Annotated in this window: 429 protein-coding genes, 2 tRNA genes, 3 pseudogenes and 2 riboswitches (2 of these 436 running past the window's edge); of the genes and pseudogenes, 279 read left to right on the top strand and 155 right to left on the bottom strand. The window is 70.7% G+C overall.

Translation table 11 applies throughout. The features are described 5' to 3' along the window. From HJG52_RS20650 to HJG52_RS06195, 12 genes and pseudogenes are all read left to right on the top strand, one after another. A pseudogene (locus HJG52_RS20650) lies at window positions 1-300 on the top strand (ferritin family protein) (its annotated part extends 177 nt beyond the left edge of the window); the annotation flags it as partial. Continuing rightward, complete coding sequence (locus HJG52_RS20355; RefSeq protein WP_346767596.1) at window positions 287-865, top strand: ferritin family protein; 579 nt, start codon at window positions 287-289, stop codon at window positions 863-865. The pseudogene HJG52_RS20650 and the gene HJG52_RS20355, both read left to right, overlap by 14 nt. Continuing rightward, the gene (locus HJG52_RS06240) at window positions 862-1152 is read left to right on the top strand and encodes an MmoB/DmpM family protein (protein WP_171242608.1); all 291 of its coding nucleotides are present in this window, start codon (window positions 862-864) and stop codon (window positions 1150-1152) included. The genes HJG52_RS20355 and HJG52_RS06240 overlap by 4 nt, the downstream gene beginning before the upstream one ends. Before the next feature lie 52 nt (window positions 1153-1204). Then, entirely contained in the window at window positions 1205-2695 is a 1491-nt protein-coding gene (locus HJG52_RS06235) for a YHS domain-containing protein (RefSeq protein ID WP_171242607.1), read from the top strand. Window positions 2696-2697: 2 nt separating this feature from the next. Next, the gene (locus tag HJG52_RS06230; RefSeq protein ID WP_171242606.1) at window positions 2698-3021 is read left to right on the top strand and encodes a phenol hydroxylase subunit P4; all 324 of its coding nucleotides are present in this window, start codon (window positions 2698-2700) and stop codon (window positions 3019-3021) included. A gap of 1 nt (window position 3022) precedes the next feature. Beyond that, window positions 3023-3397, top strand: a complete 375-nt coding sequence (locus HJG52_RS06225) for a 2Fe-2S iron-sulfur cluster-binding protein (protein WP_171242605.1) — start codon at window positions 3023-3025, stop codon at window positions 3395-3397. 26 nt (window positions 3398-3423) lie between these two features. Then, the gene (locus HJG52_RS06220; RefSeq protein WP_346767595.1) at window positions 3424-4299 is read left to right on the top strand and encodes a catechol 2,3-dioxygenase; all 876 of its coding nucleotides are present in this window, start codon (window positions 3424-3426) and stop codon (window positions 4297-4299) included. A 14-nt stretch (window positions 4300-4313) separates the two neighbouring features. Further along, window positions 4314-5375 (top strand): 2Fe-2S iron-sulfur cluster-binding protein, encoded by a 1062-nt coding sequence (locus HJG52_RS06215; protein WP_171242603.1) that lies wholly within the window; start codon window positions 4314-4316, stop codon window positions 5373-5375. A gap of 84 nt (window positions 5376-5459) precedes the next feature. Further along, window positions 5460-6251 (top strand): IclR family transcriptional regulator, encoded by a 792-nt coding sequence (locus tag HJG52_RS06210; RefSeq protein ID WP_171242602.1) that lies wholly within the window; start codon window positions 5460-5462, stop codon window positions 6249-6251. Window positions 6252-6482: 231 nt separating this feature from the next. Continuing rightward, the gene (locus tag HJG52_RS06205; protein ID WP_171242601.1) at window positions 6483-9167 is read left to right on the top strand and encodes a WD40/YVTN/BNR-like repeat-containing protein; all 2685 of its coding nucleotides are present in this window, start codon (window positions 6483-6485) and stop codon (window positions 9165-9167) included. A gap of 75 nt (window positions 9168-9242) precedes the next feature. After that, window positions 9243-10466, top strand: coding sequence for a signal recognition particle-docking protein FtsY (ftsY, locus tag HJG52_RS06200; RefSeq protein WP_171242600.1), 1224 nt, complete (start codon window positions 9243-9245; stop codon window positions 10464-10466). 2 nt (window positions 10467-10468) lie between these two features. Then, window positions 10469-11482 carry a WD40 repeat domain-containing protein gene (locus HJG52_RS06195; protein ID WP_171242599.1) on the top strand — a complete coding sequence of 338 codons (1014 nt, stop codon included), beginning with the start codon at window positions 10469-10471 and terminating at the stop codon, window positions 11480-11482. On the opposite strand, the gene HJG52_RS06190 is transcribed toward HJG52_RS06195, so the two are convergent. After that, window positions 11451-12896 (bottom strand): lipase maturation factor family protein, encoded by a 1446-nt coding sequence (locus HJG52_RS06190; protein WP_171242598.1) that lies wholly within the window; start codon window positions 12894-12896, stop codon window positions 11451-11453. The genes HJG52_RS06195 and HJG52_RS06190 overlap by 32 nt on opposite strands. A gap of 55 nt (window positions 12897-12951) precedes the next feature. Here HJG52_RS06190 and HJG52_RS06185 point away from each other — a divergent pair, with 55 nt between their 5' ends. From HJG52_RS06185 to trmD, 21 genes and pseudogenes are all read left to right on the top strand, one after another. Continuing rightward, window positions 12952-13449: a hypothetical protein gene (locus HJG52_RS06185; protein WP_171242597.1), complete on the top strand. Its 498-nt coding sequence runs from the start codon at window positions 12952-12954 to the stop codon at window positions 13447-13449. Next, a complete protein-coding gene (locus HJG52_RS06180) occupies window positions 13446-14318 on the top strand; it encodes an MFS transporter permease (RefSeq protein WP_171242596.1) in 873 nt (290 codons plus the stop codon). Before HJG52_RS06185 ends, HJG52_RS06180 begins: the two co-directional genes overlap by 4 nt. Then, on the top strand, window positions 14315-15289 hold the full coding sequence (locus HJG52_RS06175) for a hypothetical protein (protein ID WP_171242595.1): 975 nt from the start codon (window positions 14315-14317) through the stop codon (window positions 15287-15289). Before HJG52_RS06180 ends, HJG52_RS06175 begins: the two co-directional genes overlap by 4 nt. 225 nt (window positions 15290-15514) lie before the next feature. Next, entirely contained in the window at window positions 15515-16153 is a 639-nt protein-coding gene (locus HJG52_RS06170) for a maleylpyruvate isomerase N-terminal domain-containing protein (RefSeq protein WP_171242594.1), read from the top strand. 83 nt (window positions 16154-16236) lie between these two features. Then, entirely contained in the window at window positions 16237-17658 is a 1422-nt protein-coding gene (locus tag HJG52_RS06165; protein ID WP_171242593.1) for an ammonium transporter, read from the top strand. After that, window positions 17655-17993: a P-II family nitrogen regulator gene (locus HJG52_RS06160; RefSeq protein ID WP_171242592.1), complete on the top strand. Its 339-nt coding sequence runs from the start codon at window positions 17655-17657 to the stop codon at window positions 17991-17993. Before HJG52_RS06165 ends, HJG52_RS06160 begins: the two co-directional genes overlap by 4 nt. Before the next feature lie 87 nt (window positions 17994-18080). After that, entirely contained in the window at window positions 18081-20462 is a 2382-nt protein-coding gene (locus HJG52_RS06155) for a [protein-PII] uridylyltransferase (protein WP_171242591.1), read from the top strand. Window positions 20463-20711: 249 nt separating this feature from the next. Then, window positions 20712-22334: a signal recognition particle protein gene (gene ffh / locus HJG52_RS06150; protein ID WP_171242590.1), complete on the top strand. Its 1623-nt coding sequence runs from the start codon at window positions 20712-20714 to the stop codon at window positions 22332-22334. Beyond that, on the top strand, window positions 22331-23137 hold the full coding sequence (locus HJG52_RS06145; RefSeq protein WP_171242589.1) for an alpha/beta fold hydrolase: 807 nt from the start codon (window positions 22331-22333) through the stop codon (window positions 23135-23137). Before ffh ends, HJG52_RS06145 begins: the two co-directional genes overlap by 4 nt. Before the next feature lie 65 nt (window positions 23138-23202). Next, window positions 23203-24291, top strand: coding sequence for an amidohydrolase family protein (locus tag HJG52_RS06140; RefSeq protein ID WP_171242588.1), 1089 nt, complete (start codon window positions 23203-23205; stop codon window positions 24289-24291). A gap of 186 nt (window positions 24292-24477) precedes the next feature. Continuing rightward, window positions 24478-25506 carry a sulfate ABC transporter substrate-binding protein gene (locus HJG52_RS06135; protein ID WP_171242587.1) on the top strand — a complete coding sequence of 343 codons (1029 nt, stop codon included), beginning with the start codon at window positions 24478-24480 and terminating at the stop codon, window positions 25504-25506. 2 nt (window positions 25507-25508) lie between these two features. Then, entirely contained in the window at window positions 25509-26465 is a 957-nt protein-coding gene (gene cysT, locus HJG52_RS06130; RefSeq protein WP_206069935.1) for a sulfate ABC transporter permease subunit CysT, read from the top strand. After that, complete coding sequence (gene cysW / locus HJG52_RS06125) at window positions 26462-27268, top strand: sulfate ABC transporter permease subunit CysW (RefSeq protein WP_171242586.1); 807 nt, start codon at window positions 26462-26464, stop codon at window positions 27266-27268. The genes cysT and cysW overlap by 4 nt, the downstream gene beginning before the upstream one ends. Next, window positions 27265-28275, top strand: coding sequence for a sulfate/molybdate ABC transporter ATP-binding protein (locus HJG52_RS06120; protein ID WP_171242585.1), 1011 nt, complete (start codon window positions 27265-27267; stop codon window positions 28273-28275). The genes cysW and HJG52_RS06120 overlap by 4 nt, the downstream gene beginning before the upstream one ends. A 64-nt stretch (window positions 28276-28339) precedes the next feature. Further along, complete coding sequence (locus tag HJG52_RS06115; RefSeq protein WP_206069934.1) at window positions 28340-28813, top strand: RrF2 family transcriptional regulator; 474 nt, start codon at window positions 28340-28342, stop codon at window positions 28811-28813. 53 nt (window positions 28814-28866) lie between these two features. Beyond that, window positions 28867-30293 (top strand): annotated as a pseudogene (locus HJG52_RS06110) (SDR family NAD(P)-dependent oxidoreductase). Window positions 30294-30510: 217 nt separating this feature from the next. Next, window positions 30511-31017: pseudogene (rpsP, locus tag HJG52_RS20645) on the top strand (30S ribosomal protein S16); the annotation flags it as partial. 66 nt (window positions 31018-31083) lie between these two features. Next, window positions 31084-31272, top strand: a complete 189-nt coding sequence (locus HJG52_RS21965) for a sunset domain-containing protein (RefSeq protein WP_488153910.1) — start codon at window positions 31084-31086, stop codon at window positions 31270-31272. 2 nt (window positions 31273-31274) lie between these two features. Further along, window positions 31275-31517 (top strand): RNA-binding protein, encoded by a 243-nt coding sequence (locus HJG52_RS06100; RefSeq protein WP_171242582.1) that lies wholly within the window; start codon window positions 31275-31277, stop codon window positions 31515-31517. A gap of 90 nt (window positions 31518-31607) precedes the next feature. Beyond that, window positions 31608-32177: a ribosome maturation factor RimM gene (gene rimM, locus HJG52_RS06095; protein WP_171242581.1), complete on the top strand. Its 570-nt coding sequence runs from the start codon at window positions 31608-31610 to the stop codon at window positions 32175-32177. A 29-nt stretch (window positions 32178-32206) separates the two neighbouring features. Next, window positions 32207-33406 carry a tRNA (guanosine(37)-N1)-methyltransferase TrmD gene (gene trmD, locus HJG52_RS06090; protein ID WP_171242580.1) on the top strand — a complete coding sequence of 400 codons (1200 nt, stop codon included), beginning with the start codon at window positions 32207-32209 and terminating at the stop codon, window positions 33404-33406. Here the strand turns inward: trmD and HJG52_RS06085 are convergent. Next, on the bottom strand, window positions 33403-34161 hold the full coding sequence (locus HJG52_RS06085; RefSeq protein WP_171242579.1) for an ABC transporter permease: 759 nt from the start codon (window positions 34159-34161) through the stop codon (window positions 33403-33405). The two genes, trmD and HJG52_RS06085, sit on opposite strands and share 4 nt — an antisense overlap. Window positions 34162-34391: 230 nt before the next feature. Between HJG52_RS06085 and HJG52_RS06080 the strand changes: the two genes are divergently transcribed. From HJG52_RS06080 to HJG52_RS20640, 12 genes are all read left to right on the top strand, one after another. Then, window positions 34392-35462, top strand: coding sequence for a substrate-binding domain-containing protein (locus HJG52_RS06080; RefSeq protein WP_171242578.1), 1071 nt, complete (start codon window positions 34392-34394; stop codon window positions 35460-35462). A 35-nt stretch (window positions 35463-35497) separates the two neighbouring features. Then, entirely contained in the window at window positions 35498-35719 is a 222-nt protein-coding gene (locus tag HJG52_RS06075) for a hypothetical protein (protein WP_171242577.1), read from the top strand. 210 nt (window positions 35720-35929) lie between these two features. Next, window positions 35930-36289 carry a 50S ribosomal protein L19 gene (gene rplS, locus HJG52_RS06070; RefSeq protein WP_171242576.1) on the top strand — a complete coding sequence of 120 codons (360 nt, stop codon included), beginning with the start codon at window positions 35930-35932 and terminating at the stop codon, window positions 36287-36289. A 78-nt stretch (window positions 36290-36367) separates the two neighbouring features. Next, on the top strand, window positions 36368-37123 hold the full coding sequence (gene lepB, locus HJG52_RS06065) for a signal peptidase I (protein ID WP_171242575.1): 756 nt from the start codon (window positions 36368-36370) through the stop codon (window positions 37121-37123). Continuing rightward, on the top strand, window positions 37120-38385 hold the full coding sequence (gene lepB, locus HJG52_RS06060; protein ID WP_240977179.1) for a signal peptidase I: 1266 nt from the start codon (window positions 37120-37122) through the stop codon (window positions 38383-38385). Before lepB (HJG52_RS06065) ends, lepB (HJG52_RS06060) begins: the two co-directional genes overlap by 4 nt. Window position 38386: 1 nt before the next feature. Then, a complete protein-coding gene (rnhB, locus tag HJG52_RS06055; protein ID WP_171242574.1) occupies window positions 38387-39160 on the top strand; it encodes a ribonuclease HII in 774 nt (257 codons plus the stop codon). Beyond that, the gene (locus HJG52_RS06050; protein WP_171242573.1) at window positions 39157-39486 is read left to right on the top strand and encodes a DUF2469 domain-containing protein; all 330 of its coding nucleotides are present in this window, start codon (window positions 39157-39159) and stop codon (window positions 39484-39486) included. Before rnhB ends, HJG52_RS06050 begins: the two co-directional genes overlap by 4 nt. Window positions 39487-39686: 200 nt before the next feature. Next, the gene (locus HJG52_RS06045) at window positions 39687-40070 is read left to right on the top strand and encodes a YraN family protein (RefSeq protein ID WP_171242572.1); all 384 of its coding nucleotides are present in this window, start codon (window positions 39687-39689) and stop codon (window positions 40068-40070) included. After that, the gene (locus tag HJG52_RS06040) at window positions 40067-41608 is read left to right on the top strand and encodes a YifB family Mg chelatase-like AAA ATPase (RefSeq protein ID WP_171242571.1); all 1542 of its coding nucleotides are present in this window, start codon (window positions 40067-40069) and stop codon (window positions 41606-41608) included. Before HJG52_RS06045 ends, HJG52_RS06040 begins: the two co-directional genes overlap by 4 nt. Then, window positions 41605-42807 carry a DNA-processing protein DprA gene (gene dprA, locus HJG52_RS06035; protein ID WP_171242570.1) on the top strand — a complete coding sequence of 401 codons (1203 nt, stop codon included), beginning with the start codon at window positions 41605-41607 and terminating at the stop codon, window positions 42805-42807. Before HJG52_RS06040 ends, dprA begins: the two co-directional genes overlap by 4 nt. A 74-nt stretch (window positions 42808-42881) precedes the next feature. After that, the gene (locus HJG52_RS06030; RefSeq protein WP_171242569.1) at window positions 42882-43793 is read left to right on the top strand and encodes a tyrosine recombinase; all 912 of its coding nucleotides are present in this window, start codon (window positions 42882-42884) and stop codon (window positions 43791-43793) included. 179 nt (window positions 43794-43972) lie between these two features. Further along, entirely contained in the window at window positions 43973-44743 is a 771-nt protein-coding gene (locus HJG52_RS20640; RefSeq protein ID WP_206069933.1) for a DUF3152 domain-containing protein, read from the top strand. Window positions 44744-44793: 50 nt separating this feature from the next. On the opposite strand, the gene HJG52_RS06020 is transcribed toward HJG52_RS20640, so the two are convergent. Continuing rightward, a complete protein-coding gene (locus tag HJG52_RS06020; RefSeq protein WP_171242568.1) occupies window positions 44794-45429 on the bottom strand; it encodes a M23 family metallopeptidase in 636 nt (211 codons plus the stop codon). Window positions 45430-45556: 127 nt separating this feature from the next. Then, window positions 45557-46714: a pyridoxal phosphate-dependent aminotransferase gene (locus HJG52_RS06015; RefSeq protein ID WP_171242567.1), complete on the bottom strand. Its 1158-nt coding sequence runs from the start codon at window positions 46712-46714 to the stop codon at window positions 45557-45559. Between the two features lie 68 nt (window positions 46715-46782). Here HJG52_RS06015 and HJG52_RS06010 point away from each other — a divergent pair, with 68 nt between their 5' ends. Together HJG52_RS06010 and HJG52_RS06005 are read left to right on the top strand one after the other, a co-directional pair. Next, entirely contained in the window at window positions 46783-48897 is a 2115-nt protein-coding gene (locus HJG52_RS06010) for a M6 family metalloprotease domain-containing protein (RefSeq protein ID WP_346767594.1), read from the top strand. 152 nt (window positions 48898-49049) lie between these two features. Further along, window positions 49050-49727: a VOC family protein gene (locus HJG52_RS06005; protein ID WP_171242565.1), complete on the top strand. Its 678-nt coding sequence runs from the start codon at window positions 49050-49052 to the stop codon at window positions 49725-49727. A gap of 202 nt (window positions 49728-49929) precedes the next feature. Here HJG52_RS06005 and HJG52_RS06000 read toward each other — a convergent pair whose 3' ends face one another. Next, on the bottom strand, window positions 49930-51174 hold the full coding sequence (locus tag HJG52_RS06000; RefSeq protein WP_346767593.1) for an MFS transporter: 1245 nt from the start codon (window positions 51172-51174) through the stop codon (window positions 49930-49932). 267 nt (window positions 51175-51441) lie between these two features. Between HJG52_RS06000 and rpsB the strand changes: the two genes are divergently transcribed. From rpsB to HJG52_RS05965, 7 genes are all read left to right on the top strand, one after another. After that, window positions 51442-52395, top strand: a complete 954-nt coding sequence (rpsB, locus tag HJG52_RS05995) for a 30S ribosomal protein S2 (RefSeq protein ID WP_171242564.1) — start codon at window positions 51442-51444, stop codon at window positions 52393-52395. A 124-nt stretch (window positions 52396-52519) separates the two neighbouring features. After that, window positions 52520-53347, top strand: a complete 828-nt coding sequence (gene tsf / locus HJG52_RS05990) for a translation elongation factor Ts (RefSeq protein WP_171242563.1) — start codon at window positions 52520-52522, stop codon at window positions 53345-53347. A 131-nt stretch (window positions 53348-53478) separates the two neighbouring features. Next, the gene (locus tag HJG52_RS05985; RefSeq protein WP_171242562.1) at window positions 53479-53664 is read left to right on the top strand and encodes a heme biosynthesis protein HemY; all 186 of its coding nucleotides are present in this window, start codon (window positions 53479-53481) and stop codon (window positions 53662-53664) included. Between the two features lie 266 nt (window positions 53665-53930). Further along, window positions 53931-55178, top strand: a complete 1248-nt coding sequence (locus tag HJG52_RS05980) for a DUF1611 domain-containing protein (protein ID WP_171242561.1) — start codon at window positions 53931-53933, stop codon at window positions 55176-55178. Further along, complete coding sequence (locus HJG52_RS05975; RefSeq protein ID WP_171242560.1) at window positions 55175-56956, top strand: ABC transporter transmembrane domain-containing protein; 1782 nt, start codon at window positions 55175-55177, stop codon at window positions 56954-56956. The genes HJG52_RS05980 and HJG52_RS05975 overlap by 4 nt, the downstream gene beginning before the upstream one ends. Beyond that, window positions 56956-58101, top strand: coding sequence for a CapA family protein (locus tag HJG52_RS05970; RefSeq protein ID WP_171242559.1), 1146 nt, complete (start codon window positions 56956-56958; stop codon window positions 58099-58101). The genes HJG52_RS05975 and HJG52_RS05970 overlap by 1 nt, the downstream gene beginning before the upstream one ends. A 45-nt stretch (window positions 58102-58146) precedes the next feature. Beyond that, a complete protein-coding gene (locus HJG52_RS05965) occupies window positions 58147-59022 on the top strand; it encodes an alpha/beta hydrolase (RefSeq protein WP_171242558.1) in 876 nt (291 codons plus the stop codon). 6 nt (window positions 59023-59028) lie between these two features. Here the strand turns inward: HJG52_RS05965 and HJG52_RS05960 are convergent, their stop codons facing one another. After that, window positions 59029-59523, bottom strand: coding sequence for a phosphoribosyltransferase (locus HJG52_RS05960; protein WP_171242557.1), 495 nt, complete (start codon window positions 59521-59523; stop codon window positions 59029-59031). A gap of 10 nt (window positions 59524-59533) precedes the next feature. Next, a complete protein-coding gene (locus HJG52_RS05955; RefSeq protein ID WP_171242556.1) occupies window positions 59534-61495 on the bottom strand; it encodes a M13 family metallopeptidase in 1962 nt (653 codons plus the stop codon). A gap of 233 nt (window positions 61496-61728) precedes the next feature. Here HJG52_RS05955 and pyrH point away from each other — a divergent pair, with 233 nt between their 5' ends. From pyrH to rlmN, 4 genes are all read left to right on the top strand, one after another. Next, window positions 61729-62421, top strand: a complete 693-nt coding sequence (gene pyrH / locus HJG52_RS05950) for a UMP kinase (protein WP_240977656.1) — start codon at window positions 61729-61731, stop codon at window positions 62419-62421. Between the two features lie 122 nt (window positions 62422-62543). Then, window positions 62544-63101: a ribosome recycling factor gene (gene frr, locus HJG52_RS05945; protein WP_171242555.1), complete on the top strand. Its 558-nt coding sequence runs from the start codon at window positions 62544-62546 to the stop codon at window positions 63099-63101. A gap of 30 nt (window positions 63102-63131) precedes the next feature. Further along, complete coding sequence (locus HJG52_RS05940; protein ID WP_171242554.1) at window positions 63132-63992, top strand: phosphatidate cytidylyltransferase; 861 nt, start codon at window positions 63132-63134, stop codon at window positions 63990-63992. A gap of 16 nt (window positions 63993-64008) precedes the next feature. Further along, window positions 64009-65220: a 23S rRNA (adenine(2503)-C(2))-methyltransferase RlmN gene (gene rlmN / locus HJG52_RS05935; RefSeq protein WP_171242553.1), complete on the top strand. Its 1212-nt coding sequence runs from the start codon at window positions 64009-64011 to the stop codon at window positions 65218-65220. A 133-nt stretch (window positions 65221-65353) separates the two neighbouring features. Here the strand turns inward: rlmN and HJG52_RS05930 are convergent, their stop codons facing one another. Then, a complete protein-coding gene (locus HJG52_RS05930; protein WP_171242552.1) occupies window positions 65354-65773 on the bottom strand; it encodes a PIN domain-containing protein in 420 nt (139 codons plus the stop codon). Further along, window positions 65763-65993, bottom strand: coding sequence for an AbrB/MazE/SpoVT family DNA-binding domain-containing protein (locus tag HJG52_RS05925; protein WP_171242551.1), 231 nt, complete (start codon window positions 65991-65993; stop codon window positions 65763-65765). Before HJG52_RS05925 ends, HJG52_RS05930 begins: the two co-directional genes overlap by 11 nt. Window positions 65994-66108: 115 nt before the next feature. Between HJG52_RS05925 and purU the strand changes: the two genes are divergently transcribed. After that, window positions 66109-66993: a formyltetrahydrofolate deformylase gene (gene purU, locus HJG52_RS05920; protein ID WP_346767592.1), complete on the top strand. Its 885-nt coding sequence runs from the start codon at window positions 66109-66111 to the stop codon at window positions 66991-66993. Window positions 66994-67000: 7 nt separating this feature from the next. On the opposite strand, the gene HJG52_RS21545 is transcribed toward purU, so the two are convergent. Both HJG52_RS21545 and HJG52_RS05910 read right to left on the bottom strand, forming a co-directional pair. Continuing rightward, window positions 67001-67657 carry a sortase domain-containing protein gene (locus tag HJG52_RS21545; protein WP_206069932.1) on the bottom strand — a complete coding sequence of 219 codons (657 nt, stop codon included), beginning with the start codon at window positions 67655-67657 and terminating at the stop codon, window positions 67001-67003. Then, window positions 67654-68400, bottom strand: a complete 747-nt coding sequence (locus tag HJG52_RS05910; RefSeq protein WP_171242550.1) for a DUF4397 domain-containing protein — start codon at window positions 68398-68400, stop codon at window positions 67654-67656. The genes HJG52_RS21545 and HJG52_RS05910 overlap by 4 nt, the downstream gene beginning before the upstream one ends. Before the next feature lie 237 nt (window positions 68401-68637). Here HJG52_RS05910 and HJG52_RS21540 point away from each other — a divergent pair, with 237 nt between their 5' ends. Continuing rightward, window positions 68638-70158 (top strand): CopD family protein, encoded by a 1521-nt coding sequence (locus HJG52_RS21540; RefSeq protein ID WP_171242549.1) that lies wholly within the window; start codon window positions 68638-68640, stop codon window positions 70156-70158. 23 nt (window positions 70159-70181) lie between these two features. Here HJG52_RS21540 and HJG52_RS05900 read toward each other — a convergent pair whose 3' ends face one another. From HJG52_RS05900 to HJG52_RS05880, 5 genes are read right to left on the bottom strand one after another with little or no spacing between them, the layout of a single operon-like run. After that, window positions 70182-70691, bottom strand: coding sequence for a DUF1990 domain-containing protein (locus tag HJG52_RS05900; protein ID WP_171242548.1), 510 nt, complete (start codon window positions 70689-70691; stop codon window positions 70182-70184). Next, window positions 70691-71860 (bottom strand): LOG family protein, encoded by a 1170-nt coding sequence (locus HJG52_RS05895; protein ID WP_171242547.1) that lies wholly within the window; start codon window positions 71858-71860, stop codon window positions 70691-70693. The genes HJG52_RS05900 and HJG52_RS05895 overlap by 1 nt, the downstream gene beginning before the upstream one ends. A 9-nt stretch (window positions 71861-71869) precedes the next feature. Further along, the gene (locus HJG52_RS05890; RefSeq protein WP_346767591.1) at window positions 71870-73303 is read right to left on the bottom strand and encodes an NAD(P)/FAD-dependent oxidoreductase; all 1434 of its coding nucleotides are present in this window, start codon (window positions 73301-73303) and stop codon (window positions 71870-71872) included. A 1-nt stretch (window position 73304) separates the two neighbouring features. Beyond that, a complete protein-coding gene (locus HJG52_RS05885; protein WP_171242545.1) occupies window positions 73305-74726 on the bottom strand; it encodes an aspartate aminotransferase family protein in 1422 nt (473 codons plus the stop codon). After that, window positions 74723-75190: an Lrp/AsnC family transcriptional regulator gene (locus HJG52_RS05880; protein ID WP_430413334.1), complete on the bottom strand. Its 468-nt coding sequence runs from the start codon at window positions 75188-75190 to the stop codon at window positions 74723-74725. Before HJG52_RS05880 ends, HJG52_RS05885 begins: the two co-directional genes overlap by 4 nt. A 190-nt stretch (window positions 75191-75380) precedes the next feature. Between HJG52_RS05880 and HJG52_RS05875 the strand changes: the two genes are divergently transcribed. The 5 genes from HJG52_RS05875 to HJG52_RS05855 all read left to right on the top strand — a co-directional run bounded on the left by HJG52_RS05875 (window position 75381) and on the right by HJG52_RS05855 (window position 81317). Continuing rightward, a complete protein-coding gene (locus HJG52_RS05875; protein ID WP_346767590.1) occupies window positions 75381-76838 on the top strand; it encodes a gamma-aminobutyraldehyde dehydrogenase in 1458 nt (485 codons plus the stop codon). Between the two features lie 183 nt (window positions 76839-77021). After that, complete coding sequence (locus HJG52_RS05870) at window positions 77022-78230, top strand: polyamine ABC transporter substrate-binding protein (RefSeq protein ID WP_171243113.1); 1209 nt, start codon at window positions 77022-77024, stop codon at window positions 78228-78230. Further along, window positions 78230-79498, top strand: a complete 1269-nt coding sequence (locus tag HJG52_RS05865) for an ABC transporter ATP-binding protein (RefSeq protein ID WP_171242542.1) — start codon at window positions 78230-78232, stop codon at window positions 79496-79498. The genes HJG52_RS05870 and HJG52_RS05865 overlap by 1 nt, the downstream gene beginning before the upstream one ends. Further along, a complete protein-coding gene (locus HJG52_RS05860) occupies window positions 79495-80415 on the top strand; it encodes an ABC transporter permease (RefSeq protein WP_171242541.1) in 921 nt (306 codons plus the stop codon). The genes HJG52_RS05865 and HJG52_RS05860 overlap by 4 nt, the downstream gene beginning before the upstream one ends. Continuing rightward, window positions 80415-81317 carry an ABC transporter permease gene (locus HJG52_RS05855; RefSeq protein WP_171242540.1) on the top strand — a complete coding sequence of 301 codons (903 nt, stop codon included), beginning with the start codon at window positions 80415-80417 and terminating at the stop codon, window positions 81315-81317. The genes HJG52_RS05860 and HJG52_RS05855 overlap by 1 nt, the downstream gene beginning before the upstream one ends. A 69-nt stretch (window positions 81318-81386) precedes the next feature. Here HJG52_RS05855 and HJG52_RS05850 read toward each other — a convergent pair whose 3' ends face one another. Beyond that, the gene (locus HJG52_RS05850; protein WP_171242539.1) at window positions 81387-81812 is read right to left on the bottom strand and encodes a VOC family protein; all 426 of its coding nucleotides are present in this window, start codon (window positions 81810-81812) and stop codon (window positions 81387-81389) included. A 132-nt stretch (window positions 81813-81944) separates the two neighbouring features. On the opposite strand from HJG52_RS05850, the gene phoA reads away from it, so the two are divergent. The 8 genes from phoA (at window position 81945) to HJG52_RS05810 (ending at window position 90757) form a co-directional block, all read left to right on the top strand. Next, complete coding sequence (gene phoA, locus HJG52_RS05845) at window positions 81945-83363, top strand: alkaline phosphatase (protein WP_171242538.1); 1419 nt, start codon at window positions 81945-81947, stop codon at window positions 83361-83363. An 85-nt stretch (window positions 83364-83448) separates the two neighbouring features. Continuing rightward, the gene (gene speB / locus HJG52_RS05840; RefSeq protein ID WP_171242537.1) at window positions 83449-84564 is read left to right on the top strand and encodes an agmatinase; all 1116 of its coding nucleotides are present in this window, start codon (window positions 83449-83451) and stop codon (window positions 84562-84564) included. Then, complete coding sequence (locus HJG52_RS05835) at window positions 84564-86024, top strand: NAD-dependent succinate-semialdehyde dehydrogenase (protein WP_171242536.1); 1461 nt, start codon at window positions 84564-84566, stop codon at window positions 86022-86024. The genes speB and HJG52_RS05835 overlap by 1 nt, the downstream gene beginning before the upstream one ends. A gap of 142 nt (window positions 86025-86166) precedes the next feature. Beyond that, a complete protein-coding gene (locus tag HJG52_RS05830; protein ID WP_171242535.1) occupies window positions 86167-87237 on the top strand; it encodes a DnaB-like helicase C-terminal domain-containing protein in 1071 nt (356 codons plus the stop codon). Between the two features lie 53 nt (window positions 87238-87290). Beyond that, the gene (locus HJG52_RS05825; RefSeq protein WP_171242534.1) at window positions 87291-87779 is read left to right on the top strand and encodes a guanyl-specific ribonuclease; all 489 of its coding nucleotides are present in this window, start codon (window positions 87291-87293) and stop codon (window positions 87777-87779) included. Beyond that, window positions 87776-88123, top strand: coding sequence for a barstar family protein (locus HJG52_RS05820; protein ID WP_171242533.1), 348 nt, complete (start codon window positions 87776-87778; stop codon window positions 88121-88123). The genes HJG52_RS05825 and HJG52_RS05820 overlap by 4 nt, the downstream gene beginning before the upstream one ends. Window positions 88124-88148: 25 nt before the next feature. Next, window positions 88149-89393 (top strand): 1-deoxy-D-xylulose-5-phosphate reductoisomerase, encoded by a 1245-nt coding sequence (gene dxr / locus HJG52_RS05815; RefSeq protein WP_171242532.1) that lies wholly within the window; start codon window positions 88149-88151, stop codon window positions 89391-89393. Then, window positions 89390-90757 carry a M50 family metallopeptidase gene (locus HJG52_RS05810; protein ID WP_171242531.1) on the top strand — a complete coding sequence of 456 codons (1368 nt, stop codon included), beginning with the start codon at window positions 89390-89392 and terminating at the stop codon, window positions 90755-90757. The genes dxr and HJG52_RS05810 overlap by 4 nt, the downstream gene beginning before the upstream one ends. A 150-nt stretch (window positions 90758-90907) precedes the next feature. On the opposite strand, the gene HJG52_RS05805 is transcribed toward HJG52_RS05810, so the two are convergent. From HJG52_RS05805 to HJG52_RS21210, 5 genes are all read right to left on the bottom strand, one after another. Further along, complete coding sequence (locus tag HJG52_RS05805; protein WP_171242530.1) at window positions 90908-91834, bottom strand: hypothetical protein; 927 nt, start codon at window positions 91832-91834, stop codon at window positions 90908-90910. 190 nt (window positions 91835-92024) lie between these two features. Further along, window positions 92025-93416 carry an ABC transporter permease gene (locus tag HJG52_RS05800; protein WP_171242529.1) on the bottom strand — a complete coding sequence of 464 codons (1392 nt, stop codon included), beginning with the start codon at window positions 93414-93416 and terminating at the stop codon, window positions 92025-92027. Beyond that, window positions 93413-94192: an ABC transporter ATP-binding protein gene (locus HJG52_RS05795; protein WP_171242528.1), complete on the bottom strand. Its 780-nt coding sequence runs from the start codon at window positions 94190-94192 to the stop codon at window positions 93413-93415. Before HJG52_RS05795 ends, HJG52_RS05800 begins: the two co-directional genes overlap by 4 nt. A 174-nt stretch (window positions 94193-94366) precedes the next feature. After that, window positions 94367-95014, bottom strand: coding sequence for a response regulator (locus HJG52_RS05790; protein ID WP_171242527.1), 648 nt, complete (start codon window positions 95012-95014; stop codon window positions 94367-94369). Next, window positions 95011-96183, bottom strand: coding sequence for a histidine kinase (locus HJG52_RS21210; protein ID WP_171242526.1), 1173 nt, complete (start codon window positions 96181-96183; stop codon window positions 95011-95013). Before HJG52_RS21210 ends, HJG52_RS05790 begins: the two co-directional genes overlap by 4 nt. A gap of 126 nt (window positions 96184-96309) precedes the next feature. Here HJG52_RS21210 and ispG point away from each other — a divergent pair, with 126 nt between their 5' ends. Continuing rightward, on the top strand, window positions 96310-97470 hold the full coding sequence (gene ispG / locus HJG52_RS05780) for a flavodoxin-dependent (E)-4-hydroxy-3-methylbut-2-enyl-diphosphate synthase (RefSeq protein ID WP_171242525.1): 1161 nt from the start codon (window positions 96310-96312) through the stop codon (window positions 97468-97470). Between the two features lie 15 nt (window positions 97471-97485). On the opposite strand, the gene HJG52_RS21205 is transcribed toward ispG, so the two are convergent. Both HJG52_RS21205 and HJG52_RS05775 read right to left on the bottom strand, forming a co-directional pair. Next, on the bottom strand, window positions 97486-97611 hold the full coding sequence (locus HJG52_RS21205) for a hypothetical protein (protein ID WP_277352074.1): 126 nt from the start codon (window positions 97609-97611) through the stop codon (window positions 97486-97488). A gap of 122 nt (window positions 97612-97733) precedes the next feature. Further along, a complete protein-coding gene (locus HJG52_RS05775; protein ID WP_240977178.1) occupies window positions 97734-98246 on the bottom strand; it encodes a VOC family protein in 513 nt (170 codons plus the stop codon). Window positions 98247-98432: 186 nt separating this feature from the next. Between HJG52_RS05775 and HJG52_RS05770 the strand changes: the two genes are divergently transcribed. From HJG52_RS05770 to HJG52_RS05760, 3 genes are all read left to right on the top strand, one after another. Further along, window positions 98433-98987 (top strand): RNA polymerase sigma factor, encoded by a 555-nt coding sequence (locus HJG52_RS05770; protein WP_171242524.1) that lies wholly within the window; start codon window positions 98433-98435, stop codon window positions 98985-98987. Next, window positions 98984-100033, top strand: a complete 1050-nt coding sequence (locus tag HJG52_RS05765) for a WD40 repeat domain-containing protein (protein WP_171242523.1) — start codon at window positions 98984-98986, stop codon at window positions 100031-100033. The genes HJG52_RS05770 and HJG52_RS05765 overlap by 4 nt, the downstream gene beginning before the upstream one ends. Window positions 100034-100216: 183 nt before the next feature. After that, complete coding sequence (locus HJG52_RS05760; RefSeq protein WP_171242522.1) at window positions 100217-100537, top strand: hypothetical protein; 321 nt, start codon at window positions 100217-100219, stop codon at window positions 100535-100537. Between the two features lie 32 nt (window positions 100538-100569). Here HJG52_RS05760 and HJG52_RS05755 read toward each other — a convergent pair whose 3' ends face one another. Beyond that, complete coding sequence (locus HJG52_RS05755) at window positions 100570-100959, bottom strand: helix-turn-helix transcriptional regulator (protein ID WP_171242521.1); 390 nt, start codon at window positions 100957-100959, stop codon at window positions 100570-100572. 100 nt (window positions 100960-101059) lie between these two features. On the opposite strand from HJG52_RS05755, the gene HJG52_RS05750 reads away from it, so the two are divergent. From HJG52_RS05750 to HJG52_RS05720, 7 genes are all read left to right on the top strand, one after another. Then, window positions 101060-101905, top strand: a complete 846-nt coding sequence (locus HJG52_RS05750) for a GNAT family N-acetyltransferase (RefSeq protein ID WP_171242520.1) — start codon at window positions 101060-101062, stop codon at window positions 101903-101905. Beyond that, window positions 101902-102171: a hypothetical protein gene (locus HJG52_RS05745; RefSeq protein ID WP_171242519.1), complete on the top strand. Its 270-nt coding sequence runs from the start codon at window positions 101902-101904 to the stop codon at window positions 102169-102171. The genes HJG52_RS05750 and HJG52_RS05745 overlap by 4 nt, the downstream gene beginning before the upstream one ends. Continuing rightward, window positions 102168-102569 (top strand): DoxX family protein, encoded by a 402-nt coding sequence (locus HJG52_RS05740; protein WP_346767588.1) that lies wholly within the window; start codon window positions 102168-102170, stop codon window positions 102567-102569. The genes HJG52_RS05745 and HJG52_RS05740 overlap by 4 nt, the downstream gene beginning before the upstream one ends. Before the next feature lie 203 nt (window positions 102570-102772). Next, entirely contained in the window at window positions 102773-104614 is a 1842-nt protein-coding gene (locus tag HJG52_RS05735; RefSeq protein ID WP_171242518.1) for a proline--tRNA ligase, read from the top strand. 26 nt (window positions 104615-104640) lie between these two features. Beyond that, on the top strand, window positions 104641-105417 hold the full coding sequence (locus HJG52_RS05730) for an HAD family hydrolase (protein WP_346767587.1): 777 nt from the start codon (window positions 104641-104643) through the stop codon (window positions 105415-105417). Between the two features lie 33 nt (window positions 105418-105450). Further along, on the top strand, window positions 105451-106200 hold the full coding sequence (locus HJG52_RS05725) for a TSUP family transporter (protein ID WP_171243110.1): 750 nt from the start codon (window positions 105451-105453) through the stop codon (window positions 106198-106200). Further along, entirely contained in the window at window positions 106191-106865 is a 675-nt protein-coding gene (locus HJG52_RS05720; protein WP_346767585.1) for a nucleoside/nucleotide kinase family protein, read from the top strand. The genes HJG52_RS05725 and HJG52_RS05720 overlap by 10 nt, the downstream gene beginning before the upstream one ends. A 60-nt stretch (window positions 106866-106925) precedes the next feature. Here HJG52_RS05720 and HJG52_RS05715 read toward each other — a convergent pair whose 3' ends face one another. Further along, window positions 106926-107486 (bottom strand): TIGR03086 family metal-binding protein, encoded by a 561-nt coding sequence (locus tag HJG52_RS05715; protein ID WP_171242516.1) that lies wholly within the window; start codon window positions 107484-107486, stop codon window positions 106926-106928. A gap of 108 nt (window positions 107487-107594) precedes the next feature. On the opposite strand from HJG52_RS05715, the gene HJG52_RS05710 reads away from it, so the two are divergent. Genes HJG52_RS05710 through HJG52_RS05695 form a run of 4 tightly spaced genes read left to right on the top strand, consistent with a single transcriptional unit; the run spans window position 107595 to window position 110968 of the window. Then, window positions 107595-109019, top strand: coding sequence for a ferredoxin reductase family protein (locus HJG52_RS05710; protein ID WP_171242515.1), 1425 nt, complete (start codon window positions 107595-107597; stop codon window positions 109017-109019). A gap of 9 nt (window positions 109020-109028) precedes the next feature. After that, window positions 109029-109559, top strand: coding sequence for an FMN-binding protein (locus HJG52_RS05705; RefSeq protein WP_171242514.1), 531 nt, complete (start codon window positions 109029-109031; stop codon window positions 109557-109559). Beyond that, entirely contained in the window at window positions 109556-110311 is a 756-nt protein-coding gene (locus tag HJG52_RS05700; protein ID WP_346767584.1) for an FAD:protein FMN transferase, read from the top strand. Before HJG52_RS05705 ends, HJG52_RS05700 begins: the two co-directional genes overlap by 4 nt. Window positions 110312-110347: 36 nt before the next feature. Next, the gene (locus HJG52_RS05695; RefSeq protein WP_206069930.1) at window positions 110348-110968 is read left to right on the top strand and encodes a histone deacetylase; all 621 of its coding nucleotides are present in this window, start codon (window positions 110348-110350) and stop codon (window positions 110966-110968) included. On the opposite strand, the gene HJG52_RS05690 is transcribed toward HJG52_RS05695, so the two are convergent. The 4 genes from HJG52_RS05690 to pdhA are packed head-to-tail and all read right to left on the bottom strand — an operon-like array spanning window position 110946 to window position 116424. Further along, entirely contained in the window at window positions 110946-112943 is a 1998-nt protein-coding gene (locus tag HJG52_RS05690; protein WP_171242512.1) for a thioredoxin domain-containing protein, read from the bottom strand. The two genes, HJG52_RS05695 and HJG52_RS05690, sit on opposite strands and share 23 nt — an antisense overlap. 36 nt (window positions 112944-112979) lie before the next feature. Further along, window positions 112980-114296: a dihydrolipoamide acetyltransferase family protein gene (locus HJG52_RS05685; protein WP_171242511.1), complete on the bottom strand. Its 1317-nt coding sequence runs from the start codon at window positions 114294-114296 to the stop codon at window positions 112980-112982. Then, the gene (locus HJG52_RS05680; protein WP_171242510.1) at window positions 114293-115324 is read right to left on the bottom strand and encodes an alpha-ketoacid dehydrogenase subunit beta; all 1032 of its coding nucleotides are present in this window, start codon (window positions 115322-115324) and stop codon (window positions 114293-114295) included. The genes HJG52_RS05685 and HJG52_RS05680 overlap by 4 nt, the downstream gene beginning before the upstream one ends. After that, entirely contained in the window at window positions 115321-116424 is a 1104-nt protein-coding gene (pdhA, locus tag HJG52_RS05675) for a pyruvate dehydrogenase (acetyl-transferring) E1 component subunit alpha (protein WP_171242509.1), read from the bottom strand. The genes HJG52_RS05680 and pdhA overlap by 4 nt, the downstream gene beginning before the upstream one ends. Before the next feature lie 133 nt (window positions 116425-116557). Here pdhA and HJG52_RS05670 point away from each other — a divergent pair, with 133 nt between their 5' ends. Then, window positions 116558-117055: an Lrp/AsnC family transcriptional regulator gene (locus HJG52_RS05670; RefSeq protein WP_346767583.1), complete on the top strand. Its 498-nt coding sequence runs from the start codon at window positions 116558-116560 to the stop codon at window positions 117053-117055. Here the strand turns inward: HJG52_RS05670 and HJG52_RS05665 are convergent. From HJG52_RS05665 to HJG52_RS05635, 7 genes are all read right to left on the bottom strand, one after another. Further along, window positions 117040-118026 carry a DUF5996 family protein gene (locus HJG52_RS05665; RefSeq protein ID WP_346767582.1) on the bottom strand — a complete coding sequence of 329 codons (987 nt, stop codon included), beginning with the start codon at window positions 118024-118026 and terminating at the stop codon, window positions 117040-117042. The genes HJG52_RS05670 and HJG52_RS05665 overlap by 16 nt on opposite strands. Further along, the gene (locus HJG52_RS05660) at window positions 118023-118628 is read right to left on the bottom strand and encodes an FMN reductase (protein ID WP_171242507.1); all 606 of its coding nucleotides are present in this window, start codon (window positions 118626-118628) and stop codon (window positions 118023-118025) included. Before HJG52_RS05660 ends, HJG52_RS05665 begins: the two co-directional genes overlap by 4 nt. Beyond that, entirely contained in the window at window positions 118625-119752 is a 1128-nt protein-coding gene (locus tag HJG52_RS05655) for an LLM class flavin-dependent oxidoreductase (RefSeq protein ID WP_171243106.1), read from the bottom strand. The genes HJG52_RS05660 and HJG52_RS05655 overlap by 4 nt, the downstream gene beginning before the upstream one ends. 109 nt (window positions 119753-119861) lie before the next feature. After that, window positions 119862-120278 (bottom strand): EVE domain-containing protein, encoded by a 417-nt coding sequence (locus HJG52_RS05650; RefSeq protein ID WP_171242506.1) that lies wholly within the window; start codon window positions 120276-120278, stop codon window positions 119862-119864. 149 nt (window positions 120279-120427) lie between these two features. Beyond that, complete coding sequence (locus HJG52_RS05645; protein WP_171242505.1) at window positions 120428-121150, bottom strand: transporter substrate-binding domain-containing protein; 723 nt, start codon at window positions 121148-121150, stop codon at window positions 120428-120430. Beyond that, complete coding sequence (locus HJG52_RS05640; RefSeq protein ID WP_171242504.1) at window positions 121147-121701, bottom strand: GNAT family N-acetyltransferase; 555 nt, start codon at window positions 121699-121701, stop codon at window positions 121147-121149. The genes HJG52_RS05645 and HJG52_RS05640 overlap by 4 nt, the downstream gene beginning before the upstream one ends. A gap of 129 nt (window positions 121702-121830) precedes the next feature. After that, entirely contained in the window at window positions 121831-123207 is a 1377-nt protein-coding gene (locus HJG52_RS05635) for a cation:dicarboxylate symporter family transporter (protein WP_171242503.1), read from the bottom strand. A gap of 116 nt (window positions 123208-123323) precedes the next feature. Here HJG52_RS05635 and HJG52_RS05630 point away from each other — a divergent pair, with 116 nt between their 5' ends. Together HJG52_RS05630 and HJG52_RS05625 are read left to right on the top strand one after the other, a co-directional pair. Then, on the top strand, window positions 123324-124988 hold the full coding sequence (locus tag HJG52_RS05630; protein WP_171242502.1) for a sensor histidine kinase: 1665 nt from the start codon (window positions 123324-123326) through the stop codon (window positions 124986-124988). Continuing rightward, window positions 124972-125661 (top strand): response regulator, encoded by a 690-nt coding sequence (locus tag HJG52_RS05625; RefSeq protein WP_171242501.1) that lies wholly within the window; start codon window positions 124972-124974, stop codon window positions 125659-125661. Before HJG52_RS05630 ends, HJG52_RS05625 begins: the two co-directional genes overlap by 17 nt. 135 nt (window positions 125662-125796) lie before the next feature. Here the strand turns inward: HJG52_RS05625 and HJG52_RS05620 are convergent, their stop codons facing one another. Together HJG52_RS05620 and HJG52_RS05615 are read right to left on the bottom strand one after the other, a co-directional pair. Continuing rightward, window positions 125797-126735 carry an aminoglycoside phosphotransferase family protein gene (locus HJG52_RS05620; protein ID WP_171242500.1) on the bottom strand — a complete coding sequence of 313 codons (939 nt, stop codon included), beginning with the start codon at window positions 126733-126735 and terminating at the stop codon, window positions 125797-125799. Continuing rightward, window positions 126735-127790: a DUF4439 domain-containing protein gene (locus HJG52_RS05615; protein ID WP_240977648.1), complete on the bottom strand. Its 1056-nt coding sequence runs from the start codon at window positions 127788-127790 to the stop codon at window positions 126735-126737. Before HJG52_RS05615 ends, HJG52_RS05620 begins: the two co-directional genes overlap by 1 nt. A 91-nt stretch (window positions 127791-127881) precedes the next feature. Here HJG52_RS05615 and rimP point away from each other — a divergent pair, with 91 nt between their 5' ends. From rimP to HJG52_RS05560, 11 genes are all read left to right on the top strand, one after another. Further along, entirely contained in the window at window positions 127882-128463 is a 582-nt protein-coding gene (rimP, locus tag HJG52_RS05610; protein WP_171242498.1) for a ribosome maturation factor RimP, read from the top strand. Window position 128464: 1 nt separating this feature from the next. Beyond that, window positions 128465-129604, top strand: a complete 1140-nt coding sequence (nusA, locus tag HJG52_RS05605; RefSeq protein ID WP_171242497.1) for a transcription termination factor NusA — start codon at window positions 128465-128467, stop codon at window positions 129602-129604. 17 nt (window positions 129605-129621) lie between these two features. After that, window positions 129622-129981: a YlxR family protein gene (locus tag HJG52_RS05600; RefSeq protein WP_430413327.1), complete on the top strand. Its 360-nt coding sequence runs from the start codon at window positions 129622-129624 to the stop codon at window positions 129979-129981. Between the two features lie 128 nt (window positions 129982-130109). After that, window positions 130110-133043, top strand: coding sequence for a translation initiation factor IF-2 (gene infB / locus HJG52_RS05595; protein ID WP_171242495.1), 2934 nt, complete (start codon window positions 130110-130112; stop codon window positions 133041-133043). A gap of 305 nt (window positions 133044-133348) precedes the next feature. Further along, entirely contained in the window at window positions 133349-133876 is a 528-nt protein-coding gene (locus HJG52_RS05590) for an RNA polymerase sigma factor (RefSeq protein ID WP_346767581.1), read from the top strand. Then, window positions 133869-135191, top strand: a complete 1323-nt coding sequence (locus HJG52_RS05585; RefSeq protein ID WP_171242494.1) for a hypothetical protein — start codon at window positions 133869-133871, stop codon at window positions 135189-135191. Before HJG52_RS05590 ends, HJG52_RS05585 begins: the two co-directional genes overlap by 8 nt. Before the next feature lie 22 nt (window positions 135192-135213). Beyond that, window positions 135214-135699: a 30S ribosome-binding factor RbfA gene (rbfA, locus tag HJG52_RS05580; RefSeq protein WP_171242493.1), complete on the top strand. Its 486-nt coding sequence runs from the start codon at window positions 135214-135216 to the stop codon at window positions 135697-135699. Further along, complete coding sequence (truB, locus tag HJG52_RS05575) at window positions 135686-136603, top strand: tRNA pseudouridine(55) synthase TruB (protein ID WP_171242492.1); 918 nt, start codon at window positions 135686-135688, stop codon at window positions 136601-136603. The genes rbfA and truB overlap by 14 nt, the downstream gene beginning before the upstream one ends. Window positions 136604-136613: 10 nt before the next feature. Next, window positions 136614-137573 (top strand): bifunctional riboflavin kinase/FAD synthetase, encoded by a 960-nt coding sequence (locus tag HJG52_RS05570; RefSeq protein ID WP_346767580.1) that lies wholly within the window; start codon window positions 136614-136616, stop codon window positions 137571-137573. Beyond that, window positions 137537-138703, top strand: coding sequence for a rod shape-determining protein RodA (gene rodA, locus HJG52_RS05565; protein ID WP_171242490.1), 1167 nt, complete (start codon window positions 137537-137539; stop codon window positions 138701-138703). Before HJG52_RS05570 ends, rodA begins: the two co-directional genes overlap by 37 nt. Window positions 138704-138827: 124 nt before the next feature. Beyond that, window positions 138828-140684, top strand: a complete 1857-nt coding sequence (locus HJG52_RS05560) for an AMP-dependent synthetase/ligase (protein ID WP_171242489.1) — start codon at window positions 138828-138830, stop codon at window positions 140682-140684. A 46-nt stretch (window positions 140685-140730) separates the two neighbouring features. Here the strand turns inward: HJG52_RS05560 and HJG52_RS05555 are convergent, their stop codons facing one another. Then, window positions 140731-141312: a methyltransferase domain-containing protein gene (locus HJG52_RS05555; protein WP_171242488.1), complete on the bottom strand. Its 582-nt coding sequence runs from the start codon at window positions 141310-141312 to the stop codon at window positions 140731-140733. A 149-nt stretch (window positions 141313-141461) separates the two neighbouring features. Here HJG52_RS05555 and HJG52_RS05550 point away from each other — a divergent pair, with 149 nt between their 5' ends. Next, entirely contained in the window at window positions 141462-142631 is a 1170-nt protein-coding gene (locus HJG52_RS05550; protein WP_171242487.1) for an alpha/beta hydrolase-fold protein, read from the top strand. Window positions 142632-142633: 2 nt separating this feature from the next. On the opposite strand, the gene HJG52_RS05545 is transcribed toward HJG52_RS05550, so the two are convergent. The 7 genes from HJG52_RS05545 to HJG52_RS05515 form a co-directional block, all read right to left on the bottom strand. Beyond that, window positions 142634-143470: a GDSL-type esterase/lipase family protein gene (locus HJG52_RS05545; RefSeq protein ID WP_171242486.1), complete on the bottom strand. Its 837-nt coding sequence runs from the start codon at window positions 143468-143470 to the stop codon at window positions 142634-142636. Between the two features lie 2 nt (window positions 143471-143472). Continuing rightward, window positions 143473-143622 (bottom strand): hypothetical protein, encoded by a 150-nt coding sequence (locus HJG52_RS05540; RefSeq protein ID WP_171242485.1) that lies wholly within the window; start codon window positions 143620-143622, stop codon window positions 143473-143475. A gap of 115 nt (window positions 143623-143737) precedes the next feature. After that, window positions 143738-144709 carry a S1C family serine protease gene (locus HJG52_RS05535; RefSeq protein ID WP_206069928.1) on the bottom strand — a complete coding sequence of 324 codons (972 nt, stop codon included), beginning with the start codon at window positions 144707-144709 and terminating at the stop codon, window positions 143738-143740. Window positions 144710-144754: 45 nt separating this feature from the next. Next, window positions 144755-145789 carry a VWA domain-containing protein gene (locus HJG52_RS05530; protein ID WP_171242484.1) on the bottom strand — a complete coding sequence of 345 codons (1035 nt, stop codon included), beginning with the start codon at window positions 145787-145789 and terminating at the stop codon, window positions 144755-144757. Beyond that, window positions 145786-146730 (bottom strand): DUF58 domain-containing protein, encoded by a 945-nt coding sequence (locus tag HJG52_RS05525; protein WP_171242483.1) that lies wholly within the window; start codon window positions 146728-146730, stop codon window positions 145786-145788. Before HJG52_RS05525 ends, HJG52_RS05530 begins: the two co-directional genes overlap by 4 nt. Beyond that, window positions 146727-147809 (bottom strand): AAA family ATPase, encoded by a 1083-nt coding sequence (locus tag HJG52_RS05520; protein ID WP_346767579.1) that lies wholly within the window; start codon window positions 147807-147809, stop codon window positions 146727-146729. Before HJG52_RS05520 ends, HJG52_RS05525 begins: the two co-directional genes overlap by 4 nt. Then, window positions 147806-148189: a hypothetical protein gene (locus HJG52_RS05515; RefSeq protein ID WP_171242482.1), complete on the bottom strand. Its 384-nt coding sequence runs from the start codon at window positions 148187-148189 to the stop codon at window positions 147806-147808. The genes HJG52_RS05520 and HJG52_RS05515 overlap by 4 nt, the downstream gene beginning before the upstream one ends. A 162-nt stretch (window positions 148190-148351) precedes the next feature. On the opposite strand from HJG52_RS05515, the gene HJG52_RS05510 reads away from it, so the two are divergent. Continuing rightward, window positions 148352-149062: a winged helix-turn-helix domain-containing protein gene (locus HJG52_RS05510; RefSeq protein WP_171242481.1), complete on the top strand. Its 711-nt coding sequence runs from the start codon at window positions 148352-148354 to the stop codon at window positions 149060-149062. Further along, the gene (locus HJG52_RS05505) at window positions 149062-150327 is read left to right on the top strand and encodes a sensor histidine kinase (RefSeq protein ID WP_171242480.1); all 1266 of its coding nucleotides are present in this window, start codon (window positions 149062-149064) and stop codon (window positions 150325-150327) included. The genes HJG52_RS05510 and HJG52_RS05505 overlap by 1 nt, the downstream gene beginning before the upstream one ends. Window positions 150328-150417: 90 nt before the next feature. Here HJG52_RS05505 and HJG52_RS05500 read toward each other — a convergent pair whose 3' ends face one another. Next, a complete protein-coding gene (locus HJG52_RS05500) occupies window positions 150418-150975 on the bottom strand; it encodes an SRPBCC family protein (protein WP_240977177.1) in 558 nt (185 codons plus the stop codon). A 235-nt stretch (window positions 150976-151210) separates the two neighbouring features. On the opposite strand from HJG52_RS05500, the gene HJG52_RS05495 reads away from it, so the two are divergent. The 3 genes from HJG52_RS05495 (at window position 151211) to HJG52_RS05485 (ending at window position 154794) form a co-directional block, all read left to right on the top strand. After that, window positions 151211-153220 carry a TIGR03960 family B12-binding radical SAM protein gene (locus tag HJG52_RS05495; protein WP_171242479.1) on the top strand — a complete coding sequence of 670 codons (2010 nt, stop codon included), beginning with the start codon at window positions 151211-151213 and terminating at the stop codon, window positions 153218-153220. 107 nt (window positions 153221-153327) lie between these two features. After that, window positions 153328-154047, top strand: a complete 720-nt coding sequence (locus HJG52_RS05490; RefSeq protein ID WP_171242478.1) for a hypothetical protein — start codon at window positions 153328-153330, stop codon at window positions 154045-154047. A gap of 285 nt (window positions 154048-154332) precedes the next feature. Beyond that, a complete protein-coding gene (locus tag HJG52_RS05485) occupies window positions 154333-154794 on the top strand; it encodes a GNAT family N-acetyltransferase (protein WP_171242477.1) in 462 nt (153 codons plus the stop codon). 22 nt (window positions 154795-154816) lie between these two features. On the opposite strand, the gene HJG52_RS05480 is transcribed toward HJG52_RS05485, so the two are convergent. Then, on the bottom strand, window positions 154817-155497 hold the full coding sequence (locus HJG52_RS05480; RefSeq protein WP_206069926.1) for a hypothetical protein: 681 nt from the start codon (window positions 155495-155497) through the stop codon (window positions 154817-154819). A gap of 214 nt (window positions 155498-155711) precedes the next feature. Between HJG52_RS05480 and HJG52_RS05475 the strand changes: the two genes are divergently transcribed. The 8 genes from HJG52_RS05475 (at window position 155712) to proB (ending at window position 164488) form a co-directional block, all read left to right on the top strand. Beyond that, the gene (locus HJG52_RS05475) at window positions 155712-156065 is read left to right on the top strand and encodes a PadR family transcriptional regulator (RefSeq protein WP_171242476.1); all 354 of its coding nucleotides are present in this window, start codon (window positions 155712-155714) and stop codon (window positions 156063-156065) included. Next, complete coding sequence (locus tag HJG52_RS05470) at window positions 156062-156808, top strand: hypothetical protein (protein WP_171242475.1); 747 nt, start codon at window positions 156062-156064, stop codon at window positions 156806-156808. The genes HJG52_RS05475 and HJG52_RS05470 overlap by 4 nt, the downstream gene beginning before the upstream one ends. 32 nt (window positions 156809-156840) lie before the next feature. Then, entirely contained in the window at window positions 156841-157593 is a 753-nt protein-coding gene (locus HJG52_RS05465; protein ID WP_171242474.1) for a TIGR03936 family radical SAM-associated protein, read from the top strand. Window positions 157594-157761: 168 nt separating this feature from the next. After that, window positions 157762-160770, top strand: coding sequence for an Rne/Rng family ribonuclease (locus tag HJG52_RS05460; protein WP_171242473.1), 3009 nt, complete (start codon window positions 157762-157764; stop codon window positions 160768-160770). A gap of 201 nt (window positions 160771-160971) precedes the next feature. Then, the gene (rplU, locus tag HJG52_RS05455; protein WP_171242472.1) at window positions 160972-161280 is read left to right on the top strand and encodes a 50S ribosomal protein L21; all 309 of its coding nucleotides are present in this window, start codon (window positions 160972-160974) and stop codon (window positions 161278-161280) included. A 36-nt stretch (window positions 161281-161316) separates the two neighbouring features. Then, window positions 161317-161586 carry a 50S ribosomal protein L27 gene (gene rpmA, locus HJG52_RS05450; RefSeq protein ID WP_171242471.1) on the top strand — a complete coding sequence of 90 codons (270 nt, stop codon included), beginning with the start codon at window positions 161317-161319 and terminating at the stop codon, window positions 161584-161586. A gap of 222 nt (window positions 161587-161808) precedes the next feature. Beyond that, window positions 161809-163338: a GTPase ObgE gene (obgE, locus tag HJG52_RS05445; RefSeq protein WP_171242470.1), complete on the top strand. Its 1530-nt coding sequence runs from the start codon at window positions 161809-161811 to the stop codon at window positions 163336-163338. 10 nt (window positions 163339-163348) lie between these two features. After that, the gene (proB, locus tag HJG52_RS05440; RefSeq protein WP_171242469.1) at window positions 163349-164488 is read left to right on the top strand and encodes a glutamate 5-kinase; all 1140 of its coding nucleotides are present in this window, start codon (window positions 163349-163351) and stop codon (window positions 164486-164488) included. A 37-nt stretch (window positions 164489-164525) separates the two neighbouring features. On the opposite strand, the gene HJG52_RS05435 is transcribed toward proB, so the two are convergent. The 3 genes from HJG52_RS05435 to pdxY all read right to left on the bottom strand — a co-directional run bounded on the left by HJG52_RS05435 (window position 164526) and on the right by pdxY (window position 167000). Further along, window positions 164526-164927 carry a hypothetical protein gene (locus HJG52_RS05435; protein ID WP_171242468.1) on the bottom strand — a complete coding sequence of 134 codons (402 nt, stop codon included), beginning with the start codon at window positions 164925-164927 and terminating at the stop codon, window positions 164526-164528. 45 nt (window positions 164928-164972) lie between these two features. Further along, window positions 164973-165884, bottom strand: coding sequence for a patatin-like phospholipase family protein (locus HJG52_RS05430; protein ID WP_171242467.1), 912 nt, complete (start codon window positions 165882-165884; stop codon window positions 164973-164975). 264 nt (window positions 165885-166148) lie between these two features. Continuing rightward, a complete protein-coding gene (gene pdxY, locus HJG52_RS05425) occupies window positions 166149-167000 on the bottom strand; it encodes a pyridoxal kinase PdxY (protein WP_171242466.1) in 852 nt (283 codons plus the stop codon). Between the two features lie 74 nt (window positions 167001-167074). On the opposite strand from pdxY, the gene HJG52_RS05420 reads away from it, so the two are divergent. After that, window positions 167075-168355 (top strand): glutamate-5-semialdehyde dehydrogenase, encoded by a 1281-nt coding sequence (locus HJG52_RS05420; protein WP_171242465.1) that lies wholly within the window; start codon window positions 167075-167077, stop codon window positions 168353-168355. A 208-nt stretch (window positions 168356-168563) separates the two neighbouring features. Beyond that, window positions 168564-169259, top strand: a complete 696-nt coding sequence (locus tag HJG52_RS05415; protein WP_171242464.1) for a methyltransferase domain-containing protein — start codon at window positions 168564-168566, stop codon at window positions 169257-169259. On the opposite strand, the gene HJG52_RS05410 is transcribed toward HJG52_RS05415, so the two are convergent. Next, complete coding sequence (locus tag HJG52_RS05410) at window positions 169213-170217, bottom strand: glycosyltransferase family 2 protein (RefSeq protein WP_240977176.1); 1005 nt, start codon at window positions 170215-170217, stop codon at window positions 169213-169215. The two genes, HJG52_RS05415 and HJG52_RS05410, sit on opposite strands and share 47 nt — an antisense overlap. A gap of 832 nt (window positions 170218-171049) precedes the next feature. Here HJG52_RS05410 and HJG52_RS05405 point away from each other — a divergent pair. From HJG52_RS05405 to HJG52_RS05385, 5 genes are all read left to right on the top strand, one after another. Further along, the gene (locus tag HJG52_RS05405) at window positions 171050-171256 is read left to right on the top strand and encodes a hypothetical protein (protein WP_171242463.1); all 207 of its coding nucleotides are present in this window, start codon (window positions 171050-171052) and stop codon (window positions 171254-171256) included. A 2-nt stretch (window positions 171257-171258) separates the two neighbouring features. Then, window positions 171259-171867, top strand: coding sequence for a nicotinate-nucleotide adenylyltransferase (gene nadD, locus HJG52_RS05400; protein WP_171242462.1), 609 nt, complete (start codon window positions 171259-171261; stop codon window positions 171865-171867). A gap of 7 nt (window positions 171868-171874) precedes the next feature. After that, on the top strand, window positions 171875-172249 hold the full coding sequence (gene rsfS, locus HJG52_RS05395) for a ribosome silencing factor (protein WP_171242461.1): 375 nt from the start codon (window positions 171875-171877) through the stop codon (window positions 172247-172249). Beyond that, the gene (locus tag HJG52_RS05390) at window positions 172246-172905 is read left to right on the top strand and encodes a histidine phosphatase family protein (RefSeq protein ID WP_171242460.1); all 660 of its coding nucleotides are present in this window, start codon (window positions 172246-172248) and stop codon (window positions 172903-172905) included. The genes rsfS and HJG52_RS05390 overlap by 4 nt, the downstream gene beginning before the upstream one ends. Window positions 172906-172971: 66 nt before the next feature. After that, a tRNA-Ala gene (locus HJG52_RS05385) sits at window positions 172972-173047 on the top strand. A gap of 91 nt (window positions 173048-173138) precedes the next feature. Here the strand turns inward: HJG52_RS05385 and HJG52_RS05380 are convergent. Further along, on the bottom strand, window positions 173139-173825 hold the full coding sequence (locus tag HJG52_RS05380) for a hypothetical protein (RefSeq protein ID WP_171242459.1): 687 nt from the start codon (window positions 173823-173825) through the stop codon (window positions 173139-173141). Between the two features lie 110 nt (window positions 173826-173935). Here HJG52_RS05380 and HJG52_RS05375 point away from each other — a divergent pair, with 110 nt between their 5' ends. The 7 genes from HJG52_RS05375 (at window position 173936) to HJG52_RS05345 (ending at window position 183297) form a co-directional block, all read left to right on the top strand. Then, complete coding sequence (locus HJG52_RS05375) at window positions 173936-174415, top strand: DUF4396 domain-containing protein (protein ID WP_171242458.1); 480 nt, start codon at window positions 173936-173938, stop codon at window positions 174413-174415. A 21-nt stretch (window positions 174416-174436) separates the two neighbouring features. Beyond that, window positions 174437-175057, top strand: coding sequence for a lysoplasmalogenase family protein (locus tag HJG52_RS05370; protein ID WP_171242457.1), 621 nt, complete (start codon window positions 174437-174439; stop codon window positions 175055-175057). 156 nt (window positions 175058-175213) lie between these two features. After that, window positions 175214-178120: a leucine--tRNA ligase gene (leuS, locus tag HJG52_RS05365; protein ID WP_171242456.1), complete on the top strand. Its 2907-nt coding sequence runs from the start codon at window positions 175214-175216 to the stop codon at window positions 178118-178120. Window positions 178121-178169: 49 nt separating this feature from the next. Beyond that, entirely contained in the window at window positions 178170-179042 is an 873-nt protein-coding gene (locus HJG52_RS05360) for a DegV family protein (RefSeq protein WP_171242455.1), read from the top strand. Further along, on the top strand, window positions 179039-179677 hold the full coding sequence (locus HJG52_RS05355; protein WP_171242454.1) for a glycerol-3-phosphate acyltransferase: 639 nt from the start codon (window positions 179039-179041) through the stop codon (window positions 179675-179677). Before HJG52_RS05360 ends, HJG52_RS05355 begins: the two co-directional genes overlap by 4 nt. A 75-nt stretch (window positions 179678-179752) precedes the next feature. Beyond that, the gene (locus HJG52_RS20620; RefSeq protein ID WP_240977175.1) at window positions 179753-180877 is read left to right on the top strand and encodes a ComEA family DNA-binding protein; all 1125 of its coding nucleotides are present in this window, start codon (window positions 179753-179755) and stop codon (window positions 180875-180877) included. Between the two features lie 32 nt (window positions 180878-180909). Continuing rightward, a complete protein-coding gene (locus HJG52_RS05345) occupies window positions 180910-183297 on the top strand; it encodes a ComEC/Rec2 family competence protein (RefSeq protein WP_346767578.1) in 2388 nt (795 codons plus the stop codon). Window positions 183298-183300: 3 nt separating this feature from the next. Here the strand turns inward: HJG52_RS05345 and HJG52_RS05340 are convergent, their stop codons facing one another. After that, the gene (locus HJG52_RS05340) at window positions 183301-184230 is read right to left on the bottom strand and encodes a LysR family transcriptional regulator (protein WP_171242452.1); all 930 of its coding nucleotides are present in this window, start codon (window positions 184228-184230) and stop codon (window positions 183301-183303) included. 190 nt (window positions 184231-184420) lie between these two features. Here HJG52_RS05340 and HJG52_RS05335 point away from each other — a divergent pair, with 190 nt between their 5' ends. The 4 genes from HJG52_RS05335 to HJG52_RS05320 all read left to right on the top strand — a co-directional run bounded on the left by HJG52_RS05335 (window position 184421) and on the right by HJG52_RS05320 (window position 188276). Further along, a complete protein-coding gene (locus tag HJG52_RS05335) occupies window positions 184421-185023 on the top strand; it encodes a DUF6318 family protein (RefSeq protein WP_171242451.1) in 603 nt (200 codons plus the stop codon). A gap of 194 nt (window positions 185024-185217) precedes the next feature. After that, a complete protein-coding gene (locus HJG52_RS05330) occupies window positions 185218-185952 on the top strand; it encodes a hypothetical protein (protein ID WP_346767577.1) in 735 nt (244 codons plus the stop codon). Window positions 185953-186150: 198 nt separating this feature from the next. After that, entirely contained in the window at window positions 186151-187395 is a 1245-nt protein-coding gene (locus HJG52_RS05325) for a patatin-like phospholipase family protein (protein ID WP_171242450.1), read from the top strand. Between the two features lie 20 nt (window positions 187396-187415). Next, entirely contained in the window at window positions 187416-188276 is an 861-nt protein-coding gene (locus HJG52_RS05320; RefSeq protein WP_171242449.1) for an NAD-dependent protein deacetylase, read from the top strand. 6 nt (window positions 188277-188282) lie between these two features. Here HJG52_RS05320 and HJG52_RS05315 read toward each other — a convergent pair whose 3' ends face one another. Further along, window positions 188283-188936 (bottom strand): class I SAM-dependent methyltransferase, encoded by a 654-nt coding sequence (locus tag HJG52_RS05315; protein ID WP_171242448.1) that lies wholly within the window; start codon window positions 188934-188936, stop codon window positions 188283-188285. Between the two features lie 18 nt (window positions 188937-188954). On the opposite strand from HJG52_RS05315, the gene HJG52_RS05310 reads away from it, so the two are divergent. Together HJG52_RS05310 and HJG52_RS05305 are read left to right on the top strand one after the other, a co-directional pair. Beyond that, window positions 188955-189470 (top strand): GNAT family N-acetyltransferase, encoded by a 516-nt coding sequence (locus HJG52_RS05310; RefSeq protein WP_206069920.1) that lies wholly within the window; start codon window positions 188955-188957, stop codon window positions 189468-189470. 71 nt (window positions 189471-189541) lie between these two features. After that, window positions 189542-189958: a DUF4259 domain-containing protein gene (locus HJG52_RS05305; RefSeq protein WP_171242446.1), complete on the top strand. Its 417-nt coding sequence runs from the start codon at window positions 189542-189544 to the stop codon at window positions 189956-189958. Between the two features lie 78 nt (window positions 189959-190036). Here HJG52_RS05305 and lexA read toward each other — a convergent pair whose 3' ends face one another. Further along, window positions 190037-190765 carry a transcriptional repressor LexA gene (lexA, locus tag HJG52_RS05300; protein WP_171242445.1) on the bottom strand — a complete coding sequence of 243 codons (729 nt, stop codon included), beginning with the start codon at window positions 190763-190765 and terminating at the stop codon, window positions 190037-190039. 234 nt (window positions 190766-190999) lie between these two features. On the opposite strand from lexA, the gene HJG52_RS05295 reads away from it, so the two are divergent. From HJG52_RS05295 to nrfD, 4 genes are all read left to right on the top strand, one after another. Next, entirely contained in the window at window positions 191000-191395 is a 396-nt protein-coding gene (locus HJG52_RS05295) for a LysM peptidoglycan-binding domain-containing protein (RefSeq protein WP_171242444.1), read from the top strand. A gap of 84 nt (window positions 191396-191479) precedes the next feature. Further along, window positions 191480-194830, top strand: a complete 3351-nt coding sequence (gene fdh, locus HJG52_RS05290; RefSeq protein WP_171242443.1) for a formate dehydrogenase — start codon at window positions 191480-191482, stop codon at window positions 194828-194830. 43 nt (window positions 194831-194873) lie between these two features. Next, a complete protein-coding gene (locus HJG52_RS05285) occupies window positions 194874-195908 on the top strand; it encodes a 4Fe-4S dicluster domain-containing protein (RefSeq protein WP_171242442.1) in 1035 nt (344 codons plus the stop codon). Continuing rightward, complete coding sequence (gene nrfD, locus HJG52_RS05280; RefSeq protein ID WP_171242441.1) at window positions 195905-196996, top strand: NrfD/PsrC family molybdoenzyme membrane anchor subunit; 1092 nt, start codon at window positions 195905-195907, stop codon at window positions 196994-196996. The genes HJG52_RS05285 and nrfD overlap by 4 nt, the downstream gene beginning before the upstream one ends. Window positions 196997-197212: 216 nt before the next feature. On the opposite strand, the gene HJG52_RS05275 is transcribed toward nrfD, so the two are convergent. Then, the gene (locus tag HJG52_RS05275) at window positions 197213-197632 is read right to left on the bottom strand and encodes a rhodanese-like domain-containing protein (protein ID WP_171242440.1); all 420 of its coding nucleotides are present in this window, start codon (window positions 197630-197632) and stop codon (window positions 197213-197215) included. A gap of 65 nt (window positions 197633-197697) precedes the next feature. On the opposite strand from HJG52_RS05275, the gene HJG52_RS05270 reads away from it, so the two are divergent. After that, window positions 197698-197793, top strand: a tRNA-Sec gene (locus tag HJG52_RS05270). A gap of 25 nt (window positions 197794-197818) precedes the next feature. Next, on the top strand, window positions 197819-199642 hold the full coding sequence (selB, locus tag HJG52_RS05265; RefSeq protein ID WP_171242439.1) for a selenocysteine-specific translation elongation factor: 1824 nt from the start codon (window positions 197819-197821) through the stop codon (window positions 199640-199642). A 44-nt stretch (window positions 199643-199686) separates the two neighbouring features. Here selB and HJG52_RS05260 read toward each other — a convergent pair whose 3' ends face one another. The 4 genes from HJG52_RS05260 to HJG52_RS05245 form a co-directional block, all read right to left on the bottom strand. Beyond that, entirely contained in the window at window positions 199687-200763 is a 1077-nt protein-coding gene (locus HJG52_RS05260) for a CHAP domain-containing protein (RefSeq protein WP_171242438.1), read from the bottom strand. 174 nt (window positions 200764-200937) lie between these two features. Beyond that, a complete protein-coding gene (locus tag HJG52_RS05255) occupies window positions 200938-202035 on the bottom strand; it encodes a winged helix DNA-binding domain-containing protein (RefSeq protein WP_171242437.1) in 1098 nt (365 codons plus the stop codon). Beyond that, window positions 202014-204011 (bottom strand): hypothetical protein, encoded by a 1998-nt coding sequence (locus HJG52_RS05250; RefSeq protein ID WP_171242436.1) that lies wholly within the window; start codon window positions 204009-204011, stop codon window positions 202014-202016. The genes HJG52_RS05255 and HJG52_RS05250 overlap by 22 nt, the downstream gene beginning before the upstream one ends. A 94-nt stretch (window positions 204012-204105) precedes the next feature. After that, window positions 204106-204570, bottom strand: a complete 465-nt coding sequence (locus HJG52_RS05245) for a hypothetical protein (RefSeq protein WP_206069918.1) — start codon at window positions 204568-204570, stop codon at window positions 204106-204108. Window positions 204571-204716: 146 nt separating this feature from the next. Here HJG52_RS05245 and HJG52_RS05240 point away from each other — a divergent pair, with 146 nt between their 5' ends. The 5 genes from HJG52_RS05240 (at window position 204717) to HJG52_RS05220 (ending at window position 211107) form a co-directional block, all read left to right on the top strand. After that, window positions 204717-207080 carry a VPS10 domain-containing protein gene (locus HJG52_RS05240; protein WP_206069916.1) on the top strand — a complete coding sequence of 788 codons (2364 nt, stop codon included), beginning with the start codon at window positions 204717-204719 and terminating at the stop codon, window positions 207078-207080. A gap of 88 nt (window positions 207081-207168) precedes the next feature. Beyond that, window positions 207169-207936, top strand: coding sequence for an ABC transporter permease subunit (locus HJG52_RS05235; RefSeq protein WP_206069914.1), 768 nt, complete (start codon window positions 207169-207171; stop codon window positions 207934-207936). Next, window positions 207933-209219, top strand: coding sequence for an extracellular solute-binding protein (locus tag HJG52_RS05230; RefSeq protein ID WP_206069912.1), 1287 nt, complete (start codon window positions 207933-207935; stop codon window positions 209217-209219). The genes HJG52_RS05235 and HJG52_RS05230 overlap by 4 nt, the downstream gene beginning before the upstream one ends. A 2-nt stretch (window positions 209220-209221) precedes the next feature. Beyond that, entirely contained in the window at window positions 209222-210241 is a 1020-nt protein-coding gene (locus tag HJG52_RS05225; protein WP_206069910.1) for an ATP-binding cassette domain-containing protein, read from the top strand. Then, on the top strand, window positions 210238-211107 hold the full coding sequence (locus tag HJG52_RS05220; protein WP_206069908.1) for an ABC transporter permease subunit: 870 nt from the start codon (window positions 210238-210240) through the stop codon (window positions 211105-211107). Before HJG52_RS05225 ends, HJG52_RS05220 begins: the two co-directional genes overlap by 4 nt. Window positions 211108-211120: 13 nt before the next feature. Here HJG52_RS05220 and HJG52_RS05215 read toward each other — a convergent pair whose 3' ends face one another. Then, the gene (locus HJG52_RS05215; protein ID WP_171242433.1) at window positions 211121-211720 is read right to left on the bottom strand and encodes a GNAT family N-acetyltransferase; all 600 of its coding nucleotides are present in this window, start codon (window positions 211718-211720) and stop codon (window positions 211121-211123) included. A gap of 186 nt (window positions 211721-211906) precedes the next feature. Between HJG52_RS05215 and HJG52_RS05210 the strand changes: the two genes are divergently transcribed. From HJG52_RS05210 to HJG52_RS05200, 3 genes are all read left to right on the top strand, one after another. After that, window positions 211907-212626 (top strand): GAF and ANTAR domain-containing protein, encoded by a 720-nt coding sequence (locus HJG52_RS05210; protein ID WP_171242432.1) that lies wholly within the window; start codon window positions 211907-211909, stop codon window positions 212624-212626. A gap of 352 nt (window positions 212627-212978) precedes the next feature. Further along, complete coding sequence (gene nrdR / locus HJG52_RS05205) at window positions 212979-213500, top strand: transcriptional regulator NrdR (RefSeq protein WP_171242431.1); 522 nt, start codon at window positions 212979-212981, stop codon at window positions 213498-213500. Between the two features lie 121 nt (window positions 213501-213621). Then, window positions 213622-216558 carry a vitamin B12-dependent ribonucleotide reductase gene (locus tag HJG52_RS05200; RefSeq protein WP_171242430.1) on the top strand — a complete coding sequence of 979 codons (2937 nt, stop codon included), beginning with the start codon at window positions 213622-213624 and terminating at the stop codon, window positions 216556-216558. 78 nt (window positions 216559-216636) lie between these two features. Here the strand turns inward: HJG52_RS05200 and HJG52_RS20615 are convergent, their stop codons facing one another. Then, window positions 216637-217680: an SHOCT domain-containing protein gene (locus tag HJG52_RS20615; RefSeq protein ID WP_240977174.1), complete on the bottom strand. Its 1044-nt coding sequence runs from the start codon at window positions 217678-217680 to the stop codon at window positions 216637-216639. Between the two features lie 235 nt (window positions 217681-217915). Here HJG52_RS20615 and HJG52_RS21830 point away from each other — a divergent pair, with 235 nt between their 5' ends. Together HJG52_RS21830 and HJG52_RS20610 are read left to right on the top strand one after the other, a co-directional pair. Beyond that, entirely contained in the window at window positions 217916-218182 is a 267-nt protein-coding gene (locus HJG52_RS21830; RefSeq protein WP_430413326.1) for an ankyrin repeat domain-containing protein, read from the top strand. Then, entirely contained in the window at window positions 218127-218285 is a 159-nt protein-coding gene (locus tag HJG52_RS20610) for an ankyrin repeat domain-containing protein (RefSeq protein ID WP_346767576.1), read from the top strand. The genes HJG52_RS21830 and HJG52_RS20610 overlap by 56 nt, the downstream gene beginning before the upstream one ends. A gap of 46 nt (window positions 218286-218331) precedes the next feature. On the opposite strand, the gene HJG52_RS05180 is transcribed toward HJG52_RS20610, so the two are convergent. The 4 genes from HJG52_RS05180 to HJG52_RS05165 form a co-directional block, all read right to left on the bottom strand. After that, the gene (locus tag HJG52_RS05180; protein ID WP_171242427.1) at window positions 218332-218598 is read right to left on the bottom strand and encodes a hypothetical protein; all 267 of its coding nucleotides are present in this window, start codon (window positions 218596-218598) and stop codon (window positions 218332-218334) included. A 94-nt stretch (window positions 218599-218692) separates the two neighbouring features. Further along, on the bottom strand, window positions 218693-220207 hold the full coding sequence (locus tag HJG52_RS05175; RefSeq protein ID WP_240977173.1) for a hypothetical protein: 1515 nt from the start codon (window positions 220205-220207) through the stop codon (window positions 218693-218695). Between the two features lie 285 nt (window positions 220208-220492). Beyond that, window positions 220493-221392: an HNH endonuclease gene (locus HJG52_RS05170; RefSeq protein ID WP_171242426.1), complete on the bottom strand. Its 900-nt coding sequence runs from the start codon at window positions 221390-221392 to the stop codon at window positions 220493-220495. A 9-nt stretch (window positions 221393-221401) separates the two neighbouring features. Next, window positions 221402-223291 (bottom strand): DNA/RNA helicase domain-containing protein, encoded by a 1890-nt coding sequence (locus HJG52_RS05165; protein ID WP_346767575.1) that lies wholly within the window; start codon window positions 223289-223291, stop codon window positions 221402-221404. Window positions 223292-223432: 141 nt separating this feature from the next. On the opposite strand from HJG52_RS05165, the gene HJG52_RS05160 reads away from it, so the two are divergent. The 3 genes from HJG52_RS05160 (at window position 223433) to HJG52_RS05150 (ending at window position 225771) form a co-directional block, all read left to right on the top strand. After that, complete coding sequence (locus tag HJG52_RS05160) at window positions 223433-223780, top strand: nucleotide pyrophosphohydrolase (RefSeq protein ID WP_346767574.1); 348 nt, start codon at window positions 223433-223435, stop codon at window positions 223778-223780. Between the two features lie 217 nt (window positions 223781-223997). Continuing rightward, window positions 223998-224621: an excalibur calcium-binding domain-containing protein gene (locus HJG52_RS20605; protein WP_240977172.1), complete on the top strand. Its 624-nt coding sequence runs from the start codon at window positions 223998-224000 to the stop codon at window positions 224619-224621. A gap of 127 nt (window positions 224622-224748) precedes the next feature. Beyond that, complete coding sequence (locus tag HJG52_RS05150; protein ID WP_171242424.1) at window positions 224749-225771, top strand: hypothetical protein; 1023 nt, start codon at window positions 224749-224751, stop codon at window positions 225769-225771. Between the two features lies 1 nt (window position 225772). Here HJG52_RS05150 and HJG52_RS05145 read toward each other — a convergent pair whose 3' ends face one another. Together HJG52_RS05145 and HJG52_RS05140 are read right to left on the bottom strand one after the other, a co-directional pair. Further along, window positions 225773-226516, bottom strand: coding sequence for a zinc metalloprotease (locus HJG52_RS05145; protein WP_171242423.1), 744 nt, complete (start codon window positions 226514-226516; stop codon window positions 225773-225775). Window positions 226517-226954: 438 nt separating this feature from the next. Next, window positions 226955-227569, bottom strand: coding sequence for a DUF6308 family protein (locus HJG52_RS05140; RefSeq protein ID WP_171242422.1), 615 nt, complete (start codon window positions 227567-227569; stop codon window positions 226955-226957). A 596-nt stretch (window positions 227570-228165) separates the two neighbouring features. Here HJG52_RS05140 and HJG52_RS20600 point away from each other — a divergent pair. The 4 genes from HJG52_RS20600 (at window position 228166) to HJG52_RS05125 (ending at window position 231975) form a co-directional block, all read left to right on the top strand. Next, the gene (locus HJG52_RS20600; RefSeq protein WP_240977171.1) at window positions 228166-228765 is read left to right on the top strand and encodes a hypothetical protein; all 600 of its coding nucleotides are present in this window, start codon (window positions 228166-228168) and stop codon (window positions 228763-228765) included. Next, window positions 228651-230345 carry an MMPL family transporter gene (locus tag HJG52_RS05135; protein WP_240977604.1) on the top strand — a complete coding sequence of 565 codons (1695 nt, stop codon included), beginning with the start codon at window positions 228651-228653 and terminating at the stop codon, window positions 230343-230345. Before HJG52_RS20600 ends, HJG52_RS05135 begins: the two co-directional genes overlap by 115 nt. Before the next feature lie 161 nt (window positions 230346-230506). Continuing rightward, entirely contained in the window at window positions 230507-231100 is a 594-nt protein-coding gene (locus HJG52_RS05130; protein ID WP_171242421.1) for a DUF6318 family protein, read from the top strand. Window positions 231101-231129: 29 nt separating this feature from the next. After that, window positions 231130-231975: a hypothetical protein gene (locus HJG52_RS05125; RefSeq protein WP_171242420.1), complete on the top strand. Its 846-nt coding sequence runs from the start codon at window positions 231130-231132 to the stop codon at window positions 231973-231975. A 121-nt stretch (window positions 231976-232096) separates the two neighbouring features. Here HJG52_RS05125 and HJG52_RS05120 read toward each other — a convergent pair whose 3' ends face one another. Then, window positions 232097-232429: a TfoX/Sxy family protein gene (locus tag HJG52_RS05120; RefSeq protein WP_171242419.1), complete on the bottom strand. Its 333-nt coding sequence runs from the start codon at window positions 232427-232429 to the stop codon at window positions 232097-232099. A gap of 262 nt (window positions 232430-232691) precedes the next feature. Here HJG52_RS05120 and HJG52_RS05115 point away from each other — a divergent pair, with 262 nt between their 5' ends. Both HJG52_RS05115 and gad read left to right on the top strand, forming a co-directional pair. Continuing rightward, complete coding sequence (locus tag HJG52_RS05115) at window positions 232692-233258, top strand: hypothetical protein (RefSeq protein WP_171242418.1); 567 nt, start codon at window positions 232692-232694, stop codon at window positions 233256-233258. A gap of 86 nt (window positions 233259-233344) precedes the next feature. Continuing rightward, on the top strand, window positions 233345-234742 hold the full coding sequence (gene gad, locus HJG52_RS05110) for a glutamate decarboxylase (protein WP_171242417.1): 1398 nt from the start codon (window positions 233345-233347) through the stop codon (window positions 234740-234742). Between the two features lie 16 nt (window positions 234743-234758). Here the strand turns inward: gad and bglX are convergent, their stop codons facing one another. From bglX to HJG52_RS05080, 6 genes are all read right to left on the bottom strand, one after another. Beyond that, window positions 234759-237077 carry a beta-glucosidase BglX gene (gene bglX, locus HJG52_RS05105; protein ID WP_171242416.1) on the bottom strand — a complete coding sequence of 773 codons (2319 nt, stop codon included), beginning with the start codon at window positions 237075-237077 and terminating at the stop codon, window positions 234759-234761. A gap of 20 nt (window positions 237078-237097) precedes the next feature. Further along, entirely contained in the window at window positions 237098-238276 is a 1179-nt protein-coding gene (xylA, locus tag HJG52_RS05100) for a xylose isomerase (RefSeq protein WP_171242415.1), read from the bottom strand. A gap of 66 nt (window positions 238277-238342) precedes the next feature. Next, window positions 238343-240646, bottom strand: coding sequence for a beta-glucosidase family protein (locus HJG52_RS05095; RefSeq protein WP_171242414.1), 2304 nt, complete (start codon window positions 240644-240646; stop codon window positions 238343-238345). Window positions 240647-240701: 55 nt separating this feature from the next. Next, entirely contained in the window at window positions 240702-241538 is an 837-nt protein-coding gene (locus HJG52_RS05090) for a carbohydrate ABC transporter permease (RefSeq protein ID WP_171242413.1), read from the bottom strand. A gap of 1 nt (window position 241539) precedes the next feature. Then, window positions 241540-242496 carry a carbohydrate ABC transporter permease gene (locus HJG52_RS05085; RefSeq protein ID WP_171242412.1) on the bottom strand — a complete coding sequence of 319 codons (957 nt, stop codon included), beginning with the start codon at window positions 242494-242496 and terminating at the stop codon, window positions 241540-241542. Then, window positions 242493-243812 carry an extracellular solute-binding protein gene (locus HJG52_RS05080; RefSeq protein WP_171242411.1) on the bottom strand — a complete coding sequence of 440 codons (1320 nt, stop codon included), beginning with the start codon at window positions 243810-243812 and terminating at the stop codon, window positions 242493-242495. Before HJG52_RS05080 ends, HJG52_RS05085 begins: the two co-directional genes overlap by 4 nt. A 183-nt stretch (window positions 243813-243995) precedes the next feature. On the opposite strand from HJG52_RS05080, the gene HJG52_RS05075 reads away from it, so the two are divergent. Next, complete coding sequence (locus HJG52_RS05075) at window positions 243996-245018, top strand: LacI family DNA-binding transcriptional regulator (protein ID WP_171242410.1); 1023 nt, start codon at window positions 243996-243998, stop codon at window positions 245016-245018. A 63-nt stretch (window positions 245019-245081) separates the two neighbouring features. Here the strand turns inward: HJG52_RS05075 and HJG52_RS05070 are convergent, their stop codons facing one another. After that, window positions 245082-247295 (bottom strand): FG-GAP-like repeat-containing protein, encoded by a 2214-nt coding sequence (locus HJG52_RS05070; RefSeq protein WP_171242409.1) that lies wholly within the window; start codon window positions 247293-247295, stop codon window positions 245082-245084. A gap of 610 nt (window positions 247296-247905) precedes the next feature. Here HJG52_RS05070 and HJG52_RS05065 point away from each other — a divergent pair. Genes HJG52_RS05065 through HJG52_RS05055 form a run of 3 tightly spaced genes read left to right on the top strand, consistent with a single transcriptional unit; the run spans window position 247906 to window position 251157 of the window. Next, window positions 247906-248709 carry a DUF4352 domain-containing protein gene (locus HJG52_RS05065; RefSeq protein WP_171243091.1) on the top strand — a complete coding sequence of 268 codons (804 nt, stop codon included), beginning with the start codon at window positions 247906-247908 and terminating at the stop codon, window positions 248707-248709. Window positions 248710-248719: 10 nt separating this feature from the next. Beyond that, window positions 248720-249475, top strand: a complete 756-nt coding sequence (locus HJG52_RS05060; RefSeq protein WP_171242408.1) for a hypothetical protein — start codon at window positions 248720-248722, stop codon at window positions 249473-249475. A gap of 2 nt (window positions 249476-249477) precedes the next feature. After that, window positions 249478-251157 carry a nuclease-related domain-containing DEAD/DEAH box helicase gene (locus HJG52_RS05055; RefSeq protein ID WP_171242407.1) on the top strand — a complete coding sequence of 560 codons (1680 nt, stop codon included), beginning with the start codon at window positions 249478-249480 and terminating at the stop codon, window positions 251155-251157. A gap of 66 nt (window positions 251158-251223) precedes the next feature. Here the strand turns inward: HJG52_RS05055 and HJG52_RS05050 are convergent, their stop codons facing one another. Continuing rightward, complete coding sequence (locus HJG52_RS05050; RefSeq protein ID WP_171242406.1) at window positions 251224-251379, bottom strand: hypothetical protein; 156 nt, start codon at window positions 251377-251379, stop codon at window positions 251224-251226. An 18-nt stretch (window positions 251380-251397) separates the two neighbouring features. Here HJG52_RS05050 and HJG52_RS05045 point away from each other — a divergent pair, with 18 nt between their 5' ends. Beyond that, window positions 251398-252408, top strand: a complete 1011-nt coding sequence (locus HJG52_RS05045) for an aldo/keto reductase family protein (RefSeq protein ID WP_171242405.1) — start codon at window positions 251398-251400, stop codon at window positions 252406-252408. Window positions 252409-252508: 100 nt separating this feature from the next. On the opposite strand, the gene HJG52_RS05040 is transcribed toward HJG52_RS05045, so the two are convergent. The 5 genes from HJG52_RS05040 to HJG52_RS05020 form a co-directional block, all read right to left on the bottom strand. Further along, window positions 252509-253228: an amino acid ABC transporter ATP-binding protein gene (locus HJG52_RS05040; protein WP_430413333.1), complete on the bottom strand. Its 720-nt coding sequence runs from the start codon at window positions 253226-253228 to the stop codon at window positions 252509-252511. A gap of 50 nt (window positions 253229-253278) precedes the next feature. After that, window positions 253279-254088: an ABC transporter permease subunit gene (locus HJG52_RS05035; RefSeq protein WP_171242403.1), complete on the bottom strand. Its 810-nt coding sequence runs from the start codon at window positions 254086-254088 to the stop codon at window positions 253279-253281. Window positions 254089-254122: 34 nt separating this feature from the next. Continuing rightward, a complete protein-coding gene (locus HJG52_RS05030) occupies window positions 254123-254974 on the bottom strand; it encodes an ABC transporter substrate-binding protein (RefSeq protein WP_171242402.1) in 852 nt (283 codons plus the stop codon). 383 nt (window positions 254975-255357) lie between these two features. Beyond that, window positions 255358-256317: an RNA polymerase sigma factor SigJ gene (gene sigJ, locus HJG52_RS05025; RefSeq protein ID WP_171242401.1), complete on the bottom strand. Its 960-nt coding sequence runs from the start codon at window positions 256315-256317 to the stop codon at window positions 255358-255360. After that, window positions 256314-257312 (bottom strand): NAD-dependent epimerase/dehydratase family protein, encoded by a 999-nt coding sequence (locus HJG52_RS05020; protein WP_171242400.1) that lies wholly within the window; start codon window positions 257310-257312, stop codon window positions 256314-256316. The genes sigJ and HJG52_RS05020 overlap by 4 nt, the downstream gene beginning before the upstream one ends. 229 nt (window positions 257313-257541) lie before the next feature. Here HJG52_RS05020 and HJG52_RS05015 point away from each other — a divergent pair, with 229 nt between their 5' ends. Next, entirely contained in the window at window positions 257542-257970 is a 429-nt protein-coding gene (locus tag HJG52_RS05015; RefSeq protein WP_171242399.1) for an SRPBCC family protein, read from the top strand. A gap of 1 nt (window position 257971) precedes the next feature. On the opposite strand, the gene HJG52_RS05010 is transcribed toward HJG52_RS05015, so the two are convergent. Then, complete coding sequence (locus HJG52_RS05010) at window positions 257972-258157, bottom strand: hypothetical protein (protein WP_171242398.1); 186 nt, start codon at window positions 258155-258157, stop codon at window positions 257972-257974. Between the two features lie 197 nt (window positions 258158-258354). On the opposite strand from HJG52_RS05010, the gene HJG52_RS05005 reads away from it, so the two are divergent. The 4 genes from HJG52_RS05005 to HJG52_RS04990 all read left to right on the top strand — a co-directional run bounded on the left by HJG52_RS05005 (window position 258355) and on the right by HJG52_RS04990 (window position 261224). Then, window positions 258355-258786 carry a hypothetical protein gene (locus tag HJG52_RS05005; RefSeq protein WP_171242397.1) on the top strand — a complete coding sequence of 144 codons (432 nt, stop codon included), beginning with the start codon at window positions 258355-258357 and terminating at the stop codon, window positions 258784-258786. 76 nt (window positions 258787-258862) lie between these two features. Next, a complete protein-coding gene (locus HJG52_RS05000) occupies window positions 258863-260269 on the top strand; it encodes an RNA polymerase sigma factor (protein ID WP_171242396.1) in 1407 nt (468 codons plus the stop codon). A 117-nt stretch (window positions 260270-260386) separates the two neighbouring features. Continuing rightward, window positions 260387-260752: a hypothetical protein gene (locus tag HJG52_RS04995; protein ID WP_171242395.1), complete on the top strand. Its 366-nt coding sequence runs from the start codon at window positions 260387-260389 to the stop codon at window positions 260750-260752. After that, window positions 260745-261224, top strand: coding sequence for a hypothetical protein (locus HJG52_RS04990; protein ID WP_346767573.1), 480 nt, complete (start codon window positions 260745-260747; stop codon window positions 261222-261224). The genes HJG52_RS04995 and HJG52_RS04990 overlap by 8 nt, the downstream gene beginning before the upstream one ends. Here the strand turns inward: HJG52_RS04990 and HJG52_RS04985 are convergent. Together HJG52_RS04985 and HJG52_RS21825 are read right to left on the bottom strand one after the other, a co-directional pair. After that, the gene (locus tag HJG52_RS04985; RefSeq protein ID WP_171242394.1) at window positions 261210-261659 is read right to left on the bottom strand and encodes a nitroreductase family deazaflavin-dependent oxidoreductase; all 450 of its coding nucleotides are present in this window, start codon (window positions 261657-261659) and stop codon (window positions 261210-261212) included. The genes HJG52_RS04990 and HJG52_RS04985 overlap by 15 nt on opposite strands. A gap of 43 nt (window positions 261660-261702) precedes the next feature. Next, window positions 261703-262353, bottom strand: a complete 651-nt coding sequence (locus HJG52_RS21825) for a transglycosylase family protein (protein WP_206069906.1) — start codon at window positions 262351-262353, stop codon at window positions 261703-261705. Between the two features lie 197 nt (window positions 262354-262550). Between HJG52_RS21825 and HJG52_RS04975 the strand changes: the two genes are divergently transcribed. The 5 genes from HJG52_RS04975 to HJG52_RS04955 all read left to right on the top strand — a co-directional run bounded on the left by HJG52_RS04975 (window position 262551) and on the right by HJG52_RS04955 (window position 270866). Then, a complete protein-coding gene (locus tag HJG52_RS04975; protein ID WP_171242393.1) occupies window positions 262551-262865 on the top strand; it encodes a hypothetical protein in 315 nt (104 codons plus the stop codon). Continuing rightward, window positions 262862-264097, top strand: coding sequence for a hypothetical protein (locus tag HJG52_RS04970; protein WP_171242392.1), 1236 nt, complete (start codon window positions 262862-262864; stop codon window positions 264095-264097). The genes HJG52_RS04975 and HJG52_RS04970 overlap by 4 nt, the downstream gene beginning before the upstream one ends. A gap of 47 nt (window positions 264098-264144) precedes the next feature. Continuing rightward, window positions 264145-264256, top strand: a riboswitch (SAM riboswitch). A 63-nt stretch (window positions 264257-264319) separates the two neighbouring features. Next, window positions 264320-265639 carry a bifunctional o-acetylhomoserine/o-acetylserine sulfhydrylase gene (locus tag HJG52_RS04965; RefSeq protein WP_171242391.1) on the top strand — a complete coding sequence of 440 codons (1320 nt, stop codon included), beginning with the start codon at window positions 264320-264322 and terminating at the stop codon, window positions 265637-265639. 110 nt (window positions 265640-265749) lie between these two features. Further along, window positions 265750-269733 (top strand): ATP-dependent RNA helicase HrpA, encoded by a 3984-nt coding sequence (gene hrpA / locus HJG52_RS04960; protein ID WP_171242390.1) that lies wholly within the window; start codon window positions 265750-265752, stop codon window positions 269731-269733. Window positions 269734-269912: 179 nt separating this feature from the next. Continuing rightward, window positions 269913-270866, top strand: coding sequence for a PAC2 family protein (locus HJG52_RS04955; RefSeq protein ID WP_171242389.1), 954 nt, complete (start codon window positions 269913-269915; stop codon window positions 270864-270866). A 96-nt stretch (window positions 270867-270962) separates the two neighbouring features. On the opposite strand, the gene HJG52_RS04950 is transcribed toward HJG52_RS04955, so the two are convergent. Next, window positions 270963-271760 carry a DUF1206 domain-containing protein gene (locus HJG52_RS04950; RefSeq protein ID WP_171242388.1) on the bottom strand — a complete coding sequence of 266 codons (798 nt, stop codon included), beginning with the start codon at window positions 271758-271760 and terminating at the stop codon, window positions 270963-270965. A 102-nt stretch (window positions 271761-271862) separates the two neighbouring features. After that, a complete protein-coding gene (locus HJG52_RS04945) occupies window positions 271863-273653 on the bottom strand; it encodes a DNA polymerase (RefSeq protein WP_171242387.1) in 1791 nt (596 codons plus the stop codon). 234 nt (window positions 273654-273887) lie between these two features. Between HJG52_RS04945 and HJG52_RS04940 the strand changes: the two genes are divergently transcribed. Then, window positions 273888-275414, top strand: a complete 1527-nt coding sequence (locus HJG52_RS04940) for a S8 family peptidase (protein ID WP_171242386.1) — start codon at window positions 273888-273890, stop codon at window positions 275412-275414. A gap of 76 nt (window positions 275415-275490) precedes the next feature. Here HJG52_RS04940 and HJG52_RS04935 read toward each other — a convergent pair whose 3' ends face one another. Together HJG52_RS04935 and HJG52_RS04930 are read right to left on the bottom strand one after the other, a co-directional pair. Next, a complete protein-coding gene (locus HJG52_RS04935) occupies window positions 275491-275973 on the bottom strand; it encodes a SufE family protein (RefSeq protein WP_171242385.1) in 483 nt (160 codons plus the stop codon). Window positions 275974-275982: 9 nt separating this feature from the next. After that, window positions 275983-276870 (bottom strand): sulfurtransferase, encoded by an 888-nt coding sequence (locus HJG52_RS04930; RefSeq protein WP_171242384.1) that lies wholly within the window; start codon window positions 276868-276870, stop codon window positions 275983-275985. A gap of 95 nt (window positions 276871-276965) precedes the next feature. Between HJG52_RS04930 and HJG52_RS04925 the strand changes: the two genes are divergently transcribed. From HJG52_RS04925 to HJG52_RS04895, 7 genes are all read left to right on the top strand, one after another. After that, a complete protein-coding gene (locus tag HJG52_RS04925) occupies window positions 276966-277688 on the top strand; it encodes an EcsC family protein (protein ID WP_171242383.1) in 723 nt (240 codons plus the stop codon). A 198-nt stretch (window positions 277689-277886) separates the two neighbouring features. After that, on the top strand, window positions 277887-278312 hold the full coding sequence (locus tag HJG52_RS04920; protein WP_240977170.1) for a YkvA family protein: 426 nt from the start codon (window positions 277887-277889) through the stop codon (window positions 278310-278312). Between the two features lie 177 nt (window positions 278313-278489). Further along, entirely contained in the window at window positions 278490-279650 is a 1161-nt protein-coding gene (locus HJG52_RS04915; RefSeq protein WP_171242382.1) for a DUF4192 domain-containing protein, read from the top strand. A 24-nt stretch (window positions 279651-279674) separates the two neighbouring features. Then, window positions 279675-279785, top strand: a riboswitch (SAM riboswitch). Between the two features lie 14 nt (window positions 279786-279799). Then, complete coding sequence (gene metX / locus HJG52_RS04910; protein ID WP_171242381.1) at window positions 279800-280936, top strand: homoserine O-acetyltransferase MetX; 1137 nt, start codon at window positions 279800-279802, stop codon at window positions 280934-280936. A gap of 73 nt (window positions 280937-281009) precedes the next feature. Beyond that, a complete protein-coding gene (locus HJG52_RS04905) occupies window positions 281010-281414 on the top strand; it encodes a universal stress protein (protein ID WP_171242380.1) in 405 nt (134 codons plus the stop codon). A 249-nt stretch (window positions 281415-281663) separates the two neighbouring features. Beyond that, window positions 281664-283421 (top strand): RNA polymerase sigma factor, encoded by a 1758-nt coding sequence (locus tag HJG52_RS04900; RefSeq protein ID WP_171243087.1) that lies wholly within the window; start codon window positions 281664-281666, stop codon window positions 283419-283421. A gap of 256 nt (window positions 283422-283677) precedes the next feature. Further along, complete coding sequence (locus tag HJG52_RS04895) at window positions 283678-285492, top strand: hypothetical protein (protein WP_171242379.1); 1815 nt, start codon at window positions 283678-283680, stop codon at window positions 285490-285492. Between the two features lie 27 nt (window positions 285493-285519). Here the strand turns inward: HJG52_RS04895 and HJG52_RS04890 are convergent, their stop codons facing one another. The 3 genes from HJG52_RS04890 to HJG52_RS04880 form a co-directional block, all read right to left on the bottom strand. Continuing rightward, window positions 285520-287898: a transglutaminase TgpA family protein gene (locus HJG52_RS04890; protein ID WP_171242378.1), complete on the bottom strand. Its 2379-nt coding sequence runs from the start codon at window positions 287896-287898 to the stop codon at window positions 285520-285522. 76 nt (window positions 287899-287974) lie between these two features. After that, window positions 287975-289234 (bottom strand): DUF58 domain-containing protein, encoded by a 1260-nt coding sequence (locus tag HJG52_RS21535; RefSeq protein WP_171242377.1) that lies wholly within the window; start codon window positions 289232-289234, stop codon window positions 287975-287977. Window positions 289235-289241: 7 nt separating this feature from the next. Then, complete coding sequence (locus HJG52_RS04880; protein WP_346767572.1) at window positions 289242-290249, bottom strand: AAA family ATPase; 1008 nt, start codon at window positions 290247-290249, stop codon at window positions 289242-289244. A gap of 409 nt (window positions 290250-290658) precedes the next feature. Between HJG52_RS04880 and mraZ the strand changes: the two genes are divergently transcribed. From mraZ to HJG52_RS21200, 25 genes are all read left to right on the top strand, one after another. Beyond that, a complete protein-coding gene (gene mraZ / locus HJG52_RS04875) occupies window positions 290659-291090 on the top strand; it encodes a division/cell wall cluster transcriptional repressor MraZ (protein WP_171242375.1) in 432 nt (143 codons plus the stop codon). A 208-nt stretch (window positions 291091-291298) separates the two neighbouring features. Beyond that, a complete protein-coding gene (gene rsmH / locus HJG52_RS04870) occupies window positions 291299-292291 on the top strand; it encodes a 16S rRNA (cytosine(1402)-N(4))-methyltransferase RsmH (protein ID WP_171242374.1) in 993 nt (330 codons plus the stop codon). Beyond that, window positions 292288-293007 (top strand): cell division protein FtsL, encoded by a 720-nt coding sequence (gene ftsL / locus HJG52_RS04865; protein ID WP_171242373.1) that lies wholly within the window; start codon window positions 292288-292290, stop codon window positions 293005-293007. The genes rsmH and ftsL overlap by 4 nt, the downstream gene beginning before the upstream one ends. A gap of 41 nt (window positions 293008-293048) precedes the next feature. Then, a complete protein-coding gene (locus HJG52_RS04860) occupies window positions 293049-295073 on the top strand; it encodes a peptidoglycan D,D-transpeptidase FtsI family protein (RefSeq protein WP_346767571.1) in 2025 nt (674 codons plus the stop codon). A gap of 17 nt (window positions 295074-295090) precedes the next feature. Continuing rightward, window positions 295091-296659, top strand: coding sequence for a UDP-N-acetylmuramoyl-L-alanyl-D-glutamate--2,6-diaminopimelate ligase (locus HJG52_RS04855; RefSeq protein ID WP_171242372.1), 1569 nt, complete (start codon window positions 295091-295093; stop codon window positions 296657-296659). Further along, on the top strand, window positions 296656-298134 hold the full coding sequence (locus HJG52_RS04850; protein WP_171242371.1) for a UDP-N-acetylmuramoyl-tripeptide--D-alanyl-D-alanine ligase: 1479 nt from the start codon (window positions 296656-296658) through the stop codon (window positions 298132-298134). Before HJG52_RS04855 ends, HJG52_RS04850 begins: the two co-directional genes overlap by 4 nt. Next, window positions 298131-299213: a phospho-N-acetylmuramoyl-pentapeptide-transferase gene (gene mraY / locus HJG52_RS04845; RefSeq protein ID WP_171242370.1), complete on the top strand. Its 1083-nt coding sequence runs from the start codon at window positions 298131-298133 to the stop codon at window positions 299211-299213. The genes HJG52_RS04850 and mraY overlap by 4 nt, the downstream gene beginning before the upstream one ends. A 61-nt stretch (window positions 299214-299274) precedes the next feature. Beyond that, a complete protein-coding gene (gene murD, locus HJG52_RS04840; protein ID WP_171242369.1) occupies window positions 299275-300771 on the top strand; it encodes a UDP-N-acetylmuramoyl-L-alanine--D-glutamate ligase in 1497 nt (498 codons plus the stop codon). 3 nt (window positions 300772-300774) lie between these two features. Then, complete coding sequence (gene ftsW / locus HJG52_RS04835; RefSeq protein WP_346767570.1) at window positions 300775-302052, top strand: putative lipid II flippase FtsW; 1278 nt, start codon at window positions 300775-300777, stop codon at window positions 302050-302052. Beyond that, complete coding sequence (gene murG / locus HJG52_RS04830) at window positions 302052-303200, top strand: undecaprenyldiphospho-muramoylpentapeptide beta-N-acetylglucosaminyltransferase (RefSeq protein WP_171242368.1); 1149 nt, start codon at window positions 302052-302054, stop codon at window positions 303198-303200. Before ftsW ends, murG begins: the two co-directional genes overlap by 1 nt. After that, window positions 303197-304636, top strand: coding sequence for a UDP-N-acetylmuramate--L-alanine ligase (gene murC, locus HJG52_RS04825; RefSeq protein ID WP_171242367.1), 1440 nt, complete (start codon window positions 303197-303199; stop codon window positions 304634-304636). The genes murG and murC overlap by 4 nt, the downstream gene beginning before the upstream one ends. Further along, a complete protein-coding gene (locus HJG52_RS04820) occupies window positions 304633-305376 on the top strand; it encodes a cell division protein FtsQ/DivIB (protein WP_171242366.1) in 744 nt (247 codons plus the stop codon). The genes murC and HJG52_RS04820 overlap by 4 nt, the downstream gene beginning before the upstream one ends. Window positions 305377-305680: 304 nt before the next feature. Beyond that, window positions 305681-306991, top strand: coding sequence for a cell division protein FtsZ (ftsZ, locus tag HJG52_RS04815; protein ID WP_171242365.1), 1311 nt, complete (start codon window positions 305681-305683; stop codon window positions 306989-306991). 82 nt (window positions 306992-307073) lie between these two features. Then, a complete protein-coding gene (pgeF, locus tag HJG52_RS04810) occupies window positions 307074-307799 on the top strand; it encodes a peptidoglycan editing factor PgeF (protein ID WP_171242364.1) in 726 nt (241 codons plus the stop codon). Continuing rightward, entirely contained in the window at window positions 307796-308497 is a 702-nt protein-coding gene (locus HJG52_RS04805) for a YggS family pyridoxal phosphate-dependent enzyme (protein WP_171242363.1), read from the top strand. Before pgeF ends, HJG52_RS04805 begins: the two co-directional genes overlap by 4 nt. 47 nt (window positions 308498-308544) lie before the next feature. After that, complete coding sequence (locus tag HJG52_RS04800) at window positions 308545-309024, top strand: cell division protein SepF (protein ID WP_171242362.1); 480 nt, start codon at window positions 308545-308547, stop codon at window positions 309022-309024. 77 nt (window positions 309025-309101) lie between these two features. Further along, on the top strand, window positions 309102-309389 hold the full coding sequence (locus tag HJG52_RS04795) for a YggT family protein (RefSeq protein WP_171242361.1): 288 nt from the start codon (window positions 309102-309104) through the stop codon (window positions 309387-309389). 105 nt (window positions 309390-309494) lie between these two features. Beyond that, the gene (locus HJG52_RS04790) at window positions 309495-310706 is read left to right on the top strand and encodes a DivIVA domain-containing protein (RefSeq protein WP_171242360.1); all 1212 of its coding nucleotides are present in this window, start codon (window positions 309495-309497) and stop codon (window positions 310704-310706) included. A gap of 180 nt (window positions 310707-310886) precedes the next feature. Beyond that, window positions 310887-311705, top strand: coding sequence for a TraR/DksA family transcriptional regulator (locus HJG52_RS04785; RefSeq protein WP_171242359.1), 819 nt, complete (start codon window positions 310887-310889; stop codon window positions 311703-311705). A 68-nt stretch (window positions 311706-311773) separates the two neighbouring features. After that, the gene (gene lspA / locus HJG52_RS04780; protein WP_346767569.1) at window positions 311774-312292 is read left to right on the top strand and encodes a signal peptidase II; all 519 of its coding nucleotides are present in this window, start codon (window positions 311774-311776) and stop codon (window positions 312290-312292) included. Next, on the top strand, window positions 312285-313214 hold the full coding sequence (locus HJG52_RS04775; protein WP_171242357.1) for an RluA family pseudouridine synthase: 930 nt from the start codon (window positions 312285-312287) through the stop codon (window positions 313212-313214). The genes lspA and HJG52_RS04775 overlap by 8 nt, the downstream gene beginning before the upstream one ends. 142 nt (window positions 313215-313356) lie before the next feature. Beyond that, the gene (gene dnaE, locus HJG52_RS04770) at window positions 313357-316959 is read left to right on the top strand and encodes a DNA polymerase III subunit alpha (protein ID WP_171242356.1); all 3603 of its coding nucleotides are present in this window, start codon (window positions 313357-313359) and stop codon (window positions 316957-316959) included. A 47-nt stretch (window positions 316960-317006) separates the two neighbouring features. Next, window positions 317007-319142: a prolyl oligopeptidase family serine peptidase gene (locus HJG52_RS04765; protein ID WP_171242355.1), complete on the top strand. Its 2136-nt coding sequence runs from the start codon at window positions 317007-317009 to the stop codon at window positions 319140-319142. A 95-nt stretch (window positions 319143-319237) separates the two neighbouring features. Beyond that, window positions 319238-321370 carry a SpoIIE family protein phosphatase gene (locus HJG52_RS21530; protein ID WP_171242354.1) on the top strand — a complete coding sequence of 711 codons (2133 nt, stop codon included), beginning with the start codon at window positions 319238-319240 and terminating at the stop codon, window positions 321368-321370. Window positions 321371-321574: 204 nt separating this feature from the next. After that, the gene (locus HJG52_RS21200; RefSeq protein WP_277352073.1) at window positions 321575-321700 is read left to right on the top strand and encodes a hypothetical protein; all 126 of its coding nucleotides are present in this window, start codon (window positions 321575-321577) and stop codon (window positions 321698-321700) included. A 7-nt stretch (window positions 321701-321707) separates the two neighbouring features. Here the strand turns inward: HJG52_RS21200 and HJG52_RS04755 are convergent, their stop codons facing one another. From HJG52_RS04755 to glnA, 3 genes are all read right to left on the bottom strand, one after another. After that, window positions 321708-322127: a YkvA family protein gene (locus HJG52_RS04755; RefSeq protein ID WP_171242353.1), complete on the bottom strand. Its 420-nt coding sequence runs from the start codon at window positions 322125-322127 to the stop codon at window positions 321708-321710. Continuing rightward, on the bottom strand, window positions 322128-322535 hold the full coding sequence (locus HJG52_RS04750) for a hypothetical protein (protein ID WP_171242352.1): 408 nt from the start codon (window positions 322533-322535) through the stop codon (window positions 322128-322130). A gap of 183 nt (window positions 322536-322718) precedes the next feature. Next, window positions 322719-324143 carry a type I glutamate--ammonia ligase gene (glnA, locus tag HJG52_RS04745; RefSeq protein ID WP_171242351.1) on the bottom strand — a complete coding sequence of 475 codons (1425 nt, stop codon included), beginning with the start codon at window positions 324141-324143 and terminating at the stop codon, window positions 322719-322721. Between the two features lie 152 nt (window positions 324144-324295). On the opposite strand from glnA, the gene HJG52_RS04740 reads away from it, so the two are divergent. Continuing rightward, the gene (locus tag HJG52_RS04740; protein WP_171242350.1) at window positions 324296-324772 is read left to right on the top strand and encodes an RDD family protein; all 477 of its coding nucleotides are present in this window, start codon (window positions 324296-324298) and stop codon (window positions 324770-324772) included. A 92-nt stretch (window positions 324773-324864) separates the two neighbouring features. Here the strand turns inward: HJG52_RS04740 and HJG52_RS04735 are convergent, their stop codons facing one another. Together HJG52_RS04735 and HJG52_RS04730 are read right to left on the bottom strand one after the other, a co-directional pair. Further along, a complete protein-coding gene (locus HJG52_RS04735) occupies window positions 324865-325467 on the bottom strand; it encodes a PadR family transcriptional regulator (RefSeq protein WP_171242349.1) in 603 nt (200 codons plus the stop codon). Continuing rightward, complete coding sequence (locus HJG52_RS04730; protein ID WP_171242348.1) at window positions 325464-326291, bottom strand: DUF4097 family beta strand repeat-containing protein; 828 nt, start codon at window positions 326289-326291, stop codon at window positions 325464-325466. The genes HJG52_RS04735 and HJG52_RS04730 overlap by 4 nt, the downstream gene beginning before the upstream one ends. A gap of 89 nt (window positions 326292-326380) precedes the next feature. Here HJG52_RS04730 and HJG52_RS04725 point away from each other — a divergent pair, with 89 nt between their 5' ends. Beyond that, window positions 326381-327235: an ATP-grasp domain-containing protein gene (locus tag HJG52_RS04725; protein WP_171242347.1), complete on the top strand. Its 855-nt coding sequence runs from the start codon at window positions 326381-326383 to the stop codon at window positions 327233-327235. Between the two features lie 3 nt (window positions 327236-327238). Here HJG52_RS04725 and HJG52_RS04720 read toward each other — a convergent pair whose 3' ends face one another. Together HJG52_RS04720 and lipA are read right to left on the bottom strand one after the other, a co-directional pair. Continuing rightward, entirely contained in the window at window positions 327239-327973 is a 735-nt protein-coding gene (locus HJG52_RS04720) for a DUF4191 domain-containing protein (protein ID WP_171242346.1), read from the bottom strand. Between the two features lie 17 nt (window positions 327974-327990). After that, window positions 327991-329028: a lipoyl synthase gene (gene lipA / locus HJG52_RS04715; protein WP_171243084.1), complete on the bottom strand. Its 1038-nt coding sequence runs from the start codon at window positions 329026-329028 to the stop codon at window positions 327991-327993. A 216-nt stretch (window positions 329029-329244) separates the two neighbouring features. On the opposite strand from lipA, the gene HJG52_RS04710 reads away from it, so the two are divergent. Then, entirely contained in the window at window positions 329245-329778 is a 534-nt protein-coding gene (locus tag HJG52_RS04710; protein WP_171242345.1) for a hypothetical protein, read from the top strand. A 3-nt stretch (window positions 329779-329781) separates the two neighbouring features. Here HJG52_RS04710 and lipB read toward each other — a convergent pair whose 3' ends face one another. Continuing rightward, window positions 329782-330417 (bottom strand): lipoyl(octanoyl) transferase LipB, encoded by a 636-nt coding sequence (gene lipB / locus HJG52_RS04705; protein WP_171242344.1) that lies wholly within the window; start codon window positions 330415-330417, stop codon window positions 329782-329784. Window positions 330418-330535: 118 nt separating this feature from the next. After that, window positions 330536-331270, bottom strand: a complete 735-nt coding sequence (locus tag HJG52_RS04700) for a Type 1 glutamine amidotransferase-like domain-containing protein (protein WP_171242343.1) — start codon at window positions 331268-331270, stop codon at window positions 330536-330538. A 70-nt stretch (window positions 331271-331340) separates the two neighbouring features. On the opposite strand from HJG52_RS04700, the gene HJG52_RS04695 reads away from it, so the two are divergent. Beyond that, entirely contained in the window at window positions 331341-332927 is a 1587-nt protein-coding gene (locus HJG52_RS04695; protein WP_171242342.1) for a serine/threonine-protein kinase, read from the top strand. 2 nt (window positions 332928-332929) lie between these two features. Here the strand turns inward: HJG52_RS04695 and HJG52_RS04690 are convergent, their stop codons facing one another. From HJG52_RS04690 to lpdA, 3 genes are read right to left on the bottom strand one after another with little or no spacing between them, the layout of a single operon-like run. Further along, complete coding sequence (locus HJG52_RS04690; protein WP_171242341.1) at window positions 332930-333826, bottom strand: TIGR01777 family oxidoreductase; 897 nt, start codon at window positions 333824-333826, stop codon at window positions 332930-332932. A gap of 41 nt (window positions 333827-333867) precedes the next feature. Beyond that, window positions 333868-335799, bottom strand: coding sequence for a 2-oxoglutarate dehydrogenase, E2 component, dihydrolipoamide succinyltransferase (sucB, locus tag HJG52_RS04685; RefSeq protein ID WP_171242340.1), 1932 nt, complete (start codon window positions 335797-335799; stop codon window positions 333868-333870). 29 nt (window positions 335800-335828) lie between these two features. Continuing rightward, a complete protein-coding gene (lpdA, locus tag HJG52_RS04680) occupies window positions 335829-337220 on the bottom strand; it encodes a dihydrolipoyl dehydrogenase (RefSeq protein WP_171242339.1) in 1392 nt (463 codons plus the stop codon). 216 nt (window positions 337221-337436) lie between these two features. On the opposite strand from lpdA, the gene HJG52_RS04675 reads away from it, so the two are divergent. Next, window positions 337437-337712, top strand: a complete 276-nt coding sequence (locus HJG52_RS04675) for a hypothetical protein (RefSeq protein WP_240977168.1) — start codon at window positions 337437-337439, stop codon at window positions 337710-337712. 77 nt (window positions 337713-337789) lie between these two features. Continuing rightward, a complete protein-coding gene (locus tag HJG52_RS04670) occupies window positions 337790-337984 on the top strand; it encodes a DUF5302 domain-containing protein (protein WP_171242337.1) in 195 nt (64 codons plus the stop codon). Window positions 337985-338087: 103 nt separating this feature from the next. On the opposite strand, the gene HJG52_RS04665 is transcribed toward HJG52_RS04670, so the two are convergent. Beyond that, entirely contained in the window at window positions 338088-339608 is a 1521-nt protein-coding gene (locus HJG52_RS04665) for a leucyl aminopeptidase (protein WP_171242336.1), read from the bottom strand. A gap of 75 nt (window positions 339609-339683) precedes the next feature. Between HJG52_RS04665 and gcvT the strand changes: the two genes are divergently transcribed. The 3 genes from gcvT to HJG52_RS04650 all read left to right on the top strand — a co-directional run bounded on the left by gcvT (window position 339684) and on the right by HJG52_RS04650 (window position 342481). Next, a complete protein-coding gene (gcvT, locus tag HJG52_RS04660; RefSeq protein WP_171242335.1) occupies window positions 339684-340790 on the top strand; it encodes a glycine cleavage system aminomethyltransferase GcvT in 1107 nt (368 codons plus the stop codon). Window positions 340791-340854: 64 nt separating this feature from the next. Further along, a complete protein-coding gene (locus HJG52_RS04655; RefSeq protein ID WP_171242334.1) occupies window positions 340855-341739 on the top strand; it encodes an LLM class flavin-dependent oxidoreductase in 885 nt (294 codons plus the stop codon). 55 nt (window positions 341740-341794) lie between these two features. Further along, window positions 341795-342481 carry a DedA family protein gene (locus HJG52_RS04650; RefSeq protein ID WP_171242333.1) on the top strand — a complete coding sequence of 229 codons (687 nt, stop codon included), beginning with the start codon at window positions 341795-341797 and terminating at the stop codon, window positions 342479-342481. Between the two features lie 2 nt (window positions 342482-342483). Here HJG52_RS04650 and HJG52_RS04645 read toward each other — a convergent pair whose 3' ends face one another. Continuing rightward, entirely contained in the window at window positions 342484-343956 is a 1473-nt protein-coding gene (locus HJG52_RS04645; RefSeq protein WP_346767567.1) for an ATP-binding cassette domain-containing protein, read from the bottom strand. 23 nt (window positions 343957-343979) lie between these two features. On the opposite strand from HJG52_RS04645, the gene HJG52_RS04640 reads away from it, so the two are divergent. Beyond that, window positions 343980-344195, top strand: coding sequence for a hypothetical protein (locus tag HJG52_RS04640; RefSeq protein ID WP_171242331.1), 216 nt, complete (start codon window positions 343980-343982; stop codon window positions 344193-344195). A gap of 11 nt (window positions 344196-344206) precedes the next feature. On the opposite strand, the gene HJG52_RS04635 is transcribed toward HJG52_RS04640, so the two are convergent. Next, complete coding sequence (locus HJG52_RS04635; protein WP_171242330.1) at window positions 344207-344788, bottom strand: DUF3043 domain-containing protein; 582 nt, start codon at window positions 344786-344788, stop codon at window positions 344207-344209. 63 nt (window positions 344789-344851) lie between these two features. On the opposite strand from HJG52_RS04635, the gene HJG52_RS04630 reads away from it, so the two are divergent. The 4 genes from HJG52_RS04630 to HJG52_RS04615 are packed head-to-tail and all read left to right on the top strand — an operon-like array spanning window position 344852 to window position 349888. Further along, on the top strand, window positions 344852-346216 hold the full coding sequence (locus HJG52_RS04630; protein ID WP_171242329.1) for a M20/M25/M40 family metallo-hydrolase: 1365 nt from the start codon (window positions 344852-344854) through the stop codon (window positions 346214-346216). Between the two features lie 12 nt (window positions 346217-346228). Then, window positions 346229-347605 (top strand): GH1 family beta-glucosidase, encoded by a 1377-nt coding sequence (locus tag HJG52_RS04625; protein WP_171242328.1) that lies wholly within the window; start codon window positions 346229-346231, stop codon window positions 347603-347605. A 22-nt stretch (window positions 347606-347627) separates the two neighbouring features. Further along, on the top strand, window positions 347628-348656 hold the full coding sequence (locus HJG52_RS04620) for a glutathione S-transferase family protein (RefSeq protein ID WP_171242327.1): 1029 nt from the start codon (window positions 347628-347630) through the stop codon (window positions 348654-348656). Next, window positions 348653-349888: a saccharopine dehydrogenase family protein gene (locus HJG52_RS04615; protein ID WP_171242326.1), complete on the top strand. Its 1236-nt coding sequence runs from the start codon at window positions 348653-348655 to the stop codon at window positions 349886-349888. The genes HJG52_RS04620 and HJG52_RS04615 overlap by 4 nt, the downstream gene beginning before the upstream one ends. 75 nt (window positions 349889-349963) lie before the next feature. Here the strand turns inward: HJG52_RS04615 and HJG52_RS04610 are convergent, their stop codons facing one another. From HJG52_RS04610 to nadA, 3 genes are all read right to left on the bottom strand, one after another. Further along, window positions 349964-351127, bottom strand: coding sequence for a ScyD/ScyE family protein (locus tag HJG52_RS04610; RefSeq protein WP_171242325.1), 1164 nt, complete (start codon window positions 351125-351127; stop codon window positions 349964-349966). 179 nt (window positions 351128-351306) lie between these two features. Next, a complete protein-coding gene (locus HJG52_RS04605) occupies window positions 351307-353718 on the bottom strand; it encodes an HNH endonuclease signature motif containing protein (protein WP_171242324.1) in 2412 nt (803 codons plus the stop codon). A gap of 718 nt (window positions 353719-354436) precedes the next feature. Beyond that, window positions 354437-355633, bottom strand: a complete 1197-nt coding sequence (gene nadA, locus HJG52_RS04600) for a quinolinate synthase NadA (protein ID WP_171242323.1) — start codon at window positions 355631-355633, stop codon at window positions 354437-354439. Between the two features lie 179 nt (window positions 355634-355812). Between nadA and HJG52_RS04595 the strand changes: the two genes are divergently transcribed. Beyond that, window positions 355813-356925: an alpha/beta hydrolase gene (locus HJG52_RS04595; protein WP_171242322.1), complete on the top strand. Its 1113-nt coding sequence runs from the start codon at window positions 355813-355815 to the stop codon at window positions 356923-356925. A 17-nt stretch (window positions 356926-356942) separates the two neighbouring features. On the opposite strand, the gene HJG52_RS04590 is transcribed toward HJG52_RS04595, so the two are convergent. Both HJG52_RS04590 and HJG52_RS04585 read right to left on the bottom strand, forming a co-directional pair. After that, a complete protein-coding gene (locus HJG52_RS04590) occupies window positions 356943-357314 on the bottom strand; it encodes a VOC family protein (protein WP_171242321.1) in 372 nt (123 codons plus the stop codon). 81 nt (window positions 357315-357395) lie between these two features. Beyond that, complete coding sequence (locus HJG52_RS04585) at window positions 357396-358604, bottom strand: extracellular catalytic domain type 1 short-chain-length polyhydroxyalkanoate depolymerase (RefSeq protein ID WP_346767566.1); 1209 nt, start codon at window positions 358602-358604, stop codon at window positions 357396-357398. 140 nt (window positions 358605-358744) lie between these two features. On the opposite strand from HJG52_RS04585, the gene HJG52_RS04580 reads away from it, so the two are divergent. Together HJG52_RS04580 and HJG52_RS04575 are read left to right on the top strand one after the other, a co-directional pair. Then, window positions 358745-359911, top strand: a complete 1167-nt coding sequence (locus HJG52_RS04580) for a glycerate kinase (RefSeq protein WP_171242320.1) — start codon at window positions 358745-358747, stop codon at window positions 359909-359911. A 98-nt stretch (window positions 359912-360009) separates the two neighbouring features. Beyond that, on the top strand, window positions 360010-360396 hold the full coding sequence (locus tag HJG52_RS04575; protein ID WP_171242319.1) for a HesB/IscA family protein: 387 nt from the start codon (window positions 360010-360012) through the stop codon (window positions 360394-360396). An 85-nt stretch (window positions 360397-360481) separates the two neighbouring features. Here HJG52_RS04575 and HJG52_RS04570 read toward each other — a convergent pair whose 3' ends face one another. From HJG52_RS04570 to HJG52_RS04560, 3 genes are all read right to left on the bottom strand, one after another. Then, window positions 360482-361042, bottom strand: a complete 561-nt coding sequence (locus HJG52_RS04570) for a hypothetical protein (protein ID WP_171242318.1) — start codon at window positions 361040-361042, stop codon at window positions 360482-360484. Beyond that, on the bottom strand, window positions 361039-361380 hold the full coding sequence (locus tag HJG52_RS04565) for a PadR family transcriptional regulator (RefSeq protein ID WP_171242317.1): 342 nt from the start codon (window positions 361378-361380) through the stop codon (window positions 361039-361041). Before HJG52_RS04565 ends, HJG52_RS04570 begins: the two co-directional genes overlap by 4 nt. A gap of 66 nt (window positions 361381-361446) precedes the next feature. Beyond that, window positions 361447-362220: a flavodoxin family protein gene (locus HJG52_RS04560; RefSeq protein ID WP_171242316.1), complete on the bottom strand. Its 774-nt coding sequence runs from the start codon at window positions 362218-362220 to the stop codon at window positions 361447-361449. Between the two features lie 57 nt (window positions 362221-362277). On the opposite strand from HJG52_RS04560, the gene HJG52_RS04555 reads away from it, so the two are divergent. From HJG52_RS04555 to HJG52_RS04545, 3 genes are read left to right on the top strand one after another with little or no spacing between them, the layout of a single operon-like run. Then, entirely contained in the window at window positions 362278-363264 is a 987-nt protein-coding gene (locus tag HJG52_RS04555) for a PfkB family carbohydrate kinase (protein WP_171242315.1), read from the top strand. Further along, a complete protein-coding gene (gene aat / locus HJG52_RS04550) occupies window positions 363227-363964 on the top strand; it encodes a leucyl/phenylalanyl-tRNA--protein transferase (RefSeq protein ID WP_171242314.1) in 738 nt (245 codons plus the stop codon). The genes HJG52_RS04555 and aat overlap by 38 nt, the downstream gene beginning before the upstream one ends. Continuing rightward, the gene (locus tag HJG52_RS04545; protein WP_171242313.1) at window positions 363961-365307 is read left to right on the top strand and encodes a sensor histidine kinase; all 1347 of its coding nucleotides are present in this window, start codon (window positions 363961-363963) and stop codon (window positions 365305-365307) included. The genes aat and HJG52_RS04545 overlap by 4 nt, the downstream gene beginning before the upstream one ends. Before the next feature lie 57 nt (window positions 365308-365364). On the opposite strand, the gene HJG52_RS04540 is transcribed toward HJG52_RS04545, so the two are convergent. Continuing rightward, the gene (locus tag HJG52_RS04540; RefSeq protein ID WP_171242312.1) at window positions 365365-366054 is read right to left on the bottom strand and encodes a winged helix-turn-helix domain-containing protein; all 690 of its coding nucleotides are present in this window, start codon (window positions 366052-366054) and stop codon (window positions 365365-365367) included. A 2-nt stretch (window positions 366055-366056) separates the two neighbouring features. Beyond that, entirely contained in the window at window positions 366057-366785 is a 729-nt protein-coding gene (locus tag HJG52_RS21195; RefSeq protein ID WP_171242311.1) for a phosphatase PAP2 family protein, read from the bottom strand. A 201-nt stretch (window positions 366786-366986) separates the two neighbouring features. Between HJG52_RS21195 and HJG52_RS04530 the strand changes: the two genes are divergently transcribed. After that, window positions 366987-367817: a COG4705 family protein gene (locus HJG52_RS04530; RefSeq protein WP_171242310.1), complete on the top strand. Its 831-nt coding sequence runs from the start codon at window positions 366987-366989 to the stop codon at window positions 367815-367817. Between the two features lie 25 nt (window positions 367818-367842). Here the strand turns inward: HJG52_RS04530 and HJG52_RS04525 are convergent, their stop codons facing one another. Continuing rightward, window positions 367843-368079 carry a sulfurtransferase TusA family protein gene (locus tag HJG52_RS04525; protein WP_171243081.1) on the bottom strand — a complete coding sequence of 79 codons (237 nt, stop codon included), beginning with the start codon at window positions 368077-368079 and terminating at the stop codon, window positions 367843-367845. After that, window positions 368079-369260 carry an aminotransferase class V-fold PLP-dependent enzyme gene (locus tag HJG52_RS04520; protein WP_346767565.1) on the bottom strand — a complete coding sequence of 394 codons (1182 nt, stop codon included), beginning with the start codon at window positions 369258-369260 and terminating at the stop codon, window positions 368079-368081. Before HJG52_RS04520 ends, HJG52_RS04525 begins: the two co-directional genes overlap by 1 nt. Window positions 369261-369367: 107 nt before the next feature. Between HJG52_RS04520 and ctaC the strand changes: the two genes are divergently transcribed. From ctaC to HJG52_RS04495, 5 genes are all read left to right on the top strand, one after another. Beyond that, complete coding sequence (gene ctaC, locus HJG52_RS04515; RefSeq protein ID WP_430413325.1) at window positions 369368-370264, top strand: aa3-type cytochrome oxidase subunit II; 897 nt, start codon at window positions 369368-369370, stop codon at window positions 370262-370264. A 71-nt stretch (window positions 370265-370335) separates the two neighbouring features. Further along, window positions 370336-372120, top strand: coding sequence for an aa3-type cytochrome oxidase subunit I (gene ctaD, locus HJG52_RS04510; RefSeq protein WP_240977551.1), 1785 nt, complete (start codon window positions 370336-370338; stop codon window positions 372118-372120). A 2-nt stretch (window positions 372121-372122) separates the two neighbouring features. Then, window positions 372123-372524 carry a cytochrome c oxidase subunit 4 gene (locus HJG52_RS04505; RefSeq protein ID WP_171242307.1) on the top strand — a complete coding sequence of 134 codons (402 nt, stop codon included), beginning with the start codon at window positions 372123-372125 and terminating at the stop codon, window positions 372522-372524. A gap of 302 nt (window positions 372525-372826) precedes the next feature. Then, entirely contained in the window at window positions 372827-374032 is a 1206-nt protein-coding gene (locus HJG52_RS04500) for a L,D-transpeptidase (protein WP_171242306.1), read from the top strand. Between the two features lie 193 nt (window positions 374033-374225). Further along, entirely contained in the window at window positions 374226-374999 is a 774-nt protein-coding gene (locus HJG52_RS04495) for an alkaline phosphatase family protein (protein WP_206069900.1), read from the top strand. A gap of 14 nt (window positions 375000-375013) precedes the next feature. On the opposite strand, the gene HJG52_RS04490 is transcribed toward HJG52_RS04495, so the two are convergent. The 5 genes from HJG52_RS04490 to ctaE all read right to left on the bottom strand — a co-directional run bounded on the left by HJG52_RS04490 (window position 375014) and on the right by ctaE (window position 379850). Continuing rightward, on the bottom strand, window positions 375014-375367 hold the full coding sequence (locus HJG52_RS04490; protein ID WP_346767632.1) for a metallopeptidase family protein: 354 nt from the start codon (window positions 375365-375367) through the stop codon (window positions 375014-375016). Between the two features lie 89 nt (window positions 375368-375456). After that, a complete protein-coding gene (gene qcrB / locus HJG52_RS04485; protein WP_171242304.1) occupies window positions 375457-377205 on the bottom strand; it encodes a cytochrome bc1 complex cytochrome b subunit in 1749 nt (582 codons plus the stop codon). A gap of 3 nt (window positions 377206-377208) precedes the next feature. Next, window positions 377209-378297: a cytochrome bc1 complex Rieske iron-sulfur subunit gene (gene qcrA, locus HJG52_RS04480; RefSeq protein WP_171242303.1), complete on the bottom strand. Its 1089-nt coding sequence runs from the start codon at window positions 378295-378297 to the stop codon at window positions 377209-377211. 73 nt (window positions 378298-378370) lie between these two features. Next, complete coding sequence (qcrC, locus tag HJG52_RS04475) at window positions 378371-379156, bottom strand: cytochrome bc1 complex diheme cytochrome c subunit (protein ID WP_171242302.1); 786 nt, start codon at window positions 379154-379156, stop codon at window positions 378371-378373. Window positions 379157-379202: 46 nt separating this feature from the next. Continuing rightward, the gene (gene ctaE / locus HJG52_RS04470; RefSeq protein WP_240977167.1) at window positions 379203-379850 is read right to left on the bottom strand and encodes an aa3-type cytochrome oxidase subunit III; all 648 of its coding nucleotides are present in this window, start codon (window positions 379848-379850) and stop codon (window positions 379203-379205) included. 124 nt (window positions 379851-379974) lie between these two features. On the opposite strand from ctaE, the gene HJG52_RS04465 reads away from it, so the two are divergent. Together HJG52_RS04465 and trpD are read left to right on the top strand one after the other, a co-directional pair. After that, entirely contained in the window at window positions 379975-380424 is a 450-nt protein-coding gene (locus tag HJG52_RS04465) for a response regulator transcription factor (protein ID WP_171242301.1), read from the top strand. Between the two features lie 4 nt (window positions 380425-380428). After that, on the top strand, window positions 380429-381499 hold the full coding sequence (trpD, locus tag HJG52_RS04460) for an anthranilate phosphoribosyltransferase (RefSeq protein WP_171242300.1): 1071 nt from the start codon (window positions 380429-380431) through the stop codon (window positions 381497-381499). On the opposite strand, the gene HJG52_RS04455 is transcribed toward trpD, so the two are convergent. The 3 genes from HJG52_RS04455 to HJG52_RS04445 all read right to left on the bottom strand — a co-directional run bounded on the left by HJG52_RS04455 (window position 381496) and on the right by HJG52_RS04445 (window position 386881). Then, window positions 381496-384627 (bottom strand): zinc ribbon domain-containing protein, encoded by a 3132-nt coding sequence (locus HJG52_RS04455; RefSeq protein ID WP_171242299.1) that lies wholly within the window; start codon window positions 384625-384627, stop codon window positions 381496-381498. The genes trpD and HJG52_RS04455 overlap by 4 nt on opposite strands. 203 nt (window positions 384628-384830) lie before the next feature. Beyond that, the gene (locus HJG52_RS04450; protein ID WP_171242298.1) at window positions 384831-385115 is read right to left on the bottom strand and encodes an Lrp/AsnC ligand binding domain-containing protein; all 285 of its coding nucleotides are present in this window, start codon (window positions 385113-385115) and stop codon (window positions 384831-384833) included. Window positions 385116-385162: 47 nt separating this feature from the next. Then, complete coding sequence (locus tag HJG52_RS04445; RefSeq protein WP_171242297.1) at window positions 385163-386881, bottom strand: DEDD exonuclease domain-containing protein; 1719 nt, start codon at window positions 386879-386881, stop codon at window positions 385163-385165. A gap of 159 nt (window positions 386882-387040) precedes the next feature. On the opposite strand from HJG52_RS04445, the gene HJG52_RS04440 reads away from it, so the two are divergent. The 5 genes from HJG52_RS04440 (at window position 387041) to HJG52_RS04420 (ending at window position 391773) form a co-directional block, all read left to right on the top strand. Next, on the top strand, window positions 387041-387262 hold the full coding sequence (locus HJG52_RS04440) for a hypothetical protein (protein ID WP_171242296.1): 222 nt from the start codon (window positions 387041-387043) through the stop codon (window positions 387260-387262). 15 nt (window positions 387263-387277) lie between these two features. Further along, window positions 387278-388636 (top strand): hypothetical protein, encoded by a 1359-nt coding sequence (locus tag HJG52_RS04435; protein WP_171242295.1) that lies wholly within the window; start codon window positions 387278-387280, stop codon window positions 388634-388636. Next, a complete protein-coding gene (locus HJG52_RS04430; protein WP_171242294.1) occupies window positions 388633-389106 on the top strand; it encodes an NUDIX domain-containing protein in 474 nt (157 codons plus the stop codon). Before HJG52_RS04435 ends, HJG52_RS04430 begins: the two co-directional genes overlap by 4 nt. 166 nt (window positions 389107-389272) lie before the next feature. Continuing rightward, the gene (locus HJG52_RS04425) at window positions 389273-389962 is read left to right on the top strand and encodes a snapalysin family zinc-dependent metalloprotease (protein ID WP_171242293.1); all 690 of its coding nucleotides are present in this window, start codon (window positions 389273-389275) and stop codon (window positions 389960-389962) included. 89 nt (window positions 389963-390051) lie between these two features. After that, entirely contained in the window at window positions 390052-391773 is a 1722-nt protein-coding gene (locus HJG52_RS04420; protein WP_171242292.1) for a cation:proton antiporter, read from the top strand. Here HJG52_RS04420 and HJG52_RS04415 read toward each other — a convergent pair. Continuing rightward, window positions 391673-393088, bottom strand: a complete 1416-nt coding sequence (locus tag HJG52_RS04415; protein WP_346767563.1) for a hypothetical protein — start codon at window positions 393086-393088, stop codon at window positions 391673-391675. The genes HJG52_RS04420 and HJG52_RS04415 overlap by 101 nt on opposite strands. 28 nt (window positions 393089-393116) lie before the next feature. Further along, window positions 393117-394916: an AMP-binding protein gene (locus tag HJG52_RS04410; protein WP_171242291.1), complete on the bottom strand. Its 1800-nt coding sequence runs from the start codon at window positions 394914-394916 to the stop codon at window positions 393117-393119. Window positions 394917-395025: 109 nt separating this feature from the next. Here HJG52_RS04410 and HJG52_RS04405 point away from each other — a divergent pair, with 109 nt between their 5' ends. From HJG52_RS04405 to HJG52_RS04385, 6 genes are read left to right on the top strand one after another with little or no spacing between them, the layout of a single operon-like run. Further along, window positions 395026-395397 carry a polyketide cyclase / dehydrase and lipid transport gene (locus HJG52_RS04405; protein WP_171242290.1) on the top strand — a complete coding sequence of 124 codons (372 nt, stop codon included), beginning with the start codon at window positions 395026-395028 and terminating at the stop codon, window positions 395395-395397. A 10-nt stretch (window positions 395398-395407) separates the two neighbouring features. Then, entirely contained in the window at window positions 395408-395854 is a 447-nt protein-coding gene (locus HJG52_RS04400) for an SRPBCC family protein (protein WP_171242289.1), read from the top strand. A gap of 33 nt (window positions 395855-395887) precedes the next feature. Continuing rightward, window positions 395888-397102, top strand: a complete 1215-nt coding sequence (locus tag HJG52_RS04395) for an ArsA family ATPase (RefSeq protein WP_171242288.1) — start codon at window positions 395888-395890, stop codon at window positions 397100-397102. Continuing rightward, on the top strand, window positions 397095-397562 hold the full coding sequence (locus HJG52_RS20570) for a hypothetical protein (protein WP_240977166.1): 468 nt from the start codon (window positions 397095-397097) through the stop codon (window positions 397560-397562). Before HJG52_RS04395 ends, HJG52_RS20570 begins: the two co-directional genes overlap by 8 nt. Next, window positions 397559-398539 carry an ROK family glucokinase gene (locus HJG52_RS04390; protein ID WP_346767562.1) on the top strand — a complete coding sequence of 327 codons (981 nt, stop codon included), beginning with the start codon at window positions 397559-397561 and terminating at the stop codon, window positions 398537-398539. The genes HJG52_RS20570 and HJG52_RS04390 overlap by 4 nt, the downstream gene beginning before the upstream one ends. Continuing rightward, window positions 398536-399312, top strand: coding sequence for an endonuclease/exonuclease/phosphatase family protein (locus HJG52_RS04385; protein WP_171242286.1), 777 nt, complete (start codon window positions 398536-398538; stop codon window positions 399310-399312). Before HJG52_RS04390 ends, HJG52_RS04385 begins: the two co-directional genes overlap by 4 nt. Here HJG52_RS04385 and HJG52_RS04380 read toward each other — a convergent pair. Beyond that, window positions 399309-399932 (bottom strand): hypothetical protein, encoded by a 624-nt coding sequence (locus HJG52_RS04380; protein ID WP_171242285.1) that lies wholly within the window; start codon window positions 399930-399932, stop codon window positions 399309-399311. The genes HJG52_RS04385 and HJG52_RS04380 overlap by 4 nt on opposite strands. Before the next feature lie 167 nt (window positions 399933-400099). Here HJG52_RS04380 and HJG52_RS04375 point away from each other — a divergent pair, with 167 nt between their 5' ends. Genes HJG52_RS04375 through HJG52_RS04365 form a run of 3 tightly spaced genes read left to right on the top strand, consistent with a single transcriptional unit; the run spans window position 400100 to window position 402907 of the window. Next, a complete protein-coding gene (locus HJG52_RS04375; RefSeq protein WP_171242284.1) occupies window positions 400100-401011 on the top strand; it encodes a 1-acyl-sn-glycerol-3-phosphate acyltransferase in 912 nt (303 codons plus the stop codon). 14 nt (window positions 401012-401025) lie between these two features. Then, window positions 401026-402195: a MacS family sensor histidine kinase gene (gene macS, locus HJG52_RS04370; RefSeq protein WP_206069898.1), complete on the top strand. Its 1170-nt coding sequence runs from the start codon at window positions 401026-401028 to the stop codon at window positions 402193-402195. A gap of 10 nt (window positions 402196-402205) precedes the next feature. Continuing rightward, window positions 402206-402907 (top strand): response regulator, encoded by a 702-nt coding sequence (locus HJG52_RS04365; protein ID WP_171243076.1) that lies wholly within the window; start codon window positions 402206-402208, stop codon window positions 402905-402907. 40 nt (window positions 402908-402947) lie between these two features. Here the strand turns inward: HJG52_RS04365 and HJG52_RS04360 are convergent, their stop codons facing one another. Next, complete coding sequence (locus HJG52_RS04360) at window positions 402948-403841, bottom strand: LysR family transcriptional regulator (protein WP_171242283.1); 894 nt, start codon at window positions 403839-403841, stop codon at window positions 402948-402950. Window positions 403842-403937: 96 nt separating this feature from the next. On the opposite strand from HJG52_RS04360, the gene HJG52_RS04355 reads away from it, so the two are divergent. The 5 genes from HJG52_RS04355 to HJG52_RS04335 all read left to right on the top strand — a co-directional run bounded on the left by HJG52_RS04355 (window position 403938) and on the right by HJG52_RS04335 (window position 406955). Next, complete coding sequence (locus HJG52_RS04355) at window positions 403938-405317, top strand: MFS transporter (RefSeq protein ID WP_206069895.1); 1380 nt, start codon at window positions 403938-403940, stop codon at window positions 405315-405317. Window positions 405318-405338: 21 nt separating this feature from the next. Continuing rightward, window positions 405339-405575 (top strand): BrnT family toxin, encoded by a 237-nt coding sequence (locus tag HJG52_RS04350; protein ID WP_171242282.1) that lies wholly within the window; start codon window positions 405339-405341, stop codon window positions 405573-405575. A gap of 10 nt (window positions 405576-405585) precedes the next feature. Then, window positions 405586-405834, top strand: coding sequence for a hypothetical protein (locus HJG52_RS04345; RefSeq protein ID WP_171242281.1), 249 nt, complete (start codon window positions 405586-405588; stop codon window positions 405832-405834). A gap of 83 nt (window positions 405835-405917) precedes the next feature. Next, window positions 405918-406517, top strand: a complete 600-nt coding sequence (locus HJG52_RS04340; RefSeq protein WP_171242280.1) for a hypothetical protein — start codon at window positions 405918-405920, stop codon at window positions 406515-406517. A gap of 153 nt (window positions 406518-406670) precedes the next feature. Further along, a complete protein-coding gene (locus HJG52_RS04335) occupies window positions 406671-406955 on the top strand; it encodes a hypothetical protein (protein WP_171242279.1) in 285 nt (94 codons plus the stop codon). 63 nt (window positions 406956-407018) lie between these two features. Here HJG52_RS04335 and HJG52_RS04330 read toward each other — a convergent pair whose 3' ends face one another. Both HJG52_RS04330 and HJG52_RS04325 read right to left on the bottom strand, forming a co-directional pair. After that, window positions 407019-407639, bottom strand: a complete 621-nt coding sequence (locus tag HJG52_RS04330; protein WP_346767561.1) for an HAD-IA family hydrolase — start codon at window positions 407637-407639, stop codon at window positions 407019-407021. 155 nt (window positions 407640-407794) lie between these two features. Then, entirely contained in the window at window positions 407795-408430 is a 636-nt protein-coding gene (locus HJG52_RS04325; RefSeq protein ID WP_171242278.1) for a hypothetical protein, read from the bottom strand. Window positions 408431-408847: 417 nt separating this feature from the next. Between HJG52_RS04325 and HJG52_RS04320 the strand changes: the two genes are divergently transcribed. Next, window positions 408848-409537: a hypothetical protein gene (locus tag HJG52_RS04320; protein WP_171242277.1), complete on the top strand. Its 690-nt coding sequence runs from the start codon at window positions 408848-408850 to the stop codon at window positions 409535-409537. 423 nt (window positions 409538-409960) lie between these two features. Here the strand turns inward: HJG52_RS04320 and HJG52_RS04315 are convergent, their stop codons facing one another. From HJG52_RS04315 to HJG52_RS04305, 3 genes are read right to left on the bottom strand one after another with little or no spacing between them, the layout of a single operon-like run. Then, window positions 409961-410380 (bottom strand): ubiquitination-like system serine protease family protein, encoded by a 420-nt coding sequence (locus tag HJG52_RS04315; RefSeq protein ID WP_206069893.1) that lies wholly within the window; start codon window positions 410378-410380, stop codon window positions 409961-409963. Next, window positions 410377-411576, bottom strand: coding sequence for a ThiF family adenylyltransferase (locus HJG52_RS04310; RefSeq protein WP_171242276.1), 1200 nt, complete (start codon window positions 411574-411576; stop codon window positions 410377-410379). The genes HJG52_RS04315 and HJG52_RS04310 overlap by 4 nt, the downstream gene beginning before the upstream one ends. After that, a complete protein-coding gene (locus HJG52_RS04305) occupies window positions 411551-411820 on the bottom strand; it encodes a multiubiquitin domain-containing protein (protein WP_171242275.1) in 270 nt (89 codons plus the stop codon). The genes HJG52_RS04310 and HJG52_RS04305 overlap by 26 nt, the downstream gene beginning before the upstream one ends. Before the next feature lie 154 nt (window positions 411821-411974). On the opposite strand from HJG52_RS04305, the gene HJG52_RS04300 reads away from it, so the two are divergent. The 5 genes from HJG52_RS04300 (at window position 411975) to HJG52_RS04280 (ending at window position 417991) form a co-directional block, all read left to right on the top strand. After that, window positions 411975-412352: a helix-turn-helix domain-containing protein gene (locus HJG52_RS04300; protein ID WP_171242274.1), complete on the top strand. Its 378-nt coding sequence runs from the start codon at window positions 411975-411977 to the stop codon at window positions 412350-412352. Beyond that, window positions 412349-412930: an ImmA/IrrE family metallo-endopeptidase gene (locus tag HJG52_RS04295; RefSeq protein ID WP_206069891.1), complete on the top strand. Its 582-nt coding sequence runs from the start codon at window positions 412349-412351 to the stop codon at window positions 412928-412930. The genes HJG52_RS04300 and HJG52_RS04295 overlap by 4 nt, the downstream gene beginning before the upstream one ends. 73 nt (window positions 412931-413003) lie before the next feature. After that, the gene (locus HJG52_RS04290) at window positions 413004-415076 is read left to right on the top strand and encodes a P-loop NTPase fold protein (RefSeq protein ID WP_171242273.1); all 2073 of its coding nucleotides are present in this window, start codon (window positions 413004-413006) and stop codon (window positions 415074-415076) included. 482 nt (window positions 415077-415558) lie between these two features. Further along, entirely contained in the window at window positions 415559-416902 is a 1344-nt protein-coding gene (locus HJG52_RS04285) for a class II 3-deoxy-7-phosphoheptulonate synthase (RefSeq protein WP_171243072.1), read from the top strand. Window positions 416903-416914: 12 nt separating this feature from the next. Further along, the gene (locus HJG52_RS04280) at window positions 416915-417991 is read left to right on the top strand and encodes a threonine aldolase family protein (protein ID WP_171242272.1); all 1077 of its coding nucleotides are present in this window, start codon (window positions 416915-416917) and stop codon (window positions 417989-417991) included. Between the two features lie 58 nt (window positions 417992-418049). On the opposite strand, the gene HJG52_RS04275 is transcribed toward HJG52_RS04280, so the two are convergent. From HJG52_RS04275 to HJG52_RS04265, 3 genes are all read right to left on the bottom strand, one after another. Beyond that, complete coding sequence (locus tag HJG52_RS04275) at window positions 418050-418967, bottom strand: DMT family transporter (RefSeq protein WP_171242271.1); 918 nt, start codon at window positions 418965-418967, stop codon at window positions 418050-418052. 15 nt (window positions 418968-418982) lie between these two features. Continuing rightward, the gene (pknB, locus tag HJG52_RS04270; RefSeq protein WP_171242270.1) at window positions 418983-420968 is read right to left on the bottom strand and encodes a Stk1 family PASTA domain-containing Ser/Thr kinase; all 1986 of its coding nucleotides are present in this window, start codon (window positions 420966-420968) and stop codon (window positions 418983-418985) included. 95 nt (window positions 420969-421063) lie between these two features. After that, the gene (locus tag HJG52_RS04265) at window positions 421064-422386 is read right to left on the bottom strand and encodes a LysM peptidoglycan-binding domain-containing protein (protein WP_171242269.1); all 1323 of its coding nucleotides are present in this window, start codon (window positions 422384-422386) and stop codon (window positions 421064-421066) included. 319 nt (window positions 422387-422705) lie between these two features. Here HJG52_RS04265 and HJG52_RS04260 point away from each other — a divergent pair, with 319 nt between their 5' ends. After that, the gene (locus HJG52_RS04260) at window positions 422706-423119 is read left to right on the top strand and encodes an Rv2175c family DNA-binding protein (protein WP_430413324.1); all 414 of its coding nucleotides are present in this window, start codon (window positions 422706-422708) and stop codon (window positions 423117-423119) included. A 35-nt stretch (window positions 423120-423154) separates the two neighbouring features. On the opposite strand, the gene HJG52_RS04255 is transcribed toward HJG52_RS04260, so the two are convergent. Further along, on the bottom strand, window positions 423155-424243 hold the full coding sequence (locus HJG52_RS04255) for a polyprenyl synthetase family protein (protein WP_171242268.1): 1089 nt from the start codon (window positions 424241-424243) through the stop codon (window positions 423155-423157). A gap of 98 nt (window positions 424244-424341) precedes the next feature. Here HJG52_RS04255 and metF point away from each other — a divergent pair, with 98 nt between their 5' ends. Together metF and HJG52_RS04245 are read left to right on the top strand one after the other, a co-directional pair. Continuing rightward, a complete protein-coding gene (gene metF, locus HJG52_RS04250) occupies window positions 424342-425253 on the top strand; it encodes a methylenetetrahydrofolate reductase [NAD(P)H] (RefSeq protein ID WP_171242267.1) in 912 nt (303 codons plus the stop codon). A 56-nt stretch (window positions 425254-425309) separates the two neighbouring features. Further along, window positions 425310-425702, top strand: a complete 393-nt coding sequence (locus HJG52_RS04245) for a DUF3224 domain-containing protein (RefSeq protein ID WP_171242266.1) — start codon at window positions 425310-425312, stop codon at window positions 425700-425702. Between the two features lie 112 nt (window positions 425703-425814). Here the strand turns inward: HJG52_RS04245 and HJG52_RS04240 are convergent, their stop codons facing one another. The 3 genes from HJG52_RS04240 to HJG52_RS04230 all read right to left on the bottom strand — a co-directional run bounded on the left by HJG52_RS04240 (window position 425815) and on the right by HJG52_RS04230 (window position 428640). Continuing rightward, entirely contained in the window at window positions 425815-426729 is a 915-nt protein-coding gene (locus tag HJG52_RS04240) for an Rv1352/Rv1906c domain-containing protein (RefSeq protein ID WP_171242265.1), read from the bottom strand. Between the two features lie 345 nt (window positions 426730-427074). Further along, window positions 427075-427887 carry an HAD-IIA family hydrolase gene (locus HJG52_RS04235; protein WP_171242264.1) on the bottom strand — a complete coding sequence of 271 codons (813 nt, stop codon included), beginning with the start codon at window positions 427885-427887 and terminating at the stop codon, window positions 427075-427077. 180 nt (window positions 427888-428067) lie between these two features. Then, window positions 428068-428640: a YbaK/EbsC family protein gene (locus HJG52_RS04230; RefSeq protein WP_240977165.1), complete on the bottom strand. Its 573-nt coding sequence runs from the start codon at window positions 428638-428640 to the stop codon at window positions 428068-428070. A gap of 285 nt (window positions 428641-428925) precedes the next feature. Between HJG52_RS04230 and HJG52_RS20335 the strand changes: the two genes are divergently transcribed. The 6 genes from HJG52_RS20335 to HJG52_RS04200 all read left to right on the top strand — a co-directional run bounded on the left by HJG52_RS20335 (window position 428926) and on the right by HJG52_RS04200 (window position 436979). Next, on the top strand, window positions 428926-429273 hold the full coding sequence (locus tag HJG52_RS20335) for a DUF6504 family protein (RefSeq protein WP_206069884.1): 348 nt from the start codon (window positions 428926-428928) through the stop codon (window positions 429271-429273). Between the two features lie 11 nt (window positions 429274-429284). Then, window positions 429285-429815, top strand: a complete 531-nt coding sequence (locus tag HJG52_RS04220; RefSeq protein WP_240977163.1) for an SAV_6107 family HEPN domain-containing protein — start codon at window positions 429285-429287, stop codon at window positions 429813-429815. Continuing rightward, complete coding sequence (locus HJG52_RS04215; protein WP_171242263.1) at window positions 429812-433831, top strand: DNA polymerase III subunit alpha; 4020 nt, start codon at window positions 429812-429814, stop codon at window positions 433829-433831. Before HJG52_RS04220 ends, HJG52_RS04215 begins: the two co-directional genes overlap by 4 nt. A gap of 526 nt (window positions 433832-434357) precedes the next feature. Then, the gene (locus tag HJG52_RS04210) at window positions 434358-435149 is read left to right on the top strand and encodes a methyltransferase domain-containing protein (protein ID WP_346767560.1); all 792 of its coding nucleotides are present in this window, start codon (window positions 434358-434360) and stop codon (window positions 435147-435149) included. A 27-nt stretch (window positions 435150-435176) separates the two neighbouring features. Beyond that, window positions 435177-436424 carry a DNA polymerase IV gene (gene dinB / locus HJG52_RS04205; protein ID WP_171242261.1) on the top strand — a complete coding sequence of 416 codons (1248 nt, stop codon included), beginning with the start codon at window positions 435177-435179 and terminating at the stop codon, window positions 436422-436424. Window positions 436425-436571: 147 nt separating this feature from the next. Then, entirely contained in the window at window positions 436572-436979 is a 408-nt protein-coding gene (locus tag HJG52_RS04200; protein ID WP_171242260.1) for a DUF3040 domain-containing protein, read from the top strand. A 45-nt stretch (window positions 436980-437024) separates the two neighbouring features. On the opposite strand, the gene HJG52_RS04195 is transcribed toward HJG52_RS04200, so the two are convergent. Then, window positions 437025-437507 carry a DUF456 domain-containing protein gene (locus HJG52_RS04195; RefSeq protein WP_171242259.1) on the bottom strand — a complete coding sequence of 161 codons (483 nt, stop codon included), beginning with the start codon at window positions 437505-437507 and terminating at the stop codon, window positions 437025-437027. A 21-nt stretch (window positions 437508-437528) separates the two neighbouring features. Next, window positions 437529-437750 (bottom strand): DUF7455 domain-containing protein, encoded by a 222-nt coding sequence (locus tag HJG52_RS04190; RefSeq protein ID WP_171242258.1) that lies wholly within the window; start codon window positions 437748-437750, stop codon window positions 437529-437531. A 333-nt stretch (window positions 437751-438083) separates the two neighbouring features. Between HJG52_RS04190 and HJG52_RS04185 the strand changes: the two genes are divergently transcribed. Then, on the top strand, window positions 438084-440231 hold the full coding sequence (locus HJG52_RS04185) for a DNA gyrase/topoisomerase IV subunit B (protein ID WP_171242257.1): 2148 nt from the start codon (window positions 438084-438086) through the stop codon (window positions 440229-440231). Between the two features lie 177 nt (window positions 440232-440408). Continuing rightward, window positions 440409-441791, top strand: a complete 1383-nt coding sequence (locus HJG52_RS04180) for an APC family permease (RefSeq protein WP_171243067.1) — start codon at window positions 440409-440411, stop codon at window positions 441789-441791. Here HJG52_RS04180 and HJG52_RS04175 read toward each other — a convergent pair. The 7 genes from HJG52_RS04175 to HJG52_RS04145 all read right to left on the bottom strand — a co-directional run bounded on the left by HJG52_RS04175 (window position 441788) and on the right by HJG52_RS04145 (window position 449990). Next, window positions 441788-442816: a LacI family DNA-binding transcriptional regulator gene (locus HJG52_RS04175; RefSeq protein ID WP_171242256.1), complete on the bottom strand. Its 1029-nt coding sequence runs from the start codon at window positions 442814-442816 to the stop codon at window positions 441788-441790. The two genes, HJG52_RS04180 and HJG52_RS04175, sit on opposite strands and share 4 nt — an antisense overlap. A gap of 37 nt (window positions 442817-442853) precedes the next feature. Beyond that, entirely contained in the window at window positions 442854-443117 is a 264-nt protein-coding gene (locus HJG52_RS04170; RefSeq protein ID WP_206069882.1) for a hypothetical protein, read from the bottom strand. 28 nt (window positions 443118-443145) lie between these two features. Next, complete coding sequence (locus HJG52_RS04165) at window positions 443146-444051, bottom strand: carbohydrate ABC transporter permease (protein ID WP_171242255.1); 906 nt, start codon at window positions 444049-444051, stop codon at window positions 443146-443148. 1 nt (window position 444052) lies between these two features. Continuing rightward, complete coding sequence (locus tag HJG52_RS04160) at window positions 444053-445126, bottom strand: carbohydrate ABC transporter permease (RefSeq protein WP_171242254.1); 1074 nt, start codon at window positions 445124-445126, stop codon at window positions 444053-444055. A gap of 151 nt (window positions 445127-445277) precedes the next feature. Then, window positions 445278-446564, bottom strand: coding sequence for an ABC transporter substrate-binding protein (locus HJG52_RS04155; RefSeq protein WP_171242253.1), 1287 nt, complete (start codon window positions 446562-446564; stop codon window positions 445278-445280). A gap of 283 nt (window positions 446565-446847) precedes the next feature. Then, window positions 446848-449301, bottom strand: coding sequence for a DNA gyrase/topoisomerase IV subunit A (locus tag HJG52_RS04150; RefSeq protein ID WP_171243066.1), 2454 nt, complete (start codon window positions 449299-449301; stop codon window positions 446848-446850). Between the two features lie 44 nt (window positions 449302-449345). Then, window positions 449346-449990, bottom strand: a complete 645-nt coding sequence (locus HJG52_RS04145) for a nitroreductase family protein (RefSeq protein ID WP_171242252.1) — start codon at window positions 449988-449990, stop codon at window positions 449346-449348. 109 nt (window positions 449991-450099) lie between these two features. Between HJG52_RS04145 and HJG52_RS04140 the strand changes: the two genes are divergently transcribed. The 6 genes from HJG52_RS04140 to HJG52_RS04115 all read left to right on the top strand — a co-directional run bounded on the left by HJG52_RS04140 (window position 450100) and on the right by HJG52_RS04115 (window position 457372). After that, complete coding sequence (locus tag HJG52_RS04140) at window positions 450100-450597, top strand: sigma-70 family RNA polymerase sigma factor (RefSeq protein ID WP_171242251.1); 498 nt, start codon at window positions 450100-450102, stop codon at window positions 450595-450597. After that, window positions 450594-452087: a sialidase family protein gene (locus tag HJG52_RS04135; protein WP_171242250.1), complete on the top strand. Its 1494-nt coding sequence runs from the start codon at window positions 450594-450596 to the stop codon at window positions 452085-452087. Before HJG52_RS04140 ends, HJG52_RS04135 begins: the two co-directional genes overlap by 4 nt. 48 nt (window positions 452088-452135) lie before the next feature. Further along, window positions 452136-454799 (top strand): bifunctional acetate--CoA ligase family protein/GNAT family N-acetyltransferase, encoded by a 2664-nt coding sequence (locus HJG52_RS04130; RefSeq protein ID WP_171242249.1) that lies wholly within the window; start codon window positions 452136-452138, stop codon window positions 454797-454799. 65 nt (window positions 454800-454864) lie between these two features. Continuing rightward, window positions 454865-455470 carry a DUF5998 family protein gene (locus HJG52_RS04125; protein WP_171242248.1) on the top strand — a complete coding sequence of 202 codons (606 nt, stop codon included), beginning with the start codon at window positions 454865-454867 and terminating at the stop codon, window positions 455468-455470. A 41-nt stretch (window positions 455471-455511) separates the two neighbouring features. After that, window positions 455512-456654, top strand: a complete 1143-nt coding sequence (locus HJG52_RS04120; RefSeq protein WP_171242247.1) for an alkaline phosphatase family protein — start codon at window positions 455512-455514, stop codon at window positions 456652-456654. A gap of 43 nt (window positions 456655-456697) precedes the next feature. Continuing rightward, window positions 456698-457372, top strand: coding sequence for a thymidine kinase (locus HJG52_RS04115; protein WP_171242246.1), 675 nt, complete (start codon window positions 456698-456700; stop codon window positions 457370-457372). Between the two features lie 23 nt (window positions 457373-457395). Here HJG52_RS04115 and sepH read toward each other — a convergent pair whose 3' ends face one another. After that, window positions 457396-458517 carry the 3' portion of a septation protein SepH gene (gene sepH, locus HJG52_RS04110; RefSeq protein ID WP_171242245.1) on the bottom strand. Its footprint extends 84 nt past the window's final position, so the window shows 1122 of its 1206 coding nt (coding positions 85-1206); the start codon falls outside the window, past its right edge — the gene reads right to left on this strand; it ends in the stop codon at window positions 457396-457398.

The following is a 458517-nucleotide window of genomic DNA, read 5'->3' as shown; positions in this document are numbered from 1 at the left end:
CCCGCCTTCACGGCGCTGCGGCTGAGCGACCCCGAGGGCTTCGTCGACCCGCGCCAGTACTACTACGCGCCCTACGTGACCGCCCGGGCCAACCTGCACGAGGCCTTCGGCAAGGCGCTCGACTACATCGACCAGCGCCAGATGTTCGGTCGCCTGCCCGAGCCGTGGTCGACGGTGCTGCGCGAGATCGTCGTGCCGTTGCGGCACGCGGAGTCCGGTGCGCAGCTCATCACCGTGAACGGCGCGAGGTTCGCCTGGGGCACTCCGATCGCCCAGTGCCTGTCGTATGCCGCCTACGACCGGATCGGGTCTGGCGCAGATGCTCAGCCGGGTCGGGATCTCAGTCGCAGACGGCACCGACGAGGCGCTCACGGCCGCGAAGTCGTTCTGGGTGGACGACCCACGGCTGCAGCCGCTGCGCCGGCTGGTCGAGGAGCTGATGGCCGACGGGGACTGGGCGGTCGGAGTCATGGGGCAAGACCTGGTCGACCAGATCCTCTACCCCGTCCTCTACCGACGACTCGATGACGCCGCGATCATCGGCGGGGCCGCGCCGTACAGCCTGGTCACCCAGCACCTGATCGCCTGGTACGCCGACCAACGCAAGTGGCTCGACGCGCTCTACCAGGCGTGGGCGACCGACCCGGAGCACGGTGCGGCCAACGTGACGGTCCTGGGCCGCTGGCTCGACGAGTGGCTGCCCCGGGCACAGTCCGCGACCGCGCCCCTGCTGGAGTCGATCGACCAGCTGCTCGGCGGGGACGCCGGCGCCCAGGAGGCCGGTGCAGCCGAGGTCGCTGACATCCGGGAGCGCTTCACGGCGCTCGGCCTCCCGGGCACCCAGACCGAGGAGGTCTCGTCATGAGCGACACCCGAGTTCGCAACGTCGGTGTCGACCTGCAGGACGCGAACGAGGAGAACCTGCGGCTGGTGCAGGCCATCGTGGCAGACAACGACGGCGCCCAGGTGACGCGCATGCCCGGCCTGGTCCGGGTGCAGGTCCCGTCGTGCATGACCATCCGCCGAGAGACCGTCGAGACCCACCTGGGACGCGAGTGGGAGACACCCGAGTTCCAGCTGGCCATCGTCTCCTACTTCGGTCACATCTCCACGTGGGAAGACGACGAGATCGTCATCAAGTGGGACCACTGACTCATCGTTGCCATTCGCAGAAAGGACTCAGGCCGTGGCCAGAAAGCTCAGCATGAAACAGCGCTATGCGGCGCTGACGCGTGACCTCGACTGGACGCCGAGCTACGTGGACGAGGAGAAGCTGTTCCCGTACACCCGGTTCGAGGGAATCAAGGTGAACGACTGGGCCGCCTGGGAGGACCCCTTCCGGCTCACCGTCGACTCCTACTACAAGTACCAGGCGGAGAAGGACAAGCGGCTGTATGCCGTGATCGACAGCTTTGCGCAGGGGCAGGGGCACCTGAGCCTGTCGGATGCGTCATACATCAACGCGATGAAGCTGTTCATCCAGGGCGTCACTCCGATCGAGTATGCCGCGAACCGACACTTCTCGTTCCTCGCTCGGCACTACAACGGTCCGGGGCCGCGGTTTGCCGCGCTCTGCCAGTCGGTCGACGAGCTGCGCCACACCCAGACCGAGGCGCACACGCTGTCGGCATACAACAAGTACTACGGCGGGTTCCACAGCTGGCCCAAGCAGTTCGACCGGGTCTGGTACCTCTCGGTGCCCAAGTCGTTCATCGAGGACGCCATGGCGTCGGGCCCGTTCGAGTACCTGATCGCCGTCAGCTTCTCGTTCGAGTACCTCCTCACGAACCTGCTGTTCGTGCCGTTCATGAGCGGAGCCAGCTTCAACGGCGACGTGCCCACGATGACGTTCGGCTTCTCGGCGCAAAGCGATGAGAGCCGCCACATGACGCTCGGTCTGGAGGCGATCAAGTTCCTGCTCGAACAGGACGAGGCGAACGTGCCGATCATCCAGAAGTGGATCGACAAGTGGTTCTGGCGCGGGTACCGGCTCGTCTCGTTGATCGCGGCGATGCTCGACTACATGCTGCCCAAGAAGGTCATGAGCTGGAAGGAGTCCTTCGAGCTCTACTTCGAGGAGCAGATGCTGGAGGGCCTGTTCAAGGACCTGGAGTTCTACGGGATCCGTCCGCCGGCTGACGTGGCCGTGGCCATCGCGGAGAAGGAGCACTACTCCCACCAGGCCTACTGGACGCTCTACCAGTACAGCTACGCCGCCGGGTTCACCACGACCATCCCCGACGCCGAGCACCTGGACTGGCTGTCCGCGCAGTACCCGGACACGTTCGACAAGTACTACCGCCCGCTGTGGGAGAAGGCCGCGAAGATCGAGGCCGACGGCGGTCGCTTCTTCAACACTGGTCTGCCGCAGCTGTGCCAGGTCTGCCAGCTGCCCATGCTGTTCACCGAGGTCGACGACCCCGAGGTCGTGGCGGTCCGCGACACGGTGTTCGAGGGCGAGCGCTACCACTTCTGCTCCGACGGCTGTGCGCGCATCTTCGCCGACGAACCCGAGAAGTACGTCCAGGCGTGGCTGCCCGTCCACCAGATCCTCCAGGGCTCCTGCGGCGGCCCGACGCTGCCGGAGGTGCTCGCCTGGTACGGCTTCCAGGACGGGGACTCGGGGGAGTACGTCGGCTCGGCCGACCAGATCGACTGGCAACAGTGGCATTCCGACGAACCGGTGAGGAGCTGACCATGCCCGTGACTGCGCTCTACCCCGAGTACAAGTACCCCTCACGGAGCCGCCAGGAGCTGTACGGCGACGACATCCTCGTGCACGTCGGCCTTCGCGGGAACCGCCTGTTCGCGGCACCGTCCACCCACCGTGTTCCACCGGCGATGACCTTCGCCGCGTTCCTGACCGACATCGTCACGCCGTGGGTCTCCAGTGACCCGGAGCTGGACCCGCAAGGGTTGCGCGGCTGGACCCTGGACGGCTCGGCCATCACACCCGAGGACACCGCGACCCTCGCGGACCTCGGCGTCGGCCACAAGAGCCTGCTGACCTTCGAGGCCTGACATGGCCGCCATCCGCGTGCTCCCCGACGACGTCACCGTCGACTCCCGACCCGGTGAGACAGTGCTCGACGCCCTCTCCCGGTCGGGCTTCGGATACCGGACCGGCTGCACGCGTGGCGGCTGCGGCATCTGCAAGGTCGACCTTCGCCAGGGGTCCGTTTCGTACACGGCGGCCACGGTCAGCGACCAAGTGCTCCCACCCGACGAGCGGGCGGCCGGCACCTGCCTCAGCTGCCGGGCCGTACCCGACGGCGACCTCACCATCGAGCTTCGCAACGAGCGGCTTCGCCGGCTCAACCCCTACCTGACTGCGCGGTTCGAATCCACCACCAAGAAACAAGTCCTGCGGAACGAAAGGAAAAGACCATGGGAGTGATGCGACTGGGTTACGTGCACACACGCGTGACTGATCTGGACGATGCACGGAGGCACTACGGCGACACCCTCGGGATGAAGGCCGTCCACACCGAAGCGGACCGTGTCTACTTCAAGGCATGGGACGAGTTCGACCATCACTCCGTGGTGGTCGAGGAGGGCGGCGTCGGCCTGGTGAAGATGGGCTACAAGGTCGCCACGTCCGACGACCTCGACCTGTTCGAGCGACGGGCACAACAGTTCGGGTGCCTGACCGAGCGGATGAGCAGGGGTGACAACGTCGGCATCGGCGACGGGGTGCGGATCGTGCTTCCGTCGGAGCACGTGCTCGAGCTCTACAACGAGGCGGAGTACCTCGGCAGCGAGGTGGGCCTGGTCAACCCGGCACCCTTCCCGCGCCACCTCGTGGGAGTCGGTGTGCCGCGGATCGACCACTGCCTGGTGACCGCCGAGGACCCGGACACCCTCGAGCGGTTCTTCAGCGAGGTGCTGGACTTCCGGGCCGCGGAACGCGTCGTGGAGGACCTCGACGGTGGCGGCCTGCTCGGCTCCTGGATGTCGTGCACCACCACTCCGCACGACATCGCTTTCATCAAGGGTCCGAACGGCAAGCTGCACCACTTCGCGTACGAGCTGAGTGACTGGTACGCGATCAAGAACGCCGGCGCGATCTTCACCATGGACGACGTCCCGGTGGACGTGGGGCCGACCCAGCACGGGATCACCCGTGGGGAGACCGTCTACTTCTTCGACCCGGCCGGCAACCGGAACGAGGTCTTCTCCGGCGGCTACGCCGTCTTCCCGGACACCCCGACCAAGACGTGGACCGTGGACCAGCTCGGCACCGGCATCTTCTACATCGGCCGTGAGCTGAGCGAACGCTTCACGTCCGTCCTCACCTGAGAGGGGTGACTGTCGTGGCAGGCACCTACCGAGTCACGGTCGAACCACTGGGAAAGGAGGTCGAGTGCGCCGAGGACCAGCCGATCCTGGAGGCGTGCCTCCGGGCCGGCGTCTGGCTACCCCACTCGTGCACGCACGGGACCTGCGGCACCTGCAAGGCGGAGGTGCTGGACGGCGACGTCGACCACGGTGCCGCATCCTCGTTCGCCCTGCTGGACTTCGAGCGTGACGAGGGCAAGGCACTGCTGTGCTGCGCCATGCCGCGTTCCGACGTGACGATCGAGGGCGACGTGGACGCGGAAGAGGGAGTGGTCTTCCACCCCGTCCGGGACTTCGTCGGCACGGTGACGGTGCTCGAGGACGTGGCAGTCGACACCCGCAGGCTGGTGCTGGAGCTGGACCAGGAGATCGACTTCAACCCCGGTCAGTACGTCCAGGTCACCGTTCCGGGCAAGGACGTGGTCCGCACCTACTCGATTGCCAGCCCCCCGTCGCAGCGCAACAGCATCGAGCTGCACATCCGCCGGACGCCCGGCGGGCTCGCCTCCGACGGTTGGATCTTCGCGACCCTCGCCGAGGGGGACCGGGTGAACCTGGCTGGTCCGTACGGGAACTTCTTCCTGCGCGAGGAACGTGAGGAGCCCGCGGTACTCATCGCGGGAGGGACGGGCCTCGCGCCGATGAAGTCCATGATTCGCCATGTGCTGGAAGGGGACTGCGATCGGACGATCACGCTCTACCAGGGGGCGAGGACCGTGGACCACCTCTACGACCAGGAGTTCTTCACGGCACTCGCGGAGAGGCACCCGGACCGGTTCGTGTACCGACCGTGCCTGTCCGAGGAGGACCGCGAGGGCTACCTCGCGGGCACGGTCCTGGACGTCCTGGACCGCGACAAGCCGACCCTGAGCGGTCACGTCGGCTACCTGTGTGGACCGCCCGCGATGGTCGAGGCCGCGATGCGGGTCCTGATGGGTAAACGACTCTTCCCTCGGGACATCTACCGCGAGGACTTCTTGGACGAAGCCGCCAAGGCCGCGGGAACCGGGGTGCGGAGCCCGCTTCTCAAGCGGTGATGGGAACTGAGGCGGCGAGTCCGCCAAACCCGTACCATCGTGACGAGCGCCTCGCGCGTGGCGGTGGCCAGTCCAGGAGGGCGCATGTCTGATCCTCAGCTCACGGCGGGTGGCGTCGCCGACCGGGGCGCACCTCATGGTGGGCTCCAGTCACTGGCGACGTCGCTGGACCTGCTCGACTGCTTCGCCGACGCAGAGAGCCTCGGCGTCTCCCAGGTCGCGCGCCAGTTGGGTGTGTCCAAGAGCAGCGCACACCGAATGCTCACCACCATGGGCGATCGCGGGTTCGTCGAACGGGACGAGGAGACCGGCCGGTACCGCCTGGGGATGCGGCTCTACGAGCTCGGGCAAGCGGCAGCCGCCCGCTCCAAGGTCCGTCGACTGGCCATGCCGCTGCTCGAGGACCTGCGTCGTCGCACCGGGCAAACGGTGCATCTCGCGGTGCCCGACGGTGGCGAGGTCGTCTACCTCGCACGGTTGTCGAGCGGCGCGGCCGCACACCAGCTGGGGCAGGTCGGCTTGCGTTTTCCCGCGCACACCACAGGATCCGGCAAGGTGATCGCAGCCTTCGACCCGGCTGTGGCTGCCGCGTGCCGTGTCCAGGGATTCCGCTCGTTCACCCCGTCGTCGATCCGCAGCAGTGTCGACTTCGACCGCGCGCTCGTCGACATTCGACGCCGCGGATACGCGGTGAACGACCAGGAGACCGTCCACGGGATGACCACAGTCGCCGCGGCGGTGAGCGACCACACGGGTGTGCCCCGCGCCGCCCTGTCCCTCGTGGGGGAGTCCAGGTTGGTGTCCGGCCACATCGCCGACGAGGCACGGCTGGTCACCGCGGCCGCGAACAAGCTGGCGCGGGTGCTCGGCCTCTGAACCGCAGCACTCCTCCGCCAGCCGAACGCAGGCGCGCAGCCAGCAGGCACGACGACACCTGACGCACACGCCGGCCTACGTCACGGCATACCCGGCTTGTCGCGTCTGTGCAGGTCAACCCGCATTTTCTGCCACGACCCGTGACTTTTGTCATGGGTCGTTTCCGTGCCCGCGCGGCAAGGTTGGCGCGGACCCGCACGGGTCCGTCGTCCCCCCTTCAGGAGTCAAACCATGGCCCGCACCTCCCTGCGCGCCCGACGGCTGATAGCCGCCGGCGCCGGTGTGGCCCTCGTCGCCGCCGGTACCGCCGGCTTCGCCGGGCGCCACGAGCTCAACGAAGCCTGGCTGAAGTACCAGTGGCGCGACCGCCACTACAACGCCTCCGTCATGGAGAAGCAGCTGATGATCGCCGGCGGCAACCCCGCCGAAGCGCAGAACGAGTCCAAGGAAGCGGCCACGCTCGCCGAGGAGTTCGCCCAGGCGCGCACCGCCCCCGGCATCGTCGCGCCGGGCGCGTACGGCAACGCCTTCACCCAGCTCTCGTCGATGCCGCGCAGCGCCGGCACCTGGCGTGAGGTCACCAAGGTGCCCTACAACGCCGACGACCCGCGCTACCGCGACTGGTACTCCAACAGCTCCGGTGGCGCCGGTCGCGTGACCGGTCGCGTCACCGGCCTGGCGGCCGACAACGCCAACCATGTGTATGCCGCGGGCGCCGACGGTGGCGTGTGGCGCTCCTCCCAGGGTGGTGGCCAGTGGACCCCGATCGCCGACCAGCTCCCCTCGCTGTCTGCGGGTGACCTCCAGCTCGCGGGCGACGGGTCGCTGTGGTTCTCCACCGGTGAGGCCAACACCGGCGGCACGTCCTACGTCGGCGCCGGCGTCTACCGCCTCGCGAACCCGGCGACGGGCAGCTTCGCCCCGACCGACCGCGTCGGCGGCAAGGAGCTCGAGTCGACGACGATCGGCCGCGTCCGCTACGGCGGCTCCAACGTCTTCGTCGCCACCAACCGCGGCATCTGGTACCACGCGCAGGGCACCAAGGCCGGCGCCTGGACCTTCGCGTTCGCGCCGAACATGTCGTGGATGCCGGAGATCAAGGACGACGCGGGCCGCGTGCTCGTGCCGGCCGGGGCGAACTGGACCGGCAACACGTCGTCGGGGCCGACCAACGCGGCATACAAGAACATCGTCAACGACATCGCCGTCGACCCCAAGAACCCCAAGCACGTGGTCGCCGCCATCGGGTGGCGCTCGGGTGACACCTACAACGGGTTCTACGAGACGAACGACTACACCCAGGGCCCGAGCAGCTGGCACAAGCTGAACGTCGTCCTCGGCAGCATCACCAACACGACCGACGTCGGCTACACGACGTTCGCGTTCAGCAAGACCGGTGACCGGCTCTACGCCATGGTGCAGCAGCCCAGCAAGATCAACGCGTCGTCGTCGCTGGCGGGCATCTTTGTCTCCAAGACCGGCTCGCCGCTCGGCCCGTGGAACCAGATCGCCAGCCAGCAGCAGCTGCACAACAGCGGCTCGGCGCTGGACAAGAAGGGCTACGGCGTCGGCGTGCAGGCCTGGTACAACCAGTTCCTCCAGGTCGACCCGGCCAACCGTGACCACGTCTGGGCGGGTCTTGAGGAGGTCTTCGAGACCAAGGACGCCGGTTCGCACTGGGCGGCCGTCTCGCCGTACTGGAACTTCAACTTCCCGTGCTGGAGCATCAGCGACGCCTCCAACAGCTGCCCGCTGGCCGGACACCCCGACCAGCACTCGGTCGCGGTCGGCACCGCCGGCGGCGCACCGGTGGTGTTCTTCGGCAACGACGGTGGCGTCTACCGGCGCCCGGTCAACGGCAAGGAGAACGCCAACCACAACGCCACCGACCTGCAGTCGATGAGCGCCGACGGCACCCTCGACGCGCTGCAGTACTACTCGAGCTCGGTCGGCAAGGACCCGAGTGGGACCGGTGTGGTCGTCTCCGGTGGCCTGCAGGACAACGGTGCGTCCAACCTGCGCAAGGTCAACCCGGACGCCACCAACGGCGACACCGAGATGGGTTCGCACTTCGGCGGTGACGGCGGCGACAGCGCGGCCGACCCGCGCAACGGCTGCAACCAGCTGCAGGAGTACGTCTACCTCGCGGTCAAGGTGACCAACAACTGCGCCACCAACCCGGGTGCCACGAGCGAGGCCACGGCCACGTCGTGGTCGCTCGACCCGGGCGACCCCGGCGCACGGTTCATCGCCCCGCTCGGGCTCGACGGCGCCAACCCGGACGCCGCGATCTTCGGTGGCCAGTACGTGTGGACGGCCGACAACGTGTGGCAGGCCCGCGACAGCTCGGCGCTGAAGAAGGCGTTCGACCTCGGTGCCGGCCACTCGGCGACGGCGGTCACGATGCAGGGCGGCACGGCATACGTCTCGTGGTGTGGCCCCTGCAACAACGCCGGCTTCAAGCGTGGCATCGCCACCAACGCGGGAGGCACGTGGCACCAGCTGACGCTGGCTGACTCGTTCCCGAACCGGTTCGTGCAGGGTCTCACCGTGGACCCGGCCAACGGCAACCACGCGTATGCCGCGATCAACGGCTTCTCACGCCGGTTCACCGAGGGTCCCGGGGCGGGCGTCGGCCACGTCTACGAGACCCGCGACGGCGGGGCCACCTGGACCGACGTCAGCGCCAACCTGCCCGACGTCCCGGCGAGCAGCATCAAGCAGCTCGCGGGCGGCGGCCTGGCACTCGGCACCGACCTGGCCACCTTCTACCGGGCGCCCGGTGCGACCCAGTGGCAGGTGCTCGGGACCGGTCTGCCGACGACCGTGGTGATGGACCTCGAGGTCGCCCCTGACGGCAACCTCTACGCCGCCACCCACGGCCGAGGCATGTGGAGCATCGCCGCACCGCAGTGACCCTCGCTTCGGTGACGCACTGATCGCTGCGCCCGCACTCCCCACCGGGGGTGCGGGCGCAGCCGCGATGAGAGGATGGCGCGCGTGATCAACGAGCTCTGGGAATGGATTGCCGTCGCCGTCGGCCTGCTCGTCGTCCTGGGCGGGGCCGTCGTCGGCCTCATGCGCGGACGGGGTGGGCGCACCAAGGAGGCGCCCCCGCAGGCGCCGGGACGGGACGGCGATGTCCTGCCCGGTGTCGGCGACGACGCGGAGCCTCCCCGTGATGCTCCCAAGCGCCCCATCGAGGACGCCGGCTCCGTCGACACCCTCCCCGCGCCCGGCTACGAGACGCCCGCACCCCCTGAGCCCGAGACGCCGACGATCGAGCGCCCGGCCGAGGCCAAGGGTCGCCTCCAGCGGCTGCGTGCCCGGCTCGCCCGCTCCAACTCCAGCCTCGGCCAGGGACTGCTCGCCCTGCTCTCGCGCGGACACCTCGACGAGGAGGCGTGGGAGGAGGTCGAGGACACCCTCATCGCCAGCGACCTCGGCGTGGAGGCCACGACCGAGCTCGTCGACAGCCTGCGCCAGCAGGTCAAGGTCGACGGCACCACCGACGAGGCCACGGTCCGCGGCTGGCTGCGCGAGGACCTGCTCAAGCTGGTCGACCCGACCATGGACCGCTCGATCGCCGACTCCCGGGTCGACGGCCGCCCGGCCGTGGTGATGGTCGTCGGCGTCAACGGCACCGGCAAGACCACCACCGTCGGCAAGCTGGCGCGCGTGCTCGTCGCCGAGGACAAGGACGTCGTGCTGGGCGCGGCCGACACGTTCCGCGCGGCCGCCGCCGACCAGCTCGAGACGTGGGGCGCGCGGGTCGGTGTGCCGACCATCCGGTCGGACCGGGACGGCGCCGACCCGGCCGCCGTGGCGTTCGACGCCGTCAAGGCGGGCACCGAGCTCGAGGCCGACGTCGTGCTCGTCGACACCGCCGGCCGCCTGCACAACAAGGTCGGGCTCATGGACGAGCTCGGCAAGGTCAAGCGCGTCATCGAGAAGCAGAGCCCGATCGACGAGGTGCTGCTCGTCCTCGACGCGACCACCGGCCAGAACGGCCTGCGCCAGGCCGAGGTCTTCGCCGAGGTCGTCGACGTCACCGGCATCGTCCTCACCAAGCTCGACGGCACGGCCAAGGGCGGCATCGTCGTCTCGGTGCAGCGCAAGCTCGGCGTGCCGGTCAAGCTCGTCGGTCTCGGTGAGGGACCGGACGACCTGGCCCCCTTCGACCCCGAGGCGTTCGTCGACGCGATCGTCGGCTGAGCGTGCGTGGCTGGCTGGGCGCGGCGGCTGCGGCTGCCGTCGTGGCCGGCTCGGTCGTCGTCGGTATGCCGCGTGCCTCCCTCGCGGCCACCTCACCTGCCTGCGCGGTGCCGTCGGACTTCCGCATCCTCGACGACCGGGTGACCGAGTCGTCCGGGCTCGCGGTGAGCAGGCGGCATCCGGGCGTGGTCTGGACGGCCAACGACTCGGGTGACTCGGGGCGGATCTTCGCCGTGGACACGCGGACGGGCCGGACGGTCGGGGTGCACCGGTTCGGCGCGCCGGTCCGCGACGTCGAGGCGCTGGCGATCACCCCGTCCGGGCGGGTGCTCGTGGGCGACATCGGCGACAACGGGCGGTCTCGCGCAGTGGTGCGGATCTTCTGGTTCGACGAGCCGGACCTCGGTGACACACAAGGGGACTGGGCCTCCTGGGAACTCACCTACCCGGACGGGCCACACGACGCCGAGGCGCTCGCGGTCGACCCACGGACAGGGCGCATCGTCGTCGTCACCAAGGACTCCGTCGGCGGGGTGTACGAGGTGCCGGCCGAGGTCTCGCGCACCGGCGTCAACCGGCTCCGCAAGGTGGGTGCCGCGCCGGCGGTGGTGACGGACGCGGCATACCTGCCTGATGGTTCGGGGCTGGTGACGCGGACCTACACCTCGGCCCTGCTGCTCGACCCGAAGACCTTTGCGGTCAAGGCATCTCGCCTGCTGCCCCTGATGCCGCAGGGGGAGACGCTGGTGGCCTGGCCCTGTGGTGACCGGCTGCTCGTCGGCACCGAAGGCGCCCGGTCGGACGTGCGCGTGGTGCCGGTGCCGGAGGTCACGACCCCGAGCACCCCGAGCACCACCGCCGGGCCCGTGAGCAGCGGGGTCCCCAGCTCGGCGTCAGACAGTGCGGCCGGGTCGGGCGATGACAGCCGCGCCTGGTGGTTGGTCGGTGGCGTGGCCGGAGCCGTCCTGGCGGGCGTGGTGTGGTTCAGCGCCAGTCGGGGACGTCGGCGAGGGTGACGGCTGGCACGAGGTCGCGGATGCGCTCGCGGTGCCACCAGTCGCCGGTGGCACGGTGCTCGTCGCGGGTCGTGAACCGGTAGCGGTAGAGGACCGCCCGCACCTCGGTCGGCGGTCCGTCGGGAAATGGGTTGTCCCGCAACAGCTTCAGCGTGGCGGGGTCACCGACGAGCAGCTGGCGCAGCAGCCGCGTGAGCCACGGCTCGCCATAGCTGGGCGAGATCGCGACGAACCACATCAGCCAGTCGAGCCGCAGGTGGTAGGGCGCGAACTGGCCCGGTCGACCTCGCACCGAACCGGGCTTGCCCTTGAACTCGTACTCCAGCCAGGGACCGTCACCAGCGCGTCCCTCGATGACCACCTCGCGCCGGTCGCGCGTCACCGAGCCGAAGGCGCCGTAGGTGTTGACGAGGTGCAGCGGGTCGAACGACCGGTTCATCACCTGGTGGCTCGACACCAGGTTGCGGACCGGCCCGATGCTCAACGCGGCCACCAGCGCCACCACCACCCAGCACAGCACCACCCACCACAGGGGGCCGGCGCCGCCCGCGGACGCCGCGGCATACCCATCGCCCGTCCCGATCCGCAGCCACGCCCAGAACCCGTCGGGGATCGCCGAGACGCCCAGGACGATCGCCATCCAGTTGAGCCACGAGAAGTTGCCCGACAGCACGAGCCACAGCTGCGTCACGACCATCACCACCGCGCACGCGCCGGCGACCGGCTGCGGCAGGAACAACCCGAACGGCAGCACCAGCTGGGTCACGTGGTTGGCCGCGACCTCGACCCGGTGCAGGGGGCGGGGCAGCCGGTGGAACCACCACGACAGCGGACCGGGCATCGGCTGGGTCTCGTGGTGGAAGTAGAGGCAGGTCAGGTCGCGCCAGCACGGGTCGCCACGCCACTTGATCAGCCCGGCGCCGAACTCGAGCCGGAACAGCACCCACCGCAGCGCGAGCAGCAGCGGCCACGGAGGAGCGGTGTCGGCGTTGCCGAGGAAGATCGCGAGGAAGCCGACCTCCAGCAGCAGCGACTCCCAGCCGAAGCCGTACCAGCGTTGCCCCACGTTGACGATCGAGAGGTATGCCGCCCACATCAGTGCCCAGACGAGCATCGTCAGCGCGAGTGGCAGCCGTGCGGTGACGCCGACGAGGGTGAGCGCTGCCAGGGTGGCGCCCGACCACGCGACGGCGGCGAACAGCCGGTCGGAGTAGCGCCAGTGGAACAGGCTCGGCGAGCGTTTGAACGGTACCCGTGCGACGAAGGACGGCACCGGCGTCAGCCCACGCGAGCCGATCAGGGCGCGGAACTGGTTCGCCGCCACGAGGAACGCGACGAGGTAGACCGCGGCCAGCCCGCGCTGCACGAGCAGCCTCCCGATGTTGTAGCCGTCCGCGGCGAACCACGCGCCCATGCACCCATCGTGCCGCGCACGAACCGCGCTCGCGCGCACACGGCATACTGTCCGCGTGGCCGTGGGGGTGCGCGACGACGCGACCGAGGAGGCGACCGACGAGGTCGCGGGACTCGGGGCGCCCGCGAAGGCGTGGCGGACCGGCGTCGTGGTGGTGCTCGCGGTGATGTTCTGCCTGGGCTCCCTCGTCGGCAACGACCACTGGTGGCCCTTCAGTCCGTGGCGCATGTACTCGACGTCGCAGGCGGCGACCGGGTCGGTCTGGTCGACCGGCATCGAGGTCCAGACAGCCGACGCCCCGGGCGAATGGGTCCCGGCACCGCTCACGCCCCCCAACGTGGGCCTCAACCGCGCGGAGGTCGAGGGCCGCATCCCGCAGATCGAGGCTGATCCCGCGCGCCTTGGCACCCTCGCCGCCAGCCATGCCAAGCTGCGTCCCGACGCCCCAGAGTGGACCGCCCTGCGGGTGGTGCGGCGACTCATCGTGGTCGTCGACCGCAAGCCCACGGGCGAGCTGCGCACCGAGGTGCTCGCCGAGTGGAGGGCGCCGTGAGCCGCCTGCGCGACTGGCTGTTCACGCCGATGCCGCTCGCCCGGGTGGCGTGGTTGCGCATCCTCGTCTTCGCCTTCGTCGTCATCGACGTCCTCGGGCTGCACACCTCCGGCTGGTACCACGGCTGGGCCGACCCGGTCTGGTACGAGCCGCTGGTCATGGGCAAGGTGCTCCACCTGCCGGCGGCGTCCGTGCTGCTCGTCCAGGTGCTCAAGTGGGGCACCGTCGCGGCGGCGCTCGCAGCCCTCACCGGACGTGCGCCGCGGCTGCTCGGCTGGGCGGTCGCGATCGGCTGGACCTGGTACCAGTACGTCGCGTTCGCCTACGGCAAGGTCGACCACGACCGCGCCGACTTCGTCGTCGCCATGGCCCTGCTGCCCACGGTCGGCCTCGCGCACCTGTCGGACCGAAGGCGTTCGGAGGCAGCGGGATTCGCGTTGCGGGCGGTGCAGCTGGCAGCCATCGCCACGTACTTCCTCTCGGCCTGGGCGAAGGTCCGCTTCGGCGGCTGGGACTGGGTCAACTCGGCGACGATGGTGCGCGCCGTCGTGCGCCGCGGGACGCCGTGGGCGCAGTGGCTGCTCGAGGTGCCGTGGACGCTGCACTGGTTCCAGTGGGTGCTGTTCACCGCCGAGCTGACCGCGCCGGTCATCTTCTTCCTCTCGGAGAAGTGGCGGCGCCGCGTCGTGGGCGCATGGTTCGTCTTCCACGCCATGACCTACGCGGCCATCACCATCGCGTTCTGGCCGCACCTCGTGATGATGCTCGCCTTCCTCCCGCTGGAGGAGTATGCCGCGTGGCTGCGGGCGCGGTTCGCGCGCTGGCGTTCGCGCGGGGCGGCACCGGTGGCTGAGGAGGCACGTACATGACCGACCCACAGCTGTCGGAAACGACTGGGCTGCAAGAGGTCCCGGGTGCGGACCAGCTGCCCGCCGCCGTCCTGGAGGAGGCGCGACGCGAGCTGCCTGGCGACGTCACGGCATACCACGACGCCTTGCTGGCGGCCGCGGACGCGCACGACCCGATCCGCATGGACCACCTCGTCCACGGCTGGTCCATGGCGCGCGATGTGCTCGAGGCGGACACCGACGAGGAGCACCGTGCGTGGGCGGTCCTCGACCGCCGGCTCGGGCAGGTGCTCTTCGGTGAGGGGCTGCCCGCGGCGGCCGACGTCCTGGTCGACGCGATCGCGCATGCTGCCGCATCGGGCAGCACCGTCGAGGAGCTGCGCTGTCGGCTGGCCTTCGTGCCGGTCGAGGTGGCGGTGGGTGACGCGACCGCCCTGGACTCCGGTGCGGGGTACGTCGAGCAGCTGCTCGCGCTGGAGGAGTACGGCCACGCGGCCGGTGGGCTGATGGGGCTGGCGCACGTCGTGCCCGACGGTGAGGCCGCGTCGATGCTGCTGCGTGCGTCGCACCTCTACGAGCGGGCCGGGGACGGGGGCTGGGCCGCGGAGGCTGCGGTGATCGCCGCGCGGGCCATGACGACGACGGGTGACGCGCGGCTCGGCGACACGCTCACCCGGGCGCACGCGCTCGTGGAGGCGCACCCGACGGTCGAGCTGCGGATCTCGTTGGCCGAGATCCAGGCGCTGCTCGCGTGGCAGGGCGGCGACCCGGCGTCGGCGGCAGCCATCCTGCGCGCCGCGATCGACGCGGCCGCGCGCACGGGGCGACCGGTGCCGCCGGGGCTGCAGGTGATGCTGTGCGACCTGCTCGTCGAGACCGGCGACCTCGACCAGCTGCGCGAGCCCGCCTCCGCGCTCGTCGAGGTCGGGAAGCTGCTCGACGACGACGAGCTCACCTCGATGGGGGAGCGCTACCTCGCGCTGGTGCCGTGACCGCGTGAGGATGGTGGCCATGTCGCTGACCTCGCACCGCACGGCATTCCTCGAGTCCGTCCGCATCAGCCGGCAGCTCGCGGCGTCCGACGCGGTGCGGGCAGCCTGGGACACCGAGAGCTCCTGCGCGGGGATGACGGTCGGCGGGCTGGCGCACCACCTGCTGGGCCAGGCGGTCAACACCGCCGCGGGCTGTCGGCGGCTCCGGAGGCCAACCCGATCGCGTTGCTCGACCACTACCGGCAGGCGCCCTGGGTCGCGGCGTCGCGGTCGGGCAGCGCCGACCCGGAACAGCTGGACAAGGACAACACGGCCGCCGCTGCCGGCCCCGACGCCGTGCTGGAGGAGGCGACCGAGCGCACCCGCGCCCTCGAGCAGCTGCTGGCCGCGCAGCGGGACCCCGACACGGTCTTCATCCCGTGGCAGGGCTGGTCGCTGACGACCGACGACTGGCTGACCACTCGCATGATGGAGATGCTCGTGCACGCCGACGACCTCGCGAGCAGCGTCGGGCTGCGGACGCCGGAGTTCCCCGAGGCCGCGGTGGTGCCGGTGGTGGGGCTGCTTGCCTCGGTGGCCGCGGACCGGCACGGCGCTACGGCGGTGGTGCGGGCCCTGAGCCGCCCGCAGCGGGCCCGGCTGTCGTGTCGGCGTTCTGAGCGGCTGGAGGCCCAGGGGACCGAGCTGCCGTCTGCGCGTTCTGAGCGGCCGGGAGCCCGGGAAGACAAAGGGGTTGGCGAGAATGCGAACCTGGGTTGGCAATATCGACAACCCAGGTTCGCATCTCGGCACACCACACCGGTCCTGTGCTCGTTCCAGGTGGGCGCGGGCCCTGGCGGCCTGGCCGAGCACGGCGAAACCTAGTTCTTACGCGGGGACGCCACCGCTAACACGGACGTAACAAACACCCACACGACCCGAAACGGAGCCCAGCCACAGTTCTGGGCATGACTCCAGCACTGCTGCCAGCGGCAGACACCCCGACGATCAACGAGGCGGCCACGGCGTTCATGCTCGTCGCCGCCTCGATGGTCCTGCTCATGACCCCCGGGCTGGCGCTGTTCTACGGCGGCATGACCCGGGCCAAGTCCGTCCTCAACATGATCATGATGTCCTTCGGCGCCCTCGGCGTCGTCGGAGTCATCTACATCCTGTGGGGCTACTCGATGTCGTTCGGCAACCTCCAGGACGGCGGCTCCGACCTCGCCGGCATCATCGCCAACCCGTTCCACCTGTTCGGGCTGAGCGGGATCTTCGAGGACGGCGCGACCAGGCTGATCGACCCCTTCGGCGTGAAGGTGTTCATCCCCGAGTCGATCTACGTCGGCTTCCAGCTGACCTTCGCCGTCATCACCGTGGCGCTCATCAGCGGCGCCGTCGCCGACCGCGTGAAGTTCTCGACCTGGCTGGTCTTCGCGGGGATCTGGGCGACCGTCGTCTACTTCCCGATCGCCCACATGGTGTGGGGCGGCGGGCTCCTGTCCGGGTCGGAGAACGGGTTGTCCGCCAAGCTCTTCGGCGCCACCGACGGTGTCGCCAACGTCCTCCCGATCGACTTCGCCGGTGGCACGGTCGTCCACATCAACGCCGGTATCGCCGGTCTCGTCCTGGCCCTCGTGGTCGGCAAGCGGCTCGGCTTCGGCACCACGGCCATGCGACCGCAGAACGTGCCGATCGTGATGCTCGGCGCGGGCCTGCTGTGGTTCGGCTGGTTCGGGTTCAACGCCGGCTCCGAGCTGGCCGCCGACGGCCTCGCCTCGACCGTGTGGCTCAACACCACCGCCGCGACCTGTGCCGCCATGCTCGGCTGGCTGCTCGTGGAGAAGATCCGCGACGGGCACGCCACCTCGATCGGTGCCGCCTCCGGTGTCGTCGCCGGACTCGTCGCGATCACCCCGGCCTGTGGGGCGCTGTCGCCGGTCGGCTCGCTCATCCTCGGCGCCGTCGCCGGCGGCCTGGCCGCCCTCGCCGTCGGCCTGAAGTACCGCCTCGGCTACGACGACAGCCTCGACGTCGTCGGCGTGCACCTCGTCGCCGGTCTCTGGGGCACGGTCGGCGCCGGTCTGCTGTCCACCTCAACCGGCCTCTTCTACGGCGGCGGCCCACGACAGCTCGTCGTGCAGGTCGTCATCGCGGTCGCCTCGCTGCTCGTCAGCGGCATACTCACCCTCGTGATCGGCCTGGCACTCAAGGCCACCATGGGCTGGAGGGTCAGTGAGGACGTCGAGTCCGACGGCATCGACCAGTCCGAGCACGGTGAGTCGGCCTACGAGCTCAGCGGGTTCGCCGGCGGCCGGTTCGGCACCGGCTCGGCCGTCTCGACGCACTCCGCCCGACCTGCCAAGACCACCGAAGGAGCCTCGGCATGAAGCTCGTCACCGCCATCATCAAGCCGCACCAGCTCGACGAGGTCAAGGAGGCCCTGGAGTCCTATGGCATCTCCGGCATGACCGTCAGCGAGGCCTCCGGCTACGGCCGCCAGCGCGGGCACAGCGAGGTCTACCGCGGCGCCGAGTACCAGGTCGACTTCGTGCCGAAGGTGCGGCTCGAGGTCCTCGTCGACGACATGGACGCCGGCTCGGTCGCGGACGTCATCCTCAAGGCCGCCCAGACCGGCCGGATCGGCGACGGGAAGATCTGGACCGTCCCGGTCGACGACGTCATCCGCGTCCGCACCGGCGAGCACGGCACGGACGCGCTCTAGCCGGCCACGCGGCATACCTCCCGGTCCCTGCTGACGGAGGTGTGCCGCGTGGTCCAGCCAGCCGTGCGACGACCGAGAGGCGTGAAGATGACGTTGCAGACCGACGTGGCCGCACGGCGGCTCGACCTTGCCGGGGCGCGAGGGTTCGAGGTCCCGGGGGCCGGGGCAGCGCGCCGTGAGGCGGTCGCCGGCCTGACCCGCGAGTGGCTGTGCGGCGTGTGGGACGAGGCGCTGGAGGGCCGTTCGAGCGAGGGCATCGCGCTCGCCGCCGTCGGCAGCCTCGCTCGCGGTGACGCCGGGCCGCTGAGCGACGTCGACCTGGTCCTGCTGCACTACGGGCGCTCCCTCGGGGGCGACCAACTCAGGCAGCTGGCCGACCGGGTCTGGTACCCCGTGTGGGACGCGGGCATCAAGCTCGACCACTCGGTGCGCACCGTCAACCAGTGCCGGACGGTCGCCTCAGGTGACCTGACCGCGGCGGTCGGCCTGCTCGACCTCGACTGCGTGGCGGGGGACCCCGACGTGGTGGCGGCGGCCCGATCGACCGTCGCCCACGACTGGCGGGCCAACGCCCGCAAGCGCCTACCGGACCTGCTGGAAGCGTTGCGCGCCAGGCATTCTCGGCACGGCGACCTCGCCCAGAGCCTCACACCGGACCTCAAGGAGGCCCACGGCGGCCTGCGCGACCTGACGGTCCTCGACGCCCTCGTCGCGGCCTGGCTGACCGACCGTCCACGCGATGGCCTCGACGAGGCGCACGGGGTGCTGCTCGACGTCCGCGACGCCGTGCACGTCGTGACCGGTCGTGGGCGCGACCGGCTCACCCGCGAGGACCAGGACGCCGTGGCCGCGTTGCTCGGTCACGCGGACGCCGACGAGCTGCTGACCTCCGTGGCGGGGGCAGGACGCACCATCGCCTACGCGCTCGACGGCACCGTCCGGCGCGCGGGGCAGTCCCAGCGCGCCCGCACCCTGCGGGTCGGCCCCCGCCGCCCCCAGCTCAACCCGCTCGGTTACGGCATGTTCGAGCACGACGGGGAGGTCGTGCTGGGACCGCGCAGCGCGTTGTCGACCGATCCGCTGCTGCCGCTGCGCGCGGCGGTCGTCGCTGCGCGCAGCCACCTGCCCATCCCCCCCACCACGCTGGCCAACCTGGCCGGGCAGGCGCCGAGCCTGCCCGAGCCGTGGCCGGCCATCGCCCGTGACCTCTTCGCCGACCTGCTGGCCACGGGACCGGGGCTCGTCGCCGTCTGGGAGGGGCTCGACCAGGCCGGCATCATCGACCGCTGGCTGCCCGAGTGGGCGTCGGTGCGCTCGCGGCCGCAGCGCAACGCGGTGCACCGCCACACCGTCGACCGGCACCTCGTCGAGACCGTCGTCGTCGCCGGGGGACTGGTTCGTGAGGTGGCCCGCGCCGACCTGTTGCTGCTCGCCGCCCTGCTCCACGACATCGGCAAAACCCCTGGGGCACATGATCATTCGACTGTCGGCGCACCCATCGCACGCGCAGTCGCCACCCGGCTCGGGTATACCGCGCCGGACGTCGCCGTCGTGGAGACCCTCGTGCGCGAGCACCTCACCCTCATCGACCTGGCCACCCGGCGCGACCACCAGGACCCTGCGACCGTGGTCGCCGCCCGCAAGGCCGCGGACGGGTCCCGTGAGGTCTTCGAGCTGCTGCTCGCCCTCACCGAGGCCGATGCGAGTGCAGCCGGACCGCAGGCCTGGACCGACTGGCGGGCGAGCCTGCTGCGCCAGCTCGCCGAGGCGACCCGGGCCGGCTGGGACGCCGACGCGGTCGACCCGGCGGGCCCGGCGGCGTCCACGACGGTCGCGCGGTCCGAGCTGGAGGCGGTGGCGGCGGGGGAGCCGCGGGTGGTGGTGCGCCCGCAGGGCGGCAGCTACCGCATCGACGTGTTCGACCGCGACCGCCTCGGGCTGTTCGCCGACACCGCCGGGCTGCTGGCCGCCCAAGGGCTCGTCGTCCGGACCGCGATCCTGCGCACCGTCGACGGCGTCGCCGCCAACGAGTGGCACGTCGAGAGCCCGAGCGGGGAGGAACCCCACGAGGAGCGGATCGTGCGCGGCCTCGCCCGGCTCGCCGAGGGTGACCGGGCGCCGCTCGGGCTGCTCGAGCGACGACGCCGGTATGCCGGCCGGCCCAGCGGGGAGTCCGGCACGGGTTCGCCCGGGCAGGCGCGGGCGCTCGTCGTGCCCCACGCGTCCGACGAGGCCACCGTCATCGAGGTGCGCGCCCAGGACCGCCCGGGTCTGCTGCACGAGCTCGGCATGGGGTTCGCCAAGGCGGGCCTGTCGGTCCGGTCGGCCCACATCGCCACGTATGCCGGCCAGACCCTCGACACCTTCTACCTCACCGAGTTCGGTGGCCGGCTCCTGTCGCCGGCCAAGGTCGCCCAGACCGTGGCGATGGTCATCGACACCTGCGACGGCCCCGCCCCCACCTCCTGACCACCCCATCACCGCCTGACCGCCCCCGGACCCCTGGCGAACTTTGGCCCAAAGTTCGCCCGTGCTTGGAAGGTTCCCGGCGTGGGGGAACTTTGGCCCAAAGTTAGCTCCGACCTCGGGCCGGGTCGGCACGACCGGGTGAGCACGCGGCATACCGGGACGTCTGCGTCGACGGTTGCCATGGCAACCGTCGACGCAGACGCAAGCGGGCGCGCGAGGGGGTGCGGCGGCTCGTTTAGGCTGGGGCGCGTGTTCACCAGTCTTTCCGACCGCCTGACAGCCACCTTCAAGAACCTCCGGGGCAAGGGGCGGCTGACCGAGTCCGACGTCAACAGCACGATCCGCGACATCCGCCTTGCGCTGCTCGACGCCGACGTCGCGCTACCGGTCGTCAAGCAGTTCACGGCGGGCGTGCGCGAGCGGGCGCTCGGTGCGGAGGTGTCGCAGGCGCTCAACCCGGCCCAGCAGGTCGTCAAGATCGTCAACGACGAGCTCGTGTCGATCCTCGGCGGCGAGACCCGCACGATCCAGTACGCCAAGAACCCGCCGACCGTGATCATGCTCGCGGGCCTCCAGGGTGCTGGTAAGACCACGCTCGCCGGCAAGCTCGCCTACTGGCTCAAGGACCAGGGCCACACCCCGATACTGGTCGCCGCCGACCTCCAGCGCCCCAACGCCGTCACCCAGCTCGAGGTCGTCGGTGAGCGTGCGGGTGTCCCGGTCTTCGCGCCCGAGCGCGGCAACATCGGCGGCCACGACGCCGTCGGGCCGACCGGCGAGGGCACGCGCAGCTTCGGTGACCCGATTGCCGTGAGCCGGGCCGGTATCGAGCAGGCCCGCCAGAAGCAGCACGACGTCGTCATCGTCGACACCGCCGGCCGCCTCGCCGTCGACGCCGACCTCATGCAGCAGGCCGCCAACATCCGCGCCGCGATCCAGCCCGACGAGGTCCTGTTCGTCATCGACGCGATGATCGGCCAGGCCGCGGTGGAGACCGCCCAGGCATTCCAGGAGGGCGTCGACTTCACCGGCGTCGTGCTGTCCAAGCTCGACGGTGACGCCCGCGGTGGTGCGGCCCTGTCGGTCGCGAGCATCACCGGGCGGCCGATCATGTTCGCCTCCACGGGCGAGAACGTGAAGGACTTCGAGGTCTTCCACCCCGACCGGATGGCCTCGCGGATCCTCGACATGGGTGACGTGCTCACCCTGATCGAGCAGGCCGAGCGGGCGTTCGACCGCAGCCAGGCCGAGGAGATGCAGCGCAAGTTCCTCGCCGAGGAGGACTTCACCTTCGACGACTTCCTGTCGCAGATGGCCGCGCTGAAGAAGATGGGTGGCCTCAAGTCGATGCTCGGGATGATGCCGGGCATGGGCCAGATGAAGGCCCAGCTCGACAACCTCGACCCCAAAGAGTTCGACCGCATCGAGGCCATGGTGCGCTCGATGACGCCGTTCGAGCGCACCCACTCCAAGCAGATCAACGGATCTCGCCGCGCCCGCATCGCCAAGGGTTCGGGTGTGCAGGTGTCCGAGGTCAACGCGCTGCTCGAGCGGTTCACCGAGGCGCAGAAGATGATGAAGCAGCTCGCCCGTGGCGGCGGCATCCCCGGCATGCCGGGCATGCCCGGCATGGGTGGCGGCAAGGGCAAGCGCGGCAAGCAGCAGCCGCAGCGCAAGAAGTCCAAGTCCGGCAACCCCGCCAAGCGGGCCGCCGAGGAGCGCGCAGCAGCCGAAAGGGCCACTGCCGCAAAGGGATCCGGCGGAGGCTCAGCGTTCGGCGCCGGTGGGCAGGGAGCCGGGAACGGCGGCATACCCACCGATCTCGACCCCAACAACCTGCCGGCCGGCTTCGAGAAGTTCCTCGGTCGGTGACCCTTCACACCATCTCCGTCGGCACCGCGGGACCGCGAATCGCCTTTCTCCACGGGCTTTTCGGGCAGGGACGCAACTGGCAGCAGATCGCCAAGGCCCTCGCCGGCCCGAACGGCGACCAGGTGCGTGCGACCCTCGTCGACCTGCCCGACCACGGGCGCTCGCCGTGGTCGCAGGAGTTCTCCTTCGAGGCGTATGCCGCGGCCGTCGCCGCGACGTTGCGCGCGGTCGACCCCGACGCGAGGTGGGCCGTGGTCGGCCACTCCCTCGGCGGCAAGGTGGCGATGCTGCTCGCGCTGGAGCACCCCGACCTCGTCGACCGGGTGGCCGTCGTGGACATCGCCCCGAAGTCCTACGGCTCGCTGGAGCGGTTCGAGGGCTACATCAGCGAGATGAAGAGGCTGCCGCTCGACCAGCTGACCAGCCGGGCCGACGCGGAGGCGAGGTTCGAGGAGAGCGACCCGGGGGTCAAGGCCTTCCTGCTGCAGAACCTGCGCCGTGACGGCGACGGGTGGCGCTGGCAGGCCAACCTGCCGCTCGTGGCAGCCGATGCCGACAAGGGCACCGGTTCGGCCATCGCCGGGTGGCCACTGACGCCTGGCGAGGTCGAGCCGTTCCCGGGCCGCGCGCTGTGGATCGCCGGCGGCGACTCCGAGTACATCCGCGACGAGGACGCCGAGGCGATGCGCGCCTACTTCCCGCGGGTGCGGCTGCTCACCGTCAAGGGCGCGACCCACTGGGTGCACACCGACGCCCCCGAGGTCGTCATCGAGGCGCTGCGCCGGTTCGCCACGCTCAGTTGAGTGCCTGACACCGACCTATAGGGAGGTCTCAGGCACTCAACTCGTGCGTGGGTAGGGTCGGATTCATGACGGCACCGGTGCTGCACCTGGTCGGGGAGGTCCTCGTCGGACCCGAGGACGTGCGACCCGAGGCGTGGGTCGTGGAGGGACGGCTCACGTTCGAACGCCCGACGGCCGACGGGCTCGACATCGAGACTGTCCGCGGCTTCGTGCTCCCTGGGCTCGTCGACGCCCACTGCCACGTGGGGCTCGACGCCCACGGTGCCGTGGACGACGCGACGTCGGAGCAGCAGGCGCTGGCCGACCGTGACGCCGGCACCCTGCTCATCCGCGACGCCGGGTCGCCCGCCGACACGCGGTGGATCGACGAGCGCGACGACCTGCCCAAGGTCATCCGCGCCGGCCGCCACATCGCGCGCACCCGCCGCTACATCCGCAACTACGCGTGGGAGGTCGAGCCCGAGCAGCTCGTCGAGCGCGTGCGCATCGAGGCCCGCGCCGGGGACGGCTGGGTCAAGCTGGTGGGGGACTGGATCGACCGGGGGGAAGGCGACCTCACGCCGTGTTGGCCGGTCGACGTCCTCACCGATGCGATCGCCGCCGCCCACGAGGAGGGCGCCCGGGTGACCGCGCACTGCTTCGGCGAGGCGTCGCTCTACGACTTCGCCGCCGCGGGCACCGACTGCATCGAGCACGCGACCGGTCTCGAGGACGAGACGATCCGCCAGTTCGCCGAGCAGGGCATCGCCATCGTCCCGACCCTGGTCAACATCGCGACCTTCCCCCAGATCGCCGAGCCCGCGCGCGAGAAGTTCCCCCGCTACCACCGCCACATGATCGACCTCTACGACCGCCGACTCGACACGATCCGCGCGGCGCGCGAGGCCGGCATACCCATCTATCTCGGCACCGACGCGGGCGGCTCGCTGCCGCACGGACTCGTCGCCGAGGAAGCCGTCGAGCTCACCAAGGCGGGACTCACCCCGAGCGAGGCGTTGTATGCCGCGGCCTGGGGTGCGCGTGCGTGGCTCGGCCGCCCGGGGCTCGAGGAGGGCGCGGAGGCGGACCTCGTCGTCTACGACACGGACCCGCGCGAGGAGATCGGTGCCCTGGGCCATCCGTCGCGAATCGTGTTGCGCGGCATCACGATCTGAGCCCGGACGGCTTCGGCGGCCGCGGGCGGCGGGCGCAGGCGCGCGGCACACGAGCGGGGATCCCAGCGCGACCACATCCTGAGACATAATCCGACGTTATTTGACCGATAACGCCATGCTATCCAAAACTCCTACTTGTCCAACAGGAGATCGGACGCCCACGTCCATCGCAGACCAGGAGCACCCATGCCCAGCCCCCGCCTCGCCCTCACCGCCACCCTCGCCGTCGCAGCGTTGGCCCTGGGCGCCTGTGCCGGTGGTGGGGCCAGCGACTCCACCGACGCCGCCGGCGACGCCGGCAAGGCGGCGGTCACCCTCAACCTCTACGCGTACGCCGTCCCGAAGGTCGGCTTCGACAAGGTCATCCCCGCCTTCGAGAAGACCGATGCCGGCAAGGGCGTGCAGTTCCAGCAGTCCTACGGCCCCTCGGGCGACCAGTCGCGCAAGGTCGCGGCGGGCGCGAGCGCCGACTTCGTCAACTTCTCGGTGGAGCCGGACATCACCCGCCTCGTCGACGCAGGCCTGGTCGACACCAGCTGGAATGCCGGTGAGCACAAGGGAATTCCGTTCGGCTCGGTCGTGACCATCGTGGTGCGCAAGGGCAACCCCAAGGGCATCAAGGACTGGGACGACCTACTCAAGCCAGGAGTCGAGGTCGTCACCCCCAACCCGTTCAGCTCGGGCTCGGCCAAGTGGAACCTGCTGGCGCCGTATGCCGCGAAGAGCCAGGGCGGAAAGGACCGCGCCGCCGGGCTCGCCTTCATCGACAAGCTCGTCAGCGACCACGTCAAGGTGCAGCCGAAGTCGGGCCGCGAGGCGACCGAGACATTCCTCCAGGGCACCGGCGACGTGCTGCTCAGCTATGAGAACGAGGCGCTGTTCGCCGAGCGCAGCGGTGACGCCGTCGAGCACGTGACCCCGGCGCAGACCTTCAAGATCGAGAACCCCACGGCAGTCATCAAGACCAGCAAGAACGCCGCGGCGGCCAAGGCCTTCAACGACTACCTGTTCACGCCGGAGGCCCAGGACCTGTGGGCACAGGCAGGGTTCCGGCCCGTCGATCCGACGGTCGCGGCGAAGTACGCGAAGGACTTCCCGACACCCGAGAAGCTGTGGACCATCGACGACCTCGGTGGCTGGAAGACCGTCGACGGTGACCTGTTCAAGAAGGAGACCGGCGCGATCGCCGTCATCTACGACAAGGCCACGAAGTAGGCATGGCACTGACCCACACCAGGGGCAGCGAGGCGGAGCGCTCCGCCTCGCTGCCCGATGCCGTGCCCGAGGCTGTGCCCGACCGGCCGGTGGCACACAGCGCGGTCGTGGCCGGCCTGGAGCCAGTGGCCCCGACCGACGCGGAGGCCCCCAGCGCTGTGCGGACTCGACGCTGGACTGCGCGCCCGCTCGGTGTGGGCGTCGTTGGCCTGTGGCTGAGCGTCATCGTGCTGCTGCCGCTCGCCGCGCTCGCGGCGACCTCGCTCGAGGGCGGGGCCGGGGGGTTCGTGGCCGCGGTGAGCGAGCCCGGAGCCCGCGCGGCGTTGTGGGTCACCGTCTGGGTGTCGGCTGTCGTCGCGGTGCTCAACGCAGTGATGGGAACCCTCATCGCCTGGGTCCTCGTCCGCGACGAGTTCCCGGGCAAGCGTGTCGTCAACGCGCTCATCGACCTTCCGTTCGCCCTGCCGACCATCGTCGCCAGCATCGTCCTGCTCTCGCTCTACGGCCCGAGCAGCCCGGTCGGCATCCACCTCAACGCCACCCAACCGGGCCTGCTCGTCGCACTGGCGTTCGTGACCCTGCCGTTCGTCGTCCGCTCGGTCCAACCAGTGCTGCTCGAGCTGGACCGTGACGTCGAGGAGGCCGCGGCGTCGCTGGGGGCCTCCAACCGGACGACCTTCCGCCGGGTCGTGCTTCCCACGCTGGCCCCGGCGATCCTCGGCGGGGCCGGGCTGGCGTTCGCCCGGGCCATCGGCGAGTACGGGTCGGTGGTCCTCATCGGCGGCAACATCCCGAAGAAGACCCAGGTCGCCTCTCAGTACATCCAGCAGCAGGTCGAGACCGACCAGCCGGTCAACGCCGCGGCCGTCTCGGTCGTGCTGCTGCTCATCGCGTTCGCCACCCTCTTCGTCCTGCGCTGGGCGGCCGGCCGTGGACGGGCGCGGGAGGTGTCGTCGTGAAGGTGTCCACCCCAACCCGGCTCACGCTTCGCGTCGTGGCGCTCGGCTACCTCGTGGTCCTCCTGCTGGTCCCGGTAGTGCTCATCCTCTGGCGCACGTTCGAACCGGGTGTCGGCGCGTTCCTCGACTCGGTGCGGACCCCGGCCGCCATCTCCGCGCTGAACCTGTCCCTGCTGATCGTCGCGATCGTGGTGCCACTCAACGTGGTCTTCGGCGTGGGGACTGCGTTGGCACTGGTCCGCGGACGGTTCCGCGGACGGGGCGTCCTTCAGGCGGTCGTCGACCTGCCGTTCGCGGTCTCGCCCATCGTCGTCGGTGTCGCGCTCATCATGCTGTGGGGCGTCGGCGGCTGGTTCGGGTTCGTCGAGCGGTCGGGCTTCAAGGTCATCTTCGGCCTGCCGGGCATGGTCATTGCCACCCTCTTCGTCACGCTGCCGTTCGTCGTGCGCGAGGTCGAGCCGGTCCTGCACGAGATCGGCACCGAGCAGGAGCAGGCAGCGGCAACGCTCGGCGCGAGCTCGTGGCAGACGTTCTGGCGGATCACGCTCCCCGCGATCCGCTGGGGCCTCACCTACGGTGTGGTGCTGACGGTGGCCCGCGCGCTGGGGGAGTTCGGTGCGGTGATCATGGTCAGCTCCGGATTCCCGGGCGTGAGCCAGACGCTGACTCTGCTGGTCCACTCGCGCTACCTCGACGACCACAACACCTACGGCGCGTATGCCGCGGCCACCCTCCTCATGGGGCTCGCCGTGGTCACGCTGCTGCTCATGACCGTGCTGGACCGAAAGAGGAGCACCCGATGATCACCGTGTCCGGAGCCAGGAAGTCCTACGGCGACTTCACGGCACTCGACGACGTCTCGCTGGAGATCCCGCCCGGGTCGCTCACCGCGCTGCTCGGCCCCAGCGGTTCGGGCAAGTCCACGCTGCTGCGGGCGATCGCGGGGCTGGAGACCCTCGACTCCGGAAGGGTGGCGATCGCCGGAGTCGATGTCACCGGCCTGCCACCGCAGAAGCGCGGCATCGGCTTCGTCTTCCAGCACTACGCGGCGTTCAAGCACATGACCGTCCGCGACAACGTGGCGTTCGGCCTCACCATCCGCAGGAAGCCCAAAGCCCAGGTCAGGGCCAAGGTTGACGAGCTGCTCGAGATCGTCGGGCTCGAGGGTTTCCAGCACCGCTACCCGAGCCAGCTCTCCGGTGGCCAGCGCCAGCGGATGGCGTTGGCTCGCGCGCTCGCCGTCGACCCCGAGGTGCTGCTGCTCGACGAGCCGTTCGGCGCACTGGACGCCAAGGTGCGCGCCGACCTGCGGCGCTGGCTGCGCAGGCTGCACGACGAGGTCCACGTGACCACGGTCCTCGTCACCCACGACCAGGAGGAGGCCCTCGACGTGGCGGACCGCATCGCGGTGCTCAACAAGGGCGGCATCGAGCAGGTGGGCAACCCCGTCGACCTCTACGACCGGCCGGCCAACGATTTCGTCATGTCCTTCCTCGGGTCGGTCGCCCGGCTCGGTGGTCTGCTGGTCCGCCCGCACGACATCGAGCTGAGCCGGGACCGGGCGGCCGCGGTCGCCGCCGACCGATCCGTGCCGGGGTCACCCGGCGTGATCGACGCGGTCGTCGAGCGCGTGGTCCGGCTGGGCTTCGAGGTGCGCGTGGAGCTGCGTGCCCACACCGGCGAGCGGTTTGCGGCGCAGCTGACGCGCGCCGAGGCAGATGCCCTTGCCCTGCGCCCCGGCGACGAGGTCCACGCCAGGGCCCGGCAGACCCAGGACGTCCTCGAGGTCGACCCGGCACTGGCCATCTGACGCGACGGCCGTGGCCCGGCTGGCTGGGTAGCCATGGCCGGGGTGGCCCCGGCCATGCGCCACAATGTCCGACGTGGACATCTCGGCGCGCACGGAGTACGCGGTTCGCGCCATGCTCATCCTCGCCGAGGCCGCCACCACGGCGGCCGGCCCGGTCAGTGTCGAGACCCTGGCCTTCCGGCAGACCCTGCCGCGCAAGTTCCTCGAGGCGATCGTCGCCGACCTGCGCACCGCCGGGCTGGTCCGCAGCACCCGCGGGGCCCGTGGCGGCTACACCCTCACCAGGGAGCCGCGCGACATCTCCCTCGGTGACGTCTTCCGCGCGGTCGACGGCCCGCTCGCGGAGGTGAGGGGACTGCGGCCGCACGAGACGGCATACGACGGCGTCGCCCAGAACCTGCCCACCATCTGGGTCGCGGTCCGCGCCAGCCTGCGCACCGTCCTCGACGAGACCAGCCTCGCCGACGCGCTCTCCGGTGACCTGCCGCCGCACGTGCGCGCGCTCGCCGAGGACCCCGATGCCTGGACCAGCCGGTGACCGACGCCGCCTCGTCCAACCCGGAGGCGCTCGACCCCGCCCGCGAGCAGGCCCTGGCCGGTGAGCTGCCGACCGGCCTCGACCCCGACGACCTCGCCACCACCCTGCGGGTCCTCGCCCAGCTGCCCGAGCTCGCCGCCGACGACGCCGCGATCCAGGTCGTCAAGCGTGCGACCGGCCGGATGTACAAGCAGATCCGCAAGAGCCGCCGCCGCGAGGCCAAGCAGCCCCAGATCCGGCACGACGAGGCCCTGCTCGCGCAGACCGCCACCGGCTCGCCGCTGCGGATCGACGACGAGACCAAGGGCATCCTGCTCACGGTGCCACCGGTCGGCACCACTGTCGGTGAGCTGATCAACCCGCGTGGCTGCTACATCTGCAAGACCGACTACACGACCGTCGACGCGTTCTACCACTGGCTGTGCCCCGACTGCGCGGCCACCAGCCACCGCAAACGCGTCCAGCGCGCCGACCTCACGGGCAAGCGGGCCCTGCTCACCGGGGGACGCGCGAAGATCGGCATGTACATCGCGCTCATGCTGCTGCGTGACGGGGCCCACCTCACGATCACGACGCGGTTCCCCAAGGACGCGGCGAGACGCTTTGCGGCACAAGAGGATTCGGCCCTCTGGATCGACCGGCTCAAGATCGTCGGCATCGACCTGCGCGACCCCACCCAGGTCGTCGCGCTCGCCGACGAGGTCGCCTCCGACGGCCCGCTCGACATCCTCATCAACAACGCGGCGCAGACGGTCCGCCGCTCACCCGGCGCCTACTCCCACCCCCCGCCAACCTCGTCCGCACCCTCGGTGCGCACCGCGTCGCCCACCACGAGGGCGAGTCTCAGGAGCACGCCGCCGAGGCGCTCGCCGCCCGCACCGCCGCACAGATGACCGAGATGGCCCTGACCGCGGGGCACGCGAGCCTCGACGCCCACCTGGCCGGCACGGCCGTCGACGCCGGCGGCTTGCTGCCCGACACCCAGACCAACAACAGCTGGACCCAGGTCGTCGACGAGGTCGACCCGCTCGAGCTGCTCGAGGTGCAGCTGTGCAACGCGACCGCCCCGTTCATCCTCGTGTCGCGGCTGCGCCCGGCCATGCGCGCGGCCGTGGCTGCGGGCGCGCGGCGGGCCTACGTCGTCAACGTCTCGGCCATGGAAGGCCAGTTCTCGCGCCGCTACAAGGGCGCCGGCCACCCGCACACCAACATGGCCAAGGCCGCGCTCAACATGCTGACCCGCACCAGTGCGGGGGAGATGTTCGAGACCGACCAGATCCTCATGACCGCGGTCGACACCGGCTGGATCACCGACGAGCGCCCCCACCACGAGAAGCTGCGCATCGCCGCCGAGGGCTGGCACGCACCGCTCGACCTCGTCGACGGTGCCGCCCGCGTCTACGACCCGATCGTGCAGGGCGAGGCCGGGCAGGACCTGTTCGGCGTCTTCCTCAAGGACTACGCGCCGCACCCCTGGTGAGCAGGCGGCATACGAGCGAGGTATGCCGCGTGGCCGGGTTGGTGCCCGGGCGCCGGGAAGGCGCGTGGTCGGGAGCACCCCCTCGCGTCTGGCAGAATGGTCCGCTGTACACCTTCCGGCCGGCGTATCACGGCACGGATACCTACCCCGGGTGACGGCACCCCGCACAGATCGCGTGCGGTCTCGCCGTGCTCACAACCGAACGGAGACCACACTCGTGGCCGTCAAGATTCGTCTCAAGCGGATGGGCAAGATCCGCACCGCCATCTACCGCGTCGTCGTCATGGACTCGCGCACCAAGCGCGATGGCCGCGCGATCGAGGAGATCGGCAAGTACGACCCGAACCAGAACCCGTCGCTCGTCGAGATCGACATGGAGCGCGCCGACTACTGGGTCGCCCAGGGCGCCCAGCCGACCGAGGCCGTCGCCGCGCTGCTCAAGCTCTACAAGGACGGCACCCTCCAGGTCGCCGAGAAGAAGCCCTCCAAGAAGGAGCTCTACGAGGCCGCTGTCGCCGCCGCCGGCAAGTCCGGTGACGACGAGTCGGGTGCCACCACGCCGAAGAAGCGCGCCGCCAAGAAGGCCGCCGAGGAGCCCAAGACCGACGACGCCAAGGCCGAGGTGCCGGCGGAGAACGCCGAGCAGGCCGAGCAGGCCGCCGAGTTCGCCGACCTGACCCCGGACGCCGCCAAGGCCGCGGCCGAGGACGGCGCGACCGACGAGGTCACCAGCCCGGCCGAGGCCACCCCGGCCACCGAGACCACCGAGGCTGCTGCCGCGGAGGCCGAGCTGCCGAAGGGTGCCGCCGCTCCGCTCGAGGGTGGCGAGGCTCCCGAGGGCTACACCATCAAGGGCAACAAGGACTCGATGAAGTTCCACGAGCCCGACGGCCAGTGGTACGACCAGACGATCGCCGAGGTCTGGTTCAAGACCGCGGCCGACGCCGAGGCCGCCGGCTTCACCAAGGCCGGAGCCTGATCGTGCTGGAGGAGGCGCTCGAGCACCTCGTCAAGGGCATCGTCGACCACAAGGACGACGTCGTCGTGCGGCACAAGGAGCTGCGTCGCGGCGAGATCCTCGAGGTGCGCGTGCACCCCGACGACCTCGGTCGCGTCATCGGCCGCTCGGGTCGCACCGCCAGCGCGCTGCGCACCGTGATGGGTGCGCTGTCCGGCGGGCGCAACGTCCGGGTCGACATCGTCGACACCGACCGCGTGCGCTGACCAGTTTCACGCCAACGCCGAAGGCCGTCGGGACACCTGTCCCGGCGGCCTTCGTTCGTCGGGGCGCACCCGCCTGAGAGGATCACCCGTATGCCGCAGCCCCCCTCCGCCTCCCCGGCGCGTGACGAGCTGCTCGTCGCCCGCATCGGCAAGCCCCACGGCCTGCGCGGTGAGGTCACCGTGCAGGTGCACACCGACGACCCCGAGGGGCGGTTCGTCGAGGGTGCTGAATTCCGCACCGAGGCGGCTGCCGGGTCGGGCGTGCCACGGACGCTCACGATCGCGAGCCACCGGGTCCACCGCGGCATCTGGCTGCTCGGGTTCGAGCAGATCCCCGACCGTACCGGTGCCGAGTCCCTGCGCGGGACACGGCTTTTCGTCGACGCGGATTCCCTCGCCGACGACGGCGACGACGATGACGACGAGGGCTGGTACGAGGACGACCTCGTCGGCCTCACCGTCGTCGACCCGTCCGGTGCCACGCTCGGCACGGTCAGCGGCCTGCTCATCGGCACCGCCCAGGACCTGCTCCAGGTCACCCTGACCGACGGCACCGAGGCGCTCATTCCCTTCGTCGAGGCGATCGTGCCCGAGGTCGACGTCGAGGGCGGTCGCGTCGTCATCGACCCACCTCCCGGCCTCCTCGACCTCAACTCATGAACGTCGACTCGTGAAAACCGTTGGCAGCCATGCGAATTGACGTCGTCTCGATCTTCCCCGAGTACCTCGCGCCCCTCGACCTGTCGCTTATCGGCAAGGCTCGGCGGGACGGGCTGCTCGACGTGCGCGTCCACCAGCTGCGCGACTTCACCCACGACCGGCACCAGACTGTCGACGACACGCCCTACGGGGGCGGCGCCGGCATGGTGATGAAGCCGCAGCCGTGGGCAGAGGCACTCGACGCCGTGGTCGCCTCAGGTGACGCGGGTGCGCGTCCCCGGGTCATCGTGCCCGGGCCTGGCGGTATGCCGTTCACGCAGGCGTTGGCGCGCGAGCTCGCCGAGGAGCCGTGGCTGGCGTTCGCGTGCGGACGCTACGAGGGCATCGACGAGCGCGTCTACGGTTATGCCGCGGACGACCTCGGTCTGCGCGTCGACGTCGTGTCGCTCGGCGACTACGTGCTCAACGGGGGAGAGGTGGCGGTCCTCGCCATCACCGAGGCCGTGGCCCGCCTGCTGCCCGGGGTCATCGGGAACGCCGAGTCCCTCGTCGAGGAGTCGCACGAGGACGGCCTGCTCGAGTACCCCGTCTTCACCAAGCCCGCGTCGTGGACCTCGCCGACCGGCACGACCCGCGACGTCCCGCCGGTGCTGCTGTCCGGTGACCACGGGGCCATCGCCCGCTGGCGCCACCAGCAGCGGCTCGAGCGCACCGCCGCCCGACGCCCCGACCTGCTCCACTCGAGCCAGGCAGCCGACGGTGAGCTCGCGGCATACGACCTGTCCGTGGCGACGCGCGGTGACGCGGCCGAGCTGCTCACCCTCACCCGCGCGTGCTGGGCGCAGGAGTACGTGCGGTACGGCCTGTTCGGCGCGGGGACGGACACGGTGGACGAGTTCGCCGACGAGCTGGCCGAATGGACGACGTGGGTCTTGCGCAGCGCGGGGCGGCTCGTGGCGTCGGTGCGCGCCCGACTCGACCCGGCCGACCCCACGACCTGGCAGATCGGCCGGCTCATGGTCGCCCCCGACCTGCAGGGCCGCGGTCTCGGCCGGGCGCTGCTTGCCTTCGCGGAGGCACAGGCGCCGGTCGGCACGATCACCTTCTGGCTCAACACCGGCGAGCGCAGCGAGCGCAACCTCAAGATCTACAAGAAGGCCGGGTACCGCGTGCGACCCGGCGTGGGAGCCCACCCCGAGACGGTCGACCTGACCAAGCGCGCCCGTTAGTCGATCAGTTCGGCGCGCACGTCGGCCGGCACCAACCGCCTGGCCTCGATGAGGCGTTCGCCGACGAGCACCGTCACGGTCTGCGCGGCCATGATCCCGAAGAGCACCAACACCTGCGCGGTGGCCGCCTGCACGGGTGAGCCGCCGCCGAGCATCACGCCGATGAACGCGCCGGGGAGCGTGACGACCCCCGTCGTCTTGACCTGGTCGAGGCCGGGCAGGAGTGCCTCGGGCGCCCGCCGGTGGATCAGCTCGTTGATCGCCTGCGCAGGCAGCAGGCCGATCGACAGGCACGCCTCGTAGAGCCCGCGCTCCTCGCGCAACGCCGCGAAGGCGCGCCGGCCGAGCAGCGTGTTGGCGGTCATCGCGTTGCCGATGATGATGCCTCCCACCGGGATCACCGCGATGCCCTTGGGCGGGATGGTGCCGGTCGCGAGGACGATCGCGAGGACGGGCACGACGCCGCACGCCATCGCCAGTGCCGCCCACGGCCACGCCCGCGCGGCCTCGATCCGGCGGCTCGTCGTGAGCACCCCGATGCCGAACATCACCACCAGCAGCAGGCACGACAGCACCAGGCTGCGGACCACCGCGGCGATGACGAGGGCGGCGACCCCGAGCTGGAGGATCGCGCGCACAGCCGCCACGACGACCGGCCGCTCCATCGCGTAGCCAGCGGTCCGGTGCGCGACGAGCGTCACGGCCAGCAGCAGCACCAGGGCTGCCGCGACCGGCCAGCCCGGGTCGATGCTCACGAGGGACGAGGGTATGCCGCGGGGCCGACTCCCGCGGCAGCGTCAGCTTTCGGGCGAGTGGCCGAAAGTTCCGGCAGTGGGGGGCGGTCGGGCCGAGAACTCGGGCGCGTGGCCGAAAGTTTGGCGGCCCGGCCGGCCTCGGGCCGCCCCCGGCTTGCCAGGGCCAGTAGAGTTCTGTATCGTTTTTCTAGAACGATTTAGTAGAACGATGCAGTGAGGAGGTGGTCGCGGTGGGGAACGTGACCCTGCGGACCGTGGCCGAGCAGGCCGGTGTCTCGGTCTCGACCGTGTCGAACGCTTACAACAAGCCCGACCAGCTCTCGGCCCAGGTGCGTGACCGCGTGCTCGAGACGGCCAAGCGCCTCGGGTATGCCGGGCCCAACCCGGCTGCCCGCAGCCTGCGGTCCCAGCGGGCGGGCGCCATCGGCCTGCTGTTCACCGAGCAGCTGTCCTACGCCTTCTCCGACCCGTACTCCGTCGGCATGCTCGCTGGCCTGGCCGAGGTGGCCGAGGAGTTCAAGACCGGGCTCCTGCTCATCCCGCTCGAGCACTACGACCCGAGCCACCCCGAGGACGCCGAGCCGTCGGCCGAGACGATGCGCCAGTCGGTCGTCGACGCGGTCGTGGCCTACTGCGTCGACGCCGACCACCCCGCGCGCCTGGTCGCCATGGAACGAGGGCTGACCGTGGCCTCGACCATCGACATCGACGACGACCGGCAGAAGTACGTGCTCATCGACGAGGCCGGGGCCGCCGCCTCGCTGGGCGGGCTGCTGCGCGACCTCGGTCACCAGCGGGTCGGCGTCATCGTCGACTCCAGGATGGACGACGTCGAGCCCCGGACCACGCCCCGGGTGGTGCGGCCCGAGGACGAGGCGCAGCTGTTCGTCGACTCGCGCATCCGACTCGACGGCCTGCGTGACGCGCTCGGCCCGGACGTCGAGGTCATCCCGGTCTTCGCCGGGCACAACTCGACGGAGGCAGGTGCTGCCGCCGCGGCATACCTCCTCGACCACCAGAACCGGCCTACGGCCATCGCCTGCATCAGCGACGTGCTCGCCCTCGGCGCACGCGACGCGATCCGCCAGTGCGGGCTCGAGGTCGGCCGCGACGTCTCGCTCACCGGCTTCGACGACATCCCGCGGGCCGCCGAGGTCGGCCTCACCACCGTCCGCCAGCCCATCCACGAGAAGGGTCGCCTGCTCGGCCGCATGGTGCTCGACCCCGAGTTCGAGCCGCGCCGCGTGGTGCTGCCCACCGAGCTCGTCGTCCGGTCCAGCACCGGCCCGGCGCCCCACTGACCACCCACCACAGTTCCACCGCAAGGAGATCCACGATGAACGACTTCATCGCCCTGACCACCATCCGCCGCGGCGGCGCCTCCGAGGCGCTGTCCGCCCGCCCCGACGCCCCGGTCGTCGACGACGGGTATGCCGCGAAGCCGGCTCCCGTGGCCGCCGCACCTCGCGGGGTGCGCCGGTCGCTGGCCGCCACCTTGCGCGCCGCCGCCAAGGTCGAGCGTCGCTGGGCCGACCGGCTCGACCCCGCCTGCGGCTGACGACGCGCGGTAGGCCGCGCGGAAGGTGCGGTCGCCGATTTCTGGTGGGGAGCTCCTGCGTGGCAGAATGGCTCCTCGCGCCACCTCGACCACGGCCCCTGCCACAGGGGGAGTGCCCAGCACGCGGCCCGCGGATCGGCGCATCTCACATCACGTAGCACCACCAGACCCGTGGGTGACCTGTGGCACCGACGAGAAAGCGACACCGTCATGCAGCGTTTCGACGAGCTCGACAAGGCCTCCATCCGCGAGGACATCCCCGCCTTCCGCGCCGGTGACACCGTCAAGGTTCACGTCAAGGTCGTCGAGGGCAACCGCTCCCGCATCCAGGTCTTCCAGGGCGTGGTCATCCGTCGTCACGGTGGCGGCGTCGGCGAGACCTTCACCGTCCGCAAGGTGTCCTTCGGTGTCGGCGTGGAGCGCACGTTCCCGCTGCACACCCCGATCATCGACAAGATCGAGGTCGTGACCCGCGGTGACGTCCGTCGCGCCAAGCTCTACTACCTGCGCGACCTGCGCGGCAAGGCCGCCAAGATCAAGGAGAAGCGCGAGACGACCCCCGCCAAGTAAGGCGAGGTCACTGCGCACCGTCGGCCGCGACGTGTCCCTGCGAGACGTCCCAGTGCCGAGGGTTAGGCTCCGGATGCGATGAACCCCGGACCCGAACCATCAGATCAGGACCTGGCCACCGCGTCCTCGGCTGCCGACCGGCAGCCCGACGCCAAGGCCGGGTCAGGCGACGCCAAGGGCGGCCCTTCGTGGCTGCTGCTCATCGGCATCGCACTCGTCGTGATGGTCCTGGTCCGGGGTTTGCTCGTGCAGTCCTTCTACGTGCCTTCCGGGTCGATGGAGCGCACCATCGAGCCCGGTGACCGCATCCTGGTCAACAAGCTCGTCGGGGCCGACTCGATCAAGCGCGGCGACGTGGTCGTCTTCGACGGCTCGACGAGCTGGGCCGTCGACGACCGCACGCCGCACCAGGACGACGGCCTCATCGGGCGGACCCTCGCCTCGATCGCCAAGGCCATCGGCATCGACGTCGGCGAGCAGGACTTCATCAAGCGGGTCATCGGCCTGCCGGGCGACCGGGTCGTCTGCTGCGACAGCTCCGGACGGCTCACCGTCAACGGCACCGCGGTGCAGGAGCCGTACATCTACCCCGGAGACAAGCCCAGCGAGCTCACCTTCGACATCGTCGTGCCCAAGGACCGGCTCTGGGTGATGGGTGACCACCGCTCCGACAGCGCGGACTCCCGTTCCCACCTCGGCGACCCCGGCGGCGGCACCGTGCGCGTCGACGACGTCATCGGGCGCGCCGTGGTGACCTACTGGCCGCTGTCGCGCACAGGTGGGTTCGATCACCCGAGCCAGCTCGCCGGCATACCTCGGGCGAGCACCCCATGACCGGCGCCCCTGGCGACGGCCGCGGGCGCGGCGACGACTGGCTCGGCTGGGAGCCGGAGCCCGTCGAGCCTGCCGACGCGCCCACGTCCCAGCAGGACCACGCGATCGAGACGACCGGTCCCTGGCTGCGCCACGAGCCGCAGGACCTCGAGGCGTTCTCGCCCCGCGAGCCCTCTCCGTGGCTCGCACCCGACACCGTCGCCGACGCACCCGCCCGGCACGACGCCGTCGAGGACACCGGGGTGCCGCCCACGCTCGCGGAGGACCCCGCGATCCCGGAGACCACCCCGACGATGGCCACCGCCCCGACGGCCGTGCTGCCGACGGTGACACCGCGGGCGGACCACGCGGCGATCGCGGGGGATGCCGCGGGGGATGCCGCGGGGGACGCCGCGCGCACCGACACCGACGCCCAGGACACCGACCGTCAGCGCAAACGCAAGGGCAGCGGCAAGGACGACGCCGACGAGCCGACCAGCGGGTTGGCAGTTCTGGGGGCGGCCGTCAAGGAGTTCGCGATCGTCGTCGGCATGGCCCTGGTCCTGTCGTTCATCGTCAAGACGTGGCTGCTGCAGGCGTTCTACATCCCGTCCGGCTCGATGGAGAACACCCTGCTGGTCAACGACCGCGTCATCGTCAGCAAGCTGACGCCTGGCCCCTTGGAGCTCAAGCGGGGCGACATCGTCGTGTTCGCCGACCCGGGCGACTGGGTCGACCCGCCGGTGGAGGAGAAGCACGGCAAGGTCGCGACCATCGTCCGCGACGCCATGATGTTCGTCGGACTGCTGCCCGACGACTCCGAGAACCACCTCATCAAGCGGGTCATCGGCCTGCCCGGTGACCACGTCGCATGCTGCGACCAGGGCGGACGGCTCACCGTCAACGGCCAGCCCGTGGTGGAGCCCTACCTCAAGCCCGGGGTCGCCCCGAGCGACCAGGACTTCGACGTCGTCGTGCCACGCGGACGCGTGTGGGTCATGGGGGACAACCGCTCGGGGTCGGCCGACTCGCGCGCCCACCTGGGCCCCGAGAACGACGTGCGCCTCGGCTCGGTCGACGAGCGGCTCATCGTCGGGCGCGCCGTCGCGCTGGTGTGGCCGCTGGACCACCTCACCTGGCTGGGCAACCCGTCGCAGACCTTCAAGGACGTGCCGGCGCCCAAGCCGACCGACGCCGAGGAGTCGCCGCCCACAGACGGCGAGCCCGGCACCGACGCACCGACCACCGGCGGCGGTGACGTCGGCACCGAGGGTGGTGGCTGACATGGCACCCACCACGACCCGCCGGGCCAAGCCGGTGGGGAGCCGCAAGCCGAGCCTGCGCGTGGAGCGCCAGCTCCAGCGTGACGGCCACCGGGTGCTCGCCGGCATGGACGAGGTCGGTCGCGGCGCGCTCGCCGGACCGGTCAGCGTCGGCGTCGTCCTGATCGACGAGACGTGCCGCAGCGCGCCGGCCGGGGTCAAGGACTCCAAGCTGCTGACGCCGGCCGCGCGGGTGTCGATGGTGCCGCGGATCCGCCGGTGGGCGATGGCGTATGCCGTGGGGCACGCCTCCGCGGCCGAGATCGACGAGATCGGCATCATGGCCGCGCTCCGGCTGGCCGGGTGCCGCGCGCTCGCTGCCGTGGGTGTCGTGCCCGACCTGGTCATCCTCGACGGCAACCACGACTGGCTGACCGCGCCGGAGGAGGTGGGGCTGTTCGCCTTCGCCGACGATGGCGCGGCAACGGGGCCGCAGACGCCGCCGGTGACGACGATGATCAAGGCCGACCTGAAGTGCTCCTCGGTCGCGGCCGCCTCCGTCCTCGCCAAAGTCGAACGCGACGCCCTGATGATGGCCGCCGCGCCCGACCACCCGGCATACCGGTGGGAGGAGAACAAGGGGTATGCCGCGCCGGAGCACCTCGCCGCGCTCGAGACCCACGGCGCCTCGGTGCTGCACCGGCGCTCGTGGCGCCTCCCCGGGGTGGGGCTCGCGGACGACGGGGGCCATGATGGCGGTGTGCAACCGAGCCAGCTGGAGATGGGCGCGCGATGAGTGCTGAGGACCTCGAGAAGTACGAGTCCGAGATGGAGCTGCAGCTCTATCGCGAGTACCGCGACGTCGTCGGGCTGTTCTCCCACGTCGTGGAGACCGAGCGGCGGTTCTACCTGTGCAACTCGGTCGACGTGAAGGTGCGCTCCGACGGCGGCGAGGTCTACTTCGACGTCACCATGCAGGACGCGTGGGTGTGGGACATCTACCGGCCCGCGCGGTTCGCCAAGCAGGTGCGGGTCGTGACGTTCAAGGACGTCAACGTCGAGGAGCTGGCCAAGTCGGACCTCGAGCTGCCCAAGGGCGGCGGGTTCCAGCCCGGCGCCTGAGGCGCGCGGGCGGCCGACCGCCGGGTATGCCGCGTGGTCCCGAGCGCGCGCGAGCGGTGCTGTGCGTGCGGGAGGGTCCGGTCGGGGCCGTCCGGTCGGGGCTGTGCGGTTGTCCACAGGGGGTCGACGCCGGGCGTACTGTCCACAGGCCGGGACTCTGAGGGCTGACAGGTGTCGGATGGGGTCGCCAGCCTTGGGGCATGGCGAATTCCGATGCGGGACATGAGGATCCGCGACGAGTCCTGGGTTCCTGGGGAGAGCGGCTGGCGGCGCGCTACCTGCAGGACCGCGGTTTCGAGCTGGTCGACCGCAACTGGCGGTGTCGGCACGGCGAGATCGACATCGTGGCCCGTGATGGGGACTGCCTCGTCTTCTGCGAGGTGAAGACCCGCCGCTCCCAGCGGTTCGGGTCACCCGTGGAAGCGGTCCACTGGGAGAAGGCGGCGCGGCTGAGACGGTTGGTGGCCGCGTGGCTCCAGGCGCACGACGTGCATGCGCCGCAGGTGCGCATCGACGTCATCGGCATCGTCCTGGTGGCCGGGTCGCCGGCCAGGCTGCGGCACCTCGAGTCGGTGGTGGCATGAGCCGGGGGTTCGGGTCCACACGGTCGGTCACCCTGGAGGGGCTGGTCGGGGCCGTCGTCGAGGTGGAGGCACACCTGTCCGGTGGGCTTCCGGCCTTCATGCTGGCGGGGCTGCCGGACACGGCCTGCGCACAGTCGCCGCACCGCGTCAAGGCAGCGATGGCCGGTGTGGGGCGGCTGCTGTCGCAGGACCGCATCACCGTCAACCTGTCGCCGGCGTCGATCCCCAAGAACGGCAGCGGTTTCGACCTGCCCATCGCCGTCGCCATCGCAGCCGCGGTCGGCCTGGTGCCCGAGAGTGCGGTGCGCGACGTCGTGCACATCGGTGAGCTCGGCCTCGACGGCGCGATCCGAGCGGTGCGTGGCGTGCTGCCCGCGGTGCTCTCGGCATCGCGGGCCGGCTTCCACGACATCGTGGTGCCACCCGCCAACGCCGCCGAGGCGCGGCTGGTCCCCGAGGTGCGGGTGCACACTGCCGCCAACCTGGGTGACCTCCTGGCCTCGTATGCCGCGACGGGCCGACCGCCCGAGACCGAACCCGACCCCTCGGACGCGACCGACCCGGCTGCTCCGGCTGGTCCGGACCTGGCCGAGGTGGTCGGCCAGCAGGAGGCCAGGGACGCCCTCGAGCTGGCCGCCGCCGGCGGCCACCACCTCTTCCTGCTCGGGCCACCCGGCTCCGGCAAGACGATGCTCGCCGAGCGGCTGGTCTCGATCCTCCCGCGCCTGACCCGGGAGCAGTCGATCGACGTGCTCGCGGTGAAGTCGTTGCTGGGCCTGACCGCGGCCGAGCTGGACCTGCGGGGGATGCCGCCGTTCGTGGCACCGCACCACAGCGCCAGCCAGGCCGCCATCATCGGCGGCGGCAGCGGTGCGGTCCGACCGGGGCTGATCAGCCAGGCCCACCACGGCGTCCTGTTCCTCGACGAGGCCCCGGAGTTCAAGGTCGGGGCCCTGCAGGCGCTGCGCCAGCCGCTGGAGTCCGGGCACGTGGTGGTCGCGCGGGCACGCTCGGCGGTGCGCTTCCCGGCGCGGTTCCAGCTGGTCATGGCGGCCAACCCGTGCCCGTGCGGACTCGGCTACGGCAAGGGGGTCGGCTGCTCCTGCTCGCCTCGAGACAAGCGAGCCTACGTCGCCAAGCTGTCCGGCCCCCTGTTGGACCGCGTCGACCTGCAAGTGGAGGTGCAGGCGGTCACCCGTGCCTCGCTGGAGCTCGGCGGGGGCGAGCCGAGCGAGGCGGTGGCCCGCCGCGTCGTGGCTGCGCGGTCGGCGCAGGCGGAGCGTTGGAAGGACACGAGGTGGCGGCTGAACAGCGAGGTGCCCGGGTCGCGGCTGCGCCGCCCACCCTGGCGGCTGCCCGGCAGCGTCACCGTCGACCTCGAGCGGGCCCTCGACCGCGGCACACTGACGCTGCGCGGCTACGACCGGGTGCTGCGGGTGGGCTGGACGCTGGCCGACCTCGGTGGCCGGGTGGTGCCGACGCGCGAGGACCTCGGGCAGGCCCTGATGTTCCGCAGCCAGCAGGCGGTGGCGGCATGAACCCACAGGACCGCGGGGTCCGCGCCTGGCGGGCGGTCGAGCTGCCGTCGCCACGCGACGTGGCGGCTGAGCTCGCCAGGGTATGTCGTCTGGTCCCCGACGAACGCGCCGCCCGGATGGTGTGGGCGCGGCTGGTCGAGCCGGAGAACAAGGAGGCCATCGCGACTGTGGCCAAGGGCGGCGCCCGCGCTGCACTGGAGGAGCTCAAGCCCGAGGAGGACATTGCGCGCAACGCCTTCCCGCGGTTGCTCGACATCGACCCCGCTCGCGAGCAGTCGATCCTGCGAGCCCTCGGCGCGCGGGTGCTCATCCCGGGCGACGACGAGTGGCCGGTCGCAGTCGAGGACCACCCCGAGCCGCCGTTGTGCCTGTGGGTCCGCGGGTCGGGTGACCTCGTCGACCTGACCGAGCGCAGTGTGGCCATCGTCGGGGCGCGGGCCGCCACGGCATACGGGGTGCACACGGCACGCGAGCTCGGCGCCGGAGTCGCCGACCGTGAGTTCACGGTGGTCTCCGGTGCTGCCTACGGCATCGACGCCGCCGCCCACGAAGGGGCGCTCGCGGTCGAGGGCACCACCGTCGCGGTGCTGGCGGGTGGGATCGACCGCGCCTACCCGGCCAGCCACGCCGGGCTGCTCGAGCGCGTCGCGGCCACCGGTGCCGTGGTGACCGAGGTGGCACCGGGGTCGGCGCCGACGCGGTGGCGCTTCCTCAGCAGGAACCGGATCATCGCCGCGGTCAGCGGGGCAACGGTCGTTGTCGAAGCGGGGTTGCGGTCCGGGTCGCGCAACACGGCCAAGCACGCCCGCGGGATGGGCCGGCCGATCGCGGCCGTGCCGGGACCGGTGACCTCCGCCGTGTCGGCCGGGTGCCACGAGCTGATCCGTGGTGGCGCGACGCTCGTCACGGACGCCGCCGAGGTGGTCGAGCTGGCCGGTCGCATCGGTGAGCTCGCGCCGCTGAAGCAGGAGCAGGCCACGCTCGTCGACGAGCTGGATCCCGTGCAGCGCCGCGTGTTCGAGGCGATGCCCACGCGGGCGCCGGCCGACCTGGAGGCGCTGGTGCGGCGCTCCGGAATGTCAGGGCGGCAGGTGCGGGCGGCGCTGGCGCAGCTCGAGCTGAGTGGGCTGTCCGAGCGCCGACCCGGTGGCTGGCGCAAGGCGGGGGAGGAGCGCAAGGGGGTGGCGGGACAGATCTAGGTGGGGCCGAGCCCGCTGGCCACCGACCGGGGTGGCGCCTTGTTCGTCGCGGGGGCTTTTGCGACCGTGAGCGGGTGGACGAGACCGTGGCCGAGACGCTGGTCGCCTTCGAGCGGCACCTGCGCTCCGAACGCGCCCGGTCCGAGCACACGATCCGCGCCTACCTCGGTGACGTGCGGTCGATGCTCGACCACCTCGAACGCGAACGAAGCGTCACCAGGTTGGGCGAGATCGGGCTGCGCGATCTACGCGCCTGGCTCGCGGCGTTGTCGGCCGGGTCGGCACGGTCCACGGTGGCCAGGCGCTCGGCTGCGGTGCGCACCTTCCTGGGCTGGGCCACCCGGACCGGACGCATCCCGACCGACCCGTCGTTGCGGCTGGCCGCGCCGTCCAGGTCCTCGGTGCTGCCGGAGGTGCTCAAGCAGCAGCAGGCGGCCGACCTCCTGGACGTGGCCGCCGTCGCCAGCGACGACGAGGACCCCATGCACCTGCGTGACCGGGCTGCCCTGGAGCTGTTGTACGCCAGCGGTATTCGCGTCGGCGAGCTGACCTCCCTGGACGTCGACGACATCGACCTCGCGGGCGGTGTCGTCCGGGTGCTGGGCAAGGGCGGCAAGGAACGCACCGTGCCGTTCGGCGGGCCAGCGCGCGATGCCGTCGAGGCCTGGCTGCGGCGGGGCCGTCCCCAGGTGGCCACCGGTGAGAGCGGTCCGGCCCTGTTGCTCGGGCGCCGGGGTCGGCGAGCCGACCAGCGCCAGATCCGCAGCGCGCTGCACAGCCTGCTCCGGCACGTGCCCGACGCGCCCGACCTCAGCCCCCACGGCCTGCGGCACAGCGCCGCGACCCACCTGCTCGAGGGTGGTGCGGACCTGCGCGAGGTCCAGGAGCTGCTGGGGCACGCCTCCCTGGCGACGACCCAGATCTACACCCACGTCTCCGTGGACCGGCTCAAGAAGTCGTACCAGCAGGCCCACCCGCGCGCCTGAGCGTGCCGGGTTGCGGCTCGTCCCCGCGCGCCGCGCCGACGTGACGCGGCATACGAGGGCATCATGAGGGGTGAGGGCAGGCACGTCTGCCAGTTGCGCAGGTGGCCGGCAGGAAAGGAGGAGCGGCGGTGACCCAGGCACCGACGGTACCTCCGCCCGTACGCACCCGACGCAGGAGGGTGAGCAGGCGGGTGCGGCTGCGGCGCACGCTCGCCGCGCTCGTGGTGCTGACGCTGGCCGTGCTGGTCACGGTGCGGTTGATCAACCGCGGCGGTGACGAGGCGCCAGTCGCCGCCGTGAGCAGCACCTCCTCGCCCGCCCGGACCCAGGCCACGACCCCGGCCGCCACCAGCAGTGAGGACGGTGGGTCCGCGACCGAGACCGCACCCGTGCGCACCAGCGTGCCCCAGTCCGGCAACGGCAAGCTCACCGTGGTCAGCGTCCCGGCGATGGCGAACCCGGCCACTGGCCGGACGGTGCGGTACACGGTCGAGGTCGAGGGCGGCCTGGACGTCGACGCCGCCGAGGTGGGGCGCACGGTGCAAGCGGTGCTGCTCGACCCGAAGGGGTGGCAGAAGGTCGACGGGGTCAAGTTCGTCAACGTGAGCCCCGCCGAGGCCAAGGACGGCAAGGCGGTCGACATCCGCGTCACGCTGGCGAGCCCGGCTCTGACCGACAAGCTCTGCGCGCCGATGCGCACCCTGTCCCAGGTCTCGTGCTGGAACGGCGAACGGTCGGTGCTCAACTTCCGGCGCTGGGCCCTCGGCGACGACAGCTATGGCGACGACGTCGCGCGCTACCGCATCTACCAGGTCAACCACGAGGTGGGCCACGGCCTCGGCCACGGCCACGCAGCGTGCCCGGGGAAGGGCAAGCGCGCGCCGATCATGGTGCAGCAGACGCTGAGCCTGGGCGGTTGCACGCCGTGGCCGTACCCCTCCGGCGCCTGACGCTCTCCACCTCGTCGTGACGGGCTCGCCACCCGGTCGCACCGAGGCGATCAGTTCCACAGCGGCAGCAGTCGCACCCGCGTAGGGCCGAGGAGCTGAAGCGGGTCGAGGTAGCGGTCGCCACGCAGGGCCCCGAGGTGCAGGCAGCTGCCGGGAGCGCAGTGCGAGCCGTCGGTGACAAGCGTGCCGATGACCTGCCCCACCGCCACCACCTGCCCGGTTCGTACCGCCGGCTCGACCGGCTCGTAGGTGGAGCGAATGCCGTCCGGGTGCGTGACCGTCACCGTGGGCCGCCCGGCGATCACGCCCACGTGGGTCACCGCCCCGTCCGCGACTGCGCGTACGTCGGTCGCCTCGGGTGCCGCCAAGTCGACGCCACGGTGACCCGCGCCCCAGGTCGACGACGGGGCGTCGAACGGACGTGCCACAGGTGGTCTGGGCAGGATCGGCCAACGCCAGCGACCCCGGGGAGCGGTCTGGGTCGGCGCGCGTGTGCTCGCGGTGCCCGGGGGAGCAGCCGGGGTCGGCGCGGCACCGGCACCGGTCGGCTCCCGCAGCGCAGGTGCCACGACGGACTGTTCGCCGGACCCGGCTCGCTGCGCCGGCGTGGAGCTCGCCGCTCCCGCGACGAGCAGGGTCGCGCCACCGACCAGGGTGACGGTCAGCAGGGCGGAGAGTGAAGGCATGCCTCCACGGTGGCGACCACTCGGCCGGTGGGCGAGGGCCGTGGGCCCACCTGTGGACAGCCAGTCTCACCGGGAGAGCCTGTGGACGACCGTGACGCTCGGGTCGTGGGCGGGGACAGGCAGCGCTTCAGTGCGCGGTCAGGCGGCGCACGGCCTCCTGCAACACCTCGTCGCGCTTGCAGAAGGCGAACCGCACCAACGTTCTCGCGGCGTCCTTGTCGTCGTGAAAGACCGACACCGGCACGGCGACCACGCCGGCGCGGGCCGGCAGCTCGCGACAGAACGCCAGCCCGTCGGTCGCGCCGAGCGGAGCGGCATCGGCCACGACGAAGTAGGTGCCCGCCGGCACCGACACCTCAAGGCCGGCCGACCGCAGACCGTCGATGAGCAGGTCTCGCTTGTCCTGCAACGACTTCGACAACCCGTCGTACACGTCGTCACCGAGGCCCAGGGCCACGGCGACGGCCGGCTGGAACGGCCCCGACCCCACGAAGGTGAGGAACTGCTTGACCGCCCGCACCGCCGCGACCGCCTCGGCCGGTCCACTCACCCAACCGACCTTCCACCCCGTGGCCGAGAACGTCTTGCCGCCCGAGGAGATGGTGAGCGTCCGCTCCCTCATGCCGGGCAGCGTCGCGACCGGGATGTGCTCGACGCCGTCGAACACGAGGTGCTCGTAGACCTCGTCGGTCACCACCCAGGCATCGAACTCCCACGCCAGAGAACAGATCAGCTCGAGCTCGGAGCGCGTGAACACCTTGCCGGTCGGGTTGTGTGGGGTGTTGAGCAGCACCATGCGCGTGCGCTGGGAGAACGCCGCCCGCAGGGACTCCTCGTCGACGGCGAAGTCCGGGAAGCGCAGCACCGAGGTGCGGCGAGTGGCGCCGGCGAGGGCGATCGACGCGGCATACGAGTCGTAGTAGGGCTCGAAGGTGACCACCTCGTCGCCGGGGCCGCACAACGCGAGGATCGTGGCCGCGATCGCCTCGGTCGCACCGACCGTCACGAGCACCTCGCGTCGCGGGTCGAGGTCGATCCCGTAGAACCGATCCTGATGCGCCGCAACGGCATCCAGCAGTTCCGGCACCCCAGGGCCCGGTGGGTACTGGTTGCGCCCGGCGTCGATCGCCGCCTTTGCGGCATCGAGCATCTCGCGCGGCCCGTCCGTGTCGGGGAATCCCTGCCCGAGGTTGATCGCGTCGTGCTCGAGGGCCAACGCACTCATCTCGGCGAAGATCGTGGTGCCGAACGGTGCGAGGGCCGGGTTGCCGGGTGGGCGCGACATGACCTGAGGGTATGCCGTGTGCAGACTTCCGGTGGCGAGTGCCTTGGGGCAGGTCTACCGTCCGAATTGTGAGCATCCGCACTGTTCGCCGCCTCGTTCCGCTTGCCCTCGCCGCCGTCGGGGCCCTGGTCGTCACGTCGGCCGGCCCCAGCCCCGCCGCCGACCCGGCGCCGACGCCGTGGCGTGCCGACCACTGGCCGCAGACGCAGCCGTGGCAGCAGGGAGGGCCGACCGGCTCGCCCGACCAGCGCCGAATGGCGAACGAGGTCAAGGCTGCCGGCTTCCCAGGTCCGATCGACCCCCAGGACTGGGAGAACCCCGACGACATGACGTGGGAGGACTACGTCAAACCCCCGGGCACGAGCTGGAACGACCCGGCCGTCAAGGGCTCCAAGGACACGTTCAACGGCGCGCTGGTGCTCCTCGACTACCCGAACCAGCCCTTCGTGGTGACCCAGCCGCAGGGGTCGACGGTGTTCGGCAACCCGAGCAGCCAGGCGAGCAACGTGCCTCGCTCCGAGGTGGCCACGTTCTACGAGAACTTCCTCAACAAGCCGGGTGCCCTCAACCAGGGGCGCACGATCCACGAGTACTGGATGGAGGACTCGGGCGGTCGCTACGGCGTGGACCTCACCGCCTTCGGGCCGTACCAGATGCCCGGCAAGGACCACGAGTACGGCATGGAGTTCCAGGGGCAGGGCGCCTGCCCGGCCGGTGACACCTGCACCCGCAACCTCCGCACCGACGGTTTCGCGGCCTGGCAGGCGGCCGAGGGCGCCGACATCCGCGCCAAGTACGACTTCGTGTTCTTCCTGTCAGCCGGTCAGGACGAGTCCTCGACGTGGCAGGAGTTCGGGATGATGAAGTTCCCGACCAAGGAGGACGTCACTGACGAGTTCGGCCCGCCCGACCCGGCGCTGCCCAACTGGTCCGACACCCGCTACGTCGACTGGACGTCCTGGGCCTCGGGCTCGACCATCTGGCCCAACGCCGGCGGGGGCTCCTCGACGCAGGCCGAGAGCAGCGGCATGGGTGTCTACGCCCACGAGCTGAGCCACATCCTCGGCATCGGCGACAACTACAACAACCCCTACGGCAACCCGCCGAGACGCTCCTACACGGGCATCTGGGAGATGCTCAGTCGCGGCTCCTTCAATGGTCCCGGCGGTCCGCACAGCCGGTGGGTCATCCCCGCGACCGGCGGTGGGTCGATGGGCGCGCAACACATGCTGCGCAACAAGATCGACCTCGGCATGGTGGACGAGCAGAACGTCCTGCGGCTGTCCCGCGACGCCCTCGCGCAGTCTGGTCTGGCGGTGGCGACGGTGACCGCCCGCGTCGTCCAGCCCGGCGACACCGGGCTGTCCGGGGTCAACATCGCGCTCGACGGTGGCGACCGGTCGCCCGCGTGCAGCACGGCGACGAACCCGTTCTGCGATGGCGGCGGTTACGACAACTACACCGTCGAGGTCGTCGACCGGATGGGCGCCGACTCGTTCACGCCCGACTCCGGTGTGCTGCTGGCCAAGTCCAAGAACCAGGACCGGTCGCCCTTCGAGTGGGTCATCGACGCCAACCCGCAGGACATCAACATGACCGACTACGTCCTGCCGGACGGCACCAAGGTGCCCATCACCATCGGTGACTACCGCCAGCTCTCCGACGGCCTGTTCCACGCCGGCACCAACTCCGGCAGCGAGTACGAGTACGTCGACGGGGCCAACCGGCTCCACTTCTACGTGCTGGACCTCAAGCGCTCGGACGACGGCGTCTTGACCTACACCATCGCGGTCCGTTCGCTCGACGGTTCCGGCGACCAGCGGCGCGGCGTGAAGCTCAAGGGCAAGGCATCGCCGAAGGGCGCCGACGGACTCACCACCTGCCAGTTCCAGCTCACGAACACCGGTGCGGGAGTTGGGGATTCGTCCGGCCAGCCGGAGGACGTGACGCAGTACCTCGGCAACGATGTCTACCGCCTCTCTGCCACGACGACCTCCGCCGGCTGGCAGGTCAACCTGCCCAACGCGCTGACGACCGCCAAGGCCGGCGAGACCGTGACCGTGCCAGTCCACGCCCTCGCCTCCGGTGACGGGACGCGCCCGGGCAAGATCGTCCTCACGGCCACGAGCGAGAGCGACCCGAGCCGCACCTCGACCGCCACCTGCACCGCGATCGCCCGCTGAGCAGGGGTGAGGTATGCCGCGGGCTCGCCCCCGCGGCATACCTCGCCCTGGTCGGTCTGTCCCGAAAAGTCCTCGCACTTGCGGAAGGTGTTCGTCCGCAACGGGTCCTAGCGTGGCCGGCGGACGACACACCGACCTGTGAGGAGAGACGAATGACCCAGGCTGAGAGACTGACCAGGGAACAGGTGGCCGAGGCCGGACTCGCGGACTGGCGGCCCCTGCTGGGGCGGCTCAGGACCAGGTTCGCCACGGGTGACTTCGGCGCGGGCATGGGCCTGGTCACGCGGATCGGGGAGGTGGCCACCGCTGCCGGCCGGCACGCCGACCTCACCCTGACCGAGGCCAGCCTGGTGGTCGGCGTCGGGAGTCCACACGCCGGCGGCGTCACCCAGGCGGATGTCGACCTGGCCCGGGTGATCAGTGAGCAGGCCGCATCGCTGGGGATCGCGGCCGACACGGGCGGCGTCACCCAGCTCGAGCTCGGCCTCGACACTGGCGACACCAGCCGCAATGCCGCCTACTACGCCGCGCTGCTGGGTGGCGAGGTCGTGGGCGGCGAGCCCTACGACGCCAGCGGACAGGTGCCGACGGTCTGGTGGCAGACACCACCGGAGCGACCGGAGGACGAGGGGCCCGCCCTGCCGAAGCAGGACTTCGAGCAGCGGTGGCACTTCGACGTGTGGGTCGCCGAGGACGAGGGGGAGCCGAGGGTCCAGGCCGCCCTCGACGCCGGTGGCCGGCTGGTGAGCGACAAGGCGGCCCCGGCCTACTGGGTGCTCGAGGACCCCGACGGCAACCGGTCCTGCGTCTGCACGCCCGCCGCCCGCTGAAACCTCCAGACCGTCCCCGGCGTCGGTAAGTCACCCAATTGGACGATGGTTGACGTCAACGATCTTCCACATGGGTGGCTTACCGACGGGGCGGAGCCGGCGCCGTGGCAGGTGACTCGTTTCGGCCGCGGTCGGACCGGGTGGATCGGGTGGATCGGGCGGATCGGGTGGATCGGGCGGATCGGGTCAGGTCGTGCCCGCGTCAGTCGGCCTCGGCGTGGGCGATGTGGGCCAGCTGTCTCCACACCAGCACCAGCGTGATCCCGGACCCAGCGAAGGCGAACCAGAACGGCGCCGCCGCCCCAAAGTGCGAGGCGATCTGCCCGCCGAGGAACTGCCCGACCAGCAGCCCGACGATGAGGCCGAGCCAGTAGACCGAGCCCACGCGCCCCTGGTACTCGTCCGGTGTCGCGCGTTGCCGCACTGCGGAGGACAGCGAGCCCCACACGAAGGCGTAGCCGCCGAAGACGACCATGATCGCCATTGCGACCCACGGGATCGTGGTGAGCGCGAGCGCCAGGTGGGTCACCACCTCCAGCGACAGGCAGATCCGCATCAGTCGGGCGAGAGGAACGATCCGCTCGAGCCGGTCGTAGAGCAGCACCGAGACGATCCCGCCGACGGCCGAGGCAGTCGTGAGCAGCCCGAACCCGACCGACCCCAGCCCCAGTCGCTCCTGCGCCCAGTAGACGAGGACGCCGAACGGCGCGCCCCAGGTGATGTTGAAGATGAAGATGACCAGGGTCAGGGTGCGGATGGGCGCGTGGTGCCAGATCCACCGCAGCCCGTCGGTGATGTCGCGCCCGATGTGCTGCTCGGGCTTCGCACCACCAGCGGCCGACGCGGGCAGCCGCACCTTGGTGAACAGCGCGGCCGCCAGCAGGAGCGCGGCACCCTGCACCCCGAACGGCACGGCCTGGCCGAGGGCGAACAGCGACGCCCCGACCGCCGGGCCCACCATCTGGTTGGCCACGAGGAAGGCCGACATCTGGCGCGCGTTGCCGATGCCGAGGTCGGCCTTGGGCACGATCATCGGCAGCACGGCACGCCACCCGGTGTCGGCGAACAGCTCGGCCACCCCGACGGCGAAGAGCACCCCAAGGAGCAACCCGATCGAGATGTGGCCGGTCGCAATCGTCACGACGAGCACGGCCAGCACCGCGACCCGCACGAGGTTCGCGGCCAGCACGAGGCGGCGCCGGTCGACGCGGTCGGCGATGGCGCCGGCATACAGCCCCAGCAGGAGCGTGGGCACGTGCTGGACCATGGCCGCGGCCGCGATGAGCGTCGGGTTGCGCGTCAGCGAGGCCACGAGCAATGGTCCGGCGGCGACGGCGATGCCGTCACCCAGCTGGCCGGCCCACGAGGAGGCGAGGTTCCACCGGAACGCCGTCCCCATCCGCGCCGGGACCAGCCACTCGACGACGCGGGCGGGGATGGATGTCACAAGCCCGCGACCCTAGCCGCGTGCGGGCGCACGGCGCGACCGGATTACCGTGCTCAGCCCCGCACGGCGTACCATGGTCGGACGACCGGTCTCGTGCCGGTCGAATTCGCGCGTCTTCCACCCGCTGACTCGGCTCGCCGACGAAGCGGGGGCGCACCACGGCAGTCCGGCCAGTATGCCGGCGGGGTGCGTTGCAGACGCCAGGCAGGTGGTCGCAGCCACGCGGCACACCGACGTAACTGACAACGACACAAGGAGGACCACGGCATGGCCGTCGTCACCATGCGCCAGCTCCTGGAGAGCGGCGTCCACTTCGGGCACCAGACCCGTCGCTGGAACCCGAAGATGAAGCGCTTCATCATGACCGAGCGCAACGGCATCTACATCATCGACCTGCAGCAGTCGCTGACGTACATCAACAACGCGTACGACTTCGTCAAGGAGACCGTCGCCCACGGCGGTTCGATCCTGTTCGTCGGCACCAAGAAGCAGGCGCAGGAGCCGATCGCCGAGCAGGCGACCCGCGTCGGCATGCCGTACGTCAACCACCGCTGGCTCGGTGGCATGCTCACCAACTTCAACACCATCTCCAAGCGCCTCACCCGGCTCAAGGAGCTCGAGGAGATCAACTTCGACGACGTGGCCGGCTCCGGTCGCACGAAGAAGGAGCTCCTCATCCTCAAGCGGGAGAAGGACAAGCTCGAGAAGACCCTCGGCGGCATCCGCGACATGGCCAAGGTCCCCTCGGCCGTGTGGATCGTCGACACCAAGAAGGAGCACCTCGCGGTTGACGAGGCCCGCAAGCTCGGCCTGCCGGTCATCGCGATCCTCGACACCAACTGCGACCCCGACGAGGTCGACTACAAGATCCCCGGCAACGACGACGCGATCCGCTCGGTCACCCTGCTGACCCGCGTCATCGCCGACGCCGTGGCCGAGGGCCTCATCCAGCGCAGCCAGGGCGGCAAGGCCGCTGCCGGTGACGGCGAGGCCGTCGCGGGCGACGAGCCGCTGGCCGAGTGGGAGCGCGAGCTGCTGGCCGGCCAGGAGGCCGCGAGCGAGCAGGCCGCTGCCGACACCGACACCGAGACCGGCCCATCGTCGGTGAAGAAGGCCGCGGACGAGACCGCCGCCGTCGACAGCGAGGGCATGCCGGCCGACGAGGCCAAGGCTGTCACCGAGGTCACCGAGGAGCAGGCCGACAAGATCGCCGGCGCCTGACGAACTCCATTGGTGCCGGGGCCTGTTCGCACTGAACGGCCCCGGCATCGGGGACGCGGCCGCGAGCCCGTCCCACCCCTCACACTCATCCGACTCATCGACAGAAACGAGTTGAGAATCACCCATGGCGAACTACACCGCCGCTGACATCAAGGCGCTGCGCGAGTCGACCGGCGCCGGCATGCTCGACGTCAAGAAGGCCCTCGACGAGGCCGATGGCGACAAGGCCAAGGCCACCGAGATCCTGCGCGTCAAGGGCCTCAAGGGCGTCACCAAGCGCGAGGGCCGCACCACCTCCAACGGTCTGGTCACCGCCAAGGCCGAGGGCGGCGTGGGCACCCTCGTCGAGGTCCTGTGCGAGACCGACTTCGTCGCCAAGGGCGAGAAGTTCATCGCGCTGGCCGACCAGGTGCTCGCCGCCGCGGTCGCTGCTGGTGCGGCTGACGCGGACGCGCTGCTGGCCGCCGACGCCGGTGACGGCAAGTCGGTCAAGGAGCTGCTCGACGACGCCAACGCGACCATCGGCGAGAAGATCGAGGTCAAGCGCGTGGGTCGCGTCGAGGCCCCCGTCGTCGTGTCCTACCTGCACAAGACCAGCCCCGACCTGCCCGCGCAGATCGGTGTCCTGGTCGGCGGCGAGGGCGACGAGGCCACCCTGCGCGACGTGGCGATGCACATCGCGGCGTTCAGCCCGACCGTGCTGACCCGTGACGAGGTCGACGCCGAGACCGTCGAGAACGAGCGTCGGGTCGCCGAGGCCACCGCGAAGGAGGAGGGCAAGCCCGAGGCCGCCCTCCCGAAGATCGTCGAGGGTCGCGTCAACGGCTTCTTCAAGGAGAACGTGCTCCTCGAGCAGCCGTTCGCCAAGGACGCCAAGAAGACCGTCGCGAAGGTCGTCGAGGAGGCCGGCGCCACGATCGCTGGCTTCGAGCGTTTCCGCGTGGGCGCCTGACGCCCGCCGTCACCTCAGCCCGAGGCCCCTCACCGTCCGCGGTGGGGGGCCTCGCTGCGTCGTATGCCGCGTGCCTGGCGAGGCGGCCCGCGTCCCTTCGCCCGAGGGGCCGCGTGCGGCATACTCGGAGCATGCGTAAGCGGATGAAGGCGACGGTGGCAGGCCCACCCCGCCGCCCGCTGCCCGACTTCACCCGCTTGCCCGAGCGGGTCGACCCCGCCGACCTGCGCACGATGCAGCAGGTCGAGCCGCCGGAGGATCCGCGCGGCGGGCGCGACACCGAGACGGAGTTCATGCTCCGCAACGCCGGGTTCTGAAGCCCCGCCCGACCGGGCCTGCCGTCTAGGCAAACGGGACGTAGCTTCGGCAAACAACCGCTGTCGCGTCCAACCCGAGGATGGTTGTCCGTTCAACTGGTGCATCTGACGCATTGAAGGGCGGAACTTTCACGGCATTCGTCGGATTCGCCGTGACTGCGGGGGCCGCCAGACTTGTCCGAGTTCGCATCGGAGGGCGCGAGCAGGCCTGTCCTGCAGGGAGTTCCGGCCAGACGAAGGAGTCCACCGATGATTGCTGCACGCCCATGAGGCGCCAGACCTGGGTGCGGTCCGTCACCCCCGCAATGCGCGCTGCCGCGAAACAGTCGTTCGCGACCAGACGGGTTCCGCCCGAGGCGATGCGCACGCTGGTGGGCGGCGCCGTGCGGCCACGCTCCGGCGATGTGGTGCTCGCCCGCGTCGAGCGGCTCGGGCAGCACAAGCACATCGAGCAGCCGCACGGACGGCGCAGCCACCTGCACGTCGACGACCTCGTCATCGTCGCCTACGCCGACCGCTACGCCACCGACCAGTTCGAGTCCTACGTGCCGCGTCACCTCGGGCCGGTGCAGCTGGTCGCCAGTGGCGGCATCGCCTCGCAGGCCCAGTCGCGCAGCCGGGCGGTGCGGGCCGCCACCGACATCGTGCCGATCGGCCTCGTCGGTGACGAGTCCGGACGACCGATCAACGTCGCCGACTTCCGGCTGCCGATGATCGACGTGCCGGCCATCCGCCCGCGGACGGTGGCGGTGCTCGGCACCTCGATGAACGCCGGCAAGACCACCACGATGCACTACATCCTCCACGGCCTCTCCAAGGTCGGGGTCCGCCCGGGTGCCACCAAGGTGACCGGCACCGGCTCGGGCAACGACTACTGGGTCATGCTCGACGCCGGCGCCCACATGATGCTCGACTTCACCGACGCGGGACTCGCGTCGTCGTTCCGGCAGCCGATCCCCGTCCTCGAGGACGTCATGGCGCAGCTGGTCGGGCACCTGTCGCTGGGTGGGTGCGGTGTCAACCTCGTCGAGATCGCCGACGGCGTCTTCCAGCAGGAGAACCGTCGGCTGCTGACCTCGCCGATCGTGCACGACCTCATCGACGTCGTGGTGCTCGCCGCGTCTGACGCGATGGGCGCTGCCCAGGGCGTGCGCTCGCTGACCGAGCACGGGTTCGACGTCGTCGCCGTGTCGGGCACCCTCACCAGGTCGCCGTTGGCGGTTCGCGAGGCGCAGGAGGAGCTCGGGCTGCCGACGCTCGGCATCCCGGAGCTCCAGGACCCGCAGGTGGTCGCGCCGCTCCTGGGGATCGACCCGAGCCTTGTCGGCGAGCCGGAGCCCATCGCGGCACCGGCGTGGCCCATCGACCTTCCCGGGCTCGAGGAGGCCGCGGTGGCGCGGGACCGTGAGGCGGGTCTGGCGCACGCTGCGCGGGTGCGGGTTGACGACCTCGAGTTCGTCAGCTCGCACGAGCTGAGCCGCACCCGTCGTCAACCGTCGCTGGTGACGCCGTGACGGCCACGGCCGCCGCGCAGGCCCGCGCCACGCGACAGCGAAACCGGTTGGAACGAGAGGACTTCGACCACGTCTTCGACCTTCGTCCCACCGACTTCGTCGTCGTGGGGTTCCTCGGGCTGGTACAGGCCGGCGCTCTCGCGGCCTTCGTGGTGCTCACGCGCCGCGTCATCGAGTCGCTGACACCGACCGGGGTGGGAAACGCGGCGGTCCAGGCCTACGAGGGCGGACTGCGCGACACCGCCATCCTCGGCGGTCTCGGTGTCCTCATCGGGGCGGCGCGAGCCCTGGAGTTCACCCGGGCCGAACGGGCCGGCTACGAGGTGGTGCGCCGGTTGCGCATGGACATGTACGCCCATCTGCAGCGGATGCGGCCCGAGCACCTGCGGCACCGCGCGCGTGGTGGGCTGCTGCTGCGCCTCACCGGCGACCTGTCGATGCTGCGCATGTGGTTGAGTCGCGGTCTGCTGGAAGGGATCTCGGCCGCCATCGTGCTCACGGTCGGCCTCGGGGTCGTCTTCTGGCTCGACCTGTGGATGGGGCTCGCCGTCGTGTGCGTCCTCGCCCTGGGGGCCGCCATGTCGCTGGGGTTCGGCCGCTCGATGCGTGAGGCGACGCGGACGATGCGTCGGCGTCGCTCGCTGCTGATGGGCAACATCGACGAGCAGCTCAACACGGTGCGGGTGAGCCAGGTGTCCGGGCGTACCGCGGGCGAGTATGCGCGCCTGTCCCGCCAGAACGACTCGCTCACCCGGGCCCTGTGCCGCGTGGCTGCCCTGCGCGGCCAGCTGCGCGGACTGGCGGCGGGTGCCTCGCTCGTGTCGGTGGCGGCGGTCCTCGCCGTCGGGGTCGTGGGAGTGCGCCGAGGCACGACGACGATGCCGGAGGTCATCGCCTGCGCCTTGCTCGCGCGCTACCTCGCGCGGCCGGTGCGCACCCTCGGTCTCGCGCACGACTACTGGCACCGCGGCCTGGTCTCGCGTCAGAAGGTGCTCGACTTCCTGGTCAGCTCGAGCCGTCACCCACGGGAGGACGACCTCGAGCCGCTCACCGTGCGCGGTGGCCGGATCGAGTTCGTCGACGTCACCGTGCCGGGTGCCCTGCGCGGCTTCTCCGCCGTGGCCGACCGCGGCGAGCTGGTCGCGGTGACCGGGCCCTCGGGCAGCGGCAAGTCGACCCTGCTCGGCATCCTCGCGCGGCTCGTCGAGCCGGCCTCCGGGGACGTCGTCATCGACGGCCAGCGCCTGGCCGACACGGCACCCTCGTCGGTCGGCCCGATGATGGGCGTCTCGAGCCCGGACCTGCCGCTCCTGCGGGGGACCGTGCGACGCAACGTGACGTATGCCGCGCAGCGGGCTTCCGATGCCGAGGTCCAGCGCGTGGTCAAGGGTCTCGGCCTCGACGAGTCGCTGGCGCGGCACGGTCACCACGGGCTCTCGGACTGGGTCACCGAGGGTGGCGCCAACCTCAGCGCCGGTGACCGGCAGCTCGTCTCCCTGGCCCGGGCGATGATGGGCACCCCGAGGATCCTGCTGCTCGACGAGCCCATGACCGGCCTCGACGCCACGTCTCGGTCCCTCGTGCGCGAAGCCCTGCTGCGCCACCGCGGCACGGTGCTGATGGTGACCCAGGACCCCGATGCGCTCTCCCTGGCCGACTCGGTGTGGGTCCTGGACCCCGACGAACCGGCGACCGTGCTGACCGGTGAGGAGTACCGGGACCGGTTGTGGCGCACCAGGTCTGCGCGGAACACCCGATGGCCGGCGGCGGGTCTGTGATGGTGGCCCGTCCGATCTTCCGTCGCCGTGCCCGTCGTCCCGCCGGCCGGCACCTGCGCCGCGACCGACGCCTCATCGCCCTGTGCCTCGCGACCGCGCTTGGCACCGGCGGAGCCCTCAGCTGGCAGCTCGCCGTTGCGGCTCCGCCACCCGAGCCGGTGGTCGAGGCAATGGTCCCGTCGCTGCCCGACGGGGTGCTCGACCTGACGTTCGGCGGCGACAGCATGTTCGGTGACGGAGCCGCGGAGAAGCTGGCCGCCGTGGGCGTCGTGCCGCTCCTCGCGGGGGTGCGGCCACTCGTGGCCGCGTCCGACTACCTGGTCATCAACTCCGAGACCCCCTTCACGGCCGCCGCCCCACCCGCCAACCGAGGTGCGAAGTACTCCTATGCCAGCGACCCGGCATACCTCCCGGCCCTGCGCGACCTCGGCGTCGACGCCCTCAACCTCGGCAACAACCACGCCATGGACCGCGGAGGTGCGGGGCTCAGCGACACCCTCGCGGCGGCGAGGTCCAATGAGATCGCCACGTTCGGAGCCGGCCCCACCATGGCCGAGGCGTCGATGCCACTGCTGGTGCGCTCATCCCAGCACGATGTGGCGGTGGTGTCGTTCGGCGAGAACTTCGGCGCCATGCACCGCAGCACCGAGGTGACTCCGGGCATGCTGCCGCTCAAGCCTGACCGCATCGAGCGGGCGATCCGGGTGGCCCGGGACAACGGGGCCACCAAGGTCGTCGCGTTCGTCCACTGGGGCGACAACTACGACGACGTGAACTACCAACAGCGTTACTGGGCAGGGGTTTTCGCCGATGCCGGGTACGACGTCGTGATCGGCAGCGGCTCGCACACACTCCAGGCGGTCGAGGTCGTCAAGGGCATGCCGGTCGCCTACGGCATCGGCAACTTCGTCTTCGGCGCCCCGGGACGGTTCGACACCTACGGGCGGCCCGGACTGGGCGCGATCGCCAACCTGCGCTGGGAGCCCAGCGGCAGCGGAGTACTCACCTTCCGGTGCATCCAGACGGACAACACCCTCGTGGACTACGTGCCCAGACCGTGCCCTCCCGCGCAGCTGGCCCAGGCCCGCACCGCGTTGGGTCCGGCCGTGGCGTGGCCCGGTGGTGTGGGCACCCTCCGGTTCTGATGGCCGTGCGATGACATGCGACGACTTCTGGGAGCTCTGCTCGTCTTGACCAGCCTCACGCTCGGCGCCTGTTCCAGCCAGCCGTCCGGTGGCGCCGCATCTCTGTCCGCTCTGCTCGGCAGCGGCAAGTTCACGTTGCGCCTGGAGGGCCGCAAGGACATCCCCGTCTACTACGTGACCGGGGCCCGGGCCACTCGCGACGCCACGATCCTCGTGGTCATGCACGGCACCGACCGCAACGGCGCCGACTACCGCAACACGTGGGCCGGGCTCGTGCGCGACCGCGATGTGGTGGTCGTCGTGCCGCAGTTCAGCCGGGAGGACTTCCCCGGTGCGGAGAACTACAACCTGGGCGGGCTGGCCGACCCCGACGGGCGCGACCGGCGCAACCCCGGGGTCGAGGACGGTGCCTACGGCTACATCGAGCCGCTGTTCGAGCGGACTCGTGAGCGCATCGGCGGCTCACAGGAGGGGTTCGTGATGTTCGGGCACTCGGCGGGGGCGCAGTTCGTGCACCGGTACGTCGAGCTGGTGCCGGATGCCCCCGTGACGACGGCCGTCGCGGCCAATGCCGGGTGGTACACCATGCCCGACGACTCGGAGCGTTTCCCCTACGGGCTCAAGGGAGATCATGCTCCGGCCTTCGATGCGCGCGCTGCCTTCGGGCGCCGGCTCATCGTGCTGTTGGGGGAGGAGGACACCGAGACCGAGAACCTGCGTCAGGACGACGGCGCGATGGCCCAGGGTGATACCCGGCTGGCGCGTGGGAAGGAGTTCTTCGCCCGGGCGCGGGCCGTTGCGCAGCGCGACGACGTCCCGTTCCGCTGGGTGCTCGCCGAGGTGCCCGGCGTGGCCCACGACCAGGTGGGGATGGCCGGCGCCGCGGTGCCCTACCTGCTGGGTGCGGGCGAGGGACGCTGACCGGCGTCAGGCGTCGAGGACCGCGCCGGCGTCCTCGGTGACCGGTGGCTTGTCGCTCCACGGGAAGTTGATCCACAGGTCGGTGCGGCGCCACACGTAGTCGGGCTTGACCACCGAGTGCGACTTCTCGTAGATCACCGCGGTGCGCACCTCGCCGACCTTGCCGGCCACGAACTCCTGCACCGACCGCAGCGTGTGGCCGGTGTCGGCGACGTCGTCGGCGATGAGGATGCGGGCGTCGTGCAGGTCGACGAAGTCGGGCGCCGGAGGCAGGATCCGCGGCACCTCCAGCCGCTGGTCGACACCGGTGTAGAACTCGACGTTCATGGTGTAGGTGTTCTTGATGCCGAGGGCGTAGCCCAGCCCACCGCCGATGAGCAGCCCTCCGCGGGCGATCGACAGCACCATGTCGGGCCGGTAGTCGGCCGCGACCGCGGTGGCCAGCTCGCGCACCGCCGTCCCGAACAGCTCCCAGGTGAGGATCTCGCGCTCGTCGCCCATTGCTCGCTCCTCAGAAGATGTGGACGCGCTGCTCGGGCGCGAGCCACATGCCGTCACCCTCGGTCACTCCGAACGCCTCGTGGAACTCGTCGGTGTTGCGCACCGCGTTGGCGCGCACCTCGGTCGGGGAGTGCGGGTCGATCGCGAGCAGCCGCTTGGCCTCCTCGGGCCGCGCCTTGCCGGACCACACCTGCGCCCATCCGAGGAAGAACCGCTGGGGTCCGGTGTACCCGTCGATCTCACCAACCTCCTTGCCCTCAGAGGCGATTCGGTATGCCGCGTAGCCGATGGCGAGGCCGCCGAGGTCGCCGATGTTCTCACCGACGGTCAGTGCACCGTTCACCTTCTCGTCCGGCGCCGCGACGGGCGAGAGCTGGCTGAACTGCTCGATGAGCGCCTGGGTGCGCTCGTCGAAACGGGCCCGGTCCTCCTCGGTCCACCAGTCGCGCAGCGCGCCCTTGGCGTCGTAGCGCGAGCCCTGGTCGTCGAACCCGTGCCCGATCTCGTGGCCGATCACCGCACCGATGCCGCCGTAGTTGACGGCGTCGTCGGCCTCCAGGTCGAAGAACGGCGGCTGGAGGATGCCGGCCGGGAAGACGATCTCGTTCATCAGCGGGTGGTAGTAGGCGTTGACCGTCTGCGGCAGCATCAGCCACTCGTCGCGGTCGATCGGCCCGCCCAGCTTGTCGAGCTGGCGCTGGAACTCGAACTCGTTGGCACGCTTGACGTTTCCGACCAGGTCGTTGTCGATCGTGAGCTTCGAGTAGTCGCGCCACACGTCGGGGTAGCCCACCTTGGGCCGGAACGTCGACAGCTTCTCCAGTGCCTGTGAACGGGTCTCGGGGCCCATCCAGTCGAGCCCCTCGAACGAGCGTCGGAACGCCTCGACGAGGTTGCCGACCAGCTCGAGCATCCGCTCCTTGGCGGCCGGCGGGAAGTACTCCGCGGCGTACAGCTGGCCCACTGCCTCACCGACGGCGCCCTCGACGAGGGCGACTCCGCGCTTCCAGCGCGCGCGGTTCTCGGGCAGCCCGCTGATGACGCGACCGGTGAAGTCGAACTCCGCGTCGACCCACTCCTTGCTCAGCAGCGGCGCCGCGGAGGCGAGCAGGTGGAACGCCAGCCACGTCTTCCATGTCTCGAGCGGAACCTCCGCGAGCTCCTGCTGGACGCCCTCGAGGAAGCTCGGCTCACCGACGACGACCTTGGCCAGCGCGTCACCGGCGCCGAGCCCGTCGACCCACTCCTGCCACGGCAGGTCGGGCGCGAGCGCGACGAGCTCGTCCCAGGCCTTGGGGTTGTAGGACTTGACGGCGTCACGGGTCGCGACGTTGTCCCAGTGGTGCGACGCGAGCCGGGTCTCGAGGTCGACCACGTTCGCCGCCGGCGAACCCTCACCCGTGGACCCGTCCCCAATGCCCGCCATGGCGAGCAGGCGCGCGACGTGGGGCAGGTATGCCGTGCGGACGGCTTCGTGCCGCTCCTCGCGGTAGTAGGACTCGTCGGGCAGGCCGAGGCCGTCCTGCCCGACGTAGACGATGTACTCCTCGGGGTTGCCGGCATCGGGGGCCACGCCCATCGCGATGAGCCCGGAGACGCCCTGGCGCTGGAGGCGGCCCATGAGGCCGAACAGCTCCCCGGGCGTCTTCACCGCAGCGATGGCCTCGAGGTCGGCGCGCACCGGCTCGAGCCCGAGCTCCTCGGCACGCTCCTCGTCCATGAACGAGTTGTAGAGGTCGCCGACCTTGCGGGTCGCCGAGCCGGGCTCGGCCTCGGTGTCCGCGGCGGCCGTCTCGATGATGGTGCGCACCCGCTCGTCGGACTGCTCCCGCAGCAGGTCGAACGTGCCCCAGCGGCCCCGGTCGCCGGGGATCTCGGTCTCGCGCACCCAGGTGCCGTTGGCGTGGGCGAACAGGTCGTCCTGGGGGCGGACGGACTCGTCCCGGTGACCGGGGATGATGCCGGACTTCATCAACGCTCCTGAAGGTCGGGGGCTGGGTGCCCGCGCGGTCACGCGGGCGGCGACTCCACGGCATACCCTGCCACGCTGCCGGAGAAGTGAGCCCACGGGGAATGTGGAAGTATGCGCAGGAACCCCCGAGCCACCCAGGAGGACCCGACGTGTCCGTCGCGCCCGAGCCCACCGCCCCCGACTCCGCGGCTGACGCGACCACTCCCTCCTCCCGGGACGAACCCCGGCGCGTCCTGCTCAAGCTCAGCGGAGAGGTCTTCGGCGGCGGCAAGATCGGGCTCGCCCCCGACGTCGTGCGCGCGGTCGCCCGCCAGATCGCCGAGGCGGTCCGCGAGGGCATCGAGGTCGCCGTCGTCATCGGTGGCGGCAACTTCTTCCGCGGGGCCGAGCTGCAGCAGCAGGGCATGGACCGCACCCGCGCCGACTACATGGGCATGCTCGGCACGGTCATGAACTGCCTTGCGCTGCAGGACTTCCTGGAGAAGGAAGGCATCGACACCCGCGTCCAGACCGCCATCGCGATGGGCCAGGTCGCCGAGCCGTACATCCCTCGCCGCGCGATCCGCCACCTCGAGAAGGGGCGCGTCGTGATCTTCGGCGCGGGGGCCGGTATGCCGTTCTTCTCCACGGACACGGTCAGCGCTCAGCGGGCCCTGGAGATCAAGTGCGACGCCGTGCTGATGAGCAAGAACGGCGTCGACGGGGTCTACGACTCCGACCCGCGCACCAACCCCGGCGCCCACAAGTTCGACGAGATCACCTACCAGGAGGCTCTCCAGCGGGGCCTGCGCGTGGTCGACGCCGCCGCCTTCAGCCTCTGCATGGACAACAAGCTGCCCATGGTCGTGTTCGGCATGGAGGGCGAAGGCAACGTCGTCCGCGCCCTGCGGGGTGAAAGAATCGGGACCCTGGTCGTCCCGGGCTGAGCCCGGGCGGGCCGGTCCGAGCGCGGCAGGGGCACCGACGCGCACGACCCGGCCACGCGGCATACGCCAGACTGACCACCACAAGCGGAGCGCACGCGGCGACGCGGGACGAGGAGCAAGACATGATCGAGGACAGCCTGTTCGAGGCCGAGGAGAAGATGGAGAAGGCCGTCGAGGTCGCCAAGGAGGACTTCGCGGGCATCCGCACCGGGCGCGCGACGCCGGGCATGTTCAACAAGCTCATGGTCGACTACTACGGCGCCCCGACGCCGCTGCAGCAGCTCGCGTCGTTCCAGACGCCCGAGGCCCGCACCATCCTCATCACGCCGTTCGACAAGGGCGCGATGAACGAGATCGAGAAGACACTGCGCGAGTCCGACCTGGGCGTCAACCCCAGCAACGACGGCAACGTCATCCGGTGCGTCCTGCCGCAGCTCACCGAGGAACGCCGCAAGGACTACATCAAGCTCGCCCGGCAGAAGGGTGAGGACGCCAAGGTGTCCATCCGCAACATCCGCCGTAAGGCCAAGGACGAGATCGACAAGCTCGTCAAGGACGGCGAGGTCGGCGAGGACGACGGCGCACGCGGTGAGAAGGAGCTCGACGCCACCACCAAGAAGTACGTCGACTCGGTGGACGACCTGCTCAAGGGCAAGGAGGCCGAGCTCCTCGAGGTCTGAGGGGTTCGCCGACCGTCCGTGGAGCCGTCCGTGACCTCGCCGGAGTCCCGCAGCACCCGCCGCGAGACCCCGGCCACGCCGTCGCGTGCAGGGCGCAACCTGCCCGCCGCGATTGGTGTCGGGGTGGGGCTCGGGGCAGTCATCATCGGCTCGCTCGTGCTCCGCAAGGAACTGATGCTCGCCGTGATCATCGCGGCGATCGCGCTCGGCGTGTGGGAGCTGCGGCGGGCCCTGACCCGGGTCTCGATCGAGGTGCCGCTCGTGCCGACGCTCGTCGGCGCGGTGAGCATGCTGCTGTCGGCCTACGTCGGCGGTGGTGAGGCCCTCATCGTGACCCTCGGCCTGACCTGCGTCGGAGTGCTGATCTGGCGGATCGCCGACGGGGTGGCCGGTGCCGTGCGCGACATCGCCGGCGGGTTCTTCGTCGCCGTCTACCCGGGGTTCCTCGCGGGGTTCGCCGCGCTGATGCTGGCGGCGCCCGACGGTGCGCGCCGGATCGTCGTCTTCATCCTGGTCACCGTGCTGAGCGATGTCGGTGGGTATGCCGCGGGCGTCGCCTTCGGACGCCACCCCATGGCGCCGTCGGTGAGCCCCAAGAAGTCGTGGGAGGGCTTCGCGGGGTCGGTGGTGACAAGCGCGGTGGGCGGCGCGATCGCGGTGCACTTTCTGCTCGACGGACCGTGGTGGGGCGGCGCCCTGTTGGGTGCCTGCGCGGCCGTGGCGGCCACCGTCGGGGACCTGGCGGAGTCGACGATCAAGCGCGACCTCGGCATCAAGGACATGAGCAACGTCCTGCCGGGGCACGGCGGCATCATGGACCGGCTCGACTCGCTGCTGCTGGTGGCACCCCTGGCGTGGGCCCTGCTCGCCTGGGTCGTGCCGACCACCTGAGACACTGGGTCTCGCCATGACGACCGACCTCCCCTCGCCCACGGCCGACCGGCCGCGTCCCGGCCAGCTGACGTTCAGCGCCCCCCGCCGCGGCAAGCCGCCGCGCCACCTCGCCGACCTCAGCGCCGCCGAGCGCAAGGAGGCCGTCGAGGCGTTGGGGCACAAGGGGTTCCGGGCCAAGCAGCTGTCGACGCACTACTTCGAGCGGCTCGTCGAGTCACCCGACGACATGACCGACCTGCCCAAGGGCATCCGCGACGAGCTGGTCTCGACGCTGCTGCCGTCGCTGCTCACGCCGATCGTCCAGCGCACGGCCGACGACGGCGCCACCATCAAGTCGGCGTGGCGGCTGCACGACGGCGCCATCGTCGAGTCGGTGCTGATGCGCTACCCCAAGCGGGTCACCATCTGCATCTCCAGCCAGGCCGGGTGCGGCATGAACTGCCCGTTCTGCGCGACCGGCCAGGCGGGCCTCACCCGCAACATGTCGACGGCCGAGATCGTCGAGCAGGTCGTGTATGCCGCGCGCATGCTGCGCCGGGGTGAGCTCGGCACCGGTGGTGACGACGTGGCCGGTGACGCGGCCGAGCTCGGCGACGAGGACGGCATACCCGACTTCACCGGGCCCACCCGCATCTCCAACGTCGTCTTCATGGGCATGGGGGAGGCGCTGGCCAACTACAAGGCCGCCATCGGCGCGATCCGCCGGCTGACCGACCCCGCCCCCGACGGTCTCGGCATGTCGGCGCGCGGCATCACCATGTCGACCGTGGGACTCGTGCCGGCGATCGACAAGCTTGCGGGAGAAGGGATCCCGGTCACCCTCGCGCTGTCGCTGCACGCACCGGACGACGAGCTGCGCGACGAGCTGGTGCCGATCAACACGCGGTGGAAGGTCGACGAGGCACTCGACGCCGCGCACCGCTACTACGAGACGACCGGACGCCGGGTCAGCATCGAGTACGCCCTCATCCGCGACATCAACGACCAGGCCTGGCGCGCCGACCTGCTCGGTGAGAAGCTCGCCGCCCGCGGCAAGGGCTGGGTCCACGTCAACCCGATCCCGCTCAACCCCACGCCCGGCTCGAAATGGACGGCGTCGCGCCCCGGTGTCGAGCAGCAGTTCGTCGAGCGGCTGCGCGCACACGGCATACCGACGACCATCCGTGACACCCGCGGGCAGGACATCGACGGCGCCTGCGGCCAGCTCGCGGCCGCGACCGCCTGACGACCACCGCGTTCGAGGTATTCGGCGACCGGCGTCCGGTGGGCGAATACCTCCACCCGGCCGGGGTCCAGGGAACTACGCGAGCAAGCCCAGACCTCTCTGAGGTGCTGTGCCTCGCCCGCAGCGCAACGGGTCAGGTGGGCGCGTCGAGGACCAGACCCGGGAAGTAGGAGCGGTAGCGCTTCGCATCGCGCGTCAGGAGTCGGTACCCGTTCACCGCTGCGTGCGCTCCGATGTAGAAGTCGGGCAGGGGAGTGTGGCGCTGGCCGCCACGTCGCCGGTATCGCAGGAACGCCTTGGCGGCCACGAAGCCTGCGCTGTAGGGCAACTGTTCTCGGCGGAACGCGGTCTCCGGAAGGAAGGCATCGAGGTCCTCGATGCGGTCGAACCTAGTGGAGACCTCGGCATACACGATGGGATTGATGCAGGCATCGCCTCGGTCGAGCGCCCGGGCGAGGGCGTCCGATGACCAGCGGCCCCAGTCGGGGTCGTCGGTGGCCACATCCAGCAGGACGTTGGTGTCCACCAAGGTGACGGGCCGCTCACCGCCCACGCAGCAGCTCCATCAGCTCATCGGTGGACGGGCCACCCTTGGCGGCCCGTCCACGCATCCGCTGCACCACGCGTGCCCCGCGGGAGGTCGCCTTGGTGCGGTGGACGATTCGCAGGGACGTGCCGTCCTCGACCACATCCACCTCGTCACCCTCCATGAACCCGTGCTTGTGCCGCAGCTCGGCCGGGATGGTGACCTGCCCCTTGCTGTTCAGTCGCATGCGAACCTCCGCGTATGGCCTATCGCGTATCAGTCATGATACGTGTCTTTGCTGACCCAGTGTCCGCGGCTCAGACTCCTCGTCGGGTTGGCGCCTGCGTCCGTAGGCTGGCTGCGTGCACCTGCAGACACCGCCGGCCCCGACTCCCGGGCGGGAGTTCGTCCTGACCGTGTCGTGCCCGGACCGCGTGGGCATCGTCCACGCCGTATCGGGCGTGATGCTCGAGCAAGGGCTCACGATCGTGGACGCGCAGCAGTTCGGCGACGCCAGCAGCGGCGAGTTCCACCTGCGGATGCACCTGGCGCGGGAGGGGGCGCCGGTGGCCGCCGAGGAGGTCGAGGCGGCGCTGGCCGACGTGGTCGCCGAGTTCGGGATGACCGCGGCGGTGCACGATCTCGCCGTGCCGCGACGCGTGCTGCTCATGGTGAGCCAGCAGGGTCACGTCCTCAACGACGTCCTCTTCCGCGTCGGCAGCGGTGGGCTGCCGATCGAGGTGCCGGCGATCGTGTCCAACCACGAGGACTTCCGCGCCCTCGCCGAGTGGCACGGGGTGCCCTTCCACCACGTGCCGGTCACGCGCGATACCAAGCCGGAGGCCGAGGCCGAGCTGCGCCGGCTCGTCGACACCTACGACGCCGACAGCATCGGGCTGGCGCGCTACATGCAGATCCTGTCGCCGCAGCTGTGCGCCGACTTCCCGGGCCGCATCATCAACATCCACCACTCGCTGCTGCCGAGCTTCAAGGGCGCCAAGCCCTACACCCAGGCCCACGACCGTGGCGTCAAGGTCATCGGCGCGACCGCCCACTACGTCACCGCCGACCTCGACGAGGGGCCGATCATCGAGCAGGACTTCCGCCGGGTCGACCACCGGATGAGCCCCGCCGAGCTGGCCCGGGTGGGGCAGGAGCTCGAGGCGATGGCCTTCGCCCGGGCGCTGCGGTGGCACGCCGAGCACCGGGTGGTGCTGCGCGGCCGCCGCACCATCGTCTTCCAGTAGGCGCCGCTCAGGCCGCCGGGCCGACGGGCTCGGCGAACACGACGAAGTTCGAGTCGTAGCTGCGGGTCGCGGGGTCGAACCTCCCGGTGCAGGTCACCAGCACGAGCCGATGGGGCCCCCGCTGGTCGAAGGCCTTGGTGCCGGTCACCAGGGCCTGCTTGAGCACGGTCTTCGTCGTCGTGACCCGGTATGCCGCGTGCCGCCGGCCCGCGCGCACCGTCACCACCGCGCCCGGCCTGACGTCGAGGAGGTCGGCGAACAGTCCGACGCCCTTCTCGGCGGAGTCGACGTGCGCGGCGATGACGGTGGTGCCGTACGGGTCTCCCGCCCAGGCGCCGCCGTCCCACCAGCCCGCGACCGCGAGGTCGTCCGGCACGGCGAGCACGCCCTGCCGCGTCGTGGCCGGCACGACCCGCATGGGTGCGGCACCCGGCAGCACGATGCTGGTGGGGACGAACCGCACGCGCTCGCTCGCCGCGGTGCGACCAGTGCGGACGGGAGTCGGGACCGAGCCGTCCTCGGTGGTGCGCCCAGCACTTGGTGTCGCGGCGCCCGGGCTCGCGGGGGCGGGGGACGGGCTGCACCCGCCGAGCAGGAACGCCAGCGTGGCACCGGTCGCCAGCGCCACCGCACGTCCGGTGCGGTCCGGCCGCGCGGACGTCACCGTCCGAACGGCACGACCCACGGCCGGTAGCCGGCGACCTGCCCACCGTTGCCCGTGTCCACCCGCGAGGGGGCCGAGCTGGAGCCCTTGGCGGGTGCGTCGATGACCTGGGTGACGACGCGCATGGTGGTGCTCGCCGGGTCGCCCACGGCGAACACCCGGTTGAGGGAGCCGCCCTTGACGGTGAGGTCGATCGGCCCCAGCACCGCCGGGCCGCTCTCCCCGGCCGGGACGATCTTCACCGAGTAGGTCGTCGGCGGGACGACCACGCTGAGCGACTCACCGTTGGCGATGTTGGCGAAGAGCACCTTCCCGTCGACGACGACGTCGGCCGGCGGGACGGCGGCCGTGTGGGTGACGACGACGGAGGCCTTGTTGTCGGGCACCGCCGACAGGCTGTTGTCGAACTGGGTCACCACGGGGGTGGCCTTCGGGTCGACGGGCAGGTGGAGCACGAGGTCGGTGTTCTGCCCGGACTTGAGCTTCAGCGACCGGGTCAGCAGCTCCTTGCCCCCTGCGGTGAAGCTGATCGTCCGGGAGCCGGCCGCAACCGTGAAGGGACCCGCCAGGGTGGCGCCGGGGACCGCCTTCTGCACGACCTTGTCGTCGACGCGCACGTCCACGGTGGTGTTCGGCAGGCCCTGGACGACGTAGACGGTCGCGCCCGACTGGGCCGAGGCGGCCGCACCCGATGTCAGCGCCACCGCTGCTGCGCCGCCCACGACGGTGGTCAGCGTGGCCATGGCGCGAAGCCTGGTGGAGCGAAGCCTGGTGGCCCGGACCTTGGTGGTACGAAGCGACGAACTGCGCATGGGTCCCCCTGCGTGGTGTGGCCGTTCTCGGCACGGTAGGCGCGCACTGGTGGCCATACGCCCCCCAAACGACGTAGGTGCCTTCGATGGTGCTGTGGTCGACTGGGCGGGTTCCGGGAGCTGGCGAGGGGGTGGCAGGTGCGCCCAGGGGTGCGACGAGGGTTGGCCGTGGGTGCGGCGGCGGTGCTCCTCGCCGGTGCCGTGGTGGTGGCGGACCGCGGAGTGCCCCGCATGGAGCTGGACCGGGCACGCGCCCTGGACCGGGCTGCTGCATCGCCGAGCGTCGCGAAGGGGAGCCCGACACCCACCGCCAGTCCCACGCCGTCGTCGCGTTCCGCCCCGCCTGCCGAAGACGAGGCCGGCCCGGGCACCACGAACCCCGGGGTGGCGATGCGGGTGGCGGTTCGGTCCGATGGAAGCCTCGAGGTCGCGGAGCAGGCACTCTTCGAGCGCGAGCGTGCCACCTTGGCCCTCGCGCCGCCGGACGTGGCGGGGGCCGGCAGTGGCCTGGACTCCGTCGTCCCGGTGGTCCGCGACCTGCAGGTGGTCGCCGATGGCCGCCCGGTGGAGGCCCCGGACCGGTTGCGCCGCACCGTCGTCGTCGACCTCGGGGGACCGACCCGGATGGTCGAGCTGCGCTACGTCCTGGACGGCACGACCCGGCGCAGCCTGCCCTCGGACGTGGGGCGTGGGCTGGGCGTCGTGGCGCCGATCAGCACCGTCGCCATGGACGCCGAGGTCATGCTCCGCACCGGCGACGAGTCGGTGCTCAACCTCCTGTGCCCGCGCCTCGCACGGGACGCGCGGGTCTGCGCGTCCGGCGACGAGGGCTCCCTCGAGCTGCGCGTGCTGGTGTATGCCGGGTACGCGATGGTCGCGGGCACCCTCGTCTTCTGGGCGCTCGTCTGGCCCGAAGGGCAGGCCGACCAGCGGCTGCGTCGGCTCCTTCGCGACGGGGTCGTGGTGTGCGCGGTCGCCAGCGTGCTCCTGGTGCTCGTGCCCTGGTCGGCCCACGGGGGCGGCGTCTTGCAGGCGGTGCCCCGTGAGGACGGTGTCGCGGTGCTGGTGCGGGTGGCGGTGCTCGTCGGGCTGGCTGGATTCCTCAGTGACCTCGCCGCCGAGCCGGTGGTCGGCCGGCGCCGCACCGCGTCCCTGGCCGTGGTGGTCCTGCTCGCCCTCACCCTCGTCGTGCAGTCCAACGCGGTCGAGGGCGGCTGGTTGCTCGTCAAGGTTCCGGTGACCCTGGGCCACCTGCTCGCGACGGCAGGCTGGCTGGGCGGGCTCGTGGCGCTGGCCGTCGTGATCATCCCGCAGGAGAACGTCACGGTTCTCGACGAGGTGATCCCGCGGTTCTCGACGGTCGCCTTCGCCAGCGTGGTGCTGTTGGTCGTGACCGGCGCGGTCCACGCCGTCCTCGTGACCGGGGGTGTCGACGCCCTGGTGTCGTCCTCCTACGGCCTGGTCCTGGTGGTCAAGGTCCTGCTGTTCGGCGCGATGCTGGCCCTCGGCAACCACGGCCGTCGCTACGCCCACGACGTGACGTTCCGGCGCCTGAACTCACCCGAGCGCATCGCCCTCAGCCCCGGTGTGCACGCGCTGGCCGTGGTGATGGGCGCGGAGCTCGCGACGGCCTTCGCCGTACTCGGCATGACTGCGGTGCTGGTGCTCGTCGCCCCTCCGGGAGCCTGAGTCAGCCTGTGCGGCAAAGCCTTTCAGGAGGCGGATCGGCGCAGGGCAGCGATGTAGCCGAGGGCCGCCAGTCGCTGCAGCTGGCTGGTGACGGGCCCACCCAGCCGTGCGATCGGGTGCGTCGGCACCGAGTAGGCGCGGATCACGGCATACACGTCCTCGCCCTCCCGCTCGACCAGGAAGCCCTCCTCGCCGCTCTCGACGTGCCCTTCGAGGGTGCCGTAACCGAAGCCGGTGCGGTCTGCTTCCTCGACCGCCCAGACCACCCGGCACGGCACCGGCACGACGAGCAGCCGGCTCAGGAGGTCGACCCCCGGTGCCGCGCGGCCGGCCGTCGCCCGCGGCCGCAGGCCACACCCGCGTTGGGCACCGAAGGTCATCACGGCCTCGCTCGCGGACCGGTATGCCGCGTCGCCGCGGCCGATGCGGCGCCGCACCTCCAGGTGGTGGAAGCCGGGCGGCAGCGGACCGTCGAGGGTGAGGCCCCTCGGGGTGTAGGTGAAGTCCTTCTGGGCGAGGTCGGCGAGCCGCATCAGGTCGCTGGTGGTGTCAGGGGCGGCGGCGTGAGCTGGGGGTCGGTGGGCGGGTTGAGACTGCACACGATGTCGGCTGCTTCCTCGGGGGAGTCGACGAGGTGGGTCGCCGCGCCCAGCCTCCGATCGCGGCCCAGCGCCTCCAGGGCCGGCCACACCGGGACCTTCGTGGTCCAGTACTCCCGCCCCACGAGGACCAGGGGCGGTACTGGCGTCTCGTCGGTCGCGTAGTAGCGCGGGGTGACGGCCTGGAAGATCTCCTGCACCGTGCCCGCCGCGCCCTCGAGCACGATGAGCCCGCCGGTCGCGCGGGCGAGCAGCCCGTCCTCGCGCACCGCGTTGGAGAAGTACTTGGCGATGCCGTCGCAGAAGACGTTCGGCGGCTCGTGGCCGTAGAACCACGTCGGGATGCCGAGGCTGGTCGGCTCGGTGCTGGGTGTGATCGAGTCACGGACGTCCAGCGCCAGAAGCGCCCAGTCCTGCACGGACGGCCGGAACGACGGCACCGCCGCCAACCGCTCGAGTGCGTCGTCGAGCTGGATCGCGTTCTCGCACAACGCTCCCAGGTTCGCCGCTTCCATCGCGCCGGGTCCGCCGCCGGTCACCACGAGCAGCCCCGCCTTGGCGAGCGTGTGGCCGAGCCGGGCCGCCGCGGCATACTCCTGGGTGCCGCGCTCCAGCGCGTGCCCACCCATCACGCCCACGACGGGTCGGTCTCCCACGAACTCGATCAGCGCGTCGCTGACGGAGTCGTCGTGGATGGCGCGCAGCAGGGTGACGAAGGCGTCGCGCTCGCGAGCGGCGTCACGCGCCCACTCGTAGGCGAGGTAGTCCGGCGTCGACTCGTACCCCTTCTCGCGCAGCCCGCCGTACAGCTCCTGCGGCGTGTAGAGGGCCGCCCGGTAGGGGTCGATGGGCGCGTGCGGGTCGGTCGGGAAGATGAGCGCCCCGTGCGTGCGCAGGTGGGCATCCAGCTCGGGTGGCAGCTGTCCGCCGAGCACCACCAGGCCCTCGAGGTCGGTGCGCGCCAGGAGCTGGTCGCAGTGCGCGGTGAGGTCGAGGTCCTGCAGCCGCAGGCCGTGCAGTGGACGTCCGGATGCCAGGGCGGCGTCGAGGTCCGTGAGCGACTCGATCTCGGTGCTCGGGGGCAGGTCGGGTGGCAGGGCCATGACCCGACCCTAGTGACCGGTGAGCAGTGAGAGCGCGTGGCCGAGCCGGGCGGGCCGCCCGGTGCGGGCCTCCTCGCGGTCGGCGGCGGCGGCGACGCGCAGCCCGGCGTTGACGCCGAGCCAGCGCAGGGGTTCGGGCTCCCAGCGCCGGCTGTGGTGCCCGACCCACGGGAGGGCGGTGAGCGGGGTATGCCGTTCGAGCACCAGGTCGGCGAGGGTGCGCCCGGCGAGGTTGGTCGCCGCGACCCCGTCGCCGACGTAGCCACCGGCCCACCCGAGGCCGGTCGCCGGGTCGAGCCCGACGGAGGGGTTCCAGTCGCGGGCGATGCCGAGCGGGCCGCCCCAGGCGTGCGTGAACTCCACGCCGCCGAGCTGGGGGAGCAGGCCGGTGAGGGTTTTGCGCAGGTCGGCGAAAACCGCTGCCTCGTGGTCGAACTCGGGCCGGATGCGGGAGCCGAAGTGGTAGGGCGCGCCCCGGCCGCCGAACGCGAGGCGGTCGTCGACGGTGCGCTGGCCGTAGATGATGACGTGCCGGTGGTCGCTGAAGACCTCGGCGTCGGCCAGGCCGATCTCGTCCCACTGCTCGGGGCGCAGCGGCTCCGTCGCGACCATGAGGGAGTAGACCGGAGCGGTGGTGCGGCGTTCGCCGGGCAGCCGTGCTGTCCATGCCTCGGTGGCACGAATCACGTGACGTGCCAAGACATTTCGTTCGCTGCCGTCACCGGTGTCGACGCGGACCAGGCCCGGCTCGATGGCCGTGACCCGTGCGCCTTCGACCACCTCGGCGCCGAGGCCGCGGACCGTCCTGGCGAGGCCGTCGACGAGACGCCGGGGGTGCACCCGCGCGCAGTGCGGGTTGAACGTCGCCCCGTGCACGTTGGTGGCGGCGAGGCGCTCTCGTGCCTCCGCGGCATTCAGCCAGCTCGTCCCCATGCCCCAGGCGTCGGAGTGCGCCACCTCGGCGCGGGCCCGCTCGGCCTGGGCACTCGAGCGCGCGAGGGCAACGGTGCCGCCCCGGTGGAAGCCGCAGTCGATGTGCTCGGCCGCGGTCACGCGCCCGACCTCGACCACGGTGTCCTGCAGCGCCGTCACCATGGCAGCGGCCGCGTCGCGACCGGCCTTGCGCGCCAACGCTTCCGGGCCGACCGGCCAGAGGGCCGAGACCCAGCCGCCGTTGCGGCCGCTGGCCCCGAACCCGACGTGCTCGGCCTCGAGGACGAGCACGTCGAGCGCGGGTTCAGCGGCCAGCAGGTAGTAGGCGGTCCACAGCCCGGTGAACCCGCCACCGACGATGACGACGTCCGCGCGCGTCGGCAAGTCACCCATTTGGAAGATTGTTGACGTCAACGATCGTCCATTTGGGTGGCTTACCGACGCGGGGATTGGTGTCGGGGGGTGGGCCGTCGCCCCGTGGTCCGCCTCCCACCAGAGCGGCTGCGTCACCTCACAGGTGTTGCTGGGCGCCCTGGAGCACCGAGCGCAGGCGGCTCTCGATGTCGTCGAACTCGGCCTGCCCGATGGTCAGCGGCGGCGCGAGCTGGACGACGGGGTCGCCCCGGTCGTCGGCGCGGCAGTAGATGCCGGCGTCGAACAGGGCCTTGGACAGGTAGCCGCGCAGCAGTCGCTCGGCCTCGTCGTCGTTGAAGGTCTCGCGGGTTTCCTTGTCCTTGACCAGCTCGATGCCGTAGAAGTACCCGGCGCCGCGGACGTCGCCCACGATCGGCAGGTCGAGCAGCCGCTCGAGGGTCTGGCGGAACTTCGGCGCGTTCTCCTTGACGTGGTCGTTGAGTCCCTCACGCTCGAAGATGTCGAGGTTGGCCATCGCGACCGCCGACGACACAGGGTGGCCACCGAAGGTGAACCCGTGCGGGAACATCGTCGTGCCGTGCTTGAACGGCTCGAACAGCTTGTCGCTGGCGATCATCGCGCCGATGGGGGAGTAGCCGGACGTCATGCCCTTGGCGCAGGTGATGATGTCGGGCACGTAGTTGAAGTCGTCGCAGGCGAACATCGACCCGATGCGACCGAAGGCGCAGATGACCTCGTCGGACACCAGCAGCACGTCGTACTCGTCGCAGATCTCCCGGACCCGCTCGAAGTACCCGGGCGGCGGCGGGAAGCAGCCGCCGGAGTTCTGCACGGGCTCGAGGAAGACGGCCGCGACGGTGTCGGGGCCCTCGAACTCGATGGCCTCGGCGATGCGGTCGGCGGCCCAGCGACCGAACGCCTTCTCGTCCTCGCGCAGGTGCTCCGGCGCGCGGTAGAGGTTGGTGTTCGGCACCTTGAACGTGCCCGGCACGAGCGGCTCGAAGACGGCCTTGGCGTCGGGGATGCCGGTGATCGACAGCGCGCCCTGCGGGGTGCCGTGGTAGGCGACGTTGCGGCTGATCACCTTGGTCTTGGTGGGCTTGCCCTTGAGCTTGAAGTACTGCTTGGCGAGCTTCCACGCGGTCTCGACGGCCTCACCACCACCGGTGGTGAAGAAGACGCGGTTGAGGTCGCCGGGGGCTCCGGCGGCGAGCCGCTCGGCCAGCTCGATGGCCTTGGGGTGGGCGTAGGACCACAGCGGGAAGAACGCGAGGTCCTTGGCCTGCTTGGCCGCCGCCTCGGCGAGCTCGGCGCGACCGTGCCCGACCTGGACGACGAACAGCCCGGCGAGGCCGTCGATGTACTCCTTGCCCTTGTCGTCCCAGATCTTGTGGCCCTCGCCCTTGACGATGACGGGCACCTGGCCGCCGTCGTAGTAGGTGGAGTGCCGGGTGAAGTGCATCCAGAGGTGGTCGCGGGCGGCGTCGGCGTATGCCGTGCCGGCGGGCGTGGTGCCCGGCGCGGAGCTGGTCGTGGCGGGCGTGGGCGTGGTGGTCATCGGGTACCCCAGTTGTAGTGCTGTTTGTTGAGTTTCAGGTAGACGAACGTCTCGGTGCTCTGCACGCCGGGCAGCGTGCGGATGCTGCCGGTGAGCAGCTGGAGGAGGTCGTCGTCGTCCTCGCAGACGACCTCGACCAGGATGTCGAAGGAGCCGGCGGTGGTGACGACGTAGGCGACCTCGTCCATGGCGGTCAGCGCGTCGGCGACCGGTGTGAGGTCGCCGTCGACGCGGATGCCGATCATCGCCTGGCGCCGGAACCCCACCTGCAGGGGATCGGTGACGGCAACGATCTGCATGACCTCCTGGTCGAGGAGGCGTTGCACCCGCTGCCGGACGGCCGCCTCGGAGAGGCCGACGCGTTTGGCGATCGTGGCGTAGGCCTGGCGACCGTCATCCTGGAGCAGCTCGATGATCGCCTTGGAGACGTCGTCGAGCTTGACCTCGGGGGCCGGCTTCTGGATGCGTGCCACGACGCCATGGTGTCCCCTCAGTTCCGTTTGGCGCAAGTCCTGACACGACGAAATCCGTGGCCAAATGCTGAGAAGGGCATTGATTTGGACAGTTTTCAGGGCTGAACCTATTGAAAACGTATCTGCGGGGACTACAGTGCGAAGGCACGGAATCCGCACCCGACCCGACTTTGGAGTGTCAGTGACAGCCACGGCCGCCAGCCCCCGCACCCTGCGCAACTTCGTCGGCGGTGAGTACGTCGACGCGCAGACCGACGCCACCTCCGACATCGTCAACCCCGCCACCGCCGAGGTCGTCGCCAAGGCGCCCGTCTCCACCGAGGCCGACGTCGACGCGGCTTACGCCGCCGCCTCCAAGGCCTTCGAGGAGTGGGGCCAGACCACGCCGGGCGAGCGCCAGCAGGCGCTGCTCAAGTTCGCCGACGCCATCGAGGCGCGGGCCGACGAGTTCGTCAAGCTCGAGGCCGAGAACACCGGCAAGCCGTGGGCGCTCACCGCGAGCGAGGAGGTGCCGCCGATGGTCGACCAGCTGCGGTTCTTCGCCGGCGCGGCCCGCGTGCTCGAGGGCCGCAGCTCGGGCGAGTACATGCGCGGCCACACCAGCTGGATCCGGCGCGAGCCGATCGGCGTCGTCGGCCAGGTCACGCCGTGGAACTACCCGATGATGATGGCGATGTGGAAGATCGCCCCGGCGCTGGCCGCGGGCAACGCCGTGGTCCTCAAGCCGTCGGACACCACGCCCGAGACCACGCTGCTCATGGCCGAGATCGCCTCGGAGTTCCTGCCCGCCGGAACCTTCAACGTCGTCACCGGTGACCGCGAGACCGGACGCGCCCTCGTCGAGCACCGGACCCCGCAGCTCGTGGCGATCACCGGTTCGGTGCGCGCTGGCATCCAGGTGGCCGAGAGCGCCAGCCGCGACGTCAAGCGGGTCCACCTCGAGCTGGGCGGCAAGGCTCCGGTCATCGTCTTCGACGACGCCGACATCGAGGCCGCGGTCGAGGGCATCGCGACCGCGGGCTACTTCAACGCCGGCCAGGACTGCACCGCCGCCACCCGGGTGCTGGCCGCGCCGCGCATCCACGACGACTTCGTCGCCGCGCTCGGCGAGTTCGCCAAGGGCGAGGCCAAGGTGGGTATGCCGGACGACGAGGACGCGCTGCTCGGCCCGGTCAACAACGCGAACCAGCTCGAGCGGATCCAGGGCTTCCTCGACCGGCTGCCCGACCACGCCAAGGTCGCCGCCGGTGGGCAGCGCAAGTCCGACCTCGGCAACGGCTTCTTCCTCGAGCCGACCGTGCTCGACGGGCTGCGCCAGGACGACGAGGCGATCCAGGACGAGATCTTCGGCCCGGTCATCACGGTCCAGCAGTTCACCGACGAGCAGGAGGCGATCCGCTGGGCCAACGGCGTCGAGTACGGCCTTGCCTCGAGCGTGTGGACCAAGGACTTCGGCCGCGCCATGCGTGTGTCGAAGGCACTCGACTTCGGCTGCGTGTGGATCAACACCCACATCCCGCTCGTGGCAGAGATGCCCCACGGCGGCTTCAAGAAGTCCGGCTACGGCAAGGACCTGTCGATGTACGGCTTCGAGGACTACACCCGCATCAAGCACGTCATGGCCAACATCGAGAGCTGACCGGCACCGCCCGGCACGACCGACGCACCACCCCACCTCGCACCCGGCGGACCCGGGGACCGGAGCACGCGGCATACCCCGTCATCGGGGCGCGGCACCGAGTCCCCGGCCGGGGCGGGACCCCACGAAGAATGAGGCGCCAATGAAGCCGCTGCGCCCCCCGCAGACCCCCTCACCCGCGGCCTGGTCCGCGCTGCCCGCGACAGCGCGCGTGGGCGACCGTTGACCCGGCGCAACGTCCTCGGTGGCGCCCTGCTGGGTGGTGCAGCTGCAGCCCTGTCGGCGTGTGCCCCACCGGCCCCACCGGCCGGTGGCGGCGTCGCCGCGGCGAAGCTGCCGCAGGACCTCTCGGCCACCGAGAAGGTGGTGCGGTGGGCGAACTGGACCGCCTACCTCGACTACGACGAGGATGCCAAGAACTACCCGACGCTCGAGGCGTTCATCAAGAAGACCGGCATCAAGGCGACCTACACCGAGGACGTCGACGACAACGACTCCTACTTCAACAAGATCGCCCCACAGCTGCGGGCCGGGCAGGACATCGACCGAGACATCTTCGTCTTCACCGACTGGATGGCCAACCGGGTGATCCGCGAGCAGCTCTGCCAGCCGCTGGAGCTGATCCGGATGCCGCACGCGAGCAACCTGCTCGACGCGCTCAAGGACGTGTCGTTCGACCCGGGGCGCGAGCACTCGCTGACGTGGCAGAGCGGGTTCGCCGGGATCGGCTACGACCGCAGCAAGGTCGGGCGCCACCTCAAGACCCTCGACGACCTCTGGGCGCCGGACCTCAAGGGCCGGATCGTGGTCCTCAGCGAGTTCCGCGACACCCTCGGGCTGATCATGCTCAGCCAGGGTGTCGACCCGTCGCAGGGCTTCGGCAAGCAGCAGTTCGAGGCGGCCACGGCGGAGATCGACAAGCGGATCGCCGACGGCTACATCCGGCGGGTCAAGGGAAACAGCTACCTCGAGGACCTCAAGTCGGGCAACGCCGTCGCCGGCATCGTGTGGAGCGGTGACCTGTTCGTCCTGCGCGCCGAGACCGAGAACGACCACTGGCAGTTCCAGATCCCCGAGAGCGGCGGGATGCTCTGGAGCGACAACATGATGATCCCCATCACCTCGACGCACCGGAAGAACGCCATGACGTTGATGGACTACTACTACCAACCCGACGTGGCGGCGACCGTGGCCGCGTACGTCAACTACGTCTGCCCGGTGCAGGGCGCCCAGGCCGAGATGGAGAAGATCGACCCCGAGCTCGCCAAGAGCCCGTTCATCTTCCCCAGCGCGGCCTACCTCAAGGACAACAACATCAAGGGCTTCCGGGCCCTGACGCCCCAGGAGGACGCCGAGTACAGCGCCGCCTGGGCCAAGGTGGTGGGCAACTGATGAGCATCTTCGGCGGCAACGGCAGCAAGGCCACGCGCGGGTTCCGGGAGGCGCGCGGAAACCTGCGGCTCACCGGCGTCACCAAGGAGTTCGGTGACTTCACCGCGGTCGACGACCTGGGCCTGGAGGTGCCGCGCGGGTCGTTCTTCGCCCTGCTCGGGCCGTCCGGCTGCGGCAAGACGACGACGCTGCGGATGGTGGCGGGCCTGGAGCAGCCGACCCGCGGCCGCATCCTCATCGGCGACACCGACCTCACCGGGTCGCGTCCCTACGAGCGGCCCGTCAACACGGTCTTCCAGAGCTACGCGCTCTTCCCCCACCTCACGATCCGCGACAACGTGGCGTTCGGGCCCAAGCGCCGGGGAGAGGCCGACGCGGGCAAGCTCGCCGACGACGCGCTCGAGCTCGTGCAGATGAGCCACCTCGCCGCGCGCAAGCCGGCCCAGCTCTCCGGTGGCCAGCAGCAGCGCGTCGCGGTCGCCCGGGCGCTGGTCAACCGGCCCGAGGTGCTCCTGCTCGACGAGCCGCTCGGTGCCCTCGACCTCAAGCTGCGCCGGCAGATGCAGGTGGAGCTCAAGCGCATCCAGACCGAGGTCGGCCTGACCTTCATCCACGTGACGCACGACCAGGAGGAGGCCATGACGATGGCCGACACGGTCGCCGTCATGAACCACGGACGCATCGAGCAGATGGGTCACCCGGAGGTCCTCTACGACCTGCCCAAGACCTCGTTCGTGGCCAACTTCCTCGGCCAGTCCAACCTCGGCGACGGCCGGGTGACCGGCACGGACGGCGACGACCTGGTCGTCGAGGTGGCGGGCACCACGGTGCGAATCCCCAAGTCCCGCAGCACGGTTCACGACGGCGCCATCACGTTCGGCGTCCGGCCCGAGAAGGTCCGCATCCGCGACCAGCGGCCCGACGGCGCCGGCAACGACGTGAAGGCAACAGTCGTCGACGTGTCCTTCACCGGTGTCGCGACGCAGTTCCTCGTCACGGTGGCCTCCGGCACGACCTGGGCCGTCTACGAGCAGAACCTCGACGTCGAGCGCAACCACCTGCGCCCCGGTGACGAGGTGTGGCTCGAGTGGGAGTCCGGGCACGCGTTCGGGGTGCCGGTCAACGACGTCGAGGCGGCCGCCGCGACCGTCGCCGACCCGGACGCAGCCAAGGCCGAGCCGCGCGCCCACCAGTCCGCAGACACGTCGGGCGACGGCACGGGCGACGGCTCGGGTAGCGACCCCGACGCGTTGGCGGTGCCGTCATGACCGTCGCCTCGGCTCACGTCGCGGGCGGCGGCACCACGCATGCCGACCCGGCACCTGCGGGAGGTGCACGCAAGCGGTCGTGGACGGCATACCTCCTGCTCCTGCCCGGTGGCCTGTGGCTCCTGCTGTTCTTCGTCATTCCGCTGGTGCAGCTCTTCACGGTGTCGCTGCAGTCGGGCTTCCCCGGCTACCCGGGCTACTACTACCGCGACGTCAACATCGGCAACTACGGGACCGCGCTCACCGAGTTCGCGGGGCACTTCGGGCGGTCGCTGCTGTATGCCGGTCTGGCCACCTTCTTCGCGTTCATCCTCGCCTACCCGTTGGCGTACGCCATGGCGTTCAAGGCCGGGAAGTGGCGCAACGTGATGATGATCTGCGTCATCGCGCCGTTCTTCACCTCGTTCATCCTGCGCACGATCGCGTGGCGGCAGATCCTGGCCGACGACGGGCCGGTGGCGTCGACGCTGAAGTTCCTGCACCTGTTGCCCGGTGGGCACATCACCGAGACGTGGATGGCGGTCGTCGCCGGCCTGACCTACAACTTCCTGCCGTTCATGGTGCTGCCGATCTACGCGTCGCTGGAGCGTGCGGATGCTCGCGTCATCGAGGCCGGGGGAGACCTGTACGCCAATGGTTTCACCACGTTTCGCACGGTGACGCTGCCGATGTCGATGCCCGGCGTGATCGCGGGGACGCTGTTGACGTTCATCCCGGCAGCGGGTGACTACGTCAACGCCGATCTGCTGGGTTCGGACCGCAGCACCAAGATGGTCGGCAACGTCATCGAGAGCCAGTTCTTCAAGGTGCTCGGCGGCTTCCCGGTCGCGGCGGCGCTGTCGTTCACGTTGATGGCGCTGATCCTCGCGATGGTGTTCCTCTACATCCGCCGCTTCGGCACCGAGGAGCTGCTCTGATGACCGCCTCCACCAAGGCCGCCGCGGTGGGTGGCCGCAGGACCGCAGACGGCGCCGCTGACACCGCCGGCGGCTACCGACCGCCGGCCCTCCAGCGGGTCCGTACCTGGTTCGCGAACCGGTTCGCCATCATCGCGGCCATCGTGGTGCTGGTCTACCTTTTCGTGCCGGTGGCCTACACGTTCGTCTTCTCGTTCAACGACTACCGCAAGTCCAACATCGTGTGGAACGGCGACGCCGGCCCGACGCTCAAGCACTGGAAGAACCCGTGCGGTGCACCGGGCGTGTGCGACGCGCTCGTGACCTCGCTCAAGGTCGGCAGCATCGCCACGGTGGTTGCGACGATCCTCGGGACGATGCTCGCCTTTGCGTTGGTACGACACAGGTTCCGTGGTCGGTCGACGAGCAACGTGCTCATCTTCATCCCGATGGCCACACCGGAGATCGTGCTCGGTGCGAGCCTGCTGACGATCTTCGTGCAGGGGTTCTCGCGGTTCGGGCTGAGACTGGGCTTCTGGACGATCGTCATCGCCCACATCATGTTCTGCATCAGCTTCGTCGTGGTGACGGTGAAGGCGCGCCTCCAGTCGCTCGACCCGCGGCTCGAGGAGGCGGCCCAGGACCTGTATGCCGGGCCGGGCGGCACGTTCTGGCGCGTCACCTTCCCACTGGTGCTCCCCGGCATCGTGGGGGCGGCCCTGTTGTCGTTCTCGTTGTCGTTCGACGACTTCATCATCACGAACTTCGTGTCCGGTGACGAGACGACGTTCCCCAAGTTCGTCTACGTGTCCTACCTGCGCGGAATCCCCGCCCAGGCCAACGTGATCGGGTTCTCGATGTTCGTCATCGCGGTCGCGCTGGTGATCGCCGGGCAGGTGATCGGCAACAGCCGCCGCAAGTAGCGACTTCGGGCCACTGGGCCCTGGTGGTGGGTGCGCCGTCAGCGCCCCGTGGCCCGAAGCGTGGCGGTGTCAGCCCTGCTGCTGGTTGCCCTCTCCGGCGATGTTGACCATCCAGGACGTGCCGAACCGGTCGACGAGCATGCCGAACTCGTCGCCCCACATCTGCTTCTCCAGCGGCATCACGACGGTGCCGCCCTGTGACAGGGCATCCCAGTAGCCGCGCAGTGCGTCGCTGTCGTCACCGGACAGGCTCACCGAGATCGAGCTGCCGGTGCTCGCGGGCTGCCCGGGCGGGGTGTCGGAGGCCATGAGCGTGAAGCCGGCGCCCGTCTCGAGCTGGGCGTGCATGATGCCATCGGCGTTGACGCCCTCGGGTGCGCCGAACTCGCCGAACGTGCTGGTCGTCAGCTCGCCGCCGAGCGCCGACTTGTAGAACTCCATCGCCTCGCGAGCCGTGCCGTCGAAGGTGAGGTAGGGGTTGAGCTTCATGGCCATGGTGCGCACTCCTTGCTCGGGACGCCCCGGGTCGGGGCCTCGCGGTGGCGAGCCTAGAAGTGGAGCCCGACATTCGTGAAGGCTGCACAGGTTCTTCGCCCGTTGTTAACCTGCGCCCATTGGGGTGGGCGCATGACACTTCGCACCAGACTGGCCCGCCGATCGACCTTTGCCGTGGTCGCGGTCGGCACGCTCGCACTCGTCGGCACGACGGCATACGCCGGTGCCAACCTCGCCTCCCACGGTGGCGCCCAGCGCCTCCAGGGCGACCAGACCAAGTCCGTCAAGAAGGCCCTCGACGGCGGGAAGGCCAAGAACGTCATCCTGCTCATCGGTGACGGCATGGGTGACTCGGAGATCACCTCGGCCCGCTACTACGAGTACGGCGCGGCCGGGCGGCTGCCCGGCATCGACGCCCTGCCGCTGACGGGTCAGTACACGACCTACTCCCTGACCAAGGACGGCAAGCCGGACTACGCGCCCGACTCGGCCGCCACGGGCAGCGCGTGGGCCACCGGCACCAAGACCTACGACAACGCCGTGTCCGTCGACATCAAGGGCAAGCCGCAGGAGACCCTGCTGGAGCTGGCCAAGAAGCGCGGCCTCAAAACCGGCAATGTCACGACGTCGGAGATCCAGGACGCCACCCCGGCCGTCCAGGTCTCGCACATCTCGGCCCGTTCCTGCTACGGCCCCACCAAGACCAGCACCACCTGCCCGGAGGCTGCGCTCGAGAACGGCGGCCCCGGTTCGATCACCGAGCAGATGCTCAAGACGCGACCGGACGTCACCCTCGGTGGCGGCGCCGCCACCTTCGCCGAGACGGCCAAGGCCGGCGAGTATGCCGGTCGCACCCTCGCGCAGCAGGCGGACGCCCGCGGCTACCGCACCGTGACCGACGCGGCCGGTCTGGCTGCCGTGACCAAGGCCGACCAGGAGCAGCCGCTGCTCGGCCTCTTCGCCAGTGGCAACATGCCGGTTCGCTGGGTGGGCCCGGCTGCCACCCCGACCGGCGGCGCCGCCGCACCGGTGCGCTGCACCCCCAACCCGGCCCGTCCCGCGACCCAGCCGAAGCTCGCCGACATGACCAAGAAGGCGATCGAGCTGCTCGACACCAAGGGCAAGAAGGGCAGCAAGGGCTTCTTCCTCCAGGTCGAGGGCGCCAGCATCGACAAGCAGGACCACGCCGCCAACGCCTGCGGCCAGATCGGTGAGGCCATCGACCTCGACGAGGCCGTGCAGCAGGCGCTCGCGTTCGCCAAGAAGGACGGCAACACCACGGTCCTCGTGACCGCGGACCACGCACACACCAGCCAGATCGTCGAGGGTGGCTCCACCACGCCCGGCATCACCGCCAACCTGCTGACCAAGGACGGTTCGCCGCTGACGATCAGCTACGGCACCGCCCCGGCGGGTGGCTCGCAGCAGCACACAGGTTCGCAGCTACGGGTCGCGGGCTACGGCCCGCAGGCCGCGAACGTCGTCGGTCTCACCGACCAGACCGACCTGTTCTTCACCATCTCGCGTGCTCTGGGGCTCGACCGCCGCTGACCCGGCGCCAGGCCCTCGGCAGCCCGGTCACCACACCCGGTGACCGGGCTGCCGTCACGCTGTGGCGGGCACTAGGTTGGGTTCCGTGGCGCGCTACGGACAGCAGTACGGACCCGACTTCACCTTCCTCGGCGTCGATCGCTGTGACCTCGACGACGAGAGCACGTATGCCGGCGCCGACGTCGTGATCGTCGGTGCGCCTTTCGACGGGGGGACGTCGCACCGCGCGGGTACGCGCTTTGGACCGCAGGCCATCCGGATGACCGACTACCTGCCCCACGACGGCTCGCGGCCGTCGCTGGCGCTGCGCACCGACGGCCTGGTCGACCTCAAGGTCCTCGACGCCGGCGACGTCGAGATGTACTCCGGCGACATCGAGACGGCGCTGCCGGCCCTCGAGGCGGCCGTCGAGAAGGTCGCACGCGCCGGGGCGATCCCGGTGGTGCTCGGAGGGGACCACTCCATCGCCTACCCCGACGCCAAGGGCGTCGCCAACGTCATGGGGCACGGTCGGATCTCGATGATCCACTTCGACGCCCACGCCGATACCGGCGACATCGAGTTCGGGTCGCTGTGGGGGCACGGCCAGCCGATGCGCCGGCTCATCGAGTCGGGTGCGCTGCGGGGTGACCGGTTCCTCCAGGTGGGGCTGCGCGGCTACTGGCCGCCGCCGGAGACGCTGGACTGGATGGCCGAGCAGGAGATGCGGTCGTACGAGATGACCGAGATCGTGCATCGCGGTCTCGACGAGGTGCTGACCGACGCATTTGCCATCGCCACGGACGAGTGCGAGGGCGTGTTCCTGTCGGTCGACATCGACGTGTGCGACCCGGGGCACGCCCCCGGCACCGGCACCCCCGAGCCGGGCGGCCTCAGCGCACGCCAGCTGCTGGACTCGGTGCGCCGCATCTGCCTCGAGCTGCCCGTCGTCGGGGTGGACGTCGTCGAGGTCAGCCCGCCCTACGACCATGCCGACATCACCGCCGCACTCGCCAACCGCGTTGTGCTCGAAGCACTTTCGGCCATCGCGCGACGGCGCCAGGACGAGCGTGACGGCACGAAGTGGGACCCGTCGCTGCCGCTGCTGTCCGGCCGCAACGGCGCGATCCCGCAGGGCCACATCCCGCACCACCACACGCACGAGACCCACCACGACACCGAAGCCCGCGGCATACGGACGGATAACGGAGGCGACCACTGATGGCACCCACGCAGAAGGCCCTGCTCGACTCGGTCCCCAAGCAGCTGCTCATCGCGGGCAAGTGGCGTGACTCGAGCGACGGCACCACCATCGCCGTCGAGGACCCGTCCAGTGGTGCCACCCTGGCGCGGGTCGCCGACGCCACCGTCGCCGACGGCAAGGCAGCCCTCGACGCAGCCGCCTCGGCACAGGCAGATTGGGCCAAGACGCCGCCGCGCGACCGCGGCGAGATCCTGCGGGCTGCCTTCGAGCAGATCAGCGAGCGGGCCGACGAGTTCGCGATGCTGATGACGCTCGAGATGGGCAAGACCCTGGCCGAGTCCAAGGGTGAGGTCGTCTACGGCGCCGAGTTCTTCCGGTGGTTCAGCGAGGAAGCGGTCCGCATCCACGGCCGCTGGTCGGTCGCGCCCAACGGCGCCACCCGTCTGCTCACCATGAAGAAGCCGGTCGGGCCGACACTGATGATCACGCCGTGGAACTTCCCGCTGGCCATGGGGACTCGCAAGATCGGTCCCGCCATCGCCGCCGGCTGCACCATGGTCGTCAAGCCGGCCAGCCAGACGCCGCTGACGATGCTCGCCCTCGCTCAGCTGCTGATGGACTGCGGCCTTCCGGCCGGTGTCCTCAACGTCGTGACCACCGATCACACCGGTGAGGTGATGGAGCCGCTGATCCGCGACCCGCGCCTGCGCAAGCTGACCTTCACCGGTTCGACGGGGGTGGGTCGCCGGCTGGTCGAGCAGTCGGCCGAGCAGCTGCTGCGCGTGTCGATGGAGCTGGGCGGCAACGCGCCGTTCCTCGTCTTCGAGGACGCCGACCTCGACCGCGCCGTCGACGGCGCGATGCTGGCCAAGATGCGCAACATCGGTGAGGCCTGCACGGCAGCCAACCGGTTCATCGTGCACGAGTCGGTGGCCGGGGAGTTCAGCCGCAAGTTCGCCGCGAAGATGGCTGCGCTCACCGTCGGCAAGGGCACCAAGAAGGGTGTCGACGTCGGGCCGCTCATCGACGGCAAGGCCCGCGACGGGGTCTCCGAGCTCGTCGCGGACGCGACGGCCAAGGGCGCCACCATCGTGACCGGCGGCAACCAGGTGCCGGGACGCGGGTACTTCTTCGAGCCCACCGTCATCACCGACGTCCCGATGAACGCGCGCATGATGACCGAGGAGATCTTCGGTCCGGTCGCGCCGATCACGACGTTCCGCACCGAGGCAGAGGCCATCCGCAAGGCCAACAGCACCGAGTACGGCCTCGCGAGCTACGTCTTCACCCAGGACGTCGGCCGGGTCATCCGGGTCAGCGAGGGCCTGGAGTACGGCATGGTGGGCATCAACCAGGGCATCATCTCCAACCCCGCCGCGCCGTTCGGCGGTGTCAAGGCGTCCGGTTTCGGGCGCGAGGGCGGCTTCGAGGGCATCGAGGAGTACCTCGAGACGACCTACGTCGGCATCGCGCCGTAACGACGGGACGAAGTAACGGACGGGTCGCCCGCGTCGCGGCCTGTCCGGAGCACCCCGATTTGCCCCGTTGGTGCACGACCCGCACCACCTGATCGAGCGAAAAGCACCGCACCGCAGCACTTTTCGCGGTTCAATCACGGGCATGGCTGTGGACGACCTCGGGTCGGTGTCCCGACTGCACGCGGCGCCGCTGACGCGGTCGGCGGCTCGTGGTGGCCAGCCGCTGCGCTCGCTCGCCGACGTGCTGGTCGAGACCGACGAGCGGCTCCAGAGCGGGCGAGCGGCGGGTGCCCGGGTCTGGCCGACGGGCTTCGACGCGCTCGACTCCGCACTGACCGGTGGCCTGCGGTCCGGTGAGCTGGTCCTGCTGGGCGGGCCACAAGGGCTCGGCAAGACGGCGATGGCGCTGCAGCTGCTGCGCAACACCGTCGCTGGCGGCCGCACCGGCGTGCTGTTCTCCTACGAGCACGACGCGCACTCGGTCCTCGAGCGGCTGCTCGCGATGGAGGCAGCCGAGGCGGAGGGAGCTGACGCAGTCACCCTCACCGGCGTCCGGTCGCTCTTCGAGGCCAGGCACAGCCGCGCCAACACCGTCGCCGGACGGTTTGCCGACGCGACCGGTGGGCCGCAGGCGCTCGCCGCGGTCGCGGCATACGGGGAACGTCTGCACATCCACGCCAGCAACGGTCGGCACACCACCCCCGACATCATCGCCTCGACGGTCTCGGAGCTGAGCGCGCGTGACGGGCGGCCACCCCTGGTCGTCGTCGACTACCTGCAGAAGGTGCCGATCGGCAAGGAGGGCATGGGCGAGGACGAACGCATCGCCACGGTCGTCGAGCGGCTCAAGGACCTCGCGCTAGAGCTTGGCGCGCCCGTCGTGGCCATCGCAGCCGCCGACAAGGGCAGCCTCGCGCCCGGCAAGCGGATGCGCGTGCACGACCTGCGCGGGTCGTCCGCCCTCGCCTACGAGTCCGACGTCGTCCTCATGCTCAACGACAAGTACGACGTCGTCGCCAAGCACCACCTCGTCTACCACCTCGGCAACGCCGAGCGGTTCCGTCAGTGGGTCGTCGTGTCGATCGAGAAGAACCGGGGCGGCATCGACCACCTCGAGCTGGAGTTCCAGAAGCGGTTCGACCAGGGCCGGTTCGACCCCGAGGGCCGGGTCGTGGAGGAGCAGCTCATCGAGGAGCGGGTCTTCCGCGAGTGACCGTCGGGGGTCTGAGGCCGCGAGCGGGTATGCCGCTGGCCTAGGTTGGGCCCATGTCGCCGCAGCAGCGCCGCACCCTGCGCACCCTCGGGCTGGTGCTGGCGTGCGTCCTCGTGCTGGGACTGTGGTGGTGGGCCGAGCGCGGCTCCTCCGGCAGCGGCACCGACGCCCCGGGTGGTCAGACACGCGCCACGGCCGTCGCGCCGAGCAACGGTGGCGGGACGCCTCGGCAGCCCACCCGCGGCGGCGACACCAGTGGCCTGCCAACCGTGTCGGTCTCCGACCTGCCGCCCGAGGCGCGCAAGACCGTGGACCTCATCAAGGCCGGCGGACCGTTCCCCTACGACCGTGACGGCGTCGTGTTCCAGAACCGGGAGCGGATCCTGCCCGGCAAGCAGCGCGGCTACTACCGCGAGTACACCGTGCCCACGCCGGGGGAGAACGACCGGGGCGCCCGCCGCATCATCACCGGCCAGCAGGGGGAGCTCTACTGGACCGCCGACCACTACGACTCGTTCTCGGTCATCGTGGAGGACCCATGACCACCACGCTCGGCCCCGACACCGCCATCGCCGACCTCGTGCGTTCGCTCCAGCGGGAGGGGGTGGACGTCGAGGTGGTCCCCGCCGGTGACGACAAGCGCGACTCGCTGCGGCTCTTCGGGGAGGCCCTGCGCTTCCCCGACTGGTACGGCCACAACCTCGACGCGCTCTTCGACTGCCTGCTGACCTACGTGCACGAGGCGCCGGCGCCGGTGCACGTCATCTGGGACGGCACCGCGAACCTGCGTGCGGAGCACCCCGACGCGTATGCCGGAATCGTCCAGGTGCTCGACGACGTGGAGTCCGAACGGCCCACGTTTGCCGCAACCGTCGTCGAGCGCTGACGGTCGCGTCCGGCCCACGGCGCCGATGGGTGACAATGGGTGGGTGACTTCCCCTCGCAGCGTCGCCGTGCTCGGGTCGACCGGCTCGATCGGCACCCAGGCGCTCGACGTCATCGCCCGCAACCCCGACCGGTTCCGGGTGACCGCGCTGTCCGCGGGCTCAAACCTCGACCTGCTCGCCGAGCAAGCCGTCGCCTTCGAGGTCGACCTCGTCGCCGTCGCCCGTGGCACCCACGAGGCGGTCGCCGAGGCGATAGGGGCGTATGCCGCGGCGGCCGGCCGCGCGGCATACCGGCCCGCCGTCGTGGTCGGGGACGAGGCCGCGGTGACGGCCGCGGGGTCCGGCGCCGACGTGGTGCTCAATGGGATCACCGGCTCGATCGGGCTGCGGCCGACGCTCGCCGCGCTCGCGGCCGGGTCGACGCTCGCGCTGGCCAACAAGGAGTCGCTCATCGTCGGCGGGCCGCTCGTCAAGGCGGCGGCGCGACCGGACCAGATCGTGCCGGTCGACTCCGAGCACTCCGCCATCGCGCAGAGCCTGCGCGGCGGCACGGCTTCGGAGGTGCGGCGGCTCGTCGTGACGGCGAGCGGCGGGCCGTTCCGGGGGCGGTCGCGCGAGTCGCTGCGCGACGTGACGCCGGCCGACGCGCTCGCCCACCCCAACTTCTCGATGGGGCGGGTCATCACGACCAACTCGGCCACGCTGGTCAACAAGGGGCTCGAGGTGATCGAGGCGCACCTGCTCTTCGACATCCCGTTCGAGGCGATCGAGGTCGTCGTGCACCCGCAGCAGCTGATCCACTCGATGGTCGAGTTCGTCGACGGGTCGACCATCGCGCAGGCGGGTCCGCCGCGGATGCTCGTGCCGATCGCGCTCGGGCTGTCGTGGCCGGAGCGGCTGGCCGACGTCGACGTGCCGGTGGACTGGACCAAGGCGCAGACATGGGAGTTCGAGCCGCTCGACGACGACGCGTTCCCCGCGGTGCGGCTGGCGCGGCAGGTCGGCGCGGCGGGGGGAACGTACCCGGCGGTCTACAACGCCGCGAACGAGGTGGCGGTCGATGCGTTCCACGACGGGCACATCGGCTTCGTCGACATCGTCGACACGGTGGCGCGCGTCGTGGAGGAGCATGCCGGGTCGGGGATCGATTCGGGCGAGCTGTCCGTTGAGGACGTGTTGCGCGCCGACGAGTGGGCGCGCGCACGGGCAGGAAAGGTGCTGGGCTTGGCGACCATGGACGATGCAACGGGGCAGGGGGCGCGGTCATGACCGTCCTGCTCTACGTGCTCGGGGTGCTGTTCGTGGCGCTCGGTGTCGGGCTGTCCATCGGGCTGCACGAGATCGGCCACCTGGTGCCGGCGAAGAAGTTCGGCGTCAAGGTGACGCAGTACATGGTGGGTTTCGGGCCGACCGTGTGGTCCCGGCGCCGGGGCGAGACCGAGTACGGCATCAAGTGGATTCCGCTCGGTGGCTACATCCGGATGATCGGCATGTTCCCGCCGCGCCCGGGTGACGCGCCCGGCACGCTGCGCGTGTCCTCGACGGGCCGCTTCTCCCAGCTCGCCGACGAGGCGCGTCAGCTGAGCCTGGAGGAGATCAAGCCCGGCGACGAGGACCGCGTGTTCTACAAGCTGCCGGTGTGGAAGAAGGTCGTCGTCATGCTCGGCGGCCCGATGATGAACCTGCTCATCGCGGTCGTCCTGCTCACCGGGATCGTGACGCTCTATGGCGTGGCCACGCCCAAGGACGGTGCAAGCGTCGCGGCGGTGAGCCAGTGCGTGGTTCCCGCCAGCGAGGCGACGGCCAAGAAGACGTGTGCCGCGTCGGACCCGCAGACGCCGGCGCTCAAGGCCGGTTTCAAGCCGGGTGACCTCATCGTCTCGATCAACGGCGAGCCCGTGAACCGGACCAGCGACGTCTCGCGGCTGGTGCGGCCCCGCATCGACCAGGCCACTCCGGTCGTCGTGGAGCGCGACGGCTCGCGGACGACCCTGTCGGTCACCCCGATCAAGAACTCCGTGCAGCAGGTCAGCGCCGACGGGCAGCCCGTGGTCGACGCGTCGGGCAAGCCGGTCACGGTGGACGCGGGCTTCATCGGCATCTCCTCACAGACCCCGATCGCGTTCGAGCCGCAGCCCGTGACGGCGGTCCCGGCCATCGTCGGTGAGCAGCTCAAGGCCACGGCCGGTGTCATCCTGCGCATCCCGCAGAAGATGGCCGGCGTCGCGCAGGCCGCCTTCGGTGAGGGGGAGCGCGACCCGAACGGGCCGGTGTCCGTGGTGGGTGTCGGGCGGATGGCCGGCGAGGCCGCCTCCGGCGACATCTCGTGGATCGGTGGACCCAACGGGATCAACCCGATCGTCTTCCTGCTGAGCCTGCTGGTGTCGCTCAACATGGCGCTGTTCGTGTTCAACCTCGTGCCCCTGCTGCCGCTCGACGGCGGCCACGTCGCAGGTGCGTTGTGGGAGGGGCTCAAGCGGTCAGTGGCGCGGCTCCTGAAGCGCCCGGACCCCGGCCACGTCGACGTCGCCAAGGCATTGCCGGTGGCGTATGCCGTGTCATCGGTGCTGATCGTGATGTCGGTGCTGCTGATCTATGCCGATGTCGTGAAGCCCGTGAACCTCGGCGGCTGACATCGCCTGTCCCCTTCGGGCCACTACGGCTCGGTGTTGGAGTGCGGACCAAGCGCGGGTGGCCCGAAGTGCTGGCGGTCTTCGACTTCGGGCCACTGCGGCTCGGTGTGCCGGTGCGGGTCAAGCGTGGGTGGCCCGAAGTGCGGGGGGTCATTCCGGCATGAGCAGGGCGCGGCGATCCTCGTTCAGGCCGGCCAGCCGTGCTCGGGCGTCGGCAGCCTTCCGACGCACGTCGTCGAGCGCACGCTGGACCTGCCGTCGAGTGTTCTCGAGCTCGGCGGCGACACCGCGGACCTTCTGCTGAACCGCCAGGTCGCTGAGCAGGTTGTCCGCGAGAATGTCGACCACCTTGGCCGTCCTGCCGACGGAGAGCTCAGGAACCCGTGGAACATGGCTGCCCCGTAGTTCCCTGCGAAAGCGGTCGACGCTCGCCCGGGCGCTTGCCAGCTCGCGCTCAGCACCCTCGAGACGCTCGAACTTGGCGACGGATGCCACCAGGCCGCCGCCGACGGTGTCCACCGACGCCCACACGTCGGTGGACCGGGCAGACTCCAGCGCACGGCCCAGGTCCAGGTCGGCTCCCTCACCCAGGGCCGCGACGTGGTCGAGACGCGACAGTTCCACGGTGAATCTGGTGATCTGCTCGGCCAACTCAGCCAGGCGGAGCCCCACCGACGACCCTGACGCGCGTAGCGCTGCATCCTTCGCCTCCATGGCTGCGCCCAGGCGATCCGACGCGCCTTGGACCTGCTTGGCCTGCGCCACGACCGCATCCCGCTCCCGTCGCAGCTGAGACAGCTTCGCCTCAGCATCGCTCAGGGCGTCACTGGCCTCGGACGCCTCGGCGCTCTCCCGCTCGATGTCACGGGAGAGGCGTCCCCGAAAACTCGCCAACCCTCGCGTCCAGGACGTGCGCTCCAATCGCGTCACGTCCCGAGCCTCGTCGAGGGCGCGTTGACGACGCTCCTCGACCAGCAGCTCAAGTCGTCGGACCTCGGTGAAGAGAGCCTGCGTCCGAGCTGCTAGCGTGGCCTCGCAGGCTGAATCTGTTGCCGCAGAACGAATCTCGGCGTCCAACGCTGACATCCGCAGCTTGTCCTCATCCTTCCCCGTTCCCATCGGGCCAGTGAAGCAGCAATACAACTCGAGTCCGAGGGCTTGTCCACAGGGTCCGATGCCCCACCGCGCGACTCGTTGCCGGCCACTCGGCATACTCACGCGTTGTGGTCGCCGCATGCCGAGCGACCGGCAACAAGTCGGGGAGGGCTCAGGCCTCGATGCGCAGGGCCTCGACCGGGGTGACGGCGACGGCCCGGCGGGCGGGACGGCGCGACGACACCAGCACCAGCACGAGACCGGCGAGGGCGATCACGATGAGTGCGGGCAACGGCAGCCCCCACACGAGCCCGGTCGTCATCACGCCAACCAGGGACTGGGCCCCGAGGGTGCCATAGACCAACCCGAGGGCGATCCCGAACAGCACCGCCGACGCAGAGAGGGCCACGGACTCCTTGGTGATCATCGTCCGCACCTGCGAGCGGGTGAAGCCCAAGGCGCGCAGCAACCCGATCTCCCGGTGCCGCTGCAGCACGGTGAGCGACATCGTGCTGACGAACCCGACCGCGGCGATGATCGAGGAGATCACGATGATGCAGATCAGCACGGTCGAGGCGACGCTCAGCACTTGGCGCGCCATGGCGGCCTGCTCAGGGTCGAGATCCCAGGACGACACGGAGTCGCTGAGCGCTCGCATGCCCGAGGCGAAGGTCGTCACGAGGGTCACCCCGATGACCAGTCCCATCGTGGACCGGGTCGTGCGCAGGGGGTCGAGCACGGCGTTGCGCCGGGCGATGCGGCTCGACGGGTCACCCCCGAGCAGCCGGCTGAACATCGAGACCACGCGCGGGATGACGAACCGTGCCCCGATGAGCAGGCCCGTCGCCGACGCGACCGATCCGAGGAAGGCGATGAAGAAGCCCATCTCCGACGACTCGCCGACCATGGCACCGAGGCCCAGCACTGCGAACCCGCCACCGAGGAAGAGCACGGCGAGGACCGCGCGCAGCACCGACTTGCGCAGGGGAGCGCGACGGTATGCCGTGGTGCCGGCGAGTGCGGTCGCAGGCGAAACCCCCAGCACCACACGGGATCCCAGCCAGCCGGCCACCATGGCGGACGCCGCGATCAGCACGAACGCGACGGCCAGCTGCGGGCTCACGAGTGGGTAGTCCCCCTTCGGCATCGTGCCCCGCGAGACGAGGACGATGCGGACGACGTCGGCCAGCGCCGTGCCCGCCAGGAGACCGGCGGCTGCGCCAACCGCCCCAACGGTGACCGTGCTGCGCATGACCGACCGGCGCAGGCTGCGGGCGCTGGAACCGAGGAGCCGCAGGAGGGCGATGTGCCGCAGACGCCCCGAGATGACGGTGTCGACCGCGTTGATGATGACGACGGTGCCGACGTAGAGGGCGATACCGATGAACACGCTCGCCACGACGGTCAGCATGGCGTCGGCACCACTGCCACTGCCGTCATCGAGCGCGCCCAGCATCGACGCAGCCATGATCAGGGTGGCGGCATACGCACCGCACAGCCCGGCCACGAGGCCGACCGTGCCCAGCTCGCGCAACGAGCCAAGGGTGAGATTGCGGGCGTTCATGCCGGGGCTCCGATCTCGAAGCCGATGAGCAGGTCGGAGATCTGCTGCGGCGTGAGCGGGCCGTGGTCGCCGACGATGCGACCGTCGGCGATGACGAGGATGCGGTCGGCGTAGGACGCGGCGACCGGGTCGTGGCTGACCATGGCGATGGTCTGGCCGTACTCGCGGCTGGCCGTGCGCAGCAGGGTCAGCACCTCGCGCGAGCTGCGCGAGTCGAGGTTGCCCGTGGGCTCGTCGGCGAAGATGATCGCCGGCTGGCTCGCCAGGGCGCGCGCGATGGCGACGCGCTGCTGCTGGCCACCCGAGAGCTCGCTGGGGCGGTGGTCGATGCGCTCGGCGAGGCCGAGGGTGTGTACGAGCTGGTCGATCCACTGCCGCTGCTCGGCCGTGACCTTGCGGCCAGCGAGGTCGAACGGCAGCAGGATGTTCTCCAGCGCCGACAGGGTGGGCACGAGGTTGAAGGCCTGGAAGACGAAGCCCACCTGCTCACGGCGCAGGACCGTCCGTCCCTCGTCGCCGAGCTTGGACAGCGGCTGGCCGGCCAGCACGACCTCGCCACTCGTGGCGTCGTCGAGACCCGCGGCGACGTTCATGAACGTCGACTTGCCGGAGCCCGACGGGCCCATGATCGCGGTGAACCCACCACGCGGGATCGCGACGCTCACCTCGTCGAGCGCGGCCACGCGACCGCTGCCCTCGCCATAGAGCTTGGACACCTGGTGCATCGCGAGCACCGGCTGGGTTTGGTTGTGCTGCAAGGAGATTGATGAAGTCATGCCTGCAACGCTAGGGACCAGGCGGGGGTCGCCACATCAGGCCAGGGATCGATTTCGCATACATCTCAAGAGGTATGCCGCGTGGTGGCGACCCTTGCATAACCCTCGTTGCGCGGCATACCTCGGCTTGCTGACCCGACGTTCGTCGCGCAACGGGGGGTATGTGTCGAGGCGTCAGAGGAGGCCGTGCTCGTAGGCGTAGACGACGAGCTGCACGCGGTCGCGCAGGTCGAGCTTGGTGAGGATGCGCGAGACGTGCGTCTTCACGGTGGCCTCGGACAGGAACTCGGCCTCGGCGATCTCGGCGTTCGACAGCCCCTGTGCCGCCCGCAGCATGATCTCCCGCTCGCGCGGGGTGAGTCGCTCGTACTCCGCACCGGGTGCCGTCGTTGCGCGCTCCCGGAAGCGCTCGAAGACGGCTCGCGTCGCGCCGGCTGCCACGACCTGGGTGCCGTCGGCCACGGCGCGGATCGCCGCGAGCAGCAGCTCGGGCGCAGACTCCTTGAGGACGAACCCGCTCGCCCCTGCCTCGATCGCGTCGGCCACGAGATCGTCGAGGTCGAAAGTGGTCAGCACCAACACTTTTGGTGCGCTGTCGCCGAACTCGGCCACGATCCTTCGGCTCGCTTCGACTCCGTCCATCCGCGGCATACGGACGTCCATCAGGACCACGTCGGGGCGAGCCGAGGTGACCAGGGCGACCGCCTCGGCGCCGTCGGCGGCCTCGCCGACGACCTCCAGGTCGTCCTGGCTGCCGATCACCATCGCGATGCCGGCGCGGAACATCGCCTGGTCGTCGACCAGCGCCACGCGGATTGTCACGACGATCCTCCCGCCGTCGGCAGGTGCACCCGGACGGCCCACACATCACCCTCACGCCCGGCCTCGAAGGTGCCGCCCGCCACGGTGGTCCGCTCGGCCATCCCGACCAACCCGTGCCCCGTGTCGCCGTCGGTTGCCGGGGTGGCGCTGACGCGGTTGGTCACGGTGAGACGGTAGCCGTCGTCCCAGTCCTGGGTGAGCACGACCGGTTCCGACAGGTCCCCGTGCTTGAGTGCGTTGGTGAGCGACTCGGCGAGGAGCCGGTGCGCGGTCAACGCCACCAGCGGTGACTCGTCGCGGGTGCCGGTCTCGCGCGCCTGCAGGTCCATCCCGGAGGCGCGCATGCGGTCGATGACCTCCTGCTGCTGGGCGTAGCCGGGTGTGGTCGGCGCCAGCGCGGGGTCGCGCAGCTGCGCGACGATGGTGCGCAGGTCGGTGATCGCCGTCCGCGCCGTGTCGCCGATGACTTCAAGGGCGCGCTCCGCGGCCGCGGGGTCCTGCCGCAGCGCGTAGCGTGCCCCGTCGCTCTGGGCCGCGACGACGGCCCAGGAGTGCGCCACCACGTCGTGCATGTCGGCGGCGATGCGTCGCCGCTCCTGCTCGACGTCGTAGAGCTCGCCCAGGCGGCGTCGCTCGGCCGCCTCGAGCTGGGCATCGACGCGAGCCTGGACGGCCTGGCGGCGCTGCCACCGCAGGTATCCCGCGACCCATCCGCCAGCCGTGAACACCGCCGTGAGGGCCGCCAGCCCGGCACACACGGCGACGGTCTCGAAGATCGAACGCTGCGGCGCGTCCTGGACCAGCGCGGGGAAGAGTCCACCCACCACGGTCGCCACCACCGCTGCGACGAGTCCGAAGCGCCGCACCGTGGGCGCCCGGTGGCCACCAAGGGTGAAGAAGAGCAGGGGGTATGCCGCGTCGGCCAGATAGGCGATGTTGAAGGTTGTCACCTGCACCACGGCACTGGTGAAGGCCAACACGGACATCGCCTGCCAGGACACCCGGCGGACGGCCAACGCCAGGCCCAGCAACACCGCCGCCACGACCGCCGAACGGCCGAGGCTCCCGTGCAGCAGGGCCATCACCAGCGTGAAGCCGGCAGCCCCGACCACGTCGAGCGCAACACCGCGCCGCGACGGCCGCCACGCATCGCCCCACACATCGGTCACCCGCCAAGGCTAGGGGGCACGCAAGCCGCGCGCGTCCGCCCGCGGGACCACGCGGCATACCTCTCGAGGATGACCCGACCACCCACCGCGGTGAGGGGCTCGCGGGCGATGACGGATAATGGACGCATGAGTGTTGGTCTCGGTATGCCGGCCCTGCCCCCGCCCGTCCTCGCGCCCCGGCGCAAGACGCGCAAGATCAAGGTGGGCAAGGTCGACGTCGGCGGCGACGCACCCATCTCGGTGCAGTCGATGTGCACGACCCCGACCACGGACGTCAACGCGACGCTCCAGCAGATCGCCGAGCTCACCGCGGCCGGGTGCGACATCGTGCGCGTCGCCGTCCCGAGCCGCGACGACGCCGAGGCGCTGCCCGCGATCGCCGGCAAGTCGCAGATCCCGGTGATCGCCGACATCCACTTCCAGCCCAACTACGTGTATGCCGCGATCGACGCCGGGTGCGCGGCCGTGCGCGTCAACCCGGGCAACATCCGCCAGTTCGACGACCAGGTGGGGGAGATCGCGCGGCGCGCCAAGGAGGCCGGCGTCTCGATCCGCATCGGCGTCAACGCGGGCTCGCTCGACAAGCGGCTGCTGGAGAAGTACGGCAAGCCGACCGCCGAGGCCCTGGTCGAGTCGGCCGTTTGGGAGGCGTCGCTCTTCGAGGAGCACGACTTCCACGACTTCAAGATCTCGGTGAAGCACAACGACCCCGTCGTCATGGTCCGCGCCTACGAGCTGCTGGCCGAGCGCGGCGACTGGCCGCTGCACCTCGGGGTGACCGAGGCCGGGCCGGCGTTCCAGGGCACCATCAAGTCGGCGACGGCGTTCGGAGCGTTGCTGTCCAAGGGAATTGGCGACACCATCCGCGTCTCGCTGTCGGCGCCTCCGGTCGAGGAGGTCAAGGTCGGCACGCAGATCCTGCAGTCGCTCAACCTGCGCCCGCGCAAGCTCGAGATCGTGTCGTGCCCGTCGTGCGGACGCGCGCAGGTCGACGTCTACAAGCTCGCCGACGAGGTGACCGCGGGACTCGAGGGCATGGAGGTGCCGCTGCGCGTCGCCGTCATGGGCTGCGTCGTCAACGGTCCCGGCGAGGCCCGCGAGGCCGACCTCGGTGTCGCCTCCGGCAACGGCAAGGGCCAGATCTTCGTCAAGGGCGAGGTCATCAAGACCGTGCCCGAGTCGGCCATCGTGGAGACCCTGATCGAGGAAGCGATGCGCATCGCCGAGGAGATGGGCGAGCCCGTCGACGGTGAGTCCGCTGGAGCACCCACCGTCACCGTCGGCTGAGGGCGGCGGTTCGCCTCAGCGCAGGAGCAGGTTCAGCAGCACGGTCAGGACGACCGAGGCGAGGACCGAGATTGCGATCATCGCGAGGCAGCCGGGACCGCCACCGAGCGGACGGACTTCCACGTTTCTTCCGAGGCGCATGGCTCCTGTCTACCCACCTGCGCACCCGGTGATGCGCCGGCCTGCCCGGCACAGGCTGAGGCCGCGAGGGCCGAGGCGGCTGCCTTGGCCCTCGCGGCTTGCCACTGCGGGTGGCACACGCGTCACTCCTGCCAGTCGCTCGGCTGGGCCGGCACCCGGTCGGCGGGGAGGTCCTGCTTGAACCGCACCATGTTGCCGACCGGGTCGCGGAACGCGCAGTCGCGCACCCCGTAGAACTGGTCTGCCGGCTCCTGGAGCACCTCGGCACCAGATGCCTGCACGTGCTCGAACACCGCGTCGACGTCGTCGACGTTGAAGATCAGCGCGGCCAGCAGGCCCTTGGCGAGCAGGTCGTGCAACGCCTCCGCATCGGAGTCGGACATGGGGATCGACCCGCCACCGGTGTAGTTGTGCACGGTGATCTCGAGCTCCGGCTGGGTCGGCGGGGTGAGGGTGACCCAGCGGAAGTTGCCGTTGGTCACGTCGGTGTGGACGGCGCACCCGAGGGTGTCGCGGTAGAAGGACAGCGATGCCTCGGTGTCGTTGGTGAAGACGAAGACGTTCGCGACGGCCAGAGACTTCATGGCCGCCGGGGTCGTGGTGGACGGTGTCTGGTTTGCCTGTGTCGTGGTCATGGCGGTGACGCTATGGCGGGGTCGCGCCGGAGCGCTTCTCCGATCCTGACCAGACGTTCGTAGCGACCTCCAACTTGCGGTGGATCCCTCACGGTTGCCTCCTTGGGATCGTGACGGGATGGGCCGGCGTCCTGAAATCTGTCCCCCAGTGTCAACCCACGGGTGCCCCTGAGGCGATCAGTGGGCATGACGAACGCCCCGCGGGTCGACGCCCGGCTGCCGAAGCCGGGCGAGGGGCTTGCGCCGGCCTTCTTCACCGAGCACGGCCGTTCGTTCGAGGAGTTCTACCGCGCCGAACTCACGGGGCTGGTGGTGCTGGCTCGGGCGCTGGCCCCGCCCGGGTTGGGGGAGGACGTGGCACAGGAGGCGATGATGGTGGCCTACCGCCGTTGGTCGACGGTCCGGGAGCTGGCGCACCCTGAGGCGTACGTGCGCCGGGTCTGCGCCAACCTGGCGGTCTCGCAGTTCCGGCGCGGGTTGGCGGAGGTGCGGGCGTTCCGGCGGACCGGGGCGCCGCAGGTCGTCGAGCAGAGCGGCACCTCCGAGGACTTCTGGCGGCTCGTGCGGTCCCTGCCGCGACGACAGGGCCAGGTGGTGGCGTTGTTCTACGTGTTCGACCTCTCGGTGGCTGAGGTCGCCCGCACGCTTGAGGTCTCCGAGGGTTCGGTGAAGGTGCACCTGAGCCGCGCACGGCAGTCGCTCGCTCGCAGCATGGGTCGTCCAGCGGAGGTGCAGCCATGAGCCTCGACGAGCTCGCACGCAGCGCAGCGGCCGACCTGTGGGCGGACACCGAGCGCACCCTTGACGTCGAGACCGGGCTGAGCGCGTTGCACCACGCCCGAAACCGCAGGCGAGTCGGCTGGGCGGTGGCCGCCGTAGCGGCCACGGTGATCGCGCTGCTCGTCCTCACCACCCCGTGGCCGCGCCGGCAGGCGCTGCCCGCCACCCCGCCCCGTCCCACGACGGTGGAGACACTCGTCTTCCAGGACGGCATGGCCGGGTTGACCGCGCTCGGTGGGTCGCTGCCGACACTGACCGCCAAGGTCAAAGCGAATGCGGCTGCGTCCATGTCGTTCGCCCCGGACGGCTCGGCGCTCGCCTACAGCGCCGGCGATGTTGTGCACGTCGTCGACATCGCCACCGGTGGCGACCGCAAGCTCGGCCCGTGCCGGCAGGCGTCGTGCCCGGTGGCCTGGTCCCCGGACTCCTCCAGCGTTGTCACGGCAGCACCGCACGCCCTGGTGCTGATCCCGGTCGGCGTCGGCACGGCGAGCACGGTCCCCCTGCCCTCGAACTGGTCGATCACCGGGCTGGACGTGAACATGGCCGGCCAGGTCGCCATGACCGGCACGGCCGGGACGAGTCAGGCCGTCATGACGGTCGACCTGGACAGCGGTCACTCCGAGCTGGTGTGCACCTTCGACCTCCACGTGGACGTCGGCGATCCCCGGTGGCTGCCGGGAGGCCGCAGCTTCCTGTACCTGCAGTGGCGTGGCCTTCAGGACGGCCACAGCAACGACCTCTCGGTGCGCGAGATCCGCGCCGACGGCAAGGACGTGCGCGTCGTCGCTCAGCTCGGCCACTGCGAGTGCTACACCCCGGTGCGCCCGTCGATGGACGTCTCACCGCAAGGGCGCGTGGTCGTGTCCGCCGTGGGTCGGGACCGCGCCAGCGTGGTCGAGGTCGGAGCCGACCGCCGCCTCACCACACTGTTCTCCGCCCCCATCAACGACTCCGTGCGTTGGATCGGCACGGTCGCATGGCGTTCGGTCCCGGCTCCGCCCTGACCGCCGGACCGAATCTCCTTCACCCACACCACGATGCGCGCTCCAGCTGCGCGGGACCACCCGGCGGGAGCGAGGTCGGCGCAAGCCTGCCTTCAGCCGCCCAGCAGGGACAACACAGTCACCAGGAACCCCAGCCAGGCACCTCAGCCAGACACCTCAACCAGTCAGTAGAAGGGACACGCCATGAAGCGCACACACACCAACCGGCTGCCTGCCTTTGCGGTCGCTGTCGCCGCGGCGATCTCGCTGGGCGCGGGTTGCGCCGCGGCGCACGCCTCGACCCGAGGCGAAGGAACCACGACACGAGGCCTGCACAGAAGCTGGCACGACGCAGAGGGCTCGACTGGCAGCATCCTGTACGGCTCGACGCTGTTCGCCACCTGGGGCACCGTCACCAACGGCACCTCCTCGGCCAACGCCGCAGAGCACCGCAGCGAGCTCACCGGCGGGCATGCCGGGTCCTCCAACGCAGCCGAGGCGCCCGCCTACAGCTCCGCCCGCTGAGCGGACACGAACCAGCGGCGAGGACCGACTCGTCACTCGCGCCGCGGGCGGGTCACCTGCTTGGCGATGCACCCGGGAACTCCCACGAGCCCCTCGTGGGACCTCGCGGCATACGCGCTCGGGGTCTCGCCCACGAGCTCGGTGAAGCGCGCGCTGAACGACCCCAGCGAGGTGCAGCCGACCTCCATGCAGGCGTCGGTGACGCTCGAGCCGCCCCGCAGCAGCCACATCGCGCGCTCGACCCGGCGGGTCATCAGCCACGAGTAGGGAGTCTCACCGAAGGCCGCCTTGAACGACCGCTGGAAGTGGCCGGTCGACATGTGCGCCGCACGGGCGAGCGACGGCACGTCGAGCGGCTCGGCGTAGTCGCGGTCGATCCGGTCGCGGGCCTGCCGCAGCCGGACCAGGTCGTCGCGCTCCATGATCCACAGTCTCGCAGCCGCGACGCCGATGGCACGCGGTCTCGAGGGCGGTCTCGGCGTTGACCGGGTGGGCGCGCGGCCGTGACCGTAGGCTGACCTCGTGCTCCGCACCCGCAACCCGGTCCAGGCACTGTCCGCGTCGGACCGCGACTCCGCCCTCGAGGTCTGCTCGCGCGACCTGGCCGCCAACGTGTTCGTGGCCGCGCGACTGCTCGAGGGTGCCCTGCAGACCCAGCCGGGAACGGTGCTCGGGCACAAGGAGGGCGGCCGGCTGCAGTCGCTGTGCTGGTCCAGCGCCAACCTCGTGCCCGTCGAGGCCACGGACGAGAGCCTGGGCTGGTTCTCCGAGCGGGTGCGGCGCTGGCGGCGGCACTGCGCGTCGATCCTCGGGCCGCAGGAACAGGTGACCGAGCTGTGGCGCCAGCTCGAGCCGACGTGGGGTCCGGCGCGGGCCGTGCGGTCCAACCAACCCCTCATGAGCATGACGACGCTGCCCTCGAGCCGGGGGGTCGAGCTCGACGAGCGGGTGCGACCGGCGACCGAGGACGAGGTCGACCTCGTGATGCCGGCTGCGGCGCACATGTTCGAGGGCGAGATCGGTTACCCGCCCTACACCGGTTCCGGCGCGGCATACCGGTCGGCGCTGCTCGCCCTCATCGACCGCGGCCACACGTTCGTCGTCATCGAGGACGGCGCGGTCGTGTTCAAGGCCGACGTCGGGTCGGTGGCGCTCGGGTGCGCGCAGATCCAGGGTGTGTGGCTGGCGCCGCACCTGCGCGGGCAGGGGCTCGCGACGGCCCTGATGGCCTCGGTCGTGGAGCAGGTGATGACGACCCGGGCGCGCTGGGTCACGTTGTACGTCAACGACTTCAACGCCAGCGCCCGCGCGACGTACGAGAAGGTCGGGTTCGTCGAGGTCGGCTCGTTCTCGACCGTCCTGCTGTGACCGACGACCACTCGACCTCGTCCGCGCCGGAGCCCGCGCCGGAACCTGCGTCGGACAGCGAGCCGGCCGGGCCGGGCACCCTCGGGGCGTGGTTCTGGGGGAGTCTGCTGGCGTTCGGGGTGTTCCTCGTGGCGGTGCCCGGGCAGGACACCCGCGGCCGCACGTGGCTCGTGGTCGGCATCGCCCTGGCGGTCGTCTCCGTGGTGGGACTCACGCTGTGGTGGCGCGCGCGGGTGCGCGGGCTGCGGCAGGATGGCGGCTCGTGAGGACTCCCGCCGCACCGCTGACCAAGGACATCGCCGGACTCGCCGCGCTGTTCGCCACCTCCGGCACCACGCACCTCGTCAAGCCGGAGGTGTTCGAGCCGCTCGTGCCGAAGTCCCTGCCGCGTCGCCGCGAGATCGTCTACCTGTCCGGCGTGGCCGAGCTGGTGTGCGCGGCCGGGCTGGTGCACCCGAGGACGCGTCGGTATGCCGGGTGGGCCAGTGCCGCGCTGCTGGTCGCCGTCGCGCCTGGGAACGTCCAGATGAGCGCCAACTACGGCAAGCGGGCGCAGCGCCGGCAGGACACCTCGTCGCGGGTCGCGTTCGCTGCCACCCTGGCCCGGTTGCCGCTCCAGCTGCCCCTCATCCGCACCGCCCTCAAGGCTTCTCGCCGCCCCTGACCACGCGGCATACCCTGGCGAACTTTGGCCCAAAGTTCGCCGGTGCTGTGAACCTTCCCGTCCTGGCCGAACTTTGGCCCAAAGTTCACGAGGGGCCACGGCTGGGAGGGGACGGGCGAAACCGCGGTGAGCGGGCGGCATACCGGCCGATATCCTTGGCGGCGGCCCCGCGACGGGGCCTCCACCACCCGAAGGAGAGCCACGTGGCCCTGCGCATGTCGTCCCTGTTCCTGCGAACCCTTCGCGAGAACCCGGCGGACGCCGAGGTGCCGAGTCACCAGCTGCTCGTCCGGGCCGGGTACATCCGCCGGGTGAGCCCCGGCATCTACACGTGGCTGCCGATGGGCCTGCGGGTGCTGCGCAACGTCGAGAAGATCGTCCGCGACGAGATGGACGCGATCGGCGCGCAGGAGCTGCTGTTCCCGGCGCTGCTGCCCAAGGCGCCCTACGAGGCGAGCGGGCGCTGGGAGGAGTACGGCGACAACATCTTCCGGCTCAAGGACCGCAAGGACGACGACTACCTGCTCGGGCCGACGCACGAGGAGATGTTCACCCTCGCGGTCAAGGACCTGTTCTCGTCCTACAAGGACCTGCCGCTCGCGATCTACCAGATCCAGACGAAGTACCGCGACGAGGCGCGGCCGCGCGCGGGCGTCCTGCGCGGGCGCGAGTTCGTCATGAAGGACAGCTACTCGTTCGACATCGACGAGGCCGGGCTCGACAAGAGCTACCAGCTGCACCGCGACGCCTACATCCGCATCTTCGACCGGCTCGGCTTCCACTACGTCATCGTCCAGGCGATGGCCGGCGCCATGGGCGGCTCGAAGTCCGAGGAGTTCCTCGCGACCGCCGAGAACGGCGAGGACACCTACGTGCACTGCCCCCACTGCGGGTATGCCGCGAACGTCGAGGCCGTGCGGGTGCCGGTTCCCGAGGCGGTCCCCTTCGAGGGGACGCCGGGTGCGCACGCCGAGTCGACGCCGGACACCCCGACGATCGAGACCCTGGTGGCCCACCTCAACGAGCACTTCCCGCGCTCGGACGGGCGCGAGTGGGTGGCTGCGGACACCTTGAAGAACGTGCTCGTCACGCTCGTTCACCCCGACGGCACGCGCGAGCCGCTGGCCATCGGCATCCCCGGTGACCGCGAGATCGACGAGAAGCGACTGGGTGCGCAGGTCGAGCCGGCCAGCGTGGAACCCTTCGAGGAAAAGGACTTTGCCGCCAACCCGACTCTCGTCAAGGGCTACATCGGGCCCAACGTGCTCGGGTCGGAGGGCACGTCCGGCATCCGCTACCTGCTCGACCCGCGCGTCGTCGACGGCACGCGCTGGGTGACCGGTGCGAACTGGGAGGGCCAGCACTTCATCGACCTGGTGAAGGGTCGCGACTTCGAGGCCGACGGTGTCATCGAGGCCGCAGACGTGCGGGTCGGCGACGCCTGCCCGTCCTGCGGGCACGCGTTGGAGTCGGCCCGAGGCATCGAGATGGGGCACATCTTCCAGCTCGGCACCAAGTACGCCGAGGCGCTCGACCTCAAGGTGCTCGACCAGAACGGCAAGCTCCAGACCGTCATCATGGGGTCCTATGGCGTGGGCGTCTCGCGCGCGGTCGCTGCCGTCGTCGAGGGCAACCACGACGACCTCGGCATCGTCTGGCCGCGCGAGCTCAGCCCGGTCGACGTGCACCTCGTGGCGACCGGCAAGGACGTCACACGTGACCCCGAGGTCTTCGAGACGGGGGAGCAGCTGACCCGTGAGCTCGAGGCCGCCGGGCTGTCGGTGCTCTACGACGACCGGCAGAAGGTCAGCCCCGGCGTGAAGTTCAAGGACTCCGAGCTCATCGGCGTCCCGACCATCGTCGTCGTGGGCAAGTCGCTCGAGAACGGCGTCATCGAGATCAAGGACCGCCGCAGCGGTGAGCGTCGCGAGGTCGCCGTCGGCGACGCCGTGGCCGAGATCGTGCGCGAGGTGCGCGGCGGCGCGGGCGCCAAGGAAGCCGTGGACACCGCGAACGCCGAGGGCACGGGGAGCGCCGGGTCCTGATGGCGGCGGCGGGGGAGCACGCGGAGGTGCAGACGGTCGAGGCGGTGATCTTCGACTGGGGCGGCACGTTGACGCCGTGGCACACGGTCGACATGTCCAGCCAGTGGCGGGTCTTCGCCCGCGAGGTGCACGGTGTGCCGGTCGACTCGGACGAGGTGTCGAAGGAGGACCTGGCGGCTGCCGAGGACCTGGCCGCGCGCATCCTCGCCGCCGAGGACCGGGCCTGGGCGCGCGGTCGCGACTCCCACGAGAGCGCGTCGATCGACGCGATCCTCGCCGACGCCGGCGTCGACCCGGCGCACGACCGGCACCACCTGGCGCTCGCGGCATACCAAGGCTTCTGGGAACCGCACACGTTCACCGACCCACAGGTCCGACCACTGTGGGAAGCCTTGCGCGACAGGGGAATTCGCGTCGGCGTTCTTTCCAACACGATCTGGTCGCGCGACTACCACCGGGGCATCTTCGAGCGTGACGGGGTGCTCGACCTCATCGACGGCGACGTCTACTCCTCGGAGATCCATGTCGTGAAGCCGCACGCCGAGGCGTTCGAGGCAGCCTGCGCCGCGGTCGATGTCGCGCCCGAGCGAGCGGTCTATGTCGGCGACCGGCCGTACGAGGACGTGCACGGTCCGCAGCAGGTGGGCATGCGCGCGATCTGGGTGCCGCACAGCGAGATCCCGGTGTCGCAGCAGGTGGCGGTGGACGTCACGCCGGACGGCCAGGTCAACGAGCTGGGCGACGTGCTCGACATCGTGGCCGAGTGGTGCGCCCTGGCGGAGCCGTCCCGCGGGCGGCGCTGAGTGGGGGACGTCGAGCTCTCCGTCGTCCTGCTCATGGCCCTGGCCGGGTTCGGCGCGGGCTGGATCGACGCCGTGGTGGGTGGCGGTGGCCTCGTGCAGCTGCCCGCGCTGCTGCTGGGTTTCCCCGGTGCGTCGCCGGCACAGCTCTTGGCCACCAACAAGATTGCGTCGATCGCCGGGACCGCCACATCGTCCCTCACCTACTGGCGCCGAGTGAGGCCCGACCTGCGCACGGCGCTGCCGATGGCTGCCGTGGCCTTCGTCGGGTCGGCGGCCGGTGCCCTCATCGGCCTGCACATCCCCAAGTCGGCCTTCAACCCGATCATCCTCGTGATGCTCGTCCTCGTCGGCACCTACACGATCGCTCGACCGGCCCTCGGGCAGGAGACCGCGCTGCGCTTCGACGGGCACCGGCACACCGTCGTCGCGATGATCACCGGGTTCTGCATCGGTGTCTACGACGGCGCCCTCGGCCCGGGCACCGGCTCGTTCCTCGTCTTCGCGCTCGTCGGGTTGATGGGCTACGCCTTCCTCGAGGCCAGCGCCAAGGCCAAGATCGCGAACTTCGCCACCAACCTCGGCGCACTCGCCGTCTTCGCGCCCGGTGGCCACGTCATGTGGGGCATCGGCCTCGTCATGGCGGCGGCCAACCTGCTCGGGGGCTACACCGGCGCGCGCATGGCGGTGGCCAGGGGCAGCCGGTTCGTGCGGGTCGTCTTCGTCGTGGTGCTGGTCGCCTTCATCGTGCGGATCGGCGGTCAGGTGTTCGGGCTGTGGACCTGACCGCAGTCGACCCGCGACTGGTGAGCCGGGTGCGCGCGCTGGCCGATCGGGCGCGCGGCGACGGTCGCCGTCGGGTGCTCGGGATCGCAGGACCGCCCGGTGCCGGCAAGACGACGCTCGTGGCCGGGTTGCTCGCGACGGTCGGTGCCGACCCAGGTCTGAGCGGCCGCGTGGGTCACGTCCCGATGGACGGCTTCCACCTTCCCAACGCGGAACTGGACCGGCTCGGGCGTCGCGACCGCAAGGGAGCGCCCGACACCTTCGACGCAGAGGGGTATGCCGCGGTGCTGGCTTCGCTACGCACCTCACCGCGCCGGGTCGTGACCGCACCGGCCTTCGACCATGCGGTGGGGGAGGCGGAGGCCGATGCGATCGCCATCGGGGTGGAGGTGGACGTCGTCGTCACCGAGGGCAACTACCTGCTGCTCGACGACCCGGCCTGGCGGCCGGTGCGGGCCCTGCTCGACGAGGCGTGGCTGGTGGCGCTGGCCGACGACGTGCGCCGCGAGCGGCTCATCGTCCGCCATGTCGAAGCGGGGCGCGAGCCTGCCGACGCGACGGCGTGGGTCGACCGGTCCGACGAGGCCAACGCCCGCAGGGTCCTGCGCGAATCAACGGGTGCCGACCTCGTGGTCGTCGACGGCCGCATCGTCGCACCTGGCTGACGCGTCGACCCGGCCCGCCGCGCCGTCAGCCGCGCTGGCCCGTCGATGGATGGCGGCTGCCTAGGTCTGCCGGACCTCTCGGCCGGCAAAGGCCGCAATGCGGCCGTAGGCGTCCGCACCCTCCGGGGCCCGCTGCTCGGGCTTGAAGGCTGCCCCCCGCTTGTCCGGCGTCAGCTGTGACCGCATGAATGCCAACCCGCGCTCGGCCACCACCGGGTCGAGGTCGGCCGTCGAGCGGCCCAGCGCCGTCGCGAGATCCCAGCTGTGCGTGGCGATCTCGGCGAGCTGCCAGTCGGCGTTGGCGGCATCGCCCGCGTCGGCCATGACCGTCCGCAGCTCCTGCGCACGCTCGCCGAAGGCAGCCACCGGGTCGTCGGCGTGGGGTGTGGGCGCCGACCAGTCCACCTGCTCGCCCCGCGCGGCCTTGGCCATGCCGGCGGTGCTGTGGAGCACGTGGTCGACGAGGTCGCGCACCTGCCAGTCGGTGCACGGTGTGGGCTTGTCGAGGTCGTCCGGCCCCACGGTCGCCACCAGCTCGGCGAGCTGGTCGAGCCCGGTGTCGAGCGCGGCCACCGAGGCCGCGTTGTCGGTGGTGCCGCTGTCGTTCGTGTCGTCTGCCATGCCGCCAGACAACCACGCCTTGGTGACAGCTGCTCCCCGGGACGGACTCCCACCGGCGTCATGGCCGTCCCACAGCAACCACACAGCATTGACCCTGACACTCCAACCATGACCACGACCACCGCGGATGCCGCTCCCGGCTCCACAGCCGCCGACGCGGCATACCGCCATCGCACGCCCCGGCCCGTGCCGCACTGGTGGCGCGACGCGTCCCTCTCACTCTTCTGGGCGATCCTCACCTTCGTCGTCGCCCTCTGGGTTGCAGGCGGTGGCATCCAGGAGCTCGGCACGGTCTCCGGTGCTCTCACGAGCATCGGCCGCCTCACCGGGCTCGTCGCCTCGGCCCTCCTGCTGGTGCAGGTGTTCCTCATGGCGCGGGTGCCGTGGTTCGAGCAGGCGTGGGGGCAGGACGGTCTGGCGCGCACCCACCGCTATGTCGGGTTCACGTCGTTCACCCTGCTGTGGGCGCACCTCGTCCTCATCACCCTGGGGTATGCCGCCGCGAGCCCGCTCGGCCTGTGGGGCACGATCGTCGACTTCACGCTCAACTACCCGGGCATGCTGCTCGCCATCGCCGGCACCCTCGCCCTGTGCATGGTCGTGGTCACCTCGGTCAAGAGGGCGAGGCGCCGACTGCGCTACGAGTCGTGGCACCTCATCCACCTCTACGGCTACCTCGGCGCCGGGCTGGCCCTCCCGCACCAGCTGTGGACCGGTCAGGAGTTCCTCAGCTCGCGCACCGCGACCGTGTTCTGGTGGACGTTGTATGCCGCGTGCGCGGGTGCCGTGCTCGTGTTCCGTCTGGGGGTGCCTGCGTGGCGCTCATTGCGCGCGCCGCTTCGCGTGGTCGCAGTGGCGCAGGAGGGGCCCGGCGTGACGTCGGTCGTGGTCGGCGGGCCCGGCGTGGCGCGGCTCGCGGCCCGGCCGGGACAGTTCTTCCAGTGGCGGTTCCTCGGCGGGCCCGGGTGGTCGCGGGCCAATCCCTACTCGCTGTCCGCCGCACCGAGCGGTCGCGAACTGCGTTTCACCGCAGCGCATCTCGGTGATGGGTCGACGCGGCTGGCGACGCTGAAGCCCGGCACGCGCGTCCTAGTCGAGGGCCCCTATGGGCGGCTCCACGACGGGGTCCGGACCCGCCGCAAGGTGCTCCTGATGGGCGCCGGCATCGGCATCACGCCGATGCGTGCCCTGCTCGAGGGGCTGCCGCAGCAGCCGGGCGACGTCACCGTGGTGCACCGTGCACGCAGTGCCGAGGAGCTCGTCCACTGCGCCGAGCTGGACACCCTCGCGGGGCAGCGGGGCGCCCGTTACGTAACCGTCCTGGGGTCGCGCCTGGTGGGTCGCGACAGCTGGCTGCCGCAGTCAGCCGCCCACCTCACCGATGCGCAGGCGCTGGCCGAGCTCGTCCCCGACGTCGCCGAGCACGAGGTCTACGTCTGCGGCTCGGACGGCTGGATGACGGCCGCGCGCAAGGCCGCCCTCGCCTGCGGCGTCCCCGCCGAGCACATCCACCTCGAACGTTTCAGCTACTAGGAGCATCCCGTGCGACGCATCACCGTCTGGTCCCTGTCCACCCTCACCTCGCTGGTGCTGCTGTTCAGCTACCACACCTCGACCGCCGGCTCCGGCGTCGCGAGCGCCGCGGGCACCGTGGCCCAGGCGCCGACCGTCGCCGGGTCGAGCAGCTCCGGCAGCAGCGACAGCTCGAGCTCATCCGGATCGGTCAGCGGCTCGAGCTCGTCCGACTCGCCGAGCTCGTCCAGCAGCGGATCGAGCTCGTCCGGAACCTCGTCGGGCAGCACGACCTACTCGGGCGACACGGTGCAGACCCGGTGGGGGCCGGTGCAGGTGCAGATCACCGTGGAGAACGGCACGATCACCAAGTCCGAGGCCGTCGTCTACCCGAACGGCAACCACGAGGACGCCCAGATCAACGGCTACGCGCTGCCGATCCTCGACCAGGAGGTCGTGCAACAGCAGAGCGCGAGCATCGACATGGTCTCCGGCGCGACAGTGACCAGCGAGGGCTACCTCCAGTCGCTCCAGTCCGCGATCGACCAGGCGCACCTGTGACCGCCGCGTCGTTCGCGACCGAGGTGGCGGACACCAGTCGGCGCGCCTTCGTCGAGCACGTCATGGGTATGCCGGTGTCGATCCACTTACGCGGAGCAAGGGGCGACGTGGAGTCTCCAGATGCGAGAACTGCTGTGGCACAGGCGTTCTCGCACCTGAGCCGCGTCGATGACGTCTTCAGCACGTGGCGCGTCGACAGCGAGCTGATGCGCTCGTCGCGGGGTGATCTCGACGCAGCCGACGCGCACCCGTGGCTGGCGGAGGTGAGCGGCCTGTGCGCGCTCGCACACCTGCGAACCGGCGGACTGTTCAGCCCGTACCACGCCGGGGCCTACGACCCGACTGGCCTGGTCAAGGGCTGGGCGGTCGAGGGAGCGGCGCGACACCTGGCGCACGTCCCGCGAATCTCGTTCTGCATCAACGCTGGTGGCGACCTGGTGGCCGGCTTCGGCCCGGGCCACGACCCGTCTCCGTGGACCATCGGCATCGAGGACCCGCGACACACCGGTCGGGTGGCCGCCACCGTCGAGCTCACCTGCGGGGGCCTGGCGACCTCGGGCACGGCAGCCCGTGGGGCCCACCTCCGCGACCCTCGCGACGGCGCCCCGATCAGCCGGCCCGGCTCGGCCACGGTGTGGGGTCCGAGCCTGCTGTGGGCCGACGTGTGGGCGACGGCGCTGTTCGTCGACCCCGCGGTCGCCACGCAGACGCTGGAAGGGGAGCACCCGGCATACCGACACCTCGTCCTCTGACTCCGAGACAGCGGTGACTGTGGCACCGTGGTGAGGGTGCAGGTCTGGTACGCGAGCTACGGCAGCAACCTGTCCCGCGAGCGGTTCCTCACCTACCTGCGCGGCGGGCGACCGACCGGTGCGACTCGCACCTATCCGGGCGCCCGAAATCAGGCTGGGCCCGAGGATGACTGCCCGCTGACCCTGCCCGGACAGGTGTTCTTCGGGTGGCATTCGCCGACGTGGGGTGGCGGGATCGCCTTCTACGACGCGGACTCCGCCGGTGCGACCCTGGCCCGCGCCTACCTGCTCACCGACCAGCAGTTCGCCGACGTGGCCGCGCAAGAGATGCACCGCGAGCCCGGGGCTGACCTCGACCTGACCCACGTCCTGCGCGACACCCGGCACGACACCGGGCCGGGTCGCTACGAGTCCCTCCACCTTGTCGGCGAGCTCGACGGGCGCCCGGTCCTCACCTTCACCACCCCGGAACCCGCTGTACTGCAACGCAACTCGCCCACAGCGGCATACCTCACGACGATCGCGGCGGGCCTGCGCGAGTCCCACGGCCTCGACGTCGAAGCCATCGTCGACTACCTCCTCGAGTGCCCCGGCGTCGCCCCGGCCTGGGACCGGGACGCCCTGCACCGCGCTGTCAGCGGGCCAGTGCGTTCCTGAGGTCGCCGGGCTCGGTCACCGGGGCGTCGCAGACGAAACCGCGACAGACGTATGCCGCCGCGCCGCCGGCCACGAGCGGACGCTCGGCGAGCAGCGGGGTGCCGGGGGTGTCGGGGGCACCGGGGGCGATGACGAGACCGGGACTGGTTGCGGCACGGGTGATGGCGAGCAGCTTCCGGGCTCGGGGATCGTCCGGGGTCGGGGACACGACGGCGACCTGGAGCGGCCCAGCCGCGGCCGCCTCGGCGACGGCGAGGGCCCAGCCACCGAAGCGCGGGTCTCGAGTGGCGAGCTGACCGGCAGCCGCGAGGGCGGCGTCGGCGCGCTCGCGCATGACCGGGACTCCCGTCAGTGCCGAGCAGGTGAGGAGGGCACCAGCGAGGGCGGACTGCCCGGACGGCTCGGCGTTGTCGGCCTGGTTGCGAGGGCGCAGCAGCAGCTGCTCTCCGTCGGCCGGGGTGTCGTGGAAGCCGCCGTCCTCGGCGGCGAAGCTCTCGACGGCGGTGTCGAGGAGGTCCTTGGCGATGCCGAGCCAGCGCGGGTCGCCGGTTGCCTGGTTCAGGGCGAGCAGCCCTTCGGCGAGGTTGCCGTAGTCGTCGGCCACGCCTGCGGGTTGTCCTACTCGCCCATCCTTGGAGGAACGGCGGAGGCGACCGTCGACCAGGTGGGTGTCGACTACGAATTCGGCTGCCCTGCTTGCGATTTCGAGGAGTTCTTGGTCGCCGGTGATGACTGCGGCGTCGGCGAGGGCGGCGATCGCCAGACCGTTCCACGACGTGACGACCTTGTCGTCACGTGCCGGTTGCGGGCGCTCGGCCCGCGCTGCGAGCAGACGTTCGCGCGCGGCATACCACCACTGCTCGTCGTCGGGGTCAGAACGCAGCTGGAGGGTGGAGGTGCCGTGCTCGAAGGTTCCGGTCTCGGTGACCCCCAACAGGGAGGCGACCCGGCGGCCGTCCTCATCGCCGAGCACGTCCACGAGTTGCGCGGGCGTCCACACGTAGGTGAGACCCTCACTGCTGTGTCCGTCGACGACGGTGTCCGCGTCGAGGGCCGAGGCGAAGCCGCCCTCGGTGGTGCGCAGGTCCCGGACGAGGAAGTCGGCGGTCTCGCGGACCACACGACGGGCCAGGGGGCTGCCGGTCGCGCGCAGCCAGTGTGCGTAGACGCGCAGCAGCTGCGCGTTGTCGTAGAGCATCTTCTCGAAGTGCGGCACGACCCAGTCGGCGTCGACGGAGTAGCGCGCGAAGCCACCGCCGAGCTGGTCGTACATGCCGCCGCGTGCCATGGCCTCGCAGGTGGCGCCCACCATCGCGAGGGCGTCGGCCGAGCCCGTGCGCGCGTGGTGCCGCAGCAGGAACTCCAGCACCATCGACGGCGGGAACTTCGGTGCCCCACCGAACCCGCCACGGGCGTCGTCGAACTGGCCGCGCAGGATGGCGGCGGCCCGGTCCAGACCCTCCGCGTCGATGGGCAGAGGCGTTGTGGCAGTGGTGATCTCACGCAGCCGGCTGGCGATGTGCGTGCTGCTCTCGAGCACGCGGTCGCGCTGCTCGCGCCACACAGCGGATGCCTGGCCGAGCAGCTGCAGGAACTGCGGCTTGGGGAAGTAGGTGCCCGCGAAGAACGGGTCGCCGTCCGGCGTCAGCAGGCACGTCATCGGCCACCCGCCCTGACCGGTCAGTGCGGTGGTGGCGGCCATGTAGACGCTGTCCACGTCGGGTCGCTCCTCGCGGTCGACCTTGACCGGCACGAAGTCGGCGTTGACCGCGGCCGCGACGAGGTCGTCCTCGAACGACTCGTGGGCCATCACATGGCACCAGTGGCACGCGGCATACCCGACACTGAGCAGGATCGGCACGTCCCGCCGCCTCGCCTCGGCAAACGCCTCGGGCCCCCACTCCCACCAGTCGACGGGGTTGTCCGCGTGCTGCTGCAGGTAGGGGGAGGTGGCGTCCGCGAGCCGGTTGGGCATGCTTCCGACCCTCTCACGGCCTCCGGGCCGCAGCCATCAGAGCCCGGCGATGGCTCCTGCTGGGTTCTCGATGGCGTCGGCGACCGAGCGCATGAAGCCGGCGGCCGTCCCGCCGTCGCAGACGCGGTGGTCGAAGACGAACGACATCTGGGTGATGCGGCGCGGCACGATGGCCCCGTCGACGACCCAGGGCCGCTCGATCATCCGCCCGAACCCCAGGATCGCGACCTGCGGGTGGTTGATGATCGCGGCGCTGCCGTCGACGCGGAAGTTGCCGTAGTTGTTGAGGGTGAACGTCCCCGCGGTCAGCTCCTCCTGCGTCGAGCGGCCCGCACGAGCGCTCGCGGTGACGCGACGGATCTCGGTGTCGAGCTCGGACGTGGTGAGCCGCTCGGCCCCCATGACCGCCGGCACCACGAGTCCGCGCTCACCCTGCACGGCGAGCCCGAGGTTCACCTGGTCGAGCTGCACGATCTCGTCGCGCTCGGTGTCGATCCGGGAGTTGAGCACGGGGTGCTGGCGCAGCGCGGCGACGGTGAAGCGGGCCAGGTAGGCGAGCAGCCCCGGTCCGGGCGCTGCGGCATTGCGCGTCTGCTCGCGCAGCTCCCACAGCGGGGTGGCGTCGACGTCGACCCAGACCGTCGCCTCGGGGATCTCCGAACGGCTTCGGCTGAGGGTCGTCGCGACCGCTTTCCTGAAGCCGGTCAACGGAATTCGCGTCTCACCGCCGGTCTTGGCCGGGGCGTCGGAGGGCGGCGTCGAGCTCGTGTCGATGGCCCGGTCGACGTCGGCCCGGGTGATGAGCCCGTCGCGTCCAGTGCCCGTGAGCGACCGGAGGTCGAGCCCGTGGTCGGCGGCGAGCTTGCGCACGATGGGAGAGGACACCTTCGGCACCGCGCGCTGCGCGGGCGCCGCGGTCGGCTCCGACGTGACGTCAGCGACGGTCCGCCGTCGGCGTCGCCGCGCGTGTGCGGTTTCGGCACTGGTGCCATAACCGATGAGGACGTTGCCCGACCCGGCCTTCTCTTCTTCCCGGTATGCCGCGGCCTCGCGTCCCGGGGTGTCGTCGCCTTCCGTCGTCGTGGGCGTCGGCTGCGACGCTGCCGAGTCGGCTCCGCTGCCCACGGTGACGAGCGGCTTGCCGACCTCGAGCGTCTCGCCCTCGGACGCGTGCTGGGTGAGGACGCGGCCGGCATACGGTGAGGGCACCTCGACGACAGACTTGGCGGTCTCGACCTCGACCATGGCCTGGTCGACGGTGACGTCGTCGCCCTCGGCGACGAGCCAGCGCACGATCTCTGCCTCGGTGAGTCCCTCGCCGAGATCCGGCAGGAGGAAGGTGCGGTCGCTCATGCGTCCTCCCAGTTCAGCTCGTCGACGGTGTCGAGGATGCGGTCGACGCTCGGCAGCTGGAAGTGCTCGAGCTTCGGAGGCGGGAACGGGATGTCGAACCCGGTGACCCGGCGCACCGGCGCCGCGAGGTGGTGGAAGCAGCGCTCGGTCACCCGCGCAGCGATCTCCGAGGCCACGCTGGTGAACCCCGACGCCTCCGCGATGACGACGGCGCGCCCAGTGGATCGCACTGCGGCACAGACGGTTTCGTCATCGAAGGGAACGATCGAGCGCACGTCCACCACCTGCAGGCTGCGACCCTCCGTCGCGGCGACCTCGGCGGCCTCCAGTGCGGTGGGCACCGAGGGGCCGTAGGCGATCAGGGTCGCGTCGGTACCCTCGCGGACGACGCGCGCGGTCCCGATCTCGCCGGCTGGGGCGTCGAGTTCCACCTGGCCCTTGGCCCAGTAGAGCTTCTTCGGCTCGAGGAACACGACGGGGTCCGGCGAGGCGATCGCCGCCCGCAGAAGCGCATAGGCATCGGCCGGGGTGGACGGGCTGACGACGTGCAGCCCCGGCGTGTGCGCGTAGTAGGCCTCGGAGGAGTCGCAGTGGTGCTCCACCCCACCGATGCCACCGGCATACGGGATGCGGATCACGATGGGCGCGCTGAGGGCCCCGCGGGTGCGGTTGCGCAGCTTGGCGACGTGGCTGACGACCTGCTCGAAGGCGGGGTAGGCGAACGCGTCGAACTGCATCTCCACGACCGGGCGCATGCCGTTCATCGCCAGCCCCACGGCGAAACCCATGATGCCGGCCTCGGCCAACGGGGTGTCGAAGCAGCGTTGGTCGCCGAACTCGGCGGTCAGGCCGTCGGTGATGCGGAAGACGCCGCCGAGGGGGCCCACGTCCTCGCCGAAGACGAGCACCGACTCGTCCTGCGCCATCGAGTCGCGCAGGGCCCGGTTGAGTGCCTGCGCCATGGTGAGCGTCTCGACACCCCGGGCCGGGGTCGTGGTCGGGGCAGGGGCCTGGATCGTGGCGGTCATCGGGCGTCCTCCGTCGCGGTCTCGCGGCTCAGCTCGTCGGCGACCAGGGCAGCCTGCTCCTCGAGCTGTGGCGTCCGCCGGGCGTAGACGTGGTCGAACAGCTTGCGGTGGTCGGGTTCGACGTCGGTGTTGAGGCCGTCGCGCACCCGGGCGGCGACCACCTCCGCGGCCTCGGCGAGGTCGGCCGCCTTGGCGTCGTCGAGCAGCCCGCGCCCGCGCAGGTAGGTCTCGACCCGGGTCAGCGGGTCGCGGTGCACCCATGCCTGCACGTCGGCGTCGTTGCGGTAGCGCGTCGCGTCGTCGGCGTTGGTGTGCGCCTGCATGCGGTAGGTGTGTGCCTCGACCAGCTGGGGGCCCTCACCGTCGCGCGCGCGGGTGACCGCGTCGCCGAGGACGGACAGGAGCGCGGCCAGGTCGTTACCGTCCACCCGCTCGCCGGGTATGCCGTAGCCGATTCCCTTGTGTGCCAAGGAAGGCGCGACGGACTGGCGGGCCAGCGGCACGGAGATGGCGTACTCGTTGTTCTGCACGAAGAAGACGACGGGGGACTTGAACACCGCCGCGAAGTTGAGGGCCTCGTGGAAGTCGCCCTCGCTCGTCGCGCCGTCGCCGCACAACGCCATGACGACGGTGTCCTCGCCGCGCAGGGTGGCCGCGTGGGCGACGCCGACCGCGTGCAGCAGCTGGGTCGCGAGCGGGGTCGCCTGCGGTGCCACCTGGTGCTCGCGTGGGTCGTAGCCCGCGTGCCAGTCACCCTTGAGCAGGACCAGCACCTCGACCGGGTCGACACCGCGCGCCACCACCGCAGCCGAGTCGCGGTAGGTCGGGAACAACCAGTCCTGGCGGCCCAGGACCAGCGACGCCGCCACCTGGCAGGCCTCCTGCCCGTGTGACGATGGGTAGACCGCGAGCCGGCCCTGCCGCACCAGGGCGTACGCCTGGTCGTTGAGCCGACGGGCGGCGACGAGCGCGGCATACCCCTCGAGCAGTGCCTCGTCGTCCGGTTTCGCGCTCTCCCCGAGCGGGGTGAGCCGGCCGTCGGCGCCCAGGTGCTGGACCGGTTCCTCGGACGGGAGGAGGGAGTCGATGCCACGATGCATGCCGAGATCCTGCTGTAGCGGGCACGATGGGTTCCACCTGGTCGCCAATGTCGAGAACTTGTCGTCCTCAAGGCGCCTACGATGGGCCAAACGTCCACAATTGGAGCCTGACGAACAGGGAAGGGTGAGACACGTGGCCGAGCCCCTCGACGACACCGACGAACGCATCCTCGCCGCCCTGTCCGACGACGGCCGGCTGTCGATGCGCTCGCTCGCCGAGCAGCTGCACATCTCCCGCGCCAACGCCTACGCCCGCGTCGAGCGGCTGCGTACCAGCGGCGTGATCCGCGGCTTCCGGGCCGACATCGACCCCGTGGCGGCCGGGATGGGGACCTCCGCCTACGTCACCCTCAACGTCGACCAGGCCGACTGGCGCGACGTGCGTCGGCAGCTCGAGGAGCTGCCCGGTGTCGCACACATCGCGTTGGTGGGCGGCGAGTTCGACGTGGTGCTACTGGTGCGGGCGCGCGACAACGCCGACCTGCGACACGTCGTGCTCGACCGCATCCAGAGCTTCAAGGGCGTGACGAGCACCCGCACCCTGCTGGTCTTCGAGGAGCCGACGCCCAAGCATCCGGGCCTGTGGCGCAGCACCGACGTGGGAGCCCGCGACGGTCAGCGGGACCGGTAGATCTCCGCGTCGAGCCGATTGGGGTTCACGTCGAGGACCTTGCGGTCCCACTTGCCCAGGTCTGCGGCGAGGCCATAGGTCTCGTCGAGGAACGTGAGGAGCGTCTTCTCCGGGTGCTCGCTCGTCCGCACGTCGGCGTAGGGGAGGATCCACTCGCCCAGCTCGGTGTCGTAGTGGCCCGCCGACACGGTGCCGTCGGCGTAGCCGTCCGGGGCCGGGTAGGCGTAGGCGTAGAACGAGCCCTCCGCCGAGCCGCCGGACCAGAAGCCGGCGCTGGCGTTCTCGCGCGACTCGGCCTCCGCCATCACCCACGGTGGGCAGGACGGGGGGCCGGCGCCCTCGTGCGGTGGCGCCATCCGACCCGAGTAGCGCACGACCGACAGGTCCATCGACCCCCAGAACAGCTGCACCGGGCTGTCCTTCCCGGCGAACCCGGCCCGCCACAGCCAGAAGACCCGGTTGATCGCGCGCAGCTGCTGCCAGTACCTCGTGACCGCCTGCGCGTCGTAGCTCTTGTGCTCGGTGTCCTGCGCGAACGGGACCGCCGGAGCCACCTCGTTGGGGCTGGGCACGATGACGCACTCGAGGTGCAGCGACTGCATGGCGTCCATCGTCGCGGCGTAGAAGTCGGCGACCGTGCGCGGCTCCAGGGCCACAGTGCGCGTCGCCCCGTCGGTGCCGCGCAGCACGAGCTGGTGGTCGAGGAAGTCGAACTCGGCGTCGAAGCCGTGCTGGCCCTCGTGCATCAGCCGGGTGCGCAGGCCTCGCGCGCTCACCTCGTAGGCGACGTTCCACCAGTGGTTGAGCAGCGGCGTCGACACCATCTGGATCTTGCCGACGATCTGCAGCCACATGTGCAGCGTCTCCCGGGTGTCGGTCCAGCTGTCGACCGTGAGCTGCGGCCAGTTCTGCCCCTGGAGGAAACCGAGGATGGGCGCCTGCGATCCGCCTCCCGCCTCCGACGAGCTCACTTCAGGCCGCCCAGGAGGCGCTCCATCTCACCCAGCTCCGCGGCATACTCCTGCGGCCGCTCGCGAGGTCCGCACGCGGACAGCAGCCGCACGAACGCGGCGGCCGCGCGGTCGATCCGCTGGTCCAGCGACCCGGCGCCCGCGCCCGCGAAGTCGTCGGTCGCGGCATACACGGCGATGGGTGAGACGACCGCGTGCAGGTAGGAGAACATCGGGCGCAACGCGTGCTCGAGAACGAGCGAATGCCGTTCTGTCCCACCGGTTGCCGCGATGAGGACCGGCATGTCCTGCAGGCTCGGCTCGGGCAGCACGTCGAAGAACGACTTGAACAGACCGGAGAACGACGCGTTGAACGCCGGTGTCACTGCGATGAGGCCGTCGGCGCTCGCGACGGTGTCGAAGACCTGCTCCAGCTCGGCGCTCGGGAACCCCGTGAGCATCGCGTCGACGACCGCCCGGCCGACGTGACGCAGCTCGATGACGGGCATCTGGACGTCCTGACCGGGCAGGTGGTCGCGGACGGCGCCCGCGAGCCGGTCGGCGAGCAGTCGGGTCGAGGACGGCTCGCGCAGCCCTCCGGTCACCACGGCGATCGTCGTCATGCGGACTCCTCCTGGTCGGTGCTCTCGGGTGTGTCGTCGGTGCGCTGTTCTTCCCGGGCCTTGGCGACCAGGCTCGCGTGGGTGGGTGCGTCGGGCACGTCAGCGGGCCGGCCGATCGCAAACTCCTTGCGCAGCACCGGAACCACCTCCTCGCCGAGCAGGTCGAGCTGTTCGAGGACGGTCTTGAGCGGCAGCCCGGCGTGGTCGACGAGGAACAGTTGACGCTGGTAGTCACCGACGTAGTCGCGGAACGACAGGGTCCGCTCGATGACCTGCTGCGGCGACCCGACGGTGAGCGGGGTGTCGGCGGTGAACTCCTCGAGCGAGGGCCCGTGCCCGTAGACCGGTGCCTCGTCGAAGTACGGCCGGAACTCGTTGACCGCGTCCTGGCTGTTGGGCCGCATGAACACGTGCCCGCCGAGACCCACGATCGCCTGCTCGGGCGTGCCGTGCCGGTAGTGCGCGAACCGCTCGCGGTAGCGGGCCACCATCTGCTGGGTGTGGGACGCCGGCCAGAAGATGTGGTTGGCGAAGAACCCGTCGCCGTAGTAGGCCGCGAGCTCGGTGATCTCGGGCGAGCGGATCGACGCATGCCAGACGAACGGGGGTATGCCGTCGAGCGGCCGGGGTGCCAGCGTGAACCCCTGGAGCGGGGTGCGGTACTTGCCCTCCCAGTTGACGATCTCCTCGTCCCAGACGGCGCGCAGGAGCGCGTAGTTCTCCACCGTGAGGGGGATGGCCGCGCGCAGGTCCTTGCCGAACCACGGGTAGACCGGCCCGGTGTTGCCGCGGCCGAGCATGATGTCCATGCGTCCGTCGGTGAGGTGCTGCAGGACGCTGAAGTCCTCGGCGATCTTGACCGGGTCGTTGGTCGTGATGAGCGTCGTCGACGTCGACAGCAGGAGGCGCTCGGTCTGCGCGGCGATGTAGGCGAGCAGCGTCGTGGGGGAGGACGGCACGAACGGTGGGTTGTGGTGCTCACCGGTCGCGAAGACGTCGAGCCCGACCTCGTCGGCCTTCTTGGCGATCTCGACGGTGGCCTTGATGCGCTCGTGCTCGCTGAGCGTCTTGCCCGTGGTGGGGTCGCGGGTCAGGTCGCCGACCGTGAAGATCCCGAACTGCATCTGGCTCACCGGTGCCGACCTCCTCGCCCTCCGGGGCTCGTCCGTGGTGCTGCGTCCCCTGCGTGCACGATTCTTGCCGGACCAGCGCCCGGGGCGCGACCCCAGCGGGTCACTGATCGGTAAGGGCTGCCCGGATGACCTCGTAGTCGTGCTGGTCGATCTCGAACACCCCGAACCGGAACTTCTGCCCCCAGTGCCGCACGTCCTCGATGAAGTCGAGCTCCTCGAGCAGCGGCCGGATCGGTGCGGGCGACACCTCCACGAAATCGACGTTGCGCCGCCAGGGGTGGAAGTCGGGTGTCATCTCGACCTGGTAGGCCTCGTCGTCGCTCACCTGCCCGAGGGCAGTGAACTCCTGCAGCGTCGCGCCGTCGGGGTAGTCGGTGCGGGGGGAGTAGAACGCGATCCAGTCACCCCGCTCCATCCGGCGCAGCATGTGGGGCTTGCCGTGGTTGGCCTGGGTGAACCCACCCGCCATGCCGCGCTCGACGTGGCTGCGGCTCACCGTGTTCACCCAATAGGTCATGCGCCGACGGTATGCCGCGTCGCCGACACCGCGCCCCCGCCGCCGCCTCAGCTTTTCCGCGTCATGCGGGAAAGCTGGCTTCACTCGGGCTACTAGTGCGTGTGAAGTTCAACGTTCGCGCGTCACGCGGAAAAGTAGGGACTCAGGGATCAGGGGGCGACGAGGGACGCGGACTGGCCTGAGCGCTCCAACGACTCGGCCACGAAGCCGGAGGCCTTGAGCTCGTCGACCACGTCGCTCACGAGCTGCGCCGCCTCAGCGGGACGGTCGCGTGGAACACCCACCGCCTGCCGGATCTGCATGAAGCCCGGCTCGACGACCCGGTGACCCGCACTGGCCGCGACGAAGGCCTCGACCGGTTGGCGAATCCCGGCGCCGACCTCGAGCGACTGGTCCACGAAGACCTCGACGCCTTCGGCCCCGCGGACGAGTGTCGCGTCACGCAGCGTGCGGCTCAGGTGCAGGTCGTATGCCGATCCCTCCTTCACGCCGACGCGCGTTCCCACGCGGTCGACGTCGTCGGCACTGCGCACCGGTGAATCCTCGGCGACGACGTAGACGCCCTCGATCGCGACGTAGGGCGCGGAGAAGGCGACCTCCGTCTCGCGCGCCGGGTCGATCGCCAGGAAGCAGAGGTCGGCCGCACCCGTGGCCATCGCCTCGAAGGATTTGCGCGCCGCGTCGAAGCAGAGCAGCTCCAGTGGCACACCGAGCCGTCGTGCCAGCTCGCGCGCAAGGTCCACCGTCACGCCGCGCGGCTCGTCCGGAGTCCCCTGGGCGAGAACGGGATTGCCGAGGTTGATCGATGCGCGCAGCGTGCCTGTGGGGGCCAGCGCCGAAACCACGGTCTCTGGTGCCACCGTCCCGCTCATGCCGCTCCCTTCCAGTCGTCGCGCCGCAGTCGATAAAGCTGGTGGCGCCGCACCGGACTTCCCTCCGGCACCATCGGGTGGTCGAAGTCGCCGTCCTCGTCGCGGGTCATGCCCAGCTTGTGCATCACGTTCTGCGAGCGGGTGTTTCGCACCTCGACCATCGCCACGATCTCGTCGAGCCCGAGCTCACCGAAGCCGTGCTCAGCGCTGGCGACTGCTGCCTCGGTCGCATACCCGCGCCCCCACGCGGACCGCGCGAGCCGCCAGCCGATCTCGACGCACGGGGTGAAGTGCGCCTCGAACCGCGGGATCGACAGCCCCGTGAACCCCACGAACTCACCCGTCTGCACCACCTCGACGGCCCACAGCCCCCAGCCCCGCTCGTCGATGAAGGCGCGGATACGACCGGCGTTGGCATCGCTCTGCTCGCGGGTCAGGTGGGCCGGGAAGTGCGCCATCACCTCGGGGTCGTCGTTGAGGGCGGCGAACGGCTCCAGGTCGGCGTCGGTCCACTGCCGCAGCAGGAGTCGGTCGGTGCTCAGCTCGGTCACGGCGCCAGGGTATGCCGCGTCCGCCCCAGCTCGACGCGCCTCGCTCGGGAACCTTGAGCTTCACTCGGCCTACTAGGGCGTGTGAACCTCAAGTTCCCGCATGACGCGTAAAAGCTGGGGCGGTGGGGGCTAGTGGCCTTGGGTGACCGACGCTTCGTCGCCCACGAGGTCGGCGCGGTCGGCCTCGTCCTGGTCGAGCATCGTGCGCTCGTCGAACGGCAGGTCACCGGCCAGCACCGCATCGAGCCGCGGCCGGTCCACCTCCCCGACCCAGGTGCCGATGAGCACGGTCGCGACCGAGTTGCCGGCGAAGTTGGTGAGCGCCCGCGCCTCGCTCATCATCCGGTCGATGCCGACGATGAAGCCCACGCCGTCGACCAGGTCGGGGCGGTGCGACTGCAGCCCACCGGCAAGCGTCGCCAGCCCCGCGCCGGTCACGCCAGCAGCACCCTTGGACGCGATGATCATGAACAGCAGCAACGAGATCTGCTGCCCCAGCGTGAAGGGCTTGTCGAGCGCGTCGGCGATGAACAGCGACGCCATCGTCAGGTAGATCGCGGTGCCGTCGAGGTTGAACGAGTACCCCGTCGGCACGGTGATGCCGACGACCGGCCGCGAGACACCGGCGTGCTCCATCTTGGCGATGAGCCGCGGCAGCGCCGACTCCGACGACGACGTCGACAGGATGAGCAGGAACTCGCGGCCGAGGTACTTCAGCAGCTTGAACACGTTGACGCGGGTGAACGCGTAGAGCACGAGGCCCAGCACGACGAAGACGAACAGGGCACACGTCACGTAGAAGGCGAGCATCACCTGGAACAGGCTCTTGAGGGCGTCGAGACCGGTGGCGCCCACGACGGCAGCCATCGCTCCGAACGCACCGATCGGCGCGGCATACATGATCATCGCCATCAGGCGGAAGACGAGCCGCTCGAAGTGCTTGATGCCGGCCAGGATCGGCTCGCCGGCCGGCCCCATCTTCTGCAGCGCGAAGCCCACCAGCAGCGCCACGAGCAGCGCCTGCAGCACCGACCCGGACGTCAGCGACGACACGAGCGTGTCCGGGATCAGTCCGAGGATGAAGTCGACCGTTGTCTCGGCCTCGCCCTTCACCTGCGCCTGGCCGGTCTTGGCGAGCGCTTCGGTGAGGTGCAGGCCGGCGCCCGGCTTGACGATGTTGCCGACGACGAGGCCGATGGCCAGGGCGACGGTCGACATGGTGAGGAAGTAGCCGAGCGCGAGCCCGCCGACCTTGCCCACCTGGGCGGCGCGCCGCACCGACCCGATGCCGAGGACGATGGTGCAGAAGATGATCGGCGTGATCATCATCTTGATGAGGTTGACGAAGCCGGTGCCCAGCCACTTGAGCTTGAGCCCGAACTCTGGGAAGAAGATGCCAACGGCAATGCCGAGGCCCATCGCAATGATGACGGCGATGTAGAGGTAGTGCGTTCTGTCCCGCTTCGGTGCGGGTCGGTCGACGGCGTTGTCGGCACGTGTGCTCACGGTGTTCTCCCAGCTGTGTGGTCCCGGGTGCGTCCGGGATGACGAACAGCGACGATCGTGGCGTGGCCCGCGGTTAGGGTCACGTTTGTGTTCATTGAGTTCGGCGGTGCGTGAGTATGCCGCGCAGTCACCTCGTGCGCGCGCCGAACCGGTGGAGCGTGGCGGCCCAGACGTTCGCCCTGCAGGTGCTCGTGGGGCTGCTCGTCGTGGGTGTGGGGGTGACCGCCGTCTACGTGCAGGCGAGGCGGGCGAGCACCAAGGAGGCGACCGAGCGCGCCCGTGCCGTGGCCGAGACCGTGGCGGCCAGCCCGTCGGTCGTCGCCGGGCTGAGGGACGACGACCCCGCGGGGCTGCAGGAGTTCGCCGAGCGCACGCGGGTCGAGACCCGCACCGACTTCGTGGTCGTCATGACCCGTGACGGCATCCGGTTCACCCACCCGGACACCGCCCAGATCGGCAAGCCGTTCATCGGCCACATCGACGCCGCCCGGGCCGGTGGGGAGGTGGTCGAGGACTACACGGGAACGCTCGGCCCGTCGCGCCGCGTGGTCGAGCCCGTCCGCGACGACCAGGCCGCTCAGACAGGTCAGGGCGGTCAGGACGTCGTCGGCATGGTGGCGGTCGGCATCCGCAAGTCGGCGGTGAGCGCCCAGGTCCAGGGACAGCTCCCCGCGATCCTGCTCGCCGGTCTGGTCGCCGCGCTGCTCTCCGGCCTGGGCACCGCGCTGGTCGCCCGACGGGTGCAGCGGCAGACGCGTGGGCTGGGGGAGCGCCAGCTCGGCGACATGGTCCAGTACTACGACGCCGTCCTGCACGCGGTTACCGAGGGCCTGCTGCTCGTGGACCGGCAGGGCCGGGTGCGGCTCGCCAACGACGAGGCCACCCGGCTCCTCGACCTGCCGCCCGACCCCGTCGGCAGGAAGGTGGCCGACCTCGGTCTCGCCGACGCCCTGACCAGCGCCCTCACCGACGACGACGAACGGCTGGACGAGCTGCACGTGACCGCCGCCCGGGTGCTCGTCCTCAACAAGGCCCCTGCGGAGTGGCAGGGCCGGCAGCTGGGGCACGTCGTCACGTTGCGTGACCGCACCGACCTCGAGCACCTCACCGGCGAGCTCGACTCCGCCCGCGGCCTCACCGAGGCGCTGCGCTCGCAGGCGCACGAGTCGGCCAACCGGCTGCACGCGATCGTCAGCCTCATCGAGCTCGGCCACCCGGACCGCGCACTCGCCTTCGCCACCGAGGAGCTCCAGCTGTCGCAGGGCCTGACTGACGCGGTGGTGGGCGCTGTCTCCGAGCCGGCCCTCACCGCCCTGCTGCTCGGCAAGGCGGCGCAGGCGAGTGAGAGCGGTATCGACTTCACCATCGACCCGGACGCGCAGTGGCCGTCCGACGCGGCGCCCGCCCGCGACCTCGTCACGATCGTCGGCAACCTCATCGACAACGCCTTCGAGGCGGTCGCGACCGTCGAGCCGCCGCGCCGGGTCACCGTCGACGCACGCCTCGACGGGGACACCGCGGTCCTCGAGGTGTCCGACAACGGGCCCGGGCTGCCGCCGGGTGCGGTCGAGCAGGCGTTCCGGCGAGGGTTCAGCACCAAGCAGGAGGGGAGCGCCGGTCGCCGCGGCATCGGGCTCGCGCTCGTGTCACAGTCGGTCGCCCGGCTCGGTGGTGAGCTCGAGGTGACCGGCCCGCCCGGCGCCACCTTCACCGTCCGGCTGCCGTTGCGGCCCCAGCCGGATCCGACCGGGCAGGAGGGTGCTCGTGGCGGATCACGCTGACGCACCGGCCCTCGCCGTCCTCGTCGTCGAGGACGAGCCGGTCGCACTCGAGGCCCACGCGGCATACGTCACGCGGGTGGCCGGCTTCACGGTGGCCGGCACGGCGGCGACGTCCCAGCAGGCGTTGCGCGTGCTCGACACGACCCCGGTCGACGTGGTGCTGCTCGACATGAACCTGCCCGACCGCCACGGCCTCGACGTCATCCGCGCCATGCGGACGGCGGGCCATCGCGCGGACGTCATCGCCGTCACCTCGGCGCGCGAGCTGGAGGTGGTGCGCTCGGCGGTGTCGCTCGGGGTGGTGCAGTACATCCTCAAGCCTTTCGTCTTCGCGACGCTGCGGGACCGGCTCGAGGCCTACCGCGACTACCGCGCGCAGGTGCGCTCCGGCGAGCAGGTCGCCAGCCAGGACGAGGTCGACCAAGTGGTCGCAGGGGTGCGCCCGACCCGGGCCGCGCTGCCCAAGGGGATGTCGGAGGAGCTGCTCGGGCGGGTCACCCGCGAGCTCCGGGGGGCCGGCGCACTGTCGGCGACCGAGCTGGCCGAGCGCCTCGGCGTCAGCCGGGTCACCGCGCGGCGCTACGCCGAGCACCTCAGCGACGCGCGGCTCGTGACGCGCTCGCAGCGGTATGCCGGCGCCGGCCGCCCCGAGATCGAGTACCGCTGGACCTGAGGCCGCTGCGTCTGCGTCAGTGGCGGCTATGGCAACCGTTGACGCAGACGTTGGGTATGCCGCCCGCTTGCGTCTGCGTGAGTGGTGGCTGTGGCCACCGTTGACGCAGACGCAACCACGCGGGCTCGGGCACGGTCAGTCGTCGAGGGCCTTGAGCAGGGCGATGTTGAACGAGACCTCGCCCTGGTCGCCACCTTCGGCGCCCCAGATGGCCTGCATCATGGTGTGCAGGTAGGTCCATCCGAGCGCCTCGTCCTCGTCGATGCCGGCCGCCTCGCAACAGATCGCCAGCCGCCTTCGCGCCCCGCGGCGCATGGCGGAGCCCGTGCCGAGCTCGTCGCGCCGGTTGCGCAGGAGCGGCTGGACCTCGAAGCCGGGGTGGCCCGCCATGGCGTGGGGGTCGATCGCCAGCCAGGGCGGCCGGTCGGTGCCGGACCGGCTGGCGAGGACGTTCTCGAAGTGCAGGTCGGTGTGCAGCAGCCGGGGTTTCGCGCCCGACGCGGTCAGGTCGCGCAGCAACCCCGTCGCCCGATCGGTCATGCGCCTGGGGAGAGCACCAGCCAGCGCATCCATGCGGGTGAGGACGCGTTCGACGTACTCGGGAACCGAGCGCAGCCCGGGTGGCGCGTCGACATGGAGCTGCGCCAACAGGCCCCCGATGACGGCGCAGGCGGTGTCGATGTCGACCGTCGTGAGGTCGCGGGAGGAGTCGAGGGCCTCCAGGAGCAGCACACTGCGGGACGGGTCGGCCGCTATGAGTTGCACGGCCGCCTTCCCGTCCCAGTGCCGCAGGGCAAGAGGCTCGTCACGCGCCTCGAGGTGTGGCCACGCCAGTTTGAGGGCAGCGCGTCCGTCGGCCCGCTCCACTGGCAGCACCAGGGCTGAGTAGCCGGTACGCCCGGGGCCGGTCGGCGTCAGCTCCCAGTCGTCGAGCACCCCGGCGAGCAACCGGGGTAGGTCGGCGGCCCACTGGGCACCCGACGGCCCGCCGACATTCCCCTCCTCGGCGGACCAGCGTCCGACGAACTCGGTGAAGGCGGCCGGCACCAGCGCCGCCGCGTCCTCCGTGCGCATCACTTCGGTGTCGTCAGGCCGGGGAACGGCGCCAGCGGGACACCCCACCGCGAGGCCAGCACCTCGGTGTCCGACAGCCACTGCACGAGCAGCCCGAGGGCGGGAACGTTGCCGCGGGCGCTGCCGAGGTCGCGGGCGATGGCGGCCCGCAGCTCGGTGAGGACCTGCACGGCGAGCTTGCGTGCAGCCGCCGGTGTGGTCACGGCGAAGGGCAGCGTGTAGGCCACCGCGGGCGGGTCCGCCGACGAGCCAGCCAGGACCTCCTGGTCGGAGGCGCGCGTCCGCAACGCGGTCAGCGTCGCCTGCGCCAACGTGCGCTGGGCCCCGGTCGGAGACTGTGCCGTCGCGACCTCCAAGCCGTACACGGCGGCGCGGGTGGTCGACAGGTAGCTCGCGGCAAGCGACGGCGCTGACAGGGCCTGGTCGGGCCAGGTGATCGCGTGCCCGAGCAGGGCCGCGGCGGCACCCCGTTGCCCCAGGACCGCGCCCACGAGGGGCACGGCGTCGGCGGGCAGCTGGGCCAGCGACGCAACCGCCGTGGGCCCGAGGTCGCTGGCCTCGGCGCCCGCCAGCGCGCTCTGGCCGGCCTTGCCGGTGGCCACGACGGGAGGACTCGACGCGCTCGGGGAGGCGGTGGCCGTCCCCGAGGTGGCTGTCGATGATGCGGTCGTGGACGTCCCGGTCGGGCTGGGTCGCTCCGCCTCGGCCAGCACCCGCTCGGGCACGCCGAGACGCGCCAGCTCGGCCCGCAGCACCGTCGCCTGGGTGTCGTGCAGGGCGACCAGCCGGGCCGGGACGCCGGTCGCCGGCCCGCCGACACTGCGCGCCCGCTGGGCCAGGGTGTCGCTGCGCCGCCACAGGGCCACGAGGAACCCCTCCCAGGCAAAGGGCTCACGTGTCGGTATGCCGGGCACGCGCGGTGCGTCGTCCTCAAGTCTGATCCCGCAGGCCGAAAGTCCCAGTGCCGCAACGGCGCTCGCGCCGAGGGCCAACGCGACCCGGCGCGAGAGGTGCGCGCGGTCGCGGTCGGGAGCGGGCGGCATACCCGCGATCATGTCACGCACGGGTCAGCCGCTCGTGCGGCCGGTCGGCGGCGTGGCTAGAGTGACGACGCAGGACAGTCGAGAACTTCAGAGAGGACGAGTCATGAGCGTCAAGGACCAGATTCGTCCCGTCGTCGAGCCACCGCTCGCGGCCCTGGGCCTGCTGGTCGAGGACGTCGCCGTCACCCCTGCGGGCAAGCGCCGCATGGTCCGCATCTGGATCGACCGGGTCGTCCCCGACGACGGTGACTCGACCACCTCCACGCCGCCGCTCAGCCTCGACGAGGTCGCCGACGCGACCCGCGTCGTGAGCGACGCGCTCGACGAGGCCGACACGATGGGCGAGCAGCCGTACACCCTCGAGGTCACCAGCCCCGGCCTGGACCGGCCCCTCACCGAGCCCCGCCACTTCCGCCGCAACGTCGGTCGGCTCGTCACCATCACCCCCACCGAGGGTGACAAGGTCACCGGACGCATCGTCCGGGCCGGCGCCGACGGGGTCACCCTCGAGGTGCCCGCCGCGAAGAAGACCCCCGCGCGCACGGTCGAGCTGCCGTATGCCGCGATCTCGCGGGCTGTGGTCGAGGTCGAGTTCTCGCGTCCCGACTCCGGTGCCGACGACGGTGCCGACGACACGTCGGGCGACGACACCACCGGCGGCGCGGCCGCCACCGAGGAGGAGTGACATGGACATCGACCTCGCTGCACTGCGGGCACTGGAACGGGAGCGGGACATCTCGCTCGACGTCCTTATCCCCGCCATCGAGCAGGCACTCCTCGTCGCCTACCACCGCACCGAGGGTGCGTACCGCAACGCGCGCGTCGAGCTCGACCGCAAGAGCGGTCACGTCATCGTGTGGGCGCGCGAGGAGCTCGAGCAGCCGGAGCCGGCAGAAGGAGAAGAGCGGCCGCCGCGCGAGTACGGCCCGGAGTTCGACGACACCCCGACCGGGTTCGGCCGGATCGCCGCCGCCACCGCGCGGCAGGTGATCGTGCAGCGGCTGCGCGACCTCGAGGACGAGGCGATCCTCGGCGACTTCAAGGGGCGCGAGGGCGACGTGGTCGCCGGCGTCATCCAGCAGAGCCCGGACCCGCGGCACGTCACCGTCGACTTCGGCACGGTCGAGGGCATCCTGCCGCTGGCCGAGCAGGTGCCGGGGGAGAAGTACGTGCACGGCGAGCGGCTGCGCACGTTCGTGGTCTCGGTGCGCCGTGGGCCCAAGGGCCCGCAGATCGGGCTGTCCCGCACCCACCCCAACCTCGTGCGCAAGCTCTTCGCCCTCGAGGTGCCCGAGATCGCCGACGGCACCGTCGAGATCGCGGCCCTGGCCCGTGAGGCCGGTCACCGCACCAAGATCGCCGTCCACTCCAAGGTGCCCGGTGTCAACGCCAAGGGCGCCTGCATCGGCCCGATGGGCGCCCGGGTGCGCGCGGTCATGACCGAGCTGCACGGCGAGAAGATCGACATCGTCGACTACTCCGAGGACCCCAAGGAGTTCGTGGCGGCCGCGCTGTCGCCGTCGCGGGTGGAGTCGGTGGAGATCGTCGACCCGCAGTTGCGGGCGGCCCGGGTGATCGTGCCCGACTACCAGCTGTCGCTCGCCATCGGCAAGGAGGGGCAGAACGCCCGGCTCGCCGCCAAGCTGACCGGCTGGCGGATCGACATCCGTCCCGACACGGCGGCTGGGGCGCCAGGTGCACCGGCCGCAGCGGGTGCACCGACCGCACCGGCAGCACCCGCGGACGCCGCCACCACTGGGGCAGATGAGGCTGCTGGGGCGACTGGTTCCAGTGGGGCGCCGGACACCGGTGACACGCCCGACTGACGGGAAGGGCTAGACTGGTGGGGACCGACCGGACTGGACTCCGGCCTTCGGCAGTGAGCACCACCCCCCGCACCACGCACGGGTCACCGACCCGCACGTGTGTGGGCTGCCGCAGGACGGATAGCTGGTCGGCACTCCTGCGAGTGGTCGCGGAGACGGACGACACCGGTGCCATCCGGTTGACCCCCGACCCACGGCACCGCCTGCCGGGGCGTGGCGCATGGCTGCACCCGACCGGCGACTGCCTCGACCAAGCCCTCCGACGCCGAGCTTTCGGGCGCGCGCTGCGCACCAGCACCGCCCCGGATCCGGCAGCGGTCACGGCATACGTCGAGGAACTGGCCACCCGACCGCTCGCCGCACCACCAGAAAAATGAACCGTCCGTAATAGAACCGAAGGCGGGTTTGACGCTGATGAGCACCCGATGAGTACTCAGCAATGAGCTCCCCCCAGCAGTAACGACGGTCCGCGCCTGTCCTGACGCGGACCAGGAACAGGAGAAACGTGGCAAAGGTCCGTGTAAGCGCGCTCGCCAAGGAGCTGGGCACCGACAGCAAGACGCTGATCGCCCACCTCCAGAGCATCGGCGAGTACGTCAAGACCGCCAGCTCGACGATCGAGGCACCGGTCGTCCGCAAGGCGACCGAGACATTCCCCGAGGAGCTGAAGAAGAAGGCTCCCGCCAAGAAGGCTGCGGCGAAGAAGACCGCGGCCAAGCCGGCCGACACCGCGGCGACGCCCGAGGTGACCGAGGTCCCGGCCTCTGCGCCGTCCTCGTCGACGCCGGCCAACCCGGCCGCGCCGTCCGCTGAGCCGGCAGCGCCGAAGCCGTCCGCGACCCCGGCCGCGCCGACCCCGGCCGCACCGGCGAGCCCGGCTCCCGCCGAGCCGCAGGCGCCGGCTGCAAAGTCGGCACCGGCACCGACGCCGGCGGCGCCCGCTCCGGCTGCCCCGGCCGCTCCGACCACCCCCGAGGCTCCGGCCGCGCCGGCCGCCCGCGAGGGTGTCCAGTCCTCCCGTGACGGTGGCAAGCAGGGACCCGGCACGGGTTCCTCGCCGCGCCCCGGCTCGGCCGGTCCGCGCCCCGCGGCGCCCGGCCCGCGTCCCGGCGGCTCCGCCGGTCCGCGCCCGGGCAACAACCCGTTCGCGTCCAGCCAGGGCATGGGCACCCAGCGTCCGCAGGGTCGCGAGGGCTCGCCCCGCCCGGGCAACAACCCCTTCGCGTCGAGCCAGGGTATGCCGCGGCCGCAGTCGCGTCCGGGGCCTCGCCCCGGTGGGTCGGCCGGTCCCGGTGGGCCCCGTCCCGGTGGTCCGCGTCCCAGCCCGGGCATGATGCCCGACCGTTCCGCGGTCGGTCGTCCCGGTGAGCGCCCGGCCCGCCCGGGTGGCGGCCGTGGTGGTCCCGGTGGCAACCGTGGCCCCGGTGGCGGTCCCGGTGGTGGTGGCGGCTTCGGCGGTCGCGGCGGCTTCGGTGGCCGTGGCGGCGGCGGTGGCCGCGGTCAGGCCGCCGGTGCGTTCGGTCGCGGTGGCGGCCGTCCGGTCCGCGGGCGCAAGTCCAAGCGGGCCAAGCGCCAGGAGTTCGAGCAGATGCAGGCTCCGTCGCTCGGCGGTGTCACGGTTCCCCGTGGTGACGGCTCGACCGTCGTGCGGGTGCGTCGTGGTTCCTCGCTGACCGACTTCGCCGACAAGATCAACGCCAACCCGGCATCGCTGGTGACCGTGCTGTTCCACCTCGGTGAGATGGCCACGGCCACCCAGTCGCTCGACGAGGACACCTTCAAGGTGCTCGGTGCCGAGCTCGGCTACGACATCCAGGTCGTGTCGCCGGAGGAGGAGGAGAAGGAGCTCTTCGACTCCTTCAACATCGACCTCGACACCGGCATCGAGGGTGAGGACGAGGACGACCTGCAGCCGCGGCCGCCGGTCGTGACCGTCGTCGGCCACGTCGACCACGGTAAGACCCGCCTCCTCGACGCCATCCGCAACGAGGACGTCGTGGCCGGTGAGGCCGGTGGCATCACCCAGCACATCGGTGCCTACCAGGTCCACCGGGAGCACGAGGGCGTCGACCGCGCGATCACCTTCATCGACACCCCGGGTCACGAGGCGTTCACCGCCATGCGTGCCCGTGGTGCCAAGGTGACCGACATCGCGATCCTCGTCGTCGCCGCCGACGACGGCGTGATGCCGCAGACCATCGAGGCGCTCAACCACATGCAGGCCGCTGACGTGCCGATCGTGGTGGCGGTCAACAAGATCGACGTCGAGGGTGCTGACCCGGCCAAGATCCGTGGCCAGCTGACGGAGTACAACCTCGTGGCCGAGGAGTACGGCGGCGACACCATGTTCGTCGACGTGTCGGCCAAGCAGGGCCAGAACATCGACACCCTGCTCGAGGCGGTCCTGCTGACGGCGGACGCCGCGCTCGACCTGCGCGCCAACCCCGACAAGGACGCCCGTGGCGTCGCGATCGAGGCCAACCTCGACCGTGGCCGTGGTGCGACCGCGACGGTGCTGGTGCAGTCCGGCACGCTGCGCGTTGGTGACGCGATCGTCACGGGTTCGGCCTACGGTCGTGTCCGCGCGATGCTCGACGAGCACGGCGCGAACGTCGAGGAGGCGCTGCCGTCGCGTCCGGTGCAGGTGCTCGGTCTGTCCTCGGTGCCGCGCGCTGGTGACACCTTCGTGGTGGCACCGGATGACCGCACCGCCCGTCAGATCGCCGAGAAGCGCGAAGCTGCCGACCGCCAGGCGTCCCTGGCCAAGGCCCGCAAGCGCATCTCGCTCGAGGACCTCAACGAGGCCCTGGCGGCTGGCAAGGTCGAGACCCTCAACCTCATCCTCAAGGGTGACGTGTCGGGTTCGGTCGAGGCACTCGAGGACGCGCTGCTGCAGATCGACGTCGGCGACGAGGTCGACCTGCGCATCATCGACCGCGGTGTCGGTGCGATCACGATGAACAACATCAACCTCGCGATGGCGTCCGACGCGATCATCATCGGCTACAACGTGCGGGCCGAGGGCCAGAACGCCGACTACGCCGAGCGTGAGGGCGTCGAGATCCGCTACTACTCGGTGATCTACAACGCCATCGAGGAGATCGAGTCCGCGCTCAAGGGCATGCTCAAGCCGGAGTTCGAGGAGGTGGAGCTCGGCACCGCCGAGATCCGCGAGATCTTCCGCTCGAGCAAGTTCGGCAACATCGCGGGTTCGATCGTCCGCAGCGGCGAGATCCGGCGTGGTGCCAAGGCGCGGATCACCCGCGACGGCGTGGTCGTGGCCGAGAACGTCGACATCGCCGGCCTGCGCCGGTTCAAGGACGACGTCACCGAGGTCCGTGAGGGCTTCGAGTGCGGCATCAACCTGGGGTCGTTCAACGACCTTCAGGTGGGCGACCTCATCGCGACCTACGAGATGCGCGAGAAGCCGCGCGACTGAGACGGTGAGGTATGCCGCGTGGCCAGCCACGCGGCATACCTCGCCTCTCGCGCCTGCGTGCGTCCGCGGTTCTGGTCGCTCTGGCAGCCAGAACCGCGGACGCAAATGCGTGGGGTATGCCGCGTGGCTTAGACGGGCCTGTATCGGAACTTCCGATGCGGGCCCGTCCGCGTCTGCCGCAGTTGAGTGCCTGAGACCCACCCCTGGGTCGTCGTCAGGCACTCAACTCGGCGAGTGGTGCAACCGCGGGGGCGTGATGTGACTCGTCCTTCCCGACAGGATGGAAAACGAGGAGGGGGGCACCGGTGGACGGACCCGGCACGCGTGACGAGCACGCGGCATACGTGCAAGCAGTGTTCGACCGCAGCTATCGGCGGCTGGTGGGGCAGGTCATCGGACTCACCCGCAGCCGGGCCGAGGCCGAGGACGTCGTGCAGGAGGCGTTCGTGCAGGCCGTGGCCCGGCGCGAGTTCGCCACGATGGACAAGCCCGAGGCGTGGCTGCTCACCGTCGCGCTCAACCAGGCACGGCGGCGCTGGCGGCGCGGACGGCACTTCCTGGGGCTGCTGCCCAAACTCACGGAACACCCGCAGCGTCACGACAGTGCCGTCGACCGGGTCGCGTTGCTGACCGCCCTGCGGGCGCTGCCCGCACCGCAGCGTGAGGCCATCGCGCTGCACCACCTCGCGGACCTGCCCGTCGCCGAGGTCGCCGAGCTGCTCGGCGTTCCTGAGGGCACGGTCAAAGCCCGCCTGTCGCGGGGCCGTGCGGCCCTGCTCCCGTTACTGGAAGAGACCTACGAGGACAGCCCGCAGGAGGCACGCCATGCCTGACCGACTCGATACCACCCTCGCCACCCTGCGCCGGGACGTGCAGGAGCAGACCACCGTCCCGGACTTCGCTGAGCTGGTCGCTCGCGCCAACCACCGTCGCCACGTGCGCGTAGGTGCAGCCGCCGGGGGAGCAGTTGCCGCAGCCGCTGCCACTGCGCTCGCCGTGTCGCTGTCCGGCATGGGGGGTGATGATCCGCGAAGCCTCAGCCCAGCGGCCTCTTCGACGAGCACGGCGCCCCCGACGGGCGCTACCAGCCGCGATTCAGCCGCGATGCCAGCGGACGCGCAGGCCGTCATCGACAGCAGTCCCATGCTCGACCTCGCGGTGAGCGCAGCCGGCCAGTTCTCCGTCTTCGGCCAGTGCACCGGCAACGACAAGGTCAGCTGCGCCTACGCGTGGCAGGTGGTCGACGCCGGCGGCAAGGTCCGGGGCGGGCTGGTGCCGGTCAGCGGCGCGCAGGTCGGGCCTGAGGCGACGGTTGTGACGGGGCAGGGCGCCGCCGACGACACCGCCGTCGTCACCGTCGATGGCGTCACACCCCTCATCGTGCGCGCCGACGGGACCGCCAAGCAGGCCACCGCCAGTGACGGCTCGATCCCGGCGTCCGCCAAGCACCAGGCTGTGGTGCTGGCCACCGGGTCGGCGCTCGTCGTCGACCTCGACAGTGCACGCTCCTACCGGATGCCGAAGCCCAACGGGCTCAGCCTCATGGCCGTCGCGTCCGGCACCCCGAACGGGGTCTTCGCGGAGGCGATGGACCTCGGCGACAAGTCGCGCACGTCGATCGTGTGGTCGCGCGACGGGGCCGCGTGGCAGCGTCGTGCCCTGGGGGGCGACAACGCCCAAGCGGGTCAGGCCATCTACGGGGCGCTCACCGGCCGCGGCGACCGGGTCGTCGCGTCGTGGTCGGCCAACCCCGCCGGGCAGCTGGACCGCACCGAGAACCAGCCGCTCGTGGTGACCACCGACGGAGGAACGACGTGGCGTGAGGTGACACTGCGCGGCATACCGGCCGACACCACCATCCGCGCGCTCGGGCTCACCGAGGACGGCACGCTCTTCGTTCTGGACACCGCGAACACGTTGTGGCGCACCGAGTCCAGCGACTGGACCGAGGCAGTTCGGGTGGCCGGAGTCGGCGAGGTGACCAGGCTTTTCGTCGGACCCGAGAGCGCCTACGCGATGCCAGGTCTCGTCGGCAAACCGGCTGCCTACGGCGTGACGCCTGAGGGTGACGTGACCCCCCTGGACTCCCGCCTGCTGCCCACGGACCCGGCACCAACTAAGGTGGGCAGGCCCGTGGACCAGAAGTAGCCGACATGCCCAGGAGGACCCCGTGGCCGACGCCGGACGAGCCCGCAGGATCGCCGACCGGATCAAGACCCTCGTCGCCGCGAACCTCGAGTCGATCGTCAAGGATCCCGACCTCGGCTTCGTCACCGTGACCGACGTCCGCGTCACTGGCGACCTGCAGCACGCGTCGATCTTCTACACCGTGTTCGGTGACGAGACCCAGCGCGAGCGCACCGCGGAGCTGCTGGAGAAGAACCGCGGCAAGCTGCGCTCGTTCGTCGGCAAGCAGCTGCAGATCCGGCTGACGCCGAGCCTGGAGTTCATCCCGGACGCACTTCCGGAGTCGGCGTCGCAGATCGAGGGCCTGCTCAAGGAGGCCAAGGAGCGCGATGCGGCGGTGGCCGCGAGCGCCGCCGGTGCCACGTATGCCGGGGAGTCCGACCCGTACCGCCACGACGACGACGAGGACGAGGACGACGAAGGAGCCGCGGCCGGCGACGAGGCTGACGAGCCGGATGCCCGCGGCTGACGGCCTCCTCGTCGTCGACAAGCCGGCCGGCTGGACCAGCCACGACGTGGTCGCCCGGTCGCGGCGGATCTGCGGCACCCGCAAGGTCGGTCACGCCGGCACCCTCGACCCGATGGCCACCGGCGTCCTGGTGCTCGGCATCGGCCGGGCGACCAAGCTGCTGACCTTCCTCGTCGGCACCGACAAGGACTACACGGCCACGATTCGGTTGGGGCAGAACACGATCACCGACGACGCCGACGGTGAAGTGACGGCCACGGCCGCCGCCGACCATCTCTCCGACGAGGCCGTCGCCGCGGCGGTCGCGGACCTCACCGGCGACATCGACCAGGTGCCGAGCTCGGTGTCGGCCATCAAGGTCAAGGGGCAGCGGTCCTACCACCGCGTGCGCACCGGCGAGGACGTCGACCTGCCCGCGCGCCCCGTCACGGTCAGCCGGTTCGAGGTGGTGGCGAGCCGGCCCGCGACGTCCGCGGACGGCATACCGCTGCTCGACCTCGACGTCGAGGTGACCGTCAGCTCGGGCACCTATGTGCGCGCGCTCGCGCGTGACCTCGGCGCCGCGCTCGGCGTCGGCGGCCACCTCACCGCGCTGCGGCGCACCCGGGTCGGGGCGTTCACCCTCGACGAGGCCCGCGACTTTGACCGGCTCACCGCCCTGGACGACCCCGAAGCCGTGCCGGTCATCGAGCTGCCCGACGCCGCCCGCGCCCAGTTCGCCCGTCACGAGCTGACCGACGCCGAGGCCACCGCGGTGGGCTATGGCCAGCGGATCGACTCGGCCCAGCCGCTGCGCACCGAACCCGTGGCGGCGTTCGCCCCCGACGGCCGGCTCGTGGCGATGCTGGATGAGTCCGCTCACAAAGCGCGGGCACACGTCGTCTTCGCCCCGTCGGGTTCGTAGAGTGTCCTCCGTGCATCGCTGGACCGACCCCGCCGAGACGCCCGCGCAGCTGCGGCCATGCGTCGCCACCTTCGGCAACTTCGACGGTGTCCACCAAGGCCACCGCGCCGTCCTGACCCGGCTCGTCGAGGAGGGCGCCGCGCGCGGCCTGCCGACGGTCGCCGTGACCTTCGAGCCGCACCCGGCCGAGATCTTCCACCCGGACACCGTGGAGCTCATCGCTCCCGGCCCGCTGCGCGACCAGCTGCTCGAGGAAACCGGCATCGACGGGTTGCTCGTGCTCGAGTTCACCCGCGAGTTCGCCGACCAGAGCGCGGAGGACTTCGTCGTGACGACCTTCGTCCAGACGCTCGGGGCGCAGGCGCTGGTCGTGGGCTCGGACACGCGTGGTTTCGGCAAGGGCTACACCGGCGACGTGGAGCTGCTGGCCGAGCTCGGGCAGCGGCACGGCTTCGACGTCATCGCCCTCGACGACCTCGGCGACTCCGAACGCTGGTCCTCCAGCGCGATCCGGCGCGACCTCACCTCCGGCGACGTCGCCGCCGCTGCCGGTGTCCTCGGCCGGCCGCACCGCATGACCGGCACCGTCGTGCACGGCGCCCACCGGGGGCGCGAGCTCGGCTACCCGACGGCCAACCTCGCGCCCGACTCGCTCGGCCTCGTGCCCGCAGACGGGGTGTATGCCGGGTGGCTGACGAGGCTGGACAAGCCGACCGACGACCCCGAGCGCACCCTGCCCGCCGCCATCTCGGTGGGCACCAACCCGACCTTCGACGGCACCGAGCGCACCGTCGAGGCCTACGTGCTCGACCGGACCGACCTCGACCTCTACGACGAGCACGTGAGCGTCGAGTTCGTCGAGCGCATCCGCCCGACGCTGCGGTTCGACTCGGTCGAGGAGCTGCTCGAGGCCATGGCTGCGGACGTGGAGAAGTGCCGGCAGGTCCTGGGCACGATCGTCCCGTCCTGAGCGGCCGCCCGCGCAGTGGTCACGGGGCCGCGATCTGGGCCCGGTCCGACTGGGGGCTCGTCGTCGCAGCCCTGGGTCTGTCGCTCGTCGGTGCCGTCCTCGTGTGGTCGGCGACCCGCCACGCCAGCGGCACGGCATACCTCGCCCGACACCTGCTCAACACGGCACTCGGGGTTGTGCTGGCCGCGGTGGTGACGCGGCTGGGGCACCAGACGCTGCGCGCGCTCGCCCCTGTGCTCTACCTCGCCTCGATCGTCGGTCTGGTCCTCGTCCTCACACCGGTCGGGTCGACCGTCAACGGGTCACACTCGTGGATCCTGCTGCCCGGCGGCTTCTCGGTGCAGCCGTCGGAGTTCGCCAAGGCGGCGCTGTGCGTCGGGCTGGCGGTGGTCCTCGGCGAGCGGCTCGACCGTGGCGCGCGGCCGGGGCGGCGCGAACTGGCGTTCACCGCGCTGGTGGCCGGTGTGCCGGTGGGGCTGATCCTGCTCCAGCCGGACCTCGGCTCGGCGCTCGTCCTGGGGGCGCTGGCGTTCGGAGTGGTGGCTGTCGCGGGGACGCCGAAAAGGTGGCTGGCTGCGCTGCTCGCGCTCGTCGCCGCCGGGGTGGTCGCCGCGTTGACGACGCCGGTGCTCAGTGGTTACCAGCGCGACCGGCTGACCGCGTTCCTCGACCCGAGCACCGACCCACAGGGCATCGGCTACCAGACGCGGCAGGTGCGGATCGCGATCGGGTCGGGCGGCTGGAGCGGGCAGGGTCTGTTCGAGGGGGCGCAGACGCAAGGTGGGCGAATTCCGTTCCAGCAGACCGACTTCATCTTCTCGGTGGCAGGGGAGGAGCTGGGGTTCATCGGGGCAGTGGGCATCCTGCTGCTGCTCGGTTTCATCGTGCTGCGGTCGGTGCTCGTGGCTGCGCGCGCCCGGGACGCGTTCGGCCGGCTCATGGCGGTCGGGGTCGCGGCGTGGCTGCTGTTCCAGGTCGTCGAGAACGTCGGCATGAACCTCGGGCTCACGCCGGTCACCGGACTGCCGCTGCCGTTCCTGTCCTACGGCGGCTCGTCGATGTTCGCGTGCTGGCTCGCGATCGGCCTCGTCAACAACGTCCACCTCGCCACCGTCACCGCGCGTCCCTGAGCCGACCCGCTCCCGCCCGGATCCTGGCCGACCCAACCGTTCGGTCACGTTTTGCGAGCTCGGCCCTCCCGGCTCCGCTCGTCTGGCACCATCGCGGAAACCCCCACGAGAGCCGAGGAAGGCCATGTCGACTCCCACCCTGGACCCCACCGCCTCCGCACAGGCGGAGAAGTTCGACCCCACCGTCATCGAGCGCCGCTCCGCCAGCGTCGGACAGCTCTTCCGTGACCGCGTCGCGCGCACGCCCGATACGGAGGCATTCCGGTATGCCGCGGGCGACGACTGGACGTCCGTCACCTGGGCGCAGGCGAAGGAGCGTGCCTACCGGCTCGCCGCAGGCCTCATCACCCTTGGCGTGGAGCCGGAGGACCGGGTCGCCATCGCGTCCTCGACCCGGTACGAGTGGGCGCTGGCCGACCTCGCTGTCATGTGCGCCGGCGGTGCCACGACGACCATCTACCCGACGACCATTGCGCCGGACGTGGCCTACATCCTGGCCAACTCAGCCAGCCGCGTCGTCTTCGCCGAGGACGACGACCAGGTCACGAAGCTGTGGGAGCGCAGGGTCGACCTGCCCGACATCGGCCACGTCATCGTCTTCGAGGGCGCAGCCGACGGCGAGTGGGTCCTGTCGCTGGCGGACCTCGAGCAGCGCGGTGCCGAGCTGCTCGCCACCAACCCCACCGCCGTCGACGACCGCATCGACACCCAGACGGCGGACCAGCTCGCGACGATCATCTACACCTCGGGCACGACCGGTCGCCCCAAGGGAGTTCGGTTGCAGCACAACGCCTGGACGTACCAGGCGGCGGCCACCGACGCGATCGGCATCCTCAGCCCCAAGGACCTTCAGTTCCTGTGGCTCCCGCTCGCGCACGTGTTCGGCAAGTTCCTGCTCACGCTGCCGCTCCAGGTCGGCTTCCCGACCGTCATCGACGGCCGCATCGACAAGATCGTCGACAACCTCGGTGTGGTGAAGCCGACCTTCATGGGAGCGGCTCCGCGGATCTTCGAGAAGGCCTATGCCCGCATCACGATGATGATGAAGGCCGAGGGCGGCCTCAAGGAGAAGCTGTTCCTGTGGTCGGTGAGCGTCGGCCGCGAGGTGGCCGAGATGCGCGCCCGCGGCGAGGAGCCGACGGGCATGCTGGCCAAGAAGATCGCGCTCGCCGACAAGCTGGTGCTGCACAAGGTGCGTGAGCGGTTCGGTGGCCGGATCCGGTTCTTCATCTCCGGCTCAGCTGCCCTCAACCAGGACATCGCGCACTGGTTCGACTCCATCGGGCTGCCCATCATCGAGGGCTACGGGCTCACCGAGACCAGTGCCGCGTCTTTCGTCAACCGCCCTGGTGCCAACCGGATCGGCACCGTCGGCTGGGCGCTGCCCGGCACCGAGGCGAAGATCGCCGAGGACGGCGAGGTGCTGCTGCGCGGCCCCGGTGTCATGGAGGGCTACCACGACAAGCCGGAGGAGACCGCCGAGACCAAGGACGCCGAGGGCTGGCTGCGCACCGGCGACATCGGCGAGCTCGACGACCGCGGCTACCTCAAGATCACCGACCGCAAGAAGGACTTCTTCAAGACCTCCGGCGGCAAGTACGTCGCACCGTCGCTCATCGAGTCGACCTTCAAGGGCCTGTGCCCGTACGTCAGCCAGTTCGTCGTCTACGGCGCCGAGCACAACTTCGTCACGGCGCTGGTCACCCTCGACGCCGACGCCATCAAGGACTGGGCCGACACACGTGGCATCACCGGCGACTACGCCACGATCGTGCGGTCCGACCAGACCCGCGAGATGGTGCAGAACTACATCGACACCCTCAACGTCAACCTCAACCGCTGGGAGCAGATCAAGAAGTTCGTCATCCTCGACCACGACCTCACCGTCGAGGACGGCGAGCTCACCCCGAGCCTCAAGCTGCGCCGCAAGGCGGTCAGCGAGAAGTACCGGGACCAGCTCGACGCGCTCTACGACGGCTGAGGGAGCCGCCCGTCACCAGCCGAAATCGGGTGCAGCACAACGGGTCTCAGTCCACCACCAAGGGCACGAACCGGTACCACCCGTGCTCCTCGACCACCGGTTCGGCGCCACCGGCGGGCCGGGTCACGCGCAGCATCCGACCGGCGACGGGGACGACGAGTATGCCGCCGTCCCCCAGCTGGGCGACCAGCTCGCCGGGGAGCTCGGTCGCCTGCGCCGACACCAGGACACGGTCGTAGGGCGCACCCTCCGGTGACCCGAGCGTGCCGGGCCGCGCGAGCGCGACCGTGGCCCACGGCATACCTGCGGCCCTGAGGTTGTCGGCGCCGAAGGCGACGAGCTCGGGCACCCGCTCGACGCCGACCACGCGACCCTGCGACCCCACGAGGTGGGCGAGCAGCGCGGTCGTCCAGGCCGATCCGCTGCCGACGTCGAGGACGTGGTGACCGGGGCGGGCGTCGAGGAGCTCAAGCATCTGCCGCACGGTCGTGGGCTGGCTGTTGGTCTGGTCATGACCGATGGGAAGCGGTGCGTCACGTCGGGCGTAGCCCCGCTGGGCCGCGGGGAGGAAGTCTTGGCGCGGCACCGCCCTGATGGCTGCCGCGACCCGGTCCGCAGCTCCGGCCACGACGCCAGTATGCCGCCGACCGCACCGCTGGTGGGCGGATGCCCTCGCGCAACGATGCAGCGCGCGTTCAGCCTGCGCTCAGCCTCCGGGCTGACGATGGCAGGTGAACCGAGTCGCCACCGTGGCGGCCCGGTGACCGGAGGTGCTTGGTGCCCCTGCTCGGCTGGCCCTTGGTGCTCACCCTGTCGGTGGTCACCCTGGTGACGATGGTGGTGACGCTCGTGGCGTGGCCGCGGGTCAGGGGCGGGCGCCCGTTGCGGGTGGCGCAACGTGTCGGGCTGCTCCTGGTCACCCAGGTGGCGACGGTGCTGCTGGTCGCCGCCGGCCTGAACAACTACGGGTACTTCTTCGGGTCCTGGTCCGACCTCGTGGGCCAGACGTCGTCAGGTGCACCCGATCCGGCCACGATCTCGCGTGCCCTAGGTGTGAAGCCCGACAGCTCAGGGACCGACCACGGCAGGACCGGCGTCGCTCCGTCCCAGACGCAGAGCGCCGTGGCCCATGCGACCCAGTCCCAGTGGTCGACCCCCGCGCAGTGGTCCACGAAGGGCCGGGTGCAGGCGGTGACGATCGCGGGGGCGCACAGCGGCATGTCCGAGGAGGCGCTGGTCTACCTGCCGCCGCAGTACTTCCAGCCCGCCTACCGCCACACGCGGTTCCCGGGGGTTGAGGTGCTGACCGGGTACCCCGGGATGACGACTGCCCTGGTCGAGCGGATGCACTACCCGTCGATCCTGCTGTCCGAGATGGCGCATCATCGGGCCAAGCCGATGGTGCTGGTCATGATGCGTCCCACCATCGCGCCGCCGCGGGACACCGAGTGCACCGACGTGCCCGCCGGCCCGCTCGCGCTGACCTACTTCGCCGAGGACGTGCCACGCGCGGTCGCCTCCGACCTGCGCGTCAACGCCACCGGCTGGGGCGCGATGGGTGACTCGACCGGCGGCTACTGCGCCACCAAGCTGGCCATGACCCATTCGAGCGTCTTCACCAGCGCCGTCTCCCTGTCCGGGTACTACCACACGCTTCGCGACGGGACGACCGGCGACCTCTGGGGCGGATCGCCGCAGGTGCGTCACCTCAACGACCTCGAGTGGCTGCTTCAGCACCAGCCCGCGCCGCCGGTGTCGGTCTACGCCAGCATCGGCACCAACGAGCTGGGGCACAACGGGATCGTCGACACCCGCAGGTTCGCGAGCCTGGTGCGACCGCCCATGTCGGTGCAGGTGGTCACCGTGGCCGGTGGCGGCCACAACTTCCGTGACTGGTCACGGGTGGTGCCGGCCGGCCTGGACTTCCTAGCGCGACGCCTGGCCTGACCTCAGGGGGTCGCCGCGAGCAGGGTGCGCGCGATCAGCGCGTGCCCGGCCGCGTCGGGATGGTCGCCGTCGTCGGCGAGCAGGGGAGTGGGGTTCTTGGACCCGTCGTCGCCGAGGAACGGCTGGCGCAGGTCGACGCACGTGTCACCGGCCCGCATCGCCGCGGCGCAGATCGCGGCGTTGGCGCGCAGGGTGACCGCGTCGCTCCAGTCGGCGAACCCGTCGCCGTGCCGCACGTCGGCGACGTCGCCGTCCTCGAACACGTTCCAGTAGTCGGTCACCAGCACCGGGGTCCCGGGCCGCACCAGCTGGCCGACGCGGGCGAGGGCCTGGTCCACCGTGGCCCCCATGGTCGCCACGCTCGGCGCCATGCACGATACGGCGCAACCCGAGTCCTTCCACCGCGAGACGAGCGGCACCAGGTCGTTGGCGCCGATGGTGATGACGACCTCGCCGGCGGCGGCCACCCGGGCGGCCACGTCGGGTTGGTGCAGCTGCTCGATGAGCTGGGGCGTCGTGATGCCCGACTGGCCGAGGTTCACCGCGTGCACGGTGCGGTGGTCACGCCCACCCAGCGCCGCGGCATACGTGACGATGAACGGGTCGCAGTCGCAGTTCATGCCGGACATGACCGAGTCGCCGAGTCCCACGACTGTGGTGGGCCCCACGGCTCGGGTCGTCGACGAGGCGCTCGGGGAGGAGCCGGCCGTCGTGGTCGTGGGGGTGCGCGTCGACGTGTCCGCCCCGCTGGTCGTGCCGGGTGGGCGTGCCGAGCACCCGGTGAGGAGGGTCGCCGCGGCGAGCCCACACGCGAGCCGGGTCGGCCAGCGGCGCGGCACGGTCAGGTGTGGTGCGGTGTCGCGGTCGAGGCGCGGTTCGCTGCGTGCGAGGGCGGCGGCCCGTCGGGGCCCGAGCCGATGGCGTGCGTGGCGCCGGCAAGGGCGAGCAACAAGCCCAGGCCGGCGATGAGACGGATCGAGGACTGGCGCACGGCGCAGACGGTATGCCGCGTGGCTGGGTGTTGCCTGAACGTGCGGCCGGGTGGCCGGCGGGCGGCCGTCCTCCGACGACCGGGCCCGTCGGCCACGTCTGCGGCGCCGGAGGGCTCAGCCGCCGTCGATGATGCGCTCGGCGACGGACACGGCCCGGTCGATGGGGACGGCGAACCCGATGCCGATCGAGCCCGAGCTGCGCCCGCCGAGGGTCGCGATGGCGGTGTTGACGCCGACCACCTGGCCGTCGAGGTTGACGAGCGGGCCGCCGGAGTTGCCGGGGTTGATCGAGGCGTCGGTCTGGATCACCGACTGCGCAGCCTGCCCGCCGAGCCGTGCCTCCCGGTCGACCGCGCTGACGATGCCGCTGGTGACGGTGCCGCTCAGGCCGAGCGGTGACCCAACCGCGATGACGGGCTGGCCGATCGCGAGCGAGGACGACTGGCCGATGCGCGCAGGGGTGAGGACCGAGGGATCCGAAACCCGAAGCACCGCAATGTCGTTCGCCGCGTTGCTGCCGACAACGGTCGCCGACACGGTGCGCCCCGTCGAGAGCTGGAGGCGCACGGTGCTGGCGCCGTCGATGACGTGGTGGTTGGTCAGCACGTGCCCCTGGTCGTCGAGAACGAAGCCCGACCCGCTGGCGCTGCCGGCCCGCACCTGGACCACGCTGGGCATGATCGCCTCGGCGGCGGCCTGTTCTGTGCCGGCGGCCGCCGCGGGAGCGCGTCCGCTCGGAGGCTCCTGGGCGATGTTCGTTCCACCGGTGGAGGTGGCGCCCGGTTCGAGCCACCAGGCGGTGCCTGCTCCCGCCAGCCCGCCGGCCAGGACCGCGGTCAGCAGCACGGTGGGTATGCCGCGTCGTCCCCTGCGCGCGGACCGGACCCGGCCGGGAGGCACAGGGAGGGGTCCGGCCGGGTCCGGGGTCGGTGGCGGCTCCGGCGCGGGGGCCGGGGCGAGGGACATGACGGGCTGTGTCGGCTCAGGGGACGGCTCGGTGGGCTCCTGGTCATGGCGACGGACGAAGTCCGGTCCGGCGGGCACGCCGAGCCCTGGCCAGGTGGGGCGGGTGGGTGTCTGGGTCATCGTCGTCTCCGTGAGGTGGTCGGGGTGTCGGGTCTCGCCGGCGGGTCAGGGCAGCCGGGCGAACCAGCGCAGCGACATCGCGCCCGCGCCGAGCAGGAACAGGAATGCCGCGGCGGCGAGGTAGGGCGTGATCTCGCGGGGCTCGGTGCGCCAGCCGATCGAGGACCCGATGTCCTCGTAGACGGCCTCGAGCTCGTCGCCGCTGGTGGCGGTGTAGGTCTGGCCACCGGTCGCGTCGGCGAGCTCGGCCATGGCCTCCTCGTCGGCGGGGACGGGCACCTGGCGGCCACCGAGGTCGATCGTGCCGTCAGGGGTGCCGTAGGCGATGGTCGACACGGGCACCTCGGCGTCGGACGCAGCCTGAGCCGCCTGCTCCGGGTCGCGGCCCTGCGTGTTCGAGCCGTCCGAGAGCAGGACCACGCGGCCTGGAATGCGTTCTGGCGCCTGCTGGTTCGGCTCGCCGGCGCCGTCCTGGCCGTCGGTGGCGCCCCGGTCCGGGCCGGTCGACGGTTGCTGCGTGTCGGCGTCGTCCTGGGCTGCCGCCATCGAGGCGATCTGGTCCAGTGAGGTGAAGACCGCCTCGCCGATCGCCGTGCTGTCGGCCAGCTCGAGCCGCTGCAGGCTGGCGGCGGCCTCGTCGTGGTCGGTCGTCGGCGCGGCCAGCACCTGGGTCGAGCCCGAGAACGCCACGACACCGACGTTGAACGTGTCGGGCAGGTTCTCGATGAACGTGCGGGCGGCGGCACGGGCCGCCTCGAGCCGGTTCGGGTCGACGTCGGTCGCGGCCATCGAGTTGGACACGTCCACGGCGACGATGACGGTGGCCTGCTCGTGCGGGAGCCGCAGGTTCACCTCAGGACGCCCGGCGGCGAAACCGAGGGTGGTCAGTGCGAGGAGGAAGGCCGCGGCTGGTGCGTGCCGCCGCCAGCCGGGCTGGCGGGGCGCCACCTTCTCGAGGAGGGGCAGGGTGGCGAACCGGACGGCATACCGCGTCCGCCTGCGGTGCATGAGGAGGTATGCCGCGGCGAGGCCCAGGACGGGCACGAGCAGCAACAGCCACCAGGGGGAGAGGAAGGTCATCGGGTGCTCCTGGTACGAGCCCGCGGCTGGTGCCGGCGGGCGAGGATGAAGCGGGCGAGGTCACTCACCCAGTCGGTGTCGGTGCGCAGGGCCACATGGCCGGCGCCGGTGGCACGCACGCCCTCGGCGACGGCCGCGCGGTGCTGCGCGGCAGCTGCGGCATACCGGCAACGCAGCGCAGGTGAGGTGTAGACCTCGCGCTGGCGCCCGGTCTCGGGGTCGGTGAGAACGAGGTGCCCGAGGTCTGGGAGCTCGAGCTCACGCGGGTCGGAGATTTCGACGACCACGACGTCGTGGCGGGCGGCGAGGCGTCGCAGCGCCGGCTCCCACCGCAGCGGCCGGTCGGTGTCGCCGTCCGGCTCGACGAAGTCGGAGACCACCACGCGCAGCCCGGAGCGTCGCTGCCGCCGCTCGAGGGCGCCGATCGCGTGCGCGAGGTCGACGTTCTCAGTGGGCCCGCGATGGGGGCTCGTCTGTCGACGCAGTGCGCGCCGGGCCGTGACGCGGCCGGGAAGTGGTGCGTCCCAACGGATTCCGTCATCGGTGAGGTGCGCGATCCCCACCCGGTTGCCCGGGCCGTCCGCCAGCAGACCGATGGCCCCGGTGACCCAGGCGGCGACATCGCGCTTCTCCGCGGTCACCGTGCCGAAGTCCATGCTGGCGGTCTCGTCGACCAGCACCCAGGTGTCCAGCTCGTGCTGCGCCTGGGGCCGCCACACGTGCGGGTCCATGCTGCGGGCGGTGACGTTCCAGTCGATGCGACGCACGTCGTCCTCACCCGGCCGGTAGCGCACCACCTCCTCCGGCTCGGTGCCCGCGCCGAGCCGCAGGCCTGCGTGCTCGCCCTGGAGCAGGCCGTCCAGACGCCTGCGGACCACGAGGTCCAGCGCCTGGAAGGCCCGCTCCGGGTCACGGACGACGCTGCCGTCGGCGAGCCTCACGGTGCGACCTCGCCACCTTGCGCGGGTGCGACGCGGGGCTGGGGGATCGCCGCGACGATGCTGGTCGCCACGCTGCGGGGGTCGACGCCGTCGGCCACCGCGTCGAACGACAGCACCAGCCGGTGGCTGAGGACGTCCGGGGCGATGTCGGCGACGTCACCGGGCAGCACGTAGTCGCGGCCGCGAAGCAGTGCCAGTGCACGACCGGCGGCGACAAGGCCCAGCGTGGCGCGGGGACTGGCGCCGAGGTCGATGACGCCGTCGAGCTGGCCCACGCCGTAGCGGTGCGGCTCGCGGGTCGCCATGACCAGCGCGACGGCATACTGCGCCACCGCGTGGTGGACAAAGACCTCGTCGGCCGCGCGCTGGAGCCGCACGACGTCCTCGACCTGAAGCGTGCGCTCGGCCCGTGGCGGGTCGACGCTCATCCGCTGCAGGATCGTGAGCTCCTCGAGGTCGGTGGGGTAGGGCACGTCGACCTTGAGCAGGAAGCGGTCCCGTTGGGCCTCCGGCAGCTGGTAGACGCCCTCGGACTCGATCGGGTTCTGCGTCGCCAGCACGAGGAACGGCTTGGGCAGCGCGAAGGTCCTGCCGCCCACGCTGACCTGGCGCTCCGCCATCGCCTCGAGCAGCGCCGACTGCACCTTGGCCGGTGCACGGTTGATCTCGTCGGCGAGGACCAGGTTGGAGAAGATCGGCCCCAGCTCGTTGTCGAAGGACTCCGAGCTCGGGCGCCACACCCGCGTGCCGACGATGTCGCCGGGCATGAGGTCGGGCGTGAACTGCAGTCGCGTGAACGAGCCTCCGATGACGTCGGCGAGGGTTCGCACGGCGAGCGTCTTGGCGACGCCGGGCACGCCCTCGAGCAGCAGGTGGCCGCGGGCCAGCAGGCCGACGAGCATCCGCTCGACCATCTGGTCCTGGCCGACGACGACCCGCTTGACCTCGAACAGGGCTCGTTCGAGCGGCACGCCGTGGTTGGTCGCGAGGGCCGGGGTGGCCCCCTCCCCGGCCGCCATGGGGGACGTGGCCGGGGAGGGGGTGTCGTGGGACGCCGGGTGCGTCAGTGGCTCGGTCACAGCGTGCTCGTGTCCGGTGCCTGCGACTCGGTGCCGCCCTGCGCCGAGCCGGAACCCTGGTCCGTGCCGCCCTGACCGCCCTTGTCCGGGCAGTCGGTGCGGTTGCCGGTGCCATCCTGGGAGTTCTGGTCCGGCTGGGTTTGGCTCGGCTGCTGGGTCTCGCCCTGCGTGTCGACGATGGTCGCGTAGCCGCTCTCGGCCCCGTCGGTGTTGGACGAGGCGTATGCCGCGGTGGCGCCACCGGCGGCCAGCAGCAGTGCCGCGGCGCCCACGAGGGCTCCTCGGCGCAGCCGGCGGGCGCCCGTCGGGTTGGGGCCGGGCAGGGCCTGGTCCGATGAGACCTGGGGCTCCGGCGTCGGGTCGGGAGTGGGAGTGGTCATCTGCGCTCCTTGCGTTCCAAGGGGTTTCCGCTGCTGCGGTGCCCGCCGGGTGGCTGGCGAGTCCCAGCCCATCAAGGGGCTGCGAAAACGTCCGAAAGCCGCAGCGAAAGTTCAGCGAAAGCCCATGGGGGACAGCGGGGTTCATCGGGTTACGGTGGACTCGTGCGGGTGCTGATCGTCGAGGACGAGGAGGGCCTGGCCGGTGCGTTGCGCATCGGCCTGGTCCGGGAGGGGTATGCCGTCGACCTCGCCACGACGGCCGGGGAGGCGCACGAGAAGCTCGCCCTCACGGCATACGACATCGTCCTGCTCGACGTGAACCTCCCTGACGGCAACGGTTTCCAGCTCGCCGAGCAGGTGCGCTCCGGTGAGCTCGACGGCCCGTCGGGCACGGACGTTCGGCTGCTGATGCTCACCGCTCGAGGGGGTCTGCCCGACCGCGTGCGCGGGCTCGACGTGGGGGCTGACGACTACGTCGTGAAACCGTTCGCGCTGGCCGAGCTGACCGCCCGGCTTCGGGCGCTGTTGCGTCGCGACGTGCGGGGGACGTCGTCGGTGCTGCGCGTCGGTGACGTCACCCTCGATGCCGCACGCCAGCTCGCGCACCGCGGCAGACGCGAGCTTTCGTTGACGCTCAAGGAGTTTGCGGTCCTGCGTTACCTCATGACGCGGCCCGACCACGTGGTGTCGTCGGAGGAGCTGCTCGAGCACGTGTGGGACGAGAACGCCGACCCCTTCACCCAGACCGTGCGGGTCACGGTGGGCACGCTGCGACGCAAGCTGTCGGTCGACGACGAGCCGCCGATGATCGAGACGGTGATCGGGCGCGGCTACCGGCTGCGGGCCGACCCCGCTGTCGCCGGGACCGCCTGATGGCAGGGGCGCCGGGGTGGCTGGTGCGCTGGACGGCACGGTTGCCGGCGTGGGCCCGGACCGTGCGGTCACGGCTGGCACTGACCTACTCGGCGCTGCTGTTCGCGGTGGCGGCGCTGCTCGTCGGCGGCCTCTACCTGGCGCTGGCGCAGACGATCGAGGCGAAGCCGCTCGACCCCGTGACAGTGAAGAAGTTTGAGAAGGGCCCGAGCGGAATCGTCAACTACCGCAAGGGAGAGGACTTCCAGGCGGCCGACATCACCGACGTGCAGCAGTACGTCAACTACACGACGCTGCAGACGTTGCGCACGTACTCGTTCATCGCCCTCGGGGTGCTGTTCGTCCTCAGTCTCGTCATCGGCTGGTGGGTGGCCGGTCGCGCCCTGCGCCCGGTGGGGCGCATCACCGCCACGGCCCGTGAGATCTCCGGCACGGATCTGTCGCGGCGGATTGCCGCCGTAGGCCCACAGGACGAGCTGCGCACTCTCGCCGACACCATCGATGGCATGCTCGACCGGCTCGAAGCGGCGTTCACGGCCCAACGCGACCTCGTCGACGACGTGTCGCACGAGCTGCGCAACCCGGTCGCCGTCGTGCAGGCGAACCTCGACGCCGTGCTGTCGCGTGACGACGTGACCGCCGATGAGAGGGCGCAGGCTGCCGCCGTGGTGGGACGCGCGACGGCTCGCATGGGCCGGCTCGTGGAGGACCTGCTCGCCACCGCGCGGGTGCGGTCCGGGGCGTTCGTCGAGCGTGAGGTCGACCTGTCGGCGCTGGCGCGCGAGTCGGCCGAGGAGTTCCGGCTGCTCGGCTCGTCGCGCGGGCTGCGGTTGACGCTGCGGCTGGCGCCGGGGCCGAGGGTCATCGCCGATGCGGAGGCGCTCACCCGCGCCCTGGACAACCTGCTGTCGAATGCCGTGCGGCTGGCGCCCGGGGGCAGCGAGGTCACCGTGGCGTCGGGGTCGCAGGCCGGTTGGGCCTGGGTGGCCGTGCGCGACGAGGGACCGGGCATCGACCCGGTCGACCACGAGCGTGTCTTCGACCGGTTTCGCCGCACCGGGCCGTCGGAGGGCAACGGTGACGGGCACGGGCTAGGTCTTGCGATCGCCCGGCAGGTGGTCGAGTCGCACGAGGGCCGCATCGCGTTGTTCAGCGAGCCGCGGGTCGGCAGCACGTTCGTCATCTGGCTGCCCGACCGAGCCATCAATGGTCCCGCCGAGCGCGACCGCCGGCCGCCCGACACCGACCCCCTCGGCCGCCGCTGACCTTCGGGCGCTTCCCGCAAAACGGGGGTTGCGTGCACAAAACGGGTGGTTCTGGTGCCCGTTTCACGTCAGCAACCCCCGGTTTGCGCGTCAGCCCACCGCTGGGGTCGGCGTGCGCTCGGCCAGCCGGGCGAAGGTGTGCAGCTGGTGGCGCATCATCAGCAGGTCACCCCAGGGGAGAAGTGCGTTGGACGCCCGCCCCAGTGGGCTGCGCCGACGTTCGAACGCCAGCATCGCGACCAGCCGTGACGTGCCTACGTCGGCCGGCGTCACGGCATACGTGACCCACCCGGCGCCGAACACGCGTTGCGGCCCACCCGGTTTCATCGACAACGTCAGCTGCTCACTCGCCACGAAGTCCTCGAGCCGGAAGATGGTCATGAAGTCCTGCCCGAGGCGGAGGTCGGTGAGCGCCGGCGTCAGCGTGCGCGGGCTCCGGCGGCCCCAGTTGTCGACCCAGTCGTAGGAGTAGGGCGCGACCCGGAGCTGGCACAGCCACGGCCACACGCGCTCCGGCGGGGCCTCCACGTCAACGCCCCGCGCCATCCGCAGCCCGCCGGGTTTGGCGGCGTCGTCACAGCGGTAGCGACGCCCCCACTCGGCCTCGGTAACACCCCACGCCATCGGCACCCCCGGCAAACCGGCCATGGATCTAGCCTTGCACGACCCGAGCCCTGGACCCGCCGGGTGAGCACGTACAGGGTCTCCGCATTGCGAACCTGGGTTGCGCATCTACGAAACCCAGGTTCGCATTCGTGACCACCTCTCCATCGAGGTCGTGCTCGATGGTGAGCCGAGGTGCGGGTGAGGTGATCGACGCCCCCGGCCACATCGGTCCTGCAGTTTCACCCGGGGGCGGCGCCCGGCTTACCCTTGGAGCACCATGACCAGCACCACCGGCCAATCCGTGTTCCCCCAGCTCGAGCCGCTCCTCGAGCAGGTCAGCAAACCCATCCAGTACGTCGGCGGCGAGCTCAACTCGACCGTCAAGGACTGGAACGTCGGCGGCCACGGCCCCGGCGGCGAGGAGCTCACGACGCGCTGGGCGCTGATGTACCCCGACGCCTACGAGGTCGGCGTCCCCAACCAGGGCGTCATGATCCTTTACGAAGTGCTCAACGAGCGTGCCGACGCCCTCGCCGAGCGCACGTATGCCGTGTGGCCCGACCTCGAGGCGCTCATGCGCGAGCACGCGGTGCCGCAGTTCACCGTCGACGCGCACCGGAGCGTTCGCGACTTCGATGTGTTCGGGCTGTCGTTCTCGACCGAGCTCGGCTACACGAACATGCTCACGGCGCTCGACCTGGCGGGGATTCCCTTGCACGCCAAGGATCGCAGCGACGACGACCCCATCGTTGTCGCGGGCGGCCACGCGGCGTTCAACCCCGAACCGATCGCCGACTTCCTCGACGCCGCGATCGTGGGCGACGGTGAGGAGGCGGTCCTGGCCGTCACCGACATCGTGGGGGAGTGGAAGAGCGAGGGTATGCCGGGTGGTCGCCGTGAGCTGCTGCTGCGCCTCGCGCGCACCGGCGGCGTCTACGTGCCCTCCCTCTACGACGTGTCGTACCTGCCCGACGGACGGATCAAGCGCGTCGCGCCGCGCGCCGACGCGACCGGTGTGCCGTGGCGGGTCGCCAAGCACACGGTGATGGACCTCGACGAGTGGCCCTACCCGAAGCAGCCGCTCGTGCCGCTGGCCGAGTCGGTGCACGAGCGCATGTCCGTGGAGATCTTCCGTGGGTGCACCCGCGGCTGCCGGTTCTGCCAGGCGGGGATGATCACCCGCCCGGTCCGGGAGCGGTCGATCACCGGCATTGGTGAGATGGTCGAAAAAGGTTTGGCCGCAACGGGATTCGAGGAGGTCGGCCTGCTCTCGCTGTCGAGTGCCGACCACTCGGAGATCGCCGACATCACCAAGGGCCTCGCCGACCGTTACGACGGCACGCAGACCGGTCTGTCGCTGCCGTCGACCCGTGTCGACGCGTTCAACATCGACCTCGCCAACGAGCTGACCCGCAACGGCCGCCGATCCGGCCTGACCTTCGCACCCGAGGGCGGCAGCGAGCGAATTCGCAAGGTCATCAACAAGATGGTGTCCGAGCAGGACCTGATCGACACCGTCACCGCGGCCTACTCCGCCGGCTGGCGCCAGGTGAAGCTCTACTTCATGTGCGGCCTGCCCACCGAGACCGACGACGACGTGCTCCAGATCGCCGAGCTCGCCAAGAAGGTCATCGAGACCGGCCGCCAGGTGAGCGGTCGTCGGGACATCCGCTGCACCGTGTCGATCGGTGGCTTCGTGCCCAAGCCGCACACGCCGTTCCAGTGGTGCGGGCAGCTCGGGGCCGACGAGACCGACGCCCGGCTCGAGAAGCTGCGTGAGGCGATCCGGTCGGACCGCCGGTATGGCTCGTCCATCGGATTCCGTTACCACGACGGCAAACCCGGCATCGTCGAAGGCCTGCTGTCGCGTGGCGACCGCCGCGTCGGCCGGGTCATCGAGCAGGTGTGGCGCGACGGTGGCCGGTTCGACGGGTGGAGCGAGCACTTCTCGTTCGAGCGCTGGATGAGCGCCGCCGAGACCGCGTTGGCCGACGAGCCGGTCGACGTCGCCTGGTACACCACGCGCGAGCGCGGCGAGACCGAAGTGCTGCCCTGGGACCACATCGACTCGGGCCTCGACAAGGAGTGGCTCTGGGCGGACTGGCAGGACGCCCTCGACGAGATCGAGGTCGACGACTGCCGGTGGACCCCGTGCTTCGACTGTGGGGTGTGTCCGCAGATGGGCACGGAGATCGAGATCGGCCCGACCGGCAAGACGCTGCTGCCCCTCACGGTGCTGGGCTCCGGCCGCGAGCGGATGCTCGAGACCACCGGCCACCAGCACTGAGCGCGTCGGCGTGAACGCCCGGCCGAGCGGAACGGCCGCGGCGATGCGACCGTTGGTGGGTAAGGACGGCTACCGCAGCCGGTCCCCGCTGACCAGGGAGGGTCACCATGGGTTTCCTCGACCGACTTCTCGGACGCTCGCCCAAGCCGATGAACACCACCCCCTCAGGTGGGTATGCCGCGGGGGCGGCCCCCGCGGCATACGGCGCCTCACAGGGGCAACCGGTGAGCGAGGACCAGGCGGTCGCGCGCTACCGCTACCTGCTGCGGACCGCACGGCCGGAGCAGCTCGAGCAGATCCACGCCGAGGCGTTCGCGCGGCTGACGCCGCAGCAGCGTCAGCAGTTGCTCCAGGAGCTGTCGAGCTCGGCACCGGCGGGGGAGCAACCGACCTCCGACAACCCCCAGGACCTCGCGCGCGCGGCCACGCGCGCCGAGATGCGCCAGCCGGGCTACCTGCAGAACACGTTCAGCCGCGGCTCGTTCGCCGGCGGGATGGGTGGCACGGTCATGGGGTCGATGATGGGCACCATCGCCGGGTTCGTCATTGGCTCGGCCATCGCGAACATGCTGTTCGACGGGTACGCCGACTCACCCGAGGCCCAGGAGTCGGGTGACCCCGGCCCGTCCGACGATGGCTCGTCCGGCGATGGCTCGTCCGGCGACGGCTCGGGAGCGGACGGCGGTGATGCCGGTGGCGACACCGGCGACAGCGGAACCGACTACGCCGGTGACGGCGGCGGCGACTGGGGCGGCGGCAGCGACTTCGGCGGCGGTGACTTCGGTGGTGGGGGCGACTTCGGTGGGGGCTTCGACGGCGGCTTCTAGTGGTTCCCATGGAACTCACAGGAAAGTCATGACATCCGTCATCGGAGCCACCCGGGGGAGCGGTGTGCAATTGCTTCAGCGGTCGAACTCCTCCTGACCGCACCCGGCACTGGACTCCCTTCATCCCCTGCCGGATCCGGACGCTCGTGCGGAGAGCAACCGGACCCGCGCCGCCCGCGCCAGGCTCACGCCAGGACGCGGGCGGCGCCGTCTTTCCCGGCCCCATGGGGCAGTGGCCGCGCGCGGGGGCAGGGGTGTGCCGCCCGCTCACCTAGGCTGACCGCCATGGGTGAGGGGACGGCATACCTCTGTCGGGAGGTGGGCGAGGGCGACCTGGGCGACCTCGCGCGGATGCGCACCGACTGGACCGTCGCCCAGGGCGGCGAACCGGCGGATGGGTTCGAGGACGAGTTCCGCGCCTGGTGGGAGCGCGAGTCTGGCCACCGACGGACCTGGGTCGCGCTCGACGCGGGCGGGACCGCGGTGGGCATGGTCAACCTCATGGTGTTCGAGCGCATGCCGCGACCCGGACGGGACGCCGGGCGCTGGGCCTACGTCGCCAACGTGTGGGTCGACGAGGCCCACCGCCGCCGTGGCGTGGGCAGGTTGCTCATGACCGCCGTGGTCGACTGGTCCCGCGCCGAGCGGATGGTGCGAATCGTCCTCAGCCCCAGCGAGATGTCGCTGCCGCTCTACACCTCGCTGGGGTTCCGCCCAGCGGACAACCTCCTGCGCCTGGACCTCTGAAGCACTCCGCCCGCGGGGCGCCTCAGCTCCTGCCAGAGTCAATGGGCATGTCAGAGTCCATCGGCATGCCGGTGTCCATGGACATGCCGGAACTGCGCATCGGTGCGCTGGCGAACCACGGCCGGTGCAGGTCGTAGTAGTGCACGTCCTGCATCTGCTCCATCTCGCGCATCCAGCGGTCGCGGTCCTCGCTCGGCATGTCCCTGCGCTCGCCCTCGCGGGCCTCGGCCTCGCTGCGGAAGGACACCGTCTCGGTGAACCAGCCGTCGGGCTCCATGGCAATGGTGCCGCCGATGATCTCGGGGCGTTGCTCGTGCATGACGTCCATCGGACCTGACATCAGCGACCGGAACCGCTCCGGGTCGGCGACGCGGCCCTGGATCACCTGCACGAAGCCCGCGTCGTCGGACCCGCCGTCGAGGAACATCATCGCGTCGTCGCAGTCGTGGAAGGTCGCGGGCCCGTCGAAGCACTGCTCCATCCGGCTCCACCACTCGCCCTGCTCGGGCTTGGCGGAGTTGCGGGCGGCCGCCTCGCGGCTCTCGAACCGCACCACGCCCATGAACTCGTCGTCGTCGGTGATGCCGTAGGTACCGCCCAGCCAACCCTGCGCGGTCGCCCCCATCTGGTCGCGCCACTCGTCGGAGAGGCGACGCATCTCGTCGGCGTCACGGCACTTGCCCTGGATGATCTGGATGAACACTGCTCAGCCCTCCACGCTCGGAAAGGCCACATCCGCTGAAGTGGTCAACTCTCCACCGTACGCCGGTGCCCGCCCCCGGTCACCGGCCCAGATCGGTCCGTGCGCCGAGCGGTATGCCGTCCGACGGGGTCGCGCGACCGTCACCGGTGCGCGTCCGACCTTCGTCGCCGGTCAATAGGTTGACAGTCTGACTAGATTGGCACATGATCTAGCCATGGCGACGGAGGAGGTGTGGCCCAGCGACTGGCTGCGCGGCGTCCTCGCCGTCACCGTCCTCGCCGTCCTGCAGCGGGGCGCCGCCCACGGGTACGCCATCGCCGCGGCCCTGTCGGAAGCCGGTCTCGGCACCGTCAAGGGGGGCACGCTCTACCCGCTGCTGGGGCGGCTGGAGACGGCCGGCCACCTCGAGGCGCAGTGGCTGCCCGGCGACGGCGGCCCCGGGCGCAAGGTCTACGTTCTCACCGACTCGGGCCGCCGTCACCTGGCCGACCAGCGCGACCGCTGGGCGGACTTCACCACGCTCACCACAGCCCTGATCGAGGGCGAGACCACGGGGGTACGACGATGACCAACGCACCACGCCACGTGACCGGCCTGCTGGACATGGCGCCGCACGCCGACTCACGCTGGGTCGAGGACTTCGTCGTCGAGCAGCGGCTGCTCGGCGTCCCGGGCGCGCAGATCGGCGACGCCCTCGCGACAGTGGAGGAGCACCTGGTCGCCACCGGCGAGGACGTCACGGAGGCGTTCGGCCCGGCCAAGGCCTACGCCCGCGAGCTGGCCGACAGCGCACCCGCGCGACCCCGCGGCATACCCAGGCGGGTGATGGTCTCCTCGGCCGCGGGCCTCCTTGGGCTGGTCCTGCTGCCCCGCGCGGTGGCGGCCCTGTTGGAGGGCGGCTCGGTCGAGGTGCGGGTGGGCGACCTCGTGGCCCTCGGGCTGCTCGCCGCACTGATGTGGGGGCTGTTCGCGTTCGGCACCCAGGTGCTGCGCGCCCTGGTCGGGTCGCGGCGTCGCGTGCTCCTCGCGGCCCTTGCTCCGGCGCTGCTGGTCGCGGTCATGGTCGGTGTCTTCGCGCTGCTGCGTGCGCCGCTGGTCAGTGTCCCGGCCTGGCTCGTGGGTGGGCTGGGGCTGCTGGCCACGGGCGTGGCCACGTGGCTGAGCGCGGGGGACCCGATCGACCTGGTCGAGTCCCCGGACGGCCGGACCCTGGGGACGCGGCGCACGGCCCGCTGGACCAACCTCGCGCTCTTCCCTGTCCTGACCGTGCTCATGTGCGTCCTCACCTGGGTCACCTGGGCCTCGAGCTGACCGACCCGGCGCCGGCCGTACGCTTGGCGCCCATGGCACGACAGCGCGTCCCCGAAGGCCCACCACCGGTTCCGGCGGTGCAGAAGCTGCGGGTCCGCTACGCCAAGCGCGGACGTCTGCGGTTCTCCTCGACCCGCGACTTCCAGCGGGCGCTCGAGCGGGCGCTGCGCCGCGCGGGGGTGCCGATGGCCTTCTCGGCGGGCTTCCACCCGCACCCGAAGATCAGCTACGCCAACGCCGCGCCGACCGGCACCGCGAGCGAGGCGGAGTACTTCGAGATCTCGGTGACCGAGCGGGTCGACCCCGAGTCGGTGCGCGCGGCCCTCGACGAGGCGCTCCCGGATGGCCTCGACGTGCTCGAGGTCGTGGAGGCGGCGCCCGGGGCGCTTGCCGACCGGCTCCAGGCGAGCGACTGGGTCATGGAGTTCGCCGGTATGCCGCCTGCTCACCTCCAGGAGGCCGTCACCACCCTGCTGGGCCGGGACCGCGCCGAGGTGACCCGGATGTTCAAGACCGGTCCCAAGACCTTCGACGTGCGCTCGGCCGTCGTGTCCGCGCGGGTCGAGCCTGCGGCGGAACCCGACTGTGCGATACTGCGGGTGGTCGTACGGCACACCACACCGGCTGTACGCCCCGACGACGTACTGACCGCGCTGCGAGCAGTGGCGGAGCTGGCACCACCGACACCACCCCTGGTGACTCGACTGGCGCAGGGCCCGCTCCAGACCGCAACCGCGAGGGTGGCTGACCCACTGGCTGCCGACCTGCACGACGACGGCGCCTGAGGCGGTGCCGCGCACCCGCGCGAGCTGCACCAGGCGTAGCCAACCGACTTCCGTGTCGAGGGCAACCGCCACCGACACGACCCAGCAAGACCGCGCACCACGTGGCCGATGGAAGTCCACCAGGACTTCGGTGTGGCCCTCGACTCGTGGGTGACGGAAGGACGCCGGATGGCATCCAACGAAGACCTGTTCACCGCCCCCGAAGGCAACGAACCCACCGCTCCCGCTGGCCAGACGCCGGCTGACGCCTCGGCAGGCACCCCTGCCGGGGCGTCCGCGCAGGACGGCACCGACGCTGCGGCCCCGGCGAAGAAGACCGCCAAGCGGGCAGCGAAGAAGACCACGGCCAAGCGCGCCACCAGGAAGGCCGCCGCGGCCCCCACCGCCGACGAGGGCGCTGCACCGGAAGCCGCGCCCACCGAGCAGAGCGCCGACACCGCGACGGACGACGCGCCAGCCAAGGCGGCGAAGAAGACCGCGAAGAAGGCCACCAAGGCGGCCAAGAAGACCACCGCCACGCGGAGCCGGAAGAAGGCCGCCGCCTCGGAGACCGACGCCGCCGCCGGCGAGTCCGCCTCGGCGGAGTCGACCGAGCCGAGCGCCGGGCCCAGCACCGCGGACAGCCCCGCGCCGGAGGCCCAGGCCGCTGCGGCAGCAGCCCCCGGTTTCGGCCTCGTCTTCCAGGCCCCCGACCCCGAGGCGGCGGCGCCGGCCCGGCGCCGCACCCGCAAGAAGGCCGAGCCGGCCCCCGATGCCGACCCGGCGAGCGGCGACGAGACGCCCACGGGCGGTGCCAGGTCCAAGGGCAGGGCGAAGGCCACCACTGACGCCACCGACACCACGGGAGCCGAGCAGGGCGAGGGTGGTGACGCCGACCAGCAGTCCGCCGAGGAGCAGGGCGAGGGCGGCCGTCGCCGGCGCCGCCGTGGCGGCAAGGGCCGTGGCCGGGGTCGCGGTCAGGACACCGACGGCGCCGAGCAGGATGCCAAGGCCTCGGGCGAGTCCGGTGACGACGCCGACGACTCGGGTCAGGACGCCGAGGGCAGCCAGGACCAGGGCGCCGAGGACGAGGGCGGCAGCTCGAGCAGCCGTCGCCGTCGTCGCCGCCGCCGCAGCGGCTCGGCCACCGATGGCGACGACCCGCCCGGCACCGTGACCAAGGTGCGGGAGTCGCGCCGCGACGAGCCTCAGAGCGTCAAGGGCTCGACCCGGCTCGAGGCCAAGAAGCAGCGCCGCCGCGAGGGCCGCGAGGCCGGGCGTCGCCGCACCGTCATCACCGAGGCCGAGTTCCTCGCCCGCCGTGAGGCCGTCGAGCGCGTCATGGTGGTCCGCGAGCGCGACGGCAAGACCCAGATCGGCGTCCTCGAGGACGACGTGCTCGTCGAGCACTACGTCTCCCGCGAGACGAACGCCTCGATGGCGGGCAACGTCTACCTCGGCCGCGTCCAGAACGTGCTGCCCTCCATGGAGGCGGCGTTCGTCGACATCGGCAAGGGCCGCAACGCCGTGCTCTACGCCGGTGAGGTCAACTGGGACGCCGCCGGTCTGGAGGCGAACCAGCCCAAGCGCATCGAGAACGCGCTCAAGTCCGGCGACACCGTCCTGGTGCAGGTCACCAAGGACCCGATCGGCCACAAGGGCGCCCGGCTCACCAGCCAGATCAGCCTGCCCGGCCGTTACCTGGTCTACGTGCCCGAGGGCTCGATGACCGGCATCAGCCGCAAGCTCCCGGACACCGAGCGCTGGCGGCTCAAGGGCATCCTCAAGGAGGTCGTGCCCGACTCCGCCGGCGTCATCGTCCGCACCGCGGCCGAGGGTGCCAGCGAGGAGGAGCTGCGCGCCGACGTGGAGCGGCTCACCAAGACCTGGGAGAAGATCCAGTCCAAGGCCGAGTCCAAGAGCAAGGCCAAGGGTGGAGCCCCGGCCCTCGTGCACGGCGAGCCCGACCTGACCGTCCGGGTCATCCGGGACGTGTTCAACGAGGACTTCAGCAAGCTCGTCGTCGCCGGTGACAAGGCATGGACCGAGGTCAGTGACTACCTCGGCGACGTCGCTCCGGACCTGGCCGAGCGGCTGGAGAAGTGGACCGGCACCGAGGACCTCTTCACCCGCTACCGGGTCGACGAGCAGATCGCCAAGGCCATGGACCGCAAGGTCTGGCTGCCGTCGGGTGGCTCGCTGGTCATCGACCGCACCGAGGCCATGACGGTCATCGACGTCAACACCGGCAAGTTCGTCGGCTCCGGCGGCAACCTCGAGGAGACCGTCACCAAGAACAACATCGAGGCGGCCGAGGAGATCGTCCGCCAGCTCCGGCTGCGCGACATCGGCGGCATCATCGTCATCGACTTCATCGACATGGTGCTGGAGTCCAACCGCGACCTCGTCGTCCGGCGCCTGCTCGAGTGCCTCGGTCGCGACCGCACCAAGCACCAGGTCGCCGAGGTCACCTCGCTCGGGCTCGTGCAGATGACCCGCAAGCGGGTCGGGTCGGGCCTCATCGAGGTCTTCTCCGAGACCTGCGACAAGTGCGGTGGCCGCGGCATCATCGTCCACGACCACCCGGTCGAGAAGTCCGGCAACGGCGGCAACGACAACAGCGGTGGCTCCGGCAACGGTGGCAGCTCCAGTGGCAGCTCGCGCAGCGGTGGCCGCGGCCGTCGCGGCAAGGGCGGCTCGAGCCAGCCGGCCGAGCAGCCGCAACCGGTCCACCACGGCGGGCCCACGCCCGCGCAGATCGCAGCTGCCGCCCACGCCGCGGCGCTGAAGTCGTCCGAGCACCACGACGCCGACGAGGCGCCGCTCGAGCCGGCTGGCCAGGACGACCCGGTCGTCGAGGTCCACGAGGCCAGCGACCAGGAGGTCCCCACCCGCGCCCTCGGCGAGGTCCGGCCGACCCCCGCGGAGCAGGAGACGCCGCTGGTCGCCCCGAACGACGAGACCGCGCTCGCGGGCAGCGCCCAGGACGAGCCCGTGCTGGAGACCCAGCCGGCGCCTGCCGTCCCGGTCGTGAGCGAGCCGGTCGTGGCCGAGCCGCCTGCCCCGCGCCGCCGCAAGCGTGGCCGGGTCGTGGCCCCCGCCGGGCCGCCGCGTGCCGCGGCCGGCGACAGCCCGAGCGACACCCACACCGACACCGCTGTCGACCACCACACCGAGGCGACGTCCGAGCAGGACTGAGCCACGCGGCATACCCGCTCGTGAGGGGTCCCGGCCAGGCACGGATCGCCGGTTTGGTCGGGGCCCACCACGGCCGGTAGCATTGCCCCTTGGTGCGCCCACCGTCCGGCGTCCGTCGCGCGAGCCCGCTCGCAGACGGGTAGCTGCCGGCCGGTCCAGACAGAGAGCGCGTGCCGATCTGAATCAGAAAGAGAGTTACCCGTGTACGCGATCGTTCGCGCAGGTGGCCGTCAGGAGAAGGTCGCCGTCGGTGATGTCCTCATCGTCGACAAGGTGTCCGCCAAGGAGGGCGACAGCATCACGCTGACCCCGCTCCTGGTCGTCGACGGCTCGACCGTGACCAGCGATGCCGACAAGCTCGCCAAGGTCAGTGTCAAGGCCGAGGTGGTCAAGCCCGCGAAGGGCCCGAAGATCACCATCATGAAGTACAAGAACAAGACCGGCTACCGCAAGCGCCAGGGTCACCGCCAGCACCTGACCCAGGTCAAGATCACCGCGATCGACGCCTGAGCGTCCCCCGAACTTTCCGAAAGACAGGTACACGAGATGGCACACAAGAAGGGTGCGTCCTCGACCCGCAACGGTCGTGACTCCAACGCACAGCGACTCGGCGTGAAGCGCTTCGGCGGCCAGTTCGTCAAGGCCGGCGAGATCCTCGTCCGCCAGCGCGGCACGCACTTCCACCCCGGCGACGGCGTCGGCCGTGGCGGTGACGACACGCTGTTCGCGCTCGTCGAGGGCAACGTCGAGTTCGGCACCAAGCGCCGGCGCAACGTCGTCAACATCGTCCCGGCGCAGACCGCGGACGCCAGCTGACCTTGTGAGGTATGCCGGGTGGTCACCACCTGGCACACCGCACCGAAGGGGGCGGGCCGACACCGGCCCGCCCCCTTCGCGTCCGCCCCACCCGCCCCAGCTTTTCCGCGTCATGCGGGAAAGCGAGCTTCACTCGGGACACTGAACCGAGCGAACCTCACCTTTCCCGAGTGAAGTAGCGGCCGGCGCACCCGTCGTCCGCCCCATCGAAAGAGGCACATCATGACCACCTTCGTCGACCGGGTGGTGCTGCACGTCACCGCCGGCAGCGGGGGCCACGGCGTCGCCTCGGTCAAGCGCGAGAAGTTCAAGCCGCTCGGTGGTCCCGACGGCGGCAACGGCGGGCGCGGCGGTGACGTGATCCTGCGGGTCGACCCCAGCGCCACCACACTGCTGGACTACCACCGCCACCCGCACCGCACCGCCAAGAACGGCGCCCCTGGCGCGGGCGACGAGCGCAACGGCGCCGACGGCGCCGACCTGGTGCTGGCCGTGCCCGAGGGCACGGTCGTCACCGACGCCTCCGGTGAGGTGCTGGCCGACCTCGTCGGGCCGGGCGCCGAGTACGTCGCTGCCCGCGGTGGCCGGGGCGGACTCGGCAACAAGGCCCTCGCCTCGCCGCGCCGCAAGGCACCAGGCTTCGCCCTCCTCGGCGAGCCCGGGGAGTCGGTCGACATCGTGCTCGAGCTCAAGTCGCTCGCCGACGTCGCGCTCATCGGCTTCCCCTCGGCGGGCAAGTCCTCGCTGGTGTCCGTGCTGTCGGCGGCCAAGCCGAAGATCGCCGACTACCCGTTCACCACCCTCGTGCCCAACCTCGGTGTCGTGCAGGCCGGAGACGTGCGGTTCACCGTCGCCGACGTGCCCGGCCTTATCCCCGGCGCGAGCCAGGGCAAGGGCCTCGGGCTGGAGTTCCTGCGCCACGTCGAGCGCTGCTCGGTGCTCGTCCACGTCATCGACTGCGCCACCCTGGAGCCGGGCCGCGACCCCATGACCGACCTCGAGGTGATCGAGGCGGAGCTGGCCGAGTACGTGCCCGACGCCAACCTCGGCGGCCGCCCGCTGTCCGAGCGTACCCGCATGGTCGTGCTCAACAAGGCCGACGTGCCCGAGGCGCGCGAGCTGGCCGAGCTGGTCAAGCCGGACCTCGAGGCGCGCGGTCTGGAGGTGTTCATCGTGTCGGCGGTGGCCCACACCGGGCTGCGCGAGCTGACCTTCGCCATGGCCCGCCACGTCGAGCAGGCGCGCGAGGAGCTCGCGGCCGAGGTGGCCGTCCCGCAGCGAGTCGTGGTGCGCCCCAAGGGAGTTGACGACAGCGGCTTCCGCGTCGTGCGCGAGGACACTCCCGAGGGCGAGGTCTTCCGCGTCGAGGGCGAACGCCCCACGCGCTGGGTGCGCCAGACCGACTTCAGCAACGACGAGGCCGTGGGCTACCTCGCCGACCGCCTCAACCGCCTCGGTGTCGAGGAGGCGCTCTTCGCCGCCGGTGCGGTCGCCGGTGCGACCGTCGTCATCGGCCCCAAGGACAACTCCGTCGTCTTCGACTGGGAGCCCACCCTCGCCACCGGCGCCGAGCTGCTCGGCGCCCGCGGCACCGACCTGCGCCTCGAGGAGGCGTCGCGCCCCACCCGTGGGGAGAAGCGTGAGGAGTATGCCGCGCGGCGGGCCGCCAAGTCGGCCGCCCGCGACGAGCTCGCGGCCGAGCGCAAGGCGGGTCACTGGGCCACGGCTCGCGACGAGGACGACGACGAGTGACGGCGCGGGCATGAGCGCTGCGACCGACCACCGGCGGGCGGTCGCGCAGGCGAGCCGCCTCGTCGTCAAGGTCGGTTCGTCGTCGCTGACCTCGCCGGGCGGCGGGTCCCTGGACGAGGGCCGTCTTGTCGCACTCGTCGACGAGCTCGCCAAGCGGCGGCTCGCCGGCCAGCAGGTGGTCCTGGTGTCCTCCGGTGCCATCGCCGCAGGGATCGCCCCGCTCGGACTGACCCGTCGCCCCTGGGACCTCGCGACCCAACAGGCGGCGGCCAGCGTCGGGCAGGGAGCCCTCGTCGCGGCATACCAACGCGCGTTTGGCGCCCACGGGCTCACGGTGGGCCAAGTCCTGCTGACCGCTGACGACGTGACCCGGCGGTCGCACTACACCAACGCGCGACGCACCCTCGACCGGTTGCTCGAGCTCGACATCGTGCCGATCGTCAACGAGAACGACACGGTGGCGACGCAGGAGATCCGGTTCGGCGACAACGACCGGCTGGCCGCGCTCGTGGCACACCTCGTGCACGCCGACGGGCTGCTGTTGCTCACCGACGTCGACGCTCTCTACGACGGCCCGCCCTCCAAGCCCGGCACCTCGCGCGTGCCGCTCGTGGTCGGCGGTGCCGGCCTCGACGCGGTCACCATCGGCGGCACGGGCTCGCAGGTCGGTTCCGGTGGCATGGTCACCAAGGTGGAGGCGGCCACGATCGCCAACGCCGCCGGCATACCAACCGTCCTCACCAGTGCCGACCGGGTGGGTGCCGCGCTCGAAGGCGCTGACGTGGGAACGGTTTTCGTGCCGGGGAAGTCGCGCGCCGGGTCCAAGCGGCTGTCGCGCAAGCTGTGGCTCGCGCACGCGACCACCCCGCGCGGTCGGCTGGTCCTCGACGACGGCGCCGTGCGTGCGGTGACGGAGCGGCGCAAGTCGCTGCTGCCCGCGGGGGTCGTGGCGGTCGAGGGGACGTTCGTCGACGGCGACCCGGTGGACCTGTGCGCAGCCGACGGGCGGGTCGTGGCGCGTGGGCTCGTCAACTACACCTCCGCCGAGCTGCCCGGCATGCTCGGCCACTCCACCCACGAGCTGGCTCGCGACCTGGGCCCGGAGTACGAGCGCGAGCTCGTCCACCGCGACGACCTCGTCCTGCTCTGACGTCCGCGCCTGCGGCGCCGCAGGTATGCCGCGTGGGTCAGGACGTGGGTTGGATGAGCATGTCGCCGGTGGAGCCGTCGACGACGGCCCGGGGGCCGAGTGGCTGTTGCAGCCGCAGGACCACCGCACGGGGTCCCGTCACCCGGGGGCAGCCGAGCTGCGCCGCGTGCGGTGCCCGGCGCACCGGGGTCACCCGCACGTAGACGCGGTCCGCGGTCTCACTCGCCGTGGCCGTGTAGTCGACGCGGCACGGGCCGGGCAGCAGCGGAGCGCCGGCGAAGTCGACACGCAGCTCGGTGCCGCGGGACTGGTATGTGTCGAGCGGCTGCCCCGCACGGTCGCTCGCGGCCGGGGCCACGGTCGGGGACGTGGTGGAGCACCCGGCCAGCGCCACCGCGACGACGAGGGCGGCGACGACGGACAGGGCACCACGCGGCATACGCCCATGATCGCGCACCCAGCCGTCGCCCGCCGTGCCGTCGCGTCACCGCCAGAGCTCGCCCACGGAGCCTGCGGCCAGCTCGCGGCCCTGGTCGTAGCCTCCCCGGGCCGCCCGCCCGCGCGTGGCGGGGTCGAGCGCGTTCGCGTCGAAGACGTCACCGGCCCTGGCGTCGGGGAAGACGGTCGCGACGCGGCTGCCGCCGGCCTCGAGCTCAGCGACCTGGGTCGCGAGGTCCATGCCCCAGTCGTCGGGCATGCGCGAGCGGCCACCGAACGGCGAGAGGACGAGCACCCGGTCGCTGCCGGCGGCCAGGTCGGCGTTCTCGCTGCGACGGTAGCCGCCGTTCAGGTAGCGACGCCCGCCGATGCGGTAAGGCGTCATGGCCGAGGTGCTGGCAGCGACGGCGTCGACCAGCTCGACGCCGCTGTCGCGGTCGAAGACGACCGGTTCACCGGTGTGCGCGTCGACGGCCGTGATGAGGATGCGTTGCTCCGGCCAGTCGTGGCTGGGCAGTCGCGCGGCCACCACCTCGCGCCAGCGCACGGCGTCGGCGCCGCCTGAGGTGTCGCGCTCGAGCGCGGCGGCACCCATGCGGCGGCGCATGTCGGCGGGGTCGGTCGCGGTGGCGATGACGGCGTTCGACCAGTCGAGGTAGGCCGGTCCGGACGGCTGGGGTGACCGCGGCCGGGTCGTCGCGGTGGGGCCCTCGGGCGCCGGCCGTCGCGGCTCGGTGAGCACGGCGGCATACAGCTCGCTCGGGGTGAGGTGGCTGGTGACCGCCGCGGCGACCGTCGACCCCGCCGAGGTGCCGATGATGACGTCGGCAGAGGTGACGTCGAGGCCGGCCTCGAACAGGCCGGCGATCAGGCCGATCTGCCACGCGTTGCCAGCGGCGCCACCGCCAGCGAGGACCAGAGCGCGAGAGTGGTTGTGGGACAAGGGATCTGAGTTCATGGGAGGGCCTCTCGGAGAATGTCGCGGCGCTCCCGTGGCGACTATCTCCGACGCCGGATCGTGGACTGCGGGGGAGCACCCTGTGCGGACGCTGCGGACATGGGGCTCACCTCCCGACGGTCGATCACGATCGCAGGGACGCTAGCACGGGGCGCGAGGCACATGCCTGTGGAGGTATGCCGCGTGCTTCAGACCTTCGGGGGCTCGTAGGCCCGCCCTTCGTAGCCGCGGCTGCACGGGCCACGCGCGGTCCAGCGGGTGACGTCAGCGCAGGCGGGTGACCTCGAACTGCATCCGCGGGTGGGCGATGGCCTCCTGCGACTGCACCAGCTGGAGCTCACGCTCACCGGAGTCGAGGGTGGTCTGCAGCAGGTCGAACACGCTCGACGCGGTGCGGCCCAACGCGACCCCCGGGTCGCCGGTCTCGAGCAGGTGTGCCGTGAACAGCGCGGCCGTCACATCGCCAGAACCGTTGGCCTTCATGGGAAGGCGCGGTGTCTGCACGATCCATGCGCCGTCTCCGGTGACCGCCATCATCTCGATCGTGTCCGTCGGGGCGTCGGGTCGCTCGACGCTCGTCACGAGCACCGTCGACGGGCCCATCGCCCGGGCCAGCTCGACCGACTCGAGCGTCTCCTCCAGGGTGCGCGGCTCGGTGCCGGTGAGGAAGCCGAGCTCGAACTGGTTCGGCGTGATGAGGTCCGCGGCCGGCACGACCTTCTCGCGCAGCAGCACTGGGATAGCCGGGTGGACGAAGCACCCCGACTTCGCGTTCCCCATCACCGGGTCGCAGGCGTAGATGGCAGCGGGGTTGGCCTCCTTGACCCGCGCCACCGTGTCGAGGATGACGTCGCCGATCTCCTCGCCGCCCTGGTACCCCGACAGCACCGCGTCGATCTTCGGGAACGCGCCCCGCTCCTCGACGCCCTGGATCACGGCACGCACGTCGTCGGCCGGCAGCAACGGGCCACGCCACTCGCCGTACCCCGTGTGGTTGGAGAACACCACCGTGTAGACCGGCCACACCTCGACACCCAAGCGCTGCAACGGAAAGACGGCCGCCGAGTTGCCGACGTGGCCGTACGCGACGGAGGACTGGATCGACAGGATGTTCACCGGTTCATTCAACCAGCCGACCCGCCCGCTGGACGGGCGTGGGGGAGCCGGGGACGGCGGCATACCCTTGGGGAATGGCTGAGATCGACACCGCCGCCCGCGAGCAGGTGGCGACCGCCGCACGTGCCTCGCGCGTGGCCGCCCGGCGCCTCGCGCTGTTGTCGCGCGCCGACAAGGACACCGCGCTGCACGCCATGGCCGAGGCCCTCGAGGCTGCCGCTCCGACGATCGTCGCCGCCAACGAGGAGGACCTCGCCCGCGGACGGGACGGGGGTATGCCGGGTGGCCTGCTCGACCGGCTCGCCCTCGACGAGCGGCGGGTCGCCGCCGTCGCGGCGGCGCTGCGCGACATCGCGGGCCTGCCCGACCCGGTCGGTGAGGTGGTACGTGGCTCCACGCTCGCCAACGGCTTGCAGATCCGGCAGGTGCGGGTGCCGATGGGTGTCGTCGGGATGGTCTACGAGGCCCGCCCCAACGTCACCGTCGATGCGGCCGGGCTTGGGCTCAAATCGGGCAACGCCGTGATCCTGCGTGGCGGGTCGGCGGCCGAGTCGACCAACCGCGCCCTCGTCGACGTGATGCGGGGAGCCCTTGAGGGGCAAGGGATTCCGGCCGACGCGGTCCAGCTGCTCGAGGGCGGGCGGGACGCGGTGCGTGCGCTCCTGACGGCTCGCGGACTGGTCGACCTCATCATCCCGCGTGGGGGAGCGGGCCTGATCCAGACCGTCGTCACCGAGTCGACGGTGCCTGTCATCGAGACCGGTGTCGGCAACGTCCACGTCTACGTCGACGCCGCGGCGGACCTCGACAAGGCGCTGGCGATCGCGGTCAACGCCAAGACCCACCGGCCGAGCGTGTGCAACGCTGCCGAGTCGCTGCTCGTCCACGAGGCTGTGGCGCAGGACTTCCTGCCCAAGGTGCTCGCCGAGCTCTCCGGCGCGGGCGTGGTCCTGCACACCGATGCGGCCTCGGGCGAGGCTGCCGAGGTTGCCGGCATCGCCCACACCGAGGCGACGGACGAGGACTGGGACACCGAGTACCTCGCGCTCGAGATGGCGGTGCGGGTCGTGCCCGATCTCGACACCGCGCTCGACCACATCCGCGAGCACGGCACCGGTCACACCGAGGCGATCGTCACCGAGGACCGTGCGGCGGCCCGCCGGTTCACCGCCGAGGTCGACGCCGCCGCGGTGATGGTCAACGCCTCGACCCGGTTCACCGACGGCGGCGAGTTCGGGTTCGGCGCCGAGATCGGCATCTCCACCCAGAAGCTGCACGCTCGCGGCCCGATGGCCCTGCCCGAGCTGACCACGACCAAGTGGATCGTCGAGGGTGACGGCCAGGTCCGCGCCTGAGGCAACCACGCCGATAGAGGCGACCAGGCGGCACAGGCGACCACGCGGCATACCAGCGCGGTTGAGGCCGGCCGACTTCACACGCGAACTGTGAGCTTCACACGGTCCAGCAACCCGAGCGAAGCCAGCTTTCCCGCTCCACGCGTAAAAGCTGGGGCGCGCGGGGCGAGGGCGGCGTGGGACGCGTCGGGTGGCAGGATGAGCGCCCGTGGAGGGCACTGAGGTCCGCAAGCTGGCGGCGCTGGAGGATGCGCACTGGTGGTATGCCGAGAGGCGTCACCTCCTGGGCGGCATGATCGAGGGCCTCACGCCCGGCAAGGCCCTCGACATCGGGGCGGCCGGCGGCGGCAACACCCGCGTGCTGCGCAGGGCCGGCTGGCAGGTGAGCGCCCTCGAGTACGGCGCGGACGGTGCCCAGGTCGCGGCGGAGCGTGGGCTCGACGTGGTCCGCGGCGACGCGACGGCACTGCCCGTCGCCGACGACTCGCTCGACCTCGTGGTGGCGTTCGACGTCCTCGAGCACATCGTCGACGACGACGCCGCCGTGGCGGAGGTGCTGCGGGCGCTGCGCCCCGACGGCACCTTCCTCATCGCCGTCCCGGCCGACCCGCGGCTGTGGTCCGAGCACGACGTGGCGGTCGACCACGTGCGCCGCTACACCCGCCCGACCCTCACCAGTGTCCTGGAGCGCAACGGTCTCGCCGTCACCTCGATGACGTCGTGGAACGTCCTGCTGCGCCCGGTCGTGGCCCTGCGTCGGCGCACCTCCAGCGGTTCGGATCTCGAGGAGATCCACCCGATCGTCAACGCTGGCCTGAAGGCGATCGTGACGGTGGAGCGCTACCTGCCGGTGAAGGCTATGCCCGGCGTGACTCTGTTCGCGCAGGCTCGTCCGCGCCGCTGACGGCACCCGGCCCGGTGCCGGTCAGGGAGTCGTAGGCGATGAAGTAGGTCGGCCGCGCCTGCAGGTGCGTGTACATGCGCCCGACGTACTCGCCGAGGATCCCAACACACAGCAGCTGCACCGCGCCCACGCCGGCGACCGCCACCACGGTCGAGGTCCAGCCAGGCAGGGTGTGCCCGAGCGCCATCGCGACGAGGGCGTAGAGCAGCAGCCCGAACGCCGCCACACCGCCGAGCAGCCCGAGCCACGTGGCGAACCGCAGCGGCGCCGTCGAGAACCCGGTGACGCTGTCGAGCGACAGCCGGATCATCTTGGCGAGTGGGTACTTGGACGTCCCCGCGGCCCGCTCGTCGCGCCGGTACGTCACGGAGGCCGACGGGAATCCCAGTGCGGGCACGACGAACCGCAGCACCCGGTGCTGCTCCGGCAGGGCGTTGATGGCGTCGACCGTCGCGCGCGACATGAGCCGGTAGTCGCCGGCGTCGACCTGGGCGTGCGTGCCCGACAGGGTGCGGATGACGCGGTAGAACGCCCGCGCGCTCAGCCGTTTGAACGCCGTGTCCGTCGAGCGGTCACCGCGGACGCCGTAGACGACGTCCACCCCCTGCTCGCGGGCGGCGGTGAGCATCGGCGCGATCACCTCGGGCGGGTCCTGCAGGTCGGCGTCGAGGGTGACGACGTAGTCGCCGCGCGCGGTAGCCAGCCCTGCCGAGATGGCCGCCTGGTGGCCGGCGTTGGCGCGCAGCCGCACGACCCGCAGCTGCGGCCAGTCACGGCGCAGTCGTTGCAGGACGACGGGGGACAGGTCGGTGGAGCCGTCGTCGACGGTGATGACCTCGTATGCCGCGTCGAGCCCCTCGGCGACCGGGCGCAGCCGGTCGGCCAGGAGGGGCAGGACGTCCTCCTCGTTGTAGACGGGGATGACGATGCTGAGCTCGACGGGCATCTCGGCGGGCATGGGGTCCAGCGTACGGCGCGGGGCTTGCGCGGCCGGCGCATCCGGGCCCACGCGGGGCACAAAGGTGAGGGCCCCTCGAAGTATGAGTTCGAGGGGCCCTCGGTGCGTAGGTCCTGTCCACCGAGGTGGACCGGTCCTGCGCGGTGTGAGTTCTGGCCGGCCGCCGAAGCGACCTGCCGTCCCTCACGGGTGCGAGTTCGCGCTGCCACCGAGGTGGCTGCGGTCCCTCGCGATGTAAGTGGTCCGGCCACCGAGGTGGTCGATCCGCTCACGGTGCGGGTCGTGCCTCGCCGAAGCGGTGCACGTCCCACGAGTTGGTGCAGATTCTGGGCCGACGAGCGGCAAAGTCCCTGCTCCGGTCGACCGCTCACGTCCGGCAAGCCGGAGCATGACCACTGCGACGGTGGCGTCCCGGGCGCTCCGGCAAGCCGGCGCGTTCGGGTCGTTGCGATCTGGTCAGCGGGTCCGGAGTTCCTCCGTGGCGTCGCCCACGGACCCAGCACCCGAAGGTCCTGGGACCTCGTCCGGGAGACCCGGTCGAGGCGGTCCACCGTTATCCGGTTGACCTGCTCTTCGGCCTGGCTGCCGGTCCGGGTTTCCCCTTCGCGGCTTCCCTGCTGAAGTGCGTGTGAGATTTCTAATGCCCAGATCCGTTGTGCGGCAATAGGTTTCGCCAACCTTTTTTCGTCCACCGTTTTCCCACATCGTTGTCCACACGAAATGGCGCACAAGCCGCAGGTTGTGCACACCCCTGTGCACAACATTGGTGGACAACGACGCTTGACCGGTGTCCCGCGGGGACGAGGGGGGCCGGGCGGGTACGCTGACCCCCATGTCGTCGTCACTGTCCAACGTCTTCGCCGCCGCCGAGGAGAACGCCCGCGAGCTGCCGATGAGCCCGTACGCCTTCGGTGCGCTCGCGATGGTCTGCTTCCTCGTCCTGCTCGGGGTCCTGTGGGCCTTCCGCGGCGTGGCGCAGAAGCAGGCCGGCGTCCACCTGTCGCACGACGACGAGGGCTCCACGGGCGGTTCGCACTGACCATGCGCCTCGGGGTGATGGGTGGGACGTTCGACCCCATCCACCATGGCCACCTCGTGGCCGCGTCGGAGGTGCAGACCCGGTTCGGCCTCGACGAGGTCGTCTTCGTGCCCACGGGCCAGCCGTGGCAGAAGTCCGACAAGGAGGTCAGCCCGGCCGAGCACCGCTACCTCATGACGGTCATCGCGACCGCCTCGAACCCGCGGTTCACGGTCAGCCGGGTCGACATCGACCGGCCGGGCCCGACCTACACGATCGACACCCTGCGCGACCTGCGCCAAGAGCGCCCGGACGCGGAGCTGTTCTTCATCACCGGCGCCGACGCGCTGGCGCAGATCCTGTCGTGGAAGGACGCCGACGAGCTGTTCGAGCTCGCGCACTTCGTCGGAGTGACCCGGCCGGGGTACGAGTTGTCGGAGTCGGGACTGCCCGCCGACCGCGTCACGCTCCAGGAGGTGCCGGCCATGGCGATCAGCTCCACCGACTGCCGCGCCCGCGTGGAGCGTTCCGAGCCCGTCTGGTACCTCGTGCCCGACGGCGTCGTCCAGTACATCAACAAGTACCGCCTGTATGCCGGTGACCCGCGACCCGCGGGCACGGCGCGAACGTAGGAGACCAGTGCCCGCCACCGAACGTGCCCTCGAGCTCGCGACCATCGCGGCCAAGGCCGCTGACGACAAGCTCGCCACCACCATCGTCGGGATCGACGTCAGCGAACAGCTGGCACTGACCGACGTCTTCGTCATCGTGTCCGCCGCCAGCGAGCGCCAAGTCGCCTCCGTCGTCGACGAGGTCGAGGACAAGCTGCGCGAGGCCGGCGCCAAGCCGATCCGCCGTGAGGGGGAGCGCGACGGACGTTGGGTGCTGCTCGACTTCGGCGACATCGTCGTGCACGTGCAGCACGACGAGGAGCGCGAGTTCTACGAGCTCGAGCGGCTCTGGAAGGACTGCCCCGAGATCGAGCTGGGCGTGCCGAAGCGGCGGGAGGCGTGAGCGGCGAGTCCGACGTCGCCGTCCAGTCGGCGCCTGCCGCGCGCCCGTCCGGGCCGCGGGTGGTGATCGTCCGCCACGGTGAGACCGAGCACAACGCCGGTGGCGTCTGGCAGGGCCAGCTGGACACCCCGCTTTCGGAGCGCGGGCTGGAGCAGGCGCGGGCCGCGGGTGTCGCGCTCGCGGCATACCGTCCCTCGCGGGTCATCGCCTCGGACCTGGCGCGCGCGGCCGTGACGGCGCGGGAGATCGCGGCCGCGGCCGGCGTGGACGACGTCGAGCTGGACGAGCGGTGGCGCGAGATCCACGTCGGCCAGTGGCAGGGCCTGAACACCACCCAGGTGCGTGAGAGGTATGCCGCGGAGCTCGCCCAGATGGACGAGGAGGACATCGCGCGGGGCGTCGACGGTGAGACGTTGAAGGCTGTCGGGGTGCGCGCGGGTGAGGCGTTGCGCGAGGTGCTCGACAGCATCGGCGAGGACGAGTGCGTGGTGATCGTGGCGCACGGGGTGTCGTCGCGGGCGGCGCTGGCCGAGCTGTTCGGGCTGGACCCGTTGGCGGCGACGAAGACGCTCGCGACGATGGGCAACTGCCACTGGGCCGAGCTCGTCCGTGGTCGTCTCGGCTGGCAGATCGGGGCGTGGAACGCCCACGCCTGACCGCGATTTGGTGGGGCGGGCGGGGCGTGGGTAAACTTCCGCAGTCCCCACCGGGACACCCGATACGGGGCTGTGGCGCAGTTGGTAGCGCACTTCCATGGCATGGAAGGGGTCAGGGGTTCGAATCCCCTCAGCTCCACCACACGAAAGAACACCCGACACGCTTCTGTGTCGGGTGTTCTTTCGTGTGGTGGCGCAGAAGTGCGCGATGACGCACCCTTTGGCCCCCAAACCTAGGACGGGCGGAGGGCTCCGACGGAGTAGGTGTCGCGGACGGAGGAGTCCCACGTCCACGGCTGGTCGCGCGTCTCCTCGGTGCGACCCGTGACGCGCAGGAACTCCTGCCACGGGTCGTCAGTCGCCCGCGACCAGGGGAAGAGCCGCGCCAGCACCCGCTCACAGATGTCGTCGTCGATGCGGAACTCGATTCCCTGTGCCATCAACACGTCCCACGCGTGGGCGGCGGCCTCGACGATGCCCATCGCGGCGAACCCGGAGGCGTCCCCGTTGCCGCGCGGGTGGAAGCCGAGGTGGCCTCGGGGAGCGGTGGCAGTGACGGCCACGAGCAACCCACCAGTCGCATCGACGCCGCGGACGATCCCGGCCGTGCCGAGGTCCGGGTCGGGCCAGAAGTTCTGCGGCGGGCTGCCCGGACGCCACGGCGGCGGTTCGAGAAACGGGGCGTAGGTGTCGGTGTGCTGCACCCGGCTCGCGAGGTTGAGCGCGTAGAACGCGAAGTCGTCCATGAGGTGCGCCGCCGTGTCACGACAGTCCCAGTCGAGGCGGTATGCCGCGTGGTCCCACGCGTTGTCCGGCACCTGGGCGAACCCGGCCATGACGGCGTCGACGACGCGGCGCAGGTCCTCCGGGGTCGAGATGGGCAGGCTTTCGGGGGTGGCCGCGGGGTCCGGTGAGCTCATGGGCGCGAGACTACGAGTCGTCACGGGTCCTGCCCACCGGGTTTCCGCGTCGGACCCAGAAATGTCAGAGATCGCGAAATATACCCATGGGGGGTATGGTTGGCCGCATCATGAGCGAACACAACCACCACCGGACCCACGGCGCACCACAGGCCACTCTCTGGAGCCAGGCCGTCAGCGCCACGCTCCACTGCCTCCTCGGGTGCTCCATCGGCGAGGTGCTCGGCTTGGCCATCGGCACGGCGCTCGGCTGGCACAACCTCGCCACCGTCGTCCTGTCGATCGCGCTGGCGTTCGTCTTCGGCTACAGCCTGGCCATGCGCCCGGTGATGCGCGCGGGCCTGACCTTCGCGGCGGCGCTGCCGGTGGCGTTCGCGTCCGACACCGTCTCGATCGCCGTCATGGAGCTCGTCGACAACGCCCTCATGCTGGTCATCCCGGGCGCGATGGACGCCGGTCTGTCGTCGGGCATCTTCTGGGGTTCGCTGGTGGTCGCGCTGGCCGTCGCGTTCGTCGTCACGGTGCCGGTGAACCGCTGGCTCATCGCGCGTGGCAAGGGTCACGCGGTGATGCACCAGTACCACCACTGACCCTCTGGCACGCTGAGCCGCGTGACGACGCTCGCGTGGCTCAGCGTGGCCCTGGCCGCACCTCTCGACTGGTGGGCGGCCGCCGTGGGCGCCAAGCGCACCGAGACCGTCCTCAAGCCCCTGGTCCTCGCAGCCCTGCTCGTCGCGGCCTGGTCGATGGGCGGCGGCTGGGCCCTGCTCGCGGCGCTGGCGCTGAGCCTCGTCGGCGACATCGCGCTCCTCTCTGAGGCCGAGCCGCGCTTCGTCGTCGGGCTGGGCGCGTTCCTGCTCGCCCACCTCGCCTACGTGGTCGCCTTCGTCGGTGCGGGTATGCCGGCCGGCTGGCTCACGCTCGCCGGTGCCGCGCTCGTCGCGGTTGCCGCCGCGACCGCCGGTCGGCGCATCGTTCCCGCCGCCGCACGCGAAGGTGGGCCGGGGCTGGGAGGTGCGTGCGCGGCATACATGGCGGTCATCGGGGTCATGGTCGTCGCGGCCTGGGCGACGGGACGACCATTGGTGGCGCTGGGAGCGACCGTCTTCATGGTGAGCGACACGGTGCTGGCCTGGAACCGGTTCGTGCGGCCGCTGCGGTTCGGCACCCTCGCCGTGATGGTGACCTACCACGTCGGACAGGTGCTGATCGTGCTCGGGCTGCTGCGCTAACCTGTTCTCGTGGCACGGTCCCTGCTCCTTACCTAGCCGCGGACGACGAACCGAACGGACGTCGACGCGGCCAGCCCCTCCTGCGCGAGGGGCTTCGTTGTGAGTGGACGCAGTTGGCGCAGCGACAGCCCGACCTGACGAGACGACGAGGACGACATGAGCGAGACGCCGTACCGGTACACCGCCGAGCTGGCCGACACGATCGAGACCACCTGGCAGGACCGGTGGGAGGAGCAGGGCACGTTCCACGCGCCCAACCCCGCCGGCCCGTGGGCCGAGCCGGAGAAGGTCGGCGACCGCGAGAAGCTGCTGGTCCTCGACATGTTCCCCTACCCGTCCGGGGCGGGGCTGCACATCGGCCACCCGCTGGGCTACATCGCGACCGACGTGTTCGCGCGCTACCACCGGATGACCGGCAAGAACGTCCTGCACTGCCTGGGCTACGACGCGTTCGGGCTGCCGGCGGAGCAGTATGCCGTGCAGACCGGCCAGCACCCGCGCAAGACGACCGAGGAGAACATCGTCGTCATGAAGCGCCAGCTGCGGCGGCTGGGGCTGGCGCACGACGACCGGCGCTCGATCGAGACCATCGACCCCAAGTACTACAAGTGGACCCAGTGGATCTTCGAGCAGATCTGGGACGCGTGGTACGACGTCGACGCGGTGCGCGAGGACGGCGGTCGGGGCAAGGCGCGGCCGATCAGCGAGCTGGTCGCGCAGTTCGAGGCGGGGGAGCGGCCGACGCCGAACGGCCGTGCGTGGGCTTCGCTGTCGCCGGCCGAGCAGGCCGAGGTGCTCGACGGGTACCGGCTGGCCTACACCTCGCAGGCGCCGGTCAACTGGGCGCCCGGACTCGGGACGGTGCTGTCCAACGAGGAGGTCACCAGCGACGGGCGGTCCGAGCGTGGCAACTTCCCGGTCTTCAAGACCAACCTGCGCCAGTGGATGATGCGCATCACCGCGTACGCCGACCGGCTGGCCGACGACCTCGACCGCGTGGACTGGCCCGAGAAGGTCAAGCTCATGCAGCGCAACTGGATCGGACGCAGCCAGGGCGCGCGGGTGCGGTTCCCCGTTGTGGGACAGGACGCGTCGATCGAGGTCTTCACGACCCGGCCCGACACACTGTTCGGCGCCACCTTCATGGTCGTCGCGCCCGAGCACCCGCTGCTGGAATCCATTGTCTCCCAAGGGGACTGGCCCGCTGATGTCAATCCTGCGTGGACGGGAGGCGCGGCGACCCCGAAGGAGGCCGTCGCGGCATACCAGCTGGCGGCCTCGCGCAAGAGCGACGTGGAGCGACAGACCGAGGGCAAGGACAAGACCGGTGTGTTCACCGGTGCCTACGCCACCAACCCCGTCAACGGCGAGCGGATCCCGGTGTTCGTCGCCGACTACGTGCTCATGGGCTACGGCACCGGCGCCATCATGGCGGTGCCGGCGCAGGACACCCGCGACTGGGAGTATGCCGAGAAGTTCGGGCTGCCGATCGTGCGCACCGTCCAGCCGAGCGAGGGCCACGACGAGACCACGGCGTTCACCGGTGACGGGCCGGCCATCAACTCCGCCAACGACGAGGTCTCGCTCGACGGCATGGGGGTGAACGAGGCCAAGGCCGCGATCATCGACTGGCTGGTCGCCAAGGGGCACGGCGAGGCGACGGTCAACTACAAGCTGCGCGACTGGCTGTTCAGCCGGCAGCGCTACTGGGGCGAGCCGTTCCCGATCGTCTTCGACGAGGACGGTGTCGCCCACAAGGTGCCCGAGGCGATGCTGCCGGTCGAGCTGCCCGATGTGCCCGATTACTCGCCCAAGACGTTCGACCCGGACGACTCGTCGTCGAGCCCCGAGGCGCCGTTGTCGCGCGCGACCGACTGGGTCGAGGTCGAACTGGACCTGGGCGACGGGAGGGGCCTGCGCAAGTTCCGGCGTGAGACCAACACCATGCCCAACTGGGCCGGATCCTGTTGGTACTACTTGCGATACCTCGATCCGGAGAACGACGAGGCGTTCGTCGCGCCCGGTAACGAGGCCTACTGGATGGGCAAGCACGCGACGCCCGTGGAGGGCGCACCGGCCGATGTCACCGACCCCGGTGGCGTCGACCTCTACATCGGTGGTGTCGAGCATGCCGTGCTGCACCTGCTCTACGCGCGGTTCTGGCACAAGGTGCTGTTCGACCTGGGCCACCTGACGAGCGAGGAGCCGTTCCGCAAGTACTTCTCGCAGGGCTACATCCAGGCCTATGCCTACCGCGACGACCGCGGCCAGCCCGTGCCGGCGGCCGAGGTGGTCGAGGTGTCCGAGGCCGACGGTGGCGACCCGCAGAACCCGTCGTTCACGTGGAACGACCAGCCCGTCACGCGCGAGTTCGGCAAGATCGGCAAGTCGCTCAAGAACGTCGTCAGCCCGGACGAGATGTACGAGGCGTACGGCGCCGACACGCTGCGGGTCTACGAGATGTCGATGGGGCCGCTCGAGCTGTCCAAGCCGTGGGAGACGCGGGCGGTCGTCGGAGCCCAGCGGTTCCTGCAACGCCTGTGGCGCAACGTGATCGACGAGGAGACTGGCGAGCTGCGGGTCGTCGACGAGCCGCTCGACGACGAGACCAAGCGCATCATGCACCGGACCATCGACGCGGTCACCCGCGACTACGCGAGCCTCGGCTTCAACACGGCGATCGCGCGCCTCATCGAGCTCAACAACGCCCTGACCAAGCTCGACGCGGTGCCGCGCGAGGCCGCCGAGACCATCGTGCAGATGGTGTCGCCGGTCGCGCCGCACATCGCCGAGGAGCTGTGGCGCCGGCTGGGTCACGACGAGACCATCACCTACGTGCCGTTCCCCGTGGCCGACCCCGAGCTGCTCGTCGAGGACACGGTCACCTGCGTCGTGCAGATCAAGGGCAAGGTGCGCGACCGCATCGAGGTGCCGGCCGACATCACCGAGGACGCGCTGCGCGAGCAGGTGCTGGCGCTGCCCAAGGTCGTCGCCGCCACCGAGAACGGCATCCGCACCGTCATCGTGCGGGCTCCCAAGCTGGTCAACGTGGTCCCCGCCTGACGCGCGCATTGTCGAGTGATGCACTGCCCAGCCCGGTAGCGTGCGCAAGGTGAGCGTCGCCCTTGTCACGGACTCCACGGCATACCTGCCTGCCTCCGTGGTGGACGCGCACGGCATCCAGGTCGTGCCGCTGCACGTCATCATCGGGGGCACGGAGTTCAGCGAGGGCGTCGACGTGACCACCGGTGAAGTGGCGGAGGCGCTGCGCAAGTTCAAGCCGGTCTCGACCTCGCGTCCCTCACCGCAGGCCTTCCTCGACGCCTACGAGAAGGCGGCAGCCGAGGGAGCGGATTCCATTGTCTCCGTGCACATCTCGGCCGACATGTCATCGACCGTCGAGTCGGCCCACCTGGCCGCGCAGCAGTCACCCGTGCCCGTGAAGGTCGTCGACTCGCGGTCGCTCGGCATGGCGATGGGGTATGCCGTCGTGTCGGCAGCCCAGGCCGCAGCCGGTGGTGCGGCACTCGAGGAGGTGGCCGAGGTGGCACGCCGGCGAGCGGAGGACTCGACGGTCGTGTTCTACGTCGACACCCTCGAGCACCTGCGCCGCGGCGGACGCATCGGGTCGGCGTCGGCCTTCCTCGGTTCGGCTCTTGCGATCAAGCCGATTCTTGGGCTCGACGACGGCCACATCCGTCCGCTGGAGAAGGTGCGCACGTCCTCGCGGGCGATCGCGCGCCTGGAGGAGCTGGCCGTCGACGCGGCCGGCAGGGCCACTGGTGGGGCCGACATCGCCGTCCACCACCTCGACTCCGCGAGCCGGGCCGAGGACCTCGTGGCCCGGCTGCGCGAACGGGTCCCTGACGCCGGTGAAGTGACGCTCGTGGAGCTGGGAGCCGTTGTCGGCGCACACGTCGGGCCGGGCACCCTGGCCGTCGCGGTGTCGCCGCGCGTGATGCCGTCGGAGTCGCCGGCGTCATGACGGTCGTGGCCGGGGTGCAGTGGTCGGTGGGCGGCCTCGTCCAGGGGGCGGTCGCGGCGGTGGCCGCGTTCCTCCTCGGCGCGGTGAACCCCGCGACGATCCTCGCCCGCATCCTCGGCAAGGACCTCGCACACTCTGGTTCGGGAAACCCCGGTGCCACCAACGCCGGGCGCGTCCTCGGCGCCAAGTGGGGCGTGGTCGTCGGCGTCCTGGATGTCCTCAAGGGCTACCTGCCGGTCGTGCTCGCCGCGCACTTCCTCGGGCCGATCGTGGCGCTCGTCGTCGGGCTCGCGGTGGTGCTGGGGCACATCTGGTCGCCATTCCTGCTCGGGCGCGGGGGCAAGGGTGTGGCGACGTCGCTGGGGGCGATCCTCGCGGTGGCACCGTGGTTCGGGCTGGCGATGGTGGTGGTCTTCGGGCTGCTGGTCTGGCGGATGCGGTGGGTCGCGGGCGCCTCGGTGGCGGCGAGCCTCGTGCTGCTTGCCGCTGGCGTGTGGAGTGCGGTGGCATCGGACGGTTTCGCCGACCGGGCGGCCGGGGTGTGGTGCGTGGTGGTCGCGCTTGTCGTCGTATACCGGCACCGCCGCAACATCGAGCTGTGGGTCGCCGCGCGACGGGACTCGTCCACAGGCTGACGTTCGCCGCCCGCGTTTCCACAGGCGGGCGTGACGGCGCTGTCGGGTGACGGGCTCGCTTCCTAGCGTGCCGGTATGCCGTTTCGTCGCCGCCCGCCCGAACCGTCGCCCCGTCTGCGTGCCCTGTTGGAGCGGGGTGCGCAGGGCTCGAGCGATGTGGGCGAGTCGGCGTCGGTGCAGGCGGCCTCGCGGGTACGGGATGGCGGCACGGCTGCTGCGGCAGTTGACGGTGCTGACGGGCCGGTGTTCTGGCAGCCCGAGCGGTCGTGGCTGGCCTCGCCGCCGGGGGCGTCGGCGTCGCCGGGCCCGGCCGTGGAGGCTGGCACCACGCGCGCATCCTCAGCGAAGCGTCCACGACGCGGGGTGGACCACGACGGGGCGGGCGAGAGCCCGCCGCGTGTCGCGGACCAGCGCTCGGGACGGCATCGGCGGCCGATGCCGCCGTCGCCCGCGTGGGTCGTGGTGCCGGCGTCCCTGCGCGGCGGGCGGCTCACCGGGCCGAGGGCAGCGGTGGTCGGCCTGGTCGTGGTGCTGCTCGTCGCGGCGGCGGTGTTCGGGGTGCGGGTTGCGATGGCGCGTGCCTCCAGCACGCCAGAGCCGGTCGCGCCGGCGAAGTCCGGAGCCACGCTGTTGCGTGGATCCACGTTCACCTCCTCAACCACAGGAAGTGCCGGGGGTGGGGGGCCGCCGACCGTTGCGTCGGGGTCGGTGACGGTCCACGTCGTCGGGCAGGTGGCGGGGCCAGGGGTCGTGCGCCTCCCTGCGGGATCGCGCGTGACGGATGCCATCGCCAAGGCCGGTGGTGCGCGCAAGGGGGCAGACCTGTCCGCGATCAACCTCGCGCGGCCGCTGGTCGACGGCGAGCAGCTGCGCGTGCCCAAGCAAGGCGAGGTGGTGGCGAGCGCCGACGGGTCGGGTGCAAGTGGCCCCGGCTCAGGCGGGATCGGTGGTGCCGGAGCGGGAGCTGGGGCAGCGCCCGCGACCCCCGGAGCGGCGGGCGCGGCCGGAGGACTGGTCAACCTCAACACGGCCACAGCGGCCCAGCTCGAGGAGCTGCCCGGTGTCGGGCCCGTCCTGGCCCAACGCATCATCGACTGGCGCACCGAGCACGGCCGGTTCACCACCGTCGACGAGCTCGGCGAGGTGAGTGGAATCGGGGAGAAGATCTTCGCGCAGCTGCAGCCCAAGGTGACGGTGTGACCGGCTCAGCGTCGGAGGTTGGGGGCCCCGACGTGGCACGGGTCGCACCCTCCGGCCCCCAAGTCCTGGTCAGACCGGGGCTGGACCTCCGGCTGCTCTGCCCGGCCCTGGCCGCCTGGGTCGGCGTCGCCTCGGCACTGGGCGCTGGGCTCCGGACGGTGCTCGTCCTGGCCGGGTGCACAGCGGTGGGCGGTCTGGCCGTGGCGCGTGTGTTCCGCCAACGCTGGCAGGTCAGCGGCTGGGTGGCTCCGACGTCGCTGGGACTGCTGGCTTCGGCCGTGGCCCTGGCTGCGCTTGCCGGTCACGTCGCGGTGCGTGACACCGGTCCGCTCGACGAGCTCGCGCAGGCGCGGGCCATCGTGGTGCTGCGGGGCACCGTCGCCACCGACCCCCAGGTGCGCGCCACCTCCGGGGTGGCCGGCGCCACGGTCTTCTTCCGGTTCTCCGTGCGCGAGGTCGAGGCCCGGGGAGCCCGCACGCGGGTGAGCGCGCCGGTGCTGGTGATGGCAGGCGAGGAATGGCGCGACCTGCGGTGGCGCCAGCAGGTGGAGCTGAGGGGTCGGCTCGTCAGCGCCGACGCGGGGGACGACGTCGTGGCACTGGTCCGTCCGATCGGGTCACCGCAGACCACCGCGCAACCCGGCGTCGTGGCGCGAGCTGCCGAGCACCTGCGCTCGGGCCTGCGTCGGGCCGCATCGCCACTGCCGTCCGACGCACGTGGGCTGCTGCCTGCGCTGGTCATCGGCGACACCAGCCGGACCCCGCAGGACCTCACCGACGCCATGCTCGTCACGGGCATGACCCACCTCAGCGCGGTGTCGGGCTCGAACGTCGCGGTGGTCCTGGCCTTCGCGCTGGGTGGCGCGTCGTTGATCGGGTTGCCGCGTCGGTGGCGCCCCGTCCTCGCGCTCGCGGTGCTCGCCGGTTTCGTCGTGCTTGCCAGACCCGAACCCAGCGTCGTGCGAGCCGCGACGATGGGGGCGATAGGGCTGATCGGTCTGAGTCGTTCGCGACGGGCAGCTGGGTTGCCGGTGCTGTCGGCGGCCGTGATCGTGTTGCTGGTCGTCGACCCTTGGCTGAGCCGGTCCTTCGGGTTCGCGTTGTCGACGTTGGCGACGCTGGGACTGCTGTTGTTCACCCGCAGCTGGGGCGACGCGATCGGCCGTCGACTGCCGTCTCGACTGCGACGGTTCGGTCCGGTGATCGCGATTCCCATTGCGGCACAGGCCATGTGCGGCCCTGTGGTGGTCTTGCTGCAGGGCTCGGTCTCGGTGATCGGCGTGGTGGCGAACCTCCTCGCCGCGCCACTCGTGGCTCCGGCGACGGTCACGGGGGTGGCGGCCGCGGTGGTGGCTCCCGTGTGGCCTTTCGGCGCGACCCTGCTCTGCTGGGTCGGAGCCCTGCCCACGATGGGCATCGCCTGGGTGGCTCGGACCTGCGCCGTCGTGCCGGGCGGCACCCTGCCATGGCCGGACGGCGCGCTCGGGGCGGTGCTGCTGGCGGCGGGCACCGTCGCCGCGGTGCTCACCGGACGCCGGTGGGCACACCTCGTGCGGTGGCACCCGATCGCCGCGGTGGCTGTGGTTGTCCTGGTCCTTGCGGCAGCGGCTCCGACATCGGCTGCGACGTGGCCACCGCCCGGGTGGCGGTTCGTCGCCTGTGATGTGGGACAAGGGGATTCGCTGGTGCTGCGCACTGCTCCGGGTCACGCGGTCGTCGTCGACGCCGGCCCGGACCCGGCACTGGTCAACGCCTGCCTGCGTCGGCTGGACGTGCGCGTGGTCGACACGCTCGTCCTCACCCACTTCCACGCGGACCACGTCGACGGGCTGCCCGGCGTCCTCAACGGCCGCGACGTGCGGGAAGTGATGACCACCCCGGTCGCCGACCCGCCGTACCAGGTACAGGAGGTGCAACGCTGGACGCGCGCACGCGGCATACCGCTCCTGACGATCGCGGCGGGTGACCGACTCAGCTGGCCTGGCGTGCAAGCCGACGTGTGGTGGCCGGCACGGCGGCTGTCGAGCGGGTCCGTGCCCAACAACGCCAGCGTCGTCCTCGCGGTGCGCTCCGGACCCGTCGACCTGCTGTTGTTCGGAGACGTGGAGAAGGAGGCCGCGCACGCCATCCTGCTGGAGATGAGGCGGGATCCCGAAATGGCGTCACGCGCAAGGGATTTCGATGTGGTGAAGGTGGCTCACCACGGTTCGGGCAACCTCGATCCGGACCTGTTGGCTGAGGTGGCGGCACCGCTGGCGGTCATCAGCGTGGGCAAGGACAACGACTACGGTCACCCGTCACCGAAAGCGCTGCAGGTGTTGGGCCGCAACGGGTATGCCGTGCTGCGCACCGACCAGCGCGGCGACATCGCCGTCGTCGCGACCGGTGAGGAGGTGGGTGCGACGTGGCGGCGGAAGTGACGGTCAGTTGCTGGCAAGGACGCGCGGCTTGGCCTTGGCCGCCTCGACGAGCGCGTCGATGGTGGCCTGGACCGCGGGCACCCGCTGCAGGTCCGTGGTGGTGACGACGCTGATGGTGCGGCGGGACGCGGGCTTGATCGGCCGGGTGACGACGTCGTGGTGATGCGCGGTGCGCAGGATGAGGTCGGGGATGAGCGCGACTCCCAGCCCCTCGGCGACGAGACCGAGCACGGCCACGTAGTCCTCGGTCTCGAACCCGACGTTGGGGGAGAAGCCTGCCTCCGAGCAGAGCTGGAGCAGGTGGCCGCGACAGCGGGGGCAGCCGGCGATCCAGTTGTCGTCGGAGAGGGTGGACAGGTCGACGACGTCCTGCTCGGCGAGCGGGTGGTCGTGGGGGAGGGCGAGCCTTACCTCGTCGTCGAGCAGCTTGTGCTGCACGAAGAGGTCCATGTCCTCCTCGCCGCGGCCGACGTCGGTGCCCTCGTAGGCGAAGGCGACGGCGAGGTCGCACTCGCCGGCCTTGAGCGCGGCGAGTGACTCGGGCGGCTCGGCCTCGGTGAAGGTGACCTGCACGTCGGGGAAGCGCTCCTTCACCAGGGCCAGCGCGCGCGGCACGAGGGTGGCCGAGCTGGACGGGAAGGCCATCAGCCGGACCCGCCCGGCGCGCAGCCCGGCGATGGCGGCGACCTCTTCCTCGGCGGCGTCGAGCGCGGACAGGACGGCGACGGCGTGGCGGGCCAGGACCTGGCCGGCCTCGGTGAGGCGGACGTTGCGCCCGACCCGTTCGACGAGCACGGTGCCCGTGCGCTGCTCGAGCCGGCGCACCATCTGGGAGATGGCGGGCTGGGAGTAGCCGAGGGCCAGGGCGGCGCCGGTGAAGCTGCCCTCGTCGGCGATCGCCTTCATCACGCGGAGACCTGCTGCGTCGATCATGCACTCAGGATAACTGACCGTTATCGAGATTGGCGATTCGCCAACGGAGGGTGATGGATCGGTATGCCGGGTGGGTGAGTGGGTGCCTCGGGCGCCCTGTGGATGACGGGTGGACCAAATGCAGGCAATCCGTAATATTCGGTGGCAACGCGGGACCGCCGCAGGGTCGGTCCTCGAGGAGGGGCAGCTGATGAGGACGTGGACCAAGCGACCACTGGCGGTGGGGGCGGTCGTGGCGGCTGTCGTGGGCCTGACGGCCTGCAACGGCGATGGCGCCGACCCACCAACCACGACGACCTCGGGCAGCTCGACGTCGTCAGCGACCAGTAGCACGACCACGACGACGAGCCCGTCGACCACGACTGCCCCGACGATCGACCCCGCCAGCCTGCCGCCCGAGGCCACCCAAAAGACCGAAGCCGGCGCCCAAGCCTTTGCGAAGTTCTACTGGGAGCAGGTAGGTGACTCGCTGGCCTCCGGTGACGTCAGGCTCCTCGAGTCTCTCGCTTCCCCTGCGTGCGAAGAATGCACGGCAGTGCCGCGGGCGATCAAGAAGCGCGCGACTCGCGGTGAACACACCGACAGGTCCCCGATCCAAGTAGCCCTGGTTGCTGTGCGAGAAGGCGGCGCCGACCGAGTCGTGGTCAACGTTGCCGGCAAGGAACTCGCGGTCCGGTATGTCAACGAGGCCGACGAAGTTGTTGAGACTACGAAGCCGGGAGTCTTCACATGGGCGACATCGGTGGCTTGGGACAAGACCACCTGGCGAGTTGTCGGATTCGAGGCAGCCTGATGCGTGTTCTGCGTGTCTTCCTTGGTGCGGCCTTGGCGGCAAGCTCGTTGGTCCTCGTCAGTGAAACAGCGCACGCCGCCTGCGGACAAGGAACCGTTACGGCAATCATCAAGGATGATGCGGCGGGTGCAGGCGCATGCAAGGCCGATCCTCCGCCGAGGGCCAATGACAAAGGTTCCGATTCGGCAGAGCCCGTGAAGTTGGATCCCAACGAGTACCGCGTGGTGCTCGCGTGTGCGCCGACCCGCATTTCGGACAAGGCGGGTGGGGAGGCAACGAACTGCTCGTATGGACAGACGGCGTGCCGGTACCGCTACCCGACCTCGGATCCTCGGTCGCAGGAAAATCTGCTGAGGCTCGAGTCGCGTCCCAAGGGCCAGCCCAATGGCGGCTGGACGCTGGTCCGGGAGATGTGCGGCCCCGACCAGGTGCCGCCGGGCGTCCCCGTCCCGCAGGTGCCGACGCTGGCTCAGATCCAGACCGCGTTCAAGCGGCTGCCGTTCTCCAAGCCGACCGTGTCCATCCAGCCCGTGGGCAACGTGACCCTCGTCAACCTGCCGACCTACTACCGCGCCACCTGGCCGGGCGACGCCGGTCTCGAGCCGGGGGAGACCAGCAAGCCGGTCAAGCTGCTGTCGTGGAACGTCGAGTTCCGGATCATGGCGCAGTCGTACGACTTCCACTACGGCGACGGGCAGAGCAGCGGCCCCACCAGTGATGCCGGCGGCGTCTACCCGGACGGCGGGATCCGTCACACCTACCAGGCCACCAGCAAGGGCGCCCAGGTCACGGTCGACGCCAAGCTCACAGCCCAGTACCGGGCCAACGGCGGCGACTGGCAGGACATCGACGCCGTCGCCGACCTCCAGGACGAACCGGTCACCACGCTCGTCGTCAAGGAAGCCCGCGCCCGCCTCGTCACCCACTGAGGCGGCCGCGGCTCTTCGGGCCACGCAGGCCTGGTGCGGGCAGCCGGATCGAGCCTCAGTGGCCCGAGGTTGGTGGCGCCCCGACACTTCGGGCCACACAGGGCTGGCGCCGGGCCCCGGGTCGAGCCTGAGTGGCCCGAAGTCGCTGACCTGCGCCCGCCGGGCGGTTGTCCGCGCCCTCTGCTTTCATCGTCAGCGATGAAGACCGACGACAGCGCGACAGCGATCGGCGCCCAGACCGAGGGCCTCGACGCCGAGCCCGGCACCCGCCGCCAGGGCATCGCCCTGTGCCTGTCCGGTGGCGGCTACCGCGCAGCGCTGTTCCACCTCGGCGCCCTGCGCCGGCTCAACGAGCTCGGCATCCTGGCGCAGCTGACCACGATCAGCGCGGTGTCCGGCGGTTCCATCGTCGCGAACCTCATGGCCGACCCGCGCCTGGACTTCCCCGACGGTGGCGGCGTGGTCGGTGGCTTCGACGAGCACGTCGCCAGACCCCTCGGCACCCTCACCGCCCGCAACATCCGCACCCCCGCGCTGCTCGCGAAGCTCAAGCCGTGGCACTGGCTCTCACGCGACGCCGCCGTCCGAGCTCTTGCCGGCGAGTTCGCAGACGCGATCGAGTGGTGGGGAAAACCGTTGCGGGACAACAGCGTTGCCGGACCGGCTGTCATCACCGGCGCGACCGAGATCGGCTACGGCGTCAACTGGGTCTTCGAGGACCCCACAGCGCACCGGCCCCACGGCCGCATCGGCGACTACCGGGTGGGGTATGCCGCGCCGCCGGCTTCGCTGCGCATGGCCGACATCGTGGCCGCGTCCTGCGCGCTGCCACCGTGGTTCGCACCCATGGTGCTCGACGGAGTCCAGATCGGCCTCAAGGGCGGCCACCGGGGACTCGAGTCCGACGAGGAGCGCCACCAGATCCTGCGCACGATCCGGCTCACCGACGGCGGCATCTACGACAACCTCGCGCTCGAGCCCGTCTGGAAGTCGCACCGCACCGTCCTCGCGAGCGACGGCGGTGGAGTCTTCCGCGCGCGTACCGAGCGCACGCTCGTCGGTCGTCTGTTGCGCATCCTCGGCATCGCGACCGGTGGCGGCCAGTCGGTGCGGTCCCGCTGGCTCCACGCCGGTTACGCCCAGGGCCGTCTCACGGGCACGACCTGGGCACTCGATGCGCTCGTCGAGGGTCACTACCCCCGCGAGACCACCGAGCGCATCAACGCGATCCGCACCGACCTCGACTCGTTCACCACGGGTGAGCAGCACGTCCTCGAACGCCACGGCTACCTCGTCGCCGATGCCGCCATCCGCGCCCACGTCCCCGAGCTGGTCACCATCGACGCACCGCTCGCCCCGCCCCACCCGGACGTGGCCGACGCGGCAGTCGCCGACCGCATCCTCGAGGACTCCGCCAAGCGGTACCTGCTGGGTCGCCGCTGACCGCCACGTACCCTTGAGCCGTGGTGGCTGTCGACAACCGGTATGCCGCGTCGGCGTCCGTCCGTGCCGTCGACGCGGTCGCCGACGTGCTCGCGGCGGGCAACGTTCTCGTCCTCAGCGGTGCCGGCATCTCCACCGAGTCCGGCATCCCCGACTACCGCGGCCCCGACGGTGAACGTCGCGTCACCCCCATGCAGTACTCCGAGTTCACCGGCTCGAGCGAGGCGCGGCAGCGCTACTGGGCGCGCAGCTACGTCGGGTGGCAGCGGTTCAACCTCGCCGGGCCCAACGCCGGCCACCGGGCCGTCACCCGGCTCCAGCGGGCCGGCCTCGTCGGCAGCGTCATCACGCAGAACGTCGACGGCCTCCACCAGGCGTCAGGCACGACCAACGTCACCGAGCTCCACGGCTCGCTCGCCAAGGTCGTCTGCCTGACCTGCGGCGACCGCACCAGCCGGTGGGACCTCGACGACCGCATGCGCGACGCCAACCCCGACTTCACCGTCACCTCCGACGAGATCCGCCCCGACGGTGACATCGCCCTCAACGCCCTCGAGGTCGAGTCCTTCCGCGTCCCCCTGTGCCTCGTCTGCAACCGCGACACCCTCAAGCCCGAGGTCGTGTTCTTCGGTGAGTCCGTGCCAAAACCGTTGGTGGAGAACTGTTTTCAGCAGACCGAGCAGGCCAGCGCACTCCTCGTCCTCGGCTCCAGCCTCAAGGTCATGAGCGGCTACCGGTTCGTGCGCAGGGCGCACGCACGCGGCATACCGGTCGTCATCATCACCCGCGGACCCACCCGCGGTGACGCCGAAGCCACGCTCCAGCTCGACGCCTCGCTCGGCACCACCCTCACCGAGCTCGCCGACGTCCTCGGGGCCTGACCACGCCTAACCTCGTGGCCGCCGGGCCACGAGGACGACGTCGATCGCGTCACCCTCAGGGGTCGGTCGCAGGAACTCCTCGCACCGCTCGATGTCGAGTCCCTGCGCCGCATCGCGCAGTCCCTCGACCGAGTGCAGCAGCGTCGGATCAGACGGCCCCCCAACGCCTTCGGTGAGGTTGCGCAGCCCGTGACCGACCACGACCAACGCGCCTCCGGGCGCCAACCAGCCCGGCGTCCGCGCCAGCACGTTCTCCGGCAGGTGCAGGTACGACACCAGCACCAGGTCGTAGGCCGACACCGACGCCGGCTGCCACGACCGCGCGTCGGCCACCACCCAGTCGACCGACAGCCCGCGCGACACCGCCTCCTTCTCGCCCTTGGCCAACCCGACGGCCGAGAAGTCGACGGCAGTCACCCGCCACCCCTTGCCGGCGAGCCAGACCGCGTGCCGGCCCTCGCCGGCCCCGAGGTCGAGTGCGCGACCGGGCGGCCAGTCGCCGACGATCCTCTCGACCTCGGCGTTGGGCTCGGCGCTCCAGACGTGGTCGTGCGCGGCATACCGCTCGTCCCACCGGGCCTGCCGGTCGTCGCCATGGCCGGGACCCCCAGCCGAGTCGCTGCCGCGGTGGTCGTGCCCATGACCGGGTTCGCTGCTCATCGTCCTAGCATCCCCGATGTGAGCACCGACGCGCCCGCCATCGACATCCGCGACGCCACGCAGACCGACCTCCCCGCGATGGCCGCCATCTACGACGAGCAGGTGCGCACCTCGGTGGCGACGTTCGACACCGAGCCGCGCGGTGCGGCATACCTCGGCTCGAAGCTCGCCGACCGCGCACCCGGACGTCACCTCCTGGTCGCCGTCGACGGTGACCGGGTCGTTGGTTATGCCGGGTCCGGCCCCTTCCGGGAGCGGCCGGCGTATGCCGGCACGACCGAGGTGTCGGTCTACGTCGCCGACGGCGCCCGCGGGCGCGGCGTCGCGCGGCACCTGTATGCCGCGTTGCTGGCTCGGCTCGACGCGGAGTCTTCGGTGCACACCCAGCTTGCCGTGATCGCCCTGCCGAACACCGCGAGCGAACGGCTGCACGAGGCGTTCGGGTTCGAGCGGGTCGGGGTGCTGCGCGAGGTGGGCCACAAGCTCGGGCGCTGGGTCGACACGGCCTGGTGGCAGAGATTGCCTCACGAGTAGGTCTGGCACGCGGTGCGTGTCCTTGGCACCCTCGAACTGCCGGGGGATCGGCGCGGGATGTGGAGGCAGGAATGGGTGCGACAGGCGCAGGGCCGTTCTCGAACGACGACGCCCTGGACTTCCTCGACTCACTCGAGGAGCTCGACGACGGAGCCCGGCACGCACGGCTCGCCAGCACCATGACCCAGGTGGTCGAGTCGAGCGAGTACATCGAGGCACCGGCGATGTCGGAGGCGGTCGCAGCCGCCGTCCTCGTGGCCGTGTGCGACGACCCGGAGTGCGCGGTGGGGGAGCGCAACGTCCCGCGGTGGACCGACGACGAGCCCGTCGAGGTCGACGAGGACCTGGAGGAGCTCGCCACGCGGACGCTGCGCCGCGCGCTGCGCTCGGACGACAACGAGCTGTGGGAGCTGTGGTCCGAGTCCGACGGCGCCCGCAAGTACGAGGCCAAGCTCACGCACTACCTCGACGCGCTCAGCGCCGAGTAGCCGCCCGGCCTCCACGCAGTCGTGTGGGTGAGCGTGCGCCCTGGCGCACGCTCACCCACACGAATGGAAAAGGTGGGGTCAGACGCGGCGCAGGACCGCGGTGACCTTGCCGAGGATCGTGGCGTGGTCGCCGTCGATCGGCTCGAAGTCGGGGTTGTGCGGCAGCAGCCACACCTTGCCGTTCTTGCGCTTGAACGTCTTCACGGTGGCCTCGTTGTCGAGCATGGCCGCGACGATGTCGCCGTTGTCGGCCGTCGGCTGCTGCCGGACCACGACCCAGTCGCCATCGCAGATCGCGGCCTCGACCATCGAGTCCCCGACGACCTTGAGCAGGAACAGCGAGCCCTCGCCGACCAGCGACTTGGGCAGCGGGAAGACCTCCTCGACGGACTCCTCGGCCATGATCGGCACACCGGCGGCGATCCGGCCGAGCACCGGGACGTAGGAGGCCTCGGGGCGGGCGTCGCCCATGCCGGTCTCGTCGAACTCGGCGGTCTCGTCGTGCGCGCTCGCGCCACCGCGGTACCCGGGTGCGTCCGGGTCGTCGGGGGAGACGACCTCGATCGCGCGGGGCCGGTTGGGGTCGCGGCGCAGGTAGCCCTTGCGCTCGAGCGTCGACAGCTGGTGGGCGACCGAGCTGGGGGAGGTGAGGCCGACCGCCTCGCCGATCTCGCGCAGGCTCGGCGGGTACCCGCGGCGGTCCACCGAGTTGCGGATCACCTCGAGGACCTTGGACTGGCGCAGGGTCAGGCCGTCGCCGCGGTCGCGCAGCGGAAGCTCGGTGACGTTGTCCTCGTCCTCGCTCATGACTCCTCGTTTCTGCAGGTCAGCCTCGTGGTGGAAGCGGTGTCAGGCGGCGCTCCAGAGGCGTTGTCGGTGCCCTCTGATGTGCTTCCTGGTGTGAACACAGCGTACGGCTTTCGAACACCGGTGCCAAACATGTGTTCGACGCGTGTCTTGATTGGTTCGAACACGCGTGCTACAACTGTGGCAGATCGGTTGTCGGACACCTGTTCGACGGCCCTGACGATGGAGGACGAGATGAGTGCAGCAGTTGCGTGGGACGTCGCCCCGCTCCAGGCAGGTATGCCGGGTCGCCCGGCCCGTGCGCACCTCACCTCCGTGCCCTGCGGCGACGCAGTGGTGGAGCCGCGCCGCAGCGTCCGGCTGACGCGGGCCGGCCGGCTCGCGATCACCCTGACGGTGCTGGCCGCAGCGGTCGCGCTGGCGGTGGCCCTGTTCACCGGCGGCGCGTCGGCGACGACCATCGACCACTCGACGACGGTGCAGCCGGGACAGACCCTGTCCGAGGTTGCGGCGAGCCAGCTGCCGGGTGTCCCGGTGGCCGACGCGGTCGCGCAGATCCAGCTGGCCAACGACCTGGCAAGCGACCAGGTTCACGCCGGCCAGACCCTGCTGATCCCGGCCGTCCGCTGATCCGGCGCACGGGCGTCCCGGCCGCGCCACGCGGCATACCCCCGGTCGGCTAGCGCGATGGCGAACGCTGACTAGTGTTGAGCCATGGCGCGTCTGAGTCCTTTGGAGTGGCCGGTCCTTCGGCAGTTGCGCTCCGGCGACAGCTTGGGCCGTGGCCCGGCCGTCACGTCCCCGACGACCCGAGCGGTCCGGCCGCGGAACGCGACCGCCGACCGGGTCGTGCAGAGCATCTGTCCCTACTGCGCCGTCGGGTGCGGCCAGCTCGTCTACGTCAAGGACGAGAAGGTCATTGACATCGAGGGCGACCCGAACTCGCCGATCTCGCGAGGACGCCTGTGCCCCAAGGGATCTGCGAGCGAGCAGCTCGTCAACGCGCCGGGTCGCCAGAAGCAGGTGCTCTACCGCGCCCCCAAGGCCAAGGACTGGCAGCACCTCGACCTCGACACCGCGATCGACATGATCGCCGACCGGTTCATCGAGTCCCGCCGCAACGGCTGGCAGGAGCTCGACGACCAGGGCCGCAAGCTGCGCCGCACGATGGGCATCGCCTCGCTCGGGGGAGCCACCCTCGACAACGAGGAGAACTACCTCATCAAGAAGCTGTTCACGGCGGCCGGCGCAATCCAGATCGAGAACCAGGCGCGTATTTGACACTCCGCCACCGTTCCCAGTTTGGGAGCATCGTTCGGTCGCGGTGGTGCGACGCAGTCGTTGCAGGACATGGCCAATGCCGACTGCATCGTGCTGCAGGGCGGCAACATGGCCGAGGCGCACCCCGTCGGTTTCCAGTGGGTGTCGGAGGCCAAGGCGCGTGGCGCCCGGGTGATCCATGTCGACCCGCGCTTCACCCGCACCGGTGCCATCGCGGACCGGCACATCGCCATCCGCGCCGGTTCTGACGTCGTCCTGCTGGGCGCGCTCATCAACCACGTGCTGAGCAACGACCTGTGGTTCAAGGAGTACGTCCTCGCCTACACCAACGCGGCGACGCTGGTGAGTGAGGACTTCCGCGACACCGAGGAGCTCGGCGGCCTGTTCTCCGGCTTCGACCCGGCGACGGGGCAGTACGACCTGCAGTCGTGGGCCTACGCCGAGGCCGGTGGCGACGGTGGAGTCGGCTCGCCGAGCGGTCAGGCCGGTGAGCACGGGTCGAGCAAGTCCGACCGGGCTGCCGGTGACGAGCACGGCAGCGGCGGTCCCTCGCTCGAGCACGCCGAGGTGCTGCGCGACGAGACGCTGCAGGACCCGCGCACGGTGTTCCAGGTGCTCAAGCGGCACTACGCCCGCTACACCCCGCAGATGGTGCAGGAGCTGTGTGGCATCAGCGAGGACGACTTCACCTACCTCGCCGACTCGATCACGCAGAACTCCGGCCGCGACCGGACCACGGTCTTCGGCTACGCCACGGGGTGGACCCAGCACACGCTCGGCGCGCAGTTCATCCGCTCGGCCGCGATCCTGCAGCTGTTGCTGGGCAACGTCGGTCGTCCCGGCAGCGGCATCATGGCGCTGCGCGGGCACGCGAGCATCCAGGGCTCGACCGACATCCCGACGCTGTTCAACCTGCTGCCCGGGTACCTGCCGATGCCCAAGGTCGGGGTCCACGACTCGTTCGAGGACTACCTCGAGGGCATCGCCTCCAAGCGGCAGAAGGGTTACTGGACCCATGCCGACGCCTACACGATCAGCCTGCTGAAGGCCTGGTGGGGCGAGCACGCGACCGCCGACAACGACTGGTGCTTCGACTACCTGCCGCGCCTGTCCGGTCCGCACGGCACCTACCAGACGACCGTGGGCATGCTGGCCGACGAGGTCGAGGGCTACTTCGTCCTTGGCCAGAACCCCGCCGTCGGTTCGGCCAACGGCCGGCAGCAGCGGCTCGCCATGTCCCACCTCAAGTGGCTGGTCGTGCGCGACCTCAGCCTCATCGAGTCAGCGACCTGGTGGAAGGAAGGGCCGGAGATCGACTCCGGCGAGCTGCGCACGGAGGACATCGACACCGAGGTGTTCTTCATGCCGGCGGCGACCCACGTCGAGAAGGCCGGGTCGTTCACCCAGACCCAGCGGCTGCTCCAGTGGCGGCACAAGGCGCTGGCGCCTCCCGGTGAGGCCCAGAGCGAGCTCGACTTCTTCTTCAAGCTGGGCCAGCGCATCCGGGCCAAGCTTGCCGACTCCACGGACGAGCGGGACCGCCCACTGCTCGAGCTGACGTGGGACTACCCCGTCGACGGGCACGGCGACCCCGATCCCGAGGCGGTGCTGGCCGAGATCAACGGCCGGTTCGTCAGTGGCCCCGACGCCGGGAAACCGTTGTCGTTCTACGGCCAGATGGCCACCGACGGCTCGACCGCGGGTGGCTGCTGGATCTACACCGGGGTGTATGCCGACGGCGTCAACCAGGCGGCGCGGCGCGTCCCCGGCGGTGGGCCGAGCCCGAGCCAGCACGAGTGGGGCTGGGCGTGGCCGGCTGACCGGCGCATCCTGTACAACCGCGCCTCGGCCGACCCCGACGGCAAGCCGTGGAGCGAGCGCAAGAAGTACATCTGGTGGGACGAGGACCAGGGCAAGTGGGTCGGCGACGACGTGCCCGACTTCCCCGAGGACCGAGCGCCCGGCGCCCGGCCCGACCCGAACATCGGTGGTCCGGAGGCGCTCGCCGGCGACGACCCGTTCATCATGCAGGCCGACGGCAAGGGCTGGCTCTACGCACCCAAGGGCCTGGTCGACGGGCCGCTCCCGACGCACTACGAGCCGTGGGAGTCGCCGGTCGCCAACAGCCTCTACCCGCAGCAGCAGAGCCCGACCAGGGTGGTCTTCGCGCGCGAGGACAACCTGGGCGCGCCGAGCGCTGGCACCCGCGGTGACGAGGTCTACCCTTACGTCTTCACGACGTACCGGCTGACCGAGCACCACACGGCCGGTGGCATGAGCCGGTGGCTGCCGTACCTGTCGGAGCTGCAGCCGGAGATGTTCTGCGAGATCTCGCCGGCCCTGGCCGCCGAGCGCGGGCTCGAGAACAACGGCTGGGCGACGATCATCTCGCCCCGCGCGGCGATCGAGGCGAAGGTGCTGGTGACCGACCGGGTCAAGACCCTCACCATCAACGGGCGCGCCGTGCACCAGGTCGGGCTGCCCTACCACTGGGGCGTCGGTACCCATGCCGTCGTCAGCGGTGACGCAGCCAACGACCTCGTCGGCGTGGCCCTGGACCCGAACACCCAGATCCAGGAGTCCAAGGCCGGGTCGTGCGACATCGTCGCGGGTCGCCGGCCGCGCGGGCAGGCGTTGCTCGACCTCGTCGCCGACTACCAGCGGCGGGCGGGCGCGACCGTGGACACCGACAACGTGCCGCGGGTGACCGACCCTGAGGCCGAGACCGTGACGCCGCGCCCCGACGGCGAGGTCTCGGGAGAGGACGGGTTCTCGCGATGGTGACCACGCGGCATACCGTCGACCGAAGCGAAGACAGGAGGCGTTGATGGGTCAGCTCAGCGGACCGACCGACCCCACTGCCGACGCGCACTGGCACACCCACGAGGAGCGCAAGGGGTTCTTCACCGATACCTCGATCTGCATCGGGTGCAAGGCCTGCGAGGTGGCGTGCAAGGAGTGGAACCACAACCCGCGTGACGGCGACCTCGACCTGACCGGCATGTCGTACGACAACACCGTGTCGCTCGGGGCGAGCACGTGGCGTCACGTCGCGTTCGTCGAGCAGGACCGGGCGCGGATCGAGGAGGCGCGCGAGTCCGGTCGCGTCCTCGTGAGCCTGGGTATGCCGCAGGTGCGCTCCGAGCGTGACGTCACCACGAGCGTGACGGACCTGAGTGGGGGCGACCTCAGTGGTGTCGACACGACACCGCCCGACACCCCCGAGTTCCGGTGGCTCATGGCGAGCGACGTGTGCAAGCACTGCACCCATGCCGGGTGCCTCGACGTGTGCCCGACGGGTGCGCTGTTCCGCACCGAGTTCGGCACGGTCGTGGTGCAGGACGACGTGTGCAACGGGTGCGGCACGTGCGTTGCGGGCTGCCCGTTCGGGGTGGTCGAGCGTCGCAGCGACGGCACGGCCGCGCCGACGACGCGCGAGGGGCAGAAGAAGGGCGAGCAGCCACCGATCCCCAACAAGGGCGTCGCCCAGAAGTGCACCCTGTGCTACGACCGGCTGGTCGACGGCCAGACGCCGGCGTGCGCCAAGACCTGCCCGACGACGTCGATCAAGTTCGGCGACCACGAGGACCTGGTGACCGAGGCGAAGGCGCGGGTGGCCCAGCTCCACGCACAGGGCATGACCGAGGCGCGGCTCTACGGCGCCAACGAGCTCGACGGCGTGGGTGGCACCGGCTCGGTGTTCCTGCTGCTGGACGAGCCCGAGGTCTACGGCCTGCCGCCGGACCCGCGCGTCTGCACGGCCGACCTGATGACGATGTACAAGCGGGCCGCGATGGCCGCTGCGGGAATGGTGGCCGCTGCCGCGGTCGCGTTCCTGGGACGAGGAGGACGGGGCGCGTGAGCACTTCCGAGTACGACAGCCTGCGACCGCCGGAGCCACCGCGCCGACGCCGGCGTGGTGGTGGCGGTGGCCGGCGTCGGCGCCCGTTCGGCACCGGTGACGGCAACCGCGAGATGCTCATGGTGCCCGACGTCGAGCCGACGTCGTACTACGGGCGGCCGGTGGTCAAGCCGGCGCCGTGGGGCGAGGACGTCGCGGCCTACCTGTTCCTTGGGGGACTGGCCGGTGGCTCCGGGCTCCTGGGTGCGGGTGCCCAGCTGAGCAACCGGCCGAAGCTGCGCCGCAACGCCCGGCTCGGTGCGCTGGCGGCGGTTGCCGTCGGTGGCGCTGCCCTGGTGCGGGACCTCGGTCGGCCCGAGCGGTTCTACAACATGCTGCGCACCTTCAAGGTGACCTCGCCGATGAGCGTGGGCTCGTGGATCCTCAGCGCGTTCAGCGCGGGCATCGGTGTGGCCGCGGCGTCGGAGATCGACCGGATGACGGGGGAGAAGCTGCCCCTGGGGAAGCTGCGCCCGGTGCTGCGCGCCGTCGAGGGCCCGGCCGGCTTCGAGGCGGCCGCGTTCGCGACTCCGCTCGCGGCATACACCGCCGTCCTGCTGGCCGACACGGCGACGCCGACGTGGAACGCCATGCACAAGGACCTGCCGTTCGTCTTCGTCAGCTCCGCCAGCCTCGCGGCCGGCGGGCTCGGCATGGTGACGACGCCGGTGGAGGAGGCCGGCCCGGCCCGCCGGATGGCGTTGCTGGGCGTGGCCGGTGACGTCACCGCGATGCGGTTGATGGAGCAGCGGATGGACCCCGTCGCGGCCGAGCCGCTGCACCACGGCAAGGCCGGCACGATGCTCAAGTGGAGCGAGCGGCTCGCGGTCGCCGGTGGCGTCGGCACGCTCGTCGGGGGCCGCTGGCGCCCGGCAGCGGTCGCGTCGGGGCTGGCGCTCATGGCGGCGTCGGCGCTGACCCGGTTCGGGGTGTTCGAGGCCGGGCTGCACTCGGCCAAGGACCCGCGGTACACGATCGAGCCGCAGAAGCGCCGGCTCGCCGAGCGTCGCGCGGCCGGCATCACCGACGACTCGATCACGACGGTCTGACCCGGGCCGCTCCCGCGGCTCCGGACTCAGCGAGCCGTCGCGTGCGGCGGCGGTGCCGCCAGCCGAGAGACTCCAAGGGGTGAGCTGGAATGCGAACCTGGGTTGGGCATTTCGCCAACCCAGGTTCGCATTTCAAGCTACCCCTTAGGGCTTGCCCGACGTCGGTTCGGCAAGGCGGGCCCACTGCCACGGGGCCCACGGCAGCAGGGCCAACTGCTACTCGCGCAGGTCGGCCGGTCCGTCGTGGGTCGCCAGCCCGTCGGCCAGCCACGCCTCCACCCCGCCGATGACGTCGGTCGCGTCGATGCCAAGAGTGCGCAGTGACGCCGCCGCTAGCGACGAGCTGAAACCCTGGCGGCACAGCACGACCACCCGTCGACCGGCGATGGCCTCGGGGATGCGCCACGGGCTGCTCGGGTCGAGCCGCCACTCGAGCACGGTGCGGTCGATGACCAGCGCGCCGGGCAGCTCACCCTGACGCCCACGCTGCGCGGCGGTCCGAGTGTCCACGAGGAGCGCACCCTCGTCACGCGCCGCGGCCAGTGCCTCGGCCGGGGTGAGGCGATGCAGGTCTGCGCGGGCGCGGGCGAGCACCAGGTCGACCCGGCTGGTGGGTTCGGCGGCGGCCTCGGTCATGCCTCGAGCGTAGGTGAGCGGGGTCGGGGGCGCCGCGGCAGTGCCGGCCGGATAGCGTTGCGCTTGGAGGTGTCTGGGCACCTGGTGGTCCCCCCGGTCTTCAAAACCGGTGAGGCCGAGTATCTCGGCCTGGCGGGTTCGATTCCCGTCCACCTCCGCCACCAGTCTTCGCGGGAAGGAGCGCCGATGTCGAAAAGCCGCTCCACCACAGGGAATTCGCACACGTCACCGTCGCCTCGGCAGCCGGCGGCCAGCCACGTCGTCGCCACGGCCGGTCACGTCGACCATGGCAAGTCAGCCCTGGTCCGCGCTCTGACCGGCATCGAGCCCGACCGCTGGGACGAGGAGCGCCGCCGCGGCCTGACGATCGACCTGGGCTACGCGTGGACCACGCTGCCGGACGGGCAGCAGGTGTCGTTCGTCGACGTGCCGGGGCACGAGCGGTTCATCGGCAACATGCTCGCCGGGCTCGGACCGGTGCCCGCGGTCATGGTGGTCGTCGCGGCCGACGAGGGATGGCGCCAGCAGTCGAGCGAGCACCTCGCCGCCATCGACGCCCTCGGCGTGCGGCACGGCCTGCTCGTCGTGACCCGCAGCGACCTGGCCGACCCTGCGCCCGCCCTGGCGGACGCCCGCGCGCGGATCGCCGCCACGAGCCTGGGCGACGTCGAGGCCGTGGCCGTCTCGGCGCGCACCGGCGCGGGTCTCGAAGAGCTCAGGGCGGCTCTCGAGCGGCTGCTCGCGGCGCTGCCGCCCCCGCGCGCCGAGGGTCGGGTGCGCTGGTGGCTCGACCGGGCCTTCACCATCAAGGGCGCCGGCACGGTCGTCACGGGCACGCTCGCCGAGGGAGCGCTCGCCGTCGGCGACCAGCTCGAGGTGGCCGGGCAGCGGGTCGCCGTGCGTGGGCTCGAGTCACTCGGGCAGACGGTCACCGACGCCGCGCCGGTATGCCGCGTGGCCGCCAACCTGCGGGGCCTCGCCGCCGACTCGGTGGGACGTGGCGACGTCGCCGTCACGCCGGGCGCCTGGCGGTTCACCACGGTGCTCGACGTGCGACTCGGGGCTCGTGACTGGCCGACCGAGGTGGTGGTGCATGTGGGCACCGCGGCCGTTCCGGCGCGGCTGCGCCCGCTGGGTACCGACCACGCGCGGCTCACGCTGGCCACCGCCCTGCCCGTCGTCGCGGGCGACCGTCTCATCGTGCGCGACCCCGGCACCCGCGACCTGGCGGGCGCGCTCGTGCTCGACGCCGACCCACCGGCGCTGACGCGCCGCGGTGCGGCGGCAACCCGTGCCGCCGAGCTCGCCAAGCTGGACGGTCGGGTCGACCCGACACGCGAGGTCACCCGCCGGGGTGCCATGCGTGCCGGCGACCTCATCCTGCTCGGAGGCCATGTGCCGCAAGGAAGTCCGCCACGCGGCATACACGTCATGGGGGAGTGGCTGGTGGCCGAGGGTGCCCTCGCGGCGTGGGCCGACGCTGCGCTCAGCCACGTCCGGGCGACCCTGCGTGCCGACCCACTCGCGTCCGGTGTGCAACCGAATGCGCTGGCCGACGCCATCGGCCTCCCCGACCGAGCGCTGGTGCCCGCCGTCGTGAAGCGGGCCGGTCTCTCGATCGACCGCGGAGTCGTGCGCCCCGACAACCAACCGAACGACCTGGGCCCGGCCGAGGCTGGGCTGCGCGCGATCGAGGAGCGGCTGCGCGACTCGCCGTTCGCGGCACCCGAGCGACCCGACCTGGAGGCGGCCGGCTTGTCCAACGCGGCGCTCGCCGCCGCCGAGCGCGCCGGCCGGCTCGTGCGCCTGGGCCCCGACCTCGTGCTGCTGCCCGACGGCCCGGCGAGGGCGATGCGCGAGCTGGCCGCGTTGCCGCAGCCGTTCACGCTCAGCCAGGCGCGCCAGGCGCTCGGCACCACCCGGCGGGTAGCCGTGCCGCTGCTCGAGCACCTCGACCGGCGTGGCTGGACGCGACGGGTCGACGACCAGGCCCGGGTGGTCGTCCGCTGAACCCCACGGCCCAGCGCGCCCAGCGCGCCCAGCGCGCCGACGTTCTAGGCGGCCGGTGCCAACGTCCCGCGACCGGCGAGGTGGCCGTAGAACACCGACGTGCCGGCGCGGGCGATGGCCGCCGGGTCGACGACCTGGCTGCGCCGCCAGCCACCGATCTGGGACCACGTCGTGAAGCGCAGCGCCTTGCCGGACCGCACCACGTAGAGGGCGCGCGAGGTGCGCTCCTGCAGGACGGTTCCGTCCGCCGGGTAGCGGCGCAGGCGGCTGTAGTCACCCGTGCCACCGGCGCGGTCCAGGGCCGTCTGGTCGACGGTGGTGTACGGCTTCCGGCCGCCCATGCTGGTCCAGCTCGCGACCGCCACGGGGGCACCACCGGTGACCCGGTAGACGTCACCTCGCACCGACCCGCGTAGGAACGTGCCGTCGGGGACCCGCTTGGGCAGCCTGGCCAGCGAGGTCGAGGACACGAGCATGGGCCGGATGGTGCCGAGGCCGGCGGTGGAGAAGACGCGCACCGGTGCGGCGCCGGCCAGCCGGTAGGTCGCGGAGGTCTCACGCACCTTGACGAAGGTGCCGGACGGCGGCGGCTTGTAGCCCACGTCCTTGAAGTGGATGAAGTTGCTGGGCCAGTTGCGGTCACCGCGCGGGACGCGCCAGCGCGAGGTGTAGTCGCCGCCGTAGGAGGAGTCGCTGATCACGATGTAGCTGGAGGTGACCTCCTCGACGTAACCCACGTGGCCATAGCCCGGGGCGTAGGCGCTGCCGTAGTTCCACTGCGCGATCGAGCCGGGCACGGGGGTCCGGTCCACGCGGAAGCCGCGCTTGCGGGCGTTGCTGGCCCAGCTGCCACCGTTGCCCATCGTGCTCTGCCGGGCGACGCCGTTCTTGGCCAGGCGATAGGCGACGTAGTTGACGCAGTTGTTGCCGCGGGCGGTGACGGGGTAGCCCCACACCGACCTCCCGGCATACCCGCTGAAGGAGACGCACCCGATGCCGGTGAGCTTGCACTCGCGCACCATCGTCGCGGCGTTCGCGGACGGTGCGGCCAGACCGGTGAGGCCGGTGGTGAGCAGGGCGAGGGTGAGCAGCTGGGCGGCGCGGCGCAGTACGAGTCGCATGATGTCCCGGGGGTTGGGGGGAACCCGAGTCGGAGCGCGGACCACGGTGCGGCGTGGCCGGTCGGGAGTCGGGTCGGGCAGTCGGGCGTGAGCCGTGGCACAGCCTGCCCGACCGTGGCCGCCGCTGTCGCATTTGTGCCGAAAAGAACCCGCCTGTAATTCGCGGCCCCGTGCTCAGCGGCCTCCGCCGGCATCGTCCGAACGGACGACCTCCAGGTCTCGCTCGAGGAAGTCGGCGAGCCGCCCGGCAGCCCCGTCCGCCGCCCGCGCGTCGGCGTCCGACGTGCCCGGGGCGAGGTCGATGGTGACGGTCACGCTGGTCGGTCCGACCTCGCGCTTCCAGCGCCCGATGCTGCGCGTCCCCGCGACGACCGTGGCCCAGAACGGGTCGGACGCGCGGTGCTCCGGGTGGTCGCTCGGGAACGGCACCTGCGGATAGGTCAGCGTCACCTCGTCATAGGTGGGCAGGAGGTATGCCGCGGGCGCGGCCGAGCTGCGCCGCGGCACCGCGTGCGGGTCGTACCAGTGGGGGATCCCGTCGACCTCGACCTGCTCGAGGGAGTCGCCGAGAAAGGCCAGGGCGTGCTTGGTGTCGGCCACGGTCAGGGACGACCAGCGGGTGAAGTCGCGCACGCTGGCCGGGCCGTGGCCGGTGAAGAACCGGCGGACCAGCTCGACCAGTGCGGCGTCCCGCTCCAGCGGAGGGGTCCGGGTGATGACCTCGTCGACCAGTGCATAGGTGTGGTGGACGCCGTGCATCGGCCCTGAACAGACCAGCGCCCTCAGCTCGGCGACCATGATCAGGTGGCCGAGCTGTTCGCCGGCGGTGATCGGCGAACCGTGGTCGGCGAAGTACTGCCCGAGCTCACGCCGAGTGTGAAACTGCTTGCCCTGCAACGCCTTTGCGAGGAGGTCGAGTCCGGCCGACAGGACCTTTGGGTCGTCGAGGCCAAGCTGCCGGTGGCGCCCGCCCATGCCGGCGAGGACCCGCGGCGAGGTCAGCTCGAGGATCCACCGCAGGTCGGCCGGCACGACGAAGTGCCATGTGGGACGCAGGATGTGGGTGCGCACGAAGGCGCCACGGTCGAACTCGCGCTGCACACCGGTATACGTGCGTCGCCGCGACCGCATCCCCAGCGACCAGAACGCGTGGTCGCGCTCCTGGCTCTGCACGCACCCGAGGAGCCGCACCGCGTCGGCGGCGGTCGCGACGGGTGCCGACGAGAGCCGCTGGGTCGCGAGCCGCTGGGTCAGGACGCGGTCGGTGTCCATGGAGCACCATCGTGCTCGCGTTCGGGTGCGGTCGCACCGGCGGGTCGCCTGGTGGTCACCGGTCGGATCCTCCTTCGCCGCCGCAGCCGCAGGGCAACGACGACGCCGAGCAGGATGAGCAGCGCCAACAGCACGGCACCGGCCCCGACGGCGGTGGCCAAGGTGCTCGTGCGCTGCGCCGATGACAGGGCCTTGTCCGCTTCGCCCGGTTTGCCGTCGGCGAGGTCTGCCCGCGCCCGGGCCAGGTCGGCGCCGGGGTCGGCCAGCACCCCGCCGATCCGGGCGAGCGGGTTGCGCGTGGCCCAGTCGCTGCGCTGGGCGGCGTAGTCGGTGGCGACCCGGCTGAATCCCTCGAGCTGGGCCCGCACCGTCACATAGTCGTCGCTGTCTGCCGCCGACTGGTATGCCGCCTGGACGGCTCTGGTGTCGATGTGCGCCTTTGCTGCGGCCTGTTGCGCCGAAAGGGCAGCAGCGGCAACGGATTTCGTTCGTGCCATCTCCAGCGACGCCGCCGAGAAGTCCCAGTCGGCCATCGCCGACCGCACGCCCCGCGGAAGGCGCCAGTCCCCGTCGACCCGCTCCGCCGCGGCATACGCGGTGCGGGTCTTGGCGCGGACGGTGAGCAGCTTGGCATCGGCCGGGGCGATGACCCAGTCGGTCATGAGCGCCTTGGTCGAGGTGTTGCCGCCGAGCACCTCGAACAGGTCGTAGGCCTGCTTCCAGGTGGTCGCATGGTTGACGACGGGACGTTCGCCGGGGGCGTCGTACAGGGTGGCGCGGCTGGTGAGCGCCTTCATCAGCTGGGGTCCGGGCACGGCCTTGCTGCCCGAGACGAGCGCATGGACGGCGGCATACGACGCGGGGTAGCCGTAGTCCTCTGCCTCGCCTGCGACCCCGTCACCGTCCGGCCAGGTGGCGAGTGGGAAGGCGCCCTTGCCGCTCGGAGACACACGCCGGTGGTCCTCGTCCTTCTGCTTCGTCGCGGTCACGGCCTGACGGGCGAGCTCCTGGGCGAGGCCCTCGATGAGCCAGCGGTCGCCGGTGTTGTCGCTGTTGGCCCAGGCGTGCGCCAGCTCGTGGGCGAGGATCGCCGGGTCGGTCGCCTCGGACACCTCGATTGCGCCCTGTTTGTACGTGCCGTCCCAGCCGTAGACCTGCCGGCTGAAGTCCTCGGTGATGCGGGTCGTCCGGCCCGGCCAGCCCTGGCCGGTGAGGCGTTCGAGGGCGGGGACGAGCTGGGGCAGCTGGTCGCTGATGTAGGTCGACCAGGCGGTGTCGCCCGGGAACGCGACGACGTCGAAGGCGTTGTCCTTCACCGTGACCGTGCGTTCGTCGACCTGGGACGGGTCCCGCAGCGACACCATCGACCACAGGCCCAGGTCGCCGCCGCCCGTCGCGGTCGTGGTGCGGGTGTCGCCGACGGTCTTGTCGGTGCTGTGGATGCCGAGGTCGAGGTTCATCCACCGCGGCGCAACCACCTCGATGGTGGCCTGACCAGTGCCGCCGGGGGAGTAGACGTCGAACGCGGCATACCCCTTGCCGACCCGGCCGGGCGAGGACGAGCGTGGCTTGGCGCCCGGGATCGTGTAGGTGACCGTGACGGTGCGGCTGCGCCCGTAGTTCAGCGGCGACGGGAAGGAGATGTCGGCGTAGTCGAGGTCCTTGAGCCGGATCCGCTTGACCGGCAGCGTCGAGCCGTTCGACGTCGCCCTGAGGTCGCTCGCACCGTTGGGAAGCCACAGGGTGTAGCCGGTCCAGAAGAAGTAGCGGGAACCGGTCGGCGGTTGCTCGTTGGTGACGGTGAACGTCTGGGTCACCTTCACGGGAGTTCCCTTGTCGGACACCACATATCGCGTCGTGCCGCGCTCACCCAGACCCTGCTCGGCGTGTGCCGCGGGCGCGATCGCGAGGGCCGCGACCAGCGTCGTGGCTGCGGTCACGAGCGCGCGGCGCCGCCGCCGACCCCCCAAGCTCATGGCGGGAGTATGCCGGGTGGAGCCGACACCCGGGGCCCGCTTGGCCGGTGCCGGGCCGGATCGTGACCGAACGCCCGAGTCACCGCCGTCGGGTTCACCGACTGGACGTCGCCGCGGCGGGGTCGACAGTGGTCAGCTCGAACGTCCACTGCCCCTCACAGGTGCCTCGACGCAGCACGGCCTGCCCCGCGGCATACGAGCCCTTGGTGAAGAAGACCTCGGCCTCGAAGCCCTCGTTGTCCATGCCGCCCGGTTCGTATCCCGCGGCGACGAGGGCGTCCTGGATGAGGACGGTCGAGCGCTCGAGCGGCTCCTTCGTGACGCCGCGCGCGACGACCGACCCGGGTTGGTCGACGACCTCGGTCACGGTGCCGAGGCGGCTGAGGTCGAGGCCTTGCGGCAGCGATGCCAGCGCCGCGGCGTCGGCTGGCACCGGCGCGGTGCAGCCGGACCCCGCCTCGTCACCCGAGCAGCCAGCGAGTCCGCCGGCCGTGACTCCCGTGAGTACGACCGCTACCGCCAGGTGTCGGGAGCGGGCAGCGCGGGTGGCCTGGTTCATGGCGGTCAGCCTAGGAGCAACGCGGGTCGCACCACGGCTGACCAGCGTCGACTCCCGCCCCTTTACCAAACCCTGAACCGGCTACCCGCCCGTATCCCGGGCGTGGCTTCGTAGGGTGACCGAATCCCTCGACGAAAGGCACGACGGTGATCCGCACTCGCACGTCAGCCGCCGTCGCGATCCTCGCCACCTCCGCGTTGGCCGTACCTGCCGCACTCGTGGTGGCCGACGCCCGCGGTGAGGATCGCGAACGACGATCAACCACCAACGCCGCCGGGGCGGTGACCCAGAACCCGGCCGGGGCCGAGGACTGGATGTTCCGGCAGCGGGCCAACCCCGACGGCACCATTCCTGACGTCGCCGTCCGCGAGGCGCTGGCCCAGTCCGAGGCCATGAGCCAGAGCGCGCTGGGCGACCCCGCGACCGACCAGGTGTGGCAGGAGTTCGGCCCCGCCAACATCGGCGGGCGAATCCGCGACATCGCCGTCGACTCACGCGTCTCGGGAACCGTCTACATCGCCGCCGCCTCCGGTGGCGTGTGGAAGAGCACGGACGCCGGCAGCACCTTCGCCCCGTCGTGGCCTGCGGGTCGCCCCCAGTCGATGGGCTCGGTGGCCGTCGACAGCCAGGGCGCGATCTGGGCCGGCACGGGCGAGGTCGACCACGGCGGTGGCTCCGCCTACTACGGCGACGGGGTCTACAAGAGCACCGATGGTGGCGCGACCTGGACCAACATGGGTCTGCGGGACAGCGACACCATCGGCAACATCGTCGTCGACCCGCGTGACGACAAGCGGGTCTTCGTCGCGGCGCAGGGAGCACTGCACGACTCCAAGCCGACGCGTGGGCTCTTCATGACCGAGGACGGCGGAGCCTCCTGGACGCGCGTGATCGTCCCCGAGAGCGCCTCCACCGGAGCCGTCGACGTCCAGGTCAACCAGAGCAACCCGGACATCATGCTGGCCACCACGTGGGACAAGATCCGTGACGAGAAGTCACGCATCTACGGGCCGCACTCCTACGTCTACCGCTCCACCGACGGCGGGCGCACGTGGACCAACGTGCAGAAGGCGCCGCTGCCGCAGAGCGAGGCCGACCCGGCCCTCCGGACGCCGGACAACCTCGTCGGCAAGATGGGCGTGGCCTTCAGCGACACCGACCCGAACCGGGCCTACCTCATCTCCAGCACGGCCCGTGGCAACTTCAACGGCTTCTTCACCAGCAGCGACGCAGGTGCCACGTGGACCGCGGTCGGCGCCACCAGTGGCGGCACCCTCCAGAGCATCAGCGGCGGGTTCGCGTGGTGGTTCGGACGGGTCTACGTGGACCCGGCCGACGCGCAGCACGTCTTCGTCGCCGGCGTCAGCCTCGCCGAGAGCAAGGACGGCGGAGCCACGTGGACGACGTCGAACTCGGTGCACGCCGACCAGCACGGCATGGCGTGGGACCCGAAGGTGCCCGGTCAGGTCTACCTCGGCAACGACGGCGGCTTCTACCGCTCCAGCACGAACGGCGCGGTTCGCGGCGCCTGGTTCAAGACGCCGAACCTGCCGATCACGCAGTTCTACGCGATGGACGTGAGCCACCAGGACGGCAAGCGGGTCAACGCCGGCGCCCAGGACAACGGTTCGCTCAAGTCGTGGAGCAGCACCGGCGCGACCACGGGTCCCTGGTACAACTTCGTCGGCGGCGACGGGATGATGAACCGCATCGACCCGAACAACCAGGACAAGTACTACGGGTGCTACCAGAACGGTGGCTGCTACGGGTTCGTCGGCACCAGCTCGTTCTGGATGGGAATCCCCGGGGCGCGCAAGAACTGGGTGGCGCCATTGGAGTTCGCGGCCGACACCCGGATCGTGTTCGGTGGCAGCGAGTACGTGAGCCGGATGAACACCGACCCGGGCCAGCGCCGGTGGGAGCGGATCAGCCCGGACCTCACCGAGGGCACCGAGCCGCGCGCCCCGGGCTTCGGCACGATCACGGCGATCGGCACCACCAAGGCCGACCCCAACCTCGTCTACGCCGGCACCGACAGCGGCCTGGTCTGGGTGAGCCGCAACGCGATGGCACCGGCCGCCGAGGTCACCTGGGAGAAGCTGTCCAGCCCGACCTTCCCCGGTCGCTGGGTCACCCGCGTCACCGTCGACCCCGACAACCCGAAGGTCGCCTGGGCCACCTTCTCCGGCTGGCGATCGGGTGAGAGCTACGCCCACCTCGTCATGACGAGCGACGGCGGCCGCACCTGGACCGACATCGTCGGCCGGCGGCTCCCGCAGGCGCCGGTCAACGACGTCATCCGGCACCCCACCAAGGCGAACTGGCTGTTCGTCGCCACCGACGTGGGTGTCTACCGCACCACCAACCTGGGCAGGACGTGGATCAAGGTCGGGGCCAACCTGCCGTTGGTGCCGATCAACGACATCGACCTGCCGGCCGGCTCACAGACGCTGTATGCCGCGACGTACGGCCGCAGCGTCTGGACCACGTCACTGGCGGACATGGGCTGATCGGGCTCTCCTGACCACCCACGTCGCCGGTGCGCGGCGCGGCGCCCTCGGGCGTCGCGCCGCGCGTCGTGGTGCCTGGCTGGCGGTGGTGCTGCTCTTCGGGGCGCCGCTGGCGGTCATGGTGCTGGGGTCGCTCCAGCGCCCGCTGCAACCACCGCCGGACGGGCTGGCCCTGTGGCCCGACCCGCCGTCGTGGTCGAACTACCGCGACGTCGGCGCCTTCCTCCCGTGGGGCCGGCTGCTGCTCAACTCCGCGCTCGTGGCCCTCGTGGCGGTGCCCGTCACCGTCGTCGTGGCGTCGCTGGCGGGCTTCGCGATCGTCACCGCGCGCGGTCGGATGCGGCGTCTGCTCGTGGGCGTCGCGCTGCTGATGGCGTTCGTGCCTGCGGCTGCGCTCTGGGTGCCGCGCGTGGTCGTGCTCCGCGAGCTCGGGCTGACCGACCGCACCCTCAGCGTGGCCGTGCTCTCGCTCGCGGGCACGACCCCGTTCTACGTCCTGCTCTTCGCGCTCGCCTTCGCCCAGGTGCCGCGGTCCGTCCTCGAGGCGGCCGAGCTCGAGGGCCTGAGCCCCTATGCCGTGTGGAGGCGGGTGGCGTTGCCCCTCGCGCGTCCCGCGGTGGGCGCCGTCGCGGCGCTCGCGTTCGTCCACTACTGGTCCACGTTCATGGACCCGCTCACCCTGGTCGCGTCACCGCAGCGGTGGCCGCTGGCGCTGGGGCTGCGCGGGCTGTCCGAGATGGAGGCTGCCCTGTACCCGATCTTCCTCACCGGAGCCGTCATCGCCACCGCGCCCGCCGTGCTGGCGTTCCTTGTGGCGCAACGGGCGTTCTTCAGCGCTGCGGAGGGTCGTTCGTGACCGGGCGACGGTGGCGCGCGCTGTCGGCCGCAGTGGTCGTGGCGGCGACCGCGCTGGTGGCGGCGTGCTCGTCGGGGGAGTCGCGCGGCCCGGGGTCTGGGGAGCCGGCGGGCGGTGACCCGCGCGCGCGAATCACCTTCCAGCTCAAGGCAGAGCCCGAGGAGAAGGCGGTCTACGAAAGTCTCACCGCGGCATACGGCAAGCAGGGAGGGGGACCAGTCGAGCTGGTGCCGCTGGGTCGCAAGGACCACCTCGCCCGGCTCTCCACGGCCTTCGCGGCGGGCACGCCGCCGGACGTGTTCCTGCTCAACTACCGCGAGTTCTCGCCCTTCGTCCTGCGGGGCGCGATCGAGCCGGTCGGACCGGTCGTGGAGGAGGCCGGTGTGAGGCTCGACGACTACTACGAGGAGCCGCGCGCGGCGTTCACCTACGACGGCGCGCTCCAGTGCATGCCGCAGAACATCTCCTCGATGGTCGTCTACTGGAACACCGAGCTCTTCGCGAAGGCCGGTGTCGCGCCGCCGACGTCGGACTGGACGTTCGACGAGCTCGTCGCTGCCGCGCGGGCCCTGACGAGGGGTGGCGTGAAGGGGCTCGGGATCGAGCCGACGATCACGCGGATGGCGCCGGTGATCTGGGGCAACGGCGGACGGGTGGTCGACGACCTCGAGTCGCCGACCCGCCTCACCCTGGACGAGCCGGCCGCGCGAGAAGCGTTGCAGCGCATGGCAGGTCTCGCGCGTGAGGTGTCGCCGGACAAGGAGTCCCAGGCCGCGCAGGGGCTGCTCGAGCAGTTCATGACGGGCAAGCTGGCGATGTTCATGAGCTCGCGGGTCGAGGTGCCGGCGCTGCGCGAGCAGGCCGGTCTGTCCTTCGACGTCGCGCCGATGCCGGGCATGAAGCAGCCCGCGGCGATCCTGCACTCGGACGCCTACTGCATCGCCAAGGGCTCGCAGAACAAGGCGGCCGCCGCGAGGTTCATCGCGTATGCCGTGGGGCAGCAGGGTTCGACCATCACCGCCCTGGGTGGGCGGACCGTCCCGTCGCTCACCTCCGTGGCCGAGTCGCCGGCCTTCCTGACGACGGCGAAGGAGCCGAAGTCGTCGCAGGTCTTCCTCGACAACATCCCGAACCTCCAGCACACCCCGGTGGTGCCGGCCTGGCCCGAGATCGAGGACGTCATCGAGACCGAGCTGACCCGCACCTTCCTCGACGGTGTGCCCCTCGACGAGACTCTCAAGGCGATCCGCGCGCAGGCGGATCCCCTTCTCCAGCAACGATGACGGTGCGGGTCACGGGCGCTCAGAAGTCCTACCGGGCGCGGCGGGGCGAGCCGGTGCACGCCCTCGACGACGTCACGGTGGAGGCCCGTGCGGGGGAGCTGCTGACCGTCGTGGGCCCGTCGGGGTCCGGCAAATCCACCCTGCTGCGGGCCATCGCGGGGCTGGAGACACTCGACGCGGGATCGGTCATGGTGGGCGACGTCGACGTCACGGCACTTGCCCCGGGGCGACGAGGCGTGGCGATGGTCTTCCAGGACGCGGCGCTCTACCCGCACCTCAGCGTCGCCGGCAACATCGGCCTGGGGGAGCGGGCGCGTGGCCGGGGCCGGTCGCAGACCCGCGAACGGGTGGCCGAGGTGGCCGAGAGCCTCGGGATCGGGGAGCTGTTGGATCGGCTGCCTTCGCAGCTGTCAGGGGGCGAGCGGCAGCGGGTTGCGTTGGCCCGAGCGGTGATCCGCGCGCCGAAGGTGTGCCTGCTCGATGAGCCACTCTCGTCGCTCGACGCCGACCTGCGGCTGCGCATGCGCGGTGAGGTGAGGGATCTCCAGCGGCGCACGGGGGCGACGATGGTCCACGTCACGCACGACCAGGCGGAGGCTATGGCGATCGGTGATCGGCTCGCGGTCATGCAGGCTGGGCGGGTCGTGCAGGTGGACACCCCGGAGCGGGTTTTTGCCGAACCGGCCACGAGCTTCGTCGCCCGGTTCGTCGGACCGCTGCCGATGAACCTGCTCACCGGCGACGGGCCCACCCGTGGGGTGCGGCCCGAACGAGTTCGGTTGCGGGACAACGCTGCTGGCGACGTCGACCAGGTGGAGCCCGGGCTGTCCGGGCTGGCCGGTGTGGTCGAGTCGGTCGAGTCGGCGGGCGAGGACGCGGTCGTGCGGGTGCGCCACGCAGGCGGGGTGCTGCTCGCACGTGTCACCGGGACGTCGCGCCCGAGTGTCGGCGACCAGCTGCGCGCGGTGTGGGACGCAGGGGACGAGCACCGCTTCGACCGGGACACAGGAGAGCGGCTGTGAGGGGCGCGCGAGCCGGGTGGCTCGGCCTGCCGTTCCTGCTCGGCGCGTTCCTCGTCGTGCTGCTGCCGCTGGGGCTTGCGGCCTACCTGGCGTTCACCGACTACTACGGCTTCGAGGCGCCGCGGTGGAGCGGCACCGACAACTGGGCCCGCCTCGCGGGCGACGGGCAGTTCTGGCGGTCGGTCGGCGTGACCGGGGTCGTCGCCGCGATTGCCGTGCCCATCCGGATCGCCCTCGCGGTCGGAGCGGCCCTCCTGCTCGCCCGGCAGGGAGGTGCCGCGGGCGCCATCGGTCGCACCGCGGCATACCTGCCCTCGGTGGTCCCCGAAGCGGCCTGGGCACTGCTGTGGCTGTGGATCCTCAACCCCCTCTACGGGCCGCTGCCGGCGGCCCTGCGCGCCGTTGGTGCGCCAGTGCCCGGGTTCCTCACCGAGCCGTGGGGAGCTCGCTGGGGGCTGGTGCTGGTGCTCGCATTCCAGGTGGGGGAGGCGTTCGTGGTGGCGCTGGCCGCGCGTCGCACAGTGCCGGGCGCGCTCTACGACGCGCTGGCCGTCGAGGGCGCGAGCCCGTGGTTCACAACGACCAGGCTGACCCTGCCGGTGATGGCCCCGATCCTCCTGCTGCTGACCGTGCGCGACCTCGTCGTGGTGGTCCAGAACGCTTTCGTGCCAGCGCTTCTCGTCACCGGCGGTGGCCCGGGGAACGCGACGCTGACTGCGCCGCTGCTCGTCTACGAGCGGGCCTTCGAGTACGGCGAGCTCGGGTATGCGAGCACCCTGTCGGTGGCGCTACTCGTGCTGACCGCTGCGGCCGCCGCGCTCCCGCTGTGGCTCGCGGCGCGGCTCGCCCAGCGCCAGCGGCGCTAGGTCCTGGCGACAGCTAGACCAGCGTGCGGCGCATGACCAGGCGCGGCATCCTGCTGGCCACCGCGTCGGTCTGGCCGACCACCTCGAAGCCGGCCTTCTCGAACATCGCCCGCGTGCCGACGAACGCCATGGTGAGGTCCATCCGCTTCTCACCCGGGTCGACCGGGTAGGCCTCGACGGCGGGCGCCCCCTGGCTCGCGGCATACTCCACGGCTCCCTGCAGGAGGTGACCGGTGACGCCGCGGCGGCGGTGACCGCCCCGGACCACGACGCAGATGATGCTCCAGACCGGGACGTCGTCGATGCGCCGGATGAGCTTCGAGGCCTCGAGCTTGGGGATCTCGGTGCGCGGGCTGACCGAGCACCAGCCAACGGGCACGCCATCGGCGTACGTGACCACTCCCATCGGGTGCGTCCCGTGGGAGAGCTTCTCCGCCGCGACCTCGCGGGCGTCCTCGCCGTCGCCGCCGAGCGCGCGGATGTCCTGGGCCCGCAGGCGGTGCGAGAGGCACCAGCAGGTGTTGGCGCGGCGGTTGGGGTTGACGATCGCGACGAAGTCGTCGAACCGGTCCGGCGTGACGGGGTGGGTCTCCCAGGTGGTGGCGTCGGTCATGGGGCCAGCGTGGCAGGCATTCCGGACACCCAGTGACCGGTATGCCGCGTGGCCGGGTCTTCGTGTGGCCGGAGACCGGGCGCCCGCGCACCGCTCGACAGGAAACGGTGTAAGCGGTTCAATCTGGATGGGCACTCCACCGGTCAAAGCGCGGCCTTCCAGCCCCGGATATGAACGGACTCTCCGATGCCTCGCGTCCTGGACCAGACCTGGCAGCTGCTCGATGACTTCGCCGATGCCGTTCAGATGCTTGACGAGCACGGCGAGCAGGAGACGCAGGTCATGGACCTGGTCTGCGACCTCACCCGCAAGGTCGTCGGGGCCGACCACGCCGCGGTGACCACCAGGCGTGGCACCCGGTGCACCGTCGTGGCGGCGACGAGCGACGTGCCCGAGGCACTGCACGCGATCCAGCTCGAGGAGCACGAGGGCCCCACCCTCGACGCGATCCACGACCACGACACGCTCCGCTCGGGTGACCTGTCGAGGGACCGGCGGTGGCGCCGGTTCGGGCCGCGGGCGGCCGACGAGGTGGGCACGCACAGCGCCCTGGCCCACGTCCTGCCGTTGGGCACCAAGGAGACCGGGGCGCTCACCGTCTACGCCGCCCGCCGCGACGCCTTCACCGGTGACCATGCGTCACAGCTGGCGATCTTCGGGGCGAACGTCGCCTCGACGCTGCGTGCGCTGTCGACGCAGAACGAGCTGGTCAACTTCCGGGCCGCGCTGCGCACCAGCCGGCGGATCGGGGTGTCGCTCGGCATCCTGATGACGACCCGGCAGGTGCTGCTCGACGAAGCATGGGAGCTGCTGGCCAAGGAGAGCCAGAACCGCAACATCAAGGTCTCCGTGCTCGCCGAGAACGTCATCGCCACCGGCGGTTTCGACCCGCCGCCGGACAACTGACGCGGTGGGCCAGGGGTGGCACCAGATGTGGGGGAGGGGTGACGCCGCGAGACCCACATCTGGGGTGCCTCTGGAGTCACACCAGTCACACCAGCACCGTTTTCGGCGTGTCGTGGGGGTGCGTGTCGGGCCTCTGACCTGCGGCGATGCACTCTTTCCCGGAACGGCTTGCGTCGCGCGTCACAGTGAGTCAAGATATCCCTACATCTAGTGGTTACACGGCTGTAGTTCGTCCACATGTAGTGCACAGGCCAAGGCCGGTTGTCCACGAGATACCCACAGGAAGTCCACATCGTCGTCCCCACCCGGTCACTCGGAAGGGGCCCGGCGGGGCGCAGGGAAGGAGCCGCACATGCACTGTCCGTTCTGTCGGCACACCGACTCGCGCGTGATGGACTCGCGCACCACCGACGACGGCAGCTCGATCCGCCGGCGCCGGCAGTGCCCGGAGTGCGGGCGGCGGTTCACGACCGTCGAGACCGCGAGCCTGACGGTTACCAAGCGCTCCGGCGTGAGCGAGCCGTTCAGCCGGGTCAAGGTGCTCGCCGGGGTGCGCAAGGCCTGCCAGGGCCGGCCGGTCAGCGGGGACGACCTCGCGCTGCTGGCCCAGCGGGTGGAGGAGTGCATCCGCCAGCAGGGACAGGCCGAGGTCGAGGCCCACGAGGTGGGCCTGGCCGTGCTCGGCCCGCTGCGCGAGCTCGACGAGGTCGCCTACCTGCGGTTCGCGTCGGTCTACCAGGCCTTCGACAGCCTCGAGGACTTCGAGGCCGCCATCACCTTGCTGCGCGCCGAACGCGACGCCACGGGTGAGGAGCCCGACGTCGCCACCACCGGTGGCGACCCCAAGACCCGGGCCGGTATGCCGCCGGGGTGAGCCCGCGGCATACCGCCCGAACCATCGCCGGGAACCACTGGCACGTGAGTGTCAGACCCCACTGAAACCATTGCTAGTCACGCCAACCAGCACCACCAGGGGACCAGGGAGGCCCACCGAGATGACCGAAACCGCAGGAGCACGTGCAGGTGCCCGCAAGAGCAACGCCAAGTCCGGGCGCGGGGTGAAGATCGAGCGGATCTACACCACGCCGGGGGTGCACCCCTATGACGAGGTGACCTGGGAGAAGCGTGACGTCGTCCAGCAGAACTGGAAGACGGGCGAGACGATCTTCGAGCAGCGCGGCGTGGAGTTCCCCGACTTCTGGTCGGTCAACGCCTCGACCATCGTGACGACGAAGTACTTCCGTGGTGCCCTCGGCACCGAAGCGCGCGAGCAGGGGCTGCGCCAGCTGATCGACCGCGTCGTGCTGACCTACACCAAGGCCGGCAAGGACCACGGCTACTTCGCCACCGCCGAGGACGCCGAGATCTTCGAGCACGAGCTGACCTACGCCCTGCTGCACCAGGTGTTCAGCTTCAACTCGCCGGTTTGGTTCAACGTCGGCACCAAGTCGCCGCAGCAGGTTTCGGCCTGCTTCATCCTGTCGGTCGACGACTCGATGGACTCGATCCTCAACTGGTACAAGGAGGAGGGCTTCATCTTCAAGGGCGGCTCGGGCGCGGGTCTCAACCTGTCGCGCATCCGCTCGAGCAAGGAGCTGCTGTCCTCCGGTGGCACGGCCTCCGGGCCGGTGTCGTTCATGCGCGGCGCGGACGCGTCGGCGGGGACGATCAAGTCCGGTGGCGCGACGCGTCGTGCGGCCAAGATGGTCGTGCTCGACGTCGACCACCCCGACATCGAGGAGTTCGTCGAGACCAAGGCGCGCGAGGAGGACAAGATCCGCGCGCTGCGTGACGCCGGGTTCGACATGGACTTGGGCGGCAAGGACATCACCTCGGTGCAGTACCAGAACGCCAACAACTCGGTGCGCGTGAGCGACGAGTTCATGCGTGCGGTCGACGAGGGCACCACCTTCGGGCTGCGGGCGCGTGGTACGGGTGAGGTCATCGAGGAGGTCGACGCCCGCGAGCTGTTCACCAAGATCGCCAAGGCGGCGTGGGAGTGCGCGGACCCGGGCCTGCAGTACGACGACACGATCAACGACTGGCACACCAACCCCGAGACGGGTCGGATCACCGCGTCGAACCCGTGCTCGGAGTACATGTCGCTCGACAACTCCTCGTGCAACCTGGCGTCGCTGAACCTGCTGAAGTTCCTCAAGGACGACGACACGTTCGACGCGGTCACGTTCCAGAAGGTCGCTGAGCTGGTCATCACCGCGATGGACATCTCGATCTGCTTCGCCGACTTCCCCACCGAGGCGATCGGCAAGACCACCGTCGACTACCGCCAGCTGGGCATCGGCTACGCCAACCTCGGCGCGCTGCTCATGGCGACCGGTCACGGCTACGACTCCGAGGGTGGGCGCTCGCTCGCCGCGGCGATCACCTCGCTGCTCACCGGTGCCGCCTACAAGCGCTCCGCCGAGATCGCGGGTGTCGTGGGGCCGTATGCCGGGTACGCCCGGAACGCGGACGCGCACAAGCGCGTGATGCGCAAGCACCAGGCCGCCAACGACGCGATCCGCACGCTCGACACGATGGACGCCGGCATCCACCGCGCGGCCACCAAGGCGTGGGACGACGTGGTCAAGCTCGGTGAGAAGAACGGCTACCGCAACGCCCAGGCGTCGGTGCTGGCCCCGACCGGGACCATCGGCTTCATGATGGACTGCGACACCACCGGCATCGAGCCCGACTTCTCGCTGGTGAAGTTCAAGAAGCTCGTCGGTGGCGGGTCGATGCAGATCGTCAACCTCACCATCCCGCGGGCGCTGAAGAAGCTGGGCTACACCGGCGAGACCATCGAGGCGATCGTCGAGTACATCGCCGACAAGGGTCACGTCATCGACGCGCCCGGGCTGAAGCCGGAGCACTACGAGGTGTTCGACACCGCGATGGGTGCGCGGGCGATCTCGCCGATGGGCCACGTGCGGATGATGGCGGCGGTGCAGCCGTTCCTGTCCGGCGCGATCTCCAAGACGGTCAACCTGCCGGAGACGGCCACGGTCGAGGAGATCGAGGACGTCCACATGCAGGGCTGGAAGCTCGGCCTCAAGGCGATTGCGGTCTACCGCGACAACTGCAAGGTCGGCCAGCCGCTGTCCGACGGTGGCTCGGCCGCCAAGGACAAGGCTGCTGGGGCCGCGGTGGCGGCCGAGCCGGTGGTGGAGAAGGTCGTCGAGTACCGCCCGGTGCGGCGCCGGCTGCCCAAGCGCCGCACGTCGCAGACCACGTCGTTCGCGGTCGGTGGCGCCGAGGGTTACCTGACGGCTGGCACGTACGACAACGGCGAGCTGGGTGAGGTGTTCCTCAAGTTCGGCAAGCAGGGCTCGACCTTGGCCGGCGTGATGGACGCCTTCTCGATCGCGGTGTCGGTGGGCCTGCAGTACGGCGTGCCGCTGGAGACCTTCGTCGAGAAGTTCACCAACCTGCGGTTCGAGCCGGCCGGCATGACGGACGACCCGGACGTGCGGATGGCGCAGTCCCTCATGGACTACGTGTTCCGCCGGCTGGCGCTGGACTACCTCGACTTCGACACCCGTTCGTTCATGGGCATCCACACCGCCGAGGAGCGCGCGCGTCAGCTCGAGACCGGCTCGTATGCCGCGTCCGACGACGACGAGTCGAGCGAGGCCGAGCTGGAGACCCTGTCGCAGTCGGCGCCGGTGTCCAAGGCCGCGGAGTCCGGCAAGGCCTCCGGTGAGGCCGCGGTCGAGGGCAAGGAGCTCGACGCGGACGCCGTGAAGTCCGGTGCCGGAGCCGCCTCGGCCCGTGAGGTCGACGTCGAGGTGCACTCGAGCGCGGAGCTGCTCGAGAAGTTCCAAGGCAAGTCGGCTGATGCGCCGATGTGCATGACCTGCGGCACGAAGATGCGGCCCGCCGGCAGCTGCTACGTCTGCGAAGGCTGCGGCAGCACCAGCGGCTGCAGCTGACGGACGGCGGAAGCGGGGCCCCGACCGATATGGCTTGGGGCCCCGCTCCGTAGTCTGGGTGCCGGCGCACGTGCCCTTCTACTGCGAAAGCAGACGGGCTTTCGCCGAACTGAATTCCTCATCAGATAGGACCCCGGAATCACGGAGCGCAGCCAACTTCTGTAGTTGGTCCGCGAGTCCCTCCGAGGCTGGGGGCTGAGGCGCGGGCACTTGAATTGTCGGCTGCTTGACCCTGCCAATTCGCGCCTTCAGCTCTTGAACGTCAGCAATGGCCGCGTTGTATTCCGACTTGGGCAAGGGCAAGCAGTTGCTCAGGGTCCAGGGGTCGTTGCTGTCGGCATTACGCGATCTGTTTGAGCCACGCCAGAAGTCCTTGTTCGCGCCTCCGGAGTAGCTGGGCGTAAGCACTTCCAGGACACCGGTTACGAAGCCGGAGTTGTACTCGATCCCCGTGATGTCTACAAAATGGAAGGTCGCAGCACGTTCGCCACCCAGCGAGCCAGCCATCAGGCTCGTCATGCCACCAGTCTTGATGATGGCCAGACGGTCGTCGAATGCCACGAGCGTGCCCGCCCCGCCCGACGAAGTGAGGATTAGCCATGGCTGTTCAGCGCCATGGCACTGCCGCAGGATTGCTTCACTCGCCTTACGAGACAACTTGCCCTTGACCCGAGTGTGAGGCCAATTGCCCTCGGCCGCGGCGGAAACCCGTGCAAGCCCCTCCGCTTCCGCGCTACGGGCGGCTGCAAACTCGTCGAGCAGGGTCTGAGGCGGCGGGGTCGCGCGCCCGTAGCTGATGTAGTGCTCGAGCGCGGCGTGATCTGCCCTAGGAACCATCTTGAACAACATCGACCGACCGTCGTTGCAGGTGACCTCGAGAGTTTCCTTCTTCCCGTTCGTACAGACACTCGCGACTTCGTCGTGGCGTGCTTGGAACTTGATATCTGGCCCGCTCAGGGCGAGCACTCGAAGCGGCGTCACTGCGATCTCATTCGCCATTGGACGCAAGTTGTTGCATGCCCCTAGGAACCAGACGTCCTCGCCGGGCAGTAGTGCCTTCCGTGCAGTCTCGAGGCGCTTCTCGCCCTTCTCGGGCTTCCACTTTTCGCTGAACTGAGTCATCGCTTAGCCGTCCTGTCTCACAACTGCTTCCTAGCCTCGAGGGTAGCGAGAAAGTTGAACGGCGCTCTCGTCATTCAGGATGTACCCACTGTTGGCACACGGTCCGGATCTGCCCCTCTGGCCTGAGCCGACTGGCTTGTGTCATCACCGCGTCATACCGCCGCGTGCCGGGCGCGCGCGTACGCATGCTGCGGATCTCCGGTGTCTTATCGGCGGGCTGAGCTGACAGACTCGCATGATGGACCTCGCAGCTCTGGTGATCAGCCGTGACATGGCAGGCCTCCGCGAGGCCTTGGCTCGAGGTGAAGACGTTGATTCGGTCGACCGTCGAGGCTTCACGGCGTTGCACGTAGCGGCTCAGCAGCACGAGCTCGAAGCGATGCGAGAGCTATTGCGCGCCGGAGCGAACATCGATGCACGGAACGCTTACGGGAACACCTTTATGGGTGGCCGTCTTCGAGTCGAAGGGGCGGGGCGACGCGATCCAGTTGTTGCTGGATAGCGGCGCGGACCCGAATGTGCTCAATGGATCGGGTCGCAGTCCGCGAGACCTCGCCGGGACGATCGCCAACTACGACGTCAGTCGCTACTTCGAGTCAGACTGAACACCCGCCCATGCCGCGGGTCGTAAGTCTTTCCGCCGCAGAAGGGCTACGACCCAATCTGACCAGCCGTGAGCTCCTCACCATCATCTGCAACGGGGTTGCCCGGGGGAACTTCGTCTAGGAACGGCTCAGCCTTCGACCCGATGAATGTGTCCAGACAGGTCTTAGCCAAGTGATCGCCCCACTTTCGCGCAGCCGCCAGCGTGCCCGCCCGGATGTAGATGACGCCGGACCACTCGCAGTCTTGATCGTCTGGCGGCAAGGAGCCATCGCGAAACCAGGCGACATACTCGAACATCGCGTCATCAGGCACGTAGCCAATGCTGACAGGATTCTCGGGCAGCTGGGTGTGATCGCGCGACCGAGGGAGCACGTCTTTCCGCCGCGGGCGTGGCGCTACGCGGCGTTCACTTGCTCTCGACAGTCACTTTCGCCGCGCGGACACCCCAGGTCGGGTGTTGCTCAGTCGTGTGGTCGAGCGCGCGGGCATCGGCAGGCTCGCCGTCGACCTCGACCCTTGGAGGGTCGTCAGTTGTGGTCGAAACCTGCGGACTCGCCTCGCCGACATCAGGTTGTGTCGGTCCGTCCTGGGAGGAGTAGTCCGTCGATACCAGGCTTGCTGGCATGGTGTGCTCGAGCCCCTCTACTGCATCAGGGCTGGTCGGGCGTAGCTTCGGGGGAGCGGCGGACCAGGCCTTGAGGTCTCCGAGTACGTCCGCGTAGAACGAGTCCACCGATGCCAGGACTGAGTCGATGAACGTGCCGCGGCCGCGACCGCGCTTGGTGCCTAATGGTGCGGAGGTGGCGACCCTGAAAGACCGAATCTCCCTAGAGGGATCGGTCACTAGGGCGGCGGGGTTCTCGCGCACAGTGCGTAGGAGCTCGGCAGCACTCGAGCCGCGCGAGTGCGCGGTGAAGCACTCCACGCGCGCGGCCTCAGGCGCGTTCTTCAGTTGGCGCACAAGCCAGTTCACGCGTGTCGTTGGCCGCCCCTCCCGTGGTGCGTCGAGATCGACATGGCAGGTGACCTGGCCAGAACGCAGGTCGGCAGTGACCACCAGGTGTCCGACGGTGTCTGGAATGCGGATCGCGCCAGTCAGCTGACCGCTCGAGCACAGTTGCTGGGTGAGCGCCTGGGCGCGGAGTGCCGGCTCGTTCAGTTCCTTTCGAGACAGCACCGGGACGACCTCGGTACCCAGCCTGCGTCCTAGGCCGAGACTCGCGAACCGCAACAAGGCATCAAATCGCGCGACGACTGTCGCGATGCCCTTGTCGGTAGGCCGAAGCGTCGCCGTCGAGACGGCATCACGCACGCTGGTCCAGGAGTCGCCCATGTCATCGAACTCGAGGGCACCGGAGCGCGAATGCTCCAGATATCGGATGAGCTCACCCAATATCCATGCCTGGTCAGGATCAGCGACGCCGCGGAACTCCTTCTGCATGACCGCCTCGGCAAGGACCTCCGACCAGGCGAGATGATGGAGGGCGACCTTCCGGAGCTTCCGCTTGTCGACCTTCGTCGGGTGCTGTCCTGCCATGGGTGGAATCTCGTTGCTGATGGTAACGACAGCGTCGAAGCCTTGCTCGCGAGCGATATCGAGGTAGTTCTCCAACTGCTCGGTTGCGAGTTCGTTCGAACCGGTCTTGACCTCGACAAGGGCGGTCCAGGATTTGGCGCCGCGGCTGACGCGGATGAGTCCGTCGGGATAGAGCCGTTTGTCCCCCAGCTCGAACGGCACCTCGATGTACGACTCGAGTGTCCCCGCGGGCGCGCCCAGAGGCTTGACGACGGCTCGGCCGAACTCCCTCACAGCGGCCATGACCGCGAGAAGTGCCGATGTTGCGCGCCGCTCCTGTTCCTCTGCGCCGTTGATGCCTGACGTTGGGATGAGGCGCGCTTCGTGCCAGGGCTGTTCGGCCATGAGGAGTCCCCTGTGTGATGTCTGTGGTGCCGATGTGACATGAAGACGCTATCGCCGCACATGGGCCGTCGCGTTAGGTTTCGTACAATTCTGCCGCCGCGGACGAATGCTTTGGCACTGAGTGACGGGGCTGATCGGTGCTCCACCGGTGCGGCGCGCGGTGGCTCCTCTGGGAGCGCTAGATGTCGACGTTACGTGGCTCGCTACAGAAGGACGCAGCCTGCAAGCAGGCCTGCAGGGAAAACCTGACCTTGTAGCGCCTTCTTGATCGTCCCTGCGTGGATGTCATACCGCGGCGAAGCGCTCGAAGCGCGTCTCCAGCCGCTGTGGGTCTGGTCGGTCCGTCTGGTGTCGCGGAAGGGTGAGCGGTCGACGGTGCATCTCCTGGAGACCGTGCCTGAGCATGGGTCCATCGATCTCGTCGAGCAGGCGTCGGTTGATGCGCACCTCGTAGTCCGGCGTGATGCCGAGCAAGAGCCGGTCGTATGCCGCGTGGTGGATCTTGCACAGACTCAGGCCGTTGGTGACCACCGGATCACCGCCTTCGGCACCGTCCTCGGTGATATGTGCGGCGTCGAGCAGCTCTGGGTGCTTGAGCGTGCAGACGCAGCATGTCCCCTCGTAGGCCAGCATCACGCGTGCGCGGAACGCGGGCTGGTGGACGCGCTGGCGAACCAGCCGAGCCGCATACGCCTTCTCGATGGGCGACAGGGGTTGGGAGCCACCGGGGACGAGGCGAAGCTGCTCATCGAGTGCGAGGGTGAACTCGCGAGTGATCGGGTTGTCGCCGATGACGAAGACCGGGTAGATGAGCTGGTAGGTGGCCTTGGCGATCTTGTCGAACCGCATCACCGGGAGGCGGTGCTCCATCGCCGCGCGGAGCTTGAGGTTCTTGCCGCCCTCAGGGCCAGATTGGTAGCTGTACGTGAGGAATCCGTCGCTCTCACGGTCGGCATACGGCCCGTCGGGCGAGGTGAGGATGCTCAAAGTTGCGACGAGGTCCCTGGGGTTCCAGATGCCGCCGCGGCCCGGATCGACGAGCCGGACCGTCGTGCCGTCGGGGAGGGGAAAGTCAGTGAGCTCGGTCCACGGCAGGTAGCCGCCAAGCTCGTCGGCGCGGCGCTGGACAGCGGCCGCGATCACCTCGCGTCTGAGTCTCTCGTCGTCGAGCGCGTCCCGTGCCATGGGAGGAGCTTAGGGAAGAGCGAATGCCCGCGCGGCGGAAAGTGTGAGACGACGGAGGCGGTCTTGCGTCTCGGCATCAGTGGACATGATCACGACGCCGCGTACGCCGCGGGTCAGGAGCACCTTGTAGACATTGCGGACCAGGCGGTCGAAGTCGAGGTCGCTCACCTTCGTGCGATTGCGGAAGTCGGGGTCCTTGTTCGCTGCCCGCACCGTCACCCATCGGTCCTTGCGCCAGACGAGGTCGGGCCCGAGGATGACGCCGGCGTAGTCGTACTCGAAGCCTTGAGCGGTGTAGACGCAGCCCACCTGGCCGAAACCGGCTGGGTCAGTCGCCCACAGTGCGGCCGCGGGAGCGCCGCCGATAGACCGGTCGCCCTTGAGATTCCATGGCCGAGCCCAGGTACCGATGCGTACGTCGGGCACCAGCGTGCCGTCAGGACGCGGGTCGCTCCACGGCCAGCAGTAGCCCGCCGCGATTCGCCCAGAGTAACCCTGCTCGAGACGGCCGCGCAGGACCGCCTCCATCTCCTCTGGTGAGTCGACCACCTGCACGTCGAAGCGCGGATCCCCTTGCCACTGAAGGGATCCCTCGGTGCTCAACCCGAGCAGTCGTCGGACCCACTGGATGTACTCCTCAGAGCCGCCCGCCCGAAACTGCGCGTCCAGGTTGATCTTCTCGACGTGGATCCCGTTGTTGGCCGCGTGCTTCTCGATGTCCTCGACGGTGCCCTGCTCGCCGGGTCGCACCACTTGGAACTCATCCAGCAGGAAGACGGGCACCCGCGCCGCGGCCAGCAGCTCCTCGACCTGGGGCTTGCCAGTGCGGTGCTCGGCCCGCGTCCACCGAGACGCTGAGGTCTCCCGAATGCGGTGCGCCTCATCGAGGATCAGCGCATCCAGATCGTTGGGGGCGGCGGCGATGAACGAGTTGAAGTACTGGAACATCTTCCGGACCTGGGGCGCGCGAGCACCTGCGACCTTACGGAGCGTCTGCGTGAACGAGCGGGATCCGGTGGCGTGCAACACCGTTCGGCCCTGGCGGGACAGCTCGCCAAGCAGAGAGAGCGCGATGACGCTCTTCCCGCTGCCCGGGCCGCCCGACACGATCACCGCCGTCTTGGTGTTGGCCCGACGAGCGCGCTCCACGGCGTGCAGCACGTAGTTGTAGGCATCGCGTTGCTCATCGAGTAGCACGAACATCTCACGCTGGCGGACTTCCTCAGCAGCCACCGAAAGAAGCTGCCGCGAAGGTGCGATGCGGCTGGTAGCCAGCCGGTCGGCATACCTGGCTCCGCTTGCACCCGGCTTGAACCGCGACCGGAGGTAGTCCTGGAACTCGCCACGGCGTTGTCCGGTGAACACGCGGCCGTGGTCGTCGCCAGGGAGTGCGAAGAGGTCGCTCACGCCGTCGTCAGTGGCGTTGTGGAGGTATGCCGCGCCGGCGACCGACCGTGGGTCGTCGGCGAGCACGGCGGTGAAGCCGACGAGGTAGTCGCAGTAGTCGCGAACCTGGAGGGCAGGGTGGGTCACCGGCCTCTGACCGTACTGCTCGATGCGGACGAGGGTGTCGCTGTCCTCGAATCGCTCGGCGTGACTCCACTGTTTGAGCTCGACGACGAGGTAGGACGGGCCGCCGGTCTGCGGGTGCTCGCCCGCGAGGACGACGTCGGCGCGCTTGCTCGTGAGCGGGAGCTGGTACTCGACGAGCATCTCCACGTCATCCAGCCCAGCCGCCCGGAGGTCTGCGGCCAAGGCAGGGAGACTGCGCTCCCACGATCGTCGCTCCGACGTGGAGGCGGTCTGGCCCATGCGAATTGCGAGCTGCTCGGCGAGATGGTCGGCCAAGTGGTGCTCCAGTACGGAGAAACCGGCGACCGACGTCCGGTAGAGCGTCACGAGTCAGAACCCCAGGCAGCACGAAGTGATCCGTGCGGGTGGGGGCTTGTCCTGACGCGGAAGCCCGTCGGGCCGCAATTACGTGAGCGACTCTAACGGGCGGGGGAGTGCATGTCTGGACGACGCGGCATACTCGCCGTCGTGTCTGATCTCGAGGCGATCCGAGTGGCGGCGAAGGCGTTCCGGGAGGAGCGGGACTGGGAGCAGTTCCAGGACCCCAAGTCGGTGATGCTCGCGCTGGTTGGTGAGGTGGGGGAGCTCGCCGAGCTGCTGCAGTGGCTGCCGGCAGATCGAGCCAAGGAGCTGATCGCTGAGGAGCCGCTGCACACGCGGGTGAGTGAGGAGCTCGCGGATGTGCTGGTCTACCTCGTGGGGCTGGCCGAGCAGTGTGGGGTCGATCTGGGGCCGGAGGCCTTGGCGAAGATCGAGAAGTCGGCACTGAAGCACCCGGTCGCGACGAGCAAGGGCAAAGCGCCGCGACGGGTCTAGAGCCCGTTGCCGCGCTGCTGACAGCGCCCGCCCGGAGCCTCTCGACCGTCCTTGTCGACCGGCTTCGTGTGGCGGCTGAACACTTCTGGTACTGGAGTGCCACGTGGTGGTTTTGGACTAGTTCGTTCGGGTAGTTGTGGACGATTCGCCAGACGTCAAGTCAGCGTCGCCGCACACTGGGGCAGACCCGATCCCCGCACGGATGGCGAGTAGCAGCATGCGTTTTCAGTCACCACCCACTTGGCCGCAGGCTCCCGACAACTGGATGCCCGACCCGGGCTGGAAACCGGACGCGTCCTGGCCGGCCCCGCCAGCCGGCTGGCGGTTCTGGGTCAACGAGTACGGCGTGCCGATCGAGGCGCCTGCCGGCCTCTACGGGTCGAAGACCAAGCGGGTCAAGGCCACTTGGCTGGTCGGATCGGCTGTCGGGTTGCTCGCGTTCATGCTCGGTGTGGGCATCGGAGCGGCCGGTGACACCGGCAACGCCCAGCCCGTCGCACTCACCTCGGAAAAATCGGCTCCGAAAGCCACGTCGACGGTCACCACTTCCGTGACCTCGACAGTTACGGCACCTCCGGTCACCACCACTGAGACCCTGCCAGCCACTACCGTTACGTCCGTCAAGACGGTCAAGGCGGTCAAGACCGTGAAGTCTGTCAAGACGGTGACAAGCAGGCCCGCAGCGGCTGACCCTCTCCCGCTGGTCGACTCGGCAGCGAGCAGCGCCTACTACCGGAACTGCGATGCTGCGCGGGCAGCGGGCGTTACGCCGTTGCGCGTCGGCGATCCTGGCTACGGGCGGCACCTCGACCGCGACGGAGACGGCGTGGCCTGCGAGTGATCGTTGTGCGTGTGCACCCGGCGGTCATGAACAAAGGGAGCTGGGCGTGGGCTTCTCTATTCGAGTAGCTCCGGGCGTGCGGGTCCGGGCTTCATCTCGTGGAATCCGGACCAGCGTTGGCCCGCGGGTGGCTCGCGTCCACATCGGTGCCGGGTCGCCGGGCATCTCAACCGGCGTCGGCCCGGTTGGCTTCTACCAATCCCTCGCGGGTGGCGGTCGTGGCAGACTGATCGGCGCGCGCACAGCCGGACAGACACTCGCGCAGGCCAAAGCGGCTCAGGCGCAGGAACTGTCGGCAGCCATTCGTCAGGTTCTGGACCTGCACCGGGTCGAGTTCGCGCCAGCGACGCGACCTCTTGCGCAGCCCGAGTCACCGGTGGACACCGGCGCGATACGCAGGCGACACATGAAGGGTGCCCTCGCAGGTGTCGCCTTCTGGAACTTCAAGGCTCGCCGTCAGGCCAAGACAGCAGCCGAAGCCGCCACCCAGCGAGAGCTGGCCGACAACCAGGCGAGACTCGCGCAGCTTCAGGCCAATCGCCAAGCCGACCTCGACAGGAGGTGGGCGCGCCTTACCGACAACGACCCTGAGGTCGTACGCGAAGACCTCGCCGCGGCATACGAGGACAACGATGCGGCCGCTGCGGTAGTGGCGGTGGAGAAGGGAACAGCCAGTGTCGTGGTGCTCGTGCCCGACGTCGACGTTCTTCCGGATCGGTACCCCACGACCACCCAGGCCGGAAACCTCTCTTTGCGGCGAATGTCCAAGACGGAGCAGTCAGAGCTCTACCGCACCATGGTTGCGGGGTATGTCCTCGTCACCGTCAAGGAGGCGCTTGCCGTCGCGCCCCGCCTGCTGGGGCTGCGAGCCGTCGCGATCCGGATCCCTCGCGCGGACGCGTACGGAAAGCCGGTCGTCGAGCCAGTCCTCGCCTGTCACCTGACCCGTCAGGCGTTGTCCGGTGTGAGGTGGAAGGAGGCTGACGCGACAAGCGTGCTCATGGACGCCGCCGACGAGGTCGTGTTCCGACTGAAGGGAGCGGCCAAAACGCTGATGCCCATCGAATTGGTAGCTGAGCCAGACATCGCTCGCTTGGTCGCTGCGGTCGAGGTCGATGAGCTCCTGATGAAGAATCGCGTGACGGCGTAGGTCAGTAGCAGGGGCCTCCGCCCAGGAGTCGAAGTCCCTCGCGGTCGCCAGCGCCAAACTCCGTGACGTGTGAGCTCTCAGGGGCCATGACTTCCGCAGATGAGTCGAAGTGGGCGAGTCCGATCATGTGGCTGAGCTCGTGCATCACCACGGCCCGCGCTCTGGCCCAGCCGTTCGGCTCATGCATCATCCGCTGCAGTGCTGGCCCGTCGAGCGACACCGTGCCCGTCCCGTAGTGGCGGTTGGCGTCGACGTAGGAACCAGTTTCGATGGGGCCGCCGAGTCCGATCGCCTTCGGACCGAGCCGGTTGTCCTCTCGCGGCGACAGCCACGCCACCAGCGCCGGCCGGTTCCTCCAGCTTGCGACGGGGGAGCTGGTGGAGGCTCGAACGGAGCTCGGCAGTTCATCGCTGGCGCCGTCCACCACGAACTTCAGGCCGCTCGCTTCGCTCACTCGGTCCAACGCCTCGCGCAGCATCCGGTCGGCGTCCGGGACGGCGTGCGTGCTGTTCACGACGATGTGAATGGTGTCGCACCTGCTGAACGCCACTGGGTCGCCGTTGGCCTTGGTCGCGAGGAACGCATAGTCCGAGGTCTTGCTCCCCACTCCCGCAATGCCACCGCCGGTGTTCACGCCGGGCAGGTGACGGAGCCCGAGCGCACGGGGGATGGCGTCGTGGCCCAGGACGGCGTTGTCGATGTATGCCGTGGCCGCCAGGACCGCTGCCACGATCAGGAGCGTCACGCTGGTCCGTGGTCCTGACCGTGGCCGTCGTGCGCGACGCCGGGTGGCGTGGCCCGCTAGGCGAGCGGGCGGCGAACCCATCGGCACTGGCGTTCGCGGTGCCGTCAGCGTGTGCATTGAGGGTCCCTGAGTCGCGCGCCGGCGAGGGGGAGTGCGTCCGGCCTTCAGGTCGGCCAGGCACCACAAGCAGATCGACCGTCCGGAGCGGGAGTCGAAGCCGGCGCGCTCGCCGGCCACCATCGTTTCCCCGCACCGACACTGTGTGTGGTCGGGCACGGTCGTGAGTCGGATCGTGTCGTCGAGTTCCAGTGGTGCTCCCCGCGTGGTCTACCTGCGAGGTCACACTGCCGGACTTCCGTCAGCGGCCGTGGGCGAAATCCTCACGAAGGTGCGGAATCAACCCGTTCGGCTGACTCGACCGAGAGGCCGGATGGGTGGTCAGGGCATCCAGGCGACGATGTCGAACACCCTGAGCGCGGAAATGTCGGCGCCCACGCCCGCCTCGTCTCGGATCGACAGGAGGCGACGGTGAAGCGCGTGGTCGTTCTCCTGAAGAGCCCCATGGAGAGACATCCAAAAGTCATCGGGTCGGCCGACCCGCTCACGGACGACGGTGTCGTAGACAGGGATGAGGCGAGGTCGCTTTCGTGCCAACAACTTGCTCGCTGTCACGAAACCGACGTTGGGAAGGTCGTGCAGCCTCGACCACAGTTTCCACGCGGGCCACTCTGGCGTGATGGAGGAGCCTTCGACGTCCACCAGGTCAAGCCCGGTGGGCAGTTTGCCCAGTAGGGCGGAGATGTCTCCGCGAAGTGGTCCGAGGATCGCGAGAGCTGCACGCGGATCCACGTCGACGGACAGCATCGTGACCGCGACCAGATCCTCGGGTGTGAGCTGGTCGCGGACCTCGGGACGGTCGCCGCCACCGCCGAGTCGTTCGAAACTGGCGCCGGTGAACGGTTCCTGACCGGTAAGGCCGAAGTACTGCCGCAAGGCGGTGACGGCGCCAGTGTCATCCTGGGTTGCAAGTCTCGGTGGCAGGGTCCAAGGCATGCGTCGACTCTAACGGTGAGTGTCAGTCGCGATGGGTAGAACGGTCGCATGGATGATGTTGGGCTGGGACGGCCGCTTCGCCGTCGAGATCGCTGGGCCCCGGACGCATCATTCGCGCGGATCCGTGACACCGTCACCGTGGTGCGCCTCCGTCCCCGGCTGACGGCTCGAGGCGACCCGTGGATGGTCGTGGAGGCAGATTCCCGGGTCGGAATCGTGAGGCTGCTGTTCTTTCCACAATTCTGGAGCTCGCTCACAGAACCGTTGGTCGAGGGTGACACGCTGACGATTGCTGGTCGCCTTGCGGACCGCTCACCCCGGGCCATCCATGTTGTCGCCGTGACCTGCGAGTCTGAAACGGCGCGAGCGACTCGCCAACGGTGATGCGATCGCCCACGACTCCACGGCGAAGGCCAGCCACGCGGCATACCGACGGCTGTCACGCCACCACGCACTCAGGGTCACCCCTGAACCGCCCCTGAACGCTGACCCAACTTGGCGATATCCCATTGCCCGCCCCGTCATCCGGGCCCTAGCGTCGATCTCGGACGGCGCCAGGCAGGGGGTGCGACGCGACGATCGGGAGGCTTGGCGAGATGGCTCAGACGCGCATGGGTGACGTGGGGCGGTTCGCCTGGTTCCCGAGCGGCAAGGTGACGAAGTGGTTCGTCGTGGGGTTCTGGCTCGTCGTGCTGGCGGCCGCGTTCAACCCGGCGGGCAAGCTGCAGGGGGTGCTCAACAACGAGGCGGTCGCGTGGCTGCCCACGGATGCCCAGTCGACCCAGGTGGTCCGGCAGATCGAGGCGTTCCAGAGCAAGAACGAGTTCCCCGCCGTCATCGTCTACGAACGCCCGGCCGGCGTCACGCCGCAGGACCTGGAGGCCGTCGCCGCGCAGGTCGTGAAGTTCGACGCCCTCGCGCCGGTCAAGAGCAAGACCGTCGGGCCGATCCCATCGCAGGACGGCAAGGCGTTGCAGGTCATCGTCCCCCCGTCGACCCGGGCGAGGGTGGGTGGGACGCCCTCGGTGACATCGTCGGTGACGTCCGCGGGATCGCGGACGTGCGCCCTGCCGGACTCTCGATGCACGTCACCGGACCCGTCGGGTATGCCGCGGACTCCTCCGAGGCGTTCTCCGGCATCGACGGCAAGCTGCTCTACTCCGCGATGGCCGTCGTCATCGTCATCCTTCTCCTGACGTACCGCAGTCCGGTGCTGTGGCTCATCCCCGTGATCTCTGCTGGCACAGCGCTTTTCGTCGCGCAGGCCGTCATCTACTTCCTCGCCAAGGACGACACCCTCACCGTCAACGCGCAGAGCTCGGGCATCCTCACCGTGATCGTGTTCGGCGCGGGGACCGACTATGCCCTCCTGCTGGTCGCGCGCTACCGAGAGGAGCTGCGGCGGCACGAGGACCGGCACGAGGCCATGGCGTTCGCGCTGCACCGCGCCGGGCCGGCGATCCTCGCGTCCGGCGCGACGGTGATCGCCGGGATGCTCTGCCTGCTCGTCGCGACCATGAACTCCACCAAGGGGCTCGGGCCGGTTGCGGCGATCGGCATCGCGGTGGGGCTGCTGGTGATGCTGACGCTGCTGCCCGCGCTGTTGGTCGTGTGTGGTCGGTGGATCTTCTGGCCGGCGCGGCCGACGTTCGGGTCGGTCGACCACACGCGCGACGGGTTCTGGGCGCGGATCGGGCGCCGCATCGCCCGCGCCCCGCGGCGCACGTGGATCGTGACGTCCGTGCTGCTGGCGGTGGCCACGCTCGGCGTCCTGCAGCTCAACGCCACCGGGCTGTCCAACGCCGACTCCTACTACGGTGAGCCCGAGTCGGTTGTGGGGGAGCAGATCGTGGCGAAGCACTTCCCGGCAGGGTCGGGCTCGCCGGTGCTGGTGTTGGCCAACGCCGATGCGGCTGGTGCGGTGAAGACGGCCGTGGCCGGTGTGAAAGGCGTTGCGGCAGTTGGTGATCCGGTGACGAAGGGCGGGCGGTCGATCATCCAGGCCACCCTCGCGGACGCGCCGGACTCCGATGCCGCGACCGCCACGGTTGACCGCATTCGGTCCACCATCGCCGACGTTCCCGGCGCCGACGCCATCGCCGGTGGCGACACCGCGACGCGCGCGGACACGTTGCGGGCCTCGGCCGACGACAACGTGCGCATCATCCCGCTGATCCTCGCCGTGGTGCTGCTCATCCTGGTGTTGCTGCTGCGCGCGATCACCGCGCCGCTGATCCTCATCGGGACCGTGCTGTTGTCGTACGGCGCGGCAATGGGGTTGTCGGCATTGATCTTCCGGCACGTGCTCGGGTTCGCCGGGGCGGACTCGTCGCTGCCGTTGTTCGTCTTCGTCTTCCTCGTCGCCCTCGGCATCGACTACAACATCTTCCTCATGACGCGTGTCCACGAGGAGGCCAAGGAGATCGGCACCCGGCGTGGCGCGCTGGTGGATCTGTCGGCGACGGGTGGCGTGATCACGTCGGCTGGGCTGGTCCTGGCTGGCACGTTCGCGGTGCTGGGGACGCTGCCGGTCGTGACGTTCGCCGAGATCGGACTGGCAGTCGCGCTCGGCGTGCTGCTCGACACCCTGGTGGTGCGGTCGGTGCTCGTGACTGCGCTCAACCTCGACGTCCGTGGCCGCATGTGGTGGCCCAGCGCCCTCGCCCGCCGCGACGCCGAGCTCGACGCGCGGCCGTTGGCGGGTGAGGAGGGTGACGGCGTCGTTGGGGATGCGGACGAGGCAGAGGGGAGCGCCGCGCTCGAACCGGCCCGCTGACCCGGAGCGGCTCAGCGGACCCCTCGGGCGTCGGGTTATTCGCGGCCGCAGGGTCGTGGCGCCGACTGCGCCTGTGGACAACGGGGTGGCCCATTGGGGCGATTTGCGTAGACTCGCGGCCAGATCGGCGCGTTCGTGCGTGCCGAGAGGGGAGTCGTTCAGTGTTCGCACGGCGTTGGTATGCCGCGGTGGCGGCTGGGGTGCTCGCGCTCGGCCTGGGTGCCTGCAACGGGGGCGGCGATGACCCGCCGACCACATCGACGAGCTCGTCGTCGAGCACCAGCACGACGTCCACGAGCACTCCGTCGAGCACCACGACCACGTCGGGCACGGCGACGCTGGACCCGGCCAAGCTTCCGCCCGAGGCGCAGAAGCACACCCCCGAGGGGGCCGCAGCCTTCGTCGAGTACTACATGGAGCAAGTGAACGAGGCGTGGACTCAGCCCAACTCAAAACTGCTTCCTCTGTTGAGTGATCCTGAGTGCATCGCATGTAAGAACTTCAACAAAACGAGCGCGGAGCTCGAACGCGACGGACAGAAGTACGACTCCAACCCTGTGACGGTGACGAGGGTGACGCCCCTCAGCCAGAACGCCGATGGCGTTCAACTGGTCCGGCTGTACATGGACCAACACAAGGTCAACGTCGTCGACAAGGCAGGCAAGGTAGTGCTCACCGATCCTGCGAAGAAGCTCGCTCGCACCGTTGGGGTGCAGTGGATGGGGGCATCATGGCGTCTCTACGGCATGCAGTAGCGGTTGGATGCGCTTTCGTCGTAGCACTCGTGGGGATTGCGTCGGGGGCAGCGGCGGACATTGGCGGTGACGGGACGGGCGACGGTGTCCGCATCAAGGTGTTCACCGCGCAAGAACTGAAGGACCTCAAGGCATCAGCAATGGTGGCCAAGGCTAAGAAGGCGCCGATTCAGTACGAGTACACGGCGGTGGCCAATTGCCCCAATGAGGAGCCTGGGTCTACCAACGCCGATGCCTTCTGCCCGAGCGCAGCCGCCTTCTGCGCCAACAACACCCCGGAGCAGGGGCTAGGTCCCAGCGTCAAGCTCTATCGGCGCGAGGTTGATGCGGCTGGCAAGCCGCAAGGCGGCTGGGAGCAGTACGGGATCACGTGCTTCCCTCAGTTCGCCCCAGGGGCAAGCCCAACCCTAACCATGGAACTGATCCTGGCGGCATTCCATGACACGAAGTTCGCGGTGCCGACCGTGCAGATCCAGCCCAAGGGCAACGTCACGCTGGTGACCCTGCCCACCTATTTCCAGGTGGTCTGGCCCGAAGCTGGCTTCGAACCGGACGAGGTCGACAAGCCCGACCCCGCGACTGTGGCCGGTTTCAACGTCGAGATCCGCCCAGTCCTCAAGTCGGTCAACTACATCTACGGCGACGGCAGCTCCAGCGGCCCGACCGAGTCGCTCGGCGGCCCCTACCCCGAGGGCGACGTCACCAAGGAGTACCCGAAGGCCGGCACCTTCCAGGTCCGCGCCGACGTCACCTACGGCGGCCAGTTCCGGGTCAACGGCGGCCAGTGGATCGACATCCCCGACGTCGTTGTCATCCAGGGCACCCCTGAACCGCTCCAGGTCAAGACGGCCAAGGCAAGACTCGTCACCCACTGACCTTTGCGGGATGTCAGGAGCGCGCTCTGCTGCGCCCCTGGCATCCCGCAGCGCCTCCTTGGACGATGTGCGGGCGGGTCGGTGGCGCTGAAGCAGGAAGGTCGATCCCTTCTGAAGCGCCTCAGTGGTGCGGCAGGCTCCGCGCGAACTCGAGGCTGCGCTCGACCCAGTCGCGCAAGGCGTCGTCCGCGGCATACCCGGGCTCACGCACGCGCAGCCAGCCCTTCATCGGCCGCCCGCGCATCTCGAACGGCACCACGACGTCGCCATCGAGCCGCGCCTGGGCGTCGTCCGGGTTCAGACGCACCATGAGCCCGCCGCGCCCGCTCACGGTGACCGACATGTTCCCGCCCACGAGGAACGCCAGCCCGCCGAACATCTTCCGCTCGGTCACGTCGAGTTCGTCCCGCACGAGCGCGCGCACCCGCTCCGCCAGCTCCGCGTCATAGGCCATGGCGCCATTGTGTCGCCCCGCGCTGACACCAAGGCCCAGGTATGCCGCGTGCCCGCGTCGGGTGCCTGGTCCACAGGTGCCGTCGTGGTCGGCGTTTGTCCACAGGGGGCGGCTCCGGGGGTTGCGTCTGTTTGGGTTGTGTGCGTGTGGGATCTGTTGTGTCGCAAAGCAACCCGACGATCCTTGGTGTCGGGTGGCTGTCGGTGGTCGCGTCTAGTCTTGTCGGCATGGAGGAAGGGCTGAGCATCGAGCAGCGACGCGAGTGCATCGCGGCTCCCGGGCTGCCCTGGCCGGGATCGAGACGGCGGTGTGGCGGACCCCGAGCGGTGGCGGTCTCGGGCTGCTGCTGGAGGAGGTCGATGCCCTCGGCGCCGCGTGCGAGGCGGCCAAGGCGGTCGTCGTTGCCGAGGCCATCGAGCGGGAAACCACCGACGGTGCGGCGGCACTGACCCTGACACAGTGGGTGCTCGAGCACGCACCGTCGACCCGCGCGGGTGGCGCCCGCCCGGTCGTCGAGGTCGCTCAGGCGTTCGCCAAGCCCGCGAACGCGCCCGTGCGTGACGCGGTCCTGGCCGGGGTGCTGCCGGTGCGGTCCGCGGCCAGCGTCGTTTCCGAGGCCGACCGATCAGTTCATAGTGGGCAACGACCGGATCACAGGCAGGATGCGGCGGTTGTGAACTGGGACGTTCTGCGTCTGTTCGCGGTCTTCGGCTGGGTCGAGCGTGACGGAACCTTCCTCGACCGACGCGTGCGCGTCACGGAAGCCGGTCGCACCGCGCTGCTCGAGGGCCTGCGGCGCCGGTCGACGGCACCGCGCGCACGTCCGTGACAGCTTGCGCCTGAGCAAGCGGGAGGACCGGTATGCCGCGGCTCGCACCGGTTGCGGTGCACGCCGCCGCGACGCAAGAGTGGCCCATGGTGCGATTCGAGCCCGAACGTCCCGACGACCTGGTCATCACGCCCATCTTCGCCAGGCCTGAGCTGCAACGCTCCATCCCGCGCTACCGGCTGCCCGACAGCGGTTCCCTGCCCGACACGGCATACCAGCTCGTCCACGACGCCGTGCAGCTCGACGGCAACGCCCGGCAGAACCTCGCCACCTTCGTGACCACGTGGATGGACGAGCGCGCCGAGCAGATCTACCTGCAGGCCGCCGACAAGAACCTCATCGACAAGGACGAGTACCCGATGGCCGCCGAGGTCGAGCACCGGTGCTGGCGGATGCTCGCCGACCTCTGGCACGCACCCGACCCCGCGCGGGCGATGGGCACCTCGACCGTCGGTTCGTCGGAGGCCGCGATGCTCGGCGCGCTGGCGCTCAAGAAGCGGTGGCAGGCAGCGCGGCGCAGCTCGGGCAAGGACACCGACCGGCCCAACCTGGTGATGAGCTCGGCGGTCCAGGTCTGCTGGGAGAAGTTCTGCAACTACTTCGACGTCGAGGCGCGGCTCGTGCCGATCGATGACGAGCACCCCGTGCTGCGCGGCGACCAGCTCGCCGATCACGTCGACGAGCGCACCATTGGAGTGATCGGCATCCTCGGCGTCACCTACACCGGCGCCTACGAGCCCGTCGCCGAGCTCGCCGCCGCCCTCGACCAGATCCAGCGCGACACCGGTCTCGACGTGCCCCTGCACATCGACGCGGCCTCCGGTGGGATGCTGGCGCCGTTCCTGCAGCCCGACCTCGAGTGGGACTTCCGGCTCGAACGCGTCGCGTCGATCAACACGTCCGGTCACAAGTACGGCCTGGTGGCGCCCGGTGTCGGCTGGGTCCTCTGGCGCGAGGCCGACCTGGTGCCGGAGGAGATGGTCTTCCACGTCGCCTACCTCGGCGGCGACACCCCGTCGCTGACGCTCAACTTCTCACGCCCCGCGTCGCAGGTGATGGTGCAGTACTACCAGTTCCTCCGGCTCGGCCGCGAGGGTTACCGGCAGGTGCAGCAGGCCACGCTCGACGTCGCCCGACACATTGCGGAAGAAGTCGACCGGATGCCCGAGTTCTCGCTCTACACAAAGGAACTCATGATGCCGGTCGTCGCCCTGCAGGTCGATGCCAAGGTCTCGGGCTGGACCGCCTTCGATGCCTCCAACCAACTGCGCACGACCGGCTGGCAGGTGCCGTCATACCCGCTGCCCGACAACCTCTCCGACCAGATCCTGCAGCGCATCGTCGTGCGCAACGGCCTCAGCCGAGACCTCGCCGACGACCTCGTGTCCGACCTGCGCCGAGCCGCCGACTACCTCACCAAGCATGGCGGTGACGGCGAGCGTCAGCGCCAGTTCGACCACCTGGGTATGCCGCGTCCCTCCTGAGCGACGTCCGTGCGCCTCAGCCGGCTGTCACCTCGAACGTGGTCGTGAGGTCGGCGGTCGAGTCGCCGCCCACCCAGACGTCGAAGGTGGATGCGTCGAGCACCCAGTCCCGCTTGGCCGCGTTCCAGTAGCGCCGCTGGTCCGGCCCGACGACGAACCGCACCTGCTTCGACTCACCCGCCCGCAGCGGCACCCGCTGGAAACCCTTGAGCTCGCGGACCGGCCGCGACGACGTGCCGTGCCGCTGGTGCAGGTAGAGCTGCACCACCTCGTCGGCGTCCCGATCGCCGGTGTTGGTGACGGTGGCAGTCACGGTGACGTCATCCTCCGGGCCGATCGAAGCGTTGTCGAGCGAGAGGTCCGAGTACGCGAACGTCGAGTACGCCAGACCGTGCCCGAACGGGTACAGGGGAGTGCTGGGCTCGTCCCAGTAACGCAGCCCCTGGTTGTCGGGATCGTGGGAGGTGGTGTGCGCGTAGTGGATCGGCACCTGCCCCACCGACCGCGGCCACGTGAACGGCAGCTTGCCGCCGGGGGAGACGTCACCGAAGAGCAGCCTCGCGACCGCAGCGCCACCCTGGGTGCCGGGGTACCAGATGTCGAGGATCGCCGGGACGTGCTCGGCAGCCCACTGCAGATCCACCGGTCGGCCGTTCATCACCAGCGCCACCACCGGAGTGCCGGTCTCGACCACCGCTTGCAACAGCTCGAGCTGCCGACCCGGCAGGTCCAGCGAAGACCGGGAAGCCTGCTCGCCCACCATGTTCTGCCACTCGCCGACGACGACCACCGCGACGTCGCTCGACCGCGCCACTTCGACCGCGCGCGCGAGCTCCGCCTCGTCGTCGAAGCCCTCCGGGTCCACCGGCCGGTTGCCGCCAAACGCGTCGAAGATCGACGGGGTGCCCCGCTGTGCGGGACGCACGCCCGCGGCATACCGCACCTCCACGTCGTCGCCGGCCCGCGCGCGGATGCCCTCGAGCACGGACACGGTCTCCTCGAGGTCGAAGTCGAAGCACCACGGCCCGATGATGTCGCGGCGCGAGTCGGCCAGCGGCCCGATGACGGCGACCGACGAGAGGGCGGTCGGATCCAGCGGCAGGAGCCCGATCTCGTTGCGCAGCAACACAGCCGACCGCTCGGCCGCCACGCGCGCAGCCTCCCGGTGCACCGGGTCGGCCAGCACCTCCTGGGCCCGCTCGACGTCGACGTAGGGGTCCTCGAACAACCCCAACCGCACCTTGGCGGCAAGCACGCGACGCACGCACGCGTCCACGGCGTCCTCGCTCACCAGACCGCGTTCGACTGCGTCGACGAGATGCCCGTATGCCGCGTCGCCGATCGCCATCTCGAGGTCCAGACCGGCCTTGACCGCCCGCGCCGCCGCGTCGGTGAGGTCGGCGGCGAACCCGTGCGTGACGAGGCTGCGCACCGCGTTGGCGTCGCTCACGAGGAAGCCTTCGAAGCCCCACGCGCCGCGCAGCACGTCCTTGAGCAGCCACTCGTTGCCGGTCGCGGGGATGCCGTTGAGGTCCATGTACGCCGTCATGACGTTGCCCGCCCCGGCGTCGACCGCCGCTTTGAACGGCGGCAGGTAGACGTTCCACAGCTCGGCGTCCGAGACGTTGACCTCGTCGTAGTCGCGTCCGCCCACCGTCGCGCCGTAGGCCGCAAAGTGCTTGGGGCCGGCGATGACCCGCTCCGGTGCGCCGACGCCATCGCCCTGGAAGCCGCGCACCTGGGCGGCGGCCACCACGGCGCCGAGGAACGGGTCCTCGCCCGCCCCCTCGATGATGCGGCCCCAGCGCGGGTCGCGGGCGATGTCGACGTTGGGTGCGAAGGTCCAGTGCACGCCCACCGCCCGCGCCTCGCGCGCCGCGACCGCTTGTCCCGCCTCGATCGCGGCCGGGTCCCATGAGGCTGCCATCGCGATGGGCACCGGGAAGATCGTCCGCAGACCGTGGATGACGTCGAAGCCGAACAGGGCGGGTATGCCGTGCGGGTTGCTTTCGATCGTGAGCCGTTGCAGTCGGTTGACCTGCTCGGGGTCGGTCACGAACAGCAGGGACCCGACCTCACCCCGGCCGATGGCCTCCTCGACCGCGGCGGCCTGTTGGGAGGGGACGAACTCGCCTTCAGGGCTGTTGGCGTCGTCCTGCCGCCCGAAGTGGAAGTACTGCGTCAGCTGGGCAGCCTTGTCCGCCAACGACATCCGCGCCAACAGGTCCTCGACTCGTGACTCCACGGCTGCCGTGTCCACAGCCGCCTGCGTCACGTCTGCCTGCGTCACGTCTGCCTGCGCCACGTCGGTCCCTTCCCTGTGCTCCACGGTCATGAGGTCCTTCCCGAACGTGTTCAGCCGATGAGGTGTTCGACGGCGAGCTGGTTGAGCCGGACGAAGCCGAAGTCGCGCTCCGCGGCCTTGGTGACGTCGAACCCGTCGTCGGTACCGAGGAACGACTCGATCGTCTCACCTGCGTCCAGCGTCGGCTCCTGCAAGGACGCCACGCCGGCATACTCGAGCGCCTCGGTGACCCGCGGGTCGGCGCGGAACGCCTTGGCCTTCTCGGCGAGGTGCAGGTAGGTCGACATGCACGCCTTGGCCGACTCCCACACGCCGTCCAGGTGCTCGGTGCGCGACGGCTTGTAGTCGAAGTGCCGCGGCCCCGTGTAGGTGGGTGCCTCGGGGTGGCCGGGGAAGCCGTTCTCGAGCAGGTCGACGGTGAAGAACGCCGACAGCAGGTCGCCGTGACCGAAGACGAGGTCCTGGTCGTACTTGAGCCCGCGCTGCCCGTTGAGGTCGATGTGGAACAACTTGCCGCTCCACAGCGCCTGCGCGAGCTGGTGGGTGTAGTTGAGGTTGGCCATCTGCTCGTGCCCGGTCTCGGGGTTGAGGCCGACGATGTCGCCGTTGTCGAGCTCGGCGATGAACGCCAGCGCGTGACCCACGGTGGGCAGGAAGATGTCGCCGCGCGGCTCGTTGGGCTTGGGCTCCAGGGCGATTCGCAGGTCATAGCCGCGGTCCTTGATGTAGCCCGCGATGGTGTCGATGCCCTCCTTGTAGCGGTCGAACGCCGCCCAGAGGTCCTTCGACCCGTCGTACTCCGCGCCCTCGCGACCGCCCCACATGACGAAGGTGGTCGCGCCGAGCTCGGCGGCCAGGTCGACCGCGCGCAGGATCTTGCGCAGCCCGAACCTGCGGACCGAGCGGTCGTTCGACGTCAGCCCGCCGTCCTTGAAGACGGGGTGGGAGAACGTGTTGGTGGTGACCATCTCGATGACGAGACCGGCGTCGTCGGTGGCCTGCTTGAACCGCGCGACGATCTGGTCGCGCTCGGCCTCGGTGGCCTCGAACGGGAAGACGTCGTTGTCGTGGAAGGTGACGCCCCAGGCGCCCCGCTCGGCGAGCTTCGCGGCATACTCCCACGGGTCGAGCGCGGGGCGGGTGGGTGCACCGAACGGGTCGGTGCCGGTCCAGCCGACCGTCCACAGGCCGAACGAGAACCGGTCTTCGGGGGTGGGGGTGAGGGTCATGGGATCGCTCCTGTCGTGAGTTGCGTTCAAGGGTCGGGTTCGAGCGTTGCGTGCAGGGGGCGGAAGTCAGGGTTCGATGCGGATCGGCGTCGTGAGGACACGGCCCTCGCCAACGATGCGTTCCTCGCCGGTGATCTGGACGGTGACGGCCAGGGGCCGGTCCTCACTCGAGGTGCCGACCGACAGGACGATGTCGCCCGGCTCGACGATGCGCTCGTGACGCAGCCCGGTGAAGGACGTCCGGTCGGCGTGGACGGTGAACGTCACGCGGCGTGACTCACCCGGCTCGAGCGGGACCTTGGCGTAGCCGATGAGCGCCTTGATGGGCCGGGTCACCTGGGCCACCGGGTCGCTGAGGTAGAGCTGCACCACCTCGCTGCCGGCGCGGTCACCGGTGTTGCTGACGGTGACGGAGACGTCGATGCTGCCGTCGACGTCCATCTGCGTCGAAGACGCCTCCAGGTCGGACAGCTCGAAGCTGGTGTAGGACAGCCCGAAACCGAACGGGTACAAGGGTCGCGGGTCGAGGTTGGAGATGCCCTCGGAGTACCACGCCAGCGGGGGAGCGAGGTAGGTGCCGGGCTGGCCGCCCGGGTGGTCGGGGATGGCGATCGGCAACCGGCCGCTGGGGTTCACCTCACCGGTCAGGACGCGCAGGATCGCGCCCCCGCCCTCCTCGCCCGGCATGAAGGCCTGGACGATCGCTGCACACCGCGCGGCATACTCTCCCAGCGCGTAGGGGCGACCCGACACGACGAGCAGCACGACCGGCGTCCCCGTCGCGAGGACGGCCTCGACGAGTCGACCCTGGAGTCCCGGCAGCGACAGGTCGACCGCGTCGCAGCCCTCGCCGGAGGTGCCTCGCCCGAAGAGCCCGGCCAGGTCTCCGACCGCGACCACCGCCACGTCGGCGTCGCGGGCCGCGGCCACCGCCGCCTCGATGCCGGAGTCGTCGGGCTCGAGGATCGGCACGCCGAGCGCAGTCACGACGTTCCCGGCGGGCAGAGCCGAGGCCAGCATGTCGGCCAGCGAAGGGACGTCGATGCCGAGCCCCGCACCCTCGTACCGGGAGAGGATGTGGTTGGGGAACGAGTAACAGCCCATGAACGTGCGCGGGTCGTCCCCGGTAGGGCCGACGAGGGCGATGCGGGGCGTGCCGCTCAGGGGCAGGATGCCGTCGTTCTTGACCAGCACGATGCTCTCCTCGGCCACCCGCCGCGCGAGCGCGCGGTTGTCCGCGCTGTCGAGATCGCGGTCGCGGCCTTGGGCCTGGGCGTCCCAGCCCTCGTCGAGCAGGCCCAGCTCGACCTTCTGCCGCAGCACCCGTCGCGCGGCCCGGTCGAGCAGCTTCTCGTCGAGCCGCCCGGCCACGACGTCGTCGGCGAGTGAGTGGTAGGACGAGGTGCCCGGCAGCTCGACGTCGATGCCAGCGGTCAGCGCCAGCCGCCCGGCGGCAGCGGCATCGGCCGCGACGTGGTGCATGAGCTCCAGGAAGGTCACCGACCAGTAGTCGGAGACCACCGTCCCCGTGAACCCCCAGCGGTCGCGCAGCACGGTGGTCAGCAGCTCGACCGAGGCGCCGACGGGCTCGCCGTCGATGTCGGAGTACGAGTTCATCACGGACTGGACGCCACCCTCGCGGACCGCCATCTCGAACGGCGGCAGCAGCATGTCCTCGAGCTCACGCCGACCGAGCGGGGCGGGAGCGTGGTTGCGCCCCGCCTTGCTGGCCGAGTACCCGACGAAGTGCTTCAGGGTGGCGATGACCCCTGCCTCCTGGAGGCCCTGCACGTACGCCGTCCCAAGGGTGCCGACGAGGTAGGGGTCCTCGCCGCACGTCTCCTCCACGCGGCCCCAGCGGTAGTCGCGCACGACGTCCAGCAGTGGCGAAAGTCCTTGGTGCACACCGACTGCCGCCATGTCGTCACCGATCGCGCGTGCCATCTCGCGGACGAGCTCGGGGTCGAAGGTTGCACCCCACGCGATGGCCGCTGGATAGACGGTGGCCCCGAGAGCGGTGAACCCGGTGAGGCACTCCTCGTGGACGATGGCGGGTATGCCGTGGCGAGACTGTGCGACCACGTCGCCCTGGAGGCGTCGCAGCTGGGCGAGACCGTCCTCGACGCTGACCGGTCCGGCACCGTAGTTGCGGGTCAGGTGGCCGAGTCCGTGCTCGATCGAGTCGCTCCATGGGAGGCCCGCCGCGAAGGCGGTGGACATCGGGGCGACGTCACCGGCCACCGTGTCGTCCTCGGGTGGGATCGGCCAGAAGCTGCCCAGCTGGCCCGCCTTCTCGTGTGGGGTCAACTCGGCCAGCAAGGCCTCGACGCGTTCGGTGACGCTGCGGTTGGGGTCCTGCCATGGCTGCATGGAAGTGACTCTCCTGAATGGTGCGGAAACGTTTTGGGACAAGGGAAATTCGTGACTACTTGCCGAAGCCGGCGGTCAGCCCGGACACGAGCTGGCGACGGCCCACGGCATACGCGGCAAGGATGGGGAGCACCGACAGGACGACCGCCGCGAGGATCGCGGGCACGTTCACCGTGAAGGCACCCTGGAACGACCACAGCGAGAGCGGCAGTGTCCGCATCGACGAGCTCTGGGTGAGGATCAGCGGGAAGAGGAAGCCGTTCCACACGTTGAGCGCGTCGTAGACGGCCACCGTCACGATCGCCGGCCGGCTGAGCGGCACGACGAGCGTCCACAGCATCCGCCAGTCCGTGGCCCCGTCGAGGCGCATCGACTCGAACAGCTCGCCCGGCACGTCGCGCAGGAAGTTGACGAGGATCAGCACGGTGATCGGGATCGCGAACCCGATGCTGGGCAGGATGATTGCCCAGAGCGTGTCGTACAGACCCACCTGCACGATGAGGTAGTAGACGGGAATGATCACGCCCTGCAACGGAATTGCGATGCCGAGCAGCAGCAGGTTGAACATGCGCCGGGTGAGCTTGCTGCGGTTGCGGACGATGACGTACGCCGCCAAGAGGCTGAAGAACACGACCGCGGCCACGCTCACGGCGGTGACGATCACCGAGTTGAGGAAGTAGCGTCCGAAGTCGGCGGCGAGGACCTGCCGGTAGGCCTCGAGGGTCGGTGTCGCCGGCCACGACAGCGGGTTCTCCGAGTAGTAGGTCGACCGCGGCCGGATGCTCGTGACGACGATGTAGTAGATCGGCAGGATCGTGATCGCGAGGTAGACCCAGCCGAGGAGGCCACCGAGGACATTGGGCGTCTCGCGGCGCCGCGCCAGGACAGCCATGTCAGACCCCTTCCATCTGGGATTCCATCCGGGTGTTGCCCGTGAGCCGGTTGAGCAGGAAGGACACGAGCAGCCCGATGACGACGATGACCACGCCCACGACACTCGCGCCTCCCATGTCGTACGAACGGAATCCGCGCAGGTACATGTCGAGCGGCAGGACACGGGTGGCGTTGCCCGGGCCACCGTTGGTCATGACGAAGATGAGGTCGAAGTACGTCAGCGAACCCACGATCTGCAGGGTCGCCGAGGTGATGACGGTGCTGCGCATCTGCGGCAGCGTGATGCTGAAGAACGTGCGCACCCGGCCGGCGCCGTCGATGCGGGCCGCCTCGTAGAGGGAAGCGGGGATCTGCCGCGCCGCACCCTGGTAGAGCAGGCTGTGGAAAGGCACGAAGCACCAGTTGATGACGAACAGCAGTGCCGGGATGACGAGCTCGGGGCGACCCAGCCAGTCCTGGTTCAGCCAGTCCCAGCCGACCGCCTGGCCCAGGCCGAAGTTCGGGTCCAGCAACGCCTTGAAGGTGATGCCGACGGCGGCCGCGGAGAACAACAGCGGCAGGAAGTACAGGATCGACAGCAGCTCGCGGTAGCGCTGCCGGCCGGCCATGAAGACGCCCAGCAGCAGGGCAATGGGCCCCTGGATGATCAGGGTGAAGACGGTGAGCAGGATGGTCAGCTTGAGGCCGTTCTGCGTCACCGGGTCCCCGAGCACCCGGGGCCAGTTGTCGAGGCCGACGAAGGTGGGGGAGCCCAGGCCGTCCCACTTGGTGAAGGACAGGGCCACGACTCCGAGCAGCGGCACGATGGCGAACAGCCCGAAGAACAGCAGCGCGGGTGCGGCGAGCCAAGCCGAGGGGCCGGGTGAGCCGGCACCCCGGCTCCCTGCACCGGTGTCGGCGGTGCCCCGCCCCCGACGGGCCGGCGCCGAGGCGCCGACCCGTGGGGTCGCGGTCACTGGAGGGCCTGCATCGCCTTGGCGTACCCCTCAGGGGTCTGCCGCCCGAGGAAGAGCTGACCCAGGTTGTTGAGCAGGGCCTGCGACTGGGCTGCGGACAAGGACTGGTCCCAGGAGAGCTGGAAGTTCTTGGCGTTGGCCGTCATGTCGTAGGCGTAGGTCAGGAACTTCTCCTGGTCGCTGCCCTTGAACTTCGGAGCCGCGTCGTTGGTGACGGGCACCATGCCGTCCTTGACGAGGTCGCTGACATAGCTCTCGTTGAACATCGCCTTGTTGAGGTAGTCGATGGCGGCCTTCTGCTGCTCCGGGCTGGCTGCGGCCGAGACGGACCAGAAGTTGGCGGGGTTGCCGTAGACGTTGCTCGGGTCGCCCTTGCCGCCCTCGATGGCCGGGAAGGGGCCCCATCCGAGCTTGCCGCTCTTGACGAAGTCGGGGGCGTCGGTGAGGAACGTGCCGTAGACCCAGGCGCCCTGGAGCAGCATGGCCGACTTGCCGGTGTAGAGCAGGGCGGCGTCGGCGTTCGAGTCGGCGACGACCGAGCCGAACTTGTCACCGAAGGCGCCCGCCTTGACCAGCTCCTGCACCTTCTTCATGGCCTCGAGCATCCCCGGGTCGGACCAGGCGGTCTTGTCACCCTTGAGGATCCGGTCGAAGACCTCGGTGCCGGCCTGTCGGTCGAGCAGGTACTCGATCCACATCAGCTCGGGCCACAGGCTTTGCCCGGCGAGCGAGATCGGCGTCTTCACCCCGGCGGCCTTGAGCTTCGACACGGCGTCGAGGAGCTCGGCGTAGGTCTTCGGGGGAGTCGTGATGCCGGCCTTCTTGAGGACGTCCATGTTGTAGTACATGAGGACCGGCTGGGCGTTGTTGTTGGGGACGGCGTAGACCTTGCCGTCGACCTTGCCGGTGTTGAGGATCGAGGGCACCAGGCGCGACTGGAGCTCCTTGGTGGAGTCGGTGAGGTCGACGACGTTCTTGTTCTTCACGTAGTCCTGCAGGGACCCACCGGCCCAGCTCCAGATCAGGGTGGGGGCGTTGCCCGAGCCCACGGCCGTGCGGATCTTCTCCTTGTAGGCGTCGTTGGCGATGAACTCGACGGAGGCCGGCGCGGAGGAGTTCTCCTTGGTCCACGTCGCGAACGAGTTCTTCATCGTGGTCTCGGCGCCGCCGGTGAGGGCCCAGGCGGAGAAGCCCGTCTTGGAGGCGCTGGCCGCGCCTCCTGGGCCGGATGGTTGCTTGCCACCGCCACACGCCGCAAGGCTCAGGGCCGCAGCCACCGAGGCTGCGATGACGGCTCTCCGGGTCAGTCCTGCCATGGGAACACCTCTCTGTGTCACATGCCGAAACGGTTTCGAACCGTTTCGCTTGGTTTCGGCAGGCTAGCCCGAGCCACCGTCATCCGACAAGACCCAATTTCCCCACCTGGACACGGTGGTCGTCGGGTGACACGGCGCACGACGCGTCCCGAAACCGTTTCGACAGGTCGTACACTCACGCCCATGAAACGTGTGCCCACGCTGGCCGACGTCGCCCAGGCGGCCGGGGTCTCCAAGTCCGCGGCGTCCAAGGCGATCAACGACCGCACCGACGTCTCTGCCGCGACGGTGGCCAAGGTCAAGGCGGCCGTGGACCAGCTCGGCTACGTCGTCAAGACGCGTTCGGCTGCGACGGACGTGGTGGCGCTGTGGGTGGTCATCGACGGGCTCGGCAACTACTACTCGCCGCAGGTCCTCGAGGGCATCGTCCTGGAGGCAGAGGAGTCCGGTGCCGTCGCTGTGGTTTCGCAGCGTCAGGGCGGCCCCCATGCGCGCCGCCCGGGATCACCAGCGTGGATGGCCGATGCGGCAGGCAAGGGCGCGCAGGCGTTCATCCTCGTCGCGACCGACGTCACCGCCGCCACGATCTCCGCAGCAGAGCAGGCCGACGTGCCGCTCGTGGTCCTCGACCCGGTCATGCGGTTGTCGTCAGGGGTGGCGACGGTGGGGGCCACCAACTTCCGCGGCGGGGTGGAGGCGACCGAGCACCTGGTGGGCCTCGGCCACACCCGCATCGCCTTCATCGGCGCGAACCCGCGCTCCCACGCCGGCGGTGACCGCCTCGCGGGCTACCACGACGCGCTGCGCCGCGCGGGCATCGCTCCGGACCCGGATCTCGTTGTCCCGGGCCACTTTCACACCGAGGACGGACTGTCCGCCGAGGACCTCCTGCGCCGTCCCAACCGCCCGACCGCCATCTTCTGTGGCTCGGACTCGGTGGCGCTCGGTGTCTACGAGGCCTGTCACCGCCTCGGCCTGCGGGTGCCCGAGGACGTGTCGGTCGTCGGCTTCGACGACGGCCTGGGCGCGGACGTCGCGACCCCGCACCTGACGACAGTCCGCCAGCCACTCGAGCAGATGGGCCGGCTGGCAGTGCGCACCGCCGTGGCCGCCGTCGTGGGTGGTGGGCCGTTGGCTCCGCCCCTCGAAGTGGCCACCAAGCTCATCGTCAGGGACTCGACCGCCCCTCCAGCACAACGAGATTGAGCTGATCGCAAGGCGGACGAGGGTATGCCGGGTGACCGCCCGGCATACCCTCTCGCCGTTGCCTCAGCGGACGCCGACGATCCTCGTCGTGGCGCCCCAGGGAGCCGTGATCTTGCGGCCGGCAGCGAAGGTGCCCTTGCCGGTTCCGGGGTAGACGTAGCTGACGTTGGCGGCGGTCCGGGCGATGAGGTCGGCCTTGCCGTCCCCGGTCAGGTCGCCGGTCGAGAGGACCGTGTTGAACGAGCCCCACCCCGTGGCCACGACCACACCGGGTTGGTAGCCGGTCGCCTTCGACGTGGCGATGCCGGTGCCGCGGTAGAGGTAGAGCTTGCCGGAGGCGGTGCGGCCGAGCAGGTCGGCGCGGCCGTCGCCGGTGAGGTCGCCCGGCGTGACCATCTGGGTGAACAGCTGCCAGCCGGTGCCGATCTTGCGCCAGCTGCCGGTGAAACCCCCCTTGCCGTTGCCCGCGACGAACCACAGCTCGCCATTGTCCTTGCGCGCCAACAGGTCTGGATTGCCGTCGCCACTGAAGTCACCGGGCGTGAGGATGTCGGTGTAGGCCGCCCAGGACGTTGCGATCAGCGTGCGACCGGGCTGCAGGCCGCCCTTGCCGTTGCCGCGGTACAGGTACGCCTGACCCGCCGGAGTGATGCCGATGACGTCGGCGATGCGGTCCCCGGTGAAGTCGCCGGGGGAGACGACCTGGCGGTAGATGTTCCACCCGCTGCCGAGCCGGACCGGTGTGCCGATGCTGCCGACCTTGCCCGGGTAGAAGTACAGGTCGCCAGGGCCGGTGCGTCCGATCACGTCACCGCGACCGTCCGCGTCGAGTCCCGCGATGGCCTTCGTCGTCGGTGTGGGTGCCGGGGGAGGCGTCGGGGCGCCGGTGCGCGTGTAGCTCAGGCCCGACAGCGCACGCCAGTCGTTGGCGGTGACCTTGCCGGTCACGGAGAGGACCATCGCCTTCTGAAAGCGTTGCACCGCACCAAGACTCGTCGGGCCGAAGTCGCCGTCCGGCGTGCCCGCGGCATACCCCCGCCGGTTGAGCTCGAGCTGGAGGTCACGCACCGGCCACCCCGTCGAGCCCGTCGCGAGGGTCAGCTTCCCGTATGCCGCGAACAGGCCGCTCGTGCTCACCGGCGCCGGACCGGTGGTCGAGGAGTACTTCGCGTAGGAGGTCGCCCGGGTGCGGATGTTCGCCATCTGCGGGTAGAGGTACTGGCCAGGGCACAGGGTGTAGGACGTGTTCTGGTGCGCGTTGATCGTCGGGAGGGTCACCGAGACGCCCGCGGCATACTTGGTGCCGGTGCCGCCCTGTGAGGTGAGAGTCGTTGTGCCAGAAGGGTTTACGCCGTACTGCGACAGCTTCCAGCCGGCGACCTTGGCGATCGCGTCGACCATGACCGCGGGTGCCGCGGCGGTCTGGTAGTTGCCGAGGGCGGCCACACCCATCGTGTCCGTGTTGAAGCCCATGGCGTGGGCTCCACGGACGGGGCTGGTGATGGAGCCGGCCCGTCCTTCGTAGATGCGGCCGAACTTGTCGACCAGAAAGTTGTAGGCGATGTCGGACCAGCCTAGGCCCTGGGTGTCGTAGGCGTAGATTCCGCGGATCTGGGCGGCGGCGGTGTCTGGCGTGTAGTCGTTGGAGCTCGCGGTGTGGTGGATGACGATGGCCTTGACCGTGGAGCTGTAGCTCGCCCCGCCGCGCAGGGACTCGTCGGCACCCCACTGCCTGCGCGTGATGATCGTGGGGGTGGTCGCGGCGGCCGAGGCGGAGGCGGTGGGGGTGCGCGGGGTGAGGTCGTCGTCGGCGGCGGACGTGCCCGGGTTGATGGTGGTGACCTGCACGTCGGGCAGGGGGCGGCCGTCGGTCGTGTCGACGCGGACCTGGATGGCGGTGGCGCCGTCGGTGACGAGCGGGTTGGAGCCGACGCGGGCGGTGGTCGACTCCGCGGTGCCGCCCTGGGGGCCGTCGTCGGTGACCGGGAGGGACTCCCAGCCCGTCCACCCTGAGTCCTCGCGGACGCGCACCTGGACGTTGACGTCCTTCGCGGTGAAGCCGGTGGTCCGCGCCCAGGTGACACCGGCGACGGTGAAGCGGGACCGCTCCTGGATGGGCGTCAGGGTGCTGAGGGCTTGGCCCGCCTTGGCGGTGCGGCGGCTCCAGAGCTGGCCCTCGGCGCGGGCGTCGATGCCGCCGATGCGGGTGGACTGGACGCGCGGCTTGACCGGGTGGGGCGCGTCCGGGGCGGCGAACGACACGGTCGGGAGGGCCACGAAGACGGGGGTGATGGCAACGGCAGCGAGGGCAGCAGAAAGCAGGCGCACAGGATCGTCCGGGGGAGTCGGGGGGAGAGTGGGGGAAGTCTCGGGAGACTGGGGTGACGGGTGTGACAGCAGTGAAGAGTGTCACGCGCAGAGCGGTCTCGTGTCGCGCTGACCTGCAGAATTGGGCCGTTCGGACGATGCTCGCTCGGCGTGTCGCCCAGACAGGGCGGCGGTGTGCGCCGTCGGCTCACCCCGCCTGCGGGATGCCAGGGGCGCGCTCTGGTGCGCCCCTGGCATCCCGGAGGGAGGCGCCTGCGCAACCACGCGGCATACCCTCGGCGCGGGAAAATCCAGGCGTGGCAACGAAATCTGGCCCACCAGCCCTGACCAGCGACGATGACCGCAAAGATCATCCGTTCGGCCGACCCCGCAGGACGCCCCAGAACGCCTGATCGCGAAACCCGTTGTCAGACCTCGGTTCTAGCTTGGTCATCAGCAGGGACGAGGGGGCTGCACCAGTCGGGTGCAGCGGGGTCGAAACCAGCAGCGACAGCCCATCCGCGGGCTCATGTCGTCGTGCCTTTCATCGTCCCGCCTGCATCAAGGAGGAGTAGGAAGCATGAGTCAGTCGCCGGCGGGGTGGTACCCGCAGCCGGACGGCCGTCAGCGGTACTGGGACGGCCAGTCGTGGACGGAGCACTTCGCTCCGGGTGAAGGGGTGTCCACTGTCGGGGCGCCCACGGTCGGGGCGCCCACGTTCGGGGCGGCGCAGGCCGCGCCGCAGCGGGCCTGGTACGCCAGGAAGCGCGTGCTGATCCCGGGCGCGATCATCGCCCTGTTCGTCGTGATCGGCGCCCTCAGCGGCGGCGGGGACGAGCCGCAGAAGGACACCGCGTCGGCCTCCATCGCGGCCGACGACAAGGCGGCGGAGCCCGTCTCCGAGCCGAGCGCGGCCTCGAAGCCCGGCGCGGCGCCGAAGCCGACGTCCAAGCCGTCCGCCAAGGCGGTCCCGGTCAAGCCCGCGGCCCCGAAGGTCGGCGCCACGGTGCGGGACGGCAAGTTCGCGTTCACGGTTCGCTCGGTCAAGTGCGGCATCGCCACGGTGGGGACCAACCCCTACCTGAAGGAGAAGGCGCAGGGTCAGTTCTGCGCCGTCGCGCTCACGGTCGAGAACATCGGCGACGAGCCGCAGTCGATGTTCGCCGACAACCAGTACGCCTTCGACAGCAAGGGCCGCAAGTTCTCGGCCAACTCGATGGCGTCGATGGCCGACGAGTCCTCACAGGTCCTCTGGGAGGAGATCAACCCGGGCAACCAGGTCAAGGGCACTGTCTACTTCGACCTGCCCAAGGGTGCCTCGCTCGCGAAGGTCGAGCTGCACGACTCGATGTTCTCCGGCGGGGTGGGCGTCACCGTCAGGTGACGTCCGAGGTATGCCGCGTGGTCGCGCAGGGGTCGGCCGCGCGGCATACCGTCCGGTCGGCTCAGGGGAGGGAAAGGCATTGAAGGACAACTGGATTCGGTGGGGGCTCGAGCCGCTCCCGCGGATGGCGCCACCGCACTCCCACGTCCTGGGGATGGGGCGCATGGTGGTCGCGGGCTTCGACCTCGACTCCGCAGACTGGGAGGAGGTCGGCGAGGACTGGCGGGTCGACACGGCCGCAACCGTGGTCGGCGACACCCCGCTGCGCGTCGGCGACATCGTCGTGTGGCTCGGACCCGACGAGACCGGGGGCGCGGACCGGATGTGGCCACCGTCGCTGGTTGTCGAGGTCGGACGGGTCCGTGCCGGGCGGCAGCGAGTGAGTGCGCTGGCGTTCGACCGGCATGAGTCCATCGGCCTCGACGAGGTGGACGAGCTGGCTCGCGGTCGCGCGACCGACCACGTCCAACCAAGACCGCGCGTGGTCACCGGTGACGAGCGCCGCCTGCTGCTCGGCCTCTGGAACCTCGACGTCACCTGCCCGACCTGCGGCGGGTTCGGTCGGCCGATCCAGTGGGGGCTGCCGATTCCGCGGTGGAGCGACACCGACGGTGGCGTCGGGCCGACCTCGCCGGAGGACCCCGGCCAGCACTACCTCGAGGGCGGTTGCGTCGTGTCGTCCGAACGGTTCCAGTGCTCCCGTTGCGGCACCTCGTGGCCGCAGGACTGGCATGCTGCGGGCGACGGTCCAGCAGGGGAGGAGTGAGTATGCCGGCGCGTCCCGTTCCGGCCGACCCGCAGCTCGCGACGGAGTCCGAGCGTGAGGTGTGGCAGCGGCTCGTGCGCCAGCTCGGCGCTGACGACGTCGTGCTCGCGGGCGTGCGACTCACCAACCGCCGCAAGGACTTCGAGCTCGACCTGGTGGCGCTCATGCCGGGTGCCGGGTTCGTCGTGCTCGAGGTCAAGGGCGGCTCGGTCTGGGTGCAGGACGGTCAGTGGATGCAGTCCCGCGGCAGCGGCACCGCGGTCATCGACCCGGTCGGTCAGGCGCGCGACAACCTGTACGCGCTGCGCGAGTACGTCGAGCAGGACCCGCGCTGGAAGGACTCGTCGCGCAGCCGCGTCCGTTGGGGCCACTGCGTCGTCTTCCCCTACTCCGACGTCGATGCAGACTTCGCGCTGCCGGAGACACCGCGGTGGGCGGTGCACGACCGCGGCGACCAGGAGTCGCTCGGGGAGAGGGTCCGCGACATCCCGATGCAGCAGGAGTCCCGCAACAGGACGCCCGACCCGGACGATGTCGAGCTGGTGCTGGAGATCCTGCGCGGGCGGCAGCTGCCCGTGAGCAGCCCGTCGGCCGTGGCCGACGACCGCGAGGGTGAGGCCGACCGGCTCACGCTGGAGCAGTCGACCCTGCTCAAGGTGACGCGGCTGCTCAACCGGGTCGAGGTCCGCGGCGGTGCCGGCAGCGGCAAGACGGTGCTGGCGCTGACCCAGGCCAAGGAGATGACGCGCGGTCTCCTCAACCGCGACGGCGAGGACCACAGCCCGAAACGCGTTGCACTCGTGTGCTACTCGATCGGCCTGGCCGAGTACTTCAAGCGCCAGGTCGCCGCTGCGCCGCGCAAGCACCGACCGGCGTTCGTCGGCACCTTCCACGAGCTCGGGCAGCACTGGGGTGGGCCGGACGGGAGTCGTGAGAACGCGGCATTCTGGGAGGAAGATCTCCCGGCCCAGATGGCCGAGCTCGCCTCGGAGCTAGACCACGGGCACAAGTTCGACGCGATCGTCGTCGACGAGGCGCAGGACTTCGCCGACGCCTGGTGGACACCCCTGATGCGGGCGCTGCGCGATGAGGAGACCGGCGGGCTCTACGTCTACTCCGACGAGAACCAGCGGATCTTCTCCCGGTTCGGCCAGCCGCCCGTGCCTCTGGTGCCGCTCGTCCTCGACCACAACCTGCGCAACACCAAGCAGATCGCTGCCGCATTCGGACCCCTCGCGCCGATGCGCATGACACCGCGTGGGGGAGACGGGGTGGAGGTGCGGTTCGTCGCGGTCGCGACGAAGGGCGACGCGATCGACGCCGCGGACGAGCAGGCCCTCGAGCTGCTCGAGGCTGGGTGGCGTCACCGCGACATCGCCCTCATCACGACGGGGAGCCGCCACCCCCAGCAGGTCAAGCTCGCCGGTGACTCCGACCAGCGCGAGTACTGGCGCACCTTCTGGGAGGGCGACGACCTCTTCTTCGGCCACGTCCTCGGCTGCAAGGGGCTCGAGCGCCGCGCCGTCGTGCTGTGCGTCAACCAGGACGAGGTGAGCGACCGGTCACGCGAACGCCTCTACGTCGGGATGTCGCGAGCCACCGACGTGCTCGTCGTCGTCGGCATCCCCGAGGTGGTGCGCGAGATGGGTGGCGATGCGGTGGCTCGCCAGCTCGGTATCTGAGGCGAGCGGGCGGCCCTGGGCCGACCCGGGATGTCCCGGGCCGGCCCAGCCGGGGCGCGCCAGATGTCAGACGAGAGCGGCGCGGAAGACCTCGACGGCCGGGGTGACTGGGCGACCCGCAGCCGGCGCAGGTCGTCGCCGTCGGGGGTTGAGCGCTCCACCGGCGATCGCGCGGTCGGCATCGGCCAGCGAACCGCAGGCGCCGGCGCGAGCCTCGACCACGCGACATATGTTGGGAGCATGGACTTCCGATACCTCGGCAACAGCGGCCTCAAGATCTCCGAGATCACGTACGGCAACTGGCTCACCCACGGCTCCCAGGTCGAGAACGACGTCGCGAAGGAGTGCGTCCGCGCGGCCCTCGACGTCGGCATCAGCACCTTCGACACCGCTGACGTCTACGCGAACACCAAAGCTGAGACCGTCCTCGGTGAGGCCCTGGCGGGCGAGCGCCGCGAGAGCCTCGAGATCTTCACCAAGGTCTACTGGCCCACCGGCCCCGGCGGCAAGAACGACACCGGCCTGTCGCGCAAGCACATCATGGAGTCGATCAACGGCAGCCTGCAGCGGCTCCAGACCGACTACGTCGACCTCTACCAGGCCCACCGGTTCGACACCGAGACGCCGCTCGAGGAGACGATGACCGCCTTCGCCGACGTCGTGCGCCAGGGCAAGGCCCTCTACATCGGCGTCAGTGAGTGGACCGCCGACCAGATCCGCGAGGGCCACCGCCTCGCCCAGGAGCTGAACATCCAGCTCATCTCGAGCCAGCCGCAGTACAACATGCTCTGGCGCGTCATCGAGGACGAGGTCGTCCCCGCCTGCGAAGAGCTCGGCATCAGCCAGATCGTCTGGAGCCCGATCGCCCAGGGCGTTCTCACCGGCAAGTACCAGCCCGGCCAGCCGCCGCCCGCGGGCTCGCGCGCCACCGACGAGAAGGGTGGCGCCGACTTCGTGAAGCGTTTCCTGCGCGACGACGTGCTCACCCGTGTCGAGCGGCTGCGCCCCATCGCCGACGAGGCCGGCCTGACGATGGCCCAGCTCGCGGTCGCGTGGGTGCTCCAGAACCCCAACGTCGCCGCCGCGCTCGTCGGCGCCTCGCGCCCCGAGCAGGTGCACGAGAACGTCAAGGCCGCCGGGGTGAAGCTCGAGCCCGAGGTCATGACGGCGATCGACGAGGCGCTCGGTGACGTCGTGGAGCGAGACCCGGGCAAGACCGAGGAGAACGCGCCGCAGACGCGAGTCGCCTGACGCCCCAACGCGTTTCGCCACAACCACAGACGACAGGTATGCCGCGTGGGCACGTGCCCACGCGGCATACCTGTGCGTGTGGAGACGTCGGAAGGTGAGCTCAGAGCACTTGTGACAGGAACCTGCGCAAGCGGTCGGTGCCGGGGTCGTCGAAGACCTGTGCCGGGGGACCGGACTCCACGACGAGGCCCTGGTCCATGAAGAGCACCTGGTCGGCCACGGACCGGGCGAAGCCCATCTCGTGGGTCACGACGAGCATCGTCATGCCGCCGGAGGCGAGGTCGGCCATGGTGGCGAGGACGCCCTTGACCAGCTCGGGGTCGAGCGCCGAGGTGGCCTCGTCGAAGAGCATCACCTGCGGCTCCATGGCGAGGGCGCGGGCGATGGCGACCCGCTGCTGCTGACCACCCGAGAGGTTGCCCGGACGTACGTCGGCCTTGTGTGCCAGGCCCACCCGCTCGAGGTGGGTGAGGGCGAGCTCGTCCGCTTCGTCCTTGGACAGCCCCTTGAGCTTGGTCAGGCCGAGCGTGATGTTGGCGCGAACCGTCTTGTGCGGGAACAGGTTGAACTGCTGGAACACCATGCCCACCCGCTGGCGCAGGAGGTCCGGGTCGTCCGCGAGCACGCTCCGGCCGTCCAGCAGCACATCGCCACGGTCGGGTTCGAGCAGGCGGTTGACGACCCGCAACAGCGTCGACTTGCCCGAGCCGGATGGTCCGATCACGCAGGCCGTCGTGGCCGCAGGCACGTCGAGGTCGATGCCACGCAGGACCCGGTTGCGGCCGAACGAGAGGTGGACGTCGCGCGTGGCGACCGAAATCCCCTGTAGTGCCTGGGCCGAGGCCGGGGCGGGGGTCGTGGCCGGGGTGCTCAATGTGCCTCCTGGGTGAGAGCCAGTGGTCCGCGAACGCGGTCGTCGGCGGCGCCGCCGGGGCCGGTCTCGCCGGTCGCCGGATCTGCCGGTCCGCCGTCGCCGCGACGTCCCTCACGCAGACGGCGGTCGATCGCGTTGACGGCGTGGGTCAGCGGGATGGTGATGACGAGGTAGAACAACCCGGCCAGCAGCAGGGCCGACTGGTTGCCGGTGTTGGCGGCGGCGTCCTGGCCGATGCGGAACAGGTCGCGCTGGCTGGCGAGAAGGCCGAGGAAGTAGACGAGCGACGACTCCTTGATCAGCGCGATGAACTGGTTCACCAGCGCGGGGAAGACCCGCCGCACGCCCTGCGGCACGACGACGAGCCGCATGCCGGCCCCACGGCTGAAGCCCAGTGCCCGCGCCGCCTCCAGCTGTCCCGCCTCGACGCTCTGGATGCCGGACCGGAAGATCTCGCCGATGTAGGCGCTGGCGATGAGCGACAGGGCGAGGATGCCGAGGGGGAACGGGTTGGGTCCCCAGATCTTCAGCCCGACGGGCGACAGCCCCACCCCGATGAGCAGGATCGTCACCGCCGCCGGCAGGCCCCGGAAGATGTCGGTGTAGATCCGGGCCGGCCAGCGCAGCCACCGGCTCTGCGACAGGCCCGCCACCGCCAGCACCATCCCGACGACGGTGCCGATGACGGCGGAGAAGAGGGCCAGCACGAGCGTGTTGCGCAGGCCCGTGCCGACCAGCTCGGGCAGCGCCTCGCGCATGGCCCCGACGTCGAAGAACGTCTCCCACAACGTGTTCAGGACGTCCACTGGCCCTCCTCTCTCGTCGTCTCAGCTCGAGGGCTCAGTTGTCCAGGCCGGCCGGGGCGACCGAGCCGCTGCCGGGCTTGAAGTCGGCCGGGATCGGGCGGCTGGGGTAGTACTGCTTCTGCAGCTTGGCCCACGTACCGTCGGCGATGACCTCATCGAGGGCCTTGTTCACGGCGTCGCGCAGCTTCGGGTTGTCCTGTGCCACAGCGAATCCCATGCCGCCGGTGTCGAGCTGCTTGGCAACAGCCTTGACCTTGCCGCCGGACTCGGTCGCCGACTTCTCGCCGATCTCGGCCGGGGTGATCCAGGCGTCCGCCGTGCCGGACTTGAGCTGGTTGAGCGCCGCGTTGTAGTCCGGCACGCGCACGGGGTTGAGGTTGCTGCGGGTGGCGTAGTCGTCCTGCACGGTGCCCTGGACGACGACAACGCGCTTGCCGGACAGCTGGTCGAATCCCTTGACGGTCGACGCGGCCGGGACGTCGAGCCCGAGGAACCCGAAGTCGTACTTGTTGGTGAACGCCACCGTCTGCTTGCGCTTCTCGGTGATGCTGATCGACGACGAGCCGATGTCGAACTTGCGGGTCTTGACCTGCGCCAGCAGCGAGCTGAACTCGGTGCCGACGAACTCGACCTTGAGGTCGAGCTTGGCCGCGACGGCCGTCAGCAGGTCGTTGTCGAAGCCGGTGAACTTGCCGTCCTTGAGGTACACGTTCGGCGGGGCGTCGGTGAGCGTCCCGGCGCGCAGGACGCCCGGCTGCTGCAGGTCGTACGGGTTGTCCTTGGAGGCGCCGGCGGTGTCGCTGCCCGAGCCGCCACCGCAGGCGGCGAGGCCGAGGGCGAGCACGGTGACGGACGCGACGGACAGAAGACGAGAGCGTGCAGACATGAGCTTCCTTGGGAGATAGGGCCCTTGGTCCGCCGGTGGGGACCGGTGCAGGGCGTGGGCGATCGACCCGGCGCGCCCTTGCGCACGGGCCTGGTCAGGCTGGGGTGGAGCAGGCGAGAGATCGATGGAGACGCGAGGCAGGCCGCGCGCGGTGCTGTCAGTGCACCGGCACGCGGCTACCGACAGACGAGGAGCCGAGCGGCAGGTCCTTCGAGAACGTCATCAACCACGAACGCGATGTTATGCGATCCATAACGAGACGTCATAACCGGGGTGGTCACAGCTTTTCCGCGTCATGCGCCAACATGCATGTTCGCTCGGTCTACTAACCCGAGCGAACCTGACTTTCCCGCATGACGCGGAAAAGCGGGGGCGGGGGCGGGTCAGCGGGTGGCGCGGAGCAGGGCCACCATGTCACCCACCTCACCGAGGTGGGCGAGCTTGTCGGGGTTGACGATCGAGCGCACCCCGACGACCTCGCCGCCGGAGATGTCCAGCCACCACACGGCCAGCACCCGGGCCTCGCCGTCGACGAACAGCGCCCCCGGTCCGCCGTTGACCTCGACCTGGCGCAGCGTCACCTCCGGCACCCGCTCGCGCAGCTTGAGCCAGTTGAGCAGGGTGTGCGCGACCCGGCTGCGACCGCGCAGCGTGCGAGCCAGGGCCGGAGCCTTGCCGCCACCGTCGCCGGTCAGCTCGACATCGTGGGCCAGCAGTGACTCCAAGCCGGCCAGGTCGCCCTGCTCGGCCGCGGCGAAGAACCGCCGCGCCAGCTCGGCGTGCTGTTGCCGGGTCGTCGTGAAGCGCGGTCGGCCCTCCTTCACCCGAGCCCTGGCGCGGCTGGTCAGCTGGCGTACGTTCGCTTCGCTGGTGTCGACGATCTGGGTGATCTCGTCATAGCCGTAGCCGAACACGTCGTGCAGCAGGAACGCCGCACGCTGTTCGGGGGAGAGGCTCTCGAGCAGCACGAGCATCGCCAGGGACAGCGAGTCCGCGGTCTCGGCATGCCGTGCCGGGTCATCGAAAGCCGTTGTGGCAGAAGCTATTCCAGCGCCAAACGACACGCCCGGGCCGTCGGTGAGGATGGGTTCCGGCAGCCACGCACCGACGTAGCTCTCCCGTCGCGCCCGGGCCGACTTCAGCTCGTTGATCGCCAGCCGCGTCGTCACCGTCGCCACGAACGCCCGCGGCGAGGCGATCTGCTCGCCGGCCTCGACCGCCTGGTGCACGCGCAACAGCGCCTCCTGCACGACGTCCTCGGCCTCGGTGACGCTGCCGAGCATGCGATAGGCGATCGCGAACGACACCGGTCGCAGCTCGGCGAGCAGCTGGCTCTCGCTCATCCCACGGCCTTCGAGACTCCCGAGACCCCAGAGAGTCCAGTGGCCCCAGAGACCCCCGACGGCCCCGCGAGCTCGGCAAAGCCCTGCCGCCAGCTCGGGTGGCCCGGCACCCAGCCCAGCTCCCGGCGGGCCTTGGCGTTGGAGGCCCCGCGCAGCTCGGTCATCATCACCACCCCAGTCTCGCCCGTGAACAGCTTGCCCACGAAGCGTGGCACGCGCCGCGGCGCGCGGGCGCCGAGCATGGACGCCAGCTCCGGCAGCCACACGCGCACGGGCGCCGGTTCGTCGTCGACGACGTTGTAGACACCTGGCGCACCACCGGCGACCGCCGCCACCGTCGCATCCGCCGCATCCGCGATGTGGATGAACGACCACGTCCCGTTTCCGTTGCCCACCAACGGAAACTTGCCACCTCGCACCGCCTCCGTCTGCTCGCCACCAGCGCCGAGCGACGTCCCAGGTCCGTAGAACCCGCCGTACCGCAGGGCCAGGCCCGCGGTCCACGTGGCGCCCAGCACCGCGTCCTCGACGTACTTGATCGCCGCGACCGTCTCGCGCATCTCCTTCGGCGCAGTCGAGCCGAAGGGGTCGTCCTCCGTCTTGACCATGGACCCGACCCGGTCGTACCCGGCGAAGAAGCTCTGGGCCACGAACCGCTGCACCCCGACCGCCTGACCGGCTGACAGCAGGTGGTCGGTCCCCTCCGTGCGCAGCCGGTTGGTCAGTGCGAACGCGCGGTCGAAGTTGCGCATGTCCAGCGGCCCGATCGACGTCAGCTGGTGCACGATCACCTCCGGCCGGGCCCGCCCCACCGCGTCGGCCACCTGTTCGGCGTCGAGCGCGTCCGCCACGACCGGCGTCGCCCCCAGCGAGGCGACCAGCTCCTGCTTGGCCGGGCTGCGGGTCATGCCGGTCACCTCGTGCCCGGCCGCCACCAGCCGCGGCAGCAGCTGCTGCCCGATCGCCCCGGTTGCTCCTGCGACGAACACTCGCATCGTCATCCACTCCTTGGAGAGTCGTGATTTCCTCGGTCACCCATACAGACAAGGCAGGGCGCCGGTTTGTGACAGGTGGGGACCACGACGAGGTATGCCGCGTGCGAGCCGCGCGCCCGCGGCATACCTCGCGGCCTTTGTCCCCTTGCCAGCGGGCAACCGGTTTGGTCGACTGGAAGGCGATGGGCCAGCCCATCCGGGGCTGCCCCTCCCGGACGGAGGTTTCACCATGAGCAGTGAGGTCGACGAGCTCCCAGACGGCACCGCCGACTCGGCCGACGTGGAGGCAGCGATCCACACGTACACGACCGTGTCGGCGACGACCGACCAGGTGTGGCAACACCTCATCAGTCCCCAGGGCACCGAGGCCCTCCTCGGCGACGGCGCCCGGCTCGGCAGCAAGGGCGAGCCGTGGCACGCGGGCGACGGGTCCTACGGCGTGGTCCGCAGCTACCACCCGCTGGAGCAGGTGCGCGTGACGTGGCACCCCCACGACGACGGTCCGCTCAGCATGCTGGACGTGCAGCTGCGACCCGACGGTGACGGCACCCGCGTCGACCTCTTCCACGAGGGACGCGGCATCGCCGGCGACCCGCGCGGCGACCAGGACCACTGGCAGCAGGCGCTGGGCCGGGTGACCGGCGGCCTTCCCGGCTGAGTCAGCGCATCCGGTCCGCGCGGCCGCGGAACACCGCCAGCGGCTGCGGCTCCTGCGTCAGCGTGCCCAACGTGCGCACCGCCTGGAGCCGGTGGAGCAACAGGTCCGCGCTCGCGGCGACGTTCGCGCGCTGCCGCGCGGCCCGGAGGGGCGCGGGCACGGCGGCGGAGTCGTGGGCGGGGGACACGACGGCGACGCTAGGGCCGTCGGCCTGCCGGGCGCGCCCCAAACCGGCCCGCCCCCACCGAACGGCCGACCCGTCCGCGGCGGTCAGCCGATGGCTCACCCCTGCGCGCGTTGCAGCTGCCAGGCCGAGGGCGAACCCGTCGCGAGAAAGTTGTGGACAACCTCGAAGCGGGCGCTGCGGTCGGTCACTGTGGGTCCATGAGCTTTCGTGACCTGCCCGATGACATCCGTTCAATTCCGTTGCACGACATAGTGATCCAACGTGACATCGTCGATCTCATGCTCGAGATCGACGACCGCCGCGCCGGAGCGATCGCGGTGATGGTGTGCGACGAGGGCGACCGGGGCGTGCAGCCGATCGTCGTCTCGGACGTGCCCGACGGCGCCCCGACCGACGGCCTGGCGTCGTTGCTCGACCTGCTCCTGCCGCTGGTGCAGGCCGACCAGGGGTCGGTGCTCATCGCCCGTGGCCGCCGACGGGGTCTCGTGCCGACCGATCACGACCGGGAGTGGCACCAGCTGGCCATCGACGCCTGCGCGCGGCACGGGGTGCGGTTGCTGGGTTACCACCTCGCCACGCCCGATGGTGTCGAGGACCTGCCACGCCCGATCGACGCCCAGGCGAGCTGAGGTCGGCCCGACCGGGGCCGCGACACGGACCGAACGGCTGACACGTGCCGGGCCCGGTAGCCGCGACACTGGTGCTGTGCTGGGTCATGACTTCGCGCGGACGATGCGCGCCGCCCGGGCGGGCGACGACGACGCGTTCGCCCGCCTGTGGCGTGACGCGAACCCGACCCTCGTCCGCTACCTGCGCGTGGTCGGGCACGACGACCCGTACGACGGCGCCTGCGAGGCATGGGTGGGGGTGGTGCGCGCGCTGCCCGACTTCGATGGCGACGAGGGCGCCTGGTGGGTGCTGCTGCTGAGCCGTGCACGCATGCGGGCGCAGGAGGGGACGTTGCGACGCGCCTGGGGCTCGATCGGTGATGTCGGCGCGGGGGTGCCGGCGCAGGTCGTGGACGGTGACCTCGTCGACCCGATCGACCTCGACGACCTCGACAAGCTCGGCCCGGAGGAGCAGTGGCGCGGAGCCCTGTCCGATGCGCTGAGCGCGATGCGCGACCTGCCGCTGGGACAGGGGGAGGTGCTGCTGCTGCGGCTGGCGGCCGGCCTGTCCGTCTCGCAGACCGGCCTGGTCGCCGACCTCGACGAGGTGGCGGTGCGTCGTCTCGAGGACCGTGGGCTCGACCGGCTCGCCGTCGACCGTGAGCTGCTGGCGTGGTCGCTGGCGGCGCCGGTCACCCCGGGGGAGCTCGCGGACGAGCGGGTCGTGCTCGGCCGCTACCGCGCTCTGGGACTGACACCGGCTCCCGATCGGGACTCCGCTCTCCTCGCCCGGGCTCGCCGGGCTCCGCGGGCAGGCGAGCAGCGCACCAGATCCGGCTCCGCGGCCCGAGGCGCCGCCGCCGTGGCCCGCCGCTCCCGGTCCGCGGTCGTCGCACTGGCGGCGCTGTCCACCTGTGCCGTCTCGCTCGGCGGGCTGAGTGCCGCGGCCTACGTCGGGGTGCTGCCGGACCCCGTGCAGGAGGTCATGCACCGGGCCGTCGGCGCGCCTGCGCCGCCGACGGCGCCACCGAACCGCGACACACCGGGACAGCGTGCGCCCGGCCCCGCTGGGGCGTCCCACGGCCACCTGCCGCCCTCGGGTCCTGCCGGGAGGTCCACGACCCGAGGCTCTGGCCAGCAGGTCACCGGTCCGGCCCCGTCGCCCGGGTCGGGCGCGCCCCGGGCCACGGCGCCTCCGCAGCCCCAGGACGCCACGAGCCCGCCCGCCACCGCGTCCCCGGACCACAGCAAGGGCTCCGGCAAGGACCGCCCGGCGTCCACCAGGAGCACGGCACCGGGTCCCGGGCAGGGCCCCACGAAGACCCCGAAACCCGTCAGGACCAGCAAGCCCGCCAAGACCGGCAAGCCGGACACCATCGCCGGGACGGGCAAAACGGGCAAGACCGCCAAGACCGGCAAGGCCGGCGGGGACGGTGCTGCGAGCCAGGGGTCCACGGCAGGCACCTCAGCGACCGCGCCGGCCCCGGGTGCGACGACCCCCTGACGAGCACGCCTGACGAGCACGCCTGACGAGCACGCCTGACGAGCACGCCTGACGAGCACCCCCCACCAGGGCCCGACCGCGGCCGGGGCCCCGCGACTGCTCGCGTAGGCTCGCGCCGTGTTCTACCCGCTCACCGTCGTCGTGTTCGTCGCGGCACTCGCGCTCATGGGCCTGTCCGGGTGGTATGCCGCGCGCTCGCGGCTCGTGGACGACCGCCTCCTGCTCGTCGGGGTCGTGGTCGAGCTCGGTCTGCTCGTCCAGCTCGTGGTGGCTCTGGTCCACCTGGGTGACGTCGCCGGTGGCAGCAGCGAGCAGGCGACGTTCACGGCATACGCGGTGACGTTGCCGTTCGTCCTGCCCGCGGCCATCTTCCTGGCCCTCAAGGAGAAGACGCGCTGGGCGATGGGCGTGGTGGTCGTCGGCGCGTTCGGCATCGCGGTCATGACCGCGCGCCTCCAGCAGATCTGGAACCTCGGTGGCTGACCGCGCACCCGGCCGGCCGGGGGAGCAGCCGACCCGCTCGACCCGTTCGGGGCCGGGCGTGGTGCTCGTGGCGCTCTACGGGCTGTTGGCGCTGGCCGCGACCGGGCGTTCGGTGCTCCAGATCACCGAGTACTTCGACCGGGCGCCGCTGGCCTACGTCCTGTCGGCGGTCGCGGCCGTCATCTACCTCGTCGCCACGGTCGCCCTGGCCCGCGGCGACCGCACGTCCCGCCGCGTGGCGCTCGCGGCGATCAGTGTCGAGCTCGTCGGGGTCCTCGTGGTCGGGCTCGCGTCCTACCTTGCGCCGCAAGCCTTTCCGGACAAGACGGTCTGGTCGCACTTCGGTTCCGGGTACGGCTACGTGCCCTTGGTGCTGCCGGTGCTGGGCCTGCTGTGGCTGCGTCGCACGGGCCGAAGCCCGCACGACGGCGACGGTGACACGGCGGCAGGCGGCCGCTCAGTCGCTGCCTGACCCCTCGACGGGCTCGAGCACGAACACCGGGATCTGCCGGTCGGTCTTGGTCTGGTACTCCGCGTACGGCGGGTACGCCGCGACGCAGCGCTCCCACCACTCCTCCCGCTCGGCGCCCTCGAGCTGACGCGCCCGCACCGTCGACACGCGACGGCCGTCCTGGAGGTCGAGGACCGGGTTCTTCACGACGTTGGCGTACCACTTCGGGTTCTCGGGGGCGCCACCCTTGCTCGCCACCGCGGCATACACACCGTCGTGCTCGACCCGCATGAGCGGCACCTTGCGCACCTTGCCCGACACCCCGAGCATCGTGAGCAGCACGACCGGCCGGTCCATGATCTGCACGGAGTCGGTGGTGCCAGTCTGCTCGATCGTCTCGACCTGCTTGCGGACCCACTCGGTGGGGCTGGGGACGTACTCGCCTGTGATGGTCATGTCAGCCACAACACCACGAACGCCGCGTGCCTTCCACCCGGGCCTAGAGGCCGTTGGCGCGGGTCAGTCCGGCGACCCTGCTGCAGTGCGGCCAGGCGCCGGGGCCTTGTGCGCGCAGCACCTTCTGCGCGATGCGCACCTGCTCCAGCTTGGTCGCCTGGTGGGCGTATGCCGCGTACTTGCCGCCGCCGAACGCGCGCCACGTCGAGGCGCTGAACTGCAGGCCGCCGTAGTAGCCGTTGCCCGTGTTGATGTGCCAGCGGCCCGTGCTCTCGCATTGGGCGACCCGGTCCCAGACCTTCGGGTAGGAACCGGTGGGGGCCGGGTCGGACGGCCCGTCGCCGCTGCCACAGCGAGGTGCGACGAACCCGTCGGAGCCGGTGTAGGTGTACGCGTCGGAGATCCACCGACCGGCGCCGATCTTGTTCCAGACGCGGGACGAGCCGTAGGTGCCGTCGACCCGGCCGCCGTAGGTCTGGCAGACGATGTCGACCTTCGCGCCCTTGCGCAGCGTGCCGACCTTGGCATAGCCGGTCCCGGGGCCGGAGCGCACCGACAACGATGCGCTGGCCGTGTGGACGGTGCCGGTGGCCGCGTCCGCCGCCACGGCGACGCCGGACGTGAGCGCGAACCCGAGCAGGCTCGCAGCGACGACCCGGCCGCGGCGGGTGCGTGGAAGGTTGACGGTGCGCATGATGAATCCCCCTGTGGGACAACGGTGTTCGGATGTGGACTTGGCTCGACGCTAGATGGGCGCGCGCTCGACGTCGATGGGGAGCAGTCCCCGTCTGCGGGCACCGTCTGCGGGCCCCGGCTGGTGGTGGCTGTGCCCGGCCGTGGCCTGTGGACAACGCGGCAGGCCGTGCGGCGAACCTGCCTAGCCTTGGATCCATGACTCGGATCGTGGTCTCGCCCGAAGCCCTGGACGCGCTGGCCACCAGCCTCGACGCGGTGGCCGACGACGTGGCGGCGACGGCCGCGCAGGGTCGGGCGCTGGGGTGGTCGCTGGGCGACGGCCGGTCCCAGCCGGCGCTGGGCACGCTGCTCGGCGACTTCGAGCACCAACGGCTCGTGCTGGAGCGCGAGCTCGCGTCACTCGGGCAGCGGCTGCGGCTGGCAGGCACGGCCTACGCCGAGCTCGACGAGGGGCTGGTGGTCGAGGTCAGCCGGTTGCAGGGCGCACCGGACTCCGGCGGTGGCCCGTGAAGCCGTTCCTCGCACCGCAGACTGGGGATGGCGGCACGGCGCGCGACCTCGCGAGGACCCTTGCCGGGCAAGGCGATTGGCTCACCTCTCTCGCCGGCTCCTTGCGTGGGCTCGCCGACTCGTCGCTGACCACGTGGGAGAGCCCCGCCGGCCGAGCCTTCGCGGCGGAGTGCGGTGGGGCGACGAGCATCCTGGAGCGGGTGGCCCGCCGGTATGCCGTGGCGGCCGTTGCCGTCGGCGCCCTCGCCGACGTGCTCGAGGAGTGCCAGGCGGAGGTGCGCTGGGCGCAGCAGGTCAACGACGCGGCGTGGGAGTGCTTTCTGCGGTACCAGGAGGCCATGGTGGGGGCGCAGGAGTCGGGCGACGCGGCCCGCGTCGCGTACAACCGGGCCGCGATGGTGCAGGAGCACGAGCGGATGGAACGTGCTGCCGCCCGGCATGCAGCCGCCCGCGACCGCTACGACGCGGCCGACCGCGGCTGCGGCCGGGTGCTCGAACAGCTGGCGCAGGACGGGCTGGGCGACTCGCGCACCTACAACGCCCTCACCGGGATCGGTGACTTCGCCGGCGGGGTCGCCGCCATGGCTGGCCTCGTGCCCCCGACGATCCCGGTCTACGGGCAGTACGCACGGGTGGCCGGAGGCGTTGCCTCCGCAGTGCAGTTCGCCGCCAGCGCCACGGTCAAGATCGCCTACGGAGACGGTTCGTGGCGCGCCATCGGCACCACCACAGCGTTCAACGCCACCGGAAGGGGCGGCCTCATCCTCAAGGAGGGCGGCCGGCTCACGAACGCCGCCCGCATCTCCAGCGCCACCACCCGTGCGGCCAAGCGGGACCTGCGGCTCACGACTGCCGGTCGGCTGAGGATCGCCACGGCCGCCGAGGTGAGGAAGACGTTCACGAAGCTGCCCGGCAACCGGCGCGTGCCGGGCGTGGCGGGCTCGGCAGCCGGAGGCGTCGGGCGGGCCGAGGCGCCAGCAGTGGCAGGGATCGTCGCGAGCCGGCGCACGTGGGTCGACGACCTGCACGCCGTCACCCGCACACCGGGCACCTCGCCCCGGATGTTCGTCGTCGGCTCCACGGCCAAGCTCGCAGGTGACCGGGGCGAGGACGTGCTGTCGTTGGCCCAGGCCGCTGCCGCAGAGGGCCAGCCGCAGGCCACGTCGGCTGTCGACCTGCGACCGGCAGCGGAGGCCCTACGTCCCTCGAACGGTTCCGACGGTCCGCGATGAGAGACGGCAGTCCCAACCGCCGGACCTGACGGCGTAACCTGACCGCAGGTCATGAGTGCCAGCGCCAAGCCCCGGCTCGCTGGCCGGCAACCCTCCTCCGCGGTGGGGTGCCCCGGGTGAGGACCTGGCGGACGACGCCGTCGTCCGCAAGCGCGGGACCACACCGTGGTGACCCCGCCCAGGTGAGCCGCCCACGCGGCATACGAAAGGGATGGTCGACCGATGAGCACACCCAACTGGTCCTTCGAGACCCGTCAGATCCACGCCGGGGCGCAGCCCGACCCGACGACCGGGGCGCGCGCCCTGCCGATCTTCCAGACGACGTCGTACGTCTTCAAGGACACCGAGAACGCGGCAAACCTGTTCGCGCTCAAGGAGTTCGGCAACATCTACACCCGCATCATGAACCCCACCCAGGATGCGGTGGAGCAGCGGATCGCCTCCCTCGAGGGCGGTGTGGGTGCGCTGCTCGTGTCGTCGGGGATGTCCGCGACGTTCCTCGCGATCATCAACCTCGCCGAGGCCGGGGACCACGTCGTCGCGAGCCCCGCGCTCTACGGCGGCACGTTCAACCTCTTCAAGTTCACCCTGCCCAAGCTCGGCATCGAGGTGAGCTTCGTCGAGGACCCGTCGGACCTCGAGTCGTGGCGGGCCGCGGTTCGACCGAACACCAAGGCGTTCTTCGGCGAGACGATCGCCAACCCGAAGTCCGACATCCTCGACATCGAGAACGTCGCGGCACTCGCGCACGAGGTCGGGGTGCCGCTCGTCGTGGACAACACGATCGCCACCCCGTTCGTGCTGCGGCCGATTGAGCACGGCGCTGACATCGTCGTGCATGCCGCGACGAAATACCTTGGGGGACACGGAAACTCGATCGCCGGCGTGATCGTCGACGCGGGCACGTTCGACTTCGGCAAGGACCAGGAGCGGTTCCCCGGCTTCAACACCCCGGACGACAGCTACCACGGTCTGGTCTACGCCCGTGACCTCGGCGTCGGCAGCCCCCTGGGCGCGAACCTGGCCTACATCCTCAAGGCGCGGGTGCAGCTGCTGCGCGATCTCGGCCCGGCGATCTCGCCCTTCAACGCGTTCCTCATCGGGCAGGGCATCGAGACGCTCAGCCTGCGGATCGAGCGCCACCTCGCCAACACCCGTGCGGTCGCCGACTACCTCGAGGGACACGACGGCGTCGAGTCGGTCCGCTGGGCGTCGCTGCCGGACGACCCCAACTACGCGCTGGCGCAGAAGTACACGCCGGCCGGTGCGGGCGCGGTGATCTCGTTCGAGATCAAGGGCGGCGTCGAGGCGGGCAAGCGGTTCGTCGAGGCGCTGACACTGCACAGCCACCTGGCGAACATCGGCGACACGAAGTCGCTCGTGATCCACCCGGCATCGACGACCCACTCGCAGGGGCCCGACGAGGACCGGCTGGCGGCCGGCGTGACGCCCGGACTGGTGCGCCTGGCGGTCGGCATCGAGAACGTCGAGGACATCATCGCCGACCTCGAGCAGGGCTTCACCGCAGCCAAGGGCGCCTGAGCGGGAGCGCTGGTGCGGCACCGGGACCGACGGGATGCGGGGCGTGGGCGTGATCGGGGGTCGCTCCCACGCCCCCAAACCAGTTGCACGGAGCACGTAGGCTGGACGGCATGCCCGCCGACGATTCCCCGCAGCCTCGTGCTGCCCGGAACCGGAAGCGCTCCGGGCCCCGGCGCCGGAGCCCGCGGCAGGGCAAGGAGCGCCGTGACGAGGCCCAGTGGCAGGCGCGCCGGGCGCGGCGCGCGCAGGTCCCCGTCCCGGAGCTGAACTACCCGCCGGAGCTGCCGGTCGTCGCGCGCAAGGACGACATCGCCGCGGCGATCCGCGACCACCAGGTCGTGGTCGTCGCGGGCGAGACCGGATCGGGCAAGACCACCCAGCTGCCCAAGATCGCCCTGGAGGTGGGGCGCGGCCGGGACGGCCTCATCGGGCACACCCAGCCGCGGCGGATCGCTGCCCGTTCGGTGGCCGAGCGCATCGCCGAGGAGCTCGAGGTCGAGCTCGGTGGCGCCGTCGGCTACCAGGTGCGGTTCACCGACACCTCGAACGACGACACGCTCGTCAAGGTGATGACCGACGGCATCCTGCTCAACGAGATGCAGCGCGACCGGATGCTGCGCAAGTACGACACGATCATCATCGACGAGGCGCACGAGCGGTCGCTCAACATCGACTTCATCCTCGGCTACCTCAAGCAGCTCCTGCCCAGGCGCCCCGACCTCAAGGTCGTCATCACCTCGGCCACCATCGACCCCGAGCGGTTCGCCCGGCACTTCGCGAACCCGGCGACCGGAGAGCCGGCGCCCATCGTCGAGGTGTCCGGCCGCACCTACCCGGTCGAGATCCGCTACCGCCCCCTCGTCGACCCCGACCGACCCGACGCGGAGGAGCGCGACCAGGTCACCGGCATCGTCGAGGCCGTCGAGGAGCTGTGGACCGAGAGCCGCGGTGACGGGGGACCGCAGGACATCCTCGTGTTCCTCTCCGGTGAGCGGGAGATCCGTGACACCCAGGACGCCCTCGAAGGGCTGAACCTCCCGCAGACCGAGGTGGTCCCGCTCTTCGCGCGGCTCTCCGCGGCCGAGCAGCACCGGGTCTTCCGGCCGCACCACGGCAGGCGAATCGTGTTGGCCACCAACGTGGCCGAGACCTCCTTGACGGTCCCGGGCATCCGCTACGTCGTCGACGCCGGCACGGCGCGCATCTCGCGGTACAGCCAGCGCACCAAGGTGCAGCGCCTGCCCATCGAGCCCATCTCGCAGGCGAGTGCCAACCAGCGCTCCGGCCGCAGCGGCCGCACCGCCGACGGCATCGCGATCCGCCTCTACTCGCAGGACGACTACGACGCCCGGCCGGAGTTCACCGAGCCGGAGATCCTGCGCACCAGCCTCGCCTCGGTCATCCTCCAGATGACCTCGCTCGGGCTCGGCGACATCGCGCGGTTCCCGTTCGTCGACCCGCCCGACGCGCGCCAGATCGCCGACGGGGCGCGCCTCCTCGAGGAGCTCCAGGCCTTTGCCAGCGGGTATGCCGCAGAGTCACCGCCCGCAGACGAGGGCACCCCGCGCGGTGGTGGGCGTGGGCGCGAACGACGGCTCACGGCATACGGGCGCACCCTCGCGCGGCTGCCGGTCGACCCGCGCCTGGGGCGGATGCTCATCGAGGCGGACAAGCTGGGGTGCACCCGTGAGGTGCTCGTGATCGTCGCCGCCCTGTCGATCCAGGACCCGCGGGAGCGTCCGGCCGACCAGCAGACGCAGGCTGACCAGGCGCATGCGCGGTTCCGCGACGAGTACTCCGACTTCATCGGGCTGCTCAACCTGTGGGAATACCTCAAGGAACAGCAAAAAGCGTTGTCGCACAGCGCGTTCCGGCGGATGTGCAAGCGCGAGTTCCTCCACTACCTGCGCGTGCGCGAGTGGCAGGACCTGCACGCGCAGCTGCGCCGCGCATGTCAGGACGTCGGCATCGACACGAAGGCGGCGACCTCGGCCAAGGGCGAACCGGCCAACGCCGATGTCGTGCACCAGGCGTTGCTCGCCGGTCTGCTGTCCCACATCGGTGCCCGCGACGAGGCCAAGCGCGACTACCTCGGTGCGCGGGGGGCTCGCTTCGGCATCTCACCGGGTTCCACGCTCTTCCGGCGCCAGCCAGCGTTCGTCATGGCGGCCGAGCTGGTCGAGACGACCCGGCTGTGGGCGCGCACCAACGCGCGGATCGACCCGGTCTGGGCGGAGCGGCTCGCGCCCCACCTCGTCAAGCGGCAGTACTCCGAGCCGCGGTGGTCACGCAAACGCGGAGCCGTCGTCGCCACCGAGCGCGTGACCCTCTACGGCGTGCCACTCGTCGCGGCGCGCACCGTCGGCTACGGCAAGGTCAACCCCGAGGAGGCGCGCGACCTGTTCATCCGGCACGCCCTCGTCGAGGGCGACTGGGACACGCACCACGACTTCTTCCGTGCGAACACCGCTCTCCTGCAACGGCTTTCCGAGCTGGAGGAGCGCGCACGACGCCGCGACATCGTCGTCGACGACGAGGACCTCGTGGCGTTCTACGACGCCCGCATCCCGTCCGACGTCGTGTCGCAGCGCCACTTCGACTCGTGGTGGAAGAAGGCGCGGCGACAGACGCCGGACCTGCTGACCTTCACCGAGGACCTGCTCACCCGCGATGACGCGGTCGACGTCTCCACCCGCGACTACCCTCCGGTGTGGGTGCAAGGTGGTCTGGAGCTGCCGGTCACGTACCAGTTCGAGCCGGGGTCCGCGGCCGACGGTGTCACCGTCCACATCCCGGTGCAGGTGCTCAACCAGGTCCGCGACGAGGGCTTCGACTGGCAGGTGCCCGGACTGCGACTCGACCTCGTCACCGGACTGATTCGCGCGCTGCCCAAGGACGTTCGGCGCAGCTTCGTGCCCGCACCCGACCACGCCGCCCGGGCCCTCGCCGACGTCCAGCCCGGCGGCGGTCGTTCGCTGGCGGCCGAGCTGGGTCGCGTGCTGCACGCCCGCACCGGTGTGCGCGTCGCCGACCACGCGTGGCGACCCGACTCCGTGCCGGACCACCTGCGCATCACCTTCAGCGTGGAGGATGGCAGCGGCAGGGTCCTCGGGGCCGGCAAGGACCTGCAGGCCCTCCAGGACCAGCTGGCGGGTCAGGTGCAGCGGCGGATGTCCCGTGCCGGTGCGGCGATCGAGCGAAAAGGCCTGCGCCAGTGGGACTTTGGCACGCTGCCCCAGACCTTCGAGACCACCTCCGGTGGGCAGGCGGTGCACGGTTTCCCGGCGCTGGTCGACCGTGGCGAGACGGTCGACCTGGTCGTCCTCCCGTCGCGGCGCGCCGCCGACGCGGCGACCGCCCGCGGCATACGCCGTCTGCTGCTCCTCAACACCACGCCACCGTGGAAACGGGTCCTCGCCCGGCTCAGCAACGACCAGAAGCTCACTCTCGCCGACAACCCGCACGGGTCCGTCCCGGCACTCCTGCAGGACTGCCTCGCGGCAGCGGTCGACAGCATCGTCGCCGAGCGGACCGGCGGCAACGGTGGGGCGCAGGTGCAGCAGGTGCGTGACGAGGCGGCCTTCGACGAAGTGCTCGCCGCGGTGCGCACGCACGCCGCCGCACGCGTCCTGCAGGTGGTCGACGAGGTCGAACCGGTCCTCGCCACTGCGCGCGAGGTACGCGGGCTCCTCGACCGGCTCACCGCACCGGCCGCTGCGGCCCTGGTCGCCGACGTCCGGGCCCAGCTCGACAGCCTCGTCTACCCGGGCTTCGTCGCCGACACGGGGATGGGCCACCTGCTGTCGCTGCGCCGCTACGTGAGGGCGATGGCCCAGCGCCTCGAGAAGGCTCCGTCCTCACCCGCGTCGCTGGCGCGCGACGCCGCCAACCAGGAGGTCGTCGACCGGGTCGAGGTCGCGTATGCCGACCTGCTCGACTCCCTGTCGCCCCTCGACCGCCGCTCGACGCCGGTCCGCGACGTCGGCTGGATGGTGGAGGAGCTGCGGGTGAGCCTGTTCGCCAACGCGCTCGGCACGGCATACCCCGTCTCGGAGAAGCGGATCCGCACTGCCATCGCCACCCTGACCCCCTGACCGGTCACAGCTTTTCCGCGTCATGCGCAAAAGTGGATCTTCACTCGCACTAGTAGACCGTGCGAACCTCACAGTTCCCGCATGACGCGGAAAAGCTGAGGTGGGGTGGGAGGAATCCCCGGCGGCCCTGGGGCGTTGGCACCAGAGAACGACACCAGGACCTCACCGCTGGAGCCACCGTGCAGAACCCGTCCGAGCTGTACCACTTCGAGACCGACACCGACCCGCAGCAGCTGCGGGCCTCGGTCATGCTGCTCGCCCTGGGCGGGTTCATGGACGCCGGGCACACCCAGCGGCTCCTGACCGAGCACCTCCTCGCGAACGCCGAGTCCACCGTGGTCGCGTCCTTCGACGTGGACCAGCTGCTCGACTACCGCAGCCGCCGCCCGATGATGGTCTTCGACCACAACCGGTGGATCAGCTACGACGACCCCTACCTCGCGCTGCACCGGCTCGTCGACCGCGACGGCACGCCCTACCTGCTGCTGACCGGTCCGGAGCCGGACTTCCAGTGGGAGCGGATGGCCGAGGCGGTGCGCCAGCTGGTCACCCTCCTCGGGGTCGACCTCGTCGTGAGCGCCCACGGCATCCCCATGGCGGTGCCCCACACCCGGCCCATCGGGATGACCGCCCACGCCACCGACCCGCGCCTCATCCCCGCCCAGGAGAACCCCTTCGGCCGGGTCGAGGTGCCCGCGAGCCTGTCGTCGCTGATCGAGCTGAGGTTGGGGGAGTCGGGCCGCGACGCGCTGGGCTTCGCGGTGCACGTGCCGCACTACCTGGCCCAGTCCGAGTTCGCCGACGGCGCCGTCACTGCGATCAACGCGATCACGGGTGCCACCGGGCTCAACCTGCCGATCGACGACCTCGTGGCGCAGGCCGGTCTCAACCGCGCCGAGATCGCCCGCGAGGTCGAGGGGTCCGAGGAGGTCGCACAGGTGATCGCGGCGCTCGAGCGCCAGTACGACACCTACCTCGAGGGTCGCGAGCGGCCGAGCCTGCTGGCCACGGATGTCAGCGAGCTGCCGTCGGCCGACGAGATCGGGGCCGAGTTCGAGGCGTTCCTGCGCGACATCGACGACGAGTCCGACGGTCCGGCCGGCAACGGCGAGGGCGACCACCCCCGCGCCTGACCGACGGCGCACCACGTCAGACACCCACGAGGCCCCCGGCAGCTGCCGGGGGCCTCGCTCTCTACGGGGGGGTTCGTGGACGCGGTGGGCGTCGGTTCAGACCTTCGCATGCTTGGCGCGGGCGAAGCAATAGAGCCCGAACGCCACGAGTCCGGCGGCGATGAGGATGAGCAGGATGGTGCCGAACGGCTGCTCCCGCAACGACTTCAGCGCGCCGTCCATGCCGCTGGCCTCGGCTGCGCGCCGGTGCAGGCCGGCCGCGACGAACAGCACGCCGACGATGGCGAGCACGAGCCCCTTGGCGATGAACCCGACCCGCCCCAGCACGGTGGCGGCGCGCCCGGGGTGTGACTCGAGGTCCTCGAGGAACTTCTCGCTCCAGCCCTTGTAGACGTGGTAGCCACCGGCCGCGAGGACCGCGAGCCCGATGACGATGACGAGCAGCCGGCCGCCGGGCTTGTCGAGCAGCGAGGCGGTGAAGTCCTGCGACTGCGACCTGCTGTTCTTCGACCCTCCGCGCGCGAACGTCAGGGCCGACGACGCCAGCGCCAGGTAGAGCACCATCTGCCCGACCGCCTTGCCGCGGTCCTTCCACAGGTCCTTGCCCTCGCCGGAGGCGAGGAGCGCCTCGGCGAGCTGCACGATCGCCAGCGCGAGGAAGCCGATCACGGCCACCCACAGCAGGGCCTTGCCCAGCGGGTTGCCGGCGAGGGTCGACAGGGCGCCGCTCTGGTCGGCGTTCTTGCCGCCGCCGCCGAGGGCGACCTGCAGTGCGATCCAGCCGATGAGCAGGTGGATGAGGCCACTGACCGCGTAGCCCGCCCGGGCTGCGGCGGTGAGGGCCGGATGGTCGGACGCGCGGTCTGCGGCGCCCTTCACGTCGGTGCTGTCCATGCCCCTACCCAACCAGATCCCGACGTCTCCCGGCTCCGGCGGGAGGCGTATCAGTGCAGGTCAGGGGAGCGCGTCGGCCGGCAGGCGACCTCAGGAACGCAGTCAGTCCTTGGCCTGGGACCACCGCTCGATGACCGAGGTGTCGGCGACGAACCGCACCTGGCTCGACCCGGCCCAGCGGCGGGCGCTGTCGACGAGGGCGCGCTCCACCCGGGCGCTGGCCTCCTCGGCGTGCTCGGCGGGCACGTGCACGAGCAGCTCGTCGTGCAGGCACAGCACGATCTGCGCGCCGAGGTCGCGGGTCGTCGCGCGGACCGTGGCCGCCCACGCCTTGAAGAGCTCGGCCGCCGACCCCTGGATGATCGCGTTGCGCGCGAATCGCCCGCGAGCGGAGTCGTATGCCGCGGTGCTGGCCGGCGCCTCCGACCCGCCTGCGCCGGCGCTGCCGTCGGCGCCTGACCCCGCCGCTTCACTCACGAGCATGGCGTCGAGCCGGATCAGCCGCCCGCCGAAGGTGCGCAAGGGCTCGCGGCGCACGCCCGCGGCATACGCGTCGTCGAGCAGTCGCATCGCGACCGGGTAGGCGCGTTCGAGCCCCTTGAGGGCCTCACCGGCGGCGCCGCTGCGCTGGCCGTACATCGCGGCGAGCACGGCCACCTTGGCGACCGCCCGCTCGACCCCGAGCCGCTCGGCGACCGGGGCGTAGAGGTCCGCCGCCCGGGTCGCGGCCGCGAACGCCGGGTCCCCGGACACCACCGCGAGCACCCGCGGCTCGATCTGCCCGAGGTCGGCGCGGACGAAGACGTGCCCCGGGTGGGCGGCCACGGCAGGGCGCAGCTCGATGGGCAGGTTGTGCAGCCCGTTCTGCGCGGTCATGCGTCCGGCGGCGCCGTCGCAGGCGGTCCACCCGCCGCGCAGCCGGTCGTCCGGACCGACGTGCGCGTCGAGCCAGCCATAGCCGTAGGTCGTCGCGATGCGCTCGGCCTTGCGCCACTCCAGCAGCGCCGGAACCACGCGGTGGGTGTCGCGGAACGGCTCCAGCACCCACTTGCGGGTGTTGGGCACGTCGATGCCGACGGCGGCGAGCAGCCCGCGCACCTGGCCGGGGTTGCGCAGGTCCGTCGACTCCCGCCCCGGCACCTCACGCAGCACCACCTGGTCGCGCTCGCGGCGGATGCGCAGCGCGTCGGCGTGGTCGGCGGGTCGCGGCCCGGCGGCCCGGGCGATGAGGTCCTCGGCCACGGCCCGGTCGATCGGCAGCCCGTCGCGGGCGAGCTCCACGCACAGCAGTGCCGCCGCCGACTCCGAATGCGCGGCGGCGACGGCCCGCGGTCCGAGCGCACGCAGCTGCGACTCCTGCAGGGCAGCGCACTCCAGCGCGGCACGCGCCCAGGCCACCAGGGTGGCGTCGTCCGGCTCCCAGCCGGCCGCGCCGGCCCCGGGGTCCAGGTGCCCGTCGGGTCGCACCACCGCGCCGGGCGGCGGTCCGTCGGTGGCCGAGAAGTCGAAGAGGTCACCTCGCGTCGCCTCGGGGACGGTCTCGACGGGTATGCCGTGTGCGGCCGCCCAGGCGACCGCCGGTCGGGCGTCCCAGCCACCGTGCAGCAGGCGGTGTGCCTCGGCGACGTCCCAGCACCGGGCGACCGGTATGCCGTCGGCCACGAGGTCGCGGGCGTCGACCGTGGCGGCCCACCAGACCAGCCGCGTCCGGCCGGTGGCGTCGTCTCCCGTGGCCTCGGCGACGGCACGGACCCGGGGGAGGAGGGTCGACGCCGGCCCCACGACCGGCTCCGCGCCGGAGTCGTCGACGAAGGCAGCACGACCGGTGGCTGCCACGACGAAGGCCGCGCGCGGGGGCGTTCCGGGAGGACCCGGGTTCGAGGCTGTCGACATGGCAGCGCCATCGTGTCACCCGCCGCCCACAGCGGTGCGCGAGCCATCCAGCGGTGAGTGCACGGCATACCTCATGCCTTGACGCCATCACGGGCAAACGCACGGGAGTTGTTCAGGATTGGGCAAATTCGTGGGGTCGCATCTCCCCAAGACCCCTGCCGGTTCGAAAGGGTAGGGGGATGGCGCCGTCGCCTGACCGGGTGACGGCGTCTCGATCCCCAACAGGAGGAACAGATGAAACGACCGTCGATCCGCAGACGAGGGTTTGCCCTCATCGCGTCGGGTGCGATGCTCGCGGCCACCCTCGCCACGGCATCCGGTGCCAGTGCGTCCACCACGGCCGCTGAGCCACCGTCGACGCCGGTGCCCATGGCGTTCCCCGACGGCTACCTCATGAGCTACGTCATCAACACCAAGGCGACCCCCGGCACCGTGAACGCCGTGGAGAAGGCCGTCGCCCGCTCCGGTGGTGTCGTCGTGCAGTCCTGGCCACAGATCGGTGTCGTGGTCGCCCAGTCCGACCGGGCCGCCTTCCGCGCGAAGATGAAGACCGCGGTCGGCTCCGTGGTCCAGTCCATCGGTGCCACCCGCACCGCCGCCGTCTCCGAGGGCACGCCCGACGGCATCGCCACCCCGTGGCGCTCCGGCGCGCGGACGGCGCCCAAGGCCAAGGCCAAGGTCGGCACCGGGCTCGACCTCGTCTCCGACGAGCAGGCCGTCACCCCTGACCCCCGCGAGGGCGAGCAGTGGGACATGCAGCAGATCAAGGCCGACCAGGCGCACCAGATCACCGACGGCAGCCGTGACGTGGTCGTCGGCGTCCTCGACAGCGGCATCGACCCGGACCACCCGGACCTGCAGCCCAACATCGACGTGGCCGACTCGGTCAACTGCACCAACGCCGGCCGCCCCGACCTGTCGCCGACCGGCTGGTACCCGACGACGTCCGACCACGGCACCCACGTGGCCGGCACCATCGGCGCCGCGCGTAACGGCACCGGCATCGTCGGTGTCGCCCCGAACGTGCGCATGGCCTCGGTCAAGGTCGTCAACGACGACGGCTTCATCTACCCCGAGTACGCCGTCTGCGGCTTCATGTGGGCCGGCCTCAAGGGCATGGACGTGACCAACAACAGCTACTACGTCGACCCGATGGAGTTCTGGTGCAACGACCAGGTCGACCAGGCTGCGGTCCTCGAGGCCGTCAACCGGGCCGTGCAGTGGTCGACCAAGCAGGGCGTCGTGCACGCCGCCGCGGCCGGCAACTCGGCCTATGACCTGGCCAACAAGACGACCAACGACTCGAGCCCGAACGACACCACGCCGATCCCGCGGGTGATCAACAACGAGTGCTACGACATCCCGACCGAACTGCCGGGTGTCGTCACCACCTCGGCGACGACCCGGACCGAGCAGCTGGCCTACTTCAGCAACCGTGGCCTCGGGGTCATCGACGTCGCGGCGCCGGGACGCTCGATCCTGTCGACGATCGTCGCGGGCAACGGCTACGGCCTCAAGAGCGGCACCTCGATGGCGTCCCCGCACGTCGCCGGTGTGCTCGCCCTGATGAAGTCGGCTCACCCGGACCTGACGCCGGCCCAGATGGTGGCCAAGCTCAAGGCCGACGCGCGTGACGTCGCCTGCCAGCCGGCCGAGACCGCACCCCCGGGCCGCACCAACGGTGCCCCGTGTGTCGGCTCGCCCAGCAACAACAGCTACTACGGCGACGGCATCATCGACGCCCTCAAGGCCGTGAGCTGACCGCAACACCCGCACGACACGGCGCCCCACCCGAGCTGCTTCGGGTGGGGCGCCGCCGTGTCGGCGCAGCGTTGCCTCAGGCCGCCTGCGACTTGAGCGCCGTCTGCCGCTTGATCCGGCTCAGCATGCCGACCATGCCGCGCAGCCGCAGCGGCGACACCGCCTCACCCAGGGCGAACCGGAACGGTGCGTCGTCCGGCACCGCCAGCACCTCCTCGACGGTGAGCCCGTCGAGACCCTCGTGCAGGATCCCGGCGAACCCGCGGGTCGTCGGCGCCTCCGGCGGTGCCGAGAAGAACAGGTGCACCGGACGCTCACCCGCGGGACGCTCGTCCGGCTCACCGTCCGGGCCTTCGTCACCGACCTCGACCACGAGGAACAGCGGCGACTGGCACTCGTGCACCTGCTCCATCTCACCCAGCCGACCGGCATACCGCTCGGGCAGCTCCGGCAGCCCCTCGCTGAACTCCAACAGGAGCTCAAGTCGTTGCGGCACAGGCAGGTTCGCAAAGTCCTCCGCGATCTCCGCCAACGCCGCGGGCAGCGGTTCGTCACTCACGATGACGTCCTACTTCTCGACAGGCACACGCACCGAGTTGCCCCACTCGGTCCAGGACCCGTCGTAGTTGCGGACGTTGTCGAACCCCAGCAGGTGCGTCAGCACGAACCACGTGTGCGACGAGCGCTCGCCGATGCGGCAGTACGCGACCGTCGCCTCCTTCGGGTCCAGCCCCTGCTCGGTGAGGTAGATCGCCTCGAGCTCGTCGCGCGACTTGAACGTGCCGTCCTCGTTGGCCGCCCGCGCCCACGGCACCGACTTCGCGCCGGGGATGTGCCCGCCGCGCATCGCGCCCTCCTGCGGGTAGTCCGGCATGTGCAGCAGCTCGCCACTGAACTCGCCGGGGGAGCGGACGTCGACGAGCGGCCCGCCCAGGTGCGCCAGGACGTCGTCCTTGAACGCACGGATCGGTGCGTCGTCCCGCTCGACGACGGGGTATGCCGCGTCGCCGGTTCGCGCGGTGACCGACGGAACCTCCTTGGTGAGCTCACGGCCCTCGGCGGCCCACTTGGCCCGGCCGCCGTCGAGCAGCCGCACGTCCTCGTGGCCGAACAGGCTCATCACCCACAGGGCGTAGGCGGCCCACCAGTTGTTCTTGTCGCCGTAGATCACCACGGTCGTGTCGCGGCCGATCCCGCGCTCGCTCATGACCTTGGCGAACTGCTCGGCGTCGACGTAGTCGCGCATGACCGGGTCGTTGAGGTCCTGGTGCCAGTCGAGCTTGAGCGCGCCGGGGATGTGGCCGGTGTCGTAGAGGAGGACGTCCTCGTCGGACTCGAGCAGCGCGATGGAGTCGTCAGCGCCGGTGCCGACCTTGCCGGCGGCGATCTGCTCGGCGAGCCAGTCGGTGCTGACGAGGCGGTCGGGATGGGCGTACTGGGTGAAGTCAGAAGCCATGGCACAAGGCTATTCCTGCCGTGAGGGGGTCTCCATGGCAGGATGACGGCGACGGCTGGACAACCAGGACGAACGACCACCAAAGGGGTGCTGACGTGGGGTTTCTCGGATTCGGCAAGGATGACGAGAAGGAGACCAAGGTGCCGGCCTCGGCCCTCGAGCAGGCGGCCGCGGCCAAGGACCAGAAGGGCATGTCCGCGGCCGTGAGCGGTCTCATCGAGAACCTGCTCGACACCGGCATCGACGGCAAGGGCCCGTTCGACTCCGCGCAGAAGGTCGCCGACGTCAAGCGGGCCGAGAAGCCGTCCGCCGACGAGGCCGTCGACGCGGTCGTCCGCAGCCACCTCAAGCTGGCCGCGGCCGGTGGCTTCGTCACCGGGCTCGGCGGGTTCATCACCATGCCCGTCGCGCTCCCGGTCAACGTGCTCGAGTTCTACCTCGTCGCGACCCGCATGGTTGCCTCGATCGCGTCGCTGCGCGGCTACGACATCAAGCAGCCCGAGATCCGCTCGGCCATCCTGCTCACCCTCGTGGGCGCGGACGCGGACGACCTGCTCAAGAAGGCGGGTGTCTTCACCACCGGCCGCCTCGCCAACCTGGCCGCTCAGCGGCTGCCCGGGCCGGCGCTCATGGTGGTCAACAAGGCGGTCGGCTTCCGGCTCCTCACCATCGCCGGGCGCAAGTCGCTCACCCGCCTCGGCAAGGGCGTCCCGGTCGTGGGTGGCGTCATCGGAGCGGGCCTCGACTCCTACCTGCTCAAGCGGATCGCCGACGGGGCCCGGCGCGAGTTCCCGCCGCGCAACACCGCGACCGCCTGAGCGTCGCGGCCGTGGCCACCACGGGTGGGGTATGCCGCGTGGTGACCACGCGGCATACCTGCGAGATCGCGACGCTCGGGTCACAATCGAGACACACGGAACGCCACACGGGATTTCCGCGTCGGAACGGGTCGTTGGACACATCGCCCGGCAGGTGAGCGCCGAAGCCGACGCACCGGGCAGCAAGGAGTGATTGACATGGCCGCAGCACGAGCAGGCAAGGCAGCACGGTGGGGGATGTTCCGCACCCTGGCCTCCGCGATCCGCACCGCCGCCCGACCCGGGTCGCCCAGCATGCAGGACCGGTTGGCCGCGGTGCCCCGCCTCATCCGGGCGACCTTCACCGGTGAGTACCACGGCGCCACGAAGGGCCGGCTGTTCCTGATCGCCGCGGCCGTGGCGTACGTCGTGTCGCCGGTGGACTTCGTGCCCGAGGCGCTGCTCGGGGTGTTCGGGCTCGCCGACGACGCGTTCGTGGTGTCGTGGATCGCCGCCGCGGTGATCAACGAGACCGAGTCGTTCCTCGCGTGGGAGCGGGCGACGCCCTCCGGTCGTTCGGGCGGGGCCCGGTCGGCCTGGGGCGCGGCGACCGACGAGCCGGTCTACAGCAAGGTCGTCCGCTAGCCGGTCTCCGACCAGTGCATGGGCGACGCCTCGGGGTGACCCTCGGGGCGTCGTCGTTGTCCCGGGCGTGGTTGCGGCACACGGGCGCTGTCCACAGGGCCTGGGTGCGGCGAGGGTTGTCCACACCCGCGAGAACTGACCCTGTCGAGGGATGCCTCGCGAAGCCACCGTGGGCGCATGACGATTCGACTCCGACTGCGCGGCGACGCAGACCTGCTGGCGTTCCTGCCCTACCACCTCGGCTACCACCCGACCGACTCGGTCGTCCTGGTCGCCATGCACGGCAACCGGATGGGCCTGACCGCCCGGTTCGACCTCACCGACGACCCCGTGGCGATGGCCCGCCTGACGGCGGAGGTCGCTGCGCCGCTGGCCCGTGAGGAACCCGAGGGTGTGGTCCTCGTCGCCTACGAGGACGAGCCGGGGAGCTCCGACGCTGTGCTCGGCGTGCTGCAACCGGCGATCAGGGACGCCGGGATCGAGCAGATCGCGGTCATGGTCGTGCGGGACGGGGCGTGGGAGGCACGCCACTGCACCGACCCGCGCTGTTGCGCGCAGGAGCCACAGCCCATCCCGTCGGCGGCCGACTCGCCGGCGGTCGCCGAGCTCGTCGGGATGGGTGTCTCACCGCTGCGCACCCGGGCCGACCTGCGCGCCTTCGTCGCCCTCGACCCACGGGCCAGCGCGCCCGTCGAGCAGGCCCTGAAGGCGCGGTCGGTCGCCTGGGCGGGGGAGGCCTTCGGCCTGCCGCCGGACCCTGACCCCACGGCGGTCACCGCGCACCGGATGCGCGCGCTGCACGCCTGGGCCACGGTCCTCGACAGCTCCGAGGACGCACCCGACCTGACTGCCGAGGAGGTCGTCGCCGCCGTCCACGCCCTTCGTGACGTCGACGTGCGCGATGGTGTCATCGCGTGGATGTGTCCCGGCTCGCTGCCGTTCGAGCACCTGAAGCCGGACCTCGTCGACCTCCTGGTGACCCTGCTGCCGGTGCCGGTGTGGGCCGTCCACGACCAGCGCTCGGCCGAGACGCCGGATGCGGTGGCGCGCGACCGCGAGGCACTCATGGCGGCGCGCCGGCTCGAGCAGCGGTTGGCGGCCCTGTGCCGGGCGGTGCCGGACCGCCTCTGCGCCGGGGTCCTCACGGTCCTCGCGTCCTACGCGTGGTGGGAGGGCAGCGGCGCCCTCGCCCGGGAGGCCGTCGAGCGGGCGCTCCAGCACCAGCCCGACTACCGCCTGGCCGTGCTCACCGAGAAGATGATCGACTTCGCCGTGCGCCCCGGCCGGGCGCCGTTCCAGGACCCGTCCACGGTCCGGACGCACCTGTCCGCGGGCTGAGCAGCGCTCCTATGATGGGCCGCAGGTCATGAGTCCCAGCGTCAAGCCCCGGCTTGCTGGGCGGCAACCCTCCTCGCGGTGGGGTGCCCCGGGTGATGACACGGCCGACCCCGACCGGGGCGGCAAGCGCGAAGCCCAGGAGCACGGCCATGACGACGACCTCCCGTCCCCCCTCGACGACGGCGGCGTGGCGCGACGGCGACGACCCCGGGGACCGCCGGTTCGCCGCGCTCGGAGCGGTGGAGCTCGAGCGTGGGGGCGTCGTGCCGGACGTGACGATCGCCTACGAGACGTGGGGTGAGCTCAACGCGGCTGCGGACAACGCGATCCTCATCGAGCACGCCCTCACCGGGGACAGCCACGTCGTCGGTCCGGCCGGCCCGGGCCACCCGACCCCCGGCTGGTGGGACGGGCTCATCGGACCGGGACGCCCGATCGACACCGAGCGCTGGTTCGTCGTGGCGGCCAACGTCCTCGGCGGCTGCCAGGGCAGCACCGGCCCGTCGAGCGCGGCACCCGACGGCCGCCCGTGGGGCAGCCGGTTCCCGTTCGTGACCGTTCGCGACCAGGTGCGCACCGAGGCCCTGCTCGCGGACGAGCTCGGCATCGACCGGTGGCGGCTCGTCCTCGGCGGGTCGATGGGTGGCATGCGCGTCCTGGAGTGGGCGGTCGGCCACCCCGAGCGGGTGGAGGCGGCCCTGGTGCTCGCCAGCACGGCATACGCGACGGCCGAACAGATCGCGTGGTGCCAGCCGCAGCTCTTGGCGATTCGCAGCGACCCCCACTTCCGCGGTGGTGACTACTACGACGCCGAGTCGGGTCCGGACACGGGCCTTGGCATCGCCCGCCGCATCGCCCACGTCACCTACCGCAGCGAGCTGGAGTTGCACACGCGGTTCGGCCGGGCGGCGCAGGGGCAGGAGGACCCCCTCGGCGGTCACGGCCGGTATGCCGTGGAGTCCTACCTCGACCACCACGCCGGGAAGCTCGCGGGTCGGTTCGATGCCAACTCCTACGTCGTGCTGACCGAGGCGATGAGCTCGCACGACGTCGGGCGTGGCCGGGGAGGGGTGACGGCTGCGCTGGCGGGCGTGCGGGCGGACGTGACGGTGGTTGCCGTGGACAGCGACCGGCTCTACCCGCCGCGGCTGTCCGCGGAGGTCGCCGAGGCCGTGCCGTCGGGTCGGCTGCTGACGGTGACGTCCGAGTACGGCCACGACGGCTTCCTCATCGAGGTGGAGCAGGTCGGGCAGATCGTGCGCGAGGTGCTGTCAGGCCCTGCCTGAGGAGGGGATTTCCGGTACGGTCGGGCCACGCGGCCGGGTGTACGCCCGACCCTCGGAGACTAGGAGGATCCCCGTGTCCATCGTGGTGGGTTACGTGCCGACGAAGGAAGGGCGCGCCGCACTGCGCCAGGCAGCTGACGAGGCGCTGCTGCGCAAGTCCAAGCTCATCGTCATCAACTCCCAGCGCGGGGGCCGCGACTACGACGCGGGCGAGGCGCAGCAGTTCGAGTCCGAGCTGAACCGGATCCAGCGTGAGCTCGACGAGGCTGGCGTGCAGCACGAGGTGCGCCAGCTGGTCCGCGGCAACGAACCGGCCGAGGACCTCATCGCCGTCGCCGAGGAGGAGGACGCCGACTTCATCGTGATCGGTCTGCGGCGCCGCACCCCGGTCGGCAAGCTGATCCTGGGCTCCAACGCGCAGCGCATCCTGCTCGACGCGTCGTGCCCGGTGCTCGCCGTCAAGGCCGGCGAGGGCTGAGCCGGGACCGCCACGGCGCCCGCACGCACCCGTCGGGGGCGGTCTCGGACAGGCCGCTGACCGGTGCCGATGCGGGATCTTGGGCGAACTCGTTTTACAATGTCGAGGTCGAGGTCGATCGGAGCGCCTGCTCCCACCACCGCGGCAATACTTCCACCCTCCGCGTTGTTGTCATTGGCATCCCCTGGCGTGCCCGTGATGGCGCATGCCGTGCCGCGAGTCAGCGACGAAAGGTAGTCCGTGTCGCCTGTGTCCAAGAAGGCTGCGAGCCCCGCACCATCCCTTCCCCAGGAGTTCTCCCTCCCCGCCCTGCAGACCCTGCTCAAGCAGGGTCGTACCCGCGGCTCGGTTGACGCCGAGCAGCTGCGGGTTGCGCTCGAGGAGGCGCAGATCGCCCCCAAGCGGATGAAGGTCGTGCTGCGCGCGCTCGACGAGCAGGGCATCCAGGTCACCCTCGACGCGGCCACCGCCTCGCGGGCTGTCGCGGCGACGAGCACCCGGACCAAGACCACGGCCAGCACCAAGAAGGCCGCGGCGAAGAAGACCACGGCCAAGACCGCGAGCAAGCCGGCCGCGAAGTCGGCCCCTGCGCCCGCGAAGAAGGCTGCCGCCACGAAGACCGCGGCCAAGCCCGCCGCCAAGACAGCCGCGACCAAGTCGACCGCTGCCAAGACTGCGACGGCCAAGGGCGAGGCTGCCAAGGGCGAGTCGAAGACCGAGACCAAGCCGGCGGCGAAGAAGGCCGCCAAGGCCACCACGACCAAGAAGGCGGCTGCCGCGGCCGCGGGTTCGTCGGCCAAGGCTCCGGCGAAGAAGGCCGCGGCGAAGAAGACCGCCGCCAAGTCCACGGGCAAGGTCGACGTCAAGGGTGCCACCGACGAGGACGGCCCTGAAGAGGTCGAGGACGAGGAGCTCGAGGAGGTCGAGCCGACCGAGGTCGTCGAGTCCGAGCTCGAAGAGGTCGACGTCGAGGAGTCCGAGGCCGAGGACGACAAGGCGAAGAAGTCCGACGACGAGGAAGAGGGCGAGAGCACCGGCTTCGTCCTGCGCGACGACGACGAGGAGGACGCCCCCGTCCAGCAGGTCGTCACCGCCGGCGCCACCGCCGACCCGGTCAAGGACTACCTCAAGCAGATCGGCAAGGTCGCCCTCCTCAACGCCGAGCAGGAGGTCGAGCTCGCCAAGCGGATCGAGGCCGGCCTGTTCGCCGAGGAGCGCCTCAACTCCGGCGACAAGATCGAGATGAAGCTCAAGCGCGAGCTGTGGTGGATCGCCCAGGACGGCAAGAAGGCGAAGAACCACCTGCTCGAGGCCAACCTGCGTCTCGTGGTGTCGCTGGCCAAGCGCTACACGGGTCGCGGCATGCTCTTTCTGGACCTGATCCAGGAGGGCAACCTCGGCCTGATCCGTGCGGTGGAGAAGTTCGACTACACCAAGGGCTACAAGTTCTCGACCTACGCGACGTGGTGGATCCGTCAGGCCATCACCCGCGCCATGGCCGACCAGGCCCGCACCATCCGCATCCCGGTGCACATGGTCGAGGTCATCAACAAGCTCGCCCGCGTGCAGCGCCAGATGCTCCAGGACCTGGGCCGCGAGCCCACCCCGGAGGAGCTGGCCAAGGAACTGGACATGACGCCGGAGAAGGTCGTCGAGGTCCAGAAGTACGGTCGCGAGCCGATCTCGCTGCACACCCCGCTCGGTGAGGACGGTGACAGCGAGTTCGGTGACCTCATCGAGGACTCCGAGGCCGTGGTCCCGGCTGACGCGGTCAGCTTCACGTTGCTGCAGGAGCAGCTGCACTCGGTCCTCGACACGCTCTCGGAGCGCGAGGCGGGTGTGGTGTCGATGCGGTTCGGTCTGACCGACGGGCAGCCGAAGACGCTCGACGAGATCGGCAAGGTCTACGGCGTGACCCGTGAGCGGATCCGCCAGATCGAGTCCAAGACGATGAGCAAGCTGCGTCACCCGAGCCGTTCGCAGGTCCTGCGCGACTACCTGGACTGACGACGACGGGGCGAAGGACCCGACCGAGCTCCAGCGAGGGAGGCCCGGAGCCCTGAGGAGTCGGTCCAGTGGGTCTGGACTGACGACGACGGGGCGAAGGACCCGACGACATACGACGAAAGGCGCCCCGGAGCCAGCATGGCTCCGGGGCGCTTTCGGCTTTTGTGGGGGTATGCCGGGGATGCCCTGGGCCGTTTGCGCGATGCCTGGGCGGGGTGGGGGGCGCAGACTGCCCGGCGGGGGGTCGGAGGGCAGCATGGGTTTCGCGGACGTCAAGCTCGTGGTGTGGGACCTCGATGACACTTTCTGGGCGGGGACGCTCAGCGAGGGAGGCATCGCCGAGATCCCAGCCCACAGTGCCCTCGTGCGCCGCCTGAGCGACTGTGGCGTGGTCAACTCGATCTGCTCGAAGAACGATGCGGGACAGGTCTCGGCCGAGCTCGCGAGACTGGGCCTGGCCGATGTGTTCGTGATGGCGTCGGTCGACTGGTCGCCCAAGGGGCAGCGGGTGCAGCGCCTCATTGACGACATGCAGCTGCGTGCGCCCAACGTGCTCTTCGTGGACGACAACCACCTCAACCGGGAAGAGGCGCTGTTCTACTGCCCCGGCTTGATGGTGGCCGGCCCCGAGGTCGTCCCCGACCTCATCAGCTTTGCCCGGGCGGCGCCCGTCTCGGACCCCGGGCACAGCCGGCTCCAGCGCTACCGCATCCTCGAGACGAAGGTCGCGGAAAAGGCCAGGTCATCCTCCAACGAGGCGTTCCTGCGGGACAGCGACATCCGCGTTCGCTTCCACCGCGACCCCCTCGCGCACCTCGCCCGGTTGAGCGAGCTCGTGCACCGCACGAACCAGCTCAACTTCACGAAGAACCGGATGTCGGCCGATGAGCTCCGGGTGCTGCTGGCCGACCCAGTGACGTCGGCCGGCTGTGTCAGCGTGCGGGACCGATACGGCGAGTACGGAGTCGTCGGTCTGTACGTCGAGCGCGACGGCAAGCTCGTGCATTTCGCCTTCTCCTGCAGCATCATCGGGATGGGCGTCGAGCAGTTCACGTATCACCACATCGGATCACCCCGGCTCACGGTGGTCGGCGACGTGACGAGTTCCGTTGGGGGAGAACACCCCCCGGACTGGATCACCGTGGACGCCTCGACGGGACACAGCGCCTCTCGCGCACCCGAGACCTCGAGTCCGGGACGCCGCATTCTGCTGAAGGGTCCCTGTGACATCAGCAGTCTGGTGCCCTACCTCGGTGCTGGGGCAGGCACGATCGACACCGAGCTCAATGCGCCGGACGACCGCGGCGTGATGATCACGGCGCACAACCACACCGTCCACGTCGTCGCGTCGCTCGAGCGGCGGCAGCAGGACCTCGACCGGCTCGTGGCCGACGCGCCCTTCCTCGCACCCGAGGCGTTCGCCACCCGGATGTTCGATGGGTACGACGCCGTCGTGCTCAGCCTGCTGCCCGACTCGCATGAGGGGGTGTACCAGCGGCGCGACGACCCGTCCCTGTCGATTGCCTTCTCCAGCTTCACGTTCGACCTCACCGATCCCGACCACTGGGACGACTTCGTTGACGGCAGTTACGTCAACCACGCCTACCCGTTCACGCGGGAGACCCTCTCCGACTTCTCGCGACGGTTCCGTTTCGTGGGACCGGTGCCCGTCGGGCAGCTGGTCCGCAACCTCCAGGTCATCCGTGACCGACTCGACGCCGCCGCCCTTCTGGTCCTGCTGCTGGGTTCGGAGACGGGCACCGTGGAGGAGACGCTCGAGTTTCGCGGGCACGCGCAACGGCACGCCGAGGTCAACCGGGCGGCCGAGGCGTTCGCCTCGTCGCGACCCAACGTCCGCACCGTCAACCTCACCGAGCTGGTCGAGAGCCAGGCCGACTTCGCCGCGGGCATCAACCACCTGCGCCGAGCCAAGTACCTCGAGCTGGCGGGGCGGATCTCGGCAGAGCTCAACGACTACTTCGGCGACGACGTCACGCGCCCGGTCGCGGGTGACCAGGGCGTGCTGCGTCGGGGGCGACGCGCGCTGCGGCGCATGCTCGGGAGACGGTGAAGGGGAGCCGGCGGGTATGCCGTGGTGTCAGCTGCGTCGCGACTCGCGCCACTGCGCGAACCGGTCGAGGGGTTGGCGCAGGGCCTGGGTGAGGGCGTCGCGGCGTTCGCGCCATTCGGTGACGCCTTCGGTGGGCCACCAGGTGGCGCGCAGCCGGTCCTTGCGGCGGCGGACGCCGGCGACGGCCTTGACGACGGCGGCGGTGTCGGTGCGGATGTCGGTGACCGTGCCGGACCCGGGGCGCATGTAGCGGGACTGTTCGACGCCGTCGACGACCCGACGCAGCGCGGTGCTCTGGTCTCCTTCGAGGTAGGCCTCGCGCTGGTAGAAGCGTCCCGCCTGGCGGGGGGTGCTGCCACGGGGTGGGATGACGCCGAGGTCGCCGATGCGTTCGACCATGGACTGCCACTCGACCTCGACGCGTCCGGCGTCGTCGGGGGCGTGTCGTAGTCGTCGCCGGAGGCGGTTGCGGGCTGCCAGGGGGACGGCGAGTGCGCCGAGGATGCCGACGAGCAGGCCCAGGCCGAGCCACAACGCGATGGTGGCGGTGCGGTCGCTGAGCCAGGAGCCGACGCCACTGCCGGTGTCGGTCGTGGTGGGTGCGGAGGTGGCGCCGGGGTCGTTGCGGTTGGCGGCGGTGGTGGTGGCCGAGCCGGTCGGTCCGGAGGTGGCGGACTGCTCGGGCGTCTGCTCGCTGTCGCCCGTGGGCGCAAGGGAGTAGGGCGGTGCCACGGTGGTCTGCTGGCCGGATGGGGTGGGTTCGAACGGCAGCCAGCCGATGCCTTCGAAGTACAGCTCGGGCCAGGCGTGCGCCTGGGCACCGGTGACGGTGTAGACGCCGCGGTTGGCGGTGCCCGGCAGGAACCCGATGCCCATGCGGGCGGGGATGCCGGCTTCCCGGGACATCATGATCATGGCGGTCGCGAACTGGACGCAGTAGCCAATCTTGGACCGCAGGAACAGCGAGATGGGGTCGGGCTTCTCGAGCTGGCCGAAGTCGTTGCGGATCGTCTCGGGGACGTTGAGGGAGTAGGTGAACCCGCCGTCCTCGCGCAGGTACTGCTGGATCGCTCGGGCGGCCTCGATCCGGTTGGCGCCCCGGGGCACGACCTGGCGCACGAGCGCCGAGACGCGGTCGGCGGAGTCGGGGTCGACCTGCAGCGTCTCGGGCACGACACCGCCACCGGGCCTGGTGGTCGGCTGGGCGAGTGACTCGGCGGTGGGGGACAGGGCGAGGTAGCTGAAGCTGTAGCTGCTGGCGGTGCGTCCCACGGAGACGACGGAGGTCTGCCGGTCGATGCCCCAGGGCACCCGGCCGAGGTCGCCGGCGACGACGGGGGTGGGTGCGGCGATCTGGGGTGCCTCGATGCGTGAGTCGTCGACGGAGATCCGGTAGGTCTCGCGGGGGACGCTGGGGTCGAGGTCTGCGGGCGGGTCGACCTGGCGCAGCCGGCTCCGCTCGACGTCCTCGGGGTCCGGCTTCCACTCGCCGTCGTAACGGTTGAGGACACCGACGCGCAGCGGGGTGAGCCGGGGGGCGTTGGTCGTGTAGGTGAGGATCGGCGACGTCGACGGGCTCTCGAGGCTTCGGGTGAGGTCGAGGGTGGTGCGCAGCCCGACCTGCCCGTCGCTGTAGCCGGTGGCGTCGCTGGAGCGGCCGAGTCCGTCGATGAGGTAGCGGGTCGGCAGGTGCGGGATGACCAGTGGCAGCACGACGGCACACACGAGACCACCGATCGCGAGGGTGCGGCCGACGGCGGCATACCCGTAGACCCCGTCTCTGTCGTCGTGGTGCGCGCGCCCGGTCGTGCTCATGGGCACGGTGGTGCTCCAGCGCCGCAGCGAGGCGATGCCCTGCCGGCCGAGAAGCAGCAGCCACACCGCGGCGGCCACGAGGAAGTAGAGCGGGTTGAGGGCGTCGCCGGAGTTGGAGGCGGAGATGAGGTATGCCGTGAGCAGCGGCAGGCCGGCCAGGGCGGGGGAGCGTCGCATCACGGCGAGGTGGTCGACGATGATGGCGGCCACGCCGATGACCAGACCGATGGCGAGCGTGATGCCGCGGTTGGTGGGTGCGGGTGCGGCGTAGTTCTGGATGGTCTCGCGCGCCTGGACGAGCAGGTTGTTGAACGCCAGGACCATGTCGGGGGTCGGGAGCCCGTGCCAGAGGTGCCCGCGGCCGTAGAGCCAGGACGAGACGAGGACGAGCCCGACCAGCTGGCTGGCGGCGACCCCGATCCACGAGGTGGTGAGCAAGCGTCCGACGACGCCGGCGAGGACGACCATGGCGATGACAACGAGGGTCGGTCGGATCCACGTGTTGGGCGCGAAGAGCGTCGTCAGGGGCCAGGCGACGACTGCTGAGGCGAGGCCGGCGAGCAGCGAGTCGGCGATGCGCCCGCGACTCATGCTGGGCCGCCTTCCTCGAGGTCCCCACGAAGTATCTGGGGGAGCGGAGCGGCGGAAGAACTTCGTGGGGTGAGGTTCATGCCACACCCACCCGGGCGGTGCCGCCAGCGAGGACACCCCAGACGGACGGCAGGTCGTCGGCCGACCCGATCACGGCAACGTTCCAGCCGGCGCCCTGCAGGATGGGCACGCAGGGCAGCTCACCGCTGGGCGTGTGGCGGCGCCGTCTGGCGCCGAAGCCGTCGGGGTCGAGCACCATGGCGAGGGCGGTGCCACCGGGCTGGCGCAGCGAGGCCACCTGGCGGGCGAGCTCCTCGTCGAGGTCGGTGACGACGGCCATGACGAGCCCACCGGACGCCGTCACGGGGTGGGCGGCCTGGAGCACGTCGTTGAACCCGTCGTCGGGGCCGGTCTCAGCCATCGCAAGGACGTCGAGCAGCGGGTCGAGTTCCATTGCGGCAGTAGCGCGCCCGTCATCGGCGGTCGAGTCGGTGACGAGGTGGACGGCATACGCCTGCTCAAGGAGGTGGACGGCCACGGACGCGCACGCGGTGACGGCCCACTCGAACGAGCCGGAGGTGCCGCTGCCGTGGTGCCCGCGGGCCCTGGAGTCCAGGACGATGGCCGCGCGGCGCCGCGCCGGCCGGTCCTCCTGGCGCACCATGAGGTCGCCGGTCTTGGCCGTGGCCGGCCAGTGGATGCGACGCAGGTCGTCGCCGTCACGGTAGGCGCGGATCGACACGTCGTCCTCGCCGTGGAGGGCGACCATGTGGGGGATGGCTCCCTCGGCGCCGACGCCACTGCCCGGCGGTCGTCCCGAACCGAGGGGGATGATCTTGGGCAGGACGAGGACGTCACTGGTGCCGGAGATCGCGGCGACCCGGGTGCTCAGGCCGAAGGGGTCACGCAGGCGAACTCCCAACGGCCCCAACCGATGCCGCCCGCGCACGTGCGAGCGCACCGTGTAGTGGACCTCCTGCCGGTCACCGCGGTGCATGCGGGGGACGACGAACCGGGGCCGGTCGCCCAGGGCGTAGTCGAGCTGTTCCTCGGCCATGAGCAACGGGCTGGTCGCGGCGCCGGCGTTCTCGATGCCGAGGGTGACGATGGACTGCTGGTCGACCTGGATGCGTCCCGGGACGGCGGTGCGCTCGAGCGCGAACCGCAGGTCGTGCCGTCGCATCAGCAGGCCACTGAGCAAGGGCAGCGCCACGAGCAGCACACCGATGCGGGTGAGGTCGGTGAAACCGAGCCCGATTCCGCACAGTATCAACGTGATTCCCGCCGCGACGAACGCGCGCCCGCGGGTGGTGAGGAGGTCGCGAAGCCTGCGCACGGCTACCTCAGCGGCCGGCGGCGGGCACCGGCACGCGGCGCATGATGTCCTGCAACACCTCACCGTTGCTGCGGCGGGCCAGCTGCGTCTCGCCCGTGGGGATGATGCGGTGGGCGAGCACCGGCAGGACGACCGCCTGCACGTCGTCGGGCAGCACGTGGTCGCGGCCCTCGAGGGCCGCGTGGGCGCGGGCCGCACGCAACATGTGCAGCGTCGCGCGCGGGGAGGCGCCCAGCCGCAGGGCGGAGCTGGACCGGGTGGCTGCGGACAGGTCGACGACGTACTGCTTCACCGCGTCGCTGGTGAACACCGACCGCACGGCCTTGACCATCGCGGAGATGGTGGCGGCGTCAGTGACCGGCGTGAGCGTCTCAAGCGGGGAGACCTGGCCGTGGGTGTCGAGCATCGCGAGCTCGGCCCGCGCGGAGGGGTAGCCGAGGGAGATGCGCGCCATGAACCGGTCACGTTGCGCCTCAGGCAACGGGTAGGTGCCCTCCATCTCGATGGGGTTCTGGGTTGCCATGACGATGAACGGCTTGGGCAGGTCGTAGGTCTGCCCGTCGACGGTGACCTGCCCCTCCTCCATGGACTCGAGCAGCGCCGACTGGGTCTTGGGCGAGGCGCGGTTGATCTCGTCACCGACGACGACGTTGGCGAAGATCGCGCCGGGGCGGAACTCGAAGTCGCGCACGTCCTGGTTGAAGACGCTGACACCGGTGATGTCGCTGGGCAGCAGGTCGGGGGTGAACTGCACCCGGCGCACCGACGCGTCGATCGACTTGGCCAGGGTCTTGGCGAGCATGGTCTTGCCGACGCCGGGCACGTCCTCGAGCAGCAGGTGGCCCTCGGCGAGCAGCACCGTGATCGCCGTGTGCACGACGTCGGGCTTGCCCTCGATCACCGAGTTCATCGCGCGGGCCAGCCGCGCGGCCACCTCGCTGACCTGGCCGAGTGACGCCGGCGACCCGGCGGGCAGCGACAGGATCTCGTTCGTCGCGTGCGGGTTCGTGCTCACCTGTCCACCCGTCTGCTCGTCGTGCATGCCTTGCACCGATTGTCCTCCCGTCGGCCCCGGGTCGCCACGATGCGCCCCCGTGTGGTCGCTCGATCTTCCCCCACAACCCCCCACAAGAACAGGGCCGTATGCCGTCTCGTGACCTGCGCCGGCCGGCTGCCCGCCCGGCCGTGGTCGAGGCGCCCGCGGTGAGTGCGGGTCGAGCGCCGCGGTGACCGGTGGTGGGCGGTGCCATCGAGGTTCTGGAGGCAGATCTGCCCCACTTTGCACCACCGGTCGTGACCTGCAGAAATGTCCAAACTCCTGAGGGAAAACGCGTGAACGGGGTGTCTTGTGGGGTGATGGTGGAGTAAAGTGGGGGATACAAGAGGGCCGTGGGGTCCGCGGGCGAGGCAGGGGAGGTGGACGGGTGTTCCTCGGAACGCACACGCCGCGCCTCGACGACAAGGGCCGCCTGTTCCTCCCCGCCAAGTTCCGCGACCGGATGGCCGACGGCCTCGTGGTCACCCGTGGCCAGGAGCGCTGCCTCTACGTCTTCCCGATGGCCGAGTTCGTGCGGGTCACCGAGCAGATGCAGGCCGCACCCACCACGAGCAAGGCGGTCCGCGACTTCACCCGCGTCTTCCTCTCGGGTGCCTCCGACGAGGTCCCCGACAAGCAGGGCCGGGTCACCATCCCGGCCAACCTGCGCGCCTACGCCGGCCTCACCAAGGACTGCACCGTCATCGGCGCCGGCAGCCGGGTCGAGGTCTGGGACACCGACAACTGGAACGCCTACCTCGAGTCCACCGAGCAGGGCTTCGCCGACCAGTCCGAGGAGGTGATCCCCGGACTCCTCTAGGCCGAGCCACCGTCGGGGCGTCACCGCCCTGTCGCCAGGTCTCCAGCCGCTTCGCATCCCGGGACGACTTCCCCCGTCTCGGGCCGCATCCCTTGGAGCGGATGGAGACCTGACCGCAGGGACCAGCAAGCCCCACCACCAGCAGCACACAGCACCACCACCACCACCCAGCACCACCACCACCAGCACCACGACGCAGGAGACGCGCATGACGACACGAGGAGCGGCCGCCGAGCGGCACGTTCCCGTTCTGCGCGACCGCATCGTCGAGCTGCTCGCACCCGCCCTCACCGAGCCCGGGTCGGTCTACCTCGACGGGACACTCGGCATGGGCGGTCACGCCGAGGCGATCCTGAAGGCCTGCCCGCAGGCGCGCCTCGTCGGCGTCGACCGGGACACCGAGGCGCTCGAGCTGGCCGCCGAGCGCCTTGCCCCGTATGCCGGCCGGACGTCGTTCGTGCACGCCGTCTACGACGACGTGCCGGCGGCGCTCGCCGACCTGGGGGTCACCTCGGTGGCAGCGGCGCTGTTCGACCTCGGGGTGTCCTCGCTCCAGCTCGACGAGGCCGACCGCGGGTTCGCCTACGCCCAGGACGCACCGCTGGACATGCGGATGGACCAGACCAGCGGCCAGACCGCCGCCGATGTCCTCAACACCTACGAGCCGGCCGAGCTCGAACGAGTCCTGCGCGAGTACGGCGAGGAGCGGTTCGCCCGCAAGATCGTCGGCGCCGTCGTCCGCGAGCGCGAGGTCGAACCCTTCACCCGCTCGGCCCGCCTGGTCGAGCTGCTCAAGCGGGTCGTTCCCGCCGCCTCGCAGAAGAGCGGTGGGCACCCGGGCAAGCGCACCTTCCAGGCGCTGCGCATCGAGGTCAACGCCGAGCTGTCGGTGTGGGCGCGCGCGCTGCCCCGGGCGATCGACCTGCTCGGCGTCGGTGGCCGCATCGCCGTCCTGTCCTACCACTCGCTCGAGGACCGCATCACCAAGCGCGTCCTGGCCGAGGGCGCCCGCAGCCGGGCACCCGAGGGGCTGCCCGTCGAGCTGCCCGAGCACGCGGCATACCTGCGACTGCTCACCCGTGGCGCCGAAGAGGTGACGCCCCAGGAGCAGGCCGCCAATCCCCGATCCGCCTCGGTGCGCCTGCGCGCCGCCGAGCGCACCCGACCCACGCCCAGCACGACGAAGGGAACCCACCGATGAGCCAGCAGACCGCCGCAGCGAGGCTCACCGCCCGCGCCCCCGCCCGCCGGGTCGACCAGCCGAGGCCGCTGCGCCTCGTGCCCGCCGCCGTCGGGCGACCCGGCAACGGGCTGTTCGCCTCGCTGTGCGTGCTGTTGCTCGGTGGCGGGCTGTTCGCGCTGCTCATGCTCAACACCGCCATGGCCGAGGGCTCGTTCACCCTGCACGACCTGCAGTCCACGTCCGGTGAGCTCACCGACACCCAGGAGGCGCTCACCGAGGCGATCGACGCGCAGCGCAGCCCGGACAACCTCGCCAAGCGGGCGCTCGGCCTCGGGATGGTGCCCTCGGAGTCTGCGGCCTTCCTGCGGCTGTCCGACGGCAAGGTCCTCGGCGTGGCGCAGGCGGCCAAGAAGGACAAGGCCTTTAGCGTGGTCACAGCGCCCCAGGCCGCACCCACCGGCTCGGCCACCAAGGGTGCGACCGCGAACGGCGGGCCCAAGACCACGGTCACCACGAAGGGGGACGTCACGACCACGACGGTGGTCGTCACCAAGCCGGACGGCTCGGTGGTGACGACCGTGACCAGCGTCAACGCCAAGACCAAGACGACGACGAGCAAGAGCACCACCAAGCCGGCGCCCAAGACCAAGACGGCCACCAAGACCGCCAAGGACGCCAAGGCGAAGAACACGGCGACCACCCCGAGCGCCGACACCACCCCAGCCGCACGCTGATCCCGACCCACCGACTCGCCCAGGAAGACCCGAGGTAGACCGTGACGCAGACCCGAGGCACCCGCCCCGGAACAGCGCGACCGTCCGCGGGAGCGAAGGGCACGAGCTCGCGGGCCAAGCCGGGTGCGGCCCGGGTGCGTCGGGACGGCACGTCGGCACAGCGCCGGCCCGCCAGTGGCGGCGGCACCGGGCGTCCCCGCGCCAAGGCGGCCCCGCCACCGCGTCGCCCGGCTGGCAAGCCGGTGCAGCTCGGGGGCGGCAACCCGCGCCGGCGGATGCGGACCATGACGATCGCGGTCCTGTTCGTCTTCAGCATCTTCGGGGCGCAGCTGCTGCGGCTGCAGGGTTTCGATGCGGCCGCGGTCTCCAAGGACGCGCAGTCCTCGCGCACCACCACCGTCGCGCTGCCTGCCATGCGCGGGTCCATCGTCGACCGCGACGGCACGATCCTCGCGTCCAGCGTCGAACGACGGACGGTGACCGTCGACCAGACCGCGGTGCCGGAGTACACCAAGACCGTCGGCAAGGAACGCGTCAAGGTCGGCGTCGAGGGCGCGGCCAAGGACCTGTCACCCCTGCTGGGGATCCCTGTCGACAAGCTGACCCCCATGCTCGACGGCAAGGAGCGGTACCGCATCCTCGCCAAGAACATCACGCCGCTCAACTGGCGCAAGATCGCCGCGCTCGGCGTCAACGGCATCTACTCCGAGCCCACCAGCGACCGCACCTACCCGACCTCGACGGCAGCCGCGTCGCTCGTGGGGTTCCTCCAGGCCGACGGCACCGCGGGTGGCGGCCTCGAGGTGCTGATGGACAAGAGCCTCAAGGGCAAGGCCGGCAAGACCATCTTCGAGGCGAGCCAGGACGGCAAGCCCATCCCGAACGCGCGGCAGGACACCATCAACTCGGTGCCCGGCAAGGACGTCCGGCTGACCATCGACTCGGACCTGCAGTGGTACGCCCAGAACGCGGTGGCGCAGAAGGTCCGGGAGACCAAGGCGCTGTCGGGCAGTGTCGTGGCGCTCAACGCCAAGACCGGTGAGCTGCTGGCAGTCGCGTCCTACCCGACGTTCGACCCGAACCAGCCCGGCCAGTCCAGCGACAACTGGACCAACAAGGCCTGGAGCGACGTCTACGAGCCCGGCTCGACGGCGAAGGTGATGACCGCCGCCGCAGCGCTGGAGGAGAAGGTCGTCACTCCCTCGACCGTGGTCGAGGTGCCGAACCGGATCTATCGCGCGGACAACAAGGAGTTCAAGGACAGCCACGACCACGCGACGCTGAACCTCACCTTCACCGGCGTCCTGGCGCAGTCCAGCAACATCGGCACCGTCCTCGTCGGCGAGAAGATGCAGCCGCAGACGCTGTACGACTACTACCGCAAGTTCGGGCTGGGCCAGACCTCCGGCATGGACTTCCCGGGCGAGAGCCCCGGCCTGTTGGCCAAGCCGCAGGACTGGAACGGCTCCCAGCGCTACACCGTGATGTACGGACAGGGCCTGTCGGTCAACGCGCTGCAGGCGGCCGGGGTGTTCCAGACCATCGCCAACGGCGGCGTGCGCATCCCGCCGCGGATCGTCGCGGACGTCAGCGACGGCAACGGGGGCTGGACCGCCGCGCCCGAGCCCAAGCCGGTGCAGGTCGTCTCCCAGGACACCGCCGCCAAGCTGCGCGACATGCTCGAGGGCGTCGTCGGCAAGGAGGGCACCGCGCCGGAGGCGAAGATCCCGGGCTACCGCGTCGCCGGCAAGACGGGCACCGCCGACCGGTACGACGCCAAGGTCGGCGGCTACTCCGGCAAGACGGCCAGCTTCATCGGCTTCGCCCCTGCCGACGACCCGCAGATCGTCGTGGCCGTCACCCTGCAGCGCCCGATCAAGGGCTACTTCGGTGGTTCGGTCGCCGGCCCGGTCTTCAAGGACGTCATGACGTACGCGTTGCAGGAGCAGAAGGTCCCGCCGACCGGGACGAAGGCGCCGGTCGCGCAGATCACGCCGAAGACGCCGCCGGCCAAGAACGACCCGGCTGTCATCCGCGACCGGCCGACCGGCACCACCAAACGCTGACGGTAGGCTCGCTGCCCGTGTCATCCCCCCGTCCGGCGTCTTCGCATGCCATCACGCTGGAGTCCCTCGCCGCGCTCGTCGGGGGAGCCGTCGACCGCCCCGCCGTGCCGGGGGAGGACGGCCAGGTCGCCGTCACCGGGGTGACCCTCGACTCGCGTGACGTCGTGGCCGGAGACCTGTATGCCGCCCTGCCGGGCGCCAACGCCCATGGCGCCTCGTATGCCGCGGGCGCGGCCGGGCTGGGCGCCGTCGCCGTCCTGACCGACGTCCGTGGGGTGCAGATCCTCGACGAAGCGGGCGTGGTGCTGCCGCGCGTCGTCGTGGAGTCGCCGCGCTCGGTCGTCGGTGCGGTCGCGGCCCGCGCGTACGGCACCGAGCAGCTGGGCCTCACGATGTACGGGGTGACGGGCACCAACGGCAAGACCACCACGGCATACCTCATCAACTCGGCCCTGGTCGCGCTCGGCCAGCGCACCGGGCTCATCGGCACGGTCGAGACGCGCATCGTCGACGAGCGGGTCAAGAGCGTGCGCACCACACCCGAGGCGACGGTGCTGCATGCGCTGCTGGCCCTCATGACCGAACGCGGCGTGCAGTCGTGCGTCATGGAGGTGTCGAGCCACGCGCTGGCCCAGCACCGGGTCGACGGTGTCGTCTACGACGTCGCGCTGTTCACCAACCTGTCGCAGGACCACCTCGACTTCCACCCCACGATGCGCGACTACTTCGAGGCCAAGGCCTCGCTGTTCACCCCGGAGCGCGCACGGCAGGGAGTCGTGTGCGTCGACGACGAGTGGGGGCGCGAGCTCGCAACAACCGCAACGGTTCCCGTCACCACCATGACCTCGGTCGAGGGCGTCGACGCGCAGTGGCGGCTCACCGTCGACGGCGACGACCCGGCCGCCTTCGAGCTCACCGACGGTGGGACGACGCTGCGACTGCGGTCGGCCCTGCCGGGTGACTTCAACCGGGTCAACACCGCCATGGCGGCGCTGGCTCTGCTGGCGACCGGCCACTCGGCCGACGACGCCGAGCGCGCGCTGGCGGCCGACCCGCACGTGCCCGGCCGGATGGAGCAGGTGACGCTGGCCGGCGAGGCCGGCGCCGGCGACCTGCCCCTGGTGGTCGTCGACTACGCGCACACCCCCGAGGCTGTCGCCGCCGCGCTGCGTGCGCTGCGGCCCACCACCTCCGGCGCGCTGGTCGTCGTCCTCGGTGCCGGTGGCGACCGCGACCGGGGCAAGCGGGCAGGCATGGGTGAGGCCGCGGCCCGGGCGGCCGACCTCGTCTTCGTCACCGACGACAACCCGCGCACCGAGGACCCCGCAGTGATCCGTGCGGCCGTCCTCGCCGGCGCCACCGCGGCTGCGACGGATGCCGAGCTGCACGACGTGGCGGGACGGGGTGACGCGATCCGTGCCGCGGTGTCGGCCGCGTATGCCGCGGGGCCAGGCAGCGTCGTCGCCGTCGTGGGCAAGGGCCACGAGACAGGACAGGAGATCGCCGGGACCGTGCACCCCTTCGACGACCGGGCGGAAGCCGAGGCCGCCCTTCGGGCCCTCACCGACAAGGACGGCACACCGTGATCCCGTTGTCCCTCAAGGAGATCGCCGAGATCACGAACGGGCGCCTCGAAGGCATCGACGACGCCGCGGCGCGTTTGCTCGTCGTCGACGGCCCGGTGGTCACCGACTCGCGCGAAGCCGGGCCGGGCGGCCTCTACATCGCCCGCATCGGCGAGCAGCTCGACGGCCACCAGTTCGTGGCGGGTGCCCGCGACCAGGGCGCCATCGCTGCGCTGACGACCCGGCCGGTCGAGGAGCTGCCGTGTGTCGTCGTCGAGGACATCCAGGACGGCCTCGCCGCGCTGGCGCGGGCGGTCGTCGACCGCCATCCCGACCTCACCGTCATCGGCATCACCGGGTCGTCCGGCAAGACCTCGACCAAGGACCTGCTCGGCGCGGTCCTGGCCGCACACGCACCGACCGTCGCGCCCGTCGGCTCGCTCAACTCCGAGGTGGGGGTGCCCCTCACGGTCTTCCGGGTCACCCCGCAGACCCGCTACCTCGTCGTCGAGATGGGGGCCCGTGGCATCGGGCACATCGCCTACCTCACGACCATCGCGCCACCGCGCATCGGCATCGAGCTCAACGTTGGCACCGCCCACGTGGGGGAGTTCGGGTCGCGCGAGGCCATCGCCACCGCCAAGTCCGAGCTGGTGGCGGCGCTGCCCGCGGACGGGGTGGCGGTCCTCAACGCCGACGACGCGGCGGTGCGGGCCATGGCCGATGTCACCGACGCGCGCGTCGTCCTCGTCGGCACGGCCGCCGACGCGCAGGTGCGGGCGCAGGACATCAGCCTCGACGCGTTCGGCCGACCGTCCTTCACCCTCGTGGTCACCTCGCCGGGCGCCGAGCCGGTGTCGCGTCGGGTGACGCTGGCCCTGCACGGCGAGCACCACGTGGGCAACGCCCTCGCCGTGGTTGCGGCAGCACTCGAGAGTGGGGTTGACCTCGACCTGACGGTGAGGGTTCTGAGCACGGCGACGCCCGCCTCGCGGTGGCGGATGGAGGTCACCGAGCGCTCGGACGGCGTCACCGTCGTCAACGACGCCTACAACGCCAACCCGGACTCGATGCGGGCCGCCCTCAAGGCGCTGGTCGCGATGAGCCGGGCCGAGGACGGAACCCCGCGGCGCACCTGGGCGGTCCTCGGTTCGATGCTCGAGCTCGGTGACGACTCGCTGACCGAGCACGACGCCATCGGCCGGCTCGCGGTGCGGCTCAACATCTCCAGGCTCGTCGTGGTCGGGGAGACCGCCCGTCCGATGGCCACCGGGGCCCAGCACGAGGGGTCGTGGGGTGAGGAGGTCGTGTGGGTGCCCGACGCCGACGCCGCCCACGACCTGCTCGCCGACAAACTTCTCCCCGGTGACGTCGTGTTGCTCAAGTCCAGCCGCGACGCCGGACTACGGTGGCTCGGTGACAGGGTGGCCGCCGAGTCGGGGCCCACCGCGGACACCGGTGACAGCACGGGTGACAAGCAGGAGGACGCGACGTGAAGGCGGTGCTGGCGGCAGCCGTCATCTCCCTCGTGGGTGCCCTGCTGGGCACCCCGATGTACATCAAGTTCCTCGTCAAGCGGGGGTACGGCCAGTTCATCCGCGACGACGGACCCACCTCGCACCACACCAAGCGCGGCACGCCCACCATGGGTGGCTCGGTCATCATCGGCTCGGCCCTCGCGGCATACGGCCTCGCGCACGCCATCACCGGCACACCGTTCACGTGGAGCGGCGTCCTCGTGCTGTTCCTCATGGCCGGGCTCGGGCTCGTGGGGTTCCTCGACGACTACATCAAGATCTCCAAGCAGCGCAGCCTCGGCCTCCGGTCGGGGGAGAAGCTCGCCGGCCAGACCCTCGTCGCGGTGATCTTCGCCGTGCTGGCGCTGCAGTTCCCCAACAGCCACTGGCGCACACCCGCCTCGACGAGCATCTCGTTCGTCCGCGACACCCCGTTCAACCTGGCCTTCGCCGGGCCACTGATCGGGCTGGTGCTCTTTGTGATCTGGGCCAACCTCATGATCGCGGGCACCTCCAACGGCGTGAACCTCACCGACGGCCTCGACGGACTCGCCACCGGCGCTTCGGTGATGGTGTTCGCGGCCTACGTCCTCATCGGCATCTGGCAGGGCAACCAGAACTGCCAGATCACCCCCGGGCTCAAGTGCTACGAGGTGCGTGACTCACGAGACCTCGCGGTGGTCGCCGCAGCCTGCATGGGTGCCTGCTTCGGCTTCCTGTGGTGGAACGCGTCACCGGCCAAGATCTTCATGGGCGACACCGGGTCCCTGGCCCTCGGTGGCGCACTCGCGGGGCTCGCCATCACCACCCGCACCGAGCTGCTCATCATCATCCTCGGCGGGCTGTTCGTCGCCATCACGCTGTCGGTCATCATCCAGGTCGGCTCGTTCAAGCTCACCGGCAAACGCGTTTTCCGGATGGCGCCGTTGCAGCACCACTTCGAGCTGATGGGGTGGAACGAGGTCACCATCGTCATCCGGTTCTGGATCATCGCCGGGCTGTGCGTCGCGCTCGGCCTCGGCATCTTCTACGCCGAGTGGGTCGTGGGCGGAGCATGACGACAACCCCACGAGGCTCTGCCTCCGCTTCGCTCCACCAGGTACTTGGCGGGGACCCCGAATGAGCGCACACCCTGGTGGGCGGCTCGACGGGCTGACCAACGCCGGGGCCGACTGGAGCGGCCTGCGCGTCCTCGTGACCGGTCTGGGCGTGAGTGGCTTCGCCGCCGCAGATGCGTTGCAGGAGAGGGGCGCCCACGTCATCGCCGTGGACGGCGGCGACCCCGACACCAACACCACGCTGGCCGAGCGTGCCCGCATCCTCGACATCCTCGGCGTCGACGTGCGCCTCGGCGCCGACCACACGACGGGTATGCCGGCGGGCTGGGTGCCCGACCTCGTCGTCACCTCGCCGGGGTGGCGACCGGACCAGCCGTTGCTCGCGCAGGCGGCTCGCGACGGCATACCCGTCTGGGGTGAGGTCGAGCTCGCCTGGCGCATGCGCGCGGCCGTCGGGCCCGCCCCCTGGATCACCGTCACCGGCACCAACGGCAAGACCACGACGGTCGCGATGCTCGCCGAGATGCTGCGTGCCGGTGGGCTGCGGGCCACCGCCGCCGGCAACATCGGCACCCCCATCCTCGAGGCGGTCCTGCACCCCGAGCCCTACGACGTCATCGCCGTCGAGCTGTCCAGCTTCCAGCTGCACTGGTCGGACTCCCTTGCGCCGTATGCCTCCTGCTGCCTCAACCTCGCGCCCGACCACGTCGACTGGCACGGCTCCTACGAGGAGTACGTGCGGGCCAAGGGCAAGGTCTACGCGAACACCAAGGTCGCGTGCGTCTACAACGTGCAGGACCCCGCGACCGAGCAGCTCGTCATGGATGCCGAGGTGCAGGAGGGCTGCCGCGCCATCGGGTTCACCCTCGGTACGCCGGGCCTGTCGATGGTCGGGGTCGTCGACGACGTGCTGGCCGACCGCGCGTTCGTGCAGGAGCGGCGCACCTCCGCCGCCGAGCTGGCCACCCTCGCCGACGTCCAGGGCGCCGCACCGACGCTCGCCCCCCACCAGCTCGCCAACGCGCTGGCGGCGGCCGCCCTCGCCCGCTCCTACGGCATACCTCCCGCCGCGGTGCGAAACGGGTTGCGTGCCTTCGCACCCGAGCCGCACCGCATCGCCGACCTCGGTGTCGTCGGGGGAGTGCGCTGGGTCGACGACTCCAAGGCGACCAACCCGCACGCTGCAGCCGCATCGCTCGGGGCGTTCGAGCATGTGGTGTGGGTCGCCGGAGGACTCCTCAAGGGCGCCGACGTCGACGAGCTCGTGCGCGACGCGGCCGGCCGGTTGCGCGGCGTGGTGCTGATCGGGCAGGACCGGGCCCAGCTGGCCGACGCGTTGGCCCGACACGCGCCGGATGTCCCCGTCGTGGACGTCCCCACCACGGACACTGGGGTCATGGACCTCGTCGTGGCCCGTGCAGCCGACCTCGCCCAGCCGGGTGACGTCGTCCTGCTCGCACCGGCCGCGGCCTCCATGGACATGTTCCCCAACTACGGCGCACGCGGCGACGCCTTCGCGGCAGCCGTCGCGCGCCGTGCCGACACCACAGGTGGGTAGGTCGTGAGCAGCACCACCGCCGCGCCCCCCAAGGCGCGCACGTCCACGCGTCCGGACCGGGGCGAGCGACGCACCGGGATGGGCAGCCGCCTCGCCCGGTTGGACTCACCGGTCACGAGCTACTACGTGCTGCTCAGCGTCTCGGTGGTGCTCGTCCTCATCGGGCTGATCATGGTGCTGTCGGCGTCATCGGTGAAGTCGCTCGAGCAGACCGACAACGCCACGCCCTACCTGTACTTCCGCAAGCAGCTGATGTTCGCCATCGCCGGCGGGGTCGCGATGCTCGTGGCCAGCCGCATCCCGGTGCGCGGGTGGAAGGCGCTGTCGCTGCCGCTGCTCGGGCTGTCGGTCGTGCTCCAGCTGCTGGTGTTCACCCCGCTCGGGGTCACGGTCAACGGCAACCGCAACTGGGTCGGGGTCGGCGGCTTCACCCTGCAGCCCTCCGAGCTGGCCAAGATCGGCCTCGTACTGGTCGGCGCGACGATCCTGTCGGCGAAGCGGCGCTCCCTCGGGCAGGTGCGGCACGTCGTGGTCCCTTACCTGGTGCCGGTGGTCCTCGGGGTCCTCGGGCTCGTGCTCCTCGGTCACGACCTCGGCACCGCGATCGTCCTCGTCGGCATCGTCGGCGCGGTGCTGTTCGCGGCCGGCGTGCCGCGCGAGCTGTTCGTCTGGGGCGGCGCGGTCATGGCAGGCGGTGCGCTCTACTTCATCGTCACCAGCCCCAACCGGCTGAGCCGGTTCGACGTGTGGCTGGGCAAGGACACCAACCCCTACGGCGCTGCCCGGCAGCCCATCCACGGCCGGTACGCCCTGGCCGACGGCGGCTGGTGGGGTGTCGGCCTCGGCGCCTCACGCGAGAAGTGGTCGTGGCTGCCCGAGGCGCACAACGACTTCATCTTCGCCATCCTCGGCGAGGAGCTCGGCCTGCCCGGCACGCTCGTGCTGCTCGGCCTGTTCTGCGTGTTCGCGCTGGTCTGCTACCGCATCGTGCTGCGCACCGAGGACCTCTTCGTCCGGGTCGCGGCCGCGGGCATCATGGCCTGGCTCGTGGTGCAGGCCGTCGTCAACATCGGTGCCGTCATCGGTCTGCTGCCGGTGATCGGCGTGCCACTGCCCCTCGTCTCCTACGGTGGATCCTCTTTGATGACAACGATGCTGGCCCTGGGCATCCTGCTGTCCTTCGCGCGCCAGGAGCCCGGTTGCGCCGAGGCCCTGGCGGCCAAGCCGTCGGTCGTCAAGCGGTCGCTGGCCGTCCTGCCCGGCCGGAGGGGTCGAGGCTGATGGCCGGCTCCTCACCCACCTCGGTCCTGCTGGCCGGCGGGGGGACGGCTGGTCACGTCTCGCCCCTGCTGGCCCTCGCCGACTGCCTGCGCCGGCGCAACCCCGACGTCCACGTCGCCGCGCTCGGCACGCAGGCCGGGCTCGAGGCGCGGCTCGTGCCCGAGCGCGGCTACCCGTTGCTGACGGTGCCCAAGGTGCCGTTGCCGCGGCGCCCCTCGGCCGACCTGCTGCGCCTGCCCGGCAACCTGCGTGCGGCGGTCCGCGCGGCCGAGCGCGCGATCGAGGAGTCGGGCGCCCAGGTCGTCGTGGGCTTCGGTGGCTACGTCTCGACCCCGGCCTACCTCGCGGCGCGCCGCCGCCACGTGCCGATCGTGGTCCACGAGCAGAACGCGCGACCCGGCATCGCCAACCGGCTCGGCGCCCGGTTCACCGACCACGTCGCGACGACGTTCCGGTCCACCAAGCTGGCGCACGCCACCGCGATCGGTATGCCGCTGCGCCCCGAGATCGCGCAGCTCGACCGGGCCGCCTCGCGCGCCGAGGGCCTGGCCTACTTCGGTCTCGACGACACCCGGCCGACGCTGCTCGTGACGGGCGGATCCCTGGGGGCGCAACGCCTCAACAGCACCTTCGAGGCGCGCGCGGCAGAGCTGTCGGCGCGTGGGGTGCAGGTGCTGCACCTCACCGGTGCCGGCAAGGAGTTCACGCCGCAGCGACCGACCGAGGGCGGCAGCGGCGCCGCGCGCTACGTCGTCGCCCCCTATGCCGACCGGATGGACCTCGCGTATGCCGTGGCCGACCTCGTCGTGGCCCGCGCCGGTGCCAACACCGTGTGTGAGCTGACCGCTGTCGGGCTCCCTGCGGTCTACGTGCCCCTGCCCATCGGCAACGGCGAGCAGCGGTTCAACGCGGCCGACGTCGTCGCGGCCGGTGGGGGCCTGCTCGTCGAGGACGCCGGCTTCACCCCGGCCTGGGTCGACTCCGACCTGCTGCCGCTGCTGGGTGACCGGGCCCGGCTCGACGCCATGGCGCAAGCCTCGGCGGTGACGGGGGAGCGCGGAGCCGACGAGCTCCTGGCCGACATGGTCGACGCTGCCTACGCGGAATCCCTTGGCAAGCAAGGACATCCATCGCCGGGGCAACGATGAACGGCGAGAACCTGCGGTTCGACTTCCGCGCCGAGGTGCCTGCGCTCGAGGAGCTGGGTGCCGTCCACTTCATCGCGATCGGCGGTGCCGGCATGTCCGGGGTCGCGCGGGTCATGCTCGCCCGCGGCACCCGGGTCAGTGGCTCGGACGCCAAGGACTCGCCGCTGCTGGCGGCGCTGGCCGCCGAAGGTGCCGACGTCCACGTCGGCCACGACCCGGCATACCTCGACGGCGTCGACACCGTCGTCGTCTCCTCGGCCATCCGCGAGAGCAACGTCGAGCTGGCGACGGCACGAGAGCGTGGCCTGCGGGTCCTGCACCGCGCCCAGGCCCTCGCCGCCACGATGGCGGGCTCGCGCCGGGTCGCGGTGGCCGGCGCCAACGGCAAGACGACGACGACCTCGATGCTCACGGTCGCGTTGCAGCACTGCGGGATCGACCCGTCCTTCGCGGCCGGCGGCGAGCTGGCCGGTCACGGCACGAACGCCCACTGGGGCACTGGTGAGGTGTTCGTGGCGGAGGCCGACGAGAGCGACGGGTCGTTCCTCGTCTACCGGCCCGAGGTCGCCGTCGTCACCAACGTGCAGCCTGACCACCTCGACTTCTACGGCAGCTTCGAGCGGGTGCAGGAGGCGTACGCCGAGTTCGCCGCGTCGGTGCAGCCGGGCGGGCTGCTCGTCGCCTGCGCCGACGACGAGGGCTCACGCCGACTGGCCGAGTCCGCCCGCGCCTCCGGCGTCCGCGTCCTGACCTACGGTTTCGCGGCCGATGCCGACGTGGTCCTGACCGACCCGGCGTTCCGCGGGCTGCTGGCCCGCGCTGCACTGCGCGGACCCGACGGCGAGGAACGCGTCCTGCGGGTCAAGGTGCCGGGCCGGCACAACCTGCTCAACGCCGCCGCGGCATACACCGTCGCCGTCGAGGGGCTGGGACAGGACCCTGCACGCATCCTCGACGGGCTCTACGGGTTCACCGGCACCCGCCGACGGTTCGAGCCCAAGGGGAGCGCGGGCGGGGTGACCGTCGTCGACGACTACGCGCACAACCCGGGCAAGGTGGCGGCCGTCGTCGAGACCGGGCGCTCGCTCGTGGAGGGGGACGCACGGCTCGTCGTGGTCTTCCAGCCGCACCTGTTCTCCCGGACCCGTGACTTCGCGACGGAGTTCGGTCGGGCCCTCGCGCCGGCCGACGTCGTCGTCCTCATGGAGGTGTATGCCGCGCGCGAGGACCCCGTGCCCGGCGTCTCCTCCCAGCTCGTCGCCGACGCCCTGGTCGAGTCGCGGCCCGACGCCGACGTGCGGGTCGTGCCGTCCTGGTCCGCGGTCGCCGAGACGGTCGCCGGCCTGGCCCGCGAGGGCGACCTCGTCCTCACCGTCGGAGCCGGCGACGTCACCATGATCGGCCCGGAGATCCTGCGCGCCCTGGGGGACCGGTGAGCGCGCCGACGCAGGGCCGCGGGGTCGCCTCGTCACGCGACCGGTTCGTGCGCCGCGCCCAGGAGGTGCAGCGCCGACCACGTCGGCTGTGGGGGTATGCCGTCGTGACGGTGCTCGTCGTGGCCGCGCTGGTCTGGGTGGTGGCGTTCAGCCCGTTGCTCGCCGTGCGCACGGTGGAGGTCGTGGGCGTGCCGGCGGGCGAGGTGGCCCCGATCCGCGACCTCGCACAGGTGCCGGTCGGGCAGCCGCTGGCCCGCGTCGACACCGCGGCCGTCGCCGACCGGGTGACCCAGCGGGCGACCGTCGCGGACGTCTCGATCGAGCGCTCGTGGCCGGGCACCCTGGTCATCCACGCGAGCCCGCGCACCCCGTTCCTCGTGGTCAAGAACCCTCAAGGTCAACTACAGGTTGTGGATGAGACGGGGGTGGCGTACGCGGTCGTGCGACAGGCGCCCAAGGGGGTGCCGGTGGTGTCGGCGGCCACCAGTGCGGCGCTGTCGCGCGAAGCCCTGCAGGCGGCCGTGTCGGTGGTCCGGGTGCTGCCGGCCGCGACCCAGGACAAGGTGTCTGCGGTGACCGTCAGCGGCGCCGGTCTCGTCACGCTCAAGATCGGCTCGACCTCGGTGGTGTGGGGCGGCCTCGACGAGCCCGACCGCAAGCTCGAGATCGTCCAGGCGCTGCTCAAGGGCAAGCCGAAGGTCATCGACGTCAGTGCACCGGAGACCCCGGTCACCCGCTGACCGGTCCGAGCTGCCCCTGGTGTCACCCGCAACGGTTTGGGCGCACGGGATGGCGTCGAGCGATGGGGCCGGAGTGACTGTTGTGACTGGTGTGACAGGCTAACCCTCAAGCACAGGGAGAAACCGCGGAATCGGGCCAATCGGTGCAGCGACACGCGGGCGATCTCGTTGCTTGCATCCGTGCTCGCGCATAGCGTCGGCGTCACGGAAACCGTTGGGAAACAAGGCATAACTCTCAACTAGACGTCGAGACAACACCAGCATCACCACCCGAAGGCAACACCCCCAGGAGAGGCCCACCACCGTGGCAGCACCACAGAACTACTTGGCCGTCATCAAGGTCGTCGGCATCGGTGGTGGTGGCGTCAACGCCATCAACCGCATGATCGAGGTCGGCCTCAAGGGCGTGGAGTTCATCGCCATCAACACCGACGCCCAGGCCCTGCTCATGAGTGACGCCGACGTCAAGCTCGACGTGGGCCGCGAGCTCACCCGCGGTCTGGGTGCCGGTGCCGACCCCGAGGTCGGCAAGAAGGCCGCCGAGGACCACGCCGAGGAGATCGAGGAGGTCCTCAAGGGGGCCGACATGGTCTTCGTCACGGCGGGCGAGGGCGGTGGCACCGGTACCGGTGGCGCGCCCGTCGTCGCCAAGATCGCCAAGGGCCTGGGCGCCCTGACGATCGGTGTGGTGACGCGCCCGTTCACCTTCGAGGGGCGCCGCCGCGCCAACCAGGCCGAGTCCGGCATCGGCAACCTGCGCGAAGAGGTCGACACCCTCATCGTCATCCCCAACGACCGGCTGCTGTCGATCAGCGACCGCGCAGTCTCCATGCTCGACGCGTTCCGCAGCGCCGACCAGGTGCTGCTGTCCGGTGTCCAGGGCATCACCGACCTCATCACCACTCCGGGCCTGATCAACCTCGACTTCGCCGACGTGAAGTCGGTCATGCAGGGGGCCGGCTCGGCCCTCATGGGCATCGGCTCCTCGCGGGGCGACGACCGGGCCGTCCAGGCCGCCGAGCTCGCGATCTCCAGCCCGCTGCTCGAGGCCAGCATCGACGGCGCCCACGGCGTGCTGCTGTCGATCCAGGGTGGCAGCGACCTCGGCCTGTTCGAGATCAACGAGGCGGCCCGGCTGGTCCAGGAGGCCGCCCACCCGGAGGCCAACATCATCTTCGGCGCGGTCATCGACGACGCCCTCGGCGACGAGGTCCGCGTGACGGTCATCGCCGCCGGCTTCGACGGTGGTGCGCCGGTCAAGCGCGACAACGACCGGGCGATCGGTCAGGTGCAGGGTGCGACCCGGCCGGCCGGGCAGCAGCCGCCCCAGCAGCAGGCCGGGCAGCAGCAGCCCGGCCGCCCGGGCCAGCAGGTCCCGGGACAGCCGCAGCAGCCGGCCCCCGCGCAGCAGCCGGCAGCGACCGGCCAGCAGCCGCCGACTCCCGCACAGCAGCCGGCGGCGCGCGAGCCCCAGCCCGGCCAGCGTGACGACGACGCGGTCACCACGTCCGAGCCGTCGGCGCCGCAGCCGGCGCGCGAGGGTGCTGGTCGCCCGCCGCGTACCGTCACCTTCGACGAGGGTGACGACCTCGACGTGCCCGACTTCCTCAAGTGAGGCACTGAGCGAAGCGACACGACAGACGCCGACAGGGGCGCCGGACCACGAAGGTCCGGCGCCCCTGTCGTAGGTTGGGGCGGTGTTCTTCTGGCAGGACCGCACCGGCCCCGTGCGCTGGGCGTTCACCGACCGTGACGGCGGCGTGAGCGACGGCGACTTCGACTCCCTCAACCTCGGCGGCAAGGCCGGCGACGACCCGGCCAGCATCGAGGCAAATCGCGAACGGCTTGCGGATTCCGTTGGGGTGCAACGGGATCGACTGCTCTTCCTGGCGCAGGTGCACAGCGCCGACGTGGTCGTCGCCGACGGGCCGTGGGGCCCCGAGGGGGCGCCGGAGGCGGACGGTGTCGTCACCCGCACGCCGGGGCTGGCCCTCGCCGCGCTCGTCGCTGACTGCACACCGGTCCTTCTGGCCGACCCCGACGAGGGCGTCGTCGCGGCGGTGCACGCCGGTCGACCCGGCATGACGAGCCGCATCGTCGACCGCGCGGTCACGGCCATGCGTGACCTCGGCGCCCGGAGCATCGCCGCCGTCGTCGGCCCGTCGGTGTGCGGCCGCTGCTACGAGGTGCCCGAGCAGATGCGGGCCGAGGCGGCGCAGGTGAGCCCGGAGTCGGCCACCGTGTCGTGGACCGGCACACCCGCCATCGACGTCGCCGCCGGCGTCGTGGCCCAGCTGCGCGCGCAGGACGTGGCCGTGACCTGGGTGCCCGGGTGCGCCCGAGAGGACGAGCGACTGTTCTCCTACCGGCGCGACGGCCGCACCGGCAGGTTCGCCGGTGTCGTCGTCCTGGAGCAGGAGTGAGCAGCGAACGGCGGGCCGAGCTGGCCGCCAACCTCGAAGGCGTCCGGGAGCGGATCGGCCGCGCCTGCGCCGCCGCCGGGCGCGACGCTGGCGACGTCACCCTTGTCGCCGTCACCAAGTTCTTCCCCGCGAGCGACGTCGACCTGCTCGCCGAGCTCGGCGTCGGCGCCGTCGGGGAGAACCGCGACCAGGAGGCGTCCGCCAAGGTCCTCGAGCTGGCCCACCGCGACGACCTCGAGGTCCACTTCGTCGGACAGCTGCAGAGCAAGAAGGCGGGGTCGGTCGCGGGGTATGCCGACGTCGTCCAGTCACTCGACCGCCCCAAGCTCGTGGACGCACTCGACCGCGCTGCCGAGCGCCACGGGCGACGGCTCGCCGTCCTGGTGCAGGTCGGGTTGGACGAGTCGCAGGGTCGCGGGGGAGTCGCGCCGGCTGACGCCCTCGCCCTCGCCGACGCGGCCGCGCGCGCCGACCACCTCGACCTGCGCGGGGTCATGGCCGTGGCGCCCCTCGGCGCCGACGCGGCACCCGCCTTCGCGCGACTGCGCGAGGTGGCACGCGGCATACAGGACAGGCACCCGCAGGCCACCTGGATCTCGGCCGGCATGAGCGGGGACCTCGAGCAGGCCATCGCCCACGGGGCGACACACCTGCGTGTCGGGACCGCAATCCTCGGTTCTCGCCAGTCACACCAGTAACGTCGAGCACGAACGCCGGACACGCACGAAACCAAAGGGAGCTCTTCATGGCTGGGGCGCTGCGCAAGACGATGGTGTACCTCGGGCTCGCCGAGGAAGACGAGCGCTACGAGGGGTACGACGACTACGACTACGACGAGCCCCAGCAGCGTCACGAGCCCCAGCAGGAGCGCTCCGCCGCGGTGACCCCGCTGCCGCAGCGCACGCCCGTGGCCCAGGTGGTCCGCGACGTCGAGGTCGGTGCGCTCAACCGCATCACCACGATCCACCCGCGCACCTACAACGAGGCCAAGAACATCGGCGAGAGCTTCCGTGACGGCACGCCCGTCATCATGAACCTCTCCGACATGGACGACTCCGACGCCAAGCGGCTGGTCGACTTCGCCGCCGGTCTCGTGTTCGGCCTGCACGGCTCGATCGAGCGGGTGACCTCCAAGGTCTTCCTGCTGTCGCCGTCGCACGTCGAGGTGTCGGCCGAGGAGAGCGCCTCGGCGCCCAGCGCCCGCGGCCTGTTCAACCAGAGCTGACCTGCTCCGACACTCCCTGACCCGCCCGGGACCGACCCGCACAGGCCGAGTTCAGCCGCGCATGGCAGGGTGATCGCATGCTGCTCGGCCAGAACCCCATCGCCAGTGTGGTGCGGTTCGCCCTGTTCCTGTTCTTCATCGTGCTGCTCGGGCGGCTGGTGCTGGAGTGGGTGCAGGCGTTCGCCCGGGACTGGCGTCCCCGGGGGGTGCTGCTCGTGGTCGCGGAGGCGATCTACACGGTCACCGACCCACCGCTGAAGGCGTTGCGCAAGGTGATCCCGCCGTTGACGCTGGGCGCGATCCGGCTCGACCTGGCCTTCCTCGCCCTCATGCTGATCACGACGATCCTCATGGGGATCCTCTAGCACCAACGGCATCCTCTAGGCTGGCTGGCGGCAACCGCAGAGTCTGGGATGCTTGACCCTGCACTGCTCACGCCAGCGACTCATGCCAGCAACCGAGGTGACTACATGACGCTCACTCCTGAGGACGTCCTCAACAAGAACTTCACGCCCACCCAGTTCCGTCGTGGTTACGACGAGCGCGAGGTCGACGACTTCCTCGACGAGGTCGTGACCGAGATGCGCAAGCTGGTCAAGGACTCCGATGACCTGCGCGAGCAGCTCAACGAGTGCCGCCAGAGCAAGGGTATGCCGGCCGTGGCGCCGGCGGGTCGCGACGCCAAGGGCGGTGGGGACGGACGGGACCAGGAGGCAGAGGCGCGCGCCAAGTCCGACGCGGACGAGCGCACGGCCGCCGTCGCCGCCAAGGCCGACGAGGCGGAGAAGGCCGCTCAGCAGCGGATCGACGCCGCCAACGCGCGCGCCGAGGAGGCCGAGAAGACGGCCCAGGCCCGCGCCGACGAGGCGGAGAAGGCCGCACAGGAGCGGATCGCCAAGGCACAGCAGCAGGTGGAGGCCAAGGCCGGCGAGGCCGAGGCCCGCGCCCAGGAGGCCGAGCAGCGGTTGGCCGCCGCGCAGCAGGAGGCCGAGCAGGCCCAGGCCCGCGCGCAGGAGGCCGAGGCCCGGGCCCAGCAGGCGCTCGCCCAGGCTGAGGAGCGCGCCCAGCAGGCCCGGCAGGAGCAGGCTCCGGCGCAGGGTGGTGCGGCGCTGGCCGGTGCCGCCGCTGCCGGTGCCGGTGGCGGTGCCAGCGCGGCCGCGCTGCTGGAGATGGCGCAGCGTCTGCACGACGAGCACGTCGGCCAGGGTGAGCAGACCCGCGACCGCCTCATCGCCGAGGCGCAGGGTCGCCACGACGAGCTGGTCGGCCAGGGCCAGAACAAGCACGACGAGCTGGTCACGACGGCGCAGGCGCGCCACGACGAGCTGGTGTCCGACGCCGAGCAGAAGCACGAGCAGCTCATCACCGAGGCGCGCGAGCGCTCGACCGGCATGGTCCACGAGGCGCAGCAGAAGAAGGCGCAGATCCTCGAGGAGCTGGGCCGCGAGCGCACGCTGCTGGAGAAGAAGATCGAGGAGCTGCGGTCGTTCGAGCGCGACTACCGCGCGCGGCTCAAGAACTACATCGAGGGCCAGCTGGCCGACCTCGACTCGACCGGTGTCGAGCCGGCCGAGGGCGACCAGGGCGCCGAGGGACAGCAGTCCGGCGACGGCGAGCAGCAGGCCGAGGGCAAGCAGTCCGAGGGTCAGCAGGGCGATGCCAAGGGTGACCAGAAGGGCTGATTCCCGCCCGTAGCAGTGCAGTCGGCGCCCCACCGCGACACGCGGTGGGGCGCCGACGCGCGTGACGGGTTCGGTGACTCGCGCGTTTTGGCTTTGAGTCCCCGACGACCAGCGCATATCCTCACCGCACCTGTCACGCTCGCCGCGGCGAGCACGCTGCGACCGAGGGGCGCCGAACACATGGCTCAGAAGGCGAAAGCCGCGACCAAGGCGGCGCCGCGCGCCACCAGCAAGAGCGCAACCACGGCAGCGAAGAAGGCCACGACGAAGAAGGCTGCGGCAACCAAGAAGGCCGCGCCGGCCAAGAAGGCCGCGCCGGCGAAGAAGGCCACGCCGGCCAAGAAGGCCGCTCCGGCCAAGAAGGCGGCTCCGGCGAAGAAGGCGGCTCCGGCCAAGAAGGCGGCTCCGGCCAAGAAGGCGGCTCCCGCGAAGAAGGCCGCGCCGGCCAAGAAGGCCGCGCCCGCGAAGAAGGCCGCGCCGGCGAAGAAGGCGGCTCCCGCGAAGAAGGCCGCGCCGGCCAAGAAGGCCGCGCCCGCGAAGAAGGCCGCGCCGGCCAAGAAGGCCGCGCCGGCCAAGAAGGCCGCGCCCGCCAAGAAGGCTGCACCGCGCAAGCTCGTCGTGCGTGAGGACGAGTCGCCGTGGACCGCCAAGGAACTGCGGGAGATCCGCGCCGAGATCGAGGGCAACGTCGCCCAGCTGCGCACCGAGATCAGCGCCGCCGAGGCCGACCTCGTCGGGCTGATGCGGGATGCGGGCGACGGGGCCGGTGACGACCAGGCCGATGCCGGTGCCAAGACGTTCGAGCGCGAGCAGGAGATCTCCTTGGCGAACAACGCCCGCGAGATGCTCGAGCAGAACCTGCACGCCCTCGAGCGCCTCGACGACGGCAGCTACGGCGTCTGCGAGTCCTGCGGCAACCCGATCGGCAAGCTTCGCCTCCAGGCGGCTCCTCGTGCGACCCTGTGCGTGTCATGCAAGACGAAACAGGAACGCCGCTGAGCGCCACCGACCCACAGCAGCCCGCACCCACCTCCAGTCACGCCGAGCCCGCGAGCCACGGTGCCCGCGTGAGCCGTCGTGGCCTCTTCGGCCTGCTCGTGGTCATCGCCGTCGTCAGCTACGCCGCCGACCAGCTCACCAAGCTCTGGGCGCTGGCCACCCTGGTGCCCGGTGACCCCATCGACGTCGTGGGCGAGTACCTGCGGCTCAACCTGATCCGCAACGCCGGGGCCGCCTTCTCCATCGGCAACGGCGCCACCTGGGTCCTCACCCTCATCGCGTTCGCGGTCCTCGTCTTCATCATCGTGACCGCCCGCCGGCTCGGCAGCGTGGGCTGGGCGTGGGCGCTGGGCATGCTGCTCGGCGGGTCGCTCGGCAACCTGACGGACCGGATGCTGCGCGAGCCCGGCCCCGGCCGGGGCCACGTCGTCGACTTCATCGACTACTTCGGCCTGTTCATCGGCAACGTCGCCGACATCTTCATCGTCTCCGCGGCCATCCTCATCGGGCTGCTGGCGCTGCGGGGTGTGGGCGTCGACGGGCGGCGCCCGGAGCGCGGACGCCACGAGGCAGGTGCCGATGCCTGACACCCGCACCCTGCTCGTCCCGGACGGTCTCGAGGGTGAGCGCGTCGATGCCGCGCTGGCGCGCCTCTTCGGGGTCTCGCGCACCAAGGGTGCCGAGCTGGCGGCCGACGGCCACGTCCAGGTCAACCACCGGGCCGCCGGCAAGTCCGACCGGGTCAGCGCTGGCGACCTGCTCGAGGTGACCCTGCCGACGCCGGAGGAGTCACCGACGCTCGCCGTCGTCGCCGAGCCCGTCCCGGGCATGACGATCGTGCACGACGACGAGGACATCGTCGTCGTCGACAAGCCGGTCGGCGTCGCGGCCCACCCCAGCGTCGGCTGGACCGGCCCGACGGTCCTGGGCGGACTCGCGGCCGCTGGCTACCGCATCTCCACCAGCGGTGCGCCCGAGCGCCAGGGCATCGTGTCGCGACTCGACGTGGGCACGTCCGGCCTCATGGTCGTCTGCAAGTCCGAACGCGCCTACTCGGTCCTCAAGCGCGCGTTCAAGGAGCGCCGGGTCGACAAGACCTACCACACGCTCGTGCAGGGCCTGCCGGACCCGCTCGTCGGCACCATCGACGCACCGATCGGCCGCCGCCCCGGCGCGGAGTTCAAGTTCGCGGTCATGGACTCGGGCAAGCCGGCGGTCACCCACTACCAGCTGCTGGAGGCGTTCCCGCACGCCAGTCTGCTCGAGGTGCACCTCGAGACTGGGCGCACCCACCAGATCCGGGTGCACATGGCGGCGGTCCGCCACCCCTGCGTCGGCGACCCCATGTACGGCGCCGACCCGGTCCTCGCCAAGAAGCTGGGCCTCGAGCGACAGTGGCTGCACGCGGTCGGCCTGGGCTTCGAGCACCCCGGCTCGGGGGAGTACGTCTCGTTCGAGAGCCCCTACCCGCAGGACCTCCAGGACGCACTCGACCGCCTCGGTGGGTGACCCCACGAGGAGGTGAGGTGTATGCCGCGGAGCCGGCTCCGCGGCATACCGTCACCTCTGGACGCGGCACGTCGGGAACCCGCCGCGACACGGGCGGCGACACGCCGAGGGGCGGTCGGTGGCGAGGCTTAGGATCGTCCCGATGTCCCCCCAGAACGGCTCCGGCTCCTCGAACGGCACTGACTCGTTCGTCCACCTCCACGTGCACACCGAGTACTCCATGCTCGACGGCGCGGCCCGGATCGGGGACCTGTTCACGCGGGCCGCGGAGATGGGGATGCCGGCGCTCGCGACGACCGACCACGGCTACGTCTTCGGCGCCTACGAGTTCTGGAAGAAGGCGCAGGGCACCGGGGTCAAGCCGATCATCGGCGTCGAGGCCTACGTCACGCCGGGCACCCACCGCACCGACAAGACGCGCGTCAAGTGGGGCGAGGAGCACCAGGCCTCCGACGACGTGTCCGGCTCGGGCGCCTACACCCACATGCTGCTGCTGGCCAAGGACAACACCGGCCTGCACAACCTGTTCCGGCTCGACTCGATGGCCAGCCTCGACCAGGTCTACGCCAAGTGGCCGCGCATCGACCGCGAGCTGCTCAGCCAGTACGGCCAGGGCCTCATCGGCACCACCGGCTGCCCGTCGGGGGAGATCCAGACCCGGCTGCGGCTCGGGCAGTACCGCGAGGCGCTCCAGGCCGCCAGCGACATGCGCGACATCCTCGGCGCCGAGAACTACTTCTGCGAGCTGATGGACCACGGGCTCGACATCGAGCGCCGGGTGCAGAAGGACCTGCTGCGCCTCGCCCGCGAGCTCGACCTGCCGCTCGTCGCGACCAACGACCTGCACTACACCAGCCCCGAGGACGCCAAGGCCCACTCGGCCCTGCTGTGCGTGCAGTCCGGCTCGACGCTCATGGACCCCAACCGGTTCAAGTTCGACGCCGACGACTTCTACCTCAAGAGCCCGGCCGAGATGCGCCACACCTGGCGCGAGCTGCCCGAGGCCTGTGACAACACTCTGCTCATCGCGGAGATGTGCGACATCTCGTTCACCGAGGGCGAGGGGCGCTTCATGCCGAAGTTCCCTGTGCCGCAAGGGGAGAACGAGGAGAGCTGGTTCGTCAAGGAGGTCCAGAAGGGTCTCGTCGAGCGCTTCCCCGACGGCGTGCCGGAGTATGCCGCGAAGCAGGCTCAGTACGAGACGGACGTGATCGTGTCGAAGGGGTACCCGGGGTACTTCCTCGTCGTCGCGGACTTCATCAACTGGGCCAAGGAGAACGGCATCCGCGTGGGGCCGGGTCGTGGCTCCGGTGCCGGGTCCATGTGCGCCTACGCGATGCGGATCACCGACCTCGACCCGATCCCGCACGGCCTGATCTTCGAGCGGTTCCTCAACCCCGAACGCATGTCGATGCCCGACTTCGACGTCGACTTCGACGAGCGCCGGCGGGGCGAGGTCATCAAGTACGTCACCGAGAAGTACGGCTCGGAGCGGGTCGCGCAGATCGTCACCTACGGCACCATCAAGGCCAAGCAGGCCGTCAAGGACGCCGCGCGCGTGATGGGTCACCCGTTCGTCGTGGGGGAGCAGCTCACCAAGGCGATGCCGCCGGACGTCATGGGCAAGGGCGTGCCGCTGTCGGAGATCTACAACAAGGAGCACAAGCGCTACAACGAGGGCGTCGACTTCCGCGCCCTCGTCGAGAGCGAGCCACACTTCAAGGAGATCGTCGACACGGCGATGGGCCTGGAGGGGCTGAAGCGCCAGTGGGGCGTGCACGCGGCCGGCGTCATCATGTCCAGCGAGCCGCTGATCGACGTCATCCCGATCATGCGGCGCCTCCAGGACGGGCAGGTCATCACCCAGTTCGACTACCCGAGCTGTGAGTCGCTCGGCCTGGTCAAGATGGACTTCCTCGGCCTGCGCAACCTCACGATCCTCGACGACGCGATCGAGAACGTGAAAGCCAACCGCGGCGAGGACATCGACCTCGACGCGCTCTCCAAGGACATGACCGACCGCGCGACCTACCAGCTGCTGTCGCGCGGTGACACCCTCGGCGTCTTCCAGCTCGACGGTGGCGGCATGCGCACGCTGCTCAAGCTGATGCAGCCGGACAACTTCGAGGACATCTCGGCGGCGCTCGCGCTCTACCGCCCGGGCCCCATGGGCGTGAACGCCCACACCAACTTCGCCTTGCGCAAGAACGGCAAGCAGGAGCTCATCCCGCTCGACCCCCAGCTCAAGGGCAAGCTCCAGCCCGAGATGGTGACGGCGCTCGAGCCGATCCTCGGCACGACCTACGGCCTGGTGATCTACCAGGAGCAGGTCATGGAGATCGCGCAGAAGCTCGCCGGCTACACGCTCGGCAACGCCGACCTGCTGCGCCGCGCGATGGGCAAGAAGAAGAAGGAGGTGCTCGACAAGGAGTACGTCCCCTTCTCCGAGGGCATGAAGGCCAACGGGTTCAACGAGGCCTCGATCGCGGCTCTGTGGGGCGTCCTCGTGCCGTTCTCGGACTACGCGTTCAACAAGGCGCACACCGCGGCATACGGTCTGGTCTCCTACTGGACCGCCTACCTCAAGGCCAACTACCCGGCCGAGTACATGGCCGCACTGCTCACCAGCGTTGGCGACGACAAGGACAAGTCCGCGCTCTACCTCGGCGAGTGCCGCCGCATGGGCATCAAGGTCCTGCCGCCGGACGTCAACGACTCCGTGGCCCGGTTCGCCGCCGTCGGCACCGACATCCGGTTCGGGCTGCAGGCGATCCGCAACGTCGGCCACAACGTCGTCGAGGCGATCGTCCAGGCGCGCGAGGAGAAGGGCCGGTTCACGTCCTTCAAGGACTTCCTGTCCAAGTGCCCGGCCGTGGTCTGCAACAAGCGCACCATCGAGTCGCTCATCAAGGCGGGCGCGTTCGACGGGCTCGCCGAGTCGCGCCAGGGCTTGCACCGCGTGCACGAGGCCTACGTCGACAACTTCGTCGACATCAAGCGTCAGGAGGCGATCGGACAGGACTCCCTCTTCGGCGGCTTCGGCGACGACGACGCCGGCGGTGTCTCGGTCGACTTCTCCGTGCTGCCGCCCATCCCCGGTGTCGAGTGGGACAAGAAGACTCTGCTCGGGTTCGAGCGGGAGATGCTGGGGCTGTACGTCTCCGACCACCCGTTGTTCGGCATCGAGCACGTCCTCACCGCCCACGCCGACACCTCGATCGCCAGCCTCATGGGGGAGGACGGCAAGCCCGAGGGCACGACCGTGACCATCGCTGGGCTCATCACCGGCCTGGCGGTCAAGCGCACCAAGAAGGGCGACCTGTGGGCCATCGTCACGGTCGAGGACCTCGAGGGCGCCATCGAGTGCCTGTTCTTCCCTTCGGCCTACGAGACGGTGCGCCACGCGCTCAGCCACGACACCGTCGTCTCGGTCAAGGGCCGGGTCAACCGGCGCGACGACACCCCGTCGATCTACGCCTCCGACCTCACGCTGCCCGACATCTCCGAGGGGCCGCGCGGGCCGGTCGTGGTCACCATCGACACCAACCGGGCGACGGCGGCCAAGATCGAGGAGCTCAAGGGTGTGCTGTCCTCGCACCCGGGCTCGACGGAGGTCCACGTGCGGCTCAGCCAGCCGGGGCGCTCGGTGCTCATGCGGCTCGAGGACGCCTACCGCGTCAACGCCAGCGAGTCACTCTTCGGTGACCTCAAGGTGATCCTCGGGCCACGCTGTCTGGCCGGGTGACCACCCGCCGTGAACCCAGCCCGCCGCTGCGTGCCTAGGCTGGGGCGGTGAGCACCGAAGCACAGGCACCCACCGCTCCCACCCCGGCCAAGCGCGACACCATCCGTGAGCACCACGGCGACGTCGTCCACGACCCCTACACGTGGCTGGCGGACAAGGACGACCCGGCGGTGGTCGCCCACCTGGAGGCCGAGAACGCCTACGCCGAGGCGATGACGGCCGACCTGGCGCCGCTGCGCGAGGCCATCTTCGAGGAGATCAAGGGCCGCACCCAGGAGACGGACCTGTCGGTGCCGGTGGCGAGCGGTCCCTGGTGGTACTACTCACGTTCGTTCGAGGGCAAGCAGTACGGCGTCGAGTGCCGGGCGCCACGCACCCCGGGCGAGGCGCCGCCGTCGCTCGCGCCGGAGACACCCGTGCCCGGCGAGGTCGTCCTCCTCGACGGGAACGTCGAGGCGCAGGGCCACGACTTCTTCGCCCTGGGCGCCCTCACCGTGAGCCCCGACCACTCCATGCTCGCGTATGCCGTGGACACAGAGGGCGACGAACGTTTCGCCTTGCGGGTCAAGGACCTTCGCACCGGCGAGGTCGTCGACGACGCGGTCGAGGGCATCGGCTACGGGGTGGTGTTCTCCCACGACGCGAGCCACGTCTTCTACCTGCGCGTCGACGAGCAGTGGCGTCCGTACCAGGTGTGGCGGCACCGCGTCGGCACCCCGGCCGACCAGGACGTGCTCGTCCTCGAGGAGGGCGACGAGCGTTTCTGGATGGGCATCGGGTCCTCGCGTGACGACCGCTGGATCATGGTCGGCGTCGGGTCGAAGACCACCTCCGAGGTGCGCATCCTCGACGCCACCGACCCCCTGGGCGAGCTCCGGGTCGTCGCGCCCCGCCGCGACGGGGTCGAGTACGACGTCGAGCCGGCAGCCGACCGGCTGCTCATCGTCCACAACGCCGACAACATCGACTCCGACCTCGCGTGGGCACCACTGGACGCGACCTCGGCCGACCAGTGGCAGCCGCTCATGCGCTCGGCCCCCGGAGAGCGGTTCCAGGGGGTCGAGGCGTTCGACGACGTGGCGGTGCTGTCGCTGCGTCGGGACGGCCTGACCGCGTTGCGCGTCATCGCCCGTGACGCCGCGAGCGAGACCGGCTACGGCGAGCACCACGACCTCGAGTTCGACGAGCCGGTCCACCACGTGTGGCTGGGGGACAACCCTGAGCCGGCCACCACCCGGCTGCGCATCGGCTACGAGTCGATGGTGACGCCCAAGACCGTCTACGACTACGACCTGGCCACCCGCGAGCTGGACCTGCTCAAGCGCCAGCCCGTCCTCGGTGGCTACGACCCGTCGGACTACGAACAGCGTCGCGAGTGGGCCACCGCCCCCGACGGCACGCAGGTCCCGATCTCGATCGTCCACCGGGCCGGGGCGAAGCCCGACGGCAGCCACCCCGGTCTCCTCACGGCATACGGGTCCTATGAGATCTCCTCCGACCCGTACTTCTCCGTGGCCCGGCTGTCGCTCCTCGAGCGTGGCTTCGTCTACGCCATCGCCCACGTTCGTGGGGGCGGAGAGATGGGGCGGGCGTGGTACGACGACGGCAAGCTGCTGCACAAACGCAACACCTTCACCGACTTCATCGCCAGCGCAGACCACCTAGTCGACTCGGGCTGGGTCGACCCGGATCGCCTTGCAGCAGAAGGAGGTTCGGCCGGTGGCCTGCTGATTGGCGCTGCGCTCAACCTGGCGCCCGAGCGGTTCCGGGTCGTGCACGCGGCCGTGCCGTTCGTCGACGCCCTCACGACCATCCTCGACCCGAGCCTGCCGTTGACGGTGGTCGAGTGGGAGGAGTGGGGCAACCCGCTCGACGACCCAGAGGTCTACGCCTACATGAAGTCGTACACGCCGTACGAGAACCTGCACCCCGCGGCATACCCCGCGGTCCTCGCGACCACTTCGCTCAACGACACCCGCGTCTACTTCACCGAGCCGGCGAAGTGGGTGGCGCGGCTGCGGGAGGTGACCACGAGTGACCCCGCGGCCCGACCGGTGCTGCTGCGCACCGAGATGGTGGCGGGTCACGGCGGCAAGAGCGGCCGGTACGACAGCTGGCGCCAGGCCGGATGGGAGTGGGCCTTCCTCGCCGGGCAGGTGGGTGCCGTCGAGCGCGTCGACTGACCAACTTCCGTGGACGTCCGGCCCAATCGCCTCATCGAGGGGCCTAGGGTGGGAGCGGCTGCAGGGCTACAACGACACTCGTGGATGGGCTGAGCGTGAGTGAGGGTGCGGAGTCTGCTGCGCGCAGAACGGCGGACCGCTGGGACTGGGCGGCCACGCCGCTGGGACCGGTGGACCAGTGGCCGGCGCGCCTGACTGCTGCATGGGACCTCGTCGTCGACAGCGTCGTACCGATGGCGTTGCTGTGCGGCCCACAGCTGCTGCTGCTCTACAACGACGCGTTCGCCGACCTGCTCGGCCACCGTCACCCGAAGTCGTTCGCCCGCCCCGCCCGCGAGGTGCTGGGCCGGGTGTGGAGCGACCCGCTCGTGGGTCGGCCGTTCGAGGCGACCATGCACTGGGGCACGAGCTTCCTGCAGGAGGCAGCCGAGATCGACGTGCAGCCGCTGAGCGACCGGGACGAGGAGCACCTGGCCACGTTCGTGCGGGCGGGTTCACCGGTGCGCGACGAGGACGGCCGCGTCCTGGCCGTGCTGCACCTGGCCGTCGACACCACCGCGACCGTCGGGCGGTCCCGCGCGGTCGCCCGACTGGCGACCTCGCTGGCGGTGGCGGTGACGGTCGACGACGTCTGCAAGGTCGTGCTCCGCGAGGCCATGGTCGCATTCGACGCGCTCTCGGTGACCTTCTGCCTGCCCTCACCCGGCCCGTCGGGGTGGCGCATGGCCCGGCGTCACCGGGTCGAGGAGCTGTCACCCGACGAGGAGCGGCTGCCGCTCATCTGGTCGGAGGTGACGCCCGACCTTGCGGCCCTCGTGGACGAGGTGACCGCCGGTTCGGACCTGCACGTGCAGCCCGGCGGCGAGACCGTGGCGATGCCGCTGCGCGAGGGTGAGGTCACCGCCGCCCTGGTGATCCACCGCCAGGCCAGCGCGGTGCCACGCGACGTGCTGGGCATGGCGGCCCCGTTCCGCGAGCTCGTCGCCGAGGCTTTGCGCCGGGCCGTCGTCTACGACGCCGAGCGGTCGACTGCCGAGCTGCTGCAACGCACCCTGCTGCCGCCCAACCTCCCGCAGTCCGACCAGGTGAGCATCGCCGCCCGCTACGAGCCGGTGTCCGAGGGCACGGTCGCCGGTGGCGACTTCTACGACTCGTTCTTCCTGCCCGACGGACGCCTCGCCCTCGTCATCGGCGACGTCGCCGGACGCGGTGTCATGGCTGCCACGGTCATGGGCCAGGTGCGGGCGGCGATCCGAGGCGCGGCACTCACCGACCCGTCACCCGCCACCGTCATGGCTGCCCTGGACCGAGTCGTCACCGATCTCAACGACCTGTGGCCGGCGTCGATGCCGCTCGGCACGACCAGGGCCCGCCCGGGCATGTCGTTCGGTGGGGAGCTCTTCGTCACCCTCCTGTACGGCGCGATCGACCCCTCCACCGGCGACCTGCAGGTGGCCAGCGCCGGCCACCCACCACCGGCGCTGCTGGCGGGGCGCGAGTCCCGCGCCGACGGCATACCTCGCGGTCGGCTGATGTCCATGGACGTCGGCCCGCCGCTCGGGATCCCCGGCGAGCGCCCGGTGGCGCGGGTCCGGCTCACGGTCGGCGACATGCTGCTCGCCTACACCGACGGGTTGCTCGAGCGTCGCGGCATCTCGCTGGAGCACAGTGAGGCCCAGCTCGTCGCGGTGCTCGGCGCGATCCCACCCAGCAGCCCGCGGCGGGTGGCGCAGTTCGTCGTCGACGCCATGCTCGAGACGTCCGGGCAGGAGGACGACTGTGCGGTCCTGGCCGTCGGGCGCTCGCCTGCGGGGTACCGCCGGGTCGCCATCGTCGTGCCGCCCCTGCCCGAGTCCGTGCGCGCCGCCCGCGAGTGGGCGCGCCGCGAGCTCGACGACTGGGCCATCAGCGAGAGCGACCAGCACACCGTCATCACCGGCATCTCCGAGCTGATCACCAACTCGGTGCTGCACGCGGGCACCGAGTCGCACCTGTCGATGGACCTCGACTCCGGCGTGCTGACGGTCACCGTCTCGGACAGCGGCAACCGGGGCGAGCCGCTGCTCACCGGCGCCGACCCCATGGCGGTGCGGGGGCGTGGCCTGTCGCTGGTCAAGGCGATCAGCGACGCGTTCGGCGTGCACCGCACCTCCGCCGGCACGACCGTGTGGTTCGAGGTCGAGGTGCAGCCGTCCATGGCGCCGCCGGTGTCGATCCGCCTCGCCTGAGGCCGGCGGCCTGCGCCGGATGGGGTATGCCGCGCTCGCGCGTTCGTGCTCCCTCATCCGTTCGGCCAGTCTTGCGTCATCCAACGGAGGAAGCACGGCATACTGCTGCCTGCACTCAATGGTGAGAAGGCAACCTCTCCATGTTCACCCCAGCCAGTCCTCAGCCCCCGAAAGGACGCCCTGGCCGACATGTGGAACCGACTGATGGACCGCATTGCCCCGATGATGGACGAGGACCTCTCGCTCCTGGACCGCGCCGACGGCCTGGGTCAGCGGGTCGCCGACACCGACGTGTCCGCACCGGTCGTGGTCGTCCCGACGCTGGCCTGAACGACTCTCACGCGGGTAGGCCGGCCAGCCGCCGCACCGCCCGCAACCCCTCCGGCGTTCCCGGCCAGTGCCGGTCGAGCGCCTCGGGGCCGGCCGCCTTGGTCACCGAACGCAGGGCGAGCGCCACGACGACCGCGTCGTCGGCATAGCCGATCACCGGCAGGAAGTCGGGGACGAGGTCGATGGGCAGCGCCAGATAGGCGAGCAGCAGCCAAAGGCGCACCCGTATGCCGCGGGGGAGCGTCTTGTCGGCGGCCAGCCGCTTGAGCAGTCGCACCAGGTCGGGTAGCAGCCGCAGCGCGTCCTTGACCGACAGGTCGTCGGGCCGGCCGAGCCACAGGGCCGCGATGAGCGCGCCCCACAGCAGCACGAGCCCACCCACGACGCCGAGCGCGATCGTCCACCAATGTTCCCGCACGGTCACCATCTAGGAGCGGCCGCGACCTCTGCGACGAAACCAGCCCTGCCGAGGTTCGCCCGGCGCGGCGCCCGAACCACCAGCCGCGGGATAGAACTCGCCCTCATCCCCTTGGACCCGGGCTCCGAGCCGATCAGCAACAGAAACCAGCCAAGCAATGGTCTCGTCGTCGGGGTTCTTCACCACGAGCTGCCCTTCGCTGAACAGAACCGGCACCGGGCCATTGCCATGGCCGATCCACTCGGCCAGGCCGTCATCTTCCATCCGGATCGTTTCGCCCGAAGGAGTAGTTGCCTCGATCGAACCAGTTGCACGCAGATCGTTGGACGATTCGACGAACTCAGCCCACTCGTCGAGCGGAATCGGTTCGGCCTCAAACCATTCGTCGCCGCGGAAGACGTGGAGGTCGTAGCCCATGGCGGAACGCTATCGCCCAAGGCGCCGGACCAGCAGCCCTCCCGTGGACCTCCCGCCGCCGTCCTGCTGGCACGGCAGAGCCCGACCCAGACAACCGCCCAGGTCGGGCTCGTGCCTCATCCGCGGAACCATCGGGCCCGCTGACCCGCAACGGCGCAGGTTAGCCGGCCCGGGGCTTCGGGATCAGATGTCGTAGTACATCTCGAACTCGTGCGGGTGCGGGCGGAACCGGATCGGGTCGACCTCGTTCTTGCGCTTCCAGTCGATCCAGGTCTCGATGAGGTCCTTGGTGAACACGTCACCCTCGAGCAGGAACTCGTGGTCGGCCTCGAGCGCGTCGAGCACCTCGGGCAGCGAGCCGGGCACCTGCGCGATGGCGTCGTGCTCCTCTGGCGGCAGCTCGTAGAGGTCCTTGTCCACCGGCTCCGGCGGCTCGATGCGGTTCTTGATGCCGTCGAGACCGGCCATCAGCATCGCCGAGAAGGCGAGGTAGGGGTTGGCCGACGGGTCGGGCACGCGGAACTCGATACGCTTGGCCTTGGGCGAGTCACCCGTGATCGGGATGCGCACGCAGGCGGAGCGGTTGCGGGCCGAGTAGACCAGGTTGACCGGCGCCTCGTAGCCCGGCACGAGCCGGTGGTAGCTGTTCACGGTCGGGTTGGTGAACGCCAGCACCGCCGGCGCGTGCTTCAAGAGCCCACCGATGTACCAGCGCGCGATGTCGGACAGGCCGCCGTAGCCGCGCTCGTCGTAGAACAGCGGCTCGCCGTCCTTCCACAGCGACTGGTGGCTGTGCATGCCCGAGCCGTTGTCACCGAACAGCGGCTTCGGCATGAAGGTGACGGTCTTGTCGTTGTTCCACGCGACGTTCTTGATGATGTACTTGAACTTCAGCACGTCGTCGGCGGCCTGCTTCAGGGTGTTGAAGCGGTAGTTGATCTCCTGCTGGCCGGCGGTGCCGACCTCGTGGTGGGCGCGCTCGACGGACAGCCCGGCATCGTTCAGCGCGAGGGTCATCTCGTCACGGATGTCGGCGAAGTGGTCGACCGGCGGCACGGGGAAGTAGCCGCCCTTGTACCGGGTCTTGTAACCCTTGTTGCCGCCCTCCTCCTCACGACCGGTGTTCCAGGCGGCCTCGATCGACTCGATGAAGTAGTAGCCGGCGTTGGCCTTGGTCTCGAACCGCACGTCGTCGAAGACGTAGAACTCGGCCTCGGCACCGAAGTAGGCGGTGTCGGCGATGCCGGTCGACTTGAGGTAGGCCTCGGCCTTCGCGGCGATGTTGCGCGGGTCGCGCGAGTACTCCTCACCCGTGAACGGGTCCACGATGGAGAAGTTCAGGATGAGCGTCTTCTCCTTGCGGAACGGGTCGAGGTAGGCGCTCGTGGGGTCCGGGATGAGCTTCATGTCGGACTCGTGGATCGCCTGGAAGCCGCGGATCGAGGACCCGTCGAACATCTGGCCGTTCTTCATGAAGTCCGCGTCGACCGTGTCGGCGGGCACGTTGAAGTGCTGCATCACGCCGGGCAGGTCGCAGAACCGCACGTCGACGAACTTGACGTCCTCGTCCTTGATGAACTTCAGGACCTCGTCAGCGTTGCTGAACAAAGTGAGTGCCTCCTGGTGGTGGGGCGGCGGGCATCGGGGCACGACGCGTGCACGACGGTTCCGCTCGGGGTCGGGTTCGACCCTAGTGCGCCGGGATTTCCCGCCCATGACCCGTATGTTTCGCCGGTGTTACGCCGTGAGAGGCTGGGCGCGTGGTCGACCGCAAGGACATCGGCTCCTGGCTGGAAGGCCCGGGGGCACGCACGGGCAGCTCGTCGGCATACCCCGGAGAGCGTCTCGGTATGCCGCGTGCCGGCGCCGGTTCGATGGGTCGCTTCGGGCGACGCCTCGTCGGCGTCGTCATCGACTGGGTCCTGTGCAGCCTCATCGCGACCGCGTTGTTCCGCGTGCCCCTGCCGTTCACGGCGGTGGCGACGGGCAGCCAGTCACTCATCGTGCTGGGCATCTTCGCCCTCGAGAACCTGCTCCTGGTCGGCACCCTCGGGTCCACGCTCGGTCACCGGGTCGTCGGCCTGCGTGTCCTGTCAGCCGACGGCGCGGCCGCCCGACCCTTCCAGGTGCTGGTGCGCACCATCCTGCTCGCCCTGTTCCTGCCGGCGATGTTCTGGGACAAGGACGGTCGCGGCCTGCACGACAAGGCGGCGGGCACCGTCATCGTCCGCACCTGAGCGCGCACCCGCACCCGCCCACTGCGCCGCAGCCGCCGCGAGGCTGAGCGCCGTCGCGGGGGAGCAGGGCCGGAACCGGACGGGGTGGACGCTCATCGCCGGTTCAGCACCTCACGGATGCGGTCGGTCGCCTCGGTGACGATCGCCGCGATCTCCCGGGTCTGCTCGGCGGTGAGCCCGTGCTTGCGCCAGGCGGTGCGTGCCTCGGTGCGCAACTCGTGCACGGCATTCTCGAGGTCGCGAAAAGCCTTGGGGTCGGCGGAAGTCCAGCTGCTCCACGCCTCACCGCCGACCGGGGTCGCGCCGCGCCGGGCCTCACGAGCCGCAGCCTTGAGCTCGGCCCGCAGGTCACTCGCCTGCCCCCGGACCCGGGATCGCACCTGCTCGGCCAGCTCGCGCACCGACAGGTCGAGGTCGGCCTGCAGGTTGGCCAGGTCGTCCTGGCGCTCACGCACCTCCTCTCGGCCGGCGTCGGTGATCGAGTAGACCGCCTTGCGCCCCTCGTCGGACCGCTCGACGAGGCCCTCCTCCTCGAGCTTGGCGAGGCGGGGGTAGACCGTGCCGGCGCTGGGGGAGTAGAGCCCGTTGAAGCGCTGCTCGAGGTCCTGGATCACCTCGTAACCGTGCCGCGGGCCGTCGGCGAGCAGGGCCAACAGGTAGAGCCTCAGCTGGCCGTGCGCGAAGACCGGGCTCATGACGCCTGCGCCCCGGTCACTGCGCGCAGGAGCACGATGCTGCCGGTGGCGGCGCTGGCGTCGAGCTTGATGCCACCGTCGCCGCCACGGACGCGCTCGCCCTTCTTCTGTGCCTGCCGGCTCACCGAGTGGCCGTCGACGACCACCTGCCCGGTGCCGGTGGCGCCCTTGACGTCATACCCGTCGTGGGCACTGCGGACCGTGACGTCGCCCGACACCGAGCTCGAGGAGATGGTGCTGGCGGTGTTGACGAGGTCGAGGGTGACGTCACCGCTGACCGTGTTGATCTTCACCGACGGCAGGTCGCTGTGCTGGGCCGTGACCGCGCCCGAGACCGTGTTGACCGTCAGCGGCCCGGTGAGCTCGACACACTCGACGTCACCGGAGACGGTGTTGACGTCGATGTCGCCGACGATGTCGTCGAGGGTGAAGCCGCCAGAGACCGTGTTGGCCTTCGCCTCCGCGCGCAGCCCCGCGAGCAGTCCGCTCGCGCTGACCGTGCTGACCTTGGTGCGGGTCGACTCCGGCACCGAGATGCTGAGGGTGACCCGGTTGCGCTCGGGTACGTCCACCAGCTGCTTGAGCTTGGTGAGGATGTTCTGGCCCCACGTGCCGTGCGTGATCTTGATCTGCGAGCCATCCCATTCGACGGTCAGCGGGCTGCCCTGGACCTGCGAGACCTCGACCCGCGCCGTGGGGGAGTCGTCGTGGGTGACGACGTCGACGTGTCCGCCGACGATGCCGACCTGCAGCTCGCGCACCAGCTCGTCGTCGCCACCGATGTCGATCACCCGCGGGCTCTCGACCTGCCACTGCTCTGCCATGATGAGTCCTCTCATTCGCGTTATATCGCGTTGTCGGAAACACGTTATATCGCGAGTGTCGCGTTGGCAAGCACGGCACAATGGGCGCCGTGACCGCCCGCCGAATCGCCCTGTGCACCTGGAGCAACCACGACTACGTCGACCCCGAGGCCGAGCAGGTTGCGGACGAGCTGGTCCGTCGAGGCCACGACGCGCAGGTCGTGCACTGGGACGCGGGCGGTGACTGGGCGGCATACGACCTCGTCGTGGTCCGCTCGACGTGGGACTACTTCGACCGGCTAGAGGAGTTCCTCGGCTGGGTCGACCGCGTCGACTCGGTCACGCGAATCGTCAACAGCCCCAAGGTGATTCGCTGGAACTCCCACAAGGGCTACCTCGCCGAGCTGGCGGCACGCGGCATACCAGTCCTGCCCTCACTCGCCCTCGACCACGGCGCACCCGACCCGGTCGGGCAGCTGCGCGGCACGGGCTGGGACGAGGTCGTGGTCAAGCCGGCGGTCGACGGTGGTGCCTTCAAGGCGCTGCGCGGGCTCGCCGCGAGCGACGAGGTCGCCGCCCACGTCACCGACCTTGTGCGGCGAGGCGACACGATCGTCCAGCCATATGCCGCGAGCGTCGAGCTGGGGGAGACCTCGCTGTTCTTCTTCGGCGGCGAGCTGTCGCACGCCGTGCGCAAGGTGCCCAAGCCGGGCGACTACCGGGTGCAGGCGCTGCACGGCGGGGCCGAGCTCGAGCACCTGCCGACCAGCGGCGAGGTCGAGGTGGCGCGGGCCGCGATGGCGCTGGCGCCGGACGAGCTGGTCTACGCCCGGGCCGACTTCATCGACGTGGACGGGCAGCCGACGCTGATGGAGCTCGAGCTGATCGAGCCCGACCTGTTCCTGCGGATGGACGAGGGCGCGCTCGGGCGCTACGCCGACGCCCTGGAGTCTGCGCTCAGCTGACCGTCAGCGGCCGCGCATCGCCTTGCGGTCGACACGCGCACGCATGGGGTCCATGCCGGCGGGGATCGGCGGGCGCATGCCACCGAGGGCCTTGAGCCGCTTGTTGACCGCGGCCGCCTCCTCCTTGGTGAGCACCGGCTTCATGCGGGTCATCTTCGAGCTCAGCTTGCGCGCCGGCAGCTGGTCCTCGCCGTCGCCGACGACGAGCAGGGTGACGGGCACGCCGGGGGCCACACGCTCGACCTTCTTGCGCTCCTGCGTGAGCAGCTTGGAGCGGCGGGCGGCCGTGCCCTCACCGATGAGCACGACCCCGGGGCGACCCACAGCGCGGAAGACGAACGCCGCCCCGGACATGTCGTCGGGGCGCGTGCCGCGGGCGCCGTCGAGGGCGACCGGCTGCTGGTCGTAGTACCAGCCACGCCGCAGCCCGGACAGGGCGGCACCGGCGGCGCCGGGCTGGCCCTCCAGCGAGCGGTAGGCGGCGCGCTCGGCCTTGCGCGACAGGACGACCATGGCGGCCAGGAGGCCGAGCGGGATCGACAGGACGAGGGCGTAGACCCAGTGACCGACCGCCAGACCGATCGCGACACCGACGAGGACGACGGCGAGGAACGCCAGCAGCATCCACCACGGGATGGTGGGGTCGACCTTGCGGGCGGCATTGAAGACCTGCCCGACCTGCCGGAACCGACCCGGCTCCTTGGGCGTGTCTGACTGCTGCTTTTCCTTGCGGGCCATGAGGGTCAGGATACCTGTCAGGCGGGGGTGCCCAGCGCGCCCGGCGTGCGGGCGGCCACGAGCGAGGCGGCCTCCTGGCGGGCGGGGTCGGACGCGGCGTCGGCGAGGTGCTGCAGGTGCTCGGGGATCTCGCGACCCCACTTGCGCATCGCGGTCGCCCACAGGCGTCCGGCGCGGTAGGACGAGCGCACGAGCGGTCCCGCCATGACGCCCTTGAACCCGATCTCCTCGGCGACCTCGCTCCAGTGGACGAACTCCTCCGGCTTGACCCACCGGTCGATCGGGTGGTGCAGCTTGGAGGGACGCAGGTACTGGGTGATCGTCAGGATGTCGCAGCCCGCGTCGTGCAGGTCGCGGATCGCCTGCTCGACCTCGTGGTCCTCCTCGCCCATGCCGAGGATGAGGTTGGACTTGGTGACGAGCTCGGCGTCGCGGGCCATCGACAGGACCTTGAGCGACTTCTCGTAGGTGAAGGCCGGTCGGATCTGCTTGAAGATGCGCGGCACCGTCTCGAGGTTGTGCGCGAACACCTCGGGCCGGGCGTCGAAGACCTGGCCGACCAGCTCGGGCTTGGCGCCGAAGTCGGGGGGCAGGATCTCGACGCCGGTGTGGGGGTTCTTTGCGTGGATCTGGCGGATCGTCTCGGCGTAGAGCCAGGCGGCGCCGTCGGGCTGGTCGTCGCGCGCGACGCCGGTCACGGTCGAGTAGCGCAGCCCCATCTGGGCGACCGACTCGGCCACGCGGCGCGGCTCGTCGAGGTCGAGGGCCAGCGGGCGCCCGCTGGCGATGTCGCAGAAGTCGCAGCGCCGGGTGCAGATGTCGCCACCGATGAGGAAGGTAGCCTCACGGTCCTCCCAGCACTCGAAGATGTTGGGACAGCCGGCTTCCTGACAGACGGTGTGCAGGCCCTCGGTCTTCACCATCGAGTTCAGCTTGGTGTACTCCGGCCCCATCTTGGCGGTGGTGCGGATCCACTCGGGCTTGCGCTCGATCGGCGTCTCGGCGTTGCGCGCCTCGACGCGCAACAGTCGACGGCCCTCGGGTGCGACGGTCACGAAGACTCCCTTGCCTTGCGTTCGGTGCGCCTCGCTCGACAGGTATGCCGCGTGGGCGCGGTAACGCCCGGAGGTCACCGGGCGTCCTTCAAGGGTACGCCTGCGCGTTTCGGGGTATTCCCGCAGGGACCGCGTGCGGGGACGGGGGACCTGTGGACAACCCCGTCGGTCGTGGCGCCGCTCGCCCTACTCTCGCGACATGGGGACGAAGGCGACATGGTGACGAAGTACGTGGGGATGACCTACCCGGGCACCACTGCGCCGGGACCGGCGCAGCGGGTCGAGGTCCTGAGCCGCCCGTGGCTGCTGCGCTCGACCCGACCGATGGCCGAGGCCCTGGGCGACGTCAGCGGTGCCACGAACGGGTTCGAGCCGGATACCCGGTGGCGGCCGATGTCGGACACGCGTGACATCTGGAGGGGGCGCCAGCAGGTCACTGCTGCCTACTTCGTCGGCCTCATCGCCCTGTGCGTCCTGCCTGCCCTGGTGGAGGTGCTGGCCCTGTTGGTCGCGTGGCCGTTCTGGCTCGTCGCTCTGCGTTTCGCGCGGGTTCCACGGACCGTCGTGGTGCGTGAGGGCAGCCGGGTCGTCCACGCGCGGCGGGTCGGCAACCGGGCCGAGGCCGATGACCTGGTCGCCCTGTGGCGTGAGCGGGTCGGTCGCGGCGAGCCGGTGGAACCGGAGCCGACCGACTTCAGTGACTTGCTCGTGCGGCCACGGCGAGGACGGCGGTCGCGGACCGGATCGTGAGGGTCACGCGTTGCCGAGGACGTCGGTGAGGTGCTTCTCGGCGTAGGGGAGCACGTCCTGGACGGTGACCTGGCGACCGGACTCCTGGCTGATCGAGCTCACGTCGGCGTCGTCGATGCCGCAGGCGACGATGTTGTCGGCCCAGGACAGGTCGGCGTCGCAGTTGAGCGCAAACCCGTGCATGGTCACCTGCTTGCTGACGCGCACGCCGATGGCCCCGAGCTTGCGGTCCGGCCCCCGGTCGTCCGCCAGCACCCAGACGCCCGAACGACCCTCGACGCGCGTGGTCTCGACACCGAACTCACGGCATACCCGGATCATGACCTCCTCGAGGCGACGCACGTGGGCGACCACGTCGATGGGGGCGCCGTGCAACCGCACGATCGGGTAGCCCACGAGCTGGCCGGGACCGTGCCAGGTGATGAGGCCCCCGCGGTCGACCTCGACGACCGGCGTCCCGTCCTTGGGGCGCTGGTGGTCCTCGGTGCGCTTGCCCGCGGTGTAGACGGGCTGATGCTCGAGCAGCAGCACGGTGTCCTCGCCGCCGTCGACCACGCGGTGGTGGACCTCGCGCTGGAGCGCCCACCCGGCCTCGTAGTCGACGAAGTCAGGGGCGAAGCCGACGTGCTCGAAGCGCATGTCGTTCACAGTACGCCCCACGTCGGACCATCCCGCCGACACCTCCTCGGGCGAACTTTGGCCCAAAGTTCGCCCTGGCGCGGAAGGTTCCAAGCACAGGGGAACTTTGGGCCAAAGTTCAGGTGGTGGGCAGCCGGCGTGGCTCGATCCGCTCTTCGACGGCCCGGTCGCCCTCGCGGGTGACGACGTAGGCGCCCTTGCCGTCGCGCTCGCTGACGGCTTCGACGAGCTCGGTGCCCCGGTAGACCAGGCCCACCCCGTCGTCGGTGCAGTGGGTCACGGGGAGCGTGCCGTCGGCCACGAGGCGGTGCACGAGTGGGCGGCGGCGCTCCTCGGAGTCGTAGTGGACGCCGTTGCCGTAGGGCAGCAGTGCCAGGCCGTTCGTGACCGCGCGCAGCTCGGGGCCGAACGAGTCGGTCGTCCCGCCGGCATACCAGCAGATCGAGCCGGCCGAGACGCCGGCGAGCACCACACCCGCCTCCCACACGCGCCGGAAGACCGGGCGCAGGTCGTGCACATCCCACAGCGCCAGGAGCCCGGCGACCGAGCCGCCGTTGACCCACACGACGTCCTGCTCGAGCAGGTGCCCTTCGATGTCGTCGAGGTTCGGCATGGGGAAGAGGTAGAGGTTGGTGAAGTCGAAGCCGGCGACGCGGGCTGCGTCGTTCATCTCGGCACCGAGCCAGCGCTGGTCGCCACTCGCGGTGGGCAGGTGCGTGACCTTGGGGCGGCGCCCGGTCGCGCCGGACAGCTCGACCGCGTGGTGGATCAGCGCGTCGAACTCGAAGTCGGTGCGCTTGCCCCGTCGGTAGCCGCCGGAGGTCGCGAGGATGGTGGGCTGGTCGGTGGCCATGGTGCCCGACTCTAGGGGGCCTGTGGACAACGGCCGTGGCGGGTTCGCCGATCCGAGCAGACTGGATGCCATGGCTCCCACGACGTCGCCGCCCAGCGTTCCGGGGTACCGCCTCGGTGAGCCGCTCGGACGCGGCGGCACGGGAGGTGTGTGGGCGGCGACCCGGGAGCGCGACCAGCGCGACGTCGCCGTGAAGGTCGTGCCGCTGGTGGGGGAGGACGACGGTGCGCAAGCGGCGCGCGAGCTCGCCGTGCTCGCGCAGGTGGAGGTCGACGGCCTGGTGCCGTTCCACGAGGCGCTCGCCCTCGACACCGACCCTCCGGCGCTGGCCGTGGTGCTCGACCGCGTCGGTGGGGGGACGCTCGCGTCGGCCGTGTCCGCGCGAGGCCACCTCAGCGTGGGGGAGTCGGTCACGGTCCTCGCACCGGTGGCGCGGGCCCTGTCCGAGCTACACGCCCTCGGCGTCGTCCACGGCGACGTCTCACCTGGCAACGTGCTGCTGCGCCTCGACGGCCGGCCGCTGCTCGCCGACCTCGGGGTCGCCCGGGTGGCTGGCGACGGTGACCGGATGGCCTGGGGCACCGACGGTTTCGTCGCGCCGGAGGTGCTCGACGGTGGCCGCGCGGGGGCGTCGGCCGATGTGTATGCCGTGGGGGCGCTCGCGTGGTGGTGCGTCACCGGGGCGGCCCCGGGGATTGCCGCGCTGCGGCCGCCGATCCAGGAGGTCCTGCCGGGGCTGCCTGTGGCGTGGGCGGAGCTGACGAGCCGTGCGCTCGCCGGCGACCCGGGGCTGCGTCCGAGCGCCGCCGAGCTGGCCCTGGGCTACTTCGACGCAGCGCCCTGCGAGCCGCTGCGGATGACGGTCGGTGGTGACGAGACCTCGTTGCTGACCCACCGCATCCGGGCGGGCAGTGCAGACCCCGGCGGCAGGCCTGCGACGGAGAAGCCCCCGTCGCGGGTGGAGTCGCTGCGCCGCGCCGTGGGCACGGGGTCGGCTCGGCTGGCCGGCCTGGTGGACCGGCGCCGCCGGCCAGGACTCGTGGACCTGCGCCGCGGGCCGGCCCCTGCCCGGCACCGCGGCTCCACGGCGGGCGGGGGTCGCCGCCTGGCGCTGGGTGGGCTGGCCTTCGTCCTCGCCACGGCTGGTGCGGGCCTGCTGCTGCACCAGGCGGGGGACGGCCAGGCGGCTGCGGGGCCACGGGTCCCGCGCGTGGCGACCTCGCCGGTTCCGACGACGGCGACTCGCGTCGTGCAGGACCGCCGGGCGCCCAGCCGCAACCTCGCCCAGCTGGTGGCCGCGTTGGCCAATGAGCGCGCCGAGGTCATGAACACCGGTGACGCGACCCGGCTCGCGTCGCTGGACGCCCCCGGCTCCGAGGCGCTGGCCCAGGACACCCGGACGTTGCGGCAGGTGCGCGACCGCAACGCGCACTACGCGGGGGTGCGGCTGACGGTGGGCGTCGCCCGCCTCGTGTCCGTCTCACCCAGCAGGGCCGAGGTCGACGCCCGGGTCGACACCGCGGCATACGACGTCGTGACGGCGAGCAGCACCCGGCGGATGCCGGCCGCGACCGGTGCGCAGCTGCGGTTCACCCTCGTGTGGCACGACGGACGCTGGAAGGTCTCGTCGGTGCGTGAGCCGGGCGCGGTGTCCTGACCTCAGCCGTGCAGGGCGGCGTGGATCGCCGACCCCACGGTGGTGTCGGTGTACTGAAAGCCGCTGTCCTGCAACAGGTTCGGCATGACCCGCTTGCTCGTGAGCACCTCGTCGGCGAAGCCGCCGAGCACGGCGCGGATGCCGAACGCCGGGGCGGGCAGGAGGGCAGGCCGGTGGAGCTGGCGGCCGAGCTCGCTCGCCACCTGGCGCTGTCGTTCCGGCTGCGGGCCGACGAGGTTGACCGGGCCGGTCAGCTCGGGGTGGTCAATCAGCCAGACCAGGCCGGCGACGGTGTCGCGCAACGAGATCCAGGGCCACCACTGCCTGCCCGAGCCGAGCGGTCCGTTGATGCCGAGCCGGGCGAGCGGCACCATGCGGGCCATCGCGCCGCCGCCCGCGGCGAGGACGAGACCGGTGCGTGAGAGCGCGACGGGCAGACCTGCTTCGCGGGCCGGGTCGGCGGCTGCCTCCCAAGCCAGCACGACCTCGGTGAGGAAGCCCTCACCGGGCGCCGACTGCTCGGTCAGCACCTCGTCGCCGCGGTCGCCGTAGAAGCCGACGGCCGACCCGCTGACCAACCGCACGGGGTGGTCGAGGTCGACGAGCGCCCGCACGAGGGTCGTGGTCGAGTCGACGCGGGAGGCGAGGATCTGCTGCTGGTAGTCGGGGGTCCAGCGGTGGTCGCCGACGCCGGCACCGGCGAGGTTGACCGCTGCGGTGACGCCCTCCAGGTCGGCGGGGTCGAGGACACCTGCGGCCGGGTCCCACTGCACCTCGTCCGGTTCCTCGGGCGGGCGGCGGACGAGCCGCACGACCTCGTCCCCACGCGCCCGCAGGAACGCCGACAGCGCGCTGCCGATCAGGCCGGACGAACCGGTGATGGCAACGCGCTGTCGCATGGTGCTCCGTGGAACTGGTTGGGGCAGAGGGGATTCGAGGATCAGACCTCGAACTTGCCCTCCTCGAGCCGGGTCTTCATCGCGGTGAGGAATCGTGCTGCGTCGGCGCCGTCCACGACCCGGTGGTCATAGGACAGGGCGAGGTAGACCATCGAGCGGACCGCGATCGTCTCGCCGCCGTCGGGGTCGGCCACGACGACCGGTCGCTTCACGACCGCTCCGGTACCGAGGATTCCGACGTTGGGCTGGTTGATGATCGGGGTGTCGAAGAGGGCGCCCCGGCTGCCGGTGTTGGTCAGCGTGAAGGTCCCGCCCGACAGCTCGTCCGGCATGATCTTGTTGTTGCGCGTGCGATCGGCCAGGTCCGCGATCGCCCGGGCCAGCCCGGCGATGTTGAGGTCACCGGCGTTCTTGATGACCGGCACCAGCAGGCCACGCTCGGTGTCGACCGCGACGCCGAGGTTCTCCTGCCCGTGGTAGGTGATCTGGTCGCCCTCGACGCTGGAGTTGACCTGCGGGTACGCCTTGAGCGCCTCGACGGCGGCCAGCGCGAAGAACGGCAGGAAGCTGAGCTTGGTGCCCTCGCGTGCCTCGAAGTCACCCTTCGCCTTGGCCCGCAGCCGGGCTATCTTGGTGACGTCGACCTCGACCACGGTGGTCAGCTGGGCCGAGACCTGCAGCGACTCGACCATCCGCTTGGCGATGGTCTGACGCAGCCGCGACATCTTCTCGGTGGTGCCGCGCTTGGGCGACACGGGCGCCGGGGCCGAAGCCGCCGGCGCACTGCTCGCTGCGGGAGCCGACGTAGTGGGAGCGGATGCGGCTGGAGCCTGGGCCGGCTCCTGCGCCGCCTTGGCCGCGTCGAGGACGTCCTGCTTGCGGATGCGGCCGCCGACACCGGTGCCCTTGATCGAGCCGAGGTCGACGTTGTTCTCCGCCGCCAGCTTGCGCACCAGGGGAGTGACGTATGCCGACGCGTCAGCCGAGTCGCCGCCGCCGGCCGGAGCGGACGGGGCCTGGGCGGGAGCGGGTGCCTGAGCCGGAGCCTGAGCGGGCGCCGGTGCCTGGGCGGGTGCCGGAGTCTGCTGCTGGGATTGCTGCTGCTCGGGCTCGGACGTGGCCGGCTGGGGCTCCTGCTCGGTGGAGGGCGCCTCGGCCGGGGGAGCCTGCTGCTCCTGCTGCTCCTCCTGCTGCTCAGGGGCGTCCTGCTGCTGCTCCTGCTGTGCGGGAGCGGCGTCGGTGGAGGATCGCGAGTCGCCGCCGGAGCCGCCGATGATGGCCAGGTCGCCACCGACCGGAACGGTGTCGTCCTCCTGGACGAGGATCTTGGTGACGGTGCCGGCCACGGGTGAGGGGATCTCGGTGTCGACCTTGTCGGTCGAGACCTCGAGCAGCGGTTCGTCGACCTCGACCGTGTCACCCTCGGCCTTGAGCCAGCGGGTGACGGTGCCCTCGGTCACCGACTCACCGAGCGCGGGCATGGTCACGGTCTCACCACCGCCACCAGAGTCACCACCGGCCGAGTCGCCGCCGGAGGAACCGCTGTCACCGGAGGACTGCTGCCGCGCCTGCTCCGGCTCGGAGGTGGCCGGCTGGGGCTCCTGCTCGGTGGAGGGTGCCTCGGCGGCAGGGGCCTCCTGCTGCTCCTGCTGGTCCTGCTCTTGCTGGCCCTGCTCCTGCTGCTGGTCCTGCTGCTCGGCACCGCCGGTCTGGCCGCTGTCGCCGCCACCGTCGCTGCCGTCGCCGATCACGGCGAGGTCGGCGCCCACGGGCACGGTGTCGTCCTCGTTGGCGAGGATCTCCTGCAGCGTCCCGGCGACCGGCGACGGGATCTCGGTGTCGACCTTGTCGGTCGAGACCTCGAGGAGCGGCTCGTCGACCTCGACGGTGTCGCCGACGTTCTTGAGCCAGCGCGTCACGGTGCCTTCGGTGACCGACTCACCGAGGGCCGGCATGGTCACGCGTTCAGACATCTGATCGTTCTCCTCTGGTTTGTGTGAATTCAGTTGTGGGCGTGCAGCGGTTTGCCGGCCAGGGCCAGGTGGGCCTCGCCGAGGGACTCGTTCTGGGTGGGGTGCGCGTGGATGAGACCGGCGACGTCCTCGGGGAACGCCTCCCAGCCGACGATGAGCTGGGCCTCGCCCACCTGCTCACCCATCCGCGCGCCGACCATGTGGACCCCGACGACGGGCCCGTCCTTCTGGCGCACCAGCTTGACGAAGCCCTGGGTGCCGAGGATCTGGGACTTGCCGTTGCCGCCCAGGTTGTACTCGTAGGTCTCGACCTCGTCGAACTTCTCGCGGGCCTGTGCCTCGGTGAGGCCGACCGAGGCGATCTCGGGGTCGCAGTAGGTGACGCGGGGGATGCCGACGTCGTCGATCGGTGCCGGGTTCAGCCCGGCGATCTCCTCGGCCACGAAGATGCCGTGGGCGAACCCGCGGTGCGCGAGCTGGAGGCCGGGCACGATGTCGCCGACGGCATACACGCCGTCGACACCGGTGCGCAGCCGCTCGTCCGTGGGCACGAAGCCGCGGTCGACGCTCACTCCGGCCTCGGCATACCCGAGGCCCTCGGTGACCGGCCCGCGACCGACGGCGACGAGCAGCAGGTCGGCCTCGATCGTGTCGCCACCCTCGAGCGTCACCGTGACGGTGTCGCCGGACTGGGTGGCGCTCTCGAACCGCACGCCGGTGCGGAAGTTGATGCCGCGCTTGCGGAACGCGCGCTCGAGCGTCTTAGAGATGGCCTCGTCCTCGGCGGCGACGAGCCGGGGCAGGGCCTCGACGATGGTCACCTCGGAGCCGAACGACCTGAACACCGACGCGAACTCGACGCCGATGACGCCACCGCCGAGCACCACGACACGCGGCGGCACGAAGTCGAGCGTCATCGCCTGCTCGCTCGTCATGATGCGGCCGCCGATCTCCAGCCCGGGCAGCGACTTGGGCTGCGAACCGGTGGCGAGGACGACGTTGCGCCCGGTGATGCGGCGGCCGTCCACCTCGACGGTCTTCGCGTCGACCAACCGGCCGGCGCCCTCGACGAGCTCGATCTTGTGCGCCTTCGCCAGCCCCTGGAGCCCCTTGTAAAGCCGGGCGATGACGCCGTCCTTGTAGGCGTTGACGCCCGACATGTCGACCGACTCGAAGGTCGACTTCACGCCGAACTTCTCACCCTCGCGGGCGCTGTCGGCGACCTCGGCGGCGTGCAGCAGCGCCTTGGTCGGGATGCAGCCGACGTGCAGGCAGGTGCCGCCCAGCTTGCCCTTCTCGACCAGCGCGACGCGTAGCCCGAGCTCGGCGGCACGGAAGGCGCAGGCGTAGCCGCCGCTGCCCCCACCCAGGATCACCACGTCGTACGTGGACTCGGTGGTGGACTCGGCGTCTGCCGACATGCTCGCTCCCTCGCGTGATGGGCTGATCGACACCACGCATCTTGTCACTGATTGCGTGACGCGGCGCAAGCAGGTCGCGCAACGGACGACGGCGCGGCCCGGAGGCGTCTGGCCGATCTGCAGCCGGTGCGCAGCCGCGACCCGTATTCTTCCGCCATGGCGTGGTGGAGACGGGGGCGCGCGAAGGCCCCGCGTGGGCCGTCCGACGGGCCCAACATGGCGGTCGACAACCAGGCCGTGCGCCGGCACCTGACCGAGTTCGCCTCGTCCCGGCGCGGAGTCGAGGCCTACGTCGAGCCGCCCACCAACGTCACCGCGACGACCATCATCCTCATCGCCCACGACGGCGAGTGGACGCGGCGCGCGGCCGGGTCGCGACAGGGCGCCTTCGAGCTGGCGCGCAGCCTCGGCGTCCCGGTCTACGACGTCAACCAGACCGGCTACCCGAACCGCATGCGCGAATGGAACTCGCGCCAGCGGCGCAAGGACTGACTGCGCGTATTGCGGTGGTGCCCAGCCGCCGGTTTTGCGAGGGTGGACGCATCACCCCCGAACCACGAGGAGGCGCCATGGCCGGCAACGGCAAGTCCGGGAACACCGGGCCGAGCGAGGACGTCAAGCGCAAGTTCCGCGAGGCCTTGGAGAAGAAGCAGGCGCACGCCGGCCGCGACGTCTCCGACGACCACGAGCACGGCAAGGTCGACCACGCGTCGGACGCGGCGACCACCGCGACCCAGCAGATGTTCCGCCGCAAGAGCGGCTGAGGAGGAGATGACCGCGCCGTATGCCGCGTGGTCACCCATGCGAACGCCCACCGGCACGCAGCCGGTGGGCGTTCGTCGTCAGTGCGCGTGGGCACCCGCTGGCTCAGGCGGCATACCCCTCGATGAGGGACAGGAGCGTGCCGACGCCGAACCCGGTGCCGCCCTTGGGGGTGTAGCCCCAGGCGGAGCCCTCGTTGAACGACGGCCCGGCGATGTCGACGTGCGCCCACGGCGTGCCCTCGGTGACGAACTCGCGCAGGAACAGGCCGGCGGTGAGCATGCCGCCCCAGCGCTCGCCCTTGTGGGCGAGGTCGGCGGTCGCCGAGTCGAGCTGCGGACGCAGGTCCTCGGGCAGCGGCATCGGCCAGGCGGCCTCGCCGCTGGCGTCGGCGGCCGCGCGGACACGGTCACGGAAGGAGTCGTCGTTGGCCATGATGCCGGCGACGCGGGGGCCGAGCGCGACCATCTGGGCACCCGTGAGAGTGGCGATGTCGACGATGGCGTCGGGCTTCGCCTCACCCGCGAGGCAGATGCCGTCGCCGAGCACCATGCGGCCCTCGGCGTCGGTGTCGAGGATCTCGACGGTGGTGCCGTCGCGCATCGTGACGACGTCACTGGGGCGCTGAGCGCTGCCGCTCGGCATGTTCTCCGCGAGGCAGAGGTAGCCGGTGACGGCCACCGGCACCCCGAGCTCGGCAGCGGCGAAGACGGTCGCGGCGACTGCCGCGGCACCGGCCATGTCGGACTTCATGGTGAGCATCGAGGCCGGCGGCTTGATGCACAGGCCACCGGAGTCGAAGGTGATTCCCTTGCCCACCAAGGCGACCGAGCCCTTGGCCTTGGCGGGGCTCCACGACACCTGCACGATCCGCGGCGGGTTGACCGAGCCCTGGCCGACACCGACGATGCCGCCGAAACCGCCCTTGGCGAGGGCCTTCTCGTCGAGCACCTTGACGGTGACCTTGCCCTTGGCGCCGCTCGCGCGGTCCTTGACGGACTCGGCGAACGACTGCGGGAACAGCTTGTTCGGAGGGGTGTTGACCAGGTCGCGGGCGTAGGCCTTGGCGTCGGCGAGCACCTGCGCGCGGGTGGCCGCGGCCTTGGCGGCCTTGCCGCGCGCCTCGCTGGTCACCACGGTCACAGCGGTGACGCCGTCGGACTCGCCGGCCGTCGCCTTGGCGCCCTTCGCGCCACCCTTCGGGGCGGCATACCGGTAGGCGCCGAGCGCGGCACCCTCGGCGACGGCCGCGACCGACTCGACGTTCGACGCGGGGAGCGCGACAACGACCTTGCGGGCCTTCTTCAGCGACCGAACGGCGGCACCCGCGGCGCGACGCAGCACCTCGGGCTCGAAGCTGGTGGTGCGCCCGGTGCCGGTCCCGAGCCCGACGAGGACGACCCGGCCGGCGGCGATCCCGGGAACGTCGGCGACGGTGAGGGTCTCCTCGGCCTTGCCGGTCGCGTGGAGCGCCCCGAGCTGCTTGCCGAGGTGGGTGGCTGCCGACCGCGGCAGGCCGTGACCGGCCGCCAGACTGGCGTTCCCGTCGGACTCGACGGTGCCGAGGACCAGGGCGTCGCCCTTGATGTCGGCGGCGGGGCGGTCGGACACGTTGACGGTCGTCACGAGACCTTCTTTCGTGGGGTGTTCGGTGGGGGTGTGCAGGGTCGATGGCAGGATAGCCACGGTAGCGTTCGCGCCATGAGCGACGAGGCCCTCAAGACGTCCCCCCTGCACGACCGGCACGTGGCGCTCGGCGCCAAGCTGGCCGACTTCGGCGGGTGGTCGATGCCCATTGAGTACCCCGGCGGCGGGGTCGTGCGCGAGCACACCGCGGTGCGCACCTCGGTCGGGGTCTTCGACGTCTCCCACCTCGGCAAGGCGCGGGTGAGCGGACCGGGCGCACGCGACTTCGTCAACGCGACCCTCGCCAACGACCTCGGTCGCATCCACGAGGGCAAGGCGCAGTACACGTTGTGCTGCAACGAAACTGGCGGCGTCGTCGACGACCTCATCGCCTACCTGCGCAGCGACGACGACGTGTTCCTCATCCCCAACGCCGCCAACACGGCCGAGGTGGTGCGGCTCCTGTCGGAGGCCGCCCCCGACGGCATCACGGTGGAGAACCTGCACGACCGCTACGGCGTCATCGCCGTCCAGGGCACGAAGAGCGACGAGGTCCTCGAGTCGCTCGGGCTGCCGTCGGGGCACGAGTACATGTCGTTCGTCGAGACGCAGTGGAACGGCCACCCCGTCATCGTGTGCCGCACCGGTTACACGGGGGAGCGCGGCTACGAGCTCGTGCCCGCGTGGGAGGTCGCCGGCGACCTGTGGGACGCACTGATGACAGCGGTCGAGCCGTATGCCGGCCTGCCGTGCGGGCTGGGCGCGCGCGACACCCTGCGCACCGAGATGGGCTATGCCCTGCACGGCCACGAGCTCACGCCCGAGATCACCCCGGTGCAGGCACGCGTCGGCTGGGCGGTCGGGTGGAAGAAGGACGCCTTCTGGGGCAAGGACGCGCTGGTCGCGGAGAAGGAAGCCGGCCCCGCGCGTGTGGCGTGGGGACTGCTCGCGACCGGGCGCGGCATACCTCGCGCCGGAAACCCCGTGAAGCGCGACGGTGAGCTGGTCGGCGAGGTCACCTCGGGGACGTTCAGCCCGACCCTCAAGAACGGGATCGCGTTGGCGCTGCTGGCTCCCGACGTCGCCGCCGGCGACGAGCTCGTCGTCGACGTCCGCGGACGTGAGGTGCCCGTGACGGTGACCAAGCCGCCCTTCGTCGAGGTCGACGTCCGGGAGTCGTGAGGTCGTGAGGTCGTGAGCGTGCGGCGCCACGACGCTGTCGGTGGGGCCGCGTAGCGTCGCCTGCATGCGATATGGCTTCGTGGTGCCGTATGCCGACGCGCGCGAGTTCGCCGAGCTCGCCGCCCTGGGGGAGGAGCACGGCTGGGACGGCGTGTTCACCTGGGAGTCGCTCTACGGCGAGCACGCGTGGGTGTCGATGGCCGCCGCGGCGATGCTCACCTCACGGATCCGGCTCGGCACGCTGCTGACGCCCGCGTCCCGGCACCGCCCATGGGACCTCGCCTCGATGGTGAGCACCGTCGACCGGCTCAGTGGTGGGCGCGTGACCATGGCCGTCGGGTTGGGCGCCCTGCACTCGGGGTGGACCCGGTTCGAGGCCGACGAGGGTCGACGCGCCCGTGCCGAGAAGCTCGACGAGGGGTTAGCGGTGATGGCTGGGCTCTTCGGCGAGCCGGAGACACCGTTCACCTTCGACGGCAGGCACTGGCAGGTCGGGCCGGTGGATGGCGGCGCACCGGTCGACGGCGGACCGCCCGGCCCGCCGCCACCGGTCCAGCGCCCGCACCCACCCGTCTGGGTCGTGGGCGCGTGGCTCAAGGGCAAGGCGCGCCAGCCGTCGCTCGCGCGGGCGGCCAGGTGGGACGGTCTACTGGCCTCGGTCGTGGATCCCACGCGGGACGGACCGGGTTCGGGGTACGACCTGAACTCCTACGCCGAGATCACCTCGATCGTGCGCGGGATGCGCGAGGACGCCGGGCTGCCGTGGGACGGGTACGACTGCGTGGTCGAGGCGGACAGCAGCGGCGAGTTCGTGCAGCTCGAGGGCACGCCCGCCGACTGGGCCGACGCCGGCGCCACGTGGTGGGTCGAGTCGTGGTGGTCGCTGCCGATGGACGCCTCGGGTCAGGCCGAGCTGCGCCGCCGCGTGCAAGCGGGTCCACCGGGCTGACCCACGTTCAGGTGGCACACAGAAAGGACTCAGGTCCTTCGCCCAGACTTGGGGCATGACTGCGCTGGCAGCCACTGACCCCCAGCTGACCGGACTGACCGGGTTCTTCGCGGACTTCATCGACACGGTCGGCGAGGTCGGGGTGGGGGTGCTCACCCTGCTCGAGACCCTCGTGCCACCCGTGCCGAGCGAGGTCGTGCTCCCACTCGCCGGATTCCTCGCCCACCAGGGACGCCTGTCGCTGCTGTGGGTCGTCGTGCTGGCGACCGCCGGTTCGCTCATCGGCGCCTGGGTCTTCTACGCGCTCGGGGCGCGGCTCGGGCTCGAGCGGGCCCTGACCCTGGTGTCGAAGGTGCCGCTCGTGGACCGCGCGGACCTCGACAAGGCGTCGGACTGGTTCCACCGCCACGGGCGCAGCTCGGTGTTCTTCGGCCGGTTCGTGCCGGGCGTCCGCAGCCTCATCTCGCTGCCTGCGGGTGCCCAGCGGATGCCCCTGCTCCCGTTCAGCCTCGCGACGGCCGCGGGCAGCGCCATCTGGAACGCCGCCCTCGTCGGCGCCGGGTACGCCCTCGGCACCCAGTGGGAGAAGGTGGGCAGCTACGTGGGCACCGCGAGCAACATCCTGCTCGCCGGTCTCGGCGTGCTGCTCATCGCCGTTGTCGTGCGTCGCGCGGTGCAGCGCGCCCGCCGCCCGGTCGACGAGGTCGAGCACTCGCGGGACGAGGTCACCAGCGCGCGCTGAGGTCAGTGGTCGAGCGCGGCGAGGACCTCGCCGGTCGTGAGGTATGCCGCGGGGTGCACGACCTTGGCCACCTGCGGGGCGAAGGCGGGGGAGTCGGCCAGCACCTGCCAGGCCGGTCCGTCGCTCACGACCTCGCCCTCCGCCAGCACCACGACCCGGGTGGCCAGGTCGGCGGCGAGCTCGACGTCGTGGGTGGCGACGACGACCGCGTGCCCTGCCTGCGCCAGACCTCGGACCACGTCGGCGAGCACGGCCTTCGCGTCGTAGTCGAGCCCGCGGGTTGGTTCGTCGAGCAGGATGACCGCAGGGGTGGGCGTGCTGTCCGAGTTGTCGAGGGCGGGCGAGAGGCGGGTCGCGAGGGCGAGCGACATCCGTTGTCCCTGAGAGAGATTCGTCAGCGGCTGGGTGGGCGCAACCGTGCCGGCTAGTCGCGTGAACAGGTTCGCAGCTGCCGCAGCGGCACTCGGTGAGCCGCTCGCGGCGAGCTGGTCGCCGACGGTGTGCGCAGCGAGGACCGCGGCCGGGTCCTGTGGCGCGAGCAGCACCGGTGCGCCGTTCGTGACGCGGCCGTGGGTCGCCGACAGCGTTCCGGCCAGCGCGCCGAGCAGGGTGGACTTGCCGGAGCCGTTGCGCCCCATGAGGGCGACGACCTCACCGGCCCGCAGCTCGAGGTCGACACCGCGCAGGGCCACGACGTCCCCGCGCAGGACGCCGAGGTGACGGGTCGTGGCGCTGGGAGGCGCGAGGGTGGCGCGACCGGCGGCGACGTGACCCGGTGCTGGGACCGCGGCGAGCTGAGAGCGGAGGTCGGCGCCGGCACGACGGGCCTGACGGACGGACAGTGGCAGGGGCGACCACCCCAGCGCGCGACCAAGGTCCACGAGGGGCGGTCGCACCGGTGAGTCGGCCATCGCCGTCGCAGGGTCGCGTGGGCCCACCACGCGCCGGTCCGCAACGACCAGCACCGCGTCGGCGTGGTGCACCACGCGTTCGAGCCGGTGCTCGGCCACGAGCAGCGTGGTGCCGACGTCGTGGGCCAGGCGGTGCAGGCTGGCGAGCACCTCCTCTGCGGCGACCGGGTCCAGGGCCGAGGTCGGCTCGTCCAGCACCAGCACCCGCGGACCGGGCGCGAGCGCGGCAGCGATGGCGACCCGCTGCTGCTGCCCCCCGGACAGCGTCGACACGTGCCTGTCGCGCAGGGCGGCGAGGTCGAACAGGTCGAGCAGCTCCTCCAGGCGCCGACCCGACGCGCCGATCGCGGACTCCACCGTCCCACCCGTCACGGCCTGCAGCGGGTCCTGCGGCACGAAACCCGCACCGGGGACCTGGTCCCGGACGGCGCGCAGCAGTGTCGACTTGCCCGCGCCGGTGCGACCCACCACCAGCACGAACTCGCCCTCGGGCACCGCGAAGGTGACGTCGACGAGGACCGGCTGCCCGGCATACCCCGCCTGGAGCCCGTCGACCGCGATCACGATGGCGACTCTAGGCTGCACCCATGAGCGAGGCATGGACCTGGACGTATCTCGACGCCGATGGCAAGCAGCTGGAGGGCGAGGCGCTGACGACGACGGCGTTCCCGTCACAGTCCGACGCCGAGAACTGGTTCGGCGAGGCGTGGCACGAGCTGGCCGACGCCGGGGTCGACGCCGTGGTGCTGCACCGCGAGGGTGAGGTCGTCTACGGGCCGATGAGCCTGCGGGCGGCCGAGTAGCAGCCCACTGGTTACGACGGGTACTGACCCCGGTCGACCTGCGGCTTGGGCATACGGGCGCGGCGGATCTGGAAACCGCGCATCACGGCATACATGGCCAGGCCGCGTCCGACCTTGTCCTCGCCGAACTTGGTGACGAGCTGGCGCTTGAGCTTGCGCCACATGAGGAAACCGTCGAGCGCGGCGACCGCGATGAGGCCGTAGACGCCGATCGAGACGATGGCGAAGACGATCGGCTTCTGGATGAACGACAGCGCCAGCACGACCAGCATGACCGGCAGCAGGAACTCGCCCACGCTCCAGCGGGCGTCGACGAAGTCGCGGATGTAGCGCCGGACCGGGCCCTTGTCGCGCGGCGGGAGACCCGCGTCGTCGCCGGTGACCATCGCCTGCCGCTGCTTGAGCGAGGCCTCGCGGCGGGCCTGCCGCTCGCGCTCGCGCGCCGCCTTGCGGTCGGTCTCGACCAGGGGGCGCTTGCGCGCGGCCTCCTGGTCCTTGCGCTTGGGAGTGGGCCGGTTCTTGGCACCCTCGCGCTGGGGGCGCGCGACCGTCTCGGCCTGCTCCTCATTGATGGTCTTGCTGCGTCCGAACACGACCCAAGGGTATGCCGTGGGGACGCCACGGCCCGAATCCGCGCACCCACTAGGGTCGGCTGCGTGACCGACGACGTGCTCACCCCTGACCAGATCACCGCGCTCCGCAGCACCGTGGCCGGCCTCATGCCGCAGGTGCGCCAGGACCTCGAAGCCCTCACCCGCATCCCCAGCGTCAGCCTCGACGCCTTCGACCAGGCCCAGGTCGACCGCAGCGCCGAGGCGACCGCCGAGCTGCTGCGCGCGGAGGGGCTCGACGTGGAGATCGTCCGCGAGGGCGGCCGCCCCGCGGTGATCGGCCACATCGACGGGCCGCAGGGCGCCCCGACCGTCCTGCTCTACGCGCACCACGACGTGCAGCCGCCGGGTGACGACGCCGACTGGGACAGCCCGCCGTTCGAGCCGACCGAGCGCGACGGCCGGCTCTACGGCCGTGGCGCCGCCGACGACAAGGCCGGCGTCATGGCCCACGTCGCCGCGCTGCGGGCCCACTCGGGCAACCTGCCCGTCGGGGTGACGATCTTCGTCGAGGGCGAGGAGGAGATCGGCTCCGACTCGCTGCCGACGATCCTCGACAAGCACGGCGAGAAGCTGCGCGCCGACGCGATCGTCCTCGCCGACTCGACCAACTGGGCCATCGGCGAGCCCGCCCTCACCACCACCCTGCGCGGCCTCATCCGCGTGGTCATCACGGTGACGACGCTCGACCACGGCATCCACTCCGGCATGTTCGGTGGGGCCGTCCCGGACGCGCTCATGCCACTCATCCGCATCCTGGCCTCGTTCCACGACGACGCGGGTGACGTTGCGGTGGAAGGACTTTCGGCAGGGACTGCGAGCCAGCTGGACTTCGACGAGGCGCGGTTGCGCGAGGAGTCGGGGCTGCTCGACGGCGTCGAGACCGTCGGCACCGGGTCACTGCTGGACCGCATCTGGGCCAAGCCGACCGCGACCGTCATCGGCATCGACGCCCCGTCGGTCGCCAAGTCGTCGAACACCCTGGTGCCCACGGCCAGCGCCAAGGTGTCGATCCGCCTCGCCGCCGACGAGGACCCCCTGGAGGCGTATGCCGCGGTGCGGCGTCACGTGGAGAAGCACACGCCGTGGGGTGCGAAGGTCGAGGTCACCTTGGACGACCAGGGGTCCGGCTTCGCGGCCAACGCGGACGGGCCGGTCTACGACCAGGCGCGGGCGGCCTTCGCCGACGCGTGGGGCGTGCAGCCGGTGGACATCGGTGTCGGTGGCTCCATCCCGTTCGTCGCCGCCTTCGCCGAGAAGTTCCCGGACGCGGGCATCCTCGTGACCGGGGTCGAGGACCCCGACACGCGCGCTCACGGCGCGAACGAGTCGCTCCACCTCGAGGAGTTCGAGAAGGTCTGCGTGGCCGAGGCCGTGCTGCTGGCTCGGCTCGGTGCGCTCAAGGGCTGAGGCGGGCCAGCCATGACCGACTTCCCTTCGCTGCCAACGGATTTCGTGTTCGGGGCGTCGTCGGCGTCGTACCAGATCGAGGGTGCGGTCGACGAGGACGGGCGTGGTCGCTCGGTGTGGGACACGTTCTGTGACGTCCCCGGCAAGGTCGCGAACGGTGACACCGGCGCGGTCGCCTGCGACCACTACCACCGGTATGCCCAGGACGTCGGCCTGCTGCGTGACCTCGGGGTCGACAGCTACCGGTTCTCGATCGCGTGGCCGCGCATCCTGCCCGCCGGCACGGGTGAGGTGAACCAGGCTGGGCTCGACTTCTACGACCGCCTGGTCGACGAGCTGCTGGCGGCCGGGATCGCGCCAGCCGCAACGCTTTTCCACTGGGACACCCCGCAGGCGTTGGAGGATGCCGGGGGCTGGACGGGACGCGACATCGCCGAGCACTTCGCGGCATACGCCTCCGTCGTCGGTGAACGCCTCGGTGACCGGGTCGCCCGGTGGATGACCCTCAACGAGCCCAACGTCGTGACGATGCTCGGCTACGCGCTCGACGTCCACGCGCCCGGTCGCGGGCTCGGCTACGAAGCCCTGCCGGTCGCCCACCACCTGCTGCTCGGGCACGGTCTGGCCGTCCAGGCGCTGCGCTCCGCGGGCGCGCACGAGATCGGGATCGCGAGCAACCACGCGCCGGTGTGGCCCGCGTCGGACAGCGACGCCGACCGCGAGGCCGCGCAGGTCTACGACAACCTGTGGAACTGGACGTTTGCCGACCCGGTGCTGCTCGGGCGGTACCCGGTGGAGGGCATGGAGCAGGGCTTTCCCACGTACCGCGACGGCGACCTCGAGACGATCCACCAGCCGCTGGACTGGTTCGGCGTCAACTACTACAACCCCGCCAGCATCGGCGCCCCCGGGGCGGGGTCGGCGACCGAGGAGCTCGGCGGGGTCGAGGTGCCCGCGGGGCTGCCGTTCGAGAACCGGCCGCTGGCGGGCTACGAGCGCACCGACTTCAACTGGCCGATCGTGCCGGAGGCCCTCGCCGAGCTGGTGCGGACGCTGCGCGGCCGGTATGCCGCGGCGTTGCCGCCGGTGTACGTGACCGAGAGCGGGTGCAGCTACCACGACGCCGACCCCGTCGACGGACGCGTCGCCGACCCGAAGCGGATCGCCTACCACGACGCGCACCTGCGGGCGCTCGCCGGCGAGATCGCGGACGGAGCCGACGTGCGCGGCTACTTCGCCTGGTCGGCGACCGACAACTTCGAGTGGGCCGAGGGCTACAAGGAGCGGTTCGGGCTGGTGCACGTCGACTACGAGACCCTCGTGCGCACCCCCAAGGACTCCTACCACTGGTACCGCGACCTCATCGCCCACACCCGCGCGAGGGGCTGAACCGGCGGGTAGGTTCGGAGGCATGGCGCAGCAGACCTACGTCGAGAAGTCCTTCGAACGAGACACCAACTACATCACCGACCGGATCGTCGCGGACCCGCAGGACGGACCCGACGGCGACGGTGCCCGCCAGTGGCCGGTCGAGGCGGGTCGCTACCGCCTCGTGGCGGCGCGTGCGTGCCCGTGGGCGAACCGCACCCTCATCGTGCGACGGCTGCTCGGGCTCGAGGACGCGATCTCGCTCGGGCTCTGCGGGCCGACCCACGACCAGGACAGCTGGACGTTCGACCTCGACCCCGGCGGCATCGACCCGGTGCTCGGCATCCCGCGGCTCAAGGACGCATACGAGAAGCGGTTCCCGGGGTACCCGCGCGGGATCACCGTGCCGGCGATCGTCGAGGAGACCAGCGGTGAGGTGGTCACGAACGACTTCGCCCAGATCACCCTCGACTTCTCCACGCAGTGGACTGCGTTTCACCGCGAGGGTGCGCCCGACCTCTACCCGGAGGCGTTGCGCGACGAGATGACCGAGGTGATGGACCGGGTCTACCGCGAGGTCAACAACGGTGTGTACCGCTGCGGGTTCGCCGGTGAGCAGGAGTCCTACGACGCGGCATACCGCCGGCTGTGGGACGCGCTCAACTGGCTCGAGGAGCGGCTGGCGACCAGGCGTTTCCTCATGGGCGACACCATCACCGAGGCGGACGTGCGGCTCTTCACCACCTTGGCGCGGTTCGACCCGGTCTACCACGGGCACTTCAAGTGCAACCGGTCCAAGCTGACCGAGCTGCCGGTGCTGTGGGCGTATGCGCGGGACCTGTTCCAGACGCCGGGGTTCGGAGACACCACGGACTTCGTGCAGATCAAACAGCACTACTACGTCGTGCACCGCGACATCAACCCGACGGGGATCGTGCCGCTCGGCCCCGACCTGTCCGGCTGGCTGACCCCCCACGGTCGGGAGGAGCTGGGCGGTCGGCCGTTCGGTGACGGCACAGCACCCGGGCCGCCGCCGGCGGCCGAGGTCGTTCCCGAGGGTCACGGGGCATGAGCACCCTGCGCGAGCACGACCTCGTCGTCTTCGGGGCGACCGGTTTCGTGGGCAAGCTGCTCGCGGGTTACCTCGCCGAACACGCACCCGCCGGGGCGCGGATCGCGTTGGCCGGGCGGTCGCGGGAGCGGCTCGAGGCCGTGCGTGCGGGGCTCCCGGGTGCGGCGCGGGAGTGGCCGGTGCTGGTGGCGGATGCGGCGGACGCGAAGGCCTTGGCGGACCTGGCGGCCTCGACGACCGCCGTCGTGACGACCGTCGGGCCCTACCTCAAGTACGGACTGCCGCTGGCCCGGGCGTGCGCCGAGGCAGGGACCCACTACGCAGACCTCACCGGCGAGGTGCTGTTCGTGCGCCGGCTCGCCGACGAGCTGCACCGGACGGCGCTGGCGAGTGGCGCGCGCATCGTCAACGCGTGTGGCTACGACTCGATCCCGTCCGACCTGGGCGTCCTCCTGCTGCACGAGCGGGCGGAGGCCGACGGTGCCGGCGACCTGGGCGACACGACCCTGCTGGCCCGGATGAAGGGCGGCTTCTCCGGTGGCACGATCGACTCGTCGCGCACACAGGTCGACGCCGTGATGGCCGACCGTTCGCTCATGAAGGTCGTCCTCGACCCGTATGCCGTGAGTCCCGACCGTGCGTCCGAACCCGACCTCGGGTCGGAGAGGGACAACCGGTCGGTGTTCGTGGACGCGGACACCGGTCAGTGGGTGGGACCGTTCGTCATGGCCGCCTTCAACACGCGAATCGTGAGACGTAGCAACGCACTTGCCGGCCACGCGTATGGGCGACGGTTCCGCTACCGGGAGCTCGCGGCATACGGTCGCGGGGTGAAGGGGCGGCTGCGGGCGCTCGCGATGACCGCGGCGCTGGGTGCGGCCATGGCAGGCATGGCGAACGAGCGGACGCGTCCGGTCATCGACCGGTTCGCGCCGAAGCCGGGGGAGGGGCCGAGCGAGGAGGCGCGGGCTGCCGGGTGGTTCCAGATGAAGATCCGGACGACCACCTCGTCGGGGCGGCGCTATCTGTCGACCGTGGCCGGACAGGGTGACCCCGGGTATGCCGCGACGGCCGTGATGCTGGGAGAGTCGGCTCTTGCGTTGGCACTGGACGGGGAGCGGCTCCCGGCGGTCGCAGGTGTGCTGACGCCCGCAACCGCCATGGGTGACGTGCTCGTCGAACGCTTGCGCGCCGCGGGGCTGACGCTCGCGGTGGAGGAGCTGACCGCCTGAACGGTGTGGGCTGGCTGACGCGTCCCGCCGCCGCGCCAGCCAGCCCAATCCGGCCAATCTGCTTTCGAACGCCCTTCAGGACAACGGGATTCGCATGACCCGTCCACCGCCGGGGCAGACCGCGCAGGTGGACACGTAGGCCGAGCTGCCCGAGATCGCGACGCCGTAGGGGGCAGGCAGCGGGCCGGCGACCGCCGTGTGCGAGCTGGCGCCGGGGGTGATCCGCAGCAGTGACCCCATCGGCAGCCCCTCGGAGGCGAGCAGACCACCGTCGGCGATCTGGACGGCATACAGGTGGCCGCTGGGTGACCACGCGAGCGAGGTGACGTTGGTCAGCCCACTGGCGTAGACGGTCGGTGCGTGCCCGGGAACGACTCGGTAGATCTTCGCCAGGCCCGGCTCGAAGGGGAACCCGGTGAGCTGGCTGACGTACCAGGCGCCGTCGGGCCCCTTGGCTGCTGCGGTCGGCACGGCCTGGGCGGGCATCTTGGTCCCGGGTGGCAGGCCGAGGAACGGTGGTGCGGTGGCGAGCTGGTCGTCGAACACGGCCACAGTGGATGACTTGCCCAGCCGGTCGGTGCGGACCACCGTGTTGCCGCCGGCGTCCGCGATCATGAATCCGTTGCCGTCCTTGGCGATCGAGACTGGGTTGCTGTCCGGGTCGTGGATGGGGTTGGTGCGCGCCTCGAAGGCGCCGAGGTCGGACAGCGTCTTGCTGCTGTTGCCCGGGCCGACGAGCTGGAGGGTGGCGAGCTTGCGGCCGGCGGCGGGGAGGGTGTCGCGCAGGCCGGGGTTGGCGCCGAGGCCGATGAGGACCAGGGCCTGGCCGCTGCCGACCGGTTCGACGTCGCTGGGGCCGATGGCGCCGGATCCGTCTGGTGCCGCCATCGACGGGAGCCCGGTGACGATGCGGTGCTGGGTGCCGTGTCGTGGTGCGACCGTCACGGCGCCGGTGGTGCCGAAGCAGGACTCTCCCTCGGGACCCGCGTGGCACGGGCCGGCGCCGCCGCGGCCGGCTTCGGCGACGTAGACGTCACCGGAGGCGGTGACGGCGAGCTGGCGCGGGTTGTCGAGTCCGGAGGCGACGACGGTCGGTCCGGAGGCGGCGTTAAGGGCCGTTGCGGCTGAGGCGGGGAGGGCCGCGAGGGCGGTGAGTGCAGCCGTGGCGCCCAGAGCGAGGGCGGCGCGGGATGGTCGACGGGTGTGGCTGGTTCTGCGGCGTAGTGGGTTGGCTGGCATGACCCCTCCGAGCGTGCGTGATGAGATGTCCCTGCAACCAGCAGTCAGTGTCCTCGCTCGTCGTGGGGTTGTGAATCGGCCAAGAGGCGTAGGCGAAATCCGTTGTGTCCGTGAGTGATTCGTGCCGGATTGGCAGTGATCACCCGGTATGTCGCATAGCTGGTTTCTTGGGGGCGTGGTCAGAAGGGCGGCGGCGGGTAGTCGTCTGCTTGGTGCCGGCCGTCGTGGGTGGTTACCTGCTTGCTGGGCTTGGTGTCGGGGAAGTGGCATGGGCGGCTGCGCCGCTGGGCGGTGAGGTGCGGGTTGCCGGTGTGGAAGTCACAGCCGGGGCTGCGGGGTGGTCTCGGGGTTGGTCCGAACGAAATGCGCGCGGCGGGGGTGCCGGTGTCGGCGTAGAACCTGTCGATCAGGTACTCGAAGTTGTCCTCGAGCGCGGAGGGGAGCTCGACCGGGCGGTCTGTTGCAGCGCCGGTGTCGTCAGCGAGGGGTCGGCCGGTGGGGTCGAGCCAGGGTTCGGGGTCGGGGTCCAGGTGGTTGACCGGGTGGGTGGTTCGGGTGCGGCCGGTGGGGTCGGTCCATTCGACGACGGCGCCGGGGAGCATGCGTACGGACCAGCGGCGGAGTTGTTTGGTGCGGTGGTGTCGTCGGCACAGGCAGATCAGGTTGCTCACCCGGGTCAGGGTGGACCCTTCACGCCAGGGGGTGACGTGGTCGAGGTCGCAGAACGTGGCGGCGACGGTGCAGCCGGGGAACCGGCAGTGTCCGTCCCTGGCTTTGACGGTGCGGATCATGGCTTCGGTGGGCCGGTACCCGATCACGACCGGTTCCGGGACCGCGCACCGCCGCACGACCGCGGCGGCGAAGGCTCCGCCGACGCGACCCGCGTAGCTTGCATCGTTCGCGTCACTCGAGTCGTTGGCCTTCTGCGCGTCAGCCAGGCCCGCGTTTCCAGTCGAGCCCACGTTGCCCGTCGAGCCCGCGTTCTCGGCATTGCCTGTCATCCCTGAGGTGCCCGGGACCCCGGTGAGCCCGGCCATGTCCGCCGTTCCTGTCGAGCTCGCGTTTCCGTTGCGGCTGGTGGCTGCCCTTGCGGTGGCGTGGTCGCTGCCACGGGTCTTGTCCTGACCGGTGGGGGTGATGGTCCAGCTGCTGACCGGGGTGGAGGTGTAGGCGCCGGTCGACTCGTCGCAGGGCAGGATGTCGATCCGCACCCGCCGAGGAGCCAGCGCCGGCAAGGCCACCGGTCGACCATCTGCGGTCGCGGGTGCACTCGGGTCGGCGGCACGCAGCTTCTTCCTCTTGCGGCCTTTGCCCTTGACCTCGACCTTGCCCTTGACCTCGACTTCGCCTTCGCTGTCGGTGGTGTGGTTGCCGATGGTGTTGCCTGGGCTGCCCTGCCCGTCGATGTTCCGGTCGTCGGGGATTGTCCGTATTGGGAGTCCTACGGGTATGGGGGGCCTGCTGCCGGTGCAGGCGTGGCCGATTCCGGTGTCGCGCAGCACTTGACGCACCCACGCGTCGAGGTCGGCCGTGTTGACCGCCGTGGGTGGCGCCCCGGTTTCGACGGCTGACTCATCGGCACGGCCAACGCGCTCGAACTGTGCCGCGGTCGGGGTGACTGTGTCGCCCTTGGAGCCACCGGTGCCGAGGTCAGCCAGACCGGCAAGAGCTGCGCTGGATGCGTCGCCGGCACCGGTCACTGGGATGCTCGCGCCCGCCATGGCGTTCTGCCGGTCGTTGGTCTGGTGCTGTGGCTTCGGCGTGGTCAGGCCCTCCAGTGAGCCATGAAGGCGGGACTCGGGCACGGCGACTTGGATGACGTACTCGGCGCGGGCGTTGCCGTCGATGAACGCGAGCATCGCGTCCGCCCGGGCCTGCTCGATGCACGTGTTGTGTCCGGCGCGCACGTACTCGCGGGCGAGGGAGTCGATCGCGGACCACGCCTTCTGCGACTGCTCTGCCGGCAACGACGCGACCCAGGTGTCGACCCCAGGCCCGTCACCAGGCCAGCGCTGCAGCGACCGCTCCTTACGCGCTTGGACGGCCTTCTGCCGCAGGAACTCCGCAGCCACCTGCCCCAGGACGCGGCGCACGCGTTGCCGCAACCGGCCACCGGTCTCCTTGCCGAGGTAGGGCTCGACTTTGACCAGCACCGCCTCGACGGCATCGGCGGGTGCATCGCGCAGTTCAGTGACGATGATTCCAGCCCGGTAGGCATCGATCCGCCCCTGCCCCATCGCTTCCAGCACCACCGGGTACCGCGCGGCCAGGTCCGCCGCCTGCGTGACCTTGGTGTCGGCGCCCAGGGCGGTCAGGCCCAGCTCGTCACTGACCAACCCGGGCGTGTCCATGCGATGGTGTTCGTACCCGCGGAACTGCTCGACCACCTCACCGGTACCCGGGTCGACGACGTCCTCGATCGCGGACACGTTCGCGATCGCCAGGGTCTGCACGGCTTGCGCGGTGCTGATCAGGCGCTGCATGTCGCCGACCAGCTGGACGAAGTCATCGATCGACGCACGCCGTGGAGCATCCGCCAGACGGGCAGCGTCAGCGCTCACCGTCCGCAACAGCTCCACGATATCGATCATGTGTTCGATTGTACTTGAACCCACCCACACCGACAAGACTTGTCCACACCGAATCCTGTTTGTTTCCAAGAGAGTTCGTTCACAAGCGCCAGGTGGTCCTGAAGCGGAAGTGACTGGCGCATCGCGCCGTCGGCAAAGGGTGGTCCAGACCGACGAGGCGGCAGATCGTGCACGGGTCGCGACGTCGCTCACGGCCACACCAAAGCGACCACATCAAGGCGACGAGGCCCGCGACGACTCCCCAACCGAAGGCCCCGTGTGCCAAGCGATCGCACGAGCGGCCCGTCGACGAAACCGACCCCAAGACCTAGCCATTCGTCCCAGCGACTTTTGCCTGGCCGATGACAAGGCGACAAATCCGGGCAGACCCCCCGGATAGTCCGTCCAAAGCGCTTGTGTGCCAAGCGGTCGCACGAGCAGCAGACAGCGAGGCCGGCCCACGACCAAGCCCTTCATCCGAGCGTCCCGCGTCATGCCCGAGCGTCAAGGCGACGCAATCGCGACACCGCTCCACGACAGCCCGCCCGTCCAAAGCGCCTGTCTCCCCACCGATCGCGAAGGCGACGGACCCAGGGAGCCATCAAGACCGCCTCGGGCGTCGCCAGCGTCTGACAACCAGCCCGAACGAGCCCGAACGAGCCCGTACGCGAACGGCAAGTCGCGAGCAAAACCAAGCCCCGCGGCATACCGATGTCCCACGACGGCACGCCGCGCGGGCTCAGTCCTTGTGCGTCTCCCCGGGCAGAGCCAACATCTGGTCGAGCGCGACCCGCGCGTACCGCGCGACCTCGTCGTCGACCCGGATCGGATTGACGACGCGCCCCTCGACGAGGGACTCGAGTGCCCAGACGAGGTGGGGGAGGTCGATGCGGTTCATGGTGGAGCAGTAGCAGACGTTCTTCTCCAGGAAGGCGATCGACTGCTCGGGGAACTGCGCCGCGAGCCGCTTGACGAGGTTGAGCTCGGTGCCGACGACCCACTTGGTGCCGGCCGGCGCGGCGGCGATGGTCTTGATGATCTTCTCGGTCGACCCCACCTCGTCGGCCACCTCGACGACCTCATGCCGGCACTCCGGGTGGACGATGACCTTGACGTCGGGGATCTCGCGGCGGGCCTGCTCGACTGCTTCGAGGGTGAACCGCCCGTGCACGGAGCAGTGCCCGCGCCACAGCAGCATGGTCGCCGATTCGAGCTCCTCGGGGGTGAGCCCACCGTTCGGCCTGTGCGGGTCCCAGACGACGCAATCCTCAAGCGCCCCACCGAGATCGCGCACGTAGGTGTTGCGTCCGAGATGCTGGTCGGGCAGGAACAGCACCTTGCCGCCATCACCTGCCTGGTCCAGTGCCCAGGTGAGGGCGGTCTTGGCGTTGGACGACGTGCAGATGGTCCCGCCGTGCCGCCCGGTGAACGCCTTGATCGCCGCCGAGGAGTTCATGTACGTCACTGGCACGGTGCGCTCGGCGACGCCCGCCGCGACGAGGTCCTCCCACGCGTCCTCGACCTGCGCGATCGCGGCCATGTCGGCCATCGAGCACCCGGCCGCGAGGTCCGGCAGCACCACCGTCTGCGAGTCGCTGGTGAGGATGTCCGCCGACTCCGCCATGAAGTGCACGCCGCAGAACACGATGTACGGCGCGTCGGGCCGGGCGGCTGCATCCTTGGCGAGCTTGAACGAGTCCCCGGTGACGTCGGCGAACTCGATGACTTCGTCGCGCTGGTAGTGGTGACCGAGCACGAACACCTTGTCGCCCAACGCCTCCTTGGCCGCACGGGCTCGCGCGACGAGGTCCGGGTCTGAGGGTGCCGGCAGGTCGCCCGGACACTCCACGCCGCGCTCGGTGCGCAGGTCGGTCCCCTGGCCGAGGACCAGCAGGGGCAGCGGGGCGTTGCGCGGACTGTCCGTCGTGGTGCTCACGTGCCGATCGTATGCCGTGGGCTCGGGCAGGTGCCTCACAGGCAACTCGCAGCCCGCTCCCGGCCCGCTCGGAGCAGGCACTCGGACACTGGCCCCATGAGCAGGACCGGTAGCACCGGCGACCTGGCGAACCGCCCATCGCGCCTGTGGATGTCCGGCCAGTGGTCGGCAGGCGGGCGATGATGTCGCTGACCGGCGCCGCGCTGCCGGTGGTGCTGGCGGTGGTCGCTCTGGGGCTGTTCGTGTTCCTGGCGGCGGGAATCCCGTGGGTGCGCAGCCGGTGGGCGGCCATTGCGGCGAGGGGCACGGGCCTCGTGGTTCTCAACCTAGTCGTCGTCGGCCTGGTCGGCACCCTGGTCAACGACCATTTCGACTTCTACGTCAGCTGGTCCGACCTCGCGGGAGCCAGCTCCGCCGTCACGGTCACCCACCATGGGGCGTCGGCGCGTGCCGCCGCGAGCCACGGCATGGCCAGCCCGCTCGCCCGCACCCCGTCGATCCTGCCGGCGCTCAGGTCGTCCGGGCGCCTGCAGATCTACGTAGTCAACGGTTCGCGCAGTCACGTGCGCGGCCAGGTCGACGTGCTCCTGCCCCGTGGCTACGACGCGAAGCGACCCACGCGTTACCCCGTGATCGAAGCCCTGCACGGCTTCCCGGGCAGCCCGCAGTCGTGGCTGACGGGGATGAACCTGCAGCAGACGCTCGACGCCCAGGTGGCCGCCCACGTCGTCGCGCCGGCGGTGGTCGTGCTGCCCCAGGGCAACGTGCCGATGGGCGTGGACGGCGAGTGCGTCAACGGTCCGGCCGGGACGCCCCAGGTCGAGACCTGGCTCGGCGTCGACGTGCCGAACTTCGTCGCGACGCATTTCCGGGTGCGCACCGAACGCTCGTCGTGGGCCGTGGCCGGGTACTCCGAGGGTGGCTGGTGCGCCGCCATGACCGGGATGCTGCACCCGTCCGTCTTCGGCGGCTCCCTGGTGTTCAGCGGAACCTGCGCGCCCGAGTTCACCGACCACTACCGGCCGTTCGGGCGGTCGACCCCCAGTCGGTACAACCTCGTCCGGCTGGCCCGAACGCATCCACCGGCCCTCGCGATGTGGGTGCAGTCGAGTAAGCGGGACGGCTACTCCTACCCGCCGACGGCGGCCTTCCTCCGTCAGGTGCGCCCTCCGCTGTCCGTCACGACCCTCCTGCTCAAGACCGGCGGCCACCGCGAGCAGCTGTGGGCGAACGAGCTGCCAGCGGCCCTGCGCTGGTTGGGGCGCAGCGTGCCCGGGTTCGCCCCGCAATGACCGTCATCTCGAGGGTGCTACTGCTCGGACACCTCGGTCACACCCTCGTAGAGACCGATGTTGTTGCCGTCGGGGTCGGCGATGACGGCATACCAACTCGTCTCGCTGATCGGTGACTTCTCCATGACCACCGTCCCGCCGCTGTCCTTCGCCTTCGCCACCGCGTCGTCGATGGAGTCCACCTCGACGTAGGACCGGGGCGTCTCGAAACCCTCCGCCCTGGGAGCGAGTCCGCCACCGCTGATCTGGTTGGGCGCGCGCCACATCGGGTAGTCCTCGTAGCCGGGCGGAGCAGCGATCTCCCAGCCGAACAAGCCCGAGTAGAAGCCCTTGGCGCGATCCATGTCGGTCACCGGGATGTCGATGTGCGTGATGTCACCGTGCGGCATTGCGGTCCCTTTCGCCTGCCCGGCCCGGGCGAGCCGTGGTCGCGCCCAGTCTGTCGAGGGCAGTGCTCGACACGCCAGAGGTCAACAGCGTTCCCAGTAGCCGGGCGAGGTCTCGTGCAGCGTGGCCGTGTAGTACGTGTTGTAGAGCCCGAGGTTCTGGTTGGAGCCGAGCGCGTAGGCGTACCCGCCGGACTGGTACGCCCGTCCGGCCTGGACGTGTGCGTAGTTGCTCGCGGTGATGCATGCCGGCGGCGGAGTTGTCGTGGTGGGCGGGGGAGTAGTGCTCGTGGTCGTCGTCGGAGGAGGCGTGCCCTGGCCGAGCCCGAAGAAGGCGACGTCGTGGTATGCCGCGCAGACAGTGTCGATGAAGTAGGCACCGGAGGTACCGCACTGGTCCTCGGCTGCGCCGGGGTCGACTGGTGTGCCATGGCCCATGCCAGCCACCTTGTAGAGCCGAACAGCGTTGTCCCCGTAGGCCTCCCAGCTCGCCGGACCGACCGTCCCGGTCGCCGTCGGTGTCTGCGCGACGCCGAGGACGTCGGTGAACTGGTCACGCAGCTCGACCCCGTTCGCCGGTGCCACGGTCGTGTCGGACTGCCCCTGCCAGATGGCCACGCGCGGTCGCGGGCCGGTGTACCCCGGATAGGCGGCGCGCACGAGGTCGCCCCACGCGGTCGGGGACTTGTCGACGCCGGGGTTCATGCACGAGTACGCCTGGAGGGAACTCGTGGCGCACCGGTAGGGGAGGCCGGCGTCGATCGACCCGGCCGCGAAGGTGTCTGGGTAGGTCGCGAGCATCACCGCGGACATCGCCCCACCCGCCGAGAGACCCGTCACGTAGACCCGGGACGCGTCCAGCCCCCACGTCGAGACGGCATACCCCACCATCGAGCGGATCGACGCGGCCTCACCCTGGCCGCGGGTCGTGTCACCGGGCTCGAACCAGTTGAAGCACTTGCTGGAGTTGTTCGACGTCGACTGCTGCGGCAGCACCAGGGCGAACCCGCGCCGCTCCGCCAGCTCGCGCCAACCCGAACCGGAGAAGAAGGTGGTCGCGTCCTGGGTGCACCCGTGCAACGCCACCACCAGCGGCGCGCCCGCAGGTAACCCGTCCGGCCGGTAGGCATACATCGTCAGGGCCCCGGGGTTGGAGCCGAACGACGCGACCGGGGCGAGCGCCGCCGCCCGCGCGGGGCGCGCCGTCGCGACGTCGTAGGCGACCAGACCGGCGACCGCGACGAGGACGAGTGACACGGCGCTGACCAGCCAGCGCGGCACGGTGAGGACCACGGATCCACCTCCTTCCGGGCGGCGACGTCGACGCCCGGACGGGCGACGTTAGCGACCGCGGCACCGGTCCGATGTGTCCGGACCGCCCAGATTGTCCGCTGCCCGCGTGGGGCGCGGGCACACGCCGGTAGCCTGCCGCTGTGCACGTCGTCATCGCCCCCGACTGCTTCACCGGCACCCTCACCGCGCAGCAGGCAGCCGAGGCCATGGCCACCGGGTGGCGTGAGTCCGCACCGGACGACCTGCTGACCGTCGTGCCGCTCTCGGACGGCGGCCCCGGTTTCGTCGACGTCCTCGCGGGCGCCCTGCCCGAGTCCGAGACCCTCTTCGTCACCGTCACCGACCCGCTGGGCCGCGAGGTGCCCGCCGGCGTGCTGCTCGTGGACACCGAAAGGGGCCGCACGGCATACCTCGAGTCGGCGCAGGCCGCAGGCCTGCACCTGCTGGCGGCCGACGAGCGCAACCCGGCCGTCACCAGCACCTGGGGTGTCGGGCAGCTCCTCGACGCAGCCCTCGAGGCCGGTGCGACCCGCATCGTCGTCGGCCTCGGCGGCAGCGGCACCAACGATGCGGGCGCCGGGATGCTCGCCGCCCTGGGTGTCGGCGCGGCAGAGGACCTCGCGCGGGGAGGCTTGCCGCTCAAGGGAATTGGCGACGACGCGTTGGGTGGAATCGACGCCGTGCGCGCCAGGTTCGCCGACATCGACCTCGTCCTGGCCAGCGACGTGGAGTCGCCGCTGCTCGGCCTCCAAGGGGCCTCGGCGGTCTTCGCGCCGCAGAAGGGCGCCTCGCCCGAGCTCGCCCAGGAGCTCGAAGGGGCGCTCGGCCGGTTCGTCGAGGTCGCCCGGCGCACCGTGCCCGAGCAGACCGACCTGCTGTCCGGCAAGCCGCGCCGCCTCGACAAGGAGCCGGGGTCGGGTGCCGCCGGAGGGTTGGGCTACGCGTTGCACCTGCTCGGTGCGCACCGTGTCAGCGGTGTCGCCGAGGTGCTCGACGTGGTCGGCCTGCGCCAGCTCCTCGCCGCCGCGGACCTCGTGGTGACGGGCGAGGGCTCGTTCGACTGGCAGAGCCTGCAGGGCAAGGTCGTCGCCGGCGTCGCGACCCTCGCGCTCGAGACCGCCACCCCCAGCGTCGTCATCGCCGGGCAGACGCTCGTGGGGCGCCGCGAGGCCATGACGCTGGGCCTGTCGGGTTCGTATGCCGTGGCCGAGACGCCTGAGCAGGTGGAGGCCGCCATGGCCGACCCCGTCGGCACGCTGGCCCGCCGCGCCGCCCGGGTGGCGGCCACCTGGTCACCTCGGCGGTAGCGACGACGTACAGTGGAGGTAGGCGCGAGGGAACAATTCGCGTCACCCGCAGGTTGGCCCTTGAGGCAGACCTCCACCAACAGCAAGGACGCATCACGATGAGTGTTCAGGACCAGACCGCTCCGACCGCCGCCCCCACCGAGGCCGCGCAGGAACAGTCGCACGGTGTCGTGCTCACCGACGTGGCTGCCGGCAAGGTCAAGTCGCTGCTCGAGCAGGAGGGTCGTGACGACCTGCGCCTGCGGATCGGCGTGCAGCCCGGTGGCTGCTCCGGCCTGATCTACCAGCTCTACTTCGACGAGCGCACCCTCGACGGTGACCTCGTGCGCGACTTCGACGGTGTCGAGGTCGTCGTCGACCGGATGAGCAGCCCCTACCTCGATGGCGCGACCATCGACTTCGCGGACACGATCGAGAAGCAGGGCTTCACGATCGACAACCCCAACGCGGGCAGCTCCTGCGCCTGCGGCGACAGCTTCAGCTGAGACACCACCGAAGCGCCGGGTCCCTTTCGTGGGGCCCGGCGCTTCGTCGTGCCACGGGTGGTGCGAGCGGCGGTATGCCGCGTGCTCACGCCGAGCGCTGCGCCACCGCCTTGGCGGGTGCGGCCTGGGCGCCACGGCGCCGGCCGGTGAGCAGGCGCCAGGGCTGCGCGGTCAGCAGGAGCGTGAGCGCGACCAGCGCCAGGATGCTCCACGGGTAGGTCGCCGACAGGCTGAGACCGCCGTGCCCCGGGGTGACGTGCGCCGAGACGGTGCCGCCCCACGGAAAGCTCGTGCCGGAGACGTCGCGCCCCTCGACGCCGCTCGCGTCCACGCCATCGAGGAAGCCGATCACGGAGAACAGCCACATCATCGACAGCGTGAACCAGACCACGCCCGCGCAGACGACCCCGAACGTCCACCGCGCGCGTCGAGCGTCGCCCTCGGTCGCGGCATACGCCATGGCCCTGGGCGACCCGATGCCGAGCACCGCGGCCCGCGAGCCCTCACGCGCGGTGGCCTCGGCGAGGTTGGCCCGCAGTTCGCGCCGCAGCTCGCGGCGCCGGCGGCCGCGAACCCCGCGGTAGTCGAGCCAGAAGTCGTAGCGCAGGACGGCGGACTCGATCCGCAGCTGATCGGTGATGTTCATGACGAAACCCCCTGGGTGGTGGTGCTGGTGACGGTGTCGACGGCCGTGACGAGGTTTCGCCAGGCGTCCGTGCGGGTGGCCAGTTCGGCGCGCCCGGCATCGGTGGTGCGGTAGTACTTGCGCGCCGGCCCGGAGGCCGAGCGCTCGAGGTAGGACTCGAGCAGCCCTGCGGACTCGAGCCGGGTGAGGGCCGGGTAGACCGTGCCCTCGGCGAGGTCCTCGAACCCGGCATCGCGCAGCCGGGTGACGATCGCGTACCCGTAGCCGGGTTCGTCGACGAGGACGCTGAGCAGCAGCAGGGAGAGGACTCCCTTGAGCATCTGCGGGTCGTGAGCCATGGCATGAAGGTATGCCGGGTACTAGGCGATGTCAAGTACCTAGCGGTGACGAGGAGTGGTCGGGTGCTATCGGTACTCCGGGTTGGGTGCGTCGGCGTGCACGCCGGCATCCCACTCGACCCGCTGGTTGCCGCCGACCGGGAAGCCGCCGTTCTCCTTGAACATCGCCGCGAGGTGCATGAGGTTCCAGGTCATGAACGTGGTGTTGCGGCGGGTGAACTCGTTCTGCGGGCCGCCGCTGCCCTCGTCGAGGTAGGAGGGGCCCGGCCCCGCCTCGCCGATCCAGCCGGCGTCGGCGCCCGGCGGGATGGTGTAGCCGATGTGCTGGAGGCTGTAGAGGATGTTGGACGCGCAGTGCTTGATGCCGTCCTCGTTGCCGGTGATGATCGCGCCCCCGACCTTGCCGTAGTAGATGTACTGGCCCGCGGCGTTGGTCATGGCCGACCCGGCATACAGCCGCTCGATGACCTGCTTGGTGACGCTGGAGTTGTCGCCCAGCCAGATCGGCCCGGCGACCACGAGGATGTCGGACTCGACGATGTCGGCGAAGATGAGCGGCCACTCGTCGCGTTCCCAGCCGTGCTCGGTCATGTCGAGGTAGACACCCGTGGCGATCTCGTGGTCGACCGCGCGGTACTCGTGCACCTCGACCCCGTGCTCGCGCATGATGGCCGCGCTCACGTCGACGAGGCCCTGGGTGTTGCTCACCTCGGGCGAGCGCTTCAGCGTGCAGTTGACGAAGGTCGCCCGCAGGTCGCTGAAGTCGAACTCGGCGATGGCCGCCTCCGCGGTCTCCGTCGTCTCGATGGTCTCGTCCGCCTGGTCCCCGGTGTCGCTCATGCGCAGACTCTGCTCCGCAGCGCTGCCGCCCGCAATCGCAGCAGGTAGGTTGCACGCGTGCACTTCGCGATCACCGGGTCCATCGCCACCGACCACCTCATGACGTTCAAGGGGCGCTTTCGCGACTCCCTCGTCGTCGAGCAGCTCGACAAGGTCTCGTTGTCGTTCCTCGCGGACGACCTGGAGGTCCGCCGCGGCGGTGTGGCCGCCAACATCGCCTTCGGCATGGCGAACCTCGGGCAGCGGCCGATCCTCGTGGGCGCCGTCGGGGAGGACTTCGGCGACTACCGCAGCTGGCTCGAGCGGCACGGCGTCGACTGCGCGTCCGTGCACGTCTCGGAGTCCAAGCACACGGCCCGTTTCGTCTGCACCACCGACGAGGACATGGCCCAGATCGCCACCTTCTACGCCGGCGCGATGAGCGAGGCCCGCGCGATCGAGCTCGGCCCCATCGCCGAGCGCGTCGGCGGGCTCGACCTCGTGCTGGTCGGCGCCAACGACCCCGAGGCGATGCTGCGCCACACCCGCGAGTGCCGCTCGCGCGGCATACCGTTTGCCGCCGACCCCAGCCAGCAGCTCGCCTTCGCCGACGGCGACACGATCCGCCAGCTCATCGACGGCGCCGACTACCTGCTCACCAACGAGTACGAGGCGGCGCTCACCGAGCAGAAGACCGGCTGGAGCGCCGAGGAGATCGCCGAGCGCGTCAACACCCGAGTCATCACCAAGGGCAAGGACGGCGTCACCATCGTCCGCAAGGGCGAGGACCCCATCGACGTGCCGGTGGCGCGCGAGGTGCGCCGCGCCGACCCGACCGGTGTCGGTGACGCGTTCCGGGCCGGTTTCCTCACCGGGCTGGCGGCCGACCTCGGGCTGCGCCACGCGGCCGAACTGGGCTCGATGCTCGCCACCTACGTCATCGAGACGGTCGGCACGCAGGAGTACACCCTGGGCAAGTCCACGTTCCTGGGGCGGCTCGCCGAGGCGTACGGCCAGGACTCCGCCGATGCCATCGAGCCGCACATCGCCTGCGTCGCCCCGTGAGGTGACGCCGTCGCCGGTCGAGCCGCTGCCGAGCAGCTGGTCGTTCGACCTCTCCGACGCCGGCGCCGGGGAGGACCTCGTCGCGGTCGGCGGTGACCTGCGCGCCGGCACGATCCTCGAGGCCTACCGCACCGGGCTGTTCCCGATGGGGCTGGGCGAGAACGGCGACCGTCCGCTCGGGTGGTGGTCGCCGGACCCGCGTGGTGTGCTGCTGCCGGGTGGCCTGCACGCGAGTCGGTCACTGCGCAAGTCGTTGCGGCACTTCGAGATCCGGGTCGACACGGCATTCGGGGACGTCGTCGCGGCGTGCGCCGACCCGAGTCGGTCCGGCCGGTGGATCACGCCCGAGATCGCCGACGCCTACGGCGAGCTGCACGCCCTCGGGTGGGCGCACAGCATTGAGACGTGGCAGGACGGCGAGCTGGTGGGCGGTCTCTACGGGCTGGCCGTGGGCGGGCTGTTCGCGGGGGAGTCGATGTTCCACCGCGTCACCGACGCGTCGAAGGCCGCGCTGGTCGGGCTCGCAGGTCACGTCTTCGCCGACGGCGACGACCGCCGGCTCATCGACGTGCAGTGGGCGACCGACCACCTGCGCACGCTGGGCATCGTCGACATCCCGCGATCGGACTACCTCGAGCGGCTGGCCCTGGCCATCACGGCCCCGCCGCCCACCTTCGTCCCCGGGTGCGGCCCCCGATGATGCGGACGTGGTCGCTGCAGCGCCGCGTGCTCGCGACCTCCGGCGTCGTGGTCGTCCTCATGATCGTTCTGGGGGTGGCCGCGTTCGCCCTGACCCTGGACCAGATCCTCTACCGGACGTCGTTGGACACCGCCCGGTCGACGGCCGGCCAGGTGGTCGACGTCGTCGCGCGAGGTGAGGCGCCACCCGCCAGGTCGCTGAGCGAGGTGCCGGCCCAGGGCGCGATCGTCCAGGTGGTCGGCGCGGACGGGACCGTCGTCGCCTCGTCGGACCGCCGGCTCGACGCGAGGCCGGCATCGACGTTGCGGCCCGCGGCCGGCAAGGAAGAGGTCGACCAGTCCGCGACCGTCCCGGGTGAGCTGGGGGAGCCGTATGCCGTGGTGGCGCGCGGTGTGACCGACCCCGCCGGGGCGACCTACGCCGTCGTCGTGGCGGTGCCGCTCAGCGCGCTGGGCGACACGGTGCGCACGGCGACGGTGCTGCTCGCCGTCGGGGCCGTGCTGATGCTGGTGCTGCTCCTCGTGCTCGTTCGGAGGGCGGTGCGGCAGGCGCTGCAGCCCGTCGAGGGAATCCGCTCGGAGGTCGCGCGGATCAGCCAGGTCCGCGGTGGCGGCGCGGTCACGGTGCCGCCGACGGGTGACGAGATCGCGCGGCTCGCCCGCACGATGAACGAGATGCTGGCCCGCCTGGAGAAGTCCGACGCGGCGACGCGCCGGTTCGTCTCGGACGCCTCGCACGAGCTGCGCAGCCCCCTCGCGACGATCCGTGCGGCCGTGGAGGTGTCGACGCAGGACGGGTTCGACGACGACCGCGACGCAGTGATCCGGTCCGAGACGCTGCGCCTGCAGTCCCTGGTGGACGACCTGCTGACCCTCGCCAAGGCCGACGACGGTGCGCCGCTGGCGCGCGAGGAGGTCGATGTCGACGACATCGTGGCCCAGGAGGTGCACCGGGTCCGCGCGACCGGGGTGCCCGTCGAGGCGAGCATCATGGCGGCCCGGGTCCTCGGCGACCGTGCCCGGATCGAGCAGATGGTGCGCAACGTCGTGGACAACGCGGTGCGCCACACGACGGGTCGGGTGGGCCTGTCGGTCGACACCGAGGGCGACGACGTGGTCGTCCGGGTCGACAACGACGGCCCCCCGGTGCCGGTCGCCGACCGGGAGACCGTCTTCGACCGGTTCGCCCGGCTCGAGGACTCGCGCCGACGCGAGAGCGGCGGTAGCGGACTCGGGCTGGCGATCGTGCGCACGGTGGCCCGTGCCCACGGCGGGAACGCCGTCGCCACCGAGACCTCCGATGGTCGGTGCCGCTTCGAGCTGAGGCTGCCGACCACCGACTGACCCGCCACGGACTGACCCGCCACCGAGCGACCCGCCACCGAGCGACCCGGTGGCGGGTCAGTCGGTCTCGGGCACGCTCACCGGCATCAGCCGGTAGCCCATGCCGCGCACCGTCTCCAGCGACGTGACGCCGAAGGCGGCGTCGACCTTGCGGCGCAGGTAGCCCACGTAGACCTCGACGATGTTGTCGCTGCCGTCGAAGTGCGGGTCCCAGACGTTGTCGAGGATCTCGGCCTTGGACAGGACCACCTCGGGGTGGCGCATGAGGAACTGGAGCAGCGCGAACTCCCGCGCGGTCAACGTGATCCGTTCCCCGGCGCGGGTCACGATGCGGCGGTTGGGGTCGAGCCGGAGGTCACCGACCTGCAGGCTCACCGGGCGGGCCGGTGCGCCGCGACGCACCAGGGCGCGCAGCCGGGCGACCAGCACCATGAAGCTGAACGGCTTGGTGAGGTAGTCGTCGGCCCCCAGGTCGAACGCGTCGGTCTGGTCGTAGTCGCCATCCTTGGCCGTGAGCATCAGGGTCGGAGCCCAGACCTTGAGCTCGCGCAGGTTGCGCAGGACGTTGTAGCCGTTGCGCCCCGGCAGCATGATGTCGAGGACGATGACGTCGTAGGGGTTCTCGGTGGCGAGCCACTGCCCGCTGATCCCGTCGTGCGCGACGTCGACGACGAAGCCCTCGTTGATGAGCCCGCGACGGATCATCTCCGCCAGTGGCTTCTCGTCCTCGACCAGGAGCACCCGCACGGTCAGCGCCCGATCCGCGCGAGGAGCGAGCGGAGTGTGTGCCGGTCCAGCCCGGCGAGCGCCTGCCACGCCACCGCGCACGCGGCCAAGGTGGCCACGGCGAGGACCCACCCGGCGACGACGTCGGTCAGCCAGTGGTAGCCCAGGTAGACCCGGCTCACACCGACCGCGAGCGCCAGCACCACCCCGACTACCACGACGCCGGTCCGCGCCAGCCGCCCCGGCACGATTGTCAGGACGAGCCCGGCGACCAGCCCCACGAACACGGTCGTGGACAGGGTGTGACCGGATGGGAAGGAGAATCCGTTGTCCACGGGTCCGAGCATGAGGGATGACGGGGGCCTGTGCCTGTGCAGGACGTGCTTGACCCCGACGGTGAGGGCAGCGGCGGCGACCATCCCGCCCCCGAACACCGCGGCATACCGAAGCCGGCCGCGCCACAGCAGCCAGGCGAGAGTCGCCACGGCGAGCAGGCCGATGGCCACCTCGCTGCCCAACGCCGACAGCACCTGGGCGACACCGGTGAGCCACGGGGTGCGTTCGGCGACGAACCAGGCCGTGACCCCGGGGTCGTGGGCGCTCAGGTCACCGCGCTCGGCGGCACCGTCCGCCAGGAGCCCGCACAGGCCGACCCCGGCCGCGGCAACGGTGAGCCCCGCCGCGGACGCTCGGGAGCGCAGCCGGCGCAGCTCCAGCATCGGGGCCGGGCGGTGGAGGGCGGGGTGCGACACGGGCGGGGCTCCTCGACGGGCGTCGGAATGTTCTGTGGTCGACCGGACGGCCGGTGAGGGGGACGCGACCGTCCGGGACCAGTGCCACTGTCCACCACCGGTGCTGAGACGATCCTGAGAAACCTGAGAGCCGCCCCGAGGCCCGCAGCACCGCCCCGGCTCTCAGGTCCGCCTCAGGGGGCACCGGCCAGAGTCTGGCCCATGACCACAGCTCCCGGCTCGACCAGCCGCCGCGCCGCGGCCCGCACGCTCCTCAATCGCGTCCCCGAGGTGACCGCGTACTTCTGGATCATCAAGGTGCTCGCCACCACCGTCGGTGAGACTGCCGCCGACTACCTGAACGAGACCCTCGGCTTCGGCCTCACCGGCACCTCGATCGTGATGAGTGCGCTGCTCGTCGTGGCCCTCGTCGCCCAGTTCCGGGCGCGTCGCTACGTGCCGGTCCGCTACTGGCTGGTGGTGGTGCTCGTGAGCATCGTCGGCACCCTGCTGACCGACAACCTCACCGACAACCTCGGGGTCCCGCTGGTGGTGACCACCGCGGTCTTCGCGGTCGCGCTCGCCGTGACCTTCGCGGCCTGGTTCGCCTCCGAGCGCACCCTGTCGATCCACACGATCTACACGGCCCGCCGCGAGTCCTTCTACTGGCTCACGATCCTCATGACGTTCGCGCTGGGCACCGCGGCGGGAGACCTGCTCGCCGAGCGGCTGGCCCTGGGTTACCTCACCTCGGCCGTGCTCTTCGCCGTGGCCATCGCCGTCATCGCCATCGCCCACAAGGCGGGCCTGATCGCCGCGATCCCGGCTTTCTGGGCGGCCTACGTGCTGACGCGTCCGCTCGGCGCCTCCCTGGGCGACCTGCTGTCGCAGGCGCGCGCCGACGGCGGGCTGGGCCTGGGCACGACCGTGACCAGCCTGATCTTCCTCGTGGCCATCCTCGGACTGGTCGCGTTCCTCACCCTGACCCGCCGCGACCGGACCCCCGTCGCGGCCTCCCACACCGACGACGTACTCACCGGCGCCGAGGTGTGACCCCCGTCGGCGGCACCTGTCCCCTTCAGGTGTCGTCGACGGTGCGGACCCGGTATGCCGTGTGGCCGCCCTCGGGGTCGGCTTCGGCTCCGAGGAACTCCTGGCCGCGCATCCGGCACCACGCCGGGACGTCGGCGTCCGCGGCGGGGTCGGTGGCCCAGACCTCGACGACCGAGCCGGGCGGCAGCAGGGAAGCCGCCCGCGCCAACCGGATGACGGGCAGCGGGCACCGAAGACCGCGGGCGTCGACCACCTCGACCATCACGGGCGCGGCGCCCCGATCTGCGCCCGCACCCGTTCGACGGCCGGCGCGAGCTGCGTGACGAAGTCGCGCACCCACGCCTCCCGCTCCGGTGCCACCGCCGCCACCGGCAGGGTGACCCGCACGTTGCCGTGGGTGAGCGCGCCCATCGCGGCCAGGACGTGGCTGGGCTCGAGCGTGCTGGCCGTGCAGGCCGACCCCGACCCGATGGAGAACCCCTGCCGGTCGAACTCACCGACGAGGCTCTCGCCGTCTGCGTACAGCGCCGAGAAAGTCACGACGTGGGGGAGTCGCTCGACCGGGTCACCGACCACGTCGACGTCGCCGACGGTCCCCGCCGCGGCACGGATCGACTCCACGAGCGCGAAGGCCGCGCGGGCGTCCTCGGCTCGCGACGCCTCGGTCTGCTGCCAGGCCTCGGCCGCGGCGAGCGCGAGCGGCACCCAGGGCAGGTGGCCGCCGGGCCCGTGGAGCGCGTGGTCGGGGTCGGCCGGCCCGGGGCGCAGCCACCGGGTCCCGGAGCGCACCACGAGGACCCCGAGCCCGCCGGGACCACCCCAGCTCTGGGCGTCGCCGGCGAGGACGTCGTATGCCGCGGGAGCGGCGACCCGACCCAGGCTCGCCTGCGCGTCGACGGCCATGGGCACGCCGGCGGCGCGGGCAGCCTCGTGCGCCTCCTCGAGGGGTTGCACCGTGCCCACCTCGCCGTTGGCGTGCTGGAGCGCGACCGCCACGGTGCCGGGGACGGCGACCGAGCGCCGCCACGCCTCGAGGTCCACGCGCCCCGTGGCGTCCACGGGCACGGTCGCGAAGTCGTCGGGGTTGCCGGTCTGCGCCGCCTCGTGCCGGCCCGGCAGCAGGACGGCGGAGTGCTCGACGGCGGAGGCGACGGTGCGCGCCCCACGCCGCCGACCGGCATACCGCAGCCCCTCGATGCCCCACCGGACCGCCGTGGGGCCGTCCGGGGCGAACCCCACCTCGGCCGGGCTGACGCCGAGGCCGTCGGCGATGACCGCGCGCGCCTGGTCCAGCAGGCCACGGGCGGTCCGGCCCTCCCGGTGGAGGCGGCGCGGGTCGGCCCAGCCGGTCCCGAGGGCCGCCTGCAGGGTCTGCCTCGCCAGGGGGTGCATCGGGCCCGGCGCAGCGTCGAGAAGTGCCCGCTGGGCAGGGGGATTCGCCACACCTCGACGGTAGCCGCACCCTGACCGGAAGTGCGGCTCCGGCTGGAGTAGGGTTTGGCGCGATGGCCCACCCTTGTCCCGACGACTGTCCCGAAGAAGGTGCACCGTTGCGTCAGCATGACGTCCCCGGCCCGCAGCAAGCGCGGCGCCGGACCGGTCTTCGCAGGTCCCTGACGGCCGCTGGTCTCGGCCTCGCCGCGCTGGCGCTGTCCGGTTGCGCCGGGCGCGTCCAGGACGGCTTCCTGCCGGCCCCCGTCACCGAGAACGGCACCCACGTCGTCCGGCTCTGGAACGGTGCCTGGATCGCGGCCCTCGCCGTCGGCATCATCGTCTGGGGCCTCATCCTGTGGTGCGTCGTCGCCTACCGGCGCAAGAAGGACGACACGGCCCTGCCCGTGCAGCTGCGTTACAACGTGCCGATGGAGATCCTCTACACCGTCATCCCGGTGTTCATGGTCGCCGTGCTCTTCTACTACACCGCCCGCGACGAGGCGACGCTGCTCAACACGTCCAAGGAGCCCGACGTCGTGGTCAACGTCGTCGGCAAGAAGTGGTCCTGGGACTTCAACTACGTCAACGAGGACACCTACGAGTCCGGCACGCAGGCCGAGCTGACCGGCCAGCCCGGCGTCGAGAAGGACCTCCCCACGCTGTACCTGCCCGTGAACAAGCGGGTCGAGTTCGTGCTCACCGCGCGCGACGTCATCCACTCGTTCTGGGTGCCGGCGTTCCTGCAGAAGCTCGACATGATCCCCGGCAAGGTCAACAAGTTCCAGGTCGTCCCGACCGAGACCGGTGAGTTCAAGGGCAAGTGCGCCGAGTTGTGTGGCGCCTACCACTCGCAGATGCTGTTCAACGTCAAGGTCGTGAGCGAGGCCGACTACCAGGCCCACATCGCCGAGCTCAAGGCGCAGGGCAACACCGGTCAGCTCGACAACAGCCTCAACCCGGAGAAACTGGTACCCGAGGACAAGGGTCTCGTCCCGAGTGCAGGGAGCAAGTGATGGCAGCGGCAACGGACACCACGGCTGCAGGGACCACCCTGCGATCGACCGAGGCGACCGCAACGCGGAAGATGAGCAAGGGCCGCACCGTGGTCAAGTGGATGACCACGACCGACCACAAGGTCATCGGCAACCTCTACTTCATCACCTCGTTCGCGTTCTTCATCTTCGGTGGTGTGCTCGCGCTCCTGATCCGGGCCGAGCTCTTCACCCCGGGCCTGCAGGTCGTCGACAACCCTGAGCAGTTCAACCAGCTGTTCACCATGCACGGCACGATCATGCTGCTGCTGTTCGCCACCCCGCTGTTCGCGGGCTTCGCGAACGCGTTGATGCCGCTGCAGATCGGTGCGCCCGACGTGGCGTTCCCGCGGCTCAACATGTTCGCCTACTGGCTCTACCTCTTCGGTGGCCTCATCGCCTCGGCCGGCTTCCTCACACCGAGCGGTGCCGCGTCATTCGGGTGGTTCGCCTACGCGCCCCTGTCGGACGCCTCGAACAGCCCCGGCCTCGGCGGTGACCTGTGGGTCTTCGGCCTTGCGCTCGGTGGTTTCGGAACCATCCTCGGTGCGGTCAACTTCATCACCACCATCATCTGCATGCGCGCACCCGGCATGACGATGTTCCGGATGCCGATCTTCACCTGGACCATCCTCATCACGTCGCTGCTCGTGCTGATGGCGTTCCCGGTGCTTGCGTCCGCGCTGCTCGCCCTCGGTGCCGACCGCAAGTTCGGTGCCCACGTCTTCGACCCCGACAACGGCGGGCCGATGCTGTGGCAGCACCTGTTCTGGTTCTTCGGCCACCCCGAGGTCTACATCATCGCGTTGCCGTTCTTCGGCATCATCAGCGAGATCCTGCCGGTCTTCTCGCGCAAGCCGATCTTCGGCTACAAGACGCTGGTCTTCGCGACGATCGGCATCGCCGCCCTGTCGGTCACCGTGTGGGCGCACCACATGTACGCCACCGGCCAGGTGCTGCTGCCGTTCTTCTCGGTCATGACGATGCTGATCGCGGTGCCGACCGGAGTGAAGTTCTTCAACTGGATCGGCACGATGTGGGGCGGCAAGCTGTCGTTCGAGACACCGATGCTGTGGTCGATCGGCTTCCTCGTCACCTTCCTCTTCGGTGGCCTGACCGGCATCATCCTGTCCAGCCCGGCGCTCGACTTCCACCTGTCCGACAGCTACTTCGTGGTGGCCCACTTCCACTACGTGGTGTTCGGCACCGTCGTGTTCGCGATGTTCGCCGGCTTCTACTTCTGGTGGCCCAAGTTCACCGGGCGGATGCTCGACGAGACCCTCGGCAAGATCCACTTCTGGATGCTGTTCATCGGGTTCCACACGACCTTCCTCATCCAGCACGTGCTGGGCGTGGACGGTATGCCGCGTCGGTACGCGGACTACCTGCCCGAGGACGGCTTCACGTGGGAGAACCGCGTGTCGACCATCGGTGCGTTCCTGCTCGCCGCGTCGACCCTGCCGTTCCTCTACAACGTGTGGAAGACGTGGCGCACCGCACCCCTCGTCGAGACCGACGACCCGTGGGGCTACGGCGCCTCCCTGGAGTGGGCGACGTCCTGCCCGCCGCCGCGGCACAACTTCGACGTCATCCCGCGGATCCGCTCCGAGCGCCCCGCGTTCGACCTGCACCACCCCGAGGCGGCACCGGCCAGCGGCCTGCAGCCCGACCCCGGCACCCTGATCCGGGTCATCGGCCCCGCCCAGGTGGGCGAGGGGTATGCCGCCAAGGGAGCCACAGCCGCGACGCAGGCGGGCCCGCCGCCCCAGGATGGTGAGCACCGCACCGGCGAGCTCGACCACGACATCAAGCCCAGGTACCACGAGGAGCGCGACTGACGATGAAGATCGAGTACAAGCTCTTCATCCTGCTGGCTGCCTTCTTCGCCCCGGTGGGTGTCATCTACGGCATCTTCACCGACTGGAAGGAGCCGGTCGGCCCGGCCGGGTTGTTCCTGTCCGCCGGTCTCGGCGGCATGATCGCCTTCTACCTGTGGGCCACCGGTCGCCGGCTGCCCGAGCGCCCGGAGGACAACCCCGCCGGTGAGATCGACGAGCAGGAGGGCGAGTACGGCTTCTTCAGCCCGCACTCCTGGTGGCCGCTCCCGCTCGCCGGTGCGTCGGCGATCTGCTTCCTCGGCGTGGCCGTGGGCTGGTGGCTGTTCATCATCGGCGCCGCCATCGGCGTCGTCGCCCTCGTCGGGTGGACCTTCGAGTACTTCAAGGGCTCGCACGCCGTCTGACCTGGCCTCATGGCCCCGCCCGGTGACCGCCTGACGGTCACCGGGCGGGAGCATGCCCGGGAAGCAGGTAGCATGACCAAGGTGGTCCGCCTCGGGCGGACCCTTTCATGGGGCCACCGCGGCATGGGTGCCGTCCGGCCGAAAAGTTGCATAGCCAACCAATTGGGGCCGCCCGGCGTCTGTCCGGGTGAACGGCACCGCCCACACCGGGTGGTCCAGCAGAGCCAGGGGACAGCGAACGGTACGCCGACGGGCGGACCTTGAGGAGCACGGACGTGGTGGGTACGACACGGCGGTCACGCATGGTGACCGTGGCCGTCACAGCAGTGGCGGCAGCACTGGTGATGACCGGGTGCTCCGGGGGACCGAGCAGCCCGGCGACCGACAACGTCGCAGGCACGCCCTCGTCCGGCGCCTCCAGCACGTCCAAGAGCACGCCCACGCCCACTCCGGCCGTCGTCGACGTGACCCCGGCCGACGGCGCCACGGGCGTCAAGCCGACGGCTCCCGTCGTGGTCAAGGTGAGCTCTGGCTCGCTGTCCGAGGTCTCTGTCAAGGACGCCCAGGGCAAGGCCGTCGAGGGCAAGCTGGCCAACGGCACGTGGACCAGCAAGGCGCGGCTCGCGCCCAGCACGGCATACACCGTCTCGGTGACGGCGGCCGGCTCCGACGGCACTCCGGCAACCACCACCTCCCGCTTCACCACGCTCAAGCCCGCGGTCACCGCCACCTACGGCATCCTCTACGCCGGCCAGACGGTGGGCGTCGGTATGCCGGCCAGCATCCAGTTCGACTCGGCCGTCACCACCCCCGAGCTGCGGGCCCAGGTCGAGAAGCTCGTCACCGTCACCACCTCGCCCAAGACCGAGGGTCACTGGGGCTGGCTGGACAACCGCCAGCTGATGTGGCGGCCCAAGGACTACTGGCAGCCCGGCACCAAGGTCACCGTCAACGCGCCCCTCACCGGTGTGCAGACCGGCGACGGCAAGTGGATCGCCAACGACGACAGCGCGTCGTTCACGGTCGGCTCCTCGATGATCTCCACCGTCGACATCAAGAACCACGTCATGACCGTCACCCGCGGCGGCCAGGTCCTGCGCACCATCCCGATCAGCGCCGGCCGCCCCGGCCCGGAGACCGAGACCCGTTCGGGCACCAAGGTCATCATCCGCAAGGAGGGCACGGTGATCATGGACTCGAGCACCATCGGGATCAAGAAGGGCGAGCCCGGCTACTACAAGATCAAGACGCAGTCGGCGATGCGCGTGACGTGGACGGGCGAGTACCTCCACTCCGCGCCCTGGTCGGTCGGGTCGCAGGGCAGCTCCAACGTCAGCCACGGCTGCGTGAACATGGCGCCGGAGAACGCCGCGTGGATGTACGCCAACTCCAAGGCCGGTGACGTCGTCAAGTTCACCGGTTCGAGCCGCGTCTTCCAGCCCTCCGAGGGCATCGGCGTCTGGCAGTACTCCTACGCGAACTGGGTCAAGCAGAGCGCCCTTGCCTGAGCGGGGCTCCCGGGCCGGGCGCACCGTGCTAGGGATCGTCCTGGCCGGTGCGGTCCTGGCCGGGTGCTCCGGCGGGGCACCCACGGCAGCGCCGACCGGCACCCCGTCGAGCACTTCGACCACGTCGACGTCGGCCACATCGGCCACGTCGGCTCCTTCAGCTGCCGGTACGACCGCGCCCAGGACGGCGCGGGTGACCAAGGTGATGGTCGTGGTCGTCGAGAACCACTCGCTGGCCCAGATGCGTGACCAGATGCCGTACACCTACGCCCTGGCCACGCGGTACGGCTACGCCACCGACTACCGGGCGATCACCCACCCGTCGCTGCCGAACTACCTCGCCATGGTCTCCGGCGACACCCAGGGCGTCACCAACGACGACCCACCGGCCAAGCACCGGCTGAGCGCGCCGACGGTCTTCGGCGCAGCCCTGGCGGCCGGTCGCACCGCCGGGGTCTACGCCGACGCCATGCCCTCCCCGTGCGCGAGCGACAACGCCGGCCGGTATGCCGTCCGGCACAACCCGTGGGCGTACTTCGTCACCGAGCGTGCGGACTGTGGCCGGCAAGACCTGCCGATCTCGGCCCTGCCCGGTGCCATCAGGGCCGGCAAGCTGCCGAATGCCGGGATGCTGGTGCCGGACGCGTGCAACGACGCCCACGACTGCTCGTTGGCGACTGCGGACCGATGGTTCCGGACGTGGATGGGACGAATCGTGGCCGGCCCGGACTGGCGCTCCGGGCGGCTGGCCGTGGTGCTGACGGCCGACGAGGACGACAAGCACTCGGGCAACCACGTGCTGACCGTCGTCGCCCACCCATCGCTGCGCGCCAAGGTCGTCACGTCGCGGCTGGACCACTACTCCCTGGCCCGCCTCTACGCCGAGGTCACGGCGACAGCCCCCCTCGGGCGTGCCGCGGGCGCCCCGTCCATGGCGAAGGCCTTCGGGCTGCCGGTCGCCGGCTGAGCGTCCGGGGACTATCAGGCCCAGCCGAGCGCGTGCAGCCGGGCGTCGTCGATGCCGAAGTGGTGGGCGATCTCGTGCACGACGGTGACCGCGATCTCATCGAGCAGCTCGTCCCGGTCGGCGCACATCCGCGACAGCGGACCGCGGAAGATCGTGATCCGGTCGGGGAGGGCACCGGCCGCCCACGAGTCACCGCGTTCGGTGAGCGGGACACCTTCGTAGACGCCCAGCAGGTCCGGGTCCTGCGGTGGTGGCTCGTCCTCGATGAAGATCACGACGTTGTCCATGAGCCGCAGCAGCTCCGGCGGCACCTCGTCGAGCGCCGCCTCCACGGCGTCCTCGAACTCGCGACGGCTCAGCTCGACCACAGGGGACAGCCTGCCATCACCGCCCCCACTGACGAGGCGAGGGTATGCCGCGTGGTGACCACGCGGCATACCCTCGCCTCAGTGCAGCGTCAGGGACGCGGGGGAGCCTCGCGACGGCTGGACTCCAGTGCCGGACGATCCTCGTCCGCAGGTGCGCCCTCGATGGCCTCGTGGCCGTGGCCGTCGTGGTGGGCCGCAGCCAGCTCGGCCGGCGTGACGGCCGGGACGCTGTCGTCGAAGTAGAACCGCGACAGGGCCGCCCGCACGCGGTCCTTGCGGGCCGTGGGGGAGGCGACGCCGTTCTCGTCGGCCGGGGCCTCGAGCTGCAGCGGCTGGTCGGTGTCGTAGTCGACGAGGTTCCAGCGGGCGTAGGGGTCCAGCGGCTCGTGCTGCTCGAAGAACTTGCCGTCGGCCGTGCGGATGATGCGCCCGGTCTCGCGGCCGTGGAGCACCAGGTCGCGGTCCTTGCGCTGCAACGACAGGCAGATCCGCTTGGTCACCCAGAACGCGATGACGGGGGCGATGAAGAACGCGGCCCGCAGGATGTGGGTGATGTCGTTGATCGACAGGTGCAGCTTGATCGCCATGAGGTCGTTGCCGGCGGCGAACATGAGGACGCCGTACATCGTCAGGGCGGCAACACCCAGGGCGGTGCGGGTCGGGCGGTTGCGCGGGCGGTCGAGCAAGTGGTGCTCGCGCTTGTCACCGGTGACCCACGCCTCGAGGAACGGGTACAGCGCCATGAGGGTGTACATCACCGGGATCAGCAGGATCGCGCCGATCATGACGTTGAAGGAGAACGTGAACCCGAAGGCCTCGAACTCCAGCCAGCCCGGCAGGAGGCGCAGCGCCCCGTCGGCGAAGCCCATGTACCAGTCCGGTTGCGAACCGGCTGTCACCGGCGAGGGGTCGTAGGGCCCGTACGCCCAGATCGGGTTGATCGTGACCAGGCCCGAGATGAGGGCGACGACACCGAAGACGATGAAGAAGAAGCCACCGGCCTTCGCGGCATACACCGGCATGACGGGGAAGCCGACCACGTTGTTGTTGGTGCGTCCCGGCCCGGGGTACTGGGTGTGCTTGTGCACGAAGACGAGGCCGATGTGCACGGTGAACAGGCCCACGAGGATCGCCGGCAGCAGCAGCACGTGCACGGAGTACAGACGCGGGATGATCGACTCACCCGGGAACGGGCCGTTGAAGACGAAGTAGGAGATGTAGGAGCCGAGCACGGGCACCGAGCGCATGAAGCCCTCGGCGGCGCGCAGGCCGGTGCCGGACAGCAGGTCGTCCGGGAGGGAGTAGCCGGCGAAGCCCTCGACGAGGGCCAGCATCGACAGGATGCAGCCGATCACCCAGTTGAGCTCACGCGGCTTGCGGAACGCCCCGGTGAAGAACACGCGCAGCATGTGCACCGACAGGGCCACGATGAACAGCAGCGCCGCCCAGTGGTGGATCTGCCGGATGAGCAGCCCACCGCGGATGTCGAACGAGATGTCCAGGGTCGAGCGGTACGCCTCGGACATCGTGATGCCCTTGAGCGGGACGTACGAGCCGTCGTAGACCACCTGGCCGGCGCTGGGCACGAACCAGAAGGTGAGGAAGGTGCCCGACAGCAGGCAGATGATCATGGAGTACATGGCGACTTCGCCGAGCATGAAGGACCAGTGGTCTGGGAAGACCTTCTTCATGAGGTAGCCGATGGGCTTGGCCGCACCCGTGCGGTCGTCGAGCCACCCGGCGACGCCGCCGATCTTCTTCATGCCGGGGCTGTACGGCGTCTCGGGCGCCTTGTCGCCGCGGCGCAGGCCGTCGGCGTCGTATGGAGTGCTGCTCATGGTCTAACCACGCTCCCAGAAGCTCGGGCCGACTGCCTCGTGGAAGCCGGATCTCGCGACGAGGTATCCCTCACTGTCCACCTCGATGGGCAGCTGGGGCAATGGCCGCTTGGCCGGGCCGAAGATGACCTTGCAGTCCTCGGTGACGTCGAACGTCGACTGGTGGCAGGGGCAGAGCAGGTGGTGGGTCTGCTGCTCGTAGAGGCCGACGGGGCAGCCCACGTGGGTGCAGATCTTGGAGTAGGCGACGATGCCGTCGTAGCCCCAGTCGATCTCCTTCTTGGACTTGATGATCGACGGGTCGAGGCGCATCAGCAGGACGGCGGCCTTGGCCTTGTCCTCGAGCACCTCGTGGCTCTCCTTGATGTTCGCCGGGAGCACGTGGTAGACGGACCCGATGGTCACCTGGTCGGCCTTGATCGGCGTCAGCTCGGGGTCGCGCACGAGGCGGTCGCCCTTCTTCCAGATGGTCTTGGAGAGGTTGTCCTTGGGCAGCGGGCCGAGGCCACCGACGAGCGGCAGGACCAGGGCGAGCGGGGGCAGCGCGAGGGCGCCCGCGAGCGAGAACTTGATGAGCGGGCGGCGCCCGATCTGCGACTTGCCGCCCTCCTGCAGGAAGTTGTCGACGGCACGCTGGCGGTCGGCGTCGCTGGCCCGCTGGGGGTGACGCTCCTCAACCATCTCGGTGTCGGGCATGAGGGTCTTGGCCCAGTGGACCGCACCCATGCCGCAGCCGAGCAGGGCCAGGCCCAGGCACACGCCGAGGATGACGTTGTAGGGGTTGGCCTCACCGATGCCCGGGACGAACGCGGTCATCTCGGGGTCGACCGTGAAGTAGGCGATGATGAAAACGATCGTGGCCAGGCTGGCGATGCCGAACAGCGTCGCCACCTGCTTCTCGGCGCGCTTGGCGGCCTTCTCCGACAGGTCGCTCATGCGGGCGACGTGCGGGGGCAGGCCGGGGTTCTCGAACCGCGCCGGCAGTCCGCCGGAGCCCTCGATGTGGCCCTGGTCGAGCCGCACGGCATCGGAACCGAAGTCGTCCCCGCCGTGGCTGACGACTTCGCCGTGCGGCGTGCCGTTGTCGCTCATCGTGTCGTCGATCCTGTCGAGTCGCAGTGGATTTCGTTGGTGTGCAAGGCCGCTGGGGCCGGGGCGCCGACCGTCATGCTGCCTTCCTCCCGAGCCAGACCGCGAAGGCGATCATGATGCCGAGGCCGAAGACCCAGATGAACAGGCCTTCGGACACCGGGCCCAGGTTGCCGAGGGCCATTCCGCCGCGGTTCTCCTGCTTGTCGACCGCGTGGAGGTAGGCGATGATGTCGTTCTTGCCCTCGGGGGAGATGTTGTCGTCGTTGAAGACCGGCATCGACTGCGGGCCGGTGACCATGGCCTCGTAGATGTGCTTGCCCTCGATGTCACGCAGGTTCGGGGCGTACTTGCCGCGGGTCAGGGCGCCGCCGGAGCCGGCGAAGTTGTGGCACATGGCGCAGTTGACGCGGAACAGCTCGGCGCCCAGCGCGACGTTGGCGTTCTCGCCGCTGGTGTACTCCGGGGAGGGGATGGCCGGTCCCGGGGCGAGCGAGGCGATGTATGCCGCGACGGCGTCGATCTGCTCCTGGGTGAACCGGACCTCGTTCACGCGTGGCGCCTGCACGGCCGGTGCAGCCATCGGCATACGACCCGTGCCCATCTGGAAGTCCACGGCAGCCGCGCCGACGCCCGCGAGCGAAGGACCGGCCTTGGTGCCCTGGGCCTGCAGGCCGTGGCAGGTGGCGCAGTTGGCGAGGAAGAGCTTCTTGCCCTCCTCGACCTGGCTGGCCGAGGCGGTGGTGGCGCTGGCCGTCTTCGGCGCGAGCACGGAGTACCCCACCCCGGTGACGACCAGCCCCAGCAGGATGAGCAGGGCGATGGCTGCCGGGTGGCGGCGGCGGGCGGCCAGTGCGTTCACAGTGCGGTCCTGTCGGTGGTCGTCGGGGCCGGGGGGCAGGTCATGGTCACTTGAGGAGGTAGATGGTCGCGAACAGTGCGATCCACACGACGTCGACGAAGTGCCAGTAGTAGGAGGTCACGACCGCACCCGCAGCCTGGGCGTGGCTGTAGTGCCGGGTCGTGAAGGTGCGGCCGATGATCAGCAGGAACGCGAGCAGGCCGCCGGTGACGTGCAGGGCGTGGAAGCCGGTCGTGAGGTAGAAGACCGAGCCGTAGGCACTCGAGGCGAGGGTGACGCCCTCCTTGACGAGCTCGGAGTACTCCAGCACCTGCCCGGACACGAAGATGGCGCCGAAGATGTAGGTGAGGACGTACCACTCGCGCATGCCCCAGGCCTTGACGTCCCAGACCTTCGCGTCGCCGCGGTGGGCCTTGCCGTGCTCGGCGGCGTGGACACCCAGCTGGCACCACACCGAGGAGATCACGAGGATCAGGGTGTTGATGCTCGCGAACGGGACGTTGAGGATCGGCGTCGTCTCTTTCCAGAGCTCCGGGACGACCGAGCGGATCGTGAAGTACATCGCGAACAGGCCCGCGAAGAACATCAGCTCGCTCGACAGCCACACGATGGTCCCGACCGAGACCATGTTGGGCCGGGACACGGGGCCGTGACCGGGGATGGAGGTCGCCGGCCGCCGGGGTTCGGAAGTCATCGCTGATGCTGTCGCCACGTGCGCCAGATTAGCCACATTCGCATCGCGGCACACCGGCGACCCCCCGCTTGCCGGGAGACAGGTCGCGGACGGGGCTGCGCAGCCCACCGGTAGCATCCTTCCCATGACCGCTTCGCACGCTCCCGCCGCCTCCGGCGCGACCGCCACCGAGGGTTCCTCCCGGCCGATCTCGGTGCTGCTCTACAGCGACGACCGCAGCACGCGTGACGCCGTGCGCGCGAACGTGGGGCGTCGCCCCGCGAAGGACGTCGAGGTGGGTTCCTGGCACGAGTGCGCGACCGCGGCCGCGGTCATCGAGGCCGTCGACAACGAGAAGTTCGACCTGCTGATCCTCGACGGCGAGTCCGCCCCGGTCGGTGGGCTCGGCCTGTGCCGCCAGCTCAAGAGCGAGATCTTCAACTGCCCTCCGATCCTCGTGCTGACCGGGCGCCCGCAGGACGGCTGGCTCGCGACCTGGTCCCTGGCCGACCTGGCCGTCCCGCACCCGCTCGACCCGATCGCGCTCGCGGACTCCGTGGCGTACCTGGGTCGCGGCGGCCGACCCGCCTCCTGACGCCGTGACGACGGCCGCCGGGTCCACCCCGGCCGCGGCCTTCACCTGGCCGGACCTGCTCACCACGCTCCTCGCGCGGGAGGACCTCTCGTCCGAGCAGGCCGCGTGGGCGATGAAGGAGCTGATGAGCGGGGAGGCCACCCCGGTCCAGCAGGCCGGCTTCCTCGTGGCGCTGCGCGCCAAGGGGGAGACGATCGAGGAGCTGCGCGGGGTGGCCGACACGATGCTGTCGTTCGCCAACCGCATCGAGGTGCCCGGCCCCAGCCTCGACATCGTCGGCACCGGCGGTGACCGGTCCAACACGGTGAACATCTCGACCATGGCCTCGGTCGTGATCGCCGCGAGCGGCATCCGGGTCGTCAAGCACGGCAACCGCGCCGCGTCGTCGTCCTCCGGCTCCGCCGACGTGCTCGAGGCGCTCGGGGTCGACCTGACCCTGAGCCCCGAACGGGTCGCGCAGGTCGCCACCGAGGCGGGCATCACCTTCTGCTTCGCGCAGGCATTCCACCCCGCAATGCGCCACGTGGCCGCCGCCCGTGGCGGCCTGGGTGTGGGGACGGTGTTCAACCTGCTCGGTCCCCTCACCAACCCCGCCCAGCCGACGTATGCCGCCGTGGGCGTCGCCGACGCCCGCGTCGCCCCGCTCATCGCAGGGGTCTTCGCGGGCCGCGGCAAGGCCGCGGCGGTGTTCCGCGGCGACGACGCGCTCGACGAGCTCACCCTCAGCACGACATCGAGGGTCTGGTGGGTGAGCGGGGGCGAGGTGTCGGAGTACCAGCTGGACCCCAGTGCTGTCGGGCTGCAGCGGGCGCCCGTGGAGGCGCTGCGTGGTGCCGACGCCGCCCACAACGCGCAGGTGGCCCGCGACGTCTTCGCCGGAGCCACCGGCCCGGTCCGTGACGCCGTGCTGCTCAACGCGGGGATGGCGCTCGCCGTGGCGGCCGAGCCGGTCGTGGCGAACGCCGACGACCTGCACACCGCCGTGGCCGACGGCATCGCCAAGGGCGCCCAGGCGATCGACTCCGGCGCGGCCACCGCCCAGCTGGAGCGCTGGGCGGCGGCCACCCGCGCTTAGCTCATCGACGCGAGCCAGCTGACGGCCTGTCGGGCGTTGGCCCGGCGCTGCTCGTAGCGGGCGCCCAGGGCGAGCAGCAGCACGCCGAGGGTGCCGAGCGTGACCGACCGCGGCAGGTGCAGCGTGTACGGCCCCAGCTCGCTGACCGCAACCAGCACCGCACTCGCCGCCCCGACGACCACCGGTGCCTGCCACCGCTGGTGCGCCCCCAGCGCCAGCACGGCGACCGCCGCGGCCGCGGTGAGCAGTGGCCGGATCGCGCCGGCGTCGGTCACCGTCAGCAGCGTGGGCGGCACGAACCCGACGAGCAGCCCGGGCCCGGCCACGAGCCATGAGCGACGTCCCAGCAGGTGACGACACCAGGCGCTCGCGCCGAGCAGGAGCAGCGCCAGCGGCACCGTGTACGCCTCGAGCGTCTCCACGCCGGCCTCGGCGAGCGCCACCCAGGTGGCGTACGTGAGGGCGACGACGGCCCCGGCGACCACGAGACGACGAGCGGGCCGCACGGCATACCCGACCAGGGCCAGCCCGTAGGCCGCTGCGACGGCGGCTGCGACGTAGGCCCAGCCGCGGTCATCGGCGACACCGACGGCCAGGACCACCAGCACCAGCGAGCCGACACCGAAGAGGAGCTCCTCCTCACCCTCGGCGCGCCACCGCGCGAGCGCCACGCAGCCCAGGGCGAGCATCGTGGTGAGTGCGATGTCGGTGCCGTCCGGGCCGTAGCCGCCGACCAGCCAGAGCAGCCAGGCGCCGCTGGCGAGGGCGACGCCGTGGGCGGGCAGCCGCAGGGCCGGGCGCAGCACACTCGTGGCGAGGGCGGCCGCGCACACCACGACCAGGACGACAAGCAGGTACGGCGTCGGGAGGCCGTGGTCGAGGACGAGCCACAGGGCGGACCCCGCCGACAGGACCGCGCCGCCGGCGAGCGGAAGTTCCTCGGCCCGGTGCGGCCGCGCGAGTGCGCCGGCCGCGTATGCCGCCGCGAGGCCGGCGAGGGCGAGCACGCGCAGCTCGGGCGACCCGAGGGATGCCGCCACGTCGACCGCGTGCCACAGGGCCAGAACGGCGACGGCGACGCTGCCCGTGGTCACCGCGGGCCGGCGGTGGACGCGTGCGACGGCGAGGGCACAGCCCCCGATGGCGAGGGTCGGGGGCACGAGCCACACGGCGGGCAGCTCCTCGAGCCGGTGCAGCAGCTCGGCGTCTGCCCACCCGCCGAGGAGGGAGATCAGGGCGCCGCCGGCGAGCGGCCAGGTCACGTCCTCGTGGCGGCGCGAGAGCAGGGCCGCCGCTGTGAGCGCGCACCCCGTCGCGCTGAGGACGACGACCTGCGCCGTGGTCGAGACGAGACCCCCACCCCATGTGAGTGCGACCAACCCGAAGACGACTGCCACGGCAGTCGCGATGAGCCGAAAAGCCTTGCGCCACACGGCATACGCAGCCGCGGCTGCGGTGAGCATGGCGACGACGGCAACGCCGTAACGCTCGTCGCCGGTGCTCGCGGCGGACGAGAACCCGAGGAGCGCGGCCAGGACCACGCCGCCGGCGAGCGCGGGCTCCTCCGCGCGGCGCCGGTGCCACAGCGCCGCCGCGGTGAGCGCCGCCATGGCGCCGAGCATGAGCAGGACGTGGGTCCGTGGTGGGGTGTCGACGGTGCCAGCGCGCAGCGCGGCGAGCGCGAACACCACGGCCACCGCCGACCCCGCCAGCCGGACCGGACGACGCCGGACAGCCGTCGCGGCGGCCCCGGCGGCGACGGCGGCCAGGCCGAGGACGTGGATGGCCGTCTCGTCCTGCCCGAACACGACGACGGCCAGGCCGAGGGCGCTCACACCCAGCGTCGACTCGAGCCACCAGCCGCCCCGTCCGGCGCCGAGGGGGCGCACGACGACCGCGGCGACCCAGGCCACGGCCACGAGCGCGGTGACGACCGCGGTGCCGCGGATGTCACTCAGGATCGCGGCCAGCCAGGCCGAGGCGGGCAGCGACAGGGTGCTCGCCACGGCGACGACCCCGAGGGCGCGCCAGTCGCCGGTGTACCAGCGCTTGGCCCAGTCGGCGCGGACGGCGGCGCGTGAGCCCAGCCGGGCGACGCGGTGGTGCATCACTGCGCGGACGACCCAGGCGCCGCCCACCCAGATGGCGAGCAGGATCCCGAGGTCGACGACGGCCACGGTGGACCAGGTCGGCCACGCCTGCGGGAAGTCCTCGAGCAGCGGGCGGAAGGCTGCCACCGTCGCCGCCACGACGAGCCAGGCCGCGGCCGGCCCCGAGGCGGCACGCCGCACCAGGCCGAACCGCTGCGGCAGGCGCCAGTGCAGCAGGCCGAACGCGACGGCACCGAGCAGGGCGGTCACCTCCCACGTGGTCATGTGGTCGCGGCTGACGGCCACCAGGCCGCCCCAGGCAACGGAGGCGGCGGTGAGCGTCAGGATCGCGAAGGCCGCGATGCGCCGGTCACGGACGTGCAGCGCGCCCAGGACGAGCGCGACCGCGAGACCCGACCCGACGGCATACCAGTCGGCCGGTGCGGCGTCGAGGCCGAAGAGGCCGAGGCCACGGGCGGCGGTGACGTCGAGCAGCAGGAGCCCACCGGCGACGAGGGCCAGGGCTTCGGCGCTGCTGGCGAGCCCGCGGCGCGAGAGCAACAGCGCCAGCCAGGCGGCGAGGCCGGTGAACCCGCCCATGACCACGGCCTGGCCGTAGACGCCGATGCGGTCCCAGGCGACGGCCAGCGCGATCGAGCCGGAGACCAGGACCAGGACCACACCCACGGCGAGCAGCGTCTGCTGGACGGTCCAGCGCCGCGGTGCGGCGGTGGTCGGGATGGGGATCGTGGCGGCAGGTACTGGTGCCGGTGCTGGTGCCGGTGCGGGGGTCCGGTGCGGCTCGGCCGGGGCGCTGGCGAGCGTCTCGAGCAGGGTGGTGCGGCGGGTGAGGAGGTTGGCGTGCTCGGTGCGCAGTCGGGTCTGCAGGGCGGTGACCTCGGCGAGGCGCTGGTCCACCTGCCACAGCTCGGCCGCGGCGGGGCCGACGAGGTACAGGCCGCAGCGCGGGCAGGTGGGGTCGTCGGCCGGCAACGGTGCGCTGCACCGGGGGCACGAGACCGGGGTGGGCGTGCTCATCGGAACCTCCTGGCTGACGCGGGAAGGGGTGCGTCTGGAGGAAGTGTCGTGCGCGGGCGGGCCGGGCCGGATGCGCTGCGCTACTCAGAATTGCCCGGCGAAGTGCCCACCTGCTGGCCGTGAGGTGCGACAGACCACCCATTTCGGGCGTCGCTGGCCCTTCACGGGCAGCGAGTCAGGGGAGTGCGCGCGGTGCGCCCTGGTCAGTCGCCGTCGAGGCCGAGGCTGAAGGCCGCCTCGAGGTCGTGCTTGGAGTAGGTGCGGAACGCGATGTGGGTGTTGGTGCCGATGACGCCCTGCACCTTGTTGAGCCGGCCGGCGATGACGTCGTTGAGCTGCTCGTGCTCGGCCACCCGGACCATGGCGATGAGGTCGGCGTCGCCGGCGACCGAGTAGACCTCGGTGACGCCTTCGAGCTCGGCGATGGCCTCGGCCACCTCGGGGATGCGGTCGACGTCTGCATTGACGAGCACGATGGCGGTGATCACGAGGCCACTGTATCGACGTGCGCCGCGGGCGTGGCGGCGACCGGCGGTCAGGACGCGGCGACGAACCCCGACACCGACTGGCGCGACACGACCTGCGGCTCGAGGTGCGCGCGAGCACCTCCGGCGCCCCCGACCGGGCAGCTCCACTCGCCGTCGAGGTCGACCAGCCGCACACCGGGGGACTCGAGCCAGCGCAGGATCTTCTCGGTCTCCTCGGGCAGCGCCGCCGGGGCCGGCCACGGCGCGGGGAGCACGACCTCGGCGCTGTCGCGGGCCGCTGCGACATAGGGCATCGGGTCGGCGCCGCGTGGCGCGACCGAGGTGGCCGCCAACCGGCCATGGCGCACCACCACGATCTCCCAGCCACCGAGCGCGGCCGGCCGGGCCGCCACGATCTCTGGGCTCGAGGCGAGCGGTGCGATCCGTTGCGCGCGCGAGATGCCGCGCACGAGTGCCAGCATCCGGTCACGCACGGCGCCGGCGTCCTCGAACCGTTCCTGCTCGGCGAGTGTGCCCATCCGCGACTGCAACGCGGTCACGACCGACCGGGAGTCGCCGACGAGGGCGCCGACCGCGTCGCTGACGACCGCGGCATACTCCTCCACGCTCTGCGCGCCGGTGCACGGCGCCCCGCACCGGCCCATCTCGGCGAGTGCGCAGGCGCCCACTCGGCGGGTGGGGGAGAGCCGCTGCACGCACTGCCGCAACGGGATCACCTCGTGGACCGCGGCGACCGCGGCCTCGGCGCTGGCCCGGCTGCCGAACGGGCCGATGTACTTGGCACCGTCACCGCGCACCTCGCGCACGATCGACAGCCGCGGGAAGGCCTCGACGGTGAGCTTGACCCAGGTGGCGCGCTCGGGGAACTTCGACCGGCGGTTGTAGCGCGGCTTGTGCTCGGCGATCAGCCGCAGCTCGCGCACCTCGGCCTCGAGGGTCGTCGCGCAGACGATCGGTGTGACGCTCTCGGCGATGCCGACCATCTCGGTCATCCGCGAGCGGTGCTCGGAGCCGGTGAAGTAGTTGCGGACCCGGGTGCGGATGTTGACCGAGGTGCCGACGTAGAGCACGTGCCCCTGGCCGTCCTTGAACTGGTAGACCCCCGGGGCGTCGGGCAGCCCGTCGGCGAGCCAGCGCTTGCGCCGCCGCGCCGGGCTGACCCGCGAGCTGAAGCTCGACAGCTCCTCGAGGGTGCGCACGCCGAGGTTGCCGACACGCTCGATGAGTCCGTGGAGCACGTCGACGGTGGCGCGGGCGTCGTGCAGCGCGCGGTGGTCGGGCACGGTGGCCGCACCGAACAGCGCGGCCAGCGACGACAGCTTGTGGTTGCGGGCCTCGTCGCGGGTGACGAGCTGGCGGGCCAGGTGGACGGTGTCGAGGACCGCGTGGCCGGGCCAGGGGATGCCCTGCGCCTTGGCGCCGGCCTTGAGGAAGCCGACGTCGAAGCCTGCGTTGTGCGCCACGAGCACCGACCCGCGAGCGAACTCCAGGAACGCCGGCAGCGCCGTCTCGATGCGGGGTGCGTCGGCCACCATCGCGGTGGTGATGCCGGTCAGCGCCTGGATGAACGGGGGGATCGGCAGGTGCGGGTTGACGAGGGTCTGGAACTCGCCGAGCACCTCGCCGCCGCGCACCTTGACCGCGCCGATCTCGGTGATGGCGCTGTCCTGCGGGCTGCCGCCGGTGGTCTCCAGGTCGACCACGACAAAGGTGACGTCGGCCAGCGGCGTCCCCAGGTCGTCGAAGGTGCCCTGGACCATCTGCATGTCCCTGACCGTAGGTGGGTGGTGTGACAGCCGGTGGCAGGCGCGCCCGTGGTGCCCGGTGCAGGACCCCGCGAGGTATGCCGTGTCGGCACCGTTGTCAGTGCCTCCGCCTAGCGTCGTGGTCAGTGGAAGAACGACCCCGAGAGAAGAGGTGATCACGTGATCATCGACTGCCAGACCTGTCCGGTGCGCGACCTGCACTGTGACGAGTGCATCGTGCCCGCGATGCTCGCCCCGCTCGACGGGACGATGTCCCTCGACCGGGCGGAGCGGGCGGCCGTGAGCCGGTTCGTCTCCGCGGGGCTGGTGTCGGCCCAGCAGGCGGGCGGCCTGGAGGCGCGACGCGAGCCCTGGTCGACCCATGTGGAGGCGGTGGGCTGACCCTACGATGGCCCGATGAGCAGGCTGCGTGTGCGTCGACGGGCGCTCGCAGCAGCCGTCGCGGTCGCGGTGGCGGTCGTCGTCGCGGGCTGCGACAGCTCGGCGCCCGGCGCCACGCAGACCACGGGCACCCGTGCTGGGGCATCGAGCAGTACCCAGCAGAACGCACCCAGCCCCACCCTCGACCGCGAGCAGGCGCTCGCCGACCTGCTCGCCCGCAGGGCCGACGCGGTCCGCACGCGTGACCGCGCGGCATACCTCGCCACCCTCGACGACCCGAAGTCGGGTTTCGGCCTGCGCCAGCTCGCCCAGTTCGACGCCCTGTCCACCCTGCCGCTGGTCGAGTTCGCCTATGGCACACCGGAACCCGCGCCCGCGCTGGGTGCCGACCGGGTCGCCCAGCTCGGGCCGGACGCGTGGGCGGCGCGGGTCAACGGCCGGTACCGCCTGAAGGGGTACGACAGCCGCAGCCGCGACTTCGAGAGCTACTTCACCGCGGTGCGCCGCGACGGCCAGTGGCGCCTCGCCGACGACACCGACGGCGGCACCCAGACCCAGCTGTGGGACCTGCCGTCGTTCACCGTGGTCACCGGGAAGTCCACCCTCGTCGTCGGCACCGGGCCCGCCAGCCGGCTGCGCCCGTATGCCGCGTTGGGCGACCTCGCGGTCAAGCGCGTCACCGCCGTGTGGGGCACCGCGTGGGCGCGGCGGCTCGTCATCGTCGTCCCGCGTGACGCGGCGACCATGGCCGAGCTCGTCGGGCAGGACCCGAAGTCGGTCGCCCAGGTCGCCGCCGTCACCGACGGGCCGTTCGACCCGGATGGGTATGCCGGTGCGGACCGGGTGGTGGTCAACCCTGGGGCGTTCGGGACGCTCGAGCGGCGCGGGCAGCAGGTGGTCCTCACCCACGAGGGCACGCACGTCGCGATCCGCGCCACCACCAACCGGCCGGTGCCGCTGTGGTTGTCCGAGGGGATGGCCGACTACGTCGGCTACCGCGACATCGACGCCACGCCGCAGCAGGTGGCTGCCGCGCTGTTCGCGAAGGTCCGCGCCGGCACCGGGCCCAAGGCGCTGCCCGTCGCGGCCGACTTCGACCCGGGACGCACCACGATCGGCCCCAACTACAACGCCGCGTGGCTCGCGGTCCGCCGGATCGCCGAACGGTGGGGTGACCCGGCCCTGGTGCGGTTCTACCGCGCCGTCGCCACCGCACCCGCGGGCTCGGGTGGGTCCGCCGGGTCGGCGGCCGGGACGACACCCGAGGAGGCGGACGCCGCGGCGGCGGCCGCCTTCCGCTCCGTCCTGCGCACCAGCCTCCCGGCGTTCACCAAGGACTGGCTGGCCTACCTGCGCACCCTGGCGGCCCGGTGAGCGAGGTGGTGCGGCGCCGCGCGGCGCGGGTGCTCGTCGTGTCACCCGAGGGCGAGGTGCTGATGATCAACGCCTTCGACCCGCAGGACCCGGCCACGACCTACTGGTACACCGTCGGCGGTGGTGTCGACGCGGGCGAGAGCGACCTCGACGCCGCGGTGCGCGAGGTGTGGGAGGAGACCGGGCTGCGGGTCGACCGCGACCAGCTGGTCGGCCCCGTGCACCACGACCGCACCGTCTTCCCCTTCGAGGGACGCACCATCGACCAGGAGCAGGTGTTCTTCCTGCTGGCGACGCCGCGCTTCGACCCGGCGCCGGCGGCCTTCGAGGAGACCGAGATCCGCTCGGTCATCACGGTGGCGTGGGTCGACCCGGCCGCGCGGGAGAGGGCGGGGGAGACGGTCTACCCGGCGGGTCTGGCGTCGCTGGTCGCGCAGTGCGCGAAAGCTGCGGCCCAGAACGGATCCTGACGTTCCTTGTCTGCCGCACACGCGGCATACGCCGATCTGTCAGGCCTTGGCGAAGGCTTGACGGACAGCCAAGACGCTCTCGACATCCGGCTGGTTAGGAAAGAAGGCGTGCCGCGAACCCGCGGCGCACCGACCCTGACACAAACCAGAAATGGGGACACAGGACATGCCGACCATCCGACTCACCCTGGGCGCTGCCTCTGCAGTGCTGGCCGCCGGAACCGCCTTCGCCGCGGCGCCCGTGGCGACCACCGCGGCACCCGCGCAGACCGACGGCGCCGCGAGCCACGCGGCCAGCGGGTACGTGCCGAACGAGCGGGACAAGGCCCAGAACCAGCGACTGCAGAAGCAGCTCGACGCAGCCATCGCCAAGGCCGCCGAGAACAAGCGCCTCGGCAAGAAGCCGTCGGTGCAGCAGGCCGTGACGGTCTACTACGACGACTCGAACGCGCCGTCGTTCGACTCGCTCATCGACCAGGGCGCCAGCATCTGGAACTCGCGGGTGAGCAACGTCAAGCTCGTCGAGACCACCGGGTCCGGGGCGGACCTGCGCTACTACGAGGGCAACGACTCCCGCGGCTCCTACTACTACGGCGACGGTCGCGGCAACGGCACGATCTTCCTGGACTACAACCAGGCGAACACCTACGCGCCGCTGCGGATCATCACCCACGAGACCGGCCACGCGCTCGGCCTCCCGGACCGCTACACCCAGCCGTGCTCGAAGCTGATGTCCGGCGGTGGCCCCGGCCCGTCGTGCACCAACCCCTACCCGGACTCGGTCGAGGCATCCGAGGTCAACACCTTGTGGGCGAACGGCTTCGTCGGCGTCGCCGAGTTCGCCAAGGTGGGCTGACCGGGCCGCATCACCGCGAGGTATGCCGTCGTGCCGCCACCCGTGCGTGGGTGGCGGCACGATCGCGCACGGCTTCTTAGACTCCGGTCATGCACCAGCTGCTCCTCGTCGGTGGACTCGGGCTGGCCGTCGTCATCGCGGCGACGGTCTTCTCGCGTCGCACCGGCATCGCGGCGCCGCTGTTGCTCGTGGCGCTCGGGATCGCGGCCGCCTCGACGCCCTGGGTGCCCGACATCGAGGTCGAGCCGGAGCTGGTGCTGACCGGCGTCCTGCCGCCGCTGCTGTACTCCTCGTCGCTGCGGCTGCCGGTCATCGACCTGCGCCGCAACCTCGGGATGATCACGTGGCTGTCGGTCGTCATCGTCATCGTGTCCGCCTTCGCCGTGGGCGCGGCGGTGCACCTGTGCTTCCCGCAGATCCCGTTCCCGCTCGCGGTGGCCCTGGGGGCGGTCGTGAGTCCCACCGACGCCGTGGCCGCCACTAGCATCGGCAAGCGGCTGGGCCTGCCGAACCGGCTCATGACCGTGCTCGAGGGGGAGTCGCTCGTCAACGACGCGTCGGCGCTGGTGCTGCTGCGCGTGTCGCTCGCGGCGCTCGCCGGGTCGTTCAGCCTCGGTCAGGCGGTTCTCGACTTCGCGGTCGCCGTCGTGGGCGCGGTGGTGGTCGGCCTCGCGGTCGCGTGGGTCACGATCCTCGTGCGGCAGCGGCTCGCCGACCCAGTGCTCACCACGCTCATCTCGTTCGCGGTGCCCTTCCTCGCATTCGCACCGGCCGAGGCCATCGGCGCCTCGGGTGTCCTCGCCGTCGTGGTGGCCGGCATCGTCACCGGGCACGTCGGGCCCCGCCGGTTCCCGGCCCGCGACCGGCAGGCGCAGGCGATCCACTGGGCGACGATCAGCTTCGCGCTCGAGAGCGGGGTGTTCCTGCTCATGGGGCTCGAGCTGCCCACCCTGCTCGAGGCTGCCCGCGACGAGTCCACCCTCGGTTCGGTGCTCGCGATCGCCGCGGTCGCCCTGCTGGTGACCATCGTCGTGCGGGTCATCGGGGTGTTCGCCCCCGTCCTCGTGGAGCGGCGGGTGCAGCCGGAGCGCACCGAGCGGGTCCGGGCCCGCCTCGCCGAGCTGGAGAACCGGCTCGACGCCTACCAGGAGGCGTACGAGCCGCAGTCGGACGAGGCCGAGCGGCGGCTCACGCACTTCGAGCGGCGGCTGGCGCGCGGGACGGCCGACGTGGAGTTCCAGGAGAGCCATCCCATCACCCGTCGTGGTGGCGTGGTCCTCGCGTGGTCGGGCATGCGCGGTGTCGTCACGCTCGCGGCCGCGCAGACCATCCCCATCGACACCGAGCACCGCGCCACGCTGGTGCTCGTCGCGTTCGTGGTGGCGTTGGTGACCCTCGTCGGCTTTGGCGGCTCGTTGCCGTGGCTGATCCGCCGCCTCGACTTCCCGGAGGTGACACCGGACCAGCGTCGCGACGAGTTCACCGCGCTGATGCGCACCATGCTCACCGACGCCTCCGCGCAGCTGGGACCGCTCGACAAGATGACCGTCGACGGCCAGCCGATCGACAGCCAGGTCGTGCAGCGGGTCAACGAGCAGTTCGTGCCGGTGCTGCTCGGCCGGTTGCGCGGCGACGTCCAGCCGAGGCCGGGTGTGCGCGAGCAGCTGGTCATCATCCAGCGGCGCTACGTCGACGCGTTGCGGGAGGCGCTCAACGACGAGCGCTCGATCGGGGCCTATCGCTCGGAGACATATGCCGCCGCGCAGGCCATCCTCGACCGCGAGGAGCAGCGGCTGGACCCCCAGCGCTGAGCGCGAACGACAGCACCACGAGGGCACCCACGAGCCAGAACTGGTTGTAGAACGCCTGCTTGTTGACCAGGTTGGCGGCGAGCAGCACCAGCGCCAGCCAGCGCAGCAGCGACGCGAGCGGCGGCTGCTGACGCCACACCGTCCAGCACACGGCCGCCAGTGTGCCCAGCACCACGAGGCCGGTCACCCAGAATGGCAACGTGACGCCAAAAGTGTTGAGCGCCAACAGGTACAGCGTGTTCGCGAACTTGATGGGGTGGAACGCCACGAGCAGGCTGATCGTGTCGTGGACGAAGTCGGCCGGGCTCGCGAGGAACCACGGCGCGATGAGCACCCCGGTCAGCGCACCGGTCGCGACGGCCCGCTGCCACCCGAACGGACGCCACAGCAGCAGCACCGGCAGCAGCAGCGCGAGGTGCTGCTTGCTGGCGCACGCGAGCGCCAGCGGCACGACCGCCCACCAGGCCCGCCCGCGTTGCACGAGGACCGCCCACCACGCGATCCCGGCGAGCAACAGCGGCTCGGTCCAGGCCTGGTCGAGCTGGGTCAGGGTGCCGGGGGCGAGCAGGAGCAGACCGGCCACGGCCGCGGTGGTCCAGACCCACGACGACGAGGGGGTATGCCGCGTGGCCGCGCCCGAGCCACGGGTGCCACTGGCGCCCCGCGCGAGGAGCGCGACGGCCACCACGACCGTGAGCGACCAGAACGCCAGCGCCCACCGGATGTCGCCGGCGATCCAGCGCCCCGGTGCGAGCAGCACTGCCGTCCACGGCAGGTAGGTGAATGCGTCCTGGATGCCGGGGGAGCCCGTCCAGTTCATCGCGTAGAAGTTCTCGCCGCGGCCCAGCGCGTCCGAGGCCTGCTGCAGCGTGACCCAGACGTCGATGCGCGGCCGCGGCGACGACACGATCGCGGTGACGGCCGCCGCGGCATACCCAGTCACGACGGTGCCGAGCGCGAGCCGCGACGCGCGCGCCCCGCCGGCCCACAACAGTGCCGCGACCACCAGCGGCACGACCACGAGAACCGTTGTGGCCAAAGCCAACCCGCTCGGTGTCAGGTAGGAGAACAGCGGCACGGCGATGGTCGCGAGGGCCGACCCGGCCAGCATGACGGCGACCCCGGCCCGGCTCAAAGACACGCGCCAGCCGAGCCACTGCCACAGTGCGAGCGCGACGGTCGCGGCCGTGAGGGTGAGGACGATCGGCACGCGGTAGCGCACGACGGACCACTGCAGCACCCCGAAGTAGGCGAGCCAGCAGACGCCGAACGCCACCGCGGCCGACGAAGCGGACAGGCGGTGGCGTTCGGGCACGGGAAGACCCTAGAGGGTCGGCGTCAGGTCAGTGCTGGCCGCCCGCGTAGAGCTCCTCGACCTGGTCGTGGAAGTCGCGCATCACGATGTTGCGCTTGAGCTTCAGGCTCGGCGTGAGGTAGCCGTTCTCCTCGGTGAAGTCACCGTCGAGGACGACGAACTTGCGGATCGACTCGGCCTTCGAGACGGCCTTGTTGGCCTCGTCGACGGCCTTCTGCAGCTCGGCCTGGACGACCTCGTTGTCCTTGGCCTGCTCGAAGGGCACGTCCTCGATGCCGTTGTTCTTGGCCCAGCCCGGGTACATCTCCTCGTCGAGGGTGACCAGCGCCGCGATGAACGGCTTCTGGTCTCCGACGACCATCGTCTGCGAGACGAGCGGGTGGGCGCGCAGCCGGTCCTCGAGCACCGCCGGGGCGACGTTCTTGCCACCCGCCGTCACGAGGATCTCCTTCTTGCGGCCGGTGATCTTGAGGTAGCCGTCCTCGTCGAGCTCACCGAGGTCGCCGGTGCGGAACCAGCCGTCCTCCATCGCGCTCTCGGTGGCCTCGGCGTTGTCGTGGTAGCCGCCGAAGACGTTGACGCCCTTGATGAGGACCTCGCCGTCTTCGGCGATGCGGATGCCGACACCCGGCAGCGGCGGACCGACGGTGCCGATCTTCACGCGTTCGGGGATGTTGACCGTGGCGGGGGCGGTCGTCTCGGTGAGGCCATACCCCTCGAGGACGGTGACGCCGATGCCGCGGAAGAAGTGCCCGAGGCGGGTGCCGAGCGGCGCTCCGCCGGACACGGCATACATGACCTCGCCGCCCATGGCGGCGCGCAGCTTGGTGTAGACGAGCTTGTCGAAGACGCCGTGCTTGACCTTCAGGCCCAGCCCCGGGCCGCCGGCGTCCTGCGCCTCGGACCAGTCGATGGCGGTCTGCGCGGCGACACCGAAGATCTTGCCCTTGCCGTCGCCGGTCGCCGTGGCCTCGGCCTGGTTGTAGACCTTCTCGAAGACCCGCGGCACCGCGAGGATGAACGTCGGCTTGAACCCGGCGAAGTCGTCGAGGAGGTTCTTGATGTCCGCGCTGTGGCCCATCTTCGCCTCGCCGTCGACACACAGGATCTGGATGAACCGGGCGAAGACGTGGGCGAGCGGCAGGAACAGCAGCGTCGAGGCGCCTTCGGCGGAGACGACCTGCTTGAGCTTGGTGATGGCGTTCTCGGACAGACCGAGGAAGTTGTCGTGGGTGAGCTCGACGCCCTTGGGCCGACCGGTGGTGCCCGAGGTGTAGATGATCGTCGCGACGCTCGCGCGGTTGATGCCGGCCGTGGCGGCGGCGAGCTCCTCGTCGCTGACCGACCCGCCCGATGCCTTGAGCTCGTCGATGGCACCGGCGTCGATCTGCCACACCTGCTTGAGGCCGGGCAGCTGGTCGCGCACCTCACCCAGCGTGGCCTCGTGGGCCGGCGTCTCCAGCATGATCGCGCTGGCGCCCGAGTCGGAGAGGATCCACGCGACCTGGTCGGCAGAGGACGTCTCGTAGATCGGCACCGTCACCGCGCCCGCGCTCCAGATCGCGAAGTCGGTGAGCGTCCACTCGTAGCGCGTCTTGGCCATGATCGCGACGCGGTCGCCGGGTTTGATGCCCGCGGCGATGAGCCCCTTGGCGAGGGCGCGCACGTCGGTGTCGAACTCGGCGGCGGTGATGTCGACCCAGCCCGAGCCGGACCGGCGCGCGAAGGCCACGTTGGTGGGGTCGTTCGCAGCGTTGCGACCCGGCAGGTCGGCGAGACTGCCCTCGGTCTGCGGTTGGACGAGCGGGGGAGCGACGTTTTCCTGCACGGAGTCTCCTTCGGGCGGCGGCGGTGCCGGGGCCCCAGACTACCCGTGGGTAGCCACCGCTGGGGAGGTGCCCTGCTGAACCGGCCCGTGATGGTGGACACTGCCCGGTATGCCGCAGCGCCGGGTCGACGTCGCCGACGACACGTTCGTGGGGGCCGCACCGGAGCGGATCCGGGCGAGCCTGACCGACGAACGCTGGCTCGACGGCGTGTGGCCGCACCTGCAGCGGACGGTGGTCCGCGACCGTGGGGTCAAGGGGGTGCGGTGGACCGTCACCGGTCAGGTCGAGGGCGACATGGAGGTGTGGATCGAGCCGTTCTGGGACGGCGCGATCGTGCACCACTACCTGCGCGGCACCGCGACCGCGGGCGCGCCACGCGACGTGACCACGCGGCATACCCTGCGCTGGAAACGGGCCGTGCACGCACTCAAGGACGCGCTCGAACGCACGGAGGAGCCCGCGGCCGGGCGCGCGGGGTAGCCTTCGGCGCATGGCCGACCGCACCGAGTCCAGCATCGACATCGCCGCCAAGCCCGGTGAGGTCCTGGACGTCATCGCCGACTTCGAGAGCTACCCCGAGTGGGCCACCGAGGTGAAGAAGGTGGAGGTCCTCACCGAGGAGGGCGACGGCTGGGCCGACCAGGTGCAGTTCACCCTCGACGCCGGCGCGATCAAGGACACCTACGTCCTGGACTACGAGTGGGACGTCAAGAAGAACGGCACCGGCGTCGTGTCGTGGGGCCTGGTCGAGGCGACCGTCCTCAAGGCGATGAACGGTTCGTACACGTTGGCCGCCAAGGGCAAGGACGCGACCACGGTGACGTACCGGCTCGCGGTCGACGTCAAGATCCCCATGCTGGGCATGCTCAAGCGCAAGGCCGAGAAGGTCATCATCGACACCGCGCTCAAGGAGCTCAAGAAGCGCGTCGAGGGCTGACGGCGGCGCTCGCGCCGATCGTCACGGGCACCCATGCGCGTCATCCTCTTCACCGGCAAGGGCGGCGTCGGCAAGACGACCACGGCCGCCGCGACGGCCGTGCGCGCGGCCCGGGCGGGCGTCAAGACGCTCGTGCTGTCGACCGATGCCGCGCACTCGCTCGGTGACGCGCTCGCGGTCGACCTCGGCTCGACGGGTGAGCCGGTCGAGATCGAGCCGGGGCTGTCGGCGCTCCAGGTGAGTCCGCCGCGGCTGCTCGGTGACTCGTGGCGGGTCGTGCAGGACTACCTGCTGTCGGTGCTCGACACGATCGGTGTCGACGGTGTCGTGGCCGAGGAGCTGACGCGGCTGCCGGGTGCGGACGAGATCGCCGCGCTGCTGGAGCTGCGGGCGCAGGCCGAGTCGGGGCCATGGGACCTCGTGGTCGTCGACTGCGCGCCCACCGCCGAGACGTTGCGGCTGCTGGCGCTGCCCGAGGCGCTGGCGTGGCACCTCGAACGGCTGCTGCCCGCCCAGCGCGGGCTGATCCGGACGCTGCGGCCGGCCGCGGCGGCTGCCGCTGGGGTGCCGCTGCCCGAGCCCGAGGTGGTCGCGACCGTCACGGGCTGGCACCGGCAGATGCGCGAGGTGCAGCGGCTCCTGACCGGTGACGCGACGTCGGTGCGGCTGGTGCTGACGCCGGAACGGGTGGTCATCGCGGAGTCGCGGCGGACGTGGACGTCGTTGTCGTTGTACGGCTTCGTCGTCGACGGGGTCGTGGTCAACCGGGTCTTCCCGACCGGCGATGCGGATGGTGCCGGTGGGACGGTCGACGCCTGGCGCAGCGGGTGGAACACCGCCCAGCAGGAGGGGCTGGCGCAGGTGCGGGACTCGTTCGCCGGGCTGCCCGTCGTGGTGAGCCCCTACCTCGCGACCGAGCCGATCGGGGTCGAGGCGCTGGCCGGACTCGCCCCTGCTGTTGACGCTGCCGGGAATGACGACCTGCTCGCGCCGGTGCGGCACCGCGGGATGGTGGTGGAGCGGGACGGCGAGGCATTCCGGTTGGTGCTGCCGCTGCCCCTGGCGCACGCCTCCGACCTCGGGCTCCAGCGGCGCGAGGACGAGCTCATCGTCACTGTGGGTGACCACCGGCGGGTGCTCACGCTGCCAGCGGCTCTGCAACGATGCGTGGTCGAGAACGCGTCCGTCCGCGACGGCCGGCTGACGGTGCGCTTCGTCCCCGACGAGGAGGTGTGGCCGCGTGGCTGACGACGCACGACCACCGGTGGGTTCGGTCGCCGAGGAGGCGGCGCGACTCATGGACGCCCTCGGGGGATGGGCGGCGAGCGCAGGGTATGCCGCGGGCACGCGGCATACCGAGGACGACGCCGAGGTGCCCCGCACCGAAGGCGACGCGACACGGGCCGACGGCGGCGAGAAGGCTGGCGCGTGCCCGACCTGTGGCGCGGAAAACGGTGTGGGACAAGCCATTTCGTGCCAGGTGTGCCCGGTCTGCCAGGGCATCGCGCTGCTTCGTTCGGTGCGACCCGAGACCGTGGACCGGTTGGCCGACCTGGCCGGGGCACTCGCGGCGACGCTGCGCGACATCGCCGCGCAGGGGCGCGAGGCGAGCCCGCCCCCGGGCGCGGAAAGCGCGCGGTCGAGCGGCTCGCGGGCACGCCGTCCGCGGGTGGAGGACATCGAGGTGAGAGAGGAGCACGGGCAGTGAGCCTGGCCATCGGGATCGACATCGGCGGCACCAAGGTCGCGGGCGGGCTGGTGCGCACGGACGGGTCCGTCGTCGGCCGGGCGCGACGCGACACGCCCCACCGCTCGACCAGCCCGAACGTCGTCGAGGACACCATCGTGGAGGTCGTGACCGAGCTGCTCGCCGTGGCCGACGCGGCTGGCGACGACGTGGTGGCGGTCGGGATCGGTGCGGCCGGGTTCGTGGCGCGTGACCGGGCGACGGTGGTGTTCGCGCCGCACCTGTCGTGGCGGGACGAGCCCCTGCGCGACAACCTGCAGCGCCGCGTGCGGGTGCCGATCGCGGTCGACAACGACGCCAACGCCGCCGTGTGGGCGGAGTGGCGGTTTGGGGCGGCGCGCGGCGAGTCGAACGTCGTCATGGTCAACCTCGGCACCGGGATCGGCGGCGCGCTGATGCTCGACGGCAAGGTGGTGCGCGGGGCGTTCGGGATCGCGGGGGAGTTCGGGCACATGCAGGTCGTGCCGGGCGGGCAGCGGTGCGAGTGCGGCAACAAGGGGTGCTGGGAGCAGTACGCGTCGGGCAACGCGCTGGTGCGAGAGGCGCGCTCGCTCATGGTGGCCGGCAGCCCGCTGGCGACCGACCTGCTGGCGCGCGCTGGTGGCGACCCGATGGCGCTGACCGGGCCGATGATCAGCGATGCGGCGCGCGACGGCGACCCGACCGCGACCGAGCTGTTCACCGAGATCGGGCACTGGCTGGGGGTCGGCATGGCCAACCTCGCGGCAGCCCTCGACCCCGGCCTGTTCGTCATCGGCGGCGGGGTGAGCGCGGCGGGTGACCTGCTGCTCGACCCGGCGCGCACGATGTTCCGGCGCACGCTCACCGGGCGCGGCTACCGACCGGAGGCGCGGATCGTCGCGGCCTCACTCGGGAACGACGCCGGGCTGATCGGCGCGGCCGACCTGGCCCGCGGCATACGCGAGGGCGACGCATGAGCACGATGCGGGTCGCGTCGTACAACCTCAAGGACTTCACCCTCGACCAGCACGCAGCCGCGCGAATCGTGCGCGCCATCGACCCGGATGTCCTGTGTTTGCAAGAGGTTCCGCGTCGGCTGTTCGCGCCGTGGCGGGTGTCGATGTTCGCTGCGGAGTGCGGGATGTACTGGTCCGGCAAGCACCGCGGCAGCGGCGGGACGACGATCTTCACCTCGCTGCGCGTGCAGGTGGCGGAGTCGCGTCACTACCGGCTGCGGGTCGCGGCGCTGCAACGCACGCGAGGGTATGCCGTGCTGCGCGTCGGCCCGCCCGGCCGGGAACCGGTCGTGGTGGCGTCGGTGCACCTCAGCCTCGACGCGGACGAGCGGGCGGTGCACGCGGGACAGATCCTGCGGACGCTGACCCGGGCCGGAGTGGCCGGCGGGGCCGCGGGACCGGTGCTGCTGGCCGGCGACCTCAACGAGGGCGAGACGGGCAGGGCGTGGCAGGCGTTCGCGTCGCCACTGCGGCTCGTGTCGCCGACGACGCCGACCTACCCGGCCAAGGCTCCACGCAAGGCGCTCGACGTCATCTTCGCCTCGCCGGGGCTGACCGTGCTGCCGCACCAGGCCGTCGACCTCTCCACCGAGGACCTCGTCGCCGCCAGCGACCACCGCCCGACCTGGGTCGACCTCGAGCTCGACCCGGCGGCGGTCCCCACGGCCGAGGTGGAGACGGGGCCGGCTGTTGCGGAGTCGACCGTCGAGGACGCGGAGGGCAAGACTTCCTAGACGCGGGCGCCGTTGTCGGGGTCGTCCTCGTCGCGGGAGTGCGGTTGGCGCATCACGAGCAGGACGAAACCGCCGATCGTCAGCAGCAGCGCACCCAGCGTCCACCAGTCGCTGACGTTCGGGCGGAACAGCACCAGCCACAGCAGCAGCAGTGGTCCGCCGACGAGGCCGACGATGATGCCCCAGAACTGCAGGTCCTCCTGCGGCGGCAGCGGCTGCAACGGCCCGGGCTGGAAGTGCTCGTCGTCGTCGACCGGCAGGTCCACCAGCTCGGGCGGGGTGTGGTCCTCGTCCTCGGGGTCCTGCTCGGCACCACGCCACACGACGAAGGGACGCACCGGCGGAGGGTTGGTGGGGTTCGACGAGGGCTCGAGGGGCGGATTCACCCCAGGGCTCATCGCGGACGGCCCGCTGCGATCGATGTCGTCGACCACGGAGTCGTCGACGCCGGTGCCGCGAACGGATGGCGACGCATCCTCGTCGGCCGCGCCACGCGGCATACCGATGCGGTCGTCACTGACACCGTCGGAAGGTGAGTCGGGAGCGTCCGGCAGGGACGGCACGTCGTCCCAGCGCGCCACGATGTCCGCGAACTGCGCGTCCACGTCCTTGTCGCCCATGACGTCCTCAAGTCCCGGTGAGCGTCCGGCATTCCGCTCACTCCATCTCCGCCGACGCGACAACGATACGTGGCGCAGGAACGTTGAGGTAGCCAGAAGCCGAACCCGTGAGGCCCACCGCCGCCGGTTCGGTGCCGTAGAGTTCACGCGTCGAGAGGAGGTTGCTGGTGTTCTACTGGGTGCTCAAGACGGTCATCCTGGGGCCGATCCTGAAGCTGCTGTTCCGGCCGTGGGTTGAGGGTGAGGAGAACATCCCCGACGAGGGCGCGGCGATCTTCGCCAGCAACCACCTGTCGTTCTCCGACTCGATCTTCCTGCCGTTGGTGGTTCCGCGGCGGATGACGTTCCTCGCGAAGTCCGACTACTTCGACGGCCGTGGCATCAAGGGCAGGCTCACGGCGGCGTTCTTCAAAGGCGTCGGCCAGCTGCCCGTCGACCGCTCCGGCGGCAAGGCGAGCGACGCCGCCCTGCGCTCCGGCCTGAAGGTGCTGCGCCGCGGCGAGCTGCTCGGCATCTACCCCGAGGGCACCCGCAGCCCCGACGGCCGGCTCTACCGCGGCCGCACCGGTGTCGCGCGGATGGCGCTCGAGGGCAAGGTCAAGGTGCTGCCCGTCGCGATGATCGGCACGGACAAGGCCCAGCCCACCGGCAAGAAGCTGCCCAAGGTCATGCGGATCGGCGTCAAGATCGGCAAGCCGCTGGACTTCTCGCGCTACGAGGGCATGGAGGACGACCGGTTCGTCCTGCGCTCGATCACCGACGAGATCATGTACGAGCTGATGCTGCTGTCCGGCCAGGAGTACGTCGACATGTACGCCACGTCGATGAAGGACCGCATCGTCGCCGCCGCCAAGACCAAGGCGCGCGAGCTGCAGGAGGCCGCCCGCCCGGGCACCGCCGCCAAGGAGCTCGAGGACGCGCTCGACGCGGGCGAGGGCAAGGTGGCCGACGGGGCTGACCCGTCCGGTGCGTCCGAGGCCGACGCCATCGAGGACGCGACCGCCGACATCGAGCCGGCCGACCGCACAGCCGCACAGGCGGACGACGAGGGCGAGCCGGGCGCGCGCGCCGCGTCCTGACGCCCGCTGACGTCGTGGACCACGCGGCATACTCCCGCGTCCCCGGGTTCGACCGGGCGTCGCAACCGGCGATCGTCACCGCGTTCTGGCGCGGCATCGACGTCTTCCGCCCCATTGCGCTGTTGTATGCCGCGTACTCCCTCGCCGACCGCCCCGCCGACCTCATCCGGCCGGCGCTGGCGTGGGCGGTGCTCGCGGTGCTGGGTGCGTGGACGCTGTTCATGGTGTTCTACCGGCGGCGCCGGTTGTGGCTGGTCGTCGTGGAGCTCTCGCTCGCGTCAGCGGCGATCCTCGCGACCCGGCTCGTCGACAGCGCCGAGGCCATCGAGGCGGGCGGGCGCACGTTGCCGACGGTGTGGCCGGCGGCGGGTGTGGTGTCCGCGGCGGTGCTGCGCGGCTGGCGGGGCGGGGCGATTGCCGGGCTGGTGATCGGGCTCGTCGACGTCGTCGAGGTGGGCACGCCGACGCCCAACACCATCAACAACATCGTCATCCTCATGCTGATCGGGACGCTCATCGGCTACTGCTGCGACCTCGCCCGCGAGGGGCACGCGAAGCTGCGCGAGGCGCTCGTCCTCGAGGCGCGCGTGCGCGAGCGCGAACGGCTGGCGCGCACGGTGCACGACGGTGTCCTCCAGACGTTGGCGTTCATCAACCGCCGCGGGTCGCAGCTGGGTGGTGAGGCGACCGAGCTGGGCGCGATGGCCGCCGACCAGGAGCGCGCGCTGCGGGCGCTCGTCAGCGGTACCACGCCGGAGGAGACGGCGGCCGCGCTGGGGGCCGATGTCGACCTGCGCCAGACGCTCGGGCGGTTTGCCGGCGGGCGGGTGCACCTCGTCGCGCCGGCCGACGCCGTCCTCGTGCCGCCGCGCGTCGGCGGCGAGCTCACGGCCGCGGTGGGGGCGGCGCTGGACAACGTGCGCCAGCACGCGGGCGAGTCGGCCGAGGCGTGGGTGCTGCTCGAGGACGAGGGCGACGACGTCGCGATCACGGTGCGCGACAACGGCGCCGGTATGCCGGCCGGTCGCCTCGACGAGGCCGCCGCGGCTGGACGTCTGGGCGCGGCGTCGAGCATCCGTGGCAGGCTGGCAGACCTCGGCGGGGAAGCGACGTACGCGGGCCGTGAGGGGTCCGGGGTGACGGTGCGGATGCGGGCACCGAAGCATGGGTCACGTGAACACTGAGGAGGGCACGATGAGCGAGCCGGGGCCGGCGGAGTCGGTCGAATCGGTCGGGTCGGGCGAGACCATCACGGTGGTGGTCGCCGACGACCACCCGCTGTGGCGCGACGCCGTGGCGCGTGACCTGTCGGAGGCCGGGATGCGCGTGCTGGCGACGGCCGACGACGGTCCGTCGGCGGTCAACCGCACGAAGGCGACGCGACCCGACGTGCTCGTCCTCGACCTCAACCTGCCGGGGATGCGCGGCCACGAGGTGTGCCAGCAGCTCGGCAAGGAGCAGACGCGGGTGCTCGTGCTGTCGGCGTCGGGTGAGCAGCAGGACGTGCTCGAGGCGGTCAAGGCGGGGGCGACGGGTTATTTGGTGAAGTCGGCGACGCGCGAGGAGATCGTCGACGCGGTTCGGGCCACGGCTCGTGGCGACGCCGTCTTCACGCCGGGGCTGGCGGGGTTGGTGCTGGGGGAGTTCCGCAAGATGTCGACCCAGCCCGAGACTGACCCGTCGCGGCCGATCCCGGAGCTGACCGAGCGCGAGACCGAGGTCCTGAAGCTCGTGGCAACGGGCATGTCCTACAAGGAGATCGCGGCCGAGCTGTTCATCAGCCACCGCACCGTGCAGAACCACGTGCAGAACACCCTCGGCAAGCTCCAGATGCACAACCGGATCGAGCTCGTTCGGTTCGCGATCGCCAAGGGCCTCGACACCCCCGAGGCCTGAGTACCGGAGGCCGAGCCGACACGGCATACCCAGTCAGCGGTCACCCTCGTGCGCCGGGGACTGACGGTTCCCTGTCGGCCAGCAGCTCTGTTGCGAACCGGTGAGCCGCCGCGTTGTGCCGCTGCGGCGCGGTCACGACGGCGATGGGTGGATGCTCGGGCAGGTCGCCGAGGTGGTGCACTGTGACTGCCTCGCCCGGCAGGCGAGTGGCGGACGCAGCGATGAGGGCTGACCCGAGTCCGGCCGAGACCAGCTGCCGAATGCTGGCCGGACTGTGGGTCTCGAACTCGACGTGCGCGCTTGCTCCCACCCCGGCGAACGCCTCGTCGAGCAGTCGGCGCAGCCCGCTGTCGGCGGGGAGGCAGACGAAGGGGTCGTCCTGGACGTCGGCCAGCGTGGCGATCCGGCGCTGGTCACCCGGTGCAGTGATGAGCACCAGCTGCTCGGTGGCGACGCGTCGGGCGCGCAGTCCGGTCTCGAGCGGCTCGTGGACCGGGGCCACCACGACGTCGAGCTCGGCGCGCTGCAGTCGCTCCATGAGGGGCGCCGCCAGGCCGGTGCGCATCGACAGGGTGACGCCCGGGTAGCGGGTGCGGAACCGGCGCAGCGCGGCCACCAGGTCTAGGCCGCCGGTGATGGGTGTGGCGCCGATCCGCACGTGGCCCTGCTCGACTCCGCGGTGCGCCTCTGCCAGGGCACCGATGAGGTCGACCTGGGCCAGTGCCGCGTCGACCTGGTCGAGCACCTGCGCCCCGACGTGGGTGAGCTGGACTGATCGGGTCGTGCGGTGGAGCAGCTCGACACCGAGCTCGCGCTCGAGCTGGCGGACCTGGGCCGAGACCGCGGGTTGCGCCACGTGCAGCTGCTCGGCCGCTCGCGTGAAGCTGCCCTGCCGAGCGACCGCGCGGAAGTAGGAGAGTTGACGCAGTTCCATGACCCGAGGCTAGAGGACATTTAGCACGATTCGCGCTGAATGCCAGAGCAGACCTGTCTTGGACAGATGAATGGTGGCGCGGGGAGGCTCGGTCCCATGACACCTTCGCGCCGGATCTTCGCCGGCTTGTCGATCGGCAACTTCCTCGTCCTGCTGGACACCTCGATCCTCAACGTCGCCCTGCCTGACGTCCAGCGCGATCTCGGCTCCAGCTCCACGGCCCTTCCGTGGGCGGCTGTCGCCTACACCATCAGCTTCGCCGGCCTGCTGCTCGCCGCGGGGGCCGTGTCCGACCGCTTCGGGGCGCGCAAGGTGTATGCCGGTGCGCTGGCTGCGTTCGCGGCGCTCTCCTTGGCGTGCGCCGCGGCTCCGTCCATCGGGGCCCTGATCGGCGGCCGTGTCCTGTTGGGAGCGGCGGCGGCGTGCATGGTGCCGTCCTCGGTGGCGTTGCTGGCTGGGTTGTTCGAGCATCCCGGCGCCCGGGCTCGCGCGATCGGGGTGTGGGCTGCGGTCACGAGCAGCGGCTTGCTGCTCGGCCCGATGCTCGGGGGCCTACTGGTGACGGCGGGCGGCTGGCGGCTGGTGTTCCTCGTCAACCCATCCATCGCGGCGCTGGCGCTGCTGCTGTCCCGCAAGCTGGCGAACCCGCGTCCCGCCCAGGTGCGCCCGCTGGACCTTCCCGGCATTGCGCTGTCTGTCGTCGCCCTGGTTGCCCTGACCTACGGACTGATAGACGGCGGCACCAACGGATGGGGGCGTCCGATCCCGTGGGTGTCGGTGGCGGTGGCCGTCCTCGCGGGGCTGGCCCTTGCCGTGGTCGAACGTCGGGTGGAGCACCCCGTGCTGCCGCCGTCGTTGGTGGCGCACCGGGACCTCGACGCGAGCATCGTCGCGGCTGCGGTCGCCACCCTCGTCTTCTACGGCGTCCTCTACTCCCTGACCCTGTGGCTGCAGGGGGAGCGCGGGTGGACGCCCCTGCAGACCGGGCTGGCGTTCGTGCCGATGACGTTGCCCATGTGCGTCCTGCCGATCTTCGCGGGTCGGCTCGTGGCGCGCTTCGGCGCGCGACGGGTGATCCTCGTGGGTCTGGCCTTCGACGTCCTGGCCGGCGCCCTGCTCCTCGGTGCCACCAGCGGGGCGTCGATCGGGTGGGTCCTGGCGGCGCAGGTTCCCTTGGTTCTCGCCAGCACCACCGTCATCCCGGCCGCGACGGCAGACGTCGCCGTGCACGCGCCAGCGGAGGTCGCCGGTGCAGCCCAAGGCGCGCTCAACGCGGGGCGGCAGGCCGGGTCAGCCCTGGGCGTCGCGATCCTCGGACCGCTCGCGGCCCTGCCCCACGTGGGTCTGGTCCTGGTAGGGATCAGTGTCCTCGCCGTCCTGGTGGCCTTCGCCGGACGCCGGCCGACACCCAGGTCGGACCAAGATCGTCCGCAGTCTGTCCTTGCGACTGTCAATAGATGGTTGACGAAAGCATAACGTCAACGTATTGTTGACATCGTGGAAGTGACGGAGTCGGCCCGTAAGCATGGGATCGACCTGGCCGACATCGAACACGCCTGGGCGAACGCCATCCGACTGGTGGAGTACGACTACGACGGCGAGGAGCGTCTGCTGGTCATCGGTCCTGATCGTCATGGCCGCATGCTGGAGCTGGTCGCGGTGCCTATCGGCCAGCCAACCCGGATCATCCACGCTGACCGGCTCCGACCGAAGTTCTTCGACTACCTGAGATGAGGTGAATGACATGGCAACTCTGAAGAAGACCAACCACGACCACACCGGCCTGGATCGGCTGGACCCGTCGACGCATCCGGCGCGTGATGCTGCGTCCTTCCGACGCATCGTCGCCGCCAAGGGCCAGCTTGCGGACGCAGAGCAGGACCTCCGCGATGCGGTTCGGGCAGCCCGGGCCGCGGGTGACTCCTGGACGGTGATCGGTGCCGCCTTGGACATTTCGCGGCAGGCCGCGCAGCAGCGCTTCGGAGAACGCTGAGGCGGCCATTCCCTCGGGAACGCCAAGGGGCAGGGGAGTGCTACCCATTCACGCCCGCGGCATACCGGCGTATCCATGAAGCCATGGGCACCAACGGAGTTCACACCCAGCACACCTGGCAGGTCCGCCGCGCGACCGGGCGCCTGACCCTCGAGGGGGCGCACGAGACGCCGGCCGAGATCGCGCCCGGGCAGGACGACGCGTGGGTCGCGACGCTCGACGCGTGCCTCGGCACGATGGCGCCGCGCTGGTTCGTGGACTGGGTGGCGGTGCTCGAACCCACCGGCGCCGCCGCGGTCGACATCGCGTCGGTGCACCTGCGTCGGCCGGGTGCGGGGGCGGAGGTCGTCGACATGTGCGCGTCGTGGCACACCGGTGCCGGGCTGGCCGCACGACGGCGGTATGCCGCTGTGGCGGCTCTGCTGCGCACCGTGAGTGCCGAGGTGCGCACGTTTGGTTATGTCGAGCCGGGCACGGGTCGGCGCGTGTGCGCTGATCGGCTCGAGGCGGTCTCGACGACGCAGGCGCCGGTGGCCCTCGACCTGACGTCGCAGGCCGACGTGCTGCTGGTGCAGCTGTGCGCGCGGGTGCTGCTGCACGACGGCACGGTCGTCGACGGGGCGCCCGGGCGAGGAGGTCGGTCGGACGCTCACCCGTCTTGGCGCGGCCCTCGGTCTCGGTGACCTCGACCCGAAGTCCAGCGGCGCCGACGCGCACACCGTCCTGACAGCGCTGGCGCGCACTGGTCTGGCGGGTGCGGCTCTTGGCCTGGACGCGGCATACACCCACGCCGCCTGAATCGCGACTGAGCTGGACCATCGGACCGCCTGTAATGATTGCGTCATGAGTATGGGCGGTGCGATCACTGGCGCACCGACATCTTCTCGTGGGACCGCCCGGCCTTTGGTGAGCCAGTCGACTCGCTGATCCGCGACATCTACGACTTCGGTGGCCACGATCTGCTCGAGGACGATCAACCGCTGGGGCTTCGACTCTCGCAACTTTGGTCGCGACGGAGGCGCGGAGCCGGCGACGCACTCGATGAGCTGGCGGCCGTCCTGCTTCCGATCCGAGATCGCCTGAGGGCCGAAGCCAAGGCGCGCGGCTGGGAGGTCAACTAGCACCCGGCACTTGGGTCGGGACCTGGGCGGTGGTGGCGCATCGGTTGGGATCGCGCGAGTTGCTCAGTTGCCCATCGTCTGACGAATTGCCGTGATCGTCGTGGCGTTGTCTTCATGGACCAGCGCGGTGATCCCGCACCGGCGAGCGCCCTCGACATGCACGGGCGAGTTGTCGACGAAGAGAACCTCGGCGGCCGAGGCACCCATTGCCTCCAGGGCGGCGGCGTAGGCCGCGGGATCCGGCTTGAGTACGCCTATCTCGTGGCTGTAGATGATCGGGTCGAAGGTCGCGGAGAACCTGTGCCGGAGCTCTTCCTCTCGGCGAGCGCCGTCCGCCGAGTTCGACAGGATGGCCAGCCCCACAGTGCCGCGAAGGGAGCGAGCGAACTCGACGAGCTCGGTGTTGAGGGTGCCGCAGTACGCGTCCCAGAAGTCGGTCACCATGCGATCCATGAGGGGCTGACCCGCCCCGACCGCCGCCGCGAACCTGCGCCAGTACTCGTCCTCGACGTCGGTGCGAACCTGCATGGCCGGTAGCTCGGCGAGGGCGACCCTCCCATCGAACTCCTCGTTGCTCATGCCGAGCCGTTCCGCGAAGCGGCGGGCCCAGGACGCAGGCCAGTCGCCGTCACCAGTGACTTCGAGAACATCACCGACGTCGAACAGCAGCCATCGCACCGTCACCAGCCAGACTCTATGGGGCTGTCCACGAGGTCCGGGCCTTTCGGAGCTGGCTCTGTCACTCGGGTGCGATGGGGACGCGAACGGTGGCCCTCTGGCCACGCACGGCGCCTGGACCTCGACTGGTTGGGCCATCGACACGATCAGGGCGATGCGGACTACCGGGCAACGACGTCGAAGTTGTACGTGAAAGCGGCGATCTCACCGGCCGGTAGACAGCTCCACTCGACCACGCTGCTCGTCCCGTCGCAGGCCACGTCACTCATCAGGATCGACACATCGACGCTGTGCCGTCCCGCGCTCAACGGCCGGATCGTTCCCAAGGTCAGCGTCGAGGCCTGATCGTACCCGTCGAGCTCGTAGAGCCGAAGCCGCGACACGTCGGAGAACTCGACGGTGAACTCGTGCGGTGTCCCTGCGTCGACCACGTCCTTGATGCCGACGAACTTGGTCAGGAAGTCGTCCCTGGGGGTTGGCCCGGCCTTGACGTACCCCTGCGGCCACTGCTCCCAAGTCTTGGCGAAGTAGAAGCTCAGGCCCGGAACCCATGGCGAGCCCGCCAGGACAGGTGGGCAGAAGCCGTTGACGACCGAGGCGTCAAGACCGAGAAAGGCCTGGATGTCGAGGCCGCTCGAGGACGAGATGCAGTGCTGCACCCGCGGAGACTCGGCCGCCGTGGCCGGGGATGCGACGGTCAGGGTCGCAGCGACCAGGGTGGCCACGGCGAGTGCTGCTTTGATGCTCCCACCGGGAAGGTGGATCCGGTTGTCGACCCGGCCAATGTGAAGCCACATGGGGTGTCCTTTTGCCTAGGCCCCCTGCTCCGGAGGCCAGCGTTGCAGCCGGCCCCTCCGGGCGGCGACCCCCAAATGGACTAGTGGGTGTCGACCTCGCGCAGATATGTACGAGGCATGACCTCAGTCGGTAGTCCTCGCGTCATCAGCGGTGGTAAGACGCGCTATCTGGCTTGGGGAGTGAAGGACTGTGCACGCGTACAAGACGATTGCTCGAGAGGAGACCGCTTGGTCGGTGGCATCCGGAAAGGCCGGCGCCAAAGTGCAATCCGTGTTCGCCGTAGCGGTCATGCGACAGGCGTCGTCCGGAGGCGTCAGGGGCTCATGCTCTCGGGGAAAGGGACTAAATGCGTGCTGCCTACCCGCCCAAGCTCAACCCAATCGCACAATCGCCCCGTCAACCCCTACGCTCCGATTGTGCTGGAGCAGTTGGAGGCCCATCAACGAACGATCAATGTCGTGTGCGGGATTGCCGTTGGCGTAGTGGTGCTGCGGTTCTTACTCCTGAGCATTGACGAAGTCGTCCCGTTCGGTGCTGAGCTCGGCGACCTGCTATCCGACGCGGGTCTAGCCCTTGGAACAGCTTGGCTGTTTCAGTGGCTTGTTGTGCTGCGGCCTGAGCGCGCCCGGTTAAGTGCGAGCAACCGCGTGATGGCACCGAGGGTCGATGACCTTGTGCGGGTCGGCAGGCAACTCGTCTATATGATGCGGCGCACCACCGGGAGCGACTCGGACGTGTGGCCTCCTGCCAGAGACGAGATCGTGACGCTATGCAAGGCAATCGATCCGAGGAAGCCGCCCAAAGAGTTCCTTGCAAGTAGTTGGTGGCCATACCTTCAGTACATTCAGCGACGTCGCGGGGAAGCGCAACGCGCCCTGGAGCCGTACTACGACCGGATGGACGTTGAGCTCCTAAGTCATGTCACGGCTGAGCGAGATGCGGGTGGCATGCTCCGCATATTTGAACCGGGATGGCCACTTCCAACGGGTGACAGTCTCGTGCCTTGGGCCGTGGACATCGACAACTGGACGAAGGCGCTGGATTCCATCCGAACGCACCGAGAGGTCCTGGTGCCCTCCGTCCCTCCGGACGACGGCCCCAAGTAAGGCAGCCGAATCACTGAACCGCCAACAGCCTGGTTCGGATCCAGTTGAACGGGGGGCCAGCCAAGCCCGGCAAGCACGCGCTGATGCTCTCAACCTCCTGACTCAGCCGCGCTGTTCACCTGCAGATCCGCCCGCACTGCCAAACCGCCACGCGGGCGGATAGACGTACTTCTCGCAGGGTCTCAGGCACCCTGCCGGAGGTAATTCCCGGGCGTGTCAGTCTCGCCGTCATCCCTTCCGGGTCAGCGATCGCCGATGTCGTGGCCGACTGGCTGAGCTCTACGAGCAGCCCAAAGCTGAGGTGCGGCGCGGCCGCGCGAATGCTGGGCGTTGTGGGCAGCGGACGGACCGACTGACCGCCATTCGTCCGCTGACACAAGCTCAATGTGTCTCCTCAAATTCACGTCAGTCGGTGTGGGCCTTCTACTTCCGCCTAAAGAACGCGCCCATGCGCTGCGCCCAGCCAGCCTTCAGACCTTTAGGAGTTTCATCCGTGGTGCCGCTCAGATCACGGTCAATGTCCATCCGCCTCCGAGCGCGCCCCGCGTCGATCCGGTCGCGCTCCATAGCTCCGGCCCAGTCGACCCGGCCACGCCGGATCCAGTAGTGCGATTCGCAGTCGAAGCTCCAGTTTCCGACAGAGGGAGACAGCGAAACCGATCGCCCATCGAACGTCATCTGCCAGCCGTGGGGCGCTAGCGGGTTGACGACTTCGTTGCGACACCCGCAGGCGCATAGGTGTGTCGTCGTTGCGTACGGGATCGAAATGTAGAGGACGCCCGACTCGAGGGTGTCAGGGATGAACTCGACGAACTCGTGGCGCAGCTCTTGGAGCTGTCTCATGACTGGTCCTCGTTGATGATGACGTTGCCGCTGGTGACGTAGACGCTGTGGTGCTCCCGCTCCAGGTCGGTGAGGTAGCCGAGGTGCTTGAGCCACTTGGTCACGGCGAGGGCGGCGTTGAGCATGTTGAGCGGCGCGATCTGGATGTTTCGTTTGTAGTCATCGTTGACGCCATCGACGCGACCGAATGGGATGCGGCGGTTGTCGTGGACGTGAGCGCGCTGTCTCGGGCTACTCAAGGTGGTACGCACTTGCCCGAGTAGCGAGCCATCGACCGCCTCGATCCCGAGGCCGACGTCGATGAAGGGGATGCCGAACTCCTCGAGCTTGGTGATAATCACCTGGCGGCTTGGCCCGTCGTCGACGGCGACGAAGACGAAGGACATCTCACGCAGCTCTTCCACGTTGTCCTCAGTCAGGTAGGCGTCGTGCGGGACGATCCGCTTGCGCATGTTGCCGTAGATCGCTGCGAAGTAGGTGACCTTCTGCGGAACCGTCGCCAGGGTGTCCGCCGAGGGCGCGCCGGGTGAGCGGAAGGCATTGTGCTGGACGTAGCGGTCGCCGTCCCAGAGGTGGATGGCGTCCACAGGTGTCTTGGCGACCAAATCGAGCACGTACCCACCGGTGCCGCCGAGGCCGAGGATGGCCACGGGCCCGATGCGGAGCTTGTCGGACACGTCGCTGAGCCCGTTGCGGGTAGTCGAGGTGTCGAGGTACTCGAAGGGCGAGTCGTCATCCTCCTCGGGATCCGGGGCGATCACGGGGTACGTCCGGGCAGTGACCTCCGGGTCGATCTGCTGGGCGTGGATGGAGATCAGGGCGATGTAGGTCTCGACCTTGTGGTGGTAGTCACGGTAGCGCTGCCCGTCCGACTGGGGCTTCTTCGACATGGTGTGGTCGACCCGCACAGTTCCAACGTCGGTCGGGGCACTCCCGATGACGACAGACGTCAGCAGGACGCCCTCCTTGGTGGAGGGCGCCTCGCCGATGAAGTAGGCCACGTGGTTGCTCGGCTGCGCGGTGACGTCACCGGCCAGCTCGAGGTCGGTCACCAGCGTGCCCCGCACCACCTGCCTTGAAGGATTGGCGTAGGGCACGCCGTGGACCAGCAGGACATCCCCCCGAAGCTCGAGGTGGTACCCATCCTCGTGCAGCCGGAGCAGGTCCGGGCTACGAGCGATCCGTCGCTGTGACATCGAAGATCATGCCGTCCTTGACCTTGACCGACTCGCCGGGCTTGAGCTGCCCCTCGGGCTTGTTGCCCTGGCCGCGCCGGTAGGTGATGGTGATGTCGACGTTGTCGCCCGTGGGCACCGGGTCGAATGCCAGGGAGACGACATCGTCGAAGGAGAGCTCCTCCTTCGAGACCTGCTTCTGGCGGGCGTTGACGACGACCGTCACCAACTTGGGCTTGGACTTCTCTGCTTCTGTCGCAGTCACGCTGTTCCTCTGATCTCCCAGTTCTACCGGGGTGCTAGGTGTGTCGAATCTGAAACACTGCGCTAACTCTAAAACAGAGCGCGTCGACTTACAAGCAGTGCGTCGACAGTGCAACACTGGCAGGCACCACCGACACTTCTAGTGAGAGGCCTATATGGCCAAGACGAAGATCGACACCGCGGGGCTCTACGCCGCGCTCGATGCTGAGCGGACCGCGCGGGCATGGTCGTGGCGACAATTGGCGAAGGAGATCGGCACCAGCCCGTCACTGCTCTCTCGCCTCGGGAACGAGCAGCGACCGGATGCTAATGGTTTCGCCACACTGGTGCGTTGGCTGAAGATGCCGGCCGAGACGTTCATGATCGACGCGGACGCCACATCGGAGAGTCAGTCCGAACCGGATCTGGTCACCCAGCTGGCTCCATTGCTTAGAGCGCGTCAGGATCTGGACGACAAGGACGTCGCCTACCTTGAAGAGGTCATACGGGCGACCGTTAAGCACATGCACGCCACCCGGGAGGAGATGGCGTGACCGGCACCCGCACCATCAACAAGGCCGCCTGCAAGAGGCTGGCTGGCGAGGTGCGCGCTGAACTCGGACTCGAGCTCATGGACGCGCTCGATCCATGGCGGCTGGCCGAGCTTTACGGCGTGCGAGTTGTGGCGCTGGGAGCACTGCCGCTCGACCACTCCATCCGCGAGCACTTCCGCAGCGTCCGTCCGCAGGTCTTCTCCGGTGCGCTGCTGCCGCACCGCAACGGCGCGTTCATCGTCGAGAACGACGCCCATCCGCTGGCCAGACGACGCTCGACGATGGGCCACGAGATGGCCCATGTGGTCGGGGAGCACAAGTTCGGCACCAGCCTGGTGAACGAGCGCGGCTGCCGGACGGCTGACAAGGTTCAGGAGGACGAGGCCGCCGAGATCTCGGGCGAGCTGCTCATCCCCTTCGAGGCTGCCAAACGGCTCGCCCGCCAGAAGGCGACCGACACCGAGGTAGCTCTGCGCTTCGGCGTCAGCCTCGAGTTGGCTCGTTGGCGCATGAACGCCACGGGTGCTCGCCTCATTGCCCGGCGGGCAAACAGTTATCGCCGGGCGTCGGGAAACTGAACGTGAGCCGAAGGATGCTGGTCTCGCCAGCAACCCACAGATCAGTGTCGGCGCCTCGCGAGAACATCTGAGCATGGCTGCTGTTGGCGACAACCCGATCAGATCCGGCAACGAGGATCGCTTGCGGCGGCGTCCGGGCGCGGGGAGCATTGCGGAAGAGATCCGACACGCTGATGCTTCCGAGGGCTTTGTGCTCGGTGTCGTTGGTCCATGGGGATCAGGCAAGACCTCGATCCTCAACATGGTGCGTGAGTTCCTCGAAGCGGAACCTGCGTTGGTCACGGTGGACTTCAACCCATGGGCGTTCTCAGGCACGGACGAGCTGATGCACGCCTTCTTCCGCGAGTTGTCGGCGCAGTTGAAGTTGAAGGACCAGAAGCTCGGGGACATCGCGCAGACCATCGACACCTATGGCGATCTCATGGCGCCGGTGACCCTGCTGCCCTTCGTCGGGGGCTGGTTCGAACGCCTGCGTGGCGCGTCAAAGGTAGTTGCCGATCTGCAGGAGAAGCGCACCGGAAGCTTCGCGGCGCAGCGTGATCGGGTCGCCAAGAAGCTCCTGGCGCTGGAGTCTCCGATCGTGGTCATCATCGATGACATCGACCGCTTGGAGTCGGGGGAGATTCGGGACATCTTCAAGCTGGTTCGTCTGACAGCGAGCTTCCCGAACATCGTCTACGTGCTCGCGTTTGACCGCCAACGGGTCGAGGAAGCGTTGACCCAGTCGGGGTTCGATGGACGTGCCTACCTGGAGAAGATCGTCCAGCTCGGCGTCGAGGTGCCGGCAGTCCCAGAGGGAATCCTGCTGCGGCAGATCACGACAGCACTGGACGAGGCGCTGTCTGACCTTCCCGATCTGACCCGCTTCAACAGCGGCGCCTGGCCCGACGTCCTGGTCGAGATTGTCCGCCCCCTCATCAAGAACATGCGCGACGTGAAGCGTTATGCGGCATCGGTTCGCTCCAAGGTGAGGACTCTGGACGACCAGGTGGAACTGGTCGATGTAATGGGCCTCGAAGCAGTCCGATTGTTTCTGCCGCCCGTCTTCGATGCTGTCGTGGCAGGTCGCGATGGACTGACCACTGCGGTCCGCGACTGGGGCGACAGAAGGGCCGAAGACCCGGTGCTCAAGCAGCAGGTCGAGGCTGTTGTCAGGGCGGGGGAGCCTCAACCCGAGGTGGTGCGGGCACTGATCCACCGTCTCTTCCCTGCCGCGGGTCGGCACATCGGAGACAGCACTTACGGCAGTGATTGGCAGACGGCCTGGCTGAAAGCACGCCGTGTTGCGAACCCCGACGTGCTAGCCGTTTACCTGGAGCACGTGGCGAACGCGCGTATGCATGCCTTCAGCCTCGCCGAGCAAGCCTTCGCCGTGCTGACTGACGCAGACCAGCTTGCTGCGCTATTCGAGGCATACGACCTCGAGACACTGGAGGATGTCATCTCTTCCCTGGAGGCGTTTGAAGAGGACTATCCGCCTGAGGCGGCAGTCCCCGCCTCGCAGGTGCTGTGGAACGTCCTGCCCCGGCTGCCCGAGCGCCAACGCGGCATGCAGAGCTTCGGCGGCTCCCGGCTGGTCGTTACCAGGGTGGCACTGCGGTTATTGCGGCGCTTGGACAACCCGCAACAAGTCGCCGAGGCCGTCAAAGCGATCCTTCCGGCGGTCGAATCCCTGTCCTCACGTCTTGAACTCATCACGATGGTCGGGTACGTCGAGGGCGCAGGTCACGAGCTCGTGTCAGACAAAGACGCCAAGGCGCTCGAGGAAGCATTTCGCGCTGACCTAGTCGATGCCGCACCGGCCGATCTCGCAGGCGAGCAAGAGGTCGGGCGACTGCTTTACTCGCCCAAGATGTTTGGTGGCGAAGTAGTGACCGTCGATCCTGGCCAGCAGGAACTAGCAACCGCCGTTCTCCTTGACTCCCGAAGTGAGGTACGGTCCCAAAGTCTGGATTCGCGTGCCGTTCATCGCAGGTATCAACTGCACTGGGATCTGCTCAATGAGCTGTTCGACGGCGAAGACAACATCAAGGCTGCCGTCGAGCCGTTGCGAGATACTCATGACGAGGAGCTTGCCGCGGTCATTGAACTGGTGGATAAGTACCTGAATGGCTGGCGCCCTTCGAGGTTTGGTGAGGACGACTGAGCCGTGATCGTCACCGCTCGGACCGCTGGCTACGACGTCCCGTTTCTTTGGTCATCGCGACGGTTCTGAGCGACGCATAGTCGCCCTCGTTGTCCCGACGTTAACGCCATGGTTCGTGCGAGTTCCTTCCTAAAGACGCCTGCCTCGTGCCGCGCGACGAGGTCTTCCTGGCGTCATCCCTGACGGACAGCGCTGGACTGGAGCGGGGCGGGGAGAGCACCGCGGCCCTACGGCGCTGGTCCTGCGATCGTGCGACTTCGAGCATCCGATGCAGCGCGGGACGGGGGCGATAGTGGTCCTAGTACGTCCACCGGACCGGGCAACCGCCTCGGTCAGAGAGGAGCTCATCAACGCGTCATCCTGGGCGGAGTGACGCGGTGAGTTCGACTCAAGGTGACAGGTCCCAGGAGGGCGGCTGACCGGCATACGGGCCCTCGCGGCCGAGTAGTGAGACGGGCGCCTATCCTTGCTCCGTGAGCACGATGCACCCCACCGGGCCCCTCGCCAGCCTTGCGGCTGGCGCCGATCTTCCGGCTGCGCAGCAGCCGGTCTGGCCTGACGCTGCCCGCCTCCAGGCGGCGGTGACCGAGCTCGCGTCCTATCCGCCGCTGGTGTTCGCCGGTGAGTGCGACGTCCTCAAGACCCGGATGGCCGCGGCCGCGCGGGGTGAGGCGTTCGTGCTCCAGGGCGGCGACTGCGCCGAGACGTTCGCGGCGGCGACGGCCGACAACATCCGTGACCGGGTCAAGACGATCCTGCAGATGGCCGCGGTCCTCACCTACGGCGCGTCCGTGCCGGTGGTCAAGGTCGGCCGCATGGCCGGGCAGTACGCCAAGCCCCGCTCCAGCGGCAACGAGACCCGCGAGGACGTGACCCTGCCGGCCTACCGCGGCGACATGGTCAACGACTTCGACTTCACGCCCGAGGCGCGCACGCCCGACCCGCAGCGCCTCGTCCGCGCCTACCACGCGAGCAGCGCCACCCTGAACCTCGTGCGCGCCTTCACCCAGGGCGGTTTCGCCGACCTGCGCCACGTCCACGACTGGAACCGCGGCTTCGTCGCCAACGCTGCCAACAGCCGCTACGAGCGCCTCGCCAAGGACATCGACAAGGCGATGAAGTTCATGGACGCCTGTGGCGCCGACTTCGACGCCATGAAGACGACCGAGTTCTTCTCCGCCCACGAGGCGCTGCTGCTCGACTACGAGCGCCCCCTTACCCGTGTCGACAGCCGCACCGGCGAGCTCTACGACACCAGCGGCCACTTCATCTGGGTCGGCGAGCGCACCCGCGACCTCGACGGCGCCCACGTCGACTTCGTCTCCAAGGTGCTCAACCCCATCGGCGTCAAGCTCTCCGCCAAGGCCGAGGTCGACGACGTGCTGCGGCTCATCGACAAGGTCGACCCCGACCGCGAGCCCGGCCGGCTCACCTTCATCACCCGGATGGGTGCGCGCACGGTGCGCGAGGCGCTGCCGCCGCTCGTCGACAAGATCACCGCCAGCGGCGCGCAGGTCACCTGGATCTGCGACCCCATGCACGGCAACACGTTCGAGTCCGCATCCGGTTACAAGACAAGGGATTTCGAGGACGTCGTCGAGGAGGTGCGCGGCTTCTTCGAGGTGCACCAGGGCCTCGGCACCGTGCCCGGCGGCATCCACGTCGAGCTCACCGGCAACGACGTCACCGAGGTCCTCGGCGGCGCCGAGAAGATCCTCGACGGTGACCTCAACAAGCGCTACGAGACCGTCTGCGACCCGCGGCTCAACCACCAGCAGAGCCTCGAGCTGGCGTTCCTCGTCGCCGAGATGCTCTCCAAGGACTGAGAGAGGCGAGGTATGCCGCCCGCGTCACCTTCCAAGGCGCCTCCCGTTCGCGTCGACCTCCTGTCTGACACGCTCACCAAGCCCACCGACGCCATGCGCAAGGCCATGGCGGACGCTCCGGTCGGCGACGACGTCTTCGGCGAGGACCCGACGGTCCGTGAGCTCGAACAGCGGGTCGCCAGGATGTTCGGCCACGAGGACGGGCTGTTCACCCCGAGCGGGTCGATGGCCAACCAACTCGGGATCCGGCTACACGTCAAGCCGGGGGAGGAGCTCATCGCCGACTCCCTCGCGCACGTGCTGCGGGCCGAAATGGGCGCAGCCGCAGTGCTTTCCAACATCTCGGCCCGCTCGTGGATCGCGCCGCACGGCGAGCTCAACGCCGCCCAGCCACTCGCGCTGATGATCCCCGACGGCGGCGCCTACCAGGTCAACACGCGCCTCGTGGTCGTGGAGAACACCCACAACTTCGGCGGTGGCACGGTGCAGCCGCTCGACCAGATCGAGGCCCTGCGAGCCGGCACCAAGGAACGCGGCGTCGCGATGCACCTCGACGGCGCGCGCATCTGGAACGCCCACGTCGCGACTGGTGTGCCGTTCGAGACCTATGGCCGCCTCTTCGACACGGTCAGCGTCTGCCTCTCCAAGGGCCTCGGTGCCCCGGTCGGGTCGGTGCTGCTCGGCAGCGCCGACCACATGCAGGAGGCGCGGATCTGGCGCAAGCGGTTCGGCGGTGGCATGCGCCAGGTCGGCATCCTCGCGGCGGCCGGGCTGCACGCGCTCGACCACCACGTTGAGCGGCTCGCCGACGACCACGCGCGGGCCCGGCGCTTCGCCGAGGCGGCGGCTGTGGCGCGGCCGGATTCCGTTGACCCGCAATGGGTTCAGACCAACATCGTGCTCCTCGACGTGGCCGGTGCCGGGTGGACGCCCGGTGACTTCGTCACGGCTGCGGCCGCACGCGGCATACGCCTCTATCCGGTGAGCACCACGGCAGTGCGCCTCGTCTGGCACCTCGACGTCGACGACGCGGCCACCGACCTCGCGATCAGCGAGCTCGTGCCGCTGCTCGAGCGCGGTTCGAGGTAAACACGCCGGGGAATCGGGGGCAGTAATACCTCGAATCGCCGGGGATCCATGGGGCGACTCAGACCTCGTGGTGGAGCAGCTCCGCGGGTGGGTCCTCCTCGGCGCTCGCCTCGGGGGAGCGGCGGCCGAGCAGCTCGACCACGTACATCGCCGTCAGCACCAGCGCGCCACCGACGAGCATCCGCGCGGTCAGGGACTCACCACCGAAGAGCACCGCGAAGAACGCGGCGAACACCGGCTCCATCGTCATCACGATCGCCGCGCGCGTCGCTGGCAGATGCGCCTGCGCCCAGGTCTGCGCCCACAGCGCCACCGCGCCGGCCACGATCGCCATGTAGAGCAACGACGCCCACTGCCCCCCATCAGCCGGCAGCGTCAGCCCACCGGGCACCGCGGCGATCCCCGCCACGACCGCGATGACGAACGCCTGCACCGTCGCCAACCCGGTCGCAGACCCCGCAGTCGACCACCGCCCCAGCCCCACGATGTGCAGCGCATAGAGCGCCGCCGACCCCAGCGTCAGCGCCTCGCCGAACCCCACCGACAGCCCCCGCAGCGACAGCACCGCCAACCCCGCAGTCGCCAGCAGCACCGCCACCCACGTCGTCCACGGCAGCCGGTCGCGGAACAGCACCGCAGCAAAGATCGGCGTCAGCACGACATAGGTGCCCGTCACGAACCCGGACACCGACGCGTCCGTGTGCTCGAGCCCGATCGTCTGCAGCAGTTGGGCTAGCCCGTAGAGCACCCCCAGCACGACCCCGATCATCACCTCGCGCCGCGTCAACGCCAGCAGCTGACGACGGAACACCACCGCCATGACCACGGCCGCGATCGCGAACCGCACCGCCAGGAAGTCCGCCGACGGCACGGTTGCCACGAGGTCGCGGATGAGGAAGAACGTCGAACCCCAGACCGCCGTGACCGAGACCAGCAGCAGGGTGGCGAGCCGGCCCGCGGGAAAGCGCGTGGACAACGAAGGACCGGGCGATCAGACGACGACGAGCGTGATGGTGGTGCCCTTGGGCTGCTCGGAGTTCGCGGCCGGGTCCTGGCTGCGCACAGTGCCGAAGATGCCACCCATGAACCGCTCGACCTTCACCTCGAACCCGGCGTCCTTGAGGATCTTGATGGCCTCCGGCTCCTGCTTGCCCTGGACGTCCGGCACCTTGACCAGCACCGGACCCTTGGAGACGACGAGCTTCACCTTGTCGCCCTTGTATGCCGTGGTGCCGGCCGGGCTCTGGCTGATGACACTGCCCTTGGGCACCTTGTCGTCGTTGCGCTGCTCGGTGGCGTCGACCTGCAGCCCCTTGCCGGTGAGGTCGTTGATGGCCTGGTCCGCGGGCTTGCCGGTCCAGTCGGTCACCTCGATCGGCTGGCGGCCCTTGCTCACGACGAGGTTGACCTTGGCGCCGCGCTTGAGCGACGTGCCGGCCTTGGGGTCGCTGCTGATGACGAGCCCGGAGTCCACCGTCTCGCTGAACGCCTGCTTCACCGACCCGACCGTCAGCTTCTGCGCGGTGACCTGGTCACGCGCCTCGGCCTCGGACTTCTTGACGACGTTCGGCACGGCATACCGCTCCGGCCCCTTCGACACGGTCACGGTGACGTCGGTGCCGCGCTTCACCTCAGCACCCGCGCCGGGGTTCGTCGACATGACCTGCCCCTTGGGCACCGTCTCGTCGAACTGCTGCTGCTCCTTGGCGTCGAGGTGCGCCGTCGCGAGCGCGGCCTTGGCCTGCGCGAACGTCGTGCCCACCGTCTTCGGCACCACCGTCGGCGAGCCGGGCCCGGCGAGGAACCACCACCCGGTCAGCCCCGCGATGAGGGCGACGGCCAGCGCAGCCAGGACCCACGGCATACGCCGACGTCCGCCGCGCCCGCCACCGTCGGTGCGGGCGACGACGTCCCGCCCCGGTGGGGGGATCGGTGGTGACGTCGGCGTGTGGTCGATCGGGAGCGCGACGGGTGGCAGCGGACGCCTGGCCGGCGTCGTGGTGGCCGCAGTCGCGTCGTCGGCAGGTATGCCGTTCGGCAGGGCGCTGGTGCGCTCGACGGCGACCGTGCTCGCACCGCCGCCCACGGCAGCCGCTCCCTCGGGACGCCGGTCGAGCTCTGCGGGGGACAGGCCGGCCCGGGCCACCCGCACGGCCTCGAGCAGCTCCTGCGCGTCGGCCGGCCGGTCGTCGGGGTCGCGCGAAGTGGCCAGCGCGACCAGTTCGTCGAGCTCCGTGGGCACGGACGCGACACGCGACGACGGCACCGGCACCGAGCCGTGGACGTGCTGGTAGGCGATGTGGATCGGGGTGTCACCGGTGAAGGCCTTCGACCCGGTGAGCATCTCGAACAGGATCAGGCCCGCGGCATACACGTCACTGCGTGCGTCGGCGATGCCGCGCTCGACCTGCTCGGGGGAGAGGTAGGCGACCGTGCCGAGGAGCACGCCCGTCTGGGAGGTGACGGTCTGCGCGCTCACGGCGCGGGCGAGACCGAAGTCGGCGACCTTCACGGTGCCGTCGTCCTCGCGCAGGATGACGTTCTCGGGCTTGACGTCACGGTGGATGATGCCGGCGCGGTGCGCAGCGCCGAGCGCCTGGAGCACGGGCGTGATGATGTCGAGGGCCGCACGCGGCGTGAGGGGGCCCTCGGCCTTCATGACCTCGCGCAGGGTCTGGCCGGGGACGTACTCCATGGCCAGGAACATGTTGCCGTCGTCCTCGCCCTGGTCGAAGACGGCGACGACGTTGGGGTGCGAGAGACGGGCCGCGGAGCGCGCCTCACGGCGGAACCGGCTGACGAACGCGTCGTCCTGGGCGAGGTCGCGGCGCAGCACCTTGAGCGCGACGTCCCGCTCCAGACGGGTGTCGAGGGCGAGGTAGACCGAGGCCATTCCGCCGTCGGCGATGTGCGACTGGACGCGGTAGCGCCCGTCGAACACACGCCCGAGCAGCGACTCGGTCACACCGGAAGACACCCGCAAAGTGTAGGTGCTGAACGCAGGCAACCCGTGCAGGCAGGGCGGTGGGCCGCGATCCCGAACCGTTCGTCGGGCGGCCCACCGCCCGGCGGTCACATCCGGCTGCGGTGGGCCTTCACGGCGGCGACGTAGGACTTGGTGTCGGCGTACATGCCGTTCTTCTGCACCGAGTACAGGCCCTGGTAGTAGCCGGCGATGGCCTGGTCGGTGTTCTTGGCCGACCGCTGCAGCGAGCGCAGGATCGCGACACCGGCCGTGATGTTGTCCTGGGTGTTCATCAGGTTGAGGCGGCGGCCGACCATGTCGGAGGCCCACTGGCCCGAGCTGGGGATGACCTGCATGACCCCGATCGCGTTGGCGACCGACACCTGACGCTGGTTCCAGCCGGACTCCTGCCACGCCACGGCGAGCGCCAGCCTGGGGTCGACACCGTGCCGACGCGCGGTGGCGACGATCATCGCCCGCGTCTGGCTGCGGCTCGGCACGGACGCGCTGGCGAGGGCGGCGCGGTTCCTGTTGGCCGAGCTGACCGTGGCCTGCGGGTAGCTGCGCCCCGCGAACGTGTTGTTGGTCGAAGTCTTGGTGGCGCCGCCGGGGACGCGCAGCTTCTTGCCCGGGTAGATCACCGAACGGCTGGAGAGGCCGTTGGCCTTGAGCAGCGCGGCGAGCGAGACGCCCTTGCGTGCGGCGATGCCCGAGAGGGTGTCACCCGAGCGGACCGTGTATGCCGTGGTGCCCGCCTTCGCGCCCGAGCTCGACTTCGTGGTGCCCCTGACCTTGATCGACTGGCCCGGGTGGATGACGCTGCGCGAGCTGAGCCGGTTGAGCCGGTAGATCGTGGCGAGCGAGGTCTTGGTGCGGGCCGCGATCGCCGACAGGGTGTCACCGCTGCGGACCTTGTAGGTGGCGGTGGAGACGGCCGGGGCGCTGCCGCCGCCGACGCGGGCGGCGCCGCCGGCGCCGGGGATCCGCAGCTTCTGACCGGGGTGGATCATCGAGCGGCTCGACAGCTTGTTGGTCTTGAGCAGCGAGGCCAGGGAGACACCCTTGCGCGAGGCGATGGCCGACAGGGTGTCGCCGGAGCGCACGACGTACGTGGCGCGGCGGATGGCTGCGGCGCGGGCCGCGGCGGCCGCCTTGGCCCTGGCGGCCTCGGCGCGTGCCTGACCGGCGGTCTTGGGGACGGACAGCTTCTGCCCGATCGACAGGTGGTTGCCCCCGGCCTTGAGCTTGTTGCGGGCCGCGAGGGCGCCCGGCGTGGTGCCGGTACGCACGGCGATGCCGGCCAGGGTGTCACCGCCCCGCACGGTGTAGGTGGTCCAGCCGTACGGAGCCGGCTTGGCCTTCTGGACGACCGCGGGACGTGTCAGCGCAACTGCCGGGGGGAGAGCGGGCGCGGCGGCAACGGGGGCCATGGAGGGAGCTGCCTTTCGGGCGGTCCGCCCGACCGTCGTGCGGGACAGTCGGGTCAGATGTGGTGAGTGGGGCGAGTGTGACGCATGTGAAAGTTACACCATGAAACGCGATGTATCTCGACTTACATCGATGTAATTCACCCCAACTGCGTAGACCGGTCCGCCGGGTCCGCGGGGTTCGGCTACCGCCGGTCAGTTCGCCGCGGCGGTCGTGGTGGCCGGTGTCCGCGACCGGTGTGGGTCCACCGCGTTCGGCCGGTGCGCCCGCGGCATACGCCCCGGTGGGTGCGCGCGGACGGCGACTGGCACGCTTGGTCTCGTGAGTGACGAACCGACCATGCCCCGCACGGACGACGCCGCACTGGCAGGTGGCGCCCAGGTCGACCTTGAGAGCCTCGTCGGGTCCTGGCTGCCGGTGCCCGACGTGGCGGAACGGCTGGGTGTGCCGCTGTCGCAGGTGCGTCGCATGCTCGACGAGCGCGAGCTGCTCGGTCACCGGGTCGGGGAGCGACGCATCATCGGCGTGCCCGAGCAGTTCCTCGGCGAACGGGTGCTGCCCCACCTGCGCGGCACGTTCACGGTGCTCTCCGACGGCGGCATGACCGACGAGGAGACGTTGCGGTGGCTGTTCACCCGCGACGAGACCCTGCCCGGTGGTGGCACCCCGGTCGACGCGCTCGAGGCCGGCTTCAAGACCGAGGTGCGTCGCCGCGCCATGGAGCTCGCCTTCTGAGGCAGCCCGCCCCCATCTTGGGGAGCGCCGCTGGGTCAGTAGGTGCGGCTGGTGGCGCTGTCGATGAGGGCGTCGAGCACCTCGACGCCCTCGGCGGTCAGGCCGGTCGCGGACTTCAGGGACGCGCGCGCCGATCCGGCGAGCCGCGTGATGTCGGCCTCGACCGCGGCCACCGCGCCGCTGTCGGTGATGACGGTCCGCAGCGCCTCGACCGTGTCGGCGTCGAGGTCCGGGTCGCCCAGACCCTTGGACAGGGCCGAGCGACCCGCACCGTCGGTGCCGGCCAGGGTGTGCGCGACGAGCACGGTCCGCTTGCCCTCGCGCAGGTCGTCGCCGGCCGGCTTGCCCGTGGTCGCAGGGTCACCGAAGACACCGAGCAGGTCGTCGCGCAGCTGGAACGCCTGCCCCAGGTCGAGGCCATACGCCGACAGGGCGGTCAGGTCGTCGGAGCCGGCTCCGCCCGCGGACGCCCCGATGAGCACGGGGTGCTCGACGGTGTACTTGGCCGACTTGTAGCGGATCACCCGCTCCGCCCGGGCGATGCGCTCGTCGGTCTCCATGCCGTCCCAGGAGCGCGCCGACTCCACGACGTCGAGGAACTGCCCGCCCATGAGCTGGGTGCGCATCCGGTCGAACACCGGCCGCCCGCGCTCCAGGTCCGCCGCCGGCAGCCCGGAGGTGGCGTAGAGCTCCTCGGTCCAGCCCAGGCACAGGTTCCCCGCGAGGATCGCCCCGGCCACGCCGAACCGTCCCGCGTCACCGGCCCAGGCCTCACGCTCGTGGTGCGCCGCAAGCGAGCGGTGAGCAGCCGGCATACCCCTGCGGGTGTCGCTGTCGTCCATGACATCGTCGTGGATCAACGCGGCCGCCTGGAAGAACTCCATCGCGGTCGCCACCTGGACGAGGGAGTCGGAGTCGGGGCCGCCGGCCGCCCGGTAGCCCCAGTAGAGGAAGGCGGCGCGCAACCGCTTTCCGCCCTGGAGGAGGCGGGCCACGGCGTCGACCAGCTCGATGGTGTCGGGGCCGACCTCGGCGAGCACCTCGCGCTCGCGGGCGATCGTCGTGTCGACGCACGCCTGCACCCGGGCGCGCAGCGAGGCGGCGTCGAGCGGGTTGGCGGACACGGTTTCCTCCAGGACGGGGGCGGTGGTGCGGGCGCGGCCCGTCTCGGACTGCGCAGGCCTCGAGCCTACGGTGTGGGCGCTCGACTAGTCTCACCGCCATGGCGCTGGGGCAATCGTCACGTCTTGCCCGGCCGGAGTCGCTGACCCGGTCGATCCCCGGCATGCTCTCGCGACCCCAGCCGTCGATCAGCTTCGAGTTCTTCCCACCCAAGGACGACGCGGGCGAGCAGGTGCTCTGGGACGCCATCCGGCGGCTCGAGTCGGTGCGCCCCGACTTCGTGTCCGTCACCTACGGCGCGGGCGGCACCAGCCAGGACCGCACCGTTCGCGTCACCGAGCGCATCGCCCGCGAGACGACGCTCACCCCGTTGGCTCACCTCACCGCCGTCGGCGCCTCCGTCGCCGCGCTGCGCCAGGTGATCGGCATGTATGCCGCGAGCGGAGTCCGCAACGTCCTCGCCCTGCGCGGTGACCCGCCGGGTGACCCCGGCGGGGAGTGGACGCCGCACCCAGAGGGGCTCAACCACGCGACCGACCTCGTCTCGCTCGTGCGCTCGCTCGGTGACTTCACGATCGGGGTGGCGGCGTTCCCGGACGTGCACCCGGCTTCGCCCGACCTCGACCACGACGTCGAGATCCTCGTGAAGAAGGCCGACGCGGGGGCAACCTTCGCGATCACGCAGATGGTGTTCGACGCCGACACCTACCTGCGGCTGCGCGACCGGGTGGCCGAGCGGCGGCCGCTGCCGATCACGCCCGGGCTCATGCCGGTGACGAACTTCAAGCAGGTGGCGCGGATGTCGCAGCTCATGGGCACGCCGTTGCCACGGGCGGTGGTGGAGCGGCTCGAGCGGGTGGCCGGCGACCCGGCGGCGACGCGCGAGGTCGGCGTACAGATCGCGACCGAGCTCGCCGAGCGGATGCTGTCCGAGGGTGCGCCTGGGCTGCACTTCATCACCATGAACCGGTCCACGGCGACGCTCGAGGTGCACCGCAACCTTTCGCTGTAGAGGTTTCGCCTTTCCGTAACCCTCGGGTGTCACCTGCCCGTGGCAGGGTGGCGGGCATGAGCGAATCGGGAACGGCGCGAGGCACCTTCGATGTGGAGATGGGGCCGGCCACCGCGGTCGAGCCTCCGCTGGGGTCGATGACGATCACCAAGACGTGGCACGGCGACCTGCAGGGCACCGGCCGCGGGCTGATGCTCTCGGCGGGCGACCCGGCGAACGGCGTGGCCGGGTACGTCGCGGTAGAGGTGGCGGAGGGCACGCTGGGGGAGCGTTCGGGGTCGCTGGCGTTCCAGCAGTTCGGCACGATGCAGCCGGGCGGCCAGGAGCAGATCTACCAGGTGGCGCCCGGGTCCGGCACTGGCGACCTGGCCGGGATCACCGGCCGGCTCCGGCTCGAGGTCGCCGCCGACGGCGAGCACAGCTACACCCTCGACTGGACGATCGACTGAGCCACGCGGCGGTCGCAACTAGAGAAGCGAATACCCCCTTCTGGCCATGGTCTTGCGGTCGCCGCCGGGTTACACCATCCAACGATGCGGGTGTGCGTGAATGATCTGACGCTTACTTCACCCGCAACCATGAGCCACATTCGCTCGACGTGAACGCGCCATCGCCGGGCCTGATCTTGACCAAGACGCCGGCGGGGGCGTTGGTCACGAAGTCGTTGTCGATAGTCACTCCTTCTGGAGTCGAACGCTCCCAATAGCAGTTGCGGGTCCCGGGTGGGGATCTGTACGTGCCCGGCTTGATGGTCAGCAAGTTGCTGCCGCGATTGCCCACTTGGTAGTTCCCGTCACCGAAACCCAGTTTTGACTGGGCCAACGCAGAGCGGTACATGGGGCATAGGAAGCGGATGGCATCCTCATCGGGGAAGTTTTCTTCGATCAGATATCGGACCAGTTGTTCACCGGCGTAGTTGGTCAGAGTTGCGCATGTTTCGCGTCCACCCGCCAAGATCTCGTCGGAGGTCAAACCTCCACCCGTGTCTGCGGCCTGTACGTACGCGGCTTCAGATTTCGTCATGCCGATCGGAGCTGGCTCCATCGCCTTGGGCATCGTGGCAGCGAGCTTTGGGCACCCGCTCTTCACCGCGGCTTGGAGGAAGGCGATAGTGACGACCGGTTCATTCGCCTGAGAATGCTCAGCATCGAAAACAGCCTGCCATCCTGTGGCCGTGTGGTCGGAGGTGAGTCGGTCGCAGATGAGTTTGCGCCTGCCAAGCAGGTACTCCGAGCTCATGGTGTTGTCGAGCGCGGCATTAGCCTCCGACAAGAAAGCAGCGTCCGCTGGCGAGCGGGAAACAGTGGTCACTGGTGTTGAGGGCGTTGTCGAGGTCCCGGCGGTGGACTTGGCATCGGCTGGCTGGGACGTTGATTCGTCAGGCGAGCACCCACCCAGGAGCAGGCCGATGGCACCCAACAGGGCCACGGCGTGGAACCGGAGTCGCGTCAACGGTTCACCATGAAAGTCGATCATTGAACTGCCCCCTTCAACGGCCCATTCTCCACGTAATAGTGAGTCGGGGCTGCTTTTACCCACCGAACTTCATCCGTTCAGGCGAGTACATGCGATGGCGCGACCGCAACTCAAGCTATGGATGACGTGGATGGGGGGCAAGCCGCTGATGGCTTGGCACATGCTTGCAGAGCTACTTACGGCAGACACGCGGCGCGGGACACGAACCCGGTCCGCCATCGTTCCCCCACGAGGCGTCCACGGGTCCGTGTCCCGCTGTGCCGCATTCCCCCGACTGCGACGGCACCGAGCCTGCCGCGGGCCGCAGGTGCGGTGCATCCGTAGGAGTACTCAGAAGTAGCAAACTCAGTATTCCGGGCCCGTGACGGGCGCAAACTCGGTCACCAGCGGCACGATGTCGGCCACCGACTCGACCACGCGCGTGGGCCGGTACGGGAAGTTCTCGACCCGCGCCCGCGACGTCGACCCGGTGAGCACCAGGATCGTCCGCAGCCCGGCCTCGAGCCCGCTCACGACATCGGTGTCCATCCGGTCGCCGACCATGACCGTGGTCTCGGAGTGTGCGTCGATCCGGTTGAGGGCGCTGCGCATCATCAGCGGGTTGGGCTTGCCGACGTAGTAGGGCTTGCGGCCGGTCGCGGCGGTGATGAGCGCGGCGACGGAGCCGGTGGCCGGCAGGGTGCCCTGCTGGCTGGGGCCGCTCACGTCCGGGTTGGTCGCGATGAACCGCGCGCCGCCCTCGATCAGCCGGATCGCCTTGGTGATCGCCTCGAACGAGTAGGTGCGGGTCTCCCCGAGCACCACGTAGTCGGGGTCGCGCTCGCTCATCGTGTAGCCGACCTCGTAGAGCGCGGTCGTCAGACCGGCCTCGCCGACGACGTAGGCGCTGCCGCCCGGGCGCTGGTCGTCGAGGAACTGCGCGGTCGCCATCGCCGAGGTCCAGATCGCGTCCTCCGGCACGTCGATCCCGCTGGCCGCCAGCCGCGCGCTCAGGTCGCGCGGGGTGTAGATCGAGTTGTTCGTCATCACGAGGAACCGCCGCCCGCTCTCGCGCAGCGCCGCGATGAACTCGGCCGCACCCGGGATCGCGGTCTCCTCGTGCACGAGCACGCCGTCCATGTCGGTGAGCCAGCAGTCGACCGGCCTCGGTGTCGTCATGCGCTCATTGTGGGGGAGTCGTGGGTATGCCGCGTGCGCACGTTCGGTGCGCGGGCGCGCCGTCGTGCCCCCGCGGCATACGACGTCGTGCGGAACTTTGGGCCAAAGTTCGTGTGTGCTGGGAACCTTCCAGGCACAGGGAAACTTTGGGCCAAAGTTCAGCCGTCCTGCGCGGAAGGGTTACGCCACCTCGATGGCGCGGCCGCCGGTGACGCGGAGGAGCTCCTCGTAGGTGGTGCGGAAGACGGTGTGGCTGTGGCCGGCCGCTGCCCAGACATAGGGGTAGCGGCTGAGCGAGACGTCGACGTAGGTGGGGACCTGTTGCGTGTGGCCGACGGGTGCGACGCCGCCGATGGCGAAGCCGGTCGTGTCGCGGACGAAGTCGGCGTCGGCGCGGTCGAGCCGGGCCACCTCATCGACCAGGTCGGCCACCTTGACGACGTCGACCCGGTGGGCGCCGGAGGTGAGGACGAGCACGGGGGAGACGCCGCCCGACGCGCAGGTGCCGCGGAAGACGAGCGAGTTGGCGATCTCGCCCGGGGTGATGCCGAGGGCGTCGGCGGCGGCCTGGGCGGTGCGGACCGCGTCGGGCAGGGTGACCACCTCGGGCGTCACGTGCTGGACCGCGAGGGCGGCCAGAACCCGTTGCACCCCAGCGTGATTCGTGAGGTCGGGGGCAGCCTTGGAGGTGGCTCCCGGGACTGGGGGCAGGGCGAAGTCGGCTGCGACTTCGGGCATGTCCGGCGGCACCATGGACGAAGACTAGGGGGAGGGCCGCGCCGCGACCAGATGTTTCTGGCGGAGTTCGCCCGGACCACTTGACGCGGTGTCCGGGGTGGGGTGTACCTTCGAGACATCGAACAAGTGTTCGAGAGGTGCTTGTTCGAACGAGTGGTTTCCCGCCGATGGTACGACGGTGTTCCCCCGCCGCCGTACCGACCAGGCGACCGCTCGGCTCTGGCCCCGCCCGGCGCCTCGACCCCGCCCGCGGGGCCAGAGCCCATCCCACTTCACCCTGCCCTGACGAAGGAGCCTGCCGTGGTGCGCCGGTACGACGAGACCATCGACGTCAAGCAGACCGGCGGTGCCGGCGAGACCGGTGACGGGGGCAGAGGGGGCGCGTCCACGACGACGGCCACCGCGCCGGAGTCCTTCCTCTGGCAGGGCCGGCTCTACGTCGTGCGCACCGTCCTCGACCACTGGCAGGAGCGCCGGGCCTGGTGGCGGGACGCCCGCGAGGGTGGCGACGTCCTCACCGACGCCCGCGAACGCCAGGTGTGGCGCGTCGAGGCCAGCGCCGGACGCCTCGGCCGGGTCGGGGTCTTCGACCTCGGCTTCGACCGCGGGGACGCCCCGGGCTGGCAGCTGCTGCGGGTCGCGGACTGAGGGAGACGACGATGACTGCCACGACGATGACTGCCACGACGATGACTGCCACGACGATGACTGCCACGACGATGACTGCCACCACGATGACCACTGCACCCGCCCGGGTCGCGGGCACCAGTGCGGCCAGCGCCCTCGAGCTGCTCGACCGGTCGCGGCACTCGCTGCTCGAGGCCTGTCACAGCCGCGACCTCACGGCCCGGCACCGGCTCGCCCAGCTCGGCGCGCTGCGGGCCGCCGCCGCGGTCGTCGCCGCCCGCACCACCTCGCGGGGCCACGAGGGGCCGCGTTCCCTGTGGGAGCTGCTGCCGTCGGTGGCGCCCGAGCTCGCCGAGTGGGCCGGCTTCTTCGAGCTCGTCGCGTCTCACCCCGCACCCTCGACTGCTCGCGCGGCCGACGACCTGCTGCGCCAGGCCGAGACGTTCCTCGAGCTGGTCTGTCGCACCCTCGGGTTGCCCGTCGCCGGCATCCCGCACGACCAGCTGGTGCCCACTGCACTCGCACCAACCGCCTTGTCTCCCAAGGGTTCTGGCTCGCCATGACCGAGTTCGTCCACCTCCACGTCGCGTCCGGGTTCTCGATGCGTTACGGCACCGCGACCCCCGAGGCGCTCGTCGAGCGCGCCGCCCAGCAGCGCCAGCCGGTGCTCGCGCTCACCGACCGAGACGGGCTCTACGGCGCGGTCCGGTTCGTCCGCGCCGCCACCGCCGCGGGCATCTCGCCGGTCCTCGGGGTCGACCTTGCCATCGGCCCCGACGGTGAGCCGGGCGCCGCACCCAGCCCCGCGGCATACCCACGCACTCCCGTGCGCGGAGGTGCGATCGTCGACCCCCGCCACCCACGCGTCACCGTCCTTGCGCGCGGCCGCTCGGTGGGCGTGCCCGCAGGGGCCGGGTATGCCGCGTTGTGCCGTTTGGTGACCGACACTCACCTGCGGGGTGAGCGGGGTGAGCCGGTGAGCTCGCTTGGTGTGGTGGCGGGGCGGTGCGCGGTGCCGGCGGGGGAGCCGAGTCCGCTCGTGGTGCTGCTCGGGCCCGACTCCGACGTGGGGCGGGCGGTGCTGGCGGGACGCCCCGACGTGGCGCGCGAACGGCTGGCCCGGTGGCGGCGCGAGCTGCCCGAGGGGGCGCTGGTCATCGAGGTGGTCTGCCACGGGGGGCCGGCCGGCACCCCCGCGTCGCGCGGCCACGCCGCCCGGATGCTGGGACTGGCCGATGCCGAGGGGCTGCCCGCGGTGCTCACCGCCGCGGTGCGCCACGTCGACCCGGGGGAGTCCGCGCTCGTCGACGTCCTCGACGCGGCCCGGCGGCTGGTCGCGCTCGACACCCGTCACCTCGACCGGGTCACCGACGCCGCCCACCTCGCCACCACCGACACGATGCGGGCGGTGGCGCTCGAGGTGACCGGGGGTGACCGGTCGCGCGCCGACGCGCTGCTCGCGCGCACCCTCGCGCTCGGGCTCGAGTGCGCGCAGTCGGCGCGGCACGACCTGGGCATCGGGTCGGTCCACCTGCCCGAGCCGGAGGTGCTCGGGCTCGAGCCCGGGGAGAGCCCGCAGGTGCGCCTCGAGCACCGGTGCCGGGAAAAGGTGGCGTGGCGCTACCCCGGGGCGGGCGAGGGCGAGCTGGCCACGATCGAGCGTCGGCTCGTCGACGAGCTCAAGGTGATCGCCGAGCTGGGGTACGCGTCGTACTTCCTCACCGTCGGCGACGTCGTCGACCTCATCCGCGAGATGGGGGTGCGGGTGGCGGCGCGCGGGTCGGGTGCCGGGTCGCTGGTCAACTACCTGCTGGGCATCAGCGGGGTCGACCCGATCCGCTACGGCCTCATCATGGAGCGGTTCTGCTCGCCGCTGCGGGCCGAGCTGCCGGACATCGACATCGACGTCGAGTCGGCCCGGCGCACCGAGGTCTACGAGCGCATTCTCGAGCGGTTCGGTGGCGACCGGGTGACGTGCGTGTCGATGATGGACACCTACAAGGTGCGGCACGCGATCCGTGACGTCGGGGCTGCGCTCGGCATGTCGCCGGTGGAGATCGACGAGATCGCCAAGGCGTTCCCGCACATCCGCGCCCGCGATGTCCGCAACGCCATCAACGAGCTGCCCGAGCTGCGGGCGCGGGGGCTCGACAGCCCGCGGCTGCGCACCCTGTTCGACCTCGTCGAGCGGCTCGACGGGCTGCCGCGGCACATCGCGCTGCACCCGTGCGGGGTGATCCTGTCCGACGGGGCGCTGCTCGACCGCACGCCGGTGGAGGCGAGCTGGCTGGGGTTCCCGATGAGCCAGTTCGACAAGGACGACGTCGAGCACCTCGGGCTGCTCAAGCTCGACGTCCTCGGCATCCGGATGCAGTCGGCGATGGCGCACGCCGTGGCCGAGGTGGCCCGGGTCGACGGGGTCGAGGTCGACCTCGACGACCAGGCGCAGGTGCCGCTCGACGACGAGGCGACGTTCCGGCTGATCCGCACCAGCCACACGCTGGGGTGCTTCCAGATCGAGAGCCCGGGGCAGCGCGAGCTGATCGGCAAGTTCGGGCCGGAGCGGTTCGAGGACCTCGTCATCGACATCTCGCTGTTCCGCCCCGGGCCGGTGAAGTCCGACATGATCACGCCGTTCCTCGAGGCCCGGCACGGCTGGCGCGAGGTGTCCTACCTGCACCCGACGCTCGTCGCGGCGCTGGAGGAGACCGAGGGTGTCGTCGTCTTCCACGAGCAGGTGCTGATGATCGTCGCCGAGACGACCGGGGTGTCGCTGGCCCAGGCCGACGAGGTGCGGCGCGCGCTCGGCACTCCCAAGGGGCAGGTGGAGATCGAGGCGTGGTGGCGGCCGGCGGCGCTGGCGCGGGGCTATTCCCGGGAGGAGTGCGACCGCATCTGGGAGGTGCTCAAGGCGTTCGCCTCGTTCGGGTTCTGCAAGGCCCACGCTGCCGCGTTCGCGCTGCCGACCTACCACTCGGCCTGGCTCAAGACCCACCACCCGGCGGCGTTCCTCGCGGGGGTGCTGACGCACGACCCGGGCATGTACCCCAAGCGACTCATCCTCGACGACGCCCGCTCGCTCGGCATCACCGTCCTCGGGCTCGACGTCAACGCCTCCGGCGACACCTACCGGGTCGAGCTTTTGGCGGACCCCACAGCGGTTCGAGGTGATACCGCCCCCGAATCCGGCGCGGTATTACCTCGAACCGACGCGACCAGCGGCGACCTGCCCGACGCGAGCGACTACGGCATACGCATCTCGCTCGCCGACGTCCGCGGGATCAGCGAGGCGGAGGTCGCGCGCGTCGTCGCCGGGCAGCCGTATGCCGGGTTGCCCGACTTCTGGCACCGCGCGCGGGTGTCGCGGCCGGTCGCCGAACGACTCGTGCTGGCGGGCGCGTTCGACCGGCTCTACGGCATCGGGGCGGTGGGCGGCGGAGTGCCCGGGCTGGCGTCGGGTGCGGGGGCGGCAGCGCTGGGGCGGCGGGGCCGCACCACCCGGCGCGACCTGCTGCTGCACGTCGCCGAGCTCGACCGGTGGAGCCGGGCGGTGACCCGTTCGAGCCGGCGGGTCGCGCCGGGGCGTGGGCGCGGGCGTGGCCGGTCGGCGCAGGTGCCTGGGGCGCAGGTGCCCGGGGCGCAGGACCAGCTCGCGCTCGAGGTGCCGCCCGGGGAGGCCGGCATCACGACCGGCTCCATGGTGCGGGCACGGACCGCGGCGCAGTCCCAGGCCGCCGCCCCTGCGTTGCCCGCCGACCAGCAGCCGACCCAGCTCATGCTCGACCTGGGCGACCAGCCCGAGCTCACCCCCGGCACCGGGTTGCCCGAGCTCAGTGGTCCCGAACGCGTCCGCGCCGAGCTCGACATCCTCGGCCTCGACGCCAGCGCCCACGTCGTGGAGTTCTACGCGCCGATGCTCGACGCCCTCGGCGTCACCCGCAGCCGCGACCTGTTGAAGGCGCGCAGCCGCTCCACCGTCTGGGCGGCCGGGGTCAAGGTCGCCACCCAGACCCCACCGATCCGCACCGGCCGCCGGGTCGTGTTCCTCACCCTCGACGACTCCACCGGACCGGTCGACGCCACCTTCTTCGAGGACGTCCAAGGCCCTTACGCCGCAACGGTTTTCCACTCCTGGATGCTGCTCGTGCGCGGCGTCGTGCGCCGCACCGGCCAGCGCGGCATCTCGCTGCGCGCCACCGGCGCCTGGGAGCTCACGCCGCTGTGGGAGGCGTGGCAGGCCGGGGGAGTTGAGGCCGTGTATGCCGCGATGGACGAGTCCGAGCGCGCCGCCACCGAGCAGGCGGAGGCGTTGGAGGAGGCACACCGGGCCGAGGTCCGATCGGGGCGACGGGTGCTGGTGCACGCCTCGGGGTTCAAGCAGTCGCCGTACGCCGACACCCGACCACCTGGCGAGGACGTCCGCGGCTCGCACCGCCTCGGCCAGGGTGCGGCCGTCCCCGGCGGTCCTGGTGGCCTGGGCGGTTCTGGTGGCCTGGGTGGTGCCGGCGGGTCCGGCGCTGACCGGCTCGACCCGCCCCGCAAGCTGTGGCACTCCAGCCCCGGCAGCTCCGGACACTGACTCTGCTGCCACCCGGCGACTTTGGGCCACTGGGGCTTGGTGTGCGGTGGCTGGTCAAGCTTGGGTGGCCCGGAGTCGGGGAACCTGGCGACTTTGGGCCACTGGGGCTTGGTGTGCGGTGGCTGGTCAAGCTTGGGTGGCCCAAAGTCGGGGAACCCGGGGACTTTGGGCCACTGGGGCTTGGTGTGCGGTGGCTGGTCAAGCTTGGGTGGCCCGGAGTCGGGGAGGCCGGACTGGTTGCCGGTGGCTCGGCATGGGGCGGCGGTTTGGGGGCGGGGTGCCGGGTGTACGGCAACGAGTCGGGGAACCCGGGACTTTGGGCCACTGAGACTCGGTGTGGGGTGGCTGGTCAAGCCTGGGTGGCCCGAAGTCGGGGAGGCACGCGGGGGGTGGACGCGGCGGGGGTGTGACGGTGGCGCCGACTAGGGTTTGCCACACCGGACCCGAGCATGCGCGCGGCACCCTCACGCCCCGGCGCCGATCGCAACCCCGGATGAGTTCCGCCAGAGACGCGAGGAGGACAGCAGTGGCCGAGGAGCAGTGGCGCACGAGACGCAGCGCTGTCGACACCTCGCTGCGCACCTCTGCCGTCTGGACCGCGGTGCGTGACCTCGCCGAGCGGCAGCAGGCCGCACTCGGGCGCACGCTGCGGGTGCTCGACCTCGGCGGCGGCACCGGCGGCCTCGCCGTCCCCCTCGCCGAGCTCGGCCACGACGTCGTCGTGGTCGACACCAGCCCGGACGCGCTCGCCTCGCTCTCGCGCCGCAGCGGCGAACGCGGTGTCGCCGACCGGGTCCACGCCGTCCAGGGCGACGCCGAGAGCCTCGCGAGCCTTACCGGGGTCGTCGGTGAGGAGCCGTTCGACCTCGTCTGCTGCCACGGCACCCTCGAGGTCGTCGACGACCCACGCTCCACCCTGGCCGCCCTCGCCGCGGTGCTCGCGCCCGGCGGCCACCTCAGCCTCGTGTCCGCCCAACGTCTCGCGGTCGTGCTCGCCCGCGCGCTCGCCGGGCAGTTCGCCCAGGCCCACGAGGCCCTCACCAGCGTCGACGGCCGGTGGGGCGCCCACGACCCGCTGCCGCGCCGGTTCGACGCCGACCAGCTCGCCGCGATGGTCGAGCAGTCCGGCCTCACCGTCGACCAGGTCCACGGGGTGCGGTTGTTCAGCGACCTCGTCCCGTCGGCGTTCGTCGACTCCGAGGCCGACCGCGCAGCCCTGCTCCAGCTCGAGCAGGCGGCCGCGAGCCACCCGCAGTTCGGCTTCCTCGGCCAGCTCGGCACCACCGTGCACGTGCTCGCCCACCGAGCCCCCCGATAGAGACCCCACGAAGACCAGCAGGCCGCGATGAGCCGCCGCCAGTACGCACTCCCGCAACGCACCGACGAGCACCCGCCGGACGACACCGGCTGCACCGTCCTGCACGTCGACATGGACGCCTTCTACGCCTCGGCCTCCCTGCTCAGCCGGCCCGAGCTCGTCGGCACCCCCGTCATCATCGGCGGTGGCGGCAACCGCGGCGTCGTGCTGTCCGCCACCTACGAGGCGCGCAAGTTCGGGGTGGCCTCCGCGATGCCGATGTCCCGGGCCCGCCGCCTGTGCCCGCAGGCCACCGTGGTCCAGCCCGACCACCAGCTCTACAGCCGCATCTCCAAGGCGGTGATGGCGACCTTCGCCACGATCACGCCCATCGTCGAGCCGCTCTCCCAGGACGAGGCGTTCCTCGACGTCGCCGGTTCGGTCCGCCGGCTCGGCAGCCCCGCGCAGATCGCCCAGCAGATCCGCGACACCGTCCACGACGAGCAGGGCATCACCTGCTCGGTCGGCGTGGCACCCACCAAGTTCGTCGCCAAGCTCGCCTCCGGTCTCGCCAAGCCCGACGGCATGGTCGTCGTGCCCCGCGACGAGGTCGTCGGGTTCGTCCAGCAGCTCCCGGTCGGCGCCCTCTGGGGCGTCGGTGACAAGACCGAGGAGGCTCTGGTTCGCCTGGGCCTGCACACCGTCGCCGACATCGCGCACACCCCGCTCGACACCCTGCGCCGCGCCCTCGGCGACACCACCGGGCCCCACCTGCACGACCTCGCCTGGGGCCGCGACCCCCGCCACGTCGAACCCGTCCGCCGTGAGAAGTCCATCGGCTCGGACGAGACCTTCGAGCACGACGTCGACGACCCGGCATACATCCACCGCGAGCTGCTCAAGCTGAGCGACCGCACGGCCGCGCGCGTCCGCTCGGCCGGCTTGGTCGGGCGCACGGTGAGCATCAAGGTGCGGTTCGCCGACTTCACGACCATCACCCGCAGCCGCACCCTGCGCGACCCCACCGACGTCAGCCGGGACATCTACGCCACCGCCAAGTCCCTCTACGACGCCCTCGGGCTCCAACGGGCCCGCATCCGGCTGGTCGGGGTGCGCATGGAGGGCCTGATCGACACCGAGGGCGCCCCCATCCAGGGACTCCTCGACGAGCCCGACGCGGGGTGGCGCGAGGCCGACCGCGCGGTCGACCGGGCCAGCGCCCGGTTCGGGGCAGGCAGCATCCGTCCCGCCAGCCTCATCCGTGACGCTCGCCACCGGACCCCACCGAACGGGTAGTGCAACCTCGCCGGGGGACATATCCTGAGTTCAGCAGCGCACACGGCCCCCGGGTCGGCGCCGAGGTGAAGGCAATGACGCCGAGGCAACGATCCGGACCCGTCGAGCGTTGTACGAGGTGGACGCACGAAAACGCAGGAGGTCACGGTGCCGCTGTCAGAGCACGAACAGCAGCTCCTCGAGCAGATGGAGCAGGCCCTCTACGCCGAGGACCCCAAGTTCGCCTCGCAGATGCAGGGCAGTGGTGCACGCGCTGCTGCGCGCCGGCGCATCGCCGTCGGAGTCGTGGGCGGCATCGTCGGGCTCGCGCTGGTCCTGGTCGGGGTCAACACCCAGATCTGGGCCGTGGGCGCGGTCGGGTTCGCCCTGATGGTGGCGGCCGTGGCGTATGCCGTGACGCCCCAGCGGCGCAAGGCCAAGCTGGGCACGGTGCAGGACGACGGCACGGTCCGCCGGGCCGCGTCGCCGAAGTCACCGAAGCAGAAGACCCAGCGTGGCGGTGGCTTCATGGACCGCATGGAGCAGCGCTGGGACCGTCGCCACGACGAGTACTGACCAGGACTCACCAGGACCCAGCCCCCCGGCGGGAGGCCCCCCGGCTCAGCGGCTGAGCAGCACTCCGACCACCCAGGTCACCGCGATCGCGAGCCCCGCCAGGAGCTCGATCCCCATCGAGGTGGCCACCGCGCGCAGAGCGCTCTTCGTCGACGCCCACGCGGCCGCCTTGGTGCGTGAGTGCCCGAGCTCGACGAGGAAGATCCCGCCGACGAACCCGACGATCGCCCCCACCACGGGGATGACGAAGAACCCGACGATCGCCAGCAGCACGGCCAGCACCAGCGTCGAGCGACGCACACCGGCCGCCCGCATGCGCCGGCCGGGCACGGCATACTGCAGCGCCACGCCCGCCAGGTAGAACGCGGCGCTGACGCCGAAGACCCACCACCCGAGCGTCGTGCCGGCGTCCCACGCCCACAGGAGCACGGCACCCAGGCACAACAGCAGCCCGGGGATGACAGGTATGACGATCCCCACCATCCCGATCGCGATCAGGAGGGCGGGGACCCAGAGTGCGGCCTCCATGGTGCGGAAGCCTATTGGCGGTTACCGCTCGTCGTCGGGAGCCGTGGCCGGCGTCTCGTGGAGTCGCTCGGTCTCGTCGACGATGTCGGCGTGCTCGCGCAGCTTCGGCAGGTGCTCGCGTCCGTGGTGGGCGCAGAAGAGCAGTTCCCCGCCGGCGTGAAGGCGAGCGCGCACGTAGGCCTGGGCGCCGCAGCGGTCGCAGCGGTCAGCCGCGGTCAGTTCGGGTGCCAGTGCAGTGGTCACGTCAGCCTTCCTTCGTGTTGGTCTCTAGGAGACGTCCTACCCCGTTTCCGGGTTGTCCACCATGGGGAGGACTTCCCTTCACCGGTATCGGTGGAAACAGTCAAGCACGCCCGGTTCTTCCCGCCCGGCATTGGGTCGGCATGTGGGCGATGTCATGTCGCTACGGGTGATTCGCGGCTCGGGTGTCCGGTGGATGGGTGCGACCCGGACGAGGCGGCAGATGACGGGGTATGCCGCGTGCCTGCGTGGGTTCGTGGGTGCGCCGGGATAGCGTGGCGTGCGTCCGGGTGAGCGACCCGGGCGTGTCACCACACCACAGGAGAACCAGCGACCTTGGCCACCGCCACCACCGCCAAGAAGGCCGCGACGACCAAGTCGTCCAGCGACTACAGCGCCCACCACCTGCAGGTCCTCGAGGGCCTCGAGGCGGTCCGCAAGCGCCCCGGCATGTACATCGGCTCCACCGACAGCCGCGGCCTCATGCACTGCCTGTGGGAGATCATCGACAACGCCGTCGACGAGGCGCTCGGCGGGTACGGCGACCGGATCGACATCATCCTGCACCAGGACGGGTCGGTCGAGGTCCGTGACCAGGCCCGCGGCATACCTGTCGACATCGAGCCGCGCACGGGGCTCACGGGTGTCGAGGTGGTCTTCACCAAGCTGCACGCGGGTGGCAAGTTCGGTGGTGGTTCCTACACCGCGTCCGGTGGCCTCCACGGCGTCGGCGCGTCCGTCGTCAACGCGTTGTCGTCACGGCTCGACGTCGAGGTCGACCGCGGCGGCAAGACGTACGCGATGAGCTTCCGGCGCGGTGAGCCCGGCTACTTCCCCGACGTGGCGAGCGGCGACAAGAGCCCCGACCACGAGTTCACGCCCTACGAGCGTTCCTCCGAGCTGGCGGTCGTCGGCAAGGCCAAGCGCGGCGTCACCGGCACCCGCATCCGCTACTGGGCCGACCCGCAGATCTTCCTCAAGGACGCGAAGTTCGACTACGAGCAGCTGGCGGCGCGGGCGCGGCAGACGTCGTTCCTCGTGCCCGGCCTCACGCTGGTCGTCCGCGACGAGCGCCGCCTCCCGGGCACACCGGGCGAGGACGGCCCCCACGAGGAGGTGTTCGTCCACGACGGTGGCATCTCCGAGTTCGTCGAGTACCTCGCCCCGGATGCACCGGTCACGGACGTGTGGCGGTTGCAGGGCACAGGTACCTTCACCGAGACGGTGCCGGTGCTGGACTCCAAGGGGCACATGACGCCGACCGAGGTCGAGCGCGAGTGCGGTGTCGACATCGCGGTCCGCTGGGGCACGGGCTACGACGCGAAGGTCAGCTCGTTCGTCAACATCATCGCCACGCCCAAGGGCGGCACCCACCTGTCCGGCTTCGAGCAGTCGGTGCTCAAGGTCTTCCGCAAGCAGCTCGAGGTCAACAGCCGCCGGCTCAAGGTCGGCTCGGACAAGCCGGAGAAGGACGACGTCCTCGCCGGCCTCACGGCGGTCGTGACGGTGCGCCTCGCCGAGCCGCAGTTCGAGGGCCAGACCAAGGAGGTGCTCGGCACGGCGGCGGTGCGCCAGATCGTGTCGAAGGTAGTCGAGCAGGAGCTCACCGCCCGCATCACCAAGCCCGCGCGCGGTGGCAAGGCCGAGGTCGACAAGTTGCTCGAGAAGGTCGTCTCGGAGATGAAGTCGCGCATCAGCGCGCGGCTGCACAAGGAGACCCAGCGCCGCAAGAACGCCCTGGAGTCCAGCACCCTGCCCGCCAAGCTTGCCGACTGCCGCTCCACCGACGTCGACAAGTCCGAGCTGTTCATCGTCGAGGGTGACAGCGCGCTCGGCACGGCGAAGCTGGCTCGCAGCAGCGACTTCCAGGCGCTGCTGCCGATCCGCGGCAAGATCCTCAACGTCCAGAAGGCGTCCGTCTCGGACATGCTCAAGAACGCCGAGTGCGCGGCGATCATCCAGGTGATCGGCGCCGGCTCGGGTCGCAGCTTCGACCTCGACGCCGCGCGCTACGGAAAGGTCATCATCATGACCGACGCGGATGTCGACGGGGCCCACATCCGCACGCTGCTGCTGACCCTGTTCTTCCGTTACATGCGCCCGCTCGTCGAGGCGGGACGGGTGTATGCCGCTGTGCCCCCGTTGCACCGCATCGAGGTCGTCAACGCGGGGTCGAAGAAGAACGAGCTCATCTACACCTACTCCGAGAAGGAGATGCGCCAGCAGATGGCCTCGCTGAACAAGCGCGGCAAGAACGTCAAACAGCCGCTCCAGCGTTACAAGGGCCTGGGCGAGATGGACGCCGACCAGCTGGCCGAGACCACCATGGACCCGCGCCACCGCACCCTGCGCCGCGTCACGCTGCGCGACGCCGAGGACGCCGAGCGGGTCTTCGAGCTGCTCATGGGCAACGACGTCGCGCCCCGCAAGGACTTCATCGTGGAGTCCTCCGGCGACCTCGGGGCCGAGCGCATCGACGCCTGACCCGCACGGCCCGCGACCCGGCATACCGGCGTTTGTCGTTGCCTCACCGTGTGATCTGCGCCACTGTAAGGGCAGCTGAGGCCGTGAAGGGCGGCCTCCGCGACCCTTCGGAGGTACGCCGTGACCGTGGAGCAGACTGCCGACACCGGTGAGGAGCAGACCGAGCTCAAGCGGGTCATGGGCCCCAAGCTGCTGCTGCTGTTCATCGTGGGGGACATCCTCGGCACGGGTGTCTACGCGCTCACCGGCGACGTCGCCGCCGAGGTCGGTGGCGCGGCGTGGGTGCCGTTCCTCGTCGCCTTCGGCATCGCGATGATCACGGCGTTCTCCTACCTCGAGCTGGTGACGAAGTACCCACGGGCGGCCGGTGCCGCGCTCTACACGCACAAGGCGTTCGGCATCCACTTCGTGACGTTCATCGTCTGCTTCACCGTCATGTGCTCCGGCATCACCAGTGCGTCGACGGCGTCGCGGGCCTTCGCGTCCAACCTCGCCAAGGGCTTCGGGCTGGACAGCGACAACACCAACCTCGTGATGCTGATCGCGTTGGGGTTCATGGCCTTGGTGGCCGCGATCAACTTCCGCGGCGTCGGTGAGAGCGTCAAGGCCAACATCGTCCTGACCCTCGTCGAGCTGTCCGGTCTGCTGCTGGTGATCCTCGTCGGGTTCTTCGCGATCTTCGAGGGCAAGACCGACTTCAGCCGGACCATGGTCTTCGACAGCCCGAGCGACAAGAGCGCGTTCCTCGCGGTGACGGCGGCGACGTCGTTGGCGTTCTTCGCGATGGTCGGCTTCGAGGACTCGGTCAACATGGCCGAGGAGACGCACGACCCGGTCCGGAACTTCCCGAAGATGATGATCACGGGCATCAGCATCACCGGGCTCATCTACGTCCTCGTGGCGCTATTCGCTGTGGCGATCGTGCCCGTCGGGGAGCTGGGTGACAGCGACACCCCGCTGGTGAAGGTCGTCGAGACGGCCGCACCGTCGATCCCGATCGAGAAGCTGCTGCCGTTCATCTCGATGTTCGCCGTCGCCAACTCGGCCCTCATCAACATGCTGATGGCGAGCCGGCTGCTCTACGGCATGGCGCGCCAGGAGGTCCTGCCGCCGTTCCTCGGCAAGGTCCACTCCGGCCGGCAGACGCCTTACCTGTCAATCCTGTTCACCACAGCGATCGCGTTCGGGCTCATCATCCTGGTGACCCGGGCGGGGGACAGTGACGTGATCGCCGCCCTCGGTGGCACCACGGCGCTGTTGCTGCTCGGCGTGTTCACCATCGTCAACATCTGCGTCCTGGTGCTGCGTCGCGACCGCATCGACCGGCGGCACTTCGTCGCGCCGACGGTGCTGCCGATCATCGGCGCGGTGCTGTGCGCGTTCTTCGTCGGTCCGTGGACCGGTCGCGACACGTTCCAGTACACGATCGCCGGCTGGCTGCTCGCCCTGGGCGTCGTGCTCTGGGCCATCACCTGGTTCGCGAACCGGGCCCTGCGGGCCAAGAAGACCTACCTGCGCGACCCGGAGGAGCTGACCGAGCGCGAGGGCGGAGTCAACTAGGAGCGCGTGCCCGCGACCTGAGCTGAGGGCGCCGGCGCGGTCGAGCCGCGGACGACGAGCGAGACGTCGAGGACCTCGTCGGCGTCCCGCGGGTGCCCGTCGAGCGCCTCGAGCACGAGTATGCCGGCCTGCTGGCCTTGCGCGAGGACGTCCTGACGCACCGTCGTCAGGTCGAAGATGTCGGCCAGCACGTGGTCGTCGACGCCGATGACCGACACGTCACCGGGGACCTCGAGCCCGCTGCGGCGGGCGGCGCTCAGCACCCCGAAGGCGATCTCGTCCGATGCCGCCACGACACAGGTGGGCAGGTGTGCCGAGGCGAACATCGTCTCGGCGTGCTCCCGCGCGTCCTCGGCCGTCCAGTCGCACTCGAGGACCCACTCGGCCGGTGCGGTGAGCCCGTGCTCGGCCATCACGGCCGCGAACTCCTCACGCCGGTCGAACGGTGTCTGCAGGTGCGTGACCGACGCAGGGACCGTCCCGGCATACGCAATCCGCTTGTGCCCCAACGCGATTGCGTGCTCGGTGGCGATGCGCATGGCGGCCTTGTCGTCGATCCGCACCGACGGCCACATCGCCTGGCGGTTGCCGACGGTGACTACTGGAAGCCCGAGCCGGTCGAGCAGGGCGCGTTCGGTCTCGTCGAGCGGGACGTTGAGCAGGACCACGGCGTCGGCGCGCTTCCAGAACATGCCCTGGGTGACGGGCAGGCGGGTGTCGAACGTGTGGCCCTCGAGGTCGCAGAGCAGGACGTGGTAGCCCTCCTCGCGCAGGACCTTCTCCAGGCCGCTGATGACGGTCGCGAAGAACCACCGGTTGAAGTACGGGGTGACGACGGCGATGCCACGGGTGCGCCCGGACACCAGGCTGGTGGCGGCGGGGGAGGCGCTGTAGTGCAGGTCGGCGGCGGCCTTGAGGACGCGGTCGCGGGTCTCCGGCTTGACCCGTTCGAGGCCACGCAGGGCGCGGGACACGGTCGCGACGGACACGCCGGCGGCGCGTGCCACATCACCGATGGTGCTCATACCGCCCCCTTTCGCGCGTGTCCGGTGGTGCTACCTGCTACCTGCTGCCTGCGGTGGTGCTGCGGCTGGCGTTGTTGCGGCGGGCCCGCCAGGTGAGCCAGGTCGCGAGCAGGAGCACGGCGAGCAGGATGGCCGGACCCACCGCCGGCTGGCCGCGCAGCTCGAGCACGACGAGCTGGATGGTGGCGAGGAACGAGAAGGTCCCGAGGATGCCCAGGAGCATGTCGAGGCGTTGTCCGCGGATCTGGGCCCGGCGGCGCGGGTCCTGCGTGGCGCCGCCGGGTGGGCTGAACAGTGGCATGGCTGTTGCCTCGGGCTGGGGGTGAGCCCTAGCCCTTGACACCTCCCGCGGTCAGACCGGAGACGATGGCCCGCTGGAAGATCAGCACCATGATGATGAGCGGGACGGTGACGATGGTGCCCGCCGCCATGACCGCGGTGTAGGGCTCCTGGTGCGGTTGGGCACCGGTGAACTGGGCGATCGCCACCGTGACTGTCTGGGTCTGCTTGGTGGAGAACTGCTGGGCCAGGAGGTACTCGTTCCAACTGGCGATGAAGGCCAGGATCGCCGTGGTGAAGAGCCCAGGTGCAGCCAGCGGCAGCATGATCTTGCGGAACGCCTGGCCCTGGGTCGCGCCGTCGATCCGCGCGGATTCCTCCAATTCCCAGGGCATTTCGGCCAGAAATGCCGTCAGCGTGTAGATCGTCAGCGGCAGGGCGAACGAGATGTTGGGGATGATCAGCGCCTGGTAGTTGGCACCCGTCAACCAGCCGATGTCGCGGAAGAGCTTGAACAGCGGGGTGACGAGCGCGACGCCGGGGAACATCGACGAACCGAGGATGATGCCGAGGACGATGTACTTGCCCGGGAAGTTGAGCCGCGCGAGTGCGTACGACGCGAACACGCCGACGACCATGGCGACGGCGGTGGTGACGATACCGATGATGATCGAGTGCACCAGGGCGGCGCCGAAGTGGTTGCCGCGCTCGGTCGAGAACGCGGTGCGGAAGTTGTCGAGCGTGATGTGCGTCGGCCACGGCGTGGTGTCGAAGGTGAACTGCACGTCGCGGAAAGCCGTGACGACCATCCAGTAGAACGGTGCCAGGCCCCAGATGACGATGAGGGCCAGACCGAGGTACATGCGGATCTTCTGCCCGCGGTCGCTGCGCTGGGTGATCTCCTGCGGAGTGGTCGACCCGGCGCCGGTGGTGGTGGTGCTGGTGGCGGCGCTCATGTCAGGCTCCCGTCGACGTGGCGTTGGCGGCGACCGGGTTGCCGGTCTGGGTGTCTGCGTCCTTCTTGGGCTTCTTGCTCGACGGCGGGCGTTGGATGACGTCGGCACCGCCGAACTTGATGAACAGGAAGGCCACGAATGCGATCAGCAGGAACACGATCGTCGACAGGGCGGAGGCGTTGTTGAACCCGCCCTGGCGGATCTGTTTGATGACCAGCATCGACAGCGAGGTCGTGCCGCCGGCACCACCGGTGAGGATGGCTGGCAGGTCGTAGATGCGCAGGACGTCGAGCGTGCGGAAGAGGACGGCGACCATGAGGGGGGTCTTGACCAGGGGCAGGGTGATCTTGGTGAAGGTCTGCCACTTGCTGGCGCCGTCGATCTGCGAGGCCTCGTAGACGTCGCCGGGGATGAGCTGCAACCCCGCGAGGATGAGCAGTGCCATGAACGGCGTCGTCTTCCAGACGTCGGCGATGACGATGGCGAACTTCGCCGCCCAGGGGTCGCTGGTCCACAGTTGCGGGTTGATGCCGACGACGCCGAGCAGCTTGTTGGCGATTCCGTCGTAGGCGAAGATGAAGTACCAGAGCTTGGCGGTGACAGCGGTGGGGATCGCCCACGGAACGAGGATGGCTGCACGCACGAGGGCGCGGCCCTTGAAGTCGCGGTTCATGATCATGGCGAACCACATGCCGAGGATGACCTCGATGACCACGCTGACGACGGTGAAGAACAGGGTCACCCAGAAGGCGCTGTAGAACTGGTTGCCGAGCGTGCCCGGTGGGCAGGACACGTCGCCGCAGCGCTGGAGGAGCCAGTGGGTGTAGTTGGAGACACCCGCGCTGCCGCCGGCGACGAACATGCCCGTGGCCGGGTCGAGGCCCTCGTCCTTCTCGAAGGAGAGGACCACGGCGTTGATCAGCGGGTAGATGATGATGACCGCGAGGAAGAGCATCGTGGGGGCCACGAGGAGCAGCCCGGCTCGTCCCTGGCCCGCGTTGAGCCCTTTGTCCTTGCGCTGCTTACGCGGGGCGCCGGTCGCCGACGTCTTCGTCGGTTCAGTTACTGCACTCATGCCTGCTCCCTTGCCGGGCGGTCAACCCCGGTCGACGGACCGGGGGCGTGCTGCACGAACGGATGGTGGTGGCTGGCCGGTCCGGTGCGGACGACGTGGCTCCACGTCGTCCGCACCGGACCCCGATGGTCCTGCTGGACCTCGGCTTGGGTCAGTTACCGCCCGAGGCGGCCTGCATGGCGGCCTGCATGTCCTTGACCGCCTGCTGCGGGGTCTTCTGGCCCTGAATGGCGGCGAAGGCGTTGGTCTGGATCGCCTCGGTCACCTTCGGGTAGAAGGGCGTGACGGGGCGGGACACCGCGTTGGCGATGGACTCCTTGAGGACCGGCAGGTACGGGTACTTGGCCACGAGCGCCTGGTCGTCGTAGATCGAGCCGATGACCGGAGCGAGCGAGCCCTTCTCCATGTTGGTCTTCTGCTGCTCCTCGCTGGTGAGGAACTTCAGGAAGTCCAGCGCGGTCGCCTTGTTCTTGGAGAACGCGCTGATCGCGGCCATGTGACCACCGAGGGTGGAGGTACCCGGGCCGTCGACACCGGGAAGCGGGGCGACCTTGAACTTGCCCTTGACCTTCGACGAGGCGTCGGTCGAGGCCAGGTTGTAGACGTACGGCCAGTTGCGCAGGAACAGCAGCTTGCCGTCCTGGAACGCCTGCCGGCTCTGCTCCTCCTGGAAGGTGATCGCCTGCTTGGGGATGTTGCCGTTCTTGTAGTTGTCGGCAAGTGCCTGCAGGCCCTTGGCGGCCTCGGGCGAGTCGACGGTCGGCTTGCCCGCGTCATCGACCACCTTGGCGCCGTAGGCGTTCATCCACTCGGTGGCGTTGCAGGTGAGGCCCTCGTACTTGGCGAACTGGCCCGCAAAGCAGTCCATGCCGTTCTTCTTGGCGATCGAGCACATGCTCCACATCTCGTCGATCGTCTTCGGCGGGGTCTTCACCAGGTCCGAGCGGTAGTAGAGCATCGCGCCATCGGACGAGGTCGGTGCGGCGTACAGCGTGTTGTTGTAGGTCGCGGCCTTGATGGTCGGCTCGAGGAACCCGTCGGTGGGGAGGGCGAACTTGTCCTTGAGCGGCGTCAGCCAGCCCTTGGCGGCGAACTCGGCCGTCCACACCACGTCGACCGAGACGACGTCGTAGGCGTCACTCTTGGCCTGGAAGTTCTGCACGAGGTCGTCGTGCTGCTGGTCGGCCTGGTCGGACTGCTCCTTGACCGTCACCTTCTCGTTGGGGTGGGCGGCGTTCCACTTCTCGGCCATCGGGCCGAGAAGGTTGGAGTTGTCCTTGCCCTGGACGTAGGTGATGGGTCCGCGGGCGTCTGCGCCCTGCGAGGCAGCGCTGTTGCCACCGTCGTCACCGCCACCGCAGCCCGCGGCGACGAGCGCCACGGACACGGCCCCGGCCAACACCCCGAGGGTGCGCCGCTTGGTCAATCGGAGGGCCATGTGCCCGCCTCCATTTCTCGCGTTCGGGCTGAGGCGGACATGCCTCAGCTCTGAGGGGAACCGACCCCATGTAAACGTTTACGCGGTCATCCCGCAATCATCGAATCGGTAACGATTGCGTAAACCGGTCTCGGCTTGCGGGTTCGGGACACGTGTGGTTCCAGGCGGTGAGTGAGCACAAAACGCTCACCTCCGGTCATAACCGATGAGCGTCACCGGTCGCCTCGTTCATCGCACCTTCATCTGGCCCGGCAGCCGGGCGGTGGAGGTGCGAGATCCGCGGTCAGGCCTCGTGTGCGGAGGCGATGCGGGCGATCGCGGTGGACGCCGGTGTACCGGACCCATCGCGCTTGCCGGTGGCCTCGGGCAGCTCGATGGCGACCCCGTTCCCGCCGGCCGCCTTCGCGGGCACCCGCCCGGCCCAGGCCAGGACCAGCGTGTCCTCGCCGCGCAGGAACCGGTGGCAACGCACACCACCGGTGGCGCGCCCCTTGGCGGGGTACTCGGCATACGGCGTCACCTTGAGCGACCCAGGCTCGGTGCCGGGCAGCGCACCCGACGACCCCGAGGAGGTGACGACGACGGCGTCGGCGCCCGCCGGCACCGCCCCGAAGAACACGACCCGTGCGCCCGACCCGAGCTTGATGCCGGCCATGCCGCCCGCCGCGCGACCCTGCGGGCGCACAGCCGCAGCGCCGAAGTGGAGCAGCTGCGCGTCGGAGGTGATGAAGACGAGATCCTCTGTGCCAGAAGACAGTTCGACGGCGCCGACGACCTCGTCGCCATCCTTGAGGGAGATCACCTCGAAGTCGTTGCGGCCGGGGTAGTCGGTCGTCACCCGCTTCACCACGCCCTGGGCGGTGCCCAGGGCGACGCCGGCGGAGTCGGGGGAGACCGAGACGATGGTCAGCGGCTCCTCGCCCGCGGGCAGGTCGACGTATGCCGCGAGCGGTGCGCCACCGGAGAGGTTGGGGGCGTCGTTGGTCGGCGGCAGCGTGGGCAGCTCGAGCGCGCTGAGCCGGATCATCCGGCCGCGCGAGGTGAGCAGCCCGACGTCACCGCGGGCCGTCGTCCGGACGGCCCCGACGATGACGTCGTGCTTGCTGCGGCCACCACCGGACGGCAGGGCGTCGGCCGTCGTCGTCCGTGCCATGAGCCCGGTCGAGGACAGCAGCACCCAGCACGGGTCGTCGGCGACCTCGAGGGGCGACGTCACTGTGGCCGGCACGCCCGCGGACTCGAGCAGCACGGTCCGCCGCGGCGTGCCGTGCTTCTTGGCGACCTCGGCGAGCTCGGTCGAGACCAGCTTGGTCAGCAGCTTCTCGTCGCCGAGGATCGCCTCGAGCTCCTCGATGAGCCGCTCGAGCTCGGTCTTCTCCGACTCCAGCTCGATGCGCGAGAACTTCGTCAGCCGGCGCAGCTGCAGCTCGAGGATGTAGTTGGCCTGCACCTCGGTCAGGTCGAAGACCTCCATCAACCGGGTGCGGGCCATGGCCGAGTCGTCCGAGGACCGGATCAGCTGGATGACCTCGTCGATGTCGAGGATCGCGATGAGCAGACCCTCGACGAGGTGCAGCCGGTCCTTGTTCTTGCCGAGGCGGAACTCGGTGCGCCGCCGCACCACGTCGATCCGGAAGTCGAGGAACACCCGCAGGATGTCCTTGAGCCCCAACGTCCTCGGTTGTCCGTCGACCAGCGCGACGTTGTTGATGGGGAACGAGTCCTCCATCGGTGTCAGCTTGTAGAGCTGCTCGAGCACCGCGTCGGGGTTGAACCCGTTCTTCACCTCGACGACCAGCCGCAGCCCGTGCTTGCGGTCGGTGAGGTCCTTGACGTCGGCGATGCCCTGGAGCTTCTTGGACTGCACCGCGTCCTTGATCTTCTCGATCACCTTCTCCGGGCCCACGAGGTAGGGCAGCTCGGTGACGACGATGCCCTGGCGGCGCGGCGACACCTTCTCGATGCGGGTGGTGGCGCGGGTGCGGAACGACCCCTTGCCGGTGAGGTAGGCGTCACGGATGCCGTCGAGCCCCACGATCCGCCCGCCGAGCGGCAGGTCCGGCCCGGGCACGAACTTCATGAGGTCGTCGAGCGAAGCACTGGGGTGGGCGAGCAGGTGCCGCGCCGCGCCGATGACCTCGACGAGGTTGTGCGGCGCCATGTTCGTCGCGAACCCGACCGCGATGCCGCTGACACCGTTGACGAGCAGGTTGGGGTAGGCCGCCGGCAGGACGTCCGGCTGCATCAGCTGGTCGTCGTAGTTGGGGACGAAGTCGACGGTGTCCTCACCGAGCCCCTCGGTCATGAGGTCGGCGGCGAACGCGGGTCGCGCCTCGGTGTACCGCGAGGCCGCCGGGCCGTCGTCGAGCGAGCCGAAGTTGCCGTGCCCGTCGACGAGCGGCAGCCGCATCGTGAACGGCTGCGCCATCCGCACCAGGGCGTCGTAGATCGCAGTGTCGCCGTGCGGGTGGTACTTGCCCATGACGTCGCCGACGACGCGCGAGGACTTCACGTGGCCGCGGTCGGGCCGCAGCCCCATCTCCCGCATGGAGTAGAGGATGCGCCGCTGCACCGGCTTGAGCCCGTCCCGCGCGTCGGGGAGGGCGCGGGCCTTGATGACCGAGACGGAGTACTCGATGTAGGCGTTGCGCATCTCGTCCGAGACGTCGATGTCGGCGATGCGCTCCTCGAAGTCGCCGTCGTCGGCGGGAGCGGTGGTCTTGCGGGTGCGGGCCATGCGGGTGGTGATCTCCTGTGCCGAAGGGAACACCCCATCCTCGCCTAACCGCCCTGCGGCTCCGACCCCGACGCGCCGCTGACCCCGAAGTGCCCCCAGTGGACCACCTCACGCTCGGGCCGCCGTGGCCGCTTCGCGGCCGAACCCCCGACCCGCTCGCCTGCGTGCCCGAGCGCCACGACCCCGACCAGTCGCCGGTTGGCCGGTATGCCGTGTGCCTCCTTGACGCGCCCGTGCGCCTCCGGGGGCACCCCGAAGAACAGCGCGCCGAGGCCCGCGTCGACCGCCGCGAGGAGCATGTTCTCGGCCGCCATGCCGGTGTCGACGTCCCAGTAGGGGACCGGCCACCGGGCCGGGTCGCGGTCGGTCCAGCCCTTGTCCGGCAAGGCATAGCGGTCGAGGTAGGCGTCGGGGTCGGACAGGCACAGCACCAGCACCGGGGCGGCCGAGACGCCGCGCAGCCAGGCATCCGGCTCGCGGTCCGAGTCGGGGTCCCTCGTCGCTGACCAGAACGCCTTTCGCTCGGCCGCCGAGGTGAGGACGACGAAGTCCCACCCCTGGCTGAAGCCGGCGCTGGGAGCCCGCAACGCGGCATACAGGACGCGGTCCAACGCCTCCGGTGACACGGCGCGCCCGGCGTCGAAACGCCGCACCATCCTGCGGCGTCGCAGCACCTCCCGAAGCTCCACGGGCCCAGCCTGACAGACTGGCCAACCGAGCCGAGGACACCGGCGTCACAAGGGCATGACCACTGTGGCCGCGCCGGCCCTCGCGCCAGGACTCCGGGGAGGTTGGGCTGTGCCTGCGCACGACGCGGTCGACGCCGACTCCGCGCTGCGCGAGATCTACGACGTGCACTACGCACGGCTGGCGGGCTGGGCCAACAAGCTGGTCGGCGACCCTGACCTGGCGCACGACCTGGCGAGCGAGGCGTTCGTCAAGCTCTACCGCGAGTTCGCCAAGGTCGACGACCCGCGGCCGTGGCTCTACACCGTCACCGCCAACCTCGTGCGCGACCACTGGCGCAAGCGCGGTCGTGAGGCGGCGGCATACCAACGTCACGAGGCGGGACGCGACGTCGCGACCCCCGACCTCGACCACGCCACCCGCATCACCGTGAGGGAGGCCGTGGAGGCGCTGCCCGACCGGCTGCGGGTGGTGGTGCTGCTGCACTACTTCGCCGACCTGCCGGTGGCGACCGTGGCCCGTCAACTGGAGAAGTCCGACGGCACGGTCAAGAGAGACCTGTTCGACGCGCGCCAACGCATGGCGCGGATGCTGGGAGAGACCCGATGAACCGCGACCTGTCCGACCTGCCCGGGGCCGGCGACCAACGCGACCCGGTGGACGAGTTCTTCGCCGCGGAGCGGGCCGACGTGCGCGACCTCGCGCCCGCACCCGACCGGTGGGAGGGCATCGTCACCGAGGCGCGCCGACCGGTGCGCCGCCGGTGGCTGCCGTATGCCGGCGCGGCGGCTGCCGCGGTCGTCGTGGGCGCCGTCGCGTGGGGCGGGCTCGTGGACCGCCAGGGTGGCGACGCCGACCGCGACCCGGCGGTCGCGTCGTCGTCACGGCAGACCCGGGCCAGCGTGACGAGTGCGGGTCCGCGACCGACGACGACCCAGAGTGCGCCGACCGCACCCGTCAGCTCGCCGCCGCCCACGGGTGCCACGACCAGTGCGCCGTCGACCCACAAGGGACCGTTGCCGGCACCGGCCACGTTCGGTCTCGTGTCGCTGACCACCGGTGCCGACGGCAAGCTGCGGGCCCTCGGCTCGGCGAACTGCCAGCCGGGCGACCAGCCCTGTGTGTCCGTCGTCGGCTCCGAGGACAACGGCGCCACCTGGACCGCCCGGGCGACGCTCAAGGGCAATGCGCAGGGTATGCCGCGCAAGGTCGCCACCGCGCCCGAGCAGTTCGCCGGGCTGCGGTTCGCCACGGCCGACATCGGCTACGCCTACGGCGGTACCACGATGCGGACCACTGACGGTGGCCGGAGCTTCACCCCGTTCGACGTGGGTGGCGGCATCGTCCTGTCGCTCGAGGCCGGCGGCGGCAAGGTGTGGCTGGTCACGGCGCAGGAGTGCAAGGTCGACACCGACCCGGCGCAGCGCGGGTGCACCGGACTGGAGGTCTGGTCGGCCGGCACGTCGGCCACGCGCGCGACGAAGGTGGCCACGCTGCCGACGCCCGGCCCGGTCGAGACGGCCTGGCTGAGCATGGACGGCGCGGACGCCTACGTCAGCACCAACCCGGCCGACGGCCGGGCCGCCTCGGCCGCCCGGCGGGTCTCCGGCACGGCCACCCAGCTGCCCCGTCCCGCCGGTTGCGCACCCACCGGCGGCGTGTGGGTCTGGGCCACGGCCAACACCCCCGGCGGTCTCGTGGCGGTCTGCCGCGCCGACGGCCAGGCCGACGCGGCATACGCCCTCGCCACCTCAACCGACCACGGCGCCACGTGGACCACGGCGACCCCCGAGCCGGACCTCGGGACGCCCACGGCGGGCGGCATGTGGGTCACCGCGCCCGACCTCAAGCACCTGGTCGCCGTGACGGGAGCGTTGCCGAGCACCGACTCCGGCAGCGACCCGGCGACCCAGCTGCGCTCGAGCACCGACGGCGGCCGCACCTGGACCCAGCCGAAGGGGACCGGTGACAGCGGCGACTGGACCTGGGCCGGTGCCGGTGGCGGCCGTCTCGTCTACGCGGTGCAGGCCGAGGCGGGGCACTACGTGGTGAGCAACGACTCCGGGACGAGCTTTCGCAGCGTGGCCTTCCGGCAGTAGGCCGGTGGGGTCGGTCGTCGTGACCTCGCCTCGTGACATGCTTGCGCCATGACCGCGGTCGACCTCCCGCCCGGGTACCCCAGGCAGTGGGAGGCCGATGTCGTCCTGCGGGACGGGTCGGTCGCCCACATCCGGCCGATCACCCCCGCCGACGCCGAGGCGGTCCACCGGTTCCACGCCGGGCAGTCCGAAGAGTCGATCTACATGCGGTTCTTCGCGCCGCTGCGGCGGCTGAGCGACCGCGACGTTGAGCGGTTCACCAACGTCGACTACACCGACCGGGTGGCTCTCGTGGCCACCGTGCGAGGGCAGATCATCGGCATCGGCCGCTACGACCGCATCACGCCGACCAGCGCCGAGGTCGCGTTCAACATCGCGGACTCCTACCAGGGCAAGGGAATCGGCTCGGTGCTGCTCGAGCACCTCGCCGTCATCGCGTGGGAGTCCGGGGTCGAGGAGTTCACGGCCGAGGTGCTGCCGCAGAACGCCAAGATGATCTCGGTCTTCAGCGAGGCCGGCTACGAGGTCACGCGCCGGTTCGAGGACGGCGTGGTGTCGCTGCGGTTCGACATCCAGCCCACCGAGCGGTCCGAGGCGGTGCGGCTGTCGCGTGAGCACCGCGCCGAGTCGGTCAGCATGCGCTCGGTGCTGTTCCCCGACTCGATCGCGGTCGTGGGGGCCAGCCGGCGCAGCGACTCGATCGGCCACCACATCCTCGCCAACATCCTCGCCGCGGGGTTCACCGGATCGGTGCACGCCGTCAACCGCGAGGCACTCGAGGTGCTGGGCCTGCCGGCGCACACCCGGGTCTCCGAGATCTCCGACCACGTCGACCTGGCCGTCGTCGCGGTGCCGGCGCAAGAGGTGCCCGAGGTCGTCGCCGACTGCGCCGAGGCAGGGGTGCGCACCCTCCTGGTCGTGTCGGCCGGCTTCGCCGAGTCGGGGGAGGAGGGCGCCGAGCTCCAGGCCGACCTGCTCACCACCGCCCGCGAGAACGGCATGCGGGTCCTCGGGCCCAACTCCTTCGGCGTCATCAACACCGACGAGACGGTCAAGCTCAATGCCTCGCTCGCGCCGCAGATGCCACCGCCGGGCCGGCTCGGGTTGTTCGCCCAGAGTGGCGCGCTCGGCATCGCCGTCCTCGCCTCGGCCACCCGCCGCGGCCTCGGCATCTCCGTCTTCGCCTCCGCAGGCAACCGGGTCGACGTCTCGGGCAACGACTTCATGCAGTACTGGATCGACGACGACAACACCGACACGGTCGGCCTCTACCTCGAGTCGATGGGCAACCCGCGCAAGTTCTCCCGCATCGCGCGGCGGCTGGCCACCATCAAGCCGGTCATCGTCGTGAAGTCCGGTGTCTCCACCTACGGCGTCCCACCCGGACACCGCGCCCGCACCAGTCGGGTCCGCCCCGAGGCGTTCGACGCGATGCTGCGCCAGGCCGGTGTCATCCGCGTCGAGAACGTGCACCAGATGTTCGACGTCGCCCAGCTCGTCACCAACCAGCCGCTGCCGGGTGGCAACCGTGTCGCCGTGGTCGGCAACTCCGACGCCCTCGGCGCGCTCACCGCCGAGGCGTGCGTCAGCTGGGGCCTCGAGGTGTCGCACGGGCCGGTGTCGCTGCCCAGCGACGCCAAGGGGGAGGAGTTCGCCCAGGCGCTCGCGACGGCCTTCGCCGACCCCGAGGTCGACAGTGTGCTGACCTGCTTCATCCCGCCCCTGGTGACCCTCGACGAGGACGTCGCCACTGCCGTGCGCGATGCCGCCCTGAAGAGCGAAAAGCCTTGTCTGGCAACGTTCCTCGGCATGCGCGGCGTCGTGGAGCGGCTGTCCGGGCGCACCGACGACGGTCGCGATGAGGTCGTCCCGGCATACTCCATGCCCGAGGACGCCGTGCGCGCCCTCGCCGCCGCGACGAGGTATGCCGAGTGGCGCTCGCGCGACCACGGTGTGCCCGTCCACCCGGCCGGCATCGACCTCGAGGCGGCCGAACGACTGGTCGAGCGGGTGCTGCACGAGGCACCGGACGGCCGACGGCTCACCGAGGACGAGGTGCGCGAGCTGCTCGGTGCCTACGGCATCGACGTGTGGGCCAGTGTCTCGGTCACGTCGGCGGATGAGGCGGTCGCCGCCGCGGACACCCTCGGCTACCCCGTGGTGGTGAAGTCGGTCGCGCCACTGGTGCGGCACTCACCCGGCATGTCCGGCATCCGGGTCGACCTGCGCACGCCCGACCAGCTGCGCGACGCCTACGCCGCCCTCAACGACCGGCTGGCGCCGCTGGCCGCCAACACCTTCGTCGTCCAGCGGATGGCGACCCCGGGCGTCTCGTGCGTGCTGCGCAGCGAGGAGGACCCGCTGTTCGGTCCCGTCGTGTCGTTCAGCATCGCCGGGCCGCCCACCGAGCTGCTCGGCGACATCGGCCACCGCATCCCGCCCCTCACCGACGTCGACGTCTCCGACCTCATCTCCTCGGTCAAGGCGGCACCGATGCTGCACGGCCACCGCGGGGCCGCACCCGTCAACCGGGCCGCGCTCGCCGACCTCGTCGCCCGCGTGTCGGTCCTCGCCGACAACCTGCCCGAGATCGCGCGGCTCACCCTCAACCCCGTCAACGCCCAGCCGGCCGGGGTCGACGTCCTGGGCGCCGAGGTGACGGTCGCACCCGCGCCGCAGCGCAAGGACCAGGGCCGCCGCAGCCTCACCTGACGTCGTGCCCGGGCAGACGTGGGGACGACGCGGCAGGGTCATCGCGGCTAGGGCAAGATGGGCGCATGGGTTCGTCCTTCCCGTCCAGTGCCTCCGCCCCGCTCGCGCCGCTCCCCGGTGAGCTGACCCGTGCGATCGAGCAGGCCGGCTACTACCCGGCCCTCGTCGGCGACGTCGTGCAGGCAGCACTCGCGGGCGAGTCCGTGGTGTCGCACCTCGTCCACCAGGAGACCACCTTCGACCACGACGTGGTCCGCCGGCACATCACCGTGCTGGCACTCACCGGCACCCGCCTGGTCATCGCCCACGCCGACGACCACACGGACGAGCGGCCCGACCACGAGGACACCGCGACGGCGACCACCGAGAGCATCCCGCTGAGCGCAGTGCGGGGCGTGATGCTCACCCACGTGGTCGCCAATCCCCAGAAGTACCAACCCGGTTCGCTCGGTCGCGAGATCACGCTGACCCTCGGCTGGGGTGCGGTGAACCGGGTCGACCTGCTGCCCGCCACCTGCGGAGACCCCGACTGCGACGCCGACCACGGGTACGAAGGCAGCATCAGCTCCGACGACATCTCGCTGCGCATCAGCGCTGCGGCCGAGGGTGAGGCTGCCCTGCAGCAGGCGCTCGGTTTCGCCCGCGAGCTCTCCGCGAGCATCGGGAGCTGAGCAGGTGCACAGTCCGTCCGACACGGCGGTGTCCTGACCCGATGCCGCACGAGGGACTCGTCCCACCGCGTTACGACGACGCGGGACTTGCGGCCGTGCTCCCGTCGGTCGCGGCAAGCCTTGGAGTCGCCGGGTATGCCGGCCGGGCGCCCTTGGAGCTGGCGCCGGCCCGTCGTGCGGTGGTCGTCCTCGTGGACGGGCTGGGTTATGAGCTGATCCGGCGGCGCGGTGGGCACGCGCCGTTCCTGCGTTCGTTGCTGCCCGCGGCCCACCGCCTCACGGCCGGCTTCCCGTCGACGACGGCGACGTCGATGGGCACCTTCGGCACCGGGCTGCCGCCCGGGGCGCACGGCCTCCTCGGGTACGAGGTGCTGGTGCCGGGGGAGGACCGGCTCGTCAACGAGCTGTCGTGGGAGGACGGCCCGGACCCGCTCGCGTGGCAGCCGGAGGCGACCGTCTTCGAGGCCGCGGAACGCGACGGGGTCGCGGTGACGCGCATCGGGCCGGCCTTCTTCGACGGGTCGGGCCTCACGCAGGCGGCGGTGCGCGGTGGCCGGTTCGCCGCGGCCGACGACCTCTCCGGACGGGTCGATGCGACCCTGGCCGCCCTTCGGCGAGACCCGCGCTCGCTCGTCTACCTCTACTGGGGTGACCTCGACAGGGTCGGCCACGTGCACGGCTGCCAGTCGTGGGAGTGGGGTGACGAGCTCGAGGCGATCGACGCCGAGATCGCACGCCTCGTGCGCAGCGTGCCGCCCGACACGGCGGTGCTCGTCACCGCCGACCACGGCATGGTCGACGCACCGCACGCCCTGCGCATCGACCTCGCCCACGACCCCCAGCTGGCCGCCGGGGTGCGGCACGTCGGCGGGGAGCCGCGGGCGTTGCAGCTCTACACCGAGCCGGGGGCCGTCGAGGACGTCGCCGCCACCTGGCAGGGACGGGTGGGGGAGCGGGCCTGGATCCGGCGCCGGGACGAGGCCGTCGCCGAGGGGTGGTTCGGTCCGGTCGCGCCACGCAACACCGAACGCATCGGCGACCTCGTGGTGGCCATGCGCGACAACTTCGCGATCGTCGACTCCCGACGGGCGCGGCCGCAGCTGCTCGCCCTCGTCGGGCTGCACGGCTCGCTCACCGCCGACGAGTCGACGGTGCCGCTGTTCAGCGTGGCACCACGCGTCTGAGTGGTGCCCGGTCCGGCGTCGCCACGCCATAGGGTTACCTCTCGTGGCTGAGCTCGTCTTCTTCTCCGGCACCATGGACTCCGGCAAGTCCACCCTCGCCCTGCAGATGGACCACAACCACCGGGCGAGGGGACGCGGCGGCCTCATCTTCAGCAAGCTCGACCGCGCCGGCGAGGACATGCTCTCCTCCCGGCTCGGCCTCGCGACCCGGGCCCACGAGGTGCACGACGACCTGGACTTCTGGGACACGGTCGTCGAGCACGCGACCTCGGGGCAGCGGGTGGACTACCTCATCTGCGACGAGGCGCAGTTCTACTCCCCGGAGCAGATCGAGCAGCTGGCCCGGCTCGTCGACGAGATGGGCATCGACGTGTTCGCGTTCGGCATCACCGCCGACTTCCGTACCCAGCTCTTCCCGGGGTCACGCCGGCTCATCGAGCTCGCCGACCGTGTGCAGGTGCTGCAGGTCGAGGCTCTGTGCTGGTGCGGGAAGCGCGCGACGCACAACGCCCGGGTCGTCGACGGCGTCATGGTCGTCGAGGGTGAGCAGGTCGTCGTGGGGGACACCCAGGCGGGCACCGAGACGCTGGTGGAGTACGAGGTGCTGTGCCGCCGGCACTTCATGCGCCGGATGAACTCAGCCGCCGCACGGGTCGCATCGCCCTCGCCCGACGTGCTGCCCTTCGACCTCGAGATCTGCCCCGTCCCACCGGCCTGACGCCCTGCGGGCGCGGTGTGCGCTCAGTCGCGGGGCTTGGCGCCGAACATGACGTCGTCCCAGCTGGGCACCCCGGGGCGACCGCTCCTGCGGCGGGCCGGCTTGACGACGGGCTCGTCATCGGCCGGGTCGTCCTCGGCTGCCTCGTCCGCCGCGTCAGCCACCTCGGTGTCATGCGCGTCGGTGGTCTCGGTGGACGCAGGTTCCCCCTCAGCCTCCGGCGCCGCCTCGTGGGCCGGCAGGACGTCGTCGCCAACCGTGGCCTCGGCCTCGGTGTCGGTTTCGGCGATGGCGTCTGGCTGGTCCTCCGGGTGGGTGCCCTTGGCCGACGGCGGTTCGCCGTGCACCTCGGGGTCGTAGGCGAGGTCCTCCAGCGGCAGCGCGTCCTCGCGGGGCGCGGTGTCGACCGGTGTCTGCGCGGGGGAGTTCTTGCGCCGCCGCGGACGCCCACGGTGGGCGGCCCGCTCACGCATGGCCGACATGAGGTCAAGGGGCTGGTCACCTAGTGGTTCGGGTGTCGCGGCCGCGCCCTTCTTCCGGGTGCTGGGCCGCGGGGAGGCCACCCCACCCTCGGCCTCGACGTCGTAGACGGTCGTGGCCCGCGCCGGGCTCGCGACCAGGTGCGGTGCGGGCACGGGGGAGGCGTCGCCGTTCGTGTCGTCCTCGCTCAGCCAGCGCGCCTCGTCGTCGACGGCCGACACCGTCCGGGCCTGGACGTCGAACGCCCACCGGGCCTGGCGTTCCCGGCCGCCGGCGGGGAAGGTCAGCACGACGGTCCAGCCGCCGTTCTCGTCGCGGGCGGAGTCCCAGTCCGCGACGGCGGGGTCGACACCGCGGCCCGACAGGCGCTGGCTGACCCGCGCGGAAAGCGTCGGAGCGGACGCGCCCCCACCACCGCGGCCCCGCAACCGGACGCCACGGGCGAGGCCGGCGACGTACTCGCGCTCGGCAAGGATCGGGCCCTCGTAGCGGGCCACCTTCTCGACGGTCCACCCCGAGCGCTCGGAGACCTCCTCGGTCGACAGGCCGGCTCGGATCAGGGCCTGCACCTCGCGGGGCCGCATGCCGCCGTCGATCTCGATCTGGAGCTGGCCCAACCGGGGTCGGTCACGGCGCACCGCGGCGCGCAGGGGGTCATCGAGCTG

The sequence above is a fragment of the Knoellia koreensis genome, from assembly GCF_013041615.1.
In the GTDB taxonomy this organism is placed as follows: domain Bacteria; phylum Actinomycetota; class Actinomycetes; order Actinomycetales; family Dermatophilaceae; genus Pedococcus; species Pedococcus koreensis.
Note: the sequence above shows the minus strand (reverse complement) of the source record. Positions and strands in the feature narration are given on the sequence as shown.

Bases quoted from the DNA above. Each gene is read 5' to 3' on its own strand.
- HJG52_RS20355 (WP_346767596.1), top strand. From the start codon at position 287: ATGCCGCCTACGACCGGATCGGGTCTGGCGCAGATGCTCAGCCGGGTC.
- HJG52_RS06240 (WP_171242608.1), top strand. From the start codon at position 862: ATGAGCGACACCCGAGTTCGCAACGTCGGTGTCGACCTGCAGGACGCG.
- HJG52_RS06235 (WP_171242607.1), top strand. From the start codon at position 1,205: ATGAAACAGCGCTATGCGGCGCTGACGCGTGACCTCGACTGGACGCCG.
- HJG52_RS06230 (WP_171242606.1), top strand. From the start codon at position 2,698: ATGCCCGTGACTGCGCTCTACCCCGAGTACAAGTACCCCTCACGGAGC.
- HJG52_RS06225 (WP_171242605.1), top strand. From the start codon at position 3,023: ATGGCCGCCATCCGCGTGCTCCCCGACGACGTCACCGTCGACTCCCGA.
- HJG52_RS06210 (WP_171242602.1), top strand. From the start codon at position 5,460: ATGTCTGATCCTCAGCTCACGGCGGGTGGCGTCGCCGACCGGGGCGCA.
- HJG52_RS06205 (WP_171242601.1), top strand. From the start codon at position 6,483: ATGGCCCGCACCTCCCTGCGCGCCCGACGGCTGATAGCCGCCGGCGCC.
- ftsY (WP_171242600.1), top strand. From the start codon at position 9,243: ATGGCGCGCGTGATCAACGAGCTCTGGGAATGGATTGCCGTCGCCGTC.
- HJG52_RS06190 (WP_171242598.1), bottom strand. From the start codon at position 12,896: ATGGGCGCGTGGTTCGCCGCGGACGGCTACAACATCGGGAGGCTGCTC.
- HJG52_RS06175 (WP_171242595.1), top strand. From the start codon at position 14,315: ATGACCGACCCACAGCTGTCGGAAACGACTGGGCTGCAAGAGGTCCCG.
- HJG52_RS06165 (WP_171242593.1), top strand. From the start codon at position 16,237: ATGACTCCAGCACTGCTGCCAGCGGCAGACACCCCGACGATCAACGAG.
- HJG52_RS06160 (WP_171242592.1), top strand. From the start codon at position 17,655: ATGAAGCTCGTCACCGCCATCATCAAGCCGCACCAGCTCGACGAGGTC.
- HJG52_RS06155 (WP_171242591.1), top strand. From the start codon at position 18,081: ATGACGTTGCAGACCGACGTGGCCGCACGGCGGCTCGACCTTGCCGGG.
- HJG52_RS06140 (WP_171242588.1), top strand. From the start codon at position 23,203: ATGACGGCACCGGTGCTGCACCTGGTCGGGGAGGTCCTCGTCGGACCC.
- HJG52_RS06135 (WP_171242587.1), top strand. From the start codon at position 24,478: ATGCCCAGCCCCCGCCTCGCCCTCACCGCCACCCTCGCCGTCGCAGCG.
- cysT (WP_206069935.1), top strand. From the start codon at position 25,509: ATGGCACTGACCCACACCAGGGGCAGCGAGGCGGAGCGCTCCGCCTCG.
- HJG52_RS06120 (WP_171242585.1), top strand. From the start codon at position 27,265: ATGATCACCGTGTCCGGAGCCAGGAAGTCCTACGGCGACTTCACGGCA.
- HJG52_RS06115 (WP_206069934.1), top strand. From the start codon at position 28,340: ATGTCCGACGTGGACATCTCGGCGCGCACGGAGTACGCGGTTCGCGCC.
- rimM (WP_171242581.1), top strand. From the start codon at position 31,608: ATGCCGCAGCCCCCCTCCGCCTCCCCGGCGCGTGACGAGCTGCTCGTC.
- trmD (WP_171242580.1), top strand. From the start codon at position 32,207: ATGCGAATTGACGTCGTCTCGATCTTCCCCGAGTACCTCGCGCCCCTC.
- HJG52_RS06075 (WP_171242577.1), top strand. From the start codon at position 35,498: ATGAACGACTTCATCGCCCTGACCACCATCCGCCGCGGCGGCGCCTCC.
- rplS (WP_171242576.1), top strand. From the start codon at position 35,930: ATGCAGCGTTTCGACGAGCTCGACAAGGCCTCCATCCGCGAGGACATC.
- lepB (WP_171242575.1), top strand. From the start codon at position 36,368: ATGAACCCCGGACCCGAACCATCAGATCAGGACCTGGCCACCGCGTCC.
- lepB (WP_240977179.1), top strand. From the start codon at position 37,120: ATGACCGGCGCCCCTGGCGACGGCCGCGGGCGCGGCGACGACTGGCTC.
- rnhB (WP_171242574.1), top strand. From the start codon at position 38,387: ATGGCACCCACCACGACCCGCCGGGCCAAGCCGGTGGGGAGCCGCAAG.
- HJG52_RS06050 (WP_171242573.1), top strand. From the start codon at position 39,157: ATGAGTGCTGAGGACCTCGAGAAGTACGAGTCCGAGATGGAGCTGCAG.
- HJG52_RS06045 (WP_171242572.1), top strand. From the start codon at position 39,687: ATGGCGAATTCCGATGCGGGACATGAGGATCCGCGACGAGTCCTGGGT.
- HJG52_RS06040 (WP_171242571.1), top strand. From the start codon at position 40,067: ATGAGCCGGGGGTTCGGGTCCACACGGTCGGTCACCCTGGAGGGGCTG.
- dprA (WP_171242570.1), top strand. From the start codon at position 41,605: ATGAACCCACAGGACCGCGGGGTCCGCGCCTGGCGGGCGGTCGAGCTG.
- HJG52_RS06020 (WP_171242568.1), bottom strand. From the start codon at position 45,429: ATGCCTTCACTCTCCGCCCTGCTGACCGTCACCCTGGTCGGTGGCGCG.
- HJG52_RS06015 (WP_171242567.1), bottom strand. From the start codon at position 46,714: ATGTCGCGCCCACCCGGCAACCCGGCCCTCGCACCGTTCGGCACCACG.
- HJG52_RS06005 (WP_171242565.1), top strand. From the start codon at position 49,050: ATGACCCAGGCTGAGAGACTGACCAGGGAACAGGTGGCCGAGGCCGGA.
- rpsB (WP_171242564.1), top strand. From the start codon at position 51,442: ATGGCCGTCGTCACCATGCGCCAGCTCCTGGAGAGCGGCGTCCACTTC.
- tsf (WP_171242563.1), top strand. From the start codon at position 52,520: ATGGCGAACTACACCGCCGCTGACATCAAGGCGCTGCGCGAGTCGACC.
- HJG52_RS05985 (WP_171242562.1), top strand. From the start codon at position 53,479: ATGCGTAAGCGGATGAAGGCGACGGTGGCAGGCCCACCCCGCCGCCCG.
- HJG52_RS05980 (WP_171242561.1), top strand. From the start codon at position 53,931: ATGAGGCGCCAGACCTGGGTGCGGTCCGTCACCCCCGCAATGCGCGCT.
- HJG52_RS05970 (WP_171242559.1), top strand. From the start codon at position 56,956: ATGGTGGCCCGTCCGATCTTCCGTCGCCGTGCCCGTCGTCCCGCCGGC.
- HJG52_RS05960 (WP_171242557.1), bottom strand. From the start codon at position 59,523: ATGGGCGACGAGCGCGAGATCCTCACCTGGGAGCTGTTCGGGACGGCG.
- HJG52_RS05955 (WP_171242556.1), bottom strand. From the start codon at position 61,495: ATGAAGTCCGGCATCATCCCCGGTCACCGGGACGAGTCCGTCCGCCCC.
- frr (WP_171242555.1), top strand. From the start codon at position 62,544: ATGATCGAGGACAGCCTGTTCGAGGCCGAGGAGAAGATGGAGAAGGCC.
- rlmN (WP_171242553.1), top strand. From the start codon at position 64,009: ATGACGACCGACCTCCCCTCGCCCACGGCCGACCGGCCGCGTCCCGGC.
- HJG52_RS05925 (WP_171242551.1), bottom strand. From the start codon at position 65,993: ATGCGACTGAACAGCAAGGGGCAGGTCACCATCCCGGCCGAGCTGCGG.
- HJG52_RS05910 (WP_171242550.1), bottom strand. From the start codon at position 68,400: ATGGCCACGCTGACCACCGTCGTGGGCGGCGCAGCAGCGGTGGCGCTG.
- HJG52_RS05900 (WP_171242548.1), bottom strand. From the start codon at position 70,691: ATGCGGCTCGCCGACCTCGCCCAGAAGGACTTCACCTACACCCCGAGG.
- HJG52_RS05895 (WP_171242547.1), bottom strand. From the start codon at position 71,860: ATGGCCCTGCCACCCGACCTGCCCCCGAGCACCGAGATCGAGTCGCTC.
- HJG52_RS05885 (WP_171242545.1), bottom strand. From the start codon at position 74,726: ATGACCACCACGCCCACGCCCGCCACGACCAGCTCCGCGCCGGGCACC.
- HJG52_RS05865 (WP_171242542.1), top strand. From the start codon at position 78,230: ATGAGCATCTTCGGCGGCAACGGCAGCAAGGCCACGCGCGGGTTCCGG.
- HJG52_RS05860 (WP_171242541.1), top strand. From the start codon at position 79,495: ATGACCGTCGCCTCGGCTCACGTCGCGGGCGGCGGCACCACGCATGCC.
- HJG52_RS05855 (WP_171242540.1), top strand. From the start codon at position 80,415: ATGACCGCCTCCACCAAGGCCGCCGCGGTGGGTGGCCGCAGGACCGCA.
- HJG52_RS05850 (WP_171242539.1), bottom strand. From the start codon at position 81,812: ATGGCCATGAAGCTCAACCCCTACCTCACCTTCGACGGCACGGCTCGC.
- phoA (WP_171242538.1), top strand. From the start codon at position 81,945: ATGACACTTCGCACCAGACTGGCCCGCCGATCGACCTTTGCCGTGGTC.
- HJG52_RS05835 (WP_171242536.1), top strand. From the start codon at position 84,564: ATGGCACCCACGCAGAAGGCCCTGCTCGACTCGGTCCCCAAGCAGCTG.
- HJG52_RS05830 (WP_171242535.1), top strand. From the start codon at position 86,167: ATGGCTGTGGACGACCTCGGGTCGGTGTCCCGACTGCACGCGGCGCCG.
- HJG52_RS05825 (WP_171242534.1), top strand. From the start codon at position 87,291: ATGTCGCCGCAGCAGCGCCGCACCCTGCGCACCCTCGGGCTGGTGCTG.
- HJG52_RS05820 (WP_171242533.1), top strand. From the start codon at position 87,776: ATGACCACCACGCTCGGCCCCGACACCGCCATCGCCGACCTCGTGCGT.
- dxr (WP_171242532.1), top strand. From the start codon at position 88,149: ATGGGTGACAATGGGTGGGTGACTTCCCCTCGCAGCGTCGCCGTGCTC.
- HJG52_RS05810 (WP_171242531.1), top strand. From the start codon at position 89,390: ATGACCGTCCTGCTCTACGTGCTCGGGGTGCTGTTCGTGGCGCTCGGT.
- HJG52_RS05800 (WP_171242529.1), bottom strand. From the start codon at position 93,416: ATGAACGCCCGCAATCTCACCCTTGGCTCGTTGCGCGAGCTGGGCACG.
- HJG52_RS05795 (WP_171242528.1), bottom strand. From the start codon at position 94,192: ATGACTTCATCAATCTCCTTGCAGCACAACCAAACCCAGCCGGTGCTC.
- ispG (WP_171242525.1), top strand. From the start codon at position 96,310: ATGAGTGTTGGTCTCGGTATGCCGGCCCTGCCCCCGCCCGTCCTCGCG.
- HJG52_RS21205 (WP_277352074.1), bottom strand. From the start codon at position 97,611: ATGCGCCTCGGAAGAAACGTGGAAGTCCGTCCGCTCGGTGGCGGTCCC.
- HJG52_RS05775 (WP_240977178.1), bottom strand. From the start codon at position 98,246: ATGACCACGACACAGGCAAACCAGACACCGTCCACCACGACCCCGGCG.
- HJG52_RS05770 (WP_171242524.1), top strand. From the start codon at position 98,433: ATGACGAACGCCCCGCGGGTCGACGCCCGGCTGCCGAAGCCGGGCGAG.
- HJG52_RS05765 (WP_171242523.1), top strand. From the start codon at position 98,984: ATGAGCCTCGACGAGCTCGCACGCAGCGCAGCGGCCGACCTGTGGGCG.
- HJG52_RS05760 (WP_171242522.1), top strand. From the start codon at position 100,217: ATGAAGCGCACACACACCAACCGGCTGCCTGCCTTTGCGGTCGCTGTC.
- HJG52_RS05755 (WP_171242521.1), bottom strand. From the start codon at position 100,959: ATGGAGCGCGACGACCTGGTCCGGCTGCGGCAGGCCCGCGACCGGATC.
- HJG52_RS05725 (WP_171243110.1), top strand. From the start codon at position 105,451: ATGGCCCTGGCCGGGTTCGGCGCGGGCTGGATCGACGCCGTGGTGGGT.
- HJG52_RS05715 (WP_171242516.1), bottom strand. From the start codon at position 107,486: ATGGCAGACGACACGAACGACAGCGGCACCACCGACAACGCGGCCTCG.
- HJG52_RS05710 (WP_171242515.1), top strand. From the start codon at position 107,595: ATGACCACGACCACCGCGGATGCCGCTCCCGGCTCCACAGCCGCCGAC.
- HJG52_RS05690 (WP_171242512.1), bottom strand. From the start codon at position 112,943: ATGCCCAACCGGCTCGCGGACGCCACCTCCCCCTACCTGCAGCAGCAC.
- HJG52_RS05685 (WP_171242511.1), bottom strand. From the start codon at position 114,296: ATGAGCGACCGCACCTTCCTCCTGCCGGATCTCGGCGAGGGACTCACC.
- HJG52_RS05680 (WP_171242510.1), bottom strand. From the start codon at position 115,324: ATGACCGCCACGATCCAGGCCCCTGCCCCGACCACGACCCCGGCCCGG.
- pdhA (WP_171242509.1), bottom strand. From the start codon at position 116,424: ATGCATCGTGGCATCGACTCCCTCCTCCCGTCCGAGGAACCGGTCCAG.
- HJG52_RS05660 (WP_171242507.1), bottom strand. From the start codon at position 118,628: ATGACGACGATCGCCGTGGTGACCGGAGGGCTGCGCGAGCCGTCCTCG.
- HJG52_RS05655 (WP_171243106.1), bottom strand. From the start codon at position 119,752: ATGCAGTTCGGGATCTTCACGGTCGGCGACCTGACCCGCGACCCCACC.
- HJG52_RS05650 (WP_171242506.1), bottom strand. From the start codon at position 120,278: ATGACCTATTGGGTGAACACGGTGAGCCGCAGCCACGTCGAGCGCGGC.
- HJG52_RS05645 (WP_171242505.1), bottom strand. From the start codon at position 121,150: ATGAGCGGGACGGTGGCACCAGAGACCGTGGTTTCGGCGCTGGCCCCC.
- HJG52_RS05630 (WP_171242502.1), top strand. From the start codon at position 123,324: ATGCCGCGCAGTCACCTCGTGCGCGCGCCGAACCGGTGGAGCGTGGCG.
- HJG52_RS05620 (WP_171242500.1), bottom strand. From the start codon at position 126,735: ATGCGCACGGAGGACGCGGCGGCGCTGGTGCCGGCCGCCTTCACCGAG.
- HJG52_RS05615 (WP_240977648.1), bottom strand. From the start codon at position 127,790: ATGATCGCGGGTATGCCGCCCGCTCCCGACCGCGACCGCGCGCACCTC.
- rimP (WP_171242498.1), top strand. From the start codon at position 127,882: ATGAGCGTCAAGGACCAGATTCGTCCCGTCGTCGAGCCACCGCTCGCG.
- nusA (WP_171242497.1), top strand. From the start codon at position 128,465: ATGGACATCGACCTCGCTGCACTGCGGGCACTGGAACGGGAGCGGGAC.
- HJG52_RS05585 (WP_171242494.1), top strand. From the start codon at position 133,869: ATGCCTGACCGACTCGATACCACCCTCGCCACCCTGCGCCGGGACGTG.
- truB (WP_171242492.1), top strand. From the start codon at position 135,686: ATGCCCGCGGCTGACGGCCTCCTCGTCGTCGACAAGCCGGCCGGCTGG.
- HJG52_RS05560 (WP_171242489.1), top strand. From the start codon at position 138,828: ATGTCGACTCCCACCCTGGACCCCACCGCCTCCGCACAGGCGGAGAAG.
- HJG52_RS05535 (WP_206069928.1), bottom strand. From the start codon at position 144,709: ATGACCCAGACACCCACCCGCCCCACCTGGCCAGGGCTCGGCGTGCCC.
- HJG52_RS05530 (WP_171242484.1), bottom strand. From the start codon at position 145,789: ATGACCTTCCTCTCCCCCTGGTGGCTGTTGCTGCTCGTGCCCGTCCTG.
- HJG52_RS05515 (WP_171242482.1), bottom strand. From the start codon at position 148,189: ATGACCACTCCCACTCCCGACCCGACGCCGGAGCCCCAGGTCTCATCG.
- HJG52_RS05505 (WP_171242480.1), top strand. From the start codon at position 149,062: ATGGCAGGGGCGCCGGGGTGGCTGGTGCGCTGGACGGCACGGTTGCCG.
- HJG52_RS05500 (WP_240977177.1), bottom strand. From the start codon at position 150,975: ATGGCCGGTTTGCCGGGGGTGCCGATGGCGTGGGGTGTTACCGAGGCC.
- HJG52_RS05495 (WP_171242479.1), top strand. From the start codon at position 151,211: ATGACCAGCACCACCGGCCAATCCGTGTTCCCCCAGCTCGAGCCGCTC.
- HJG52_RS05490 (WP_171242478.1), top strand. From the start codon at position 153,328: ATGGGTTTCCTCGACCGACTTCTCGGACGCTCGCCCAAGCCGATGAAC.
- HJG52_RS05485 (WP_171242477.1), top strand. From the start codon at position 154,333: ATGGGTGAGGGGACGGCATACCTCTGTCGGGAGGTGGGCGAGGGCGAC.
- HJG52_RS05475 (WP_171242476.1), top strand. From the start codon at position 155,712: ATGGCGACGGAGGAGGTGTGGCCCAGCGACTGGCTGCGCGGCGTCCTC.
- HJG52_RS05470 (WP_171242475.1), top strand. From the start codon at position 156,062: ATGACCAACGCACCACGCCACGTGACCGGCCTGCTGGACATGGCGCCG.
- HJG52_RS05465 (WP_171242474.1), top strand. From the start codon at position 156,841: ATGGCACGACAGCGCGTCCCCGAAGGCCCACCACCGGTTCCGGCGGTG.
- HJG52_RS05460 (WP_171242473.1), top strand. From the start codon at position 157,762: ATGGCATCCAACGAAGACCTGTTCACCGCCCCCGAAGGCAACGAACCC.
- rpmA (WP_171242471.1), top strand. From the start codon at position 161,317: ATGGCACACAAGAAGGGTGCGTCCTCGACCCGCAACGGTCGTGACTCC.
- obgE (WP_171242470.1), top strand. From the start codon at position 161,809: ATGACCACCTTCGTCGACCGGGTGGTGCTGCACGTCACCGCCGGCAGC.
- proB (WP_171242469.1), top strand. From the start codon at position 163,349: ATGAGCGCTGCGACCGACCACCGGCGGGCGGTCGCGCAGGCGAGCCGC.
- HJG52_RS05435 (WP_171242468.1), bottom strand. From the start codon at position 164,927: ATGCCGCGTGGTGCCCTGTCCGTCGTCGCCGCCCTCGTCGTCGCGGTG.
- HJG52_RS05430 (WP_171242467.1), bottom strand. From the start codon at position 165,884: ATGAACTCAGATCCCTTGTCCCACAACCACTCTCGCGCTCTGGTCCTC.
- HJG52_RS05420 (WP_171242465.1), top strand. From the start codon at position 167,075: ATGGCTGAGATCGACACCGCCGCCCGCGAGCAGGTGGCGACCGCCGCA.
- HJG52_RS05410 (WP_240977176.1), bottom strand. From the start codon at position 170,217: ATGCCCGCCGAGATGCCCGTCGAGCTCAGCATCGTCATCCCCGTCTAC.
- HJG52_RS05405 (WP_171242463.1), top strand. From the start codon at position 171,050: ATGTCGTCGTCACTGTCCAACGTCTTCGCCGCCGCCGAGGAGAACGCC.
- nadD (WP_171242462.1), top strand. From the start codon at position 171,259: ATGCGCCTCGGGGTGATGGGTGGGACGTTCGACCCCATCCACCATGGC.
- HJG52_RS05380 (WP_171242459.1), bottom strand. From the start codon at position 173,825: ATGAGCTCACCGGACCCCGCGGCCACCCCCGAAAGCCTGCCCATCTCG.
- HJG52_RS05375 (WP_171242458.1), top strand. From the start codon at position 173,936: ATGAGCGAACACAACCACCACCGGACCCACGGCGCACCACAGGCCACT.
- leuS (WP_171242456.1), top strand. From the start codon at position 175,214: ATGAGCGAGACGCCGTACCGGTACACCGCCGAGCTGGCCGACACGATC.
- HJG52_RS05355 (WP_171242454.1), top strand. From the start codon at position 179,039: ATGACGGTCGTGGCCGGGGTGCAGTGGTCGGTGGGCGGCCTCGTCCAG.
- HJG52_RS20620 (WP_240977175.1), top strand. From the start codon at position 179,753: ATGCCGTTTCGTCGCCGCCCGCCCGAACCGTCGCCCCGTCTGCGTGCC.
- HJG52_RS05340 (WP_171242452.1), bottom strand. From the start codon at position 184,230: ATGATCGACGCAGCAGGTCTCCGCGTGATGAAGGCGATCGCCGACGAG.
- HJG52_RS05335 (WP_171242451.1), top strand. From the start codon at position 184,421: ATGAGGACGTGGACCAAGCGACCACTGGCGGTGGGGGCGGTCGTGGCG.
- HJG52_RS05325 (WP_171242450.1), top strand. From the start codon at position 186,151: ATGAAGACCGACGACAGCGCGACAGCGATCGGCGCCCAGACCGAGGGC.
- HJG52_RS05315 (WP_171242448.1), bottom strand. From the start codon at position 188,936: ATGAGCAGCGAACCCGGTCATGGGCACGACCACCGCGGCAGCGACTCG.
- HJG52_RS05305 (WP_171242446.1), top strand. From the start codon at position 189,542: ATGGGTGCGACAGGCGCAGGGCCGTTCTCGAACGACGACGCCCTGGAC.
- lexA (WP_171242445.1), bottom strand. From the start codon at position 190,765: ATGAGCGAGGACGAGGACAACGTCACCGAGCTTCCGCTGCGCGACCGC.
- HJG52_RS05295 (WP_171242444.1), top strand. From the start codon at position 191,000: ATGAGTGCAGCAGTTGCGTGGGACGTCGCCCCGCTCCAGGCAGGTATG.
- HJG52_RS05285 (WP_171242442.1), top strand. From the start codon at position 194,874: ATGGGTCAGCTCAGCGGACCGACCGACCCCACTGCCGACGCGCACTGG.
- HJG52_RS05275 (WP_171242440.1), bottom strand. From the start codon at position 197,632: ATGACCGAGGCCGCCGCCGAACCCACCAGCCGGGTCGACCTGGTGCTC.
- selB (WP_171242439.1), top strand. From the start codon at position 197,819: ATGTCGAAAAGCCGCTCCACCACAGGGAATTCGCACACGTCACCGTCG.
- HJG52_RS05260 (WP_171242438.1), bottom strand. From the start codon at position 200,763: ATGCGACTCGTACTGCGCCGCGCCGCCCAGCTGCTCACCCTCGCCCTG.
- HJG52_RS05255 (WP_171242437.1), bottom strand. From the start codon at position 202,035: ATGGACACCGACCGCGTCCTGACCCAGCGGCTCGCGACCCAGCGGCTC.
- HJG52_RS05250 (WP_171242436.1), bottom strand. From the start codon at position 204,011: ATGAGCTTGGGGGGTCGGCGGCGGCGCCGCGCGCTCGTGACCGCAGCC.
- HJG52_RS05245 (WP_206069918.1), bottom strand. From the start codon at position 204,570: ATGAACCAGGCCACCCGCGCTGCCCGCTCCCGACACCTGGCGGTAGCG.
- HJG52_RS05215 (WP_171242433.1), bottom strand. From the start codon at position 211,720: ATGACCGACGCCACCACCTGGGAGACCCACCCCGTCACGCCGGACCGG.
- HJG52_RS05210 (WP_171242432.1), top strand. From the start codon at position 211,907: ATGCCTCGCGTCCTGGACCAGACCTGGCAGCTGCTCGATGACTTCGCC.
- nrdR (WP_171242431.1), top strand. From the start codon at position 212,979: ATGCACTGTCCGTTCTGTCGGCACACCGACTCGCGCGTGATGGACTCG.
- HJG52_RS05200 (WP_171242430.1), top strand. From the start codon at position 213,622: ATGACCGAAACCGCAGGAGCACGTGCAGGTGCCCGCAAGAGCAACGCC.
- HJG52_RS20615 (WP_240977174.1), bottom strand. From the start codon at position 217,680: ATGACTCAGTTCAGCGAAAAGTGGAAGCCCGAGAAGGGCGAGAAGCGC.
- HJG52_RS21830 (WP_430413326.1), top strand. From the start codon at position 217,916: ATGATGGACCTCGCAGCTCTGGTGATCAGCCGTGACATGGCAGGCCTC.
- HJG52_RS05175 (WP_240977173.1), bottom strand. From the start codon at position 220,207: ATGGCCGAACAGCCCTGGCACGAAGCGCGCCTCATCCCAACGTCAGGC.
- HJG52_RS05170 (WP_171242426.1), bottom strand. From the start codon at position 221,392: ATGGCACGGGACGCGCTCGACGACGAGAGACTCAGACGCGAGGTGATC.
- HJG52_RS20605 (WP_240977172.1), top strand. From the start codon at position 223,998: ATGCGTTTTCAGTCACCACCCACTTGGCCGCAGGCTCCCGACAACTGG.
- HJG52_RS05140 (WP_171242422.1), bottom strand. From the start codon at position 227,569: ATGCCTTGGACCCTGCCACCGAGACTTGCAACCCAGGATGACACTGGC.
- HJG52_RS20600 (WP_240977171.1), top strand. From the start codon at position 228,166: ATGGCTCAGACGCGCATGGGTGACGTGGGGCGGTTCGCCTGGTTCCCG.
- HJG52_RS05135 (WP_240977604.1), top strand. From the start codon at position 228,651: ATGCACGTCACCGGACCCGTCGGGTATGCCGCGGACTCCTCCGAGGCG.
- HJG52_RS05120 (WP_171242419.1), bottom strand. From the start codon at position 232,429: ATGGCCTATGACGCGGAGCTGGCGGAGCGGGTGCGCGCGCTCGTGCGG.
- gad (WP_171242417.1), top strand. From the start codon at position 233,345: ATGGTGCGATTCGAGCCCGAACGTCCCGACGACCTGGTCATCACGCCC.
- bglX (WP_171242416.1), bottom strand. From the start codon at position 237,077: ATGACCGTGGAGCACAGGGAAGGGACCGACGTGGCGCAGGCAGACGTG.
- xylA (WP_171242415.1), bottom strand. From the start codon at position 238,276: ATGACCCTCACCCCCACCCCCGAAGACCGGTTCTCGTTCGGCCTGTGG.
- HJG52_RS05095 (WP_171242414.1), bottom strand. From the start codon at position 240,646: ATGCAGCCATGGCAGGACCCCAACCGCAGCGTCACCGAACGCGTCGAG.
- HJG52_RS05090 (WP_171242413.1), bottom strand. From the start codon at position 241,538: ATGGCTGTCCTGGCGCGGCGCCGCGAGACGCCCAATGTCCTCGGTGGC.
- HJG52_RS05080 (WP_171242411.1), bottom strand. From the start codon at position 243,812: ATGGCAGGACTGACCCGGAGAGCCGTCATCGCAGCCTCGGTGGCTGCG.
- HJG52_RS05075 (WP_171242410.1), top strand. From the start codon at position 243,996: ATGAAACGTGTGCCCACGCTGGCCGACGTCGCCCAGGCGGCCGGGGTC.
- HJG52_RS05065 (WP_171243091.1), top strand. From the start codon at position 247,906: ATGAGTCAGTCGCCGGCGGGGTGGTACCCGCAGCCGGACGGCCGTCAG.
- HJG52_RS05060 (WP_171242408.1), top strand. From the start codon at position 248,720: ATGCCGCGTGGTCGCGCAGGGGTCGGCCGCGCGGCATACCGTCCGGTC.
- HJG52_RS05055 (WP_171242407.1), top strand. From the start codon at position 249,478: ATGCCGGCGCGTCCCGTTCCGGCCGACCCGCAGCTCGCGACGGAGTCC.
- HJG52_RS05045 (WP_171242405.1), top strand. From the start codon at position 251,398: ATGGACTTCCGATACCTCGGCAACAGCGGCCTCAAGATCTCCGAGATC.
- HJG52_RS05030 (WP_171242402.1), bottom strand. From the start codon at position 254,974: ATGTCTGCACGCTCTCGTCTTCTGTCCGTCGCGTCCGTCACCGTGCTC.
- sigJ (WP_171242401.1), bottom strand. From the start codon at position 256,317: ATGAGCGAGAGCCAGCTGCTCGCCGAGCTGCGACCGGTGTCGTTCGCG.
- HJG52_RS05020 (WP_171242400.1), bottom strand. From the start codon at position 257,312: ATGCGAGTGTTCGTCGCAGGAGCAACCGGGGCGATCGGGCAGCAGCTG.
- HJG52_RS05015 (WP_171242399.1), top strand. From the start codon at position 257,542: ATGAGCAGTGAGGTCGACGAGCTCCCAGACGGCACCGCCGACTCGGCC.
- HJG52_RS05005 (WP_171242397.1), top strand. From the start codon at position 258,355: ATGAGCTTTCGTGACCTGCCCGATGACATCCGTTCAATTCCGTTGCAC.
- HJG52_RS04985 (WP_171242394.1), bottom strand. From the start codon at position 261,659: ATGACCATCACAGGCGAGTACGTCCCCAGCCCCACCGAGTGGGTCCGC.
- HJG52_RS21825 (WP_206069906.1), bottom strand. From the start codon at position 262,353: ATGCGCACCGTCAACCTTCCACGCACCCGCCGCGGCCGGGTCGTCGCT.
- HJG52_RS04975 (WP_171242393.1), top strand. From the start codon at position 262,551: ATGACTCGGATCGTGGTCTCGCCCGAAGCCCTGGACGCGCTGGCCACC.
- HJG52_RS04965 (WP_171242391.1), top strand. From the start codon at position 264,320: ATGAGCACACCCAACTGGTCCTTCGAGACCCGTCAGATCCACGCCGGG.
- hrpA (WP_171242390.1), top strand. From the start codon at position 265,750: ATGCCCGCCGACGATTCCCCGCAGCCTCGTGCTGCCCGGAACCGGAAG.
- HJG52_RS04950 (WP_171242388.1), bottom strand. From the start codon at position 271,760: ATGGACAGCACCGACGTGAAGGGCGCCGCAGACCGCGCGTCCGACCAT.
- HJG52_RS04945 (WP_171242387.1), bottom strand. From the start codon at position 273,653: ATGTCGACAGCCTCGAACCCGGGTCCTCCCGGAACGCCCCCGCGCGCG.
- HJG52_RS04940 (WP_171242386.1), top strand. From the start codon at position 273,888: ATGAAACGACCGTCGATCCGCAGACGAGGGTTTGCCCTCATCGCGTCG.
- HJG52_RS04930 (WP_171242384.1), bottom strand. From the start codon at position 276,870: ATGGCTTCTGACTTCACCCAGTACGCCCATCCCGACCGCCTCGTCAGC.
- HJG52_RS04920 (WP_240977170.1), top strand. From the start codon at position 277,887: ATGGCCGCAGCACGAGCAGGCAAGGCAGCACGGTGGGGGATGTTCCGC.
- HJG52_RS04915 (WP_171242382.1), top strand. From the start codon at position 278,490: ATGACGATTCGACTCCGACTGCGCGGCGACGCAGACCTGCTGGCGTTC.
- metX (WP_171242381.1), top strand. From the start codon at position 279,800: ATGACGACGACCTCCCGTCCCCCCTCGACGACGGCGGCGTGGCGCGAC.
- HJG52_RS04895 (WP_171242379.1), top strand. From the start codon at position 283,678: ATGGGTTTCGCGGACGTCAAGCTCGTGGTGTGGGACCTCGATGACACT.
- HJG52_RS04890 (WP_171242378.1), bottom strand. From the start codon at position 287,898: ATGAGTCGCGGGCGCATCGCCGACTCGCTGCTCGCCGGCCTCGCCTCA.
- rsmH (WP_171242374.1), top strand. From the start codon at position 291,299: ATGACGACACGAGGAGCGGCCGCCGAGCGGCACGTTCCCGTTCTGCGC.
- ftsL (WP_171242373.1), top strand. From the start codon at position 292,288: ATGAGCCAGCAGACCGCCGCAGCGAGGCTCACCGCCCGCGCCCCCGCC.
- murD (WP_171242369.1), top strand. From the start codon at position 299,275: ATGAGCGCACACCCTGGTGGGCGGCTCGACGGGCTGACCAACGCCGGG.
- murG (WP_171242368.1), top strand. From the start codon at position 302,052: ATGGCCGGCTCCTCACCCACCTCGGTCCTGCTGGCCGGCGGGGGGACG.
- murC (WP_171242367.1), top strand. From the start codon at position 303,197: ATGAACGGCGAGAACCTGCGGTTCGACTTCCGCGCCGAGGTGCCTGCG.
- HJG52_RS04800 (WP_171242362.1), top strand. From the start codon at position 308,545: ATGGCTGGGGCGCTGCGCAAGACGATGGTGTACCTCGGGCTCGCCGAG.
- HJG52_RS04795 (WP_171242361.1), top strand. From the start codon at position 309,102: ATGCTGCTCGGCCAGAACCCCATCGCCAGTGTGGTGCGGTTCGCCCTG.
- HJG52_RS04790 (WP_171242360.1), top strand. From the start codon at position 309,495: ATGACGCTCACTCCTGAGGACGTCCTCAACAAGAACTTCACGCCCACC.
- HJG52_RS04785 (WP_171242359.1), top strand. From the start codon at position 310,887: ATGGCTCAGAAGGCGAAAGCCGCGACCAAGGCGGCGCCGCGCGCCACC.
- HJG52_RS04775 (WP_171242357.1), top strand. From the start codon at position 312,285: ATGCCTGACACCCGCACCCTGCTCGTCCCGGACGGTCTCGAGGGTGAG.
- dnaE (WP_171242356.1), top strand. From the start codon at position 313,357: ATGTCCCCCCAGAACGGCTCCGGCTCCTCGAACGGCACTGACTCGTTC.
- HJG52_RS21200 (WP_277352073.1), top strand. From the start codon at position 321,575: ATGGACCGCATTGCCCCGATGATGGACGAGGACCTCTCGCTCCTGGAC.
- HJG52_RS04755 (WP_171242353.1), bottom strand. From the start codon at position 322,127: ATGGTGACCGTGCGGGAACATTGGTGGACGATCGCGCTCGGCGTCGTG.
- HJG52_RS04750 (WP_171242352.1), bottom strand. From the start codon at position 322,535: ATGGGCTACGACCTCCACGTCTTCCGCGGCGACGAATGGTTTGAGGCC.
- HJG52_RS04735 (WP_171242349.1), bottom strand. From the start codon at position 325,467: ATGAGCCCGGTCTTCGCGCACGGCCAGCTGAGGCTCTACCTGTTGGCC.
- HJG52_RS04730 (WP_171242348.1), bottom strand. From the start codon at position 326,291: ATGGCAGAGCAGTGGCAGGTCGAGAGCCCGCGGGTGATCGACATCGGT.
- HJG52_RS04720 (WP_171242346.1), bottom strand. From the start codon at position 327,973: ATGGCCCGCAAGGAAAAGCAGCAGTCAGACACGCCCAAGGAGCCGGGT.
- HJG52_RS04710 (WP_171242345.1), top strand. From the start codon at position 329,245: ATGGTGACGAAGTACGTGGGGATGACCTACCCGGGCACCACTGCGCCG.
- lipB (WP_171242344.1), bottom strand. From the start codon at position 330,417: ATGCGCTTCGAGCACGTCGGCTTCGCCCCTGACTTCGTCGACTACGAG.
- HJG52_RS04700 (WP_171242343.1), bottom strand. From the start codon at position 331,270: ATGGCCACCGACCAGCCCACCATCCTCGCGACCTCCGGCGGCTACCGA.
- HJG52_RS04695 (WP_171242342.1), top strand. From the start codon at position 331,341: ATGGCTCCCACGACGTCGCCGCCCAGCGTTCCGGGGTACCGCCTCGGT.
- HJG52_RS04690 (WP_171242341.1), bottom strand. From the start codon at position 333,826: ATGCGACAGCGCGTTGCCATCACCGGTTCGTCCGGCCTGATCGGCAGC.
- sucB (WP_171242340.1), bottom strand. From the start codon at position 335,799: ATGTCTGAACGCGTGACCATGCCGGCCCTCGGTGAGTCGGTCACCGAA.
- lpdA (WP_171242339.1), bottom strand. From the start codon at position 337,220: ATGTCGGCAGACGCCGAGTCCACCACCGAGTCCACGTACGACGTGGTG.
- HJG52_RS04675 (WP_240977168.1), top strand. From the start codon at position 337,437: ATGGCGGTCGACAACCAGGCCGTGCGCCGGCACCTGACCGAGTTCGCC.
- HJG52_RS04670 (WP_171242337.1), top strand. From the start codon at position 337,790: ATGGCCGGCAACGGCAAGTCCGGGAACACCGGGCCGAGCGAGGACGTC.
- gcvT (WP_171242335.1), top strand. From the start codon at position 339,684: ATGAGCGACGAGGCCCTCAAGACGTCCCCCCTGCACGACCGGCACGTG.
- HJG52_RS04655 (WP_171242334.1), top strand. From the start codon at position 340,855: ATGCGATATGGCTTCGTGGTGCCGTATGCCGACGCGCGCGAGTTCGCC.
- HJG52_RS04650 (WP_171242333.1), top strand. From the start codon at position 341,795: ATGACTGCGCTGGCAGCCACTGACCCCCAGCTGACCGGACTGACCGGG.
- HJG52_RS04640 (WP_171242331.1), top strand. From the start codon at position 343,980: ATGAGCGAGGCATGGACCTGGACGTATCTCGACGCCGATGGCAAGCAG.
- HJG52_RS04625 (WP_171242328.1), top strand. From the start codon at position 346,229: ATGACCGACTTCCCTTCGCTGCCAACGGATTTCGTGTTCGGGGCGTCG.
- HJG52_RS04620 (WP_171242327.1), top strand. From the start codon at position 347,628: ATGGCGCAGCAGACCTACGTCGAGAAGTCCTTCGAACGAGACACCAAC.
- HJG52_RS04615 (WP_171242326.1), top strand. From the start codon at position 348,653: ATGAGCACCCTGCGCGAGCACGACCTCGTCGTCTTCGGGGCGACCGGT.
- HJG52_RS04610 (WP_171242325.1), bottom strand. From the start codon at position 351,127: ATGCCAGCCAACCCACTACGCCGCAGAACCAGCCACACCCGTCGACCA.
- HJG52_RS04605 (WP_171242324.1), bottom strand. From the start codon at position 353,718: ATGATCGATATCGTGGAGCTGTTGCGGACGGTGAGCGCTGACGCTGCC.
- HJG52_RS04595 (WP_171242322.1), top strand. From the start codon at position 355,813: ATGATGTCGCTGACCGGCGCCGCGCTGCCGGTGGTGCTGGCGGTGGTC.
- HJG52_RS04590 (WP_171242321.1), bottom strand. From the start codon at position 357,314: ATGCCGCACGGTGACATCACGCACATCGACATCCCGGTGACCGACATG.
- HJG52_RS04575 (WP_171242319.1), top strand. From the start codon at position 360,010: ATGAGTGTTCAGGACCAGACCGCTCCGACCGCCGCCCCCACCGAGGCC.
- HJG52_RS04570 (WP_171242318.1), bottom strand. From the start codon at position 361,042: ATGAACATCACCGATCAGCTGCGGATCGAGTCCGCCGTCCTGCGCTAC.
- HJG52_RS04565 (WP_171242317.1), bottom strand. From the start codon at position 361,380: ATGGCTCACGACCCGCAGATGCTCAAGGGAGTCCTCTCCCTGCTGCTG.
- HJG52_RS04560 (WP_171242316.1), bottom strand. From the start codon at position 362,220: ATGAGCGACACCGGGGACCAGGCGGACGAGACCATCGAGACGACGGAG.
- aat (WP_171242314.1), top strand. From the start codon at position 363,227: ATGCCATCGAGCCGCACATCGCCTGCGTCGCCCCGTGAGGTGACGCCG.
- HJG52_RS04545 (WP_171242313.1), top strand. From the start codon at position 363,961: ATGATGCGGACGTGGTCGCTGCAGCGCCGCGTGCTCGCGACCTCCGGC.
- HJG52_RS04530 (WP_171242310.1), top strand. From the start codon at position 366,987: ATGACCACAGCTCCCGGCTCGACCAGCCGCCGCGCCGCGGCCCGCACG.
- HJG52_RS04525 (WP_171243081.1), bottom strand. From the start codon at position 368,079: ATGGTCGAGGTGGTCGACGCCCGCGGTCTTCGGTGCCCGCTGCCCGTC.
- ctaD (WP_240977551.1), top strand. From the start codon at position 370,336: ATGAGCAAGGGCCGCACCGTGGTCAAGTGGATGACCACGACCGACCAC.
- HJG52_RS04505 (WP_171242307.1), top strand. From the start codon at position 372,123: ATGAAGATCGAGTACAAGCTCTTCATCCTGCTGGCTGCCTTCTTCGCC.
- HJG52_RS04500 (WP_171242306.1), top strand. From the start codon at position 372,827: ATGGTGACCGTGGCCGTCACAGCAGTGGCGGCAGCACTGGTGATGACC.
- qcrB (WP_171242304.1), bottom strand. From the start codon at position 377,205: ATGAGCAGCACTCCATACGACGCCGACGGCCTGCGCCGCGGCGACAAG.
- qcrA (WP_171242303.1), bottom strand. From the start codon at position 378,297: ATGAGCGACAACGGCACGCCGCACGGCGAAGTCGTCAGCCACGGCGGG.
- ctaE (WP_240977167.1), bottom strand. From the start codon at position 379,850: ATGACTTCCGAACCCCGGCGGCCGGCGACCTCCATCCCCGGTCACGGC.
- HJG52_RS04465 (WP_171242301.1), top strand. From the start codon at position 379,975: ATGACCGCTTCGCACGCTCCCGCCGCCTCCGGCGCGACCGCCACCGAG.
- HJG52_RS04455 (WP_171242299.1), bottom strand. From the start codon at position 384,627: ATGAGCACGCCCACCCCGGTCTCGTGCCCCCGGTGCAGCGCACCGTTG.
- HJG52_RS04445 (WP_171242297.1), bottom strand. From the start codon at position 386,881: ATGCAGATGGTCCAGGGCACCTTCGACGACCTGGGGACGCCGCTGGCC.
- HJG52_RS04435 (WP_171242295.1), top strand. From the start codon at position 387,278: ATGAGCAGGCTGCGTGTGCGTCGACGGGCGCTCGCAGCAGCCGTCGCG.
- HJG52_RS04425 (WP_171242293.1), top strand. From the start codon at position 389,273: ATGCCGACCATCCGACTCACCCTGGGCGCTGCCTCTGCAGTGCTGGCC.
- HJG52_RS04420 (WP_171242292.1), top strand. From the start codon at position 390,052: ATGCACCAGCTGCTCCTCGTCGGTGGACTCGGGCTGGCCGTCGTCATC.
- HJG52_RS04405 (WP_171242290.1), top strand. From the start codon at position 395,026: ATGCCGCAGCGCCGGGTCGACGTCGCCGACGACACGTTCGTGGGGGCC.
- HJG52_RS04400 (WP_171242289.1), top strand. From the start codon at position 395,408: ATGGCCGACCGCACCGAGTCCAGCATCGACATCGCCGCCAAGCCCGGT.
- HJG52_RS04395 (WP_171242288.1), top strand. From the start codon at position 395,888: ATGCGCGTCATCCTCTTCACCGGCAAGGGCGGCGTCGGCAAGACGACC.
- HJG52_RS04385 (WP_171242286.1), top strand. From the start codon at position 398,536: ATGAGCACGATGCGGGTCGCGTCGTACAACCTCAAGGACTTCACCCTC.
- HJG52_RS04380 (WP_171242285.1), bottom strand. From the start codon at position 399,932: ATGGGCGACAAGGACGTGGACGCGCAGTTCGCGGACATCGTGGCGCGC.
- HJG52_RS04365 (WP_171243076.1), top strand. From the start codon at position 402,206: ATGAGCGAGCCGGGGCCGGCGGAGTCGGTCGAATCGGTCGGGTCGGGC.
- HJG52_RS04360 (WP_171242283.1), bottom strand. From the start codon at position 403,841: ATGGAACTGCGTCAACTCTCCTACTTCCGCGCGGTCGCTCGGCAGGGC.
- HJG52_RS04355 (WP_206069895.1), top strand. From the start codon at position 403,938: ATGACACCTTCGCGCCGGATCTTCGCCGGCTTGTCGATCGGCAACTTC.
- HJG52_RS04345 (WP_171242281.1), top strand. From the start codon at position 405,586: ATGGCAACTCTGAAGAAGACCAACCACGACCACACCGGCCTGGATCGG.
- HJG52_RS04340 (WP_171242280.1), top strand. From the start codon at position 405,918: ATGGGCACCAACGGAGTTCACACCCAGCACACCTGGCAGGTCCGCCGC.
- HJG52_RS04325 (WP_171242278.1), bottom strand. From the start codon at position 408,430: ATGTGGCTTCACATTGGCCGGGTCGACAACCGGATCCACCTTCCCGGT.
- HJG52_RS04315 (WP_206069893.1), bottom strand. From the start codon at position 410,380: ATGAGACAGCTCCAAGAGCTGCGCCACGAGTTCGTCGAGTTCATCCCT.
- HJG52_RS04310 (WP_171242276.1), bottom strand. From the start codon at position 411,576: ATGTCACAGCGACGGATCGCTCGTAGCCCGGACCTGCTCCGGCTGCAC.
- HJG52_RS04300 (WP_171242274.1), top strand. From the start codon at position 411,975: ATGGCCAAGACGAAGATCGACACCGCGGGGCTCTACGCCGCGCTCGAT.
- HJG52_RS04290 (WP_171242273.1), top strand. From the start codon at position 413,004: ATGGCTGCTGTTGGCGACAACCCGATCAGATCCGGCAACGAGGATCGC.
- HJG52_RS04285 (WP_171243072.1), top strand. From the start codon at position 415,559: ATGCACCCCACCGGGCCCCTCGCCAGCCTTGCGGCTGGCGCCGATCTT.
- HJG52_RS04280 (WP_171242272.1), top strand. From the start codon at position 416,915: ATGCCGCCCGCGTCACCTTCCAAGGCGCCTCCCGTTCGCGTCGACCTC.
- HJG52_RS04265 (WP_171242269.1), bottom strand. From the start codon at position 422,386: ATGGCCCCCGTTGCCGCCGCGCCCGCTCTCCCCCCGGCAGTTGCGCTG.
- metF (WP_171242267.1), top strand. From the start codon at position 424,342: ATGGCGCTGGGGCAATCGTCACGTCTTGCCCGGCCGGAGTCGCTGACC.
- HJG52_RS04245 (WP_171242266.1), top strand. From the start codon at position 425,310: ATGAGCGAATCGGGAACGGCGCGAGGCACCTTCGATGTGGAGATGGGG.
- HJG52_RS04240 (WP_171242265.1), bottom strand. From the start codon at position 426,729: ATGATCGACTTTCATGGTGAACCGTTGACGCGACTCCGGTTCCACGCC.
- HJG52_RS04235 (WP_171242264.1), bottom strand. From the start codon at position 427,887: ATGACGACACCGAGGCCGGTCGACTGCTGGCTCACCGACATGGACGGC.
- HJG52_RS04230 (WP_240977165.1), bottom strand. From the start codon at position 428,640: ATGGTGCCGCCGGACATGCCCGAAGTCGCAGCCGACTTCGCCCTGCCC.
- HJG52_RS04220 (WP_240977163.1), top strand. From the start codon at position 429,285: ATGACTGCCACGACGATGACTGCCACGACGATGACTGCCACGACGATG.
- HJG52_RS04215 (WP_171242263.1), top strand. From the start codon at position 429,812: ATGACCGAGTTCGTCCACCTCCACGTCGCGTCCGGGTTCTCGATGCGT.
- dinB (WP_171242261.1), top strand. From the start codon at position 435,177: ATGAGCCGCCGCCAGTACGCACTCCCGCAACGCACCGACGAGCACCCG.
- HJG52_RS04195 (WP_171242259.1), bottom strand. From the start codon at position 437,507: ATGGAGGCCGCACTCTGGGTCCCCGCCCTCCTGATCGCGATCGGGATG.
- HJG52_RS04180 (WP_171243067.1), top strand. From the start codon at position 440,409: ATGGGCCCCAAGCTGCTGCTGCTGTTCATCGTGGGGGACATCCTCGGC.
- HJG52_RS04175 (WP_171242256.1), bottom strand. From the start codon at position 442,816: ATGAGCACCATCGGTGATGTGGCACGCGCCGCCGGCGTGTCCGTCGCG.
- HJG52_RS04170 (WP_206069882.1), bottom strand. From the start codon at position 443,117: ATGCCACTGTTCAGCCCACCCGGCGGCGCCACGCAGGACCCGCGCCGC.
- HJG52_RS04165 (WP_171242255.1), bottom strand. From the start codon at position 444,051: ATGAGCGCCGCCACCAGCACCACCACCACCGGCGCCGGGTCGACCACT.
- HJG52_RS04160 (WP_171242254.1), bottom strand. From the start codon at position 445,126: ATGAGTGCAGTAACTGAACCGACGAAGACGTCGGCGACCGGCGCCCCG.
- HJG52_RS04155 (WP_171242253.1), bottom strand. From the start codon at position 446,564: ATGGCCCTCCGATTGACCAAGCGGCGCACCCTCGGGGTGTTGGCCGGG.
- HJG52_RS04150 (WP_171243066.1), bottom strand. From the start codon at position 449,301: ATGGCCCGCACCCGCAAGACCACCGCTCCCGCCGACGACGGCGACTTC.
- HJG52_RS04135 (WP_171242250.1), top strand. From the start codon at position 450,594: ATGAACCGCGACCTGTCCGACCTGCCCGGGGCCGGCGACCAACGCGAC.
- HJG52_RS04130 (WP_171242249.1), top strand. From the start codon at position 452,136: ATGACCGCGGTCGACCTCCCGCCCGGGTACCCCAGGCAGTGGGAGGCC.
- HJG52_RS04125 (WP_171242248.1), top strand. From the start codon at position 454,865: ATGGGTTCGTCCTTCCCGTCCAGTGCCTCCGCCCCGCTCGCGCCGCTC.
- HJG52_RS04120 (WP_171242247.1), top strand. From the start codon at position 455,512: ATGCCGCACGAGGGACTCGTCCCACCGCGTTACGACGACGCGGGACTT.